The following is a 443,395-nucleotide window of genomic DNA, read 5'->3' as shown; positions in this document are numbered from 1 at the left end:
TGGGGAGTTCAGGGCCGACATCTGCACCGAGAAGCGACCCCACAGTACCCGGAATCCGCGAGAAACACCAGTCGTCGTAGGCGGGAAACAGAAAGCCGCCTTCCAGTTGGCGCTCGCGCAACGACGACGCCGATGGGACCTGCATACCACCGTCGGCGTTCGGGTCGGGCAAAAAGATACCGTCGAGTCAGTTCTCCGAAACGTCCGCGCCGAGCGCCGCCATCGACTCGAAGAAGTTCGGGAACGACACGTCCACGTGCTCGCTCCCGGCAATCGTCGTCTCGCCGTCGGCGACGAGTCCGGCGATGGTGAGCGCCATCACGATTCGGTGGTCGCCGCGGCCGTCCACGTCGGCACCGACGAGGTCGGTCTGGCCGCCGTGAATCGTGAGTCGGTCGCGCTCTTCGGTGACGTGGGCGTCCATCTTCGACAGCTCTTCTGCCATCGCCGTCACGCGGTCGGTCTCTTTGAATCGGACGTGCTCGCAGTTCTCGATGACGGTGTCGCCATCGGCAATCGCGCCGAGTGCGGCAATCGTCGGCAGGAGGTCCGGGGTGTCGCCCACGTCCACCGTAGTGCCAGAGAGGTCGGCGACGGAGACGGTGAGTTCGCCCGCGTCTTCGTCCCACGCCACGTCCGCGCCCATGTCGCGGACGATATCGACGATTGCGCTGTCACCCTGTGCCGATGGGCGCGCGCCTTCGACGACGACCGATTCGCCGTCTTCGCCCGCGGCGGCACCCGCGGCGAGCAGGTACGAGATAGAAGAGAAGTCACCCGGAACGTCGTACTCGCCGCCGGTGGGGTGGTAGGACTGGCCGCCTTCGACGGAGAATCCATCGTCGGTCATCGTCGCCTCGACGCCGTACTCGGCGAGCAGTTCGAGCGTGATTTCGACGTACGGTGCGGACTTGAGTTCCGTCGTCAGTTCGATGTCGATGCCCTCGTCGGTGACCGCGCCGGCCATCAAGAGCGCGGAGATGTACTGCGAAGACACGTCTCCGGGAATTTCGACTGTACCGCCCCGCATCCCGTCGCCGACGACGAGCGGTGCTTGACCGTTTCGTCGGGTGCTCTCTGCGCGGCCGTCGAGGTCGGAGACGGCGTCGAGGAGCGGCCCCTGTGGACGCGACCGGAGCGAGTCGTCGCCGGTGAGGACAGTCAGTCCCTCGCCGAGTCCGGCACAGGCGGTGACGAGGCGCATCGTCGTCCCGGAGTTCGCGCAATCGATTACGTTGTCCGGGGTGTCCGGTCGGCCGTCGAAGCCCTCGACGTCGATGGTCTGGCCGTCGCGTTCGACGCTTCCGCCGAAGGCACCGACCGAGCGCATCGTCGCCTTGGTGTCGGCGCTCACGAGCGCGTTCTTGACCGTTGCACTGTCGCTGTATCCCGCGGCGAGAATCGCGCGGTGGGTGTAGCTCTTCGAGGGGGGTGCTCGTGTGGTTCCCTTCACACGAGACGGAGAGATAGTAGCGTGCATACGCGGGGGGTTGTCGAGTGGGCCTATCAGGGTACCGACCGCGGCGATGTTCTCGGAGACGGCGCGGCCGCGACGGGAGCGTTTTTCTACCGACCCACCGAACCCCGCTCTATGGAACCCGATTTCTCGGCACTCACTGACTCGCTCGGCGACGAGTTCGACGGCTATCTCATCGACGCCGCGAGCGACGACTCGAACCAGTTGTATCTCTCTGGCTTCGACGCGCCTGACCCGTTCGTCACTCTCTACAAACCGGAGGGGACGTACCTTCTGGTCTCCACGCTGGAGTTCGGCCGCGCGAAGAAGGAGAGCCGTGCGGACGCCGTGTCCCGACTCTCCGAGTACGACTACCGCGAGAAGTACGTAGAACACGGCCCGGTCGTCGGAAAGGCGAAAGCAATCGCCGAGTTCCTCGCCGACCACGACGTGGGTTCGCTCGCCGTCCCCGGCGATTTCCCGCTCGGGACGGCCGACGCCCTCCGAGACGAGGGTATCGTGGTCGAAGCCCAGACCGAGAACGTCATCGGGAACATCCGCGCGGTCAAGACTGCGGAAGAACTCGAACACATCCGCGACGCACAGAACGCGAACGAGGCGTCGATGCAGGCCGCCGAAGACCTGCTTCGCGCCGCCGACGTCGAAGACGGCGTCCTCTACTACGAGGGCGAACCGCTCACCAGCGAGCGCGTCAAAGAGGAAATCGAAGTGACGCTCCTCCGTCACGGGTGCGCTCTCGACGAGACTATCGTCGCCTGCGGTGCCGACGCCGCGGACCCGCACAACCGCGGAAGCGGCCCGCTCGAAGCCGGCGAGGCCATCATCATCGACATCTTCCCGCGCGACAAGGAGACGAAGTACAACGGCGACATGACCCGGACCTTCGTCAAGGGCGAACCCTCGGACAAAATTCGTGAGTGGTTCGAACTCACCGAGCGCGCACTTCAGGCCGCCTTCGACGCGACGAAAGCGGGGGCAACCGGTGCCGACGTACACGATGCGGTGTGCGACGTGTACGAAGCAGCGGGTGAGAACACGCTTCGCGCCGACCCGAACGCCGAGACTGGCTTCATCCACAGCACGGGCCACGGCGTCGGTCTCGACGTTCACGAATCGCCTTCGCTGAGCCAGTCGGGTGAGGAACTCGAACCCGGCCACGTCATCACTATCGAACCCGGCCTGTACGACCCGGAAATCGGCGGCGTCAGAATCGAGGATATGGTCGTCGTCACCGAAGACGGCTTCGAGAACTTCAACGACTATCCGGTCCAGTTGGTCGTCGAATAGAGCGCAGAAGGAGGCGACGAAATCTAATCAGTCCAACACGTCGGTCGTGTTGTTGTCGGTGGTGGACCCCGCGTCCGTCCAGTCGGCGTTCGCCTCCCGCCACGTCGAAAGGAGATTTTCGAGCGCGTCGGCCGTCTTGGGCGTGAGGACGCCCGCGGCTTGCCGGACGACGGTCCCATCCTCGATGAGGAGCGCGTAGATGTCTCCCTCGCCGAGGAGACCGAGTCGGCGCTGGAGCGCGGTCTTATCGACGCGCGTCACGAGCGCATTTTCGTGGGGGCGACTGCGTGCCGCACCGGGCGTCATGCCGCCTCCCATCGGCGGGACCATGCCGCTTCGTCCGCCGAGAACCAACAGTTCGTAATACTCGAAGTGGTCGTAGGTTTCGGCGAGGTCGTTTGCGAACCCACGCCACGACCCGACGAGCGACTGCTGTCGTCGGTCGAAGCTAATCAGGAGGAGGTTCTGCTCTCCTGCCATGTCGTCCGGGAGGACGACTTTGTTACCGTTTGCGTCGCGGGTCGGAAGCCGGGGGAAGTCCATTGATTGAGCGTAGAGTACTGAGATGTTTACTGGAGGGCCGATTCTGAAAACCGGCGCGTCGCCGTGCACAGGACCTGTCTAGCCGCGATAACGACACGTAAACTCATTACCTGTGTTCTCGCGTTAATACTAATAAGTCTCTTGGCCCCACTCTCAGCTTCGATATTAGGAACGTTCGTATGTGGTATCGAACAACCACGCCGAGGTTGGGCCGGGGTCAGTTCCTTCGACGACGGCGTACTGCGACAGGTCGTCTACACCCGCTTCCGATAGGATATCCTCGTCGTAGAAGGCGTTGCCCGTACACTCGGCCGGGTCGCGCGAGAGGAGTTCGGTGAGCGCGTCGCACATGACCTGCGGCGTTCGCCAATCCTCCGGCGACCCCAATCCGAAGTGGCGCGTCGCCTCAGATTCGATTGCGGCGACCGGCCACAGCGCGTTCACACCGATTTCGTCGCTGTCGAGTTCCTCTGCGAGCGACTGCGCGAGAAACGTCATGCCGTACTTCGAGAGCGCGTAGGCGGCTTTGCCGGGGGCGGGCGTCGCTGGCAATGGTGGTGAGAACGTCACGACGTGGGCGTGGTCGCTCTCTTTGAGGTGCGGGAGTGCAGCGTACGTCGTCGCGTAGGAACCGCGGGCGTTCACGTCCATCAGGAGGTCGAATCGCTTCGGTGGCGTATCCTCGAACGGTGCGAGGTGAATCGCGCCAGCGTTGTTGACGACGAAGTCGATGCCGCCGAAGGCTTCGACCGTCTCCTCGATTGCGAGTTCTACCGACTCGTCGTCGCGCACGTCGAGTTGGCACCAGATGGAGTTGCCACCCATCTCTCGAATCTCCTCGGTGGTCTCGACAATCGTTCCGGGGAGTTCGTCGTGTCCCTCCACCGTCTTCCCCGTCGAGACGACGTTCACACCGCGCTCGGCGAGGTCCAGCGCGATTGCCTTGCCGATACCGCGACTCGTTCCGGTGATGAAGGCCGTCCGGCCTTCGAAATCCACATCATCGAATACCATAGATAGGAGTTGTCAATCAGTTACTTGATGATTTGGGCACTGCGAGCGCGTTCAATCGGGTTTGTCGTTCGTCGCGTGCACGAGTGCACCGATTGCCTTTTGGGTCGGCCGCGTCCACACGATAGCGATGGACCTGCTCGTCGTCGGTGCCGGGGCAATGGGCCGCTGGTTCGGCCAGACAGTCGATTGTACCCTCGCGTTCACCGATGTCGATTCCGACGCCGCCGAACGCGCAGCAGACGCGCTCGGCGCTCGCTCGGTTCCGCTCGACGGCGACGAGCAGTTCGACCTCGTGTGTCTCGCGGTGCCGATGGGGTACGCCGCCGAAGCGGTCGAAATGCACGCCCACCGCGCGGTCGGCGGCATGTGCGACGTGACCGGGTCGATGGCGACGCCGCTGGATGCGATGCGGACGCACCTCCCCGACCGCGAGCGATTCAGTCTGCACCCGCTGTTCGCGGCGCGAAATTCCCCCGGCAACGTCGCCGTCGTGGCCGACTCTCCCGGGCCACTCACGACCGACGTGCTCGACTCGCTCGACCACGCCGGGAACACCGTCTTCGAGACCACAGTCGAGGAACACGACGACGCGATGGAGACCGTACAGGCCGCCGCGCACGCCGCCGTCCTCTCCTTTGGTCTCGCGGCAGAGGACGTGCGCGACGAGTTCTCGACGCCGGTCTCCAGCGCCCTCGACGCCCTCGTGGAGACCGTCTCTGCCGGGACGCCGCGAGTCTACGCCGACATTCAGGCGACGTTCGGCGACGGGTCGAACCGGGTCGCGGACGCCGCCCGCGACATCGCCGAGGCCGACCCCGAGCGGTTCGCCGACCTCTATCGACAGGTCGCCGAGACCGCAGGTGGACCGGCGACCGACCGTCCAGAAGACGGCCACGCGAGCGACCGAGACCACTGAGCACCACCCGATGACGAGTTTGACGACGATTTACCGATGATAGACAAAGACGCTGTTCGAGCCAACGCGAAGTACCTCCGAAACGTTCGCCCGATAGACCCCGACGAGATTGCAGAGTACATCGAAGGCGCACCCCACCCAGCTATCGTGAAACAGGCGCTCCGCGAGGAAGCCGCCGACCTGCGCCTCCGCGAGCGAGAAGACGGGACGTTCGTACCTATCGAAGACGCCCCCGCACCACTCGCTGGCTGGAGTCCCGACGCCTTCCCCGAAGCGTACTCCTTCGCCGTCGAAGACCTGCTCATCCGCAACTACGGCGCGAACTGGCACGTCGGCGAATCGGGCGACCGACTCCGGACTCGGGTTCGGCAACTGAAAGAGGACTACTACCGCGGCAACCCCGTCGAGTACGACGAGGACGCCGCGCTCGGCTACGCGATTTACCACCTGCCGGACTACTACGCCGCCATCGGCTACGTCCTCGACGACCTCGCCGAAAACGACCTCTTACCGCGCGTCCTTCGCGTCCTCGACGTGGGCGCGGGAACCGGCGGTCCCGCCCTCGGCCTGCACGACTACCTGCCCGACGACGCGCTCGTGGAGTACCACGCGCTCGAACCGAGCGAATCGGCCGACGTGCTCGAACACGTGCTGAGCGAGACGGGCCTGAACTTCAGAACGCGAATCACGAGAGAGACCGCCGAGGCGTACGACCCCGACGAGGACGAGACGTACGACCTCGTTCTCTTCGGCAACGTCCTGAGCGAACTCGACGACCCGGTCGCAGTCGTTCGAAAGTACCTCGACGTGCTCGCCGACGACGGGTCGCTCGTCGCGCTCGCGCCCGCCGACCGAAACACGAGCATGGAACTCGCCGAAGTCGAGCGCGAAGTCGCGCCTGCCAACGGCGACATCTCCGTCTATTCGCCGCGACTCCGTCTCTGGGACGGCTACGCTCCCTCCGACCGCGGGTGGTCCTTCGACGTGAAACCCGATTTGGAAGTCCCGGCGTTCCAGAAACGACTGGACGAAGGCCGCGAGAGCGACGAGGACGAAGGCACGTTCGTCAACGTGGACGTCCAGTACGCCTACAGCATCCTCAGAAAGGACGGAAAACGCCGCCGCGACGTTCGCGCGAGCGCCGAGCGCTTCGCCAAGATGGCCGAGATGGAGCGCCACGTCACGAACCGAATCAACCTCTTGGCGGTCAAACTCAGCCACGACCTCTCGGAGGGGAAGAACCAGCTGTTCAAAATCGGCGACGGGAGCGAGCAAGTAGACCACTACGCCGTGCTCACCCGCGAGACGGTGTTGAACGAGGACCTCGCCCGCGCCGACTACGGCGACATCCTGGTGTTCGAAAACGTCCTCGCGCTCTGGAACGACGACGAAGAGGCGTACAACCTCGTCGTGGACGACAACACTATCGTCGATAGAGCCGCCTGAAGGACCCCCGCCGCGACGCGTGGCTTTTTGCACCCACACTCCCCAGTCGCAGTCATGAGCGACCGCTCCATCTTGTTGACGAACGACGACGGTATCGAGAGCGTCGGCTTTCGCGCCCTCTACGACGCCCTCTCAGAATTCGCAGACGTGACGGCCGTTGCACCAGCAAACGACCAGAGCGCCGTCGGCCGGAAGATGTCCACCGACGCCGTCGTCGTCGAACACGAGATGGGCTACGCGCTGGAAGGAACGCCCGCCGACTGTACGGTCGCCGGACTCGAAGCCCTCTGTCCCGACGTTGACATGGTCGTCTCCGGCATCAACAAGGGAGCGAACATCGGTGCGTACGTCCTCGGCCGGTCCGGAACCGTCAGCGCCGCCGTCGAAGCCGCGTTCTTCGACGTGCCCGCAATCGCACTGTCGCTGTACGTCCCCGGCGACGGGGAGACGCCGTGGCACGAACAGGCGACCGACCCGCGCGACTACCGAAACGCCTCGCAAGCCGCGAGTTACTTCGTCAAGCACGCCATCGGCGCGGGCGTCTTCGAACAGTGCGACTACCTCAACGTCAACGCGCCGATGTACGACCGAGACGCCGGCCCGGCGGATATGAAGGTCACCAAACCCTCGGAGATGTACGACATGACCGCCGAGTACGAGAACGGGAGCGTCAGACTCCACGACCGGGTCTGGGAACGGATGCGCGACGGTGACATCCCCGACCCGGAAGGCACCGACCGTCGCGCCGTCATCGACGGTTACGTCTCGGTCTCGCCGCTGACGGCACCGCACACGACCAAACGCCACGAAGCACTCGACGCGCTCGCAGAGACGTACATGGAGTAGTCGCTTTCTTACTCTACAGGCGGCTATCGTGGATGACCTTGTACGCGAGCGCGACGATGCCGACGAGCGACCCGAGAATCCCGGCGAGCAGGCCAACGATGCCGAGCGCGAGACCCATCCCACCGGTCGTCAACAACACCTGCGACCCGAGGGTGACGACCCACCCGCCGACGACGACGGCGTAGAGTTTCATCAACTCGTCTTCTGTCGCATAGGCGAGGGCGCGTCCTGCCGAGAGTTCGGACATATTCGACCGACTCACAGCCCTCACATCATCGTTTCGACTCGCTGACTCGTCAACAGAAGACTCATACCGAAACCGGAAGACGACGGAGATATGCCCGAAGCTGACGCCATCGACGAAGTCGATGACCCCGTCACGGTTTCGACGCTCGTCTCCGACCTCCGCGAACTCGGCGTCGGCGCGGGGGACACGCTCCTCGTCCACTCCTCGCTGAGTTCGCTCGGGTGGGTCGCTGGCGGTCCGCCCGCCGTGGTCGATGCCCTCCAAGAAGTCCTGACCGAAGACGGGACGCTCGTCATGCCGACGCACTCGTTCCAGTACAGCGACCCCTCGTGGTGGGAGAATCCCCCGGTGCCGGACCACTGGGTCGATATCATCCGCGAAGAGCGCCCGCCGTTCCGCCCCGAGGTGACGCCGACCCGCGGGATGGGCGCGATTCCGGAGTGCCTCCGCAACTATCCCGGCGTCCGTCGGAGCAACCATCCGACCTCGTCGTTCGCGGCGTGGGGCGCGGGTGCCGAAGAAGTGACCGAAGACCACAGTCCGAGTTTCGGACTCGGCGATGGCTCACCGCTCGCCCGCGTCTACGACCGAGGCGGGAAGGTCCTCCTCGTCGGCGTCGGCTACGACCGCAACACGTCGCTCCACCTCGCCGAGATGCGCGCGGACATCGACCTCGAAGAGGAGACGTACGCGTTTCCGCTCGTCCGCGACGGCGAGCGCGTCTCGGTCGAATACACCGACGCCACGACCAGCACAGAGGATTTCGAAGCAGTCGGCGAGGCGTTCGAAGCCGAGATTGGGGCGACGAAAGGCACGGTCGGCGCGGCGGAGTGTACGCTCATCGACCAGCCTTCCCTCGTCGATTTCGCCGAATCGTGGTTCGAGGCGAATCGGTAGCCAACTGGCAGTTTCTGCCAGTTGCCGTCAGTTAGATGAGAACGAGCACGGGGTTAGAAGAGGAAAAACACGACCGCGCCGACGACGCCGCCGCCGAGAATCAGATACGCCGCATCGACGCCGCGGGCGAAGAGGACGAACGAGACGAGCGCGAGGAGCGCGGTGAACCCATCGACGATGGCATCGAGTCCGAGCGTTATCGTCGCGCCGACGATGGCACCGACGACGGCGGCGTTGATGCCAGTGAGTGCGACGCCAACGACGGCGTTGTCGCGGACGCGGGCGACGTAGGGGAACATCACGGTGATGAAGAAGAACGACGGGGCAAAGGCACCGACCATCGCCACGAATGCACCGATGACTGCCCACGCAACCGACCCGTAGAGGTCGAGCATGAGTTTGTAACCGACGAAGGCGGTGGACATGACGACGGGACCGGGCGTCAACTGTCCGATGGCGATGCCATCGACGAACTGCTGTGCGGTCAGCCACCCGAACTCGCTGACGACGTACTTCTCGATGAACGGGATGAGCACCAGTCCGCCGCCGAAGATGAACGACCCCGTATAGAGCATGAACGCGAAGAGTTTCACCCACGAGTTTGCCCAGAGAAGGCCGGCGATGCCGACAATCGGAGAGAGCATGGAAAGTCCCGCGGCACGTGAGGCGAGCCAGTCTCGGGCGAGATACAGTACAGTGAGCACGGCGACGAGACCACCCGCGAGCGAGACGCGCCGACTGTTGGTTCGAAGCCACTCCCACTGGTAGAGTGCGACGGCGATTGCGCCAGCGACAGCGAACTCGACGACGGGATTCGGGTTGATGAGAACCGTTGCGACGAGCGCGCCGACGAGGAGTGCGACGAGGCGGTAATCGACGCGCCACTCGTCGCCGCCGACCGAGAAGGTGGTGTGAGCGTCCCCTCGGGCGAGTGCCTTTCGCCCCATCGAGTATGCTGCCCCCGCGATGAGTCCGATGACGACGGGATTGACGCCGTAGAAGAACGCAGTCACCGACGGCAGTTCTCCGTATCGAAAGTAGACGAACGAGAGCGCGACGACGATTAGAAACGTCGGGGCCATGAACGTGACGCCCGCGACGAGCGCGCCGAGCGTTCCGGCCCTCACCCAGCCCATGAATATCCCGAGCTGTGTCGAAGCGGGACCGGGAAGCATGTTGCATATCGCAAGACCGTCCATGAACGTCGCTTCGTCCGTCCATCCGGCCCCCTCCTCGCCGACCAGTTCGTCTTCCATGAGCGCGATGTGGACGAGGGGGCCGCCGAATCCGATAAGCCCGAGTTTGAGAAAGAACCGCGCGACTTCGGCGAGTCGCGGGCGCGATGCCGAGCCTTTGTCTCTGGAGACGCTTCGGGTGGTCGTCTCCGGACCGGATGTTCCCATTAGTGGCAGTGCAACCGCCGAAACCAAAGTTCTCTCTCCGGGGACCTCACGACCGCTTCCCGCGACTATACTCGTCACAGTACGCACTGGTCAACCAGAACTGGCCACTATTCTCCCGATGCGAATTGCTATAGTTCGCGGCGGCAAACGAACGCTGTGAAGGTTACTATCATCGACTACGGCGTCGGCAACCTTCGGAGTCTCCAGCGCGGCCTCGAACGCGCCGGAGCGACGGTGGAAGTTTCCGACGACCCCGAGGAACTCGCGGCGGCGGACGCCCTCGTCCTCCCCGGCGTCGGCGCGTTCGAAGAGTGCATTCGCAACTCCGAACCGTTCCACGACGTGCTCGTCGACGCCGCCGAGGACACGCCGATTCTCGGCATCTGCGTCGGTCTGCAACTCCTCTTCACCGAGAGTACGGAAGGCGCACCCGACGGCGAGACGATAGACGGACTCGACCTGATTTCGGGTCGCGTCGAACGCCTCCCGAACGACGAGGTGAAAGTGCCGCACATGGGCTGGAACGAACTCTCAATCGAGTCAGACCACCGACTCGCCGACGGCATCGAGGACGACGACTTCGCGTACTTCGTCCACTCCTATGGCTCTGCTCGCGCGGAACACACCATCGCCTCGTGTGACTACGGGTTCGAGTTCGCCGCCATGGCCGCCAACGAGGACGGCAACGTCATGGGGACGCAGTTCCACCCCGAGAAGAGCGACGAGACGGGGCTTCGCGTCCTCGAAAACTTCGTCCGCTACGCGGAGGCGTACGACACGCCGCAGGCGACGAACTGAGCGGCCTCCGTTTTCAGTCCACGAACCGACTCGTTTCGACCGTCACGCGTTCCGGGCCGAAGGCGAATCGCTCGATAGCCTTTTGAAGCAGTCTGGACCGCGGAATCGCCGCCGCCGCGACGACGGTGAAGAACGTGATGAGCGACGCTGGCAGTTTGTCGCCGTGTTTCACGAATAGCGAGAGCGACCGCTCGGAGCGTCGTTGGAGACCGATTATCTCCTCGATAGCGGGCCGTCGCCGGGACTCGTAAGACGCGAGAGAAGCGGCCGAAAGTGCGCTACCGTCTCGCTCGTCGCCCCCATCGCCAGTGGCCCCCTCGCGTTCGAGCGCGTCAGTTATCGTCTCGTGAGCGACGGCGGCGTCCTGAATGGCGAGGGCGTTCCCCTGCGCGCCGATTGGCGAGGCGACGTGGGCGGCGTCGCCGATGAGGAGGAGACCGTCACGAGTCCACTCGTCGGCGATGCCGGGCGAGATATCGAGCAGCGAACACTGCGAAAAACTCGTCAAGTGGGCGTCGAGCGCGGGCTCGATTCTCGGGTCGATAGCCGCCAGTCGGTCGCAGAAGGCGTCGATACCGGCCGCTCTGAGTTCGGGGTACGTGCCTTTCTCGATGAACCACCCGACCTGTAACTCGCCGCCCCCGACGCCGAAGTACACCAGGAGTCCGTCGCGCTCGATTCGCCCCTGACTCGCCCCGCCGACTGCTTCGGAGGGGAGTTTGAACCAGACGAGTTCGAGCGCCGACTCGGAGAGACCGGGGTCGATACCGGCGTTCGAGCGAACCGTCGAGAATCGGCCGTCAGCGCCGACGACGAGCGACCCTCGGAACTCGATATCTCGGTCGTTCGCCCTGTCGTGGGCGCGGACGCCGACGACGCCCGCTTCCTCGGTGACGAGGTCGGTGACAGTCGTCGCGGGGAAGAACGAAAAGCCGTCGTAGGCCCTCGCTTCGTCCACGAGGAGTTCCAAGAGCGGCGGTTGCTCCATGAGCAGGGCGTACTGGTAGTCGGTGTCGAGCACCGAGAAGTCGAGGACGGAGACGGGTCGTCCGTAGAGCGTGAACTCGCCGTGGCGAATCGTGTCGTGGTCGATGCGGAGAATCTTCGGCAACAGGTCCATCTGTGCGAACAGTTCGACCGCACCGGGTGTGTAGCCGAACCCACGGAATTCGCGGTCGAAGGTGGCCGCGCGTTCGACGAGCGCGACTTCGACCCCGCTTCGAGCGAGGAGGTAACTCAGGACTGCGCCACCGGGACCGCCACCAACGACGACGACATCGGCCGTCTCAACGTGTTCTGTGCTCATAGGGTCGGCGCGAGTGTGCACCGTCTCTCGATTCAACGCACGGTGTGGCAATAAATTGACGCGGGAGACCGTGGCTCTCAGCGGTGACGACCAACACAGGCCTATGGATGCACGCGGGCTAACGCACGCTCCAGAGGACGACCACGCCGAATCCGACGATAACGAGACCGGCGAATCGGTTGATGAGTCGCATCGCCTCGGTCGTGAACCTCGTTCGAAACAGGCTGACGCCCGTGCTCAGGACGAACCACCAGAGCGCAGACCCGAGGAAGACGCCACCGACGAGGACGGCGGCGTCACCAACGTCGCCCGAGAGACCGACGCCGAGTCCGGCGAAGATGCTCACGAACGCCAGAATCGTCACGGGATTCGTAATCGTCAGGAGGAACGTCGAGGCGTAGTCTGCGGCGAGCGATTGGGCATCGACTGGTGCGTCGTCGCGGTCGGCCGGTTCGGCGCGGAACGCCTGTACGCCGAGGTACAGGAGCAAGAGACCACCGCCGATGCGGATGGCCGTCTGCGAATCGAGCAACGCCGACGAGAGCGCCGTGATTCCGAACGCGACGAGCGCGCCGTAGACGGCGTCTGCGGAGGCTGCACCCAATCCGCTGACGAACCCGGAGAGCCGACCGTTAGCGAGCGTTCGCTGGACGCAGAGGACGCCGATTGGACCCACGGGGGCCGCAATCGAAAATCCGAGAACGAGTCCGTCGAACAAGATGCCGAGTGTGGTCGTTAATACGGGTCACCCACTGCTGTGAGGGTCGGGTGTGGTGAAAAGTTTGCACCCTCCTCACGCGCCGGTGTCTGCCGAATCCGTTCCGTGGTCGATGCGCTCGTAGAGATAGTACGAATACGCCACCGTCACGACGGCAGTCCCGAGGGCGGGCACGAGGAGGAAGTATATCGCGTACTCGCCGAAGAGCAGCCCAATCAACGAGACGAGTGCGGTGAGTTTGAACAGTCGCCCGGCGAGTGCGTGGGTTCGCGTCCAGACTTCTTCGCTGCTGAGCGTCCACGGGGTACGAACGCCGACGAACCAGTTGCGCTCGGCGTGCGTGAGTAGGACGCCGGCGTAGTAGAACAGCACGGCGACGGCGGCGACGACGAGGGCGGTGAAGTCGAACACGTAGCCGAGGTTGTACGCGATAGTTCCGGCGTGGATGACGAGCAAGAACGCCGTGATGATGACGACGAACCAATCGTAGTACGGGCGGAAGTCGCTGATGTTCTCTCGGTAGGGGTCGATGCGGGGGATGGCCGCGAACAATATCAACAACGCACCGCTGAGGACCGGCAGGAGTGCGAGTCCGAAGGCTTTCGACATCGTTCCGTCCGGTTCGCCCGCGGCGTTCCAGTGTGAGACGATTTGGGCGGGGAGCATCGGTGCGGCGAGCGCGCTCAACGCGCCAGCGAGAACGACCAACACTGCCGCAAACGTGAATCGATGCGTGGAATTCATGAGTATTGATACGCGGCCCGAATGCTTGAACGGGTATGTAAATCCGGCTGCGTTCGAAAGAGAGCAGAACCGGGACTCACGAGATTCGACGGTGGTACCGAAGAGGTGGGCGCACTCGGTCAGGCGTGGATTGGTCGAGGGACTTCGGCTCGCCGACGAGCCCGCGTGGTGAAAGCTGAATTCGTCATCGAAAAGAGGTTCGCCGGTGGTCGTCTTCGAACCTCAGTCGTCGGCCATCTGGTCTTGCAGGTGTTCTCCGATCTTCCCGAACTCGACTTTGAACGTCTCGATGTCGTAGTCCATCGCGTGAATGAGCGAACTGTAGCGGGCAGTCCAACTCGCAAGGAACGCAATCTCGTTGAGTTCCGCTTCGGTCGCGCCGTGCATTTTGGCTGCCTCTTTGTGGAAGTGCTGGCAGTAGGGGCACTTGATGTTCGCCGCGATCGCAAGGCCGATGAGTTCTTTGTACTTCGCTGGGATTTCGGTCTCTTCGAGCGCGTAGCGTTTGAAGTTCGGCCACTCGTTGACGAGGTCTTCGTCGTTCAGTTCCCAGAATCCCGGCACGAGACCGAGTGAGTCTTGAATGTCTTCTCGCGTTGCCTCGACCGTCCCTCTATCCGGTCCGCTGTCAGATGCAATTGCCATTGTCCTGTCTCCGTGATTCCGGGGCGTAGCTGGGGGATTCAATCAGGTATCGAATCGAGACCAAGCCCCAGTGAATCAGTATCGATACGCTCGGGAGTCGCATAAAATTGACTGGAAATTGTTATTTTTGATAGTATGCCATCGTCGAGTATGTAGACGCTCAGAGTGGCAGACGAGAGCGACGCACGAAGCGTACTCGCCCCCGAGCGAGACGGCGCGTGGACGACTGAACGAGTCGGCCCGGTTCGAGAGAAACGCCGAAAGGGCGTCGGTCAGAAATGCATCTCTAACTGAAGCGCCCGTTGAATCGCGCCCTCGAAACGCTCTCGAAGGTCGTCACTGAAGTGCTGGACGTTCGAGTCCCGTTGGACGACTTCCAGCGAGTCCCAATCACCGGGGACGGTTGCGGCGTGCACCTCGGTGAACTTCTTGCCGTTGTTTCCGTACACGACGATTATCACGTACGGATTTCGCCACTTCGATTCTTCCGAGGCACTTCCGGGAAGGCCTTCGATTTCGGTCACGCTCACCCTGTCGAACGTCGTCAACTCGGCACTGAACTCACCGACGGTGAGGCGCTGAACGAGTTTATCGCGCTCCCACTCCCTCGTTTCTCCAGTCTTCGTGTCGGTTCCGGTGACGGTGTCGATGGTGATGGAATCGACCACCCAGTGAGTGAGCAACGGGCCGGATAACTCGGCCGAGCGTCGTGAGCTCACGTCGCCCTCCTGGATTCGGTCACCTTCTCGGACGCGAATATAGCGCGGATTCGACGCCGGCAGGTCGATGAATATTTCACCGGGGTCCGTGTTGACCAGCACGTCGAAACCGCCGATGGTTCGAGCCTCTTCTGTCCGTTTTGGGAATTTTGCACTCATGATTTTCACTCGGCTTCTTCGCCGAAAGAAGGCGTCCGAACCATCGCGCGTGGCTCGATTGTGTGTCGAACGACTGAGCGACGAACGCGCGTACTCGCTCCTTTCCGTGCGGAGAGTAGACTCGCTCCTCCTTCGCTAGTTGTACTCTACCGAAACGGTTCATTCTGTCGCCGATTCCCGAACCAGTCCGATACTCGAATCGTACGGTGTGTGCGACATTGTCGGCGAGGTGCACCGTCTCGAACCGTCGGCCGGTCAAAAATAATCGAGTGTCGCGCGCTTACTTCGCCAGCGACGCGTCGAGCGTGATTTCCGGGCCTGCGAGCGCCTTCGAGACCGGACAGGTCTCCTTGGCATTGTTGGCGATGTCCATGAACGTCGCTTCGTCGATGTCGGGAACGTCGGCTTCCAGCGTGAGGTCGATTTGCGGAATCTCGTATCCTCCACCGTCGGCGGGGCGAAGGTGCACGTCGGCGACGGTGTGCAGTTCGTTCGCATCGTACCCCTCGTTTTCGAGGAGTGCGGTCAGTTGCATACAGAAACAACCGGAGTGGGCCGCACCGATGAGTTCCTCCGGGTTCGTTCCGGGTTCGTCTTCGAAGCGCGTCGGGAACCTGAGCGTCCCCGAGATTTCGCCGCTCTCGGTTTCGAAGTCGCCGCTTCCGTCTGTACCACCGTGCCATTTCGTTTCGGCTTGCTTTGTAGGCATCCCACCCATGTATTGTTCTCTACCAGTATGGAAATGTCGGCTGACTAAGGTGGGTGTTCGTGAGGTGGGACTATTCGACAAACTCGACTAATTCGACCGCCCCATCGACGATGATTCCCACCGAGGGCGCGTAGACCTTGACGTCCCCCGGCGTCCCCGGTTCGAGCGGGTTCCAATCGTACGTTCGGAGCGTGTTCTCGAACGTCCCCGCGGGCACCTCGACGGTCTCGTCGAGTCCGAGTATCAGGACCTTGTCCTCGGCGACTCCCGGTGCTCGCTCTTGCCGATAGAGCATCCCAACCTCTGGAGTCGCGGGCATGAACACCCCGGGCTCGTTCCCGTCTTCGTACGCTCGCCACGACCCCTCGTTCGACACGACTGCTCCGTCCTCGTAGATGTCAACTGCCTCGCCGAAGTACCAAACGTCACCTTCCGTCGATTGTGCGAAGTAGTTTCGAGACACTTCGAGTAACGCTCCATCTTCCCACTCGCGCTCTTCGACCACTCTCGTCGTCACGTCACCGAGATTCTCGGTCTCGTCGAGGACGGTCACCCGAAGTTTGACCGTCACTCCCTCCTCGTCCCCTTCGAGTAGCAGTCGTCGCCCGACGGGGAGCGGAAAGTATCGATTGTCGATGTCCAACGTGAACTGGTCCGGCGGTCGTTCGCTCTGACCGACGGCAGTCCCACTCGTCAGCCCAATGCCCCCGACCGCGACACCAACACTCCGTAAGAACGCTCGCCGGGAGTGTGGCCATCTACGCAGGTCTGCATCGTGTTCGTTCATTTCGTCTCCTCCAATTGAACTATCGACTCAGAGAGAAATGAGGTAGGCGGTAGGCCCGTCACCACCCGAACCAATTCGTGACCTGCCAGCGTTGGTCTCGGAATCAAAGTAGATTTCACACCTGACGCGAATCAACTGCCACTTCGTCAGTCATCATGTCCTCGCTCTTCCCCACGACAATCGAAAGCGGCCGCCTCCGATACGAACCGCTCCACGAATCCATCGACGCGCTCGACCTCTACGAGTACCATCGCACAGGGGAGATGGACGCCGTGATGCGCGCACTCGGCGACGAGACGCATTCGACGCCGAAGGAGACCGCCGACGACCTCGCGGAGAGTCGCAAGACGTGGGACTCCGCCGACCGTGCGACCTACGCCATGCGACGAACAGCAGACGACGAGTTCGTCGGCGTCGCGGAACTCTGGTTCGAGTGGGACAAGCACAAGGTGTCGTTCGGGACGTGGGTCCGAGAACCGTTTTGGGGAGAAGGTTACTCGACAGAGCGCGCCGGTGCGATGTGCTACGTCGCGTTCGAACTCCTCGACCTCGACCTCGTGAGCGTCGGCCACGAACCCGACAACGAACAGTCGAGACGTGCTATCGAGAAGTACATCGACGCCTACGGCGGCCAGAAAGATGGCCTGCTCAGAAACGAACTCCCGCCGAGTGACTTCGGCGGCCCCCGCGACCTCGTGGTCTACACGCTCCTCCAGGACCAGTGGCGCGAGCACGTCACCGACGACGAACTGGCGACGATTCGGGTCACTCGGTAGGGCCGAGACGTGACAGCCCACGCAGTGAAGAGGCCGCTCGTCGTCAAATCAGCCATGGGTGACCGAACGTGAGCGATGTCGGCCGTGCCGCGCGCTACGTCCTCGCCGCACTGATACTCGGAATCGCCGTCGGCGTCCTCCGAGAAGGGTCGGTCGTCGGTGGGTTGGCACTCGGCGTCTTCGTCGCTGTCGGCGTGACCTTTGGGTTGGTCTTCTACGAGTTCGTCTCCCGGGTTTCGTAATCAATTGGAGTGCCCTACTCCAGCGTCTGTACGAAGGTCACTTGCTTCTCTTCGAAGCCCGTGTCTTCGTAGAACCGTCGCGCGCCGTCGTTGTGCCACTCGCAGGAGACTTTGAGATGGTCGCAGTCGTTCGCCTGCGCGAGTTCTTTGACTCGTTCGACGACTTCCGACCCGTAGCCCTGACTCCGGTACTCCGCTTCGACGAACAGATTGACGATGTGCGTGTATCTCTCGTAGGTCCGCGACGGATGCGTGCCGATTCGAAGCGTGACGAACCCCACTGTCTCGCCGTCGTCTTCGACGAGGTAGTCGGTGATGTTCTCGTCTTCGAAATGCTCGTGAAATCCGTCCTCTGCGACTTCATCGACGCCGTCGTACGCGACTTCGTTCGTCTCGCCGTACTGTTCCATGTCGGTGGCGAGCGAGTACCAGTAGTCGATGAGGACGGGGATGTCGTCCTCGGTCGCCTCGACGAGTTGCATGGTTCTGGTGGCTGCTACTTTGCATTAATATCTCCGCCGCCCGGACCACCTATTCGCTAGCCCACGGTTTCTCACGCATGTGGTCTCGTTGCGGGTACGGGAACCTCTCGATAGCGAGTTGACTCGTCGTCTTCTCGGTCACCGAGTACGTGACTGTGTACGTGAATTTGGTCGGTTGAATGAGCCGATACGTATCCGCAATTTCGCCGTGGCATCGAAGTCTAATCCGAAATCGGTCGGTGTCGGTCTGGTTCATCGTGACTGATGTACACTTCGCTACCACGTCGTCACCCCGGTCGAGCGTGTAGTCGCGTGACCGAACGAGGTCGTTTCTGAGACGCCTCTCCTCGTAGTCAACGAGGTACGTCGTGACAGTCTTGCTGTCGAGCGTATCCGGTCGTTCGGGTGCGAAGGGAGCCTGTTCACTCACGATATTGGGGTCGTAGGGAGAGTCCGCGACGAGGAGTGAACCGGCCGCGAGGAGAACAAGAAGGGCGAGAAGAACAGAGATGTGGGGTCGCACTGATGTCACAGAGACAACTTGTGTGCCGAGAGGATAAAACCCAATTCTGCCTCATCGAGAGCCTCTGTACAAACAGAATTGCGCCTCATTGTGGCCCACAGTGACAATGATAGAATCACTGAGGAGAGATTCTAGGACACTCGAAACAACTATGTGAGCAGTTGCTCAACTACTCAGATGAGGTAGTAGAGCAGGTCCGACACCGCGGTCCGAAACAGCCGAAATCGGCACGTCCCGTGTCGCGGGCACATCGTCGGGACGTGCCACCACAGGAGGAGACACCAAATGAGCGACAATTCAGAGACAGTCCGAGTGGCGTTCGTCTGCGTACAAAACGCGGGGCGGAGTCAGATGTCCGCGGCGTTCGCCGAGCGCGAGCGTGAGCGACGTGGACTCGAAGACCGAATCGAGATTTCGACCGGCGGGACACACCCCGCAGATCACGTTCACGACGTGGTCGTCGAGGTGATGTCCGAGGAGGGCTTCGACCTCTCGGACCGCGTGCCACGAGAGATATCGACCGAGGAGTTGGAATCGTGCGACTACGTCGCCACGATGGGGTGTTCGACGCTCCAACTCGACACCTCCGCGGGCGTGGACGTCCGCGATTGGGCGCTCGACGACCCCGACGGACGAGACCTGAAGGGAGTCCGCGAGATACGCGCGGAAATCGAAGACCGAGTCGTCGCGCTGTTCGACGAAATCGAGGGAGCAAGCGATGAGTGACGGAGCACAGTCTACCGAGCGCACCGCCGCCGCACAACGACGGGCCGTTCGAAACCGGTACGCTCGAATCGCAACCGCCGACGACCACGAGAGCGAAGACTGCTGTTCCGACACGGGTGGGTGCTGCGGTGACAGCACTTCGACCGGCGGGTCCGAAAAACTCGGTTACGACGACGCCGACCAGCACGCCGTCGCGGAGGGTGCAGACTTGGGACTCGGGTGTGGAAATCCAACGGTGCTCGCATCGCTCGAAGCGGGCGAAACCGTGCTCGACCTCGGGTCCGGAGCGGGCTTCGACTGTTTCCTCGCCGCCCGGGAAGTCGGCGAATCGGGGCGCGTACTGGGCGTCGATATGACGCCCGAGATGGTCGAGAAGGCGCGAGAGAACATCTCGAAGAACGAGGCCACGAACGTCGAGTTCCGCCTCGGCGAAATCGAGCACCTCCCCGTCTCGGACGAGACGGTTGACGTGGTCATCTCGAACTGCGTCATCAACCTCTCTCCGGACAAACCGCAGGTCTTCCGTGAGGCGTTCCGGGCACTCAAACCGGGCGGGCGCGTGGCCGTCTCAGATGTCGTGATGACCGCACCGCTCCCGGCTGAGGTTCGCTCAGACCCCGAGTCGGTGTCCGCCTGCGTCGGCGGCGCATCGACCGTCGATGAACTCCGAGCGATGCTCTCTGCTGCCGGGTTCGTCGATGTCGAAATCACGCCGAAAGACGAGAGCCGCGAGTTCATCCGAGAGTGGGACGACAGCGTCGCGCTCGACGAGTACATCGTGTCGGCGACGATTTCGGCGACCAAGCCGGCACAGGGTGAGTAATCGGCCGAATGGCATTCGCAGAACTCTGGTCAGTGGAGATGCTCGCCGCCGCGTTCGCCGGTGGCGCATTCGGTGCCGCGGTCGGTGCACTCCCGTCGTTCACGCTCGCCGGCCTCATGGTCGTCGTCGGAGAACTCTACGCACTCATCCAACGGACGACCGACGCGGCGATTCCCGCCGTCGATATCACCGGGTCGATTGCGTTCGGCGTCGTCCTCGGCCCACACGTCGCCTTCGGCGGTGGTGCGGCCGCCGTCGCCTACGCCGCCAAGCGAGGCTATCTCGACTTCGACTCCGACTACCACCGGGCAAAAGAAGTGACACGTGGACTCGGGAGCAAACCGGACGTATTGGCAATGGGTGGCGTCTTCGGCATCGTCGGCTACTGGATTGCGACGCTCTCGGCGACGCTCGCCTTCCCACTCGACCCCGTCGCACTAGGAGTCGTGGGTTCGGCGCTCGCTCACCGCGCCGTATTCGGGTACAGCCTCGTCGGTACGACGCCAAAACGACTCCTCGATATGTCTCCCTTCGAGCGCCGTCAGACGGCGGAGGCTGGCGACGTAATTCAGACCGACGGTGGCCTTCCCGTCGAACCGTGGCTCCCCTACCAGTACCGTTGGACCAACGTCCTCCTGCTCGGTGCCGTCGTCGGCGTCCTCGGTGGCTACGTCGCCTACCTCACCGGAAGCGCGTTTCTCACGTTCGGCATCAGCGTCGTCGTATTGAGCCTCGTCTGTGCGGGCGTCCCCGACATCCCAGTCACGCATCACATGGCACTTCCCGCCAGTACCGCCGTTTTGGCGGCCGTGGACGCACCGCTTGGGTCGCTGACGCCCGCGACCATCGCCAGTGCGCTCCCGCTCAGTGAAGCACTGTTGCTCGGGGCACTCTTCGGGAGTCTCGGTGGACTCCTCGGCGAACTCGCTCAACGTGTCTTCTTCGCACACGCCGATACGCACCTCGACCCGCCGGCGGCGAGTATCGTCGCTACGTCGTTCCTTATCGGCGTGCTCGCACTCGCTGGTGTCTTCCCGAGTGCCGCGTGGGTACCGCTGCCGTAGGGTGGATTGAACCTCAAAAGGGATAGACTTCGACTACCGACTCTGTCGCTGTTCGGCCTTGTGTAGGAAGCTGAAATTCAGCATGGAATGTCGTGGAAGTGTCCCCCATACCACAAAACTCCATCTGATGGTAAAATTCATTTCTCGTGCCATCGTAGTTCATCTTATGTCAGCAGAGACGGACCGACAAGGGCGACTGTACATCCCCAAAGAGGTGCGGGAGAAGTACGGTGAAAAGTATCACATCGTGACGTACGAAGATAGAATCGAACTCATTCCGGTTGCAGACGACCCGCTCGCTGCCGTCCGTGAAGCAGCAGGTGGCCTCCGTGATGCGTCCATCGAGGAGATTCGAGAAAACGTCGAATCGGAGGCGAAAGCCGACGCCCGAGAGAAGGATAGCGATAGATGACGGTGTACGTCGAGACGGATTTCTTACTCGCACTCGCTAAAGACTCAGATTGGTTGCAGGGGTCAGCGGAAGAAGCGCTCGACAAGTACGAGGTCGAAACGTCGGCATTCTCGTATCTCGAACTGGTCCTCGCCCGAGAACGCTACGAGTTCGACTTCGTTCCGCTCGTGGCGAACTTGCTCGAACTCGTCCCTGTGCGAGACGAAGAAGAGAAACAAATCGTCCTGAAGGGCGTCAACTACTACGACGAAGGGATGACACCGTTCGACGCGTTCCACGCGGCGACAGCGGAGACGCGGGGTATGGACGTACTCTCGTCAGAAAGAGACTACGAGGACATCGACGTATCGAGAATTCCACTAGAGCCCACCGACGAGGAGTGAGTCTGGCCCTCAACTTACCGCCGAACTACGTTATACATCAAGACCACAACCACGAGTCCGACGAAGAGGCCTGTAAAGAAGAGATTCGCTACTACACCCTCTGATTTGAGTATGTAGTCAATTCCAGCGTACGACGTGAACCCTTGGCCAATCAGTGGCCAGAACCAGAGAAAGGCCCAAACCGGGATACCGACGATGATTCCCAACTGTTGAAGTGTACGGAGAAAGTCGGATTGGTCTCTCGTCTTCGAGTCGGTCATCTCTGCCGAACAATGTCTCAACAGCGGACTAATATTTTCGACGGATTTTACCGACTCTGTCTCTGCTCCGCCTTGTTTATCTCGATGAGCAACCGGAAAATCGCCTTCACGAGATTCGAATCGACCTCGAAGTGGTCGGCGTTCTGGCCGGCGCGTTCCATCACGCGCTCTTCTTGTGACTCGTCCGTCGTCGGCAGGCCCTCTTCGGCTTTCACTTGCGCGACCGCGTCGGCGACGTACGTTCTGCGGGCGATGAGTTCGACGATGCCGCGGTCGATATCCTCGATCTCCTCGCGGAGTTCGTCGAGCGTCATGTCCTGAATCGATTCGGTGGTGTCTGTGTTCTCTGTCATAGAATGCGTGCTCCGTCGTTTCGTGTAGTGGTCAGCATGGTGTCGCCGTCGCGGGCGTCCCACAGTTCGCGGACTGTTTCGAGGTCCGAGCGGTCGCCCACGGCAACGACGCTCGGGCCGGTCCCCGAGAGTGAGACGCCGTCGGCGATGGGCATCGCTTCGACGGCGGGGTCGGTTGGAAAGTCGAGGGCGGCCGAGAAGGCGAGACCGTTGACGGTCATCGCCTCGGCGTAGCGGCCGTCGAGTGCGATTTCCGTGACGAGGTCGGCCATCGGCGCGACGTTCGCACACCGGGAGACGTCCGCGTCGGCGCTGTAGGCGCGCTCCGGCGGCGTCCACACCAACACGTCCCACGAGAGTTCGTCGCGGACGACGAGTTCGTCTGCGGCGTTGTCGGTGATGACGACCCCGCCGAGCATGGAGGCGGCGGCGTCGTCGAACGCGCCGGTCACAGTGACGCCCACGTCGCGGGCGGCGCGAACGCCGAGGCGACAGGCATCGATGCGGGTGATGGCGTCGTCCGGCGTCGGGCCGACCGAGTGGCCGAGTGCGTCGAACGTAGCGAGGACCGTCGCGTTCGCGGCGGCGCTCGAACTCTTCAGGCCGGCGGCCATCGGAATCTTGCTCTCGGTTTCGACGGTGCCGCCCTCGCCGTCGCCGAACTCCTCGACGACCAGTTCGACACACCGCTCGATGAGTCGCGTGTCGGCGTCGGGTGCGCCGTCGATACGGCCACTGACGCCTGCGGAGTCGTCCAGTTCGACCGTCGCGGTGGTCTCGGCGTCGATGGCGAACGCAGACCCCGTCTTCGTCGCCAGCGCGTTGAGGACGGTCCCTGCTCCGAGGGCGGTTGCTCGGCCGTGCATACTTCTGGGAGGTCGGCACGCACTGTTATGTGTGGTGGTCGATGCCGTTTTCGCCCGAAATTCGTTCTCCCGCGCCGGACGAGACGCGATACTTTTCCCGTCGCCACGGCAACGCTTGGATATGAGCAACGCCCGCAACGACGTTGCGCCGAGCACCCTACCTATCGAACTGCTGGATTTCGGCGTGCAAGTCGAGTACACCGACGGCCGCCAGACCGTCTACCGAGGCGTCCCGGAGAAGGTCACGGGCACGTTGGAGACCAAACCCGGCGCGGAGACGCACGTCCTCGTCACCGACCCCTCGGAGACGGAGGGCGTGATGATGTACGTGAACGACCTCAAGACCCACGACGACATCCTCGAATCGACCGGCGTGGGCCGCGTCATCCTCTCCGAAGGCGAGGAAGAAGAACTGTTCCCGGGCGTCGTCGTGCGCAGGGTTCCGGGTCATCGGTGCGAAGTCGAGGCCGACCCGGAGGTTGCCCGCGGCCGCGTGTTCGTCTTCGTCGAAGACGACTGGAGCGAGAAGTCCTACGAGTTCGTCGCCGAGTGATGCTCCGAAAACGCTGGGAACCGCTGACGAAAGCGACGATTGGGAAGATTCCCGAAGCCTACGGCTACTACGAACTCGGCGATGCTGACGGCGAACTCGTCGGTCGGGGCGTTGGCGTCCTCAAAGATGAGGTGAAAGAGGCGCTCGCGTACGGCGACGGAGAGCGCGTCCGCTGGGAGCGAGCGACGTCACTCGACCACGCCGAGCGACTCGCCGCCCAACACGACCCCTCCACCTAGTCGGGGACCCCGCTCACTGGAGGTACGATGGGCTATCGGTATCGCAGTATTCCTCGTGTGCTTTCGCGTCTCTCTTACTGTCGAACAGCATCCCGCACTCGTCGCACTGATACCACGTCTCCCCGTCCTTCTGGGTCGCGGCAACCATGACTATTGGTACCACACCAACTACTAAAACGATTATCCCAACTCGTCTGTCGGTGTGAGTGTCGGGCGAACCCTCAAGACCGGTCCATCCGAAGGGGATGTCATGACCGAAGACGGGGTGACGCTCGTGGTCCGTGCTGCCGAGAAGCGGGATGCGGGTCGCGGCATCGCCCGACTTCCCGAGGCGGCGCGGCGCGAACTCGGCGTCCTCAGCGGTGAGACCGTCGTCATCGACGGAAAGCGCGAGACGGTGGCGAAGATGTGGCCCGCGCGGCCGGGAACCGACGGCGACACCGTCCTCATCGACGCGGACACGCGGGCGAACGCGGGCGTCAAAATCGGCGATAGCGTCCGAATTCAGAAGGTTGCGGTCGAAGACGCACGAGCAGTCACGCTCGCCGCACCCAGCGTGTTCGAGCGAACCAGCGTCAGCCAAGACACCATCGAGACGGTCGTCAAGGCCGAACTCCGGAATCGACCCCTCCAAATCGGTGACCGAGTGCGCGTCGAACGACTCGGCGGCGCGACGCTCGTCGTGAGCGAGACTAACCCAGAGACCATCGTCCGCGTCACCGACGAGACGAGAGTAGAGGTGACAGGAAAGCCCGCGAGCGGCGCGGCCGCGACCGTCCGCGACGCGGTGAAGAGCGTGACCTCGGGCGACTCGTCGAGCCAACGCCCCGCGACGGGCGTCACCTACGAAGACATCGGCGGTCTCGACGACGAACTCGAACTCGTCCGCGAGATGATCGAACTCCCGCTCTCGGAACCCGAAGTGTTCGCCCATCTCGGTATCGAGCCGCCGAAAGGCGTCCTGCTCCACGGGCCGCCGGGGACCGGGAAGACGCTCATCGCCAAAGCCGTCGCCAACGAGGTGAACGCCTCGTTTACGACCATCTCGGGACCGGAGGTCCTCTCCAAGTACAAAGGAGAATCCGAGGAGAAACTCCGCGAGGTGTTCCAAGACGCCCGCGAGAACGCTCCCGCCATCATCTTCTTCGACGAAATCGACTCCATCGCGGCCAAGCGCGACGACAGCGGCGACCTCGAAAACCGCGTCGTCGGCCAACTGCTCTCGCTCATGGACGGACTCGACGCCCGCGGCGACGTGGTCGTCATCGGCGCGACCAACCGCGTCGATAGCCTCGACCCGGCGCTCCGTCGCGGCGGCCGGTTCGACCGCGAAATCGAAATCGGCGTCCCCAACGAGGTCGGCCGCCGCGAGATTCTCGACGTTCACACCCGCCGAATGCCGCTGGCCGACGACGTGGACATCGACCGCTTCGCCTCCCGAACCCACGGCTTCGTCGGTGCCGACCTCGAATCGCTGGCCAAAGAGGCCGCGATGACTGCACTCCGCAGACTTCGCCGCGAGAACGACGAACTCTCCGTTGAGGGCCTGACCGTCACACGCGCCGACTTCGACGCCGCGATGGCGACGGTCGAACCGAGCGCGATGCGCGAGTACGTCGCCGAACAACCGACCAAGGGCTTCGAAGCCGTCGGCGGACTGGACGACGTGAAGCAGACGCTCGAACGGGCGGTCACGTGGCCGCTCACCTACGCGCCGCTGTTCGAGGCGGCCGCGACCGACCCGCCGACTGGCGTCCTCCTCTACGGCCCGCCGGGGACCGGCAAGACCCTGCTCGCCCGCGCAATCGCCGCCGAGAGCGGCGTCAACTTCATCCACGTCGCCGGTCCCGAACTGCTCGACCGCTACGTGGGAGAGTCCGAGAAGTCCGTCCGCGAGGTGTTCGACCGCGCCCGACAGGCCGCCCCGAGCATCCTCTTCTTCGACGAAATCGACGCGCTGGCGACGAACCGCGACTCCGTGGGGTCGGACTCGGGCGTCACCGAACGCGTCGTCTCACAACTCCTGACCGAGATGGACAACGCCGCCGACAATCCCAACCTCGTGGTCCTCGCGGCCACGAACCGCCGAGACGCGCTGGACCCGGCGCTGCTCCGCCCCGGGAGGTTGGAGACCCACGTCGAAGTTCCCGAACCGGATATCGACGCTCGCCGGGCGATTCTGGACGTTCACACCCGAAATAAGCCGGTTTCCCCGGACGTAGACCTCGACGACGTGGCCGCTCACATGGACGGCTACACGGGTGCTGATGTCGCCGCAGTCTGTCGAGAAGCAGCCTTACGGGCGATTCAGGACGTTGCGGCCGCCTACGAGGGCGTGACCGCGAACGAGCACGCCGACGAAGTGAGCATCACCCGCACCCACTTCGACGCGGCGCTGGAGTCGGTCAGGCCGACGATGGTTTGAACGACTCTCCCCGCGCTACCTTCTGAGTCGCATCCGGTAGTACGCCGACTCCTCGTTCGGAAATACGACTTCGCACACGTCTAATCCGACCGCCGCGGCGACCGATTCGAGTCGCTCCGGCGAGCAGAGCAGAAAGTCGAGCGTCGGCCCCCTGAAGTCGCCGTATTCGACGTGGAACTGACGCCGAGCGAGTCCGTCGCGCGGGTCGTCGCGGTAGCCGAAACACGTCCCGGGCGAGAGCCTCGTCGGGTCGTACGAATCGACGACGAGGTCGCCCGTCGCTGTCGTGAGTGAGGCGAGCGTATCGAGGAGTTCTGCGATGCCGTCCAGCGACCCAGCGAGACCGGTTTGCGTGCCGTTTGCGAGTACGGTCTCGAAGCGAGCGTCGGTATCGAACGGGAGAGAGAACATATCTGCGACCATCGCGTCCCCGACGCCGCGTTCACGGGCCGCACGAACCGCGTTCGGACTCACGTCGAAGGCGACGACGTCACCTCGCTCTTGTACAGCAAGTGCGTGCTGGCCTGCACCACAGCCAACGTCCAGCATCGGCGTTCGGAGCGAGTCGAGAAACTCCCACTTCGCGTCGGGCCACTCCTCGGGCGGGACGAGATAGTTTTCGACGATGTGGGCATCGGCGGCGTCGTCGCCGTCGCGGTAGATGCAGGGGGCGCGAAGACAGCCACGGACTCTATCGAGCATCGCCGTGCCGAGTGCATCGTCGGGCATAGTTCGAAACTGCCCAGAATCGACATAAATCACTGTGAGCTAGCATATGGCATGGCATAGGTTCGTGCTGACGTGACGTGGCAGTTACTCAATCGAGTCTATCGAGGTCGCCGTGCAACTCGCGGTTCATGATGTCTGCGATGAACAGACGAACCCGCTTGCGCAGTTCCTGTTCGTCGTCGTAGGTCTCGACGCGTAAGTCCCAGCGGGCGCGTGCGGCACGAATCATCTCGCTGGTGACCGTCGCCTCGTGGACGAACACGATTCGGTCGCCGTGCGTCTCCGAGAGTCGTTCGAGCACCGAACCGGCCTCTTCGCCGACGCCGAAGTTGTGGCCGAGAAATGGAAGGACGAAGATGGTCGCGTTGCTCGCGCGGGCGTACTCGATGCTCTGGGTGGCGGCATCCACGTCGTCGGTGTCGATGCCGATATCCACCGCGAGGAAAGCGTTCACGCCGGGATTCGCTCGCAACGACCCCTGAACGCGCCGGAGGAGCGCGAGCGCGCCGTCGATTTCGTCGCGGGACTGGAACAGGCGACGAATCGGACTCGGAAACTCCTCGATGTCGATTTCGGCCCGTTCCTCCTCGGAGAGGACGTAGTTCAGATTGAACGACTTGTACGGTCCCATCACGTAGACGAGAAACCGGTCGTAGGTCGTCCGCCCGAGCGCGGCCCGAATCACCTCGCGCGAAATTTCGCCACCCATGTCGGTCGCAACGGAGCCACAGTATATAAAACTCAGATTTTTCAGTACTTTTAGACTCAAGAACCGTTAAGTCGGTTCACGTCGTCAGTGTAGGTATGGCCACGAACTCAGCGAACTCGGACGGACTGCCGGAGGACCCCGCCGAGTTGCTGCCGCCGACGAGCGTACTCTCGCTGGACGAGTACCTCGACATGCAAGCGGCTATCGGCGACCGGACCCGGTTCACGCTGCTCTACCGACTGGTTCACGTCGGCGACCAGAGTCCCAAAGAACTCGAAGACGCACTGGACTTGCGGGCGAACACCCTGCACTACCACCTCCAGAAACTCGTCGAGGTTGGTCTTGTGGAGAAGCGAAAGCAGAACCGCGCCGACGAGCGCGGCCTCTTTTCCTACTACCGGGCCACGTCGCTCGGGACGGATATCCTCGAACACGGCGTCGAGGAACTGATTCGACGGGAGCGCGACTACCGCGACGCCTACGCGACGTAGTTCGCGCCACCTGCCGCGGACGGCGGTTATTTGGTACCTCGCAACACACCGTGAGACATGTCCGAACTCCTTCCCGAGGAGGCACAAGAACGGCTCATCTCGACGTGCCGAACCGCAGTCGGCGATAGCCTTCGCTCGTTGACTTACTTCAACCGCTTCGACTACATCCAGGTGTACCTCCGAAGCGACCTCGAACAGTCGGCCGACCTGAACTCCTTTATCGGCAACGAGTGGCACGACTTCAAGATGACCCAAGACGCCTATCGCGGGTCCGAACTCGGCGAGTACAAGTACACGATTCGAGTGTTCGAGAACGGCTATCTCGTCCGTATCACGCTCGAAGACATCGGCGTGTTCGTCACCACCGACGGCATCACGATGCAGGACTTCAACGCGCTGTCGGTGGCGACGCGCGAAGTCCTCGAAAGCTGGGCTATCGCGGAGTAAGCGCTACTTTACGACGCCTTCGCACCGACCGCGAAGGACGACGTCACCGTCTTCGCTCTCGCAGACGAACGAAACGTCGAGTGCCGTGTAGTCGTCGTACTCCTCGACGGACTCGTAGGTCGCCTCACAGGTGATTTCGACCCCGGTGTACGCCGGTCGGGGGAACTCGAACTCCATCGTCCGAGCGAGGAGGTCGATGTCGCCGCCGAGTTTCGTCGGCATCGTCGCCGTCAACAGGCCGTGTAACACGACCTGTTCCTCGTCGTTCGGAACGAGGTGGTGCGCCCCCTCGTCGTTCGAGAGGGCTGCGAACTGCTGGACGTCTTCTCTCGTGAAGGTTCGCGTGTACGTCTTCGACGCTCCCTCTCGAAACGTATCGTCTGTTGACATCTAGTGGCTCGTCTATCGAGGGTTCGAAGGGAAAGAGTTTCTACCGGGAGTCGAGCGACGAGAGGGTCGAAATCAGTCCCAGAACGATTGCGTGCGCGCATATTCGCGCTCTCGCTCCAGAATATCTCGATAGAAGTCGTCCTCGTCGTCGCGGAGTTTGTTGATGATACGCGCCGCGTTGTGCGGGCCGACGCCGCGGGCAGCGAGGGCGATGACCGCCTGTGTGCCGTGGGCCTGCACGAGACTCGCCGACCGATAGGCGCGCTTCGTGAGTCGCGTCTGTTCGTCGTCTTTCTCCGGCGCGCGGACTGCTTTGACCGTCTCGTCGTCCCACGGGTTGAGCGCCGCGATGCGAGTCGCGCCGCACTGAGGACACGTCGGCGGGTCGCGGACGCGTTTCACTGGCGTCTTTCGCGTCCAGTCCTTGCAGTGCAGACAGAACAGGAGCACACGGTCGTTCTGGATTCGGTCGCGCACGGTCTCGATGACGCTCGCGTCCGCGTTTTCGGGGACGAGTAGGTCCGTTCCAGACCCGCGCCCGCCGGTGCCGATTGGCGTGGGTTCGCGGGCGACGACGAGTTCGACGCTCCCCTCGCGGATGCGCGAGAGTAAGTCCATCGTCTCTTCGACGGCGAGGTCCGTGTGGAACACCTCGCGCACCGCCTCGTCGAAGACGGGCGTGCCTTCGAGCGCCGCGACGAGTCTGTCGCCGCCGAAGCGACCTCTCCCCTGATATCGCTTGAGCGCGCCGAATTTCGCGGCGACCTGCGCGAGCGTGAATTTGAGCGAGTCGGAGCGCTTGAGCGCGAGTTCGAGCAGGGCTTCGACGTGTTCGGGGTCCGTCTCGCGGAGCACCTCGGCGAACGTCGTCGGACTCACCTTCCCGGGCACGTCGAACTCGACGCGGTACGGGTCTACCTCCATCCCCACCGACGACCCGGTTCGCTGGCCGATGAGCGCCGAGAGGAGTCTGCCGAGCGTCTCGTTGACGCGGTGGCCGTAACAGGAGTTGAGCGTGACCTTCCGGGGCGAGCCTTCGAGGACGAGTCGATTCGCGGTCGGAATCGGTCCCTCGGCTTCGACCTGTCGCTCGATGGGTTCGAGCGCGGTCCACACGGTGTTCGAGTCGGTCGGATAGCGTCCGACGATGTCGTTGGCGACCGACTCCCGGCTCGCTCCGGATTCGAACTGCGGGGCGGCCACGTCGCGCAACTCGCCGACTTCGCCCGCGACGGCGGCGGGAACCGGAATCTCCGAGCCGACCCACGACGGCACCTCGCCGCCGGGGTCTTCGATTGGCGAGACGTTGACTCTCGCCTCCTCTTCGTCCACGTCGTTGACGCGCCACATCTCGCCGCGCTGGATGAACGTCGCGCCCGGCGAGGCGAAGTTGAGGACGAACTTCTCGTCCAACGTCCCAATCTGGCGACGCGAGGACATGTCGTGGACCTCGTAGGTCTCCTCGTCGGGAATCATCGAGAGGTTGGCGTAGAAGTACTGCCACGTCCCGCTGGACTTTTCGAGCGAGTCTTTGTCTTCTTCGAGCCACAGAAGCCGATTCCGCGAGAGTTCGCGCACGACCTGTCTGAACTGGTCTTCGGAGAGGTTCCTGAACGGATACGCCCGGGTCACGATTTCGTAGGTCCTGCGGGCAGACACGTCGCCGAAGTCCATGACGACGCCGACGATTTGGTTGGCCACGGTGTCGAGACTGCCGTGGTGGACCCGAGCGGGTTCGACCTCTCCGGACTCTGCACGGCGAGCGATGGCGAGCGCTTCGAGCGTGTCGTCCGGGTGGTCGGTGATGACCGTGCCACGAGAAACCACGCCGAGGCGGTGGCCCGCACGCCCGACGCGCTGGAGCAGTCGGGCGACCTCTCGGGGGCTGTTGTACTGAATCACGTGGTCCACCCGCCCCACGTCGATTCCGAGTTCCATCGAGGAGGTGCAGATGAGCGCGTCCAACTCGCCGGCTTTGAACCGGTCTTCCACGTCGATTCGAACGTCTTTCGAGAGCGACCCGTGGTGGACTTCGATGGCGTCGCCGAGTTTCTTGAATCGAGAGCCGAGTGCCTCTGCAGTTTGGCGGGTGTTGACGAAGACGAGCACCGACTCGTGACTGTTCACGATATCGCGGATGGTTCGGACGTGACTCGCAATCTCCGGGTCGGTGGCGAGTTTGCCGGCGAGGCGCTCGTCTTCGTTCGTCACCTCGGGTCTGACGACCTCGAACTCGACGCGGTTGTCAACGTCCACTTCGACGATGTCGAACGGTCGGTCGCCGGTGAGGAACTTCCCGACCTCTTCGGGCGACCCCACCGTGGCGGACAGGCCGATTCGCTGGAACGACCCCGCGAGTTCGTGGAGGCGTTCGAGACCGATGGTCAACTGCGCGCCGCGCTTCGCGGAGGCGAGTTCGTGTACCTCGTCCACGACGACGTGGTGAACGTCGGCGAGCGCCTTTCGTAACTTCTTGCCCGTGAGCATCGCCTGCAACGTCTCCGGCGTCGTCACCAACACGTCCGGCGGGTCGTTCGCCTGCTTCTGGCGCTGGTACTGGGTGGTGTCGCCGTGGCGGACCTGAATGTCGATTCCCAACACGTCGCCCCACCAATCGAGGCGCTGGCGCATGTCGCGGTTCAGCGCCCGAAGCGGCGTGATGTACAGTGCTGAGATTCCGAATCGCTCCTCGGCATCTGCGATTGCAGAGAAGACAGGCAACATCGCCGTCTCGGTCTTTCCGGTCCCCGTCGGCGCGATGACGAGCGCGTTCTTTCCCGACGTGAGCGGCGGAATCGCCCGGCGCTGTGGCTCGGTGGGGGTGGTGAATCCACGCTCCGAGAGCGCGTCGCGGACGGGTGCCGAGAGTTCGGCGAACACGTCCATCCCGGCGGCAACCTCGCCGTCTGGCATCGCCCGACGTTACGCCGCGAACCGATTAAGCACACCGCTCGGTGAACCCCTCGCCGGGAGATTCATGTCGATAGTGAGTCAACTCTCTCTGTGTCTCCAGAACGCGTGTACTGGATTTCGTTCGCCGCGTTCAGTGTCGCGGCCGCGGTCAGCGTCGGCATCGACATCGCCACTGACTCGGTTGGAATCGCCACCGCCCTCGCCGCAGGCGTGCCGCTCGCCCTCGCGTACGTGGCTGCCTTCAGTCGTCGGAATCCGGAGCGCTCGACCGCCCCGAAAGAGTGGGGAGCGCAAGTGTATCTCACCGTCGCAGTCGCGTGTCTCTTTGTCTTCCTCGTTGGTATCGAACTGTTTGGGGTGATTACGTGAGTCCCGAGCGAACGTTTTGGCTGTCGCAGGCGGGGTTTCTCTTTGGTAACCTCCTCATCGTGTTCGGTCTCGGGCGGCGCGAACTCGCCACGTGGGAACTCGTCGTCTGGGGCGGACTCGCCGTCTTTGCCGTCGTCTGTGTCGTCTACGCTGTCCAAGAGCGAGAGCGAGGCGTCCCGGAGTACTTCCGCGAGTGGACCGGCTGGCAACTGATGGCGAGAGTCACGAGCATCGCCGTATTCGTCATCGGCGTCCTCGTCACCATCTTCGGCTGAGTTCCCGTACGGTCACACCTGCCGAAAGTCACCCAGTCGCGTCCCGTCGAGCAGATACGCGTCTGCGGATTCGAGACCATCTGGCAGAAACGGCGACAGGAAACCCTGTCCGGGGACGTTCACCCACGTCCCCCCGGAGGTGTCGTTGAACGCCGGAAACATCACGAGTTCTGGGTCGTGCCACTCCAACTCCGAAACTGGGAGTTCGAAGTAATCGGCGAACACCTCGGGCGCGAGCGGGCCGCGGAGCCACGCACGCTCCTTTCTCGCACCACCGACTTCGTCTTCTAATCTGACTGCGGGATGTTCGTGTGCCGAGCAAATCACGTCGGCGGCGAGCACCTCCCGCGAGGGCCACGTGTGGCCGTGACAGAATCCCACGTCGCCGAGGCGGATGCCGGACATCTCGGCTACCTCTACCATATCGCCGAAGAAGTCCGCAAGCCCGCCGTCGTGGTTACCGGGGACGAGCGTCATCTCGGCGTAGTCGCGCACCGCTTCGACCAACTCGTTCAACTCGTCGGCCTCGTCGCCCTTCGGGTCGCCGATGCGGTGGCCGAGGTCGCCGAGAACGACGAGTCTGTCCGGGTCGGTTCGCTCTAAAAGAGTGAGGAGTCGCGCGCGCCGAACGTCCGCGTTCGACGGGAGTTCGACGCCGCGTTCGTATCTGAGTCCGGCTTCGATACCGGCGTGGTAGTCGGCCACGACGAGCGAGCGTTCCGGAAACCCGCGTCTGGTGGTTCGCGCCACCGCGGCGGGTTCGCCCGGAATCGGTTCGACGAGTGGCCGCGTCACGACCTCAGATTGCCTTCAGCACGTCTTCTTGCGGTTCGTAGCACCGACCGCCGAGCAGGGCGTCCTGAATCGCGCCTTCGACCGCGTCGGGGTCCGCGCCGTAGTCGTCCACGACGGCCGCGACGACGTTCTCGCGGGAAGCGCCGTCGCCGTCGTCCAGCGACTCCATCGCGTCGATGACGACCGATTCGAGGTCGATGTCCTCGGCCGGGGTTGCGTCTTCGTCGGTGTCTGCCGATTCGGGTTCCGTTGGCGGCTCGGATTCCGTCGTTGGTTCGGGTTCTGGCTCTGGCTCAGGTTCGACTTCGGCCGATTCCTCTGCTTCGAGTTCGTCCACGTCCGGCACGTCGATGTCCGCCTCGCCCGCCGGGTCCACGTCCGTTCCGGTCGTGAACTCGGTGCCGAACTCTGCTTCGACCTCGGCGCGCTCGTCGGCGTCGAGTTCGTACATGCCGTTGGGGTCGAGGTCCTCGTCGGTCGATTCGGCTGTATCCGTGGATGCGTCGGCCGTCTCGCTCGCGGAGTCGGAGCCGGTGTCGGCGAAGTCGCCGAGCGGTTCGTCCGCCGTGTCGGTGTCTTCGAAGTCCCCGAGTGAGCCACCGGCGTCCGGTTCCGAGTCGCCGAGGTCGTCGGAGAAGTCACCGAGACCGCCGGATTCGGCGCTCGCCGTCGCCGGTTCGGGTTCTGGCTCTGCTTCCGGTTCTGGCTCCGATTCGGTAATCGGCTCGGGGTCAGATTCGGGTTCCGTCGCTGGCTCAGAGTCAGCCTCCGGCTCGGATTCGACGACCGGCTCCGGCTCTTCGGTGGAGGCTGGTTCGGTGTCTGCGTCGTCCTGAACCTCGCCCTGCGCCGTCGCCGGTTCGGGTTCTGACGCTGGTTCGTCTGCCGGTTCTTCTTCGGCGTCCGTCTCGCCGACGACTGGCTCGTCGGTCGATTCGGACTCGGCAGTCGCATCGACGGCTGGCTCGTCTTCGGTCGGCTCGGCGGCTTGCTCGGTTGTATCCGAGACTGCCGCCACGGCGGCTTCGACCTCTTGCCCGTCAGCAGGCGCGAGGTCGAGTTCGGGGAGCGACCCGAGCGCGACGTCGTCGCCCTCACCGGGTTCGAGCGCGAGCGACTCGACCTGGTCGCGGTCGCCGGCGACCTGTTCGAGCGCCTGCACCGCGAGCGTGCGAACCGCTTCGAGGTAGGCGCGGGTCGTTCCGTAGTGGTCGATTGCGAGTGGAATCCCCGAAGCGAGCGACGATTCGACGCCGCGGGCTTCGAGCGCTTTCTGGAGTTTCTCGCCGCGGTACGGCATCGAGAGCGCCTCGTCGAAGACGGCGATGCGGTGGAGGGTCGCTTCGGCGGCCGAGACGGCCCACTTGTCGCGCACGTCGGCATCGACTTCGTTGATGCTCTCGGGGCGAACCGACGTGAACACCATCTCGGAGTCGTCGGGTTGGTAGGTTCGCGCCTTGCCGGTCAGCGCGACGAACGCCGGGGGCGTCGTCTGTTCGAGGAAGGCCATCGGTTCGGGTTGGTACTGGCCGGCGTAGGTGACGAACGCGCCGGTCGGGTCGGCGACGCGGCCACGGAGCACCTCGTCGTTGACGTGCTCGACTTCGGTGAGCACGCCCGCGACGAAGGTCCGGTTGAGCCGCGCACCCGTGGGCGAGACGACGTAGTTCGGCGCGCGCTCTTCGTCGCTCTCGGAGTACGAGAGCGTGGCGTCGTCGAACTCGGCGGCGAAGAGGCGGTAAGCGACTTCACGCGTGCCGACGACGGGCGACGAACTCATGCCTCTACCTCCGTCAGGACGGCAGTCGCACGGTCTGCTGGGTCGTCAGTCGATTCTTCGAACTCGTCGGCTTCGAGGTTCGCACCGTACTCGTCCACCGAGAGGTTACCGCGAACGCGGTACTCGTGGCCGACGAGCGTGTCTGCGATTGCGTCGGCGACGACTTCCTTGTCCATCGCTTCGCGGGCGGCCTCCATCGCGTCGGCCATCGTCCCGCCGTAGATTTCCTCGGTGAGGTCGCGGTCGAGAATCGCCGTCACCGTTCCCGTTCCGTCGTCGAGAATCGCCTTCACGCGCATGTCGTCGTCGCCATCGACCGCGCCGTGCTGGCGACATTGGCCGTTCTGGACGACGCGACTGCAGTCGGGACAGCGTTCGATGAGTCCCGAGCCATCGCGGACTTCGAGGACGTTCCCGAGCACTTCCACGTCGAACATCCCGCCTGCACCGACCGCTTCGCCGATTTTGAGGCGCGGCGCGGAGTCGGTGACTTCGACGGCGGTGTCCAGTACTTCGACGGTGGAGAACTCCGAGAGGTTCACCTGTGGGACGCCGCGGAACTCGCGGACGTACACGTCTTCGAAGCGGAGGCTCGCACCTTCTTCGAGGTCCGGGCGCGGTGCCCAGTCGGTAAAGGGGAGTCGTCCCGTCTCGTCGGCGAGGACGCCCGAGAGAATCGTCGTCTCGCCGTTTCGGCCCGAAATCGTTCGGGACTCGACTTCGAGGACGCGCACTTCGACGGCGCGTCCGCGGTCACCGGCGGCGAGGTCGATGAGGTCGGACTCGCCACCGATTTGGTCGTCGTACGGCGTCTCGACGGGGTCGGACTCGATGCCGACCGTCGAGGCAGAGCCGATGTTGAGTTCGGGGTTGCCGTCCCACTCGCGGACGCCCGCGTTGCCAATCGTCACGCTGTCGCCGGGCGAGAAGCCGAAGTCCTGCCACGCGGTGTACGAGATGACGCCGGACTCGTCGGCGAGTTGGCCCTCTCGGATGGTCTGTTCTTCGCCTTGATAGACGATAGAGCGCGTCCCCACGGTGAGCACGCGCACCGTCACAGAGACGTTCCCGCCGCCGGGTTCGATGTCGGCGATTTGCTTCGAGGAGGGTGCGGCGCTGCCGCCGGACGAACTCCCGCCGTGCTTTCGTCGCACGCTCTGTTTGGCTTCGTCGATCGGGACACTGTACTGCAAGAGGTTCTGCAGGTCGGATTTGACCTCCTCTTTGTCAACACCGAGGGCGGAGGCAAGCTCCTCGGCATGCTGGTCGAGTTCCATCGACCGGGAGTTCGCCCTCTTCGGATAAAAAGGGTTCCCGCGAGGCGTCACTGAATCGCCGGGCGGGGGCGAATCACTAAGTGGACAGGTATCGCTTAGAGAGGTATGAGCACCGACGACACGCAGGAGACAGAACCCGCCGTCTCGTTCTCGATGACGGTCGAAGACGGGTGGACGACGATAGTCATGGACGGCGACAAGGACACCGCCGTCGTGGTCCGCTCGGAGTCCGGCGAGCGTATCTACCTCCCGCCCGAGGGCTTCGACGCCCGCGACGACGACAACAGTCCGTACCAGCGGTCCGATAGCCCGTATCAATCGTCCTACGACTCGCCGTACCAGTCCGTCCAGACCGACGACTCGCCGTATCAATCGGCCCGCGGAACGATGCCGCGAAAAGGGATGGTTCCGACCCGAACCGGCTACCGAATTCGACACCCCGAACCGGTCACCGAAGTTCGATTGCTCCGATAACTCGTTCTCTCGACCGCTCGGCGAATTCCGTTCCCGTCGTTCGTTTCTACTCTTCCAGAACCGAGTGGTAGTACGCGACCGTCTCGTCTACCACTTGGTCCCACGTGTACGGTTCGTACTCGGGTTCGCCTTCGAGCGAGAGCGCGTACTCGATACCCTTGGCAATCGACCGGGAGTCCGGTTCGACTTCGACGACGCAGTCTTCGGGGAGGACCTCTGCGGCCCCGCTTTCGGTTGCGACGACGCGCGTGCCGGTCGAGAGCGCCTCCACGATGGTGATGCCGAAGGGTTCCGAGAGCGACGGCGAGACGAACAAATCGGCAGAGGCGTAGTAGTCACCGAGTTCCTCCTCGGGGACGTAGCCGACCCACTCGATTCGGTCTTCGACGCCGAGTAACTCGGCGAACCGCTTGAGTTGGTCGGTGAGGTGACCCGACCCGCCCATGACGAGGGTCACGTCGTCGCGGTCGAGTTTTTCGAGCGCGTAGATGAGATGCGAGATGCCTTTCTGGTCGGTGTGTCGGCCGACGAAAAAGAGCATCTTCCCGTCGATTCCTAACTCGGCTTTGCGGTCGATGCCCGTCGTCTCACACTCTGAGAAGCCGTTGTAGATGACGTCGCAGTCGCCGTCGTACTCCTCTTTGACCTTACCGGCGAGGAGTTTGCTCACCGCGAGCAGGTGGTCACAGCGGTCGGCGATGCGGCGTTCGGTCTCGACTTCCCGCTGCGGCGGGTCGATGTTGCGGTCCGACGAGAGCGAGTGGAACGTCGTAATCCACTCGATGTCGGGGTTGGTCGTCTTCGCGCGCGACCCCGGCCCGTAGCCGAACCAGTCGTGGGTGTGGATGATATCCGCGTCCTCGGCGCGCTCGGCGAACGCCGTACTCAGGCGGCCGATTCGGGTGATGATGTCTCCTTCGCCGGTCGGGACGCCCGTGATTCCCGGTCTGTCCGGTGCGTACTCGGCCGGAAGCACGAGTTCGATGTCGATGTCGTCGCGTGCTTCCATTCGCTCGAAGAGTTCGCCGACGTGTGTGTCCAATCCGCCGCTGACGTTCGGTGGGAATCCCCACCCGAGCATGAGAACAGTAGGAACCATGATGGAACAGTCTACTCCAGAGCAGTATTTAATTCCTGTCCGAACTGGCGGGCGGTTCCGGACCGAAACGCGTTTTCGAGCGCCGAGTGAGGTTCGACCATGCACGTCCACGTGAACGCCGCGACGAGCGTCGATGGAAAACTCTCCTCGCGCCGCCGCGAGCAAATCAAAATCAGCGGCGACAATGACTTCGCACGAGTGGACGAGATTCGGGCGAACTCGGATGCAGTGCTCGTCGGCGTCGGGACGGTTCTCGCGGACGACCCGCAGTTGGCACTCGACGCCTCCAAGCATGTCGCCGCGCGCGAGGCACGGGGTGAGTCACCACACCCAGCCCGCGTCGTCGCCGACTCGCGCGCTCGCACGCCGGTCGATGCGCGGATTCTCAACGACGTGGCCGAGACCTACGTGCTCGTCTCCGAGGCCGCCCCCGCCGACCGAATCGACACGCTCGAAGCGGCGGGTGCGACGGTCGTCGTCGCGGGCGACGAACGCGTCTCGTTTCCCGAAGCCTTCGAATCGCTCGAAGTCGAGGGTGTCGAGCGTCTGATGGTCGAAGGCGGCGGCGAGGTCATCTTCTCGCTCTTTTCGGACGAACTCGTGGACGAACTCACCCTCTACGTCGGGTCGATGGTCATCGGCGGCCGCGACGCGCCGACGCTCGCCGACGGCGAGGGTTTCACCGAGCAGTTCCCGCGTCTCTCGCTCCGCGATGTCGAGCGCGTCGATGACGGCGTACTCCTCACCTACGACTGCTGAGATGCCGCGGGAAGAGCGTTGACACTACTTTTCGCGGTCGTGCGTCGGCGTGCAAACAGGCGCAATGGGTAAGAGTGTCGCACTGATACGACTCTGTATGAGCACACTCGAAGCAACGGACGAACCCATCCACGTCGAGAGCGAGAGCCACCTCGACGAACTCATCGCCGAACACGAAATCGTCCTCGTGGACTACCACGCCGAGTGGTGCGGGCCGTGTAAGATGCTCGAACCCACCGTCGCGGAAATCGCCGAAGAGACGGACGCCGTCGTCGCAAAGGTCGATATCGACGAACTGCAAGAACTCGCGCGTAATCAGCAGATTCGCAGCGTCCCGACCCTCCAGTTCTACGCGAACGGCGAGAAGGTCCAGCAGGTCATCGGCGTCCAGAGCAAAGAGGACCTGGTCGAAATCATCGAACAGGCGGCGTAATCGGCCATCGATTTTCGTGTTTTTCACTCTATGAGCGGTGCGACCGTCGAAAACGAGGACGGAGAGATTAGAACGGTGCGTCGGAGACGTCGGGTTCGAACGGTTCGTCGTAGTCGAAGCCCATCCCGGTCGATGCGTGGACCTGGTTGATTTCGTCGAACTCGGCGACCATCCGCGACTTCAGGGCTTGAATCGTCATCGGCGAGATACCGCACCCCGAACAGGCACCGGTGAGCGAAATCCAGACTTCGCCCGTGTCTTTGTCGAGCGCTTCGATACCGGCGTCGCCGCCGTGCATCTGAATCTGCGGGAAGTTCCGACGCATGAACAACTCGATGCGCTCTTCGAGGGACTTTTCGGAGGCTTGCGAACTCATACTGAGTGGTGGGTTGTGGGTGAGTATAACCGTTTCTTCGCCGCAGAGCGTCGCCGATGTGGGCGAGAAGTCGTGCCGAGAATCTCGACTCCCGCGGAAATCACCGGACGCGATTGTGAACTACCAATCGGCGAGGGCTTTTTACCACTGAGAGAGTATCCGAACGTATGATTTCACTCGACGAAGCGGTAACCGCCCGACTCGAATCTCACGGTGCACGCTTTGAAGTCCTCATCGACCCGGATGCCGCACTTGCCATGAAACGCGACGAGTTCGACGGCGACCTCGAAGACGTCATCGCGGCCGAGGACGTGTTCGAAGACGCCTCGCGCGGTGACCGCCCCGCCGAGAACGACCTCGAAAAGGTGTTCGGAACGACGGACCCGCTCACCATCATCCCACAGGTCGTCCAGAAAGGCGAGATTCAGATTACGGCCGACCAGCGACGCGAGATGCAAGAGCAGAAACGACGCTCGCTCATCAATCGTATCGCGCGCAACGCGGTCAACCCGCAGATGAACGACTCGCCGCACCCGCCCGAGCGAATCGAACGGGCACTGGAGGAAGCAGGGTTCAAAGTAGACCCGATGGAACCCGTCGAATCACAGGTTGACGACGCCCTCGACGCGCTTCGGCCGGTGCTCCCGATTCGATTCGCGGAGGTCACTATCGCCGTCCAACTACCGGCACAGTACGCTGGCAGTGGACAGGCGCAAGTCCGAAAATACGGCGAACTCGAACGCGAGGAGTGGCAGAACGACGGCTCGTGGGTCGGCGTGCTCACGTTCCCCGCGGGGATGCAGAATGACTTCTACGACCTCGTGAACAACATCACGAGCGGCGAGGCCGAGACGCGAATCGTCAAAGACAAAGGCGAGTTGTAATCCGGTTCGAAGCGGCGCGCGGCGCGACTATCCCTTCTTGAAGCCGACGAGGAAACCACCGGTAAACCCGGCCGACACGGAGACGGTCGAGAGAATCGTCGAAATCCAATCCGGGGGCGTCTCCGAGGCGGCTTGCTGGCTCGCTTTGACGAGACCGCCGCTGAGGCGTTCCCAGTCCACGGTGAGGATGCCGCGCGATTCGAGGAACTTGAACACGGCGAGTTGGAGACCGATGATGACGGCGATGAGCTTCGCCACCTTCTTCGCGGCGAAGCCGATGACGCCGCCGATGACGGCCCCGCTCCCGAACTCGATGCCCAGTTGCTGTGGGTCGAGACTGAACTGTAGGGGGTCCATACCCCGAACATCCCGCGGCTTCGTATAAGTCGTTTGTGGGTGACTGAATGGAAAACTGAACGGTCAGCGAGTGCGACACGTCACGCGGTTTTCGGATCCGAGTAATCTACAAGACGCCTGCCGTACAACTCCGGGTATGGAACGGGAGGTGACGGCTAACCATCTCAGTGGGTGACCCCGGCCGAGCGGGGCTTAAGTGCCTCCAGCGGTTACGTCAACGTGACACAGTGCAGGCTTCGTATCACACCTGGGAGGTCCGACGATGACGAACGTCGTCGTCGTCAAGCGAGTCGATCGCGGCGATGCCGACCTGTCTGAGGTCACCGACCTCGCCCGCGCCGCGGGCTACGACGTCGTCGGCAGTCTCTCGCAAACCCGAGAGGAAGACGCCGCGTACCACCTCGGAGAGGGCAAAGTAAGCGAACTGGCGGCGCTCGTCGCCGAGACCGACGCAGCGGCGGTCATCTTCGACAACCGACTGGGCCCGTATCAGACCTACAACATCGCCCAGAAACTGCCACAGAACGTCGAAGTCATCGACCGGTTCACGCTCATCCTCGAAATCTTCGGCCAGCGGGCCAACACCCGAAAGGCTCAGCTACAGGTCGAACTCGCCGAGTTACGCTACGAACTCCCGCGCGCCGAGGCGAAAGCCTCGCTCGCAAAGCGGGACGAGCGCCCGGGGTTCATGGGCCTCGGCGAGTACGACGAGAGCCGCGAACGCGACATTAAAGCCCAGATTTCCCGAATCAAGAACGAACTCGACGCGATTGCGGACAAAGAAGAGACCCGCCGCGAGCAACGCCGCGAATCCGGGTTCGACCTCGTCGCCCTCGCGGGCTACACGAACGCGGGGAAATCGACCCTGATGCAGCGATTGGCCGACGACTTGGAAGTCGGCCAGAACGACGACTTACACCCGGACCTCGACCCGACGGCGGAGTCGAAGAACCAACTGTTCACGACGCTCGGGACGACCACCCGCCGCGCGGAGACGGGCAAGCGCGACGTGCTCTTGACCGACACGGTCGGGTTCGTCTCCGACCTCCCGCACTGGCTGGTCGAATCGTTCAAGTCCACGCTCGACTCGGTGTACCGCGCCGACCTCGTGTTGCTCGTCGTCGATGCCTCCGAGTCGCTGGACGCGATGCGCGAGAAGCTCATTACCAGTCACGACACGCTCTACGAGCGCAACGAGGCACCCATCGTCACCGTCTTCAACAAAATCGACGCGGTTGACGACGAGGAACTGGAGGAAAAGCGCGCCGCGCTCTCCGCGCTCGCGCCGAATCCGGTCGCCGTCTCGGGGCTGACTGGCAAGAACATCTCTGAGTTGACCGCACGCGTCGAAGACGAACTCCCCGCGTGGGAGCGCGAACGTCTGTTGCTCCCGTTGGTCGAAGACACGATGAGCGTCGTCTCGTGGCTCTACGACCACACCTACGTCGAACAAGAGGAGTATCAGGGCGAACAGGTGTTCGTGGAGTTCGAAGCCTCGCCGGCAATCGTGGAGAAAGCGCGGGCGAAGGCGGCCGACTTGTCGTTGCCGTCCGAGTCTGCCTGAGCCGACATTCTGTCAGAGAGCAATAACTTGTAACAGGGCGGCGCTCGAATTCGGTACTCCGTGAAACCATCAACGATAGTCCTCGCGTTCGGTGTCGCCCTGTTCGCACTGCCAATTCCCGGTACGTTCGTCACCGGCGCACTGGTGCTCCTCGCGGGAGCGCTCGCACGCTGGTTGGGTTCGTAACGCGGACGAATTCAGCAGTTCTTTCCTCGGAGAGACCACCAGACCCTGTTCGTAGCCGACTAGGCGACTCGGTAGCGCGCCGAGCGACCCTCACTGTCGCACGAGGAGGATTCCGAGTCCGAGCAGGCAGAGTCCGATTCCCCACCACAGGTCACTGCCGGGAAGGAATCCGAGGACGAGCGTCACGATGCCAGACGAGAGAACCGACCATCCGATAGTTGTACGGTACGCCATGGGCATCGTAACACTCGAATGTCATTAGTGCTTGTTTATTGACTGGTAGTAATTTCAGTTCTCCTGTACTGTTCGTCCGGAATGGAAGTCACGATGCAGTCGCTGCGTTCAAAAACCACGCTCCCTCTCGGCGACGCTCGTGGCCTTACTCGACCGTTTTCTTCTCTTTCGACACCACTTCCACGTCCGAAATCTTCGTCCCCGGATACTGTCCCTCGGAGTCCTTCTCGGCGGCTTTGACCATGTCCCAGACGACGTTGAGACCGGTCGTCACGCCCTCCAAGGCTTCCATCTCACAGCCAGTCTTGCCGGTCGTCTCGACCGCGACAGAGAGCGTGACCGCCGCGGAATCGACCTCGAACTCGGTGTCGATGTTCGTAATCGGAATCTGGTGGCACATGGGAATCGTCTCCCACGTGTGCTTGACCGCCTGCACCGCGCCGATGCGAGCAGTCGCCAGCACGTCGCCCTTCTTCACCTGATTGTCTCGAATCGCTTCGACGGTCGATTCGGAGAGGTGAATCGTCCCGCGGGCGACCGCTCGCCGGGCCGTATCGGGTTTCGCGCCGACATCGACCATCTGCACGTCGCCGGATTCGTCCACGTGGGTCAGGTCGTTCGCGTCTTCGCCAGTCATTCTTCACCCTCCAGACCCGCCGGGAGGCGCTTGAGTACATCGGTCGCAACGAGTCCCGAACCGAACTCGTCGGCCGCGAAGTCGCCCGCGCGACCGTTGGCGTAGGCCGCGACGGCGGCGGCATCGAGTGGCGAAAGCACGCACGCCAGCGCGCCGGTCGCGCCAGCGAGCACGTCGCCGGTTCCGCCGACGGTCATGCCGGGGTTTCCAGTTCGGTTGACGCGCACCTCGTCGCCGTCCGAAATCACGTCGTACCTCCCTTTGACGAGGAGCGTGTGTCCGAGGTCGGCGGCGAACTCCGCTACGAGGTCGGTCCGTTCGCGCCAGTCACTCGCAGTACTGCCGCCCATCTTCTGTAACTCACCTTGATGCGGCGTGCAGATGAGGGTGGCTTCGCTGTCGATTTCGGGGACGACTTGGAGCGCGTCGGCATCGACGACGGCCGTTCCCGCGAATTCGGCGAGGAACTGTTCGACCGCCGCGAGCGAGTCGTCGTGGTCGCCGAGGCCGGGACCGAAGACGACCACGTCGCGGTCGGCGGCGTAGTCGAGGAGGTCGGAGACGTGTTCGGGAGAGAGGTGGTCGCCCGAGAACTCGCGGACGATGAGGTTCTCGGAGTAGCCCTGCACCTCGCGGGCGACGTGTTCCGGGCAGGCCACTCTGGCGAGGTCGGCACCGGCGCGGAGGGCGGCCTGCGCGGCGAGCGCGGGCGCGCCGGTGTAGGGTCCGCCGCCGACGACGAGCACGTCGCCGTGGTCGCCTTTGTGGCTCTGCGAGTCGCGGTGGAGCGCGAGCACGTCGCCGGGACCAGTGAACAACTCGGCGGCCGCTGGAATGCCGATATCCGCGACCGTCACGTCGCAATCGAGCGCATCGAGACCGGGTTTCGCGTCGTGGAAGGTGACCACGTGGTCGGCATCGACGGCGACTCCCGCCGAGTCGCCGGTGTCGGCATCGACGCCGGAGGGGACGTCTACGGAGAGAACGAGTGCGTCAGAGTCGTTGATGGCGCGGGCGGCGGTCGCTTCGGGTTCGCGCAGTGCGCCCGTGACTCCGGTTCCGAGCATCGCGTCGATGACGAGGTCGGGGGTTCCGAGGTCGAAGTTCGCGGAGTCGGTGACGGTTTGGACGTTCGCTTCGGCCGCGACGAGCGCGTCCCAGTTCTCGCGGGCGATGGTCGTCGAGATGGTCTCGGGGCGACCGAGGAGGGAGACGGTCACGTCGTAGGCGTTCAGAAACCGGGCGGTGACGAGGGCGTCGCCGCCGTTGTTGCCGCGACCGGCGACGATGGCGACTGCGGAACCCGGCTCGACGAGGTCACGGACGACCCGAGCGACGGCGTTACCGCTCGACTCCATGAGCTGTTTTCGCGGCACCCCGAGCGCTTCAGCGTTCACATCGACGGCGGCCATGCGTCGGCTGGTAATCATGGATTCGTGTTCGCCCGGCGATGCGTTAACACATGTGGTTGCCCGACCGTTTCACAACACTTGATTCCCTCCCGGCCAATTCGGAGTCGTGACACGCCGCCTCTTCGGTACCCTCTGCGGTCTCGTCTTCCTCGTCAACTTCGGTCGGGTCGCGTTCCCACCGCTAGTCGAAACGCTCCAAACGCAGTTCGGCGTCGGTCCGGCGACCATCGGTATCGTCACCTCGCTCATCTGGATTGGGACGGCGATTCCCCGAATTCCCGTCGGCTACCTCCTCACTCGCGTGCCGCGCCATCGCGTCGTGCTGGCGACCGGAGCGTTGCTCGTCGTCGCCTCGGCGTTCACCGCGAGCGCGACGACGATTCCGATGCTCCAAGTCGGCGCGTTCGCAATCGGCGTCTCCTCGGGTGGGTACTTCGTCTCGGCAGTTCCGCTCGTCGGTGAACTCTTCCCAGAGCGCGTCGGTCGGATGGTCGGCATCCACGGCGCGGCGAGCCAGCTCGCGGCCGTGCTCGCGGCCCCAATCGTCGTCCTCATCCTCGCCAGCTACTCGTGGCGAGCGACGTTCTGGGCGCTCTCGGTGGCGGCCGCGGTGATTACCGTCGCCCTCTATCTCGTCTCCCGCGACGGGAGCATGGGCGATGCGAGCGGGTCGGACACTGACTTCCTCGCCGCGCTCGGTCACTGGAAAATCATCCTCACGGGCATCCTCCTCATCGCCCCCGCGGGATTCGTCTGGCAGGGACTGTTCAACTTCCTCGTCTCCTATATGACCCAGGCGAAGGACTTCTCGCCGGCGACGGCGGGGACGATGCTCACAATCGTCTTCGCGGCGGGCGTGCCAGCGTTCTCGCTTTCGGGGCAACTCGCCGACCGACTGCCGCACGTCCCCTACATCTTCGGGTTGCTCGTCGCCTTCGCCGGGTCGCTCATCCTCCTCACGATGGCGCAGGGCTTTCTCGCAGTCGCCGTCGTGATTGCCATCATCGGCTACGTCATCCACAGTCTCTTTCCCGCGCTCGATACGTTCATGCTCTCGTCGCTGCCGAGCGAGTCCAGAGCCAGCGCCTACGCGGTGTTCAGCGGATTGGCGCTCTTCTTGGAGGCCAACGGGAGTGGCGCAGTCGGCTTTCTCACGGAGGCCAGCGTCGGCTTCGACGTCGTCTTCCGGACGCTCGCAGTCGGTCTCGTGGCCGTCATCGGCGTTCTCGCCGTCCTCTACACCGGAAATCGGCTTCCCGGAGTGACGCGCGGCGAGTCGTCGAGCGTGTGACGGCCCGAAACTGTTTACTCTACTGACCTATTTTTCGGTGGTATGTCCGGGCTGCTTCCGTCCGAGGGAAACGTGAACGTCGGTGGTGATGGGACCCCCCGGGTCCTCTGGCTCGACGACGACGAGACGGAGCAACTCATCTCCAGCCTCGCTACCGAAACCGCCCGGGAGATACTCTCCTGTCTCCACGAGTCGCCCTCCACGGCAACCGAAATCGGCGAGGCAGTCGAAACCTCTGTGCAGAACGTCCGGCACCACCTCGGGAACCTCATCGAAGCCGACCTCGTGGTCGTCGCCGGAACCCGCTACTCCGAGAAGGGTCGTGAGATGAAAGTCTACGCGCCCGCGAGCGCGCCGTTCGTCGTCTGCGTCGGCGGCGATGGCGACCGCGAGGGCTTCGCCGAGGCAATCGAGTCGTTTCTCGAATAGCGCGGTCGTCGGTCCGAAGGTTCAAATAGCAACTCGCGGCCACTCACCGACACCCCTATGGCCGTCGCAACTGGACCTGAGACCGTGACTTGGCAGGAGGTATTCGGCCACGCCGAGCCGTATCCCGAGCAGGCGGACGGAATCGAAACCGCGCTCTCGACCGCGCGAGACGGCGGCTTCACCGTCATCGAAGGTGCCTGTGGGACTGGCAAGACGATGCTCGCGCTCACCGCGGGCATCGAACTCGTGCGCGACCCCGACTCCGACTACGAGCGCGTGTTCGTCCTCACGAGCGTCAAACAGCAACTTCGCCAGTTCGAGGCCGACCTCCGCACCATCAACGAGAACCTCCCCGACGAGTGGAAATCGGTCTCCGGACTCACGCTCGTCGGCAAGGCCGACGTGTGTCCCTACAGCAGAGAAACCTGCGGCGGTATCGACGAATCGACCGTCTACGACCGCTGTGACGGGCTTCGAGACCGAACCCGTGGTCTCGTCGGCGACGGCGGCATGACGAGCGCCGAAGCCCTCGCAAAAGACGCCCGCGAGCAACAGACCGGACTCCTCGATACGGGCGCGACGCAGACGCAACCGTCCTACCTCGAAACCGCGGGCGAACCGACTCCCTATCCGAAGTCGATGCCCGACTACGAGGACGTGGAGTACTGCCCGTTCTACGCCAACTACCTCGCCGACCTGCCCGAGGACGGCGACCCCATCGAGGCCGTCCCGTTCGACTTCGACGACATGGGCCTGATTACGACGAACGACCTCGTCGGCCTCTCGGCCGGGATGGGGTCCTGTCCTCACTCGGTGATGGGCGCGCTCCTCTCGCACGTCGAGGTCGTCATCGGAAACTACTACCACGCGTTCGACCCGACGACCGTCGGCACGTTCACCGGCGCGCTCGTGGACGACTCGACCTACGTCATCTGCGACGAGGCGCACATGCTCGAACCCCGCGTCCGCGACCTCGTTTCGGTCGGCGTCGGCGACAAGACGCTCCGCGACGCCGAGAGCGAGTTGACGCGAGTCATTCAGCCAGTCGAGTTCGAGGACGCGGGCAAGACCACCGCCGACGCCGAAGTCGTCAAAGCCGAGTTGAGCGACGCCGACGTGACGCTCCGCGAGTTGAAAGAGACGCGCGAATTCGTCCGCGACCTCAGAGAGGAACTCGACCGGCGCGTGACGGCACACCTCGACGGCGAGAACCGACACTGGCGGAGCAACCTCACCGAACTCTCGGACGCCGAGATTCCGCTCCGCGACCCCGAAGAACCCAGCGTGGACGAACTCACCGAGTGGGCCGAGAGCGAGGGCTACGACGACGGCACGTGGGTCCGCGCCGAGGCGACCGGGTCCATCGTCGGCCGCATCCTCAACTCGGTCGAAGAGGAGGACAAGCGCCGCGCCGCGCCCGCCGCGGGCCGCGCCCTCGCCACGTGGGCCTACGCCGACCACGAGTCCTACTTCCGCGCTATCGACCTCGAACGGACGTGGAACGAGATGGAACCCGCCGAGTCGTGGCGACGCGCCTACAACGCCCAACTCTCGGTTCACAACTGCCTGCCCGGCGACGCCATCGCCGAGCGCATGGGCGACTTCGGCGGCGGCGTGCTGATGAGCGCGACGCTCGAACCCCTCGACGTGTTTCGGAGCGTCGCCGGACTCGACGCGCTCGAAGCAGACGGCCGCCCGGTCGCAGAGCGGACGTTCGGACTCGGTTTCCCCGAGGAGAACCGCGAGAGCTTCGCCGTAGACGTTCCCAAATACACCCACCAGAATCGCGGTGCACCGGGCGAAGAGAACAGCACGCGATTGGCCTACACCGACGCGACTGCCGAAGTCTGTACGCGCTCGCCGGGCAACGTCCTCGTCGGGATGCCGAACTACGCCGAAGCCGAGTGGATGGCGGGCGTCCTGAGCGAGCGAATCGACAAGCCCGTCCTCCTCGACGAAGCGTCCGACGACGGCGTGACCGAGGATTTGAAACACGAGTTCTTCGGCGGCGAGTCGAAAGTGCTCGTCACGAGTCTCCGCGGGACGCTCACCGAGGGTGTCGATTACCGCGGCGACCGACTCTCGGCGGCCGTCGTTTGCGGCGTCCCGCTCATCAACACCGCATCACCCCGGACGCGCGCCGTGAAGACGGCGTACGACAAGGAGTTCGGAGATGGATTCGAGACGGCGCTGACGGTTCCGGCGGTGAGAAAAGCCCGACAGGCAATCGGGCGCGTGATTCGCGGAACGGACGAAGTCGGCGTCCGCGTCTTCGTGGATGCCCGCTACGCCCGCGAGTCGTGGGACGGCGTTCGGCAGTACTTCCCCGACCACGAGCGCGAGGAGTTCCAGCCAGTGAGTTCCGACATGCTCGGGTTCGGGTTGGAGCGGTTCTGGTCGTCGGTGGAGTGAGGCCGCGCTCAGCGGTCGAAGTAGACTTCTCTCCGATAGTAGCGATATGCGAGCACGGCGAGAATCACCAGTGCGAGGAGCGAGAGGTAGGGCTTCGAAAACGCGAACAGCACGACGAAAAAGAGTAGCAAGAGCGCGCCACCGACGACGAAGTTCGCTTCGAGATAGTCGCCGAAATCCATACAGAGTGTTCGGCGTTCTCGGGGTAAGGTGTTACTGGTTTGACGGCTCTACCACGGATGTCTATCGCTCGTCGTCCCACGCCGCCCGGCAATCGTCGTCACAGAAGTGTCGATGCTGGAGTGACCCTTCGTCATCTATCCACGTGACGACTCTGTGCGTCGGCGAACTCACGATTGGGTCACCGCAGACGTCGCACTTCGGGGCGTCCTCGGGGTCGATGTTCTCCTCTAAATCAGACGTTGGGTCCACCATTAACAAGCAGATGGCGGTGCTGAGCACTTGAACCCGTCCCCGGCGGCAGAAGTCGCCCCGTTGCGCGTTCGGCCGCGTCGCTCGTGGAGACAACTCTCAAGAATCGTTCCGGTTCTGTATCTACGAGACGTGGGGGTAATATAGTCTGTGTAATGGCAACACCTACCACACTTAGTGAAGGTTATGTAATCACCATCGCCTTAGTGTAGATGACGGCGTATGTCAGAACTGCCCGCGTCACGTGATTTGGCCGCTGGAAGCCCGGACCGTACCGAACTGGTCGAGGAATGTTTGCTACACAGTGTCGTCGTCACCTATCGAGAGGGTGCCGACCAGGTGACGGTGTATCCGCGACGGGACAGTTGTTGCGACCAGATGGAGGCGTGGTTGACTGCGAACGCCGAAGTGTTCGTCACACTCGACGAGATGCGGTAACCCGGAAATCTACTTATTGCGACGCTCGCACGTCAGAGAGCGTCTGCTGGATGGCTTGTTCTCCGACTGCGGCCGCGAGTGCTTCGAACCCCGCGCGCTCTGCTCGGTCGCTGGCGTTCGCCACCAACCGCGAGACGATGAACTCCGGCGTGGACTTGCCGACGGTACCGAACCGCGGTTGGTAATCGACGCGCAGTGCCAGGTCCTCGGTCAGCCCTTCGGCGAAGATGCCGTCGATACGCGCCTCGGGTGGGAGCGGACTCAGTTCGTCCGCGAGGTGGGTGACGTACACGCCGAAGGCGTCGCGGTCCACGGTGAGGTTCACGAGTCCGTTGAGCAGGTCGGCCGCGCGCCCCGGTTCGGTGATGGCCTCGAACTCGTCTACCAGCATGAGCGTCCGACCCGCCCCCGACAGCGGCGGGACGATGGACTTCAACGTCGATTCGAGCACGCCCGCGTTGAAACTGGCGTGGCGACGGTGGAACACGATGGAGTCGAATCGGCCGACTTTGGCCGACTCGGCGGGGACCGGAAGCCCCATCGACGCGAGCACGGCGACCTGCGAGAGCGTTTCGAGGAGCGTGGTCTTCCCACCGCTGTTCGCCCCGGTGAGCACCGAGACGCGGTCACCGGAGGGGAGTTCTGGTCCAACTACGCAGTCGAGTGCGTGCTCGCCGACGGCGTAGGAGATTGGCTGTGGGTCGTCGATGAACAGGTTACGCGCGCCACAGACCGCGATTCCGGTCTCTTCGATTTCGGGGGGCGTGAGGTCGTATTCGACGGCGAACCGAGCGAGCGAGAGCGAGAGGGCGGCCTCTTCGACCGTCTCGACGGCGAGGTCGATGTCGTCGCGGGCGGCCCAGATTCGGTCGCGGAGTTCCTCGGCGACGACTTCCTCGCGCTCGTCAACGTCGTCTCGCAGGTCGGCGACGAGGTTTCTGAGCGAACTGCTGATGAAGTCGGTCGCGTCACGCGCGTCCTCCGCGGCCGCCGACTCGACTTCGCCCGCCGAGAGGTCCGTCTCGTGGGAGACGTACTCGACGAAGGCGGCGCGGAAGTCGTCGAGCGAGCGAACGCCGCGCTGTTGAATCGTATCGAGCACGTCGAACGCGTTCGATTCGAGGCGTTCCGCGCTCCGGAGTCGCCGTCGATAGCTATCGAGTCGGTCGTCGGCACCGTCCTCGACCGACCCGTCTTTCGCCACGTAGCCGAGCGCGCCGAGGGAGTCGCGGAGTGCGTCTGCGTCGGCGTCGGCGAGCGAGTCGAACGGTTCGTCGTCGAGACCTGCGTGGACGAGTTCTAACGCCGCGTTGACGGCGGCACGCTCGGTCTCACCGGCCTCGTCGTAGGCCTCGAAGGCGTCGATGACCGTCGCTTGCGCGTCGCTATCGAGTCTCCGCCACGCCTCGCTGGCGGCGAGGACGCGGTCGAGTCGTTCGCGCCGCTCGTCGAGCGCCGACAGGGGCGTCAACACGCGAATCCGGTCGGCGGCGTGTTCCGTGAGTGCGGATTCGCTCGCCAGCGAGAGCAGGTCGTCGTAGACGTTTCTCGCGTCGCGCGTCGCCAGCGTGTCGATACCCGCCTTGCCGTTGGCACGTCTGAGAATCCGAACCGCCCGACCCCGCGAGATTCCGGCGCGGACGAGCGCGCGAACGTCCGCGGACTCGATCGCCTCGACGGCCTGCTGGGTCCCCAGCGTCGATTCGAGCCGCTCGGAGGTCTTCGGCCCGACACCCCAGTAGTCCTCAAGTCGCATACTGGTGTGTCACACGGGGGTCCCTTAGCTACTCTCACTTTCGAGAACCGGAACGGTGCCGTCGCTCGTCGCCGTCGGGCACCGGGCGAAAAAAATGTCTAATTCGACGGAACGCGCTCGTGCGTGTTCGGGCCGTCCGAGTCGCTGCTATCGTCCGAGTCAGGAGGCGACGCGAGGAGGTGCTGGCCGGGTACCCTGGCCGTGTCGTGACCGCGGTCACGGACCGCACAGACTGCGAGCGCCGTCGTGAGCGTCCTGACGGCGACTTCGTGGTCGGCGCGACAGGCGCGAAGTGCCATCGGACCGATTCCGAGTCGGTTGTACGCCGCGAGGTCTGCTGGTGTCGCCACGCCTCGGTCGATGAAGTCGTTTGCAATCTCCACGAGAAGCGTGTGCAGGTGGATGAGTTCGTTCTTCTTCATGGAATGCACGTAAGTGCTTAACAGGCGTAAATAGCGCGGTGAACGCTGTTTTTCGCTTTAGTCAGTGTTGGCTAGAAATGAATGTATATCCAACTATCACGTGATGGAAACCCGTCGCTCGGGAGATTGTATCAAAGGGAGTTGGGGTTTGGGCAGGGACACGCCGTCGCACGACGGAAGGGGGGCGTCGCAGTTCGATGGCGTGCGGGCGCGACGAGTGACCCGGTCGGTCACTGTGGCCATCTATTGAGAGGGAGCGTAGCATTCTAAGCATTCACCCTATGTGGTTAGGGAAGTGGGACATCGGGAAACGCACAAGTTCACTGGGTGCGCGAGTGCAGGTATGCAGCCAGCCGCGCGCGTCGGGAAGGTGACGATACACGACGATGAGTAACGGAAACCGTGGGACCGGCCTCGACGAGGCGACGACCGCCGAGTTGGAGCGCAGCGTATCGCTGCTGACCGCCGTGACCGACGCGATGGCGACGGCGTCGTCCGCGCCCGACACCGAATCGACGACTGCCGACGACGTTTGCGACGCACTCGTCGCTAGCGACGTCTTCGACTGTGCGTGGATTGGGCGCATCGACGAGTCGAACGAGATAACGCCGTTCGCGTGGGCCGGCGTCGAGACGGTCGAAACCGACCCCGTCCTCGCAATCACCACCAGCGAAGAGACGAGCGGTGATAGCCCACTCGCCAGTGCACTCCGGGCGAACGAGGTTTTCACGAAGTCGGCCGACGAGTCCACGAAACTCGTCGTCCCGCTCCACCGCGACGACTCGGTCGTCGGCGTTCTCGTCGCGGACGTCGGCGGGAAACTGGACGTCGGTGACCCGCTTTCCACCGCGCTGTCGAATCTGGCTGACGTGATTGCGGCGAGCATCGGTTCTGACGATTCGGCGGCCCAGAAACGCGATTCGACGACCCACGAACGCGATTCGAAGACCCACGAACGTGACGAGACGACCGCACGACGCCAACTACGCGCAATCTTCGAGAGTTCGTTCGAGTTCCTCTGTCTGCTCGAACCCGACGGGACGGTGCTCCGCGTCAACGACGCTGCACTCCAGTTCGGCGACCACGAGCGCGACGAGATTATCGGCCAATCCGTCTGGGAGACGCCGTGGTGGCACGGCCACGAGTCGCGGAAATCGGACCTCAAAGAAGCAATCTCTCGGGCGGCACGCGGCGAGTTCGTCCGCTACGTGGTGGAGTTCGAGACGGGAGGCGACGAAGACGCGACGATAGTCGATTTCTCGCTCTCGCCGGTGTTCGACGACGACGGCGAGGTGATTCTCTTGGTCTCGGAGGGCCACGACATCACCGCCCAGCGCGAGCGCGCACAGGACCTCCAGCGCGAGCGCGAGCGCCTCGAATTCATGAACCGAATCCTCCGCCACAACCTCCTCAACGGTCTCAACGTGGTTGGAGCGCGAGCGGACATCCTTCGAGACTTCGTCGCCGAGGACGGCGAACCTCACCTCGAAACGATTCAACACCGCGTCGAAGAGATGACAGAACTCGTCGGGACGATGCGGACGTTCATGAAGGCAATCGTCGAAGGCGAGACACAGGAGTTCGACTCGCGTTCGCTGCGCGAGTCGGTCGAGTCGTGCGTCGAGCGCGTCGAAGCCGAGTCGCCGAACGTCAGCGTCTCGCTGGGCGGCATTCCCCCGATTTCGGTCCGCGCCGACGAGTTGCTGGACGAAGTGGTCGAAAACCTGCTGAAGAACGCGATTCAGCACAACGACAAACCGGTCCCCGAAGTCAGCGTCGAGGCCGCCGCGGGCGACGAGACGGTCGAGTTGTGGATTTCGGACAACGGTCCCGGCGTCCCGGACGAACAGAAGCGAAAAATCGTCGAAAAGAGCATCGAAGAACTCTCGAATCCGGGCAGCGGCTTCGGTCTCTTTCTCGTTCGAGAAATCGTCGAGAGCTACGGCGGCGGAATTCGTATCGACGACAACGACCCCGAAGGCGCGACGTTCGTCGTCGAACTGCCGCGGACCTGAATCGGCCATTTAATCGCAGGACTGGAGTACTCCACAGTGGTGACACGGTCGTCACATCCACGCGACCTCGGGGGGCGTGTCTCTCCGGTCGGTTCGTAGGATAACCAGATATATATCGGTTCCACGTTACACTGTGTTAGATACGATGGAGACCGAACGCTCGGCACGAGAGACGCCCCCCCAGCGGGCCGCCGAGCCATTCGTTCTCGTCGTCGATGACGACGAGGACCTCGCCGACACCTGTCAGTACTGGCTCGACCGGGGGCGGTACACCGTCGAAACCGCCTACGGTGGTGCCGAGGCGCTCTCTCAACTCGGTGACCACGTGGACGTGGTCTTACTCGACCGCCGGATGCCGAGCGTCTCCGGCGACGACGTGCTCGAAGCGATTCGGGAACGAGACCTCGATTGTCGTGTCGCCATGATGACCGCCGTCGAACCCGACACGGACATCGTCGAGATGCCGTTCGACGCCTATCTCGTCAAACCGGTGAGCGAGTCGCAGGTGACAGAGACCGTCGAAGAACTCCTCGTCAGAGCGGGATTCGAACGCGAGGTACGAGACTACTTCGCGCTCGAATCGACCCACGAAGCCCTCGAAAACCGTGCGGCCGAGGAACTCCGCGACCCCGGAGTACTCGACGAACTGCAGGAACAACTCGACGCCGCCCGCTCGGAACACGAGGCGGCTATCGAACTCCGCGAGCGGCAACTCGACCGATTAGGGAAGGTCAACGACCTGCTTCGAACGGTCGATAAAGGGCTGGTCGATGCGCACACCCGCGACGAAATCGAACAGACGGTGTGCGAGGCAGTCGCCGACGCACACCTCGGCGTGTGCATCGCTCGTCGGACGGCCGCTTCGGGCGGACTTCGGTGTACCGCCGCCGCGGGCGTCGAACACGAGCCGACGGATATCGACTTCTCGACGCTCACCGACTCGCTCGACCTGCACGAACTCGACGACATCCGCGTCTTCGACCCGGTTCCTGACGCGCATCGAGACGAGGTGTTCAACGGACAGGCGAAGACGGTCGAACTCGTGGCGCTTTGCGTCCCAATCGCGTACCAAGAGACCATCTACGGGGCGCTGTTCGTCTACGACGAGCGCGACCACTTCGACGAGGACCACGTCGCAGTGTTCACCGAACTCGGCGAGACCATCGGGAACGGTATCAACGCGGCCGAGAGCAAGCGCCTGCTCAACGGCGACAGCGTCGTCGAACTGGAGTTCACACTCGGTGGCGACTCGGGGACGCTCGCGGAGGTGAGCGAGTACGTCGGTTGCTCGCTCTCGCTCGACGGTGTCGCGCAAGTCGGCGAACGCGCGACCTGTTTCGTCACGGTTCGAGGCGCACCCATCGAAGACATCGTCGAGACGGCCGAAGACCACGAAGGGATAACGTCGGTTCGCGTCGTCACCGAAGGCGACGAGGAAGCGGTCGTCGAACTTCGGTTGACCGAGGAGTCGATACTGGTGACGGCGATGCATTACGGGGCGAGCATCGAGGCGTTCGAACTCTCGAACGGAACCGGAACGTTCGTCGTCCACGTCGCACCCGATGCCGACCACGGCGCAATCGTCGAGGGTCTCTCGGGACCGTTCTCGGACGCGACGGTCGTCGCAAAGCGCGAGGTCGAGCGCCGGACGAAATCTGCGGAGTCGTTCCGGCGCGACTTGGACGACAAACTCACGTCGCGGCAAGGTGCGGTTCTCGAAACTGCGTTCGTCTCTGGCTACTTCGACTGGCCGCGCGGAAGTACCGCAGAAGAGGTCGCAGACGCGCTCGGAATCTCGCCGCCGACGTTACACGAACACCTTCGGACGGCGGAGCGAAAGCTCATCGAGACGTACTATAGCGACCGAGAGCCAGCCGTCAGAGACGACTAGCTCAGTCGAGTACCAGTCCGGAAGTTTCAGCAGCGTACTCGGAGACTGCCGCGAAGAGTGCGTCTTTGTCCACCGGTTTGGTGAGAATCTCATCTGCAGGAATGCCAGACAGGTCCTCGTGATGAGTCGCGGTCAGCATGACGACACGGACCGACTCGGATTGCCGACGCAGTTCCGAGAGCACGCTCGTTCCCGAGAGTCCGGGAAGGTTCTGGTCCAGAAAAACCAAGTCCACTTCTTCGTCGAACGACTGGAGCGCCTCGCGGCCGGAGTAGGCGACTCGAACGTGAACCCGTCGTTCGAGCCACAGCGCGAGACTGTCGGCGAGGGCGGTGTCGTCATCGACGAGGAGGACTGTGGGAGCCTCTGATGGTAGTGAGCGAGTCATCGGGATGAGTGATGGCGCATCTGGAGGGCGTCTGTCGTCGGCGCGTTCGTCGGAAATTATGCGTCGTTCATTCGCTGAGCACGGTCCACGCCGCACCGCGTACATCGGGAGACGCGGTACGGTTCGCGCGAGAACTGCGCGTTCTCACGCTTTCTGCTCTCGGTTCGAATCTCGATCGAAACCTCGTGTGGCGTGTGGGCGTCGCACGTTGGACACTCTTCAACGAACTCTGTCTGCGGGGGGCTGCTTCTACTCTTCGACATGGTACAGTCGCAGCAGTAGGTACGAATTGGTTACGGTTGAATAACGACCCTAATCAGTTTGGTTGGGGTGACACTCAATCGCACAGACGGGTTCGTTGACAGTCCGAAGAAAAAGGAATTACTCGACAGCGATGACTTTTTCGTCGTACTTGTCCCGGAACTCGTGGATGAGCGTTCCCATCTTGGCGTACCAGTCGTTGAGCATGCGCTGCATGTCGTCTGCGACTTGGTTCGGGTCGGTCGGCCGATAGACGTGGTAGTAGCCGCCGTGTTCGTAGTTGACCTGTTCTTTCTGAATGAGTCCGGATTGCAGGAGTCGTTGGATAGAGCGGTAGGCGGTCGAGCGCTCGCGCTCAACGGCATCGGCAATCGAATCGACAGTGAGCGGTTCGTCGGCATCGACGAGGATTTGGAAGCACTGTCGGTCGAGGTTCTTGAGACCGTGGAGGCACTCAAGAAGCCCCTCACATTCCATGTCGGACTGGAGGTAGTCTGCCATCGACGTTGGCATTTCACAGCGAGGTACGTGTTCGGTCATGAAAAGGGTTTGTATGTTTTGTGCAACACCGATCCAACCGCGAAGTCGCACCCGGACACCCTCGTCAGAGTGGGCGTCGAGTTTCGGGGGGAGTCGATGTGAGGTTAGTCCGCGGTGGAGGAGGCGGTCGATTCGCGTGCGCGAATCTCCTTGACGGCGCTGTAGAGCACCGCACCGGAGACCATCAGCGCGGAGCCGAGGATGAGCGCCATGCTGACGTAGTCGAGGACGCCCACGCCGATGTAGTTGCCAATCTGCCGGACGGCGACGGCGAGCGCGCCGAGCAGCAGCATCAGGCCGAAGTAAATCTTGATTTCGTCCTCGTTGACGATGGCGGTCGCCGCGGACCCGACGCGAGCGCCGAGTGCGGACCCGGCCAACAGCGGCGCGACGATAGAGAGGTCAACGCCGCCGGATTGGGCGTAGAGGAACGACCCGATACCGCCCGAGAACATAATCTCGAACAGGTCGGTTCCGACCGCAATCGGCACGGGAACGCCGATGAGGTAGAACAGCGCGGGCATGCGGATGAAGCCGCCGCCGACGCCGAGGAACCCCGAGAGCAACCCAGTCGCAAACGCGACCAGCAGAATCATCCAGAGCGACACCTGCACGCCGCCGCGGAGGGTGAGCATCGGCGGGAGCGAGTAGCGCTGAATCTTCTTGGCGAGTTCTGGGATGTCGTCCGCGTCGATGTCGGCGTCGGCATCGTGGTCGATACCGCCGCCACTGTCACCTTTCAGTGCCTCGCGCGTGACGAACAGACCGATACCACCGAGCAGCAGCACGTAGGTGACGCTGATGATGTTGCCCGCGAGTCCGAGAGATTCGAGGTGGAGGACGATTTCTTTCCCGACTTCGAGACCGATGGTGGTCCCGACAATCATCGAGACGCCGAGTTTGTAATCGACTTGCCCGAGGTCACGGTGTTTGAGTGTCGCAATGACTGAGGTCCCGAAGACGAACGCGAGACCGGACCCGACGGCGACACGGGAGGGATAGCCCATCACGAGCAACGCGGGCGTCACGAGGAACGACCCGCCCATGCCGAAGAACCCGAACAGCACCCCGATGAGCACCCCGAACGCGACGAAGAGGGCCAAGAGACCGGCCGAGATGCCGAAAATCTCCATCATGGTTACTCGTCACCGATGAGATTGTGGATAGTCGGTGAGAGAGCGCGAGTCAACGCACCGTAGCCCACGTACAGCAGCATCGCCTCGACGAGGACGAGACCGACGAGAGCGACCGCCTGCGTGCTCCCGGTGAGCGTTTCGATGCCAAACATCTTACCAGCACCCCACGGGGCGCAAATATGGTATTGTGTGAATCATACTTTTCTGCTCACTCCTGCCTAATCGGAGCGAGGACATAATGCTTTTGGGAATAGCTTGCAATACTATCACTGTGTTGGTTATGAATAAGTTATAGATTGGGCAAGAAAATACGGTCGAAATATTCGAAATCAGGCATCTGGGAACCATTTGAACATTTATGGCCGCTATCTATGACGAAATAGCCGTTCGAGTGTTTTGCAAAATTATACACAGCCGTGCCCAACAGCGTCGGCGAGATGGGTCACTCACGAGCGTGTGACGACAGAATCGTGGTCGAAGAGGTGGTGAGACGACCCAGCAGTCGCTCAGGCAGTTTGAGACCGACGACAATACAGCGAGCGCTCTCGCTTCACGTCGCAGGTCCGAGGAGGAGAGTGCAGGCCGGTTCGTCGAGTCAGTCGGCGGACGTTCCAACTGGGGGAGCATCAGCGCGCCACGCGCGCCACAGTCCTTGGAGGTACGCACCGACGAACATGCCGCCGATAGCGATGAGAATCGGGTAGTTGCCGATACCGATGCTCGCGTAGGCGGCACCGGGGCAGATGCCAGACAGCCCCCAGCCAGCGCCGAAGATAGTGCCGCCGACGAGGACGTTCTTGTCGAACGATTTCAGCCGGCGGCCGTAGTTGCGGCCGGTGAGCGGCGCACGACCCCCCGAGCGTTCGGCGAGGGCGAAGACGGTGCCCGTGACGACGGCGGCTCCGCCCATGACGAAGAGCAGGCCGAAGTCGTCGAACTGGAGGAAGTCGAGGACGACTTCCGGGCGCGCCATGTTGCTCAGCGCGAGACCGAACCCGAAGATGAGTCCGCCCGCGACGACCACCAGCGTGAAACCGAGTCCGCGTTCGTCGCTCATGGCGAGACCCCCAGTGCGACGAGCAACTGCGCGACGCCGATGGCGACGAGCATGAACGTCGCAACGTTGACGATGGAGGTCGGCGACCGAGAGCCAACACCGCACACCCCGTGACCGGACGTACAGCCCTTTCCGATGCGGGTGCCGATGCCGACGAGGACGCCGCCGACGGCGAAGCGCCACGGTTGGACCTGCGAGACCCACCAGCCGTCACCGAGCGTGACGGTGTAGATGGCGGCCCCCGCGATCATACTCAACGTGAAGAGGACGCGCCAATCCCTCGACGCGACGTACTTCGCCTTGTTGAATCGGGGGACCGACGAGACGTACGAGAGCGTCGATTCGAGGAACGTGCTCGCGCCGGCGATGATGCCCGTCCCGAGGTAAATGACGGCCGTCCCGAGGCCAATGAGTAATCCGCCGAGCGCGTAGTGCGCAACTCCGTTGGGAAAGAGACTCTCGACGAGGAGCGGTGTCGGGTCCATCATCTAGTTCGTGAGTGCGTCGTTGCTCGCCGCGCAGTTGTTCGGGCCGAGTTCGAGTTCGAACGCCTCGTCGTCCGAGGGCGACTGAAGTCCGAGGTTTGATTCGATGAGGTCGGTGTAGTTCGCCGGACGAGGCGGCATGTCCGAGAGGATGAACTCGGTGAATTCGTCGCGGTCCATGTGGAGTGCCTGCATTGTATCGCGGAGATAACCCAGCGTGGCGGTATAGCTACCGTCTTCAGCAGGGGTTGCCGCGTTACTGAAGTGCGCGGGTGCGACGATGGAGTCGTCGTCGTGCGTGAGGATGCGCTCTTGGAGTGTCTCGTAGAGCAGTCCCGCGGCGTCTTCCGCACCCTCGTCGCCGTCTTCGAGGTCGGGTCGGGCGACCGATTCGATGAACAGGCCGTCGCCAGTGAACAGCACGTCGTCCACCTTGTAGGTCGTCATGCCCGACGTGTGGCCCGGCGTGTGGATAGCATCGATTTCCGTCTCGCCGACCGTGAGCGTCTCGCCATCGGCAATCGTCTCGTAGTCCACCTCGTAGTCCACGCCGCGTTCCGCTGCGGCCTCGGGGATGACGCCCGTGGCGCCGTGGTCCGAGACGAGGTTCCGAACGCCGCTGATGTGGTCCGCGTGGATGTGGGTGTCGATAGCGTACTTCAGCTCCGCGCCGAGCGCCTTCGCGTCCGCGACGTACTCGTCGGCGAAGTGGCGAAGGGGGTCCACGACAGCGGCCTCGTCGCCATCGACGATGAGGTACGCGAGACACCCGCTGGAGGGGCGCTGGTACTGCGCGACGAGTGCGTGGCCCGCGGTTTCGAGTTCGGTGTACTCGTAGATGGCCGCCCAACCGTTCATGCCGCGTTCGAGCGCGACAACGTCGTATCCCTCTTCGATGAGTCGTCCAGCGACGTACTCGGAGGAGGTCCCTTTCGCACAGAGCGTCACGAACTCCTCGTCTTCGGGGAGGTCGGTGAACACGGAGTCGTCGAGGTCGTCGTCGAGGAACTCGAAGTACGGCACGTTGACGTACGTGAGGTTCTCGCCCTCGATTCGCCACTCCTCGAAGTCGGCCGGCATCCGCGTGTCCAGAATCGTCAGTTCTTCGCCCGAGTCGATGCGCGCTTTGAGCGTCTCGGGGTCGATGACGGGCACTTCGACACTGAGTTCCGGAAGGTCGGGAACAGTCATGTGTGTATTCCACATTATTGTGCGGCTCAACTTAAATATTCGGATAGCAGTTCCCGTCCGATACAATACTGATTCGCTCTTCGGTCACAGATGGGTGCAGGCGTGCTGGCGATTGTGAGTCTCATTCGTCGAAAATAGTACGCTATCGCGCGTTTAACGTACGTTTTCGTCCCCCATACTCGGTATTGCACGCTCTTCCCAAGAACCGACACACTTTTACGAACGACAACAATATTGTGCTTTACACCCAACACAGGTGAGCATCATAACATGAGTGAGTACGAACCTACCACGACCCTCGATGTAAAAGGACTGTCCTGCCCAATGCCCGTCGTCAAGACGCGCGGCGCGGTCGATGACCTCGCCGGCGGCGAGATTCTGAAAGTCGTCTCGACCGACTCCGGCAGTATGAGCGACCTCAAGGGCTGGGCCGACGCGACCGACGGCGTCGCACTGCTCGACCAGGAAGAAGGCGAGGACGGTGGCGACTCGATTTACGTCCACTTCGTCCAGAAGGAATGAGTTCGAACACCGATTCAGTGGCCGACGTGTCGGACGCTTCCGTCGAGGAGCTTCGTGCACAGGTCGAAGCCCTCCAACGAGAGGTCGCCGACCTCCGCGAGGCGACGGACGAAGACGGACAGAAGTCGATGACCATCATCGCAACGAAAGGGACGCTCGATATGGCCTACCCGCCGCTCATCCTCGCCAGCACGGCCGCGGCGTTCGGCTGGGACGTCGTCGTCTTCCACACGTTCTGGGGCCTCGACATCCTCCACGAGGAGAAGTCGAAGAACCTCAAACTCAGCGCCGTCGGCAACCCGAACATGCCGATGCCCAACGCGCTCGCCGCGCTGCCGGGCATGGACGCGATGGCGACGCGCATGATGGAGAAGAAAATCGCCGACAACGGAACGGCGACGATTCAGGAACTCATCGACACCTCTCTCGATATGGGCGTGGACCTCCAGGCCTGCCAGATGACCATCGAGCTGATGGGCTACGACGAAGACGACTTCTTCGACGGCGTGACCACTGGCGTCGGTGCCGCGACGGCCCTCCAGCACATGGGCGAGGCCGACGTGCAGTTGATGATTTAACTAGGCGTTCCACCCCTTCCCGAACGACCGGAAGCGTTCGAGGTCGTGTCCGAACAACACGTCCGCACCCGTCTGCCGTTCGAGTTCCTTGACTTTCTGGAGGCTGTCGAACCACGCCCGTTCGCTCCACAAGAGTCCCGGCCCGAGCGGAATCTCCTCGATATAATTTCCTTCGACGTAGCACTCGTCGCCAGCGATGAGCACGTCTCCGTCCGGCGTTTCGATGTGCGCACCGAGCACGCCGGGGGTGTGCCCCGGCAAGTGGACGAGGCGAACACCCGGTTCCAGCGTGTAGGAATCCCCGTGGACGATATTCCAGTTCAGGTCGTGGTCGAAGTCCGAGGCCAGATACGCAATCGACCCCTCCGTCGTCTTCGCCGAGTAGTAGGCGAACTTGAGTTCTTCCTCGTGGACGTAGATTGGCACGTCGGTGTCTGCGAACTCGACGAGACCGCCGGCGTGGTCGAGGTGGAGGTGACTCATCACCACGGCGTCGATGTCGGAGAGCGAATAGCCCGCCGCGTCGAGGTCGGCTTCGAGCGTGTGCTCGGCGGCATCGACGTGGGCGAACGCCTCGAACAGCGGTGCGGGCCAGTAGCCGTCTCCAGCGCGCGGATTCGACCCCGTGTCCCACAGAATCGTCCGCTCGGGCGTATCGATGACCGCGTTCCAGACGACGAATTCGGCCATCTCGTGGTCGGGGTTCGGATTCGAAGCGCTCGCCATCGAGTAGCCGTCGATGACGTAGCCCATGTCGGCGTGGACGCGTCCTCTATCGATGAGTCTCACACTCGTGTCTGCCATACTCGACAGTAGGGCGGAGCGGAGATAATTGTTGGTTCAAAAATAGGTTCGGTGTTCAGATGACGTTCTGGAGGATGCCACCATCGACGGCGAGCGCCTGCCCGGTGATGTTCCGGTTCGTCGCGTAGAACACGGCGAGTCTGCCCATGTCTTCGGGCGTCTGGTCGCGGCCGAGTGGGATGACGCGCTCGATGGTGTCGGCGTAGTCCTCGTCGAGCGTCGGCGTCAACACCTTGCTCCACATCGGGGTGTCCACGATGCCGGGACAGATTGCGTTCACCGTCACGTCGTCGCCGGCGAGTTCGAGCGAGAGCGACTTCGTAAAGCCGAGCACGGCGTGTTTCGACGCGCAGTAGTGGGCCAGTCCGGCGGCACCGATGCTCCCGGCAATCGAGGAGGTGTTGATAATCGCCCCCTTGGACTCCTTGAGGTACGGAATCGCCGCCCGCGACGGGAGGAACACGCCCTTGACGTTGACGTCCATCACCGAGTCCCACTCCGCTTCTTTCATGTCTTCGACGGGGTCCACGGTGATGACCCCGGCGTTGTTACAGAGCACGTCGATGCTTCCGAACTTGGAGACCACCTCTTCCATCATCGCGTTCACCTGGTCGGCGTGGGTCACGTCGCATTCGACGATGTGGGCGCGTCGTCCCAGTTCTTCGACCCGACTGGCGACTTCCTGTGCTCGTTCTGCACCTCTGACCTCCTTCGAAGACTGCTGGTTGTACTCGGTGTCGAGTACGTCCACGTCGGCGATGACGATGTCGCTCCCCGCCTTGGCGAGTTCGACGGCGAGTCCCTCACCGATTTGGCCACCTGCACCTGTTACGATCGATACCTTGTCGTCGAGTGGGTTTGCTGCTGCCATAGCGCGGCAGGCGATACGTCAGATGACTGCATAGCTCATTTTTCTGTGAGTTAGGACGTATCGCGTTCGGTGTCACTCGTCTCGTGGTGAACGAGCGTGCGCCCGAACGGTTGCAAAAAGCACGAATCGTCTGTCTACGATTACTGGCCGGGTGCGACTTCCTCGTACGGTTGGACGATGACGAACCCGCCCGGTTGGCCGAACTGGAGTTGGAACGTCTCGCCCGACGTCTTGCCGATGAGGGACTTGAGGTTCAGGTCGCGTTTCGACGACGGCGAGACGTTGCCGCTCCACGCGACGGTGGCGTTGGGGTCGGTACTGACCGGCGTTTCGAGGACGAGCGGCTTCCCGTGGGTCGTGATTGCGACGTGGCCCGGCCCTTCGAGGAAGACGTTGAACAGGCCGCCAGTGGAGGTGCCCGCGATACTGGACATCATCTTGATGTCCCAGTTGACCCGTGATTCGAACGCCAACACGTCGTTGCCGTTGACGCTGATCTCCTCGCCCGCGTCGAGTTCGAGAATCTGAACCTCCTTGCCCTGGTCGGCGAGATAGAGATGTCCGTCACCCGACGCTCGCATCATCTTCTGGCCCTCGCCGGTGGCCTTCTTCTTCAGCATGCCCGTCAGGCCGCCGGCGGACTTCTGCTCGAACGAGATGTCGCCCGTGTAGCTGACCATCGACCCCGCTTTGGCCATGATTTCTCCCTGCAGGTCGATATCGAGGAGTTTCGAGTTCTCCAGTTCGAAGGTTTCTGAAGTCTCGTTCGGTGCGTGCGAGTTGACGAATTCGTCGAGGTCCATGATAGGTCACGAGTCGCGTCGATACCGACTCGGATAGACGACTGTCAGAATTGCCTATAACTCTACCCGCCGAAGTGAAAATGGATTGAATTGAATTGAATTGAATCGGCGTCTGCTCGCCCTCGATTACAGCGCGCCCTGCCGGTAGATGAGGTTGCGCTGAATCTCGTTCGCGCCCTCGTAGATGACGGGGATGCGAACGTCGCGGTAGACGCGCGAAATCTTGTTCTCGTTGAGCACGGAGCGACCGCCGTGGAGTTGCATGCCCCGTTCGGCGCACATCATGGCAACCTCGGTGGATTTCGTCTTCGTCGCAGCGGCCCAGAATCCGGCGTCTTCGCCCTCGGCGACCTTACGTGCCGCACGCCAGTTGAGCGCGCGCGCCGCTTCGAACTCCATGCGCATGTCGGCGAGGATGTGCTGGACGGCCTGGAACTCCGAGACGTGGCGGCCGAATGCCTCGCGGTCGTGGACGAACGACCACGCCTCTTCGATGGCGGCGGCGGCGAGACCGAGTCCGTGGCCGCCGACGACGATACGACCGTGGTTGAAGAAGTCCGCGAGCATGTAGAAGCCGCCGCCCTCGGTGCCGATGAGGTTCTCCTCCGGAATCTCGCAGTCGTCGAAGACGATGTGTCCCTGCTTCGACGCGCGCATGCCCATCTTCTCGGGGATGTGTTCTGCCTCGTAGCCGGGGGTGTCGGTCGGGACGACGAACATCGAGTAGTTCGAGTAGCGGTCCTCGAGGTCGCCGGTCTTGGCGTAGACGGTCAGCCAGTCGGCTTCGACGGCGTTGCCGACCCAGTACTTCTCGCCGTTGAGGACGTAGCCGTCGTCGGTCTTCTCGGCCGTCGTCGTCATCCCGGCCATGTCGGAGCCGGTCTGCGGTTCGGAGACGGCGAGCCCCGAAATCTGCTCGTTTTCGGCGACCGGGCGAAGCCACTGCTCTTTCTGTTCTTCGGAGCCGTAGTGCTCCATAATCTCACAGCCGAACGAGGCGAGCTGGAGGGTGAGTGCGATGCCGGCGTCGGCGCGATAGAACTCCTCGGCGATTGCGAGAATTTGTTCGAGCGTGAAGCCGCTGCCGCCGTAGTCCTCGGAGATGTCCTGTGCGATGAGTCCCTCGTCCATCGCCGCCTCCAGAATCTCCCACGGGTACTCCCCCGATTCGTAGTACTCCTCGGCGTTCGGTTCGATGTGCTCTTCGGCGAACGCTCGCGCCTTGCGCTTTACGTCGAGGGCGTGTTCGGGGACGATAGATTCGTCGAGCAGGTCCATACACAGTCCTAGACGTGAGCGATAAAATAGTGTATGGAACCAGTATAAACTTTAAACAAATTTTTTGATTGTTAGATGGGTGAATGACGACCCAGCGGGTCGCCGACTCAGTCGTCGTCCGGGGCCGCCTCGTCGGGCGTCTTCCCCTCGATGAGCGACGAGTCGTCGTACTGGTCGCGGAGGACCTTCTTGTCGAACTTCCCGGTGGCCGTCTTCGGCACCTCGTCGATGAAGACGACTTCGTCGGGCGTCCACCACTTCGGGAACTCCGCGCGGACGAGTTCGACGAGGTCCGACTTGAGCGCGTCCTCGTCGGCACCGGCCTGCGGGACGATGAACGCGACGGGGCGCTCTTGCCAGCGTTCGTGCGGAACGCCAATCACGGTGGCTTCGGACACGTCGTCGTGGCCCATCAGCGTATTCTCCAGTTCGAGCGACGAAATCCACTCGCCGCCGGACTTGATGACGTCTTTCGCGCGGTCCACGATTTTGACGTAGCCCTCGGCATCGACGGTCACCACGTCGCCCGTCTTCAGCCAGTTCTCGACGTAGTCCTCTTCGTTCGCGTCGGGTCGCTTGAAGTATTCAGTCGTGACCCACGGGCCGCGCACCCACAACTCACCGAAGTCTTCGCCATTCCACGGAACCTCGTTGCCGTCGTCGTCCACGACGCGCATCTCCAGTCCGGGCACCATCAGTCCCTGCTTCCCGCGTTTCTCGTACTGCTCGTCGAGCGGGAGGTCCTCCATACCGGGCTTGAGGTGGGCGATGGTGCCGACCGGCGACATCTCGGTCATCCCCCACGCGTGAACGACTTCCACGTCGTACTCCTGGTCGAACCGCTTGATGACTGACTTCGGGGCCGCAGAGCCGCCGATGACGATGCGTTCGAGCGAGGAGATGTCGGCGTCGTTCTCGTCGAGGTAGTCGAGCAGGCCGAGCCACACCGTCGGCACGCCGGCGGTCATCGTCACGCCCTCCTCCTCGATGAGGTGAGCGAGGTCTTCGGGTGTCGGCGACGGACCGGGATAGACGTGCTTGGCACCTGCGGCAGTACAGGAGAACGGCAGCCCCCACGCGTTGACGTGGAACATCGGCACGACGGGCATGATGACGTCGTCCGAGCGGATGTCGAGACCCGCTTCGGGGAGCGTCGCCATCGTGTGTGCCCACATCATCTGCTGGGTGTACTCGACGCCTTTCGGTTCGCCCGTGGTTCCCGAGGTGTAACACATCCCCGCCGGTTGGTCCTCCGGGAGGTCCGGCCAGTCGTATTCGGTGTCGAAGTCGGAGACGAACGTCTCGTAGTCGGTGACGGGTTCGAGACCGGTCTCTGGGACCTCCGAGGCCATCATGACGAACTGCTCGACGGACTCGAAGGCCCCCTCGTCGAACGCGCCTTCGAGTTTCGGCGCGAGCGAGGGGTCCACGAAGACGATTTTGTCCTGTGCGTTCTCGACGATGTACTGGATGTGGTGGTCGGGGAGAAGCGGGTTGATGGTGTGGAGTTGCGCTCCCATCGACGGAATCGCAAAGTACGTCTCGAAGTGTCGGTCGTGGTTCCAACAGAACGTCGCTACGCGGTCACCGCGTTCGATACCGGCGTCTTCGAGCGCGCCCGCGAGTTGCGCGACTCGGCCCTCGTACTCGGCGTACGTGGAGCGCCGAATCCCCTCGGCGGTTCGAGAGACGATTTCGCGGTCCGGGAAGAGTTTGCTCGCTCGCCACAAGAACGGTCGAATCGTTTGCGCTGTTGCGCCTGGCATATGCTGACTTTGGCCGAATCCATCATTATTGTTTGGTTGAAAACAGGTCGCCGCGTGCGAGGAGTTTCTGTCTGGCGATTCCGCCGACGTTACTCCTCGTCGTCGATGTGGTCGTCTGCGTTGTCGTCGATGCCGACGTCGCCCTCGGCGGGCACGGTCTCGTCGTCGGGCGATTGCGCTGCTTGCTCGTCGCCACCCACCACGTCGCCGGTATCGAAGTCGTCCCAGTCACCGGCCTCGGCGATGTCTTCGACTTCGATTACCTCGTGGGGGGTGTCCGTCTCGTCCCTCTTGTCAGCCTCGTCCGCGTCTCCGAGACCCTCCGATTCGGCCACTACATCGTCGCGTTCGCCCGCGACCGCGTTCTCATCGCCCTCGTTGATCTGCATCTCGTCGCCCTCGTCGTCCACGCCGTTCGACTCCGCCTCGGCGTCATCGACGGGGAGCGACTCGTCCACGTCGGCCGCTGGCGATTCGCTCTCGTCGTCGTCCTTGCCTTCACCGTTCCAATCGGGTTCGGCCTCTCGGACCGGTCGTGCTTCGTTCAGTACGTCCTTGACTTCGTCGCGGTCGATGGTTCCGGAGACCGTTCGCGGGAGTTCGTCCGCCTGCTCGATGAGTCTGGGAATTTTGAACCCCGCGAGGTGTTCCCGGCAGAAGTCCTCGACGGCCGTTCGGTCGAGTTCCATCTCCGCGTCGGTCGGGACGACGAGCGCGGCCACCCGTTCGCCCCACTCGACGTCGGGGATGCCGACGACGACGGCGTCGTCTATGGAGGGGAACCTCCGCAGCACATCGACCACTTCACCGGGGTCTACGTTCTCGCCGCCGGTGATGATTCGGTCGTCCTTACGGTTGAGGACGTACAGGAGTCCGTCCTCGTCTCGATAGCCGATATCTCCCGTGTGCAAGCCGAGTTCGGAGAACGCCTCTTCGGTCGCTTCGGGATTGTCGTAGTACCCCGATGAGACGCTCGGCCCGGAGACGACGATTTCGCCGGGGTCACCCGACTCGACTACGTTCCCGTCTTCGTCCACGACCCACAGGTCGGCGAAGAAAATCGGCCGACCGACGGTTCCGACCGCGTCGAACGCCTCGTCGGGCGTCGCCGTCGCAATCTGTGAGGCGGTTTCGGTCATGCCGTAGGTCGGATAGACGGGCACCGAGTAGTCCCGACAGCGCTCGATGAGTTCGTCGGGCGCGGGCGCGCCGCCGAGGAGGACGACGCGAAGCGAATCCGAGAGCGTCCCTCGCTTTTCGAGCATCCGTTTGAGCATGGTGGGCACGAGCGAGACGCCCGTCACGTCGTACTTGTCGATGTCGTCGGCGGTGCTCCCCGCGTCGAAGCCTTCGCGGAGGACGATTGCCGTCCCGTACAGTGGGCTTCGAAGGACCGGGCCGATGCCGCCCATGTGGTGCAACGAGAGCGTCACCATCCAGCGGTCGGTCCGCGACAGACCGAGTCTGAACGACGACGCGACCGCATTGGAGAGGATGTTCCCCATCGAGAGACGCACCGCCTTCGGTGCGCCCGTCGTCCCCGAGGTAAAGAGGAGAATCATCGTCTCCGAGAGCGACCACTGTGCGGGCGAAACCGACTTCGGCGCAATCGTTTCGAGGTTGACGACGCCCTCCCAACGCGGTTCGTCCACCGAAATCGTCGGAATCTCCGTCGAGGCTTCGACGACGATTGGTTCGGTATCTTCGCCGCAGACGACGACGGTCGCGTCGGCGAGTTCGAGGTTGCGCGTGACCTCCGACGCGGTCAGTCGCTCGCTCAGCGGAACCAGTTTCGCGCCGATGCGAACGCTCGCGTGGATGAGCAAGACGTACTCGATGCCGGGTGGAAGAATCACCGCGACGTGGTCACCCGCTTCGACGCCGAGCGCGGCGAGTTGTCCCGCTCGCTCGGTGACGAGTTCGTCGAGTTCGCGGAACGTCCACGAGTCACCGGACGGTGCGTGAATCAACGCCTCTTCGTCCGGCGTGGCGGCGACGCGATGCGACAACCAGTCTCGGACAGGCCCGTCGAACCCTGGGTGGGTGGACGCGTCCCGTGTCCTCTCGTCGTCAGTCATCGTCCCCTGCTCCCCCTCAACATTGTTCTCGATAATGTGACACTCCGATTTGCGAAAAGCATTGTCATCCGGACGTGTGGCGGTCAGTGCGAGACGAATTCGACGAGGACGCCGCCGGTCGATTTGGGGTGGAGGAAGGCGACCTCGTGGCCCCACGCACCCGGTCGGGGTTCCTCGTCGATGAGTTCGATACCCGCTTCGCGGGCGGTCGAAAGCGCGCCCTCGATGTCGTCGGTTGCGAGCGCGATGTGATGGATTCCGGACCCGCGACGTTCGATGAAGTTTCCGATTGCACCGCCTTCGTGCGGTTCGAGCAACTCGAAATACCCGTTGTCGAGTTCGAGAAAGACGACGGTCATCCCGTCGAACTCCTCTTCGTGGGCGACGGGCGCATCGAGGAGTTCCTCGAACAACGCGGCCAGTCCAGCGGCGTCGGGCGTGGCGATACCGAGGTGGTCGAAGTCCATACACAGAGTGGTCGGGCGCAAGGGATAAACCCAAACGATTCGTCAAATATGTCATGATAGTAACGACTACTGAATCGATTGCAGGGCACCAAATCGAGGAGACGCTCGGGACCGTTCGCGGCAACACGATTCGCGCCCGGAACGTCGGCCGCGACATCACACAAGGCCTGCGTAACATCGTCGGCGGCGAACTCAAATCGTACACCGGTCTCATGGCCGACGCCCGCGACGAGGCGACCGACCGAATGATAGCAGAGGCCGAAGAGATGGGTGCGGACGCCGTCGTCTCCGTTCGGTACATCACCGCGGAGGTGACACAGGGCGCGGCCGAAATCCTCGCCTACGGGACGGCAGTCAAACTCGAACCCGAATCCGAATCGGACGTGGACGTTGCGTGAGCACCGTCTTGAACCGAGATAGTTCAGGGTGGGTACGAGTCGTAACCGCCCGCGAGACACTCGTGCTGTTCGTCTTGTTAGTGCTCGTCTGGGCGCTCGGGTTCTACGAACTCGTCCCCATCGAAATCTGGGTCATCGACTTCCCCGCGCTCGTCGCCGCGTTTTTCCTCGATACACTCGCGTCCAACGAGTTCGGGATTCGAGAGAACAGTGTCTTCTATCCGGCGCTCGTCGTCTGTCTCTATCTCCAAGCGCTCGTCCTCGTCGCGGGAGTGCGGTGGCTCCGGAGTCGAACTAAGCTATAGAAAAATCGAACCCCGAACGGGCGGCGTGGAGGGCCGAAGTTGGGGAGTGAGGTCGATGCGCGAGCGGCGGGTCGAAGCGCGGCGACGGGCCGAAGCGCGATTAGTCGCGGCTCGTTCGGGCGACCGTCACTTCGACGGGCATGCCCGGAACGCCGACACGGAGACTCGACCACGAAGCGCGGGTGGCGAGCGTGCGAGCGACGACGATGGCCACGACGGCGGTCATCGCCGTGACGAGCGACAGCAGGGGGAACGTCACCACGGCCGCGACGGCGACACCGACTGCCAGCAGGACCGCGTAGGTGCGGAACGACGGTGCCGGCAGGTGGTGAGAGGGCGGGTAGTCGGAGACTGTTCGAGTGGGTCTGAAGGGTCTATCTGACATTTGCTGTTGGACAGGGTGTGCAGTCGAACACGATACCGGGGGCTGTTCGGGTGAAAAGCCCCGCAACGCCGAGTCGCCGACTGATCGTGCGCCGCCGTCTGGCGGGGGCGCGACCGTTCGCTGGCGACCGGGCGTGTGACGGGTTTAGAAGTTGATGAGAGGCATCGTGGAATCCTCGTTCACGTCAAAAAGGCCACAGGTAATAAGTTTTCTCGGGTGGGCAAAAGTGTAATTAAGTCAATCGCTAGCACACCCCGGTCGGCGTGGCCTCACGCCATGCCGGGTTCGTACTCGCCGAACTCTTCTCGCAACACGCCGCAGATTTCGCCCACCGTGGCGTAGGCTTTGACCGCCTCGATAATCGACGGCATGAGGTTGTCGTCGCTGTTTGCGACGGTTCGAACTTCTTCGAGTGCCGCTTCGACCGCTTCGGTGTCGCGTGCTTCCTTGCGGGCTTCCAGCGCGTCGATTTGCTTCTGTTCTTCTTCCTCGGAGACTTCCTGAATCTCGACTTTCGGCTCTTCGTCCACGCGGTACTTGTTCACCCCGACGATGACGCGCTCGCCGTTCTCGACTTCGCGCTGGCGCTCGTAGGCGACGTCCTGAATCTCGCCTTGGACCCACTGGTTCTTGACCGAGTCGAGCATGCCGCCGCGCTCGTCGATTTCGTCCAAGAGGTCGAACGCGTCGGCTTCGATGTCGTCGGTCAGTGCTTCGACGTAGTAGCTTCCGGCGAGCGGGTCGATGGTGTCCGCGGCACCCGACTCGTGGGCGAGAATCTGCTGGGTTCTGAGCGCGGTCCGAACCGACTGCTCGGTCGGAAGCGAGAGCGCTTCGTCCTTGCCGTTAGTGTGGAGCGACTGCGTGCCCCCGAGGACCGCCGCGAGCGCCTGATAGGCGACGCGGACGACGTTGTTCTCGACCTGCTGGGCCGTCAGCGTCGAACCACCGGTCTGGGTGTGGAACTTGAGTTGCATCGACTTCGGGTTCTCTGCGCCGAAGCGGTCTTCCATGATTTTCGCCCACATGCGGCGGGCGGCGCGGAACTTGGACACCTCTTCGAGGATGTTGTTGTGCGCGTTGAAGAAGAAGGAGAGCTGGGGCGCGAAGTCGTCAACGTCCAGTCCGGCCTCGACGGCGGCCTCGACGTACTGGATGCCGTTGCCGAGCGTGAACGCGACTTCCTGTGCCGCCGTCGAACCGGCCTCGCGGATGTGATACCCCGAAATCGAGATGGTGTTGAACTTCGGCGTCTCCGCGGCGCAGAACTCGAAGATGTCCGTGATGAGTCGCATCGACGGCTCTGGCGGGTAGATATAGAGGTTCCGCGCGATGTACTCCTTCATGATGTCGTTCTGAATCGTCCCGCGGAGTTGCTCGCGGGGGACGCCCTGCTTGTCGCCGAGTGCGACGTACATGGCGAGGAGCACCGAGGCGGGCGCGTTGATGGTCATCGACGTGGACACGTCGCCGAGGTCGATGCCGTCGAAGACCGTCTCCATGTCGTGGAGGCTGTCGATTGCGACGCCCGACTTGCCGACTTCGCCCGCGGCCATGATGGCGTCAGAGTCGTAGCCCATCTGCGTCGGGAGGTCGAACGCGAGCGACAGGCCCGACGACCCGTTGTCGATGAGATACCGGAAGCGCTCGTTCGTCTCGGCGGGGGTGCCGAACCCGGCGTACTGCCGCATCGTCCACAGACGGCCGCGGTGCATCGTCGGATAGACGCCGCGTGTGTAGGGTTTTTCGCCGGGGAAGCCGAGGTCACGACGGTAGTCGAGGTCCACGTCGGCGGGCGTGTAGAGTCGGTCTACCTCGTGGCCGCCGGTGTCGGTCGTGAACTCCTCGTTACGCTCCCCGAATCTGTCGAGTGTCGGCGACAGCGTCTCTTCTTCCCACGCAGACTTCGCCTCACGAATCTGGGCGAGTTCGTCGGGGTCAAACATTGTAAAAGATGAGGATTGTGACCCACTTAAGCGTAGGCAGATTCGCCCGCGGCGGTGGCACCTCGGACGCTCCGCGGCGGGTTTTATTCTCTCGGCCGTCCCTCGTCTCACATGGAGATACTCACAGACGACACGCGTCGGTTCCTCACGGCCACCGCACCGGAACACGACGAGGTGCAAGCCGAGATGGCGGCGTACGCGGCCGAACACGGTTTTCCCATCATCGGACCTGAAGCGGGCGGCTTTCTGCGACTTGTCGCCCAACTGGTCGAGGCAGAGCGTCTGTTCGAGTTCGGGTCGGGATTCGGCTACTCCGCGACGTGGTTCGCCAAGGGCATGCGCGAAGATGCCGAACTCTTCTTGACCGAGCACGACGCCACGGAGTTGGAGATGGCCCGCGAGTACTTCGAGCGCGTCGGTCTCACCGACCGAACCACGTTCCTCGAAGGTGACGCGCTCGAACTGTTCGAAGAGACCGAAGGCGAGTTCGACCTCGTGCTGTTCGACCACCAGAAGCATCGCTACGCCGAGGCGTTCGACCTCGTGCGCGACCGAGTCGCGGTCGGTGGCGTCGTCATCGCCGACAACGTGATGCGCGGCCCGCTCGATTTCGGCGCGCTCGCCGACCGAGAAGCGGGCGTCGCGTCGGCGCTCGACGGAACGAATCAGGACACCCACGGCATCGCGGCGTACCTCGATGCGGTCCGTGCGGACCCGCGGTTCGAGACGCTCGTCCTCCCGCTGGGCAACGGACTGGCGGTTAGCTACCGGGTCGAGTAGTCCGGATCGCTCGCGCGGAGAGTGCAGGCCGTGTTCGCCACGCTTTTGAGAGCCGACCCCGACGCTTCTGGTATGTTTGGAGGCGGCGGAATGAATCCGCGCAAGATGAAGCAGATGATGAAGCAGATGGGCATCGACGTGACGGAACTCGATGCCGAAGAGGTCGTCATCAAGACGGCCGACGAGGAACTCGTCTTCTCGGACGCGCAGGTCACGCGCATGGACGCGCAGGGCCAGATGACGTACCAAATCGTCGGCGAACCCGAGTCGCGCGAACTCGGTGCCGGTGACGATGAGGACGAGGGCGACTCGGCCGCGTCCGCCATCCCGGCGGACGACGTCGCAATCGTCGCACAGCGTGCTGGCGTTCCCGAAGACGACGCACGCGAAGCGCTCGAAGCCGAAGACGGCGACCTCGCCGCGGCAATCTCGCGTCTGGAGTGATACTCCTCGTACACGGCGACCGGGAGTACCTTCGAGCGCCGGGTGAGGAACTCCACACGGACCTCGGGATGCTGACCGTCCCGGAGGACGTCGAACCCGGCCAGACCCTCGAAACGCACATCGGCGAGCCGTTCCTCGTCCGCGAACCGCGCGGCCCGGACCTGTTCAATCACTTCGAGCGGACGGGCGCGCCGATGATGCCGCGCGATATCGGTCTCATCGTCGGTCACACCGGCATCGCCGCCGGCGAGCGTGTCCTCGACGCTGGAACCGGCACGGGTGTGCTCTCGGCCTACCTCGGCCGTCTCGACGTCGAGGTGACGACGTTCGAGCGCAACGCCGACTTCGCCGAGGTGGCACGCGAGAACATGCGACTCGCGGGCGTCGAGGAGTTGGTCGATGTCCGGACCGGTGACATCACCGACGAACTCGATGACCTCTCGGAGACGCAGTTCGACGCGATTACGCTCGACACCGAGAACGCGCCGGAAGTGGTCGCTCACGCCCCCAACCTGCTCAAGACGGGCGGCTACGTCGCAGTCTACTCTCCGTTCGTCGAGGGGACGCGCGCGACGGTCGAGGCCGCACGCGAAGCGGGTCTCTCAGACGTTGAGACGTTCGAGACGATTCAGCGTCAGATGGACTTCGGCGAACGAGGGTCGCGCCCATCGACGGCCGGCGTCGGACACACTGGCTACCTCGTCTTCGCCCGCAACGAGTAGTCAGGTCGTCTCTCGAATCGCTCGAAGCAACTCCCTGCGGAACGTTTCTGGGTCGATTGCATCGCGCAGTGCCGTCGTATCCACTATCTCGCTCCGTACATCGTCGTCAGCGAGTACGGCACGAGGGTACGCCCCGCCGGTGAGTAGGAACTGTTCGCCGGCGGGTCGCACCGCGAACATCGCACTCGCGGCGAGTCGAACGCCCGCGAGCGAGACGGACGCCTCGTACTGTGTGACCTCGGCATCGACGCTCCCGATTCTGAGTGGGCGGGTCCCAGTCTGCCGAATATTCGAAAACCCACGCTCCGCTAACTGGGATTCGAATCCCGATTTCGCGCCGCGAGCGACGAGTCCCGTGAGCGCCTTCGACGGCGGTGTCCGCGGGCTGACGGCGAGTCTGCTGGCGAAGACGAACCGCCAGGGACCATCAGCGAGGGTCGGAAACGTCTCACGAATCGACGCGTCCTCGACGACGATGGTTCGGGCGACGACGGAGACGGGGCCGAGTTCGAACGGTGTGTCCGTCGAGTCGTCCACCTGCACCCACCCCTCCAGCGGTGGCAGTTGCGGAGCGCGTGGCGCGTCGGCCATGGCTCCGGTACGGGCGGAAACGGGAAAAATACGAGGCGGTTAGTGGTCGTCCTCGCGCCACTTGTGACCGCACTCGACGCAGGTGAAAAATCGGGTCTCGGATTCGTCGGCAGAGCGGATTTGCTTCATCTCGTAGCGCGCGACGTCGTGTTCGCACTTCGGGCAGATTGCTTTCGTCGTCGGGCCGATTTCGGACCCATCGACGTCGGACATGTCCACGACGTCACTGTGTTCTTGGCCTTGCGTCGTGACCATGCTCTTTTCTTTTTCACTGTTTCGGGCCTTCTCGTGGCCGTTCGCACAGACCCAGACACCGTCTTGGGGTGTCATGAGTGACCCACATTCGTCGCAAAACTCCATGATAGTACGTCCTGCCGCTCTCTGCACTTAAGCGTCTGGGTTGCGCCCAGAATAAAAAGGTGGAATCGAGGGACCGACCGAGTCCGGTCAGGCGTCGCCCTCGGACTGGCCCGGTTCGCCGACCGCCTCGATTGGCATCGCGTTGTTGAGTTCGTAGTAGAGGTCGGTCGGCCCGTCGAACTCGTCGGAAACACAGTTGCGAATGAGGCTTCCGAGGTTCGCACTGCCGTCGGCCATGAGCACGGTCACATCGTCGAACTTCGTCGCCGCCTGATTTCGAGAAACGGGGTACGAGAGGTCTTCAAATGCGGATTCGACGCGACTGAGTTTGATGGAATCTCGCATGATTGTTTATTATACTTAATCCTATTTAGCCGTAGCAGGACCCGTGATAGCACGATTTACTCCGGTTCGAAACTCAGTATCGAATGTGATAGATGGCGTGTAGTGTTTATTACACGTGATACGGAAGCACACGGATAGTCATGCACCAACAATCGACCAAGAATGGATTGTCCTGGCAACCCAGCGGGACACTCACCGAGACAGAACGTCTCGAATCCGAGCGCGACTTTTGGCGCGGGTTGTTCGAACAGGTCGTCGAAGAGATTCCAGAACCGACGCTGGTCGTAGATTCCAACGGCATACTGACGCATCTCAACGCCGAGATGAAGAGAAACTACGGGCTCGAAGATTCGGATATCGGGAAACGCGGCATCGACGTCATCGGAACGGAGGGCAAAGACGAGATTCTTGCGACGAAAATCGCCCGAACCGAACAATCCGTCCGTGAAGACACCTTTCGGGCAGTCGAACTCCCGGACGGGACGATTTGGTGTCGTGCGATGGGAATGCCACTGTACGCCCCCGATGGAGAGGTCGTCGGTGCATTCGAGGCCACGCCAATCGTGACTGACATGGTCGAACAAAATCGTGCGATGGCGGCGGTCCAAGAGCAAGTCTCCGAGGAGATTTCGAAGGCGACAGAGCAGGCAATCGACTCCGCGGACGACGTTGCAGAGAGCGTCACCGAAGCGCGCAGCGTCGCCGTCGAACAGGCCGACGCGATGGACGAAGTCTCGGGAGAAGTCGGCTCGCTCTCGGCGACGGTCGAAGAGATTGCGGCGAGTGCGGACGAAGTCAGCACGAAGAGCACGGAGGCGCGAGCGCTCGCCGAATCCTCGCGCGAGGACGGCGAGGCGGCAGCCGAGACGATGGACGACGTCGCCGAGGGCGGGTCGGAAGTCGCAGAGCGAACCCGAACGCTCGCCGAACGTATCGAGGAAATCGACGACATCATCGAAGTCATCAACGAAATCGCCGACCAGACGAACATCCTCGCGCTCAACGCGAACATCGAGGCGGCCCGCGCTGGAGACGCTGGCGCGGGATTCGCCGTCGTCGCGGACGAAGTGAAGTCGCTCGCCAACGAGGTGCAGTCCGAATCCGAGCGCATCGAAGAACTCCTCGGCGAGACGCGCGAAGACGCCACGAAGACCGTCACGGGTATCGAATCGCTGACCGAGGACGTGCGCGACGGCGCGGATAAAATCGAGACGCTGGTCGAGAACCAGCGACGAATCGCACAGACGATCCGAGACGCTGCGACCGGAATGGACGATATCGCGGCGGCGACCGACGACCAGGCGGTCCGAACCGAAGAGGTCGCCAGCATGGTCGATAGCGCCTCGGCGATGTCCGAGTCGGTGAAAGCAGAGACCGACGCGGCCGTCTCGGCGAACGAACGACAACTACAGGTCGTCGCAGAAATCGCCGACTCGGTTCGCCACCTCGAAGCGACGATGGCCGAACTCACCGACTCCTGACGTTATTCGAACTCGGCGTCGCGCTTTTCGACGAACGCGTCCATCCCTTCTCGCTGGTCGTGCGTGCCGAACAGACCACTCCAGACGCGGGCTTCGAAGTCGAGTGCGGCATCGCGCGGTGCGTCGTGCGACATGTTGATGGCGTCTTTCGCGGCGTGGAGCGCGTGTCGAGGCTTCGAGGCGAGGTCCGCGGCGAGTTCGGCGACGTGCGATTCGAGTTGGTCGTGGGCGACGACTTCGCCGACGATACCGTACTCGTGGGCGTCGCTGGCGTCGATGCGTTCGCCGAAGAAGATGAGTCGCCGAGCGAGTTCGTCGCCGACGAGTGCGGGCAGTCGGACGCTCCCGCCCCACCCGGGCATGATGCCGAGGTCGATTTCGGTCTGGCCCATGAGCGCGCGCTCGGAGGCGACACGGAGGTCACAGGCGAGCGAGAACTCCATGCCGCCGCCGAAACAGTAGCCGTTGATGGCCGCAATCGTCGGCGCGGGGAACGTCTCCAACCGGCGGGCGATGCGGTGGCCCTGTTCTGCGTACTCCTGTGCGGCGGGCGTGTCGATGTCTTTCATGTAACTGATGTCCGCCCCGGCGATGAACGCCTTATCGCCAGCGCCGGTGAGGACGACGACCCGCGCGCCCTCGGCTTCGGCCTCGTCGAGCGCCTCCTCGATGGCGTCGAGCGTGTCGGTGTTCAGCGAGTTCATCCGGTCGGGTCGGTCGATAGTGAGCGTCGCAATATCGCCGTCCCAGTCGAGTCGAATCGTCTCCCAGATCATGGGCAGACCGACGAGCGATGAGGAGTTAATAATTAACATTCACCGGAAATGGAACGGAGTCCTGAACAACTTATATTCCGCCCGGCAAATGCTCCGATAATGACCCTCTCCGACGAGGCCCAAGAACGACTCGCCGACATCGTTCGCCTCCAGCCGACGAAGAACAAGGAGCTCCAAAACCGATGGGACCTCGAAAGCGGCAGCGAGGTCCACCAGTACCTCGAAAACGAGCTGAAAGACTACTACTACCGCGACGACAACAGCCTGATTCGCGCGACCGCGGAAGCGGCCGAACTCGTCGGCGTCGAACCCGGCGTCGAGAGCGACGGCGACGAGGAGTCCGTCCCGAGCGTGATTCGCATCCCGCAGTTGGAAGCGCGCGTCTTCGAAATCGTCGCCGGTCCCGACGAGCGCTCAGAGAGCGTCGTCAGCGTCCTCAACAAACTCCGCGCGGAGTTCGACATCGACCCCGACGTGGACGACGTTCGACGCGCACTCCAGAGTCTCCGCCGCAAGGGCGTCATCGAAGTCATCTACCGAACCGTGCCGACGTTCCGACTCGCCGTCGAACGCGACGAAGTCGATGTGGAAGTCGTCTAACGCTCTCCTATTCGCTCTCTAATTCGTTCCGTTCGACCGTCGAGCAATCGCTGAAGGCCTTTTCCCGGCCCGCCTTCGATAGGCCAGCCCTTGGTCCGCCAGATGGGTGGTTCGGGTTCGAACTGCGCGCACGACCCGGCGCACTCTCGTTGGCTCTGGTGACACGCCTTCGCCGCACAGGACGGGAGCAGTGCCCGCCCGCGACGCGAGAGTTCGAAGTGCCGACAGTCCGGACGCATCGTCTCGACGTAGTTTCGCCACCCCTTGTCGTAGGCGCGCTCGGCCAACACGAGTCGTCGCCGGGCGTCGTCGGCGGAGGGTGAGAGCGTGCTCGGATGCCACAGCACCTCCGCCTCGTCTGTCGAATCGACCGAGAGGATGCCGACTTCGACGGGGATGTCTTCGAGGAGCGCCGGTTCGACGCGGTCACCCGTCGCCTCCGTCGCCACCCACACTTCGTCGGCGAGGCTTCGGGACACGTCGTGGCTGAGTTGCTCGCCGAGTGCGCGCGCGGCGCTCGCGTCGAGGTTCGGTTTGTTCTCGATGGCGACGATACGACGAACCCAGTTCGGGTACGGTGCTTTTCGTCGGTATTCGACGCGGTTGCGTTTGCCGCGGCGGGTTTCGACGAGGTCCCTCCCGGCGGCGCGGTGGACCGCCGCGATGACGTGTCGCCACGGGAATCCGGGATGCGGAATCGCGTCACGATACCACTGCCAATCTTCGGGCGCGTGACGGACGACACGCAGGAGGTCGGAGTCGAGACCGCGAGTCGAGAGGTCGCGGCGGGCGGCGAACGCCTGGGGGTCAACCTCGACGACGACGGTGTCCCAGCGCCGCTTTCGCGTCCCGAGTTGGCGCGCGACCAGCGCGGGTCGCGGGCCGTCGGGGTGCCACGTTCGCTCCGCCCATCGACACACCCGTAGCTCGAAGGTGAACTCGGGGTCGCGGTCCCGGGCGTCAGTCACGAGCGTGAGTCAGACCGGGAGACACAAGACGTTTCGGTCGCCGACGCGTCGCTCGCTTTTCGTGAAAACAAGGGTGTCAGCGCGTTATCTGACGTACTTGTGCGGGCCTTCGCTTTGGGCGGCAACCTCGTCGAGGAACGTGTGCGCCTGTTCGAGGATGTCGCGCGGCCCGTCTTGGGTGATGGTGTTGATGGCCTGTTCGTAGTCGCGCCACTGGAGGTCGCGGTGCTCCGTGGAGAGTTCCGCCGACGCCTCGAACGAGTGGGCGATGAACAGGTGAACCGTCTTGTGAATCGTTTTGCCGTTCGCTTCGAAGACGTAGCTATAGTCTTCGCGGAAACCGTCGATGAGGCGGAACTCTTCGATTCCGGCCTCTTCTTTGATTTCCCTGATTGCTGTTTGCTGAAGCTCCTCGTTCCCTTCGACCCCGCCTTTCGGGAACTCCCAGTCCCCTGGACGACTCTTCAGGAGTAAATACTCCCTCCGGCCGCGGGTGTCGCGGAAGAGAATGGCTCCAGCGCTGACCGCTTCGACTGCCATTACCCTGAATAAATGTGCCACCCTTTAAGAGCGTATCGGAGGGTGTACAGGATTCACACAGTTCGGACGCCCGTCCGACTGACAGTCGGTCACGTGCGAGGCCCGTGTAGATGCGTTTTTACCGTCGGAGCGTCCACAAATTCGATAGTGCCCACTCATGCCGTTCGTCACAAAACTCACCTTCCAAAGCGGTGACAAGACCGTCCTCGACCGAATCGTCGGCGACCTGAAGCAACACGTCGAGAAGAAAGGCGCGGAGTGTCGCGGCCCGCACGCGGACCAACCGAAACGGTTGAACATCCCGCAGTATCGGTCGCTCTCGCCCGGCGACGAGTTCCCCGCGTGGGACTACACCGTCTACACGCGCCGACTGGAAATCCACGGTGCCGACGAAGTCGCGCGGAGCGTCACCCAGCGCGCGTTCCCCGACAGCGTCCACGTCGAAGTCGAAGTCGAACAGAAGAAACCGCTCGGCCACCGTCGTAACTGAGCTTCGGAAGGGGGCGCACGTCGCCCACGAACGCGAATTTTCTCTCTTTCTCTCGAACGCTAACGAGCGGCGAGTTCGTCGTCTCGGTTCCTACTGGTCGGGACCGATGACCTCGACGACGGTTCCGGTTCCCTCGTAGGTGGACGCGTCGAACGCCGTGATTTCGAGTCTGACTTTCGACTCGACGAGTTCGGCGTCGGCGTCCGGGAGTCGAATTTTCGAGTCGCCGATGCGGACGATACCTCCCTCGGCGTCGGCGTCGGTCACGTAGGCGGTGATGACCTCACCGGGTTCGAATGCGGGCGTGGACGTTCGGAACGTCCACCCGGCGAGGAACGAATCGAGCCAACTCATACGCGACTCACCTCCTCGCTCGCGCGGTCAGAGACGTACTCGCGGCCGTAGCCGGTCCAGGCGGCGAAGAGGAACACCGCCACGAGGAACCACCCGTGGAAGACGTACGGCCAGACCGACGCGGGGTTCACGAGCATCTCGGCGGTGAACCACGGCGTCCCTTCGCCGCCGACTAATCCCTGCATCGCGCCGAAGCCAGCGAGTAGGCCGCCGCCCCACGGGAAGATGTATCCGAGCGCCGAGGTGTTGGCGTCGAGGATGTTGGCGCGGCGGTAGCCGTTGATGTTGAATCGCTTTCCAACTTTGGCGATGTACGGTGCGATTGCGATTTCGGCGGCGGTGTTGATGGTAACCGTCGCGTTGACGAGCGCCGTCCCGAGGACCATCGTCACTTCGGCACGGCGAACCGTCGTCGCAATCGGGTCGATGACGAGTTCTTGAATCGCGTCGAATCCGCCACCGGCGCGCATGATTTCCGCGCCCGCAACGAGGAGCAGCGTCAGGACGATGAGCGGGAAGAAGCCCGCCGCACCGGCGTAGATGCTCCCGGAGACTCCCACCTCGGCCATCGGGACGGTCTCGACGACCGACCCGAGGAGCGGGAGCGAGGCGACTGCTTGGGCGAGTCCGGTCTGCGGTGCTTCGAACAGAATCATACTCCCGAGCGAGACATCGACCAGTCCAGCGACGCCGAGTGCGACGTTGAGGACGGCCGCGAGGATGAGTCCCCACGAGATGGATTCGACGATGTGGCGACCGCTCACCGCGAGGGCGATGACCACCGCGATGTCGAGCAGGTGGACGAGTCCCCACGGCGATGCAGTCGCGCCGAACTGCCCCGAGACGCTGGCGTGGGGCATGCCGCTCCAGACGCCGGGAATCCCGAAGCCTGCGACGAGATACGAGACGACGGCGAGCGCGGCCGCGACGACGGCATACTTCACGCGAGAGGTGACGACCCCGCCGATGTCGGCGTTCTGCGTGACCGCGGAGACGATTGTCGTGTCACTCACGGGTGCGAGGTTGTCTCCGAAGACGGCCCCGGAGAGGATAGCGCCGAACAGTAGTACGGGGTTCGCACCGAGGAGTAACCCAGCGGGAAAGACGAGCGTCGTGAAGGCGATTGCCGTCCCGTAACCGGTCCCGATACCGGTCGCAAGCAGCGCCGCCAAGAGGAACGTCACGGCGGGGAACAGGGCTGCGCCGACGTTCAGCGCGGTCGCCGCCCAGACGAGACCATCGACGAAGCCGCCGACTTGAATCGTCTCTGCGAACATGCCCGCCCAGAGCCACGCGACCACCGCTGTCGCGGCGACCCGGCGGGTCATGCCGACGAAAATCACGTCCGCGTAGTCCTTCCAGTCTCCCCGGACGAACAGCAATCCCACGATGAGTCCTGTCAGCATCCCCGTGACGAGACCAGTCGTATCGCCGATTCCGAGGACGCCGCTTTGGAAGATTGCCCACCCGATGAAGATAGCAATCGGGAGCGCACTGACGAGTCTCCCGCCGCGGAACGAAAGCTCGATGTCCGGTTCTTCAGGCATCGTCTGTGAGACTCACACTCGGAAATAAAAGCGGCACGAATCGTCGCCGTCGGTGACAACGCGAGGGAGTGTCAGCGAACCAGTCTGGTGTGTTTATCAGCACCCACAGAAAAGAGTCGAGATATGAGTCACCAAGCGACGATGGACGACCTCATCGCGTTCCGCCGGGACCTCCACGAGCACCCAGAACCAGCGTGGAGAGAGTTTTACACCACCGCCCGTATCGTCTCCGAACTCGAAACGCGCGACCTCGACGGTCTCTACGTCGGTCCCGAAATCATGGACACAGACGAGCGAATGGCCGTCCCCGACGACGCCGAAATCGAGACGTGGTTCGAGCGAGCACGCGAGGCGGGTGCCCGCGAAGACGTTCTCGACCAACTGAAGGGTGGCTATACGGGCGCGCTCGCCGTCGTCGAACGCGGCGAGGGACCGACCATCGCCCTTCGGGTCGATATCGACGCCCTCCCAATCACGGAATCCGACGAGGACGACCACCTCCCCACGAGTGAGGGCTTCCGGTCTCAGAACGAGGGCTTCATGCACGCCTGCGGTCACGACGCCCACGCGACCATCGGTCTCGGCATCCTCGACGCCGTCATCGCCTCGGACTTCTCGGGGACGTTCAAGGTGTTCTTCCAACCGAGCGAGGAGCAAGTCGCCGGCGGCAAGGCAGTCGCCGAGAGCGGCCACCTCGACGACGTCGATTACCTGCTCGCCCTGCACGTCGGACTCGACCACCCGACCGGCGAAATCGTCTGCGGCGTCGATGGGTTTCTCGCGGTTTCGCACTTCCTCGCCGAGTTCACGGGTGCACCGGCCCACGCGGGTGCCAAGCCCGAAGAAGGAAAGAACGCGAACCTCGCCGCGGCGGCCGCGATTCAGAACCTCTACGGTATCTCGCGGCACTCCGACGGCGCGACTCGCGTCAACGTCGGCCTGATGGGCGGCGGGACGGCGACGAACATCATCGCCGAAGAGTCTTTCATCGAGGGCGAGGTCCGCGGCGCGACGACCGAACTCATGCAGTACATGGAAGAACGCGCACACACCGTCATCGAGTCCGCGGCCGCGATGTACGACTGCGACGTGGAGATATCGGTCGAAGGAAAGGCACCCAGCGCCCGGAGCGACGACCTGCTCATGGACATCGTCGGCGAGGTGAGCGAGGGCGTCGAGGGCGTCACCTCGATTCTCCGGAGCGACGAACTCGGCGGCAGCGAGGACGCGACGTACCTGATGAATCGCGTCCAAGAACAGGGCGGTCTCGCGGCCTACGTCGGCGTCGGCACCGACCACCCCGGCGGCCACCACACGCGAACGTTCGACGTGGACGAAGAGACCATCCGCATCGCAATCGACGTGATGGCGGGAAGTATCGAGCAACTCGCCGCAAAACAGGCCTAACAGCGCCGCTCGTTCGACTCTCCGTCTCTTAGCTCGACCGAAACACTCGGCGAAACCGCCAGCGCTTATTTGTTCCCCCCACGCATAGCCGCCAGCGATGGGTTTACTCCGAGGTGAATCGACACCCCAGTTCGATGTGCGACCGGTCGCCGTCGCCACCGGTATCATCCTCGGACTCGCCAGCCTGCAGTTTATCGCCTTCTCCACGGGAGATGGGTCGTACTATCGGTTCGCCGTCGAACTCCTCCTCATCCCCGTCGCACTCGGCGGAACGGCCGTCATCTCGGTCGTCCGCGAGACCCCGACCGTCTGGCGTCCGCTCTACATCGGGACCATCTTCGTCGCCATCTACGCGACGACCGACGCCCTCGACGAACTCCTCGTCCAACCCGACTCCTTTTCCATCCTGTTCGAAGACGTCGCCCTCCTCGTGGGCGTCCTCTCGGTGACCGTCGGCATGGTCCGATGGGCGGACCTCCGCCAGACCTACGAAGACGACCTCGCGGCCAGAAACGAACGCCTCGACCAGTTCGCCTCGGTCGTCAGCCACGACCTGCGAAACCCGCTGAACGTCGCACAGATTCGTCTCGAACTCGCGCGCGACGGTCACGGCATGGAACACCTCGAAACCGTCGCGGACGCCCACGAGCGCATGGAGGCGCTCATCGAAGACGTGCTCCACCTCTCGCGGAGCGGCGAGACGGTGGGTGAGACCGAACCCGTCGGTCTCGCCCGCATCGCGGCGGACGCGGTCGCCAACACGAAACTCGACGCCGCCTCCTTGACGGTCGAAGCGGACGCCACCTTACGGGCCGACCGCGAGCGCCTCGTGACGGTGTTCGAGAACCTCTTCCGCAACGCGCTCGACCACGCCGGTCCCGACGTCCAGGTTCGCGTCGGCCTGCTCGACGACGGCTTCTTCGTCGAAGACGACGGTCCCGGCATCCCGCACGCCGAACGCGAGCGCATCTTCGAGTCGGGCTATACGACCGACACCAATGGGACCGGACTCGGACTCGCAATCGTCTCCGGCGTGGTCGAAGCTCACGACTGGACGGCGACGGCGACAGAAGCGGAGTCGGGCGGTGCACGATTCGAATTCAGAGACGTCGCGTTCGAGAACGGGGCGACGGTCAGTACTTCGGCTTCGCGCCAGTGACTTCGTAAATCTCGTCCATGATTCGGTCGCGCTCGTCCTGCCAGCCTGCGAGCGCGCTCGGGCGACCGGGATAGCGGTCGTAGTGGGCCATGAGTTGGTCGGCGAGTTGCTTCGTCTTGTAGAAGTCGAGAATCTGCCGCCAGTAGCCGAAGCTCGATGCGGCCGTCTGGAGGAGGAGTCTCGGCCCGAACGACGTGGTGCCCGAGTACAGCGCTTCGGCGAGTTTCTCGCCGGGGAGCGACGCCATGAGACCCATCAGGTCGTCCACATCGACCGCGGTCGAGAGGATGTTGTACACGTCGAGACTGGCGTAGCGCCCGCCGAAGTGGTCCATGACGCGCTCGTTGTAGCGCCACAGGACCTCTTCGCTCACGTCGCCTTCTTCGAGGGCGACGATGGACTGTTCGCCGGCGTAGGCACCCGCGTAGGCGGCACCCGCGATGCCGCCGCCAGTCGTGGGGTTGACGTGCGCGGCGGCGTCGCCGACGGCCATGTAACCGGGAGCAGTCGCCGAGTCGTAGGGACGACGCGTCGGGAGGGCGGCACCGAGTTTATCCTTGACTTCGGCACCTTTGAACTCGGGACGGTTTCGAAGGTCCTGTTTGAGGTCTTCGACGAGTTTCATCGGCTCTTCGTTCATCTGGAAGCCGAGTCCGGCGTTGATGGTCGTCTCCGTCCGCGGGAAGTACCAGATGTAGCCAGCGGCGACGGAGGCCGGTTTGAAGACGAGCGCGTCGTCCCACTCGACCGGCGCTTCGACTTCGACGATTTCGCGGTAGGCAGAACAGAACTGCGAGTAAGAGACGTTGGTGTCGAACGTCGCGTTCGAGAAGTCGGCCTTGTCTTGGAGGAGCGAGAGCGACCCCGCGCCGTCGATGACGATGTCGGCGTCGTACTCGACGACGTCGCCCTTGCGCTTGGCGCGCAGGCCCGTGACGGTGCCGTCGTCGTCCTGCAGCACGTCTTGGACGACGGTGTCGTAGTGGAAGTCCGCACCGGCGTCCTCGGCACCCTCGATGATGAGTTTGCCGTACTCCCAGCGGTCGATGACGGCGAGTTCGCCCGGGACCGGAATGTCGAGTACGGTGTCTTCTTTCGGAATCTCGAATCGGCCGTGGTCCACCTTCGTGTTGGTGAACGCGGGTTCGATTTGCTCCTTGGGGATGGCGTCGGGGAACGCGTTCGCACCCTTGAGCGCGTCACCACAGGCGATGTGTCCGGCCTCTTCGGCGGGCTTTCGTTCGACGACCACTACGTCGTAGCCCGCTCGGGCGATTGTCGCCGCCGCGTAGCACCCGGAGGTACCCGCGCCGACAACGACCACGTCGTGCTGGTGATTGGACATGGTATCACCTCCTTATCGCGGGGAGAAAACTCTTTACTCCCGCATCGGCCGTCGTGGCGCGAACGCGTCGTTCGCGGACGGAACAACTCGAAGAAAATGGGGGCGTCGAACCCGGTTCGAACACCGAATCCGAACTTATCTGTTGTCGTCGCCCGTGTCGTAATGCTCACCCGCGGCCGCCGGGATTCGCGTGCGCCCGACGAGCGCGAGGACGACGATGACCGTGACGTACGGAATCGTCTGGATGAGCGAGTCCGGAACCGCGTAGCCCGGAACCTGCTGGAGTCGAATCTGAACGGCTTCGAGACCCGCAAAGAGGAACGACGCGCCGAACGCGCCGAGCGGGTTGTAGTTCCCGAAGAGGTACGCGACGATTGCGATGAAGCCCTTGCCGTTGACCATCGTCTGGTCGTTGCCGATGAACTGGCCGAGACCGAGTGACAGCGCCGCGCCGCCGATGCCGGTCAGGAATCCGGAGAGGAGCACGCCCGCGTAGCGGACGCGACTGACATCGACACCGACCGTGTCGAGTGCTTTCGGGTTCTCACCCGAGGCGCGAACGTGGCGGCCGAACGCGGTTCGGTTGAGGACGTACCACGAGGCCGGGACGGCGACGAGCATCATGTACACCGAGGGGTCGGCGTCGAACAGCGCGCCGAAGAACGGAATGTCGGAGAGGACGGGAACCGTCCACGTTCCCAGCGACGTGCCGAGGTTGTTGGTGTTGACGCCGCCGTAGTAGACCGTCGCGGCGAACGGTGCGAGACCGAGGGCGATGAGCCACACTGCGAGACCCGCGATAATCTGGTCGGCTTTGAAGCGGATGCAGACGACGGCGAACAGCGCCGAGAAGAGCACCGACGCGAGGATGCCCGCGAAGAAGCCGATCCAGAGCGCCGGCAGGCCGACGATGGTCATCTGCGGGCCGACGATGGCCGTCGTGATGACGGCCGTGAAAGCCGAGATGATGAGCAGACCTTCGAGACCGATGTTGACGATACCGGCCTTCTCGGAGAAGATGCCGCCCAGTGCGGCGAAGGTAATCGGCACCGCCAGACGCAGCGCCGACGAGAGCGTGCTGCGACTGGTGAGGATGCCGAAGAGGTTGGCCCAGATGCTCTGCGGGAAGACGACGCCGAGGATGGCGATGAGGAGGAAGACGCTCACCGCACCGCCGACGAGCGTCGCTCGGTACGATAGTTCGGTGTCGCGGAGTCGGTCGATTGTTGTCGTGCTCATTCGTCGTCACCTCCGAGGAGGGAACCGCCATCGGTCGCCACTTCTTCGCGCTCGGGTTCGAGGTTGACGTACGACCCGAGCATGCGGAAGAACTCCGGCATGGCGACGAAGAGGATGATGAGGCCGCGGAGCACTCCCACGAGTTGTTTCGGGACGCCGGTCTGGAACTGCACCGCGAGCGACCCGGACTTGAGCGTCCCGAACAGGAGCGACGCGGGGATGATTCCGAACGGGTTGTTGCCCGCGAGAATCGTCACCGTGATGCCGTCGAACCCGAGCGAGGGGACGCCCGCCTGGAACTTGCCCATGACCATGAGCACCCACACTGCGCCGCCGATGCCACCGAGTGCACCGGAGAGGAACATGCTCATGACCGTCGTGCGCTTGGCATCGACGCCACCGTACTCGGCGGCTTCGGGCTGTTCGCCGCTCGTCCGGAGGTCGTACCCGAACGAGGTCTGTTCGAGCAGGTACCAGACGACGACGACGAGCACGAGCGCGAACACGAGCGCGAGGATGGAGAAGTCACCACCCTGCGGGAACGCGACCGGAAGGAGGGTCGCAAAGTCCGGCAGGGGCGTCGTCTCGACGACCTGCGAGTCCGGGTTGCGGAAGAACTCGCTGACGAGGACGAACGCCACCTGCGCGGCGATGAAGTTGAGCATGATGGTCGTGATGACCTCGTTCGCGTCGGCGTAGGCCTTGAGTGCGCCCGGAATCGCGCCGTACAGGCCGCCGACGAGCGCGCCGACGAGGATGGCGAGTGGAATCAGGATTAGCCCACCGAGGACGCCACCGGGGAGAATCGGCGCGACGAAGAACGCGAACAGCGCCGTCGCCAACGCGCCGAGGATGAGTTGCCCCTGCGTCCCGATGTTGAACAGGCCCGCACGGAACGCGACGGCCACCGAGAGACCGGTGAAGATGAGGAGCGTCGCCTCCTTGAGCGTGAGTGCGAGTCCGAAGTTGAGCGGGTTCCAGTTGGGGTTCAGGAGTTCCGGCGAATTCAGTAGGAACGGTTCGCCGAGCGCCCCGTTGAAGAGGACGAGGTACACGTCCACCGGGTCGTAACAGAAGCCGACGCCGAGAATCGTCGTCGCGGCCGTCTGGCACGTCGCCACTCGTCCGGAGACGAGGACGATGACCGCGCCGACGACGACTGCCATGATGAGCGCGGCGAAGCTGATGAGGACGCGCTCTGCGGCCGAGGCAGAGGTGAGACGGCGGAGGATTTCCTGTGCGTTCTCCTTGGCGCTCATTGGGCGTCACCAACCGTTGCGTTCGCCTCGTCGGCGTCGGTGTCGGGTCGTTCGCCGGCCATGAGCAGGCCAATCTCTTCTTCGGTCGTGTTGCGTGGGTCTACGATGTCCATGAGTTCGCCGTCGTGCATGACGCCGAGGCGGTCCGAGAGTCCCTGCACCTCGTCGAGTTTCGAGGAGATGAGGAGTACTGCTTTGCCCTCCGCCCGGAGGTCCAACAGGCGTTCGTGGATGAACTCCATCGCGCCGATGTCCACCCCGCGAGTGGGGTGTGTGGCGACGACGAAATCGGGGTTCCGTTCGAACTCGCGGCCGACGATGAACTTCTGCTGGTTCCCGCCGGAGAACGATTCGGCGTCCGCGTCGGGGTGCGGCGGCCGAACATCGTACGATTGGATGATATCTTCGGCGTGTCCGCGTGCGCTCGGCCAGTCGATTGCACCGCTGTTGGTGAACTCGGGGTTGTGTTGGCTCCCGAGAATCCCGTTCTGGACGAGGTCGAAGTCCATCACTAAACCGCGTTCGTGGCGGTCTTCGGGGACGTACGCCATCCCGTCGTCGATGCGAGAGCGACGAGAAGAGTGCGTGATATCGCGGCCCTTGTAGGTGACGCGACCCGAAGTCGGGTTGCGAAGGCCGGTGATGACCTCGACGAGTTGTGATTGGCCGTTGCCATCGACACCCGCGATGCCGAACACTTCGCCCTCGCGGATTTCGAACGACACGTCGTCCACGGCGGGGATGCCGCGGTTGTCGTTGGCGTTGACGCCCTCGACGGAGAGCACCTGCTCGCCCGGTTCTCGGGGTTCGCTCTTGGGTTCGAGCAGGACTTCGCGGCCGACCATCAACTCGGCGAGTTCTTCGCGCGAGGTCTCCTTGGCATCGACCGTGCCGACGTTCTTGCCGTCGCGGAGGACGGTGATGTCGTCGGCGGCGTGCATCGCTTCACCGAGCTTGTGGCTGATGAAGATAATCGTCTTGCCCTGCGCGGTGAGTTCCTCGAAGACGGCGAACAGCTCTTCGACCTCCTGGGGTGTCAGAACTGCCGTCGGCTCGTCGAGGATGAGGATATCGGCACCGCGGTAGAGTGCCTTGAGAATCTCGACGCGTTGCTGGACGCCGACGCTCACGTCTTCGACGGTGTCGTCAGGGTCAACGTCGAATCCGTATCGTTGTGAAAGCTCGACGACTTCTTGGCGCGCGCGCTCCCGGTCAACGGTGGTTCCGAACCACTTGCGCGGTTCGTTGCCGAGAACGATGTTCTCAGCAATTGTCATGGGGTCAACCAGCATGAAGTGCTGGTGAATCATCCCGACACCGGCGGCGATTGCGTCCCCAGGGTTGTTGAAGTCCTGCGGTTCGCCGTCGATGTTGACAGTCCCCTCCGTGGGTTCGTAGAGTCCGTAGAGGACGTTCATCAACGTCGTCTTCCCGGCCCCGTTTTCACCCAGAAGTGCGTGCACCGTGCCTTGCTCGACGGTCAGGTCCACGTCGTCGTTGGCGATGACGCCGGGGAACCGCTTTGTAATCCCGTCGAGATGAACGGCGGTGCTCATCTTGAACCTCTTTTCGAGGGGGTTCGCTTAAACTCGTGGGATTCGCTTCGCTTCGGTAGCCTTCCGCACGGGTCTATGGCCCTGTGCGGCGAATTGGACGATTCAACGAGAGAGATAGTTCGGTAGGGTGACGTACGAAAGCGGCAATATTCGCCCCCGAAGATGGCCATCGCTGGTTGGCTGGGACGCGCAGTAAAAAGCGTGAAATCGGGTCCGCTTATTCGGTCGTCGTCGGGACGTCGATGTCGCCGGCGATGATGGCTTCGGCGGACGCGTCGAGTTCGGCCTTGATGTCGTCCGAGATGTCGGCACCGAGTTCGGCACCGTAGGCGACGCCGACACCCTCTTCTTCGAGGCCGAGGGTGACCGCTTCGCCGCCGTTGAACGAGTCGTTGACCACGTTCTCGATGGACGTGAAGACCGCCGTCTCGACACGCTTGACCATCGAGGCGAGGATGACGTCGGCGTAGTTCGGTTCGGTGATGGACTGGTCGGAGTCAACACCGATGGCGAACTTGCCCTGCTCCTTTGCGGCCTGGAAGACACCGAGACCGACGCCACCGGCGGCGTGGTAGACGATGTCTGCGCCGTTCTCGTACATCGAGGTCGCAATTTCCTTCCCCTTCGCGGAGTCGGAGAACGAACCGGCGTACGCGACGTCAACGGAGATTTCCTCGTCGGCGTAGGCGACACCGGCCTCGAAGCCAGCCTGGAACTTGCGGATGAGCGGTGCATCGACACCACCGACGAAGCCGACGTTCTTCTGGTCGGGGTTCGTCGAACCGCTGCCTGCGGAGAAGTCCTGGGTCGTGAGCAGACCGGCGAGGTAGCCGACCTGGAACGAACCCTGCTCTTCGCGGAAGACGTAGGACGCGACGTTGTCCTGCTCGACGACGCTGTCCACGATCATGAAGTTCTGCTCCGGGAAGTTCGGTGCCGTCTCGGTGAGCGCAGACGCCTGCGCGAAGCCGATACACGAGACGAGGTCGTAGTCCGGGTTCGACGACTGTGCGAAGCGGCGCTGGAACTGCGGGAACTCCTCTGCCGCAGACGGCTGTGCTTCGTCGTAGGCGATGCCGAGTTCGGACTCAGCCTGATCGACACCGCGCTTTGCGGCGTCGTTGAACGACTTGTCACCGAGACCGCCGAGTGCGTAGACCATGCCGACGTTGGCCGATGGTCCGGACATCTCCTCTTCGGTGGTCGTCTGCTCGCCACCGCTCTCGGTGGTCTCTTCGCCACCGCTCTCGGTCGTCGTCTCTTCTTGGCCGCCTTCCGATGGGCCGCCGCCCGTACAACCTGCGAGGCCAACGAGACCTGCAACCCCTGCCGATTTGACGAATGTTCGTCTGTCCATGTCTATGAACTCCTATTGATATCGGGGTAGTGAAAATTGGATAAAGGTGTCGTTTCTCACCGCAGACACACCGTAGATACACACAACTCTGCACTCTAACTGCACAAGTGCGGAGTGTCAACTATTCGCGTTCGGATAGTTGTCTCCCGATTTTCAGCGAAACAGACACATCAACGAGCGGCAATTTCGCCGCTCAGGCGGCGTCGATTTCGGCTTCGACGACGGCGCTCACGCGTGCGACGAGGTCGTCCACGTCGTCGGCTTCGGCGTAGACGCGGATGTAGGGTTCGGTCCCCGAGGGGCGGACGAGCGTCCACGATGCGTCGGGAAATTCGAGTCGGACGCCGTACTCGGTATCGAGCGATTCGGGGTCCATCTCCTCGGGCAGCGACGTTTCGAGTGCCGCCATCGCTGGCGCTTTCTTCTCGTCGGGGCAGGTGATGCTGATTTTTCGGTAGGGGCGCTCGGTGACGGGTTCGCGCAGGCCGTCGAGACCCGACGCGGCGACGAGACGCGTGATGAGCGCCGCGGAGGCGACGCCGTCTATCCAGCCACCGAAGGCGGTGTGGATGTGTTTCCACGGTTCGGCGGCGAACACCACGTCACCGCCCGCGGCGCGGGCGCTGGCGATACCCTCGTGGAGCGCGCCGAGTCGGACGCGCTCGACGCGGCCGCCCGCCTCGCGGACACGCTCGTCGATTCGACCGGAGGCGTTGGGCGTCGTCACCACGACGGGGTCCGCAACGTCGCTCACGCGGACGTACTGCTCGGCGACGATGGCGATGATCGTGTCCTCGTGGACGACTTCGCCCTCGCTGTCGATGATGACGATGCGGTCGGAGTCGCCGTCGTGACCGATACCGAAGTCGAATTCGCCCTCGGCGACGAACGCCCGGAGGTCTCGCAGCGTCTCGGGGGTGGGCTTGGACTCGCGGCCGGGGAAGTGGCCATCGACCTGCGCGTTGAGCGTGACGACGTGCGCGCCGAGGTCGCGGAGCACCTGCGGCGTCCCCAGCGCGGACATGCCGTTCCCGCAGTCCACGGCGACGTTCAGGCCCTCCGCGGGTTCGCCGTACTGTTCGGCGAATTCGACCACTGCCGCGCGGTAGGCATCGAGCACGTCGGCGTCGCCGCTCGCGCCCCAGTCGTCCCACGCGACGGGAGATGCACCCGCTTCGACGCGCTGCTCGATATCCCGTTCGAGGTCTCGGTCGTACTCCTGCCCATCGACGAACATCTTGATGCCGTTGTCGGCCGGCGGGTTGTGCGAAGCGGTGAGCATGACGCCGCGGCGACCCTGCGAGGCGAACGCGAGCGTCGGGGTGGGAACGACGCCGATACGAGTCACGTCCGCGCCCGCGGAGAGCAACCCCGCTTCGACGGCCGCGGCCAGTCCTTGCCCGGTGGTTCGACCGTCTCGGCCGACGACGAACTCGGTTTGCCCGTCCGATTCGAGTGCGGCGAGTCCGGCGGCGCGTCCCACCTGCAGGGCGAGTTCGGGCGTCACCCGAGTCACCACGGGACCGCGAATACCGGCAGTGCCGAAGAGTTCCATGCTCGTGGGTTGTATGGCCCGTACTTAGATACTCACGATTCGGTCGGCGGTCGTGAGAGTATCGCAGACACCACGCCTTTGGGTTCGGCCGGCGAACACGAATCCATGAGCGACCGAACCCGTGCACACGTCTTCGTCAGCGGCCGCGTCCAAGGAGTGTACTACCGCGCGACCACCCGCGACACCGCCCGCGACCACGGCGTCGATGGCTGGGTGAAGAACCTCGACGACGGCCGCGTCGAGGCCGTGTTCGAAGGCGAGCGTGAGGCGGTCGAGTCGATGGTCGAGTGGTGTCACGACGGCAGTCCGATGGCGAACGTCGAAGGCGTGGCAGTCACGTACGAGGACCCGGCGGGCGAACGCGGGTTCGACGTTCGGTACTAACTGGTCTGAAAAACGGCCAAATCGTTAAAGAGGTTCTCCGATAGTTGAACGTCTATGAGCTTCCGTGGGGACACTCGTGGGATAGGAGTGGTACGGCTGTTCTTGACAGTCGTATCGAGTATCGGACTTGGAATAGCGCTTGGTTCGTCGTTTCTCATCGTTCGCGGCCCGTTTCTCGGCGGCCCAGCACTGGACCCGTTCCCGATGATGGGCGCACTTGCCGCGTTCATCGTCGGCATCGTCGTCACCTCGTGGGGGACGACGCGAATGTTCGGTATCGGAACCGGCGCATAGCAGTCAGACGAGGGGTTCTACGCGTCCCGTTGTTCGATCGGCGTCGGGTGTCACGCCGAGGTCCGTGGTGGGCGGACCGAGTGGCGCGAACGGGTCGGTTCCGTCGAATCGGTCCCAGAGCGCGAGCCCAGTCGATGATGACGCCGGCTGTAAGCGAGAGTTCGGCTCGGAGAACGTCGCCGACTCGTTTGACCCGTCGGCTGTTGGGTATCGAATTCACGCGAGGATTCGGGTGGCACAGGCGTGGCCGTCCACTTTGACTGACTGACTGGCTGGTACTAAGTCACGCAGTGGGCGTACATTGGGCGGTGAGTTATGGATACAACGACCACGCCGGATAGTAAGTTGAACACCATGCATAAAAATCTTCTTGTAGTGGACATACGAAACCCTATTGGGGAATACATATTATATTGATGAGCTAGTTCGGGGTATTTCTGAATGACATTGAAGTCACATCTCCCGCGTCGAAGTCAGTGGTTCGTGAATCGCCATCGGGAGTCCCGTCGCGTCTGTCGGCGGTGACGCCGGGTGCGATTCCAGTGGCCGTCGGGCGCTCGCCGCGAGTACCAGTGCATCGATGACGTCGTCGCGTGCGACGTCTTTTCGGTACGTCTGTGCCACCGTCTCTCGGTAGACCGCTTCTGGGTCGGCGTCTCCAAACTCATCTCGCAGGAGTTCGAGACGGCGACTCCGACCAGCCTCGGTCGATTTCTTCGCCGAAAGTGGCTCACCGGCGAACGCGCGAAAGGCGAGTTCTGGGTGCGCTTCGAGAATCCGGCCGCGTGCGTCGGGGTGTGTTTGCAACACCGCATCGACTTCACGGATTTTCGGAACGAGATGCCACGCCTGAACGGAGAGTCCGTACCCGCTTTGGGCTCGATTCACGGCGCTCGCACGTTCGTGTGTGGATTCGTCGAGGACCGCACGGACCGGTGCGTAGAAGACCGTCGCCGCACGGGAACCCATCAACTCGCGGGCAATCGAATCGCACGACCTGCGACCGGTTTCGGGGAGACCAATCGGTATATCGACGAGCACTCGCTCGGCGTCAAGTTCGACCGCCAGGTCTCTCACCACAGAAAATGAATGAAGTGTTTCGATGTGAAGGGCGTGAGCAGTCGTATACGCACACACCCACCCGGTTCGACAGCCATCGACCCCGACGACGCTCGGTGGTGTCGTCATAGGGGCCGGTTCGTCCCGAAACTAGTTAACACGCCCTTCGATGGGGGCAGTAAGAGCAACTTCTTGGCACGACTCCGCAAGTTCGGTAATCGATTCGTCGAATCCTAACTCGACGGAGACGAGGAGGTCGGTCTCCGAATCTAGTTGGACTCTGACGATGAGGGCGTCTTCGAGACCGTAGACCACGAACTGGATGTCACCTGCTGGACCACCGCCCGTGTCCGTATCGACCGGTTCACCGTTCGTGAGCGTCGAAACCAACGCTTTGAGCGTCTCGGTGTCGTAGTCTCTCGACAGTTCGTCGGCGGTGAAACAGACCCACGTCTGGTCCGGTTCACACCAGACGATGCCACGCAGTTGTCCTGCGTATGCGTTGGTGAGTTCGGTGACTAAGTTGGTGTTCGGAAACTCGGTCGGTTCGACGACCGCAAGTTCGCCGAGGCGGTCAACTGCGACTTTCTTGTACGCAGCGACACCGAGGTCGGTCAGTCCGTACAGTCGGCCTTTTTGCTGTGATTCGGGAACAAGAAGTTCCACGATGTTCTTCTCACGTAGTTCTGAAAGTGCACGGGATACGTGCGGTTGGGCGAGCCCTGTATCCGATGCGATACGGGAGGGGAGACCGGACCCGTTTTCGTCGAGATACTCGCAGACGGCGAGTCGATACCGTGAACTCGCAATGTAGCCTGCTGCGTTCCAGGCTTCACTCATGGGTTTCACCCCAATTTCGATTTGCATTCATGTCAATCACGTCCCAATTACAGTCGTGTGTCAGAGGGGGTATATCTTTCGGCAAAACACACACGGTAGTTACCAGGTAAGTACCGAATTCGAGAGTCTCAGTCGAGATTGACATACCACGGAGTTATATCAACCATTAAAGGTATGGTCATCGCCGCCCACGTGACGGTTTCGTCACCTGGTACGCCGATAGTAACCCGGTGACATGTATGCCAGCAAACATATATGGGGGTGCGAGGGCGTATTAGGTAACGTAATGAGAACAGCCAGCGTTACGACGGACCGTCAATCGAACACGGCTACGACGGAGGACGGCCGATGACTACCGTGCTCCAATTCGCCGCACCGGGCGCAGACGTTGCGTTCCTGCTCGCTCGCGTCCTCTTCGGCGCGGTCATCGCGTTCATGGGACTCAATCACTTCATGAACGTCGAGCAGATGACGGGCTACGCGGAGATGAAGGGCCTCCCTGCTCCTCGACTCGGCGTCGTCTTCTCCGGCGGGATGCTCGTCTTCGGCGGTATCGGAATCGCACTCGGTGCGTTCCCGGCGCTCGCAGCGGGTGCAGTCGCGCTCTTCATGCTCGTCTCGACGCCGTTGTTCCACGACTTCTGGGCGGTGCCCGAAGACCAACAACAGAGCGAGATGACGAACTTCCTCAAGAACGTCGTCATCCTCGGCGGGTCGCTCACGTTCCTCGCGCTCAGTAGTAGCACGTGGTCGTACGCGCTCGGTCTCGGCCTGTTCTAACGGCACAGTTTCTTCCCACGTCCCACCTTTTGTCACCAGTATGTACACATCACAGCACACCACCGTGAGCGCGGAGGTACACTGATGGAAGGGTCGCCAACCGAGTTCGGCTCACCGTATCGGCTCCTGTCGGGTGCGGTCGTTCCCCGGCCCATCGCGTGGGTGAGTTCACGCGGCGAACCCGCCGACAATCTCGCGCCGTACAGTTTCTTCACCGTCGCCAGCATCGACCCGCCGATTCTAGTCTTCGCACCCGTCGGTCACGGCGATTCGTTGAAAGACACCCCGCGAAACGCTATCGAACACGGCGAGTTCGTCGTCAACATCGTCACCGAGGACCTCGTCGAAGCGATGAACCAGACCGCGGCGACGGTTCCGGCCGACGTTGACGAGTTCGACCACGTCGGCATCGAGAAGGCCGAATCGACGGTCGTGAACGCGCCGCGCGTCGCGGACGCCCACGTCTCGTTCGAATGCACGCTGTACGACAGCATGGAAGTCGGCTCTTCGACGCTCATCCTCGCCGAAGTCGTCCACGCACACGTCGCCGACGACGTGCTGACGGATGGAAAACTCGATACGAAGAAGCTGGACGCGGTCGGGCGTCTCGCCGGGAGCGAGTACGCGAAGTTGACCGACCGGTTCGAACTCGTTCGCCCGTCGTAGCGCGTCTAAATTTCACATTTGGTAATCTCGCGGAAAATTTATCTCACGGCACGCTGTCTCTGTGGACGAATGAGTGACGTATCGCTGGAGAACGTAGTCTCTTTTCTCGAGATTGATGACCTCACGACCGTCGTCGAGCGACTCTACCGCGCCCGTGGTGAGCGTACCAAACGGGCCGAACGAGACGGCAAAATGTTCCTCTTTGCTGCTCCCTCCGACGCAGACGCGCCGAGGGAAGTCGTGTGGGTCGATGTGACGGCCGATTTCAGCGAACACGCCGCGTCGGCGTTCGCAGAACGCTGTGAAGACCGCGGTGTGGACGGGACTATCATCACGACTGGTGACGAGGAAGACGCGAGGGAGACGCTCGCGTATGCGTTCGCAACCGACGAGCAACTCTCCGAACTGGGGGAAGACGACGACCCCGAGACGTTCGAACCGGAACTGCTCGTTCCGGTCGAAGAGGTCGAAGTCCCCCTGGAACTCGTCGGAATTTCGGACCTCGTCGAGGAACTCGAAGCCAACGAGATGGGCGAACAGATAATCGACGAGTACCACGAACCCTTCGAACCGGAGTTCGAAGACGTCCTTCGAGAAGTCGATGAAGAGGAGGCGGCGGCGCAAGCGGCCGAAGCAACGGCGGAATCGAGTAGCACTGGGTTCGCCCTCGCGGCAGTCGCCCTGCTCGTCGTCGTCGTCGTCGTTCTCTTCCTGTTCGTCTTCTAATCGGCGTCCTCCGACGCCCCGGTGGGTTGGTCTTCTGTGCGTGCGAGCGTGGCGATTCGTTCGAGAGCGACGGCGCAGACGGCCGCGTAGGGTGCCGCCGCGAGTGGGACTTCGAACGAGACGAGACACGAATCGACACCCCACGGTCGGACTCTGTGGCCCGTCGCAGGAATTCCGGCGATTCGCCACGTCCAGCGGTTCCGTTCGTACGTCTCGACGGTAAACGGAACCCACACGCCCGCGACGCGAACCTCGCCGTGACTTCCCGCTTCGATGCGGCCGGCGACTCCTCGGACCGCCGAGACGCTCGGTCCCCACGCTGGCCAGTATTCGACGTCGGTCAGGAGCCTCCAGCACTCCGCTGTGGATGCCGATATCACGCGCGAGACGACGAGTCGCCGCCCGTCTGGCGTCTGTTCGAGACGCGTCCGCATCTCACCGTACCCGCCAACCATGGTCCTAGTATGATAATAAGTCGTAATATAATATCCGCGAAACGCTTATTGCTGGCCATGTCACCTCTTGTCACAATGAGCGAGACAAACCGAAACCGACCGAAACAGACGATGCGAGACGTGAGCCACACACCGCCGTCCGGCGAAAGCGTGACGAACGTCTGGCAGCGCGGCCACGCAGAAGAGCGAGCAGAAGACTAACACACGACACACAGCGAGCACTTCTCTCCGGAACTCACGAGCACCAGATGCTTCGCGCATCGAGTTCCGTGACCTATCGGGACGTTTAACCCACAGTCTGACGGCTTTTCGTCTATGAAGGCCACCGCCAAGGCCCACCCGATTCAGGGCCTCGTGAAGTATCACGGGATGCGAGACTCGGAACGCAGAATGCCGTATCACGACAGCATCAGCGTCTGTACGGCCCCGAGTCACACGAAGACGACGGTCGAGTTCCTCCCCGACGCCGAGGAAGACGTGTACGTCATCGGCGGCGAGGAAGTCGAGGGTCGCGGCGCAGAGCGCATCTGCGACGTCGTGGACCGAGTCCGCGAACTCGCTGGCTTCGACCACCGAGTCCGATTAGAGAGCGAGAACTCCTTCCCCTCGAACATCGGGTTCGGGTCGTCTGCGTCCGGTTTCGCCGCCGCCGCGATGGCGCTCGCCGAGGCCGCCGGTCTCGACATGACGCGCCCAGAAATCTCGACTATCGCCCGCCGCGGGTCGGCCTCCGCCGCCCGCGCGGTCACGGGTGCGGTCTCGCACCTCTACTCGGGGATGAACGACATCGACTGCCGCTCCGAGCGCATCGAGACCGACCTCGAAGACGACCTGCGCATCGTCGCCGCGCACGTCCCCGCCTACAAGGAGACCGAACAGGCACACGCCGAGGCAGAGGACAGTCACATGTTCCAAGCGCGGATGGCCCACGTCATCCCCCAAATCGACGACATGCGCGAGGCGCTCTACGAAGACGACTTCGACGCCGCGTTCGAACTCGCCGAGCACGACTCGCTCTCGCTCGCCGCGACGACGATGACCGGTCCCGCCGGCTGGGTCTACTGGCAACCGCGCACTATCGAGGTGTTCAACACGGTTCGCCAACTCCGCAAAGAGGAAGATATCCCCGTCTACTTCTCGACCGACACGGGCGCGAGCGTCTACGTCAACACGACCGAGGAACACGTCGAACGCGTCGAGGAAGCCATCGCCGACTGCGGTGTCGAAACCGACGTGTGGACCGTCGGCGGACCCGCAGAAGTCCTCGACGAGTCCGAAGCGCTGTTCTAAGTCGCCGTCACCCGCTTCCAACGCCGTCACCCTCTTTTTCTTCGCGCTCCTGGCAACGAGTATGCGTGTCCTCGTACTCGGCGCTGGTTATGCAGGCGTCACACTCGCCCGTGACCTCGAACGCTCGCTTCCCGACAGCGCCGACCTCATCGTGGTCAACGACGCGCCGACCCACCTCGTCCAACACGAGGTTCACCGCGCGATTCGACACCCCACTATCGCCGACGCGATTTCCCTCCCCTTGGACGACCTCTTCGACCGCGCGGAGGTCGTCATCGACCGCGTGACGGGTCTCGACCGGGATGCCCGACGGGTGCATCTCGCCGACGGTGACTCGCTCCGCTACGACTACTGTGCGGTCTGTCTCGGCGGCGAAACCAACTACTTCGGGATTCCCGGCGTCGAGGAACACGCCCTCCCGCTCAAACGCCTCGCCGACGCTGCCGCCATCCGCGAGCGTTTCTTCGAAGCCTGCACTCACGGCGGAACGGTCGTCATCGGCGGTGCCGGACTCTCGGGTGTCCAAATCGCCGGCGAACTCGCCGCGCTCCGCGACGAGGAGGACGCGGCGACGGATATCGTCGTTCTCGAACAGTTAGGCACGGTCGCCCCGGCGTTCGCCCCGGCGTTCCAGCGCGCCGTCCGCGACGAGTTACTCGACTGCGGCGTCGAGATTCGAACCGAGACCACCGTCGAACGTGCCACGGAATCCACGGTCGAGACGGATACCGGCGATATCGACTACGACATGCTCATCTGGGCGGGCGGAATCGGCGGTAGCGAGGCGATGGCTAACGAGCGACCGCCAGTCCGTGCAGACCTCAGACTCGACGCGCGAACCTTCGTCGTCGGCGATGCGGCCCGCGCTGTCGATGCCGACGGCGAACCCGTGCCAGCGAGCGCGTCGGCCGCGATTCGAGAGGCGAAGGTCGTGGCGAAGAACATCGCGGACCAAGTTCGATACGCACAGCACGACGAACACGGCGACTTCCCACCGCGACCCGACCCGTACCGCTTCGACGTTCCCGGTTGGATCGTCTCTATCGGCGACAGCGCCGTCGCGCAGGTCGGCCCGCAAATCTTCCGCGGAAGCGCCGCGAAGGCGATGAAAGCGACCGTCGGCGCGGGCTATCTGACGACCGTCGGTGCGGTGTCGCAAGCGGTCACGCTCGTCGAAGAAGAGCTTCACGAGTAACTCGCTGTCCTCCGCCGTCGTGTTCAGCGAACGACCCACCCGTCCGTGACCACTTCCAGTTTCGCTCGTTCACTCTCTCCGTCACGACGAGTCGATGACTGTCTTTATTTGGTATGATATCGTCCGTTGTACTATCTGACCGTTCGCGGGGAATTCAACTCACATCCAATTGTGTGTTGGTGAGGTCGGGTTGTGAGAAACATGCAGTGGCAGGATACCGCCTACGCTTATCCGATGGTCTTCGCAGCAGTGACGAGTGCGTTTCTCACTGCGTATGCAGTCTCGTTTAGTCGGCAAAAGCGTGGGAACTCGATTCTCGTCCCGTTCACGGCGCTCGCCGCTAGCGTCACCGTCTGGACCACCGTGAGCGTGGTCAAACTTCTACTCGTTGACCCGACTTCGAAGCTGACCGCGTACATCGCCCTCCACGTCGGCGCGGCGGCCGCTCCACCGGCGTTTCTGTTGTTCGCGCTCGCCTACACGGACAGACACGAGTGGGTCACTCGTCGGACGGCCGCGCTGTTGTACGTCGTTCCCCTGCTGTTCGTCCTCGCGCTCGTGTTCAACCCGAATCAGCTCGGGTACACCGGCTACGAAGTGTTCGTGGATGATGGCGTTCACTTCCTCCGCGTCCACGACGGCCCGGTGAGCATCTTCGGACTCGGCTACAACATCGTCGTCCTACTGCTCGCACTCGGCGTCATCGCACACTACGCACTGCGAGTCTCCAAACCGGTCCGGCCGCAGGCGTACCTCCTCCTCGGCGGCATGGTCGTCCCGCTCCTCGTCGCCGCCTTCGAGTTGACACACACGCCGCCGCTGGCCGGTGGCGTGAACATGATTCCCGTCTCGCTGGCGATTCCGGCGGCCGCCTTCGGTGTCGGCGTGTTTCGCTACAGACTCCTCGACTTGCGTCCGCTCGCCTACGCGATGGCGGGAGAGCACTCCGCGGACGGTCTCATCGTCCTCGATACCGCCGAGACGGTCGTACACGTCACCGACACCGTCTCGACGTTGCTCGATACGAGCGACCCGTACGTGGGGATGGACGCCGCGTCCTGCGTTCCACTGTACGACCAACTCGAACCGGAGGGCGACCCAATCGACCTTCCGGTTCCGAACGCTGGCGACCGCTTCGTCGAACTCAAACGCCACACGCTCACCCGGGCGGGTACACCGGTCGGGTGGGTGGTTACGGTTCGGGACGTGACCCACCGAAAGCAGTACGAACTGTCGTTGCAGGCGCGCAACGCCGAACTGGAAGTGTTCAATCGAATCGTCCGCCACGACATCCGAAACGACATGCAGTTGGTCACGTCGTACATCGACCTCGTCCTCGAACACGAACCGCTCTCCGAGACCGGGCGTGGACAACTCAACACGGCGTTCCGTCGGGCGATGCACACCGTCGAGTTGACCGACGTGCTCGGTGATTTGATGCGTGCGACCGACGATGCAGACCGGGTTCGACACGTCAACGTCGCGGACATCCTCACCGCCGCCGTCGAGGCCATCCGCGAAGGCTATCCGAACGCGACGGTATCACTCTCGTCGTGTCCGCGAGCGACGGTCATAGCGAACGACCTTCTCGATTCGGTCTTCGAGAATCTCCTGAAGAACGCCGTCGTCCACAACGACACCGAAAACCCGACTATCGACGTTTCGCTCTCGGTCACAGCGGACACCGCGACGGTCACAATCAGCGACGACGGGCCGGGCATCCCAGACGACAGAAAAGAACGAGTCTTCGGCGAGGGTGAACGCGGCATCGAAAGCCGCGGGACGGGTATCGGTCTCTACCTGGTCAAAACCATCGTCTCCAACTTCGAGGGCGACGTGTGGGTCGAAGATAACGACCCGCGCGGGTCAACGTTCGTCGTCGAACTGCCGCTCGTTCCGACCTCACAACGGCCGGACGTCGAAGTGTACGAACCCGAGTCCTGAGTCAGGTGCCACCGTGCTCGACTCAGTTCCCCGGTCGGCCGGCGGTCCGGCGCTGGACCTCGACTGCGACTTCGTTCGTCCGTAAGAACGGGAGCGTCCACGGCGAGTCGTACTGCAACAAGAACGGTTCGCCGACGATGGGGACGGACTCCTCGGCGAGCGTAGCGACGAGCGCGTCGGTCTGCGACTTCGTTCGGCGGTCGGTGGCGAGCCACGAGAACTGTCGAACCGCGAGCGTCCGCGCCGGGTGTTCGGCGAGTTCGACCGCCGGGTCGGTCGGCCGCGGGGCGCTCTCGTAGTCGTACTCCGCGGGCAGGAAGAACGCCATCTGCATGCCCTCGTCACCCGGTTCGGTTGCGACGGGCGCGGTCATGGGAATCTTCGCACTCGACTGGTCGGTCTGGACCGGCGCGGTCATCGAAACCTTCTGTCGGGTTCGATTCGCACCGGAGAGATAGTTGAACAGACGCCGGAACGCGGCGTTCGAGTTCCGCGCGCTCGTCTCGACGGTGACTGTCGTCGGGTAGTGGCGGAGTTCTACACCGCGGAACTCTTCGACCACGGTGTAGGGGACCTGTTCGACGTCGTCGGACCCGAACGTACGGGTGACAAGGATGCCTGCGACTGCGAGACCGACGGCTGAGAGGGCGAGTACTGTACGACGCTTCATGGCACACGTAGGGTCGGGAGCGACAAGACCGATTTGGCAGGAAATCGTGAAGGAACGACGCGAGCAGTCGGACCACAAGCCTGTCGTCTGATCCGTTTCCACTCCTCGCACGTTGTTCTCAGTGTGACAAGCAATATGAGGCACGTTTGCAACTAACAATCATGGACTACAACCTCACCGACGAACAACGGGCCATCAAAGAGGAGGTCCGTCGATTCGCCGAGAACGAAATCGCCCCCGTCGCAAGCGAGTACGACGAGGAAGAGAAGTACCCCCACGACATCGTCAAAGAGGCCGCCAAGATGGGGTTGACGGGCGCACACTTCCCCGTCGAATACGGTGGCGTCGGCTACTCTTCGCTCGAAAACGCACTCGTCACCGAGGAACTGTTCGCGGTGGACCCCGGTATCGGTCTCTGCATCACGAGCGCGGGGTTCGGCGCGGAGGCCATCATCGCCTTCGGCACCGACGAGCAGAAAGAGCGCTACCTCCCGCCAATCGTCGAGGGCGAGTCCGTCATGGGCGCGGCCATCAGCGAACCGCAGGCCGGGTCCGACGTGACTGGCGTCCGAACCCGCGCCGAGAAAGACGGCGACGAGTGGGTGCTCAACGGGAACAAGATGTGGATTACCAACGGGAGCGTCGGCGACTACTTCGTCGTCATGTGCCAGACCGACCCGGACGCGGAGGACCGCTACTCCGGCTTCTCGCAGATTCTCGTCGAGGCCGACCGAGACGGCTTCTCGGCCGACAAAATCACCGGGAAGATGGGCATCCGCGCCAGCGACACCGCCGAACTCATCCTCGACGACGTGCGCGTACCCGAGGAGAACCTCGTCGGCACCCGCGGCATGGGCTTTCTCCAACTCATGCAGTTCTTCGACGAGACGCGGACGGCCGTCGCCGCCCAAGGCGTCGGTATCGCCAAGGGTGCCTGCGAGCGCGCACTCGAATACGCCAAAGAGCGCGAGCAGTTCGGGCGGTCGATTAGCGACTTCCAGGCCATCCAGCACAAACTGAGCGAGATGCACACCCGGACCGAGGCGGCCCGCCAGTTGACGTATAAATCGGCGTGGAGCGTGGACAACGACGAAGACCAGTTGACGGCGCTCGCGTCGATGGCCAAAGAGTTCGCCTCCGACGTTGCGACGGACGTCGCCGACGAGGCGGTCCAGATTCACGGCGGCGCTGGCTTCGTCAACGACCACGACGTCGAGCGCCTCTACCGCGACTCGAAGATCACCCAAATCTACGAGGGAACGACGGAGATTCAAAAGACCATCATCGCCCGCGAACTGCTCGGCAAGGGCTACTGACGCCGAGTCCCGTCCTCTCGGGCGTGTCGTTAAGGCGTTCGAACGTCAAATTTCTACCATGAGTTCCACCGACGAACGCAGAGCCGATTTCACGTGCGACCTGTGTGGCGAACACTTCGATACGAAGGCCGAACTGCTGGAACACGTGTCGGTGTATCACGAGATAGACAGCGACGAGCGGGCGTAGGAGCGGTTCGAGCGGCACACTGCACCAACGGCGACCGTTTTATCCTCGCCATACCTAGTCCACTCGTGGCTTCGTACGACGCGGTGCTGTTCGACCTCGACGGGACGCTCTGTACGCACGACCAAGACGAGGAGACCATCTACTTCGGGGCGTTCGAAACCGCCGGAATCGAGGCGTTCGGCGAACCGGGTGACCTCTGGTCGGCGCTCGCGGGCGCGCCAGACCCGAACGACCCGAAGGGCTACCTCGTGAACGGGTTCGAGCGAGTCGCGGACAAGTACGGCTTCGAATCGGTCGATACCGCCGCGCTCGCAACAGGGTTCATGGAGACGGTGGACCACACGGCCGTCTCGTTTCGCTCGGGGGCGGTTGCCGCGCTCGAAGCCGCCGCAGTGGTCGGGCACGTCGGCCTCATTACGAACGGACCCGAGCACCGACAGTCGATTAAAATCGGCGCGCTCGGTCTCGAAGACGCATTCGACGTGGTCGTCTTCGCCGGCGACATGCCCAGACGGAAGCCGCACGCCGACCCGTTCGACCACGCGCTCGACGCGCTCTCGGTGCGGGCGGAGACGAGCCTCTACGTCGGGAACTCGCTCGAATTCGACGTAGAAGGCGCACAGAACGCCGGACTCAGCGCCGCGTGGTGTCCGGAAGAGCCAGCACACATCGACTCGATGGACGGCTACGCGCCAGAGTTCGTCTTCGAATCGCTCCACGAGTTGGCGGCCGCGCTTCACCCGAGCGACTGACGACTATTCTGCCGGGCTTTTTCCGCCGAGGCTATCTCCTTCGACTTCATACGAAACTGGCATGGACGAGCCTGCGGATGTCGTCGAGGATATTCTCGCCCGCGAGTTTCCGGCGCGAGAGGCGGCGTCGGTGACGCATCCCGCTCGCGGAAATCACAAACAGACCGCTATCGTGACGTTCGGCAACGACCACTCCGTGGTCGTCCAGCTCACTCCTGATACAGACGGTATTCGCGTCGAGACGGTACTCTCCGAGGCGATTCGGGAGCGGACCGGTGTGCCGGTGCCGGAAGTGTTTGCGACGGGAAGATTCGATGGACTGGGCTACGCGGTGGTCGAACACGCGACCGGTTCCGACCTCCACGAGCAGTTCGTCGAACTCGACCCACCGGCCCAGCGACACGTCGCGCACACGTTCGGTCGCTCGCTCGCCGAACTCCACGAGACGTTCTCGTTCGAGAGCTACGGCGAAATCGGTCTCGACTCGTCGCAGACCGACGCTGCGAGCATGCACGCGAACGGCGAAACCGAGTGGGGACCGTGGTTCAAGTCGTACGCCCGTGCCGGAATCGACGCGCTTCCGTCGGCGTTCGACGACGTGCGTCCCGAACTCACGGCCGCACTCGAAGAGTCTGTGCTCCCCGAGTCGCCGCCATCGACGCTCTTTCCGTGGGATTTCAGACCCGGAAACGCCCTCCTCGCGGACGGTGAGGTGTCTGCCATCCTCGACTGGGGCGCACCGCTCGCCGCCGCCCCCGGTCTCTCGGTCGCAAAGGCCGAACACCTCGTCGCCGACTGGTACGTCGCCGATGGGACACCGCTCCGAGCGGCGTTCAAATCGGGCTACGAGTCCGTCGGTTCGTACCCCGACATCCCGCCCGCCTACCGGCTCGCGGCGATTGCCCGGTCGGCCGTCGATTCGAGTGGCATCGTGACGCGGCCACGGTATCCCGAAGTCACGGGCGACGATGCCGTCGCCTTCCACGTCGAACGCTTCGAGTCGGTTCTCTGACGACTGCGGTTCGAACCAGTCCCGTACCCGACCGGAGTCCGAGCCGAATTCTAGAACGAATTGGGAGAGAGTTGCGAGAGAGTTCAGCCGAAGGTGTGAGCGATGTGGACCGAAGTTTGAAAAATCCATATCGACCCTCCTCGCTTCCTCTCTACTATCATGTCACACACCGCGATGCGGTGGCGAGATTCGGCCGGAATCCAGTCGCTCGTCGTCGCACTGTTCGCGGGGCTTGCGGGTCTCGCAGGCTCTTTCGCCGTCGCCTCGTTCACGCCGACGTTCGTCGCCGGTGCCATCGCGGGCTTCCTCGCTCGAACGCTCCCCGGCGAAATCATCACGTTCAGCATCCTCGTCCTCGGTGACCTCGGCGACCAGTTGAACACCCTCGTGGCACTTGGCCTGTCGGTCCTGCTCTTCGCCCTCGCGGCACTCGTCGGACTCGCGCTCGACAACTACGTCGAGTACCCCGTCGCGGGCGTCGTCACGGCCGCCCTCGTCGCGGTCATCTCCGTCGGAATCACCGGCGCGATAGAACCGTCGCTCGTCGCCGGGGCGGCCGCGGGAATCGTCGTCTTGGCCGCTGACTTCGTCGTCCGCGGCGGAGTCGGCAGCGATATCGCGTCGGCGACGGCCCAATCGCCCGACCGACGCCGCGTCCTCGCCGCGATTGCGAGCGCGGTTCCACTCGTGTTCGGCGGCTACCTGCTCGGGTCTCGTGGCACTGCACAGGCTGACTCGGGTGTTGACGATTCGACTGGCCCGTGGGTGAGTTCGGAGGTAGACGCGCTCCTCGCCGAAGCGGCCGAGAAGTCGTTCGCCGTGGCTGGACTCGAACCCCTCGTCAGCGACGACTTCTACCAGGTGGACATCAACTCGACGGACCCCGACCTCGACGCGAGCGAGTGGTCGCTCACCGTCACCGGCGACGTGGAACGCGAGGTCACCTACACCTACGAGGACATCGTCGGCCGCGAAGTCGAACACCAATTCGTCTCGCTGCGCTGTGTCGGCGAAGCGCTCAACGGCAAGAAGATGGACACGGCGCTCTGGACCGGCATTCCACTCATGGACCTCGTCGAACCCGCCGGCGTGGGTGAAAACTGCTGTGTGATGCTCCGCGCGGCAGACGACTTCTACGAGGAGTTCCCGCTTCCGGCGCTCGAAGACGGCTTCCTCGCGTTCGGGATGAACGGCGGGCCACTCCCCCGCGGTCACGGCTACCCGGCACGGGCCCTCATCCCCGGCCACTGGGGTGAAATCAACGTGAAGTGGCTCACCGAAATCGAAATCCTCGAACAGGAGATGGACGGCTACTGGGAGAAGCGCGGGTGGCACGGCACCGGCCCGGTCAACACCGTCGCCAAACTCCACGTCATCAACGACCTCGAAGGCGGCCGTAAAGAGGTCGCCGGGCACGCCTACGCCGGCACACGCGGCATCGAGCGCGTCGAAGTCTCGACCGACGGCGGGAGCACGTGGAACGACGCCGACCTCTCCGAGCCACTCCCCGGAACCGACGTGTGGCGGCAGTGGTCCTACACCTACACCGCCCCGCCCGAAGAGCACGAAGTCGTCGTCCGAGCGACCGATGGAACGGGTGAGTTGCAATCGCGCGAAGAGGCCTCGCCCTTCCCCAGCGGTCCGTCGGGTTGGGTGACCCGAACCGTGCGCTAACGACGAGGGTGAACTGACGATGACTACGTATTTAGGACTCCTCTCAGAACGGAGAGACGAACCTCGATGGAGAAGGCGCTCTGGTATCTCTTGGCCGGAACGCGCGGCGGTACGACCCGAGCGAAGCTCATCCGCTCGCTCTCTGAGCGCCCCCGCAACGCCAACCAGCTCTCGGAGAGCCTCGACATCGACTACAACACCGTCCGGTACCACCTCGACTTGCTCGTCGAACACGACATCGTCGAGAAGGGCGAAGAGAGCTACGGGACGATGTACTTCCTCACGGACCGCTTCGAACAGCACCGCGACCAGTTCGAGACGATATTGAAGAAGATAGAATGACCATGGCAATGAGCCCACTCCTCACGATTGCGACCGTCCTCTCCGGCATCAGCATCCTGCTCTTGGCCGTCCTGACGGCCGTCTGGATACGCAACTACCGGACGTTCGAATCGACGCTGACCCTCGGTTTGATCGCCTTCGGCGTGACGCTCTTGGTAGAGAACCTGCTCGCAATCTTCTTCTTCTTCAGTACGGAGATGCTCTACGCGGGGACGCCGGTGGTCCAACAGGCTATCTTAGGGTTGCGGGCGTTGCAAGTCGTTGCGATTGGCTTTCTGACCTACGTGACGTTGAAGTAGGAATTGGTGGGGGCGTTTTGTCGCGTTGATAGCGCTTTATCGCGTTTCAGCCTCAGTAGTTGACGCCGAATCGGTATCCTCGGCGGGTCTATACGTCTGCAGTGAGAGGATTCGAATCGAGAACTGTATCTGGTCAGCGGTATCTGGCAGACTCGGAAGAACGCGTCGGACTCGACGACATCGATGCCGCGTCGGTCGTCGGTCGAAAACTACTCGAACCGCTTACGGAAACCGCTTCGGGTGGTAATTCGGTCGTCTCAAATCCAATCGTCTGGCAACTCGTCGGCGTGGTCACGCATCAACTCGAGTAACGGTCGAATCTCTTCGAACCGCGGGCCTTTGCTTATCGAGTTGGCACGGCGATTCCATTCGACGAATCCGGCGGCATCTAGTTTTGGAAGGTGGACGTGAACCACCTGGAGTGTGAGTACGTCTACCTCGTTCTCGTCGTGCGGGCCATCGTTGGGGATGTGGGTGTCTCGGTCGCTCTGTGGATTGTGCTCCAGCAGTGCGACGAGTAGTCGGCGTCGAAATCGGTTCGAGAGGACATCCAGTAACGTGTCGAGTGATGGTCGTGGCTGTTGGCTCGTTCCAGTCATAGCTGGTCCCACTGTGGAGTGTTTGTGCGGTCTTCAGAACGTCTGGTGACGGATACACCACTATCAGTTGGTCTGAGGGCAGTTGCGAGTCCATCGCCTGCTCCCAATTTCATCCGTGCGTTGGCCCGACATTCTGACGTCCCACCTTCAGTATCGAAGGCCATACGTCCTAACCAACTCCCAAGGGCGAAAGAGTACTCTCGAACTATTTCTGTTCTCCGAACGAGTCGGTCGAACTATTGCGATACCAGCGGTGCTGGTCGGCTCCAAATCGAGTGACCTGTGCGGAGCGTACCGGCAAAGTGCTCGATTCGGGCCTGAAGTCGTGCCCGAACCGATCGGCGAGTAGTCCGAGAGTCGAAATAGTTAGAAAACGATGGTATCGATGAGTGACGCCCATCACGAGGGGTCGAACACGAACTCGCAGAGTCGCCGCTCTGCACCCCTGAGATGGTACGTGAACGTCGATTGGGAGATATCCAACGCGTCGGAGAGGTCCTTTCCGGTTCGAACGCGTGGCGATTCGAAAAATCCACTTCGGTACGACAGTTCGAGAATCTCTCGTTGCCGTGGAGTAAGGGTCCCCTCGACCGACGACCGGTACGTATCCGCAGTGCGGAGTGGTCGGGTGTGCGTTCGACGCGAGCGCACCTCCAGGTCGGGAACGACCCGTTGAAACCCCTCGACGACCGTTCGGACGTCTTCGGTCTGTAGAATATCGACGACGGCGGTCACCTCTCCCGCATCGATCGAAAGCATTTGCATCGTGACCGTCGAGGCGACGAACTGCGAGATGAGTGGGGGTGCGGAGAGTCGTACGTGGAACAGGGCACCGCCTTCGCGTTCGACGAGACATCGCAGACCATCGAGCGAGTGTAACTGCTCGCCCGCGGCGAGGAGCGTCGAACTATCGACTCCCGTCGCGGTGAAGAAGACTGTCACGTCACCGTCCGCGTTGGGAACCGCACCTTCGATATCGAAGGTACAGTCCAGTTCACGAGAGAGGCGACAGAACGGCGTGTCCGCTTTTCGAGAGCGGAGGGTGAGTTCGACGACGTTCGCCGACCCGCGCGTCTCTCTGGATTCGACGGCGCTGACCGCGTGGGCGACTGTTTGGCCGAGTTCCGCCAACACGTCTCGATTGCGTTCGTCCTGATATGGCTGGCCAAGGTACACCGTCAGAACGCCGTAGAGCGAGTTGTCGTACACGAGCGGGATACTAATACAGGAGCGAGCGCCGCGTTTGAGGGTTAGTTCGCGCCAGTTGACGCTTCGGGAATCGGTGGCGATGTCGGCGACGACTTGTAGTTCCCCCGTGCTGGCGGCGGCGGTGATGGGGTCCGAACGACGAGGGTCGTCGGACCCGAACTGTATCGCATCGAAGTAACTGCTGTCGATGCCGGCCCACTCTCGGGGCATGACAGACTTCGAGTGCGCGTCGTACTCGCCAATCCAGGCGAACTCGTACAGGTCGGAGGCCGCGAGTCGCTCGCAAACGGCTTCGTAAATCGCGTCGGTCGTCTCTGCGTTCACCAGTATCTGGTCTATCCCCCGAATGAGCGCGTTCAATCGGTCGAGGTTCGTGAGTTCGGCGTTGTTCTCGGCCAACTCCCGTTCGCCCTCTGCTCGGTCCCACGCCGACTCGATAGTGGCGGCGACCGTTCGGGCGAAGTCGGCCATCCGCTCGTCGCCCACCCACTCATCGACTACCGTCTGTCGTGTCGAACCGATACAGATGACACCGTGCCTTCCGACCGGTGCGAGAACGAGCGCCTTCAGTGACGAACCCGAGGGGCCGTCGAGCGGAACGTCGAGACCCGTTTGAATTCGCAACTCCTTGTCGATGAACGTCTGCCAGACGTGCTCTGGGAGTTCGTCCGGGAGAGTCACCGTACGCGCTTCGAAACCGTCGGCAACGTGACTCGCACACGCTTCGATTTCTCCGATATCTTGGTTGTAACACCAGAGCGCTGCATACTCTACGTCGAGGACGTGTTGTGTGAGTTCGGCGGCGCTCTCACTGATTGTGGTCGTATCGGCACCTATCAGCTCACGTGTCGCGGTGTTGAATCGTTGGAGCAGTTCGTAGGACTCTTTCAGTGCGACCTCTGCGTGCGCTCGCTCGACGGCCGCCCACGTGCGCTCTGCGGTCACCGCGACCATCTCGGCCTCGCTGTCTGTCCACGTGCGCGGGACGGACTGCGCAGCGACGAAGAACGCGACGAGACGACCCTCTTTGACGAGTGGGACTCCCAGATAGGCGCTCACGCCGACGTCTTGATATGCGGCTCTATCTTCGTCACGTATCCCTGGTGCGGTCGTGATGTCCTCGATTACCACGGAGTCGCCGCGCACGTACGCGTCGAGGAGGAACTCGCCGTAGTCTCTCATGTCGTACTCACCGACGAGCGAGGGTACCTGGTCGGTGTGGTAGTCGGAGTAGACTCGACACGTGTTCTCGTCTGCGTATACCTCGCCGTGGTGCGCGTGGTCGGCACCGATGTACTCTCCGAGCACACGGGCCGCCGTGGTTTGTACCTCGATGGGGTCGGCTAGCTGACGCAGTTGGTCGGACAGTTCGACGCGAAACGCGTTCAACTCCGCCTGTCTCTCGAGTGCCGCTTCGGCCGCTTTGCGCTCTGTGATGTCGAACGCCGCGCACGTGACGCCGGAAATCTCTCCAGAGTCGTCTCTGAGCGGTGCGACGGTGAGGTCGTAGGACACTTCCTCGCCCGTTTGGAGCACGTAGGTCACCTCTTCGCGGACGGTCTCACCGGTCTCTACGGCTCTTCGTTTCGGCTTCATTACCCTCTCCGCGGACGCTTGTGGGAGTAAGTCCTCGTCACGTTTTCCGAGCACCACCGACTCTTCGAACTCCGAGTGAGGGTGTTTAATCCAGGTGTACCGGTAGTCGGAGTCCATCTGCCAGACGGTGAGCGGCGAGTTCGTCACGGCGACGTCGAAGCGCTCTTTCTCGTCTTGGAGGTTCTGTTCCAGTCGCTCGCGCTTCGTGACCTCGACGGCGATGTTGAATATCCCGCCGACAGAACCGCCTGCCAGCGGAATCGGGTTGAAGCTGTAATCGAACCACGCGTCTCGAAGCTGGCCGTCGCGCTCCAACGGAAGTCTCTGTTCACGCTCGAAAACGGCACCCGAGCCGTTCAGTACGCCCTCCAGCGTCGGGCCGATGGTCTCCCAAATCTCTGGAAAGGTCTCTCTCGCCGGACGGCCGAGTGCCGTCGGATGTTTCTCGCCGATCAATTCGCGCCACGCGTCGTTGTAGAGGAGCGTCAGGTCTTCCCCCCAGTAGATTCCGATTGCCTCGCTCGCCCCCAGCATGATATCCACGGAAACGTGTAACTCCCGAGACCACTGGTCCATCGGCCCGAGCGAGGTGTTGGACCACTCGAACTCGTCGATTCGGCGAGCCATCTCGGAGTCCGGGCGACCCAACGAACGTACCTCGCCGCGAGACGGGTCGTCAGCAACGTCGGCCACGTCGCGCTCCTCAAATCGGGTCGTCGCACCGACCGGTCGCCACCATACGTGGTCGTCAGCGTCGATTGCTTTCGTGTGTAGCCTCCCCGTTTCGACGAGTGTGTCGAGTGTGACGTGTAGTTCCCGCGCGGTGCAATCGAACGCTGCGGCGACCTCGCTGGTCGTCCACGGCGTTCCCGGCGGGGCGAGTGTGTCGAACGCTTCGATGACGCCCGCTGCAGGTGGCGCAGAGGAACTCATGTGTGAGAACTGTTACCAGTGGGCAAAAGCGCTCCGTCGAACGTGGGGATAGAGACCCGAGCGTCCTGGTCTGTTCGAATTGACGTCTGCTATCGTGGGCTATCTGACTCGGCGGAGCGTCCTCCGGGTTCACACGTCGAGTAAGTCCTATGCCTTCTCGTCGATGCACCCGCGTTTAGACGAGATTGGGCAGGCGATTGGTGGGTAGGGGATGTAGAACCGGGAGCGGACAGGCTCTGGGTGATATGTGCCCTAAGACCCTCACGTCTCACGAGTCTCCATGGAATTGAGCTTGAACGTGTAAGTTTTGCACAATACATATTAGCACTACTGCGAGACAGGTAGTAGAATATGGCGTGGAGTCTCTCGATGGCGTCGATACTCGGCGTCGTTGCTTCACTCATTTCGGGCCTGGTCGCTCTCTACTCGCTACGTCACGGCGAAAAGCGGATGGCACTCCAGTTTGCGGCGTTGGAAGTCGCACTCGTCGCCTGGTCGATGGCGTACGCGATACAGCTTGGATACGGGACCCTCGCTGAACAGCTGTTCTGGCAGCAAATTACACTCGGCATCGCCGGGACCATTCCGACCGGCTTCCTCTTGTTCACCATCGCCTACTCTGGCCACGACATGTGGCTCTCACGAGAGCGGGTCGCGCTCCTCCTGACAGAACCAGTCGTCTGGTTTCTGCTGTGCATCAGTAACCCCATGCACGGACTCGTCTGGACGGGGACCGAGTTCACCCCTACGCTTCTCGCGTCCGTCACAGCCCTCGATTTCGGCATCGGATACGCTGTCCACATTTTGTATGCATATGCGATTGTCACCCTCGGCATCGTCCTCCTCGTCCAACACGCTACGGAAGTCGCACCAGCCTATCAGAAGCAGGTCGGACTACTCGTGGGGGGAGTTCTGCCACCGTTCATCAGCCACATCCTGTTCACGCTCGGTCGTAGCCCGATCCCAGCGCTCGATTTGACACCCTTCGCATTCGCCTTCACGGGCATCGTCTTCGGGCTCGCACTCTTCCAATTCGACCTGCTACAACTCACCCCAATCGCACGTGAACAAGCATTTCACGAAGCCGGGGACGGACTCCTCATCGTAAACAACGACGGAGAGATCATCGACGTGATGGGTGTCGCAGCTCAGGTTCTCACTCCGCCCCCTCGAATCGGTGCGCCGCTCGAAGAGACTGTTCTCGACGCTGACCTCGACGCACTCCACGAGTCGGAGATGACGGCGTCCCGTGACGGTGAACAGCGAGTGTACCAATTTCAGGTGTCATCGGTGACCGCCCATCACGGCCAACAGGTTGGCACGCTCGTCCTCATGCGGGACATCACCGGCTTGTACGTGTCTCGACAGCGACTCAGCGTGAGCAATCGCGTCCTCCGGCACAACCTTCGAAACGATATGAACGTCGTCCTCGGCTACGCGAGTGAACTCGAATCGAAACTCGACGACGAAGAGGCCAGACAGGCACGGATACTCCGCAAGAAAGTCGAGCACTTTCTCGAACTGGCGAACAAAGCAAAGCAAATCGAGAACGTCTACTCCGACACGTCGGAAAGTGGGATGTCTACCGACCTCGTCTCGCACCTCCGCGAAGTAGTCGGCGACCAGCAAGACACCCATCCTGGCGTCGAGTTCACCGTCGATAGTGCATTCGAGACGGTAGTCCGAGGTGTCGATTCGAATACGTTCCGACTCGCCTTTCAGAATATCCTCGACAACGCCATCAAACACAACGATTCGGACACCCCCCGGATAGCGGTCACGATAGAAGACCTCGAAACTGAGACCCTCGTCAAGGTCAGTGACAACGGCCCGGGAATACCCGAAATCGAGCGCAAAGCCGTCGGAGCAGAGATAGAGACAGCACTCAATCATAGCCAGGGGCTCGGTCTCTGGCTCACCTACTGGTGCGCGACGAGTTGGGGTGGTGACCTCCGATTCGAGTCAGGTGAAGACGGGACGACTGTCACGCTTGCGATTCCGAAAGATACCGATTCGATAGCCACTGTGCCGACATAGAGCAGCAACTCGTTCTGTGGTATGGTTCTATCTGTGCACTGTGTATGCAGACGACGGGAACTGAGATTTGGTTACTGGAGTGTTGTTCCTCGAAATTCTGTCGCCGAATTCCAACGAAGGGAACGACGAGCTAGTTCTGACTCCTGCACTCATTGCAGAGAACACCGACTACGCGAGAACGACGATTCGAGAGCACCTCGCAACACTGCTCGAACATGGGCTGGTCGGGTACCACGACGAGGCGCGAGCGATTTACCGACTTTCTGAGAAGGGTCGAGGTTACCTCGCCGGGGAGATCGGTGCGACTGAGTTGGAGAAAAGCGACTGAGCCAGCACCCACCACCCTACCCGTAAAGGGGGCAGGTGGATGGGTGGGTGGAACTGGGAAAAGAGAGACGACTATTCAAACGTTGTTAAAACACAATCTAGATTCGGGAATGATCGTTTGAGGTTATAGCGCGAGGCATCTTCAATGAGTGTTTTTTCTGTTCCACCAGAGAGAACCTGCATGACGTTTGATTTCAATTCTTTTCGGCTCTCAGCAGTGACCTCATTACCCCATTGGTGTTTGAGAAGGGCAGCAAGTCCGTCTTCCATACATTCAAACTGATCACCGATAATTGCAGATAGGACAGTCAATTCTTTTGAACCAACTTTCACAGAACTACTGAATGCAGCTTGTTCAAGACGACTAGTAGTATATTCTCCCCTTGTGGAGATTTCTTCAAGCTTATTGTTCAAATCCTCTTGAGGAGAGTTTTTCACGTGTTCACGGTCAGTTAAGAAAAGAAAGTGATGAAGACCATATTTCGCTTTGAATATCTTTAGAGCATTTAGTGCATCAAATCCTCGAGTTTGGTTGTTCGGGGTTTCCCGTTGCCTTCCAACGATACTCAAATTCCGGTCAGGTCGTTGTGGGAAGAACAAGTGTTGATTCTCATCGTAGTGCTCCGCTAAGTATCTAAGACGGCGGTATTCAGCCCTACCATCTCCTGTCAAGACGACCGCAGCGACGTCACCTGGGTGTTCCTTAACAACCTTCATAGTTCAAATTCATCAGAAAGAAATCTTGGATCCAAACCGGCATCATTCATCAAAATTTCAAGTTCACTCAAACTCAGTGTATTATGAGAGAGTACGTCTGTTTCCGATTTAGAAAATTGATGAACTGACCCGTCATCGGGCATGACATCTAACAACGCGGATAATACGTCAATACTATGAGTAGAAGCGATAACTTGCATATCCTTCTCATTTAGCCAGCGTAGAACCATTCGCATGAGACTTGGGTGAAGAGATGTAGATATGTCATCCCAAAGTAAGATCTTAGGTTCGTATGTCTCAATTGCCATGAAAATTGGAATCATCCTGGCGACACCGTTACCCAAGTCTTTAATTTTCACATAGTAGGGGTCTTCACCTGATGGCTTTTTACGAGCCTCCAGTGACTCAAGGTATATTTCTGTATATTCGTCACCTACACATTCACTTATCAGTTCGGCTGCCCTCACGTGACCACCCTCTCTCTCGATTCTTTGTCGGCTAGATTGAAGATCACTCAACATATTCTTAGATTCTTGATAGCTAGAGTGAAACAGCATAGTGAGCGCATCAGAATTATCAAAATCTAAGTTGGCATGTCTCAAGTCAGACGGCCGAATATTCCTTGAAGTGTTTAATTTTCCAATTTCAATCTTTCGAATTTGGGAATTCATTTCTGTTTTCCCCGGGAAGCCATTAATCTGGTAAGAAATGGACCCTTTTCCATCATATCTGTATGAGAGATTATTGTTTCCTCTCATGCTCTTTATACGGCTAAATCGATCTCTACCGGACACAGGGTCATTACCACCGAAAAGTAGGTAAATAGCTTCCATGAAGGATGATTTCCCTGCATTATTCCTACCCAATATGATTGAAAAGTCAGTCAAATCTAATGACGACTCCATCCGTTTTATTCCCCTAAATTCACGGATATTGATTGATTCAAGCATATGGTGATGTTAGAAAAGAGACGATATGTTTGTTTGGGTGGAAGTAGACGCTTAGTATCGTTGACTTCAATGAATGTCGTGTTTTTACTAATCAGTCGAACCAGAATTATTGAGCAGCTCATGGAACCCCTCCCAGTCCTCGAACTGCTCCTGGAACAGGTCACTGGGTAGGTTCCACGCCCACGGCGCTGCATCGTCCGGGTCGTACTTCTCCAATGTTGGTTCGAGGTTTACCAGCGAACCACCGAACAACTCCTCATCCGGCTTGTCTGAATCTGCGTCCCAGTCGCGGTAGAACGCCACTTCATCCTGTGCTTCTTTGAAGAACGAGAGCGTCGAGAGGCGTTTCTGTTCTGGGTGGACGTCTTTTCCAGTGTGGCAGACCACGCCGACCGACTCGACGCCAAGCTTCGAGAAGCGCTTAATCGCGGGTGTCCACTGCGAGGCGACTTCGCGCAAGAAGAATCGACTTGCAGGATTTGAACCTCGGTCGCAAATCTTCGATTTGCTCCCTGATTCAAATCCTTCGCGCCATGGATGATTCTCCGCTCACGTTGTTCGCGGAAGAATCATGGGCGCTGCAGGATTTGAACCCACGGCAACTTGGTCCGAAGCCAAGCACTCTGTCCAGACTGAGCTAAGCGCCCTACATCCATTCGTGCGCCGCGGTCATGTTTAAATGAATTGATTCGCCGCGGCACTCCGCGTCATTTATACACGGTGTAGTGAGAGTACAGGATAATGTCATTGGGCGAGCGCGTGCAGGGGATGGTGGAACTCACGCGGTTTGGGAACACCGTCGCAGCGGGTGTGCTCACGTTCACGGGGGCGTTCATCGCCGGCTTTTCGGCCGGTGACGCGCTCGCCGTCGTCGCGGCAGTGGTGGCAACAGTCTGTGCGACCGGTGCCGGCAACGCAATCAACGACTACTTCGACCGCGACATCGACGCCATCAACCGACCGGACCGACCCATTCCGCGAGGCGCGGTTACGGCACGCGAGGCGCTGTGGTTCAGTATCGCCCTCTTTCTCGGGGCGGTCGTCGCGGCGGTCACGCTCCCGGTGCTTGCGATTGCAATCGCCGTCGTGAACCTCCTCGCGCTCGTCGCCTACACGCAGTTGTTCAAAGGCTTACCGGGCGTCGGAAACGTCGTCGTCGGCTATCTCACGGGCTCGACGTTCCTGTTCGGTGGCGCGGCGGTCGGCGACCCGTTGGGGTCGCTCGTACTCGCCGTGCTCGCGGGGCTGGCGACGCTCACCCGCGAAATCATCAAAGACGTGGAGGATATCGCCGGGGACGAGGAGGAGGGGTTGCGGACGCTCCCGATCGTGGTCGGGGAACGGCCGGCGCTCTGGGTCGGCGCTGTCGTCCTCGCGGTCGCAATCGTGGCGAGCGCGATTCCGTACGTCAACGGCGACTTCGGCCTCGCGTACCTCGGATTGGTGCTTCCAGCCGATGCGATAATGGTTGGTGCGTCCGTTCAGTCCTTTAGCGACCCGAGCGCCGGTCAGCGCCGAATCAAATACGGGATGTACCTCGCGGCCGTGGCGTTCATTGCGGGGCGGGGTGCATCCATAGTCGGAATCACTGGATGAATCAAACGGACCCGTGGAAGAGACAGATGCGCTCCAATCAAAAAGAATATTACCAGTTCACGAAATGGTCGTACTATCTGATGGCTCCCGGAGAGCGGACGCATCATGCAGCAACTCGCCTCGGAACCGAGACGAAACCGGGGTACACGCATGTATAAGCTCGGTGCTGGCCTCGACAGAGAGGTCGAAGCAGGGACGAATCTACTCATTAGCGGACCACCGCTGACCGGCAAACGCTCGCTCGCGCTCGACATCCTCGCCGAAGGGACCGAAGCGGGTGAGGGCGTTATCATCGTCACGACCAAGGACGGTGGCGAGCGGGTTCTCAAAGATTATGCGAAGCGCGTGAGCTACGACGACAAACCGGTCGCAATCGTCGATTGCGTCACCCGACAGCAGGGCGTCGGAGACGTACGCGACGACGACCGAATCAAGTACGCCTCCTCGCCGGTGGACATGACGGGCATCGGTATCAAACTCTCTGAGGTCCTCCAGCAGTACTACCAGGAGCGCGGACTCACCCAGAATCGGGTCATGCTCCACTCGCTCTCGACCCTCTTGATGTACGCCGACCTCCAGACGGTGTTCCGCTTCCTCCACGTCTTCACCGGACGCATCCAGAGTGTCGGCGGTCTCGGTCTGTTCGCCATCGACTCCTCGGCGCACGACGACCGGACGATGAACACCATCAAGCAGTTGTTCGACGGTATCATCACCACCTCGGAAGACGGCGAACCGAGTGTCCGGCTCGCCAGCGACTGATACGTTCTCGACGCAGGCCACCGCCCCGTTCGAGCGTGCACGCTCGCTGCACGCCCAACTGAGGTTTATACATCGAGACGCCGAAATTCGCATATGGCTACAACCACCGAAGCGGTGAGCGCGCTCCTCGACGTCGAGACCATCGCCGTCGTCGGGTGTTCGTCGTCTCCCGGGAAGCCTGCCCACGACGTGCCGGCGTATCTCCAACGCAACGGCTATCGAATCGTTCCCGTCAATCCCTTTAGCGACGAGATTCTCGGCGAGAAGGCGTACGATAGCCTCGCCGACGTGGAAGAAGAAATCGACCTCGTGAACGTGTTCAGGCCGTCGGAAGAGGCGGGTGGTGTCGTCGATGCAGCCATCGAACGCGCCCAGTCACGCGGCGACGTACGGGGCGTCTGGCTGCAACTCGGAATCTCGGACGACGACGCCGCCGCCCGCGCCGAAGAGGCGGGGCTGGCGTTCGTACAGGACCGCTGCATGAAAGTCGAGCACGCCCGAGTGCGGTAATCTGGTCAGTGGTACTCAGCCCTCCCAGGATTCGAAGTCGCCGTAGACACCTTTCGAGAGGTAGCGCTCGCTCGAATCGGGGAAGAGCGTGACGACCGAATCGTACGGGAGCGAGAGTTCGCCGGCAGCAGCGCGTTCCGCAACGTCGAGCGCGGCGAGACAGTTGGCCGCAGAACTCGACGCGACGAGGTGGCCTTCTTCTGATGCGAGTCGTTGCATCTCGGCGTGAGTCGCTTCGTCGCCGATTTGGACGATTTCGTCCACCAACTCGGGGTCGAACAACTCGTTCGTCGCGGGGTTGTGCGTCCCGATACCTTCGGTCTTGTACGACGCCTCCTCGACGTCGCGGCCGTGGAACGTCGAGTAGAGCGAGCCTTCGGGTTCGACGGCAGTGACGAACGTCTCGCCGTGGTTCTCGCGTCCGTAGCGAGCGACGCCCATGAGCGTTCCCGCGGTGCCGCACCCGGCGACGAGCGCGCCGACTTCGTGGTCGAGCGCGTCGTAGATTTCGGGCGCAGTCGTCTCGTAGTGGGCTTCTGGATTCAGTGGATTGGAGAACTGCTGGGGGACGACGGCGTCGTCTAACTCGTCGGCGAGTTGGTGTGCGCGGTCGATTGCGCCGCCCATGCCGTCTTCGGTGGGCGTGTTGATGACGTCGGCACCGAGCGCGCGCATGAGCGTCTGCTTTTCGACGCTGAAGCGCTCGGGGACGACGAAGACGGCGCGAATGCCGAGTTGGCCCGCGGCGACGGCCAGCCCAATCCCGGTGTTGCCGGCGGTCGGTTCGACGATGGTGCCGCCTTCGGGGAGCGTGCCCTCGGCGAGCATCTGTTCGAGCATGTACTTCCCGATACGGTCTTTGACGCTCGCGCCGGGGTTGAACGACTCCAGTTTCGCGTACACTGGAACCTCCTCCGGCGAGGCGTGTACCCGGACCAGCGGCGTCTCACCGATGGTGTCGAGCACCGAATCGAACGGGGTGCGGTGCGTGGTCATATTGGGGCAAATGTTGCCCCCGGTCCTGAATGTTATTATCCCGGCGTGGACGAGCAGTGAAAATCGAGCGCTCAGTTCTCGGCCGGGTTCGTCTCGGAGTCCGCGGCCTCGGTCTCGTCGTCGGCCGTTTCTGCTTCCTCAGCCTCGGTGATGTGTGCCTCCGCGATGACCGCGTCGAGGTCGATACCCTGCTCTTCGGCGATGGCTTCGAGAATCGCCCGCTGCTCGGCGTTCTCGGCTTCGAGGTTATCGACGCGGTCCTTCGTCTCGCCGACCGTCTCGCGCATCTCGACGACCTGCTCGCGGAGTTCGTTGAGCTTCTTGTAGACGTCTTCTGCCATCTCTGCGACTTTCTGAATCTTCTTCGCAGTTCCTCCGATTCCCATGTATCGCTCCTTGAACTCAGGCCTTGTACCCCTTGTGGTGCACGACGGTACGCGAAACGTCTGCGGGCGGGCGCCTCGTGCGAGTCGTTTCATGTGGGTCGCCTACCCGAGTTCGTTCGGGTCGATTCGAGAGACGACCATGCGCATGCCGAGCAGCGAAACTGCACCGACGAAGAGCAGTCCGACGACGCCCGCAACCGACGTCGTTCCGGCAGTGTCGAGCGCGAGTTTGGCGGCGGTGTTCGCCGGACTGAGCGGCAGCAACGACGTGCCGGCGAAGACGAGCAGGACGCCCACGGAGTAGAGCAGTTGTGAACTCCGCCGGTCGGGTGCGACGAGCGCGACGGTCGCGCCGAGCGAGACGACGACGGCGGTGAGACCGACCACGAGCCCGAACAATCCCCCGAAGTTGTGAATCGGCGTTCCGCGAAGCGAGAGGAGACTCATCCACGCCATCGCCTGTATCGGAGCGAGTCCGCCCGCGGCAAGCACTTTCCCATCGACAACGGCGGGGAAGGTTACGGGCGCGACACGCAAGAGTTCGAGCGTCCCGCGTGCGACCTCTTCGGTCAGCGAGTCCACGACGAGCGACCCCGCAATGAAGACTGGTAAGAACAGCAACAGCGGGACGAGCACCGTGTACGTGAATCCGAAGTACGGGTTCGAGTCGATTGCCTGCGGGAGTCGGAGCGGCGTCGATTCGAGGAACGCCCCGCGCTCGGCGCGTTCGTTCCGTTCGAGTTGTTGGAGTGTCTCGCGCAACTGGACGACGATGACCGTCGATTCGACGCTGGAATCCGGCGCAACTGCGAGCACTCGTATCCGCCCGTCGCTGTCGGTCGATGCCTCTAAGACGGCGTCCACCTCGCGTTGCTCGAACGCCGTCAGTGCGCTACTGGTCGATGGGTAGACGTGAGCGTCGATACCGTCCTGCGCCGTCGTTGCCCACAACAGACTTTCGACCGCCTCGTCGCCGCCGGCGACTGCGACATCGACCTCGTAAGACCCGGCGCTCGGGTCGTACAGCGACACGAGACCGACGACGAGGAACGACGAGAACGCTGCGACGAACAGTTGAATCGCCAGCGCGAGCACGATTGTCTTCTCCTTTCGAAGACTGCCGAGTTCGCGCCGAGCGATTGCGAGTCGTGGATTACCCAAGGAGGTTCACCACCTGGAGGTTGTAGACGAGGTGAATTCCTATCGCCCCGAGCAACGCGGTCACGTAGGCGGTCGGCCCGCGCCGCGCACCGAGTGCGGTGACCGTCGCCGTGACCGCGTGGAGCGCGAGCGGAGCGAGTAAGAGACCGACCGCCGCGAGGAGGCCAATCTGTGAGGGGTCGGCGATTCCGATTCCCGACGGCTGGAAGGCGGTCTGACCGAGCGTCAGCGACTGAAGCCTGACCACCTGCACGATGGCGGTGAACTTCTCGCCGAGGAAGAAGCCGAGTCCCGAGAGCGCGCCGAGGACGAGCGAGACGCGAATCGTCCGCGCGAACCGCGCCTTCGTGAACGCGGCGTAGACGTGCAGGCTCTTGGCGAGTTCCTCGATGACCGCGACGGCGACGAGGACGAGCGGAATCGTCACGTCCACCGGAAGCACGAACAGCACGGCGATTGCGAGGAGTTCGGCGATGAAGACGAACGGAATCGTCAACGCCGAGACGGTGGCAATCGACCGCGGCCGCGAAATCTGGCTGTCGAGCGCGTCGAGGAACTTGAGCGGAACCGGCCGTTGGGTGAACATGTCCTCTTCGCGGTAGACGCCGGTTCCGAGCAGGAACAGGACGATGGAGGCGATGAGAATCGGGCCGACGGAGAACGCGAAGTCGCCGAGCGAAATCGCATCGCCAGCGAGATCCATGACGACGATGGTGAGCGGCGAGATGAGCGCAATCGGCGTGACGTTCGTGAAGATGGCCGGGACGAAGGTGTAGGTCGTGAGGAACACCGAGACGGTGACGGTGACGAAGGTGAGTTCCTTGAACGACCGGGCGAACATCGCGCCGACGAACGTCGAAGCGAGAAAGAGCAAGCCAATCGGGATGACGGCGGCGACGGAGGCGACACCACCGCCGATTCCCGCGGCGATGAGGACCGTCAGTGCGACCATCCCGAGCGCGTAGGGTGCTGTCTTGCCGACGACGATATCGCCCGGCGAGATGGGCGCGACGAGCAACAGTTCGCCGCGGCGCTTCACGCGCTCGTTGAGGATACTCGACCCGTAGGCCTGAATCACGAAGTTCATCGGGACGAGGAACGCGAAGGCGAGAACGAGCGACGCGAAGGGAAAGGGCGGGCTGATACTCGCCGGCGAACCGGTCGTCTCGCCGCCGAGGAAGCCACCAGCGCCGCCGAGACCCACGTCGGGGACACCGACGCCGCCATCGTCGTTCGAACCAGTTTCGGTGCCATCCGTCGTTCCCGAGGAGGTCCCAGTCCCGGACTGGTCACCCGTCGAGGTACCGGCGTCAGACCCACCGTTCGAACCAGTCGCAGCATCGCCCGAAGTCGAACCCGACTCGCCGGACTCGACACGGCTCCCCGGTGGGACGAGCGCGCCGCGTTCGCGGTACTGGAGCGAGACGATGACCGGGTAGGCCGCAGATTGGTTCTCCTCGCGGGCTAGCTGGCGGGCGTTGTAGGACTGGACGGCGTCGCGGAAGGCGTTGTAGGCGGCGCGACCGGTCTGTGTGTCTGAGACTGAAACGTGGTTTTCGCTGACGACGAGTTCGACGTTCGGGTCCGTGATGGGTCGTGCATCGAGTACTGCGGATTGCTCGACCGCGTCGTAATACGGGCTATCGGCGGCGACGCCGACGCGGTAGAGGTCGCGGTCGATAGCGACACCGCCTGCGGCGGCACCGACCGCGACACCGCCCGTGACGAGGAGGAGGACGACGCCGAGGACGAGCGTCCGCCGGTCGATAGTCTCGGCCGACCGCGACACCTCCCAGCGGGCGATACGCGAGGTTGCCCGAGCGTGGGCGACGAGTCGCTCACCGAGTGTGTTGCGGCGTGGGGAATCATCGGCGCTCACGAGACGCCGCGCCCTCCCTCGGTGGTGCTCTTGGTGGGTGCGTCGCGCGCGAGACGGAGGAAGATATCCTCCAGCGACGCCTCGTCGGTTCGGATGTCGGAGACGGTCCCACCCGCATCGGCGGCGGCCTGGCGGAGGGATTCGACCTCGTCCATCGTCTCGACGACCGAGACGAACCGGTCGCCCTCGCGCTCGCTCTCGGGGAGTTCGACCGTCGTGTAGACGCGGTAGGCGGTCTCACCGTGTTCGTCGCGTATCTCCGGAATCGTCCCGCGGGCGATGATTTCGCCGCGGTTCATGATGACCACGCGGTCGCAGATGGATTCGACGTGGAACAGGTTGTGGGCGCTGAAGACGACGGTCTTGCCGTCGTTCCTGAGTTCGCGGACGAATTCGAGTACGACGTTCGTCGTCAGCGGGTCGAGTCCGCTCGCGGGTTCGTCGTAGATGAGCAACTCGGGGTCGTTGACGAGCGACCGGGCGATTGCCACCTTGCGCTTCATGCCCTTCGACATGTCGCCGAGACGGCGGTCCCGATATTCGAGGTCCAACCTGTCGAGGACGGCGTTGGTTCGGTCGTCCGCGACGTCGCGCGGCACGTCGTACAGGTCGGCGAAAAAGCGAAGGTACGACCGCGGCGTCATGTCTTCGTAGAGCGGGGACTCCTCGGGGAGGAAGCCGAGTTTCCGGCGCATCGCGGGGTCTTCGGGGTCGAATCCGAGCACGTCGGCCGACCCGGCAGTCGGTTCGATGAGACCGGCGAGCATCTTCAGCGTCGTCGTCTTGCCCGCCCCGTTGGGACCGACGATGCCGAACACCTCTCCGGACTCGACCGAGAAGTCGCTTCCCACGACGGCGGGGAAGTCGCCGTAGGTCTTCCGCAGGTTCTCGACCGTTATCATTGGACAGACGTTCACGCGCCACAGAATAAAAGGTTCGCGCGGATATTCAGAACTGATAGGCATCGGTTCGTGACGCCAACAGTTTCGTAGTCGGGTTCCTATGAATCGGTGTGCCCGCAGACGACTACCTCTCGCCGACGCTCGTCCTCTTCGTCGGTGGCTTCGTGGCCGCGCTCTTCTTCTTCGCCGCTGTCTTGACGTACGTCGCCAGCGGCGGTGTCGCAGAAGTGACTGGACTCGCGGTGACGCTGGCGGGTCTCGGCGGATTCTTTCTCGTCGTCGCGGTGGTCGGTGCTGGTCTGATGCGATTGCGAGAGTGACGAACGCGAGGAAGAAACAGAAACAGAGGGAGAGACTTACTCGTACTCGTAGAAGCCCTTCCCAGTCTTCTTCCCGAGGTCGCCCGCGGCGACTTTGCGCTTGAGCAGGTAGGCGGGCTTGTACCGGTCGCCGAGTTCTTCGAAGAGGGTTTCAGACGCGTCGAGACAGATGTCGAGACCGATGTGGTCGGCGAGCGTGAGCGGGCCCATCGGGACGTTCGTACCGAGGGTCATGCCGCGGTCGATGTCTTCCTTCGAGGCGACGCCCTCGTCGAAGGCGCGGATGCCCTCGTTGAGCCACGGCATGAGGATTCGGTTCGTGACGAATCCGGGTTTGTCGTCGGACTCCCACGTCTCCTTGCCGAGTTTCTCGGAGAATTCGTGGGCGAACTCGACGACCTCCTCCGAAGAGTGCTCGCCGCGGACGACTTCGACGCCCTTCATGATGGGGACGGGGTTCATGAAGTGGAGACCGACGACCTGTTCGGGGCGGTCGGTCGCGGCCGCGATGGTCGTAATCGAGAGCGTACTCGTGTTGGTCGCCAGAATCACGTCTTCGGGCATGATGTCGTCGAGGTCCGAGAAGATAGAGCGCTTGATGTCCATGTTCTCGACGGCCGCCTCGACGACGAAGTCGCAGTCCGCGAGGTCGTCGAACTCGGTCGTGCCGGTGAGTCGGTCACGAACCTCGTCGGCTTCCGATTCGCTCAGTTTCTCCTTGGAGACGAACCGGGAGAGACTGTCGTCGATAGCATCGAGACCGCGTTCGACGTACTCGTCTTCGAGGTCACGCATCACCACGTCGTAGCCCGACATGGCCGCGACCTGTGCGATTCCGTTGCCCATCGTTCCAGCGCCGATGACGCCCACCGTGTCGATATCGTTCGTGCCGCGCATGGCCGAAGGTGCTCCGGTGAGTTAGTAAAACTTGCCGACTCATCAAAAACCGTGACAAACTCGTGACATTCACGGAAACGCTCAAGTTCGGTGCAAGAAAGTGAGAGTCAACGGTGACTGACGAGAACGACACGGGCACGGACGACACCGACCACGAGGAGGACGAGTCGTCAGCGCCTGAAGACGGCCGAACGGACGACGGACCCGACACGCCGGAGGCGGCGTTCGAGCAGTTAATCCGCCCGCAAGCAGCGTCCGAGCACGGGGACGCAATCGAAGACTTAGAAGACTTGAAGTTCATCGGACCGGCGACGAGCGAGTCGCTGGAAGCAGCGGACATCGGCGTCGAAAGCATCCTCGACGGCGCGGTGTCGTTCCGTGACCTCGTCGCGGCGGGCGTCAACCCGGGCGTGGCGGCGAAGATTCGACGGTGGCACTCCCTCTCGTGGTCGTTCAGTTCGGGCGACGACCTCGACCGGCGCTCGTCGCAGGTACGCGGTCTCGACGACGAAGAACGCCAGTGGATTGCGGCGAGTTCGGGGAGTTGGAAGTCCGACGAGGAACCGGAGTCCGGGGACTGGACACCCACAGGTGCGACGGCAACAGGGTCGGCTTCGAGTCCCGCCCGCGACGGCGACTGGACCCCGAAAGGAGACACGCAGAGCGCTGACGGCGTATCGGTTCAGGATGGCGATTGGACGCCGAGCGGCGACGACGGCGCTGGAACCAGTCCGCGGACGAGCGGTGATTGGACGCCCGGTCAGAGTCGCGGAACGACCGCAGACGGGTCGGGTGACGCGCTCGCCGCGGAAGCCGCGTGGCGCGAACGCTCGAAGCCGACGCCGCTGACCGTGCTCGACGGAGTCGGCGAAGAAGAGGCCGAGATGCTCTCGGAGGCCGGCGTTCGGTCGGTTCGACGACTCGCCACTGCCGACCCCGAACACATCGCGGACGCACTGCTCATCGACGAAGGACGCGTCAGCGAATGGAAAAGACAGGCCCGCGACGTGATGGAGTAACTGACTCGCTCGGTTCGTCCGTCCACCGACAAATTTACTATTCGGGTAGTAAGTTTGGTTCTACAAAGTTCGACCTGTAATATTTGACTACAATCCTCAAAAACACCAATTTCAGGAGAATCAGCTAATTCAAATCATACACAGGCTTTATATACAATATTACCGGATTTTGTAGTAGACGATGCCCGGTGCCGACCACCTCACCTCCAATACGGACTCCCTCGACGTGCCCTCGTTGACCGGCGGTTCTCGCGTGTCACGCGAAACTGCACGACAGACGGAGGAAACCCACTAATGGCGACCAAAGATTTCAACACCGCAGACTCGGCGACCGCAATCCAGACCATCGACCGGGTCGTCGATGTCATCGCAGCGACCGCTCCCGAGATTCGCGCCGGACTCCCCGGCCGCCGAATCAAGGCCGAGGAGACGAACCCGAGCGGCGAGACGCAGATGGCCGCCGACGTGTTCGCCGACGACCTCCTGTGTAAACGACTCGGCGGTCTCGACGGCGTCGGCGAGTACGCGAGCGAAGAGCGCCCCGAGGCAATCGACGTTGGGACCGGTGACCTCTCTGTCGCGGTGGACCCACTCGACGGGTCGTCGAACCTCAAACCGAACAACACCGTCGGGACGATTTTCGCCGTCTACGACGCGCCGCTCCCGGCACGCGGAACCGACCTCGTCGCCGCGGGCTACGTCCTCTACGGTCCCATCATGACGATGATCGTCGCGCGCGGCGGGACCGTCTCGGAGTACGTCATCACCGACGAGTCGAACTACGAACTCGTCCGCGACGACATCACGCTCCCCGACGAAGGCACCGTCTACGGCTTCGGTGGTCGCGTCCCCGACTGGACCGACGACTTCACCCAGTTCGCACGAGACGTGGAGAAAGACCCCTCGCGCAAACTCCGCTACGGCGGGTCGATGATCGGCGACGTGAACCAGATTCTCACCTACGGCGGCATCTTCAGTTACCCCGCGCTCGAATCCGCGCCCGAGGGCAAACTCCGGGTCCAGTTCGAGACGTACCCAATCGGCTACATCCTCGAAACCGCCGGTGGGTCGTCGTCGAACGGCGAGAAGTCGCTCTTGGCTGTGGCGAAAGACGACCTGCACGCGCGCAGTCCGCTTCACATCGGCAATTCGGACCTCGTCGCGGAACTCGAAGCGGCGCTGGCCTAACTCATACTTCGCTTTCGACTTCGTTGACGACTCTGAGAGCGGCCGGTTTCACTGCTTCGACCAAATATCGCCCTGCAACGTACTCGGCAGCGGCCCACTTCGCAGAATCAGTTGCAGCCGACTTGTCGTTCGCGGTCTCTCGTGCCACATCTTCGAGTCGGTCGTCTCCCCTCTGTAGCTCTCTCACTGCGTGGCCGAGGAGTATTCGTTCGAGTGGCCCGGGCTGTGATTCGAGTGCATCCCGGAGCGCGTCGATTGCCGACGTTCGTGCGTGGAGCACAGACTCGGTCGAATCAGCGTCAGGGAGTACTATCGACTCGTGCTCCCGGACGAACGCACGGCGAGCGTGGAGTTGGTGAATCTTCGGCGAAAAGTCGATGAGACTCGACGCAGGTTCGTTCCGCCCGAGTGCCTCGTACTCCGAACGAGGTCTGTTCGGTGTGAGTACGCTCGCAGCCCGTAATGCGACGGTTGAATCGGTCGAAAGCAATCCGAGGACGCTGATTTCTGGTTCGAGAGTTTCCAAGAGCGTCGCTGCCGCGCGCTCCATCGGTTCGCGCAGGCTTGGAGTATTGTCGAATATCTGTTTCTGCTGGCCATCGATAATCGCCCCCGCGTCGGCGACACAGGCACGAATCGCGGCGATGTAGCCTGCCGCCTGCGCGAAGTGGGTGAGTCGAGAGTCCGCGCCGTTTTCCGAAGCGGTATCGACCCGTTCGGCAGCCTGTTCGAGGTACGTCGATGCGTGCCAGAGTCGGTCTTCAGTCGCACCCGCGACGACGATTCCCGTCGGAATCGTTGTCGCTCGGTATTCGACTTCACCTCGCTGGTCGGAGACGACTGGCCGAAAAGCCTCGATTCGTTCCCGGAGGTCTGCTTCGGTTCTCGCTCCCGTCGCCGCGTCAAGCCATCCATGGCCTTCACCGAGCAGTTCGCGGGCGTACCGAATCGCATCGAGTTCGGAGGTCTGCGGGAACTGTCCTGCCAACAGGCCACGCGCGTCACTGAGGTTGTCACGGGCAGAATACACAGCACGGTCTTCAGCGTCGAGTCCGTCGGGAAGGTTCGACAGTCGGGAGTCGAGTCGGCTCGCCTGTTCCTGGGCAGTTTCGCGGGCGGCCGACCGGTAGCCATTTCGAAGCGGGAGCGACGGCGGCCCGACGATCGGGAGTGAGGTGGCGAGCGCCTCGTCGAGCGCGTCACGGTCGTATTTTGGCTGGCCGAGACAGCCAGCGAGTCCGGAGACGGCGAGTGCGCCGGTCAGTTTGAGAACAGACCGACGGGAGAACGGTGGAGGGGACACGTCTCGCCATGTGAACGCACTCACCCTATCGTTTTCGACCGAAATCATACATGGAAAACCATTTTGAATACCGTGCCGCATCCCTGAACATGAAGGTCAGAATCGGTGACGGCGCGACCGGTGAGGAAGCCGAAGCCATCGCACGCTCGTTGGCTCGGCACCTCGGAACCGACGTGGACGTGTACGTCGGCGACGACTCGGGCGCCGCCGCGAACGCCGAACCGCCCGCAGACGCCTTCCCGCTCGACGACGACCTCGGCCCGACCGAGCGCGAGGAGCAACTTCGCAAGGAAATCGCGGACATCCTCGACGGCGGCCCACAGAAGTACAAAGACCGCCTCCCGGAGCAGGGAAAACTGTTCGTCCGCGACCGACTCGACCTCTGGTTTCCCGACGGTCTCAGCTTCGAGGACGGCAAGTTCGCACAGTTCGACTCGTGGCACGGCGAGTCGCCGAAAGTCGAGGAGGAGGACCCGAACAACCGACTCCCCGCGGACGGTCTCATCACGGGTGCGGCGAACTTCGAGGGCCGCGACCTGCACTTCATGGCCAACGACTTTACCGTCAAGGCCGGGTCGATGGCCCGTCACGGCGTCGAGAAGTTCCTCCGCATGCAACAGCGGGCGCTCAAGACCGGCAAGCCGGTCCTCTATCTGATGGACTCCTCCGGCGGCCGAATCGACCAGCAGACCGGCTTCTTCGCCAACCGCGAAGGCATCGGGAAGTACTACTACAACCACTCGATGCTCTCGGGGTACGTCCCACAGATTTGCGTCCTCTATGGGCCGTGTATCGCCGGTGCCGCGTACACGCCCGTCTTCGCCGACTTCACCATCATGGTCGAAGGCATGTCCGCGATGGCCATCGCCTCGCCCCGGATGGTGAAGATGGTCACCGGCGAGGAGATTTCGATGCAGGAACTCGGCGGCGCGCACATGCACGCCGAAGAATCCGGTAGTGCGGACCTCATCGCCCGCGACGAGGAGCACGCCCGCGAACTCGTCTCGAAACTCGTCACGTACCTGCCGAACAAGGCCGGCGAGAAGCCACCGGAATCCGAGCCGAAGCCGCCGCGCTTTTCGCCCGATGGCATCGACGAACTCATCCCCGAGTCGCCGAACCGCCCGTACGACGTTCACGACCTCATCGAGCGCGTCGTAGACGCCGAATCGATGTTCGAACTCAAAGCCGACTACGGGCCGGAAATCGTCACCGCGTTCGCCCGCATCGACGGCCGGCCGGTCGGTATCGTCGCCAACCAGCCAATCGAGCGCTCGGGCGCTATCTTCCCCGACGCCGCCGAGAAGGCCGCCGAGTTCATCTGGACCTGTGACGCCTACGAAATTCCGCTCCTCTATCTCTGTGACACGCCGGGATTCATGGCCGGGTCGCAAGTCGAGAAGGACGCGATTCTGGAGAAGGGCAAGAAGTTCATCTACGCCACCTCGTCGGCGACGGTCCCCAAACAGACCGTCCTCGTGCGCAAGGCCTACGGTGCAGGTATCTACGCGATGGGCGGCCCCGCCTACGACCCCGAGAGCGTCATCGCGCTCCCCTCCGGCGAAATCGGCATTATGGGCCCCGAAGCCGCAATCAACGCCGTCTACGCCAACAAGCTCGCGGCCATCGAAGACCCAGAAGAGCGAAAAGAGCGCGAGCAAGAACTCCGCGAGGAGTACCGCCAAGACATCGATGCCCACCGGATGGCGAGCGAAGTCGTCATCGACGAAATCGTCGCGCCCTCGGACCTGCGCGAGGAGTTAGCGAATCGATTCGAGTTCTACGCCTCGGTCGAAAAATCGTTGCCGGACAAGAAACACGGCACGATTCTCTGAGCGCGGCCGACTCGATTTTCTTCGAAACGCTCCATTTCGGCGTGAAAACGTCCGTTAATCTACTGTTTTTCTTGTGAGTAATATCACGGTAATTGACGTATGCAGTGGCTACTAACGCCGGTACTCGTCGTAGCCGTGTCCACTGGTCTTCATGAGTCACGAAACGACGCGAGCCGAGCCGACAGCACAACAGCGAGCGGAGCGGTCGCGCATCCTTCGTGACGACCGACGACTCTGGGTCGTCCCCCTCGTCGCGCTCGTCCTCGACGTGCTGACGACGGTGTACGGTCTCCAACACGGACTGACCGAACTCAATCCCGTCGTGCTCTCGTTGGTCCCCTCGCTCGGCATCCTCTGGACGCTCCTCCTGCTCAAAGCGTTCGTCCTCGCCGTGGGCATCACGATGTGGCGACTCCTGCCGCTTCAGCACCGCGCTGCCGTCCCGCTCGGTGTCGCCGTCCCGTGGGGTATCGCCGGGCTGCTGAACGCCCAGCTAATCCTCTCGACCGTCTTCGCGTAGCGACTGGACGAGCACCGCCCACGCGAGTCCCGCCAGTCCGATGTCGCGGGCGAGCACGTCGCCGAAGAGACCGCCTTCGAGGACGAACACGAGGAGCAAGTAGAGACACGTCGCCGTGAGCGAGACGGCCGCAACCGCGCTCGCAAAGGCTGTAAATCGGTCTGCGACGATGGCCGCGCCGAAGCCGACTTCCAGCACCCCATTGACGAGCATGAACGCGACTGGCGAGATGACGAGCCACGGAGCCAACCAACCGACCACGTAGGCGCTCCACGCCAGCGGGTCGAGGAGTTTGTGGACGCCCGCGGAGAAGACCATCAGACCGAGACCAAGTCGGGCGAGAGTCGTCGGTTCGGGGGCTTGCGTGGCGAGCGAGGAGAGGCGGCGAGAGACGCCCTCGAAATCCATACGAGCGCTAGCGACGCCGGAGAGAAAGCTGTGGGGGTAGTGGAATCGGTCTCTTACGCTTCGTCCACGAACTCGCGCTTCAGCGAGAGCACCTTCCGCGTGAACTCGCAGACGAGTTCGTCGCGCTGGTTGAACGCCTCGACTTTCATCGTCACGACGCCGCGCTCGCCGTCGGAGGTCTCGCGCTTGTCGAGAACCGTCGATTGGGCGCGAATCGTATCGCCGTGGAACACCGGCTTGGGGTGCGAGACGTCTTCGTACGTGAGGTTGGCGACGATGGTTCCGTCGGTCGTATCACCAACTGAGAGTCCGACGGCGAGGCTCATCGTGTAGAGACCGTTGACGAGGCGCTCGCCGAACTGCGAGTCGCCAGCGAACTCCGCGTCGAGGTGGAGCGGTTGCTGGTTCATCGTCATATCGCAGAACCGCTGGTTGTCCGACTCGGAGACGGTTCGGCGCTTCTCGTGTTCGATAGTCTGTCCGACCTCGAACTCCTCGTAGTAGAGTCCAACCATACCATCCCGTGTGAAAGACCGTGATAAAGTCGTGCCGGTCGGTGTCGTTCTCGGACAGGTTGTCGAACTCGGATGCATGCCGGTCGGTGTGTCCCACGGCGTGTGACAACTATTGCCGCTAGCAAAATGAGATAATAACCATTATAATTCACGACAGCAGAGGAATTCGAAAGCGCTCGCGGCCACCGCGTACAGTGGTCTGACGAGACGTGTGACAGCACGCCGGTCGCGTGGCTGGACAGCGGCCGGTTGAACGCACTATGGCATCCGTAGACTCCACTGAGACGGACGACGCACCGACAGAAGAGACAGCGCTCGAAACCGCACGACGGCAACTCAAGCGCGCGGCAGGGCACCTCGACGTTGACCCCGGCGTCATCGAGCGCCTTCGACACCCGAATCAGGTCCACCGCGTCTCGGTTCCGCTCGAACGCGACGACGGCACGACGGCCGTCTACACGGGCTACCGCGCACAGCACGACAGCGTTCGCGGCCCGTACAAGGGCGGCCTTCGCTACCACCCGGACGTGACCGAAGACGAGTGCATCGGTCTCTCGATGTGGATGACCTGGAAGTGCGCCGTGATGGACATCCCGTTCGGCGGCGGCAAGGGCGGCATCGTCGTGGACCCCAAGGACCTCTCCGAGGAGGAACGCGAGCGACTCACCCGCCGCTTCGCCGAGGAACTCCGTCCCTTCATCGGTCCGACGAAAGACATCCCTGCGCCGGACATGGGCACGGACGCGCAGGCGATGGCGTGGTTCATGGACGCCTACTCGATGCAGGAAGGCGAGACGCAGGCGGGCGTCGTCACGGGCAAGCCACCGGTCGTCGGCGGCAGCGAAGGCCGCGACACCGCACCGGGTCGCTCCGTCGCAATCATCGCCCGCGAGGCAATCGACTACCTCGGCTGGGACATCGAAGACACCACGGTCGCCGTCCAAGGGTTCGGTTCCGTCGGCGCACCCGCCGCGCGCCTCCTCGACGACTACGGTGCGACTATCGTCGCCGTCTCCGACGTGAACGGCGCGATTTACGACCCCGAAGGGCTGGACACCCACGACGTGCCGACCCACGAAGAAGAGCCGGAGGCCGTCATGACCTACGACGTGCCGGAGAAACTCTCGAACGAGGAACTCCTCGAACTCGACGTTGACGTGCTCATCCCGGCCGCAATCGGGAACGTCCTCACGGCCGAGAACGCCGAGGACGTGCAGGCGAAACTCATCGTCGAAGGCGCGAACGGCCCGACCACGTCGGCCGCCGACGCCATCTTCGAAGAGCGCGACATCCCCGTCGTGCCGGACATCCTCGCCAACGCGGGCGGCGTCACCGTCTCCTACTTCGAGTGGTTGCAGGACCTCAACCACCGCGCGTGGTCGCTCGAACGCGTCCACGACGAACTCGAAACCGAGATGCTCCGCGCGTGGGAAGCCGTCCGCGACGAAGTCGATGACCGCGACGTGACGTGGCGCGATGCCGCGTACATCGTCGCGCTCCAGCGCGTCGCCGCCGCGCACGAACACCGCGGACTCTGGCCCTGAGCCAGCACCCACACGTTCTCGTCTCCCGTTCCGTACAGCTATCAGGCTCTACTCACATCACTCTCTATGCCACGACGAAGCGTCCTGTTCTCGCCCGGTGACCGACCGAAGCTGCTCCGAAAAGCCGGCGGTGCCGGTGCCGACGTGCTCGTCTTCGACCTCGAAGACGCCGTCGCACCGGAGCGAAAAGCCGAAGCGCGCGAGGCGGTCAACGAAGTCCTCGTAGACCCCTCGTTCGACCCCGACGCGGAGGTGACCGTCCGCGTCAACCCCGGAGAGATGGGTCTCGAAGACGTTTCGGCTATCTGTGCCGACCATCCACCCGACGCACTCGTCGTCCCGAAAGCATCGAGCGCCGAGGACTGTGACTGCGTTGCCGACGCGGCCGGCGAAGTCGGCGCCGACTGCCCCGTGATTGCGATTATCGAGAGCGCCGCGGGCGTGCTCGCCGCGCCCGAAGTCGCGGCCGCGGAGGCAACCACTGCAATCATCTTCGGTGCCGAAGACTTCTCCGCAGACGTGGGGGCGACACGAACACCGGAGGGAACCGAAGTACTCTACGCCCGCGAGCGGGTCGTCGTCGCGGCCGCCGCCGCCAACGTCGATGCAATCGACACGCTCCACACCGATTTTCAGGACACCGAGGGACTCCGCGAGGACGCGAGATTCGGTGTCCAACTCGGCTACGACGGCAAACTCGCCATCCACCCGGCGCAAGTGCCGGTCATCAACGACGCGTTCTCGCCCGATGCCGAAGAGGTCGAATGGGCGAAGAAAGTGCTGCTAGCGCGAGACGAGGCGGCCGAAGAGGGCCGCGGCGTCTTCAGCGTCGAGGGCGAGATGATAGATTCACCGCTCATCAAGCAGGCCGAGAACATCCTCGACAGGGCAGACGAGTCGGCGCAGTAAGGCATTTTTTGCAGTTGGGTCGTGTTTCCTATTACCAATGCTCATGAGTATTATCATTATAATATGGTAAAAAGTCCGCTACGCTTAAACGCCTCCCACGAGGGTATTCACTCATGGCACAAGAGGCGAATCCGTTCGAGAGTTTGCAGGAACAAATCGACGACGCCGCCGCATACCTCGACGTGCGCGACGATATTATTACGCGACTGAAGAACCCCGAACGTATCCTCGAAACGAACCTCTCTGTGGAGATGGACGACGGGCGACTGGAGCTATTCCGGGCCTACCGCTCCCAGTTCAACGGCGACCGCGGTCCGTACAAAGGCGGGATTCGCTACCATCCGAACGTCAGCCGCGACGAGGTGAAAGCCCTCTCCGGGTGGATGGTGTACAAGTGCGCCGTCGTAGACATCCCCTACGGCGGCGGCAAAGGCGGAATCGTCATCAACCCCAAGGACTACTCCGAGTCCGAACTCGAACGCGTCTCACGCTCTTTTGCGAAAGAACTCCGCCCCTTCATCGGCGAAGACCGCGACATCCCCGCGCCCGACGTGAACACCGGCCAGCGCGAGATGAACTGGATTAAGGACACCTACGAGACCCTCGAAAACACCACCGCCCCCGGCGTCATCACGGGCAAGGCGCTGACCAACGGCGGCAGCGAGGGCCGCGTCGAGGCGACCGGTCGCTCCACGATGCTCACCGCACGCGAGGCGTTCGACTACTTCGACCGAGACATCGAAGGTGCGACCGTCGCCGTTCAAGGCTACGGGAACGCCGGTTCGGTCGCCGCGAAACTCATCGAAGACCTCGGGGCGACCATCGTCGCCGTCTCCGACTCCTCCGGTGGCATCTACGACGCAGACGGTCTCGATGCCCACGCCGTCAAGGACTTCAAGAACGAGACGGGCACCGTCTCCGACTACGAGGATACGGAGGCAATCACGAACGACGAACTCCTCACGCTCGACGTGGACCTGCTCGCCCCCGCCGCGCTCGAAAACGCCATCGACGGCGACCTTGCCAACGACGTACAGGCCGACATCATCGTCGAGGCCGCGAACGGCCCGCTCACGCCCGAGGCAGACGACGTACTCACCGAACGCGACATCGCCGTCTTCCCGGACATCCTCGCCAACGCGGGCGGCGTCACCGTCTCCTACTTCGAGTGGGTGCAGAACCGACAGCGCTTCTACTGGACCGAAGAGCGCGTCAACGACGAGTTGGAGCGCGTCATCGTCACCGCCTTCGACAACCTCGTCGATGCCTACGAGAAACACGACCTGCCGAACTTCCGCACCGCGGCCTACGTCGTCGCCATCCGACGCGTCGTTGACGCGTACAAATCCAGCGGCAACTGGCCCTGAATCGCCTGAACACGTCGGATATTCGACTATCTCCGCTCGCTGACCGTCTTTGTTACGCACCCATATGCATAGCTGGCTGGGCGACGCATGGCGGGAGATTCAAGTTGGTGTACGACCCGTCATCTATCAATGCGTCAGGACCACCTCATCTCCGCGACGGACCTCTCGCGGGAGGACATCGAGGCGGTGCTCGATCGCGCGGCAGAAATCGATGCCAACCCGGCGGCGTTCCAGCAGCAGCACGCCGATAAGGTTCTTGGACTCTGTTTCTTCGAGCCGAGTACACGAACCCGAATGAGCTTCGACTCCGCGATGAAACGCCTCGGCGGCCAGACGGTCGATATGGGACCGGTCGAGTCGTCGTCGGTCAAGAAGGGCGAGACGCTCGCCGACACGGTGCGCGTGGTCGAAGGCTACGCCGACGCGCTCGTGCTTCGCCACCCGAGCGAGGGCGCGGCGTCGATGGCCGCCGACTTCGTGGACGTGCCGCTCATCAACGCGGGCGACGGCGCGGGTCAGCACCCGAGTCAGACGATGCTCGACCTCTACACCATCCGCGAGAACGCCGGTCTCGACGACCTCACCATCGGCATCCTCGGCGACCTGAAATATGGCAGGACGGTCCACTCGCTCGCCGAGGCGCTGACGAACTTCGACGCCAGCCAGCACTTCATCAGCCCCGAGAGCCTGCGTCTCCCGCGCAACGTCCGCTACGACCTGCACGCCTCGGGTGCGCAGGTGCGCGAGCACACGGACCTCGAATCGGTGCTCCCCGAACTCGACGTGCTCTACGTCACGCGCATCCAGCGCGAGCGCTTCCCCGACGAGAACGAGTACCGAAAGGTCGCGGGTCAGTACCGCATCGACGCCGAGACGCTCGACGTCGCGTCGGACGACCTCACCATCATGCACCCGCTCCCACGGGTGGACGAAATCTCGCCCGACATCGACGAGACGGCGCACGCAAAGTACTTCGAACAAGCCCACAACGGCATCCCGGTCCGGATGGCGCTGTTAGACAGCCTCCTCTCAAACAATGAGTGACGACCACCAACTCCGCGTCTCCAAGATTCGAAACGGCACCGTCATCGACCACGTCGCGGGCGGGCAGGCACTCAACGTGCTCGCCCTCCTGGGCATCGACGGCAGCGGCGGCGAGGCCGTCTCCATCGGGATGAACGTCCCCTCGGACCGCCTCGGCCGCAAGGACATCGTAAAGGTCGAAGGCCGCGAGTTGAGCCAGTCCGAAGTGGACATCCTCTCGCTTATCGCGCCCGCCGCGAGCATCAACATCGTCCGCGACTACGAAGTCGAAGAGAAGAGTCGCGTCGTCCGCCCGGACCACGTCTCGGGCATCATTTCCTGTCCGAACCACAACTGCATCTCGAACGCCGACGAACCCATCGACTCCGGGTTTGCCGTCCTCGACGACGGCGTCCGCTGTGACTACTGCGGCACCATCGTCCGCGAGGACGAACTCGCCGCGAGCCTCGACGTGAACTGAGCGCACACTTCGACGGGCGAATCTTTCAGAAATCCCCCGACGAGACGCGGATGAGACGCAACGTGTCGTAATTACTTAGTGCCGGGAAGACGAACGTTTGAGCATGTCCAAGAAAGCAAAACTGGTCCTCGCACTGGCGCTCGTCGCACTCGGCTACGTCTTCCTCTCCGGCGACGGAGAAGCCGTCGAAGTCGAAATCGAAGAGTAACCGTCCCCTCCATTTTCCTTGGCGACCACGTATCGATGAGTCGCCACTCTCGTTTCGAATTTGCAGCGGCACTAACACGGAGTGACGGAGTCGCCACCGACGCGCCGAACCGAATCGATCGTCACCTCGTACGTCGCCTCCGAAGAGCCGTCTGCGTCCAGTTCTCCGGTACTGAACCAGTAGGCGTGCTGTACACGAACCGTCCTGCTGGTCAGTCCATAGCCGACGACGCTCGCACGGGTCCGACTCGTCGTCTCCGTCGTTCCGTACGACGTGAGGCACGTCGCGTTCGATAGCTGAGAGTTCAGATACGCCTCCTCGTGTTCGATTGCTCGCTGCGTCGCCACGCCGTTCGTGAGGTACACCACCCCGGCGAGGACGACGAGGGCGACCAGCAGGACGGAGAGACGCGACCGACGAGGCATACTCGTGAAGTTGTAGGAGAGTTGAAATGCTTTGTGTCGATGCGGTACTTCGGTCGGGAGAACGAACGACTTACCCGACGGCCGGTCCAATTCGGGTGCATGTACGGGGTCGTCACACGCAACCCAGAAGAGGTCGAGTGGCCGGAGTTCGACCGCGGATTCTACGAGGTCAAAGACGTGACCGGACGGGCGGCCGCACCGCTCGGAAGCGCCGTGAACATGATTTCCTGTTTCGGCGATACCGCCGCCGCGAACGAGAACCCTGACCTCGTCCCCGTGGACGACGAGGGCAACCTCGCCACGCGCGACCAGACCTACTTCGACTGGGCGTACATCTGCCCGACGAACGAGAAGTACCGCGCCGGCCTGCTCGAAATCGTCGAAGACGCGGCCGCGAAGAACGCCGACGTGCGCCTCGACGACGTCGGCTTCCCCCGCGACGAGTACTGCCACTGCGAACGCTGTACGCGACAGTTCTCGGAGTGGGCCGACGAACGCGACCGCGACACCGACGAAGAGGCCCGATTCGAGTGGCGCGCCGAGGTCATCACTCAATTCGTCCGCGAGGCGACCGACCGCATCCCCGGCCGGACCTACTTCACGCTCTATCCCGACCCCTATCCCGGCCACCTCTACCGTCGCGCCGGACTCGACATCGAGGCGCTCTCAGAATATGTGGACGAGTTCGTGATTCCGCTGTACGACACGAACTACGGAACCACGTACTGGCTCGAAACCATCGCCCGCGGGTTCGAGAGCCTGCTCGAACCGTACGACGTGGCCTTCTCGATCGAACTCTATGCCGTAGACGTGGACGTTGACCAGCTCATCCACGCCGCGGAAGTCGCCGACCACTACGCCAAAGACGTGTTGTTCGGCTACGACGCGAGCAACGCCGCGGCGACGCTCCGCCGGATGACCGCCGACACCAAACAGGGCAAGACCTTCCACCCCGACGACGCGACGCGATAGAACTGCTCAAATCGCGCCAGAGAGGAAGCCGACGACCGCGATACCGACGACGAAGACGAGTGCGGCGACGACGAACAAAACGAACATCAGCTGTTTTTGTTTGGCAGTGGATTGTGCCATAGATGTATCTCGGAAGTGACAGCACTTAGCGTAGTCGGCGGGTGCGTCGTCCCGGTCAAAAAACAGGGGTTGAGGTCCGAGTCAGGGGACGACGTAGCCGCCGTCGATGACCATCGGGTGGCCCGTGACGAACGACGCGTCGTCGGAACAGAGGTACACGACCGCGGCGGCAATCTCCTCAGGTTTGCCCATCCGACCCATCGGTTCGGCGGCGAGCAGGCCTTCGGCGGCTTCGTCGTCGTCTTTCGTGAAGCGCTCTATCATCGGCGTGTCGATGACGCCCGGACAGACGGCGTTGACGCGGACGTTCTCGTTTGCGACTTCTAAGGCCGCCGACCGGGTCAGGCCGATGACGCCGTGTTTCGCGGCGTAGTAGTGCGAGAGATTCGGGCCGCCGGTCATCCCGGCGACGGAGGCGGTGTTGACGATTGCCCCGCCGCCGCGTTCGAGGAGGCGCGGAATCTCGTACTTCATCCCGAGGAAGACGCCCTTGAGGTTGATATCGATGACGCGCTCGAAGTCCTCGACGGACATCTCCGGGATGGAACTGCCGACGCCTTCGATTCCGGCGTTGTTGTGAGCGAAGTCCAACCCGCCGAACTGTTCGACCGCCGAGGCGACGAGGTTGGCGACTTCGTCGGGGTCAGACACGTCTGCCTTGACGAAGACGGCCTCGCCACCGGATTCGTTGATCTCGTGTACGACCTGTTCTCCGTCGTCTACCATCACGTCCGAGACGACGACCTTTGCGCCTTCGTCGGCGAAGCGCAGCGCCGTCGCCCGTCCGATTCCTGATGCCGCGCCAGTGACGAGCGCGACTTTTCCTTCGATTCCGTTCATGATGTAACACCACCACCTCGGTGGAAGCCCACCGTGTGGTGCTTCGTAGGTACGGGAGACGAGGGAATAATGGCTCTTCAGGCGTCGAAGAACGTCACGAAGGCGAGAATGAGGATTTAGTCGAGGTCTTCGAGCGGGTCGGCGTTCCCGTAGAACGGGTCGGGTCCGTCGCCGGGTGCGGCCCACTCGACTGCGTTGTCGAGGACGGTCCGAATCTCGTCTTGCTCGTAAATCGGGTACGTCTCGTGGCCGGGTCGGAAGTAGAAGATTCGGCCCTTACCACGGGTGTAACAACAGCCACTCCGGAACACTTCGCCGCCTTCGAACCACGACGTGAAGACGAGTTCGTCTGGCGCGGGAATGTCGAAGTGCTCGCCGTACATCTCTGCGCGCGGCACTTCGAACGACTCGGGCAGGCCGTCGGTGATTGGGTGGCTCGGTTCGACGGTCCACACGCGTTCTTTCTCGCCCGCCTCGCGCCACTTGAGCGAGCACGACGTGCCCATGAGTCGCTTGAACGGCTTGGAGTAGTGGCCCGAGTGGAGCACGAGGAGACCCATCCCGTCGCGGACGCGCTCGACGACTCGCGCCGCGATTTCGTCCGAAACCTCGTCGTGGGCCTTGTGGCCCCACCACGTCAGCACGTCCGTCTCGTCGAGGACGGCTTCGGTGAGTCCGTGTTCGGGTTCGTCGAGCGTCGCGGTGTTGACCTCGTAGCCAGCATCTCGCAAGCCGTCGGCGATGACCTCGTGGATGCCGTCGGGGTAGACGTCGGCGACTTCCTCGCTCTCCTTCTCGTGTCGATACTCGTTCCAGACGGTGACGGTGACCATACACGATTCACTCTGAGGCGGGTAAAGAACGCACCGACCGTGCCAAGATAGACGGACAGCGAACCGACACGCAGCCTGCCCAGCAGCTGACGTCGTTCTCTGCCTACCGTCCGGTGAACTCGGGGTCACGGCGCTCCATGAAGGATTCGACGCCCTCGGCGTGGTCGTCGGTTTCGAAGAGGACCGCCTGCGCCGACGCTTCGTGTTCGATGGCCGCTTCGAGCGAGTCGTCTGGGCGGCGGAGCAAGCGTTTGGAGGCTTTGAGCGCGCTCGTCGGACCCGACGCGATTCGCTTCGTGAGGTCCGCGAGTTCGTCTTCGAACGACTCCGGTTCGGAAATTCGAGTCACCACACCGAGTTCGAGCGCGCGTTCGGCTTCGAGGAGTTCGCCCGTGTAGACGAGTTCCATGGCGACGTTCTGGCCGACGAGGCGAGGGAGAAGATACGAGACGCCGGAATCGACGGCGAGACCGACGCGACGGAAGCCGAATCCGATGTGCGTCTCCGTCGAGAGCAGTTGCAGGTCGCAGGCGATAGCGAGCGCGCCGCCCGCGCCCACAGCAGCACCGTCGATGGCGGCGATAGTCGGGATGTCGCAGTTGTAGATTCGCCGGATGCAGTCGGCCGTGTCGTGGATGACGTGGTCCACGGCCTCGGGGAGCGACATGGCCCCGGCTTGGAGTTCGAGCATGGCGTTCACGTCGCCGCCGGCGCAGAACGCTCCGTCAGCACCGCGGACGATGAGACACCGCGCCTCGTCCGGGAGCGAATCGAGCGCCTCGCGCACGCCGGCGGTCACGTCCATCGTCAGCGCGTTGCGGACGCTCGGCGCGTCGATGACCATCGTCGCCACGCCGTCGTCCACCGAGAGCCTGACGGTGTCGGCATCGAGTTCCACAGTTGTCATTCTCGGCGAGACGTGAAGAACCCTGAAAAACCTTGGGCTGGCGGGCGATTAGAACAGGTCGGACGGGTCGATGCCGAGACCGGAAATTTCGGGGACCGCCATCGACCCGTTTCGGACGGGGGCAGGGTCAGTGGCGAGGTCCGATTCGAGTAACGAAGCCGTCGCAAGTCCGTGTGCTCGCGTGGACGAGAGCGCGGCCGCAACGTGGAGCGCGCCGAGACGAGCGACCACGGCGTCGATGGTGGTGGTGACGACGACACCGACCGCAGATTGAGCGGCCATCTCTGCGACCGAGAGAACTCGGTCCGGGCCGCCGAGCGCCATGGGCTTACAGACGAGTACGTCCGCGGCGTTCGAGGCGAGTACGCGCTGGGGAGAGATGTGTGCGAGCGATTCGTCGAGGGCGATGGGTGTATCGTGCAGGCGTCGAAGGACGGCGTGGCCCGCGAGTTCCTCGGCCGGGAGTGGTTGTTCGAGGTATTCGAGGTCGAAGTCGGCGACGCCCGAGAGGAACTCGTCGGCGGTCCAGCGGTCCCACGCCCCGTTCGCATCGGCGCGAATCGAAACCTCCGGACCGACTGCCTCTCTGACGGCGCGGAGACGCTCGACATCGTCGGCCACACCACGCGCGCCGACCTTGATTTTGAGGCAATCGAATCCGTCTAAAACCGCCGTTTTGGCGTCTCCAACTGTCGTTTCTCTATCTCCGTCACCGATGGTCGCGTTCACCGGAAGCGAGGTGTGTGAGTTCGTGGCTAGCGTGGTGACGAGCGGTTCGTCTCGCGCCCGGGCCGCGGCGTCAGCGAGGGCGAGCGAAACCGCGTGTCGTGCCGCCGGTGTGTCGTCCAGTGCACCGTCGTCCAGCGCTTCGGCGGGGTCGTCTACGGCATCCAGTGCAGCACGGCAGTCTTCGAGCGATTCGGTCCATCCCGGCAGTGGAGTCGCTTCGCCGACTCCTCGTTCGCCCTGGTGTTCGACGGCGACGAGGAATCCATCGCGGCTTTCGATTGGTCCCTTCGCCGTCTCCAGCGGGTGGGCGAGGTCGAGGGAGAACTCACTAATTCGCATCAGGCGAGCACGAGACCGACGGAGAAGGCCACGGCGTAGAGCGCGAGCAACTTCCCGGTGTCTTCCAGCGCGGGGTTGAGCGCCGCGCCGGTCGTCTCGTTGAGCATCGTCTGCGCGATTCGCGCCGCGAAGGGCATCGAGAGCAGGGGGAGGAGGACGAACCAGTCGAACCCGGCGCGCGTCCACAGGAGCACGGGAACCGCGTAGGCGAGCGCGAGCATGACGACGAACTCGGCGCGAGCGAATCCGTAACCGTACCGGACGGCGAGCGTTCGCTTCCCGGTCGTCGCGTCCTCTTCTCTGTCGCGGACGTTGTTCACGACGAGGATATCCGTCGAGATGGCCGCGATGGGGAGACTGGCGAGAATCGCGGTGATGGGGACCGTCTCAGGAGGGATACCGACTGTGAGCGGCGCAGCGAGGAGGCTCACGGCTTGGACGTAGTAAGTGCCGACGACGGCGACGAGTCCGAAGAAGACGAAGACGAACAGGTCGCCGAGGCCGTGGTAGCCGAGGGGGTAGGGGCCGCCGGTGTAGGCGATGCCGGAGGCGACAGAGAGCAGGCCGATGACGAGAATCGGGACGCCGCCGACGTAGACGAGGTAGGTTCCGAGGACGATTGCGGTGGCGAAGGTGAGGTACATCGCTCGCTTGACCGTCTCGGGGGCGATGAGTCCGCCCGCCGTGACGCGCGTGAAGCCCTCTCTGGCGTCGGTGTCCGCGCCCTGTACGGCGTCGTAGTAGTCGTTCGCAAAGTTGGTTCCAATCTGGATGAGAAGTGCGCCGACGAGCGCGGCGAAGGCCGGAAGCGGGGCGAATAGCCCGTCGTGGACCGCGAGGGCAGTCCCGACGAGCACGGGCGCGGCGGCCGCCGGGAGCGTCTGCGGCCGCGACGCCATCACCCACGCCTGCGTGCGAGAGATGTCCTGCGTGCTCATTGTTCTAGTAGCAGAACCGTAGGTGTGAGTAACTTCCTATCGAAACGAAAGAGTGCGGGGCCGTAATCGAGCGACCGCGAGGTTAGAAGTCGCCCGTGACGATGTCGGCGACTCGCTGGCGGTCGAACAGTTCGGCATCGCCGGTCACCTCGCCGAACACGTCGGGGTAGAGTTGCTTCGCGCCGCGTTCGGTCAAGAACAGGTTGTGAATCGGGCCCTGGAACAGGTAGCCGCCGCGATAGACGCGGCCGTTCTGAACCGCCGAGAGTTCTTTTGCGACGGGGTGCGAGCGCATGAAGTCGAGGACGGTGTCGCGGAACTCCTGTGCGGATTTTCGCTCGTGAGCGCGGAGCATGATGACGTCGGGGTCGATTTCGAGCATCGTCTCGTAGTCGATTTTCCCGCGGTCGGTCGTGCTCAGGCCCTCGATGCCCGTTCCCGCGAGTGCGTCGCTCACGCCGAGGTCGTTCCACTGTTTCTTGCTCGTGCCCTTGTCGTTGAGGCGGTACGGCGAGAACGCCTCGGGTTCGTCGCTGCCGGCGTAGACGAGCAGGACGTTGGGGCGAGAGTCGGCAGGTGGGAGTTGTCGCTGAACGTCGGCGACGAACTCCTCGTGGAGGGCTTCGAACGCCTCGAACCGCTCCTGTTCTTGGAAGAGTTCGGCGACCTTCTCGAACGCTCCGTAGAGCGTGTAGTAGCGGTAGTCGTGCCACTCGTCTTCGCGGCGGAAGTTGAGATTGCCCACGAAGGGTGCGACGTTGTCGGTAATCTCGTCAACGTCCTCCTGTTTCCACCCGAACCAGTTTTTGAGCATCTCGGGGTCCATCACGTGGACGTCGTTGTCCAACTCGTAGAATATCTCCTTGGACATGTCCGCGTCCGAGAGCTGGTTGTTCTCGATGGTGTCGCGGTCCACGCTCACGCCCGGCAACTCGTCGTAGTAGTAGGTGTAGTACCGGCCTGCACCGCCGATGCCGGTCATGCTGTCGCCCTTGCCGAGTGCGACACCCATGTCGGCGTAGCCGCCGTCGTAGGCGATCCAGCGCTCTGGAACTGCGTCGAACGTAACCTCGCCGACCGGAGCCATCGACACCGAGTACGAGGTGTCTTCTTCTGGGGTCTCGGTCGCCGTTTCGGTCGCTTCCTCAGTTGCTTCCGGCGTCGAAGTTGCTTCTTCGGTGGTCGATTCAGCGGACTCACCGTTCGAGCTACCGGTACAGCCGGCGAGTATCGTACCGCCGAGCACCGCGCCGGTGTACTTCAGATAATCTCTTCTGCTCGGTCCGTCAGGCGACGTGTCGTCGTTAACCATGGTTTTAGGCTTGCCTAAATGTATAAAATCGTTCCGAAGTTTTGGCGTGCCTAAAATCTTGAAGTGGTCGAGTGTTCACTTACAGAGCACTGTGAAATCCACAAGTGTTGACAGGTGTGGCGGGAACCACACAGGGTACATTCATCACTGAGAGTTCGCTTATTCCATCTCACTCACCCTAGTCTATCCGCTGAGTAGTGCCTGCGAACCGAGACCGTGGCACAGAGCTACGGTGGCAGCAATTCTATCTGGTGTTGGAACTCCCCCACAGTTAATCATATTGCCATTATACAGGGTTCTATGCGTACGTCCCCACTCCCGGCGATAGTCGTTATCGCCCTGTTGGTTCTCGCAGGGTGTGCCGGACTTCCGGGAGCGAGTGAGAACCAGCCCTCTCCCAACCAGTTCCCGGATGCGTCGGATATCAATCAGTCAGTGTTCGACCGACACACGACCGAGATGGCGAACACGAATTTCACACTCGCAGCCGAGAGAACACGGAAGGAACGCGCTCCCGCTCGTTCAGAGAACAACTTTACGTACATGAACGAAACGGCTCGGTTTCTTGTCGAACCCAGTGACTCACAGTACCTCGTCCACACCGACGGCTACTTTTCAGGGAACAGTACCATCTACTCGAATGGAAGTACAGAGTACGTTCTGCTTCCAGACAATCGCACGATGGTGAGGAAACTCACCCCCGAGTCGGTGTTCAACGAATCGAGCGACAAATATCTCTGGCGTGGATGGTTCAACAACGACAGCGGAAGCCTGCGCGTGCTCGCGTTCGTTTCGATCGACGCCACCTACCAGCGCGAAGGCGTTGAGACGTACCGAGGCGTTCCGGTGATGCGCTACGAGGTCACCGGTGTCGATGCGCTACCCGGCTGGGCGGGGGGTGGGGCCCCGAATTCGTACTTCGAGGAGTTCTCAGCGACACTTCTGATAGATGAAAACGGAGTCATCCGTCACTTCGAGTACGAATTCGTCTGGATCGACTACCACACCCGGAAGATGACAGAGACGTACACTCTGTCCGAGGTAGGCAGCACCAGCGTTCAGAAACCGGGTTGGGTTGCGAATACAACTTCGGAGGCATAGCTGGTCGTCCCGATACCGGTGCTCGGCGGGGCTGTAGAGCGCACGTCGCTGTCACTCGAAAGCTATCAGCAACAGAGGGTTTGAACAAAGCATCCTACAGTATTTTCACGTTTACTGAACCGTGAGCGAGGCCAAAGGCCGAGTCTCGCGGCTTTTTTGCCTCCAGATTTTTGCGGGGAGTGGGTCGCTCAGCGACCCCGAACCGGAAAAACGTGGGTCAGTAGTGCCACGGATAGTCGCGGAAGCGCGGCTCGCGCTTCTCCAAGAAGGCGTCGCGGCCCTCTTTTGCCTCGTCGGTCATGTAGCCGAGTCGGGTCGCTTCGCCGGCGAAGACCTGCTGGCCGACCATGCCGTCGTCGGTCATGTTGAAGGCGTACTTGAGCATCCGCATCGCCGTCGGCGACTTCTTCGTCATCTCGTCGGCCCAGTCGAGCGCCACTGCTTCGAGTTCGTCGTGCGGGACGGCTTCGTTCGCCATGCCCATGTCAACGGCCTCTTCGGCGGAGTAGGTCTTGCCGAGGAAGAACACCTCACGGGCCTTCTTCTGGCCGACCTGCTTGGCGAGGTACGCCGAGCCGAAGCCGCCGTCGAAGGACGCCACGTCGGGGTCGGTCTGGAGGAACTTCGCGTGCTCCGCCGAAGCGAGCGTCATGTCACAGACGACGTGGAGGGAGTGACCGCCGCCGACCGCCCAGCCGGGAACGACGGCGACGACCGGCTTGGGCATGAAGCGAATGAGTCGCTGGACTTCGAGGATGTGCAGGCGGCCGGCTTTCGCCTCGCGGACGAGCGGGTCGTCGGACGCGTCGGCCTCGTCGTCGTCGCGGTACTCGTAGCCCGAGCCACCCCGAACCGACTGGTCGCCGCCGGAACAGAACGCCCACCCGCCGTCTTTGGGTGAGGGACCGTTCCCAGTCAAGAGGACACAGCCGATATCGGCTTGCTTGCGCGCGTGGTCGAGGGCGGCGTACAGTTCGTCCACGGTGCCGGGACGGAAGGCGTTGCGTACCGCCGGGCGGTCGAAGGCGATACGAACGGCCGGTACGTCCACGCCGCGGTGGTAGGTGATGTCGTCGAACTCGTCGGACCCCTCGACCGGTTCCCATCGGTCGGGGTCGAAAATCTCCGAGACCATACCGAAATGCGGTGCGGTTGGCGCAAAAAGATTCGCTTGCGGCGGTGGCTTCCCCTCGTCCAAGCGTATTTGTCACTGAAGCAGAAATAACAGAATCGATGTCGCTCGCGTCGTCCCTCCTCGTTCGTCTCGTCCACGTCGTCGGAATGGCGTTCGTGTTCGGAAGCGCCGTGTTCGCGTGGGCAGTGTTCAGAGCGGACGGCGACGTTCCGCACTCGCTCGCAACGACGTACGAGTGGTTATTCTGGGCGACGATGGGCGTGATGGTCGTCACGGGCGTCGGCAACCTCGGCGCGCTCGGCCCGCCGGGTCCGGAGACGCGGTGGGGGTCGATTCTGACGGTGAAACTCGTCGTCGTCCTCGCGTTCGTCGTCGGGTCGTTTCTGCGGACGCTCGTCGTCCTTCGACTTCGAGAGCGGGCGATGCAAAACGGGGCACTTCTGAGCAAGCTCTACGCCGCCACCGCAGGCGGGTTGCTCGTCCTCGTCACGCTCGCGGAGGTGCTCGCGCATGGCTGAAACGAACGAGTTCGAGGCGTGGGTCGTCTCGTCGTTCAACCTCACTCTCCTGAGTCTCGTCTTACTGCTCGCAGGACACACAGCAGGGTTCCTCGCGGGGTCGCTTTCGGGGTTCGGGACGCTTCCCGGCGTGCTCGCCTTCGGCTATCTGTGGCTACTCGTGTTTGGTGCGACTCGGTGGGCGTTACAGGGAGGCGGACTCGCTCGAATTCGAGACGGTGAGCGTCGTTCGCTCCTCCTCCGTGGCATCGTCGCTGGTGGGGCTATCGGTGCGGTGTTTCTGCTTGGCCTGCTTCTCGTCATCCTCGTCGTGAACGTTCTGGAAGGCGGCGTACAGCCCCTTTCGTTCGCGCTGTTCGCCCTGTTCGGCGGGTCGATTGCGAGCATCGTTGGCGGACTCGTCGGCGGCCTGTCGGTCGTTCTCGATATCGTGCTCTACGAAGCGGCCGGTCGGCTACTCGGAGCACGAGAGGAAGCCGAGCGCACGGAGAACGAGACGCCGAACTAGTCGAGGACGGGCCCACGCGGACTCGTCAGCCACGACCCGAGTCCGACGAGGAGTGCGGCACAGACGCCCGCGAGAAACGAGGTCACTCCGTAGAGCGACCCGTAGGCGACCAACCCGGTCCCGACGAATCCCGTGACGAGAGAGCGACGCCGGCCCAGCGACTCGGGGTAGCCGTTCCGCCAGAGCCACGCGAGTGCCCAGACAGACACGGCGAGAAGGGGTGCGATTCCGAGGCCGGAGAGCGGACGCTGGGTCACGAACCACACCACGAGGAAGGCGACGACGCCCACCACGAGCGCGTACGTTCCCCGGAGGCCGAGCACGGGGGGATAACCCCGTTCAGCGAGGTCAGAGAGGAGTAAGACTCCGAGCGCAGCGGTCGCACCGGCGAAGATACCAGTGAAGGCTTCGAGTTGCACGACGAAAGCGTAGGCGAAGACGAGTAGCCCGACGAGCGCCGCCGCGACGTGGCCCGTCTGGACGTACTGTCGATACAGCGAGGAGGACATACGCCCACTCTCAAACCCCCGGCAGAAAAGTCAGTCGATCAACCGTTTTGCGGCTACCCGGTCAACTCTTCGACGACGCGCTCTCGCAACTCGTCGCGCACTCCGTGCGACGATTCGGCGTCGAATCTGACCTCGATGACGTCGGTGCCATCGGACGCAACTGAGTCGGCGTAGGCGTCGGCGAACTCGTCGGGCGAGACCGACTGGAACGAGAGGTCGTACAGCCCTTCGGTCGCCGAGAAGTCGAGACCGTGCGGCGTCTTGAACTGGTCCGTAAAGGGCGGTTCGTACTCCTCGATGGGGAGCATGTGGAAGATGCCGCCGCCGTCGTTGTTGACGAGGACGATGGTCGCTTCGATACCGAGTCGGCCCAGTGCGAGCAGGCCGTTCATGTCGTGGTAGTAGGCGATATCGCCGGTCAGCAAGGTGAGGTGGTCGGTCGTCGCCGACCCGGCACCGAGCGCGGCGGAGGTGATACCGTCGATTCCCGAGGCACCGCGGTTGCCGAGGACGGTCCGCGATTGCTCGGATGGTCGTCCAAAACGGTCGATGTCGCGGACGGGCATCGAGTTCGAGACGAAGATGGTCGCCGGTTCGGGCGCGAGGTCGGCGACGGTGGATGCAACCTTGCCTTCGTACGCCTCGTCAGCCGACTCGACCACGTTCCAGTGGGCGGCCTCTGCGTCTTTCCACCGCTGGTTCCACTCCGTGTCTGGTCGGTTTCGGACGAGTTGCGAGAGTCGCCACGCGAGCATCGACGGGTCGGCTTCGAGGAGGTCGGTCGCCGTGAACTCGGCCTCTCGCCAGCGACCCGTCGGGTCCACGAGGAACTGCCGTGCGTCGGTCCGCGCGAGGTACTTTCGGAGCGGTTTGGACGTGGGCGACGCGCCGATTCGGAAGACGACTTCCGGGTCGGCCCAGTCGTCGGTGACGCGCTCGTCGAGGTAGGCGTCGTAGCCGCCGAGAACGGTCGTCGTTCGGGTGTGGCCGCCGAATCGGAGTCCAGAGAGCGGGTCGGCGACGACTGGGAAGCCGGTGGCGTGCGCCAGAGCGACGATTGCTTCGGAGTTGAACCCCGGCGCGTCGGCGGGTCCGGCGACGATGAGTCCGCGGTCTACCGAGAGTTCGTCGGCGAGTTTTCGCAGGCGGTCCTCCGAGAGTTCGGGGACGCTCCGTTCGGTCTTGACGTACGGTTTGTCGCCCTCGCGGCCATCGAGGGCCTCACGGCTGAGACCGTCGGGAACGTCGCCTTCGACGTAGACCGGTTCGAGCGGCTTTCGGAACGGGAAGTTGAGGTGGACCGGTCCCGCGTCCGCGCCGGTCGCCTCCGAGACGGCGCGGGCGGCGCTGGTTCGAAGCCCGCGGAGTTTGCGGTCGGTCGCCTCCGGTTCGGGCATGTCCTTGTACCAGCGCACCGCGTCGCCGAACAGTTTCTCTTGGTCGATTGTCTGGTTCGCGCCGCTGTCGCGGATTTCCGGTGGGCGGTCGGCAGTGAGCACGAGCATCGGCACGCGGGCCTGCGAGGCTTCGATGACGGCGGGGTGAAAGTTCGCCGCGGCCGTCCCCGAGGTAGAGACGATTGGCGTCACGTCACCCGTCCGCCGCGCTCTCCCGAGTGCGAAGTAGGCCGCAGAACGCTCGTCGAGGTGCGAGAACGTCTCGATGTCGTCGTGGCGGTCGAACGCCTCTGTGAGCGGCGTCGAGCGACTGCCGGGGGCGATACACACCGCGTTGATGCCGGTGCGAGCCAGTTCATCGACAAACGTCCGTGCCCAGAGGGCGTTTCGGTTCGGCGCAGTCATCTTAATCTTCGAGTTCGTCCAGAATCGGTCGGTATTTGAGTTGCACTTCGTCCCACTCTGCGTCGGGGTCCGAGTCGGCGACGAGGCCGACGCCAGCGAAGAGCGTCGCAAGCGTCTCGTTCACGACGGCCGAGCGAATCGCCACCGCGAAACTGCCGTTGCCGTCGGCGTCGAACCAGCCGACTGGTGCGGCGTACCAGCCACGGTCGAACGGTTCGGTGTCGCGTATCACGTCGAATGCCTCCGCAGGCGGTAGTCCGCCGACTGCGGGCGTCGGGTGGAGCGCTTCGACGACCGACAGCACGTGTTCGTCCTGTTCGAGCGTCGCGTCGATCGGCGTCCAGAGGTGCTGGACGGTGGCGAGCTTTCGGATGCCGCGCTCGCCGACGCGAATCGACTCGCAGAAGGGGTCGAGTTGCTCCCGAATCGCCTCCGCGACGAGTTCGTGTTCGTGGTTGTCCTTCGTGCTCGCCAGCAACTCTTCGGCGAGCCACTCGTCTTCGTCGTCGGTATCGCCGCGACCGGTCGTCCCGGCCAGCGCACCGGTTTCGACCGTCTTCCCTCGAATCGAGACGAGGCGCTCGGGCGTCGCGCCCACAAAGCTCGCGCCCGTCTCGGGTTCGACGAGGAAGCGGTGACAGTCCGGGTAAGCCGTCCCGAGGCGGGCCAGCATGTCCGGGACCGAAATCGCCGCTTCGAGTTCGACTTCGAGCGCCTGCGCGAGCACGACTTTCCGAAGGTCGCCGGCGCGAATCCGCGAGACGGCGGCATCGACGCTCTCGTGCCACGCCTCCAGCGACGTCGTTCGGTGGCGACCCACCACGCCCGGGGGGTCCGCGGGCGTGGTCTCTGTGAGTGACTCGAACGTCTCACTGAGGTCTTCTAATCGGTCTGCGAGCGACTCGGCGTCTCCGTCGCGGACAGTTAGTGTCACCCACGCGTCGTCGCCGTCGAAGACGAGTTGCACCTCGGGGACGACGAAGCGCGCGGCCGGAAAGTCGGTCCACGGGTCGCGGCCGGTCGCGTCCTCGTGGAAGGCGAGTCCGCCGAAAAAGCGCGGTTGGGCGACCTCGGGGCCGTCGAAATCCGCGTCGGCGAACAGTGCGGTCGCCGTCTCGCGGACGCGAGTGAGTCGGGCGGGGCCGTCGGCCTCGACCGCGACGGCTTCGCCGCCGCCAACGACAGTAGGTTCGTCGTCCGCCGTCCACATCGTTCGTGGACGCTTCATCGCCGCGAGCGCCGCCTCGACCGGCGGTGCGGCGATTCGAACCGACCTACTGACGAGCTGGGTTACGATCTCGTCGGTCCGCAACGGTTCCATCGCACGACGTTCAGGACCGGGGACGCTTGAACCTCTCCCTTCTGTCCCGACACGAGTGGCTGTCGCTCGGCGACCTCGACCGACGGTTCTGCCCACCAATCCGCTGGTTCGGCTGTCGAACGGGAGAATTCCCTTTTCTTGCTAATTGTTAACCTTGAACAAGGCGTACGTGTACCAACAGTTCGGTCCGAAACGAGCGGTGAGAGAATCGGGCGAGCACTGGAGGAGAGTCGATGGCGACACGGTGGAGAAGTGACACGGAGACGGTCGCGCGTTCACCGTACGGTCCGACGGCCGCGTTCGAGCGCGCACGAGATGTGCTGTTGGAAGACGCGGGACTCGACGCGCAATCGAGATTCGTCGAACTCGAGCGCCCCCGTGTGCGTGTGCACGTTCTCGACACTGGACCCACGAATCCACCGAGTGACGACGCAGCGCCGCCAGACGACGACGTCCCACTGGTTTTCGTCCACGGGACGGCCGAATTCGGGGCCTTTCTCGCGCCACTGATGGGGCAGTACGAGAACACGCGAATGCTCACTTTCGACCGACCGGGGTACGGGTCGAGCGACGGGTTCGTCTACACTGCCTCGAACGTCCGGCAGACCGTTGTCAGCACGCTCGAAGGCGTCCTCGACGAGATGGGAATCGAGCGCGCCGACCTCGTCGGTCACTCCATGGGCGGCCACGCGAGCATTCTGTTCGCGGGGTCTCATCCCGAACGAGTCCGTCGATTGTTCCTCGTCGGCGCCGTCCCGGGGTTCCCTGGCACGTCGCCACCGCTCGCGTTTCGGTTGCTTGCGACCCCGCTCCTCGGGAGCGTCATCAGACGATTCCAGAAATCGGGCGAGGCGGGCGTCTACGACGTGGCCGCGGTGTTCGGGGAAGCGGACGCAATCGAACGGCATCCAGCCTTCGTCCGCGCTATCGCCGCCCACGAAGCAGACCCGAAATCGGCGCTGGCGGGGCGAAGCGAGTTCGACGCGCTCATCGGGGTTCGTGGGTGGCGACAGGGACGCTGTATCCGTGACGCGGAGCTGCGTTCGGTCGAGCGACCGACGACAGTCATCTGGGGTGACCACGACCCGCTCGGAACACCCGACGAGGTGCGCCGCTTCGTCGAGTTACTCCCGGACGTGCGGTTCGAAACCGTCGATGCGGGACACATTCCGTACCTCTCGCATCCCGAGCGCTGTGCGGAACTCGTCCGAAAAGAGCGGAGCACGTGAGGACAGCCGTTTGAAAAACCGAGGCCGTCTAACTGTACCGCTCTTCGTTCCACGGGTTCGCGGTGTTCGAGTAGCCGCGCTTCTCCCAGTAGCCGCGTTCGGGTTCGGTGAGGAACTCGACGCCAGTGACCCACTTCGCGCCCTTGTACGCGTACTTGTGCGGGGTGACGACGCGGAGGGGGCCGCCGTGGTCCGCCGGCAGGTCGTCGCCGTCGTAGCCCCAGACGAACATGACCTCGTCGCGCATGCAGGTTTCGAGCGGGAGGTTCGTCGTGTAGCCGTCGAGCGCGTGGAACATCACGTGGACCGCGTCGGACTGGACGCCCGCTTCCTCGGCGAGCGTCGGGAACGTGACGCCCTCGAACTCGCAGTCGAACTTGCTCCACCCGGTGACGCAGTGGAAGTCCTGAATCTGCGTCTCGGAGGGCAGGTCTCGGAACTCGTCGAACGAGAGGGAGAGCGGGTTGTCCACCGCACCCCAGGCTTCGAACGCCCACGTCTCGGGGTCCCACGAGGGCGTGCCGCTCTTCGAGAGGACGGGAAAGCGCTGTGTCTCTCGCTGTCCCGGCGGGAGACGCTCGCCACCGAACTCCTCGTAGAGATGGGTCACATCGTTGCTCATGTCGTATCCTTCGACCCGATACACGTATCACTAACGACTCATCGATTGGAATGGGCAGAAATCGCCGTGAAAATGTGTTGCCGTTCACTAATGTGTCGGTAAATTGGATTGATATACAAATGGATTCCCCGGCAGAGTTAAATACAGCCCTTTCAAAGCGTCGGACGTTCAGATGCCCAAAGTAGAGATTACCGTGCCGGAACACCTGGAGATGCAAATCGTGCAGCTCGTCGAACAAGGCGAGTTCGTGAACCGCGATGAAGCAATCGAAGACCTCCTGTCTACGGGAATCCGTGCGTACAAGACGAGTGGCCCGATGTCAACGGACGACCATACCTTCGAAGACGACGGAATGATGGGTCACGAAGACGAGTACGTCTTCTGAGATTCCTGACAGACGGTTCCAATAACTGTTAAAATACCCTCGCACCTAACGAACTCTCATGCACAAAGACGAGCTGCTCGAGCTACACGAACAGATGGTCATCATCAAAGAACACTTCCAGGCGCGCGAAGAGGTCCCAGACGGCCTGTTCGACCCCTACGACGAACTCAGCGTAGACCCCTCGCACGTCCACAAATCCAAGAGCGAGCACAAGCACGCCGTCTTCGTACTCGGCAACGCACTCGCAAGTGCGATGAGTACCGACGAGTTCTCCAGTGCCGGCCGCGTCGGCAAGCGAATGGAAGAACTCGCAGAAGACGCCGAGAGCAAAATCTAATCGCGGCACTCGCGCGAGTACGACCGCCGCAGGCCGCATCGCTGACGCGTCGTGACCGTCTGGCTCGTGTGCTTCGCTGACAGCCCGCACACTTTTCTCCGCGGGTTTCATTACGACACGTTCGCACGACACAGGTAGCATATGCTCTCTCTTCCCGGTTGGATTCCGTTCCACCGGCTTGCACTTATCGTCGCCCTCGTCGTCGCGCTCGCGGCACTCACGCTCGTCGATAAGCCCGGACGAATCACGCGACAGCTCCGTCGTCGCTTCCTCTTCGGCCTCCCGTGGGGGACGCTCGTCAGCGTCGCGGGCGTCCTCGGCGTCTATCTCTTCGTTCAGGGCGGCTACTCGTCGTGGTACCGACCGCTCGTCGTTCCCTTCCGAGCGTGGTCGTATCTCTACCCGACGGGGATGGCGTTCGCCGCATTCTCCCACTCGGGGGCCGGACACCTCACCGGAAACCTCGTCGGGACGCTGACGCTCGCCCCACTCGCGGAGTACATCTGGAGTCACTACCCGACACGACGCGGTTCGACGTCGTTCGGGTCGTGGCGCGAGAACCCCTACGTTCGCGCCTTCGTCGTCTTCCCGCTCGTCGTCTTCGTCGTCGGACTGCTCGGGTCGGTGTTCGCACTCGGGCCGGTCATCGGCTTCTCGGGCGTGGTCTTCGCCTTCGCCGGGTTCGCACTCGTCACGCGCCCGCTGACGACGATTCTCGTGTTCTTCTCGGGGCGCGTGCTTCGCCTGTTCTACGACGCGATGATTTCGCCCGAGTTGACCGCGAGCGCGGGACCGGTGTTCTCCTCGCCGTGGTGGGCCGAAATCGCCCTGCAAGGCCACGCGCTCGGTCTCTTGACGGGTCTCCTCCTCGGCATCGGACTGATGCGTTCGCGGAACGAGACGCCACCCAGCGGGCTTCGAAGCTTCGCGGGCGTCCTCCTCTTCGCCGTCGGCGAGTCGATGTGGGCCGTCTACTGGTTCCGCGGGTCGGGAACGTACGTCCTGTTCCGCGCGGTCGGCTTCGCGCTCATCGTCGTCTTAGCGCTCATCGTCGCGCTGACTGTCGCCTCGTCGTATCGACCGCTCAAGCGCGATGCGACCGAGGGAACGCTGTTTTCCGCCGGTCGCTGGCAGGTCGGATTCACTGTTCTCATCCTCGTGAGCGCGAGTTTAGTCGGACCGTCGGTGCCGTACAACCTCTATACGGCCAGCGGCGAGGACCTGCCCGGCGAATCGGTGACGGTCCGCGACTACGAGGTGACCTACGCCGAGAACGTCCCGAACGGACTGACCGCCGCTTTCGACCTCGAACTGTTCGGCGAATCGACTACGACGAACACCTCGGGGGTCATCGTCCAGAGTGAGAGGCGCGGAATATGGACGACGGCCGTCTCGGCCGGGCAGTTGGCCTTCTCGGGCCACTCCACGGTTCGCCTCGGCGGCGTCGGCTGGCGAGACGAGGTCACCGCGGTCCGCGACGGCTACGTCGTCTCCGGGGGTTCGACCGCTTATCGCGTGTTCCTCGTTACCGACAACGAGACGGTGCTCGCGCACACGACGGGGCCAGTGCGTTCGGAACCAATCGTCGGCGGGCGAAACGTCTCTATCGTTCCGACCGAGACGGGCTACGACATCGCCGTGAACAGAGACAACCAGACGGTCCGAGGGCCGCTGCCGACCGAGAACGTGAGCGTCGTCTACGACCAGATACGATTCGTCAGAGACGAGTCGAAAATCTTCGCCGAGTTCGGCGGCACGCGAGTGCGGGTTGCGAGAGAAGAGACGTACAACTAATCCAAACTGCCGATTACTCCCACTCGATACGGAACACTTCCGCGTCGAGTTGGTGGCGCGCCGACTCGTGGAACTCGAACTGGTGTTCGAGGTCGAACGTCGCGCGGAACGCGTCGGTCAACTCGCCGCCGTTGTCGTTGGCGAACGACTCGACGAACTCCTTGCTCCCCTCGTTGTGGACCGAGTAGGACACGTCGGCGATTTCTGAGACCGTTTCGAGAAACGCGCGGTCGGCGTGTTCGTTGCCCTGTTGGGCACCGAAGGGTGGGTTCATGAGCACGGTGACGTCTCGGTCGTCAGCGTGTTCATCGAAACAGAGCGGTAGACGGGTCGCATCGGCGCGAACCCAGTGAATCGGCGTGTGGGTGCCGACTCGACGGGCGTTGTCGAGGGCACCGCTGAGTGCATCGGCATCGAGTTCGACGCCGACGACGCGTTCAGGTGAGCGGAGGGCAGCACCGAGTGCGAGCATGCCAGTTCCGGACCCGAGGTCCACGACGGTTCGGTCTTCGATGTCGCCCCGGAGGTCGGCGAAGTGGACGAGGTGTGCGGCGAGTTCTGGCGGCGTCGGATACTGTTCGAGCGCGACCTTCGGCGATTCGAATCCCGCGACGACCGCGAGTTGCGCCTCCAGTGCGGCTTTCGTTGCCATCAGGCGTCTGTGGACGCCCGACGTGCAAAAGTGACTCCCTCGCGGCGGGCGCGTTCTTCGAGGGCCGCGAGCGCGGAGTCGATGTCGTCGGGGCGGGATTCGGCGTTCACGTCCACGGCGAGACGGCCCGCACCGAGGAATGCGGCGACGCGCACGTACTCGCGCAGGCGGTCGGCCTCGCGCTGGACCGCAATCGGACAGTCCTCGTCGAAGTGAGCCTCGACCGTGAGTTCGGCGGGCAGGTAGCCCGCGTCGGCGAGTCCGCCCTTCAGGTCGCGGAGGTACTCGGGCGCGGTCGATTCCAGACAGTCTGCTTCGAGGACGATGGGAGTCAAGTCGGCGGGACGGCCCGTGTCGATTGCCGCTTGGACGCCGGACGTGTTGGATGCACTCATGTTGCTCACACATATCCTTTGGTTATACAAATAACTTTGTGTATGCCCAATAGTAATCACTGGCGGACGAGAGCGGCTCCCCCCGATTCGGCAATCAACTGGCCACGAGACTCATTTAGATAGCACACCAACGTCTGTGGGGGCACACGCTCCTTGCCCCTTCCCCCCGAAACTGCGTGAGCGATAGCTCAAGGAGCTGTCGCGCGTGAATTGCACGGAAAATCGACTAGTCGTAGCTGTAGGTCAGCACTCGTTGCCCGTCGCTCGTCGTTAGCGTGACCGTGTCGCCGCCGTTGTTCCAGACGGCCCCGCCCCGCCCCCAGTAGCGTTCGGTCGCCGAGTCGGTTCCCGACCCAGTGTACAGCGTGAGTTGGTCGCCGGGGTCGAGCGTCGTCCCGTCCGCGAACGTGTACGACGCGCCCGCAGCGTCGGCAATCGTCCAGCCAGAGAGGTCGATGGCGTCGTCGCCGTCGTTCACGAGTCGCACGTACTCGCCGTTGAGGTTCTCGTTGTCGTTTCCGGGCGCGTCCGCGACGACCGAAAGCGAGAGTCCGTCGTCGGTGGTCGCGTCGGAACCGCCTGCCGAGCCACCGTCGGTCGCACACGCCCACAGGCCGTCACCGCGCTCGCGTGCGTCCAACTCTGCTTCCTCGTAGCGAACCCGTTCTTCGAAGGAACTGTCGTAGAACCGGGCGTGTCCCTCGGTCAGGAGTTCGTAGTTGAACTCGGAGCCATCGACGACGACGTAGGCGAGCAGGCGACCGTAGTAGCCGCGTTCGCCGGCTTTCTCGTCGAATCGGAGTTCGACGCTTCGGTTCGAAAGTCGGGACTTTGCGAAGTCACTGGCGGCGTATCCGGCCTCACGCAGGCACCCGGTTCCTTCCTCCGTTTCGGGGACGCCCTCGAACTCGTCGGGCGTGTTCGACCCGTAGACCTCGGGCGTATCGACACCGAGCAGACGAACTGTCTCTCGCGCGCCGTCGGGCATGACGACTTTTATCGTATCACCATCGACGACTTCGACCACCCTGACGGTGATATCGCCCTGCGCGGACACCGTCGCGGTGGCTGTTGGTTCGGAAGGCGAATCGGTCGGGGAGAGCGTCGGCGACGTGGTCGGTCCGCCGGCGATATCGCCGGAGCCAACGCACCCAGCGAGCAATACGAGCACACAGACACTGAGTGTTGTAACCGTACCGCGGACCATTCGGTTACCGTTAGTCAGGGAACCGTATAAGTAGGTGTACTCGAATCTTCTGGTATCGCCCGCAGCGAATCGGCAGACAGCGACGTCTGTCAAATACCTAACACAAAGATTTAAATTTACGCTCCACCAGAAACCTTTTAATGGAACGTCCGAGCCGGCAGCGTCAGCGAGAGGAGACATCGGCACAAGAGGACGAGCGGGTCAATTGCCCAGAGTGTGGCTCTGACCAGATTGTCACGGACGCAGACCAGGGAGAACTCGTCTGTGACGATTGTGGTCTCGTGCTCGACGAACGTCAGATCGACCGCGGCCCGGAGTGGCGCGCCTTCAACCACTCGGAGCGCCAGTCCAAGTCCCGTGTCGGTGCCCCGATTACGGAGACGATGCACGACCGCGGCCTGACGACGACCATCGACTGGAAGGACAAAGACGCCTACGGGCGCTCGCTGTCCTCCGAAAAGCGCTCGCAGATGCACCGGCTGCGCAAGTGGCAAGAGCGCATCCGCACGAAAGACGCAGGTGAGCGCAACCTCCAGTTCGCACTCAGTGAAATCGACCGCATGGCGTCGGCGCTCGGTGTCCCGCGCTCCGTCCGTGAGGTCGCATCCGTCATCTATCGGCGCGCGCTCAACGAGGACCTGATTCGCGGGCGGTCTATCGAGGGCGTCGCAACGTCCGCGCTCTACGCCGCCTGCCGTCAGGAAGGCATCCCGCGCTCGCTCGACGAGGTGGCCGAGGTGTCCCGTGTTCCGCAAAAAGAGATCGGTCGAACCTATCGATACATCTCGCAGGAACTCGGACTCGAACTCAAGCCCGTTGACCCCAAACAGTTCGTCCCGCGATTCGCCTCCGCACTCAACCTCTCCGAAGAAGTACAGGCCAAAGCGACCGAAATCATCGACGTCTCGGCAGAACAAGGACTGCTCTCCGGCAAGTCCCCGACCGGCTTCGCGGCCGCAGCGATTTACGCTGCCTCCCTCCTCTGCAACGAAAAGAAGACCCAGCGAGAGGTCGCAGACGTCGCACAGGTGACCGAGGTCACCATTCGGAACCGCTACCAAGAACAGATCGAAGCGATGGGCTTCCGCTAAGCCCCCGAACTCAGTTTTCGACGAAGACGACCACCGACCGACCCCACAGGGCGGTCTGGTACTCCGTCGCTGCGTAGCCGTCGAGCATCGGCGATAGCTCGCCGCGAGCGCTCGCCGGCGCAATCACGACCGGCGGCACCGAGTCGAGGTCGCGGACCTGCGTCGGCGTCGTCGCGGAGATAGACTCTGCGTCTTCGCGGGCGACGTACCAATCGAGTGGGAGTCGTTCGCCCCACGCCTCCGGGACGGGCGGGAACGCGGTCGAGTTCTCAGAGACGTACATCGACTGCCCGTAGTAGAGTACGTCGGGTTGGCCGTCGCCCGGCGTCACCCACGACGAGAAGTTGTCGCGGAAGTCCGCGAAGTCGTCGGTCGGTTGGGCGTAGTGTGCGAGTTGGTTGTCTCGGTCGCTCGACCCGTACACGTCCGATGCGGTGACCGCGCCCGCCTGTGCGACGAGGGCGACGGCGAGGAGGAGTGCGAGTGCGCTCCGAGAGACGTCCTGTGTCTCGATTGCGGTCCGTCCCCACCGAACGAGTGCCGCGAGACCGACTGCGGCCGGGATGGCGAGCGGAACGACCAGATAGACGCCGAGCCACGGGGCCGAGACTTCGGTGAACATCGGGACGAACACCACGGATGCGCCCACCCAGTAGGTCCCGATGGAGACGATTTCGCGCGGGCCGCCCGCGGTGTAGCGGTCGATGAGGAACGTTCCGGCCGCGAGGACGAGAATCGGGAGGGCGGCGAGTGCGACGAGACCGACCGTGTCCGCGAGATACGGTAAGAGTTCGTGCGTTCCGTCTGGACCGCGGTGGACGATTCGGACGCCGACGAAGCGCCGGACCGATTCGAAGATGGCGACGTCGATTGCCGTGAGAATCGTCCCCGGCGAGTCGATACCCGCGGCGTCGGTCTCGCCGGCGCGTGGCGCGAACATGAAGATGTAGCACGCGGCGAAGACGAGGACCGAGCGGGCGGCGGGCGTCACGGCGTCTTCGAGACGTGCCGAGAGTGTGCCGAGTTGCATTGCAATCGGTCGAACCGACGACACGAGTGCCGCGTGGTCGGCGACGAGGAGCGCCGCGATGCCGAGACAGACGAGCGCGACGACGCCGAGACCGGACGAGCCGATGGCGAGTGCGACGGCGGCCGCGAGACCGTACGCGTTCTCTCGTCCCGCCCCGTCTACGAGGCGGAGGGCGAAGCCGAGCGCGACGAGCGTAAAACCGATAGCGAACACGTCGCCGCGGGCGAATCGGCCGTAGTAGACGAGCAGCGGACTCGCGGCGAGAATCGCGGCGAAGGCGACGGTTTCCGAGTCGCGCAGGCGGCCACGGAAGAGGAGTGCGGCGAGCGGGAGCACCCCGCCGAAGACCGCGACCGGAAGTCGAAGCGCGAAGTCGGTCGGACCGAACAGTGCCAGCGACCACCGCGAGAGTATATAGACGAGGGGACCGCCGGCGATGGGTCGGTAGCTGAAGTAACCGGTTTCGAGGTAGCGGAGACTCCAGTAGCCGACCCGTGCTTCGTCCCAGTGGAGGGGCCTGTCGCCGAGTCCGACGAGACGAACGACGAGCGCCAGTCCGGCCAACGCACACACCGCGAGCGTCGTCCGGTCGAGGTGGCGCTCGACACGAGAGGAAGACATGGCAGGAGGTGTCGCGGCAGACAAACAAAAGGTTACGACTCCGAGTCGGTGGGTTCGGCACCGATTCGGGGCTTCGAAAACGTCATCCCCTGGGACCTGTAGAAGTCGGATATGGGCCTCATCTCATCGCTTCCATCCCGCCCGCTGAAGGCGCCCGAACTCAGTTCGCTGAACCGCGCGGACGCGTTCGAACTGGTCGTTTCGGTCGAGAGCGAAGAACCGGCGCGCAGCCTGCTTTTCGCAACCGAGACGTGGGTCAAAGGCGCTCTCTTCGACGAGGACGAAGGCTGGACGGTCGTCGAGACGGTCGAACTCGGCGACGAACTGCAGCGCGTCGATGGCTTACAGGCGTGTGAAGAGGCGATTGTAGCCGCACGTGACGAGGGCGAGAGCAACTAGAACTATCATCTTTCCTCACGTACTGTAGAACGTAATGTACCGCGAGATACTCGTACCAACAGATGGGAGTAGTGCGGCCGACAAAGCCATCGAACACGCAGTCTCGCTCGCAGAAACGTACGGCGCGCGAATCCACGCCCTGTACGTCGTCGATACGAGTATCTACACCTCACTCGATGCCGGCGCGGACATCGTCATCTCGGCGCTCGAACGCGAGGGCAAAGTCGCTCTCCGCCAAGTCGAGGACGCCGCCGAGCAGGCGGGCGTCGAAGTGAAAGCCGAAGTCGTGACCGGAACCGCCTTCCGTTCGATTAAACAGTACATCGAGGACCACGACATCGACCTCGTGGTCATGGGCACCCACGGCCGGACCGGGCTGGACCACTACCTGCTCGGCAGCGTCACCGAACGCATCGTTCGGACGGCAACGGTGCCGGTGCTGACGGTCCGAATGAGTTCGTCGAAAGACCTCGCCGAGGACGAACGCGGCCACTCGACCGCGGAGTCGGCGGGATAATCGAATCGGGGACGGTGAAGGGGTCAGCGTGGGGGGGTCAGCGTGGGGGCCGCCGTGAGCGAACGAACCCGCTCTGCCGGCCACGTTTGATAAACAGTTTTGATGTGGTCGCTCGAACGGCGAGGTATGACCGAGTACACCGTCGAGTTCGTCGGCACGGGTGAGGAGATTACGGTGTCCGACAAACAGACGATTCTCAAGGCCTGTATCGAAGAAGGCATCGCACAGGAGTACTCCTGTCGCGTCGGGATGTGTCTCGCCTGCTCTGCGGAGATTCTCGAAGGCGAAGTCACCCAACCCGCCGCGCGCGGACTGACCGACGAAGAAGCAGAGACGTACGCGCTCACGTGTATGGCCCGCCCGCAGAGCGACCTCAAACTCGACCGCGGCGTCTACCCGCCGAGCATCGAAGACGACGCCACGAGCGGTGCTGCGGCGGCCGACGACTGACGACTGAGTCTACTCTTTCTCGCCGTCTTAGGACCCGTGAGCGGCCGCGTCACCCGCGCCAGATTCGAACTCCGTTTCCGTCCCCGCTACCGCGCAGTTGTTCGGCCCGAGTTCGACGGCGAACGCCTCGTCGTCCGAGAGCGGTTCTCGACCGAGGTTCACGTCGATAATCTGCTCGTAGTTCGCGGGTCGCGGCGGCATCTCGTCGAGGACGAATGCGAGGAACTCCGCTTCGTCCATCGAGAGCGCGGACAGTCGCTCTCGCAAGGTGCCGAGAGTGGCGACGTAGGCACCGGTTTCCGTCGGGAGCGTTCGGCCGCTGTAGTGGCCCGGCGCGATGCGAACGTCGTCCGGGAACGACGCGTAGCGCTCGGTGAGCGTCTGGTGGAGTTGCCGTGCCAACGCCGGCGCGCCGTCGTCACCGTCTTCGAGGTCGGGGCGAGCGACACTGTCCAAGAAGAGACTATCGCCGACGAACAGGAGGTCGCCGACGCGGTAGGCCGTCATCTCGGAGGTGTGGCCCGGCGATGCGACGGCCGAAATATCGCACTCTCCGACGGTGAGCGTCTCGCCGTCTTCGAGTAGTCGCGCGTTGGATTCGAGTCCGCGTTCGACTGCGCCGACCGGGAGCGTGGCGACGGCGTTCACCCGCTCTGCGAGTCGGTGAATCCCGCTCACGTGGTCCGCGTGGACGTGCGTGTCGAGCGCGGCGACGAGGTCCGCACCGCGACTGCGCGCGTCGGCGACGTAGCGGTCGGCGAAGGCTCGTAGTGGGTCGATGACGACTGCTTCGTCGCCCTCGACGACGAGGTACGCGAGACACCCGCTAGAGGGGCGTTGGTACTGAACGACGGTCGCGTCGTCGCAGTCGAGTTCGACCGACTGATAGACGCGCGCCCAGCCGTCCATCCCTGTTTCGAGGTTTTCGGCGGCGACACCCTCTTCTTCGAGCAACGCTGCGACGTGGTCGCTCGCTCTCCCCTCGGCGCAGACGACGACCACCGGTTCGGATGCGTCGCGGAATCGGTCGGCGAGTTCGGCCACTGTTCCACGGATCTCGGCTTGCGTGAACTGAATCGCGGGGAGTTGGGTCGCATCGACGCTCGGACCGTCGATGTGCCACTCCTCGAACTCGTCGCGGTTTCGCACGTCGAGGACGGTCGTCGGGTCGCCACGCCGCAGTCGGGCCGCGAGCGTTTCGGGCGTCATACCCACACACTACGTTCGCCGACGTGATGAAAACTTACTCGCCGAGCATAACGGCACCAGAGATTCGACGGCGTCGTTATTCCGTTTCCGCGCCGCCGTCGTTGGCGAGTTGGTCGAACGAGACGTTTTCGAGGGCCTCGGCGCTCGGAGTCACGTCCGACGGCACGTCTCGGTAGTCCTCGCTGGTGACCTCCCGGGCCGCGTCGGGCGACGAACTCACGGGACGCTTCGCGTTCGTCGCCCGCGCGTCGTCGTTGCCGCCGAGGCGCTGGACCGATTCGCGGATGCCGAGCACGCGGTCGTTCTGGGCGCGGTTCGCGTCGGAGATATCGGTGATTTGCTCGGAGACGTCGTTGGCGTGGACGTTCGCACGGTCAACCATGTCCGCGATTTGTTCGGCGCTCACGGCCTGTTCGTCGGTCGCGGACGCGACTTCGCCGATGCCGGCGCTGGCCTGTTCGACCGCGGCCGAGATGTCCGTCAGGCTTCGCATCACGTCTTCACCTCGGTCGATACCGTCGTGGAGTCGGCCGGTCGTCTGCGAGAGACTCTCGATGGTCTCTTTCGCTTCGGATTGGATGTTATCGACGGTCTCTTCGACCTCTGCGGCGCGGGCTTGCGACTCCTCGGCGAGGTTCTTGACCTCGCTCGCAACGACGGCGAATCCGTCGCCCGCTTCGCCTGCGCGAGCGGCCTCGATGGAGGCGTTGAGCGCGAGCAGGTTGGTCTGCTCGGCGATGTCGTTGATGGCTTCGAGCACCTCGTCTATCTCCTCGATTTGGTCGTGGAGGCGCTGCACGTCGTCGGACGCGCGCTCGGCGGAACTGCTCACGTCCTGCATCACGTCGATTGCTTCGTCCGCGGCGTCTTCGCCCTCTGCGGCGCGAGAGGCGGCATCGGCACTCGTGCGCTCGACTTCTTCGGCCGTCGCCGCGATTTCTTCGACCGTCGCACTCATATCCGAGACTTCCATCGAAACGGTCTCCATGTCGTCGGCCTGCGTCTGCGCGATATCTTTGATGTCGTCGGTTCGGTCGGTGATGACCTGCGACTGTTCGAGGACTTCCTCGATGGGCGCTTGGAGGTCCGATTCGACCTCGTTTGCGAGACGGCGGCGGCGTGCCGCTTCCTGTCGTGCGGCCTCGCTGTAGGAGTGAATGTACGTCTCCATCGCAACCTGCTGGTCGAGCGAGAGCAGTTTCATGACCGGAAGCATGTGGTCGATGACGTACTCGACAGCCTCGTCCACGGCGTTCTCAGTGTTCGAACCGGAGGGTCGAACGCGGCCGAGAAGGCCGCCGAAGACGCCGTCGTTGCCTTCAGCCTGCCCGTCGGCGAACTCGGCTTTCGCCTGTTCGCCAATCGCCCGAAACAGGCCTTCGTAGTGCGTCACGTACGCCCCGAGGTAGTACTTTGGCCCGAGGTCTATCATGTCGTGAATCTTGCCGATTCGAGCGCGCTTTGCGAAGTAATCGTCGTCGTACTCGCCGCGCGTGAGTTCGCGCAGATACGTCGCTTGGTCGGCTTTCAGAATATCGAGCGTCTTCGACGTACGCCCGACGAACGCCATCGCATCCGAGTGGTCGCCGAGGTGGTCGTAGAAATCCTCGGCGAGGTCGTCTGCGGCATCGTCGAACATCGGTTCCAACGCTTCGAGACGTTCCTCGTCCGCGTCCGTGAGGCGGACGAAGGACTTGCGTCGTCGAATCTCCTCGGCGTCAATATTCAACGCTGAGAGTAGTTTTCTGCCGTCAACGCCCGCGCGCATATCAGCCGTCACCTGGCCGGCAGCGTCTGTCATTAGTGTATATCGTTCGGGTTTGGTATTTCAATTCTCACTGCCCAGTATCAATTCCGATAGTATTGCACGTGTTGCCCAACGTTCACGTTCGCCCGCGACGACAGACAGAACATGGACGCCGAATCGCTCCGCGAGTCGATAGAGCAGTCGAAGCACACACAACTGGACAGACTCGGGTCGTCGAAACTCCTCATCGCCCTGACCGACGCGGACCTCTCGGAACCCGCAATCCTCCGGGCGGCGGCGTACTCGGAACACGCCGCACGTGAAACGTTCGAACAGTGGGCCGAAACCGAATCCGTGGCGTCAGCACGGGACGCGTTCGAATCGACCGCCGACCAGGAGGCGAGACACCTCCAGCAGGTGCTCGACGTGCTCGACGAGGATATCGACCTGCCGAGCGAACCGGGAGTCATGCACGGCTATCTCCACGGGCGCGAGGACGCAATCGAGCGCGTCGCGGCGGGGATGGTCGGCCGCGGACTCGTCTCGATTCGAGCGCACATTCAGGTCATCAGTTTCTTCATCAACGAGGCCGACGAGCCGAAAGCCGACCTCTTTCGAACGTTGAAGACCGAGACCGACCAGACCCTCCAGACCGGTCTCGACCTGCTCGACGAGTTGTGTACCGACGACGAGGACTGGGAACGAGCGCAGATGGTCGCCGAGTACGTCGTCCAACTCGCCTACGACGACTACGCCGACGGACTCGCCGCGCTCGGTGTGGGTCCGAAACCACTCTGCTGAACGCCATGTCTGACAGAATTTTTTCGAGGCTGGCGGCCGCAGGTGACGTATGAGTTCGGGAACGACCGGGCGCGTGGAAGCACTCTACACCGCGCCGGGGAAGGGCGAACCGATGGTCACCCACGACGCGGTGGTGGTGAAACCCGGCGGCATCGAGGGTGACCGCTACTTCGACGGCACTGGCTACTACTCGGCGACCGACGGCTGTCAGGTGACGCTCGTCGATGCGGCGGTGCTCGAAGACGCCCGCGAGACGTTCGACGTTGACCTCTCGAACGGTGCGCACCGACGCAACGTCGTCGTGAGCGGTATCGACCCGGCCGACCTCCTCGATTCGACGTTCACGCTGGGCGAGGCGACGCTTCGCGGCACGAGGCTCAGACCCCCTTGTGCATACCTCGCTGGTCTCATCGACGACGAGGACGTGATTGAGGCACTCCGCGAGCAACGCGGCGGAATCTGTGCCGAAGTCGTCGAATCCGGTCGCGTCACCGTTGGCTCGGGGCTGACGATAACCGAAGCAAACCCGCGAGAGATGGGAAAAGCAATCGCCGCGCGTCTCGGTGAAGAGCCTAAGGTGGAGGAATAGTGGCGGTGAACTCGCCGCTCGATTCACGTGCGAAATCGGCACTCATCGAGGCGTTCGGAAAAGACGGAGACGGCGACGGCAACGACCCAGTCGTCGCACTCGCCCCCGGCCGCGTCAACCTTGTCGGCGGCCACACCGATTACAACGAGGGTCTGTGTCTCCCCATCGCCGTTGACCGACACGTCGCCGTCGCTGCTCGCCCCCGCGACGACAGTACCATCCACGCCTACGCCAGCGACTTCGACGAAATCCGAACCATCGAACCGGGAGACGTCCCCGACGGCTGGGTCGCCTACGTCGCGGCGGTTGCGGACGCGCTCCGCGAGAGAGGGTCGATTCCGGGCGTCGAACTGGCGATTACCTCGAATCTGCCGACCGGAGCGGGACTCTCGTCGTCCGCTGCGCTCGAACTCGCAGTGGGGCGGACACTGGTCGAACTGGGCGGCATCGACATCTCGGCTCGTGACCTCGCGCTCGCGTGTTGGCGCGCCGAGCGCGAAGGCGTCGGCGTCGAGTGCGGCATTCTCGACCAGTTCGCAGTCGCGCTCTGCGAACCCGGTTCGGCGCTCTTCTTGGACTGTCGAACGCGCGAAGTCGAACAGGTCCCGCTCGGAGATGCGAACCTCGGTCTCCTCGTCATCGACACCGGCGTCTCGCACGCGCTCGCTGACTCGGGATACAACGACCGGGTGCGCGAGTGTCGGAGCGCAGTGTCCGCGCTCAGTATCTCCGCCGGTCGAGAGATTGGGTCGCTTAGCGACGTTTCTGAGGCGGACCTCGAACGGCACCGCGAGGCCCTGACGCCGACCGAGTATCGTCGCGCCCGCCACGTTCTCGGCGAGAACGCTCGCGTCGAGCGCGCCCGTGATGCCCTCGCCGACGGCGACTTCGACGCGGTCGGAACCGCGATGGTCGAGAGTCACGAGAGTCTGCGCGACGACTACGAGGTGAGTTGCGACGAGCTGGACGCCGCGGTCGAACTGGCGATTGGTGTCGAGGGTGTCTACGGTGCGCGGATGACTGGGGGTGGGTTCGGCGGCAGCGCAGTCGCACTGGTCGGTGGTTCAGTGCTCGAACGAGCAAAAGAGGAGATTCGGAGCGACCTGTCAGACCGCGTTGGCCCGGATGCACGCGTGTTCGCGTGCCGACCCAGTGGCGGCGTCCACTTGGTCGATTAGGGGAAGATACTCTTCGGCAGGTACGCCGAGACCGTCCAGTTGGGCGCGTCCACGACTTCGTTGATTTTGAGATCCACGGCCGCCGAGCAGAGGATGTAGGCCTCGCCGCGAGTCAGTCCGTGCTCGGTTTCGAGGTGGGTAATCATGTGCCGAACCGCCTTCTTCGTCGCCTCCATCAGGTCGTCGGCGATGCCCGTCGTCCCGTACATCGGTTCGTCGCGGCCGGTGGGCGTAAACGGCCCGTTGGTCTCGAACTCCGGTTGCTCGATGGACTTGTCTTTCAGCACGTCGAATCTGGCGGTGACGAACATCGGAGCCTCGATGCCGGTCACACACACCTCGCCGTCACCCTGCGCCGCGTGACAGTCGGCGGTCGAAAACAACGCGCCTTCGACTTCGATTGGCAGGTAGAGCGTCGAACCCTTCGTGAGATGTTTGATATCGAAGTTTCCGCCGGTGTCGCGCGGCGGCAGTGTGTTGTGCGCGCCATCCGCCGCCGGCGCGACGCCAGCGATTCCGGGGAACATATCCAGCGGAACGTCGATTCCGTGGGCGAAGTGGGCCACCTCGTCGTCGAGGTCCCAGATGTACAGTCCTGCGCCGTCGAAGTCCTCGTGGAGCAACCCGAGTTCCATCTCGCCCGGCATGTAGCCCGTATAGCCCCAGCCTTTGTGTTCGAAGTCGAGGAACTCGACCGCGAGCACGTCGCCGGGTTCCGCGCCTTCGACCGCGACCGGACCCGTCAGCGGATGGACCGGGTCGAAACTCGCGTTGACCATGTCTTCGACCGTCGATTCCCGAGTGAGTTGCCTATCCAGCGCGTCACGGCACTCGAATCGAACCACTTCGCCGGGTTGGACGGTCACCCGCGGTTCGAGTCGATTGTCCCACTTGTTGTGGATGTTCTCGTCGTCGTCGCTCAGTTCGTAGTCGATGGTGTAGTCGGGCATGTGCTACCAAACTACGTAGCGAGTTGACAAAAACTAGCTAGGAGGTCGCCGTCGGTAGGTACTAGAAATCGAGAGTATCGAGGCTTGAATTCGCCTTACGCTTCGTCGAATAGCGCCGAACAAAGTTCGGCTCACTCGATTTCGCTTCGCTCAATCGAATTCCGGGAGTCGAATGGCTCACGTACTCGATTTCGCTCCGCTCAATCGAACGACGCAAATCAGAGATTTGCTGGCTTGACTTCGGCTTACGCCTCGTCAAACAACGCAGAGCGAAGCTCTGCTTGCCCGACGAGTCGTTTCACTCCTCGTCGAACTCCGTGAGACGGGAGTCTCACGTGCTCGACTTCGCTTACGCTTCGTCGAACAACGTCTCGCCTTCGACCATGTGCTCCTCGACGGCGTCCATGTCGAGCGTCAGGCCGAGACCCGGCTGTTCGGGAATTTCGATGTAGCCGTTCTCGATGACCGTCTCTTCGACGAGGTCCTCCCACCAGCCGAGTTGGTAGCTGTGGTACTCGACTGCCAGCGCGTTCGGAATCGACGTTCCGACGTGCGCAGATGCCATTGTTGCGATGGGCGACGAGACGTTGTGCATGGCCACCGGCACGTAGTACTGGTTGGCCACGTCCGCGATTTTGCGCGTCTCGCGCATGCCGCCGACCTTGGGCATGTCGGGCGCGACGATGTCCACCGCTTGGTTCTGGATGAGGCGGCGAAGCTCGGTCACGCGGTAGCGGTTCTCACCGACCGTGATGGGCGTGAGCGTGGACTTCGTGACCTCCTCTTGGACTTCGAGGTTCTCCGGCGGGACGGGGTCTTCGAGCCACCACACGTCGTAGTCCTCGATGGCCGCCGCGAGGCGCTTGGCGCTGCCGCCCGAGAAGGTCCAGTGGCAGTCGAAGGCGACGTCCGCGCGGTCCTTGACGCGCTCGGTGACGGCTTCGACGATTTCGGCCTTGTGGCGAATCTCGCCGGGGCGAAGGTGGCGGTTCGCGCGGTCCTTTTCGAGACCCGAGGGAACGTCGAGGTCGAACTTCAGTGCGTCGTAGCCGAGTTCTTCGACGACGCGCTCTGCTTCGTCCGCACACGCCTGCGGGTCGGCCTCGTCGGCCGTGTGGCAGTCACAGTAGACACGAACTTGGTCGCGGTACTTACCGCCGAGGAGTTGGTAGGCGGGAACTTCGAGAATCTTCCCCGCGAGGTCGTGAAGCGCGATTTCGATGCCGGAGATGGCCGTGACGGTGACGCCCTCGACGGAGCCTTCGCCGGACATCTTCTGGACGAGGTGCTCGAACAGGCGGTCGATGTCGAGCGGGTTCTCGCCGATGATAAAGGGTTTCATGCGCTCGATGAGTTCGGGGACGCCCGCGCCCCAGTAGGCCTCGCCGGTGCCGACGATGCCCGCGTCGGTGGAGATTCGGACGAGCGTCCACGGGAAGTTCCCATCGACCATCGTCGTCTGCACGTCGGTGATTTCCACGTCGCGGCCGCCGCCGCGCTTCGCCGTCACGCCCATCGTCTCGGCGGAGAGTTCACGCATCGTGTACTCCGCGTTCGGGTCGTGAAGGTCCGCGTAGTTCTTACCCATGAGTGGTGGTTTACTCGAACGGTAGTAAAGTTTTTCTGACGCGGCGGCTCTCCGGGTGGGCAGTTTCACGGCAAAGAAAAAACTCCGACCCGCTCAGAGTTCGACCCACTCAGGCCGACGCGCGCGAGTCGAACGCGTCGGTGAACGTGTCGCGGGTGAGGCGGTCGATTTCGGGTGGGAGACCGAGGACCGTGAGGTCGGCGTCCACGTCCAGTCGCGGGTCGAGGTCCACGTTTCGTCGTCGCAACGAGAGCAGTCGCCACAGATACGCGAGTCGGAGAATCTGGAGCGCGCCGTCTACGTCCGTCTCGTCGCGGACGCGGTAGGTCACCCACGCCGAGTCGGGGAGGACGTGGTGCGGTTCGGAGCGCCCCGTCTCGATGAGCAGGTCGCGGACGCGACGCGTGATGGCCAAATCGAGGATACCCGCGTGGTGGACGTGGCCGATCTCTTTGTCCGCGACGAGAAATTCGGTTCCGCCGAATCGGTGCGGGGCGGTTTCGACGCCCGGCCACTCCGAGGCGACCGAGACGATGCGTTCTGTCGAGGCAGTCATCCCGTCCCTTACGCCGCGTGACGACAATAACTCGCGTGTCGAAATTCCTGAGTATCACCCCGTTAAGACCGTATGAAAACCGGACTGGACGCGGCTATTGGCAGACTAACCACGGCGCTGTCTCACGAAAAGCCGAATTTGGGTCTGTTAGACCACACCAACCCACATACTCTGTAATTCCTGAAAGTCACGAGTACGAGATAGTCAGGTAGAGAGAACGTAACGAATAGGGTTCCCACCGTACGGAGAGACGTGTCATGGGATACGTTGAACGAACAGAGGTGATGGTCGAAGCGTGACCGAACGAACTGAACTGGGCATTCACTGAGCTACTCCGCTGCCATTTGGGTGTGTCCGCCCCCGAACTCGTGTGCAAACCACTACACAGGTCTCTCTTCGGCGACACCCCACTCCATCGTGGTCTCGTTTTTTCGTACGCTTTTCTCTCCGACGCAAGTGTGCTACCGGTTCGACGGCAGATATTCCCGCGTTAATCCCCGAGTTAAGCCAGAGATATGTGCTGGACGGAAAGACGGTTTCTCGTGAATTTCAGTGTTTCACTGACCGTCACTCCGTCTAAATTTTCAGTCTTCGCCGAACGGTGGTAGATAATTCGTAACGAAATCCTCTCGTATCAAATAGAATCTCGGATATGGTACCAACCACTATTGCAGAACCGTTCCGCGGAACAGCCCGTCGTGCCCGTGAGACCCAAAGTCTCATCTGCACGACACCCCAGACGCGAGGTGTACGCACGTGAGTCTCAAGGGCATCGGCATCGTGTTCGTCGTCTTCACCGTCGTCGGGGCATCGTTCCTCATCGGTGGGCCGTTCGCACCCGACCAAACCGACGAGACGGACACGACGTTCGACGCGTCGTTCGCAAGCACCGACGGAAACGTCGGCGACGCGGTGACCGACGACACCGACACCGACACGGACGAAGACGACAACGAACCGGTCATCGTTGACGACTCGACGCCGACACCGACGGACGAACCGGACGATGAAGAGCAGTTCGTCGCGGCCAACGACACGGAGACCACGACGCAGACACCCGTCGCAAAGAGCAGTTCGAGCAAGAAGAAGAAAAAGAGCAGTTCCTCCTCGAAAGACACGAACGACGACTCCGACAGTAACGACAGCAACGACAGCAACGACAACGAGTCAGAGTCGAACGACGACGACGACGACGATTCGAACGACCAATCGACTCCAACTCCCACCCCTGAAGAGCCAGAAAAACCGGCCGAAGGCACTGGTGACCAGTGTACTGTCAGCTAAGTCGGTCCCTCACGTTCCACTTTTCTGTACCAACCCTCTGAGCGTGCGCGCTGAACCGGGACGGACTCAGTCCGTCAGGAGGTTGAGCGCGTACACGGTTCGGAGAATCGAGGCCGCATCGCCCCGGTCGAAGACGAGGTCGTCGGTGCTTCGAACCTGTTCGAGGACCGTCTCGGAACTGTGTTCGGGTGCCGCAGAGATACCACGCTTCCCGTCTGCGGCCCACTCCATCACTTTCCTGTCGGACTTCGAATCGCCCATCATGAGGATAAATGGGTCGTCGATGCCGAGCACGTCGAGCGCCGCTTCGACGCCCGCGGCCTTGTTCAACGCTACCGCCGAGAGTTCCGCGGCGTCGGCGTGGTAGTAGGCGACGGTGATGCGCTCGAACGTCTCGTACACGTCGTCGGGGATTTCGGCTATCGAACCCGTCTCTGCTCCCAAGGCGTCGAGCACGCCGGCGATTTCGGAGTCCGAGTCTGCGTAGTACGCTCGCGCCCACGTCGAACCGTCTTCGCGGTCGGTGACGACGCTCCCCAACAGGTCCAGCATGAACACGAGCGACTCGTCGATGACGCGCTCTGCCTCGTCGCTTCCGGTCTCGAAGTTCGGTTTCAGCGTGACGTTGAACTCGTTGCCCTGGAGGTGGACGTCCCCTCGAAGGCTCTCTGGGAGTTCACGCATTACCCCCCCGCGGACGCCCTCGAAGACGGACTGCACCGTCTCGTCCAACGACTCGTAGAGCAGTCGCTTCGTATCCGACCCGTGGCCCGGCGTGAAGACGCCGGTGCCCGCCTCGTAGACGATGCTGAAGTTCCCCGAGTGGACGAGCGTGTTCCCCATGCCCTGAATCATGAACCCCTTGACGTTCTCCAGCGTCTGGCCGGTGCAGATGACGATGGGTACGTCCAACTCGTACAACTCGGTGAGGAGATGGAGCACTTCGCGGGGGATTTCGTTGTCCGTCCGCCCCGCAGAGCGCAGCGTCTCGTCCACGTCGAGGACGAGCGCGTTGACCGAGCGACCGTACTTGGTATAAAGGTCGAGTGCGGTGAACGCCTCGTCGCGCGTGGCGTGGGCGGCGAGTTCGGCGTAGCGGTCACCGTCGGCGAAGGCGCGCCGGATGTGGTCTTTCTGCTCGGTCAGTTCGTCGTTGACCGCCTGCCAGTGAGAGAGCGCGACGGACGAATCGAGCGGGGGCAGGAGGTCGATGAAATCCTGCGACTCCCGAACCGACTCGGCGTCGAACTCCTCGTACAGTCGGTACAGTAGGTCGTACCGTTCCATGAGTGAGAGAGGGTAGCCACGCGATTAAATCCACGTGCGGGGGCGAGTTCCCGCAACCCTGATACCAGTCCGACGATGACATGTCCCCATGGCACACTGGACCGACAGCATCGTCGGCGACCGAATGGCAGTTGACCGCGAGTTCAACGAACACGTGATGAACTCGCAGTTTTCGAGTCAGGAGTGGGGGCTTATCATGACGGCGACGGAGTTCGAAATCGAGAACGCCGACGACCCCGAAAACGCCCGCCTCGTCGCGGATACCGAGAAGATTCCGATGATAATTCCGGAACTCGACAACATCCGAAAGCAGATGGGTGCGATGGGCGGCGGCGGTCAGTCCTCGTCGGGTGGCGGGAGCATCGTCGATTCCATCAAGGGCGCACTCGGTCTCGGTGGCGGGGGCAGCAAAGACCACGACGAGAAACTCGAAGACGCAGAGCGGATGACCCAATCCTACGCCGACATGCTACAGGAGCACCTCGAAAACAAGGGCACGTGGGAGCAAGTTCGAATCGCCTATCAGGAGTAGGCCGGTTCAGTACTCGTCGCCCGCGTGGAACATCGTGAGTTCGCTCGCCTGATAGATGTTGATGAGTTCGTTGATGAGTTCGTCGTAGTCTTCGTCCTCTTCTCGAAGGTCGTCGAGTCGGCCGATAGTGTTCTCGTCGAGGTGTATCTGGGGCATAGTCGTATCCACGTCTCGAAGCGGCTTAAGCGACTGGTCGGGAACACACGAATACGAAACCGACAACACAGTCGCTGTCGGCGATGCGAAACCGAAGAAATGTGGCGACAGAGTGCCGTCTCCGTTACTTGAACAGCGAGTTGCCGGCGCTGCCCGAGACTTCCGTCAGGTCGGCGTGAACGTCCGCGATGCGTTCGCGGATGTCGCGGCCGACGACGCGGGGGTCGAACACGTCCTTGTTCGGCGACCACTCGGTCTCGTTGAAGAACGTGTCGCGGGCGTCTTCGACGCCTTCCGGCGGGACGATGGCGTTCGGGTCCTCGCTGTAGAGGTCGTAGGCCGTGCGCGTGTACTCGTACTGGTAGCGCGTGTCCTTGTTGACCTTACAGATGCCGTGCTGGAGCATCTCTTGCAGTTGGTCGGGTTGGACGCCCGAGGAACCGTGGAGGACGAGCGGCGTGTCCAGACCGTGGTCGCGGAGGGCCTGTCGGATGTCGTGGGCGAGGTCCGGGCGCAGTTCGAGGTCTTTGCCCTTGGCGACACCGTGCTGGGTTCCGACCGAGATAGCGAGCAGGTCGGCACCCGTCCGGTCTACGAACTCGACGGCCTGTTCGGGGTCGGTGTAGAAGGCCTCCTCGGCCTCGATTTCGTCTTCGACACCCTTGATTTGGCCGAGTTCGGCTTCGACGAGGATGTCGGAGCCGGCCTCTTCGACCATCTCGACGACCTCGCGGCTGGTTTCGACGTTCTCCTCGAACGGGTGGTGCGAGGCGTCGATCATGATGGACGACGGGATGTCGAGTTCGATCTGTTTCTCGATGAGTTCGAGGTCGGTCTGGTGGTCCATGTTCAGAAAGACCCCGATGTCGTACTGCTCGGCGATGGTCTCGATGTACGTGCCCATCGCCTGCAGGCCCGCGACCGGGTCGCCGTTGCCGGCGAACTTGCAGGCCCCACCACTCATCTGGAGCAAGAGGTCCGAATCCATCCGGTCGGCACCTTCCATCAGCCCCATCATCACGTTCGGCTCTGCGATGTTACTCGCAACGAGACCGAACCCTTCGTCGAGCGCCTCATCGTATACACTGGCGAGTTCTTCCCCGCCGTAGAACGGCATTAGACGTTCACCTCGTGTTCACATCGTGTGCGAGGATAATAATCTATGGGAAGTCGCGTTCGCTTTTGCACGAATCTGTTCGTTCGTCACCGAGTTAATTTTTGCACGCGATGCGAGACGCGTCGCTATCGACGGGTGACAAACGGAGAGAGCGGGGCGGCCGTGAGCGCGACGGGCCTAGGAGAACAGCTTCTTCAGACGGGCGAAGAGTCCCTTTTCGGGGTCGCCGCCGCGACGAACTGGTTCTTCGCTCGCACCGGAATCGGCCGAACGCTCGCTCGACGCGTCTTCGCCGTCGTCGTCGCTGCCGAAGGTGACGTTGCCGGTCTTGCCCGCTTCTGCGAGTTCGACGGCGCGCTCGATGACCGCCTCGGCGTTGTTGACGCCGTCTTTGACGGTGCCCTTGACGACGAGTTTCCCGTCGAATCGGTCGCGGCTGACCGAGGTGTCGGAGGTGATGATGACTGCCTCTGCCGCCTCGATAGCCTCAGCAGAGAGTTCGTCTTGGGTCCCCATCGCCCCCTGCACTTCGACGTCGATGTCGTGGCCGAGTTTCTCGGCCGACTGCAGGAGGTTCTCTGCGGCCATCTGGCTGTGAGCGATTCCGGTCGGACAGGATGTGACTGCTACGAGTTTCATTGGCTTTCTGTTAGGATTTCTGTGACTTCACTTTTGGTGCTGGCCGAGCGAACGCGAGCGGCGAGCGCCTCTGCTTCGGCGGTGTCCGTCTCCGTGACGGCCGCTTTGACGTGCGGCACCGTGACGGCGCTCATGCTCAACTCGTCGAGTCCGAGACCGACGAGTAGTTCCGTCAACTCGGGGTCGCCGGCCATCTCGCCGCACATGCCGACCCAACAGTCGTCGCCGTCGGCGGCTTCGACCGTCTGAGCGATGGCGCGCAGGACGGCGGGCTGGCGGTAGTCTCCGAGGTCGGAGACGCGCTCGTTACCGCGCTCTGCGGCCATGACGTACTGCGCGAGGTCGTTCGTGCCGATACTGAAGAAGTCCACGTGCGGCGCGAACTCGTCGGCCATGAACACGGCCGCGGGCGTCTCTATCATGATACCGAACTCTGGCATCTCGTACTCGATGCCGACCGCGTCGAGGTCAACGGAGATGTCGTCGATGACTTCGCGCGCCTCGTGGAGTTCCTCCAGCGAGGCGACGAGCGGGAGCATCACCGAGAGGTTCGCGCCGTCGGCACTCCCTGCGGCGCGCAAGAGCGCGCGAATCTGCGTCTCGAAGAGGTCCGAATCCGGGCCGAGCGAGCGGCGAATCCCGCGCTCGCCGAGGAACGGGTTCTCTTCGTCGGGTAAATCGAGGTACGGAATCGGTTTGTCGCCGCCGATGTCGAGCGTGCGAACGACGATGCGGCCGCCGTCGAAGGCTTCGAGCGCCTGCAGGTAGGCTTCGTACTGCTCGTCTTCGTCCGGCGGCGACTCGCGGTCGAGAAAGAGGAACTCGGTGCGGAAGAGACCGACACCGTCCGCACCGCGTTCGACCGCGAGGTCGATGTCGTCGAGCGTGCCGATGTTCGCGGCGACTTCGATTTCGACGCCGTCTCTCGTCTCGACTTCGCCGTCGCGGATTTCGACGTCTGAACCGCCCGTAGCCTCGGCTTTGGTGTCTTCGTGCGGGTGGACGACCACGCGGCCGGCCTCGCCGTCGATGAGCACTTCGTCGCCGTCTTCGACCGAGTCGAGTTCGTCGCCGACGCCCACGACCGCGGGCAGGGCGAGCGAGCGGGCGAAGATAGCGGCGTGCGAGGTTCGGCCGCCGGTCGTCGTGACGAATCCGGCGACGCGTTCTGGGTCGAGTTGCGCGGTGTCGCTCGGCGTCAGGCGCTCGGCGACGACGACGCTTCCTTCCGGGAGCGACGCGAGGTCAACGCGCTCGCCGTCCGAGAGGATGCGAACCAGTCGGTCACGAACGTCGCGCAGGTCGTCCGCGCGTTCGCCCATCCGGCCGCCCATGTTCTCGAACTGCTCGATGAAGCCCGAGAAGGCGTCCTGGACGGCGTGCTCGGCGGGGAGTCCGCCGTCGATTGCCTCTTCGACGCCGTCGGAAATCTGCGGGTCGTTGAGGAACTGGATGTGGGCGTCGAAGACGGCCGCCTCCTCCTCGCCGACGCGTTCGGCGGTCTGGTCGCGCTCGGCTTGCAGTTCGTCGGCCGCCCGTTCGCGCGCCGATTCGAATCGGGCGAGTTCTGACTCCGCGTCCACGTCCGCCGGTTCCGGTGGCTCTGGAAGGTCGGCCTCCGGTCGGTACCAGACGACCGACCCGACGCCCGAGAGCGGTGTCACGCCGATACCGTTGAGGGTTCGTTCCGCCATGGTTACAGTTCGGACTCTGGGGTTGAAAGGATGTCTTCGAGGGCATCCAGTGCCGCCTCGGCGTCGTCGCCCTCGGCGACGAGTCGAACGTCTTCGTCGGCCGTGACGCCAAGTCCGGTGACTGCGAGCATGCTCGCGGCGGGGACGAGGTCGCCGTCGTCGGCGCGGCCGAGTTGGATGTCCGAATCGAACGAGTTGGCCGTCTCGACGAACTTCGAAGCGGGGCGGGCGTGCAGACCGTCCTCGGGGACGACGGTGACGATGCGCTCCATCAGGCGACCACCTCCGCGAGGATGTCCTGTACTTTCTCCTCGCTCTCTGCTTCGAGCAGATTCTCGCGAACGTCTTCGTGCATGAGCGAGCGCGAGAGTGCGCTGAGAATCTGCAGGTGGTCCTCGCCGCCCTCGGCGGGGACGAGAATCATGAACAGCAAGCGCGCGGGCTTGTCGTCCATCGCGTCGAAGTCGATGCCCTCCGTGGAGCGCGCGAACGCGACGGTCGGTTGCGAGACGGTGTCCGTCTTCGCGTGCGGGATGCCGATGCCGAAGCCGACGCCGGTCGTGGCTTCCTCCTCGCGTTCGAGGAGTGCGGCGAGCGCGGCGTCGCGGTCGGAGACGCGGCCAGCGTCGACGGCGAGGTCGAGGAGGAACTCGATGGCTCCCTCCTTCGTTGCCGGGGGTTCTTCGAGCGAGATCAGTTCGAGCGGTGTGATGGTGCTGATGTCTTCTACGTCCATGGTACTACGTCGGGTATTGAAAGATGAAGTCGGTAGTCGGTCTCAGTCGTCTGCGTTCTGGTTCTGTGCGGCGACGCGCACGTCGAAGTCGGGCTTGATTCCCGTGGCGATGGCAGCCGTCACGAGCGACCCGAGCAGGATGCACGCGATGAACATGAACGGCTGGTTCGACAGCGGCACGACGAAGATGCCGCCGTGGGGAGCAGGCATCGTCACGCCGAGCGCCATCGACGCCGCGCCCGCGACTGCACTCCCGGCGATGACGCTCGGAATGACGCGTGCGGGGTCGGCGGCCGCGTAGGGAATCGCTCCCTCGGTGATAAAGGAGAAGCCGAGCAGAACGCCGCTCTTGGCGTTCTCGTACATCTCCGCGGCGTACTTCTGCGGTGCGATGAAGTTCGACAGGGCCAGTCCAATCGGCGGGACCATCCCCGCAATCATGACCGCGGCCATCGGTGCGGTGACTCCCTCGGAGATGAGACCGACGGAGAACACGTAGGCGACCTTGTTGATGGGACCGCCCATGTCGGCGGCCATCATCGCGCCGACGATAGCACCGAAGAGGACCGCCTGACTGCCTCCCTGCATGTTGCTCAGGAAGCCAGTGAGACTCGCGTTTGCGATGGAAATCGGCACGCCGAGGACGAACAGCATAATCGGCGTCAGCACGGCGGTCGTTGCGACCGGAATGATGAGCACCGGCATCATCGGTGCGATGAACTCCGGCACGTCGCGCTGCTTGAACCAGCGAGCGACGAGACCGGCGAGGAAACCGGCCACGATAGCGCCGAGGTACCCGGCACCGGCCGACCCGCCCTGCAGGCCGATGACGTCACCTGCGGCTTGCAGGACGTTCCCCTGCTGGATGATGTACGACAGGATGAAACCCGGTGCGAGACCCGGTCGGTCCGCAATCGCGTACGCGATGTAGGCACCGAGCACCGGCACCATCAGGGTCAGCCCTGCGACACCGATTTGCGCGAGGAACCAGCCAGCGGTCCCCGTGCTGCTGAATACGTCCTGCACGTTGTTCGAAAGTGACGCGACGGCGTAGCCGAGCGCCAGGAAGATTCCGCCGATAGTGACGAACGGAATCATGAACGATACCCCAGTCATGAGGTCCTCTTTGACCGATGTCAGATAGGACCGAACTGCGTCTTCTGCGTCGTTTGCCATAGTGTTGCCACCCCTCTTTCAGAACTAAGCAAATGTGCTCAAAAACCCTTTCGAATATGAACGTTCCTGAGCGTTTGAATCGTTAATAAAAGATTACCCGCAACCCTGTTCAGTGCTCAGCGAGGATTTCGACCGGTACGTCACTGGAAAGTACTTGACCGAGGTCCGACGAGTGCGTTCCCGCGACGCTCACGATGTGCGCAGCAGTGCGCACACCCAATCGAAGCGAGTCAACATCGCTCATCTCTCGCCCTCTGCCGGCCAAGAATCCGGACAGAAGCGCGTCACCCGCGCCGACGGTATCGACCACCTCGACGTCGAGCGCCGGCGCGGAGAACGCACCGTCGGGACCGACGAGGACTGCGCCGTCGCCACCGAGCGAGGCGAGGACGTACTCGTAGCCGTACTCGCGGAGTGCTTCGGCCGCCTCGATGGCCTCGTCCACCGTCTCGACGGAGCGCCCCGTCGCGTCGGCGAGTTCGGACTCGTTCGGCTTGCAGATGAAGTAGTCCGCCTCAAGTTTCGTGAGCGTCTCTCCGCCCGTGTCGATTGCGGTTCGCCAGTCGCCCGCGTCCGCGAGTCGGTCGATAGCCGAAAGCGGCATCCCCGGCGGGAGACTCCCGCCGATGTGGAGCGTCTCAGGGTCGTTCGCTCGCACCGTCGAGACGAGTTGGTCAACCTCGTCGGCGTCGATGTGCGGGCCGTTGTGGTTGAGTTTGTACTCGCCGTCGCTGGCGACGACAGTCGTGTTCAGACGCGTGTTGGTGTCGATAGGGACGAAATCCGCGGCGACGTCTGCGGCGTCGAGTCGGTCCTGGATGAGTCGGCCGAAGTGGCCACCTAAGAATCCGGATGCGGTGGCATCGACGCCGAGCGCGGAGGTGTACTTGGCGACGTTGATTCCCTTCCCACCGGCGGTGAAGACGGCATCGTCGGTCCGGTGGACGACGTCTGTCGTGAGCGGTTCGTCGAATCGAATCGTATGGTCAACGGCGGGGTTTGGCGTGACGGTAAGAATCATTGGCTGACTCCATCGACGACTTCGACGCCGAAGTTCGCTATCTCGTCGCGGAGACTCGCGTCGAGCGGTCGGTCGGTGATGAACGTATCAATATCGTCGAGCGATGCGAACTGGACGAAGCTTCGACGGCCGATTTTCGTGTGGTCCGCGACGAGGACGACGCGGGCGGCCTTCTCGACCATCAACTCTTTCATCCGCGCTTCGTCCTCGTTCGGGGTCGTCAGGCCGCCCTCGACGTCGAAGGCGTTGGTGCCGAGAAACAGCAAGTCGAAGTTCGTCCGGTGCATGAACGACTCGGCGGTCGGGCCGACACAGGCGCGCGTCCGGCGGCGAAGGGTGCCGCCGGTCAGTTTCACCTCGTTGTCCTCGTCGTTCAACTCGATTGCGAGGCGCGGCGAGTTCGTCACACTCAGGAAGTTGCTGTCGGCGGGCATCTGCCGGGCGACTTGCATCGTCGTCGTTCCCGCGTCGAAGAAGACGACCTGTCCTTCGATGAGTTCGTCAACGGCGCGTTTCGCAATTGCACGTTTCGCGTCGAGATTCTGCACTTCTTTTTCACCGAACGTCCGCTCTCGTCCCACGGAAGTGACCGGGACTGCGCCGCCGTGCGAGCGCTCGATGAGTCCTCTGTCTTCGAGGTCGCGCAGGTCGCGGCGGATGGTCGCTTTCGAAAAGCCCAATCCCTCGGCTAAGGCCTCGACGGACCTGCCGTCGGACTCTGAGACGAGTTCGACAATACGGCGTCTACGTTCTGCTGGTAACATCAGATCCGGTTCCTCGCTATACGAAAGGTAGCGGGAGGTGGAGGGATAATTGTTTATGTTGGATTCCGACTGTCTCTGTTCGAGACGTTAAATTCCAATCAAGAACGAAAATCGAGTCGAGACCGTGCGTCTCGGCGAATCGGCCTCAGAGGTGTTCGAGAACCGCCGCCGTCACGTCTTCTGTGGACGCGTCGCCGCCGAGGTCGGGCGTCCGCGGGCCGTCCGCGAGGACGGCCTCCACGGCGCTGTTGACGCGTTCTGCTTCCTCGTCGTAGCCGAGGTGGTCGAGGAGCATCGCCGCCGAGAGGATGGTCGCGGCGGGGTTGGCGATGCCTTCGCCCGCGATGTCCGGCGCGGTGCCGTGGACGGGTTCGAACAGCGCGTTGTCCGGACCGATGTTGGCCGAAGGGAGGAGACCGAGGCCGCCGACCAAACCGGCCGCGAGGTCCGAGAGCACGTCGCCAGCGAGGTTCGGGCAGACGACGGTGTCGAACTGGGTCGGGTCGAGACAGACGTGCGTGGCGAAGGCGTCCATCAGGACGGCATCGGTTTCGACGCCGTTCTTCTCGGCCGTCTCGACGACTGCGTCGAGGAATCGACCGTCCGTCTCGCGCATGACGTTCGCCTTGTGCGCGACCTGGAAGTGGCCGCCCTCGCCGCCGACGTAGTCGCAGGCGAACTCCGCGAGTCGCTCGGACGCAGAGGTCGTCACCACGCGCGTGAGCGTCGAGAGGTCGTCGGAGAGTCGGTCTTCGTGGCCCGCGTAGACGCCTTCGGTGTTCTCACGGAGGAACACGAGGTCAGTCTCGGGTCGGAGCGCATCGACGCCGGGGTAGGCTTTCGCCGGGCGGACGTTGACGAACGAGTCCACCGCCGTCCGGAGCGGGAGAATCACGTCCGCGGCCGTCTCGCCCGCCGCGCCGAACAGGGTCGCATCCGCGTCCGCGACGAGTTCGTACGTCTCGTCGGGGAGCGCCTCGCCCGTCTCTGCTTTCACGTGGTCGCCCGCGTCGGCCTCGACGAAGTCGAAGTCGCCGACGGCTTCGAGCACTTCGACGGCCGCCGGGACGACCTCCTGTCCGATTCCATCGCCGGGGATGACGACGATTTCCTCACTCATGGACGTACGGGAGAGAGCGTGCTTTCTCGGCGACGGCGTCGGCGTTCGACTTCATGAGCGCCGTCGTGTCCCAGACACCCTCGGTGAGGGCTTTCTGCTGGGCGCTGTCAACCGTCGCTTCGACGGTGGTGTCGCCGTAGGTGACCGTGCCGGCCTTCACATCGACGTGAATCTCGCCGTCGGGGTTCTCCTCGACCCACGCTTGGATGGCTTCGACGGTTTCGGTGTCGGCCGTGACCGTCGGAATGCCGAGTGCGAGGCAGTTGCCCGCGAAAATCTCCGCGAACGACTCGCCGATGATGGCGTCGATACCCCAGCGCATGAGCGCCTGCGGGGCGTGTTCGCGCGAGGAACCACAGCCGAAGTTGGCGTTGACGACCATCACCGAGGCGTCTTGGTAGTGCGGTTCGTTCAGCGCGTGGTCTTTCTCGTTGTCTTCGTCGTCGAACCGCTGGTCGAAGAACGCGAACTCGCCGAGTCCGTCGAACGTGACGACCTTCATGAAGCGCGCCGGGATTATCTGGTCGGTGTCGATGTCGTTGCCGCGGATGGGAACGCCCGACCCCGCGACGGAGTGTATCTCTGGAATTTCGTCGGTCATGCGGTGTGTACCTCCTTCAGTTCGCGGACGTCGGTGACGTGACCGGTCACCGCCGCCGCCGCGACCATGCGCGGATTCATCAGGACCGTCCGGCCGTCTTTCGACCCCTGTCGGCCGATGAAGTTGCGATTCGAAGACGAGGCCGAGGCCTCGTCGCCCTCTAACTGGTCTTCGTTCATGCCGAGACACATCGAACAGCCCGCTTCGCGCCACTCGAATCCGGCCTCGGTGAAGATTTCGTCCAAGCCTTCCGCTTCGGCGGCGACCTTGACGCGCTGGCTTCCGGGGACGACCATCCCGCGGACGCCATCGGCGACCTGTCGGCCTTCGACGACTTCCGCGGCGCGGCGCAGGTCCGGCAGGCGGGCGTTCGTACACGACCCGAGGAACGCCACGTCGATCTCGTAGCCTTCCATGGTCTCACCGGGCGTGACGCGCATGTGCTCTTGGGCCATCCGGGCCGTCTCCTGTTTGTCTTCCGGCAGGTCTTCCGGGGCCGGAATCGGCTGACTGATGCCGACGCCCTGGCCGGGGGTCGTTCCCCACGTGACGACGGGTTCGAGTTCCGAACCGTCGATGGTGACGACGTCGTCGTATTCGGCGTCGTCGTCCGAGCGAACCGACTCCCAGTAGGGTTTGAGTTCGTCGAATTTCTCGGGGTTCTCTTGGAAGTAGTCGGTCTGTTCCAGCCACTCGTAGGTGGTCTCGTCGGGGTTGACGTAGCCCGCGCGAGCGCCGCCTTCGATGGACATGTTGCAGATGCTCATCCGACCTTCCATATCGAGGTTCTCGATGGCCTCGCCGGCGTACTCGTAGACGTAGCCGACGCCGCCCTCGGTGCCGAGGCGACGGATGATTTCGAGGATGACGTCTTTCGCTTCGACCGCGGGACCGAGTTCGCCCGTGACCTCGATTTTGCGGACCTTCTTCTTCTCCATCGCAATCGTCTGCGTGGCGAGCACGTCGCGGATTTGGCTCGTCCCGATACCGAACGCGAGCGCGCCGAACGCGCCGTGCGTCGAGGTGTGGGAGTCACCACAGACGATGGTCATTCCGGGTTGCGTCAGGCCTTGTTCCGGCCCGATGACGTGGACGATACCCTGGTCACCCGAGGTCGGGTCCGAGAACTCGATGCCCGCCTCGCGGACGTTCTGTTCCAGTTCGGCCATCATCTCCTCGGCCGCGCCGTCGCTGTATGGGCGCGACTGGTCCGAGGTGGGGACGATGTGGTCCACCGTCGCGTGCGTCCGCTCGGGGTAGGCGACCTCTAAGTCGCGCTCTTGGAGCATGCCGAACGCCTGCGGACTCGTCACCTCGTGGATGAGATGCAGTCCACAGAACAACTGCGTCTGTCCCGTCGGGAGTTCCGAAACCGTGTGGTTCTCCCAGACCTTGTCGTACAGCGTTCCCTCACTCATCTACGTCACCTGTACGGCCTACGTCCTCATAGCCTCGTTCCCACACGCTGTGTGCTCCCTCGCCGTTCCGGGGCGTGTGGTCCACGTCGTCCATCGTCTCCGAGCCACCGGTCATCTCCGGGGAGGACGTCTGGCCGCCGTCGGTGACTGCCGGGCCTCGCTCGTAGACGGTGGTGAACGTCTCTCCGGTGTACGGATTGGTGTGGCTCACGTCTCGCATCGGTGTGTCGTTCGAGTTTCGTGTCATACTCAGTCGTCTGCTGGGGCTTCTGCTTTCTCTGTCTCTTCGTCGTCGCCGTCGTTCCACGCGAACAGGTCGCGGAGCGGGCGGCCGACTTCCTCGATGCCGTGGCTCTCTTCGGCGTCTTTGAGTTGATTGTACGACGGGCGTCCCGCCTGGTTCTCCAGAATCCACTCGCGGGCGAACGTGCCGTCCTGCACCTCTTCGAGGACTTCTTCCATGCGCTCGCGGCTGTGTTCGTCCACGATGCGGTCGCCGCGGGTCAGACCGCCGAACTCGGCGGTGTCGCTCACGGAGTCCCACATCTCGCCGAGTCCACCCTCGTACATCAGGTCCACGATGAGTTTGAGTTCGTTCAGGCACTCGAAGTAGGCCATCTCGGGGGAGTAGCCCGCATCGACGAGCGTCTCGTAGCCCTGCTTGACGAGCGACGTGACGCCGCCACAGAGGACGGCCTGCTCGCCGAACAGGTCGGTCTCGGTCTCCTCGCGGAACGTCGTCTCGATGACGCCGGCGCGGGTACAGCCGATTCCGTGGGCGTAGGCCAGTGCTTCGTCCTTCGCCTCGCCGGTCGTGTCCTGGTAGACGGCGATGAGTCCGGGCGTCCCCTCGTCGTTCTCGTAGTTCCGGCGGACGAGGTGGCCCGGCGATTTGGGTGCGACGAGCGTCACGTCAACGTCTTCCGGGGGTTCGATTTGGCTGTAGTGGATGTTGAAACCGTGTGCGAACTGGAGCGTGTCGCCCGCTTCGAGTCCGTCGCGGATTTCCTCGAACACCGCGGGTTGGACGGTGTCGGGAACGAGGATAGAGACGATGTCTCCCTCTGCGGCCGCCTCGGCGGGCGAGGCCACGCGAAGTCCGTCTTCGCGTGCGGCGGCGCGCGAGGAGGAACCGGGTCGGAGACCGACGACCACGTCCACCCCGCTCTCGGCGAGGTTCTGGGCGTGGGCGTGGCCCTGACTGCCGTAGCCGAGGATGGCTACGGTCTTGGAGTCGATGTGCGAGCGGTCTGCGTCGTCGTCGTAGTAAACGGTGGTAGTGAATTCAGTCATTGATTGGTAGTTGGTTTGGTTGGTTCGCCGGACGTGCCGGGTTCCTCTCCGGGGACGGTCTGTTTCGCGCCGTGTGCGAGCGCGGTCTGACCGGTGCGGGCGATTTCGATGATGCCGAAGCGTCGGAACGCATCGACGGCGTCGTCGATCTTGTGCTCGTCGCCGGTCAGTTGGACCGTGATGGTCTCCGGGCCAGCGTCGAGCGTCTTGCCGTCGTACATCTCCGTGATGGCGTGAACCTTGTCGGGTTCTTCGCCGCGGACTTTGAGCAGGACGAGTTCGGCGCGAACGGCGTCGTCGTCCAACTCGCCGACGGAGATGACGGGCGTGAGCTTCGCCAGTTGCTTCTCGATTTGGTCGATGCCGGGGTCGGGTTCCTCGACGACCATCGTGATGCGGGCGTGGCCCTCGACGGTGGTCGGACCGACAGTCAAACTCTCGATGTTGAACTGCCGTCGGGCGGCGAGTCCGGCGACGCGCGAGAGCACGCCGGGTTCGTGTTTGACGAGCGCCGACAGGACGGTCCGGCGGGGTTCGTGTTCCGATTCGGCAGCGGGGTCGATACGGATGCCCTGCGAGTTACGTCGCCCTTCTGGGTGCGGGCGTTCTTCCGGGGTCGGGCCTTGGAGTCCGTCTTCGTTGCTCATAATTGGTCCTCCGAGAGAGCGAATTTGCCGTTCGCGCCACCCGACGAAACCATCGGGTAGACGTTCTCTGCGGGGTCAACGTGGAAGTCGATGACCGACGGGCCATCGTACGCTAACGCCTCTTCGATTGCGGTGGGAACTTCCTCGTAGGAATCGACAGACCAGCCGCGAGCGCCGAAGGCCTCGGCGAGCTTGTCGAACCGGGGACACCAGTCGTAGCCGGCGGCCATGCGACGGCCTTCGAAGAAGGCGTCCTGCCACTGGCGAACCATCCCGATGTACTCGTTGTTGAGGATGGCGACGGTGATATCGAGGTCTTCGCGGACTGCGACCGAGAGTTCCTGCATCGTCATCAAGAACGAGGCGTCGCCATCGACGCAGACGACCGATTGGTCGTCTTCTGCGGCCATTCGGGCACCGATGGCTGCGGGGAGTCCGTAGCCCATCGTGCCGAGCCCGTGCGAGGAGACCCAGCGCCGCGGTTCGCGGTACGTCCAGTACTGGGCGGCCCACATCTGGTGCTGGCCGACACCGGTCGTGACGATGGTGTCGTCGGGTGTCGCCTCGTCCAGCGCCTCGACGACGAACTGGGGTTTGACCGGTTCGTTCTCGGGTGCCGCGTAGTCCATCGGGTACTCGTCTTTCCACGTCTGGCACTGTGCTGCCCACTCGCGGGCGTCGGGGCTGTGTGCCATCTCGGCGTCGATGCGTTCGAGCGCGCGGCCCGCGTCGCCGACGACGGGGTAGTCCGCGTGGATGTTCTTCGAGATTTCCGCCGGGTCGATGTCGATGTGGACGACTTCGGCCTCGGGTGCGAACGTGTCGATGCCGCCGGTCAGGCGGTCGTCGAAGCGCGTGCCGACGGCGACGAGGCAGTCGGTGTGCGTGATTGCCATGTTCGCGTAGCCGGTGCCGTGCATGCCTGCCCACGAGAGACACAGCTCGTGGTCTTCGGGGAACGAGCCGATGCCGGGCATCGTCGTGACGACCGGAATCTCGTGTTCGTAGGCGAACGAGCGAGCGACTTCCGTCGCGTTGGCTTTGATGACGCCGCCGCCGAAGAGCAACACCGGTTTCTCCGCGCGCTCGATGGCGCGCGCGGCGGCCGCAACGTCGTCGTCGTCGGGGTCAGTTCGGGAGCGCGAGGTTTCGGGAGCACGCGCCTGACCGGGTTCGCGCGTCGTCTCGCCGAGCGAGATGTCCTTCGGGAGGTCAACGAGCGTCGGTCCGGGTCGGCCTTCGCGGGCCAACTCGAACGCCTCGCCGACGGTGTCGCCGACGGTGTCGCTGTCGTTGGCGAAGTAGTTGTGTTTCGTGATTGGCGCGGTGACGCCCGTGGTGTCGGTCTCTTGGAACGCGTCCGAGCCGACCATCTCCGACGGGACCTGTCCCGTCAACGCGAGCATCGCGTCCGAGTCCATGTTGGCGTCGGCGATGCCGGTCACGAGGTTCGTCGCGCCGGGGCCAGACGTTGCGAGACACACGCCGGGGTCACCGCGGACGACGCCGTACGCGTCGGCGGCGTGGGCGGCCGCCTGCTCGTGGGCCATCGTCACGTGCCGGATGTCGGAGTGGTACAGGGCGTCGTAGATGGGCATGATTGCCCCGCCTTGGACGCCGAATGCGGTCTCGACGCCGGCGTTTTCGAGCGCCCGGATGACGGCGGTTGCGCCCGTGGTGACTTCAGTCTGGTTCGGTGTGTCGTCGGTCGATTCGGTCGGTGGTTCGGACGTCGTCGCGGTTCGTTCGCTCATGTGCGACCTCCGTGTGTTCGTGTCGTTCGATAGCGATGCGCGCTCGGTCGGTGGGTGTGGTGCTGGTGCTGCATGTGAGGGACTCCAGAGATGGCTGAATACGGTGCGATTCCGTGGGACTGAGAAGTGGGATGATGAGGGGCTAGACCCCTACAATAATGAGCGCGCGGACAGCCGAAGCGCCGAGACTGCACGCTCCCCGTGGAGTGGCAGTCGTCGAACGCGTGTCGTGCTGTCTCATCGTATGCCACACGAGCGCTTGGGTGGTAATAACAGTTTCGCGGCGAGCAAGTGTTGCACCGCTCGGCCGCCGGAACGCGCGTGCGGGGCAGTCGCCCAGAGGGGCCACAGCCCGGCCTCATCAGACCCGGACCTCCTCCGTGTCCTCTTTCGTGGTGACGCCGACGCTGCTGGCGAACGCCTGCAGGGCCTCGTCGTTGATGCGTTCTTTCTCCGCGCCGTGGTCCTTGACGCGGCGGGTTACCTCGCGGACCTCGGCGTCCGTGGGGTCGTACCCGATGTCTTCGAGGCGCTTGCGTACCGAGTGCGTCCCCGTGTGCTTGCCGAGGACGAACTCGCGCGTCGCGCCGACCATCTCCGGGGTCATGACGCCCGGTTCGAACGTGTCGGCGTTCTCGATGACGCCAGCGGCGTGGATGCCGCTCTCGTGAGAGAACGCGTTGCGTCCGACGACCGGCTTGTTCGCCGGGACCGGGATGTCGGAAGCCGCCTCGACGATGCGAGCCAGCTTCGTAATCTGCGTGGTGTCGATACCGGTATCGACGCCGTAGAGTGATTCTGCCGACATCACGACCTCTTCGTAGGCCGCGTTGCCGGCGCGTTCGCCGATTCCGTTGACGGACACTTGTGCCTGCGAGGCACCCGCTTCGAAGCCGGCCATCGCGTTCGCGGAGGCCAGTCCGAAGTCGTCGTGCGTGTGCACGTCGATGTTCGCGTCGGTGTGCTCGCGGACCGTCCGGACCATCTTTGCGAAGCGCGTCGGGGTCGCAACGCCACAGGTGTCGGGGAGGTTAATCCAATCGACACCCGCGTCGGTCACGGCTTCGACGACTTCGATGAGGAACGCCTCGTCGGTTCGCGTGGCGTCCATCGGCGAGAACATTACTTCGACACCGGCGTCGCGGACGCGCTCGACGCTTCGGACGGCGCGTTCGACCGCTTCCTCGCGGGAGGCGTGCATCGAGTCGGCCAGTTGGACGTCGCTGGTGCTCACGAACGTGTGCACCATATCGACGCCAGCATCCAGCGCGGCCTCGATGTCCTTATCGACGACGCGGGCCAGTCCACAGGTCGTCGCATCGGTCGCCGCCGCGATATCCGCGACTGCTTCGAACTCCGCGTCGGAGTTGACGGGGAAGCCAGCCTCGATGACGTGGGTCCCCATTCCGTCGAGCATCGCCGCGATGTCGCGTTTCTCCTCGTACGAGAACGAGGTACGCGGCGACTGCTCGCCGTCACGAAGCGTCGTGTCGAAAATTCGTACGTTGTCGATTTCAGTTTGTTGGGCTAATGTGCCCTGGAAGAACTCGACCCGCCGGGGCATCCGACGAATCCTCCGTAATGTTGTGAGACATTGTGTCAGTCACGAGCACGAACCCGTATATAAAAGTTTTCCACCGACAGTATCATGATTGTTCTCGTGAATCTGTGATGGTGTCACATTACCCCCAAATCGCACGACATAAACGACCTATTACACACCAATGAGATACAATTACTTGATATGCCGTCACACAGTTCACAACCCGAGTCGGATAATCTAACGCTTCCAAATTTACAAACAAACGTTTGGAAGGGCCACGCGCACTCGTGACTGGACGAATGTGGACTCGCCTGCCAGCACATCTCATTCGGTCTCAGTCCATTCGACTCCGAAAACGGTCCGAACGCTTTTCTCATCGCTCTGCCACCCACGGGGTATGGGCGACTTCAACCTCAACTTGCAGACGGCCGAAGAGCACCTCGACTCGGAGGAGACGGAGGGGGGCGTCGTACTCGGCGTCCTCGACGGTTCGACGGAACCAGAAGCGTGGATCGACTCCGTCGCACGCGGTAACGTGCTGTTCTTGGCCGTCGAAGGCGACCTGAACAAACTCGCATCGACCTTCGCACGCGACATCAAAGACATGGGCGGGAATCTGATGCACTTCCGGAAGTTCCTCGTCATCACGCCACCGGGCGTCGATATCGACACCGACAAACTCTGAGCTTTACGAGAGTCCCACCTCCTACGAGTGCCGACCACCGTGGAGTGACCACCGGACCAATCCACGCAGCGACCACCGGGCGAAACCCCCGTCGTGAGAGGGCTTATGGGATTCCCGTCCCACGTGACACGTATGCCAATGAAAGGTCGTGGAGAGGGACAACTCCGCGAAATCGACCGCTGGGAACACGGCGTCGGATGGCTCGCGTATCCCGACGAGGCCATGCAACGTGCGAGTCACGCCGTCGAAATCGACGGCGACGTGTGGGTCTTCGACCCCGTTGATGCTCCCGGTATCGACGACCTCTTCGCCGAATTCGGCGACGTCGCGGGCGTCGTCGTCGGACTCGACCGACACAAGCGCCATGCCGCCGCCGTCGCAACTCGCCACGACGTGCCCGTCTACGTCGCCTCGTGGATGACCGACGTCGCCGACGAACTCGACGCCCCAGTCGAGCGATTCGGAACCACGCTCGCGGACAGTGGCTTCGAAACTTTCCGCGTCGTAGACCGCACGGTCCCACCGTGGCAGGAGGTCGGATTCTACCATCCCGACTACTCGCTTCTCTTCGTGCCCGAAGCACTGGGCACGGTGGAGTACTTCTGTGCCCCCGGCGAGCGCCTCGGCGTCCACCCGATGCTCCGCCCCTTCCCACCACGTCGGGTCCTGACGAGGTACGATCCCGAGCGACTCCTCGTCGGCCACGGCGCGGGCGTATCCGAGAACGCGGGACGTGCCATGCGGACAGCACTCTCGGACGCTCGGTCGAACCTCCCGGGCGCGTATCTGAGGGCACTCAAATCGATGCTGTCGAACTGAGACTCGACGACGATGACACACAACACCAACTCGGCCGGGAACGATGCGCCGCACAGCAACCGCGACGAGCGCGAGACGAGTGCCGAGCGAGCGTCGGGATCGGAGCCTCCCCGGGTGCACATTACCCGCGGGCTCGTAGACGTGCTCCTCGAACTCGCTGAGGAGAACGAACCACAATCGATGAACGTCGTGCTCGACGCGACGGCTGCTGAGTCGTTCGAGGCTTCGCTCGACCTCGACCCCGAGACACCGATTCTGACCCACTTCTATCTACCCAGTGCGGGCAAATCGGTTCGGAACGTCTTCGGCGTGGACCTCGGTACCCCCGCGGGTCGAGGCCGCGCCCGGTTCCTCACACACCCGCAGGGACCGTTCAGACTCACCGAGCGAGACGACTTCGCGGCCGTGGTGTTGCTCGCGGTCCCCCCGTGGGAAGACGACACACTGGGCGCGTTCGACCGGTCCGGCCGGAAACTCGAACTCGTCGTCGTCGATGCCGAACCGCCGGTCGAAGAACTATGAAAACAGAACGACTGACGGAGTGAAGCGTCTCGCGGCCGTTACTTCAGGTACCCGAGGTCCCGCAGGTTGTCCGCGATCTCTTGAAACTCCGAGTCGGAGAGTTCGCCGCCGGAGCGCTGATGCTGGATGACGATACTGCGCAGCAGGAACCGAACGAGGTCGCTCGTACTGGAGAACGTGGTTCCCTCGATGGTCTCTTCGACGCGTGCGGCCAGTTCTTTCGGGATAGAAACCGTCGTGTACTCGGTCATACGAGAAGCCATGCGCGCATGTCAAATAACGCCCACGGTCGGCGTATCCGGCACCGTCCACGGTTGACGTACCCGGCCAGCGTGCCGGCGACTGCAATTCCTGTCGGGAGTTCGGGAGTTTTTCCATAGATGAACACGTAATCGGTATCAATGGCAGCGAGACCTCCGACTGGAGACGGGACAGACCCAGAAGCTATCGAGTTCGGTATCGCCGCGCTCGCCGCGGACCTCGACGAGGCAGACCTGACGTTCCCCGCCGAGACCGAGACCATCGCGGACGCCCTCGACCACGTCGCGGTCCCAGTTGACGCCAACGAGACGACGGTGACCATCGACGACGCGCTCGTCGCCACCGAACGAACGCAATTCGAGTCACGAAACCAACTCCTCAACGAACTCCATCCCGTCTTCGAGGCCTACCGCGCCGAAGCATCGACCAGCCTCGTCGGCCGACTCCGTGGACTACTCCCCTTCTAACTGCGCAACACTTCGCGTTCTACCGTTTACTCCAGTTCTTCGATGCGCTTTATCTGCTCGCGGTGAAGCGAGAGAATCAGGTCCGAGAGCACCCCGAACATGAGCAGTTGCACGCCGAAGAGGATTCCCGCCGCCGATACGACGGCGATGACTTCGTGCGAAATCGTCCGGAAGACCCACTCGTAGGCGACGTACGCGGCCAGCCCAAGCCCCGTCGCCGTCGATGCTAATCCGACGCTACCGAAGTAAAACAGCGGGTTGTTGGTCTTGGCCCGGCGGTAGAGTTCGAGGAAGATGATTCCGCCGTCGCGGACGGGGTGTAAGTTCGTATCCGACCCATCTGGTCGCGGCTTGTACGTCGTCGGGACCACCGTGGTGTTGATACCGCGTTTGACACACTCGACTGCCATCTCCGTCTCGACGCCGAACCCGTCCGACGTGAGCGTCATTCGCATGAATGACTCGCGCGTGAACGCGCGATATCCGCTCAGGATGTCCTTGTAGTCCCTGCCGTGGATGAGCGCGAACGCCCGGTTGATGATTCCGTTGCCGATTTTGTTCAGCCCAGTCATCGCACCCTCGTGCATGTCAGCGAACCGGTCGCCGATGACGTGTTCGTATCCCTCGTCGAGCGGCGCGAGCATCGCTTCGGCGTCGTCGGCGAGGTAGGTTCCATCGCCGTCGAGCATCAGTACGTACTCGGCTTCGACGTGCTGTTCGACCGCCTCTCGGACGGCCTGGCCCTTTCCGGACCCCGACTGGACGACGACGCGTGCGCCCGCCTCTTCGGCGAGTTCGCGCGTCCCGTCTGTCGATCCGCCGTCGATGACGAGGACGTTAGTGAATCCTTCGTCTCGGTAGTCAGAGACGACATCGGCAATCGTTTCAGCCTCGTCGTAGGTGGGGATGAGGATACAGACGGCGTCGGCGGTGGGCATTGGTACACGGATGGAGTGTGATGTTGTAAAAGCGTTCTCTCTTTATCTTCACCTGTTAGTCACCGTGCAAGCGAGTGATTGTACCGGCTCAAACCATTGGTTCTTTAGCGTTCACACGACAGGACTCATCTGAGAATGAAACGTGGACAGACGTCTGCCATCCATTTTTTCGGACAGGTGGTGACGTCGATTGCGGGGTTTGCGGTCAATCTATACGTTGCAAGAGTTCTCGGTGCGTCTGTACTGGGGACCTATGCGCTCGTCATTTCGGTGATTGCGTGGGCAACCCTTCCATCCCAACTTGGAATTAATCACGCTGTGAAGAAACGGCTTAGTGAGGCCACAGACCGATACAGCGTGCTGAGTACCGGAATGTTGATGCAGGCACTTCTCGTGAGTGTTGTCTCTCTGATTTTACTTTTATTCTCCGAAGAGATTAATGAATATCTCGGCGCACCAGTAGTAGATATATTAGTGGTAATGCTTTTTGTGAGTCTGAGTGTTCAATTCGTCAACTCTGCACTCGATGGGCAAAAAAAGGTACATCTATCGAGTTTTCTTCCACCGATTTGGTGGGGTGGACGTGCAGTATTCCAGATTGGATTAGCGATCGCTGGGTTTGGATTAGTTGGTCTCCTCTGGGGATACGTTATCGGTGGAACGCTGGCACTCGCTGCTGGCCTGTACTTCCTCAGCATTAAATTCGTTCGACCAACGAAAGAGTCGTTCGACAGTATCGTTTCGTTCGCCAAGTACTCGTGGTTAGCCCCGATCAAAAACCGATCGTTCCTATCGATGGATACGATTGTTCTGGGAGTCTTCGTCGCAAACGAACTGATTGGTGTGTACGAAATTGCGTGGAATATAGCATCTCTTTTCGCTATCTTCGGGGCATCGATCAGTGCAACTCTATTTCCTGAGATCAGCTCACTCTCTGCAAAAGGAAGAGACGACCAAGTTCGAGATGCAATTTCCGCGTCCTTTTCCTACGCTGGATTATTCCTAATACCAGGGTTAGTGGGCTCCGTACTCGTTGGAGACAAGATATTATCGATTTACGGACCAGAATTCCCAATCGGATACGAAGTACTGCTCATACTTGTCTTTGCACGGTTGTTTTACGCATTCGAGATGCAGATTACCAACGCTCTTGACGCGATTAATCACCCAGAGCAAACATATAAAGTCAATATATTTTTTGTTTGCTTTAACTTCATTCTAAATATAGTTCTCATTAGCCAACACGGTTGGTATGGTGCAGCAATTGCAACGGCACTCAGTGCGACAGTGAGTACTGGAATTTCGTATTGGCTACTTCAACGATACCTTTCCGTTCAAATTCCCGCACTTGAACTGACTCGGCAAACCCTCGCAGCAGGTGTGATGGGTATCGTCGTGCTCGTTGGGAGAGAGACCGTTGGGTCAAGTCTAGTGGTTGTTTTTGTCTTGGTCTTTATTGGCGCCGGAACGTACTTTGCGACGCTCTGGGCCATCTCCGCGCAGTTCAGAAAGACTGTCCGTGACAATCTCCCCTCAGTGAATGTTGGAGCATAACCATTCAACTCAGACCGGGTAGTTGATAACCTCACCTACTACAGACGGAGGTATGGAAAGCAATCTCCGAGAGTGGTCCTCCGAGATGCGACAGCGGTTCGACAGGCAAGGATGGCGAGGCCTGTTGTATGTGGTTTTCACCATCTATCTGATGTTTTGGTATGCGGTGACCTCTCGGTTCGAACCAGGCGAGAATATCTACGAGAACGAATGGGACCTCCTCATCGTCCTAGACGCGTGTCGTGTTGACACTTTGAAAGAAGTCGCCAGCGAGTACGACTTCATTGGTGAGGTGGAAACGAAATGGTCTGTCGGTAGTCAATCTGACGAATGGATGGCAAAGACGTTCACGAGCAAGTGGCAGAGTGAAATCAGCAGAACACGTTACATCACCGGGAACGGCCACACCAAACTGATATTTGGAGACCGTGATTTCCCACCTCAAAATAATACGACGCCGTTCGACTTCTCGAGGTGGGATATTGTAACGCGAGATACGTTCTACGAACTTGACGAGGTCTGGGAGAAAAACCACGATCCCCAGTACGGTGTTGTCTTACCTCATTCAGTTACAGACAGAGCGATTGTTGCGGGTCGAACAGGAGGCCACGACCGAATGCTACTACATTACATGCAGCCCCATTTACCCTACATTGGAAATGCAATCAAAGACGGGAGAGACCCAAATGAGGTTGAGAAACACGGCTACGAACTCCTCAGAACTGGCGACGCATCTCGTGACATAGTTATCGAGTTATATCGTGAAACGCTCAGGTACGTCCTCGATAGCGTAGAGGTTCTCTTGGAAAACACCGATGCGGAGCGAGTCGTCATCACGGCAGATCACGGAGAAGCATTCGGTGAGGGTGCTGCCTATGGACACCCCGAAGGATTCCCGCACCCCATAGTCAAACGTGTTCCGTGGGTCGAGACGACAGCTTCTGATAGTAAGTCCTACAAGCCGGATATTGAAGATGTTCACACAGAGTCGATTGCCGTTGAAGATCATCTGAAGGATCTGGGATACATGTGAAAGTGTCGTCAAAAGCTGGCGTGCATCACCGCTTCGTTCTCAGTCGGTAGTTCACGTTGGACTATTTTGTCGAGATTAGGCGTTTACCGTCAGGAGATTGTCCATCCTCCATCAACAACCAAATTATGGCCTGTGACGTAACGTGATGCATCCGAGACCAAGAATAACACAGGGCCAACTAGGTCCTCAGGTGTTGCCATTCTACGTATTGGTGTCTGTTTTTCATACCTTTTCACAAAATTGTCATTTTGATTGTTGAACACACCGCCGGGGCTGACAGTATTGGCTCGGACGCCATTTGGTCCAAAATACGAAGCGAGATAGCGACTGAAATTGATAATTCCTGCTTTGATTGCCGAGTATTCCACGGGACTGGTCATAGTTGTGCCATCGTAAATCGTGAAGTCAGGGGCTTCGATACCGTAAATGGACCCGAAGTTTACGATGCTTCCCCCTTCAGATTGAGACTGCATTTGTATCGCAGCACACTTTGAGGTATAGAAATAGCTCCCAAGATGAAGCGACAGGTTCTCGTTCCAATCTTCGAATGTGACCTCCTCGAACTTCACACCGTACTGTTCATTTCTAGGGTATGCAGTGTTGACCAATGAGTCAATCCGACCATATTCAGATATGACCCCCTCAAATAGAGAGTCAACCGACTCAGGGTCAGTGACGTCAGTTGGCACGTGGTGAACGTGGTTTCCCAGCTCGTCTGCGAGGTCTGAACCGTTCTCGCTTGGGTCGGCAATCACGACGTTGGCACCACATTCAGCCAAGCCTCGAGAAACTTCACTCCCGATAAGACCAGCGCCGCCCGCGATGACAGATACGTGGTCCGAAAGTTCCAGATGATCAGTCATACTTCACCCCCCAATCTTCCATCAAGAAGGTTACCAGCGCGAGGTCAATGTCGCGGTCGATATCGATAGAGCGCTCAGGAGGCATCGTCGAAATAGTGGTCCGATCAGAGTGATTCGAAGAAGCATTCCGCAAAAATTCACGGTCATAGGCATACACAGACGCGTTCATTTCGTAGACAGAAGGTGCATCCTGACGACGGACGACTTCATTTGGGAGTTCTTTAGAGAGGTGGGCAAACCCTCGGTCATCAAGTTCAACCATATTGAAGTACGGGTTCTTGTCTGCCTCGGTGACCGTATACGCGTTTGTCGCGTCTGTTTCGGCGACTTTTTTGAAACAATTTTCTATATCTTCAACGAGCCTAATCGGGGCAGTTGCGTCAAGGTCAACTACGTAGTCGTATTTTGTCCCCGTCTCGTCTTCCATTTCATTAACAGCGTGCTGAATAACAGGGAGTTTCGCTGCTTCGTCGGATGCCAATTCTGCAGGGCGGGTGAAAGGAACTACTGCACCGCACTCGCGAGCAACTGACGCGATTTCTTCGTCGTCGGTCGAAACGACAAGGTCGGTCGTTCGCTCCCACTTCTTTGCCTGCCGTAGTGTGTGTGCAATGAGAGGGTCCCCCGAAACAGGACGAACGTTTTTGTTCGGGACGCCTTTGGATCCCCCTCGGGCGCAGACTGTAACGAGAACAGTTTCGCTAGCGTTCATCGGTATTCGTTTCGCAGATTCAGTGCAATTCGCAATACATCTTCTGCCTCCGAGATGTCGTTTTCGAACGGTTCTCTCCGTTCGAGATAGTCGAAAAAGTGGTTGAGTTGTCTGCGAAAAACGTCGTCCCGATGATAGTCATACTCAATTTGCTCTGTTCGTTCTGTGGTTTCGATCGTCAGCGTTTTGCAGATTAAGTCAGCAGTTAACACTCCGTCTTCACACGTAACTTCCAACGTCCGCCTCGGGGTCGGTCGGAAGTAATCGAGATGGATGTGACCAGGGACGCCATCTACCGTTTCGAGTGATAGTTCAACATAATCTTCCACAGTTGTCTCGAGTGTACTTGCTTGCCCCGAAAGATGAACGGTCCGAGCTGGTCGTCCAAAAATCCAGTACGAGTAATCAATTTCATGAATGAGGTCCAGAGCGACGCCGCCGCCGAGTTCATACTGTGCACTATACGTATTTCTGTAATCTTTCTCGGGACGCCAATCTGGCAAATATGACCCACTGTAAGCTCGAAATGATAGCATACCCCCATACTCCTCGTCTATAAGTATCGTTTTCAATCTGTTTAGAATGGGATCAAACCGGAGTTGGCACCCAACGTACGTGAGAAGTTCCTTCTCATCGCAGATTCGCCTGAGTTCATCGATCCCACCAATAGAATCAGACAGTGGTTTTTCTATAAAGAGATCTGCACCCGATTTTGCACAACGAATCGCAGTTTCCACGTGCAGTGACGTTGGATTCGTGATAAATGCGACATCAGGTGAAACAGCGAGAGCACTGTCGAGCGAATCGTGTTCAGTAACGGCATCCAGTTCTCCGTCCGAACCTCGACTTCGATACGCGTGGATGTCGAACTCAGACTCCAACTCCATTAACAACCGAAGGTGTCTGCGTCCTATCGAACCCAGACCCGTAAACAATATTGTATGCATCGATTGAACTAATCGAACCTACCGGATAAGATATTTCGTTTGCAGTTCTTTCGATGTCAGTACCGGGAAGCTATTACCGCGTGTGAAGATGAACAACTCATGGACGTCCTCTTTCTCGGAACGAACAACATGGGTACCGAGATTTACGAATGGCTCTGCGACCGGGACAGTGTCACCGTTCAAGCGATGATTACGACGAAGGGTCAACTCGAACTCGTCGAGCGACTGCAACCGGACATCGCCGTTGCCGTAGGTTATCGACATATCGTTCCCGAATCCATTCTGGACATCCCAGAACAGGGGTTTATCAACGTGCACCCAGGCTACCTCCCAGCCGGGCGTGGCTTCAATCCGAACGTCTGGAGCATCGTCGAAGGCCATCCCGCCGGCGTCACAATTCATCAGATGGACCCCGGAATCGACACTGGGGCCCTCCTCGCACGTCGTGAGGTGGAGACACGATTCGACGACAACGGCAAGGACGTGTACGAGCGTCTCGAATCTGCTGCCGTCGAATTGTTCGTCGAAACCTGGCCCGATATCCAATCTGGAACTATCGAGCCAGTACCACAAAAGGATACGAACGCCCCGACACACAAGAAGTCTGAATTTGCTGACCTCTGCAAACTGGACGCCGAAGAGGAATACACCGTGAAAGAACTCTTAGACGTGTTGCGTGCGCTCACGTTCCCACCGTTCAATAACGCCACCCTCGAAGTCGATGGCGAGAACTACTTCGTCGAGGTGAGCATCACGCACGAAGACGAAGCCTCGAGCGATGCGTCCTCGGGTGTCATCTCCTCATACGGCGACGAGTAGGCTACTCACCAAGGATATCACGAGCGTTTTCGAATCGCTGGCCGATTTCGAACTCATACGACTCGATGAGTTCTGCGCCCGATACTTCTTCGTCGTCCCCGACTTGGACTCGGTCCACGACGAGGGACCCCTCCCACGCTGCGATTTCGATGCCGTCGCCATTGACGGCCAGAATCTCTCCGGGGACGCCGAACACCGGCTCCTCAGACGGTGGACGGGCGCTCCACAATCGAACTTTCGTCCCATCGAGATACGAGTACGCTCCCGGATATGGGTGACTTTGCCCACGAATCCAATCATAGAGTTTCCTCGGTGACCGAACCCAATCGACCAGTCCATGACGAGGCGTCCGTTTGGGCCACCACGTCGCGTTCGACTCGTCTTGCTCGATTCGCGTTACGTCGTGAGCGGCGAGTTCGTCGTACGTATCCCGGATGAATTGCCCAGCGGCGAGGCGAACTTTCTCGTACAACGAGGCCGCATCGTCTTCGATATCGATATCAATCTCGTGCTGAGCGACGAGGTCACCGGCGTCTGCCTCCTCGACAAGGTGGAAGAAAGACATCGCCGTGGTGTCGAGACCTTTGATGAGGCTCCACGCAATCGGTGCGCGGCCACGGCCTCGGGGGAGCGGAGCAGGATGCATCCCGAGCGCGGTGACCGAAGGGATGTCGAGTACGGATTGGTTGACGAGTCTCGACCAACCGATTACGAACAAATATTCGGGGTCGTACGACGCGATTTGTTCGCGCGTTTCCTGATCGTTCACTGACTCCGTTCGATAGAGATCGATATCGTGTTCTTCACAGAACGGTTCGAGCGATATCTGGTCGGAGAGAGACCCCTTTTCCGGTTGCGTGTAGACAGCAGGTACCTCCGCACCACACTCGATGAGTGCTTTGAGACACGTCCTGCCGATGTTGTTGTGAGTGACGAAAACCGCGCGCATGGATGGACGCTTGCGGGTGTTGCTAATGAAACTTCGTAGTCGTCAGTACGTCAAGCGTTTGCGGAGGAGTTTTTCACCGAGCTCGACAGTCGCCAAGCGCTCGCAAATATTCTGTGCGGCACCGCCGTAGTCGTAGGGGTTTCCGGCGGCCGCGACGCGTTCGCGGAAGTCGGCCGTGAGTGCTCGCTCGATTGCACCCGTGATTTCTTCTCGCTCGTGTGGGACATCCAGCGTGTTCTCCGAGCGTTCGCGTTCGTCCTGTCGTGGGCCGATGTTGACGACCGGAAGGTCGAACGAAGGTGCTTCGATGATACCGCTACTCGAATTCCCGACCATCACATCCGCTGCCGCCATGAGACCGAGGTAATCCGCACGTGGAAGACTGCGGAATACTTCCGCCTGTTCGCCGACGGGGTGTGATTCGATTTCGTCGATGATGAGTTTGCCACCAGCGTCCGAATTCGGGTAGATAATAACTGGATGGACGTCCGAATCGGCGATACCATCCAACGTCTCGCGCATTTGGACACCAGCCTCTCCGGGTGCTGTCGTCACCGGGTGTTGAACGACGAGTGTGAGCGGACGACCACTGGGGGCGATTCCGTGGCGTTCGAGAACATCAGCAGGGTCAGCGTAATTGCCATCGAGAATCTCGTCGAGACCGGGTGCACCGACGACCATCGTTCGCCACGGCTCTTCGCCGAGTTTGAGAATCCGCTCTTCGCTCAAACGGGAGACAGGGAAGTGGATGTGGGAAAACTTCGTGAGAGCGTGTCGGATACTATCGTCGATGATCGCACCACCAGTGGTGTCTCCTCCGTGAACGTGAGCGACAGGGATATTCATGTGTGCCGCCGCCATGCCTGCTGCGAGTGCTTCGTCGCGGTCTCCGAGGACCAAGACGATATCGGGGTCGTCACGACCGAATACGTCCGCAAACGACGAGATTCCGACGCCGAGTGACTTCACCATACTCAACTCGGAGTCGCCATCGAGGAGCATGTGAACGTCAACGATGTCATCGAAACCGTCGTTGACGATGTCGTCCCGTGTGTTGCCGTACTGCGGCGACAGGTGCATACCGGTAACGTACACTGTGAGATCCATCTGCGGATGGTCTCGAATTGCATCCATCGATGACTTGAGCAGTCCGTACTCAGCCCGCGTACCAGTGACGACACCGATGGTTCGCGAATTCATAATTGACCCACCCGTTCGTAAACGAGCGAAAATGCCTCCGCCGCCGCGAAGCCTGCTTCGCTCCCGCGTGTCGTCGCCCGCGCGGAGAGAGATTCACGAGAACGTGGGTGTGGAAACACCCGTGTCTCAGATTGATAGGCCGCAAATGCATCGACCTTCGTCTCGACGAATCCCGAAATATCGACGTACACGTCGGCCCCGAATTGGGAGGTCGTCCCGCCAGTCCAGCCGGTAGAAGACGGAGTTTCGTACGCTAGCACACGCGAAACACCAGTCGCAGGTCGCGTCGCGACGAGCGTAGAGTCGTACACTGCTTTGTGGTCGAGGTTCACCTCGTGCGGCGAGTGAGTGTAGACGATGTCTGGTTCGAGGTCTGTAACCACCGATTCGATGACAGCGTTGACATCGACGTGGGGGACGTCGTCCAATCGCATATCGGGTAAGTCACCGAAGTGAACGGCTTCGATGCCGAGTGTGTCTGCACACGCACGCGCTTCGTCGCGCTTTTGCTCGATAATCGAGTCGTCGTCGTACTGCTGTGTGGTCCCTTCGGTGACGATGAGGGCGTGGACTTCGTCGCCCGCGGCAGCGTGTTTCGCCATCGTCCCGCCGGCACCCAGCACCTCGTCGTCTGGATGTGCGCCGATGACCAGAACGGTTCGGTTACTCATCGTTGTCACCGAATACAGATTCGACGAGCGGGTCGTCTGCAGTCACCGAAACTGCGAGTCTCTTCCCGAGCACACTTTCGAGTCGTTCCGGAGGCAGACCATCGGCAGGGCGAACGATTTTGACGCTCTCCTCGGTCAGTACGTCGCCTTCTTTGAGGTCAGTATTCGCGTGGAGGCTCTTGCGTATCGTCGTCTTGTTATCCTCGTCAGAGGTGGGTCGCTTTTCGGGGTCTCCGCGGGCAGTCGTTGCCAATCGAACGAGAGAAACAGCACGTTTGAGTTCGTCAGGTTCAAGCGAGGCGGCGTGGTCGGGTCCCTCCATCGACTTGTCGAGGGTAAAATGTTTCTCGACGAACTGCGCACCGGCGGCAACCGCCAGTGCCGGCGTCTCGGGGGCAGTGGTGTGGTCCGAAAAGCCAACAGGCCCGGAAACGACCTGCCGCATGACGTCCATCGCGCGGAGATTCACGTCCGCTGGATCTGTTGGATACGAAGAAACGCAGTGCATATAGCCAACGCTCACGTCGGGGTTTGCTTCACGAATTGCGCGGTCAGCACGTTTGACCTCGTCGAGGGTGCTCATCCCGGTGCTTACGATCATCGGTCGCCCGAGTTGGGCAACGTGCTGGAGGAGCGGGATGTTATCGAGTTCACCCGACCCGAGTTTAATCGCCGGAAGGTCGTACTCGTCGAGGAGGTCTGCGCTCTGCCTGTCGAAGGGAGTCGAGAGGAAAGTAATCTCTTGTTCGTCGGCGTAGGCCATCAGTTCCTCGTGGTCTGCTTTCGAGAGTTCGTAGCGACGAAGCATGTCGAACTGACTCTCGGATGCGTTGGTCTGTTCGGTCTGATACGTCGCTTTCGTCGCAGACTCCGTCACGAGACGCTCGGCACGGAACGTCTGGAATTTGACCGCATCCGCGCCAGCAGAAACCGCTGCGTCGATGAGTTCGCGGGCCAAGTCCATGTCACCGTTGTGATTCACGCCCGCCTCGGCGATGAAGTAGGTTGTATCTGAGTCGATAGATGACTCACCGATTTTCATACTCCAACTGTACGATGGGACACTATATTTCTGCCCCCTCGTGGTTTCTGCGATGAAAAAGATTAGTATCGATGCCGTGAGAGACGCCGATATGACTGAGCTCTCGGGAAAAACGGTCCTCGTGACGGGTGGATGCGGTTCTATCGGGTCAAAAATCGTCTCTCGGTCACTCGACAAGGGCGCTAAAACCGTCCGCGTCTTCGATAACGACGAAAAGAGCCTGTTCAGACTCCAACACCAAATCGGTGACGAGCGTCTTCGCTGCCTCCTCGGAGACGTTCGTGACCGTGACCGCCTCCGCCTCGCGCTCGAGGGTATCGACGTTGTCTTCCACGCCGCCGCACTCAAGCACGTCGAACTCAACGAGTACAACCCCTTTGAGACGGTCCAGACGAACGTCGTCGGGACACAGAATCTGATTCGGGCAGCACTCGAAGAGGAAGTCGAGTCGTTCGTCGCCGTCAGCACGGACAAAGCGTCGAACCCCGCCTCAGTGATGGGTGCGACAAAACTGCTCTCCGAACGCCTCGTTATCGCCGCAAACGCGTATAAAGGCGACAGAGAGACCACGTTCGGATGTGTCCGCTTCGGCAACGTCCTCGGTTCGAGCGGGTCCGTCGTCCCTGTGTTTTATGAGCAAATCAAAGACGGTGGCCCGGTCACGGTCACCTCCCCAGAGATGACGCGGTTCGTCATGCCGATTGGCGACGCCGTTGACTTGGTTCTCAGTAGTTACGAGCGGATGCAAGGGGGTGAAGTGTTCGTTCTCAAGATGCCCACGTTCGACGTCGGCACACTCGCAGAAGCGATGATTGCGCAGTACGCATCCGAGTTTGGATACGACGAGCAAGAGGTTGACATCGAAATCATCGGTCCACGTCCAGGCGAACGTTGGCACGAGAAACTCATTTCCGAAGACGAGTTATCAAACACCGACGAATTGGAAGACGTGTTCGTCATTCACCCCGACATCGACATGCCGTCGTACGACATCACTAAGGGCAACGAACACACTCTCGAACGAGAGTACACCTCCGAGAGCGGACGGCGACTCTCCCACTCAGAAATCATAGATATGATCGAATCTGCGGGCGTCGTCGAGAACGACGAGAGCCAATGAGCGACAGTATCCCTTTATTCGAGATTCCGTGGGACGAATCAGACATCTCCAACGTCGTTTCGTCGGTCTCCCGCGGTAGTTATTGGGCGAAAGGTCCGTATGTCGATTCGTTCGAAGACGGCCTCGAAGCGTACTTCGGTATCAAACACGCATTAACAGTGAACTCTGGAACGACAGCACTCGAATGCGCACTCCGGGCGTGTGATATCGGCGAGGGTGACGAGGTCCTCGTTCCCTCGTTCACGTTCATCGCTACAGCAAACGTCGTTCGGTTAGTCGGTGCAACGCCAGTATTTGTCGATATTGAGCCAGAGACCTACGGTCTCGACCCCGACTCAGTCCGGGAGTCGATTACGGATGCAACGGCGGCGATTATCCCAGTTCACGTCTACGGTGCACCCTGTCGGATTCACGAATTAGCAGAGATTGCGGACGAACACGACCTGTACCTAATCGAAGACGCCGCAGAGGCGTTTGGCGCAAGGGCCGACGGAGAGTTAGTCGGGACGATTGGTGATATCAGCGCACTGAGCTTCTGTCAAAACAAGATTCTGCCGACTGGTGAAGGAGGTGCAGTCATCACCGATGACGACGAACTCGCTGGCTCGGTCGCAGCATTCCGAAGTCACGGTCGGACCTCGTCGAACTACTTCGACTCCGTCGATAGCGGGCAGTACGAACGCGTCGGGTCGAACTATCGAATGTCAGATATGGTGGCAGCACTTGGATGTGCACAACTGGAAAAGGTTGATACGCTGATAGACGGTCGAAGAGAAACCGCAGAACAGTATATCGAGGCGTTTGATTCCATCGGCGGCATTACGCCACACACCGGACGGAGTTCCGACACGCACGTGTATCAGCTGTTTACGATTCAGTTCAACGACAAAGACGCACGGAAGAGCGTAATCTCTGAACTAACCGAACGAAACATTGCATGCAAAATCTACTGGGACCCACCAGTTCATCGAACAAACACCTTCTCGTCCATTGCACCTTCGGACGGCAGATTGGCTACGACAGAGAGTCTGAGCGACGTGGTCCTATCATTGCCAATGTCTCCTAATCTGTCATCCTCAGCGGTCGGTCGAGTAATCGAAGGTGTTTCGACTAGACTATAGCGACCTGAAAACCGGTCTCAGGAGCCCTGTTTTAATCGTGTACGACCTCTTCACCGGCAAGGAGCGATGAAAGTAGCGATTCCAGCGGCTCTGAGCCTGGAGAGGTGTCGTCCGAGGTCACTTTTTTGAAACGCTGTTTCTTCGTTACGTCTCTAGTAAAGAATGGGAAATCAGTGTGGCGCTTACGGAATAGTAAGTTGGCGTAACGCTGTGCCAACGCTGCTGATTCCGGTGGTTTCTCGATGTTTTCTTCCTCTGCAACCATCTCTAGATACTCAGACTTCGTTTTTGGGTCAATCGTAAATCCAAAGCCGCGGTAATGAGTCTCCCCGGCCACGATGACTGGTAAGTCACGGTAGGCGGATTCAAGGCCGACTGTAGAGTTGTAAACGACGACTGCATCGAGTCCGGACATCAATGCGTAGGTGTCAACGTCTGTATCTGGAGGAAGCAAGTGGACGTTTTTTGGTAGTGGTCCTAGCTCATTCGTGACTCGTTCTGTCACACTCTCCTCGGTCCCGTACTTTGCTTCTGCAGGGTGCGTCTTGATTATGAGCTCGGCATCGGTCCTTCCTTCGAACTCGTCGATGGTATCTGCAATCCAGTCAAAAACGTCCGCGTACAATGCGTTTTCAGGTTCTAACGATGCGTCCCACAACAGATTCGTGAACATGCCGACGGAGTGCCGATCGTCAGCGGTTACTGTTCGACCAGTGTTTGCTGAGTAGGCAACAGGCATGCCATCACCCGATTCCCGACCAAATACAACGTCGTCAATTGCTGCTTTTTCGTCAGGCGTTAACGGGTTTTGTAAGGCTTGATTTACCACCTCAGAACTCGTAAAGTGAGGGAGTGTCGAGCGCTCCGATTGCCCGCCGAAAATCAGTGTTCCCTCTCGGAAGCCGAATCCTTGACTGTACGCTTTGATATCGTGTTCTCTCGCAACCGCCATCGGAACCCCTCCTTGGATGTAATAATCCTCGTGAACGACGACGAGTTCCACAGTGTGGTTCTCAATAAGATGTTCAAACGCTTTTGCGAGGAGCACACCCAAGGACAGGAATCGGTTGTACTCATTGACGACATTGGTGTCGTCTAGGTCGATTGTGTATCTCTTCAGTCGCCGACGAGTAGAGCCAAGGGCGAACCGGCGGATATCGTACCTGTCGATTATTGGGCTTTCATCCGACAAATTGACAAGTTCCGACGACAGGAGCTCAGAGAGTTTGGTTGTTTCCAGTCCAAATTTTTTTGGAATCGCTTGCTCGAAATACGACGTTTGGATCGAGATTGCGACATCGTCGTCAACAGAACGTTCTACTGGAGCTTCTGTCACATCGTCAACGATTAATACTGGGTTGTATCCACGACGCCGAAACGCATCAGCTAAGATGCAGTACCGCAAGCACATCGTTCGGTAGCCAGGAATCAGTGGAAATACAACGGTCCCCTTTTTTTCTGCATGGTCCTCAAAAGATCTAACCGAAGGATCGACGACTCCAGTGTAGTCGAACAACGTGTCATATATTCTTAAGGCTTCGGTCCCGAGACCTGCTTTCTCTACTAACTTCAGAGCTGTCTTTTTAAATTCGGTCATAGTGTTTGTTTGAGCTCAAATTTGCGTCTTTAGCGAAGATCATGTCGTGTGGTTAGCCGTCAACCACTTATTCGGTGTATCCGAGGTGACGAAGTCGTGAAGCTACCACATCGCTGTTCGCTTTCGTCGATTTTTCTCTTGGTGGATCTATGCTGATACTTCGGCGATCTTCATTGTTGTATACCAGCCATGGTACTTTGACTAGCTCTTCAGTGTGAATTCCCTCCGGGTGACCCCACTCTCGAATCGGAATCGGTCGTGCACGCTCTCCGACCATATTGCCGTGGTCAGCTGTCACGACGTGACGTCCTTCGATTCTGTCTAATACAGACTGAACGTGCGGGAACGCCTGGTCGAGGGTTTTCCTATAAAGTGGCCACACTTCGTCAGCCCGGACGTCGAGGCGCCCGAACATGATCTCGTGCCAAAAGTCGATGGTATCGTCACTCTCGTCGTGGAGGTGTTTTTTATCGAACGTAGATTCGGAATCAATAAAGGGGTAGTGCGGTTGCAGATAGTGAACCAGAATCCGCTTTTCGGGGTATTTCTCGGCAGCTTCAAGTGCATACCTCGCCGTCGTTTCCGGCATGACCGTGTTGTACGTTTCGTTCCAGCCATCGTCCAACCAGACATCGATGACTGCGTGGAATTCTGCATCAATTTGGTCTTCGTGGCGTCGGAATTGTGGGTTTGCCGTGACGTAAACTGTGTCGTGCATTTTTCGGCCCTCGAAGTTTGCATGGAGGAATTCCATCGTGTTGGAGCCACGTGACGTTCGAGAGTGGAGTTCCCCCGTGAGAGGAGATTGCTTGGCAAACATATCATACCGGCAGGCATCGAGAATTTGCAGCACGTCCCAGTCCTCAGACATGATATCGACTCCATCGGGATTGTACGAGAACTTATCAAATCGCGTGTAATAGAGCCGGTTTAACTCGCGTAAGATAAGTGCTGGCGTCGATAAACCATTCCTAATCTGGTCCAGAGAGTACATCTTTTGATAGTAGTCATTATAGACGCCAGTTATAACAATCGGTTGGTCCGGTTTTATACGATTCGACATAAACCACCTTTATTGGAACCCAACTGGTTCATCTCAAATAATGAAAGTTCTCCACGCCCCGTTCTTCGAAGGGAACCAGTTTCAAGAGCTCCTCGAAGAATCGCTTGAGCGGGCGGGTGTGGATGTGTTAAGAGAGACGGGTTGCCGCCCATTTTCGCTGTTTGCGCACCAGCTCATCCTCGATGATATCGACGTTCTGCATCTTCACTGGACACACCCATACTTCCTTTTCGGAAGTGAGGAATGGGCGTACCGGTTGCCGCTTTCACGGCAAATTTGTGCGCTTGCCGCTTTGTGGTTCCTCTTTCAGGTGTGGATTTCGACACTCGTTTGTGACCGAACAGTCTGGACTGTTCACAATAAATGCAACCATGAGAGGCGCTACAAAGCTCTTGATTTACGAGTGAGTCAGAAGCTGGTATCGCTTGTAGATAAAGTTCAAGTTTGGGACCCTCTGACCCATTCAGAGTTTTTGACGTACGTTGGAACCGAACCGAATGAGGTATCAGAAATTCCGCACGGGAACTACCTCCCGAGGTACGAGGGAACAAACACTCCGACGAAAGAGGCTGCGAAAGAAGCTCTCGGACTGCATCACACAGAACGTGTGTACCTCTATTTCGGAGTTATCCGCCCGTATAAACAAGTCACAGCGCTCATCCAGTCGTTTCAAGCCATAGAATCAAAGGCCACGTTGGTAATTGCTGGGAACCCGATGAACAGTGACCTCACGGCACGAATCGAGGAGTTCTCACGTGGCAGTGAGAACATCCAAACTACACTTGAGTACATCCCAGACGATACTGTTCCGGTATTTTTTGCGGCTGCCGATGCCGTGGTTCTCCCCTACGAACACATATTCAATTCAGGGTCGGTTTTACTGGCAATGACTTTTGGTCGGACCTTTGTAGCCCCTCGAATGGGGTCTATCCCCTCTGTTGACCCAGGTGGGAATGTCCTGTACGATGACCTTATTCGTGGACTTGAACAGATTGATCAGATGGACGAAGAGCAGCTCTCACGAGTCGGTGACGCTAATTTAGTTGCAGCACGAGAAAAACACGATTGGGATACAATCGCAGCAGAGTACATCGAATTATATTCCTGATTTTCGGCTGGCTATCAAATCGAGAAAAGGTGACACAAAGTTATATATAACTGAGTTGCTCGAAATGAATTATGCAAGCAGTCGTCCTCGCCGCCGGGAAAGGGACTCGACTCCGACCCCTAACCGAAGACAAACCGAAAGGCATGGTCGAAGTTGACGGGAAACCAATTCTCACCCACTGTTTCGACCAACTGGTCGAACTCGGCGCCGACAAACTTGTCGTCGTCGTCGGCTACAAGAAGGAGGTCATCATCAGCCACTACGACGACGAATATCGCGGCGTCCCCATCACCTACGAGCACCAACGCGAGCAGAAGGGACTCGCCCACGCGCTCCTCACCGTCGAGGATCACATCGACGAAGACTTCATGCTCATGCTGGGCGACAACATCTTCAACGCGAATCTCGGCGACGTGGTTAAGCGCCAGCGCGAAGACCGCGCCGATGCGGCGTTCCTCGTGGAAGAAGTCGAATGGGACGAAGCCTCCCGCTACGGAGTGTGTGTGACGAACGACTACGGCGAGATTACAGAAGTGGTCGAAAAGCCAGAGGAACCGCCGTCGAACCTCGTCATGACTGGCTTCTACACGTTCACGCCCGCGATTTTCCACGCGTGTCAGCTCGTCCAGCCCTCGAACCGCAACGAGTACGAAATTAGCGAGGCGATCGACCTGCTCATTCGTTCTGGGCGGACTATCGACGCGATTCGCATCGACGGCTGGCGTCTCGACATCGGTTACCCAGAGGACCGTGACGAAGCAGAGCGAAGATTGGAAGCCGAATAGTCTCACGTCCGGTTCTCGTCGCTTGAGACTCGGTGTGGTGGCGGATATTAGTAAAATAGGTTATATAACATCAGAGAGAAAAGCGTTTTATACAGGTTATCCGATAACCAATCCACATGAAGGCCATTCCCCCAGCTACCGGGCGAGGTGCGAGGTTACGTATTCGAGCAAAGCGAAGATCGATAGCTCGTTCGGTAGGCCGCGTGAGCGACTCGAAATGGAAGGTTGTGACATTCGACAACGAGTCTGGAACTTCGGAACTATCGGCCGAACTCACTAACGAGCCTGACGATGACTAAGGCATTAGTAACTGGTGGCGCGGGGTTCATCGGGACGCATATCTGTGACTCACTCCTCAGCGACGGTGTAGCGGTAGTCTGTTTCGATAACCTTGGTAGCGGCCAACGGGGGAACGTCAACCGGTTCGAAGACGATGATGCGTACACGTTCGTTGAGGGTGACGTGAGAGAACCACTCGGTCAGCAGCTAAACGAACTCGACACTAACTTCGATTATATCTATCATTTTGCTTCGAGGGCGTCACCTGCAGACTTCAAAGACCACGCTCTCGAAATTTCCCAAACCAATACGATAGGAACGAAGCACGTCTTGGAACTGGCGCGGGAGATGGATGCCACTGTGGTCTATGCTTCGACGAGCGAAGTGTACGGGGACCCGAAAGAACATCCACAGGAAGAATCCTACCGAGGGAACGTGAGTATTCGAGGGCCTCGAGCACCGTATGACGAAGCAAAGCGATTTGGTGAAACCCTCTGTACGATGTACACGCGGCAGTTCGGAGTCGATACGCGGACGGTACGTATTTTCAACACGTACGGACCAAGAATGCGAAGTGACGATGGCCGCGTCGTACCCACATTCTGTGTCCAAGCGTTACAGGGAGACGATCTTACGGTCTACGGTGAAGGTGACCAGACACGAAGTTTCCTCTTCGTAGATGACCTCGTGCGAGGAGTTCGAACGTTCGCGGAACACGACGAATTAGCCGGTGAAGTCATCAATATTGGCCACACCGACGAGACTACAATAAATGAATTTGCGAACACGGTCACAAGGCTATCTCCAAACAGTATCGAAACGGTTTATCAGCCCCTCCCGGAAGACGACCCGACGAGGCGGCGCCCCGACATTACGAAGGCGAAATCATTGTTGGATTGGGAGCCGACGATCGATCTGGAGACTGGGTTGAAAAAGACTCTCGAGTACTTCGGCACGGAGGTCGTCAATGCGCATCCCTAGTGTCAACCTCGATGATGTCGTCGAGGCCGGCCAACGAATTCAAACGAACGTCGAGGCATGGCGAGGAAAAAAAGTTCCGGGTCGAAACTGTTTCGAGTTCGTGAGTCCGGAAACGAACATCCAGTTCCACGGGCAGGGACTCGGGGACCTGATGATAATTCGCCAGTTTGGCCGCGGGTTCGAAGAATACCTCGCAGAGCATGGAGACCCGAAACTTGGAGACGTAGTAATATCCTGTGGGGGATACAAAGCGACGTTTGAGCCCGACCGCGGTGATTTGAACTTGTTTTGGTGGTGGTCGTTCGGTGCAAAAGACGACTCTCCCGAGGAGTTTCTCGATTACTACCTCGAACAGGTAAGCGTCGAACCAGATCTTATTCTCTGTCTTTCGGAGCCATGTCTGAAAGAGGCAAGCCAGCGAGGATTCGAGACGCTGTACTTCCCCCTCGGAACGCAGTCGTTCGAACCACTCGGAACTGAGCGAAGTGGCAAGGGGTACGCTGGGAGTGCAAACCACAAAGGAAACGCGAAAGAACGCATGGTACTCGGACCGTTCGGAGACGACGATGACTTCGAATGGGTCTCAAATTTCGTGACGCCAACCCAGCTAAATCTCTGGTATAACACGCGACTCGTCACGTTCGGACTCACGAAAGAAGGCCAAAGACAGTGGGGAATGGTAAACAACCGGGTGTTCGAAACGCTTGCTTCTGGAACACCGCTCATCCTCGAACAACACCCATACGTCGATGACGTTCTCGGCTTCGATTACCCCTACCAAACCGATTCTCGGAAAGAGACTATCGAGCTCGTAAACGAGGTTACCTCAAATCCAGAGGAGACACTCGAAACCTTCGCAGAGTATTCCCAGCAAGTGCGAGAAAACCACAACTACACCCGACGGATGGAGACGCTTGCGAACGCGTTATCGTAGACGATTAGTTAGTTCTCTGTCGAATACGTATCATACCAGTCGAGGAACTGTTTCACGCCGGTTCTGAGGTCAACCGTGGGGTTCCAATCAAGTTCGTCTTTCGCTCGCGAGATATCTGAGACGTACACCTTCTGGTCGCCCTCTCGCCACTCATCGAACGAGATATCACTCCGAGCACCAGTCTCTTCTTCGAGCACATCGAGTAGTTCGAGCAGGCTCGTGGTTGTTTCCGAGCCACCACCCATGTTGTACACACCGGTTTTCCCCTCCGGGTCGGACAGGAACGCATCGTACGCACGAACGAGGTCCTTCACGTACAGCACATCTCGGACCTGTTTGCCGTCACCGAAAATCGTCAGCGGTTCGTCTCGGAGCGTAGAGAGAATGAAGTGGGCGACCCAGCCTTGGTCTTCGTTCCCGAACTGGCGGGGTCCGTAGATACAACTCATTCGGAAGACTGCTGCATCGACTTCTCCGCGCTCGGCGTAATCCTGTACGTAGAGGTCTCCAGCGAGTTTCGAAACGCCGTACGGGGTGTGTTCGCAATCGTCTATCGAGAGCGACTCTGGAATTCCATCTTCGAAAGCGTCCTCGTCGTACCAGTATCTGTCACCCTCGTCGCGGATGGGAATCTCATTTACGTTGTCGCCGTATACCTTGTTCGTCGATGCGAAGACGACCGTTGGGTCGGAGTCCGCTTTTCGAGCTGCTTCGAGGACGTTGAACGTCCCTTGAGCGTTGATTTCGAAGTCGGTCCGTGGGTCAGTGAGCGACGACGTGACTGCAACCTGACCTGCAGTGTGAACGACACCATCGTGCCCTTCGACGATTTCTTCGACCAGTTCTGCATCTCGAATGTCTCCTTTGACACGTTCGATTTCTGGGTACTCCTCTTCGAGGTACTTCCAGTTGTACGCCCCTGTCGCACGGGTTTCGTCCGCGCTCTCTAGCGTATCGACCCGACTGAGGTTATCGAGAATCGTAACTTCAGAACCACGCGTCGCATAAAATTCGGCGACGTGACTCCCGACGAATCCTGCGCCACCAGTAACCAACACTCGTTCAGGCATTGAGCGCAACTTGTTGAATCGGGCACTTATAATTCACTATAGGGCAAAAACGAGTGTCACCACCCGGCTTTGGAGGGTGCGTGACACCGATGGATTTCAGCGAGAAGTCGAGAGTCAGGCGTTCGTCTTCTCGACCAAGTCCGGCGTCAACAACCCGTAGACGTATCCGAAACCAACAGCCGCAGTAAACACGAAGATGGCAATCAACTGTTGCACTTTCGCCATCGACGGGTCCTTCACCAATTTAATGAGTCGGTCCACGACGTACACCAACAGCAAGTCCTTCAGGTAGTCGTTCTTGTCGTCAGACGCCTCGGGGTACAGCAGGTCCATCACGCGTTTCGAGTAGCCCTGCCAGAAGGAACGGAAGACGAGCCAGCGGAACTCGGTCCGATACTCGAAGAGTTTGTGGTTCACGCGGGCGCGCTTGTTGTAGATGACGCGCTTGCCGGTGTTGTTGTAGATGCGAATACAGACCGGTGCTTCGTGGGCTTGGACGTGTTTATCGCCTTTGCGGCCCGTGTTGGTGTCGTAGCCACCTGCTTCGAGGAACACGTCCCGCTTGAACGAGATGTTCGAGCCGTAGGTGTTGCGGACTTCCTCCATGTGGTTGCCGAAGCCGCGTTCGTCACAGCCGACGAGCCAGTAGAACTCCTCGGGGAAGAAGTCGGGCTTACGGGCGACCCAGTCGGGAACGACGTTGCCACCGACGGCGACGGCCTCCGGATTCTCCTCGTAGGTTTGAACCAGTGTTTCTATCCAGTCCGGCTCCGCAGTCGCGTCGTCGTCGATCATCGCCACGACGTCTCCGGAGGCGAGTTCTGCACCCTTCGTTCGGCTGTACGAGATACCGCGGTTCTCGTCGTTACAGTACAAGACGGCGTCTTCGACGTCGCCGAAGTCGTCTTCGACGCGGGCGAACACCGCTTCGTTCCCGTCCACGACGACGACGAGTTCGAGCGGTTCGTAGGTCTGGTCGAGGACGCTTTCGACGGTCTCAGAAAATGACTCGTACCGTTCCATGGAGTAGGTACAGACCACGACGGAGACTTTCATCGCCCGGTGCTACTGAAGACGCGCGAATAAGCATTGTCATCCACTCGAAAATCGGCTCACACATCCGAAATTGCCTATCACAAGGCTTATGAACGGCTTGACAGTTGTTGGGCACAATGAGCGACGAGCAACAAGAGCGTTCGCAGTCGATTGCGGACCTCGCTCGCGACTGGTATCACATACCGGTCCTCTCGACGATTGTGGTCCTCATGTTGTGGATTCGACTCCGCAGCTACGATGCATTCGTTCGAGACGGATCGGTGTATTTCGCAGGAAACGACGCCTGGTATCACCTCCGCCAGGTGGAATACACAGTAAAGAACTGGCCGACGACGATGCCGTTCGACCCGTGGACGAACTTCCCGTTCGGGACGAGCGCAGGCCAGTTCGGGACGATTTACGACCAACTCGTGGCGACGGTGGCTCTCATCCTTGGTCTGGGGAGTCCGTCGGCAGACCTCGTCGCCAAGACACTGCTGGTCGCACCGGCAGTGTTCGGCGCGTTCGTTGCGATTCCGACGTATCTCATCGGAAAACGTCTCGGCGGCCGTCTCGGTGGTCTCTTCGGCGCATTCATTTTGATGCTCCTTCCCGGAACGTTCCTCCAGCGTGGTCTCGTCGGCTTCGCCGACCACAACATCGCAGAGCCGTTCTTCATGGGCTTCGCCGTCCTCGCAACCATGATTGCGGTCACCGTCGCCGACCGCGAGAAGCCCGTCTGGGAACTCGTTCAGGTTCGTGACTTCGACGCCCTCCGCGAACCGCTAAAGTGGTCCGCACTCGCCGGTGTCGCCATGGCCATCTACATGTGGTCGTGGCCGCCGGGCATCCTCCTCGTCGGCGTCTTCGGTCTCTTCGTCGTCCTGAAGATGACCGCCGACTACGTCCGTGGTCGCTCCCCCGAACACGTCGCATTTGTCGCGGCGGTGTCGATGGGGATCACGGCCGTGCTGATGTTCATCCCCTTCAACGAGCCAACCTTCGGTGTGACCGACTTCGGTTTCCTCCAGCCCCTCTTCTCGCTGGGTGTCGGTCTCGGCGCAGTGTTCCTCGCCGCCCTCGCCCGCTTCTGGGAGTCCAACGATATCGACGACCGCGGCTATCCCGTCGCGGTTGGTGCCCTCGCCATCGTCGGGATGGGCCTCTTTGCCGTCGTCCTCCCGGACGCATTCCGTACTATCTCGGTGAACTTCCTCCGCACGGTCGGATTCAGCGCCGGTGCGGCGACCCGAACTATCGGTGAGGCACAACCGTTCCTCGCGGCGAACATCCTCCAGTCCGCAGGACTGTCGGCCGTGGACCGTATCATGTCCGAGTACGGCTTCACGTTCTTCACCGCCGCTGTCGGCATCATCTGGCTTGTCGCCAAGCCACTCGTGAAAGAAGGAGACGCTCGAAAACTCGGCTACGTCGCCGGTAGCCTCGCGGTCATCGGTCTCATCTTCCTTATCCCCGCCATCCCGGCGGGAATCGGTTCGGTGCTTGGTCTCGACTCATCGTTGGTCGGTCTCGCACTGGTGTCGGCGCTCATCATTGGTGCCGTCATGCAGGCCGATTACGAGAGCGAACACCTGTTCATCCTCGTGTGGGCGGCCATCATGACCTCCTCTGCCTTCACGCAGGTTCGTTTCAATTACTACCTCGCAGTCGTCGTCGCCGTGCTGAACGCCTACCTCCTCCGTGAGGTACTCTCGCTCGGCATCATCGGTCTCGCAGATATCGACCGGTTCGACGACGTCTCGGTCTGGCAAGTGGGCGCAGTCGCGTTCGCAATCCTGCTCGTGTTGACCCCGGTTCTCATCGTCCCGGTCCAACTCGGCAACGCCGGCCAGAGCAACACGGCGTGGCAGGCCGCTCAGACCGGTCCCGGTTCTGTCACGCAGTGGGACGGCACGCTCCAGTGGATGCAGAATAACACGCCCGCTGAAGGCCAGATGGGCGGTGCATCCAACGACCTCGACTACTACGGCACCTACGAGTACACCGACGACTTCGACTACGAAGACGGCACCTACGGCGTCATGTCGTGGTGGGACTACGGCCACTGGATCACGGTGCTCGGCGAACGCATTCCGAACGCCAATCCGTTCCAGCAGGGTGCAACTGAGGCTGCGAACTTCCTCCTAGCCTCCGACGAAGCGCAAGCCGAGGAAGTCCTTTCCACGGTTGACGACGACGGCGAGGGTGAGAACACCCGTTACGTCATGGTCGATTGGCAGATGGTCTCGACCGACTCGAAGTTCGGCGCACCGACCGTCTTCTACGACGAGTCCAACGTCAGTACGTCTGACTTCTACAACCGAGTCTACCGCATCGACGGCCAACAGGGCCAAGAACAGATTACCGGCGTCTCGAACGTCAAGGACCAGCGGTACTACGATAGCCTGATGGTGCGTCTCTACGAGTACCACGGGAGCGCACGCGAACCCGCACCAGTCGTCGTCGATTGGCAGGTCCGCCAACTCACGAACGGCGGCAGCATCCGTGAGACGCCCGACGACGGCCAGCCAATCAAGACGTTCGACTCGATTGAGGAAGCAGAGGCGTACGTCGCCAACGACTCCTCGTCGCAGATTGGCGGCATCGGTGCGTTCCCCGAAGAGCGCGTCGAAGCACTCGACCACTACCGCCTCGTGAAGTCGTCGAACTCCTCGGCACTTCGCTCTGGGTCGTACCAGAACTCGCTCATCCGAACCGGCAACACCTTCGGCGTTCAACCGCAGGTGCTCCTCGGCAACAATCCGTCGTGGGTCAAGACGTTCGAGCGCGTCCCCGGTGCGACGGTCCAAGGCAGTGGCGCTCCGGCGAACACCGTCGTCACCGCCTCCGTCCAGATGCGCGACCTGACGTCGAACACCACGTTCACCTACACGCAGCAGGTCCAGACCGACGAGAACGGTGCGTTCACGATGACGCTGCCGTACTCCACGACCGGATACGACGACTACGGTCCGGACAACGGCTACACGAACGTCAGCGTCCGCGCCGTCGGCGGCTACACGTTCAACACGCCGACGACGGTCACCGACAACAACACGTTCGTGACCTACCAGTCGTCGGACGTGAGCGTCGAAGAAGGTCTCGTCAACGGTGCCGAAGACGGCACGGTCGAGGTCACGCTCGAACGCACTGAACAAGAACTGAACGTCACCGAGACCAACTCCTCGTCGACGAACTCTTCGTCCATCGACGCCGGCGCGCTCGCCGTCGCCGCATAAGGGACGAACATTTTTCCATATTTTTCACTCGGCGAGCGACGGCGTTCCGCGGTGATTGGTCGAAAAGAGAGAACAGAGAACGTCGCCTTAGACCAGCGATTCGTAATCCAGTCCGTCGCGTCGGGTTACGATGTTGCGGCCGTCGATGACGACGTTCTGGCGCATCTCGTCGAACTGGTCGTCGAGCGCGGCGAACTCGTCCCAGTCGGTGGCGACGAGCGCGGCGTCTGCGCCTTCGAGTGCTTCTGCGGCCGATTGCGCGTAGTCGATATCGGGGAACTGCTCGCGCATGTTCTCGGTGGCGACGGGGTCGTAGCCGACGACCGACGCACCGGCATCGAGCAGTGCTTCGATGAGGAGGATGGCACGCGACTCGCGGATGTCGTCGGTCCCGGGTTTGAACGACAGACCGAGAACGGCGATGCGTTTGCCAGCGGGGTCGAATCGCTTTCGCAGGAGGTCGAGCATGCGGCCGGGTTGGCCGTCGTTGACGGCGACAACGGCGTTGAGCAGTTTCGGTTCGTACCCTTTGTCCCGGGCGGCGGCCGCGAGTGCTGCAACGTCTTTCGGGAAGCACGACCCGCCCCAGCCGAGGCCAGCGCCGAGGAACGCCGCTTCGATGCGCGAGTCGAGACCGATGGCGTCGAGCACTTCGCCGGAGTCCACGTCGTACTCCTTGCAGATGTTCGCCAGTTCGTTGGCGAGGCTGATCTTCGAGGCGAGAAAGGCGTTGTTGGCGTACTTTATCATCTCGGCTTCGCGGATGCCGGTTTTGACCACGGTGGGGTCGTTGGCGCGCTCGACGAGCGGCGCGAAAATTCCATCGAGCACGTCGAATGCAGTGTCGGTCTCCGCGCCGAGGACGATTTTGTCGGGGTCGAGGAAGTCGGAGACTGCGGTCCCTTCACGCAGAAATTCGGGGTTCATTGCGACGTGGAAGCCATCGCCGACCGTCATTCCGGAAGCGTCGGCGATTCTGGGAGCGATGACCTCTTCAGTCGTGGATGGCACGACAGTGCTCTTCGTGATGACGACGTGTTCGTCGTCTTTCGCGGTGAGCGTCTCACCGAGGGACGTCGCCGCGGCTTTCATCGCTGTGAGGTCGTTACTGCCGTCTTCCATCGACGGCGTCGGAAGAGCGAGGAACGTCGCGTCGGTGTCGAGGACGGCATCGTAGTCGGTTGTCGCGCGAAGGCGGTCGCCCGCGTGTTCTGCGATCAACTCGTCCAGACCCGGTTCGTGAATCGGTGCCTCGCCATCGTTGAGCGTCGCAACGATGTCCTCGTCGATATCGACGTTGACCACGTCGTGGCCTACGTCTGCGAGGCAGGCCGCGAGCGTCGTCCCGACGTACCCGCTCCCGATGATGCTGAGTTTCATTGGTTGGTTGTGTCTGTCGGGTGGTTTTATTCTTTCTCACACGACCGCTGTCGGACGGCGGGAGGCGTCGGTCTCTGGCGTTGCTCCGCGACAGGTCGCGGTCCCCGGATGACTCTTGTGGCACCCTGCGTAACGACGGACTGATAATCCTCGACAGAGACTCACCGACAACGAAATGACAACGCAGTCTGAGGAGCGTGCCGCCCTCCTTCCGTGGCTCGTCCTCTACCTCAAAGGCATTTGTATGGGCGCGGCGGACGCCGTGCCCGGTGTCTCCGGTGGAACAATCGCGCTCGTGACGGGTATCTACGAGCGACTCATCAACGCGGTGACCTCGATTACGCCAGAACGCGTCTGGCGTATCGTCTCGGGCGTCTCGCCCGCGAACCGACGCGACGCCGTGGCCGCCCTCCGCGAAATCGACCTGCGGTTCTTGCTCGTCCTCGGCACCGGAATCATGACTGCAGTCGTCACCGTCACGCGTGTCCTCGACGTCGCCATCGACGAGATACCCGTCCCCACCTTCGGGTTCTTCTTCGGTCTCATCGCCGCGTCTGCGGTGGTTCTCTACGCGCAGGTCCACCTCGACGACGCCCGGCAAATCGCCGCCGCTGTCGCCGGATTCGCCGTCGGCTTCGTCGCCTCCGGAAGTGCGGGTGCGGCACTCGGCCAGTCCTACACGACGACCGTCGTCTCGGGTGCAATCGCCGTCAGTGCGATGATTCTGCCCGGTGTGTCGGGGTCGTTGCTCTTGCTCTTGCTCGGGCAGTACGAGTACATGACCTCGACGCTCAAGGAGTTCGTCGATGCGTTGCTCGGGCTCGCCGTGGGCGGGCCACTCTCGGCGGTTATCGAACCCGGTGGGACCGTCGTCGCGTTCATCTTCGGCGCGGTCATCGGACTGTTCACCATCGCCAACATCGTCCGCTGGGCACTCGAACACTACCGACGGGAGACGCTGACGTTCCTGGTCAGCCTCATCGTCGGTGCGCTTCGTGCGCCGGTGGTCAAAGCCTCCGAAAAACTCGCAGAGTCCGGACAGGCGTGGACGACGGAACTCATCGGCGTGTTCGTCGCGGCCGCAGTCGTCGGCGCGCTGTTGGTGTTGCTCGTAGACAGATACTCGACCGTCATCGACGGGTAGGACTTCGGACCAATATCATCGACAGGCAGAAGGCGGGGCCGAGAATCGAGGCTTGGGGTTCGAGTTGGCCCTACTCGCGGGCGACCGCGATGTTACGTACCGAACCGCCGCACTGTTCGCACGATGCGACGTGAGTCGAACTAACGACACGAGTACCGCACGTTCGGCACTCGAAGTAGCCTTCACTGGCCGAGTAGCGGTCGATTGTCGAGTTATGTATTACCATGACATTCTGTCGCACACACCCGTAAGTAAAGATTATCCTGATACATCCTAGCTCGATATATGTTCTTAATATTCGATTGTATATTGAGCAACGAACGCAGAGTAATCGGGCGACGAGAAAAATTTTGTCCGGTTCCGATTAGCGTCGAGCCGTGCAAACGAACGTCTCGTGTCGAGAGGTAGCTCGTGTGACGGTGAATCCGGCATTCTCGAACTGTGTGACGGCGTCACCGAGCGAAAAGCGTTCGTCAGTCGGCGGTCCAGACTGGCCTTCACCAGTCGCCGACCAGTCCACGATAGCGACTTCGCCGCCGGAGCGAACGACACGGGCGAGTTCTGCCAGTGCCTCGTCGCTGGCGAACTCGTGGAACGTCATCGTCGAGAACGCGCCGTCGAGTTCGTCGTCGGCGAACGGAAGGTCCGCCACGTCGGCGGTGACGAGTTCGACGTTCTCGGGGACACCTTTCTCCCGGTAGAGGTCGTGCATCTCGTCTTGCACATCGACGCCGTAGAGGCGCTGGACGTACGGGGCGACGTCGTCGGTGTAGAACCCGGTGCCGCTTCCGAGGTCCGCGAACACGGCCGTCGGGTCTGGGTCGATGAACGACAGCAGTTCTTCGCGCGAGAGGGAGCGATAGCGCGATTGGTCTTCGAGTTTCTCCGCGGAATCGACGTCGAACGTGTGAAATCCCATGGTGAAACGTGTGGGCGGTGCGAGGTAAGTACCGCCGGTTGTGTGTCTCAATTGCCCCGGCGCAACCCTGCCGGCGACGATGGGCTTTTAGCGAACGCAGGTCACCATTTCACTATGGGACCCCAACTTCGACGGCCCACACGCCGCGAGTGTGAGCGCTGTGGCCGAATTGAGCGCTGGGACGACGAGGAGGCGACGTGGAAGATTGCGACGGAAGACGGCGAGAAACGTGTCGGTAACCCCTACTGCATCCACGAGTGGGACATCAACGGGCGGTTCGTGCCCTTCGAGCAGTCGGCGTAATTCACACCCGTTTTTCTACGTTACAGCGATTCCAAGACGGACAACGTTCCGTCCATGTACGATTCTTCCAGTACCTCGTCCGCCGCGGCTTTGGCTACGTCGTCAGCGTTGGCGACGGCGTAGGACTGCCCGACCACGCCGAACGTCGAGGCGTCGTTCTCGCTGTCGCCGATTGCGACGAAGTCTACGGGGTCGTAGTCGAGAAATTCACAGACGTGTTCGAGTCCGACCGCCTTCTCGACGCCCGGCGATTTAAGGTGATACGCGTAGCCCGTATCGACGACTTCGAGGTCGTACTCGCTCGCAACTTCGCGGAGGAGAGCTTCGTCGGCGTCGAGGTTGACCGCGATTTCCGTCTCGCGCCAGCGGTTGACGGTGTCCGCGCCGCCCCATCCGAGGTCACCTCCGCGAGCGACGAACTCGTCTGCGGCGGCCTGTGCGGCCTCGCGGTCGCCCGCGTAGGTGACGTGGTCGTCCACGAGGACGACGCCACCGTTTTCAGCGACGACGGTTTCGGGAAGCCCGATGTAGTGACACAGCGAGACCGGATATGGGAACGCCTTCCCCGTTGCGAGAACGACGGGTGCGTCCCACGACGGAAGCACGTCGAACACGCGCGGGTCGAGTCGCCCTGCGGCGTCGGTGAGCGTGCCGTCGATATCGAGAACGAGCGGTGGAACCATACCGTCGGTTCGGAGACGGGACAAAAAGAGTCAGCGGTCGGCGTCGAACAGGTGCCGAAAGACGAGCGTCGGGAAGTTGGGAACCGGGCGTGTCGCCGGCCGACCCGGTCCATCGACCGAGTCCTCGTCGGCGACACGGCGAACGACGCCAATATCCGAGAGTTCGTAGAGGACGCGCTTGATGGTCGCCGTCGAGAGGTCTACAGAGGGAGCATGGGCGAGGGCGGCCGTCGCGGCCGTGACTGACTCGCGCTCATCTTCCGTGAAGCGGACGAACTCTCGAAGGACGCGCTGGCGAGTCTCCGGGAGCGCGAGCACGCGGCCGAGCGAGCAGGAGTCTTCGGGGACCGCATCGATACCGGCGGCGACGTGCGAGGCGTCGATGAGTTCGGCGTCGTCGTCCGCCGCGAGCGTGGCCGCGCCGTAGAGTGCCGACAGGGCGTCGTGCGCATCGCCTTCCGCCCACGACGCTATCTCGGTGGTCGATTCGTGCGCGAGGGCGCTGCGCGCGATGCCATCCGAAGCTCGTTCGACGAGAATATCGACCAGCGTGTGTCGGTCGTAGGCGGGAACTGCAATCGTCTCGACCGACGAATCGACGACAGACGGCGGGTCGCGGCCGACCGCGAGGACCGACAGGTGCGGCGTGACCGACGCGAGCATGTCGATTGCCTCGTGGGCGGGGTAGGTGTCGGCCTCTGCGACGTGGTCAACGGCGACGACTGCGTGGTGGTCGTACGAGAGCGCCTCGGTCAGCCGTTCACGGAGGTCTTCGACGCCGATTCCCTGCGACGGAACGTCGAGTTCGGTGAGCGAGTCGAGGGTGTCGTGGAGGAGTCCGAACGGCGTGGACGCCGCGCGCGCATCGACGTAACAGAAGGAAGTCGTCGGCCGACCCGAAGTCCGCGTCGTCGTGTGAATCGCGCCGCGGGGAGACGGACCGGCGCGCGAGAGTTGTTCGAACAGCGCCGTGACGACGGCCGACTTTCCCGCGCCTTTCGGACCGTGGACGTAGCCGTGCGGCGGAATGTTTCCGTCGAACACAGGGTCGAAGTGGTCCAACAGCCGCTCCAGCGTTTGGCCGCGGCCGATGGGTTCCGAGAGGTGTGCGGTCGGGTTCAACACGGCCAAGTCGTTGACGATTCGGCGGTGTGTGCGCCCGTTTCGTCGCCGGTCGATTCTGTCTTCGAGTCGCATAGCCGGGGTGTTCGTGAACTGGTACCAAGTGCAGTCGTAAAAATAGCCCTGCTCTCGATATTGTGCAGTGTTGGCACACCTACTCGCGTGAGTCTCGCGTGTACTTCGCGCTCATTGGTCCGAGTTCTGGCTCGAAGACGAAGTACCAATAACTAATTGAATCGATTATGTTGATTTCTTTCTTTGATATTCTTCACGGAGAGAATACAGTAGCGACCGTCTCTCTCCGGGGTACGCGAGCGACCGGCGTGTGCGGATGCATCGAAATACTGAGAAATCGGCCAGCTTCGAACAGTGCAGGTAAAATAAAGTGCTCACGGTCCCCACTCACGTTAGACGGATGACCAAATCGCCGAGTGTCCTCGTTATCGGCGGGGGTTCGACCGGCACGGGCATCGCACGCGACCTTGCGATGCGCGGGCTGGACGTGACTCTCGTAGAACGCGGGAATCTCACACATGGGACGACAGGGCGGATGCACGGTCTCCTCCACAGTGGTGGTCGATACGCGGTGTCCGACCAAGCGTCCGCAAGAGAGTGTATCGTAGAGAACCGAGTCCTGCGACGAATCGCAAGCCACACCATCGAGATGACCGGTGGCCTGTTCGTCCAGCGCCCGGAGGATTCGGACGAATACTTCGAGAAGAAGCTCGAAGGCTGCCGCGAGTGTGGCATCCCCGCGGAGGTGCTCTCGGCCGAGGAAGCACGCGCGATGGAACCCTACCTCGCCCACGACATCAAACGCGCCATCAAGGTGCCCGACGGCGCAATCGACCCGTTCCGCCTCTGTGTTGCGAACGCCGCGAGCGCGGTCGAACACGGCGCGCGCGTCGAGACGCACTCCGAAGTGTCGGACGTGCTCATCGAAGACGGCGAAGTCGTCGGCGTCGAAGTCACCCACAAGTCCGGAAGCGGGCCGTACGTCCACGGCAGCCCCGGCGAGACAGAGGAAATCTACGCCGATTACGTCGTCAACGCGACGGGCGCGTGGGCCGGCCAAATCGGCGACCTCGCCGGCGTCGAAGTCGAAGTCCGCCCCTCGAAAGGCGTCATGACTATCATGAACACCCGGCAGGTCGATACGGTCATCAATCGCTGTCGGCCGAAGGGAGACGCCGACATCATCGTCCCGCACGAGACGACGTGTATCCTCGGCACGACCGACGAAGAGGTCGAAGACCCAGACGACTACCCCGAAGAGGGGTGGGAAGTCGATTTGATGATAGACACGCTGTCGGAACTCGTCCCGATGCTGAAAGAGGCGCGGACGATTCGCTCGTTCTGGGGCGTTCGTCCCCTCTACGAACCGCCGGGAACCGGCACCGAGGACCCGACGGACATCACCCGCGAGTTCTTCCTCTTGGACCACGACAAGCGCGACGGCCTGCCGGGGATGACCAGTATCGTCGGCGGCAAGCTCACGACCTACCGGATGATGGCCGAGAAGATATCGGACCACGTCTGCGACAAACTCGGCGTCGAAGCCGAGTGTCGCACTGCCGAGGTGCCGCTCCCCGGGAGCGAGGACTTCACCGTCCTCCGCGACTACATGGACGACTTCGGTCTGCGCTCACCAATCGGTCGTCGCTCCGTCCAGCGACTCGGTTCCCGCGCCGACGAGGTGCTCACGAGCATGGACCCCAATCCCGTCATCTGCGAGTGTGAAGCGGTTACCCGCGCCGAGATTCACGACTCGCTCAAGACCGCGGGGACGGAACTCAACTCGGTTCGCATCCAGACGCGCGCCTCGATGGGCAACTGTCAGGGCGCGATTTGCTGTCACCGCATGGCCAACGAACTCGCCCCCGAGTACGACGAGACGACGATTCGCGCCGCGCTCGACGACCTGTACCAAGAGCGCTGGAAGGGCGAACGCCACGGCATGTGGGGCGAGCAACTCTCGCAGGCCGCGCTCAAGCACATGCTCCACGCGACGACGATGAACCGCGACAACGACCCCGCGACCGCGGAGACGCCGGTCGATTTCACCGCCTTCGACGGCGGCGTCGGCGCTGGCGACTTCACCGGCGGAAGCGGGCGCAGAGCAGGCGGCGTTGCGGACGGCGGCGAGCCGGGAGGACACGATGGCGATAACTGACGACGTTCTGGTCATCGGTGGCGGGCTCGCCGCGTGTACCGCCGCGCTCGCGGCCGCAGAGACCGGCGCCCGCGTCCGATTGCTCGCCCACAAGAAGAGCACGCTTCGACAGGCCAGCGGCCTCATCGACGTGCTCGGCTACTCGGGGAGCGACGGCCCGTTCGCCAACCCGTTCGAGAACATCGACTCACTCCCCGCCAACCACCCGTACCACGTCACGGGCAAAGACGGCATCCGCGACGGTCTTCGCATCTTCGACGAAGCCGTCGGCACGGCGTATCAGGGCGGTCACACCGACACCAACGCGCTCGTGCTCACTTACGGCGGGACCGTGAAACCGACCGCTCGATACCCGGAGTCGGTCGCCCCCGGACTCGCCAGCGCGTCGGGCGACATGCTACTGGTCGGGTTCGACAGCATAACCGACTTCGACGCGCCCGTCGCCGCCCAGCACCTCGACGCCGCGGGCGTGCCATTTTCCGCGCGCGGCATCACGATTCCGTTCCCCGAGAAGTTCCGCGCCGACGCCAAGGTGACGCGCTTTGCGAAGGCCCTCGACCGGAACGAGTCGGTTTCGGGCGGCACCGTTCGCTCCGCGCTCGCAGACGCCGTCGCCGAAGAACTCGACGGCGAGGCGCGCGTCGGTTTCCCGGCCATGCTCGGTGACGACCACGACGAGGAAGTCCGCGACGAACTCGCCGAACGACTCGGCGTGCCGGTGTTCGAAGTCCCGACCGGACCGCCGAGTCTGCCGGGGCTGAAACTCGAAGACCGACTGTTCGACGCGCTCGACGACGCTGGCGTCCACATCTCGTCGGGGAACCCGGCGGTCGATTACGAGGCCGAAGACGGCCGCATCGAGACCGTCCTCGTAGACCAGAAGAGCCGCCTCACACCCTACGAAGCCGACCAAATCGTGCTGGCGACGGGCGGACTCGTCGGCAAAGGAATCGGCTCCGACCGCGAGTCCGTGACCGAACCCGTCTTCGGCTGCCGAATCCCGTATCCCGAAGACCGCTACCGATGGTCTGAGTCCGAAGCCTTCGGCGACCACGCGTTCGCGCGATTCGGCGTCGTCCCCGACGACGAGTTACGGCCGACCGACGAAGACGGCGAACCGCACTTCGAGAACCTACGCGCGGCGGGTGGCGTCGTCGGTGGCGCCCACGTCGCACACGAAAAATCCGCGAGTGGCGTCTCGCTGGCGACGGGTGCCGTCGCCGGCCGCCTCGCGGGCGAGGAGGCCCAGCAATGAGCGACGCAGAATCACCAACCAAGCCAACACTGACACCCGCCGCACAGACCGAGGACTTCGAACCCGTCGAAGTCTTCCCCGAGACGACCGAGATGGACCTCCGACCGGGGTCCGACAACTGTTACAAGTGCACCGCCTGCGACGTGTCCTGTCCGGTCGCCGAAGTGGACGACAAGTTCCCCGGCCCGAAGTTCCAAGGGCCGGAACAATGGCGACTCAAGCGCAAAGAGGACACCTCGGTCGATTCCTCTATCATGTCGTGTTCGAACTGCATGCGCTGTGACGACGCCTGTCCGTCGGGCGTGCCGCTCAGCCAGATGCACAACACGGCCCGCGGCGAGTACGTCGAAACAGAGATGGACAAACTCTCGCGGGAGTACATCCGCAACCGCATCCTCTCCAACTACGGGACGCTCGCGTGGTTCGGAAGCAAAGTTCCACGCCTGACGAACGCCGTCATGGGGAACTCGCTCGTCCAACAAATCAACGAGAAGGTGCTGGGAATCACGTCTGAACGCGACTTCCCCGAGTTCGCCACCCAGACGTTCCGCGAGTGGTGGGAAGAGCGAGGTGGCGCAGCCACCTCGAAAGAGCGAGCGCAGGAGGCGCGAGCAGAGCGAGGTGGCCCGCAGGTCCGCTCCGAAGACAAGCGCGTCGCCTACTTCCACGGGTGTTACTCCAACTACAACACCCCAGAAGTCGGCAAGGCGATGGTTCGCGTCTTCGAATCGTTCGGCTACGAAGTCGTCGTCCCCAAACAGCGCTGTTCGGGCACGCCGATGTTCGCCAACGGCATGCTCGACGACGCGAGACGTGCCGCCGGCATCAACGTCGAGAACTTCTCCGGCCTGCTCAACGAGGGCTACGACGTCATCGCCTCGTGTACCTCGTGTTCGATGTCGCTCAGACAGGAGTACCCCGAACTGTTCGACATCGACGGCATCGAAGACGTCTCGGAACACACCTACGAGGCGCTCGAATACCTCCGCATCCACGAGGACCTCGAAGGCGCAATCGCCGAGGCGTCCGTCTCCGATCAGGCGTTCGCCTACCACGCGCCGTGTCACGGCCGCAATCAGGGTCTCGACCGACAGGCGGTCGAACTGTTCCGCGAACTCGACGGCGTGACCATCGAAGACGTGGGCGACTCCTGTTCCGGCATCTCGGGTACCTACGGGTGGAAGTCCGAGAAGTACGACGTGTCGATGCAAATCGGCGCGGACATGTTCGACCACATGGAGCACGCCGAGGGCGACGTCGGCATGACCGAGTGTCCGACGTGTTCGATGCAGATGGCACACGGGTCGGGCTACGAGATTCGCCACCCGCTCCAGTTGTTAGAAGAAGCGCTCGTCTAGCTATTCGACGGTCACACTTTTTGCGAGATTTCGCGGTTTGTCGATTTCGCGGTTCAGATGCGCGGCCATCTCGTAGGCGATGAGTTGCAGTTGGACGTTGACGAGCAGGGGCCCGACGAGTCCGTCGGTCTCCGGCACCCGAAGCACCACGTCCGCGAATCGCTCGACTTCGAGAACGCCGTCGGTGACGACGACGACGGGAGCGCCACGTGCCTGGACTTCTTTGATGTTCCCGAGCGTCTTTCGTGCCGCCGCGTCGTCTCCAGTGACGAGTGCGAAGACGGGCGTGTTTTCGGTTACAAGCGCCAGCGGGCCGTGTTTGAGTTCACCTGCCGGGAATCCCTCGGCGTGTTCGTAGGTTATCTCTTTGAACTTCAGCGCGCCTTCGAGCGCGACTGGGGCGTTGTAGCCGCGTCCGATGAAGAAGTACGCATCCGACCCGCTGAGTTCGTCTACGAGTTCTTCGATGTCGTCGAGCGAGTTGTCGAGTACCGACTGGACGTTACCGGCGAGCCGCCACAACGACTCGACGAGCGCGCGGGTTCGTTCGCTATCGACGCCCGGCGCGACTGACTCGATGAGTAAGGAGAGCGAGACGAGTTGCGATGAGAACGTCTTCGTCGCCGCGACGCCGATTTCGGGCCCCGAGCGGATGTACATCACGTGGTCGCACTCACGGGCAGCGGTGCTCCCGACGACGTTCGTGACGGCGAGCGTCTCCGCGCCACGGCCCTTCGCGGCTCGGAGTGCGGAGAGGGTATCGGCCGTTTCTCCACTTTGGGTGACGCCGATGACGAGGCTCTCATCGACCGGTGGCGGCGCAGTCGCGTACTCGCTGGCGAGGAACGCCTGCGCTGGAATTCCGACCTCCCGGAATCGCTGTGCGCCGTAAAGTGCGGCGTGGTACGAAGTCCCGCAGGCGACGAGTTGAACGCGCACAGGGGTTTCGAGGTCGCCGATGTCTTCGACAGTCACGTCACCCGAGAGCCGGTCGAGACGGCCGCTCAAGCATTGTCTCAGCGCGGTCGGTTGCTCGTGGATCTCTTTGAGCATGAAATGCTCGTAGCCGCTCTTTCCGGTCTGTTCGGCGTCCCATTCGACAGTGTGAACCTCGGGTTCGAGAGCAGACCCGTCGCTGTCGGTGACCTGCCAGCCATCTGGGCGCAAGATGACGGACTGGCCGTCCTCGAGGTAGACGACGTTGCTGGTGTACTCTAGAAACGCCGGTACGTCACTGCCGAGGTAGTACGTGCCGTCGCCGATGCCGACGACGAGCGGCGAATCTTGGCGCGTGGCGAAAATCGCGTCTACGCCCGCGACGATGGCCGCGAGCGCGTAACTGCCGTCGAGTCTCGAGACCGCTTTACGAAAGCTTTCCTCGGCGTCGTGCCCCTCGTCAAGGTATGCGGCGATGAGGTGCGGGATGACTTCGGTGTCGGTGTCGCTGACGAACGTACAGCCTCTGGCTTCGAGTTCGTCACGGAGCGTCTGGTAGTTCTCGATGATGCCGTTGTGGACGACGGCGACGCGCCCCTCACCGTCGGTGTGCGGGTGGGCGTTTTCGTCGGTCGGCGGGCCGTGCGTACTCCAGCGAGTGTGACCGATACCGAAGACTCCCGAAATCGGCTGCGCAGAGAGGTCATCACGAAGGTTTACGAGTTCGCCTTCACGCTTCCGTACGTCGATTCCCGATGCGGTCGAGACGGCGATTCCGGCCGAGTCGTAGCCGCGGTATTCGAGTGATGAGAGACCCGACAAGAGCGTGTCAACAGTCTCCGCTCCCTGTCCGATACAGGCGATGATGCCGCACATTATCGAACGACCTCCGCCCCTTCTTCGATGACGCCACGGAGCGCGACACCGGTTGCAACCGTCGCTTCGGGACCGACGACCGTTCCCGGTTCGACGGAGACGCCACCACCGAGAGTGGCACGGTCCGCGACGACTGCACCGAGACCGACGCCCTCGTGGATGTGGTCACCGATTCGAACGTCTCCCGGGCCGCCTTCGATAGTAGTTCCCGCTCGAATCGTCGCCGCTCGCCCGGTCACACAGTCGATGAGCGTCGCGTTCGGACCGACGTGGGAGTCCTCGTCCGCGATACTGTGTTCGACGACGGCGTTACAACCAACAGTGGAGTTTCGTCCGAGCGTCGTGTACGGGCCGACCACCGCGCCCGGCGAGACGACCGAATCGGGTCCGATGACGACCGGTCCACGAACGATTGCGTCGTCGGCGACGGCGGCAGTCGGGTCGATATGAACGCGTTCGTCGCTCCGTTCTAACATCTCTGCCGTGAGCGAGAGCAAGTCCCACGGGTAGGTCGCGTCGCGCCAGAGTCCGGTGGTCCGAATCCCGCGCACGTCGCGGCCGTCGGCGATAGCCGTCGTAATCGCGTTCGGGAGCGAGTACTCGCCATCTTCGGTCGGAGTCGCTCTAATTACCTCGAAGACGTCTGGTTCGAACGCGTAGACGCCCGCGTTGAGGAGGTGATAGTGGCTCTCACCCGGCTTTTCGAGGAGTTCGACGACCGAGTCACCGTCGAGCGTCACCGCGCCGTACTGCGGTGCGACTTCGGACTCGACGATACCGAGTGTTGCAAACTGGTCACCCGCGTCGTGCGCGGAGACGACTGCGTCCATCGTCTCGGGAGCGACCAACTGGTCGCCGTTGACGACGAGGAAGGGGCCGTCGATGTCGGACTGTGCCTGGAGGACTGCGTGGCCCGAACCGAGTTGTTGCTCTTGGACGTGATACGCGAGGGGGACGCCGTCGTACTCGAAGCCGAAGTACTCCTGTACCCGGTCACGCTGGTAACCGACGACCACGTTAATTTCGGAGAAGCCAGCGTTGACGAGGCTCTCGAAGACGTGTTCGAGAAGCGGGACGTTCATCACCGGGAGCATGGGCTTTGGGCGGTACTTCGTGAGGGGTCGAAGCCGCATTCCTTCGCCCGCCGCGAGAACGACCGCGGAACTGAGAGGCATGGGCGCACATTCACGCCCCCCTACGTAAATTTTGACTGTTATATGAGTGACCACTTCGTTCACACAAAACTGAAATTCAGGTGGACGTGTGAAATAATTCTGGTAATAGAACCCATCAGAGTCCGGTACATACCATTTCTGAATAAAAGACAATCAACCTAGAGTAAAGAAACATTTATCATGTTATTTTGCACACGTATTGGTGTGGGAAACTCCCGCATAGTCACGTCCAGGGTTAGTAACAATGTCTGATGAAACATACGTCGGTGCCATCGACCAAGGTACCACAGGTACGCGGTTCATGGTGTTCGACCACGACGGCAAAGTGGTCGCCAGCGCCTACGAAAAGCACGAGCAAATATATCCCGAACCCGGATGGGTCGAACACGACGCCACCGAGATTTGGGACAAGACCAAACGGGTCATCGACGAAGCGCTCTCGGATGCGCAACTCGACGCCGACCAACTCGAAGCAATCGGAATAACGAATCAACGCGAAACGACAGTCATCTGGGACCGTGAGTCGGGACAGCCGATTCACAATGCCATCGTCTGGCAGGACCGACGAACGACCGACCGAGTCGAACAGCTCGAAGCGGACGGAAAGACCGACGAGGTCCGACAGAAGACCGGTCTCGAACCCGACGCCTACTTCTCCGCGACGAAAGCCGAGTGGCTCCTCGACAACTCTGATCCCATCAAGCTCCAGCGGTCACGTCCCGAGGACGTCCGCGAGCGCGCGAAGCAGGGCGACCTCGCGTTCGGGACCATCGACACCTGGCTCATCTACAAACTGACGGGGAACCACATCACCGACGTCACGAACGCATCGCGGACGATGCTGTTCAACATCCACGACATGGAGTGGGACAACGACCTGCTCGAGGAGTTCGACGTCCCCGGTGCGGTGCTCCCCGAGGTCCGCCCGTCGTCCGACGACGAGTACTACGGAACGACGGATGCGAGCGGCTTCCTCGGCGCTGAAATCCCAGTCGCCGGCGCGCTCGGTGACCAGCAAGCCGCCCTGTTCGGCCAGACCTGCTACGACCCGGGTGACGCGAAGAACACCTACGGAACCGGGTCGTTCATGCTGATGAACACCGGCGAAGAAGCCGTCACGTCCGAACACGGCCTGCTGACGACAGTCGGCTTCCAGCGCTCTGGCGAACCCGTCCAATACGCACTCGAAGGGGCGATTTTCATCACTGGTGCCGCAATCCAGTGGCTCGAAGACATGACGCTCATCGAGAGTGCGGCCGAGTCCGAAGAACTCGCTCGGTCCGTTGACTCGACCGACGGCGTGTACTTCGTCCCCGCGTTCACCGGTCTCGGTGCGCCGCACTGGGACCAACGCGCTCGCGGTACCATCGTCGGCATGACGCGCGGAACCCGCCGTGAACACCTTGTGCGGGCCACGCTCGAATCCATCGCCTTCCAGACGCGCGACGTCGCCGAGGCGATGGAGTCCGACAGCGGCATCGAGCTGTCGAGTCTCCGCGTCGATGGTGGTGCAGTCAAGAACAACTTCCTCTGTCAACTCCAGTCGAACATCCTCGGCACCGACATCGTCCGCCCAGAGGTTGACGAGACGACCGCACTGGGGTCGGCCTACGCGGCCGGTCTCGCGGTCGGCTACTGGGAGACGCTCGACGAACTCCGAGACAACTGGCAAGTAGACAGAGAGTTCAAACCCAAAGACCCACAGAACGTCGAACAGCGTTACGGTCGGTGGAAAGACGCTGTCGAACGCTCGCTCGACTGGGCCCGAGACGGAGCAGAATAATGCCACTGAGCGACCTCTGGGCCCTCGAACTGCTCATTGCTGCGTTCGCAGGTGGTGCGTTCGCAGCGGCAATCGGTGCCCTTCCGGCATTCATCTTCACGGGGTTCATGGTTATCGCGGGCGAAGTTGCCGCCTACGTCGATAGCGAGGCCGGGGCGATTACCGGCGCGGTCGCATTCGGAGCGCCATTTTCGCCAGCTATCAGCTTCGCTGGCGGTGCAGCAGCAGCAGCGTACGCCGCGAAACGCGGCTACATCGATTCAGGGTTCGACTATTCGAAAGCAAAAGACATCACCTTCGCACTCGGGTCTCGACCCGACGTGCTCGCAGTGGGTGGTGCATTCGGTATCATCGGCTACTGGCTGACGATACTCTCATCGACGTTCGCCCTCCCGTGGGACGCTATCGCCATGGGTGTGACGCTCTCGGCGTTGCTCCACCGCGTCGTCTTCGGTTACCCGGTCATCGGGAAAGTCCGCGGGTCTGGAGTCTTCGACATGTCGCCGTTCGAGCGCGGCGAGACACGAGGGTCGCAAGCGGCCAGTGGTGGCACTGCCGCAACCGATGGCGGTGCGATGATGGCAGACGACGCCAATCGACTGAGCGTCGAACCGTGGCTCCCCCACATGTACAGGTGGAGTCACGTGGCATCCATCGGTGTCGTCGTCGGCCTTCTCGGTGCGTACATCGCGCTCTCGACCGGGAGCACGTTCCTCGCGTTCGGTATCTCGGCCGCGTCGTTGTTCTTCTTGAACCTCGGCGTCGAGCGCCTTCCCGTGACGCACCACATGGCACTGCCCGGGTCGGCGGCGGCGATGGCGTGGACTGCCGGTGCGGCGGAACTCGGTATCGTCGCGCTCATCCTCGGTGGTATCTTCGGACTCATCGGAGCGCTGTTCGGAGAGGGGTTCCAGCGTATCTTCTACGCCCACGGAGACACGCACTGGGACCCGCCGGCGGCCGCTATCGTCTTCACGTCGTTCCTGATTGCGGTGCTCGCAATCATCGGCGTCTTCCCCAGCGCGTCGTACGTTCCGACGTTCGGGTTCTAACCCCGCGTCGCGGACGTTCGAATTCGCATTTTTTTCACGATGTTCGCTAACCGTCAGCGATAACGCTCCGGAGTCGATAGTCACTGTATGGAACGTATCGTCACCGTCGTCCCGGAAGACGGTCTGCACGCACGCCCCGCATCGAAATTCGTCGAGACGGCCAACTCGTTCGACGCAGAAATCAGCCTCGGCCGCGCCGACGACGGCGACCTCGTCCCCGCCGCGAGCATGCTCGCAGTCACCGGACTGGGCGTCAGCCACGGTGAGGAGGTCAAACTCGTCGCCGAGGGTGACGACGCCGAGGCCGCCCTCGACGCGCTCGAAGCGGTCCTCTCGACGCCCGAAGGCGGCGACGACGAGTAGACTAACCGCACTCGAATTCTGCGCTCAGTTCAACTTGTAGTAGTCGCGGGCGTCTTCGGCCCGCTCGACGACCGACTCTATCGTCGCTTTGGGACTCGTCGTCTCGACGGCGGCGTTGAGCGTCCCCTCCAAGATGGGTGCGTCGGCTATCGTGGCAGCGACGTCTGTCGCCATTTCGATAGCGAGTTCCGCGTTCATGACGGCGCTTCCGAGGTCCACGAGGACGACCACGCCGTCGCCGTCGTCGGCATCTTCGAGCGCTTCGAGGATTCGGTCCGGAGACGTTCCGATTCCGGTTTCGTCGCCGCCAGCGGGGACGATTCGAGCCTTGCCGCCACCCATCTCGGCGGCCACGTCGGCGATTCCCTCCGCGGCTTTCGCGCTGTGTGAGACGACGACGAGTCCGATCATTCGTCGCGCTCCACGGCGGTGGCGGCGCGGGCGTCACGCTCGACATCGCCCTCCAGATACTCCTCCGCAGTTCGGAGCAACTCTTCCATGATGAACAGCGTGCTCGTCGCACCGGGGTCCTGGTGGCCCACAGAGCGCCAGTCGAGGAAGGAAGCGCGACCCTTGAGCGCCTTGATGGGAACCGTGAACTCGACGCCTCGCTCGGCGGCATCGACGGCCTTCGCCAGCGCCGTCAGCGGCGGCAAGTCGTCCTGTTCGATGGATTTCTTGTAGGTGTGGACGGCGGGCGTGAGCGCGTCCACCATCGTCTTCGAGCCGACCTGTGCCCCGCCGCGGTCCTTGACCTTCTCCAGATACGCTTCGGCGAAGGCGACCGAGGTTTCGGCCGTGATGCCGTCTTGGAGTTCCTGACTGGAGAACATAATCGACCCGCCGTAAAGCGGTCCGGCCGCACCGCCGACGTTCGAAATCAGCGTCGTCCCGATGTTTTTCACGATTTCGTGCGGGTCCATCTCCGCGAACTCGTCGCGCTTCTCGGCTGCTTTTCCGAACCCGCGCTCCATGTTCGTCCCGTGGTCGGCGTCACCGATTTCGGAGTCGAGGTTCGTGAGGTACTTCTTCTCGTCGGCGAGTCGAGCGGCGACGTTGTCGAGCGCCGCCAGCACTGCTTCGCGTTGGGTATCCACGTCGGTCATATATTCATGTTAGTTGGGGAGAATGTAAGCACTTCTCCAGTACTCGTGACTGTCAAAAAAAGGAGGATGTCTGTCTACTCTGCGACGGTCAGCGCGGGCGTCGAAGCGGGCGCGCTGAGCAGGTCTTTGAGTTCCTCATCGACGCGGAGGACCGTCACCGAACAGCCCATCATGTCGAGCGAGGTCATGTAGTCGCCGACCCACGCGTCCCACGTCTCGACGCCGCGGTCGTCGAGCATCGACTGGAGTTTGCGGTTGACGATGTAGAGTTCCGACAGCGGCGTCCCGCCCATGCCGTTGACCATCGTCACGACCTCTTCGCCCTCTTGGAGGTCGAGGTCGTCGAACACCTGCTCGGCGAGGTGTTCGGTTATCTCGTCGGCGCTCATGAGGTCCGTGCGCTCGGTTCCGGGTTCGCCGTGGATGCCGATGCCGAGTTCGATTTCGTCGTCGCCGAGGTCGAACGTCGGTTCGCCCTTCTCGGGGGTGACACACGACGTGAGCGCCATGCCCATCGTCCCGACGTTGTCGATGACCTTCTGTGCGACGGCTTTGACGCCTTCGAGGCTCGCACCTTCGGCGGCTTTCGCACCCGCGCACTTGTGGACGAAAATCGTCCCGGCGACACCGCGACGGCCGGACGTGTAGAGGGAGTCTTCGACCGCAACGTCGTCGTTGACGACGACCGAATCGACGGTGGCACCTTCCATGTCCGCCATCTCGGCGGCCGTATCGAAGTTCATCACGTCGCCCTCGTAGTTCTTGACGACGCAGAGGACACCCTCGCCGGAGTCAACCGCCTGAATCATCTCGCTAATCTGGTCGGCCGTCGGCGAGGTGAACACCTCACCCGCGGCCGCGCCGTCCAGCATTCCCTCGCCGACGTAGCCGCCGTGCGTGGGTTCGTGGCCGGACCCGCCACCGGAGACCACCGCGACCTTGCCTGCGACCGGCGCGTCGGCGCGCACGACGACGTTCGTTCCGTCGAGACGCCGCAGTTCGGGGTGCGCCGTTACCATCCCGTCCAGCATCTCGTCAACCACTGTGCTTGGCTCGTTGATGAGTTTCTTCATGGTCTACACTGATACACGGGCGAATACGTCAAAAGTGTTAGTCAACAATCAGGCACAGAATACGCTTCATATCCTCGAAATCGAGACAGTTAGCCCAATTACAGTGTTTTCTCACTGAATGAATCCGATTCCAGACAGTAACGGCATCTAACGAATCGACGGTTAATTTAAGAAGAAATAGATGCCAAAAACTGTGAACCTAGGAGTGGGAGGTCGAACCGCCTATTCGAGCGGCGTGACCGCGATGGTCACCGAGATGCCCTCGACGTCCCACGTCTCGACCGTCTCGCCGTCTGCCGAGCCGAGTTCGAACTCGCGGGCGCGAACTTCGTCGGCGATGAGGTCGCGGTGTTCCTCGACGAATCCGGCCACGCGGTCGTCATCGACCGTGAGCGACACGTCGATTTCGGCTTCGACGTCCAGGTCGAGTTGCTTGCGCATCTCCTGGATGCGGCGGATGACGTCGCGGGAGTAGCCCTCGGACTCAATGTCGTCGGTGAGCGTCGTATCGACGTAGACGGTGCCGCCTTCGAAGTCGCCGCCGGTGACGTTCTCGGGTGGTTCGGCGTGGTAAGCGACCATCTCGTCGGTGAGTTCGTAGGTCTCGCCATCGACTTCGACGCCGGATTCGACTTCGGCGCGGGTCAGCCCTTCGACCGCACCCATGATTTGCTGGGCCTCGGCACCGAACTCCGGTCCGATGACGCTCATCTGCGGTTCCGCTGTCTCGACGAGTTCGTCGAACACCTCCACGACTTCGACCGAACGCGTGTTGACGCGCTCTGCGAGGAGGTCCGAGAGGGCCTCGACCGCCTCGGCAACGTCGTCGTCTTCGGTCTCGACCACGATGCGCGAGACGGGCCAGCGGAGCTTGCGGCCGCCCTGCTGACGGGCGTACGCCGCCGACTCCTCGACCGCGCGGAGGACCGCCATGTTGGCTTCGAGGTCCTCGTCGCGCAGGTCCTCGTCCACCGTGGGGTACGACAGCTGGTGGACCGTCGTCTCCGCGCCGTCGAGGCGCTGGTACATCTGCTCGGCCATGTACGGCGTGTAGGGCGCGATGAGTCGGATGGACTCTTTCATGACGGTTGCGAGCGTCGCGTACGCGCCGAGTTTGGAGTCCGAGTCCTCTTCGTCCCACATGCGCTCGCGGATCGCCTTCACGTAGAAGCGCGAGACGTCTTCGGTGATGAAGTCGAGCAGCGTGTTGAGCGCGGTGTGAATCTGGTAGTCGTCCCACGCTTCTGCCATCTCGGCTTTCACGGTCTGGAGACGCGAGAGCACCCACTCGTCTACGACGGTGAGCTCGCCCTCGGAGAGGTCGGCTGCTGCCGGGTCGTAGCCGTCCAGTTCCATGTAGGGCAGCGGGAACCGGAAGACGTTCCAGAAGATGTTGAGCGTCGATTGGGTGTCGGCGAGTCCGTCCCACTCGAACGAGAGGTCAACACCTTGCTGGTCGTGGCTGAGGAGGTACGCGCGAAGCGGGTCGCGGCCGGCGCGCTCGATGGCCTCCTCGGGCGTGACGATGTTCCCCACCGATTTGGACATCTTGCGGCCGTCCTTGTCGTTGGCGAAGCCGTGCATGATGACCTCCTTGTACGGAGATTCGCCCGTCGCGGCCGTGCCCATGCCGAGTTGCGACCAGAACCAGCCGCGGGTCTGGTCGTGCGCCTCGATGATGAGGTCGGCGGGCCAGAGTTCGTCGTAGTCCTCGGTCTGGCCGGGGAAGTCGAGGGTGCCCCACGTCGCCACGGACGAATCGATCCACACGTCGAACACGTCGGGGACGCGCTCGTAAGTCACGCCGTCTTCGGTGATGGTGAGCGGGTCCACCGACGGACGGTGGAGGTCCACCGAGTCGGCGTCGATATCCTGGTCCACGCGCTCGGCGAGTTCCTCGCGCGTGCCGATGACGAGCATCTCCTCCGCACCCTCGGCGTCGGGGTCCTGCGGAACCCAGATGGGCAGCGGGATGCCCCAGTAGCGCTGGCGAGAGACGTTCCAGTCGGGCGCGTCGCTCACGAAGTCGCGGAAGCGGTTGTCGCGGGCCCACTGCGGGTGCCACTCGGACTCCTCGATGTTGTCGAGCAGTTGCTCTTTCACGTCGGTGACGGTGATGAACCACTGGTCGGTGGCGAGGAAGATGATGTCCGTATCACAGCGCCAACAGTGGCCGTAGCGGTGGTCGTGCTCGCCAGCGTGGAGCAGGTGACCGCGCTCGTCGAGGTCCTCGATGACCTGCGGGTTGGCGTCGCGGACGAACGTGCCTTCGTACTTGCCACCCTGTGCGGTGAACTCGCCCTTGTCGTCCACGGGGACGAACACGTCGAGACCGAGTTCTTGCCCGCGGGCGAAGTCCTCCTGACCGTGACCGGGTGCGGAGTGGACCAGACCCGTGCGGTCGGCTTCGACGTAGTCGGCGGTGTAGACCTGCCCCGCACCCTCGAAGTCGGCGTACTCGTTCAGTACGTCGGCGAGCGGGTGGTCGTACTCCCAACCGAGCATCTCCTCGCCGGGGAGTTCGTCGAGCACTTCGAAGTCCTCGTAGCGACCCTTCTTCAGGACGCCCTCGACGCAGGGTTCGGCGACGTAGAGCACTTCGCTCTCGCCGTCTTTTTCGGCGCGGACGGCCTGATAGGTCATCTCGCCATCGACGGCGACGAAGGTGTTGGCCGGGATGGTCCACGGCGTCGTCGTCCAGATGACGAGGCTCCCCTCGCGGTCTTTCAGCGGGAACTTGACGTAGATAGATGGGGAGGTGATTTCGTCGTACTCGACTTCGTTCGCGGCGATTGCGGTCTGACAGCGCGGGCAGTAGTTGACACTGCGCTTGCCCTGTTCGACCAGCCCGTTCTCGGCGACTTTCGAGAAGGCCCACCACGCGGACTCCATGTACTCGGGCGAGAGCGTCTGGTAGGGGTTGTCCCAGTCCATCCACGTGCCGATGGACTTGAAGTCCTCGTCCATCGCCTCGCGGTTGCGGACGGCGAATTCCTTACACTTCTCGATGAACGCCTCCATGCCGAACTCCTCGATGTCGCGCTTCGAGGTGAAGCCGAGTTCCTCTTCGACTTTCACCTCGATGGGAAGCCCGTGCATGTCGTAGCCGGGGCGGTCGGTGACCTGGTGCCCCGTCATGCGCTTGTGTCGGATGACGGCGTCCTTCAGCGTCTTGTTCCACGCGGTGCCGAGGTGCATCTGACCCGACGTGTACGGCGGGCCATCGACGAAGAAGAACGACGGGTCGTCGGCGTGTTCCTCCTTCGTCGCCTCGTACGCGTCGTGCTCCTCCCAGTATTCGCCGACGACGGACTCGATGTCCGCCGGCGTGTACTGGTCTGGGATGTCTTCCATACCCCGTCCTTCTCGCGGATATATATCAAAACGGCGGGTCTCGTCCGCGGCGTTCGACGGGTCGTTCGGCGGGTCTTGCAGGCGTTCTTCAGACATTGGTTCGTGGCTGTCGCTGGTGCGATTCCCCGAGTGTTCGATGGGGTGTGTTCGTCGGTCGATACGCGAGTGATGTGTCGTCGGTGTGTTCCATTGACGTGCGTGTTCGGCACTCTGCGGGCGATGCGAGCGTCAGGGAGGAGTGTGAGATGCGAGGCTACTGCCCCGCAATAATCGACGACTGGCCGACGACACGGAGAAGAGACTGCCGGACCGGAGCGAACCGGGCGACAGGCGAGTGTCGTCGCATAGGAGAGGGATATGTCGGGACGTAAATAACGCTTACTCCGTCGGTGCGAGTTACGACGACGGTTGGGAGCGCTGGTTCGTCCACTCGCCGACGGAGTAGGAGCCAACCGCCTCGCCCGTCTCTCGGTCACGAACAGCGAGTGTCGCCCGCGTCGGTTCGCCACCGCGTTCGACGGTGAACTTGTGTATCGCAGTGCAGACGAGTTCGTCGGCGTCGGCGCTGTTAGCACCCTCGTCTTCGTAGGTCGTCCCCGACCGGCGTATTGGTATTTCACACCTGTTCCAGCCAGTCCACTCAACGAAGCCCGTGGCGTTGTAGAACGCCGCCTCGTCGCGTGGAATTCGGAACTCGAAGAGCAAGACGAACGAGTTTCCGTCGGCCCACAGCAGGTCGTTCGAGAACTCGCCTTGTAACGCGCGGTCGGTGAACACGTCGGCTTGGTCGGCAGGCGGTTCGGGGAACACCCACCCGCGGACGTTCGAGTCGTCCGGAAACGTCCCGTGAACGTACTGTTCGTCTGCGGGGTGGAGGTTCGCATAGCCATGTTCGCCGTGGATGTCGCCGCTGGCGACTTCGCGGGCGTCACCGAGACAGCCAGAGAGCGCGGCGAGCGAGAGTGCGGCAGTGCTGGAGAGGAGGGCACGTCGGCGCATCGATACGTCGATTCACAGCGCCAGTCTAAAACACTGTGGCCCGTCGTGGACGAGTAGCCGTCAGTCCCACGTCACCCACAACAGGACGCCGAGCGCGACGGCTTGGAGGACGTGAATTCCCATCAGGACGCGCCACGCAATCGCGGGCATCTCCGTGGCGAACCAGACAGACAGCGTCGGGTCTACGAGGTAGTAGTAGAGCGCGAAGAGGCTCTGAGCCAAGAGGAAGAAGCCGAACGTGAGTAGGCCGAGGGCGTGCTTCGAGCGGAACGTCACGTAATTTCGCCCCCAAATTCCGAGGAGGACGAGGAGGAAGACGGCGCTCACGCCGACGGAGAGTCGGGCGATATCGACCCAGATGCTCATCGCAGGGATGGGGAATCGACTGCGTTCGGTGGTGCGTACATTGGAATCACTCGGTCGTCTGTTCGATTATCTGTTCGATGGTCGCCCAGTGCGAGCGCGCCCGCTGCGACGGGATGTAGACGGACCCGTATCCGTTCCCGCTGTGCTCGACGACGCCGTTCTCTACGAGGACACCGAGGTGGTGACGAACCGTCTTGTAATCGAGACCTAACTCTTCTGCGAGTCGATTCGCGTTCCGAGGTCGGTCCGCGAGTTCGCGGAGGATTCGAATCCGGTTTTCGCCACCACGCGTCCCGGTGAGCACGTACCAAAGTACGCCCTCCATTGCACCCAGTATACACGCGAAATCGACCTAAGGGTATCGGCGAATAGACAGGTCCCGCTCGAAGAAAGCGGGGAGTGCCTGAGAGAGGCGTTCGAGTGAACGTCAGTTGTCGATGACAACCGAGAGGTCGAATTCGGCGTCCGTCGGTTCGTCGTCCGGCGTCAGGTAACCCAGCGCGATTGCGGTGTAGGCGTAGCCCGCTTCCGCCGCGAGACCGAACTCACCGACGACGTCGCCGTCGTTCGAGTCGGTGTCGCCGCGGACCTCGACGGTGTACTCGCCTGCGGGCACGTCCACCGTCGCCGTCTCACCGTAGGCGAGTCCATCGACGAGCACGTCGCCGCTCGAAGCGACGGTCACGTCCACGGCGGGCGCGTCGGGCGAGGCGTGGAACACCCGCACGCGGGCAGTCTCACCTTCGGGTTCGGAGCGGTCGTCTTCGAGTATCTGGACCATGAACGGGTTCTCGGCGTCTTCTTCGAGTTCACCGACTGCGGCCGCGGTGTAGGCTCCGGCGGCCAAGTCGAGCGACTCGTCGAAGACCACCGTCTCGGGGTCGCCGGCGGCTTGGACGGTCACCTGATAGGTTCCTTCGTCCACCATCAGGTAGTCGCTCACGGTGCCGAACGGAACGTCAGTGAGGACCGCTTCGCCATCGACGAGCACGTCCACGTTGGGGGCGTCGGGAGAGAGGTGCGCCACGCGGAGCGAGACGGCGGGTTCGACGAGTCCGCCTTCGGTGCCGGAATCGACCGTGACGATGGGGCGGAACTCCTCCATCGTGGGTTCGTCGTCGGGCGTCAGGTAGCCGGCGGCGAACACGGTGTACACGGAGTCGCCGGCGAGTTCGAGGTCGAATTCGGCGACTGCATCGCCGTCGTTCGACTCGGTGTCGCCGCGGACCTGGAGGGTGTAGGTGTCAGCGGGGACCGTCACGCTCCCGGATTGGGTGAACTCGACGCCGTCGAAGAGCACCTCGTCGCCGGCGGTGATGTCCACGGCGGGCGCGTCGGGCGAGGCGTGTACCACGCGGACGCGCGCCATGTCTTCGCCCGGAGACGAAACGTCGTCTTCGAGGACGAGCGGTTGGAACGTCTCTTCGCCTAACTCGCCGACGGCGGCGACGGTGTAGGTCGCTTCGGCGAGTTCGAGGTCGTCTTCGAAGACGGTCGTCGAGTCGTCACCTGCGGGAGTGATAGCGACCGTTCTCGTTCCGACCGGAACCGAGAGGTAATCGCTCACTGCCGAGAAGGAGACGCCGGAGAGGGCGACTTCGCCATCGACGTAGATGTCCACGTCGGGCGCGTCGGGCGCGAGGTGCGCCACGCGAACCATCGCCATCTCGGACTCGGGCGTCGGCGTCTCTGTGGTCGGCGTCTCGGTCATCGAGTCGGTTGGCGTCTCTGTCTCGGTCTGGTCACCGCCAGCGGTACCACCCATGCAGCCTGCGAGCCCACCGATGACGGTGAGACCGCCGACTGCGCGGAGTACATCGCGGCGCTTTGTGTCGGTCATCGCAAGCAATAGGTGTGATTTTGACTACATGTCTGTTTTCCCAAATTCAACCAAAATCGGGCCATAAGATGGCCCAATATGAACAATTAATCCAATATAACCATACAATCTTGTCTTATTTACATTCATCGATGCCTGACTATTCGACGTCAGACGGTGGAAAGACCGGGGAGTGGGAGAGTCCGTCCCGACTTCGTTCTCAGAAGTCGGGCAGGTCGTCGGGCGCTTCGTACTCCGACTCCCAGTCGATGTAGTCGTCTTTGAGCACGTCGCACGCGACTTGGCCGAGTTCGGTCAGGCCTGCGTTTATCGACGACACCTGCCCCCACGAGGTGAGTTCCGGGTGGAGTTGGCGCTCTTTCCAATCTTCGGGGATACCGGGGGCGTGATAGCCGACGCGGTTGGCGAAGTCGTCCCAGAAGAAGTCGAAGTAGGTGAGCAGGTCGAGGTCGAGGACGATTTGCCACTGCGTCTCGTCTACGGGCGTCTCTGCGGCCCACTGTTCGAACGCTTCGGCCCACGCGCCCTCGTTGAGGAACTGCTCCAACTCGGTTCGCTTGAAATCCGCGTCGGCGGCGATTTGGGCGTCGTCGTACTGGTTCGGGTCCACCGTGGGAAGCGACGGTGGCTCGGGGACGGAAACGTCGAGCATAGACGGTGATTGGGTCGCCGTCCCCGATAAGGGTTCGCCGAGCGACGAGAGTAGGGATTCACCGGGCGAGGGGGGACCGTGACTTCGCGCGCAGTTCGGTTACGAGGACTCGACGTCGAGTTCTGCTTCGACGGCCCGTACCCGACGTTGGACGGTTCTGACTTCCTCTGCCTGCGCTTCGTTCATCTCGGCCAACTCGCTGATTTCGTCGGCGACCTCCGCTAACTCGTCTACGGCCGAATCTACCATCGAGGAAACTTCGGTCGCCGACGAGGCTTGTGCGTCGGTCGCTTCCGCGACTTGCTCGACGCCCATCGCCGAGTCCGCCGCGGCCGAGAGAATCGTCTCTTGGTTCTCATCGACGACGCGCAGTCGCTCGATTGCGTCTTCGATGTGGTCGGTCGTCGTCTCCACGCCGTCGGCCGTCGCTTCGGTCACCGTCGCCATGTCATCGACCACCTGCTCGATGGCCTGTACCTCCTCGCCCGTCTGTTCCGCGAGTTGCTTGATTTCGTTGGCGACGACGGCGAACCCGGACCCCGCCTCCCCGCTCCGTGCGGCCTCGATGTTCGCGTTGAGCGCGAGCAGGTTGATCTTCTTGGCTATGTCGTCGATGACTTCGGTCACCTCCTCCACGTCGGCGAACTGCGACCGCAGGGCATCGACGTTCTCGTCGAGCGCCTCGCCGGAGTCGGACACGTCGCGCATCTGGTCGAACGTCTCGGCCACGTCTTCTCTCGACTCTGTCGCCAACCGTTCCATCCGGTTGCTCTTCTGGCGTATCTCGTCCGCACTGGAGGCGACTTCTTCGATAGTCGCGCTCAGGTTCGTCATCTCTTCGCGGACCTCGGAGAGTTGGGACACCTGCTGGGTCGTCGTCTCGTTGATGAACTGACTCCCCTCTGCGACGTGCGTGGACGATTCGAGGAGTGAGGAGACGGACGACTCGATTTCAGTCGTAATCTGTTCTTGAGCGCGTTCGACCTGCCGACGCTGGTTCACGAGGTCGGTCACGCGCGAGACGTACTCGAACGCGCCGACGACGGTGCCGTCCGGGGCACGAAGCGGTTGGCCCGCCGCGCGGATACTCCACTCCGAACCGCTGTCCTGACGCGAATGTCGAATCGTATCCTCGCGGATCGTCTTTCCAGTGCGGACGATTTCTTCGGCGAGCGTCTCCTCGACGTCTTTCGTCCCGATAACGTCGCTGGCGAGACGGCCAATCGCCTCCTCTGGCTGGATGCCCGCGATATCTTCGTGTTTTTCGTTCCAGTGGACGATACGACCCGCGTCGTCGATGGTCAACACGGGTTCGGGGAACGACTCGACGAGGTCTTCGAACAGGTGTTTCCAGAAATCCCGCTCGTCTCGCAACCGTTCGACTTCGTCTGCCTCTTCGGGCGGGTCGTAGAACGTGGGATGGACCACCCCCGAGTGGTGTTCAGGTGATGACATGCTAGTGTGGAATGCGAACGATTATCAATCATAAATCCACGCCCGCACCTATCGACATTGATAATCGAGGAGAGGGGTCAATAAAAAAGAGAGCTCCGGGCGTTAGAGACCGTCCATCCGGTCGATGACCGACTCTAACTGTTCGGTTCGGCCTTCGACGGCTTCCTGTCTGAGTGCTTCTTCTTCCGGGGTCTCACAGGTGAGGTTTGGAACGGGAGTCGGGTGGCCGTCCTCGTCGAGCGCGACGAACGTCAGAAACGAGGTCGTCGTCATGCGGCGCTCGTCGGTCTTCGGGTTCTCCGCGTGCACGTCCACTTTCACGTCGATGCTCGTTCTGCCCACGTTGAACACGTAGGCTTCCATGACCGCGACTTCGCCGAGGTCGATGGCGCTGATGAAATCGACGTGGTCCATCGAGGCGGTGACACACTGGCGGTTCGAAAATCGCATTGCCGCGATAGCCCCGCAGATGTCCATCCAGTGGAGCACTGCCCCCCCGAGCGCCCGCCCGAGGTTGTTGGTGTCGTTCGGCAACACGAGTTCGGTCATCTCGGTCTTCGACTGCGCGAGTGTGGCAGTTGCTTCGCTCATGGCGTGGACCTCGCACCGGAGCGGCTTGAAAAGCGGGGAGAGAGATTACTGGTCGAAATCGATATCGAACGTCGTCGGCGAGCGTCCGGCCGCGTCGAGAATTTCGTCTGAGATGAGAATCGGGCAATCCACACGGACCGCGAGCGCAATCGCGTCACTCGGCCGTGCGTCGAAGGTGAAGACGAAGGCTTCGCCGTTCGAGTAGCGCTCCGCATCGACCTTCGCAAAGAACGTTCCCCCGGAGAGGTCGTCGATGCGAATGCTGTCGATTGCGCCGCCGAACTCCGTCACCATCTCGACGAGCAAGTCGTGTGTCAGCGGGCGCTCGAACTGCTCACCGGTCAAACCCAACTGGATGGCCTGCGCTTGGTCCGTCGTGATGACGATGGGCAAATACTCCTCCCGAGCTTCGAGAATAACGGCAGGGACGTTCGAACCGTCGTCCCCGACGCCGATTCCGATACCACGGACCTCGGCACGGTGTTGCATGGTAGTAATTAGTCAGCGATAGTACGAATAATTACCTCAGCGAAACCCCCCGTCAGCGGAAGATATCACGTGAAAAAAGAGCCTCAAAAACGAAAGTATATCAAAATAATATCAATTTTTTCGTTGCCGGTACAGCACGAACAGGGCGAGCGCGACGAGGATGACCAACCCGCCCGCGAAGAACGCCACGCCCGGTGGAATGCCCTGTGCGACCGTCGGCGCGGCCTCTACGGTTGCGGTCGCGGCTTCCTCGGCACCGCCTGCGGCGGCATCTGACGCGAAGTTCACGCCCTGCTGTCCGCGGGTCGCAAGCCACTGGACGAGCGCCGAGAGGAGACCGAGGACGGCGACTGCGCCGAGTAGACTCGACAGCGCGCTCGCCAAGCCAGTTCGCGTCTCTTCGGTGGCGGCGACCACGACCAGCGGACGGTCCGCGGGCGCATACACTTTCATCTCGCGGCCCTTCTCGGAGTAGACCGTATCGACCACTTCGATGAGTCCGGCCTCGTCGAGCTTTTTCAGGTGGTACTGGACGTTCTGGAGGGAGGTCTCGACGCGCTCGGCGAGGTCGGCGGCGTTCGTCGGTTCGGCGTGGAGCGCAGAGAGGACACGTCGTGCGGTCTGCGAGGAGAGCGCGGCCAGCAGGTCGGTCGCTTCGTCGTCGTCGAGACCGATGACTCGGGGCGAAGGCTCGTCTGCGGAGGAGGTGTCGGGGGCGGAGGGCAGCAAACCGGCCATACGACCTGATACTACACCTGCGGTTACAAACTTGTTGTCAGACGAGTCGATTAGTTGTCGAGAACCACGACGCGCAGGTCGTTGACGTTGGTTCCCGTCGGACCGGTGTCGATGAGCGCGCCCGCCTCGCGGAGAATCGGCAACGCGTCGTTCTCGGCGAGCGCCGCCTGTGCTGCGCGTCTCTCGACCGACGACGAATCGACGAGTGCGCCCGCGATATCGGTCCCGCCGTCCTTCCCGTCACTATCGATGCTGGCGACGACCGCACCGTCGGGGAGGTCCATCGCGGCCGACAGACAGAATTCGAGGTTCGGACCGCCCATTCCGTCCCTGCGAACGGTCACCGTACACTCGCCACCCGAGAGGACGACGGCAGGCGCTTCGAGCGGGTTCCCGGTCGCCAACACCTCGGCGGCGACCGCGACGTGGGTCTTCGAGGCTTCGCGCGCCTCGCCTTCGATGCGCGAGGAGAGAATCATCGGCGTGTAGCCGCGTTTACGTGCGACCTCTCGCGCCGCGTCGAGCGCGGTGAAGGTGTCGGCGAGCACGTGATTCGTCACGCGGTCGAACACCGACGAACCGGCGGTCGGCGTCTCCAGAATCTCGCCTGCCGCGCCCGATTCGAGGCGGTTTCGAACCGCGGACGGAACGTCGAGGTCGAACCTGTCGAGGACGTCGAGCGCGTCGTCGAACGTCGTCTCGTCCGGCGCGGTCGGTCCCGAGGCGATGACGTCGAGGTCGTTGCCGACCACGTCCGAGAGGACCAACCCGACGACCGTCGCCGGGGTTGCGAGCCGCGCGAGACCGCCGCCTTTGAGCGTCGAGAGGTGCTTTCGAACGGCATTCAAATCGTGAATGTCGGCTCCACTCTCTAACAACTCGGTCGTCGTCGCGCGCAGGTCTTCGAGCGAGATGTCGTCCGCCGGCGCGGGGAGAATCGCACTCGCGCCGCCCGTGACCGCGACGAGGACGAGGGTTCGCTCGTCGAGACCCGAGAGGCAGTCGATGAGTCGGGTCGTACTCTCGACGCCGCGCTCAGAGGGAACCGGATGGTCACCCGGCAGGCGGTCGATTTTCGACCCGTCGCCGGGATTCGGCGTGACGACGACACCGCCGTCGAGTCGGTCACCGAGAATCGATTCGAGCGCATCCGCGACGCCGTCGCCCGCTTTGCCGCCTCCGACGACGAGGATACGGTCGAAGTTCGAGAGGTCGTATTCCGAATCGGCGACGGTGAGCGTATCGCCCGCGAGCGAGACAGAGTCGTGGACGACGCGGTCGGGAAGGACGGCTTCGACGCCCGCGCGGAGGCACTCCAGTGCAGTCTCGTGCGCAGGTGTGGGTGTCCGTGCGTCGAATGTGTGCATAGTTCAGCCCCGATGCCGACACGGATAAAAACCGTGGGCAGGTATTCCCGGCGATGAACGATTCGTCGCCCGACGAGGGGCGCGTCCGAGTCGTCGGCACTGCCCACGTCTCACAGGACAGCGTCCGCGAGGTCGAAGCGACCATCCGCGAAGCGCAACCGGATATGGTCGCGGTCGAACTCGACGAGGGGCGCTTCCGACAGTTGAAGGGTGGGACACCCGACGATATCGAGGCGCGAGACCTCCTCCGTGGCAACACTGTCTTCCAGTTTATCGCCTACTGGATGCTCTCGTACGTCCAGTCGCGGATGGGAGACAAGTTCGATGTCCAACCCGGCGCGGACATGCTCGCCGCCGTCGAAACCGCCGAAGAAGAACAGATAGACGTCGCGCTCGTAGACCGCGACATTCAGACGACCATCCAGCGCTTCTGGCGTCGGATGGGGACGATGGAGAAACTCCGCATGGCCGGCGACCTCGCCTTCGGCGTGGCCGACGCGCGCGGCGTGGGAATCATCTTCGGCATCGTCGTCGGGGTGTTCCTCGGCCCGCTCGTCGGTCTCTACGGCGACGTGGTCGGCATCACCGACTTCGTACTGGCGCGCGCAGCGACCGGCGCACTACTCGGTGCCGTCTCCGCGTACTTCATCTACGCAGTCGCCGCGACGACGATGGATGGTGACGACGCACTGGTCGCCGGTGTCGGCGGCGGTGCGGCGGTCGGTCTCATCGGCGGCGTCGGACTCGGGCTTGGAAGTGGACTCGTCACGGGCGTTCTGGGCGGTCTCGGAACGGCCATCATCGGCAGTCTCGCTATCGGAGTGAGCGTCGGCATCGCCGCCGGTCTCGTCGTCGGGACGCTCTTGAACGTCTTCGGCCTGTTCCAAGCACCCGAAGAGATGGAGGAGTTCGACATGTCCGAACTCACCGACGGCGACGTGGTGAGCGCGATGATGGAAGAGTTCCGCCGGTTCAGCCCCGGCGGCGCGGAGGCGCTCATCGACGAGCGCGACGCCTACATCGCCCACCAACTCGTCGCACTCCGCGAGAGCGGCCGCGACGTGGTCGCAATCGTCGGCGCGGGTCACAAAGCCGGTATCGAGCGCTACCTCGCCAACCCCGAGACGCTCCCGCCGATGGAGTCTCTGGTCGGCGTCGCCGAAAAAGACGGCTTCCCGTGGGGGAAACTCGTCGGCTACGGCATCACGGTGGTCTTCGTCGCGTTCTTCGCCCTCTTGGCGATGGCCGGCGTCGGCAACGAACGCCTCTTGACCATCTTCGGCGCGTGGTTCCTCATCAACGGCGTCTTCACCTTCGGGATGGCCAAACTCGCCGGCGCGCGCTGGACCTCCGCGCTCGTCGGTGGGCTGGTCGCGTGGATGACCTCTATCAACCCGCTGCTCGCGCCCGGATGGTTCACCGGCTACGTCGAACTCCGTCACACGCCGGTCAACGTCGGCGACATCGGGACGCTCAACAAGATTCTCTCGGACGAGGAGACGCCCATCGTCGAGTTGGTCAAAGAGCTGTTCGACGTGCCGCTGTTCAAACTCATCATGGTCGTCGCCGCGGCCAACATCGGCAGCATGATTGCGAGTTTCCTCTTCGTGACCTACGTGTTGCCCGTCATCGCCGCCGACCTCGGCGGCGTCTCCGGCGTCACCTCGCTCATGCTCGACGGGGCGGCAAACAGCGCGGACCTCATCTGGAGCACCCTCACATGAACATCGAATTCTCATCACAGGAGCTTCGAGACCTCGGCATCGCGTGGATCGCACTCAGCGTCGCCTTCGCCATCTTCTTCGCCGGTGGCGGACAGCAGGCACTCTTCTTACTCGGCACCGGCCAGTTCGGACTGGCGCTCTTCGTCAGCCTCCTCACCGCCGGCGTGGCGTTCCTCCTCCACGAAGTGGCGCACAAAGTGGTCGCAATCAGATTCGGCCAAATCGCCGAGTTCCGGGCCGATTACGGTATGCTCGGTATCGCAATCATGAGCGCGCTCATCGGCTTCATCTTCGCCGCGCCGGGAGCGGTCTACCACCGCGGGATGCTCACCGAGCGCGAACACGGCCTGATTGCGCTCGCCGGGCCGGTGATGAACCTCGTGCTCGTGGTCGTCTTCGTGCCCATCTTCGTCGTCGGTCTCGTCCTCGGCTCGGGCATCGTCGAACTCATCGGCGCGCGTGGACTGGTCATCAACGCCTTCCTCGCCGCGTTCAACATGCTCCCGTTCGGGTCGCTCGACGGGCGAACCGTCAAGTCGTGGAGTACGCCTGTGTTCGTCGGCGTGTTCGTGCTGTCGGCCGCGCTGACGGTCCTGCTGGTGCTGTTCGTCGGCATCTAAGCCGACACCCCTCTGCTTCGCAACGGCTCTCGACACCGACTCCAGAGCTACACTTAATCGGGTGTAGCCGGAATATCGATAGATGTCAGCTGAGTGGGATTCGTTCGAAGAGTATCCGGGTGCCGACGAGACGCTCGGCGAGGCGATTCTCAGAAATCCCGTCGTACAGACGCTGGTCGTCATGCTCGTCGTCTCCACAGCGACGTGGATTACCGCGGTCGCTGGCTTGGCGCGTTTCCTGTTCGTCCTCTCCGCTCCGCTCGCGGCACGGCCGTGGACGCTCGTCACGAGCGTGTACGCCCACGCTGGACCGGGACACTTGCTCTCGAACGCTATCGGTCTCGTTCTCTTCGGTGGTCTCGTGGCGATGTCAACCACGAGACTTCGGTTCCACCTCTTCTTCGTCGTGAGCGGGATGCTCGCGGGGACGGTCCAGATTCTCGCCGCGAGCATGCACGGTCTCTCGGCAGGAGTCCTCGGCGCGAGCGGTGCGGTTTTCGCCCTCATCGGCTACGTACTCACGTCGAATCTCGTCTCGAAGTACGTCTTAGACCGCCTGAACATGCCGCTGTGGCTCGCCGTGTTCGTCACGCTGGCGGTCGCCGCGCTACTGACGTTCACGAATACGAATCCCGGTGTCGCGCTGATGGCACACTTCACCGGCGCAGTCGTCGGTCTCGTCGCTGGCCGATTCAGACTGTTACACACCTAACTGGCGACGCCTCTGCTGACTGACGATGAGTCGAAGCGAGGGAGAGGTTCCGAGCCGAGAGCGGAGTGTCGAGCGAGGGCTGGAGTGTTGAGCGAGGGGTGAGGAGGAGTGTGGGCAGCGGGGGAGTGGAGTGCGGTTCTGTGTGGGAGTTGCAGTCGTGGGAACCGGACGACGTCGGAGGGTAGCTTACTCTTGTGCGTGGTCGCGGCCGATGACGAGTGCAGCGGCGTGGACGGCGAGCAGACCGACGAACAGGGACAGTTCGCCAGTCTCCAGACCACCGGCGAGAAGGGGCAGGTACGCGAGTGGCAGGGCAATCGCCGACCAGAAGGCAACGACCTGTACTGGGGCAAGCGCAGTTCGACTAAGCGCCGATGCGAGTGAGTCGGTAGTGGAGGGAACTCCGGACATCGTCAACTTCTCATACAACAGGATGTCACATATAACGGACAGAGCGTTGCGATGATTTCGCTCGTTTTTCGCACCATTCAGACCCCGAATAAACGCTTCAGAACGGCCGTTTCTGGTTTCAGGACGTTTTACAAACCTCCAAGAGACGCTTAGAAAGTTTATCGGCTGTTCTGAGACGTTTTTCGATAATCAAGGAAAACCGGCCGATTTGGAGGGTCCTGAGCCACTCGTTCGACGCCGAGTAGGCGGCAAATACTGCCACTCAGTGGTGTAGTAGACCCCGTGTAACGAGCAAGCGAGAGACGGTTGGTGGTGTCTACTAAATAGTCCGACCGCCGAGAAGCAGGAAACCGATACACTGCGGGGACACACACATGTTCTTGTATATTTTATACCCTGTAGTTTTATAGTGCGGCCAATCTCGTACACGAACATGACGAATGACGGCTCCGAGGACGGTTCCGAGGGGATGACCTACGCGGACGCGGGTGTCGATATCGAGGCGAGCGAGGCCGCAACCGCCGCGCTCGTCGCACAGATCGGTGGTGGGTCGGGCGACTACGCCGGACTCCTCGACATCGGCGACCGCTATCTCGGACTCGCAACCGACGGCGTCGGGACGAAACTCCTCGTCGCCGAGGCGCTGGAAGACTACTCCACGGTCGGTATCGACTGCATCGCAATGAACGCCAACGACCTCGTCGCCGCGGGCGTGCGTCCCGTCGCGTTCGTTGACTACCTCGCGGTGGACGAACCCGACGAACGCTTCGCCGAGCAGGTCGGGCAGGGTCTCAACGCCGGTGCCGACGAGGCCGATATCGAACTCGTCGGCGGCGAGACCGCCGTCATGCCCGAGGTCATCAACGGTCTCGACCTCGCTGGCACGTGCGCGGGACTGGCCGACAAAGACGCACTCTTCCCCGGAGAGGCAGAACCGGGAGACGCACTCGTGGGCTTCGAGTCCTCGGGTATCCACTCGAACGGCCTGACGCTCGCCCGCAAAACCGCGACCAGCGACGGCGAGTACACCGACGAGTGGGACGGCGACGAGTACGACACCGTCGGCGAGGCGCTGCTCGAACCGACTCGACTCTACACGTATCTGTTGGACGACCTGCGCGCGGCCGAAACGAACGCCGCCGCCCACGTCACCGGCGGCGGGTGGACGAACCTCGAACGCATGGGCGACTACCACTACGTCGTCGAAGACGCGTTCGACCCCCAGCCAATCTTCGAGTTCATCCAATCAATGGGCGGCGTCTCCGACGAAGAGATGCACAAGACGTTCAACATGGGCACTGGATTCGTGGCCGCAGTCCCTGAGCAGAACGCCGACGCGCTCGTCGAATCGACCGACGGAAAAATCATCGGCTACGTCGAGAACGGCGAGGGTGTCTCTATCCGCGGTCTCGAACTGTAACGAAGCGAACCATTCTTCCTTCTGCTCTGCGGTTCACAGGACGTGACGCGACCACCACCGACGCCGGCGGGGGTGCCCCTCGTTGGCAACACGTTCGGCTTCGCCGCCGACCCGTTCGGATTCGTCGATAGTTTACTCGACTCCCACGGCATCGACGACGTGGTGGGACTCAACGTGTTGGGGATGGACGAGTTGTACGTCCTCGCACACCCCGATTACTTCGAACAGGCGTTCGTCACCGAACCTGATTCAGTCGTCAAGGGCGACGAGTTCGGGGCGGCGTTCGGTGACGCGGTGCTCTCGGTCGAAGGAGCGGAGTGGCGACGCCAACGTGCCGAACTCGACCCCTTCTTCCGATGGGACCGGGTGACCGAGTACGCTCCCGTGATGCGGCGGCAGGTCGAACGTCGCATCGAGACGTGGGGTGAGCAGTCCTCGTTCTCGCTCGAAGCCGAGATGAAGCACATCACGCTCGATATCATCTTCGCCACGATTCTCGGCCGCGAACTCGAACTCGACGGCGACGAACGGGTTCGGAACGCCGCCGCCGGGTTGAACGGTCGCTTCGCACCTTCGTCGTGGGCGCTCCCGCGGTGGATTCCCACGCCGAGTCGCCGACGATTCGACAAAGCAGAGCGAGTGCTCCGCGAAGAGGTACGAGAATTAGTCGAAACAGCGAACACCGAGAGTCTCGCCGCGCGACTCGCCGACGCACTGGGGAGCGAGTATCCGGAGACGGTCGAGTCGATGGAGAACCAACTCGTCGGGATGATTTTCGCGGGCCACGAGACGACTGCGCTCGCGCTCACGTTCACCTTCTACTCGTTGGCGACGAATCCAGAGGTCTACGAAGAAGCCGTCGAGGAAGTCGAGCGCGTCGTCGGCGACGGTCCGGTGACGAACGATGAATTGGACCAGTTGTCGGTCCTCGAACGCGTGTTGAAAGAGGCACTGCGGCTGTATCCGCCGGTTCACACCATTCCCCGAGAGACGGCGAAACCGTTCCCCGTCGGCGAGTGCGAGATTCCCGCTGGCACCGACATTCACCTCTCTATCATTCAGGTGCATCGAGACGGACGGTGGTACGACCAGCCCCTCGAATTCGACCCAGACCGCTGGCGTGAGACAGAGACAAGAACTGGAACAGAGACCGACCGGCCACGGTACGCCTACATCCCGTTCGGCGCTGGGCCACGAAGCTGTCTCGGCCGCGCGTTCGCGCTTACCGAAGCGAAGATAGTGCTCGCAACGGTACTCCGAGACTACGATATCGACTGGGCCGGCGACGCCGAACTCTCGATTACGCCCGAGATGACGACGCAACCCGTCGGCGAGACGCCCGTCGTCGCTCGTCGGCGAGACTAATCAGATGTGGGCGGCGATGTCGGCTTCCGTGATGATACCGACGGTCGAACCGCTCTCGACGACGAGGATGGCCGAGTTGTGGTCGAGGTAGACGCCGATTTCGTCCAGCGTCGTCTCGGGTTCGACGGTGGTCACGCTCTCGGACATGACCTCGTTGACCGGTCGCTCGGCGACGTTGTCCTCTTGGACGTGCCGGATGTCAGCGTTCGAGATGATGCCGAGCGGCCGGCCGTCCTGAATGACGGGCAGTTGGGAGAATCCGGCTTCGAGCATCATGTCGCGTGCGTTGAGCACCGAATCGTCGGGCTGGACGCTGACGACCTTGGTGTGCATGATATCCGCGGCACGGACGATGCGACCCTCCGCTTCGTCTAACGCCTCGACGATGCGCCGAAGCGTCGAAAGCCGCGGGTCCACGTCGCCGCCCTCGATGCGAGCGATAAGCGGCTGCGAGACGCCCGCCATGTCGGCGAGCGCACTCTGCGTTAGCTCGAGTGATTTGCGGCGTTCCCGCAAATCCTGTGGCGTCGGGAGTTCCATACCGTGGAATAACCCACGGTTATGAAAAAGGTTACTCCTCGATTACTCGTCGTCTTCGGACTCGAATTCGAGCACGTCGATGACGTCGAGCGGCACGTCGCGGAGTGCGCCGCCGACTTCGCTCTTTGCGATGCGAGAGGCGTGTTTCTCTCCATCCGCGTTGAACACCTTGATTTCGAGGAGGAGTCCGACGAGCGCCGTGTTCGCCGCGATGAACGCGGAGTCGAACGGTTCGCCGCAGGCCGGACACGGCGTCGAACCGATTTCGACTTCGACGTACTCCTTGTTCTTCTGGTTGAGACGCTTTCCGGCCTCGCTGACCGCGACACCGATCGCGTCGTCGATGCCATCGACATCTCGGACGAGCCAAGCCGCTTCCATAGCGACGAGATAATTCGACATACACACTCTACGCACCCGCGGGGTTTCGTGTCTTGTGGTTCGGACGGCCGGGTGTTAGACAGTTGCAGACACGTTTCGTGGGGTGTGAAACTCGGCCCACTCGGACCGTCCGGGCGCGCGAACAGGTACGCGCACGCCTTCGACAGGCCATCTCGATAATCGCCATAAGTTATGCCAATGAACGTGGCTTGTGATAGGAATTCAGATGCTCGAACCCCGACGAGACCAGTTGCAGACACGAATTCGATAATCGACAGACAGCGACGACTTCCAAATTTGCACGAGGGCATAAAGTTTATACCTCCCCCCAACTGGAGGCACAACCGAGGACATCGGTAATGAAACACCGCCTAACCCGCCCCGTCCTGTTCGCCGCGTACCAACTCTCGGTCGCCGCCGGCATCGCCCTACTCCCTATCGCCCTCGCGGCCCGTCGCATGGGCGTTACCCTCCCGGTACGTCGCCTCGTCGAGGTGACTGGAGACGCCTACGAGCGCGCATCTGCGCAGTAACCGCCAGCGAGCGTTTTTATTCGGATATCGAACCCGCAGAGAGCCACATCGGCCGACGCAACCCCCGGCAATGGCGAGGTGAAGGGTTGCATTTATCAGCGCCGAAGTGCAATCCCTGATAATGCGTACCCCGACTCACGACGAGTTCTCTGGCCGTCTCGACTCGCTGAACGGCGACCACTCGAATGTGTTCGGCCCGGAACTCGGCGAGTTCCCACACGCCGAGCGCCGTGCCGAGAACCTCGGTGACAAAGAAACGAAGACCGGAACGACCACCGTCGGCATCAAGACCGAAGGCGGCGTCGTTCTGGCGACCGACATGCGCGCGAGCATGGGCTACATGGTCTCCTCGAAGGACGTCCAGAAGGTCGAAGAGATTCACCCGACGGCCGCGCTGACCATCGCTGGTTCGGTCTCGGCCGCCCAGTCGCTCATCAGTTCGCTCCGCGCGGAAGTCCGCCTCTACGAGGCTCGACGCGGCGAGAACATGAGCATGACCGCGCTCTCGACGCTCGTCGGAAACTTCCTCCGCTCGGGTGGCTTCTACGTCGTCCAGCCCATCCTCGGCGGCGTGGACGAAGACGGCGCTCACATCTACTCCATCGACCCCGCCGGGTCCATCCTCGAAGAGGAGTACACGGTCACTGGCTCCGGGAGCCAGTACGCCCTCGGTGTGCTCGAACAGGAGTACAGCGACGACCTGAGCATCGACGAAGCGAAGCAGGTTGCGACCAACGCCATCCGCTCGGCGGTCGAGCGTGACCTCGCCTCCGGTAACGGCATCAACATCGCAGTCGTCACCGAAGACGGCGTGGACATCGCGCGCCACCAGAACTTCGAAGGTCTCGAATAAGGCCCCTCTCCTCTCCGTTTTCGCCGATTCGAGAGCGACAGCGCTCGGCTCTTCTGTTCAGTCTTCAGTCCCCGGCAGCGGGCGCATCACTCCGTACCAGAAGCGGTAGCCAATCGTTCCGACGACGCGGCCGAATCCAAAACTGGACCGAAAGGATTCAGACCGGGAGAACAACGCGCGACGAGCGCCGAAGATGAAGAGAGCGAAGAGGAAACGGCGAGAGCGACTCGTTCGGAAACCCCAGATGTCGCGGTCGTACGACCACAGACGAACACCCTGCCAGACAGCACCGAGCGCAACCGAACCGTTCGAAAGTGGTGGGAGCGGGCCTCGCCCGCCTTCGTGGTCACGAAGTTTCCGCCTCGAATAGCGAATCACGACTGCAGAAAAGAGCGCGACAGCGAACTCCGCGCGTGCTCGCGTCCGTCGAGAAATCATACCCGACGTACGCGCTCCGGGCGCAAAGATATTACTTAGAAGACAATAACCGAGAGTGACGACCTCAGAACCAGTCCGAGAAGCTCCCTTCGAGCAGAGTCTCGGACTGCTGTTCGACGTACTCGCGCTGCATCGCGTGGAGTGCGTCTTCGAACTCGGCACCGTCGTCCAGATGCTCACGAACTCGCGCGCGCTTCCACGCCGCGGGCGTGACGCCGGTTTCGACGCGCTTGCGCAGCGGTTCGAGGTAGTAGTTCGCCTCCTCTTCGGAACAGCCGGCGAGCCGAAGGCCGTCGCGGGCGTGGACGAGCAGGTCTTGGTACATATCCACGCCGCCGACTTCGTCGCCGTCCTCGTCGATCCACGAGAGGTCGGCGTCGAGTCCGTCGCGCATGGCCGCGTAGAAGTTCTCCTCGGCGTCTTCCCACGGGAGGTCGATGACCGGGTGGTCCTGTCGCGGCAGGCGTTCCATCAGGCCCGCGAAGGCGGCCTGGAAGGCCACCGAGTCGCGGACGGTCGGCTGGCCCGCGATGGGGCGGAACTCGATACGGGCGTTCGCCGACGAGCGCGACCCGCCGTCGAAGACCGGGCGAACCCACCGCCAGTAGGTGCCGTGTTTACGCCGGAGGGTGGCGAACTCGTCGTCGAAGCGGTCACCGCGTTCGACCGACATGGGGACGAGCGTCGAATCGACCGCGACCCGTTCGACGGCGTCTTCGATGGTGTCGAGGTCCTCGGGGAAGGTCACCTTCTCGTGGCCGCCGGAGTTGAGGACGGTTTCGAACACCGCGATACGGTGTTCCTCCCAGCCGTCTTCGAGGATGTCCTCGGTGCTCGCGTCGTCGTCGTAGAGGTCCGCCGGGAAGAACGGCGAGTTGACGCCGAGTGCGAGCAGTGGGCCTGCGGCCCGCAGTGCGTAGTTGAAAAAGAACGGCAAATCGACCGCGTGAGAGACCTGGTAGTGCGGCTGAATCGAGGTGATGAGCGCCTCGGGCATCACGGTGTCCGCATCGAGCGAGACGTGCGGGGCCTCCAGCGTGAACGACTCGGGAGCCGACTCGCTGTTGGCCATCGCGTGATACCGCATCGAGTCGGACATGTTGGTGGCGAGGCGAACGCCGTCGTCCGAGACGGAACTCGTGAGGTACTCTTCGGCCGTCTCGCCGGTGGGGGGAATCGTCCACATGCCGTCGGAGACGAGGCGCATTCCCTCCGCGGAGGCGCAGTCGAGGGCGGCCTGTAACCGAGCGCGAACCTCGGCTTCCTGCGCCCGAAGGCCGTGGGCGCTCAGGGGTTGGGGACTCGTCGTCATCTCGGCGTTGTGGAGACCGAGTTCTTTCTCGAACCCCATGAGTTCGAGCATACGGCGTGGTACTCGCGTGAGTGCGTACGTCGGCTCGTCGCCGTTCGCGTACCGCTGCGCGTTCGAGACCGCGTAAAACTCGTACTCCAGCCCGATTATCGACTGGTGGTTGTCGAAGGTGCCGTCACCCAGTTCGCGCTTGATTACTTCAGCGTCCGCCGCTGCCTGTGCTTCGAACTGACCCGCATCGACCGCGAGCACGCTCTCGACGCGCTCGGCGAGGTCGTCGGTCATACTCGGGGGTGAGACGGCAAGGCCCTTCAATTTCCCGGCAGAAGAACCCCGTGGCAGTGAATTTCACACTCGGAGACGGTGTCGAGGGGCTTTTGCTCCGGGGGGCGATACTGTCGGTCGATGGAGTTCGCCGAGTTCGCCGACCGCGTGGCCGAAATCGAAGCCGAGAGCGCAGACCTCGGCACGGTGACGCTACTCGCTTCCCTCTTCGCAGACGCCGGAACCGACCTCGAAACCGTCGTTCGTTTCGTGCAGGGACGAGTGTTCCCGGCGTGGGACTCGACGACGCTCGATATCGGCCCGCGCCTCTGCCACGAGGCTATCGCTCGCGCCGCCGGCCCAAACGTCTCCGCCGACGACGTAGAGGACAAACTGGCCGAACTCGGTGAAATCGGTGCCGTCGCCGCCAGTTACGACTTCGGCGGCCAGCGCGGACTCGCCGCCTTCGGTTCGGGGGGCCAAGACGGGTTGACCGTCGCCGAACTCGATTCCAAACTCAGAGACCTCGCGGCCGTCTCGGGGTCCGGCAGCGAAGACACGAAGCTCAAAATCCTCTACGGTCTCTTCAACCGAACCGACCCCGACGAAGCGCGCTACCTCGCTCGTCTCGTCCTCTCGGAGATGCGCATCGGCGTCGGCGAAGGGAGCGTCCGCGACGCGATTGCAGAAGCGTTCCTCGTCGAACCCGAAGACGCCGCCGCCATCCGCGACGACGACGCGGACGACGAGACGGTCGATGACGCCCGCGAACGACGCGACCGACACATCGAAACCGTCGCTCGCGCGCTTCAGGTCTCGAACGACTACGGCATGGTCGCCGCGCTCGCCCGCGACGAGGGCGAAGACGGTCTCGATTCGGTCCACCTCGAAGTCGGCAGACCGATTCAGGCGATGCTCGCACAGGCGGGGACCGCCGCGGACGCCCTCGAATCGTGGGAGACGGTCGGCGTCGAGACCAAGTTCGACGGCGCTCGCGTGCAGGTCCACCGCGACGAGTCGAACAGCGTCTCGCTCTTCTCGCGCAACATGGAGGACGTGACCGGTGCGCTTCCCGAAATCGTCGAGTACGTCGAATCGGCGGTCGGTTCGCCCGCGATTCTCGACGGCGAAGTCGTCGCGCTGGACGACGACGGCGAACCACTGCCGTTCCAGGAGATTCTCAAACGCTTCCGACGCAAGCACGACGTGGCCAAGATGCGCGACGAGATTCGCGTCGAACTCCGGGCGTTCGACTGTCTGCACGCAAAGGGCGAGGACCTGTTAGACGAGCCACTCTCCGTCCGCCACGAGTACTTGAGTGAGGTGCTCGGCGAGGATTCGGACGCCGTCTCCGACCTCCTGCTCTCCGACGACGCCGAGGAAATCGCGGCCTACGAGGCCGACGCACTCGAAGCCGGCCACGAGGGAATCATGCTCAAGAACCCCGAGGCGGCCTACTCGCCGGGTGACCGCGGGAAGAACTGGCTGAAGCGCAAACCCGACGTGGAGACGCTGGACCTCGTGGTCACCGGTGCCGAGTGGGGCGAAGGCCGCCGCGCGAAGTTCCTCGGGACGTTCCTGCTCTCGGCGCGCACCGACGACGACTACGAGACTATCGGGAAGGTCGCCACCGGCATCACCGACGAGGAAATCGCCGACCTCACCGAACTACTGGAACCCGAAATCGAGCGCGAATCCGGGCAAGAAGTCGATATTCGCCCCTCCGTCGTCTTCGAAGTGGGCTACGAGGAGATTCAGGAGTCGCCGACGTACTCCTCGGGGTACGCACTTCGATTCCCGCGATTCATCTCGGTTCGTGAGGATAAGACCTCCGAGACGGCCGATTCACTGGAGCGCGTCGAGCGACTGGCAGAGTCGCAGTAATCAGTTATTTTTTTGAGTTTCGCTCCCTCGTTCACATACATGTCAGTGTGCCGTCGTGATGGGCCGAGGGAACTCGCCGTCACCGCCGAGTGGGACGGCGGGTTCAGTTGGCTCGCACACCCGAACGACGACGGCCGTCGGGTCAGTCACGCGATTCGTGCAGACGACGGTATCTGGCTCGTAGACCCGCTCTCGGCACCGGGGTTGGACGAACGACTCGCGGCGCTCGGTCCCGTCGCTGGCGTCGCGGTGCTCTCGAACTGGCACACCCGCGACGCCGACGAAATCGCAAAACGACACGGCGTTCCCGTCTCGCTGCCGACGTGGGTGGACCGCGTCGAGAACGCGATAGAGACTGACGTCGTTCGTTACGAGACGGAACTCGCTGACTCCGGTCTCCAAATCCGTCGGCACGAACCGTTTTGGGGCTGGCGAGAGGCGTTCGCGTATCACGATTCGACGGGGACGCTCGTCATCCCGGACTCGCTCGGGACTGCACCGTCGTACACCGTGGGTGACGAACGAATCGGTGTCGAACTCTCACAACGACTGTTTCCGCCGGAAGACGTGCTCGGGTCGGTCGAACCGGACCGTATCCTCGTCGGACACGGCACTGGCGTGTTCCAAGAGGCGACCCTGGCACTGCGTGATGCGCTCTCGAACGCCCGGCGTCGAGCACCGCGCGCATTTCTGCAGAACACCGGTACGAAACTTCGGGCGCTACTCGAAGCCTTCAGACGTTAGCTCACTACCGCTATCGTGGGATTGACCACCGTCGAATACGACTACAGTGTATGTCCATCAAACACGACGGTCTCGACGTCTCGTGGCTCGGCTACGCGACCGTACGCATCGAATCGCCGGACGGCTACGTTCTGTACATCGACCCCGGTCGCTACGGCGTCCTCGACGACTACTACGCCCGCGACGGCGACCTCATTCTTGTCACCCACGACCACCACTACGACTCGGGCGCAATCGAGCAGGTTGCGGACGACGGTGCGACCGTCGTCGCCTTCGAAGGCGTCGATGCCTCGAACATCGACCGCGACGTGGTCCCGGTCGAAGAACTCCCCTACGACACCCGCCGAATCGCCGAAGAAGCCCACCTCACCATCGACGGCGTGGACGTGTGGAGCCTCCCGGCCTACAACGAACCCGACGGCCCGCACCTGAGAGATAACGGCGAACCGTACCACCCCCGCGGACTCGGCTGTGCGTTCCACGTCTCTATCGGAGGCCGAACCGTCTTCTGGCCCGGCGACTCCGACGCGCTCGACGGCTTTCGTCACCTCGAAGTCTCGCTGTTCCTCGCCAACATCGGCGGCACCGTCGTGATGGACCGCCACGAAGCTGCCGACCTCGCCGAGGCGCTGGACCCCGACCTCGTGCTGCCAATCCACTACGACACGATTCCCATCCTCGAAGCGGACGACGAGGCGTTCGTCTGCGACGTCGCAAAGCGCGGGATTCCAGTCGTGTTGGACGACCCGAGTGAACGATAGGGAGACGGCGAACGAGACAGACGAACCGGCGTAGCTGTCACCCAACAGAACGGTTTTGCGTTTTCGCCGCGTGTGTGCCTACATGGACCTCGAATACGGCATGCTCGATGGTCGGCGGCCGTACTACCGAATCGGTGACACCGACGGCGAACCGCTCGTCATCCTCCCCGGTCTCTCCGACTCCCTCCAGCGAGACGAACCGAACCGCGGGACTGCGATGGCGCTCGCCGGACTCTACCGCTCGTTTCTCGACCGCGACGTGTGGGTCGTCGGCCGCCGCCGTCACATCCCCGCCGGTTCGACGACGCGCGACATGGCGGCCGCCTACGCGACTGTCATCGACGAGTACGACCTCTGGCCTGCGGACGTGATTGGCGTCTCGCTCGGCGGACTCGTCGCTCAGTACCTCGCCGCGGAGTACGCCGACTACGTGGATTCGGTCGTCCTCGTCTCCTGTGGTGCGCGACTCGGTGGCTACGGCGAAGAACTCGCAAAGCGCTGGCGAACGATGGCCGGCAAGGGCGAGTGGAGCGAAATCATCGCCGACACCGAACGGAAGTCGGCACCGGGCTATCAGCGTCAGGTGCTCCCGTCGATGATTCGCGTGGCCGGGCGGTTCGTGGACCTCAGACCCGAGGTTCCAGCCGATGTGGTTCTCTCGCTCACCGCGGCGCTCGAACACGACGCCCGCGACGTGCTCGGCGATATCGACGCCCCGACGCTCGTCGTCGCCGGCGACAACGACCGCCTGTTCCCGGAACCACGGGTCCGAGAACTCAAAGACGGCATCGACGACTCGACGCTCGCGCTGTTCAAAGGCGCGGGTCACGGACTGGCGACGAGCAAGCCAAAACGAGTGAACGAAATCAGTAGGCGCTTCTTCGACGGGTTCCGCGGAGACGGGTTGTATCCCTGACTCCGCGGGGGGCGTTCCGACTTAGATAATCCCCATCTCGTCGAGACGGGTCGGCAGGTACTCCTCGGTCACGAAGTCCAGACCGCGCGCGGCGAGTGCCTGCTGTTCTGCCTTCTTACCGATGTCGAGTTGGAGTTCGATTTGCTCCTCCCAGTAGTCGGTCATAAAGCGCGGGTCGTCCAACTCGGACTTCAGGGCGTTGATGTCGGAGTCCGCCAGCGGGTCGGTCGGCAGGTCGTATTCGACGATGTCCTGCGGTTGGATGCCGACGAATTTGGCCTCCGGCGTGGCGAGGTACTCCGAGAGGTGAGCCGACTTGATAGAGCCGTAGGCGACCGAACCGAAGATACGGTACGACCACGGGTCACCGTCTGTGAAGACCACCACGGGGACGTCGAGTTCGTCGTGGAGGCGCTTGGTGATGCGTCGAGTCGCCCGCGCCGGTTGGCCACCGAGGTGGACGACGAGCGTGTTGTACTCCTCGTCGAAGCCGTTTTCCACGAGTCTGTCGCGCATCCCGCCGGTCTCGACGCACATCACGAAGTCGATGTCGTGTTCGAGGAACTCGATGGTATCGGGGTTGTTCGGAATCTGGTAGCCGCCCTGGCCCACGTCCAGTTGACAGTGAATCTCGCGGTCACCGCGGTTCGTCTGCTCGCGGATTTTGAGTGGCCCCATGAGCTTCGCGCCGGACTCTTCCGGGCGCATGTGGAAGTCTTCACGCGTGACGTTCGAGACGATTTCGAGGTCTTCGATGAGTTGGTTCGATTCGTCCTGATTCGAGAAGTGGGCGTCCTTGGCGTCCCACGATTCGGAGAGGTAGTACAACTCACGAAGGGTGGACGACCGTCCCTCGTCCAGTTGTCGAGCGAGGAACTCGATGGTGTAGGTCGCCTTCAGGAGTTTCTGTGCCCCGCGGACGCTGTTGGCCGACCGCTTGGACGTTCGGTCCCCATAGACCCAGACGTGCGAGTCCTCGTCGTACTCGATGTTGCTCTTCGTCCGCGTCGGGAGTTCCATCGTCGGAATCTCCCCCGCGACGAACTGGTCGTAGAAGTCAGCTGCGAGGTCGATGAGTCGCTCGCGGGCGACTTCGTCCGAATGTTGCTTTTTAGATGCCATTATACGTTCACCGTGAGTTTCTCGGTTTCGACGCCATCGACGTTGATGTCGAACGACGCGTCCTGTTCGACCGTGTAGGTGAGCGTCACCGTCTCACCAGACGAGACCGTGGGGTTCCACTTGATGAACCACTCGCCGTCGAGGTCTACCACCTGCGCCTCGCCGTTGAGTCCGCCGGGTTCGGCAGAGACGATTTCGGTGATATCCGGCGACTCGTTCGTGCTCGAATAGTTCTTGACCGACAGCGTGACCGTTCCGTCTTCGACCACTCGCTCGACGCTGACGTTGTTCATGATGCGAGCGAGCGCGCCGTCGATGTTCGGTTGGTCGTTACCGGTGACCTCGGCGAGTTTCGTCGCCATCTGCGGGAGGATGCGGCCGATAACGTCCTGTTTCTGGCGGCGCTTTTGGAGCGAACGGCGCTTCTTGAGGTAGGACTTGAGTTCGCGCGAAGCCTCGCGGATGGCGAGTTCGACTTCGTCACGGATGGCGGGCACGTCGGCGAGCGCGTCCTTCGATTCGCTCGTGAAGGGCACGTTCGTCGAAGCGACGTGGACCATGAGGACCGCCGGACCGTTCGGCATGCCGCTGCCGCCCGGTTGGTCGAGACCGTAGTTCCGCCAGCCGATTCCCTTCACGACTTGCGTGATGGCACACGCACCTTGCTGGTAGACCAGCGGCACGCGGTTCGCAAAGCGAAGCAGGTCGATTTTCCCTTCGGCTTTGATTTCGCCGCCGTAGGCGATACCGGCCTCGACGATGAAGGGGTCGCCGCCGTGGACTTCGGCATCGCGCGTCGCCGCGGCGTAGAAGTCTGCGTCGAACTCTTTCTTGAGACCCGCTTCGACCAGTTCCGGGGTGATAGGCGAGAGGCAGTCCGTCGGCGGTGCGAGAATGTCGGCCTCGCGCATCGCTTCGAGCAGGTCGCGGGCGATGTCGCGGTCGTCGGAGATGACACGAACGGTCGGTACGTCGTCCGAGACGGTTCGCATCCGCGACCAAATCGCCTCGACGATGTTCTCCTGTGCGGTCTCGCCGTAGGTCTCGTCTTCGCGTTCCTTGGTTCGCTCTGCGGCCCAGCGGACGAACTCTTCGATATCCACTTTCGAGGCACGGTCTTTCTCGTCGGTGCTCTCGGCGAACTGCGTCGAGAGCGACCGCGCCATCGACGACTTGCCGGCGTCGTCTTTCTGCGTCGAAGCCACCTCGTCGATGATGGCGTAGATATCCGCTTCGCGCGAGTCGGTGAGGAGCGGCCACACCGCCTCGACGACGTTCGCTTGGACGGTATCCCCGAAGGAGGTGCCCGTCTCCTCGCCGACGCTGGCGGCGACGTTCGAGACGAGAGTCACGAGTTCCTCGTGGGCGATGCGGTCCTTGCCGAGGATTTTGTCGGTCAGTTCCTCGGCGAATTTCGCGGTCGGTCCCTGCCCTTTGTTCGAGACGGCGTCTTCGACGACGGCGACGAGTTCGTGCTGTCCCTCGACCGGCGTCTTCCACGTCATCTCGCGGCCGAAGTGCCGGTCGCGGAACGAGTTGACGATCTTCTCGGAGGTCTTCGCGCCCACGCGAGTGAACTCCTCTTGGAGGAATCCGGAGACGGAGTAGGAGTCCGTCGCGTTGAGCATCTTCAGGAGCGTCCCGAGTTCGACCCCGTGGGGGTGCGGGCGAATCTCCTTGGTCTGGCGCGGGAGTTGGTCCGTCGCCCGCTCGAACTTCATCGGTGCATCGAGACCGGGTTCCCGAAGTTCGATGCGGGCGTGCGGGTTCACGACTGCCGTGTGTTGGATGTAGTCGTGGAGTTGCTGGCGGGCGCGCATGTTGGCCTCCATCTCGACCTCGATGCGCGTGCCGTGCGGGCGGTCCCACGAAGTCGTCTTCGCGGTCCGAATCTCCGGCTCGTTCTTGTCGGTGTCGATGACGAGTTCGAAGTACTCCGCGTCTTGGGAGCCTTGGGTCCGACTCGTGATTTTCGCCGGCTTCCCGCTCGTCAGTTGTGAGTAGAGAACCGCCGCAGAGATACCGATACCTTGCTGACCACGCGACTGTTCGCGGGCGTGGAAGCGCGACCCATACAGGAGTTTCCCGAACACCTTCGGGACTTGCTCTTTGGTGATGCCGGGACCGTTGTCCTCGATGACGAGGCGATAGTAGTTACCCGCCTCCGAGATTTCAACGTAGATGTCCGGTTGGATGCCGGCTTCCTCTGTGGCGTCTAACGCGTTGTCAACCGCCTCTTTGACGGCGGTGACCAACCCGCGGGCTCCGCTGTCGAAGCCCAGCATGTGCTTGTTTTTCTCGAAGAACTCGGCGATGGAGATTTCGCGCTGGCCTTTCGCCAGCTCCTCAGCAATCCCCTCGTCTTCGCCGAGCGTCGATTGGAACGACGTCATTTCCTATGGCGCTTCTACCCAGTCCCGATTTAAGAACTCACCGGCACCGGAGTGAAAGTGAACGCGGCCGCAGAGTCACTCGAATTTCGCCCGCGATGCGCCCAGACGCGTCGGCAAAGCGACTGTTTAGTAAGTAGTTCGCGCCCGCGCGTGCGAGGCTTTAAGGGACGCGCTATCCTAGGCCAGTTCAGATGTCACAGGAAAACGAGTACGGTGCCGGACAGATTCAAGTCCTCGAAGGGCTTGAGGCAGTCCGCAAACGTCCGGCGATGTACATCGGGTCTACCGATTCCCGTGGTCTTCATCACCTTGTCTACGAAGTCGTCGATAACTCTATCGACGAAGCTCTAGCTGGGTACTGTGACGCTATCGAAGTGGCCCTTCACGAAGACGGGTCCGTCAGCGTCACCGACAACGGCCGCGGCATCCCGGTAGATACCCACGAACAGTACGACCGACCTGCCCTCGAAGTCATCATGACGATTCTGCACGCGGGCGGGAAGTTCGACAACAAGTCCTACCAGGTCTCCGGCGGTCTCCACGGCGTCGGCGTCTCCGTCGTCAACGCGCTTTCGACCACGCTCGAAGTCGAAGTCAAACGCGACGGCGGCGTGTACGTCGATACGTTCGAAGCGGGCGAACCCGTCGAAGGTGCCTTCGAGCGCGTTCGTGACCTCGAACCCGACGAAGACACCGGGACGACCATCACCTTCTGGCCGGACGACGATATCTTCGAGACGACTGAGTTCGACTTCACGACGCTCGAAAATCGCCTCCGCGAACTCGCCTTCCTCAACTCCGGGGTCGAGATTTCGCTCCGCGACGAGCGAACCGAACAGGAGTCCACCTTCCTCTTCGAGGGCGGCATCCGCGAGTTCGTCGAGTACCTCAACGAGACGAAGACGCCGCTCCACCGCGACGTCATCTACTACGAGGACGAAGACGAGGGCATCGCCGTCGAAATCGCCATGCAGGCGACCGACGAGTTGCAGGGGTCGATTCACGCCTTCGCCAACAACATCAACACGCGCGAAGGTGGCTCGCACCTGACCGGATTCAAGACGGCGCTCACCCGCGTCGTCAACGACTACGCGAACTCCGAGGACATGCTGTCGGACCTCGACGGCGACAACCTCCGCGGCGAAGACGTCCGCGAAGGACTCACCGCCGTCATCTCCGTCAAGCACCCCGACCCGCAGTTCGAGGGGCAGACGAAGACGAAACTCGGCAACTCCGAGGTTCGCGGCATCGTCGAGAGCATCACCCACCAGCAACTCGGCACCTACTTCGAGGAGAACCCCGACGCCGCGCAGGCGATTATCTCGAAGGCAGTCGAGGCCGCACGCGCCCGCAAGGCCGCAAAGCAGGCCGAAGAGCTGACACGGCGCAAATCCGCACTTGAATCGACGTCGCTGCCGGGGAAACTCGCCGACTGTCAGTCGCGCGACCCGGCGGAATCCGAACTCTTCGTCGTGGAGGGAGACTCCGCAGGCGGCTCTGCGAAACAGGGCCGCGACCGCAAGTTCCAGGCGATTCTCCCCCTGCGCGGGAAGATTCTGAACGTCGAAAAGCACCGTCTCGACCGGATTTTGGAGAACAACGAGGTTCGGGCGCTCATCACCGCAATCGGCGCGGGTATCGGCGACGAGTTCGACATCGAGAAGGCTCGTTACCACCGCATCATCCTGATGACCGACGCCGACGTTGACGGCGCGCACATCCGGACGCTGCTGTTGACGCTGCTCTACCGGCACATGCGCCCGCTCATCGAGGCAGGATACGTCTACGCCGCCCAACCGCCGCTCTACCGGGTTCGCTACCGTGGGAACACCTACGACGCGATGACCGAGGAAGAGCGCGACCGGATTATCGAAGAGGAGTGCAACGGCAACCCCACCCAAGTCCAGCGGTTCAAGGGTCTCGGCGAGATGAACCCCGACCAACTCTGGGAGACGACGATGAAGCCCGAAAACCGGGTTCTCAAGCAGATCAACGTCGATGACGCCGCCGCCGCAGACCGGATGTTCAACATCCTCATGGGCGACGCAGTCGGCCCCCGAAAGGAGTTCATCAAGGACCACGCGAAGGACGCCGAATGGGTAGACATCTAAGATGAGTTCAGACGACGCATTCGAACCCGGCGCGGGCATCGCGGCGGAAATCAAGAACACACGCATCGAACAGGAGATGGAGCAGTCGTACATCGACTACGCCATGTCCGTCATCGCGGGACGCGCCCTGCCGGACGTCCGCGATGGTCTCAAACCCGTCCACCGTCGCATCCTCTATGCGATGCACGAAGCGGGCGTGACCGCCAACTCCTCGCACCGGAAGTCTTCCTCTATCGTGGGCGAGACGATGGGTGACTACCACCCGCACGGCGACTCCGCCATCTACGACGCGCTCGCGCGTCTGGCACAGGACTTCTCGATGCGCTACCCGCTCGTCGATGGACAGGGGAACTTCGGTTCGGTTGACGGCGACCCGCCGGCCGCGATGCGCTACACGGAAGCGCGGATGTCCCCCATCGCCGAGGAACTCCTCGAAGACATCGACAAGGACACCGTCGATTTCCAATCCAACTACGACGACCGCAAACAGGAACCGACGGTGCTGCCGTCGTCGTTCCCGAACCTGCTCGTCAACGGCTCTTCCGGGATTGCCGTCGGGATGTCCACCAACATCCCGCCGCACAACCTCGGTGAGATTATCGACGCGACGGTCGAACTCATCGACCGCCCCGACTCGACGGTCGAAGACCTCATGGAGCACGTCAAGGGACCGGACTTCCCGACGGGTGCGAACATCGTCGGCCGCAACGCGGTCCACAAGGCGTACAAGACGGGTCGCGGCCGAATCCGCGTCCGCGCCGACTTCGACGTTGACGAGGAAGCCAACCGCATCATCATCAACGAACTCCCGTTCCAGGAGAACAAGGCGCGACTCATCGAGCGCATCGCCGACGACGTGAACGCCGGCAAGATAGAGGGCATCCGCGACATCCGCGACGAGTCCGACCGCGACGGTATCCGCGTCGTCATCGAACTCAAGCGCGGCGCGATGGGCGAGGTCGTCAAGAACCAACTACTCGACAACCACCTCGAAGTTACCTTCGGGATGATCAACCTCTCGCTGGTCGATGGCCAGCCACGAGTGCTCACCCTGAAGGAGACGCTCGAAGAGTACCTCAACCACCGACGAGAGGTCGTCCGCCGACGCTCCGAGTACGAACTCGACGAAGCCGAAGACCGGGCGCACATCCTCGAAGGTCGGCTGAAGGCGCTCGACGACATCGACGCGGTGGTCGAGACGATTCGAAACTCCGAGAGCCGCGACGACGCGAAAGCCGCACTGCAGGGCGAACTCGTCGTCGAAGTCGATGGCGAACCGCTCCCGACGTTCGACTTCTCCGAAGAGCAAGCAAAGCACATCGTTGCGATGCAACTCGGTTCGCTCACCTCGATGGAGACGGCCGAACTCAAAGAGGAGTACGAAGACGTCCAGGCGACCATCGAGCGACTCGAAGCCATCCTCGCGGAGGCGAGCGAACTCGACGCGGTCATCAAGAGCGAGTTGCAGGACATCAAAGACGAGTACGCCGACGACCGGCGCACCTCCTTCGTCGCCAACACCGGCGAAGTCACACGCGCCGACCTCATCGCCGAGGAAGACGTGGCCGTCGTCGTCAGCGAAGACGACTACATCAAACGCATGCCCATCGCACGCTTCCGCGCCCAACGCCGCGGCGGCAAGGGCATCATCGGCACCGACCTGAAAGAAGGCGACAGCGTCTCGTCGGTGTTCGTCGCCAACACCCACGACGACTTACTCTGCTTTACGAATCACGGGCAGGTCTACCAACTCAAGACCTACCAAGTGCCGGAGATGTCGCGGACCGCCCGCGGCAAGTCCGCGGTCAACCTGCTCGACTTCGACGACGGCGAGGAGATTACCGCCGTCGTCAACTGCGACGATTTGGAGGAGATAGACGGCTACCTGACGATGGTGACGAAAAACGGCTACATCAAGCGCACCAGCGTCGATAACTTCCAGAACATCCTCTCGACGGGCATCATCGCCACGAAACTCGACGACGGCGACCAACTCGTGGACGTGGAGGTCACCGACGGCACCCGTGACCTCGTCATCGGCACCGAAGGCGGCATGTCCATCCGCTTCGACGAAGACGAAGTCCGGGCGATGGGCCGGTCGGCCCGCGGTGTCCGCGGCATCAAACTGAGCGAAGACGACTACGTCGCGGGCGTGGCCGCCATCGACGAGGCCCACGACAGTTGGGTGCTCACGGTGACGAAGAACGGCTACGGCAAGCGCACCGATATCGACGCCTACCGCGCCCAATCGCGCAACGGCAAGGGACTCATCGACATCAAGGCCAACGAGCGAAACGGCCCGGTCTGTGCCATCAACACCGTCGGCGAGGGCGACGACCTCGTCGTCATGTCCGACCAGGGCCAGATTATGCGAACCCCCGTCGAAGAACTCTCGACGGTCGGTCGGAACACGATGGGCGTCATCGTGATGGACCTCGATGCGGGCGATTACGTCTCCTCTGTGGACGTGATTCCGTCGTCGATGGTCGGTGAGGGTGAGGAAGTCGAAGGCGCAGAAGTAGACGCCGAAGAAGCAGACGCCGAAGAAGCAGACGCAGACGCTGAAGAGACATCAGCGGAAGCGGAAGAAGTAGACGAATAACTCCGTCCGACGCGGATTTTTTGACGCGGTTACTGTTCGACGGTCGCCCGCTCTTTCGTCAAGTCGTAGGTGTAGTGCCGAGATTTCCGCTCTTCGAGCCACTCGCGGAGGGGTTCGACGCGTGGCCGGTAGGTGAGTAAGTTTCCGAGTTCCGACAGCGGGAGGAACTCCGCCTGCTCGATTTCGTCGTCGGGGTCGTTCGGCGTCGGTTGGGCGGTCTCGTCGGTTGCGACGGCGTGGTAGAACCGCTGGAGGTAGATTCGCCGGTCGGGACCGCGGATTTCGGTCGTGAAGGCGAGCGACTGGACTTCGACTTCGAGACCGGTCTCTTCGGCCGCCTCGCGCGCGGCGGTTTCGGCGAAGAACTCCCCGGGTTCGGAGCCACCTTTCGGGAGTCCCCAGCGGTCCTTCTCGTAGACGGCGAGGACGGCGTTGTCGCGGAGGACGACGACGCCGGCGGCCAGGTCGTGCGGGGCCGGTTGGTCTCTCGGGGCCGACATCAGAGGATGCGCTTTCCGAGCGCGCTGGCCGCGAGTTCGGTCGCAAGTTCGGCCGTCTCGTTGTGCTGGTCGAGAATCGGGTTGACCTCGACGAGTTCGAACGAGCGCATCGCGCCGCTCTCGGCGACGAGTTCCATCGCTTCGTGCGCTTCTCGATAGGTCGCACCGCCGCGGACGGGCGTCCCGACACCGGGTGCTTCGCGGGGGTCGAGCCAATCGAGGTCCAGACTGATGTGGACGCCGTCGGTGCCGTCGGTCGCAACGTCGAGCGCGTCGTTCGTCACTTCGACGATGCCGCGTTCGTCGATATCCGACATCGTGAACGCGGTGATGTCGCTGTCTCGAATCGCCGCCGCCTCGGTTTTATCCACGTCGCGCAGGCCGACGATGGCGACGTTCTCCGCGCTCAGTCCGCTCGCGTTCGCCCAGTCGGTGGCTTCGAAGTCGCCGACGCCGAGTGCGGCGGCGAGGGGCATCCCGTGGACGTTGCCGGAGGGCGAGGTTTCGGGCGTGTTGTAGTCGCCGTGGGCGTCGAACCAGACGACGCCGATATCGGCGTCGCGGGCGCTCCCGACCATCGAACCGATGGCGATAGAGTGGTCGCCGCCGAGGGCGAGTGGCGTCCATCCGTCGGCGAGCGCCGTCGAAACCGCGTCCGCGAGCGTCGTGGTCACCTCTCGGACTTCGTGGAGGTGCTTCGCATTGTCGGACCCAGCGTCGGGGTCGTGGGTCGCGTGGTGGGGCACCGACAGGTCGCCGGCGTCCTCGACCGATACGCCCGCGGACGTGAGCTCGTCCGCGAGACCGGCGTATCGAATCGCCGAGGGACCCATATCGACGCCACGGCGGTTCGCGCCGTAGTCGGTCGGTGCGCCCAGAATTTTCACGTTTCGTTCCATAACCTGTTGCACTCGGTGAGGGACTTTAGTGGCATCGAAACACCCACTCAGATGGACACATCACTCCAGAGAACCGTTCGGGTAACGAAGAGGTCAGTGAAACACACTTTTTAGCGAGTCGTCGCCCACTCTGTATCCATGCGCCTGCTCCAACTTCGCGTCGAACACGACACACTCGATGCCGTGCTCGATGCGCTTCGAGGGGAAAACGTGGACCCGGTCGTCTTGCCGACGTACGACGGCGAGAATTCGGACGAGAGCAGGTATCTCGTCGTGTTTCCCCTGCCGACAGAGGCGGTAGACCGCATCCGCGAGGCGCTCGAAGAGACGGGATTCGAAGAAGAACACCTCGTCATCGGAACGGCCGAATCGGCGAAGACACCCCACTACGAGGAACTCATCGACCGGTACGTCGAGGGCGACGAAGAAGAAGAGCGCATCTCGAACGACGAGATTCGAACGAAAGCCCGAAATCTGCACCCGCAACCGACCGCCTACTACGGGATGACCGTCCTGAGCGCGCTGGTGGCGACGGCCGGTCTCCTCCTCGACTCGCCGGCGCTCGTCGTCGGGTCGATGGTCATCGCCCCGCAGGTCGGTGCGGCGCTGACCGGGAGCGTCGGTCTCGCGTTGGGCGAGAGCAAGATGTTCAGGTCCGGGCTTCGCTCGACCATCGTCGGCTTGACCGTCGCTATCGTCACCGCGGCGCTACTCGGATGGGGCCTCAAAACCGCGCAGTTCGTCCCGACGGCACTGAGCGTCACCACTATCGAGCAGATTGCGAGTCGAACGTCGCCGGGGTTGTTGACTCTCCTCGTCGCCCTCTGTGCGGGTGCAGCGGGGGGAATCGGTCTCGCAACCGAACTGCCGGTCTCCATCGTCGGCGTCGCCGTCGCCGCCGCGACCGTCCCCGCCGCCGCGGCCATCGGTATCGGCATCGCGTGGTTGCTCCCGCCGGTTGCGATGGGGGCGTTCACCCTGCTCGCGGTCAACGTCGCGGGCATCGTCTTCGCGGGCACGCTCTCGCTGTGGTACCTCGGCTACCGACCCGGTTTCTGGGAGGCGACCGACTCGACGCGCGAACGTCTCGAAGCCGTCCTGGCGGACCGCGCCACGTGGGTCGCAGTGGCGTTCTTGCTCGTGGCCGCAGTCGGTCCCGGCGTGCTCCTCACCACACACATCGCCTTCGAAAACCAGACGACTGGCGCGGTTCAGTCGGTTCTCGACGGACCGGAGTACGACGCGCTCGAACTCGCGTCGATACGCGTCGATTTCGACACCCTCGGCGTCGGCGATTCGACCCGCGAAGTCACCGTCACGGTTCGACGCCCGGCGGACCAACCGTATCCCGCGCTCGGACCACAACTCAGTCAGGCGATTAGTGTTGCGACCGGGGCGGAGGTGAGAGTAGTCGTGGAGTTCGAAGACGAACAGCGCGTGTCTCCGCAGTAGGCCTGGAGGCGGTCATCTGCGGTGATTCGAGAGTAGCGACGGCCGGCGCGTCAGTCGAGATACGGTTCGCAGACGCGCTCGACGCCTTCTTCGAACGAGATTTCGGGTTCCCATCCCGTCGCCTCGTTGATTTTCGTGTAGTCGGCCATCGTGTCGTGGACGTACACCTCGAACGGATTCTCGATGTACGCCGGTTCGACGTCGGTTCCGAGTACGTCGTTTATCATCTCGACCATCGTGTTGAACGAGTAACTCTCGCCCGTTCCGAGGTTGTAGATTCCCTGCAGGCGGTTGTCCGCGGCGAGTTCGAGACCGCGAACGACGTCGTCCACGTGCGTGAAATCACGCGTCTGCGACCCGTCGCCGAACAGTTCGGGGCGCTCGCCGTTGGCAATCTTGTCGGCGAACTGTGCGACCGTGTTGGCGAACTCGCCTTTGTGTTCTTCCGCGCCGCCGAAGCCCTGATAGACCGAGAAGAATCGGAGGCCGGCGAGTCGCATGTCGTAGTGGTGGTGGAAGTACTCGGCGTAGCGTTCGCGGGCGAGTTTGGAGGCCTCGTAGCCGGTTCGCGCTTCGACCGGCATGTCCTCTGGCGAGGGTTCGATCCGGGACCCGTAGATAGACGACGTAGAGGCGTAGACGACCGTTTCACAGCCGTCGTCGCGGGCCTGTTCGACGGTGTTGACGAACCCCTCGACGTTGACGCGAGCACCCTGCGTCGGGTCCTCCTCGTGCATCGTGTACGACGAGAGCGCTGCGAGGTGGAAGACGACATCCACGTTTTCGGTCGGCAAGTCGTCGTCGAGAACGGTCGTATCGTGGAACTCCACCGAATCGTCGAGGTTCGTTGGTGTGCCGAGATACAGGTCGTCGATAGCAACGACATCGTTCGTCGCCGCGAGGTGATTCGCAAGGTTCGACCCGATGAATCCTGCACCACCGGTGACGAGGACGCGTTTGCCGTTCATACATCAGCCGACATCTGTCTCGCGGAAATGTCTATCGACACTCCGACGTGCGCTAGTTCAAACGCAACATTCATGGACGAGAGTAAGATTCGAAGTAGACGAACGACAAATTCGCTAGGTTATCCATCGCATTTAAGGACGTAAGCCGCGAACCAATCTCCATGTCGTCAATTGAACTGACTTCCAGTCAGAAAACCATCCTCACTGCACTCATCAATCTGTACCGGCAGTCGGAAGATGCAGTGAAAGGTGAAGATATCGCCGCGGAAGTCAATCGAAATCCGGGGACGATTCGTAACCAGATGCAGAGCCTCAAAGCGCTTCAACTCGTCGAGGGGGTTCCGGGACCGAAGGGGGGCTACAAGCCGACCGCGAACGCCTACGAGGCGCTCGACGTCGAGAAGATGGACGAGCCAGCGGTCGTGCCGCTCTTCCACAACGACGAGCGGGTCGAGAACGCGAACGTTGACGAAATCGACCTCTCCAGCGTTCACCACCCCGAACTCTGCCGCGCAGAGATTCACGTACAGGGGTCGGTACGCGACTTCCACGAGGGCGACAAGATTCGCGTCGGCCCGACGCCACTCTCGAGACTCGTCGTCGATGGCACCATCGACGGAAAGGATGACACGAGCAACATCCTCATCCTCCGCATCGACGACATGCAGGCGCCGGTCGGCGAACCTCAGCACTAATCTCTCCACTCTTCTCTCTCATTTCTTCGGACGCTTGTCCGACGTGTGAGTGGCGACACGCTCGTATCATAGACTGAGCGAGTGCTCCGACCGTAGGCTACCACCGACAGAGCAGTCGCTCCCGGATGAACAGCAAAAGAAGACGGTCGCTCCGTCCGTGAATCTACCTTACAGGTCGCTCCACGCGTTGAGCGCGCGGTTGTAGGTCGTCACGTCGGCAATCCAGTTCGCGGCGATGCTCTTCTTGAGGACGCGTGCGGGGAGACCGCCGAACACGTTGACGGGAACGTCGCCGAAGACGGGGACTTTGACGCCGTGTGCGACGGCGTCGTGGCCGATGGAGATGACCGTCCCCTTGTCCTCGTAGGACCAGCGCTTGAGCGGGCGACCTTCGACGGCGCGGGCGATGTTCTCACCGACGACGTCTGCGGCGGTCCAGGCGGCCTGTGCGGTCGGCGGGGCGACGTTGTCCGTGCCCTGTTCGATGAGCGCACAGTCACCGATTGCGAAGACGCGCTCGTCGCTGGTCTGGAAGTCGTCCTCCGCGAAGAAGCGGTGCGAGCGGTCGTCCTGTTCGAGGTCGATGTCCGTCGCTTCGGGTTGGCCCGTGATGCCGCCCGTCCAGACGAGCACGTCGTACGGGAGTTCTTCGGGGTCTTCGTCCTCGCCGCCGCCGAGGTAGACGGTCTCCTCGTCAACCTTGGAGATGAAGTCGCCGGTCAGAATGTCGATATCGAGGTCTTCGAGACGGCGGCGGAGCGCCCCCTGCAGTTCGGGGTCGTTGCCGGGGAAGATTTGGTCCATCCCTTCGACGAGTTGGATGTCGATGGAGGCGCGGTTGAGGTCGCGGTATTCGGCGACCTCGGCGGCCGTCTGGATACCGGAGAGACCGGCACCGCCGATGATGACCTTCGCGGGGTCGTCACGGGAGGCGTCGGCGGCCGCTTGCTTGATGTCCTGGTGGATTTCGCGGGCGTCGTCGAGACCCTTGAGTTGGTGGGAGAACTCTTCGAGACCTTCGATACCGAAGAAGGCGGTCGAAGAGCCGATAGCGACCAGAAGGTAGTCGTATTCGACCGACTCGTCGCCCTCCAGTTCGACGACGCGCTCGTCGGTGTCGATTTCGACGGCGCGGCCCTTGACGAAGTTCGTCTCGGGGGCCTTCACGTCGTCAATCGGCAGCGCGATGCTGTTCTCGACGCTCGGGTCGCGGATACAGCGGTGGACCTCGTGCAGCACGAGGTGGTAATCGTGCTCGGAAACCCACGTCAGTTCTGCGTCCGGACCGAGGTCCTGTTCGAGGCGCTTTACCGCACCGGCACCGGCATACCCGGCGCCAACAACGACGACCTGCGTACTCATGTGACCGACTCCGTAGGCATCAGATAAATGGGCTTTGAAACGCGCGGGCGAATCGCGGTCTGTAGCCCCGAAAATCGAGGATTCCGTCGAAATCAGATTTCGACGGTTGTCGGTTAGTTCAAGCGTGAATCAGATTAGCAATTAGTGTAGCCGAGGGGCGAAAAGAGAATCTATTCGAGGCTCAGACCGGGGTGCCAGTGGTCTACGTCTGCGTCGTCTTTGACTTGGTCCATCTTTGCGAGCAAGTGCACGGCGAGGCTGGCCACTTCGGCGGCCCGAGACTCGCCTTCGGTTCGGAACTCGCCGGTGACGCGATTCGCGTAGACGGAACACACCGCGCCCGCGCGAAGGCCGTAGATGTTGGCAATCGTCATCAGCGCGGCGGCCTCCATCTCGATGTTCTTCACGTTCGCGTTCTGGAGTTCCTCGACCAGTTCTTCGGAGCCAGCGGCGCGGAAGCCCTCGTGGCCGGGACGGCCCTGTCCGGCGTAGAACGAGTCGGCGCTCATCGTCAGGCCGACGTGGTAGTCGTAGCCGAGTCGTTCGGCGGCGGCGACGAGCGCGGAGACGACTTCGTGGTCGGCGACGGCGGGGTAGTCCTCGCGGACGTACTCTTTCGAGGTTCCCTCCTGTCGGACCGCACCCGAGGTGATGACGAGGTCACCGACCTCCATCTCGGGTTGGATGGCCCCACAGGAACCGACGCGGATGAACGTGTCTACGCCCACGCGTGCGAGTTCTTCGACGGCGATTGCGGCCGATGGACTACCGATTCCCGTCGAGGTGACCGAGATAGGCGTCCCGTCGTAAGTGCCCGTCGCCGTGCGGTACTCGCGGTGGTAGGCGCGTTCTTCGTGGTCGTCCCACAGCGGCGTGATTTTGTCGAGGCGCTCGGGATTTCCGGGAAGCAACACGGCGTTCGCAACGTCTTCGGGACCGACTTCGATGTGATATTGGACCTCCGCGTTCGGGTCCTCGCTATCGTTCATAGCTGTACTCACGGGGGGAAAGTGGAAATTCTTGCGTTTGTCGAAAACGAGTGTAGCTGGTCGAAACCCCGTGCTATTCTTCTTCCCGACGCTTCTCGGCCGCCTTTTCGAGCGTGTCGAGCGAAATCGTGTTCGGCAGGAGTTCGCCCAGCGTGTAGGTCGCAACCTCCCCGTCGCCGAGGTCACACACGACTTCGAGGTCTTCGTCGCAGAACTCGGCGAGGGTCTGGCGACACATCCCGCACGGGGTCACGCCGTCGCGGGCACCCGAGGTGACGACGAGGCGGTCGAACTCTGTATATCCATTCTTGACGGCTTCGGCGATGGCGACTTCTTCGGCGTGGAGGCTGTTGGAGTAGTTCGCGTTCTCGATGTTACAGCCGACGAACACCTCGCCGTCGGTCGTTTGGAGGGCCGCCCCGACGGTGTACTCGGAGTACGGAACGTAGGCACTGTCGAGGACGGCGCGGGCGCGTTGGATGAGAGAATCGGACATCGTACGCGAAATTTGAGGGGCTGGCGTTTAGTTCGTTGCGTTGCTCGGCGCACGTGGTGTGTGTGCAATAGTGGTGTCTGCGGGGGTGGTGTGCGATTCGAGCCATCGACGCGTGCCGCAAGCGACTATACGCCTCGGTCCTAACGCGGCGCTGTGAGCGATAGAATGGGTGGCCGGCGTATCCTCCTCGTCGTCGGCGCAAGCGTCGTAGCAATCTCGGGCATCCTCGGCCTGTTCATCGGCGAGAACGGCAAACAAGTCGCCGCATCGATTGACTTCTACGGACTCGTCTCCCTCCCGACGACGCCGTTGGCGGTGAGCCTCTACGGGATGGTGCTCTCTGCCGTCGCACTGGGGGTTCTGTTCGCACTCGTGGAGTTCGCCTCTCGGTGGGACGAAGCCTGACCCGAAGGCGGACTGTTTTTGCACATCGACGCCCGAGGAGAGGTATGGACGCGTCTGCATCGTCGTCGAAAGCAACTGGTGACCCCGCTCCCGGACCGCTGCCGGAAGACGAGCAGAAGAAGAACCGAACGCGTGCGGCGCTCGCAACGGCACCGTTTCTCGCACTCGGTCTCGTGACCGTCGTGCTCGTCCTGTTGCAGGGGCTCGAACCGTTGTGGGGGTTCGCAATTCTCCCTCCGATTCTGTTCTGCAGCGTGCTCACCTACATCGTCTTCAGCACCGACTTCCTCGAAGGACGAAGCTGAACGGAGTCGGTACGCACTGAGTTCTCAGCGCCGCAGGTTGGTCGAATACTTCGTCTTCGCACTCTCGTCGTAGCCGAAGTCCTCGGCGGTCAACTCCGGTTCTCGTGGCTCGCCGGACGCCTTCGGTGTGGCCGTCTTGAACCGCTCGCGGAGGCGCGGTGGCATCATGAAGTCGCCGAGTCGGACCGCAATCGCACCGTCGTCGTCCTCGCGCACGCGTTCGAGGTGTTCTCGAATCCCCTCGGGGAGCGACGACGATTCGACCGGTTCGAAGCCGAACTGCCTGCAGTAGCGGTGTGCTGACGAGAAGGCGTAGACCGTGTCGAATCCCTCGATACGGGCGCGGTCCACGAGTCGTTCGACGACGTGCGCGCCGACGCCCTGATTTCGCCAGCGCGTGGGGACGCCCACGCAGGTAATCTCACAGAACGGGTCGTCGCCCTTGTGGACGCGAATCCGGCCGAACCCCGCCTTCTGGTTCGACTCCTCGTCGAGGGCGACGACGTAGTCGCGCGAGCGGAACGCGCCGTCGTCGAATCCCAACTCCTCTAAGGTATCGAGTAACCAGACTTCGTCCCGGTTCTTAGCATCCCGGACGTACATATGATACTATACCAATCCGGGAGACAAAAACACCCCGGCGAGTTGAAGGGTGAACACGGCCGGACACGATTCGGCGAATACCGGATGATAGAACGGTAAAGATTGATGTGGACGGTCACGGTAGGTCGGTTATGGACGTACCCGACACCGACACCGTGGTCCACGAACCGGACCCGGCGTTCGTTGACGCCGCGAACGTCACGCAGTTCATGCGCGAGTACGACATCGATTCGTACGACGAACTCATCGAGCGAACGACGAGCGAGATTCCCGGCGTCGGAGCCTCCGGCGTCGATTGGTTCTGGGACGAACTCGTCGAGTATCTCGGCATCGACTTCTACGAAGACTACGACGCCGTCCGCGACGACGAGCGCGGACCGCAGTTCTCCGAGTGGTACCCCGGCGGCGAGATAAACGTCGCCCACAACGTCCTCGACCGACACGCCGCGGTCGATTCCGGGAATCGGAACCGCGTCGCCTGCATCTGGGAAGGCGAGGACGGCGAAGTCGTCCAGCAGACCTACCACGACCTGTATCGGGAGGCCAACCGCGTCGCCAACGTCCTCGAATCCTACGGCGTCGAGACGGGCGATACGGTCGGTCTCTACATGCCGATGGTCCCCGAAGTCATCTCGATTCTCTACGGCTGTTTCAAAGTCGGCGCAATCGCCGTCCCCATCTTCTCCGGATTCGGCGTCGATGCGACGGCGACCCGCCTCGAAGACCCCGAGTGTTCCGTTCTCTTCACCGCCGACGGCTTCTACCGCCGTGGCTCCGAACTCGGCCTGAAAGAGACCGCAGACGAGGCTATCGAACAAGCCGGATGCGTCGAAAACGTCGTCGTCTACCAGCGATTCGAAGACTCGGACGTTCCGTGGACCGACGGGCGCGACGAGTGGTGGGACGACGTGGTCGGCGAGGCCGACAGCGAGTACGAGACGAAGCACCTTCCCTCGGACGCCGAGTCGATGCTCCTCTACTCGTCGGGGACGACCGGCAAGCCGAAAGGCATCGTCCACACCCACGCGGGCGTCCAGATGCAGACGGCCAAGGAGATTCACTTCGGCTTCGACCAGAAGCCGTCTGACCGCTTCTTCTGGGTCTCCGATATCGGGTGGATGATGGGTCCGTGGACGCTCATCGGCAACCACACCTTCGGCGGCACCATCTTCATGTACGAAGGCGCGCCGGACTACCCCGAACCCGACCGCTTCTGGGACATGATAGAGCGCCACAAAATCACCACGTTCGGCATCTCGCCCACGGCGATTCGCGCACTCCGCAAGTACGACGACGAGTACGTCGATTCGCACGACCTGTCGAGTCTCCGTCTGCTCGGTTCGACCGGCGAGCCGTGGGACCCCGAATCGTGGCAGTGGTTCTACGACCACGTCGGCGGGAGCAGCGCCCCCATCATCAACATCTCCGGCGGGACCGAAATCTGCGGCTGTTTCCTCATGCCGATGCCTACCCAACCCCTCAAACCGTGTTCGCTCGGCGGTCCCGGACTCGGCATGGACATCGACATCGTCGATAGAGAAGGCAACTCCATCGCCGACACCCACGAACGCGGCTTCCTCGTCGCCCGCGACTCCTGCCCCTCTATGACCAAGAGCCTCTGGTCGGGTGACGAGCGCTACCTCGACACCTACTGGTCCGAGTGGGACGACCTCTGGAACCACGGCGACTGGGCGCAAAAGGACGAAGACGGTTTCTGGTTCCTCCACGGGCGCGCCGACGACGCGCTCAACGTGGCCGGCCGAAAGGTCGGACCCGCGGAGGTCGAAGGCGCGCTCATCGAACACGAATCGGTGAATCAAGCCGCCGCCGTCGGCGTCCCCGACGACACCACCGGCACGGCCGTCGTCGCCTACGTCGTCCTCGAAGACGACGTTGCGGAGAGCGACGAACTCCGCGAAGCACTCCGCGACGTTGTGGGCGAAGAACTCGGCAAGCCCTTCCGCCCACGCGAGATTCTCTTCGTAGACGAGTTCCCGAAGACGCAGTCAGGGAAAATCATTCGCCGCGCCATCTCTTCGATTTACGCGGGCGAGGACCTCGGCGACATGAGCAGTATCGAGAATCCCGAGGCGCTGGAGAAAATCAAGAACGCGTCGTAGAGCGGTTCGTCGGTTTTCTATTTGGGTGGTGCTATTGGAATGGATATTTGCAGACGAGTTGTTAGTACCGTGCTGAATGCAGAGCATAGTCAGCAGCGTACTATTCGTCTTTGAAAGATGGTTTATTGGAGATGCGTAAGAGCAGGCGGTTCATCTCGGGAGTTCTGTTTCTCGGGGCAATCATCGTCCTGGTTCGCCCTGTAAGAGATGTAGTGGCTCTCCCGTTTGAGATTGTTCTACAACCGCTCTTGGTCACAGTTGGGCTACTTCCGACAGCACTCATCGCAGCGTTCGCTGTTGGTTTGATTGCAATTCTACTCGTGAGTCGTAGCACTCTGAATGAAGTAGAGCAGTACACCATCACTGCTGTTCTCGGAATTGTGAGTATAGGTTCGTGGTTGCTATTCGTCACCGGAACTGACCCCGGCTATCAAGAGGCAATACCCGACCTCGTGATACCATTTTTACTGCGAATACCGTTCGCTGACTCGACCTTGCTCCTCTACTTTGGGATGTATCTTCTGCTCATCGCAGGAAGTAGCCTCGTTGGAGGAATGCTACTGCGAAAACTGATGCAGCAGATTGGTGGATAGACCCTCGATGTTGCACACGACTTTTGACGACGACTTGGATGCGACCGCAAAATCCGACACCCCAGAGCCGCTTTGAAAGATTAATACGGGCCGGATTTCCGAACAGAGAGTAGTTCACGGAGGCCTTCGGTATCGAAGTCAGCATCGGAGACGGCAAGTTCCTTCCCGGCAGAGCGGGCTGTCGCCGCAATCATCAGGTCGCGTGGCGACATGGGAGTTCCCGATTCGAGAAGATGGGTTTGCATCCGGGCGGCTTCAAGCGCGACTTCCTCCGAGAAGTCAAGCGCGGTGACTCGTCCGAAATTCTCACGCGCCCCGATGAGGTCTGTCTGACCTGCTGAGAACACCTCACCAGCGAGAACTTCGTAGACACAGATACTGGAGGTGACTATAACTGGCTGCTCATCGACGAACTCGACGATTTCTTCGACCCCATCGAGGTAATCGATAATGACCGAGGAATCGAGGAACGTCACTACTCGTAGCTCTCTCGGGAACGCTTGATTGCTTCACGAGCCTTTTCGGCTTTGTCAGTTCCCTTCCACGCGCCGGCGTTCATCCCCGAGCCTTCGTTCGCCAGTCGGTCGAGGAATTCGTCCCAACTCTCGTCTTCGCGTTTCAGCCTCGCAAGCTTCTGCTTCGTCTCGTCAGAGACGCGAATTGACGTGCTCATATGCATACATTGTGTATGCATCCAGAAGTAGTTTGAGGGGACCATCACTACTAGACTTTACCATCGAGTTCTGGAATCGAGAATAGTGGATAGACCCTTTTTCGGCTCGTCACACGCATCAACCCCGGAGAAACTCCGCAGGGTCGTTCGGACGAGTTCTTTTCTTTCACTCGGACTGCATCGCGTCCCACTCGCTCCGAAGCAACCCGAAGTGGAGCGTATCGACGTACTCGCCGTCGATGAAACGCGCCTCGCGGAACGTCCCTTCGTGCGTGAATCCAAGCTTTTCGAGCACGCCGCGAGAACCCTCGTTGAAGTCGAACAGTCGGGCGTAGAGACCGCGGCACTCGACGGTTCGAAAGAGGTACTCGACCAGACAGCCCACCGCCTCAGAGCCGTAACCCTGTCCGTGATACTCGGGGACGAACCAGTAGACGAGTTCGGGGCGGGCGGGTTCCGTGCTCTTGGTTGCGACGATGCCGATTCGCTCGTCGTCGGCTTCGACGATGAAGGAGACGCCGTCGCCGTCTTCGATGACGTTCTCGATGAACTTCGTCGCCTGATGGGAGTTCATCGGGTCGTTGCTCCCGAGTGGGATGCGAATCTCGGGCTTGGTCATCGAGAGTTGGAGGAACTCGGCGTCGTCGCGCTCGACGGGGCGAAGCGAGACACGCTCGCCGGCCACGACTGTCGTATCGACCATGCGCGAGGCGACGACGGAAGTGAATAAATAACGACTGGTTAGTCGAGCGACAGCACGTCGTCGGGGGCGACGGTTTCGGCCTCGAAGTCACCCTCCCCGACCACGAGGACAACGTTTTCAGAGTCGTCTGGGTCGCCGTCGGGGACGACTACCGTACCACCGGCGAGGAGCGGTGCGACGATTCCCGCGACGACCGCGCCGGGGTGCGTAATCGGTGCACAGAGCGCGACGGCGTCGTCCGGGCCGAGCGAGTAGTCGGCGACAAGTTCGTGGGCCGTCGTCATCAGGTCACGGTGAGTGTATTCGGTCCCGTCTGCGAGGAGTACCACGTCGTCGGGGGAGACGATTTCCGGGTGGACGGCGGGATTCTCGCTCCAGACTTCCTTCTCCCAATGCGTCGTCGAGGCTCGTTTGGGCGGCCCACCGTACGTGGCGAGTTTCTGGCCCGGCGGGAGGTCGAACTCGTCCTCGCGTGCAACGTCTACGAGCGTGACGCGGGCCTCGCTGTCAGCGTCGAAACTCGTGACTGCGCCGAGTTGTGCCGCACCGAAGAACGTCAGCAGTGTTTCGGGGAGTGCGACCGGTTCGAGCGCGACGTGGCCCGCCTTCCGCACCCCGAGATAGCGCAGGACGTTCCCGGCCTTGTACGAGGTGGTGATGAAGTCGTGATAGGTGTCGGTGCGGTCCGTGGCCTCGACGCGGAGTGCGTCGCGGCCGCTCCGCCGGTCACGCGCCATGAGGTCCCCGAGTACGTCCATATCGAGGGCTACGGAGTCAGGGTGAAAAAAGCCGCCGAGATTACAGCGAGTTCTTCAGTTTCTGGAAGAGGCTCTCTTTTATCTCTTCGCCGCCCGCTTCGGCGAACTTCTTGAGCGCCTCACGCTGTTCTTTGTTCATGTCTTCGGGCGTGACGACGTGGACTTCGACGTGCAGGTTGCCGTTGCCGCGGCGGTTCAGGTGCGGCATGCCAGCGCCGGAGAGTTTGAACGTCGAACCGCTCTGCGTCCCTGCGGGAATCTCCAGTTCCTTCTCGCCGTCGAGCGTCGGGACGGAGATTTCGGCACCGAAGACGGCCTGCGGGAACGAGATGGGGTGCGTGTAGAACAGGTCGTCGCCCTCGCGCTCGAAGTCCTCGTGCTCGCGGACGGAGACTTCGACGAACAGGTCGCCGTTCGGGCCGCCGTTCTCGCCGGGTTCGCCCTCGCCGCGGTAGCGGAGGCGCTGGCCGTCGCGGAAGCCCTCGGGGATAGTAATCGTCACCTCGCGGGTGCGACGGACGCGACCCGACCCGCCACACTCCGAACAGCTTTCGCTGTAGGTCTCGCCCTCGCCGCCACAGGTTCGACACGACGTCTGCTGTTGGATGCGGCCGAACGGCGTCTGCTGGACCGAGGTTTGCGTGCCGGTCCCGTCGCAGTCCGAACAGGTGTTCACGTCGGCGTCTTCGGGGTAGCCTCTCCCATCACACTCGGGACACTCCTCGCGGCGACGAATCTTGACGTCGCGCTCGACGCCGTGATAGGCCTCTTCGAGGTCGATGTAGATGTGCTGGGACACGTCGCGGCCCTGTCGCGGCCGGTTGCGCTGTTGGCCGCCAGCACCGCCGTTGAAGAGGTTGTTGAACAGGTCTTCGAAGCCGCCGCCGCCCATCCCGCCGCCGAACGGGTTGCCGCCACCGCCGAAGGGGTTTCCTTGGCCGCGGCCGCCGCCCGTCGCGCCGTGCTTCTGAGCCTGTTGGAATCGGTCGTGACCCATCTGGTCGTACATCTGGCGTTTCTCGTCGTCCGTCAGCACCTCCTTGGCCTTCTGGACTTTCTTGAACTTCTCCTCCGCGTCGTCTTCGTCGGAGACGTCGGGGTGATACTGGGCCGCCTTCTTGCGATAGGCGTTCTTTATCTCTTGCTCTGAGGCGTCCCGCGAGACCCCGAGTACGTCGTAGAAGTCCTCGCTCATCGGTTGTTCACTGTTTGCCCGTCAAGGTATTTGAAAAGTGCGTCTCAGGCGGATACTCTGAATCGGGGAGTTTCGACGCTCGAATCGATAGCAAGCGTCGGGTCGTCGTCGAAAAGAGGGAGAAAACCGCTCAGCAGGTGTCGCTGAACGTGTTATTCGTCGTCTTCGTCGAAGTCGGCGTCGGCATCGACGAAGTCGTCGCCGTCAGGGTTGGCACCAGCGCCGGGGCCTGCGCCGCCGCCCATGCCGCCTGCACCGCCCGCTTGGGCCTGTGCCTGCTGCTGGTACATGCGCTTGCCAATCTCCTGGAGTTCCTTCGAGAGGTGCTCTGTGACCTCTTCGAGTTCCTCGGTCGAAGCGTCTTCTTCGAGCGCGATTTCGACGTCTTCGATGGCGATTTCGATGTCCTCGCGGAGTTCGTCGTCCACGTTCTCCTCGTTCTCTTCGAGGAGCGACTCGGCGCGCTGAATCGCACCTTCGGCCTCGTTGCGGGCCTCGACGGCGCGGCGACGTTCCTTGTCCTCTTCGGCGTGCTGCTCTGCTTCGCGCTGCATGCGGTCGATCTCGTCGTCCGAGAGACCAGCGCCGCCTTCGATGGTGATGGACTCGGCGTTACCGGAGCCTTTGTCCTCCGCAGAGACGTTCACGATACCGTTCTCGTCGATGTTGAAGCCGACCTCGATCTGCGGCGTTCCGGCGGGTGACGGCGGGATGCCCGACAGCGTGAACTCACCGAGGAGTTCGTTGTCGTTGGCCATCTCGCGTTCACCCTGGAAGACGCGAACCTGCACCGTCGTCTGGTTGTCCGCGGCCGTGGTGAAAATCTTGGATTCCTCGGTCGGAATCGTCGTGTTCTTTTCGATGAGACGCTCGAACAGACCACCCTTGACTTCGATACCGAGCGAGAGCGGCGTCACGTCGAGGAGGACGATGTCGTCAACTTCGCCGCCGAGGACGCCGCCCTGAATGGCCGCGCCGAGTGCGACTGCCTCGTCGGGGTTGACCGACTTCTTGGGTTCTTCGCCGAGGATATCGTCCACCTTTTCGACGACCTGCGGCATGCGAGTGGACCCACCGACGAGGATGACTTCGTCGATGTCGCCCTTCTCGTATCCGGCGTCTTCGAGTGCTTGCTCGGTCGGTTCGACCGTGCGCTCGATGAGGTCCTTCGTGAGCGACTCGAACTTCGCGCGGGTGAGGTCGTATTCGAGGTGGACCGGACCGGAGTCCGTGGCCGTGATAAACGGGAGGTTGATGGTCGTCTCCTTGCGCGAGGAGAGTTCGATTTTGGCCTCTTCGGCCGCGTCCTTCAGGCGCTGGAGGGCCTGGCGGTCCTCGGTGAGGTCGATACCGTGGTCGTTCTTGAACTCTTGAGCGAGCCAGTCGATGATAGCCTCGTCCCAGTCGTCGCCACCGAGGTCGTTGTCACCGTTGGTTGCGACCACTTCGTAGACGCCGCCACCGAGGTCGAGGATGGAGACGTCGAAGGTGCCGCCACCGAGGTCGTAGACGAGCACGGTCTGGTTGGATTCGTCGTCGAGACCGTACGCCATGGAGGCTGCCGTCGGCTCGTTGACGATGCGCTCGACGTCGAGACCGGCGATTTCGCCGGCGTCTTTCGTCGCCTGCCGCTGTTTGTCGTTGAAGTAGGCGGGGACGGTGATGACTGCCTTCTCCACGTCGTCGCCGAGGTAGTCCTCGGCGTCGCGCTTGATCTTCTGGAGAATCATCGCCGAAATCTGCTCCGGCGTGTACTCCTCGTCGTCCACCGTGACCGTGTAACCATCTTCACCCATGTGGCGTTTGATCGAGCGAATCGTGTGCTCGGGGTTCTGGATGGCCTGGTTCTTCGCCGGCTTGCCCACCAACCGCTCACCGTCGTCAGTGAACGCGACGACAGATGGGGTTGTTCGGTCGCCCTCTGCGTTCACGATAATTTCCGGGTCTCCCCCTTCCATGACCGCGAACGCGCTGTTCGTGGTACCGAGGTCGATACCCAGAATCTTGTTACTCGCCATCTTGCTCTCCCATACCGTCCATTGCCGGTTAAAGGTTACTAGACAGTACGGAACATGGCGACAACCGAAGTCACCGCTGTCATGCGGTTTTTTCTTCTCGGTTCGAGACAGGTCGGTTGATTTATGTAGAACCGCACGACCGTTTTCGTGACAACGTTCGACAAAATTCGAGTGCGGTGTTTCTCCCCCTGAATCGGCCGCTGTTTCTTCGTATCGAGCGTCACTTTTGCTCGCGTCAATCGTCGTTCGTCGCGTCAATCGTCGTTCGCCCGCCGCAGCGAGCGAACGGCTTCGACGCCGTCGTCGAGCGCGGCGAGTACCTCGGTGAGCGTCTGTTCGCGGGATTCGCTTGCGAAGAACTCGTGGCCGCCGTCGTAGGGTCGGAGGTTTGCCGCCGGCGTTCGTTCGCCGATTGCCCGCGTGTCAACGACCCGGTCGGTCGGCGAGTAGAACACCACGTCCGTTGGTCGAAACGGCGGCAACGTCTGCTGTGCGTCGTAAATCGTGCTGAGGAACGCCGGTGAGACCTTACTCGGACTATCTTGCACCTCCGCGGCGAGTTTCAGGTCGCCGATGGCTTCGCGCGAGAGGCCCGACGGAATGAACGGATACGCAGTCGGCAGACGGCGAACGAGCGGCCACAACAGGCCATCGAGCGTTCCGAATCGCATCCCCCACCACGGACTCAAAAAGACGTTCCGGACCGCGAGGTTGAGGTGGGCGGCGACGAGACCCCCCGTACTGTGGCTGAGTACGAGGTCGATGTTGCGGTCGATTGCGTAGGCGCGAACCGGGTTGACGTACTGGCTGTCGAAGTCCCACCCGTTCGTCGGCAGTTCGACCGCGTGCACGCGATAGCCCGCGTAGGCGAGGCGGTCGAGCAACCACTCGACGCTCTTGTGTCCGGGCTTGTTTCCCCACCCGAGAACGAACAGTACGTCGTCGTCGCGGGGGTCACCGTGCTGCGTGACGCGTACCGTGGGCCGACGACGGGGACGAAGTCGCATGGTCAGCCAGACGACAGGCAAGAAGAAAAGTCCTCGCCGCGGCGGGGCGAAACGGGCGATTCGTCGTTGCTGAATCGGACTATTCGCTTTTGCCGAGAATCAGCCTATTCGTCTTTGCTGACGGTGACCTGCGCGGCCCGGATGACTTTGTCGGCCATCTCGTAGCCGGGTTGGAACACGTCGGCGATGGTGTCTACGGGTTGGTCGCTCTCGACGCGCATCATGACCTCGTGACGCGTCGGGTCTACGTCCGCGCCCGGTTCGGGGTCGATGACTTCGACGTTCTCCGATTCGAGGATGCGGTCGAACTCTTTCAGCGTGGATTCGAGACCGCCGCGGATGTCGGCGTCCTCGTCCTGGTCGAGCGCGCGAACGAGGTTGTCGCGGACGGTGACGACGCGCTCGACGAAGTCCTCGGTGGCGCGGTCCTTGATTTGCTCTTGGCGCTTTTTCGCGCGTTTCTTGTAGTTCTGGAAATCCGCCTGCGTGCGCTTGAGACGGTCCACGAGTTCTTCTGCGGTCTCCTGTTTCTCGTCGCGTTCCGCTTCGAGCTCGGCGACGCGGGATTCGAGGGCGGCGACCTCGCTTGCGAGTTCGTCGTCGTACTCGGAGACGCGTTCGGCGAGTGTCGATTCTGCCTGCGAGTCTGCCGATTCGTCGTCGCGGTCTACCGGCGTGGCGTCCTCGAACACGTCCTCGGTCTCGACTTCGGCCGCGTCTTCGACGGTCTCGTCGGAGGATTCGGAGACCGTTTCGGGGTCGGTTTCTGCGTTCGATTCCGTGACCGACTCGGCGGGGTCATCGCTCATGGACGGCAAAAGAGTCTGGTATGGCTTAAGAGTGTAGACTGCGGCCGACTGGTTTGGGTGACGGACGCGCCCGATTGCGTTACTGGTACATCCGGAGTGGTTGGGCCTGCGTGCTCTCCTCGTCGGCCTGTTGGACCTGCTTGGCCAACTGCTCTTTCGCCTGTCGAATCTCGGTCGCCCGGTTCACCAGTTCGTCCACCGGCACGTCGATGCCCGTCAGGGGTTCGATACCCCGCTGGATGACGATGCGCGCCGCCTCGGGGTCGGGAAATCGCGGGTCGGACTCGACAATCAAGCCGAGCGAGGGGCGTTCCGATTCGACTGCGTGGCTCAGCAACGCGCCGGTCGGCCCGGAGATGAGCCCCGCTTCGTCGGGAACGTCGATTCCGGCGTCTTCGAGTCGGCCCGTGGCTCCGTTCGTGCCGACGCCGAAGAGTTTGGGTTCGCCATCGGTTGATTCTCGCGGGATTCCGGAGAGGAAGATGGGCGTCACGTCGAACTCCTCGAACCACGACCCGAGACACGTTGCGATGTCCGTCGCCGCATCCGGCCGGACCGGGATGTCGCTCTGGAGGACGAGCAAGTCGCGCTCGGGGTCGCCGTAGAGTCGAACCGGCGAGTGGAGTTCCGAATCGCCCGCGAGATAGACCGCGACGTGGGGGACGCCCGTACAGTGTACGTCACCGTAGTGGACCATGTCGAACGCCTCGATGAGGTGGTCGGCGGCGATTTTCCCGACGAGACCGACACCCGGGAACCCCTCGACCAGCGTCGGTGACGAGAACTGCTCGGAGAGGTCGGGTTCGAGAACGCGGATATGTGCCATGTGTAAACGTATGAAGGTTGCATACCTAAATCCGCGGGCTGGGTGTCGCCTCGGCGACTCGATTCCCCGCGTTCGCGGGCGCTCCGAAACCGACAAACGCACCGGGACAGAACCGACGAGCATGAACCCCCTAGAGCGGTATGCGCCGCTCGTGGACGACGAGGAAGCGTTCGTGGAGGCCTGTGCTCGGCCGCTTCCCTCCGTCGTTCGCGTCAACACCATCAAGACGACAGTCGAACGCGCCCGGGAGGCGCTCGACGCCGAGGGTGTCGAATACGAACCGACCGACTGGCACCCGGGCATCCTCAAACTCGAAGACAGCACGCCGGGCACCAACTGGCCGTACTTCCACGGCTGGCTCCACGGCCAAGAGGAAGTCTCGGCACTGCCCGCTATCGCTCTCGACCCGCAACCGGGCGAACGCGTCTGGGACACCTGCGCCGCACCCGGGTCGAAGACGACCCAAATCGCCACCATGATGGACGACACGGGCGTCCTCGTCGGCAACGACAACAACCTCGGGCGACTCTCGGCGCTCCGCCACAACGCCGAACGCCTCGGCGTGACGAACCTCGTGGTCGAAAATCAGGACGCACGCAACTTCTCGATGAAACCCTACGGCGAGCGAACACTCGACGAACCCGGCGCGTTCGAGCAGTTCGACCGGGTTCTCGTTGACGCGCCCTGCTCGTGTGAGGGCACCTGTCGGAAGAATCCCGATGTGCTCGACGAGTGGACGCTGAACCACGTCAACAGCATCGCGGGCATTCAGAAGGGAATCCTCCGCCGCGCCGTACAGGTGACGAAACCCGGCGGCACCGTCGTCTACTCCACCTGTACGTTCGCACCCGAGGAGAACGAGGCCGTCCTCGACTTCGTCCTCGAACGCGAGGCGTGCGAAGTCGTCGAGTGGGACGTTCCCGACGGCTTCGAGACCGCACCCGGCGTCACCGAGTGGGAGGGCGAGGAGTACGACCAGTCGGTCGAAAAGGCGCGCCGCGTCTACCCGCACCTCAACGACACTGGCGGCTTCTTCACCGCGAAACTGGAGGTGCAAGCATGAACGACGACACCGCCCCCGACGAGAACTGGGGCCAGCAGTTCGACCGACTTCCTCAGTCGCCGGACGAGCGCGTCGTCGAAGGGCGACCAACCAGACAAGAGGTAATCGACTGGTGGACCGAGCGATTCGAAATCGACCCGGCTATCTTCGAGAACTACACCTTCTGGGAGAAGGGCGCGGGGAAGATTTGGGCGTTCAGCGGCGAAGTCGTAGACCCGATTCGGGTCGAAGGACTCGGCATGCGCATCCTCCGAACGCGCCAGCGACACTGGAAACCCTCCACGAACGCGGTCCAGCGGTTCTGCCGCGAGGCGACGAAGAACGTCATCGAACTCAGTCCCGGAGAAGCGAAAGCGTTCGTCGCCGGCCACGACCAGCAACTCGACCGGTGGGACGGCGACTGGGGCTATCTCGTCGCCGCCCACGACATCGCAGGCGAGCGCGAACCCCTCGGTGTCGGTCTGTATCTCCACGGCGAACTTCGTTCGACGGTTCCGAAAGGTCGGCAAGAAGACCTGAAAAAGCGGCATCGTTGACTCCGCAGTCGCTGGTCGGTTTCAGCGGTCGTGCGCGAGAACAGCGCTCAATCGGTACGACCCTCGGCCGAGAGCTGAATAGAAAAGAGGGATGGCGCTCACCGACTACGAAATCGGTGTCATCACCCACGCAAATCATCCGCTGGTAGCCGAAAACGACCACGGGTCAGGTGGCCCGAGGACCCCTCGCTGTCTTTTATTTAGAAGAGCGGTCTCTTTCGGAGGTCCGATACGGCTTGGTGATTGGCCTCTACCTGGTGCGATTCGGGGTCGTACTGAACCAATCCAACATTCTGCAGATGAGGGAGGTGGTTGTGATGGAGTCCAATCGCTACCTCTTCGATCGAGTCGTCTTTCAGAGCCTCGCCCCCGTCACGTTCTGAGACGACCGTAGCCAACTCTCGGAGGTTGAAAGTTCGCGCGTTGGCCGTCAGGACATCGAGCACGCGTCGTCTCCTGGCCGACGAGAGAACACGATGTAACTCGCTTTTCGTCGGCAACGTCGCGTTCCCATCTTCCCTCGCATCGTCGGACGGTGATTGTATTGAGTCGTGCATTGTTCGGTTACCACACTGCTTGGTTCGGCTTTGAGTCCGGCCCCCGTAAGGATAGCCGCTAATTTATTACCCTCATTTTCAGGGTGGAGAACATTTTGTGAGGAGCAAGGCCATTGGAGTACATATACCATCCTTCACCGACCACATCGGTTCCGTATACTCCCACGACGGAGGATTAATGGTGACTGACCGCGAGTGAGAGAGACATGGCTTCAGCCTCTCTGACCGACGCCCAGCGGGAGACCCTTGAGTTGTTCGATGGGTTCGGAGAGCCCCTCACGACGTCCGACGTCGCAGAACGACTCGACTTAGGCCGTCGAAGCGCCTACGGCCGACTCGAACGACTCGTCGATTGCGGGGTACTAGAAACCAAGAAGGTCGGAGCGAACGCCAGAGTGTGGTGGCGTCGCCCCGACGCGCCGTCGCCTGACAGAGAGGCCGACGGCGAGGTGAACCCACGCCCCGGCGACGAGGACACCCTCTTCGGGCTATTGGTCGATGCGGTCGAGGAGTACGCCATCTTCTTACTGGACGAAGACGGTAACGTCAGGACCTGGAACCCAGGAGCGCGAAAGATTAAGGGCTACGAGGCGGACGAAATCGTCGGCGAGCATTTCTCCACCTTCTACACCGACGACGACCAGGCCGCCGACGTACCCGAGCAGAACCTGGCCGAAGCCGTCGAACACGGAAACACCGAGGACGAGGGGTGGCGGGTCCGCAAAGACGGGTCGAGGTTCTGGGCGAACGTCACTATCACAACCGTCCGCGACGAGACCGGCGACATCCAGGGGTTCGCTAAGGTCACCCGCGATATGACCGAGCGTCGTGAGCGAGAACAGCAACTCCGTCGGGAACGGGACCTCGTCGATCAAATATTCGAGACCTCTCCCGTTGGGCTCGGTGTTCTCACTCGTGACGGCCTCGAGCGGACCAACCCACGAGCCGCCGAAATCTATGGTTCCCCGACCGGCGACATCGATGAGTACACCGTTGGCGAGCCGGCGGTGTACGGTCCGGACCAGACGCCCGTCCCACCCGCAGAACGCCCTAACGCACGCGTGTTCGAGACGGGTGAACCCGTGCACGGATGGGAGTGCCAGTTACATAGCATCGATGGCCAGCACCGCTGGCTCTCGGTCAGCGCCGCCCCACTCACGTACGACACCGGAGATGTCGAGCGCGTCGTCGTTGCGACCAAAGATATCACCCATTTGAAAGAACAATCCCGGCGACTCGAACGCCAGCGAGACGACCTCGAAGCCGAACTCGACGAAGTGCTCGAGCGGGTCGATGACGCCTTCTGCGCCCTAGACGAGGAGTTCCGGTTCACGTACGCGAACCAGCGCGCGGCGGAACTCCTGCAGGTCCACACTGGGGAACTCCTTGGCGAGTGCATCTGGGACCTGTATCCGGATGCGACCGAGACGCCGGTCTGGAACGGGCTTCGAGAGGCCATGGAAACACAAGCTACGACGGAGTTCGAAGTCTACGGCGAGGAACTAGAGGCGTGGTTACAAGCGAGTGTCTACCCCTCCGAGACGGGCCTTTCAGTGTACTTCCGCGACATCACCGACCGAAAGCTGCGGGTGCGCGAGCTCGAACGCTACGAAACCATCTTCGAGACCGTAGACGACGGTATCTATGTCGTTGACACGGATGGCTACCTGACGATGGCCAACGAAGGGTACGCAGAGCTGACAGGCTATCCACACGAGCAACTCGTCGGGATGCACGTCTCCGAACTCGTCGATGAGGAGACTGTCGAGAAGGCCCGCACCCACGAACAGGAGTTAGTCGCTAACGAACGGGAGACGGCACGGTTCGAGGCCGATGTCCTCACGGCCGACGGGGGAACGGTCAGGGCCGAGGGGGCGTTCTCCATCATCGAAAGCCCGAACGAAGGCTACGAGCGGATCGGAGTCGTCCGAGACATCTCGGAACGAGTCGCCCGGGAACGAAAGCTGGAGCGCCAGCGCGAACGCTTGGCCGCCCTCGACGACTTGAATCGAGTCGTGAGAGCCCTTTCCGAGGCCGCAATCGACCAGTCAACTCGGGTCGAAATCGAGCAAACCGTCTGTGAGGGACTCGCCGCCACCGACTCGATTCAATTCGCGTGGGTCGGTGAGGTGGACGGCGAGACGATGACCGTTTGCTCACGAGCGGAGGCGGGAGTTGGGGGCTTCCTAGACGAGGGGACGGTCGCGTTCGACCTCGACGAATCTGGACGCTCGGACCTCATCGGGAGAGCGGTGAAAACCCGTGAAATGCAGGTCGTAGAGGACGCTCTGAACCACGATGAAGACGAGCATCTGAGAGAACAGGCCATCGAATGGGGATTTCGTTCGACGGCCACTATCCCGATCACCCACGAAGGGGCATTCTACGGCGTGCTCAACGTCTACACTGACCGCCCCGACGCGTTCGTCGGCGCTGAGGGTGACGCCATCGGTCACCTGAGCGAGATAGTCGGTCACGCTATCTCGGCCATCGAACAAAAACGAGCGCTCAGGAGCGACGAAGTCGTCGAGTTGGTGTTTCACATTTCCGATTTCTTCGGTGCGTTCGACTTCCCCTCGGCAGATGGGCGCGTCACGTTCGACCGTGCTATCCCGGTTGGTGATGGAGTCTATCTCGAGTACGGAACTGCCACCCCCGAAATGTCGGAGGTACTCGAGGCGCTCGTCGAAGACCTTCCGCACTGGGAGTCAATACAGTTCTTAGACGGCGATTCCGGTGAAGATGCCTCGCGGTTTGAACTTCGCCTCGTCGAGCCACCGTTGCTCTCCTCGCTGACCGCGATTGGTGGCTACGTCGATCGGGCAGCCATCGAGGAGGGGTGCTTTCAGATCCGACTCCACGTATCTCCGAGTGCTGATATACGGCAAGTTATCGAGGTCGTAGAGGAAGCGTACCCGATGGCCGACATGATTTCACGACGCCAGGTAACCAAGACCTCTCCAATGTCCGATGGCAGGTCTCGGTTACTCGTTGAAGACCTCACCGACCGCCAGCGTACAGTCCTCGAAACGGCATTTTTCTCTGGATATTTCGAATCACCGCGCCCCATTCCGGGAAAACACCTCGCGGACACGCTCGGCATCGCTGGACCAACGTTCCACCAGCATCTTCGAAAGGCTCAGAAGAAGGTTCTGGCGCACGTGCTCGATTCCTGAGCGAATCCAGCACGTTAGACCCCCTATCAATCAGGGTCCCACGGGCAGTTTCCGTTGACTACTGCTTTTCTCGCACGGTTCCGCCGGTCAAGCCCTCCCACTGGACCCGATAGCCGAGTTTCGAAAGGGTGGCGCTGGCGTCGTCGATTCCGCGCGCCGCGAGCAGTTCTTCGACCACCGAGAGCGACTGTCCATCTTCGATTTCATCGCTCAGTGACTCTATCACACGTGGCCGAATCAGCGTTCTCCCCACGAGTTCGTGGTCCGGGAACGACACGTCGTCCAGCACCTCGACGGCCACGCCGTGTTTGCTCGCCAGCGCATCGAGTTCGATTACGTCGTCGTCCGGCCGCAACTCGTCGGGAATCGTCGCCGCCGACGCCGCGACGAGGTCCGACTCGTACTCTCGAAGCAGGTCAACAACGTCCTTGACGCGAACCGACCCCGTGTACGGAATGACGCGGTGGTCGCGGGCGGCAATCTCTTCGCCGACGCCGAGCGATTCGTCCACGGCGACGACGAGTTCGACGTCCTCCACGTCGGCGAGTTGGCCCAGTTTCTTCTCGACGTACTCGGGCGTCCAGAAGCCCATAATTTCGAAGAAGACTCTGAAGTCGCCGAACCTGTAATCGAACGCGAAGTCCGGAATCATCACGCTCGTTCCCGTCTCCAGCGGTTCGGGTTCGCGGACGAGATTCCAATCCAAGTCGAGGCCGCGGAACCGCGCCGCGAAGTCGGACTCCACCTCGCTATCGAAGGCGGGTTCGGCCATCGGTTCGACGCCGGGAACCGAGATATCGTCGCTCGTGAGCGTCATCTCGCGTTCCGTCCCTCGGTCGTCGATGGTCGCCGTGAGTTGCCAGTCGCCCGCCGTCGCAACCGACCGAAGGAGTCGGGCGAACGAGGTGCCATATCGGCGGGTTCGCTGGAAGAGCGTATCCGGACCGGTGACGACCAGTTCTCTTCCTCCACTGGTCTTTCGAACCTCGTACATCAGCCCAAGTCGCTTCGTCGCCGAGACGAGCGCCTTCGGGTCGGAGCTCCGAATCCTGACTTCGGTCGCATCGAAGAGCGCGGTCTGGGCGAGCGAGAGGTTGTACTGGGCGAGCAGTTCGTCGGGCGTCCATCGCGGGTCGAACTCGGCTACGACCTGCTCGATTTCGCGGTCGGCGACGAGCGAGGAATCGACCGCGTCGGGTGTCGAACCGAGTGACTTGGCGGCGAGCCTGAGCGCCTCTTCTCGCTCGCTCGCCGTCGTCACCCCGCCGCACTCCATCGCCGCTTCGAACGCGGCACGACGAGCGCGGGGCGGCGGGAGCGGTGAATCGGTCTCGAACACGGTCTCGCGTTCGAGAAGCGAGGCGAACCCGCGGGCGAGTTTGAAGTCGTCGGCGTCTGATTCGAGGGCAGAAAGCGCCGTATCGAGGTCCGCGCGTCGGACGCCGACGTGTCGCTGAAACACCCCAATCGCTTTCGCGGCGAGCGGTCGCGCCGCTCTGTCGGCGAACGTCGGTTGGTAGCGTCCGCCCGCCCGCGACACGCGAAGGAGGTCTTTCGTCAGCACGTGAGAGACGACGGGGGGCGGCGACAAAAACGCCTCGTTGCGGTCGAACCGCGAGACGGCAAGGTTCATCACGTGGGAGACGGACCCCAGCGTATGGAGCGACGCCGCCTCCTCGGGTTGGTCGCAGTCGGACTCTCGACCGGCTGTCTCGGGTCACTGCCCTCTGCCGACGGGCCGCGGAACCCGCCGGAAGCACCAGCGGGCGCACCGCGTCAGACGCCCGCGGTTCCGGACGTTCGCATTTCGACGTTCGATATCGAAGAGACCGAGGACGGCCGCCTGCGCGTCGTCGGCGAAGTCGTCAACGACGCGGCCTCCGAACGAACCGCGAACGTCCGCATCCGCGTCGTCGTCGGTGGCGAAGAGTCCGTGCAGACGCTCGAAATTTCGATTCCAGCGGGCGAAACCGAACCGTTCGAAGCGGTGTTCGAGACGACGTTCGAGGAGTTCTCGAAAGGCGGCGATTTGGACGTGTCGTTGGTCTAAATATTCGCCCGTCGCTGTTTGTTTACCGCCGCCGATTCGCCACTCGTTCTTCCGCCGTCTCGACGCTCACCAGTTCGTAGAGAACCGCCGTCGAGCCGTCGGACTTCGGCCTGAGCACACGGCCCAAGCGTTGGGTGAACTCGCGTTCCGACCCCGACCCGGAGAGCAGAATCGCCACGTTCGCGTCCGGTACGTCCACGCCCTCGTCGAGGACGTTCGCCGCGACGACGGTGTCGTAGGTCCCGTCTCGAAACCGTTCGAGAATCTGTCTTCGTTCTTTGGTCCCGGTCTCGGCCGTGATTGGCGGCACCAGATAGCGAGTGGCGATTCGATAGACGAGGTCGGTCGAGGCGGTGAAGATGATGACTCGGTCGTCGCGGTGGCGCGCGAGCAGACGCGAGAGGTGTTCGACTTTCGCCTCCGAGCCCATCATGATGTCGCGGGCGCGCTGTTTGGCGAGGAGCGCCTCCCGCGCCCGCGGGTCGTTCCCCGAGCGCATCACGAGTTTCTGGTAGTCGCTGCCGGACTGCATCGAGATGCCGGAGGTTCGAAGGTAGGAGACGAACGTCTCCTGGGCCTGCTCGTACGCCTCGCGCTCGTCGGGGGTCAGTTCGACTTCGAGTCGCCGAATCTCGTAGTCGGCGAGGTGGTCGCCCGCGAGGTCATCGACCGACAGTTGGTAGACGCGCGGGCCGACCAGTTCCTCGACCGCCTCGTGCGCGCCGTCTGGTCGCTCGAAGGTCGCCGTCAGTCCCAGTCGGGCGGGCGCGGCGAGCATCCGCGGGATGTCCTGATAGCCCTGCCCGCCCAAGTGGTGCACCTCGTCGAAGACGACGAGACCGAAGTCGCCGCCCACGTCGTCGGCGCGGAGATACGCCGAGTCGTAGGTCGAGACCGTAATCGGCTCTTGGGTCTGCTCGCCGCCGCCGAATCGACCGATTGGCACGTCGAACTCGGTCTCTAACTCTCTAATCCACTGGTCTTGGAGGTCTATCGTCGGCACGACGACGAGCGTCGGCACCGACAGCGCCGCCATCGCGCCGACGGCGAGGACGGTCTTTCCCGCGCCGGTTGGGAGTTCCACGACGCCCGTTGCGCCCGCATCGAGCCACGCGTCGAGGGCGGCCCGCTGGTACTCGCGGAGGTCGTACGTGGTCGAGAGCGGGAGGTCCGATTCGAGCGCGAGCGTGTCTTCGAACTCGATTCCCCGTCGCTCTAACTCGTCTCGAATCGCGGCGTACTCCATCGCTGGGGCGCGATAGCCGCCGCTTCGGGGGTCGGCTTCGACGCCGGGAATCGAGAGTTCGAGGTCGGTGGCGAGGTGAATCGTTCCGTCCTCGAATCGGAGGGTCGTCACGAGAGGCGATTCGAGTGGCGCGCTCATAAATCGACGGTCAGCGAGGCGAAGTAGAGAGCCTTCGAATCGGTGCCGAAGGTTCAAATCCGATGGCGGGCCAACGAACAGACATGAGCGACGAACTGGACGAGGCAGTCGGCGAGTTCCTTCGGCAGTACAAGCAGGCGATGAAAGATTACGACCGCGGCTACGTGGACGCGGATGCGACGCTCTCGCTGATTGGGTCGAAGGTGGAGGAGTTGCGAGAGGCGCGGGAAAACTAATTACTCGCCTATCAGGCCGCGAATCCGCTCGACGTAGTTCGCAAATTCGCTGTCGGTTCGCTCGCGTGGGCGCTCGATATCGACCGTGACGATTTCGCGGACGCGGCCGGGGTCGGCGGCCATGACGACCACGCGGTCGGCCAGCGTGACCGCCTCCTCCACGTCGTGAGTGACGAAGAGGACCGTCTTGTCCGTCTCCGACCAGATATCGAGGAGTTCGCCGTGGAGCATGTCACGAGTCTGGGCGTCCACCGCGCCGAAGGGTTCGTCCATCAAGAGGAGTTCGGGGTCTACGGCGAGGGCGCGAGCGATGCCGACGCGCTGTTTCATCCCGCCGGAGAGTTCCTTCGGGTAGGCGTCGGCGAAGCCGTCGAGACCGACGAGTTGGAGCATCTCGTCTACTCGCGCCGAGCGTTGGGGTTCTTCGACACCCTGTTCTTCGAGGCCGAAGGCGACGTTCTCGGCGACGGTTCGCCACGGGAACAGGCCGTACTCTTGGAAGACCATTCCCCTGTCCGTGCCGGGACCGGAGACGGGTTTACCGTCGAGTTTGACCGCGCCCGCAGTCGCGTCTTCGAGCCCCGCGATGATGCGGAACAGCGTGGTCTTGCCACATCCGGAGGGACCGACGATACAGACGAACTCGCCGTCATCGACGCCGAAGTTCACGTCGGAGAGCGCCCGCACGGTCCGGCGGTCGGACTCGTAGGTCTTGGCGAGCGACTCGACCGAGACCACCTCTTGCGTGTGCTCGCTCATGCGCGCCACTCCAAGACCCGTCGTTCGACCCGGCGGAACAGGCCGTCGCTCACGAGGAAGACGAGGCTGATGACGAGCATATAGGCGACAGAAACGTCCATCGCAAGGTTCTGTGCGGTGTTGAGAATCTCGTAGCCGACGCCGACGCCGACGATGAGTTCGGCGGCGACCACGATCATCCAACACTGGCCGATACTCGTTCGAATGCCGGTCATAATCGACGGACTCGCCGCCGGGAGGACGACCTTTCGAATCATGGTGACGTCGTCGTCCACGCCGAGGGTCGCGGCGACTTCTTTCAGGTTCTCGGAGACGCCTTCGACGCCGCCGTAGGCGTTGTAGAAGTTAATCCAGAACGACCCGATGGCGACGATGAACGTCGCACCCTGGTGGTTGACGCCGAGCCAGATGACCGCGAAACCAATCCACGCGAGCGGTGGAATCGGGCGAAGAACGCGCGTGACTGGCGTGAAGACGCTATCGAAGCGAGCGTTCCAGCCCATGGCGACCCCCATGACGATGCCGAGGGTCGTCCCGATGAGCAGGCCGGGGACGTAGTGATAGAGGCTCTGGACGAGTTTGACGAGCAGGCGCGTCGCCGGAATCTCGATGCCCGTGAACGGAATCGAGAGCATCTCCGGCGCGGCGAGTTCCGCGAGGAACGCCGCGAGCACTTCGACCGGCGAGGGGAGGAGATACGTCGGTTGGAACAGCGCGGCGACGTGCCAGACGACGAGGAAGCCGGCGAAGCCGCCGAACGCAAGCCACGTCGATTCCGACGCGAACGCGGCGACTCGGTCGAGCGGTCGCTCGTCGGCGTTCATCGAGGCGACGCCCGCGCCGACTTCGTCGTTGCTCATAGTGAGTCGTAGATACCGTAGTCGAACATCTCATCGACCGAGAGTTGCGCCTCGGTCTTTCCGAGGGTCTGTGCGTACTCGGAGAAGATTTTCGCGCCCGACTCGATTTGGTGGGGGTCGGTGATGAAGTCCGCAGCGCGAGAGTCGAGCGCGGTGCGTGCGGTTTCGACCGGGAGCGCGCTCTCGCCGATAACCGTGCTCGCGTGCTGGGCCGCGGTGTCGGGGTTGTCAGCGACGAACTGGGTGGCCTCCTGATGGAGACGGACGAACTCGGAGGCGACCTCGCGGTTCTCCTCGCGGAGTCGGTCGTGCATGAGCGTGACCGCCGCAGGCTGACCCGGCATGAAGTCGCCCGCCCAGTCGATCGCCTGGAACGGTGCGTCGTTCGCCTCGATGACCGTCGGGACCGGCTCCATGATGCTCGTCCCGTCAACGTTGTTCGAGAGGAGCGCCTGCTGGACGGCGGCCGCCCCGCCCAGACCCTTGATGTTCACGTCGCTCTCGGGGTCGAGACCGAGCGTGTTCTGAATCCAGTAGCGGAGCAGGATGTCCGGAACCGACCCCGGCGGGAAGGTACCGAAGGTGAACTTGCGGCCCTTCTCTTGTTCGAACTTGGCGAAGGCCTCCTTGCCGTGTTCGTCCCACATCGCGGCGAACTCGTCGGTGGCGAGAATCTCCATCGCGTTCTGGATGTTCGCCGCCGTAATCTTCGCCGGGATGCCCTTGTCCATGATAATCATCGCGGGGACGATACCGAACATCATCACGTCGAAGTCGCCCTTCGCCGAGGCTTGGACGATGCTCGGACCGTCGGAGAACTTCTTGCCCGAGACGGGAACCGAGAGTTCGTCGAACATCTCCTCTTCCTGCATGACGAAGTACTGCATGTCCGGGTAGATGGGCATGTAGGCGACGTTGAGTTCGTCGAGTCCGCTGCCGCCCGCCCCGCCGAGACAACCGGCGAGACCGGCGGTCGCCGCGAGTCCCGCGCCCTGAAGGAATCGTCTTCGAGTCGTTGCTGTGCGTGCTGGCTCAGTCATTGGTCACTGTATGGAATCCGCCCTTATTCGGCGCACGTACCCGGTAATCATGGGCGGCGTACCAGTCACCGCAAAAGTTGCGTAGTGGCCGAAATAACCACCATTAGAGACTGTATGGTTCGTATTACCGAAAACAACCCATCATAGATTGCGGTAAAAACATCCGCAAAACGGGTCGTCAATCGTCAGCCGTGTAACCGTTTCCGCCGAATCGTGCGTGGGAAGAACTATCCCGAATGCCGACTCCGAGTAGAGTATGACGCACTTCTCCAAACGGGTGGAGCAGATTTCCATCAGCGGTATTCGCAAAGTGTTCGAGGCGGCGAGCGAGGACGCTATCAACCTCGGACTCGGGCAACCGGACTTTCCGGCACCCGACCACGCGCGACAGGCCGCTATCGACGCCATCGAATCGGGCGAGGCAGACGGGTACACGGTGAACAAGGGTCTCGCTAGCCTTCGTGAAGCCATCGCCGAAAAGCACCAACGCGACCAGGGAATCGACCTGTCGCCCGACGACGTCATCGCCACCGCGGGCGGCAGCGAAGCCCTCCACATCGCTATCGAAGCCCACGTCGAGGAGGGCGACGAGGTCATCATTCCGGACCCCGGATTCGTCTCGTACGACGCGCTGACGAAACTCGCAAGCGGCGAACCCGTCCCGGTTCCCCTGCGCGAGGACCTGACGCTCGACCCCGCCGCGGTCGAGGAAGCAATCACCGACGACACGGCGGCGTTCATCGTCAACAGCCCCGGTAACCCGACCGGCGCAGTCTCTCCGCGGGAGGACATCGAGGAGTTCGCACGCATCGCCGACGAGCACGACGTGCTCTGTATCTCCGACGAAGTGTACGAGTACACCGTCTTCGACGGCGAACACCACTCGCCAATCGAGTACGCCGAGACCGACAATGTCGTCGTCGTCAACTCGGCATCCAAACTCTTCTCGATGACCGGCTGGCGACTCGGATGGGTCTACGGGTCGTCGCAACGCGTCGAACGCATGGTCCGCGTCCACCAGTACGCCCAAGCCTGCGCCTCTGCGCCCGCCCAATTCGCCGCAGAAGCCGCGCTCACCGGCCCACAGGACCGAATCGAAGAGATGACCCAGACCTTCCGCGAACGGCGTGACCTCGTCGTCGAGGGACTCGAAGACATCGGCCTGACCGTCCCGACGCCGAAGGGCGCGTTCTACGCGATGCCGGAAGTTCCGGAGGGCTTCGTGGACGAGTGTATCGAACGCGGCGTCATCATCGTTCCCGGCGAGGCGTTCGGCGAGAACGGCCACGGCTACGCTCGCCTGTCCTACGCGACCGACACCGACTCGCTGGAAGAAGCAATCGAAATCATGCGCGAAGCCTACGACGCGGTCGTCTGAGGACGAGAACCCTCGTTTTCGCTATCTGCTCACGAATCCCGCGACCAACACCGTCGCGTACGCGAGCAAGAGTAACCCTCCGAAGAGCGTTCCCGCGGTCGGTTCCATGTTCGGGTAGACCACCGAGAACAGTACCATCGAAACGGAGTCGATGAGCATCCCCGGGATGGCCAGGAGCGCCGCCGCCTCTCGGCGCGCGCCGCCAGTGTGACCGCGCCAACGGAAGATTGCGAGTGCTAAGAGCCACATGATTGGAACGGTGACGACGAACACCGCGGCGACGACGACCGGTTGGCTCGGGTCGAGGACGAGTTGTCCGACGATGCGAAAGACGAGTCCCGCGACGAGCGCGACGGCGAGACCGACACCGACGAGAAACCGCGACTCGGAGAAGGTGAGTCTCGGAGGTGTCACTGAGGAGGACTCCAAAGCCATAGTCACCATACGGTCGCCACTGGTATCATGTTACCTGCGAGACGTATCCCGGAACCCCGTCACTGGTCGAACACGGACGAGTCGATGGTCTCGGCGCGTTCCCAGTACTCTTCGACCGTCTGCATCGCCTGCGAGCGAACCCCGCTATCGTCCGACTCTAGCAACGCCCGCAAGATGCCCTCCTCGTCCCTGAGCAGGAAGTAGACCGTCTCGTCGGCGACACCCATCGCAAACGGTATCGCCTCGTCGGCGACGCGGAATTCGGCGTTCTCGGCGGCGACGAGTTGCTCGAAGCGCGCCCACGACGTATCGTCCTCGCGGACCATCTCGATGGTCTCCGGCGAGATGACCGCACGGAACGACTGAGACCCCTCTATCGCCGCCTCCGCGACCGTTTCGAGCATCTCGTAGTTGATGACGTAGGAGACGATACACTGGGAGTCCGCGCCGGCAGAGAGTTCGAGCGCACGTTTGAGCGGGCCGCTGGGGTCGGTTCGAGTCGGCCGTGTGATATCGGCGTCGTCGAACCCTCGGAGGTCCATATCGAGGTGGTCGGTCGGAAGCCACTCGGCGATGCTCCGGAGTCGCGTCTCCGTCTCGACGATAGACACGAGGTCGGTAAACCCTGCGGCGACGAGTTCGCCGAGTGGTGTCGCCTCGTATCGTGCGCCGTCTTTCTCGACCCACTGTCGGTCCTCGAAGTCGCTCAGGATTCGCGCGAGCGTCGGTTGTGACGCCTCCGTCCTCGCTTGGAGGTCACGGCGAGTGTGCGATTCGGCCGCCACCGCCTCCAACACACGAATCCGGTTTGGCGAACGCGCGAGGAACTCGATTTCTTCGAGGGGTTCCGCCATGCTCGTACATTTCGTAGCGGGGAGATAGTCTTTGAGGTGTTTTGGTAGAATTATTCACGACGTGAATACGTTGCAGTGTGTGAAACACATGCACGAAACGATGATTGAACAGCGTTTGAATCAATTTCTGGACAGATATATACTATAGCGACAGTAAAAAGAATATGATGGCAACTTCGTTCACGCAGACGGGAGATTCCCCCACGGTTTCAACGACGGACTTCGCACGCGGTCCGGCAGCGAGCACTGACAGCCCGTTCGACCGAATCCTCGTCGCAGTCGGCGAGGAAGTCCACGAGCACGTCGTCGAGGCGGCCGTCTCGCTGGCCGCCGCACACGGTGTCCCCGTCGATGCGCTCTCGATCGTGGAGATGAACTCGTCTATCGACCACTGGGACATGGTCGTCGAGCAACGCGAAGCCGACGCGGAAACGTCGCTCGAAGCGGTCGAAGCGATGGCCGAAGACGTTGGCGTGTCGGTCGCCAAGCGACTCCGCTACGGAACGCCCGCCGAGGAGATTTCGCTCTACGCCGAGCACAACGACACCGACCTCATCGTCGTCGGCGAACCGAACCGCAGTGGGATTCGGAAGTTCTTCTCGCCGGCGAGTGTCGCCGACGGCGTGAACCAATCGGCCTCCGTGCCCGTGTTGACGGTTCCGACACCGAGCGAATAGACCGGCGACTCGTCTGCGTGACCGAGGGCGAACGCGTTTTTAGCTCGGTTCCTCGTTTTCCACTCGTTTCGACTGCGGGTTCTCGGCTTGCCACTTGTCGAGACACTCGTCGTCACAAAACGGGTACAGGATGACGGACTCGCCGCTCAGTTCTGTCACGACGGGGTACCACTCTGTCGTGTCGATGCGCGAATTGCAGCTCACACAAGTCGTCGAATTATCTACTGTGGGTCCGTCGTTGTTGGGACCATTTCGATAATTGTTCGCCATCGTTACCGCTCGGACCGCGTGTCGGTGTCGATGTGGACGTCTCCGGCTTCGACAGTTACCGTTACCAGACAGTTCATCAATTCGAATGTAATCGCGCCACCTGGCCGTTGCTCGCCGTTCAGCGTCGGCGCGAAGAGCATATCGAGCGCCTCGGGGTCGATTGCGTTGTACAACGGATCGACCGAAATGGGGTCAGTCTCTTTCACCGCTGCGAGTGCCTGAACGACAGCCTCACTGATGTTAGGTGCCCGGGAGTGAGTCTGTGTATTTTCTACAGGGGTGCTCATTCGACTTGACGTTGGTGAATAGAGAGAAAAACGATTTACCCTCAACTGATTGAGGCTGGCACCCGCGGACGCTCACTATCTAGACGCGTCGGGTCCCTCGTCGATGAGCATCCTGAGCAGCGTCCGTTCGCCAGCCCTCAGATGGTAGTTGAACGTCGGTTGTGTAATCGAGAGCATCGACGCGACGTCCTGTCCGTTCGTCGTCCGCGGCGAGTTGAAGTAGCCGGCGAAGTACGCAGTTTCGAGGACTTCCAACTGGCGAGGCGTGATGGTCGATTTATACGCCTCGGCGAAGGACTCTTTCGTCTGTGGTGGTCGTTCTCGGTCGCGTCGGGCGGTGAGTTCGACGTCGCTGTACCGCGACTGGAGCGACTGCACGAACCCTCCGACGTCGATGTGGTGCGGGAGTTCGACGACTGCGAGCGTCCCGTCCGGCGTCGATTCCACCCGTCGTGGAATCGCACCGCGGTCGGCGAGCACGGTGACGAACATCGAAGACGACGAGAGCATCTCGAAGGTGCCGCCGTCGTCGTGTTCTGAGACGACTCGAATCGATTCGATATCCGGATGTGCGTCTCCCTCGGCGAGAATCGTCGCCGCGGTCGCTCCGGTGACGGTGAAGAAGATTCGTTGGTGTTCCGCCCCGTGGACGAGTCCGTCGAACCGAATCGTCGCACCGGTGTTGGCTGCGAGACGTGCGAGCGGACCCTGTGGTTGTTTGGTCCGCAACGCGAGTTCGACGACGCGGTCGGTGAGGAATCCCCGTTTCGTCTCGACCGAGTTGATGGCGTAGGCGATTGTCCGCCCGAGGTCTTCGATGACAGACCGGCTCAATCGGTCGAACGCGTCGTTAGCCGTCGCGTAGACCGAAAGGACGCCGTAGATTCGGCCGTCGTAAACGAGCGGCACGCTCATCATCGACTGGTAACCGCTGGCGAGCGCTTCCTTCCGCCACGGTTCCTCTCGAAGCCGGTCTGCGACAGACGAGATGACGACGGGTTCGTGCGTCTTGGCCGCAATCGTCGCCGGTTCGGTGTCGTCCGAGAGTTCTTCGATGGCCGGAAGGTAGCCACGTTCGTTCCCCGCCCAGCGGGTCGGAGTGACCGTTCCGTTCTCGACCGTTCCGAACCACGCGAAGGCGAACCGGTCGGGTTCGATAAATCGTTGGCAGATTCCGTTTTCGATCTCCTTTCGGTCTTCGGACAGAACCAACACGCGCTCGATGTTTCGCAGTTGTTCGTTGATTTCGTGGAGGTGTTCGAGTCGCGTGGCTTGCTCTTGGAGAATCTCCTCACGGTCGCGGAGTGACGCTTCGCGTTCGACGCGGTCTAACGTCGCTTCGGCCGTCGCCGCCAGGAGTTCGGCCAACTCGACGACGTCTTCAGTATCGGCTTGTTGGTCGGTGCCGCCGGCGACGAACAGCCCGTGTGTTCCAATCTGGACACAGAGTTCGTCTTCGGACTCGCCGCACTCTTCCATGCCGAAGAACTGCTTCCAGTAGGTGGAATCTGGGCCGTACTCGGTAGTATCACCCTCGGCGTCGTCCGCGGCGGTGCGCCCGACCGGCCGGAGCGTGTTCGACTGTTTATCGAAGAGGAGCACCCGAACGGGAGTGAGTCCGAGTACGTCAGTCGCGGTGTCGAGGACGACGTTCGCAACCCCTTCTTTCGTCTCTGCGGTGAGTAACGCTTGGCTCGAACGGTGGAGCGCGGTGAGCGTCTGTTCGTGCTGCAAGCGGTCCGAGACATCGACCGCGAGGGTGATGACTTGCGTGGGGTCCCCTTCGTCGTCGAATATCGGTTCTATCCACGTTTCGAAGTGGCTACCCATGTAATAAAAGACTCTGTGAACGTGCTCGCCATCGAGTGCCGACTCGAACTGTTCGAGAATCTCCGGTTGGTCGCCGAACAAATCGGACATGGAGTTGCCGACCGAATCGCCGGGTTCCCGACCGAGCAGTTCGAGTCCCTGCCCTTCGGAGAGCGTGACGATTCCATCTGCATCGAACACTGTTTGGACGACGGGTGCGTTCTCGACGACGGTCCGGAGTCGATTTTCGCTCTCTCGAAGCGCCCGTTCGTTCTTCACGCGGTCGGTGACATCGACCGCGACGCCGATAACGTGTGTAAGCGTTCCGTCGTCGTCGTACACCGGTTCGAACCACTCCTCGAAAGTCAAGTCATCGACGTCCACGAACGTGTGTAATTCCTCGCCCGCAGTTACTCGGTCTACGAGTTCGATGATATCGGGATAGTCAGCGTACAGGTCGTACACAGACTGGCCAACGACCTGACCGGGTTCCAGACCGAGTTGCGAAAGCCCCCGCCCTTCAGAGAGCGTGTAGACACCGTCAGTGTCCCACATGAACACGATGAGTGGTGCGTTCTCGATGACACTCCGAAGACGCATCTCGCTCTCTTCGAGTGCGTGTTCGCGCTCTTTTCGTTCCGTGATATTGACGACGATGCCGGTCATCCGCGTCGGCTCGCCGGATTCGTCTTTGTAGACGTGTCCGCGACCCTCTGCCCACCGTACCTCGCCGTCGGGGAGCAAGATTCGGTGTTCGACGTAGAGGCTCGACGTCTCGAACGCGTTCTCGATTTCGGCTTGGACCATCGAAACGTCGTCCGGGTGAATCCGTTCCAGATAATCCTCGTACCCCCCTTGGAAGTCGTCCGATTCGATTCCGAACAGCGTGCTCGTGTTACCGCGCCAGATGACGCGGTCATCGGTGATATCCCACTCCCAGACGCCGGTGTTCGTCCCGTCGAGGGCGAGTTCCAGTCGCGTTTTCGTCTCTTCGAGTTCCTGTTCACGCTCGCGGCGCTCGGTGACGTCTGAAGTCACACCGAGCAATCTGACCGGTTCGCCCGTCTCGTCGGTATAGATTTTTGCACGGGACTCCGCCCATCGTACCTCGCCGTCGGGGAGTACGAACCGGAACTCGACGACGTACGGCTTCGAGTCGGTCATCGTTTCGTCGATTTGCCGTTCGAGGACGCCCACGTCCTCAGGGTGAACCAACTCGATGAAGTCGTCGAAGGTTTCGCCGAACTCGCCTTTCTCCAGGCCGAAAATTTCGTTCGTCTTCCCCTCCCACAGGACGGTCTCAGATCGAATATCCCACTCCCAGATTCCGGTGTTCGTCCCGTCGAGGGCGAGTTCGAGTCGCGTTTTCGTCGCTTCGAGTTCCTGCTCACGCTTCTTTCGCTCCGTGACGTTCGACGAATACACCGAGAGGCCGGATTCGGAGGGGTACAACGCGATTCCGTTCCAAACGTCTATCTCTTCGTGGTAGATTTCGAACGTGATGGGTTGTTGTGTCTCGAACGCGCGTTCGTATTCTGCTATCATCTCGTCTTTGAACACCTCGGGAAAGACGTCGTAGATGACTTCGCCGACGACTTCGTCCGACGAACGTCCAGTTCTCTCTTCCATTACCGAACTCCAGTAGACGACGCGCCAGTCGTTGTCGAGCGAGTAGAATCCGTCAGTAATTCGGTCGAACATCTCGTCCAGTTCGGTTTCGAGCAGTACTTGCTCGGAGACGTCTCGGGAGTAAAACGTGATGCCAGAGTCAGAGGGGTATCCGCGGGCTTCGACCCAGATACCGTAGTCCGGAGCGAGGTCGAGCGAGACACCGGGTTCGCGCGTCTCCATGACCTCCATCGCCATCGAACCGAACTCCGACTCGCTCGCGCCGGGGAACACATCCCAGAGCGTCTCACCGATTATCTCTTCGGTGGGTCGGTCAGCGAACTGCACCGCCGCCTCGTTTGCGAACGTAAACCGCCAGTCGTTATCGACGCCCCACACCATATCTGCAACTCGGTCGAGAACGCGATTCTTCTCGTCGCGTTCGGCTTCGAGCGTCACTTGTTCGGAGACGTCGCGTGCGTAGACCGTGACGCCGTTTTCGGAGGGGTAGATAGTCGATACGAGTGACCGACCGAGGTGCGGGATGTACTCTCGAAGCGACTGCACCTCCTGCGTTTCGAACGCTCGGGTTACTCGCTGGTGAAGTTCGCTCTCTCTCGCATGGGGGAACACTTCCCAGATGGATTCGCCCAAGAGCCTCATCGGCGGTCCGAAGTCGCCGGGTCGAAGTCGGGCCATCTGGCGTGTCACGCGATTCGCGTAGGTGAATCGCCACTCCTCGTCGAGCGAAAAAATGCTGTCGTTCACCCGGTCGAGCGCTTCGTCGCGTTCGCGTTTCGTCGCATCCGCTTCGGCCTCCAACTGCTTTCTGCTCGACAGGTCGTGAACCACGCACACCGTACCGTTGTACTCACCATTGGTGGGAGATTGGGAGACGAGAAGCTCCACCGGGGTGACGGCCGACTGGTCGGAGACGACGGTCTCGAATCGCCCGATTGCTCCGTGTTGTAACTCCTGGCGTAGGTCCATCGCCCGTCCAATCACGTCGTCATCGAGGACGACAGACACCAGTTCGCCGACGAGTGCATCCGGTTCCTTTCCGACCAGCTCGGCGAACGCCTCGTTCACCAGGACGAACGACCCGACTTCGTCGAGGATAAACACCCCGTCTTGCATCGTCTTGGTGATTGCTTCGAACCGTTCGAGGTCTTCTCCCCGGCGAACTTCGTCCGAGATATCACTCGAATAGACGACCACACCGTCGTCTGTGGGATACACTCGCGTCTCGAACCACACGTCGAGCGGTTCGTAGTGCTCTCTGAACTCGACCGATTCGTGGGTTTCGAGCACGCGCGAGATCTCGTCCACGAGTTGCGACTCCTTCGCCAGTGGGGATGCATCCAAGAAAATATCACCAACGAGGTCACCGCTGTAGCCGAGTTGACGGCAGTTTTCGAGCGCAGTATCGTTCGCATAGACGACGCGTGTGTCGGTATCGAGTAGAAGGATAGAGTCAGTGGTACAGTCCAGCAGAGACAGTATATCGAAATCTGAACTCTGCCTAGCCCTATCCCATCTATTATTTTCACCACCAGAATGTGTACCCGGCATTACAGTTCACTCACAGTGGTCTAGCGCCGAGTGGTATTGACCTATGCTGTTGTCACTCTAGACTGTTAGTCTCCGAACCCGGCGAAATCTCACTTTTGAGTGAAAGATAATATACGAACTCCAGTGGTCTCCATAGACGTGGGATGAGCAACGTACCGGATGTGGCTCCCGTTGCATCCAATCGGCCCAAGCATCAACCACGCAGTCTGATTGGGGACGGGGAAGAACGGCTTGTTCAGGCCCACGCTACGGGGCATCGACTCAGAGGCACCAAATCCAACACCAACCTTCGACCACCAGAGGCTCGAAACGACGGGACCAACCGAACCGATTCGGGCGGTTCGGTTTTTCATCGATACCTCTCATCAGTGAGTATCGTCAAAGTCAGTTTGATATAGCAGAATGGGATTTATGAGTCCGAGCTGCGACACCCACGAATCGACCACGAGAGCGCGTCTAACCTGACAGAAAGAGCGAACAGCCGCTATTTCGCGGTGGAGACGATTTTCACCACGTCGCCCTCGCTGAGTTCGTGGTCCTCGGCGATTCGACGTTTCGCCCTCGCATCGACGGCGTGGAGGTAGCCGTCGCCGATATCGGAGTGGACAGCGTAGGCTAAATCTCGGGGCGTCGAGCCGCGGGGAAGCAAGAACGCGTCGGGGAGCACGTTTCCGGTCCCATCGGTCCACTTCGATTCGTTTTGCACCGGATAGACCGTGATGTGGTCCAGTAAGTCGTACACGGCGGTGTTCAGGGCCGACTGAATACCCGTTCCCTCGTACTCGTCTATCAGCTGTTGGATTCGTCGCAGTCCCTTCTCTTGGGCACCGCTCACCTCGCCCACGATTTCGAACTCGTCGTCGCCGGAGTGATACGAGATGACCCCGGCATCCGCCGCCCGTCGAAGTGCGAGTTCGCCGTCGGCGGTGGCTGGAATGACCGGTTTCCCCGTCTCTGCGAGGCGTTCGAGGTTCGATTCGGGGGCGATGTCCACCTTGTTGGCGACGAGGATAATCGGCTTCGTACGCCGTCGAATCGCGCGAGCGAGCGTCAGTCGGTCATCGTCGGTCCACTCCTGCGGGTTCGATGGATACTCCAGTTGCCGAAGGACGACGGCGATATCGTGTTCGCGTGCGCCGACGCCGGTCAAGAGGTCCGAAAGCGCGTCGTCGAGGTCGAAATCGGGGGAGCGCGACTTGCGAATCACCGACTCCCAGTTGCGGTCGATGATACCTGCAAGCCAGCGTTCGAGTTCGTCTTCGATGAAATCGACTTCCTCCACCGGGTCGAACGACCCGACTTCGACGGGGTCACCCTCTGCGTTCGTCCCGCCAGAAGCGTCCACGACGTTGATGATGGCGTCCGCGTTGGTGAGTTCGTCGAGAAACTGGTTGCCGAGTCCGCGGCCTTCGTGCGCGCCGGGGACGAGTCCGGCCACGTCAACGAGTTCGACGGGGACGTAGCGAATCCCGTCTTCGCAGTTGCCACAGCGTTCGTCGCGGTCGAGACAGGGACAGCGGGTGCGAACGTACGAGACGCCGCGATTCGCGTCGATAGTCGTAAACGGGTAGTTGGCAACGTCCACGTCGGCGAGCGTCGCCGCCGTGTAGAACGTGGATTTGCCGGCGTTCGGCTTACCGGCGAGTGCGAGAGAGAGCATATCTCGACAGACGACACGAGGGCGGAAAAACGCTCGCCGCGGTGTGAGGCTACGTTCGCAAGCGACGGAGGGCGCGCCGACCGACGAAGACCACGCCGCTGCCGAACAGGGCGAACAGACCGCCGAAGACGACGAGGTACGGGAGGGCGTAGGCGAGCGCGACCACCAGTGCGCGGAGCGTCACGAACGCGCCGTCGATAGATTCGAGGAACGCCTGTAGGACGGGCACGTCGTACCACTGGGCCGGTCCGGGCGGTTGCTCGGAGAGACTGACCCGAACCGTCGAGAGCGCGACTCGGTTTTCGAGTGACGCCTGCTGGGCTTCGAGGCGCTCGATTTCGGTCTGGACTTCGGTGAGTCGCGCTTCGACCGCGAGCACGTCTTCTGTCGTGTTCGCGTTCTCGTAGAGTTCGCGGAGGCGGTCACGCTGGACGCGCAGGTTGCTCAGGCGCGCTTCGATATCGACCAACTGGTCGGTCACGTCCTGCGAATTCGTCTCGACGCGTTCGACTTCACCGACCTCTTTCATGTCGGCCACGAACGCCTCGAAATCCTCGGATGGGACGCGAACGACGAGCGTCCCAGAGCGGTAGGTGCCGCCGCTACGTCGGTTGATACGCTCGTCAGAGTCACTGATGTATCCGCCGTAGGACGAGGCAGTGGATTCGACCTCGCTCTGCGATTGCGAGAAGTTCTCGACCGACAAATCGACGTAGCCGTTCTTGATGACCGCCCGTTGCTGTACTTGAAGCGAATCGACCGACTCCTCTGCGTTCCCGCCATCGCCACCACCAGTCTCCACTGTCCCTTCCATGTCCACAGCCGCGGAACCACCGCTCTGGGCGCTGTCACCACCGCCACCGGAACCAGCCCCGGTACACCCCGCGAGAAGCACCATGAGGGCGACGAAAATTAGTTTCAATCGCTTGTCCATACATTCCTCTCTCCAAGAGAGAGATTAACCCTTGGGGAAGCGCAAAAATCGACTGTCGTTATTCCTGTGTGCGCGAGAGATTCGACCGATGGATGCGCATCTCGCCGCGGGCGCGCATGGTTCCGTCCACGAGCGCGTCCTCGTCGAAGACGAGGTCCTTACACGACACGTCGCCGAGGATGCGGGCACCGCGCTTGATGTGAACTTCGCCGTTACGCGTCGTCACGTCGCCGTGGATACGGGTTCCGGGACCGACGACGATGTCGTCGCGGGCGCGGAGACTCCCGAAGACGTTGTTGTCCGCCCCGAGTTCGATACTTCGCGCGCGAATGTTCCCGTGAATCCGGCAGTCGTCGCCGACGAACGCGGGGGTCGAAACCCGCCACGAGTCGTCGGAGACGGTCGCGTTGCGCGGGATGATAAGCGGGTCGTGCGGCGAGTCGCCCGAGATGGATTCGGCGAGGTCGTCCGCGGCGTCCTGTTCGCCCAGTTGAAGCAGTTGCGAGAGGACGATGAAGTAGAACACCAGCGTCGGCACGGGATTGCGGATGACGATCCAGCCGTTGGCCTCGAACCCCTCGGCGATATCCACGTCGTCGCCGATATCGAGGTCTCCAGACACCATGAGTCGGCCGCCGATATGGACGCGCTCGCCGAGGTAGGCGTCTTTACCGACGAGGACGTTTCCCGCCACGTCGTCGAGTAAGTCGAGTCGGCAATCACCCTCTGCTTCGATATCGCCGCCAAAGGTGACGCGCTCGCCGGCCACGACGTTCCGACCGCGGACGCCGAATTCGACGGTGCTTTGGCCACCGATGAGGACGTCGCCGTCGGTCACGAGGTCGTGTTCTTCGACCGTCGTTCCGTCCGGGACTTCGAGCGATTCGAGTGGGTCCGTGCCGAGTGACACGCTCCGAACGAATACGCGGGAACTAATAAACCGTCCGCAAGACACATGTCATACATACGCACAGTAGGTGCGGAACGACGACGTGTGTTTAAATACTCGGAGGAACGAGAGTGAGCTATGACGGTCCTTTCTTTTGACGATGCAGGCGTCGATGTCGTGTACGAAGGCACCGAGTTCCGTCTCGAAAAGCAACTCATCGAAGAGGCCACGGGGAAGGCCTACCCCGACGTGACAGACCACGAGGTGCTGAAAATCGTCGAGAAGAATCCCTCGCTCGGCGGTGAGGCTCGGCGTATCAAGGACATCCTGAAGTCCGCGAAGTAAGCCGCTCCAGCAAGTTATCGCCCGTAAATCTCCGTCTCCGGATTGAAATCCGCCCACGCGAACCAGAACATCGGCGAGCGGTCGTTCGCCCGCGACAACGTCGTTCCCTCGTGTGGGCCATCGAGTGAACGGCCAGTGAGCAGGTCCCAGCGCGACCCGCCACCGACCAATCGAGACCCGTCGCGTTCGAACTCGATTGCTTCGCCATCGACGCGTCGCACGTAGGCGACCAGCGAGCCATCTGCCGAGGCGGCGACGACCACGGGGACGTCTCCAACTCGGTCGTTGACGACGCCTTCGCTCGAAACCGTATCGAGCGGGTAGGCTCGTGCGACGCCACCTGCGGTGATGCCGACCACAGACGTTTTCGGGTGCAGTCGCTCGTCTACCTCCTCGTTGTACCCGATTCCAATGGAACTCGATTGCTGATAGCTGGTGTAGGGGTTGACCTCGTACCGACGGGTCTGCCGCCCGCGAATCGTCCCCGAAACCGGTGGTGGAACGAGCACTTCGGTCTCTGGATGTGAGGCTTTCCACTCGCCCCACGTAGAGATAGTCGCCGGCAGGAGTGAAAGCCGGTCTCCGGTGCGTTCACCCCGGATTGCCGTGGCGAGAACCTGACTCCACAACGAGTTCGTCCGGTCGTCGTACATCACGAGGTCGGACATCCACAACAGTCCAGAGACGCCGAAGTAGACGGTGTCGCCCGCGACGACCCGCTCGGCGACGACGGCGCTTCCGCAGAGCGGACAGTAGGTGACGACGACGGGCCGGCCGTCGAACGTGTCGTTGACGATTTCGTGCCAGTTCAGCACGGCGAGCGGGTAGGCTCTCGAAATCCCATCGAGTTCGACGCCGACGACTTCGAACGAGTCTTCGAGTTCGACCGGAACCTCGTCGAACCCGCTCCAGTCGGTCGAAAACGAGGGCGAGGTAATCGCGGGGATGGCGTCTTTCGGCGCGCCGCGTCGAAGTTCGTCTTCCGGGATTGGAAGGTCGAACGCACCCGCACGTGCGACCGAGTCGCCGTCGGTCGAATCGCCATCCTTTGCCGTCCGCTCGCCGGCGACTGGCGGGTCGCTTCCGAGACACCCAGCGAGACCAACGACACACCCGCACGCGGCGAGAACCCGACGACGGTTCATACGGTGAATTCGAGCGTTTCACCCATGAATCACGTGCGGTTTGGTGTCGATGTGCACGACCGCAAAACAGCTAACACCGGGCCGCAAGAGCGTCGAACCTACCAGCGAGCGCGCTCTTCGAGACAGACCTTGACGATAGATTTCGCAATCGCCGCCCCGCCGCTGAAGGGGTCGAGTTTGGTCTCACCCGCGCGTTCGCGGTAGGGAATCGGAACCTCTGCGATTTTGTAGCCGCGCATCGCGGGTCGAAGGAGCAGTTCGGCCGAGAGGCCCGTGTTCTCGGTCCACTCGATATCGTGCAACAGGTCGCGTCGATACGCTCGCATGCCGGTCGTGGTATCGTGAACCGTCGCGCCCATCAGGAAGCTCGCCAGTCGTGCGAAGCCGACGTTGCCCCAGCGGTTGAGCGTCGGCATCGTCTCGGCCCCGGGCGAGATTCGGTCGCCTGAGACGACGTCGTACCCCTCGTTGATGAGTTCGAGAAATTTCGGGAGGAACTCCATCGGGTAGGTGTCGTCGCAGTCGGTGGTGACGACGACGGGGCGGTCGGGCGTCAAGACGGCTTCTTTGACGGCGACACCGTAGCCCTGCGGTTCCTGTTCGACGACGCGCGCACCCATCTTCCGAGCGATTTCCGGGGTTCGGTCGTCGGAACCATCGACACAGACGATTTCGGCACGGCCGTCGGTGATGCGGTCGATATCGGCCAAAACGGACCCAATCGCTTGTTCCTCGTTGTAGGTCCCCATGACGACCGCGAGGTCGTCGAACGTGTACGTGCTCATTAGGCGCGCTTGTCTGCGGTCGCTCTTGAATTTTTAGGTTTGCCAAAACGAGTAGCGAGTACGAATACGACAGGAAGTTTAGCTCAAGCCGCGCGTGTCGGGTTCGTCTTCGAGTTGCTTGGCCTGCTGGATGAGAAAGCTCATCAGTTCTTTCGCCGACCCCTCGACGTCCTCGAGCGAATCGGTGGATTGCCCGCTGACGCGAACCGAGAGTTGGTACAGGTCGAGTTCGACGTGCGGCACCGTCTCGTCACCGTTCGCATCAGAATCGTCGTCGTCTCCACCGTCGGCCGCTTGGGCCACGATGTCCTCGCCATCTACCGCCTCGGCCTCCGCATCCGCAGCGCCCGACGATTCTGCGGCATCCGTGGTGGACGCGGCCGCGTCGTCAGACGCAGAATGGGTCGTCATGTGCGCCGCGATGGAGGCAACGGGCAAAAAGGCGATGGTCCGCCGTGGTTCCTGCTAGTCAGCTTACGAATCGCTCAGAACATCGCTCCACGCGCGGTGGTGGAGTTGCTCTGTCACCGTCTCCATCAACCGCTGGAGGTTCACCGTGTCCTCGCGGTTGTACGAAATCAGCGTCTCCAACGAGGCGTCGTCGCCGCGCTCGTACTCGTGCCACAGGCGAACCGCGTCCCGACCCGAGATATCCGGCCGGTCGCGCTCGATGCCGACGTCCTTCTCGATTTGCTTGAGCCCGCCGCTCAAATCGAGCGTCTTGCACGGGTACATCAGGTCGATGTGCGGGAGGTCGATAGAGAGGTCGAACGACGTTTCGAGGAACGGCACGTCGAATCGCGCGCCGTTGAACGTGGAGATGAGCGTCGCGTCGGCGAACTGCTCGCGGAGCGCGTCGGCGGTGAGGGTGTCGCCGCGGACCAGCGTCGTCGTCTCGCCGTCTTGGTAGAACGAAACCGTCGTCACCTTGTCGCGGTTGGGCGAGAGTCCGGTCGTCTCGATGTCGAAGAAACACGTCTCCTCGCGGAAGTTCTCGTAGAGTCGCCAGCGCTCTTTCGAAGGGAACGATTCGTCGAAGAAGTGGGCGTCGCCGTCGTCGAGGTGGGTCTGGGCTTCGGCGATGTAGGATTCGATTCGGTCGCCCGTCTTCGCGCCGACGTGTCGCGGGTCGAACTCGTCCCAGTGTGTCACCCCTGCCTTCCAGAGGTTCCGCTCCGTCCGCGCACCCACGCCGCGGACGGGGATGAAACTGTTCTCGATTCGCATATACGAGAAGGCGGTCACGCCGGACCCTAAATCCGTCGCAGTCGGGCGACCCAGCGGGCGTTTATTGCCGTCGAGACCGTAGATGAAGCCATGTGTGGTCGCTATTCGCTCTTCGCTTCGACGGGTGACCTCCGCGAACGGTTCGACCTCGAACCGACCCGGTCGCTGGACGCGCGCTACAACTGCGCGCCGGGTCAACACCTGCCGGTCATCACGAACGACGCACCCGACGAGTTCACGTTCATGAAGTGGGGACTGGTTCCCCGGTGGGCCGACGACGCCAAAATCGGCAGTAACCTCATCAACGCGCGCGCGGAGACGGTCCGCGAGAAACGAAGCTTCGCCGACGCCTACGAATCGCGGCGCTGTCTGGTTCCCGCCGACGGCTTCTACGAGTGGGCAAAGACAGGGAGCGGAAAACAGCCGTATCGCGTCGCGTTCGAAGACGACCGGCCGTTTGCGATGGCCGGATTGTGGGAACGCTGGACGCCGAAGACGAAACAGACCGGTCTGGGCGAGTTCGGCGGCGGGTCGCCGACCCGCGAGGCGGAACCGCTGGAGACGTTCACGGTCATCACCACCGAACCGAACGGCCTCATCTCGGAGTTACACGACCGGATGGCGGTCATCCTCGCCCCCGACGAAGAGGAGACGTGGCTCCACGGCGACGACGACGAGGCGGAGTCGCTCCTCGATACCTACCCCGACGACGGACTGACCGCGTACCCGGTTTCGACGCGGGTGAACAGCCCCGCGAACGACGGACCGGACCTCGTGAAACCGGTTGACGTTTGAGCGAGAGTTCTCAGGTGCCTACTGCTGAATCAGTGCGTTTGCTGGGAATCCCGCTCGCTCTCTCGCCGCTCGCCGCTCGTCTGCGGTGAGTCGATACGGTTCGAGTTCGGCTTCGAGTGAGTCGAGTGACTCACGTCGCTCTTGATGTGCATCGAGGAAGTCGGCGATTTTCTCCGCGGCGATATCCTTGAGTTCCCCGCTCAGGAGCGTCCCGTCTCGGTACTCACGAGCGAGTCGTTCGAGCCGTTCGTCGCTCTCTTCGAAGAAGTAGTAGAGAAGGCGGTACGACACGTCGATTTCCGGATTACCGCCCCTTCTTCGATGTTCGTCGATGCTCGTCTGCCCGCCGGAGAAGGCGTGGGTTCGAATCTTCTCGAAGACGGTCTCGCGGTCGTCCGAGAGGAGAATACTAGCTTCGTCGCCGGACGAACTCATCTTTCCCGGCCCTTCGAGGCTGGGAAGGAACTTCGAGAGCAGGGCACCGGGTTTGTCCACGTCGTACCGCTGTTTTGCGGCGATGTCGCGACAGACGCGAACGTGCGGGTCCTGGTCCACCGCAATCGGAACGAGCGTCGGGTGCCGACCCTCGACGAGTTGCGGAAGCAGGAGGTGTGTCGCTTGAACCGCGGGATAGAACGAGAGACCGATGTTCTCCGGGTCGCCGTAGGTGGCATCGACCGTCGATTGGGTCACCTCCTTTGCGAAGGCGGTTGCGAGGGGGTACACCACGTCGGCGTCCGCCGTATCGACGACGATTCGGGTTCGTTCCGGGTCGAAGCCGATAGCGAGTAAGTCCAGGAGGTTCTCGCGCGTGTAGTCGCTAATCTCTTCGAGTGAGTTGTCCTTGAGGAAGTACTTCTCGTCGTCAGAAAAGGGGATATAGACGAGTGCGCCGGTCTGGTCTTGCAGGTGTTTTGCGAAGTAAAACGGGAAGACGTGGCCGATGTGCATCGGCCCAGATGGGCCGCGACCCGTGACGATAGAGTGCGTCGTTCCCTCGCTGGCGGCGTCGAGAAACGGGTCTACGTCGCGTTCCGCGTAGAACACCTCCCGTCTAACGAGTGGGTGGGTTGGACTGGGGAACCGCGCTTTTTGTTCGGGCGAGAGCGCGTCTGCCCCGAACTGTTCGAGGAGTCGGTCGTAGTCGATGTCGCCTTCGACGGCGTACGGTGTGACGGTGAAGTCGTCTGTTGCTGGCATGTGGTCGGTGATTGTGGTTGGAACTCTGGAGTCGATACACGCGGGAATGAGAGTGAGCATCGCGGCCGAATCCGGCGGGTGAAGCCCGGCGGACTCTACGCCGCGATACTGTCCACTTCCGAAGGCGCGTGCCAACGCCAGCAACTACAGGAAGTGGACTCCATACCAGACTCAAGGAGCGTCTTACATTTGTACGTTCTGCTCGGGTGATTCCCCGCTCTTTCGAGACTCACACACCCCCACTTTTCAGGTCGTCGCGCATAGGCCGGTACAAGGAAGACACGTTCATGGACGACTCAGGGGACCCACCGACGATAGCGCACCTCACCGACCTCGTCGAGAAGGGGGCGCACGAGGCGGCGAGTTCGTATCTGAAACGATACGAGGCGGCGGAACCAGCAGAGCGAAAACGAGCCGTGCAAGCGATTCGAACGCTTGCAGACGAGCGACCAACGAGCGTCTCGCCCATTCTCCCTGCACTCGCCCCGTTTCTCACGGACGACGAGCGCGCGACCCGCCTCTCGACGACGAAACTGTTCGTGACTGTCGCGGCAGACGACCCGGAATCGGTCGTCGCCCACGTCGAACCGCTCGCCGACCGACTCGCCGACGAAGACGAGTTTTACTACGTCCGCGCTCGCTCGGCAGAGGCGCTGGGATACGTCGCCCTCGAAGACCCGGACGCCGTGGCGTCACCGGACGTGCTCGCAGACCTTCGCGTTGGACTCTCGTTCGACGAACCCGAAGTCAAAGTGAAACTGGCGAAAGCACTCGAATACGTCGCAGTGGGGAATCCACGCCGACTCCGACATCACGTTTCGAGGCTCGCCGACCACCTCGACGACGAAGACGTGCTCGTTCGCTACCACCTGTGTACGGCGGTCGCCGCCGTCGGGTGTGCCTATCCCGACACGCTGACTGCTATCCGAGACGAACTCCGCGAGCGCCTCGCCGACGAGAACGAGTTCGTCGCTGCGCGCGCGGCGGAAACATTGGGTATTCTCCGCCGGGCGGATGAATCCCAATCGCCACCCGGGGAGGCTCTCGAACCACTCGCAGACTCCGAAGACTCGTTCGTCAGGGCACGGGTTCGATTTGCGAGTGCTCCCGCAGAGGCCCGAGAGACGGACACGACCCCCGACGAGGTTGGGACTATCGGAGGGATACGCAACACGACCGAGACCGTCGCCGAGAAAATTTCGTCGCCAGTGGGTGACGAGGAGTGCCCACTCTGTGGAATCGTACTTCCAGCAGACGGTCCGCCGATGTGTCCGCGGTGTGGCGCGCCGTACTAACCGAGCGCGTGGTGTGTGCGCAGAACTTCGACGTGAAAGCTGATTCGACGAACCCCAGATTGAGTATAGCGAAATAGACTATACGTGTCGAGGCTACGACGGAAGAATTATTCGCCACAGTAGCGGGAGAGGACCTCTTAGACAGATTTTCGTCGTTTTCGTCGAAGTACTAACTCCGTTCTGGAGATAGCGGAGGTCCAGTCGGTTCAAATCAGCGAAAGTGCGGAGAGACATCGTCTCCAAATCGACCGGTGTCGAGCAGAGAAACAGCACTCGACACATGAACACCACTCGATCTCGTCGAGCTGCGAGACCCCGCGTGTATTCTCAGCCCAACGCGGAGGTGGACCGGCGTCATTGGGGGAAGATCCCCACTGGAGACCGCGAGAGCTGCACCGAGGCCCATCGATGAAGGATGAACCACCGTGAGAACGCAATCGCCTGAGTGGGCGTCTGAGCGCTTCTGAGCAGGGCAACTATCATCGGCACAGACCCGGTATTCGAGACGAAGATACTACTGCCCGAAGCCCGAATTCGAGGGGTGCTGATTCGACGCAGTAGAACACTACCAGTGCAATAGTGGGGGACAGTCGTCGTCGAAATAACCTCAACCCGACGCCATCTTTCGACCAGTGATTCGAAGATATTTTTGAGAGATACTGATGTAGTTTTATCATACAATTGGTGTGGAAAAATCATGAAATATTCGAATTTTTCAATTACTGATTCAACCCAACTTGCTCAGATATAAACTAGTCAGAATTGCTAACTCGATGTGGCAATATTCCACCGCATGTTTTTATGAATATTACCCGAATGATTTCTCGAATAATCGTCGGAAAAATAACGCGGTCCTGAGTCGGGAGGACCCTCGATATATAATATTCCATACCAATAGGCGGTGGAAATACGAACCCCGTGTAGACACATTTCCCATACGCTACTCCGAGGGTCAAAGACACACGAACAACCATCTATTTATTAGGACGCACCTCAGAATTGAGATTCAAATCCGGGTTTTATGTCCTTTGTGAAACGACACAATGTGACGATTGGCGTCTCTCGCCAGAATTCGCGGTCGAGAGCCAGTGATTGTATATCCGGGAATCTGCTATCAAATACCGATTTTTACGACTGCAGATTTCAGAATAACCAGAAAATATCCCGAGACAAGTGATTGTACATCTTCGTATAAGATACCTTATCCCGAACAGTGCCAGTAGATTGAATATCACCCCCTCCGATGACCGACCATGAGCAGCGAGGACGACCGAACGGTGGTCCAGACCTACGTTCCCTCCTATCAGAAGGCACGTTGGAAGGAACACGCCGACCAGTTGGGAATGAGTCAGAGCGAATTTGTCAGAACGATGGTACAGGCAGGACGAGCCGAGTTTTCCATCCCTCCGAAGGGCGATGAGGCGGCCGAAACCCCGGGGGTTGACGGGGGTGAAACAGGCCTCCAAAACGAGGATTCAAATCAGGATGAAAGTCGAGGAAATAATAACGACCTCTCGGAGCGCGTCATCGAGGCGCTTCGGGCCGACGAACACCGCTCGTGGGACGGTCTCGTCTCTGCCCTCACCGACGACATCGAAGACCGCCTCGAATCGACGTTGCAAGACCTCCAATCGTCGGGGAGAGTCGTGTACAGCGGACGCCAAGGCGGGTACACGTTAGTCGAGGAAGATGGCCGCTGAACAGCCCGCCGATATCGAAGATTCCGTGGGGTATTTCTTGCAGGATATGACCTACCACGGGAAGTCCGACCGGACGCGAAGCGCCTACGAACGAGTGCTTCGAGCGTTCGAATCGTTCGTCGAGAATCCATCGCAGAATCCCACTGGAACGGCCAAATCGGTCGATGAGGCGGGCCACCGCGACTGTATGGCGTGGATTCACACCCTTCGAAATCGGGATGTCTCGCCCAGTACGATAGCGACCTACGCCTCCTACCTCCACCGCTTCTACGCCTACATGGCCCAGGTCGGTGCGTTCGACTCCAACCCGATGGCGCTCGTGATGGAGGAGATGGACGAGAAAATCGACTCGAACCCAGCGCGGAGGGAGATTTCCATCGCCCAAATGCGGGGGTTCGTCCGCCAGATACACCATCCACTCGACCACGCATTGGTCGTCTCGCTCCTCAAAACGGGGATGCGTGTCGGCGAACTGTGCAACCTCGACCTTCGGGACGTGTCACTGGCCGAGAGTCGAGCGCTGTCGGGAGTTTCGAACAGGCCCGCCTTAGACGGCCGCGGACCGTCGATTTACGTCGATGCCGAACCCAGCGTCGGCAGCGTCTCGAACGGCGAGGAACGAACCGCCTCGAACAAGCGAAAGCGCTCGACGGTGATTCCGGTAGACGACGAATTAGAGACGGTACTGCTCCGTTGGCTGGCGATTCGACCGGATACGACCGCGCCGGCGGACCCACTCTTCGTCGGCACCGCCTCCGGGTGGGGCGAGCGTCTCACCCCCGATGCAGTCCACCACATCGTCACCGGACACGCCGAAACGGCGGGCTGGTATCGCACTGGCGGCGATAGAGAAGAGAACGTCACGCCGCACTACTTCCGGCACTTCTTCACCACCCACCTCCGGGACCGGACTGGAGATAGGGGCATCGTCAAGTACCTCCGCGGCGACGTCGGTGGCGACATCATCGACACCTACACCCACAATTGGGGCGATAGAGTGCGTGAAACGTACGAATCAAACATTTATTCACTGTTCTGAGTTGTGAATTCTGTGTCTTGTGGCAAACCCATAAACAGTATGTCGATATATCTAATCCGATAGTGGTGGCAAACGCTGAGCGTCCAGATTCACCGATTGTCTCGTCGAGACTCAAAGTCGTCTTTGACCCTTGCACAGGCCTTTTGCCCCTCACAGAGTAGGTCGCGCGAAGTCGTGAGTTCACTGCTCCCGTTGAAGCCAGTCGCAGAATCGGTCAACGAGCGCACGCTCGACCCACACCTCGTCGCGCTCGACGACGCAGAGGCAGACTCGCTCGTCTCGGTCTTATCGTCAACGACAGCGAGACGGTTGCTCGCCGCCGTCTACGATACTCCACGTCCCGCCTCCGAGTTAGCCGAGGAGTTAGACACCACACTCCAAACGGTCGGCTACCATATCGACCGACTCACCGAGGCGGGTCTCATCGAAGAAGTAACGACGTGGCTCTCAGCCCAAGGGCGCGAGATGGCGGTGTACGGGCCGACGTCGTCGGCACTCGTGCTCTTCGTCGGAGCAGAAGAGACGCGCCCGCAACTTCGTTCGACGCTCCGGACGCTCGTCGGCGGCATCGGGGTGGCATTTCTCGGGAGCGCCCTCGTACAGGGGTTGTGGTCGATTCGAGCACCGAAACCGGTACAGACTCTCGCTCGGACGCAACCTGAACCCTTCTGGTCGGCGCTCGTCTCGGGGTACATCGACGGACCCGGCCTACTGGTGCTCGGCGTCGGCGTCCTCTTTACGGTGCTTGCAACCGCCGGGCTTGCGTGGACTCAAAAGCGCGTTTGACTCACACAGAGGGGTAAGTGAACTCCCCGAATTAGGGAGCGTGTGCAACGAAGAACCCTCCTCTCCACACTCGGAATCGGACTCACAGCGGCCCTCGCGGGGTGTACCGCCAGCGCGAACGGTGGCGACGACCCGACCGAAACACCAACTGAGACGGCGTCCCCCACGCCCGAACCAATCGAAGCGGTCCTCGTCGAACCCGGTGAACAGTTGACCGCAGTCGTCGGCGCGAACGCGATCATCGCCGACGGTCTGGGAGATCCACATCACGTCCGCCTCAGGAACGACATCGATGCGCCGTGGTTCGTCAGTATCGACGTCTCGCCCCCGCTCGTCTCCGGCCACGCCGAAACGTACGAAGTCCGTCCCGAGGCAGAAGTCGTTCTCACGTTCCCGGTTCCCGCTGAGTACGACGTTTCGGTCACCGACGTGCAATCGACGGCGACGACCACCGCGACGATTACGCCGTCCAACTTCGACTGTAACCAGTCGTCCACGGTGATTTCACCCGACGGTGGTGAGCTTTCAGTTCAGACACTCTCGACGCGGATGGCGTGTGCTCCACCGACGATAACCGAGGAGACACCGTTCTCGGTCACGCTCGGGGACGGTTCGCTTCCGGACGACGAGGCGACGAAACCCCAGAGCGTGATGGTCTCGAACGCGACAGACACGGCTGAAACAGTCGAGTTCTCGATTTCGACCACCGACGAACAAATCGTCTTCGGCGGGACGTACCGACTCGAACCGAACGCCCGCCTCGAAGTCTCGCTCACCGAAGTTCGAGGAGTCGTCGCCGCTGTCACGCGAGCGGACGGCGAGACGACCGAATCGGTCTCCATCAGCGAATCCCAGTTCGACTGCAACAGTTCGACGACGGTGCTCGCGCTCGTTGAAGACGAAATTCAGGCACGAACGCGCTCGACGCTGCTGTTCTGCGGAGAGGAGTAGAGAGTTAGATTCGGAGTGCGGTCTCTAACTCGGGGCCGGCGACGATTTCCTTGACGGCTTCTGCGGCCTCCGTGGCCTCCGCGACGTTCTCCATGAGCACCGTCTCGCTCGGGAAGAGGTGTTCACCGAGAACGAGTCCGAAGTCGCGTGCCGTCGAACCGGTCATCGTGAGGTAGACGCCGAGTCCGGTCTCGGCAATCGACGCCTCTTCTTCCGGGCCCTCGTCAGGGTAGACGAACTCAACCTCGTCCAGACAGCGCGTGCCGAGAACGGCCTCTACGAGGCGTTCGTAGCGCGGCGAGATACAGAGGTCGCCCGCGTAGTCGGCGACGAAATCGCGGTCGAGGTCGGACTTCGGCGGGAGAATCTCGGGGTCGGCCATCAGCGTGTGGTAGACCGTATCGCCGAGTCCGGAGACGACCCGAACGTCGGTGTCCATCGGGTCGATTCGGGCGTTGATATCGGCGATACTGCCGATGCCGTCGGGGCGGAGTTTGACCACTTCTTCGAGGACGAGGTCTGCGCTGTCGAATCCGAGACCGAATTCGTGTGTGCGGAGCGCGCGAAACGGCTCTTCGCGGCCGACGAGGTGGATAGTTACCTCGTCGAATTCGAGTTCGACGCTATCGAAGACGATGCGGCGCGGCATCCCCTCTCGGTCGTCGCGGAGGAGCGTGTACTCCGGGGCCGCAGAATGAGTCAGGTCGCTGTACTCGGCCAGACGCTCGTAGACGTCGTGGTCTGGATGGGTATGGCCCTTCGTGACGGATTTCTCGAATCGGAGTGTCGAGGTGATTTCGTCCGCCACCGCCGCGGCCTCGTCGGTCGTTGCGAACCGTTCGAGAACCGCTTCGAGGGGGCGTCCCTTACGCGGAACAGCGACGCGCACCGTCTCTGTCATCATCGGATGGTCGGACTGGTGCGCTAAACAGGTTGCGTTTCGGGAAGTTACTCTTCGTCGGGTGCGCCGCCCATTCCGGTTCCGAAGGCACCGGCGAGGCGCTCGCGGAACGTATCGAGTTCCGCCACCGCTTCGTTCAGGTCGTCAACGTCACCTTTGAGGTCCTCGACATCGGCTTCGATTGCCTTGCGAGCATCGACGACGTCGCCGTCGAGCGACGCGATATCCTCGCGGATTTCGCCGACTTCGGCGTGCAGGTTGGCGGCCGTCTCCTGTGCCTCCGAGGCGTTAGATTCGACGCTATCGAGACGTTCGAGCACGTCCGAAACGCGAGCGTCGAAGTCGTCGAGTTGCTCGCGGAGCGAGTCGAGTTCGGTGTCGTATTCGGCGACCGTCTGCTCGACCGAGTCGATGGTTTCGCCGTGTTCATCGAGCGTCTGTTCGACCGATTCGAGACTGTCGCGCTGTTCTGCGAGTGTCTGTTCGACCGAGTCGAGTTCCTCGCCGTGCTCGGAAATCGACGCTTCGACCGAATCGAGTCGGTTCGAACCCGCCTGAATGTGGTTCGAGGCCGTCTCGATGCGGTCTTCCTGTTCGTCGAGACGCTCGGCGAACTCGTCGAACGTCTCGTCGTGGTCGTCGAGTCGGTCGGCGTGTTCCTCGAAGTCCTGGTCGAGGTCGGTCAGGCGATACTCGGTCCGGTCGGCACGAGCGTCCACGTCGGCGAGCGTCTCTTCGATGGAGTCGATTCGCGTCACGGAGTCATCGACCGTCTCGACGGCGTCGTCTACCATCGTATCGAGCGCGTCGATATCCGACTTCACGTCGGCGAGTTCGGCGCGGAAGCCCTCGATGAGTTCCTCGCCGGTCCCCTCGTCGTCGATGAACTCCGCGAGCGCGTCCGAGTAGGCCGCGAGGTCGCTCACGCGCGACTGAAGGTGACTGATACGAACGTCCGTCGTTCGCTGTTCTTCGGTCGCAACGGCGTCACGAAGGGCTTCGAGGTCGTCGTCATCGACGCTCCCGTCACGAATCTCGGCGGCGAGTGCGGCCGCGAGGCTTCCTTCGACGTGCGGGTCGGCGGCCGGTGCTGCGTCGTCTCGACTCACCGATTCCTTGGGCGATGAGTCGTAGTCGCCCGAGGGTTCCTCGTCGTCGGCGATAGCACGCTCATCGCCAGCCGAGTCGTCGGCGTCGTCGGCGACTTCGGACTCGACTTCTTCCGCGGCGGCGTCGATAAGTGCCTGCTCGGCATCGACGTACCCGTCGTCGTCCGCCGAGTCGTCGGCGTCTTCGGCGTCGTCGCCACCGAGCGCAATCGGTTCGTCGGCCGCGGGCGCGTCGGCTTCGGCGGGCGCATCTGTCTCGGTCGCGTCGTCGGTCTCGTCTACGGGTTCTGCCTCGGCTTCGGCCTGCTCGTCGTCCGCGGCGACTTCCGCGTCCTCGTCTTCGTCGGAGACGCTCTCTTCGGGGTCGGCAGGGGCGTCTTCGTCCGTGTCGAGAACTTCGGCGTGGGCGTCATCCGAGTGGTCCGCATCCACGTCTTCGGAGTCACCATCGTCGTCGAGGATTTCGGCGTCGTCGTGGGCGGCGGCAGGTTCGCCCTCGTCCGTGCGACCGAACGTACTCGCAAGGTCTTCGTCGGAGGGACCGGCCGACGCGTTCGCAGCGCCGTCGTCGGCCGCTTCGTCGGCGCGAATCGGGTCGCGGTTGCCCGCGAGAACGTCGCGCACGAGTTGACTTCGGTCTTCGCCGAGGATGTCGTCGATGTCGTCGGGGTCGAGTCCGTCGTCCACCGGGACGCGTTCGAGTGTCGGTTCGGTGAGGAAGGAGTCGGGAGATTCGCCGTCTGTCAGTCGGATACCGTAGACGGTGACGAGGTCTTCGCCGGGTTCGAGCGTTCGCTCGTACTCGACGCGGTGGTCCTTGTAGGCGGTCCAGTTCTCGCTCTCGAAGTCGGGGTGGAAGCCCACGCTCTCCATGGGGAACGACTCCGGAATTCGGTCGATGATTCGAATTCGTGCCTCTTCGTCGAACGTAGAGGAGATTTCGAACTTGATGGCAGGGACGGGGAACTCGTCGGCGGTGTATGCCTTGTCTACCGTTACGTCGCCGTCAGAGACGGAGACGACTTCCTCAGACGAATGACTCATGCGCGCCTGTTCCGTGACAGAGATTATAAAACATCCGGGGCGACGAACCCATCGCGGTGGCGTCACCCGATTTTCTGTTCGGCGTTTATATCGATTTTCCGTTCGAGCGGTCAGAGTTCGACCCGGTCGCCAATCTCCACGAGTTCGAGTGACGCCGGGAATTCGAAGCTCTTGGCGTGGTGATGGAGGATTTTAGGGTCAGACGTCATGCCTTTCCACATGTCCCAGTGCGACGGGAGGAGGCGGTCGAGTTGCAGGTCGCTCGCGGCCTCGACGATTTGGTTCTCGTCGCTGTACCACTTCGTGCGAACTGGGTCGCCGGTCTGCTTGTCCGCGATGTTGCCAATCGTCCCGAACGCGAGGACGCCGAGGTCGATATCGTAGCGCTCGCCGATGTCGGCGAACTCGTCGGCGGGTTTGGTGTCGCCGCCGTGGAAGAACGTGCCGGACTCGTGTTCGAAGACGTACGAGACTGGGTGGGTCGCATCGGGGTCGTAAGCGGGTTCGACGTGGACGGTGAACTCGCCGATTTCGATGGTGTCACCCTCTGAGACCTCTTCGAACTGGTCTTCCGAGAGGTCGTAGTCGTCGAGCCACGCTTCGTCGTCGAGGGCGACTTCGAGCGAGTCGTCGGGACCGACGTAGGTCGCGCCGGTGTTCTCCAAGATGGGCGCTTGGCTCGGCCCGTGGACGTGGTCGGTGTGTTCGTGCGTTGCGAGCACGGCGTCGGCTTCGGTCACGTCTGCGGGGTCGAACGGCACGGGAATCATGCGAATCGTCCGCGGTGGGTCACCGAGTCCGACGTAGGGGTCGATGTAGACGGTCGTCCCTTCGCTGCCTTTCAGCACGAAGCCGTTACAACCGAGATACCAGATTGCGACGGTCTCGGGGTCTGCGTCCTCGACCGCTCGCGGAAGCCAGTCGCTCCAATCGCTCACTGTCATGCCCTCGTGTGCACGCGGGAAGGGACTAAACGTTCCGCTCTCGACGGATACCGCGAACCGCCACCGATATTATAACGTCATTATATGCCACAATAACGTTCTGAAAGGTATTGGTAATATAACCTAGTATCCAGCAAAGCTATTTAGTGCCACACCGCATCTACAGAGCTATGTCAGCCCCCCACAAGAAGACGGCAGATTTCTCCTCGATGGCTCAGACGATGCGCGCCTGTGGTGGATGGACACCGGTCTCGCCGCTCGACGACGAGAACTATTCCGAAGACGACTGGTAGCCGACGCGACGATTTGGCAGTGTGGTCTCGTTTTATACCGCTCGGACCAGTGGGCCGTACTATGTCCCTTCCGAGTCGATTACCCCAAACGGAGGCCGGTAGCCGATGCGCGTGAGCGTCGTCGGCGGCAGCGTCGTCTCGAAACCGGTCGAAACACTCGCCGAAGACCTCGGCCGTCTGCTCGCCCAACGCGGCCACACCGTCGTCTGCGGCGGTCTCGGTGGCGTGATGGAAGCCGTGTGTCGCGGCGCGAACGAAGCCGACGGCACCACGATTGGTATCCTCCCGGGTGACGACCGACAAGCGGCGAACGAACACGTCGATGTCGCTATCGCAACCGGTCTCAACCACGCCCGCAACGCGCTGGTCGTGATGAACGGCGATGCGGTCATCGCCATCGACGGCGCGGGTGGAACCCTCTCAGAGATCGGCTACGCGCAGGTGTTCGACAGACCCATCGCCGGCATCCGAACCCACGGCATCAGCTCGAACGACTGGCTCGAACAGTGTGAGACGCCAGAAGAAGCGGTCGAACACGTCGAATCCAGCGTCTAATCGTCGGCACGCTCGACGCAATCGCGCAGGAGGTCGTCGATTGCCGTCTCTCGCAACAGTTCTTCGTCGGACGTCTCGGTCCAGAGGTGGCCCGCCGGCGCGAGTTCGAGCGCGTCGCGGCCGGTCTCGCGTTCTCTCGTCTGGACGAACCCGTGCGCGAACAGCCCTTCGACCGCGACGTCGAACCGCGCTCGAAGGTCGTCGGCGAGTCGCGTCTCGAACTCGTCGCCAGCGTCCGAGTCGCGGGCGATGGTGACGCAGAACGCTTCGAACGCGGAGCGTTCGTCTTCGTCACGTGCGCCCGCGACGATACCGTGATGTTCGGCACGCTCTCTGAGGAGCGCGGCGAGCGCCCGTCGGGTTCGCTGACGAGAGCGCGGCGGACTGGTCGAGAGCACGTGAAGCACCGTCGCTTCGAGGTCGCTCAGCGGGGCGAGCGAGTGCGCATCGAGCGGCTGGACCGTCGTTCCGACCGTCGCGCCGTCGCTGTCGAGGGCTGTGAGGCGGTCTGTCGCCTCTTCGACGCCCGAGGCGAGGGTCGTCGTCGCCGACGCGACGGACTCGTGTGCCGCCCCGAGTTGCTCGCGCGCCTGCAGGTACGACTCGAGGTGTGCTTCGAAGCGGTCGAGGGACGCGAACAGCGAGACGGTGGCGTCGTCTTCGAACTTGCCGAAACGCGCCTCACAGCTCTCGCGGAAGCGCTCGACCAACTCAGTTGGTTCTTCTTCGACCTGCGAGAGTAAGCCGAGTTCGGCTTCGAGCCAGTCGTCGAACGCGTCGAGCAGCGCGTACGGGTCGCGGGTGTTCTCCGGGTCCGGTGTCGGTTCGTCCGCCTCGACGAGCGTCGAGAGTTGGTCGCGCGCGCGGTCGAGGTACGACGACATCGACCCCAACGCAGAGCCATTGCTCGACTGACGCCGGACCGAGCGACGGCGCGTGCCGCTGGAGGATGTCCCCGTCGCCTCGTCGAGGGCGAGTTGGAGGTCGTCGAGGGCGATTCGAACCGGTTCGGCGACCGCTTCTGCGACGGGCCCGTTCGCCGTGGTCTCGAACGACGAGAGCGTATCGAGCGCGTCCTCGGCGTTCGTGACGAGCGTTCGGAGTACATCGATAGCCGCGAGGTCACGGTGTTCGGTGGCCGGAATCGTCCACAGCGAGATGTCGTCGCGCGAGACGACGCCCTGTTCGACGAGGGCGGTTCGCGCGGCGTAGAACGCCGCTCCAACCTGTGGCGGTGCGGCCGCGAGATTGACCGTCACAGGGCCATCTGCGGCCGTCTCGCGGAGGAGTGCAGTCGTTTCGGCGTACAGATCGGCGAACGAGCCGTTGAACGGCAAGCGCGCTTCGTCGGGGTGTTCGTCGGACGCGCCGACGTGCGTCGAGAGCGCGTCGATGACCTGTTGTGCCGCGTGTGCGTGTACGCGCGGCCGTCCGGGCGTGGACGCCGCTGGGTCGTGTCCCAACTCGGGGTCGGCGACGTCGCGGACCACGCAGGCCCGGTCAGCCGTCACGCGGCCGTCTTCGAGCGGGGTGACGACCCGCTGGATTTCGAGTCCGAGAACAGCGAGGTGGGTCGTCGGCATCTATCTGTCCGGTTCTCCAGAGAAGGCCGTGAATGTTGTGGTGGGGAGAGTGTGGAAATCGGAGTCAACGCACCCGCTGTTTCGTCTCGACTACAATCGTCCCGACCCCCGCAAGCGAGAGGAACCAGACGACCAGTTGGCCCGCGAGCGGGATCGCTCCGAGTATCGTCAGCGAGACTGCGCCCGCGACGAACGTCTGACCGAGTGGTCGTGACGGGAACATTTTGGTTCCGAGCGCGACCGCTGCGACGACCGCGCCGACGACGGCAGCGGTGTAGACGAAGACGATGCTGACGCCCGCCAGTGCCGTCGAGACCTCGTCGAGGAGACCGATGACGAGACCGAGGAAGACGAACCCGTGTCCCGCCGACGCGAGCGAGCGCTCGCGGAGGATGTCGGCGCGGCGGGCGAGCATCGCGGGAGCGACCGAGACGAGGACGAACCCGGCGACGAAGAAGAGGGCTACCGCTCGCGCGAAGTGGACGAGAAGATTGGGGGCGTCGGTTAGGAGGACCACGACGTGTAGAGTTGTTTCCCGACGATTCCGAGTCCGAGGGAGTCTACGACGAACATCACCAGTCCGCCGAGGATGGGAATCACGGACAAGACCGCGGCCACGAACGCGCCGACGACGAGTGCCAGCGCGAGTGAGAGTTCCCCGCTGGTCGCCACCTCACCGAGGACGCTGCCGAGGAGGACGGTGGCGACAGCGCCGCCGACGATACCGAGAATCGCCAGTGCGATGCCCGCCGGGATGGCGACGATGAGTCCGATGACGGTGATTGCGAGGATGAAAATCACGATTGCCCCGCCGATGCCGAGACCGAGTCCCCAGACGAGCGACTCGCCGGGGTTGTCTCGGATGTTGGCAATCGAGTTTCGCGTGTACCGAGGCGCGGCCGCGACGAGAATTCCGCCGACGACGAGGTCAACGATGAACGTGGCCGCCCCGCGGATAGTTGGCGACAGTTGGGAGGCAGTCTCGACCGACCCTGCCGGGACCGATTGTGCAGATGCGACGCCGACGAATGCGAGGAGGGAAGCGAGTCCGAGTCCCGCAATCGCGGTGCTTCGTGAAGGGACCATACATCAGATGAAAAGTCAGCCTAAAAAGAAGTTTTGGCTGACAAACCGGACGCCGCCGTCAGATTACCACGTGCCGTGGAACGTGTCGAATTCGAGCGCGTCGAGGGGTTCTTGGCCGACGGCGATGCGGTACTCTTGCGGCGTGAGCATCGGCTTGTGGAAGCGCGGGCCATCGTCGGTGGTGATGCGCGGACACCCGGTGTTGACGAACGCGTCCATGTTGAAGTTGCGCAGGCGGTCCGGCGTCACCTCGTCCATGGTGATGAGGTAGGCGTTCTCGTTGTTTTCGAGGATTTCTTCGGCGATTTCCATGCGGCCCTGTCCGATTTTGGTGCAGAAGATGACGCCCCACTTCTCGGCGTCCATCGCCTTGTGCACAGATGCATAGCGCTGTTTCATGAACTTGCGCGTGTCGGCGATGGTGACGACGTTGTTCACGGGGTCGGCGATGACGACGTTCTTCTCGGGGTGTTCCATCGCCAGTCCGAGCGGGTGGAACTTCCCGCCGCCGACGTAGAGCACGTCGTCCGCGGGGATGTCCGCGGAGGCGTAGTTACAGCCGAGAACCTGTCCCTCGTAGGTGAGGCGGTCGTCGCCCTTGCGCGTCTGGACGGTGTAACCGCGCTCTTCGAGCCACTCGCACATGTCTTCGAAGCGGTTCATGTGCTGGGCGGTGGTGACGAGACCGACCTCGTCGCCCTCGATTTCGTCGAGCGACTCTTCCATAATCGGGAAGGGGTCCACGTTGGAAAACAGCGGGACGTAGATGATTTTATCCGACTCCTTCATCGGCGAGTGGCCGAAGTGGACGAACACGTCGGTTCGGCGCATGAGGTAGGTGTCGAGGTCGCACGCGCCGTAACACGGCTGGCCCGAGAGCATGAACGTCACGTCGTCGTCGCACAGTTGGCGAAGGTCGTCGGCGACGGCCGGGCCGCGGCGCTTCAGCCCCTCGGGAAACTGCAGGCCGACGCGCTTGGCGTCGCGTTCCTCGATGGTTTCGATGATTCGTTCGAGTTCGTAGTCCCACTCTCGGTCGTGTTTGAGGGACATCCCGGTGTTTCTGAGGTCCCCGTCCGACAAGGCGTCCTGACTCATTGGCCCCCTGTTACCGATGAAGACGTTTAACGACGGCGCTTCCGGGTGAAGGGGCGTCACACGCCCACACACCGGCAAATTTCGAGGGGACGTTCGACCGACCGCAAGCCGGTCGATGACCCCCCGAGAGATACCGTTTTGAACCCAGCGCGCTCGTGCGCGTCGCCGTCCGCTGACCGCAGAGGCTTACTCGATAGCGCACCTACAGTATGTGAATGGTTACCGACACGCACACAGGAGATACTGAACACGTCCACGAAGCGACCGAAGAGATGGAACTGACCGAGTGTCCGGAGTGTGGCGAACCGATTCGAGGCGCGGACGACGTCGTTCGCGGCAAGTCCGTGCCGACCATCGAGGGCCTCAGAAAGCGAAACGTCACGATTGGAGTCAAACAAACAGACCTCTTCATGTGCAAGAGTTGTGGGGCAGTCCTCGGCGTTCGGCGACCGAAGCCGACCGACTGAGCGGCCCACCCTCCGCCACCCGGTTACGCCGCTGTCACTCGGGTATTGAAGCCCCGCGACGCCATAGCGTCGGCCATGACCGAGCTACCGCTCGAACACGTCCACGTCGAGCCGAAGACCGAAACGGAAGGCCCAGCCCCGGCCGTCGTGCTCCTGCACGGCCGCGGTTCGAACGAACAGGACCTCCTACAAATCGCCCAGCAGCTACCCGATACGCTCCACGTCGTCAGTTTCCGCGCCCCCGATACGCTCCACGGCGGCTACACGTGGTACGAACTCGACCTCTCCGAGGGTGGTCTCCACAAGAGCCAGCCTCACGACGACCAGTTCGAACGCTCGCGCGAACTCGTCCGCGAGTCCATCGCCGGCGCTATCGAAGCGTACGACATCGACCCCGACCGAATCGGCCTGCTCGGGTTCAGCCAAGGGGCGATTACCAGCCTCTCGCTGCTCCTCGACGACCCCGAGGACTACGCGTGGGTCGTCGCCCTCCACGGCTATCTCGCCGAGTCGCACTTCGACCTCGAACCCGCGGGCGTCGCGGGCAAACCCGTCTTCATCGCCGCCGGGTCGATGGACCAAGTTATCCCCTCGTTCCGCGCCGAACGCGCCGCAGAGCGCCTGAGCGAACTCGGCGCGGACGTGACCTTCCAGACCTACGGCGCGCCCCACGGCGTGAGTCCCGACGAGTTGTCCGACGTCGTCTCGTTCGTCGAAGAGCAGGTCTAGTTCCCCGTTCGGCAGGTTGAAACCGCTCGCCTCCCAAGGCGAGGGCATGAGCACGCAGACGACGCGGCTCGAAGAACTCGGGCGCGAACTGGGCGAAGTCATCGCCGACCATCCGACCTACAGAGAGTACGAAGCAGCGAAGGCGAAGGTCGAAGACCACGAAGAGGCCCAGGAGAAAATTTCCGAGTTCAACCAACTGCGCGAGGAGTTCAACGTCGCCCGCCAACTCGGTGATGCGACCCAAGAAGACCTCCAGAAGGTCCAAGCCGCACAGGAGGAACTCCACTCGATTCCGGTCATGAAAGAGTACCTCCTCGCCCAAGCCGAGATGGTCGCCGAACTCGAAACAGTCAACAAGGCAATCTCCGAACCGCTGGCGGTCGATTTCGGTGGCGAAGCCGGCGGTTGCTGTCACGACTGATAAGAGAGAAAGGCAACAGTCTCCTTAGAGCGGTCGAAAATCCGAGCTTATACGTCAGCCTCAACAGCGTTAAGCGCACTATTCAGTTCGTACAGCTCCCGTACAACATTGCTGTTAGCAACACGATACCGTTGTGGACTTGTGCCGTCTACTTCCTCAAATATTCCTACCTGAAGGAACAGTTCGGTGTAATTCCCAACGGTCTGTCGCGTGACGCCCGCGTGAGAAGCGAACTCTGACTTATTGAACTCTCGTCCCGGAGGGAGATCAAGAACAGCATCAATGAGGACTGGTACAGCCTCGTGCTGCGTCAGATGCAACCAACCGCTCGGATGTTCGTGGCGGAGCCGTTTTGTTTTCTCTCGCTCAGCCCCAGCGTTCATCTGGCTCATGTATAATACACATGTATCGGACGTACATATGTGTATCCACTAGTGTGAACACTCATTAACATGCTTTATTAAGTAGTACGATGATTGGCACTTGCATGGACAAGCCATCGGTGAAATGTGCACTCATCTCTACGCTGATAGCAAAGCACAAGTGGGGAACACCGATGGATAGAGACACACTCCTCTCACTTTCTGCTATCGGCAACGACTATCCGACTGCCCGAACGGTATACGACGACCTTCGAGGTGCATCGTACATTACGTACCGTGGCAAGCGAGGCATCGAGCTGAATTCAGGTGCCTTTGCAGAGCTAGCAGACGTGCTGTACTATGATTGTAACTGGGAGAAGTACGAGATACAGAGTCGGCTCAAGCACTACGAAGGCATCGAAAAACACGATTGGGCATGACTGAAATCCAGAACATAAAGTAGCGACGTCTAGCACTGACCTTCAAATACCAAGCCGGGACCAGCCCGTGCTATGTTGGCAATCGCGGGCGGTAAAGGCGGCAGCGGCAAGACGACGACGACCGTGGGAATCGCACAGGCAGTCGAGAGAGCGGTCGTCGCCGTCGATGCCGACCGCGACATGCCCAATCTGCACTCGATGGTCGGCGTCGAACGCGGCGACGAGGCGTTTCCGGAGGCGAAACCCCATCCCACAGAGTCGTCCGTCTCGATTCTCCCCGCACCACGCGGAACCGACGACGAGGCGTTCGAGCGGTGGCTTCGGGCGATTGCCGAAGACGAGGTGCCCGCCGTCGTCGATTGTCCGGCGGGGGCGGGACCGGATGCCGCCGTCCCGCTTCGCGTCGCCGACGGCGTCGTCATCGTCACCCAACTCTGCGCCCCGGCGCTTCGAGATGCCGCGAAGACGGCGGCGATGGCGCGCGCGGTGGGGACGCCCGTCGTCGGCGCGGTGGTCTCACGGTCGCGCATCGCACCGAGTGCGCTCGGCGACCTCATCGACGCGCCCGTCCTCGGTGCCGTCCCCGAAGGGCAGTCTCCGGTGCTCTCTGACGCGAATGTACGAGGTGCTTATAAACGAATCGTCGGGGCGATTCGCCCAGAAGGGCTAATATGAACGACATTCACTATAAGTTGTATGAAGCGGCTGGCAAGCGGCATCGACGTGCTCGACCGGCAACTCGGGGGCGGTATCCCCGCCGGAAGCATCGTCCTGCTGTCGGCCGACCCTGCCAGCCAGTCAGAACTCTTCTTGTACGAACTCACGTCCACGCGCGGGACGCTGTGGCTGACGACGCTCCGGTCGGAAGTCGCGGTACAGGACGCCATCGACCGGTTCCCCGGTCCGGCCGGAAATCCGACGGTCCGGGACGTCGGCGGCGACGCGCCGCTCGACTCGGCGCACAAACTCGTCCGCGACCTGCCAGAGGGTGCGAACCTCATCATCGACGTCGTTGACATGCTCGAACACGCAGAGACCATGCGCTACCGGAAGTTCCTCAACGAGTTACAGAACCACATGGTCAACACGAAGGGCCTGACCGTCCTCCACGGGATGAAAGGCGAGTCGGTGGCGGACAACCGCGACCTGACCGAACACATGGCCGACATCGTGTTCGACCTCTCGACGTCGGTCGATGGGTCGGAGGTCGAAAACCGGATGGCGGTACCGAAGTTCCGCGGCGGACAGGCGCTCAAAGACACCATCAAACTACGTCTCTCCGAGCGCGTCACGGTGGACACCAGCCGCGATATCGCCTGAGCGGGCGACGAGACGCCCCTTACAGTCCGAACACGCCGAGCGTGACGAGCGACACGGCGACGATGAGGAGTTGCCACGCTCGCTCTGAGAGGGCCGCCCCGCGCGTGAAGACGAACGCGAAGTAGGGAGCGAGCGGCGAGAGTCGATAGAAGAGTGGAACCTCGGCCGACAAGCCGTATCGGAGGACGAGAGACAGTCCGACCGTACAGGCGGCGGCGACGAGGGCGACTTTGAGGTCGCTCGAACTTCGCAGTGAGAGGTCCGGAGCGTCGTCAGACGAAGCCATAGCTACGAGGCAGGTGGGGAAATGCAAGAAGCCGCCGATTCGTTCGAATCGACGGAGTCGAGATTACTCTTCGTCTGCGTCGAGTTCGGCAGCGAGTTCGTCGGCGTCGATATCGACGTCCTCGATAGCCTCTTCGATGTCTGCGCCCGCTGCGCCGCCCATCATGCCGCCGAGACCGCCCATGCCGCCCATGCCGCCGTCGATGGTCTCTTGGACGATGACGCGGTCCACGCCGATGCGCTGGATGACGTCCTGCGCAATCTGCTGCTTGGAGAACATCCACTGCTGGTTCATCGTCATCTGTGGCGTCGCTTCGATGTAGAGCGTCTCCTTCTCGACGGTGACCGTCTCCGTCTCGGGTTCTGCGTCTTCGTCCTCGTCGTCGTCGGACTCGACGACCTGCTCTTCTTCGACTTCGTCCGTCTCGATCCAGACCTCGGGGGCCTGCTGGAGGTACATGCCGAGGAGACCGGACGCCTGCTCTTCGCGGTCATCGACGATGTCGAGCACTTCGTACTCGTATTCGAGGTCCTTGCCCGCGAGCGGGTGGTTGAAGTTGACGCGTGCGCGGCCGCCGATGATGGTCTCGAGTTGGCCCTGGTCGCCGTCGATGGTGACCTGTGCGCCGGGGTAGCGGTCGTCTTCGGGAATCTTGTTCGCGCTGACCGTGCGAACCTCGTCGTCGTCGTACTCGCCGAAGGCCTCGGCCGCCGAAATCTCGACGGTGCCTTCGTCGCCGACTTCTGCGCCGATCAGGGCGTCGTCCACTTCGGGGAAGACGTGACCTGCGCCGACGATGATGACGCGGGGTTCGAACTCGTAGCCCTCGACGTCGATTTCGGCCTCTTCGGCCACTTCCTTGCTCGTCGTATCGACGACGTCGCCGTCGTCGGTGGTGCGCACCGTGTATGCGAGGCGGACGAAGTCTCCGTCCTGAATACCGGACTCAACTTCTTCATCGACCTGCTCGGCCTCCGCCTGCGGTTCGTCGCTCATACACGCTACGTGATTCGTGTGACCCTTAAGAATCACGTTTCGCCGCCGCGATACGTTTCCTCCCGCATCGTGCGACTAACCAGCACACCCGAACCCGAGGCGAACCTCTATTATCATCGACTATGATTATATATGAGAGAGGTACGTTCACATGGCACAAGGATTTCTCTTCGCTGGCTTCGTCGTCGGACTCGTGCTCCTAGCGGTCGTCGTCGCCTTCATCGGGCGCGGACGCCGTGAGTACCACGTCGCGTTCGTGACGGGAGAAAGGGAGACGCTCGGCGAGTCGATGCGTCGCTGGTCGAGCAACCCCGCGGTGCTCTCGCTCGGATTCCTCGCTCTCGCGGTGGGATTCGGTGGTGCCGCAGTGCTGTTCATCGGTGGGGCCGGCATCCCGGAGGGAATGGCGAGCGCCGCGGGTGCGTTCCTCATCGGCGCGACCGTGCTCGTCGTCGTCACGTACCTGTTCTACGGGTCGTACAACACCGCCCGAAGTTGGGGGTTAAAGCGGTCGCAGGCCGTCCTCGTCGGGTCGTGGGTGCTCGGTGCGCTGTTCGTCGTCACCGTCAGCCTCCGACTGCTCGGTCTGCTCTGAGATGACGACCAAACACCGGCGATTCGCCCTCGCACTCCCATCGACGACTTTCAAGTGGCTCCTCGTCCTCCTCTGGTTCGAGGCGTTGGCCGTCGCCGCCTACCTGTTCGCAACACCTGTTCGCGTCGAGCAGTTACGGTACGTCCTCTATCCGTTCGTCTGGATAAACGTCGGACTCCTCGCGGTCCTCGTGACGAACCCACCGACGGCGACGTGGCGAGCCAGACTCGTCGCTGGCGGACTCGCCGTCGCCTACTTCCTCGTTCTCGGGAGTCTCGCTGGGATGCTCTCGGTGAATTTCGACGCCCTCCTCGGCAGTGCCGCGCACGCCGCCGGTCACCACCAGACTGGCTGGCAGTTCACCCTCGGCGCACCGGGATGGGGACCACGCGTCGGCTACGCGGGCGAAGCGTTCTCGGTGATGCTCGTTCCCTACCACGTCGTCGGGTATCTCGCCCTCTCGTATCTCGTCTACGCGACGATTCTCGATACGGCACGCGCGGCGGTGCCGGGTGTCCTCGGGCTCGTCTCGTGTGTCGGATGCGCGTTCCCCCTCGCGGGGTCTCTCGCGGCGGGGGCGGCCGGCGGGACCGGTCTCGTGAGTTCGCTTCGCATCCTTTCGGTGGACCTCTCGACGGTCGTCTTCGTCGTCGCCGTCGCCGTGCTCGTCTTCCGACCGACCGCGACAGGTGAGCGATGAGTCGAGGACGTTCGCCATCGACCCACACCCTGCGCGTCTCTGTACTCCTGTTCGGCATCCTCGTCTTCGTCGCTGGCTTCGCCACGCCAGTCGCGGCACACGCCGGGTCGCTCGCGGGGTCGCTCAACTCGGTGCCAGCGCCGTTCTGGCTGGTCGTCGTCGCCGGCGGCGGCATCGTCGGCGCGTCGTTTCTCGTCTCAGTGTTCGTCACCGACGACGAGGCGCTCGGCGTGTTCGTCCGCACGCGCGCTCGAATCCCGCTCTCTGTCGGCGCGCTCGAAACGCTCCTTCGAATCGCTGGGGTGGTCGTCCTGCTCGCAGTCGTCGGCTTCGGCCTGTTCGGACCATCCGTGGCGTTCGTCAATCTCGGCGTCCTGCTCGTCTGGGTGTTCTGGTGGGCCGGATTCACGATGTTCACCTACCTCGTCGTCGATATCTGGCCGCTCGTGAACCCGTGGCGGACGCTCGCCGACGCGGTTCGTCGGTGGGTCTCGGTGCCATCGAGAACGTATCCCGAACGGCTCGGTGCGTGGCCGAGCGTCGCCGGCTTGTTGGGACTGGTGTGGCTCGAAGTCGTGAGTCCGCTGGCGTCCGACCCCCGGGCGCTCGCCGGCGTCGTGCTCGCGTACTCGGCCGTGACGGTCGCCGGGGCGTTACTCTACGGAGAGACGTGGTTCGACCGCGTGGACCCCGTCTCTCGGGTGTTTCGACTGTACGGGTTGCTCGCGCCGATTCAACGGACGGACCGTGGGCTCTCGATGTGCTTGCCCGGGTCGGCGCTGGCTCGCTATCGGACCGTCATGAGACCCGACGACGTGGCGTTCGTCGTCGCGCTGTTGTGGGTGACGACGTACGACGGGCTCGTGGCGACGAGAGCGTGGCAGGGCGTCCTCGACACGTTCGCGTTCGTGCCGGGGTGGCTCGTCGCGTTCGTCACCGCCGTCGGCGGGTTCGTCGGGTTCTTCGTGGCCTACCGGCTCTCGTCGAAGTTCGCCCGCCAGACCGCCGAGACGTACGTCACCCCGGCGTACATCGCCGGGTGGTTCGCGCCCGCGCTCGTCCCAATCGCCGCCGGCTACCACCTCGCGCACTTCGCCGGCTACGTGTTCGGTCTCTCGCCGGTGCTCGTGGCGGTGGCGACGAATCCGCTGTCGCCCCCCGCGGCGCTCCAAGTGTTCGTCCTGCCGTCGTGGCTGGGGTCGCTCCAACTCGCGTTCGTCGTTCTCGGCCACCTGCTGGCCGTCTGGATCGCGCACACGCGCTCGTTCGAACTCTTCACGGGCCGACTGCAACCGCTCCGAAGCCAGTATCCGTTCGTCGTCGTCACCGTCGCGTACACGATGACGAGTCTGTGGGTGGTCGCCCAACCGACCGTCAGCGGGGGAGTGACATGACCGAGCGAATCGAAACGCACGGGGGAGAAGAACAGCGAGTAGAACACCGACTCGTCCCCGAGACGACGGTGCCGGCCGATGCGACCGACGTTGCGCAGTGCCCGTACTGCGGCCAACCGTTTACCACTGCTCGACTCAGAGACCTCCACGTCGGCGAGGAACACGACCCGACAGAAGCGGAACGAGCGGCGTACGACGAGGCGTTCGAAGCCGAGTCGGAGGACCTCTTCGTCTACCACCTGAAAGTCGCCGGCGCGCTCAGCGCGCTCTACGCGGCGTTGTTCCTCCTCGGCATCGTCGGCTTCAGTATGTGACCGAAAACCGAGTCCGGGTGTTCTGTATCGTCTCTCAGTGTTCGGTGGCGTCACTCAGTGCTCGGCACCGTCCGGATGCGGGACGCGCATGATGGTCGCGGTGAGAACCGCGACACCAACGAGCGTCACGCCGCCACCGACGACGACCCACATCTCTGCTGCGCCGATGGCTTCGGACCCGAGTAGAATACCGAGTCCGCCGAGAATCGTGAGGAACGAAGCGCCGAGGACGAGCGAGTCTGTTCGCATGACTTCTGGTACCACTGCACACGATAAGAATGTATGGACGCCCGGAGCGTGAAATGGGGCGTGAGGCGGACGTTCAGGCGTGTTCGTCGCCGTTCGTCGCGGGGTCGGCGTGAATCGTCTCTTCGCCGGTTACCGCCGCGACGACGACGAGCGCGAAGACGACGACTGCGATGGCGAGTCCGGGACCCACGACGAGCGGCGTCGTGAGCGGGCCGGCGACGACCTTCGTCATCATGAGCGTCACGCCGACGCCGATAGGCACCGAAAAGAGGAGCGCGTAGCCGACTGCGATAGCTATCGACGTGCCCTCGTCGGCGTCTGTGGGGGCCGTCATAGGAGCGAGTAGGACGCCGCGAGCGTGAGCGCCAGCGCACCCGCGAGACCGATGCCAATCAGGTACGTGAGCGAGCGAGGCTCCCAACGTAGGTGCTGGAAGTAGGCCGCGACGAGGACGGCCTTCGCCGCCGAGAGGGCGATGATGATGCCGAAAGCCATCCAGTAATCGAGCCCCGCGAACTCGACCAGCACTTGCACCGTCGCCGAGACGAACAATACCACGTAAATCGCCGTATAGAATTTTGTATTGACCATTTTCGTCACCTCACAGGATGTAGAACAGCGGGAACAGGAACAACCAGACGATGTCCACGAAGTGCCAGTAGAGACCGAAGTACTCCACCGAGCCGTTGTCTTCGAGGTACGCACCGTTCCAGGCCCGCCAGATGAGGAACAGTGTCACGAGCAATCCCGCGATGACGTGCCCGGCGTGGAGACCGGTCGTCAGGAAGAACGTCGATGTTCGGACGTTCGTCGAGAGCCACAGCCCCTCGTGGAAGAGGTGCTGCCACTCCAGTGCCTTGTTGATGAGGAAGCCCACGCCGAGGACGAACGTCGCGGCGAGACTCGTCACGAGCCCGAGACGGTGTTTCTTCTCGGCGGCGACGAGCGCGAGCACGACGGTGAAACTGCTCGTCAGCAGGATGTAGGTGTTCATCAGCCCCGGAATCGGGTCCGACGGAACCGGCTCCCACCCGGTCCATCCGAAGGCGACGCGCGTGAAGATGTACGCGCCGATGAACCCGCCGAACAGCACCACGTCGGAGGCGAGGAATATCCACATGCCGACTTTCTTGTTCTCGATGCCCGCGAAGGGCCACGCCTCTCGCTCTTCGAAGACCGGCCCGTGGAAGGGTTCCAACCCCATGGCGACGAGCGACCCGAGGGTGACGAAGCCACCGACGGCGAACGTCGTCATGTACATCGTACCCATCATTCCGTCCGGGAACGAGGCGTTCTGAACGGCCGAGAGACCGAGGAGAACGAGGAACGACCCCAACGAGAGGACGAACGGCCACCAACTCGCGTGGCTGGGACCGACGTCTTCGGCGGTTTCGAGCGCCGTCGCGGCTTTCGCCGGAATCGTCTGCGACGACGTTGCGACACCGCCGTCGGCCGAGACGGACGCACCGGACGGCAAGTCGAAGTCAGACCCGGTGTCGAGAATCACCTCGCCGTCTTCGACGAACTCTAAGTGGCCGCTGCGGTAGGTGGGCGTCCCCTCGAAGTTCTCTAACGGCGGTGGCGACGTCGTCGCCCACTCCGCCGTCGTGGCGAACTCCCACGGGTTCCCCGAGACCGGTTCGCCGACGAACGCGCTCTTGAACAGGTTGTAGAACATGACGAGGAACGACAGGCCGAGGATGAACCCGCCGATAGTGGCGAGTTGGTGCCACGGCGCGAGTTCCGGCGCGTAGTCGAAGACGCGCCGGGGCGTCTCCCACGCGATGAACAGCGGGAAGTAGAGCAGGTTGAACCCGATGAAGTAGGCGGCAAAGTGGAGTTTGCCGAGGAACTCGTCGTACATCCGCCCGGTCATCTTCGGGAACCAGTAGTAGAGACCGCCGATGAGTGCCGTCACCCCGCCGACCATGACGTAGTGGAAGTGAGCGACGACCCAGTAGGTGCCGCGGAACTCGTAGTCGAGGACGACGGCACCGAGGAAGACGCCCGTGATGCCGCCGATGATGAAGAGCAAGAGCGCCCCGAAGACGAACAGGAACGGCGTCTTGAAGCGTATCTTCCCTTTCAACATGGTGTAGATGAGCGCGAACACCATCAGGTCGAACGGGAGTGAGATGCCGATGGTGGTTACCATAAACAGCGTCTTCACTTGCAGGTTGATGCTCGTGAGGAACATGTGGTGCATCCAGACGACGAACGACTGGATGGCGACGAGCACCATCGCAAGGATGAACCACTTGCGGCCGACGATGCGGCGACCGGTGAACGTCTGGAACACCTCCGCCATGACGCCGAGCGCCGGGAAGAAGACGATGTACACCTCCGGATGGCCGAAGAACCAGAACAGGTGTGCCCACAGCATCGACCCCGCTGGCGAACTCATCGCAAAGTAGGTCGTCCCGAGCAACCGGTCCGACGAGAGCACCAGCAACGCGGCCAAGAGCGCCGCGAACGCGAAGAGCATCATCCAGACCGTGAGGAGAATCGTCCAGCTAAACAGGGGCATGCGGCGAAGGGTGAGTCCCTCAGCGCGCATGCGATGCATCGTCGTCAGGAAGTTCACCGACGAGACGGTGACCGAAGCGGTGAACAGAACGAGGGCCAAGACGGCCGTCGATGCACCCACGTCCGGTGTGAACGTGGGCACGTTCAACGGCGCGTACATCGTCCACCCGCCCGAGAAGGTGCCACCTTGGAAGAACGAGACGCCGAAGAGGATACCAGAGAAGAGGTAGAGCCAGTAACTCAGCGCGTTGAGTCGCGGGAACGCGAGGTCTTTCGCGCCGAGTTGGAGCGGAACCACGTAGTTCGCAAAGCCGAACGCGAACGGCGAGAGGAACCAGAACACCATCAGTAAGCCGTGGGCAGAGACGGCCTGGTTGTACGCGACGGGCGAGAGAATCGTCTCGCCGGCGGCGCGCGGTGCCCAGAGTTGGATGCGCATCAGCCACGCGAGGACACCACCGAGGACGAGGAAGAACAGCGACGTGACGATGTAGAGAATCCCCACGTCTTTGTGGTTCGTCGTGATGAACCAGCGTTTGATGCTTCCCGTGCCGGGGAAGTCGTGGCCGTGGTCGTGGTCGTCAGCGTGCGTCGAGACGACGTCGTCGCCGACGGCGGTCCCCCCATCTGTCCGTTTCGAGTCTTTGTCGCTCATGCTGAGGCGTTCTCCGTCTGGTTCGCCGAGCCGTTCTCGGTCTGTTCAGTCTGTTCGTACCACGATTCGTACTCTTCGGCCGAGAGAACGACCACGTCCGCCGTCATGTAGGAGTGGCCGGCACCGCAGAGTTCGTAACACTGTGCGGTGTAGTTCCCCGTCTCGTCCGCGATGAACCACGTCGTCGTCTCCTGACCGGGGATGGCGTCCGACTTCACCCGTAGCTCTTGGACACCGAAGTTATGGAAGACGTCCGCGGAGGTCAGCGTCAACCGAACTGACCGGTCCTCCGGGACGTAGAGCGTCTCAGAAGTGTGGCCGTTCGGGTAGGTAAAGGTCCACCCGAACTGGTAGCCCTCGACTTCGATTTCGAGGGCGTCGTCGCCCGGCGGGCCGTCCTCGACGTACAGGAGCGTCAGGTAGGTCCACGAGATGAGCGAGACGACGATAATCATACTCAGGAAGAACGAGGTTGCGAGTTTTCTGCCGCCGCCGCTGCCGGTCGGTAGTTCGCCGAGAACGAGCGGGTCGTCGTCTACTTTGTCGCCGTTTCCGGACCCCCAACGATACTTGTAGGCGTTGTAGAGCATGTAGCCGAGAACGACGATACCGACCAGCGTTCCAAGCACGAGAAACACCTGGAAGATGCTGTCGAAGACGAACGCGCGCGTTCCCCGCGGGACGATTCCGGACTGAAGCGGGAGCAAACTACCACACAGCCTCTCCAAGTGCATTGGTACCATCACCCATTCATGTGGATTAACGTTCATGATATTTACTGTTTCTGGGGAGCGTCAGGACTCACGATTACTGACCGACCGTCTGTCGCTCGGCCGGTGTCAGTCACGATTCACGTCGAGGCGGGCGAAGGGGCGTCAATCGCACCTACACCTCGTGCTGCGGAATGCCCGCAACTCGGTCGAGGACGTACCCGAGGGTGAGTCCGTAGACCCAGTGGCCGAGCAGCGAGAACACGAGGTAGGATGCGACGACGAGCGCACCGGCCGGCGGCCAGAACGCTGGCGCGAAACCGACCCAGAACAGGGTTGCGAACGTGACGCCGCGGAGGTATTTGGGTTCGCCCGGCGGCAGGAACGCGCCGACGACGATGAACGTCAGGGGGAGGACGACGACACCCCCGATTCCGAACACGACGATTCCCAGCGTGAGTGTCGATTCGAGTCCGAAGAACAGCGCGAACCCGGCGAAGTCCGTGATAGGCCCGGTGACGAAGAGACCGAGGAGTTCGGGGATACCGACGAGCACTGGCATCATCAGTATCGTCCCGAGGAATCCGCCTAGCATCGCCGCGAACACGACGTTCTGGGTAATCGTGGAGTCGATTAGTTCCTCTTGTTGGCGTTCTATCGTCGCCGTCGGTGTCGTCGGTGTCTCTTGACTCATACCACAACCCCTTACGCAGCAAGTCATGATAAAACATGACACACAAATGCTGCCGGAACCGGTAGCTGAAGTCCCCGATGTTTTTGCTCACCGACGACACCGACCACACATGTACGAGGTCGAGGTCAAAGTCCGCGCCGACCACACCGCAGTCCGCCAGAAACTCGACGGCGCGGGTGCGACACAGGTGAATCGAGTCGTCCAGACGGATACCTACTACGACGCACCGCACAAGGACTTCGCGGAGACCGACGAGGCACTTCGCCTCCGGCACGAAGCGCGTTTCGACGGCGACAGCGACACCGTCCTCGACGAGGTGACGAGACTCACTTACAAGGGACCGCTCGTGGACGAACAGTCGAAGACCCGCCGCGAGTACGAGACGGGCGTCGAGGATGGCGAGACGATGGACGCGATTTGCGAAGCAGTGGGCTTCGCGCCCGCCGCAACCGTCGAAAAAGAACGCGAGCGGTTCGAACTCGACGGTTACACCGTCTCGCTCGACGCGGTGTCGGGTCTCGGCGAGTTCGTCGAGGTGGAAGTCGAAACCGAATCGGATGTAGACTCCGCGCGCGAGGGTGCCTTTTCGGTGCTTCGGACGCTCGGACTCGACCCCGGCGACCAGATTCGAACCTCGTATCTCGGGATGCTACTCGGTGCTGACGAGTCGTAATTCCCTCCCCGTCGTGTCATAATACACCACAGTAATAGCGCTCCCTTCGAAGGTTTCCGCAAGTTATAGAAACGCCGACTGGGTACGTCTGGCCAATGAGCGACCGAAATATTCGCCTCGAATCCGCGGAGAAACGAGCGGTCGAGGACCAAGAGGTCGAAATCGTCGAACGGAAGGGTATCGGGCACCCCGACTCCATCTGCGACGGTATCGCCGAGAGCGTCTCGCGCGAACTGTCGAATCTCTATCTCGAACGGGTCGGCAAGGTCCTCCACTACAACACCGACGAGACGCAACTCGTCGCCGGCACCGCCGCGCCGAAGTTCGGCGGCGGCGAGATTATCGAGCCAATCTACCTGCTCATCGTCGGCCGCGCGACCAAGGAGTACGACGGCGAGAAACTCCCCGTCGATTCTGCGGCCCTCCGCGCCGCCCGCGACTACCTTCGGGAGAACATCCCGGAACTCGACGTCGGCACGGACGTCATCGTAGACGTCAAACTCGGCGAAGGCTCCGGCGACCTGCAGGACGTCTTCGGCGAAGAGACCGAAGAAGTCCCGATGGCGAACGACACGAGTTTCGGCGTCGGCCACGCACCGCTGACCGAGACCGAGCAAATCGTCCTCGAAGCCGAGCACGCGCTCAACGGCGCGCGCTACGGCGACGACCACCCCGAACTCGGGACGGACATCAAAATCATGGGCAAGCGCGAGGGCGACGTCATCGACGTGACCGTCGCCGCCGCGATGATCGACCAGCACCTCGACGACGTCGATGACTACATCGAAGCCGTCGAGAGCGTCCGCGAGTTCGTCACCGAACTCGCATCGGAGTACACCGACCGCGAGGTCAACGTCGATGTCAACACCGCCGACGACTTCGACGACGAGTCGTACTACCTGACGACCTCGGGCACCTCCGCCGAGATGGGTGACGACGGCTCTGTCGGCCGTGGCAACCGCGCGAACGGTCTCATCACGCCGAACCGCCCGATGAGCATGGAAGCCAGTTCCGGGAAGAACCCCGTCAACCACATCGGGAAGATTTACAACCTGCTCTCGACGCACATCGCAGAGACCGTCGTCGCCGAAGTCGATGGCATCCGCGACCTGCAGGTCCGCCTGCTCTCGCAGATTGGTCGTCCCATCGACGAACCGCACGTCGCCGACGCGAAGGTCATCACCGAAGACGGCGTCACCGTCGCCGACATCGAAGACGACGTGGTCGCCATCGTGGACCGCGAACTCGCCGACGTCACCGAAATCACTCGCCGCACCATCAAGGGCGAGTTGACGACGTTCTAATTCGTCTCGTAGAGCCGTTTGACGACGTTTGCCGCACCTTCTGCGGTCTTTCGATACACTCTGTCTCCCTCCGGCGTCCGAACCGCGTAGTCGTAGTGCGTGCTGTCGGGGACGTACCACACCTCGGAGAACGAGTCGAGGACGTGTCGCGGGTCGCTGTTCGTCGCGGATTCGGTGACCGCTTGCTCGTCAGATTCGGAGACTTCGTCCGGTTCGGGGACTGGTTCTGTCTCGTCCTCGTGTCCTGCCGATTCGACCAACAGCGTCTCGGGGACGTGTTCGTGTTCGGCCGGAATCCCGCGCGTGACGGTGTCGTCGCGGGCGGCCGCGAGCGCCTGTTCCATCAGCACCGTCTGGGTGGCGATAGCCGGGTCGTCGCCCGCCTCGCATCGCTCGTAGGAGCCGTCCGACTGCATCTCCCACGCCGTCGTGTTGTCGGCGAGACCGAGTTCCAAGATGAAACGAAGTTGCTCGCGGATATCGATATCTTCGACGGGAGCGACGGCTTCGACACGCTTGTCGAGGTTGCGCGTCATCCAATCCGCGGAGCCGACGTAGTACTCGGGGTCGCCCGCGTTCTCGAAGTAGTAGATGCGCGAGTGTTCGAGGAATCGAGAGACGATACTCTTCACAGAGACGTTCTCAGAGAGTCCTTCGATACCGGGTCGAAGCCGACAGATGTCGCGGACGAGCAGGTCGATATCGACGCCGGCCATCGACGCCCGATAGAGTTCTTCGACGATTTGGGGGTCTTCGAGCGCGTTCATCTTGGCGACGATACGGGCCGGTCGGCCGGCGCGGGCGTGTTCGGCCTCGCGGCGGATGGAGTCGGTGAACTCGTCGCGCATCGTCACGGGCGCGATGAGCAGTTTTCTGAAGGCCTCGTCCAGCGCGGGGCCGGTGAAGAAGTTGAACACCTTCACGAGGTCCTGTCCGATGTCGCGGTCGGCGGTGAGGACGCCGAGGTCCACGTAGCCCTTGGCGGTTCCAGAGTGGTAGTTGCCGGTGGCGACGTGCGAGTAGAGGCGGACGCCGTCTTCCTCTTCGCGGACGACGAGCGCCGTCTTCGTGTGGGTTTTGAGTCCAATCGTCCCGTAGGCGACGTGGATGCCCTCTTCTTCGAGTTTGCGAACCCATTCGAGGTTGTTCTGCTCGTCGAATCGGGCTTTGAGTTCGACCATCGCGGCGACCTGCTTGCCGTTCTCTGCGGCGTCGATGAGCGACTCGATGACCTTCGAGTCGGAGGCCGTCCGGTAGATGGCGGCTTTGATAGCCAAGACGTTCGGGTCGTTGGCGGCCTCGTCGAGGAACCGCTGGACCGTATCGCCGAACGAGTGGTACGGGTGGTGCAAGAGCACGTCCTTCCGGCGAATCACGTCGAAGATGGAGTCGCTCTCTTCGACGCCGATATCGTCGCTATCGAGCGTCTGAAACCGAGGATGCGGTTGAGGCGACCACGGGACGAGCGAGAGGTCGGGTCGTGAGAGGTCCGTGAGGTCCATGAACTCGCGGTAGTCGAGTGGACCGGCGAGTCGAATCACCTCTCGGTCGTCGAGGTCGAGTTGGTCAACGAGGAGCTTCGTGACCGACTCGGGGGCGTCCGCTTCGAGTTCGAGACGGACCGCCGTCGCAAACCGGCGCTGTTCGATGACCTCCTCTATCATCTCGATGAGGTCCTCTGCGACCTCTTCGTTGCGCCGAACCTCTGCGTTTCGCGTCAGTTTGAACAGCGCCGTCTCCAGTACGTCAACGTTGGGAAACAGCAGGTCGAGGTTCGCACGGATTATCTCTTCGAGGAGGACGTAGGTGACGTTCTCGTCGGACTCGCGTTCGACTTCGACGAGTCGCGGGCGGTTCTGCGGGATTTTGACGCGCGTAAAGGTCGGGTCGTCGCCGTTGCGAGTGGTGAGCACCGCCAGCGAGAGCGAGAGATTGGAGATAAACGGGAACGGGTGTGCCGGATCGAACGAAAGCGGGGTGAGCGTCGGCAAGACGGAGGTTTCGAAGTACTCGCGCATCTGGTCCTGCTGGTCGGGCGTCAGGTCGTCGTACTCGGCAATCTGTATGCCCGCGTCGGCGAGTGCCGGTCGAATCTCGTCTTGGTAACACTCGGCCTGTGCCTCGAACATCGGGCGGGCCTTGTCGATGGCTTCTTCCCACTGTTCGCGGGGGGTTCGGCCATCGACGGTTCGCTCGGTGACGCCCGCCTCGATTTGCTGTTTGAGGCCGCCGATGCGTTTCATGAAGAACTCGTCGAGGTTCTTGGTGAAGATGGCGAGGAACCGAACGCGTTCGAGCAGCGGGGTTCGGTCGTCGAGTGCCTGCTGAAGCACACGCGACTGAAACGAGAGTTCGCTCAGTTCGCGGTTGAGATAGTACGTGGGGGCAGACAAGTCGTCGGCAGATGGCTCCTCAGAGGTCATGAACGGTGGTGTGTCAGGGGGAAATCAGCCGAGTGACCGGCATTGCGTATGGCGGAGGGAGGGCAAATCACCATTAAGTGGTTTATATTGGGTGCACAGCTGTCTACAGTTCGGTACGTGCCACTATGTGCCACTATATAACAAGCATATCCCCTGACAGGTTATGCGAACGTCCACAGAGCGAGACGCTGAATACCGGGCGTGAAAAACCGACGAGTGTGACACACTGGGCGCACGTCGTCCTCGTCGGCTACGGCGAGATTGGGACGAAGAGTTCGAGCGTTCGAGCGCGGATGGAAGCACGACTACGGGAGAACCTCCAGGCCGTGCTCGACGACCGCTCGCTCGACGGGACCGTCGATGGCGAGTGGTCACGCGTCCTCGTCCGCGACGTGAGCGACCCGGAGACCGTCGCCGCGGCCTGCGCGGAAGTTCCGGGCGTCGTCTGGGCGCGGCCGGCGCTCGCTTGCGACCCCGACCTCGACGACATCGTCGCCGTCTGCCGCGAACTCGCCGCCGACCACCCCGAGAGCACAACCTTCGCCATCGACGGCGACCGAACGGGAGCGCGAGACGACGACGAGTTCTCCGGGAGCGACATCGAGCGCGAAGCGGGGAGTGCAGTCATCGACGAAACCGGCGCGCCAGTTGACCTCGATAACCCCGATAGAACCTATCGAATCGAGTGCCGCGAGGAGGAAGCCTACGTCTCGACCGAGCGATTCGACGGTCCCGGCGGACTGCCGCTCGGCACGCAAGGGAAGGCCGTCGCGCTCGTCTCCGGCGGCATCGACTCGCCGGTTGCGACGTGGGAGTTGATGCGCCGCGGCTGCGAAATCGTCCCCGTCTACATCGACCTCGGCGACTTCGGCGGGGCCGACCACCGCGCCCGCGCCGTCGAGACGGTACGGAAACTCGCTCGGCGCGCGCCGAACTTCGACATGCGCGTCCACGTCGTCCCCGCGGGCGAGATGGTGGACCGACTGGTGGAGACGATAGACGACACGCGCATGCTCTCGCTTCGCCGTCTGATGTTTACAATCGGCGCCGAAGTCGCCGCCGAGGAGGGCGCACACTCGGTTGTGACGGGCGAAGCAATCGGCCAGAAGTCGAGTCAGACCGGCGCGAACCTCGCGGTCACCGCCGCCGCTATCGACTACCCGGTTCATCGACCACTCCTGACGTGGGACAAGACGGACATCATCGCAACGGCGCGAGACATCGGCACGTACACCGACTCGACGCTCCCGGTCGGGTGCGAGCGCGTCGCCCCGAACTACCCCGAGACGAACGCCTCGCTCGCCGCCGTCGAACGCGCCGAATCGACCGACCTGTTCGACCTCGCGGTGCAGGCCGCGCGGAATCGAGAGCGAGTGTGAGGGTCGTGTGGGGTGAATGTGAGTGACTGCGGGGTGAGTGAGTGCCGTTCGAGCGAGTGTACCTGCCGCGCAAGCGGCCGTGTGGGTCTCGGTACGCAGTCGCACACGAACTGTGCGAACAGCAACCACATTAGAAAATTAGTGACTGTTCAATTCGTAATGTGCGTGAACAATTGTACAAAAATGGATTTATAGTGCTCGGGGGCGCACGATGAGACATGTCCCACACAGTGCGCCAAAAACGGTCCTCCCTCGGTCCCGAGTGGCGGCTTCGCCACCGGGCGGCGCGAACCGATTGGAGCAACACCACAGAACGGTGTGCCCGCTGCAATCGGGAGGTAGACATGCGAGACGACCACTATCAAGTGGTTCTCGACCGCGAAATCGACGGTCCCGGAAAGATCGGTATCGAGCGCGAACTCGTCGTCTTCTGTGACGAGCTGTGCGCCGACGCGTGGCTCTCCGACTGAGTACCGGAACCGCTTTACCCAACCACAACCGTCCTCCGCGACGTGACGCGCGTCTGTATCGTCGGCACGGAAGACGTTCACCTCCAGTACGAACTCTTGTCGAGAGACACGGCGCGTGCGGCGCTTTCGACCTACGCGTTGGCCGAACCGTTCTCGAACACGCTCGCGCTCGAAACCGTGAGCCTCGGTGCCGCGGTGTCGCTGTTGAACGACCTCCAGTGGTATCTGGTTCGGTTTTCCGATTTCGCGCTCGTCCTCGAACCCTCCGTCTCCGAGACCGAATGGCTCTCGCGCGACCTCGCACGCGACGTCCGCGACGGAAACGTCGAACCCGAGGAAACCGGCGAATATCTGGCTATCTACGGCGTCGAGGACGGACGACTCGTCGAACCGATGTTCGTGACGCGCATCGACGGCGAGGTTCCCGAGTACGACCTGCGAGACGTAGACGAGACGCTCGTCGTTCGCGTCTCAGAAGCAGAGTTCGGCGCGTAAGTCGAGAGAAGTTCGTCCGTTCCTTCTTCAATCGAACATCCCGGTGGACATGTAGCGCTCGCCGGAGTCCCAGAACACCGTGATAATGAGCGGTTCGTCTCCCTCGTCGGCATCGGGGTCGGCGATTCGCTCTGCGACGCGCTTTGCCGCTATGAGCGAAGCGCCCGACGATTGGCCGACCAAGATGCCTTCCTCGCGGGCGAGGCGACGGCACTCGGCTTCGGCGTCTTCGAGCGCGACGATTTCGATTTCGTCGAGCAGTTCGGTATCGAGGTTCGGACTCACGAACCCGGGACCCATGCCCTGAAAGTCGTTGTTGCTGATGTCGCCGCCCGAGAGCACGGCGCTCGCTTCGGGTTCGACGCCGACGATTTGCATCTCGGGATGTTCCTCGCGGAGGCGACGACCGTTGCCGGAAATCGTGCCACCGGTTCCGATGCCCGCGACGAACGCCGCAATCGGTCGGTCGTCCGTCTGGTCGAGAATCTCCTCGGCCGTGGTTCGGTAGTGGGCGTTCGGGTTGTTGGGGTTCTCGAACTGCCGGAGTTGGTACATCCCTTCTGCTTCGAGTTCGTCGGCGCGCGCTTTCGCGTCCGAGATGTCGCCCTCGACGAGTTCGATAGTCGCCCCGTAGGCGCGCATGATTTCTCGGCGCTCTTTGGACATCGACGCGGACATGACGATGGTCAAGTCGTATCCTTTCGCGGCCGCGACGACGGCAAGCCCGATTCCCGTGTTCCCCGAGGTGGGTTCGACGAGTTGGTCGCCGGGCGAGATGTCGCCCGCTTCTTCGGCCGCTTCGACCATGGCCTTGGCGGGTCGGTCTTTGGCCGAGCCACCGGGGTTCTTCGACTCGATTTTCGCCGCGATGGTCGCTCCCTCGGGGGAATCGACCCGTACCAGCGGTGACCCGATGGTATCGAGGATGCTGTCGTCCATTGGAATTCGATATAGGATACGCAGTTAAACGACTGGCGGATACGGTGGATACGGCCACTGTCTGTGTTTCGGTCGTGCCACGAGTGGGACGACCGAACAGTCCGTGGCAGGCGACGCCGCGAGCGCACCCATTATATCGTCGCGGGCGATAGTCGGTGACATGGCTGAATCCGAGACGCTCGAAACGATGCAACCGAATCCGGCGTGGGATGCGGCGTCCTACGAGGACGCAGTCGCCGCGCTCGGAGCCGAACCGTACACGTTCAAAATCTGGGGCGGCGACTGGTGCGGCGACTGCCGCCGCCAACTCCCCGACTTCGGCGCGGCGCTCGACGCCGCCGAGGTTTCCGCCGACCGAATCGAACACTACCCGGTCGAGAAAGAAGACGACGGCTCGAAGGTCGGCCCGCTCGTAGACGAGTACGATATCTCGCTCATTCCGACCGTCGTGGTCGAGTTAGAGGGTGAAGAGGTTGCGCGCTTCGTGGAGGAGGAACCGGTGCCGATTGCGGTCTTTTTGGCCGAGCAGCTCTCGAACTGAGTGCTGCTGGGATTTTGCCGGCCTCGACTCGACCGAGAGCGTCGCGTTCAGCGCGAGGCTCAACTGGCGTCCACGCTGTCCGAACGGATTCGATTCCGGTGTTCCGACCAGATGGTCTCGTACACGGCGAGTGCGACGAATAAGACGGTGAGCATGAAGAGCGCGACTGTCGAACGAATTTGTAGCGCGACGGGAATCAAGGCGAGAGCGAGAATCGAGACGGCCACCCGGAGGACGCTAACCGTCCCGTGGTCGCGGAAGCGAAACGCGCTGTGTCCGAGAAGGTAGAGCGAACCGCCACCGAAGAGCGCCACGACGGAGATGGGACCGAGCGGTTCGTTGACGTGGCCGAGGGTCTGTTCGATGCCGAGAGCGACGAACATGATACTGCCGACTATCAAGATGTGAATGTAGCTGTAGGAGTCTCGCGCCAGCGTGGACTTGTTGACCCCGGGTTCCTGTGAGAGTCGTTCTTCGGCGGCGAGAACGATGTAGTCGAAGTAGAGCCACCAGAGCGCGATGACGAAGATTATCCCCAAAATCGCCGCGATAACGATATCCTGCGTGAGTTCGAAGCCGCGCGCGCCGATACCGATAGCCACGAGCGATTCGCCGAGCGCGACGATCATGATGAGGCGGTGGCGCTCGACGAAGTGACTCACGGTGACGTAGAACCCCTCGACGCCCCGAACGTACACCACGCCGTAGTCGATACCCAAGGCGAGAATCCAGAGCGCGCCCTGAAGCACGCCGTCGGTGAAACTGGCGACGACGATGAGCACCGGCCCGCCGAGGAACCCCGGCGCGATTTGATAGACCGCCCGCGCCGTCTCTGGTGGGGCGACGAGTGGGTAGAAGACGACGTGTAGCACGCGGACGGTCAGATACGCGATGCTGAAGAGTAACGCGTACTCGCCGAACGCGGCCGGCACCGCGAGCCCGACGAGCAACATGGCGACCATCGCGGCGAGAATAACCATTCGAACCGGGAGCACGTCTTCCGCATCGACGGTCCCGGTCAACCACGAGTAGCACACCCAGGCCCACCAGAGAGCGGCAAATATCGCTGCCCCCTTGGCCATCCCCAACCAGGTCATATTGTGCGCGAGGAAGTTCGAAACCTGCGTAAACGCGAATACGAACACTAAATCGAAGAACAACTCGAGCGGCGTGACCGGCTGTTCCTGGTCTGCCTCACGCAGTGCTCGACCACCCAGCGATACAGAGGACTCCGTGCTCATCGCAGGAAGAAAGGCTGTAGCGCCGGAAAAGCATGTCTCAGCCATACTACGACTCGGCCATCACGGACCGTGACACTGCGAGGACGACTGGACAGGCCCGAGTGTACGCCCACGTTCGCCGACGGGACGTCGAAGGCCGACGATTCCGACCCTACGCGTCGCCCGCCGTGAACCACGCCAGCGCCTCGTCCAACTCGTGGGTCGGCGCGGAGCAGGTGAAGTTCTCGCAGGCGTAGACGGTCGCCTCGCCGTCGGTCGCCTCCCGACTGGCCCAAATCGGCGGTGCGTCGTCGAGGTCGAGTGCATCGAGCCACGAGGCCAATCTCTCATCGGTGGCTGGACGCGGAGCCATCACGAGACCCGGCAGGTAGCGACCGGCGAGTTCGTCGGCCCAGTCGGCCGGGATGTGGCCGTCGTCTGCCGCAATCGTCAGTTCCGGAACCCCACTCGCGGCTTTCTCGGCCGCGAGCGCGAGCGAGATGTGCTCGATTGGACTGCCACGGATGCGGTTGGCGTGCGTTCCCAAAACCGCGTCTGCGGCCTCGCCGAACCCCGCGTCGGGCGCGAAGTGGTCGAGGTCCAAGAGCAGTGACGTGGCGACACCCAAACTGGAGGGGGTCGATTGGTCGGTCGGTTCTTGCGGTCGGGTGACGAGCGCTTCGCCGCTCTCCGGCGTGAAATAGAGCGTGCCCGCCGCGTCGTCGTAGAACTCCCGCAGGATTGCTCGGGCGAGGTCAAGCGCAAAGGCGAGGTGTTCCACGTCGCCAGTGACCTGATACAGGTCGAACGCGCCGCGGGCGAGGTAGGCGTAGTCTTCGAGGTAGCCGTCGCCTTTCACCTCGCCGTTCATCACGCGCCGCGAGAGGTGGGCTTCGGAGTCGTCCCAGAGGTTGTCGCGGACGAATTCGAGCGCGCGCGCCGCGTCCTCGGCGAGCGAGTCGTCCTGAAGCGCGAGTGCGCCCTGTGCGAACGCCGAAATCATGAGCCCGTTCCAGCCGGCGAGGATTTTGTCGTCGCGGGCGGGGCGGACGCGCTCGCTGCGGGCCTCGAACAGCGTTTCCCGAGCAGATTCGAGCCGGTCTCTCGCCTCGGACTCGTCGAGGTTGTACTCCTCGGCGAGGTCCGCAATCGAGGTCTGGACGTTGAGGACCGTCGTCTTGTGTTCGAAGTTTCCGCCCTTCGTGACGCCGTAGCGGTCACAGAAGAGGTCGGCGTCGAGTTCGCCGAGGTGGTCGCGGACCTGTTCGGGCGTCCAGACGTAGAAGGTGCCCTCCTCGCCGCCGGATTGAGCATCTAAAGTTGCGAAGAACCCACCGTCGTCGTGGGTGAGTTCCCGGCGGACGAACTCGAACGTCTCGCGGGCCACGTCGGCGTAGTCCTCGGTCCCGGTGAGTCGGGCGGCGTCGAGGTAGCGAGGGACGAGTCCCGCCTGGTCGTAGAGCATCTTCTCGAAGTGCGGGACGGTCCAGTCGCTATCGACGCAGTAGCGGTGGAACCCGCCGCCGACGTGGTCGCGGAGACCGCCGTTGGCCATCGCGTTGAGTGTCTCGATAGCGACGTTCAGCGCCTCTTGGCGACCGGTGAGTGAGTAGGCGCGCAACAGGGCGTCGATACGGCCGGGTTGGGGGAACTTCGGGCCGCTGGTTCCGAAGCCACCGTGTTCGCGGTCGGCACCGCGGAGGGCGGCTTGGGCGGCGGTATCGAGGATTTCCGAACCGGGTGCCTCGCCGGGCGTGTCGGGCGTCGTTTCGAGGTTGTCCCTGATTGCGGCAGTCCACTGGTCGGCGCGATTCTCGATTTCGTCGCGGTCGGTCCGCCACGACTCGGCGAAGCTCTGAACGATGTCGCGGAAGCCGGGCGCGCCGCGTCGAGGTTCGGGCGGGAAGTACGTGCCGACGAAGAACGGTTTGCCCTGCGGGGTGAGCCACACCGAGAGCGGCCAGCCACCGCCGCCGGTGACGAGTTGGCAGATGGTCTGGTAGATTCGGTCGAGGTCGGGGCGCTCTTCCCGGTCTACTTTCACGGGGACGAAGTTCTCGTTGAGAACCTCGGCGATTTCGGGGTCCGAGAAGCTCTCGTCGGCCATGACGTGACACCAGTGGCACGCCGAGTAGCCCACCGAAAGGAAGATGGGCTTGTCCTCTTCGCGGGCGGCTTCGAGCGCCTCGTCGTCCCACGGTTGCCAGTTGACCGGGTTGTCCGCGTGCTGCCGGAGGTACGGACTCTGTTCCTCGTCGAGTCGGTTACGTCCCGCGGGCGAAGTCATACCTCATCTTGGGCACTCCGGCGACTAAAGCGACGTGGAGACGGACAACGACGTTCTTGGACAGAAGAGCGAACGACTGCGCGTCGAGAGTAAATATATGCAAGTTTGTGGGTATCAAACCTCGTTTGAAGAGCAATCTTTACACTCCTGTGCGCAGGCTGTGAAACCATGACGGAGACAGTCCTTCTCGTCGGTGGCGGCGGCCGCGAGCACGCAATCGCCCGTGCGCTCGCGCCCGACTGCGACCTCTATGCCTGTGCGAGCAACCGAAATCCCGGCATCGTCGCGCTCGCCGAGGAGTTCGAGACCATCTCGGAGACGGCGGCCGACGACATCGTCGCCTACGCCGAGGACATCGACGCGACGCTCGCTATCGTCGGTCCCGAGGCCGGACTGGCCGCCGGTGTCGCCGACGCCCTCGACGAGGCGGGCGTCTACACGTTCGGCCCGCAGGCCGCCGAAGCCCGCATCGAGACGGACAAAGCGTTCCAGCGCGAGTTCATGCGCGACAACGACATTCCGGGCAACCCCGACTTCGCCACCTTCGACGACGTGGAGGCCGCCTGCGACTACATCGACGAGTACGACGGCGACCTCGCGGTCAAGCCCGCCGGCCTCACCGGCGGCAAGGGCGTGAAGGTCATCGGCGACCAGGTGACCGAAGAAGAGGCCAAGGAGTACCTCCGCGGCTCGGACTACGAGCAGGTCGTCCTCGAAGAACGCCTCGTCGGCGAGGAGTTCACGATTCAGGCGTTCGTCGCCGACGGCGAGTTCCGCGTCAGCCCCGCCGTCCAAGACCACAAGCGCGCCTACGAGGGCGACGAAGGACCGAACACCGGCGGCATGGGAAGCTACACGAACACCACGCCCTCGCTTCCGTTCATGGAAGACGGCGACTATGAAGCGGCCGTCGAAGTCATCGAGGCAGTCGTCGAGGCGCTTCCCGACTACAAGGGCATCCTCTACGGCCAGTTCATGCTCACGAGCGAGGGGCCGAAAGTCATCGAGTTCAACGCCCGCTTCGGCGACCCGGAGGCGATGAACACCCTGCCCGTCCTCGAAACCCCGTTCCTCGACGTGCTCGTCTCTGCCCGCGAAGGCGACTCGCTCCCCGAACTCGACTTCGCCGACAAATCGACCGTCTGTAAGTACGCCGTCCCCGAGGGCTACCCGACCGACCCCAAAGCCGGCGCGAAAATCGAAGTGGACGAGGAGGCCGCTGGCGACGCACTCCTCTTCTACGCCAGCGTGGACGCCCGCGACGATGGTCTCTACACGACCACCTCGCGCTCCTTCGCCGTCGTCGGCGTCGCCGACAGCATCAATGCGGCCGAAGAACTCGCCGAGAGCGCGCTCGCCGCCGCCGGCGAGGGGTTCCACATCCGCCACGACATCGGGACCGAGGACCTCGTCCAGCAGCGCATCGACCACATGGCCGAGATTCGCGGCGAATAGACATTCGCGGCGAGTAGTCGCGGGTCGCCGGCGCTTTTATTCTTCCGGGCCAATCGGTAGCCGTGACTGACGACGCCACTCGCCACGACCGAATCGAACACCACCCGACTCCCGGTCCGCTCAACTCGCTCCAGTACTGGACCGACGCGAAGCCCGTCTGGCGAGTGATGCTCAACTACGTGTTCGTCCTCGTCGCCCGAATCGCGCCGTCGCTCAGGATTCGAAGTTGGGCGCTGCGCCGGATTGGTGTCACCGTCGGTGAGGGTGTCTCGTGGGGGTTAGAGGCGACACCCGACGTGTTCTGGCCGGAGTTAATCACGATTGAAGACCACGCCATCGTCGGCTACGACTCGGTGATTCTCTGCCACGAGTTCCTCCAAGACGAGTACCGAACCGGCGAAGTCGTCGTCGGCGAGCGAGCGATGATTGGCGCGAAGGCGACGATTCTTCCGGGCGTCCACATCGGTGCGGGCGCGCAGGTGGCCGCGAACTCACTCGTGACGCGCGACGTGCCGCCCGGCGAGACGGTTGCCGGAGTCCCCGCTTGGCCGATGTCCGACGCCGAAGAGACGGCGTAACCGAAGGCGAGTTTCGGTTCGTCTAACGCGCGTCTCGTTCTCTTCACTCGTCGGTCGGCGACTGTTCTCGGAGCGCGATACAGAATCGCGCACCGTCGTCGTCTGCGTTCTCGACCCAGATGTCGCCGTTGTACGACGTGACGACGTTGTCCGCGAAAAAGAGGCTGATTCCGGTTCCGTGGTGGAGTTGGTCGAACTCTTCGCGGCCGAAGATGAGGTCACGTTGTTCGACCGGGATGCCGGGACCGTTGTCGGTAACCGTGACGACGACTCGGTCTTCTTCGGTGTCACAGTCGAGTTCGATTTCGACGATTGGGTCGTCCTTGTCGTTGTGGGTGACCGCGTTCTCCAAGACGCATTCGAGCGCGTTCCCGAGTAGGTCGTCCGCGACGACGTGTACTTCGGGGAACTCGTCGAAGACGAACTCCGCGTCGGGGAACTCGACCATCGTATCGATGATGCGGTTTTTGAGGACGACGTCGAGTCGAACCGGTCGATTCGACGCGTCGTGCGACCGTTCGAGCAGTTCTCGAAGGTCGCGCGCTCGTTGCGATTTCTGGACGAGGTCGAGCACGCGGTCTTGGACGATTTCGAGTTCCTTCAGCGCGTTTTCGTCATCGATTCTCGTCGCAACCTGCTGGGTGTAGCCGTAGATGATGTTCAACTCGTTTCGCAAGTCGTGGCGAAGGAGTCGGTTGAGCACTTCCGCGGCGTTCTGATATCGGCGCTGCTTCGTCGTATCGAGGAAGAACGCGACGAAGCCTTCGACCTCGCCATCGACGACGATTGGCGTCGCAAAGCCGTTTCCGTAGACGACCTGGTCGTCGTTGCGTCGGGCCGTGAACTCGCCGGTCCACGTCTCGCCGGCAATCATGTGCTCGACGATTTCGTAGTACACCTCTTCGTCGCCGGCGACGACGCCGACCGATTCGCCGATAATCTCGTCGTACTCGTAGTCGAGAAACGACAGGCCTGCGTCGTTGATATCCTGAAACGCGAAGTTCGTATCCGCAATCAGCATGGGAATGTCCGTGCTCCGGAAGACTTCACGATAGAGTTCCGGGTCGGTGGTTCCCATGGTACTGTCGGTACCAATACAGGCAGCCTACTTATTTTCAGCGGTCACACATATGTAGCGTATCACCGCGCTCAAATCAAGTCGAAAATCTGCTCGTAGTAGCGTGAAACGACGTCGAGCGCCATCGAGATATCGTGGTCAACGTCGGCCCTGTTCCACTCGTCGTGGGTCTCGACACCGGCGACGAAGTACCGAGCGAGGTTTGCGACGGTTCGGTCGTCGGCGCGCGGGACCATCCGCCGAATTTTGATGCAGTGGGCACGGAATGCAATCGTCTGCCAGTCCGTTCGTTTCTGGCCGTGGTACCACCAGAACCGTGTCTGGAGTGTTGCGAACTCCTCGTCCATCTCTAACCGTCGGCACACTTCGACGAGCAGGTTTCGTACGTCGTCCCACCGCGGGTCGGCGTCGATGCTACGGACGGCGATGCCGGTATCAGCGGTCACAAAAGCTTCTGTGGGGAGGTCGGCTTCGGGGCAGGATGAAAAGTCGGCCCAGTTTTCGATTTCGTCCTGCAGAAAGAGCGCACGCATGAACAGTTCGCCCGCCTCGTACGCCTTCGTGTCGGGGACCGACGGGAACTCTAGCTGATACGACTGGCCCATGAGGTCTATCGCACGAGTTGCTGCTTGCTGTGCGGCGTCGAACTGGCGTGCTTTCAGGCAGTCCTCTCTTCGGTCCTGAAAGTGAAACCCCCGTAAGAGCGTCTTAGCCGCGTCTGTAGCACGGGGCGATGGGGAGGAGATGTTCAATCCGGGGAGGTGTTCGGTCATCGTATTCAGGGAATTCGATATGACACAATCCACGGTACACTTCTAAACTGTTGTGGTGGGATAGATTTATTAATCAGAATTTTCCCGCCTATCCGTCCGAGACTACCGAATACGACCGACACCGTGTTCGAACACGCGAGCGTTGGGGAGGATGTACTCCTCGCCGTCGGACTCGATGTGCGTGACGAACACGTCTAACTCCTGAACGACGCCCTCCACGTCGCCGACGATGACCTCGTCACCGATCGAGTACGGTTGGGTGAAAAGGAGGTACGTCCCGGCGGCACCGGACCGGAGCAAGTCGCGGAAGGCGACCGCACTCAGTACGATGACGGCGGCGAGATACGCCGCGAGGAGGACGACGAGCGCGAGCGTCGCCACACCGATTTGCGAGAGTGCGACGAGGATGGCGAGAAAGAACACCGTGTACTTCGCCAAGAGCGGGATGATGTTGACTTGCGGAAGTTTGACCGCACGAAGGCGTTCGGCGACCATGAGTTCGACTTTGTCGCCGACGACGACGCCGACGATGAGGACGACGGCGGCGACGAACACCTGCGGCAAGATGGCGATAAAGAGACTCCAAAATCGGTCAACGTAATCGACGCCCGCGATGGAGAGCGCCGCGAGGATTGCGACGCCGAGGACGAAGTAGCGCGTCAGCCACGCGAGAATCTCTATCGTGGAGGTGTCGAAGTCGCGGGCGGTGCGCTCGAAGGCCGTCCCCTCGATAACGTCCGGAAGTCCGAGGCGAACGAGCAAGCCCTGGACGACAGACCCCGCGGCGTATGCGACCAAGAGTCCGACGAACAGGACGATGAGGACGGCGACGAATCGAAGGCCGACGAGCTGGACGAGTCGGTCGAGGAGTTCGTTCGTCGCCTGCAGCGGAACGGAGATACCGACTCCAGTCATCTCAGTAATCCTCCGGGTCGATTTCGAGAATTATCTTGCCGCCTTTGAACGCACGGACGAGACCGTCAGACTCCGAGAGCACGATAGAGGTGGCGTTCGTATCGCGGGTGATTGCGCCGCCGGCCATGTGGCGTGCGCCGAGTCCTTTCGGAATATCGACGCCCTCTGCGGAGGGTTCGAGGTAGCGGTAGGCGGAGACGATTTTCCCCGAGTCGGAGATGACGAACGCACCGTCCAGCCGGGAGAACTCCTTGAGCATGACGTTCACGATGGGGTCGCCCACGTAGACGTGCGACTTCTCGAAGGGGTTGTACGACAGCGGCCGCGACTTGTTCATCACCTTGCCCGCGTCGCCGACGACGAACAGCGCGCCCACGGGTTCGCCCTTCTGGCCCTTCTTGCCCAGTTCGATTGCGACTTCGAACACGTCGCGGATGACGCCGGGGTCGGCCCGCGAGTTCGCAAAGAGGTCGTAGATACCCGAGCGCATGTTCTCCTCGACGCGGACGCGAACCACGGAATCGAGGTCACTGCCGAAGATGCCCACGTTGCAGGCGACGGTGTCGCCCGCTTCCACGAGGCTCTGTTCCATCGCCCCCTCGATGCCGAACCGGATGCGGTCTTTGACGTTCTGGAACTGCAACGGGAGTTCAACGAACGTCTCCGCTTCGACCGTATTGTCCGGTGCGACGACGATTGTCGGCACGTCCGTATCTTCGAACCGCTCATACTGCGAGTGGCTCGGTGCGAACATGAACAGGCCATCCACGTCCGCCACGATGTCTCCCAATAATTCAGATAACCCCGCCATTGGTGGACACACACACCCTATGAGAAAAAGGGTTGTGTCGTGTCTGACGTGTGTCGTGCGTTTCTCACCATCGTTAATTTGGTATTCGTTGGGTGAGCGCTCAGGATGCGAGATTGGGGTGGTTCAGGGGGCGAATTTTCTGGTGAACTGTCGCGTTCTCAGACGTGGGAACTGTAGGTTGGTGGGGAGTTGGGGTGTAGGGCAGGAATCATAGCGAAGAAAAATTCGCTGCATTTGTATCGGGGTTGTTTTGGCTGTTCCTCATGCACACAATCTGACACCTCCTTGTGACCGGTTTTTAAATTTTATTTAACAATTCTATTTTCTTTTCTTCAAATTCATCCTGGGTGATTACCCCTTCATTTTTCAATTCATTGAGACGGATGAGAGTTTCAGTTGGGTCTCCTTTTGGATATTGCTGGTCAGTTTCCATTTGCTGGTCTTCGTTTTCAACCTGGACCTTTTTTGCGACACCTTTCGATGCTTTGTAATTGTCAGATGCTCCTTTTGCACCTAATGCCCATCCAATTGGTGAGAGGATTGTTACTGCAGTTGCGCCCCACCATAAGCCTCCTCGTTTTTTCGGCTTCCACCCACAGTTCGGACACCTCTTAACGTTTGGAGAAACCTCCTCATGGCACTCACGACAAACTGATACCATAGATCCCCTCGACGTGTTTTGTTGGTCTTCATCAGCCATTTCCTGCGAATTTTTATTATATTCCATCATGTCTCGTTCTGTATATCTGAAAAGTATAGAAAACATCACAAACGCATACGAAAGAGGAAGTGTGATCAAATGTTCCATTGATGGGCTAGTGACCAAAGTAATGCTAAAAAAGAGGGCAAGTGGAACACTGAAGACGAGTAATACTAACCCAACAGGATTTGCTATGCTTTTTTCGACGCCAAACGCATTTTTCGAGTCAGAATATTCCTCTAATGGACCTATTTGAAGTTCATCAGTCATACTATATTGTCCACAAAACTTTTCAACAACTTTAATTTTTAGTTGATTACGAAAAACCAATATTCACTGTCACTTTACGAACAGTGTTTATCTAGCGTGCACGAATTAAAGTAATTCTGACATTAGGTTTCAGTACATATTCATTCTGAGTTGCCAGTCCTGGCTTTCAATATTCCTATTCGATTCAAAAAGTGCGAAGTATGATGAATTCGAGGCTACGTAGAAGGATTCGAACCGCGGTCGCAACTCTCCGAGTTGCTCCCTGATTCGAATCCTTCGTCACGATTTTCGTCTTCGCTGTCGCTCAGACAGAAAGTGCGTGGGACAGGATTCGAACCTGCGGAGGTCTATACCACAGCGTCCTAAGCGCTGCGCCGTTGGCCACTTGGCTACCCACGCGCAGTTTCGACTAACCAGAAATCCCCTATTAACGTGTCGTTCCTGCCGTGGGGATTATAGCAGTTCACACACAACCCCGACCATGTACAGCGCCCGAGACCAACGAGACAACGAAGAGTGGTTGGGCAAAATAAACGCCGCCGCCGACAGTCTCGAACTCGGAAGCGAGGCCCGCTCGTACGCCTCGGACCTCTTTCTGACGCAACTCCCCGACGAAGACCGCTCGAAGAAAGCCGTCGCCGCGGCGAGTCTCTATGCCGGCGCGCTCATCGCGGGCGAAGAGCGCTCCCAAACCGCCGTCGCCAACTCGATGGACGTGTCTCGGCTCAGTATCCAACAGCGCTGGAAAGACCTGCTTCGAGAGGCGGGATTCCGCCCGCCGAGTTGGTGAGTCCTACTCCGCGGCCTCCGGTTTCTGCCGGCGGGTGAAGACGGCGAACGAGACGCCGATAGCGATGACGCCCGCGACGAGACCGGCGGGAATGCCGATGAACAGCGAGAAGAACACCCACCGAGTGAAGTACTCGGTGACGACGAGACCCACGACGAGAGCGCTCACGAGACCGATAGCGAAACTCACGGCGAGGGGGTGATTCATGTGCGGATGTACGCCCGCAACGTCCAAAACTCTGCTCGCTTATCGGTCGGCGTCCGGTGGGAATCGACCGCGTCCGTCTGAATCGGGGGTGAGGTTGCCGTGACGGTCGATTTCGCCCATGACGATGCGAGTCGAAGAGATACGGTCACCGTCTTCGGCGGAGACGTGGTCGACGACTTTGATTTCGAGGGGGTCGAGTCCGCGCTCGGCGCGGATTTCGTTGACCTGCTCGCCGCCCGACTGCGTCTCGGGCGAGACGATGAGAACGTCGAACCCCGGTTCGGTGGCGATGCCTGTGGGTTCGTCGAGTTCCCTGACTTCGAACTCGCGGCCGTACTCCTCGGCGAGCGGTTCGAGTTCGGCTTCGAGCGCCGCTTTTCGCTCGTCGAATGGGCGAACGTAGCGGTCTACGTGACGTGTTTTCGGTGCGAGTGTGTCACTCGTCAATCCGACGGTCACGTCGCCCATCTCGAACGCGGCCTCAAAGAGTGCGAGGTGGCCATCGTGGACGGGGTCGAACGTCCCGCCCAACGCGACGTGCATGTTCTCGCCGTCGTCGCGGTGCAACTTAAGCGGGTCGGGTTCGGGTCACTCCTCGCGGACGGTAATCGAGACGGGTTCTGTCTCCTCGGAGCCGTCGGTCCCGAGATGTCGGTCGAGGTTGAACACGGCGTTCAACTGCGCTTGGACCTGTCCGGCGGCGTTGTGGACGAGTTCGCTCGGCTGGATAGCGATGTACTCGTAGGGGTTGTTGCCCGCGCCGGTACTCTTGCGCTTCTGTCGCTCGACGGTCCCCTCGTCGGTGAGTTCGGCGAGCGCCTCACGGACCGTACTCGGGTATAGCCCGGTTCCGTCCGCAACCTCGCCGCTGGTGGAGTTCGGGTGCGTGCGGAGGTAGACGTAGATACGTGCCCGCGTCTCGGTGTCCAGTAGCCACGCGAGTAAGTCGATGAGTCCGTCGTCGAATTCGGGGACGGCGTCGTCGGTACTGCCGTTTGTAGATTCCTCGCCCTCTGACCCTGTAGGTTCCGCTGAAGTCTGTTTCGCAGGCATTTGTGCTACGGGAAAGGACAAAAGTTGGTCAGGGAAAAAAGTTTCCCGTAACGTCGAGCACGCCAATCGCTGGCGTGACTCAATCGAGCGTCAGGTGCTCACACAGTGCGTCGAGGTCGGATTCGTCGTGAATGCGGCGCTGGATGTCGGTTCCGGATTCAGCGTCGAAAAGCATCCGAAGGCCATCGACGCCCAGTCGCTCGCTCTCGGTTTCGACGAAGGAGTCGAGGCTGACGACGGACTCGCTGTCGCGCGCGATGAACGACGCGTCGCGGCCGTAGCGCGTCGCCCGCCACTTGTTCTCGTCGAGGAGTTCGCGGCGGATGTCGGTCCCCTCCTCGCCGTCGTCGTAGCGGTCGGCGAGGTCGAGGACGAGCGCGTGGACGTATTCGACGAACGCGGCGACGCGTTCGGGGTCAGTCTGCGCGTCGGGCGTTCGGACTTCGACGGTGCCGTGGCCGGTGTGGGGGCGCACGTCGTACCAGAGTTCGCCGCGGTCGTCGATAGAGCCGAGTTCGACCATCCGGCGCTCGAATCGTTGGAACGCTTCGAAGTCTTCGAAGGCAGTCGGCATGCCCGTGTTGGGAAGGTTCTCGAATATCTTGGCGCGCGCGGAGGCGAGACCGGTGTCGAAGCCGTTCCAGAAGGGAGAGTTGGCAGAGAGCGAGAGCAGGGGAGCGAGATACCAGCGGAGTTCGTTCGAAATCCAGACGGCCTTGTCGGCGTCGTCCACGCCGACGTGGACGTGGAGACCGGCGGTCGTGTTCCGGTGTTGCGGGTACTGGATGCGGTCGAGTTGGGCCTGATAGCGGGGTTTGGTCGCGTGGTCGAGTTCGCGCCACTTCGCGGCGGGGTGGAGTCCGGCCGCCGCGATACGGAAGTCGTGGTCGGCGGCGTGTTCGACGAGCGCCTCGCGGACCGACGTGATGGCCGATTCGACCTCCTTCGGAGATTCGATGAGCGGCGTCTGTGTCTCTATCGTGAACTTGAACAGTTCGTGGTCGATTCGCCCGGAGAGCGGTTCCGGTGGCTCTTCGCCGTATACGAGTTCGTCGATACCGGACGTTGGCCGACCGTCGGCGTCAACGATGTAGAACTCCTCTTCGACGCCGAGTGTTCCCATGCGGCCAAAGGCGTCCGCCGACCCTAGTTCCATCGCAACGGCGTTGGATGCGCCCGATTAAAAACGTCGTGAAGACGGCGAGAGAGAATGTAACTCACGCGAGAGGTTCGAAGGATTGGGTGAGGAAGTGTTCGAGAGAGGTTCGACGGAGTGATTCGCCGGGTGAGTTCGACGGAGAGACGATTACTTCGGTCGGGCGACGATACCGAGGTGGTCGGTGTGGAACCGGTCGAGTCGCGTGGTTTCGAGGATTTCGTAGCTCGATTCGAGCGAGTCGAGCACGTCGTCGAACACGTCGTCCGGGTCGGCGGTCACGTCTTCGCTCCGAGCTTTGACGGCCATCAGCAGGCGTCCGTCGTCGGCCAAGAACTGCCGGTTTCGGTTCGCAACGTCGGCTTGCCCGCGGGTCGCAACGTCCATGACGATGCAGTCCACGTCGGATTCGACGACGTGGGCGTAGGACGCGGGGTCGCGGGCGTCCTTCAGCAACGGGAAGAGGTTGTCGCGGGCTTCAGCGACGCCCACGAGGTCGCGGACGGGGCGCGGCGCGAACTCGACGGCGTAGGTCGGTCCCGAGAAGTCGGCGACGTGCGAGACGGTCGTTCCCGACGCGGCACCCAGATAGAGCACGGTTTCGCCGCCTTCGAGACCGGTTTCCATCCTGAGTTCGAGCATCGCGCCGAGCTTCGAGCGACCCGCGTCCCAGACGCGCCAGCCGTCTTTCGTCGGTTCGCCGTAGACCGGTTCGCCCCGCGTTGCGAGTCGCTCGTTGCCGTCGAATGAGCGGCGTTCGACGCCGTCTAGAAGGTCGAGGTCGGCAGTCACTGGTCGTCCTCCGCGTCTTCGTCCTCGTCTTCTGCACGGGCACGAATCGCATCCATACGCTTGGCGAGTTCCTCGTGGAGCTCGTCGCGGTACTCTCCCGAGTAGTGGTCTACACGCGCCGATAGCGAGAGTTTCCCGGCGAGGGCGCGAGCGGCGGACCCGCGGTCGGATGGCCGGGTTCCGCGGACGAACTCGTGCGTGAAGATGACGCCGTGCTTGGGCGACGAGGCGTGACCCCGGAGGTGAGCGAAGAGCGCGTCCTCCGCGCCGAGTACCTGCACCGTCCCGCTCGGCACTTTTGCGAGTCGTTCGAGACTACCGGCCAGCGAGATGAGTCGCGCGGTGAGCACCGGCCCGGCCATCTCCGAGAGGTTCGGGGCGACAGAGGGCGCGCGTTCTTCGATGAACGTCCGCAGGTCGTCGCGTTCGTCGAGCAGGTCCACGGCACGAGACGCGTAGGAGACGACGCGCTCTTCAGCGGCCGTCTCGGGCGTTCGCCCGGCGATGTCGCGGACGCCATCGAGACCTCTCGGTACGTCTTCGTAGAGCGTTCCGGCCCACTCGACCACGCGTTCTGCGAGTTCGTTCGCGGTTCGTTCGGCGTCGTCCATCGCCCGAACGGCGTGGGCGAGTTGCTTGTCGTCGGCGCGTTCTCGTTCTGCGACGGCCTCGCGCGCGGCGGTGAGAGTCGCCTCACGGAGTGTCGCGTAGTAGTCGGTCTCGTCGTCGGCAAACCCGGTTTCGACGGCGACAGCGGGCCAGTCCTCGGGGGCGTCCGCTCGCCCCTCGCGGACTCGCGTCGCGCCAGTCGATGGGTTCGTCGGGTCCGCCCCAGCGAACCATGCGTCAGTCATGCCGAGGGGTTGCGGCCGATTCGGGTAAAAAGAATCGGACTGCCGGACGAACGCCCAGAAAATATGGTTTATGATAACGTTTAACACGCGTCGTGTCGAACCATTGTTCGATGGAACGGGCATCGTACATCTGTTGTGACTGTCAGGCGACGGTCAGCCCCGGTGCATATCGAGCAACGTGTCCGGACTGTAACGGCAAGCTTCGGCCCGACTCGGTGACGAACCGACGTCGGGCGGCCGAGTGAACGAACGGCCGGGTTCGCCACGTCCGACGGTGATCCGTTCGCTTGCAGTAACGGCCGACGACCTCGTGTCGGCACTCGAAGCCACACAGCGCGCCGGACGCCCCGTGGTTCTCCGCGTGACGCCACCGTTCAACGGCCGGATGCGAGCACGAATTCACGTCGCCGGTGGCGAGTCCGAAGATTACACAGACCCCGCACCGCTCCACTTCGAGCCAACGCGCTTTCTCGAAGCCGACGCGCCGACGTATCCCGAAGTGGACGAGACACGGCCCGACCCCTACGACGTGGACGAACACCACACGTTACACACACAGGCGGTCGCGGCGTGGCGACAGTCGATTCGGTCGTTCTTCCGAACGGCCATCACCCTCGACACGCCGGACGGGCCGCACGAAGTGAGCGTGAAGTACCTCGGCTGAAGGTGTGCCCGGTTGAAGGTGTACCCCGGTTGGAATTGCCCTCGGTTGAAGGTGTCCCTCGGTTGGAAGTGGGACAGGTTCGGAGCGAACGGCTTTTTCCGCGACGGTGTGACGATGCAGGTATGAGTACCGACGAGTACCGGCGTGGCCGGGCAGTCGAGCGCGAGCGAGCGAAAAAGCGCGCCAATATCTCGGGGCAGTACCGCGGCATCCTGCCGACGCTGTACGGGATTGGTGTCGTACTGTTCGCCGTCGTCTCGCTCTTTCTCGGTCCCGAACCGGCGTTCATGGTCGTGTTCGTCACCCACCTCTTCTACGCCGGACTCATCCGCGCCGACATCAAGTCGCTCCGACGGCAGGGCGTGACGTGGGGTGCCTCGCGGCATCTCTGGTTCGGCGCGGCGTTCGCCCTCCCCTTCGTCGCACCAATCTACTACGTGTACAGCGGTCGGGTGATTCGCCGCGAGAAGGAGGCCCGGACTTCGGCGACCGAGGCTGAAGACAGCATCGCTGGTGACTCGGCGTCGGCTGTCGAGACCGACGAAACCGACACCGAGTGACCGACGAGAGCGAGGAGCGGGCCATCCGAAAGCCACCGAACTTATGCCGTCACACGAGAGAAGTCGGCCAATGTCTCCCAAACGCCTTGTTGCGACGCTCGCCGTCGTCGCACTCGTCGTGACGAGTGGGTGTCTCGGCGTCCTCACCGGCGACGAGGCGCTCTCGTTCGAATCCGAACCGGCGACGGCCGACGCCTCGGTTGCGTCGAACGCAGGGTACAGCACGAACGGAACCCAAGAACTCGAAATCAATCGCTCGTTCGACGTCGCCGGTCAGGAGCGGCGCGTCGTCGCCAGCAACCACCTGACGACCTACGAGAAGAAGATGGACCTCGGTCTGTTCGGCGAGGCGAAACTCGGCGTGTTCAGCGTCATCTCGACGCCTGCGGTCGAAATCGCTGGGCAGACGCTCAATCCCATCGGCGACTACTCTAACGACCAACTGGTCGGTCTCGTCAGAAGCCGCTATCAGGGGCTGAGCAACGTCGAACAGGTGAGTTCGCGGAACGTCCAGATGCTGGGGCAGACGGCGAACGTGACGAAGTACAGCGCGACTGCGCGCGTCGAAGGTCAGCAAATCGACGTGTACGTCCACGTGACGAAGGTTCGCCACGAAGGTGACTTCATCATCGCCGTGGGTGTGTATCCACAGCAACTCGACGGCGAGGAGGACAACATCCTCGAACTGATGCGCTCTGTCGAGCACCCTTCGGAAGCGTAACCCGGGCGAGCTTTTTTCACCTCACCACGGGTCCGTGAGGGCATGACTCCCGTCCGGACCGCCGGTGTTCTCGTTACGGTTCTCGGCGCGGTTGGCTACGCACTCGCCGTTACCGTCGCGTATCCCGGTCGCGCGTTCACCGTGACGGCACTCATGGTGGGTCTCACGCTGTGGGCCGTCGGAGGTGAATCGTCGTGATATCCGCGCTTGTCTATCGAGAAGGTGAGATAACGCAGTACGAGACCGATGCCCTGGATGCCGCGCGTGACGCGTCAGGGACGACGTGGGTTCGAGCGACGGACGAGGGGGACTTCGCGGCCGTCGCCGACGCGTTCGGCATCCATCCGCTCTCGCTCGAAGACGTTCGAAACGACGTTCGACCGAAGACCGAAGAGTACGACGAGTACACGTTCGTGCTCGTCCGAACGGCGATGCTCCGAAAGGGCGACCAGAACTTCGAGGAAGAGGTCGGAACCCGTCCGGTCGGGTTTTGCTTCGGCGACGATTGGGTGGTGACGCTCACGCGGCGGGACATCCCGGCCGTGAACAGCGTGTGGGGAGCGGTCGAGCGAAAGGACCCGCGAATACTCAGGTTCGGCCCGGATTTCACCGCGTCCCGCGTCATCGACCGCATCGTGGACAACTACTTCGAACTGTTGGACGAGGTCGGCGACGAAATCGAGACCATCGAGGAAGGAATCTTCGAGAGTCCCGACAAAGACGTGCTACAGGACCTCAACGCGGTTCGACGCGACCTGCTGTCGTTCCGAAAGACCGTCTGGCCGACCAGAGAGGCGGTCTCCGTGCTCGCGCGCGGCGACCCCGACTACGTCCGCGAATCGACCGAGAAGTACTACCGAGACGTGTACGACCACCTCGTCGAGTTGGTGGACCTCACCGAGACGTACCGTGACCTCGCACGCGGAGCGCGAGACATGTACCTCAACACCCTCTCCCAATCGACGAACGAGGTGATGAAGACGCTCACCGTCGTGGCGACTATCATCCTCCCGTTGACGCTCGTCGTCGGCATCTACGGGATGAACTTCGACCCCGGCGCATCGGCGTACAACATGCCGGAACTCGGGTGGGAGTTCGGGTACCCCGCCACGATGGTCGGGATGGCCGCGGTCACTGGTATTTTACTCGTCTACTTCCGACGTGAAGGCTGGCTGTGAACCGACGAAAGAGATATAAACCGTCAAGTTTTGTTGTAATTTTAGTATTTTGCCACCAGTGCCCCGACATGAAGTCGCTATCTCTCGATTAATCGGGTGAGATTTGGCAAAATACTTAAATACTTTTCGAACTTACTGTTGGTAAGGACCACCAACCGGGACTTTCCCTTTTTCTTCTCTCACCCACGGTTGAGACGGGTCCGTGTCACACCCATAATGAGCGATACCACCACAACCACCAAAACGTACAGCAGAGACGCGACGGCCCGTGAGCGACGCGCTCGGCGCTCGGAGCGAGAACAACCGAACGAACAGGAACAGGAGGTCTGTCCGGAGTGCAGCGGAACGTTAATCCACGACACCGAGCACGGCGAAACCGTCTGTCGAGAGTGCGGTCTCGTCGTCGAAGACACCGTCGTTGACCGCGGCCCGGAGTGGCGTGCGTTCGACTCGGCAGAACGAGACAGCAAGTCCCGCGTCGGCGCACCGACGACGAAGATGATGCACGACAAGGGGCTATCGACCAACATCGGCTGGCAGAACAAAGACGCCTACGGGAAGACGCTCTCGCCCCGGCAGCGCGAGCAGATGCAACGCCTCCGCACGTGGAACGAGCGCTTCCGCACCCGCGACTCGAAAGAGCGCAACCTGAAGCAGGCACTCGGCGAAATCGACCGCATGGCCTCGGCACTCGGCCTGCCCGAGAACGTCCGCGAGACGGCCTCGGTCATCTACCGTCGCGCGCTCAACGACGACCTACTCCCAGGTCGTTCCATCGAGGGCGTCGCAACAGCGTCACTGTACGCCGCCGCCCGCATGGTCGGAACGCCGCGCTCGCTCGACGAGTTGGAGAAAGTCTCCCGCGTCGATAAGATGGAACTCACCCGGACGTACCGCTACATCGTCCGCGAACTGAAGCTCGAAATCAAGCCGGCGGACCCGGAACAGTACGTTCCACGCTTCGCCTCCGAACTCGGGCTTTCGGACGAAGCAGAGCGACAGGCCCGCACGCTCCTCCGCGATGCGAGGGACACGGGCGTCCACTCCGGCAAGTCGCCGGTCGGTCTCGCGGCCGCCGCCGTCTACGCCGCGGCCCTGCTCACCAACGAGAAGGTCACACAGAGTCAGGTCTCGAAAGTCGCCGACATCTCCGAAGTGACGATTCGAAACCGCTACAAAGAGCTTCTCGACGTGCAGGACGAAGGCAGACTCGCGTAATAGGTGGTGGCCGTGGTGGGCCATACCGTTTTTTGAAGCGTGCGAACCCGTAACAAGATTTATCGGGTCGCCGAGAGAAATGAGTGCATGGTCGAAGCGTTCGTCCGACTCTTATGTCCCGAATGTGGAAAAGACTGGGAGACGACTCCAAACGAACTCCCGGCGCACCGCGATAACTTCTCGTGTCAAGCCTGCGGTGCCACACGTCGTACTGCCGAGTTCATGCGAACCGAACGCGACTTGCAGACGCTCAAGCAGTTCGAGTAACTGCGCCGTGCGAACTCGGTTTTTTAGACGTCAGGAATCGCCGAGAGCGCCCCGCACGCGTCGCACTTGAGCCTCGTCGTTCCCTGTTCGGTTACGAGACGCGTATCCGGGGAGTCGCACTCATTGCACCGAACGAACGTCTCGACGTAGCCGTCGAGTGCTTCGGCGACACGCGGTTGCTTGAACGCACCCGTGAAGCGGGCGCGTCCCGTCTCGTCGATAGAGGCGCTGGTCGCAAACTCCGACTGTAAATAGCTCAGGAGGTGCGAGGCATCACGCGCCAGTCGGTCGTGAGTCTCCGCGAAGTTTTCGTAGACAGTGACGTTGCCTTCGCGCCGAACGACCGGGTCAGGGACAGAAAACCGCCCGCCACTCGCGTGTTCGTCTGGCGTTTCGGTCATGGCCCTGTCGAGGTGTTCGGAGTAATCCATACGAGTTACAAGGCTCTACTGGAGATAAAATAGTCACGGACGATAGCGTGCGCGCCGAGCGCGCGCGACGGTTAGGAACTACATACCACTATAAAGTGGTCAGTAGTTGGGAAGCTAATTGCACATTTTTTGCCGACAATCGGAGAAGAATTGAAGCATTTCGAACAATTAATTTGCCGTCAGACCCCGATAATCGGGCGTTTAAGCGGGTTGCATGCTAACGTGACTCAAGATAATACTATATCCCTCCGTTCTCAACGCTTGTTTGCTCATGAAAAAGCAGGAGCTCATCCACCTGCACGGACTACTTGCAGAAGTACACGGACAGATCGAGGAGTGGGAAGACAAAGAAGTTGAACTGACCGAGTACAATTCTCTCGGTGTACGGCCAACATCTATCCACAAATCGAAGACCGATCACAAAGCAGCTGTTTTTAAACTGGCAAAGGGAATCACTGGATCTATGCGCGAAGCAGAGCCAGAGCCAGTTGCAGCCCAAGCTGACTGAATCGCCGGTAGAGAATCAGTTCTCTCAGTCATCCTCCCTGGTGAGTGACGACGCTCAAGAACGACGCTCAAGAACGTCTAAACGTGAAAAATCGTCCGAGCGACAGGTGTGGTGAGCTACGCGTCTTCTGCGTAGTCACCGAACTCGGGACCGTTTTCGTCGCCTGATTCGTCTTCGATTCGTGTTACGGAGAGCAGTTTGAGCGGAATGTGTTCGAGTCGTTGGCCAATCTCTTTTCGGGCGATTCGAGTGGCGTGCTCTTCTTGTTCGACGTTGAACACAGTCATCTCCAATTCGAGGGCGACGAGCGCTTCGTCGGCCGCGATGAACGCGGGAAGCAACTCCTCACCGCCGGGTGTGACGCGGGTCCCCATCCTGATTTCGACGTAGTTGAGGTCGGGATTCAGCATCTCTCCCGTCTTGGAGATAGCGATACGAATCGCCTCGTCCTCCGTCTCGACATCGTACACAGGGACCGCGGCCTCCACAACGACTCTGCAGTCCATATCCACCGAATGGTTGTGCCGCGAGGCGTATCAACCTTCTTGCCGCATTCATACACGAAACGGCGAATAAATGGCTCTACTCCCCGCCAGAACGGAGATAATGGAAAACGTACGTTTGTGTGTAGCCGGCAATATCGCCTCCGAGTCGCTCACGAATCGCCCGTGAAGTCTCTCGGTAGTTGCCCCGGTCGCACTCGGGGTAGTACTCGTCGATTGCGGTGTGAATCCACGTATCGAGCGGGACGGCCTCGAGATAGTCGAGCGAGAACAAGAGGACGCAGTCGGCCACCTTGTCGCCGACGCCGACGAACGTCGTCAAGTAGTCGCGCGCCTCCTCGTAGTCGAGTCCCCTCGCCCCCGCCGGTGTCGCCTCACCGGAGGCGACCATCTCGGCCGTCCGCTGGACGTAGGGCGCACGGTATCCGAGGCGCAGGTCGCGCAGGTCGTCTTCGGTCGCCTCGGCGAGTCGCTCGGGTGTCGGGTAGGCGCGATACGTCTCACCGTCGAACTCCACTTTCTCACCGTAGGCCTCACGGAGTCGCTCTTGCATATCGAAGATACGCGAGACGCGCATCTGTGCCGAACAGATGAACGAGACGAGACAGCCGAAGGGTGGGTCGCGGACGATTCGCATCCCCGGATACGCCTCGTAGGCGCGCGCAACCAGTGGCTCGTCGGGCATCGCCTCGACGACCGCATCGAGGTCGTCGTCGAGACGAAGCAGCGAGCGAAGTATCGGAACGGCGTCGGTGTTCGACGCCCATTCGAGTCCACCATCGACCTGTCGAGCGCGAACGACGGCGGACTCGTCCGAGACGCCGTCGAGCGGCGGGACGACCGTCTGGTACCACGCATCGCCGCCGAACGCACCGTCTCGGTCGTACATCTGGCCGTCGAGGCGACCCCAGAGGTACGACTGGCCGCTCTCCAACGTCGATTGCAAGTCGAAGTCGCCGTCGAGTTCGGCGAGGTCGATGACACCCGTCTCCATCGATTCGAGGTTGGGCGGAGGGGATTTGCGGGTTTCGATGGCGAACGCGACAGTCCCGGGAATGTGGAGAACTCAAGATTTTTATTAGTGACTATCGTAATCCTGAACGAAGTCCGGGAATTACCTGGTTGTGATTGTTTGTGCCTCTGCAACCTCCCGAGTTACCCCGTAATTCTTCCTGGGCTTCACCCCGCTGACCGAGCGACGGCGTCGTCGTGTGCTTCTGTATCGAGGCTTCTGTATCGAGCGTTCACGACAGCGCCGAGTGGACACGACGCTCAGCGGTTCCGGCCGATCGGGAAACTCACGCGGTCGGGGTGTTTGGCGAGTTCGGTCAGCACGCGTTCGTAGAGCCGGTTTTTCACCTGCTGGCCGCCGGTCGGCGGGACGAGCACGCGGAGGCGAAGGACGACCCACGACTCTTCTTGGGCGATGTTGACCGTCGGGCCGTTGGAGACGGTGAGTTCGAGGGGCGAGTCCGCGAGTTGCGAGCGATAGCGCGCGATGGCCGCGCGCATGTCGGACCCGACTTCGTCTTCCGCGACGTCGAGCAGGAGTTCTCGCGTGAATTCGAGGTCGGTCTCGTAGGCGACTTGGACGGGGACTTCGGCCCAGACGCGGTTGAACAGCGCGCCGTGGTTGACGATTTCCGACGAGAGGACGAGCGAGTTCGGCACGGTCACCGTTCGCCCGGACGACTGGTTCGAGGTGAGGTCGCCGCCGGACTCCCAGAGCGTCGTCACGAGGAAATCGACTTCGGCCACGTCGCCCGAGAATCCGGAGACGCTGATTCGGTCACCCACGGCGAACGGGCGTTTGATGACGATGTACACCCACCCGATGAGCGAGAGAATCGGTTGCTGGAGGGCGAACGTGATGGCGAACCCGATGACGCCGAAGGAGACGAGGACGCCGAGCCACTGTTCGGTGAACGCCCCGAGGACGCCGACGAGAGCGACGAGACCGAGCAACAGCCGTAAGATGTTGCGGATGTCGTGCGCCCGGCGACGGTCGGCGATACGAGTGATGAACACCGCCATGATGAACCGGTAGACGCCGTAGGTGACGAGCGCGATAGCGAGCGCCGAGAGTCCTTTTGCGACCAGCAAGTCGGCGTCGGCTATCGGGAGTTCCAACGGTGCGAGCGGAAGCGTGGCGCGAACGAGTCCGCTGAGGACGGCCGCGAGAATCCCAGCCGAAAACGCAACGAGACCCAGACGACGAGACATACCGTCGCCGTCGTGAGGGCGAGTGAAAAAGGTGTTCTCACACGGAAGTGACGAGCGCGGTCAGCGACGGAGCAAGCGCCCGATTGCGAGTCCGAGACCGACACCGAGCGCGAGCACCCCCGCCAGTCGGCGCGACTCGCCGAATCTGACGAATTTCGTCTCCTCGGGCGTCACCTCGACGATACCTATCGGCGTGGCGCGCGCACCGCCGCCACCGCCGAACCCTTCGCCTGCGTTCTCGTCGTCTACGTCGCCGCCGGAGCCACCGCCCATGCCGAGACCGAAGGCGACGCGCGCGACTGGGATGACCGTCTTCTCGCCGACGCTGACGGGCGCTCCATACACCGTTCGCGCATCCGCGCGGACGAGCGATTCGAGCGGCGACAACAGTCGTTCTTCCGGTCGAACGTCGATTTCGTGCGGTCCCGTCCGTGCCGTGTCTCTCTCTGTGGACATAGCTGAGCGTACGCTGGCATCGGAGATAACCACCGATGGCGCGGTGAAAATTGAATTCCGGGGCTCTGTTGAATTCCTTAGAGATTGACAGAACTCGCGTGACACATACAGAGGGTGTATGCATCACCTCTTCACTACCCAGAAGACATATATCTTACATAGTCGGTCGTTGATTTGTAATGCGTGAGATACTTTTGTCACTGCTTTTGCTGCTTCTGGTGATTAGCAGTGGGTGTCTTGGCTCTCCACAGAATCGAGGGAGAGACGACACTGAAACCGAAGTCACTGAACCCGAGATGAAGCCCCCGATGAATAAACTGATTATCGAGGATGACTACCCTGGAAACTTCTCTGTTGTGATTTTTAACCCATCTAAGGGAAAAGTATTCAATGAGAGTTACTCCGCGAACAATACCGAAGACATTGATTTGAGTGGTCATTTTCCGGCGAGGGAAACGAGGACAGTAGAGATATATGTCAATGACACCCGTGCTTGGAGAAGGTCCATCGCGTGGTATGAGGGTTATATGTTGGAAATAAACGAAGACGGAACTATTCGTGAAGGAAAAGTCGAAGTTTGAGGGGCATTGACCGACTCGCGTTCTCTATTCAGCACACCGTGTCGCCGTTATCGGATGAGTGCTATTTGAGATAGTCAATCAACGACTGAATTGCGTCCTCGACAAGTGCGTCGTTGAGCGTCCCTTGCCAGTAGTCGATGTCTCCGCTTCCGAGTGACTGGACGCCCCACGGGACGATACAGCTCTCGTCGGGAGTTCCACCACGAAGCCAGCCCGTGTCAGGAATCTCGATAAACTCCTCGTGCCACGTCTTCGTCGTCAACGTTACCGAAATGTACTGGTCGCCATGGAATGGTTGTCCTTCGTGATTCGAGATGACGAGCCACGGACGCGCGTCCTCGTCGCCTTTGAACGGGTCGTCACCGTAGACAACATCTCCGGGTGCGTACGTCGGCGCTTTCTCTTCGTCCGTCACTCCTCGTCCCTCAGACTTGGATGGTCTTCTTTCGGTGCGTGCTCCCGCCACTCGTCCTTGTCTTCGGTTTCCAGTCGTTCGTTGAAGAGTGCTGTCGCTCGTTCGTATCCACTGTACGAACGAAGCCGATCTTCATCGGTCGTCGCGGCCCAGTACGTCGCCTTGTGTTCGACGAGTTCGCGTTGCTTTAACCGAGTCAGTGCAGTGCTTACTGCACCCTCATCGAGGTCTGTCTGTGATGCGATCTCACGAGCCTGAAATGCCCGGTCGTCGTGAGCGGCAAGAAACCCAAGGACTTGATCTGGAACAGACAGATCTGTGAGTTCGTCTTCGCTCGTGTTCTCGAAGGTTTCCCGATCGATCGACATCGTTGAGTGAAAGTACTGTCTCCAGCGGTAAGAGTGTAGCTAGTGAAAGCTATGAAAATCCATTTATTTCGAGTCCCGATGGCCGAAACTGGCGAAGGATAAAATACAGAGGTCTGTCTCGTGGATTCAAGATGTGTGTCTGCAACAAACGCGCCCTGTAATCAGCACGGTCTCAACAAAACCTCAGTGACTGAGGATTTCAACAGAGCGGAATCCGGGTAGTTTCGGAATTAGATTCCGATTAGTTTCGGATGTGGAGGTCCGTGTAGCCCGCGAGCCGCTGGGCCACGTCGCCGTCGAGTCCCTCGGCGGTGACGCGCCACTCCCAGTTGCCGTTCTGCGTGCCCGGCGTGTTGAAGCGGGCGTGCGAATCGAGACCGAGTATATCCTGCATCGTCGTGAACGCGAGCACCGCCGCGGAGTTCCAGACGGCGTCGATGATGGACCACTGAATCTCCGACCCGTCCGCGCCGATGTTGTAGTGAAGGCAGTCGCGCTGGTCGTCGGGGAGCGACCCGTAGTAGCCGACGAAGGTGTCAGTGTCGTGGGTCGAGGTGTAGGCGACGGTGTTCTCGGGGTAGTGCATCGGTTGGTACATATCGCCCTCTTGGCACCAGTTGGCGTACTGGGGGACGCGCATGCCGGGGAAGGCGAAGTTGTCACGGAGGTCCACCAGCGACGGGTCGAGGAAGCCGAGGTCCTCGACGATGAAGGGGAGGTCACCGAGTCGCCGCTGGACGGTTTCGAAGAAGTCGTAGCCGGGTGCGTCGCGCCACTCGCCGTCCGCAGGGCTGTCGGAAGCGGCGTCGATGGCCCAGTACGAGTCGAACCCCTTGAAGTGGTCGATGCGAGTCACGTCAACGAGGTCGAACAGGCGTCGGAGGCGGTCCATCCACCACTCGTAGCCGTTCTCGTGGAGGTAGTCCCAGTCGTAGAGGGGGTTGCCCCATCGCTGGCCATCGTCGTGCGGGTTCGGCGGGACGCCAGCGACGACGGCGGGTTCGTGCTCGTCGTTCAGGTCGAAGGCTTCCGGGGCGGCCCACACGTCGGCGCTGTCGAGGGCGACGTAGATGGGCAGGTCGCCGACGAGCGTGATACCCCGTTCGTCGGCGTAGTCGGCGAGGTCGTGCCACTGGAGGTCGAAACAGAACTGGGCGAACTCGCGGTAGCGAATCTCGTCGGCGTACTTCTCGCGGACGCGCGCGAGGGCGTCCTCGTCGCGGACCTTGAGTTCCTGCGGCCAGTCGATCCACGCCTGTTCGTACTCCTCTTTGAGGGAGGCGAAGAGGGCGTAGTCTTCGAGCCACGAGGATTCGCGCTCGCAGAAGTCGTCGAAGGCGGCGCGCTCGTCGTCGGTTGCCGAGTCCCGAAACCGGTCGAACGCGGTTCGAAGGCGCGAGCGCTTGTACTCGCCGACGCGGTGGTACTCGACCGAGTGGTCGTCGAAGTCGGGGACGGGTTCGAGGTCGTCTTCGGTCAGCCAGCCGCGCGCTTCGAGGTCGGTGAGGTCAACCAACAGCGGGTTGCCGGCGAACGACGAGGACGATTGGTAGGGGGAGTTCGCGTGCGCGGGCGAAGTAGGACCGAGCGGGCAGAACTGCCACATCGACTGGTCGGCATCGACGAGGAAATCGACGAAAGCGCGAGCGCCGTCGCCGAGGTCTCCGATACCGTGCGGGCCGGGCAGCGAAGTGAGGTGCATGAAGACACCGCTCTGTCGGGAGAATCTCATACGTCGGGGGTGGGGTGCCACCCAATTGGTAGTTTGGGTCTACACATCCAGACTCGAAAAGCTAGCACGCCGCACGAAAACGGCCACGAGCGGGCGTGAACGTCGCTCGTCTCAACAACACTTATTCTCCCCCGTCGGTTTCGTGCGCGTATGAGTGAAATCGCTGTCATCCTCCCCGACGGAACGGAGTTGTCCGTCGAGGAGGGTGCGACGGTGCGAGATGCGGCGTTCGCAATCGGTCCCGGTCTTGGGAAAGACACCGTTGCGGGCGTCGTTGACGGCGACCTCGTGGACAAGGAGACGCCGCTCTACGACGAGGCGAATCTCGTCATCGTCACCGACCAGTCGGACGAGTATCTCGACGTGCTTCGGCACTCGGCGGCCCACGTCTTCGCACAGGCACTCCAGCGTCTCCACCCCGAGGCGAAACTGACCATCGGCCCGTGGACGGACGACGGGTTCTACTACGACGTGACGGACGTCGAACTCGAACAGGAGGACTTAGAGGAAATCGAAGACGAGATGCGCGCCATCATCGACGAGGACCTCGATATCGAGCGCACGCTCGTCTCCCGAGAGGAAGCCCTCGACAAGTACGCCGACAACGAGTACAAACGTGAGATTCTGGAGACCGAGGCCGCCGGCGACGACGAACTCTCGTTCTACCAGCAAGGCGAGTTCGAGGACCTCTGTAAGGGTCCGCACGTCGAATCGACCGGCGACATCGGCGCGGTCAAACTCCTCAACATCTCCGCGGCCTACTGGCGCGGCGACGAGGAGAACGACACGCTGACGCGCGTCTACGGGACGGCCTTCGAGTCCGAAAGCGAGTTAGAGGAGTTCCTCGACATGCGCGCCGAGGCCGCCGAGCGCGACCACCGCAAACTCGGACAGGAACTCGACCTGTTCTCGATTCCGAGCGTCACGGGACCGGGGCTGCCGCTCTACCACCCGAACGGGAAGAAGGTCCTGCACGCGCTCGAAACGTACGGCCGCGACCTGAACAAGGACTTCGGCTACGACTACGTCGAGACGCCGCACCTGTTCCGGACGGAACTCTGGAAGCAGTCGGGCCACTACGACAACTACGTTGACGACATGTTCCTCCTCGACGTGAACGACGAGGAGTACGGCCTGAAGCCGATGAACTGCCCGGGTCACGCGACCATCTTCAAGCAAGGGAGCTGGAGTTACCGCGACCTCCCCGTCCGATACGCCGAGAACGGGAAGGTCTACCGCAAAGAACAGCGCGGCGAACTCTCCGGTCTCTCGCGCGTCTGGGCCTTTACCATCGACGACGGCCACGTCTTCGCCCGCCCCGACCAAATCGAGGCCGAGGTCCAGGACATCATGGAAATCATCCTCGAAGTGCTGGAGACGTTCGACCTCGACTACGAGGTCGCCCTCGCCACGCGCCCCGAGAAGTCCGTCGGCTCCGACGAGATTTGGGAGCAAGCCGAGTCCCAACTCGAATCCGTCCTCGAAGAGACGGAGATGGACTACTTCGTCGAGGAGGGCGACGGTGCCTTCTACGGCCCGAAAATCGACTTCGCGTTCGAAGACGCCCTCGGTCGAAAGTGGGACGGTCCGACGGTCCAACTCGACTTCAACATGCCCGAGCGCTTCGAACTCTCCTACACGGGCGAAGACAACGACGAACACCGCCCGGTGATGATTCACCGCGCGCTCTACGGGTCGTTCGAGCGCTTCTTCATGGTCCTCATCGAGCACTACAACGGCAAGTTCCCGTTCTGGCTCGCCCCCGAGCAGGTCCGTATCCTCCCGATTTCGGACGACCAACTCGACTACGCCGAGTCCATCAAGGAAGACTTAGACGACTTCCGCGTCACCATCGAGGACCGCTCGTGGACGCTCGGCCGGAAGATTCGGGAAGCCCAGACGGACCGCGTGCCGTACATGATCGTCGTCGGCGGCAACGAGGAGGAGGCAGGAACCATCTCCGTCCGCGACCGCAAAGAACGCGAGACGCAAGACGTGACCGTCGAAGCGTTCCGCGCCCACCTCGAAGCCGAGTCTGACGAGAAGCGCCCCGAACCCGACTTCCTCGCCGACGAGTAACGTCGCACTCGGGGAGTTCCGCGACGCTGCGTCGGCTGCGACTGGCGCTGTCTATGCCGCGATTCGCTCCTTTTCTCGACTCGCATCGTCGAGTTGTCGCCTGATTTTCCGCTGGACACCGCCAGTTCGAATCATGTTCGAGAGGACGCCGAAGTGCCCGCAGTTCCATTCGACCTGATTGCGAGCTGGGACGCCCCACTGTTCGATGAGCGTTCGCGTCGTCGCAAAGGGAGCCATCCGGTCTCGTCGGCCGCTGAACGTGAAGATTTTCGAGGGGTCCAGCGCCGGCTCAGACGGTGGGTTGAGAAGCGGCGCGAACTCCCGAAGCGCCTCGCCGTTCCATCCGGCGACGTCGAGCGCGCTATCGAGTCCGAGCATCGGCGTAAGGTCGCTCGAAGGGATGGTCTGGGTAATCGAACCCGGTGCTCCCACGACGAAGAGTCGGTCTGGACGCATGGATTCGGGCCAGTAGTCGCACCAGCCAGCGACGTGGAGTGCAATCGTCCCGCCGAGGCTGGTTCCGCCGACGCCGACTGCCGGTGCGCCTTCCGTTCGCGCCCAGTCAGTGAGGACCGCAGTTTCGAGCGCCGCGCCCGCATAGAGCGTGAACATGCCCTCGGGCACGCGGGCGATGTAGGGTTCGCCGCTATAGAATCCGGGTCGCTCGCGGCGGCCGTGCCACGGTGCATCGGGGAGAATGACGCGGAAACCCCGGGGTGAGAGGGTCCGTCCGAGTGCTTCCTCCTCGGGCCAGTACGTGCCTTGGTCGTTGAGCGACCCCCAACCAGAGTGATAGACGAGCGTCGGCAACGAGTCGTCCCCGTCGGCCGGTTCGTACACGCGCGCCGTCGCCATATCACCGAGGTGGGCCGCAGGTGAGGGAAATCGAAGCACGTACTCGGTCGTATTCGGCCCGCGAACCGTCGCAGAGCGCTCGACGCGCGGGACCTGCTCGGCGGTTCGCATCTCGGAGAATCCGTAGAGGCGCTCGGGTTCGGCGAGTTCGTGACGCCAGCGCGTGCGGGCAGTCTCGGCGTCGGGCGTCTCGAACTTCACCGGCGGAACGTAGTGCTCACTCGTGAGGAATCCGAACACGTCGGTCGGTTTGGCGTGCTGGTGTGCGCACTCCCGTCGCTCGCGTTCGAGGGCGACACGCTCGTCCGGAAGCGATTCGTAGTCCTCCCAGAACACGTCGTTCCACTTGGCCATCGTCGCGTCGTACGCTTCGCGGATGTCGGCGTACTGCGCGAGGGCGTGTGTGATTCGTCGGTCGAGACTCGGGGCGGGCGGAGCGCCGACCTCCTTCAAATAGGTGTTCGGACCCGACCCGAGTGCGACATCCGCCGCGGCGCGGGCACGGGTGACGCCGAAATCCGCGGGGAGCGAACGCGCCTTGTACGATTCGAAAATGCGTGACGTGAATACGCGACCGACCGGAGCCGTGAGTAGTCGGTGCACAGCGGGCGTTCGGAGGTAGTCCATGCAGTGTGTTACGAGTGACACGATATTGACCCTAGCCCGGGCGAGAATGGGCAGTGTGAGACAAATAAATCAAATGATGCTATATCAAATTGTGCTATTCGCTCTACTCGGTCTCGGTAGGCTGGATTTCGACTCGCTCGTAGCGGCGATAGTCGAAACCGATTGGTCGGGGACGTGTACGCACGAAGTCTTCACGTTCGACTATTCTCAGGTGCGGTCTGGAAAGGGACGATTCGACGAGTTACTGGCCACGCACCGATAGGAGAGCCATGGGCGTACCTCCGATGCGCCGCCATCAAAACGTGTCCCACCACTCAGTACGTCGGCGTGGGTTCACGCGAGGCGACGAACCTTCGGAAGCGGCCGCGGGAGTTCTTGACGAGATAGCTGACGACGTCTCGTCCCTTCGGAATTTTGTACAACGTCCCGAGTTCGTCGGGCGCTGTGACCTCCGCATTCGGGTCGGTGACCGTCCGCACACCGGGCAAGAGCATTCGCTCTGCCGTGTAACAGGCTTGCTGTCGAATCTCTTGCCACGTCTCCAGCCCGCTGATGTCTATCGTTTCGAGTTCGACTATCTCCCCGCCGTCGAGGGTTTCGGTGAGACGCTGCAGTGTGATTCCCATCTCGTCTTCGTCGTTGATGAATTCGTAGAAGCCGCCGACCTGACCGCGGTAGGTTCGAACGTCACCGAGGTGATAGCTGAGAACGCCGTAGGTCGGTGCCGAGAGAACGTCGCCCTTGAGCATCCCAAAGCCGAATCGGATAGCGACATCGGTGGTCCCAATCTCATCGACGACGCCGTCAGGGAGGACGTTCCAGTAGGTATCTACCCTGGTGGGGTGACAGTCGATTCGCGTCGCGCTCGAAACGCCGTCGAGTGAACTGATGTGAACCGGGCGTGTGTGCGTGGGGGCAGGTCTGAGCGTCCGAGCGATACCCACGAGCGACCAGAGCGGGTATCGCCGGAGTTGTGAGATGGCGTCACGAACGAACATCGCTCGCGTTCGCTCGGGTGAGAGGACGCGAACCTCGCTGTTGATGACGACGTGCGTGATTTCGATCGCCGGTTCTTCGACCAACGACGCCAACGCATTGTACTGCCACTGTTCGACGTACTCTTCGTCGAGGAGGAGGGTGACACGGAGGGGTTCGAGAGCGGGACCAGTCATTATTCTTATCCTTTGTTCTGAGTTTGTTTTCGAGTGATATTCGCCGATATCTGACTTACTGGGCGATTCTGGACGGCCATTTGACAACAGTAGGAACTCAACTAATGTAAACTTGACATATATCGGCTGGCGAGAATAGTCGTCCTTCGATAGCGACCAGTTATCCTACCATTCGGTCAGGGCGCCGCTCCCGTTGGAGTACACGAGCACGGCCAAGAACGTGAGAACGCCCGTAATCGCGGCGCCACCGCCGATGTAGAACACCCACTCCATACCGACGTCGGCCATCAGATAGCCGCCGAGGAGGGGTGCGGCGACGCTTCCGGGCCGCCAGAGAAGTTCGCGGATGCCGAAACTGCTGGCGACGCCCGCACCGCCGGTTCCTTCGTCGGCGAAGAGTGCCATACTCGCGGGTTCGCGGAAACTGTCTGCGATACCGAGCAGGGCAGAGAGCGCGAGAAGCGGGAGGAACGCCGGCGAGAGCGGTCCGAGAATCGGGAACCGAGCGGGCAGGGCGAGTGCTTCACCGATGGCGGGCGAGAAGGGAACGGCGAGCGCGATGAGACCGTAAAGTCCGCCGCCGAAGAAGACGAACAGCGCGCGACCCGAGCGGTCCGAGATGCGGCCGGTGTGCGGCTGAAAGAGCATGTTGGTGAACTTCTCGGCGATGACCGTCGCCGCGACGGCGATACCGCTGTAGGCGAGTCCGCCCGACGCCGCGGAGACGCCGGCGTAAATCGGCACCCACGTCCTGACGAGCGTCACCGCGACGGCGTACTGAACCCGGAAGGTGGCAATCGTCATGATGCGCTCGTTGAGCGCGAGATTCGTGAAGGGAAAGCCGTGAATCGTCGTCTCGTCCGGCGGGAGCAACACCCAGATGGCGACGGTTGCGACCGAGAGGAGGGCGACGATGATGACGAAAATCGGCGTGAATCCCAGCGTGTCGTAGAGGATTCCGGCGGTCAGACTGCCGAGAATCGAGGCACCGAATCGGGCGGCGTTGGCCTTTCCGATGTGGTTCGCGCGCGTGCCGTCGCGGGCGAGTTCGCCGACGAGTGCGAGCGACATGAGACCCGCTCCGGTGACGGCGATACCCTGTGCCGCGCGGGCGAAGATGAACGAGAGACTGGAATCGACGAGCGGGAACGCGGCGTAGACGAGCGCGCCGAGCGCGACGGTTCCGGCGAGGACGAGGCGTTTATCGTATCTGTCGCCCGCCCACGCGAGCGGGACGACGGCGACGGTTTGGGCGAGGGTGAACCCGGTGGTGTACATCCCGATGACGAAACCCTTCGAGAGCGTGAGACCGCCCACTACGAGGCCGCCGATGGCGAGTTGCGGGAGGACGACCGCTTGCGGGTCGAGTTCGTTGATGTACTTCGGGAGGAGCGTGATGAGCGTGATAAATCCGAACCCGCCGGCGAAGCGAGTGAAATAGAGCGCCCAAAATCTGAGGCGGGACCGGTCCATACCGGTGATGCGGCTATTCCCCGAAAAGCCGTTTCGAAACAGGACAGAGAGTCGCGGTCGGCCTCAGTTCGCCCGTCTGAACAGCACCTTCGCGCCGACGACGAAGCCGAAAAACAGCACGAGCAAGAGCGCCGCACCGACCACCGCCCCGTCGAGGAGGGCCGCCGAATCGGGCGTCAACGAAGTCACAATCTTCCCCGTATCGACGCGTCCGTTGACACCCATCGCCAGTCCCATCACGATAGCGACGAACGCGGTGATACTGAAGAGGATGAGTTCCGTTCGGTCCGACTGAGGCATACTAGACTGTCTTCGTGCGTGTGTATAAGTACCACCGACTGTCTGGAAAGCGGACGGTTCGAGCGGTGTGTGAATCCCGAACGACACCGCCTCACTACTGCCGATTCGAGAACCTCTTTCAGTCGCGCACGGGAGGGGACACCTAATGGAACACACCCACGACTCGGTTCGCACCGCGACAGCCGACACGAGGCGGTGGTGGACGCTCGTGATTTTCGCGTACGTCGCGCTCGAAGGTGCCAGCCTCCAGATGCGTGGGTCTGTCGTGCCAGTCCTCCGCGAGTCGTTCGGAACGCCCGATTGGCTGCTGGGTCTCGTCGCGCCCGCGGGAACGATTGGCTTTCTCGTCTTCGTGGCACTCACCGGAGCCATCGCCGGCCGGGTCAACACGCGCCGTCTCATCCTCTTCGGCATCGCCGGAACCGGTGCGAGCGTGTTCGTCGTGGGCTTTACTCCCTCCTTTGCCTTCTTTATCGCCGCGCTGTTCGCGCGGGGGTCGTTCGGGGGCGTGGGCCGGGGAACCGACCGACCGCTGTTGAGCCACCTCCACTCCGGTGACCGCGGCAAGTGGTTCAGTTACTACGACGCGATGTGGGCCGTCGGGGCGACGATTGGCCCGCTCATCGTAACCGCCGCACTGTGGCTCGGCGACTGGCGCTACGCCTACTACACGCTCGGCGTCGCGTTTCTCCCGGTCGTGCTGCTGGTGTGGTGGCTCCCCACGCCGAGTATCGACGGAGACGGCGACGACCCGCTCACGCTCGACGAACTCAAGCGCGTGGGGCGACGGCCGGAAGTCTTCGTGATGATTGCGGGCATCCTCATGACGACGGGCGTCGAGGGAGCGCTCTTCACGTGGCTGACGACGTTCGCCGAGGGGCGCGTGCCCGCTTCGTTCGTGACCGCTTCACTGAGCGTGCTGTTGGTCGCGTACATACCCGGACGCTTCGCGGCCGGGGCGCTGTCGAATCGAATCGGGTCCGTCCGCCTCATCGCCGGACTCGCGGTGCTTTGTTTGCTCTCGACCGTCTACACGTTCTTCGTCGCGTCCGGCGTGGGCGTGCTGGTCGGCCTGTTCGGGATTGGCTTCTCGCTCTCGGGGCAGTTTCCCACGCTGTTGGCGTACTCGATAGGGGCCGCACCGGAGCACAGCGCACCCATCAACAGTCTCAGTTTGGTGGTTTCGACGCTCGGAATCGCGGGCGTCCCAGCGATACTGGGGTTCGTCATCTCAGATGCGGGTATCGAACTGGCGATGCAACTGCTCGTGATTCCGCTGATTGTGCTGGTCGGAATCTCGATAGCTGCGTGGGTTCGAAACGGAACCGCGGTCGAATGGCAGTAAAACACGTTGTTCAGACTTCGTCGGCAATCGGTTCGAAAGGTCGATGAATCGCGGTAGTTTCTCGTGTGGATGAAGACGCAGCGACCGCTCTCCGAACGAGAAGTGTCCGAAGGATGGAAGGAAGTGGGCCGGACGCGATTTGAACACGCGACCGTCTGATTAAGAGTCAGACGCTCTGCCTAACTGAGCTACCGGCCCTTGCAACTTCTCGTAACTGGTGGTAGGTAAAATGACTTTCCTTTTTGAGCGGGGGCGCGAGTGACCGACACACGTGCCGTGCGGCGGTAAGCGGGTGTGTTAAGTGTCGGCCGACCGGATAACTATCAACGATGAGTGCAGGGGTCAGTATTTCGTCGATGTCTACGTACGCGATTCTCGGTTGTGGTAGCGTCGGCCACGCAGTCGCCGAGGACCTGACCGACGGCGGCAAAGACGTCGTCATCCTCGACAAAGACGAGAGTCGGGTCGAAGCCCTGCGTGACCAAGACCTGAACGCACAGACGACGGACATCCGCGACCCGGAAGTCGCAGACGCCGTGGCGAACAGAGACGTGATTCTCATCCTCTCGTCGGACGTGGAGGCCAACAAGGCCGCCGTCTCGACGATTCGAGAACGGAGCGACGACCAGTTCATCGTCGTCCGCGCCTCGGACCCCGTCTCCGAAGACGAACTGACGGAATTGGGCGCAGACGTCGTCATCAACCCGTCTGAGGTCATCGCCGATTCGGCGCTCCGAAGCGTCGAATCCGGTGAGTTAGAGTACAAGGCCCGACAACTCGGCGACCTCCTTCGAGAGACGGACCACGGACTGGCAATCCTCACCCACGACAACCCGGACCCCGACTCGCTGGCCTCTGCCGTCGCCTTGCAGGCAATCGCCCGCGAGTACGACGTGGACGCCGACATCCTCTACTCCGGCGACATGGGTCATCAGGAGAACCGAGCGTTCGTCAACATCCTCGGTATCGAACTCACCCCACGGAGCGAGGCGAAACCGCTCACCGAGTACGGCGCAGTCGCGCTCGTGGACCACATGAAGTCCGGGATGCCGGACCTCGGCGGGGCGGACGTGACCATCTTCGTGGACCACTTCGAACCCGACGAGGGAATCGACGCCGAGTTCACCGACGTGCGGCCGAACGTCTCTTCGACTTCGACGATCGTCACGAAGTACATCCAGGAGTTCAACCTCAGTCCGTCGCAGGAAGTCGCTACCGCGCTCCTGTACGGGATTCGCGCCGAGACGCTCGACTTCAAGCGCGATACGACGCCCGCCGACCTGACCGCGGCGGCGTACCTCTATCCCTTCGCCGACCACGACACCCTCGAAAAGGTCGAATCGCCCTCGATGTCGCCCGAGACGCTGGACGTGCTCGCCGAAGCCATCCAGAACCGAGACGTACAGGGGTCGCACCTCGTCTCGAACGCGGGCTTTATCCGCGACCGCGACGCGCTCAGCCAAGCCGCACAACACCTGCTCAACCTCGAAGGAATCACGACGACGGCCGTCTTCGGCATCGCCGACGATACCATCTACCTCGCCGCGCGCTCGAAGGACATCCGAATGAACATCGGGAAGATTCTGAGTGACGCGTTCAAGGGCATCGGCGAGGCCGGCGGCCACTCCACCCAAGGCTCCGTCGAGATTCCGCTCGGTATCTTCACGGGCATCGAATCGAACGACGACAACCGCGATACGCTCTTACAACTCACCGAGGAAGCGGTAAAGCGAAAGCTGTTCAGGGCGATGGGTGTCGAAAGCGGCGAAAGCGGAAACGGAAATTAGACGACGGCCGACTCTTCGCTCTCTTCTGGGTTCTTCAGGCGTTCGATAACGTCGTTGATGAGGATGACGTCGCCGACCGCGCGGACCCAGCGATACGGGATGAGTACTCCCTTTCCGGGTTCGATCTGGTTGCCGAACAGTTCCGTGTTGAGTGCCGTAAGTGCGAGTCCCGTGACCGCTTCGTGGTCGAGGTTGAGACGAACGTCTTCGACCTCTCCGACGAACATGCCGTTGTTCGAGTAGACCTCACGGCCGACGAGCGTGGTAATCTCTTCGGGCGTCCCGTTCATATCCGGAACATGGTGTGCCGGGTCTTAATAGTTCGTAGGAGATGGGAAGCGAGACGGACGCCCGGCAGACGGGCGTCGGACACGAGTCGCCGGTGAGACACGAAACTCGTTAGCTCGGCGGCGAGATGAGCTGAACCGGGTGTTTCGAGGGACGAGCGAGGAGCGCGTCGAGTTGTTCGAGACACGACGTGCCGCTGGCGACGACGGTTCGATGCCTCGTTTCGGCCGTCTGAAATTGGTCTCGTAAGTCGTCGCCGACGGCCATGCTCAGTCCGTAGTACTCGGACTTGTACCCGAACGACCCGGCCATCCCGCAGCACTCCACATGCGAAGTCACCACGTCGTAGCCGAGGTCCGCGAGCACCGCTTCGGTGTAACCTTCGAGACCGAGCGTTCGCTGTTGGCAGTGGCTGTGGTAGGCGACTTCGTCGCCGTCGCCCGCCCGCAACGCAGTCGCATCCGCACCGTTCGAGAGCAGTCCGAAGACGTACTCCAGCACCTCGTAGGCGTTCGACGAGAGTCGCTCGAAAGACTTCTCGGGGAGGAACTTCTCGTACTCGCCCTCGAACATGGCGAGGTCGGAAGGTTCGATGACGACGATGTCGTGGCCGGCGTCGATGTGTTCGGCGAGACCGGCATACACGTCGTGGGCGTGGTCATCGGCGGTCGCAATCATGCCCTGCGAGAGCGGTGCGCGACCCGACGAGCGAACGTCGGGGACGACCACCTCGACGCCGAGGGCTTCGAGCGTTCGAACCGCCGCTTTGCCGCGTTCGACCTGCACGTGATTCGTGTAGAGGTCGGGGTAGACGACGGCGGTTCGAGTCGGGTTTTCGACGCTCGAATCGCGTCTCTCGAACCACGCGCGGAACGTCTCGCGCCGGAATTCGGGCAACTGGCGACGGGAGTCGATTCCCAAGGTTCGTTCCATGACCGACCGGGGGACCGAGGTTCCCGCAATCCAATTCGAGACCGGGGCGAGCGCCGACCCGACTTTTGCGACGGCCTCGAAGTTGCCGAAGAAGCGTTTCTGGAGGCTCACGCCGCCGGGTTCATCGTCCGGAGTGAGACCCTCCACGAGCCAGTCGAACTCGGTGTGTTCCTCGCAGTTGATTCGGTCGCGGACGACCGTGTTTATCCACGGGATGTCGATGTTGACCGGGCAGGCGGTGGTACACCGGCTACACCCGGTACAGAGGTCGTTGAACTCGGCCGCGGAGTCGAGTCCTTCGACGCCCGCCTCCCACCCGGTACCGATTCCTCCCGAGTAGGTCTCGCCGCCGAAGGCGTGACCGCCGACCTGCTGGAAGTTGGCGCAGACGTTCGAGCAGGCAGAACAGCGAATGCAGTAGAGCGTCTCCCGGAGTTGGTCGTCTTCGCGCATCGCCATCCGGCCGTTGTCGATGAGCACGAGGTGGAAGTCGCGGTCGGTCTCGCTCTCGGCAATCGGCGTGTCCGGGTCGTCGAAATCGACCGTCGGCGATTCGACTGGCGGCGTCAGCAACGAGATGTAGGAGGTGATGTCCTGACCGGTTCCCGACTTGCCGATGAGTTCGATAAACGGCTGGAGGTCTTCGACGCTCGGAACGACCTTTTCGACGCCCGCGACGGCGATGTGGGTGTCGGGGACGACGGCCGTCTTTCGGGCGTTGCCTTCGGAGGTGACGAGCGCGAGCGTGCCGGTATCGGCGGTGACGAAGTTCGCGCCGGTCATGCCCACGTCCGCGCCCTCGATGAGTTCGCCCAGTCGCTCGCGGGCGAACGTGGTGAGTTCCTCGGCGGTTTCGAGGGGTTCGTCAGGGTCGAACGTCCGATTGAAGAGGTCGGCAATCGCCTCCCGCGACTTGTGAATCGCGGGCGCGACGATGTGCGAGGGCGACTCGTCGGCGACCTGCAAGACCCACTCGCCGAGGTCGGTTTCGACGACTTCGATGCCCGCGGCTTCGAGCGCGTCGTTGACCTCGATTTCCTCGGAGGTCATCGACTTCGATTTGACGACGCGTTCGGCCGCTTTGTCTTCGCTCACCTCCCGAATATAGCGATTCGCGTCGGCCGCGTCGTCGGCGATGTAGAGCGTGCCACCGTTGGATTCGACCGACTCTCGGAGCTGGTCGATGAGTTCGGGCAGGCGCTCTATCGCGTCTTCCTTCATCGCTCGCGCCTCGGCTTTGAGTCCCTCGTAGTCGTCCAACGTCTGGACGGACTCGTAGCGCCCGGCGTTGAAGCCGCGCGTGTTTTCGGCGACCGACGACCCTTCCGTCTCCATGAGGTGCCGAATCTTCGCCGCCTTCGACGTTCTCGACTTACTCATCGAGAATCACCACGTGCACGTCTTTGGGACCGTGGGCACCCCTGACGAGTTCGCCCATGTCGGCGGTCGCGCTCGGACCGGTGGCGATAATCGCTGACGAAGGCGTCGATTGGAACTCTTCGGCGAGCCACGAGAACGCCGCGGGCATGTCGGGAAGGATGTCCGACTCGCGGACGACGGCGATGTGGGTGTCCCCGAACAGGCTCACCGGTTCGGCACCGTCTGGAGTCGCCTGAATCACGACGCTTCCGTAATCCGCGATGGCGATGCCGGCGGCCGTGACACCAGTTCGCGCCTCGCGGAGGTCGGCCGGCGTCGGTCGGGTGTTGACCCACGACGGGAGGTCGAGACTCTCGAAGGGGAGCGAGACACCGACGACCGGGTCGTCACAGACCTCGGAGAGGACGGAGTCGAACTCGTCGGGCGAGGTGTGTGTCCACCCGACGTCGAGTCGGTCGAGCGACGCCTCGAACGTCGTGACCGTACCAGTTACCATGCGAATCAATTGCAGGGTTCACGTATTCGTTCTTCGGGTGATGACAGACTCGTGAGAAAACGCCGGCCGTGGTCGAATTTCTCCCCGACCCCGGTGGCTTTAGTAGTTGACACACAACCAACACCCAAGACCCTATGGCATCCCATCCGCACGACGCACCCTCCGACCCCGCCGCTGCGGGTAACTACGACTACGTCAACGACGAGGTGGCCAGACCGGCACTGGTCGAGGACCTCGAACGCCTCGTCGATGGCGACGTCCGCTTCGATACCTACACGAGAACGCTCTATGCGACCGACGCCTCCGCCTACGAGCGACTGCCAATCGGCGTCGTCATGCCGACCTCGACCGCCGACGTCGCCGCGGTGATGGAGTACTGCGCCGAACGCGAGATTCCGGTCCTCCCTCGCGGCGGCGGCACGAGTCTCGCCGGGCAGACGGTGAACGAAGCGGTGGTCCTCGACTTCGCTCGCTACATGACCGGCGTCGAAAACGTCGATACCGACGCGGCGACGGTGACCGCACAAGCGGGCGTCAAACTCGGCGAGTTGAACGAGCGACTCGCCCCGCACGGCCTGAAGTTCGCTCCCGACCCGGCGTGGGCCGACCGGTCGGCACTCGGCGGCGCAATCGGCAACAACTCGACGGGCGCGCACTCGCTGAAGTACGGCAAGACGGACTACTACATCGAAGAACTGGAAGTCGTCCTCGCGGACGGGACGGTGACGACGTTCGGCGAGGTTTCAGTTGACGAACTGCGAGCGCAGGGCGACGAGAACGGCACGCTCGAACAGCGAATCTACGCGAAAGTCGCCCAGATTCTCGACGAGGAGGCCGACGAGATTTCGGCGCGCTACCCGGACCTCAAGCGAAACGTCTCGGGGTACAACCTCGACATGCTCGTCGAGGAGATGCGCGGCGAGCGTCGGACGCCCGACGACACCGGCATCGACGAGTCGTGGGAGGCGGGCCACGTCAACCTCGCGCGGTTGCTGGCGGGGAGCGAAGGAACGCTCGGCATCGTCACCGAGGCCACCGTCTCGCTGACGCCGATTCCGAACACGAAGTCCGTCGCCCTCCTCACCTACGACGACGTGCTGGACGCGATGCGCGACGTCGCACCCATCCTCGAACACGAACCCGCCGCCGTCGAGGTGATGGACGACGTGTTGTTGGACCTCGCGCGCGAGACGCCCGAGTTCTCGGACGTGGTCGGGATGCTCCCCGAGGGGACCGACTCGGTGCTCCTCGTGGAGTTCTACGCCGAGAGCGACGACGACGGGAGACAGAAAGTCGCCGACCTCATCGCCGACCGCGCACGCGACAGCGCGGGAACCGAGTTCGCTCCCTCGGCGGGCGCGGATTCGGTGACCGACGACGAGCGCCTCGCCAGCGCGTTCATGGAAGCCCACGACGCCGACACACGCGCGAAGTTCTGGAAGATGCGCAAGTCGGGCCTGCCGATTCTCCTCTCGCGGACGAGCGACGACAAGCACATCGCGTACATCGAAGACACCGCGATTCCCGCGCCCAACCTCCCGGATTTCGTCGCGGAGTTCCAGGACATCCTCGACAGCTACGACACCTTCGCGTCGTACTACGCCCACGCCGGTCCCGGCGTCCTTCACATCCGCCCGCTCGTGAACACGAAGACCGTCTCGGGCGTCGAGACGTTCGAAGCCATCGCCGACGAGGTGACAGACCTCGTCGTGAAGTACGGCGGGTCGGTCTCCGGCGAACACGGCGACGGCCGGGCGCGAACCCAGTGGAATCGGAAGCTGTACGGCGACCACCTCTGGCAGGTGTTCCGCGACCTGAAGACGGCGTTCGACCCCGACTGGTTGCTCAATCCGGGGAACATCTGCGGCGACCACGACATGACCGAGCACCTCCGGTTCTCGCCGGATTACGAGTTCGACACCGGGTTCGACCCCGCGATGCGATGGCCCAACGAGAACGGCTTTCAGGGAATGGTCGAACTCTGTCACGGCTGTGCCGGCTGTCGCGGCCAGCAATCGACCGTCGGCGGCGTCATGTGCCCGACGTTCCGGGCCGCAGAAGAGGAGATTCAATCGACTCGCGGGCGGGCGAACATGCTCCGACAGGCCATGAGCGGCGGCCTGCCGGAAGACGAACTGTTCGAAGACGAGTTCGTCCACGAGGTGATGGACCTCTGTGTCGGGTGTAAGGGCTGTGCCAAGGACTGCCCGAGCGGCGTCGATATGGCGAAGCTGAAAGCCGAGGTGATGTTCGAGTACCACAAGCGAAACGGCGCGACCATGCGCGACCGGATGTTCGCCAACATCGAGACGGTGTCGAAACTCGGGTCGGCGCTCGCGCCTGCGACGAACCTGTTGACGAAGGTTCCCGGCGCGCGAACGCTCATGGAGAAGACCATCGGTATCGCCAAAGAGCGCTCGCTCCCGACGTTCGAGGCGATGAGCTTCGTCGAGTGGTTCAACACGCGAGAGGGCGCGCAGATTCCCGAAGGCCAAGCCGACCGGAACGTGCTGTTGTTCCCCGACACCTACACGAACTACAACCACCCGGAAGTGGGGAAAGCCGCCGTCGTCGCCCTCGAAGCCGCGAACGTCCACGTTCGGGTTCCGTCGGGTGTGACCGGGTCGGGTCGTGCGCCACACTCGAAGGGCTTCCTCGAAAAGGCCCGAAACGACGCGAAACAGAACGTCGAAGCCCTCGCCGCCTACGTCAACGAGGGGTGGGACGTGGTCGTCTGCGAACCCTCCGACGCGGTGATGTTCCAATCCGACTACCTCGACTTACTCTCCGGCGACGACGTAGTCGCGGTGGCGTCGAACACCTACGGCATCATGGAGTACTTCGACACGTTCAGACTGGACGAGGGACTCACCTTCGCACCGCGAGAGGACCACCTGACGTATCACGGCCACTGTCACCAGAAGGCGACGAAGAAAGACCACCACGCGGTCGGCGTGCTTCGCCGCGCTGGCTACGAAGTAGACCCCTTAGATTCGACGTGTTGCGGCATGTCGGGGTCGTTCGGCTACGAGGCCGAACACTACTCGATGTCGAAAGCCATCGGGAACATCCTCTACGACCAGGTCGAGGCGAGTCCCGGCGACACCGTCGTCGCACCGGGTGCCTCCTGTCGGTCACAACTCGAAGCGATGCCCGGCGCGAGCGACGAACCACCGCATCCCATCGAACTGCTCGCACGCGCCATCACGATTTGAGCGCGGGGGGCGGCCCCGTCGCCATCGTCGTTCCATCGGCGCTGTGTTAGCAGATAATGTGGTGTTAATCGCCGAGTGAATGTGAGAATAGACGTCAAGAAGACGGCTTTCAGTTATAAAAGATAGATAATTTTATATACCACTATTCAACCTCTGAGTGGTATTCGCAGGGAGTGAGGTAAAGCAGTACTGTGGACTATCAGTATCTGCCGGAGTGCCTCTGATAACCGGCAATCGTCGAACCGAACCGGGGTGCCCGGCCCGGTTCGGGTAAACGGGGGACCCCCCCGCTTTTCCAACGATTCGACCACCGAGCGAGCGCGTGATTCATTCTGCGAGATTCCTCCGTTCTACGAGAGTTCTACTGGCCGCTCCGCAGCGCCATCGACGAGTGCATCGAAGGTTTCGAGCGCGTCGTCGGCCATCGGATACTGACTGTGAACGTCGTCCGGGTCGCGGCCGCGCCCGCTGGCGACACCGACGACCTTGGCAATCTTCTCGTAGTTGTCGCGGACCAGTGAGCCGACGATACCCGGCGTGCCAGCCCGTTCGGCGAGTTCTTTCGCCGCCGCGCGCCCCGCGTACACCCGATTTTCGGCGCGGTCGGCGAGCACCATCGCAAAGGGAACCTCGTCGAACTGCGCCGCCAAGAAGTCCTGTGCGGCGTCGTCGTACCACGAAATCGCCTCCACATCGTCGAGGCGTTTCAGCGCCGTCGCCGCGATAGAGCAGTAGGGACACTCGCCGTCGTAGATGAGCACGGCGTTCGCGTTCATACCCACATTCAGGACGCGAGATAGAAAAGTCGCGCGGCAAACAGGGAGCAGGTGGGCGATAGCGTTAGGAGCACCACGGCCGCAGTTCGTGTGTGGACGACCTCATTGAGTGGCTTCGGAGGCGGCCGTACTACGAGGGGCAGATTCACGCCCATCGAACGTTCGAGCCACAGGACCCCGCGACCACCGACATCGACCTCGAACCGCGGTTAGCAGGGGCGCTCGCCGACCGGGGCATCGACGGTCTCTATCGACACCAAGCCGACGCTATCGAAGCCGTCCGCGACGGCGACAACGTCGTTCTCGCCACCCAAACCGCGAGCGGGAAGAGCCTCGCGTACACCGTTCCCGCCTTCGAGCGAGCGATGGACCACGGTGGTCGGACGCTCTATCTCGGCCCGCAGAACGCGCTCGTCGCCGACCAACTCGACACCCTCTCGGACCTCGCACACGGGTTGGGATTCGGGAGTCGCGTCTCGGTCGAACAGTACACCGGCCGCCTCTCGAAGTCCGAAAAGCGCGAGGTTCGAAAGCGTCGGCCCACCGTCCTCCTCTCGAACCCCGACATGGTTCACTACGCCCTCTTGCCCCACGCGCACCGTCTGTGGGAGTGGTTCTTCTCCTCGCTCGAAACGGTCGTCATCGACGAGGTGCACGGCTATCGCGGCGTCTTCGGCAGCCACGTCGCCCTCCTGCTTCGGCGACTCAAACGTGTCTGTGAACGCTTCGGCGCGGACCCGCAGTTCGTCTGCTGCTCGGCGACGATTGGCAACCCCGTCGAACACGCCGCGCGAATCACGGGCGAGGACGAATCTTCGTTCGCATTGGTGGACGAGGACACCAGCGGCACGGGGGAGACCCATTGGGTGCTTTGGAACCCGCCAGAGTACGAGAACCCCGACGCGGGCGGGTCGGGACGGCGACGTTCAGGCCACATGGAGACGAAGAACCTCTTCGTTGACCTCGTCGCGCGCGGCCACCAGACGCTCGCGTTCACTCGGTCACGACAGGGTGCAGAACGCTACGCGTCGGAGAGTGCGAACGACCTGCGAAAACGCGGCGAACACGCACTCGCCGGGCAGGTGGCGGCGTATCAGGCCGCGCTCACCCACGACAGACGGCGAGAGATAGAGTCGGGGCTTCAGGAAGGCGATATCCGCGGCGTCTGGAGTACGAACGCCCTCGAATTGGGCGTCGATGTCGGCGGTCTCGACGTGGTGCTCATCGACGGCTACCCCGGCACTCGAATGTCGGCGTGGCAGCAGGCGGGTCGCGCTGGTCGCGGGGACAATCCCGCGCTGGTCGTCCTCGTCGCGGGCGAAGACCAGTTAGACCAGTACCTCATGAACCACCCCGCGGACTTCTTCGACGGCGACCCGGAACAGGCGGTGTCGGACCCCGAGAACGACCATCTCATGCCGTCCCACGTCGCCTGTGCGTCGGCCGAGAACTGGCTCTCGACCGACGACGAACGCCATTTTGGACACAGGTTCCCCGGCGTCGTCTCGAACCTCGAATCGACGGGGACGCTCTCGCGGCGAGAGACAGACGTGGGAACCCGATGGCTCCACGACGGCGACGGCAGTCCCCAGCACTCGATGAGTCTGCGGACGATTACCGACCGCGAGATTCGACTCATGGACGCGCGGAGTAACGAGACGATTGCGAAACTGGCGTTCGAAGACGCACTCCGCGACGCGCATCCGGGGGCGGTGTATCACCACCAGGGCCAGACCTACGAGGTGGCCGAGTTGGACCTCGACAGAGACGTTGCCAGATTACAGCCCTCGTGGGCGGACTACTACACACGCGTCCTCCACGACAAACACATCACCGTCGAACGCGACTTGACTTCGAAATCACTCTCGGCGCGGCCCGACGTCGAAGTCCGGTTCGCCGAGGTGACGATGCGCAAGCAGATAACGGGCTTCGAGCGGCGCGATGCGAAGCGCAGGACCACGATTGGCCAGCAACTCCTCGACCTCCCGGAGACGAGTCTGCGGACGAAGGCGCTGTACTTCACCGTCCCCGGCGACGTGGAGTCGGAGATGCGAGATGTGGGCGGCGACTACGGTTTCAACGGCGGGATTCACGCCGCCGAGCACGGGATGATTTCGCTGTTTCCACTGACGCTGCTCTGTGACCGCGGCGACATCGGCGGGATTTCGACGCCGTTCCACGAGCACACCGGCCAATCGACAATCTTCATCTACGACGGCTATCCCGGCGGGGTCGGGTTGACGCGCGCCGGATACGACGCCGTGGAGACGCTGATGCGGCGCACGGCGCGCCTCATCGACGACTGCGGGTGTGAAGATGGCTGTCCCGCGTGCGTGCAGTCGCCACAGTGCGGGAACGCGAACGACCCGCTGGCGAAGGAGACGGCCGTGATGCTTCTCGACGCGTTGACGGGGGCGAGTGAGTGAGTGAGTGAGTGGGTGGGTGAATGGGTGAGTGGGTGAGTGGTGAGTGAGTGAATGAGTAAGTGAACGAAACCGCCAGACTGGATTGGGGTCTACTGTCGTAAGAGACCCGCTGTGGCGAACCAACAGGTATTTTTGGGCAGCCTAAATTCATAGAGGTAATGAGCCACGACATCTGTGTTGTCGTTCCAACCATCCGCGACTACGAGTGTATGCGAGCGTACTTCGACAACGCTCGTGAACACGGCTTCGACCTCAACCGCTTGTTCGTCCTTCTCGTCACCGAAGATTTCTGCGACACCGAAGCGATGCAGTCGATGCTGGACGACGAGGACGTCGCCGGTGCGGTCTTCGACGAATCCGCCCGAGAGCGGTGGTACGACGCGCACGATATCGAGGAGTTCTCGCACCTCGTGCCCGCGGCGAGTCACGCGCAGACGAGTTTCGGTCTCCTCTACATGTGGTCGCATCCCAACTTCGACTACGGCGTGTTCATCGACGACGACACGCTCCCGCACGACGACTGGGACTTCTTCGGCCGCCACATGAACAACCTCCACCGGGAGGGCGAAGTCGAGACCGTCTCCAGCGACGAGCAGTGGGTGAACGTCCTCTTCCAGAACTTCGACGAACACGGCCTGTACCCTCGCGGCTACCCCTACTCGGCGATGCACGAGACGGTCGAAACCGACCGCCGCGAGATTCGTGACGTCGTCGCCTCGCAGGGTCTGTGGACGAACGTCCCCGACCTCGACGCGGTCCGTATCCTGATGGACGGCGACTTGGAAGGCCAAGCACAGACCCGCACCGACTTCGATGACTTCGACGGCGACTTCGTCGCCGAAGACGGTCAGTACCTCACGGTCTGCTCGATGAACCTCGCGTTCAAGCGCGAGGTCATCCCGGCGTTCTACCAGTGTCCGATGGACGACAACGAGTGGGAAGTCGGCCGCTTCGACGACATCTGGTCGGGCGTCTTCCTCAAGCGCGCCGCGGACGTACTCGACAAAGACATCGTCACCGGCTATCCGCTGTGCGAACACAACAAGGCCGCTCGCCCGACGTTCGACGACCTGAACAACGAAGTGCCGGGGCTGGAACTCAACGAACACCTCTGGGAAGTCGTCGATTCGGTCGGCGAAGACGCAGATTCCTACGCCGAGGTGTTCGAGGCGATGGCCGACGCCCTCGCAACGGGCGACTGGTCCGACTATCGAAACGGCGAGTTCTTCAACTACGTCGGCGACCATATGCAAGATTGGTTGGCGTGTTTGGACGCACTCGCGGCACCACGCGCCGCGGTCCCCGCTGACGACTGAGGCTCACCCCCAACCTCACTTTCTCATCCCTCGTCTTCACTTGCCGTCTCCACGAACCGGTAGGTATAAATGATTTAGGCAGGCCTAAATCATATATGGACGAACACGACCAAGAGCCACGCGGCCATGGTCGCCGTCGATTTATCGCAACGGCGGCGGCACTCGGTCTCGGCTCACTCGCGGGTTGTGCCGGGTTGGGCGGCGATTCTCAGGACCAGTCTGGTGACGATAGTTCCGAAGCCGTCGGACAGATTGGGTCTGGACGCTCACCGTTCGGCGACCGCGATATTTCCGGTGGCGTCTCCGTCACGGAGATGCCCGACCTCGAAGGAGAGTTGACGCTCTACTCCGGTCGCGGCGAGGCGCTCGTCGGGGAACTGCTCGGCTTCTTCGAGGAGTACTACGACGACTTCGACGTCGTACCGCGGTACAACTCCGCGACCGAACTCGTGAACCAAATCGAGACCGAGGGCGAAAACAGCCCCGCAGACGTGTTCTTCTCGATCAACGCGGGGTCGCTCGGCGCGCTGAAGGACGCCGGCCGAACCCAAGAACTCCCGAGCGAAGTACTCGAACTCGTCCGCGACGAGTTCCACGACCCAGACGGGCAGTGGACCGGCACCTCCGGCCGCGCGCGGACGGTTCCGTACAACACCGACCAGTTCTCCGAGTCGGATATCCCGGAGAGCATCATGGAGTTCCCGGAGACGGAGGCCTTCCGCGACAACATCGGCTGGGCACCGACGTACTCCTCGTTCCAGGCGTTCATCACGGCGATGCGCGTCCTCGAAGGCGAGGAAGCCACGCGGCAGTGGCTCGAAGGCATGCAGGAACTCGGCGTCAGCGAGTACAACGACGAGTTCCTCGTCGCCCAAGCCGTCGCGGACGGCGAAATCTACGCTGGTTTCACCAATCACTACTACATCCAGCGCATCCTCGCCGGCCGACCGGACGCACCGCTCTCGACGGCGTTCACCGCGGGTGACGCCGGGTCGATTTTCAACGTCGCGGGCGCGCTCGTCCTCGATACGGCCGACGACGCCGAACTCGGAGCGAACTTCGTTCGACACCTTCTTTCGGCAGAAGCCCAAGACTACTTCGCACGCACCACGTTCGAGTACCCCCTCGTCTCGGGCGTCGAACCCATCGGCGAACTCCCGACTATCGACGAACTCAACCCGCCGGAGGGTCTCGACCTGACGCAACTGTCCGACCTGGAAGGAACCGTGCAACTCTTGCGTGAGGTGGGCGTCCTCTGAGGTGACACACACATATGGCGACCGAACAGCAGAACGCGGCCGACGGTGACGGTCTCCCGCTCGGACTCACAGTAGCGAGCGGAGCAGTCGCCGCCGCCGTCGTCGTGCCGCTGTTGTGGCTCGTCAAAACGGCTCTCGACGTCGGCTTCGGCGAGGCGCTGGCGCTCGTCACGCGTCCGACGACGGTCCAGGTGTTCGTCAACAGCACCATACTCGTCGTCCTCGTCACCGCCGCCTGCATCGCCGTCGGCGTCCCACTCGCGTATCTCACCGTCCGAACCAACCTCCCGTTTAGACGCTTTTGGACCATCGTCGTCGCGCTACCGCTCGTCATCCCGAGTTACATCGGCGCGTTCGCGTTCGTCTCCGCGTTCGGCCCGCAGGGCGTCTTCCAACGGGCGCTCAGCCCGCTCGGTATCGACTCGCTCCCCGAAGTCTACGGACTCCCCGGGGCCGTGTTGGTGCTGACGCTCTACACCTATCCGTACGTGTTCATCACCACCCGAGCGGCGCTCAAGTCGATGGATACGACGCTCATCGACGCCGCGCGCACGCTGAACCACACGCGGTGGGAGGCGTTCAAGCGCGTCACGGTACCGCAGATTCGCCCCGCCATCGCGGCGGGCGCACTGCTCGCGGCGCTCTACACGCTCTCGGACTTCGGGACGCCCGCCATCATGAAGTTCGACGCCTTCACGCGCGTCATCTACGTGGAGTTCGGCGCGTTCGGCCGCGACACGGCCACGTTGCTCTCGCTCCAACTCGTCGGCGTGACGCTCATCATCCTCACCCTCGAATCGCGGATTCGCGGCGAGGAACGGACGACCAGCGGCGGGCGCGGCGGGAGCAAGCTTCGTCTCGGTCGCTGGAAGTACCCGGCGCTCGCGTTCTGCGGGGCGATTGCGACCATCGCGCTCGTCGTCCCGCTCGGCATCCTCCTGACGTGGTTCGCACAGGGCGTGGCTGCGACGAGTCAGTCGCTCTCGTTCCAACCCGAGTACGCGCTCAACTCCGTGCTCGTCTCGGCGGCGACGGCGGGCGCGGCAATCGTCGCCGGCGTTCCGGTGGCGTATCTCGCCGCCAACTACCCGTCGCGGGCGAGCGCGATGTTCGAGCGCGCGACCTACGTCGGCTACGCCGTCCCCGGCGTCGTCCTCGGTCTCGCGCTCGTCTTCTTCGGGAGTTCGTACGCGACGCCGCTCTACCAGACGCTCTACCTGCTGGTCTTCGCCTACGTGATTCGCTTCCTCCCGCAAGCGGTCGGGTCGCTCCGGGCCTCGTTCCTGCGCGTTGACCCCGCGCTACCGGAGGCCGCACGGACCCTCGGAGAGACGCCGTCGGGCGCGTTCCGTCACGTCACGCTCCCGCTCGTCGCCCCCGGCCTGTTCGGCGGGGCGGCGCTGGTGTTCCTCACGACGATGAAGGAACTCCCGGCGACGCTGTTGCTGCGTCCGTCAGGGTTTAAAACGCTCGTGACCCACATCTGGACAGCCTTCGAGTCGGGTTACTTCGGCCAAGCCGCAGTGCCCGCGCTCATCTTGCTGTTCGTCTCCGGGCTTTCGATGCTCGTCATCATCACTCAAGAAGGATACGATGTCAAATAGTACACTCACACAGAACGACCAGAAGGACACCGCCCCCGCCGGGAGCGCGTCAGACAACGTGCTCGAACTCGACGGGATTTCGAAGTCCTACGGCTCCGAATCGGTCATCGAGGACCTCTCAATCTCGGTCCACGACGGCGAGATTCTGACCCTGCTCGGCCCATCTGGTTGCGGGAAGACCACGACGCTTCGACTCATCGCCGGGCTCGACCGCCCCGACGGCGGAGAGATTCGATTGAACGGCGCGCCAGTCTCCGGAAACGGCGCGTTCGTCGCACCCGAAGAACGCGGCGTCGGCGTCGTCTTCCAGGAGTTCGCGCTCTTCCCGCACCTGACCGCCGCAGAGAACATCGCCTTCGGTCTCAAGGACCGCTCGCAGGCCGAACGCGACGAGCGCGTGCAGAGCCTGCTCGAACTCGTCGGTCTCGAAGCCCAAGGCGAGAGCTACCCCGACGAGTTGTCGGGCGGGCAGCAACAGCGCGTCGCCCTCGCTCGCTCGCTCGCTCCCGAACCGGCCATCCTGCTCCTCGACGAACCCTTCTCGAACCTCGACGTGGACCTTCGCGTCCAGATGCGCGAGGAGGTCCGTCGCATCCTCAAAGAGGCGGGCGTGACCGCGATTTCGGTCACCCACGACCAGGAGGAGGCGATGTCCATCTCCGACCGCGTCGCCGTGATGAACGACGGCAACCTCGAACAGATTGGCGAACCCGAGCAGGTGTTCCAACACCCCGAGTCCCGCTTCGTCGCGGGCTTTTTGGGCTACGCTGGGTTCCTTCCCGGACGCATCAACGGTGACGTGGTCGAGACCGAACTCGGCACGGTGCCGCGCGAGCAGATTCACGGTCTCGCCCCCGAGTACGACCAGACCGATATCGACCTGCTCGTCCGCCCGGACGACCTCTCGGCACACGCCTGTACGAACGGCGGCCACGGAAACATCGTCGGCAAGCGCTACCTCGGTCCGACGATTCTCTACGAAGTCGAGTTCAACAGCGGCAACGCATTGCTCTGTATGCACAACCACGACGAGACGGTCCCCACCGATGGCTGTGTGGAAGTCAGCCTCGACGCGGGCCACGAACTCGCGTGGTTCCCCAAAGAACAGCGCCCCAACGACGGCCCGAACGACGACTGACAGATGGGGTTTCGCGGCTTCGAACGGACCGACTTCGATTTTGACGCCCTTCGTGAACTGACCGCCCGGCGACTCGCGGCGCTCGCCGTCGTGGTGACCGTCGGCTTCGTCGTTCTCTGGTTCGCCATCGGCCTCTTTCCGTTCCACTCGGTGAACGACGACGAGGGCGTCTACCTCATGCAGGCTGCGATGCTCTTGGAGGGCAAACTGTTTCTCTACCCCGGCGCGCTCGCAGACGTCGTTCGACCGTGGTTCTTCGTCGTCGAGGAGACGGCGAGCGCCCCCGGCGGCGTCCAGATGTACTCGAAGTACTCGCCGGTCGTACCCGTGCTGTTCGCGCTCGGTCTCTCGGTCGGCCTGCCGAACCTCATTCTCGGCGTCGTCGCGGCCGCGAACGCCGGGCTCACGTACGTCCTCGCCGCCGACGTGTTCGACCGCGAAACGGGAGTCGTCGCCGCCGCCATGCTCGGTCTCTCGCCGATGTTTCTGCTCACTTCGGCGACGTTCCTCGCCTACGCGCCGACAACGATGCTCAATCTGGCCTTTGCGGTGTGCTACGTCCGCGCCGTCCGCCGCGACTCGTCGGGCTACGCCGTCGTCGCGGGGGCGGCCATCGGTCTCGCCTTCTTCGCCCGGCCTTTCACGGCCGTGTTGTTCGCGCTCCCGTTCATCCTGCACACGGTGTGGACGCTCGTCGCTGGCTGGCGAGCAGACGTCTTCGTCCCCGTCTTTCGCCGCGCCGTCGCAATCGCTCTCCCCGGTCTCGCGTTCGTCGTGCTCACCCTCGCCTACAACGCCGTCGTCACCGGCGACCCGTTCGTGTTTCCGTACCTCGCGTTCGCGCCGAACGACGGCGTCGGCTTCGGCTACCGCGAAATCCTCGGCTACGATATCGTCTACACGCCCATGCTGGGCATCGAAACCGGTCTCGAAGCCCTCGGCATGTTACTCGGTCAGTGGGGACCGATGGGCTGGTTCGGAACGCTCGCCGCGGTCATCGGCGCGGGCTACGCCGCGGTTCGCTGGTGGGGCTACCGGACCGGGACGCGCCTCCACGGTATCGAACGACGAGCACGACACGGACTCGCCAAACGAGGGTCGTCGTTCACCGAACTCTCCGACAGCGCGCTCGCCGCCATCGTCGGCGGTATCTTCGTCTCCGTCTTCGTCGGCAACGGCTTCTTCTGGGGGACGAACAACGGGCTTCGAAACGGTCTCATCGACCTTCTCGGTCCGTTTTACCACTTCGACGCGCTCGTTCCGTTGGCCGTCTTCGGCGCGGCGGGTCTCGTCGTCAGCGCTCGGAGTGCGAACCGACTCGCTCACGACCGCTTTTCGGCGTCTGAAGCCCGCGGCGTCGTCTTCTCGCTCGTGCTCGTGCTCGCGCTCGTCGGTGGCGCGGTGACGGTGAGCGCGATAGACGAACCGTACGGCGAAAATCAGCTTCGAACCGACAACCTCGAAACGACGTACGAACCCCTCGTCGAGGCGGGGTTCGAGGACCGCCCGCTCACGCCAGCGGTCGGTGGAGTCGGTGGCGACGATGCCGGTCAACGGGCGCTCGTCTTCCATCCCGACCCCTACGGCGACTGGCAGGCCCACCCGTTCCAGTCACTCCGCAACGACCCCGGGTTCGACGGCCCGGTGCTCTACGTACTCGACGAAGGGCCAGCCTCCGACTTCGCCGTCCTCGACGCGACGAACCGAACGCCGTATCGGTTCACCTACCGCGGCGAGTGGACCGGGGCGGTCGAACCCGTCGAGCCCGAGTTGACCGAACTGACCGTCTTCGAGGGCGACGGAGTCGTTGCCGAGAGTACGTTCGGCGCACCCACAGGCAGTCGAACCGTCTCGGTTCGCGTCGAAACCGAATCTGGATACGCCCGGTACGACGTGCCGATGGACGACTCAGTGCGCGTCGAGTGGGAACTCACGCCCGACGGTGTACGGGTGACGAACAAAGAGTTCGCCGCCGGCTCGGACCCCGTCCCGATTCCGGACGGGGCGAGCGAAGTCACACTCGAAGTGACGTTCGTCGGCGACGCCGGGCAGACGGTGACTTACCGCCAGATGGTCGAAGTCGAGCGCTCGGGAGACGAGATTCGCGTCATCTGGCCGCCGGAGACGCGCATCTGTGAGTTCTCGACCGAGTGCGGACTCGATAGCCAGTGGGTCGGTGACGACGGCGATTATCTGGACGGGGTGCGGGTGGCGACGAACGCGAGCGAGATTTCGGGGTGAGCGAAATTTCGGGGCGAGGAGTGGGTCGTAGAGTAACCAGTCGCTGGAACAGTCATCCGAGATACTCACCCGTGTGACAGTCTCAGCGGTTCGCTACTAGCTTTATCCACGCCGAGAGGCTGTTGGATATCGGTGTAACCTATGACAGCGACTAGTGACCTTACTCCCGAAGAGATTCAGCCTCCGCGAACGACGGCGACCGACCTCCAGACGGTCGGCGGTGTTGCCGCACTACTCGAAGCGGCAATCTACCTCGGCGCAATCGTCTTCTTCCTCTTCATCCTCGACTTCGCCAGCGTCAGCGACCCACTCCAACAGGTGGAGTTACTCGTCGCAAATCAGACCGCGATATACACTGCAAATCTGATAACGTACGTCGTGTTCGGCATCCTACTCGTCGTACTCGTGCTCGCGCTCCACGAACGACTCGTGGACCGAGTCGGGCCGTCGATGCGAATTGCCACCGCGTTCGGCCTCCTGTGGGCGGGGTTGGTCATCGCCAGCGGGATGGTTGCCAACATCGGGATGGCGACTGTCGTCGAACTGTTCGGTACAGACCCGGCGCAGGCCGCGACGACGTGGGTCGCCATCAGCTCCGTCGTGGACGGACTCGGCGGCGGAAACGAAATCGTCGGCGGGTTGTGGACGTTCCTCGTGAGTTGGGCGGCGATTCGCGCGGGTGCACTCCGACGACTGCTCAACTATCTCGGACTCGTCGTCGGAACCGCGGGAGTTCTCTCGGCGATTCCCGCACTCGCCGAAATCGGCGGAGCGGTCTTCGGCATCACGCAACTCGTCTGGTTCGCAGCGCTCGGTGTGGTGCTGTTGCGCAGTCGCACCAACGAGACGGAATAGCGACCACTCGAACATCTTTCGCGGATTCATTTTCGAGTCAGTGAGAAGAATCACGCCCCTCGACTAGCTTCGGGTTCCAAAAGAGACGACTCGACGTGAGATATCCACACGAATTCGTCGCTGCCTGTGAGTCACGAAGCGACCGTTTCGGCCACGGCGTCGTACACGGCGTCGATGGCCGCGCCGAAGTCCGTCTCTCCTTCGCCTTCGACCCAGCGGTAGGTCACCGTTCCATCGCTATCGAGGACGAAGATGCTCCGCTTGGCCGCCTCGTACAGGCCGTACATCTCCGGAAGCACGACGCCGTAGTCGTGGATGACCTCGTGGTTCCAGTCCGAGAGCATCGGGAAGTTGAGTTCTTCTTGCTGGATGAAGATGTTCAGCGCGGGCGGGAGGTCAACGCTGACGCCGTAGACCTGCGCGTCGAGTCCCTCGAAGCGGTGCATCGAATCGCGGAAGGTGCACATCTCGGTCGTACACCCGCTGGTGAAGGCCGCCGGGATGAACGCCAAGACGATTGGGCCATCGCCGAGTGCCTCACTGAGCGTGAACGAACTGATGTCGTTGTACACTTCGCCGCCTGCGATGGGAATCGTGAAATCCGGAGCCGTGTCGCCGACTTCGAGCATGACTCGCGGATAGGGGTGGGAGTGGCTAAACGGTTCCTCCGAGAGGTGTGCGCAGAAGCAGGACCTGATGGGCGCGTTTCGCGCACACAGCTTTATCAACCAAACCGGGACCACGGACGACTATGAAACGAAACCAGCGCGCGAGTTAGGGTTCGCGTCGCCAGACGATTGCCTGCCCGTTCGCTATCTCCACGTCCGTAGCGTCGTCTACGCCGGGTGCGACGAGCGCGGGTTCCCAGCCATCGGTCGGAATGGTGGGGGCGTTCTCGTCGCCTGCGGCGTCGTCGGCGAGACTCTCGGGCGAGACTTGGACGGGGACACCCTCCATGTTCGCGGCGAAGAGGAGTTGCTCGCTTCCATCGGGCGAATTCCTGAATCCGTAGTAGAGCACCGTTCCGTCGGTCGGGTGGCGGTAGGTGAAGTAGTCCGCATCTTCGTCCAAGTCCGAGATGAGCCACGGTCGGTCGTGGCGGAACTCGCGGGTCTGGTGGCGGAACCGCGCCCGCGACTCGTCCTGTTCGTCGTGCCAGTAGCCCAAGTTGGCGAAGTCGTGTACGTCGCGCATCCACGCGTAGCCGTAGGCTTCGAGGTCTTCTGCTGAGAGGTCGTCGCCGAGCGGTTGGTCCATCGCCGAGAGCATGGCGGCCATCACGTCGAGGTCGTAGTCGGTCGCGCCGACCGCAGAGGAGAGGGCGTTCATAAAGGTGAGAAGTTCCTCGCGCGAGTCGAAGCCGAGGTCCTTGACGCGATGGAAGAATCGGTCGTCCGCGAAGTCCTCGTCGCGCACCTGCCAGTAGAGGAATTTGGACTCGTCGGAGACGACTTTGACGTTCCACGTCGGGTCGGTATCCCGAATGAAGCCCCACGGGGCACGCATGTTGGCGTGGACGAAGTCCATCGGGACGCCCGGCAGGAAGCAGTGGAACAGCATCGACGACGCGGCGTTGTCGTAGGCTTCGTCGAGCGTCTCGGGGTAGTCGTCGCCCAAGTAGGGGTTGACCGGCGACTGGTTGAACTCGACCGTCGGGTCGATTTGCGTCCCGCGGCGGACGGTATCGTGGTTGGCGACGCCCGTCAGCCAGTTGCCACCGAACTCGCCGACCTCGCGGGCGCGCCACCACTTGGTCGCCCAGAAGGTCAGGAGGGCGGGCGTGTTGTGCGCGAACGTGATGGGCGACCACTGGAACGAGTGGGGGTGCTGTTCGATGAGCGCGCGGTACGAAGAGGCGAGTTCCCAGTCTTCGCGCGGCCACGGGCGGCCGTCTTCGTAAATCATCCACGGGCGGTACTCGGTCCCGGCGACTTCCTGTGTGACGCGGTCCATCTCCGCGAGGAAGTCGTCGTCGTGGTACATCTCGCCCGTCTCGGGGTCGTAAGAGGTGAAGTCCTGTGCGCCATCGACGCGGATGCCGTCGGCCCCGAAGTCCATCTTACGGCGCTGCATTTCGAGGAAGACGGCGCGAGCGGTTGGTTCGGTGTAGTCGAGGTGCTTGCCGTACATTCCCGGCCCGAGGATGTAGCGGTCCGAGAGGAGTTCGGCACCACGGTTGTCGGCGTGGCCGAGTGCGACGTCGAAGACGACTTTGATAGGTCGCGGCAGGTCGTGGCACGCGGCGATGAAATCGACCAGTTCGTCCGGGCGGCCGGTTTCGAGAATCGCCGGGTTCGGAGCCGAAAAGGCGCTGACCACGATGTCGTATCCCCAGTTTATCATCTCGGGGCGAGCGACTTCGACCGAGAGTTCGTCTTCCGTGTCGTCGGTGACCGACCAGAAGTCGTGTTCCTCCTCGTTCTCGGTGAGCGGTTCGACGGGCATCACTTGGATGCCGTCGTAGCCTGCAAAGGCGCGCTCCCACGGTTCGAGGTCGTCGCCGGCGCGCTGTTTCTCGGCGATGCCTTCGTACACCTCGGCGAGACCGGCGAGCGACCCCCTCTCAGTCGCGGTTCCGGGGTGAATTTCGAGCATGCTCGTCGCCGGGTCGATACGCGGGATGCCGTCGTCCTCGGTCGTCGAGACGCGTTCGTCGTCGGTGCCCAGGGCTTCGAAGTAGTCGCGGTCGGCGCGCGTCTGGTCCAGTGCGTCGAGGTCGTACACCTCTGCGGGTGCGAACGCGCCGAACGGAACGGAGTAGGAGACCGGGTCCTGAATCGTGTGCTCGTTCCCACCTTCCTCGTAGACGAGTTGGTAGAGCGCGCCGAGTTCGTCGCGCGTGCCCGCGCGGACGTCTTCGACGGCGACCCAGTGGTACTCGCCGGCGCGGGTCATGGGGATTCGCTCGCGGGCGAACGAGACGGTTCGATGGTCGGTGTCTCCCGGGTCGGTTTCGGTCGGTGGCGTGAGCAGTTCGAGCCACACCTTGGACTCTGGAACGCCGCGCTCGACGAGTTCGGGCGTCCAGAAGCCGAATTCGACGGCTTCGGTGGTGGTGTGTGCGCCCAGTCGCGTCGAGAGCGTTTTCGCGGCCTCGAAGTCGTCGTCGTGGTTCGAAACGACCGTCTCGTGCCAGGAAACGAGGTCGTCAGTTCGGTCGGTCAGTCGGGTGGGTGTTGCGTATTCAGAACTCATCAGATTTCAAAAACCGTAGTCAGCAGGTTACGCGAGCGGGCAGACAGTCACGTCGTCAACGGTGAGTCCGCCCTCGGCGGCGACGGAGTCGCCCGAGATGATGTCGGTCGCTTCCACGTCGAGCGAGCCGATATCGACGGTCTCGACGCCGTCGCCGAAGTTCAACAGACAGAGGTACGACCCCTCTTCGGAGTCGCGGACGAACGCGACGACCTGGTCGGAGTCACAGTCGTAGTCGATGCGTCGGAACGCGCCCTGTGAGTTGAGCGCGGGCGTCTCGTTTCGGACTTCGATGAGTCGCTCGTAGTGCTCGCGCACGTCGTCGCGGGCGTGGTCCCACGCGAGGGCGTCACGACGACCCTGTTGGCCGATTTCTTGGCCGCCGTAGACCATCGGGACGCCGGGAAGCGTGAAGAGCGCGCCGGCGGCCGCTTTCGCCGCGGCATCGCCGCACTCGACGATATAGCGCGTCTCGTCGTGGTTTTCGAGGTACAGCATGAACGACGCGTGGTCGGGGAAGCCGACTTCGGTCCGCTGGTCGATGGCATCGAGGATGCGCTCTGCGGGCGCGTGGCCGCCGCCGACCTGCCGGAGCGTGAAGTAGAGCGTCGTATCGAAGTGCATGTCGAACATGCCGTCGTGGAAGTCGGCGATGTAGGGGATGGTCTCGTCCAACAGCAGGAACTCGGGGTCCTTGGACTTCACGCGCTCGCGGAGTTCCTGCCAGAACGTATCGGGCACCGCCCACGCCATGTCGCAGCGGAAGCCATCGACGAGGTCGGCCCACATGTCCACGGCGTCGAGCAGGTAGCGTCGAACGTCCAGATTTCGGTGGTCGAAGTTGGCGATGAACTCCCAGTCGAAGTAGGTGCCCGGTTCGCCGCTGTCTTGCCACTCGTACCAGTCGTAGTACTCCGAGTCGGGATTCTTGTAGGCGTCCTCGAAGAACGGGTGGTCGCGCGCGGAGTGGTTGAGTACGAGGTCGAAGAGGACTTTCATCCCGTGGTCGTGGGCGGCCTCGATGAACTGCTCGTAGTCCTCGCGGGTGCCGAGGTCCTCGGCGATGGAGTAGAAGTCAACGATGTTGTAGCCGTGTGGCGCGTGGTCGTTCTGGAGGACGGGCGTGAGCCACAGGCAATCGACGCCGAGGTCTTCGAGGTAGTCGAGGCGTTTTTCGAGCGCCTCGAAGGTGTTGTCGGCCTCGTCGTCGTCGGACGCGTAGCCGCGGACGTAAATCTCGTAGAGCGTGACGTGCTGTGCCCACTCCGGCGGGTCGTTCGGGCGGGAGACAGAGAGACCAGAGCCGTCGGTCGCGCTCTTCGATTCGGCTTCGGCGACACCGCCATCTGGCAGGGCCTCGCGCGAGACGGTCACGGAGTCCGGGACGCTGTAGGTCTCGTCCAGTGCGACGGCGTGGACGCGCAGTTTGTCGCCGATAGCCGAGAGCGGAACGCGGAGTTCCCAGCCCTCGGTCTCGACGGCCGACTCCTCGATGTCGTCGCGGTCGTCCACGAGGAACTCGACCACGAGGTCGTCACGGTCGGTGGTGCTGTTCGGGTTCGGTTGCGGGTCGGCGCGGACGACGACCACGTCGTCTTCGACCGACGCGTCGAGACGGATGCGCGGACGGCCGCCTTCGCCGCGGGTCGCTTCGCCCGCCCCGCTGCCGGAACCGGATGCGCCGCCGCTGAACTGCGTGGGACGGCCGGAACCGCTCTGGCCGCTGTAGCCGCTGTAGCCGCTCATTCCGCTGGTCCCGCTTCGGAGCGAACCAGCGGGCAGGTAGTCACCGGGGAAGACGCGAATCGTCAGTTCGTGCGTGCCGTCGGGGGCTTGCAGTTCGAGAATGTAGGTGCCGGCGGCGTCGGGGTCGAACTGAACGACTGCGTCGTCGTCGAATTCGAGGCTGCTCGCAACGGGTGCGCTTCGGACGTGCCACGAGTAGTCGGCCTCGGGGTCAGGGTCGCGCGGTGCGAGTTGGACTGACTCACCGACGGCCATGAATTGAGGCGGGCCTGGGTGATGCATACATCAGAGAACATGCCGAAAGACTTTGAATTTACTCCCGTGAGAATTCTTGTTTGAACCGCACGAGTCGGGTGAGACAGAGACACGGCGACCGTCGAACACTCAAATTTTCGAGGAAAATGTCGTTCACGTGCAACCAATACTTATGTTTCGAGCGAAAGTGTTCCATCTATGCGACTGCGGACTGCGTTAAATGAATATAAACGGAATCGAGGCAGACGCTTCCCAGAGGAGTGTCCGACCTCGTCCGGCGCATTTTCGAGTCACGGAGACAGACTCGTGTATGTTGGCCCCGATGGCGTGCTTCGAGACTACTCGTCATCGCTCTCCGGATTGTATGGTATCGACAGGTCTCGGTTCGGTATCGAAACGAACGGTGACACCCACTGGTTCGACGAACTCGAACCCGTTCGACAGCACTACTACCGCGAGACGACGCTCGTGGAGACGGAGTACGACGCGGGCGAGTACACGGTCCACCAGTACGACCTCACGCTCGGCCGCGCTCACGTCACCCACGTCGAACTCCGCGGGGCGATTCCGACGGACGCGCACCTGACCGCCTTCCTGACCTTCGCCCCCGAAGGCCGCGAGACCCGCGTCGGCCGACTCATCCACGAGGATGGCGGCCCGAACGGCACGCAGGCGGTCGAGGTCTTCCATCGACGCGAACACGACTACGTGACCGCATCCACCGGTCTCGACGACGTGCGCGGCCAGATTCCGGAACGCTTCGACGAAATCCTCTCCGAGGACGCCTTCGACTTCCCGCGCGAGGCCGTCCTCGAACGCTACGAGGACACGCACCTGTCGGGCGACGTCGTCGTTAGCGCGCCGCTCGAAATGGACGGCCGCGCCGCACGGACGACGCTCGTCACCCAGCTTTCGGACCACGAACAGATGGGTCGAACCGACGCGCTCGCCGACCTCCGTCACTGCGCACTCCAACACGCGACTGCCGACGACCTCCGGGCCGCGGCGCGCGAGCAGGCGGAAGTGTACGTCCCCGACGAGACACCCCGTGAACGAATCGTCCGCGCCGACCTCCGCGCGCTCTCGCTGCTCACCGCGCCCAGTGGCGCACGCATCGCCGCCCCCGAGTTCGACCCCTTCTACGCGCACTCCGGCGGCTACGGCTACACGTGGTTCAGAGACGACTCCGAGGTTTCGCGCTCGCTGCTCAACGCGGACCAACTGCTCAGTCTCGGATTGGGCGACCGCCTCGCCACCAGCGCCGAGTTCTACTGCGAGACCCAACTGGACGACGGCACGTGGCCGCACCGCGTGTGGGCGGTCGATGGCTCGCTCGCCCCCGGCTGGGCACACGGCCGCGTCGAGGGCGCGGGCGACGAAGAGTACCAAGCGGACCAGACCGCATCCGTCCTCACGTACCTGGCGACCCTCCTCACGGAACGCCGAGACGACCTCGACGACGAACTCGTCGGTCGGATTCGAACCGCGCTGGCGACCGGTCTCAGCGGGCTCGACGACAGTCTCGAAGACGACGGCCTACCGGAAGTCTGCCAGAACGCCTGGGAGAACATGGCCGGCCGGTTCACGCACACCGCCGCGACGTTCTTGGAGGCCTATTCGACCGTCGCCTCGTCCCCGGTGGACGAGGAACTCCGCGAACACGCTCGCACGCAGGCGACGGCCGTCTACGAAGGGTTGGACGAACTCTGGTCGAAAGAGCGCGAGGTCTACGGACTCCGACTCACGCCGGGTGGCGAACTCGACGACCGCCTCGACTCGGCGACCTTCTCGCTCGTGGAGGCGATGGACGCCTACGCGGATATCGAAGAAATCGAGTCCAAGACGGCCAACCGACTGGTCAAGCACATGGCCGCGACGCTCAAAGGGTTGTACAGAAACCCCGACGGCGACGTGGCCGGGTTGGTCCGCTTCGAAGACGACTACTGGCGCTCGGGAAGCCAAGACGGCGAGAAAATCTGGTCCGTCTCGACCGCGTGGGGCGCGAACGCCGCCGCGAAGTTCGGACTCCTGTGTGACCGCCTCGGCAAGGATGGTCGCCGGTTCGTCGAGCAATCGACGTCGCTCTACGAACTCCTGCAACCCGACGGCCCGCTCTCGACGGACGCCGACTACCTCGCCGAACAGGTGTTCGACGACGGGACGTTCGACAGCGCGACGCCGCTCGGCTGGCCGCACGCGCTCCGCGTCGAGACGACGGCGATTCTGGCCGACCTCGACGCGTTACCCGCGCCGAAACCGGCACCGACCGGGCCCGAGAACCGCCCGCGCTGGACGACCGGCGAGAAATACGGTATCGGAACCGTCGCCGACCACGCCGAAGAAGACCCCTCGCGCGTCTGGTTCACCCTGACCGAAGGCGCGCTGACCGAGGTTCGCTTCCCCCGCGTGGACTTGATGAACCTCCGGACGCTCGACTTCCTCGTCGTCGATGCCGACCCGAGCGCGGAGTACACCGCGCGGACGCACAACGAGACGCGCCGCGACGACCACGCCGACACGGTCGAACGAACCGCCGAAATCATCAGCGAAGACGCGCTCGTCTTCCAGCACACCATCACCGAGACCGGCGACGGTCGCGGCCACAAGTGGGAACTGAAAATCGAGTACGCGGTTGACCCCGAACACGACGCGCTTCTGGCGGACGTGCAGTTCGAGGCCCTCGACGGCAACGAGTACGAACTCTACGCCGTCGCCGACACGGCACTGGCAAACACCGGCACGAAAGACCGGGGAATCCGCCTCGGCCAACTCGGGAGCTATCACCTCGTCGCCCGCGACGCGGGTGCGTTCGACGCCGGACAGGGTCGTGAACCACTGCTCATCGACGAGAACGGCCGCGAGTACAGCGTCGCCATTGCGATGACGACTGCCGGCCGGTTCGACTGGGCGACAGTGGGTGTCGCCGGGTCGCCGTACCTCTCGGAGTTCTTCTCCAAAGGCGAGATTCCGACCGCGAACGAGCGCATCGACGACGAGAACGTCGTCCTCGTCGGCCGTATCGGAACGGGCGACGACCTCGGCGAGACGCTCGCGCTCGGCTTCGCCGAACACGCGGACACCGCGGCCGCCCTCGGTGAGGCCGCCGGTGCGCTCACCCGCGGCTACGAGACGGCGCGGGCGGCCTACACTGACTCGTGGGAGGCGTTCCTCGCGGACAAAGACCTGCCCGAGTCGGTCGCCGGCGACGACCAACTCGCCTCGCAGTACAAGACCTGTCTCATGAGCCTTCGCGCGGTCGAAGACAAGACGTACATGGGCGCGGGCATCGCCTCGCCGTCGGTTCCGTGGGGCGAAGCGGTCCCGTCCGAGGAGTCGAAAGGCTACGGCTACAACTTCGTCTGGTCGCGCGACCTGTATCAGGTCTTCACCGTCTTCGAAGCGGTGGGCGACCTCGAGACGGCCATCGACGCGCTGGAGTACATCTACACCTACCAACAGGACGACCGCGGATTCATCCCGCAGAACACCTACCTCAACGGGCGCACCCGCTGGGGCGGCGAGCAGATGGACAACATCTCGTTCCCGCAGGTGATGGCCTACATGCTCAAAGAACACGACATCTCGTTCGACGACGTGTCGTACGACTACGTCAACATCAAGCGCTCTGCGGACTACGTCGCCCGCAACGGCCCGCCGACGGCACAAGAGCGCTGGGAAGAAGAGGCCGGATACTCGCCGTCGTCTATCGCCGCCGAAATCGCCGGCATCACCTGTGCCGCGTCGATTGCGATCGACGAAGGCCACCCCGAAGACGCACTGGTGTGGTTGGCACTCGCCGACGACTGGACCGACCGCGTGGAAGACTGGACAGCGACGAAGACGGGCACCGACCGCCACGAACACACGCCGTACTACGTTCGGGTCACCCGCGACGGCGAACCCGACGCCGGCCACCTGCGAACGCTGGCGAACAACGGCCCGACGCTCGACGAGCGCGAAATCATCGACGCCGGCTTCCTCGAACTGACTCGGTTGGGTATCAAACCGACCGACGACGAGGTCATCGTGAACTCGCTCAAAGAGGTGGACGACACGATTCGCATCGACACGCCGTACGGGCCGGCGTTCTACCGCTACAACGGTGACGGCTACGGCGAGCGCGAACGCGACGAAGAAGGCGCACCGTGGTCCGTCGAAGCGAAAGGCAAGGGCCGCCTCTGGCCGATTTTCACCGGCGAGCGCGGCGAGTACGAACTGCTCGCGGGGACCAACGAGGGCGACCTCGAACCCAACAATCTGCTTCGGACGATGGCGTCGTTCGCCAACAGCGGACGCATGCTCGCCGAACAGGTGTGGGACCGCGACCACGCGACCGACTACAACTGGGAGTTCGGCGAAGGGACCGGGAGTGCGACGCCGCTGGCGTGGTCGATGGCGCAGTACGTCCGTCTCGCTCACAGCATCGACGTGGGCGAACCGGTCGAGATGCCGCAGTTCGTCCGCGAGCGCTACGTCGAATCGTCGCGGCCGTCCGGCCCGAGACTCCGCGTGAGCACGCGCTTTAGAGGCGACAAACTCATCGTCTCCGGCAAGAGCGAAGCGGCGCTCGTCGCGGTCAAGACGCCGAGCGAGACGACGCTCGTCGAACTCGACGGGGACTCCTTCGAGGTCGAAGTCGATATCGAATACGGTGAGAATCAGGTGACCGTGGCCGCCGCCTCGGACGAAGACCTGACGAAAGCCGGAACGACCGTCTCGCGCTTTACGCTCTAAGTCGGCCGCGAGGCGTCTCGTTTTCTCTCCGAACGCGGGTGTTCTTTCGTCGGGAAGGGTCACGAAATTGTGAAAAATTATTAATATATTTGGATGACACATTTGAGAGTGCCGTGGCTGTCGTCACGGCGTCCGACGTGGCACCATGTCGCGTCAGAACAGCCAACCCCAAATCCCAGTGCGGTTGGGTGTTGCCCTTGCGACTGCCCGCGCGTGTCCGTGCCTCGGTTCGTCTCAGCGCGGGTGGTTTTCGCGGTTCGTGTCGTGGGACTCGTACTGGTGATGGGTTGTGGTGGTGACTCGCTTTCCGCGGTACGATTGCTTTTCCGCCTCGACTCCTAACGGTCGGGTATGCCAGTCTATCAGCGTCGCGTACGCGTCGCAGCGCCCCTCGAAACCGTCTGGGAGTTTCACTCGGACGTCTCCGGGTTGGAAGCGCTCACGCCGGACTGGATGCGTCTCGAAGTGCAGGGAGTACGCGGCCCGGACGGCGAATCGAATCCAACGGAACTCGTCGAAGGCACGGAGATAGACATGTCGATGCGACCGCTCGGCGTCGGCCCGCGCCAGACGTGGACCTCGCGGATTCTCGCCCGCGAGCGCGACGAGGACGCGGCGTGGTTCCGCGACGACATGCTCGACGGCCCGTTCGACCGCTGGGTACACACCCACCGATTCGTCGGGCGGGGTGACGAGACGATTATCGAAGACCGAGTGGAGTACGAACTGCCGTTCGGCCCGCTCGGCGAGATTGCCGGGGTGTTCGGCACCGTCGGCTTCGAACCGATGTTCCGGTACCGACACGAGAAGACGAAGGAGTTGCTCGAATAGGTAGCGACGCCGGAAGGCTAGTTACGCTGGGGCGACACGCGACGCTCCACGTCGGAGTGGACACCGGCGAAGTCGATTTCGAAGCGTGCACCACCGAGGTCCGGTTCCGGCTCGGTGGCTTCTATCTCCCAGCCGTGCGCCTCGATGATGCCGTTGACGATGGAGAGACCGAACCCTGACCCGGCGTCCGAGGTGGTGTGGCCGTGTTCGAAGATGGTCTTTCGCTTCTCCTCGGGGATTCCCAGCCCGTTGTCGGCGATGTAAAACCCGGTCGGCGTCGAACCGACGCGAATCGTGAGCGGTTCGGTGTGGGTGGTGGCGGCGTCTACGTTCGGACTCTCGTCTGTCGCGGACCCACTCGCTGCGCCGTGTTGGACCGCGTTCCGAAACAGGTTCTCGAACGCCTGCTGGAGTCGGCCGGCGTCGGCCTGGACGACGTCCAACTCGGAACCGACGACGAGCTGTGACCGGTCGGTCTTGACCGTGTTCCACGCGCGTTCTGCGACGTGTTCGAGAGAGACGGCGTTCGTCTCGCCCACTTTTCGGCCCTGTCGTGCGAGCGAGAGCACGTCGTTGAGGAGCGTGTCCATGCGAGAGAGCGCCTCGATAGAACGCGAGAGGTACGAGATGTCCTCTTCGTCGTAGGCGAGTTCGACGAACCCCTTGGCGACGTTGAGCGGGTTTCTGAGGTCGTGAGAGACGACGGAGGCGAACTCTTCGAGGCGGTCGTTCTGCCGGCGGAGTTCGCGCTCTCGTCGCTGGCGAGCGAGTGTGTGCGAGACGTTGTCCGCGATGGTTCGAAGCAAGTCAACTTCCGTATCCGTCCACGCGCGGCTCTCGTCGAGTTGGTCGAAGACGACGAACCCGACGAGCGCCCAGTCGCTGACCATCGGGACGGCGACGAACCCACCGATGTTCGAGTCCTGAAGGAGCGTCTTCGTCTCGGCCGCTTCGGGTGGGAGTTCGCCGGCGTGGTGGATTCGAATGTTCTCGAAGCGACCGAGACGAGAGAGTAACCACTGGGCGTCCTCGATACCGATGCGCTCGGGGTGCGCTTCGACAGACGACCGATGCCAATCGTGATTTCGGACGGCGACGCGCGCCTCTTGGTCGTAGCGATACACCGTACAGCGGTCCAGTCCGACGACTTCGCCAATCGTCTGGAGCGTCCACTCGATTTTCGTGCCGATTTCGTCGGCCTCGGCGCTCGACAGCGACGTCGAGGTGTCGAGGACGGCGTCCTGCAATCGCGTCTCGTAGGTGAGTCGCTCTTGGAGACGACGGCGGTCGGTCACGTCCTGTAGCGTCCCGAGGATGCTGCGTTCGTCGTCGGTAGAGCGAACCGCGAGGTGGCCCTCACACAGAATCTCCGTCTCGGGGTGCAGGTAGTTCGGGCCGGGAGCGAGCACCGTCTCGAACCGCGCCGTCTCGGACGTCTCCTTTGCGAGGGTAGCATCGAGCGCGTCTTGGAGGTCCTGCCCGTCGTCGGCGGCGATGTCGGTGATATCTGTCCCGAGAATCTCGTCGCGGTCGTAGCCGGTCAGTTCGCAGAAGACGCTATCGACCGAGACGAACGTGCCGTCGGTATCGAGCGTGTAGACGGCGCTGTCGAGCGCTTCGATAGCCAAGCCGTACCGCTCGGAGGCCGCCTGTGCCCGCGACTGAGAGACGGCGTTCAGTACCCGGTTGGCCAACACGGTGTACTGGTCGGTCCCCGTGTCTTTCTGCATGTAGTCCGTCGCACCGACGCGAAAGGCGTCGCGGGCGACTTCCTCCGAGCCTTTGCCGGTAAAGAGGATAAACGGCAACTCGGGGTGTTCAGTTCGGACTGCGCGGAGAAATTCGAGACCATCGATGCTCGGCATATCGTAGTCGGAGACGACACAGTCGAACGACTCTTCGCGGAGCAGTTCGAGCGCTTCGAGTCCATCGTTGGACGTAGTGACCGACAGCGACGTCTCACCGGCCTCTCGTTCGAGAAAGACCGCGACGAGCTCTGTGAGATTTGGCTCGTCATCGACGTGGAGAACTCGAACATCGGTCCCCGAGCCACCATTCATACAGAGTAGCCAGTGGAGAGGCTAATGAGGTTTGTGACGTGGTTATCAACGCTGATACAGTTTGTCGAATAATACTTCCAGATACGTGTTATTTCGTGGGAGATAATACCGACTATGTTGCGGGAGACGCCGACGCGGTGACGTAGATACCGCCGAGGACGACTGCACCGCCGACGAGCGTCGGCACCGTTGGAATCTCACTCAGGAGAACGAGTGCGAGGAGCGTACTTCCGAGTGGTTCGCCGAGGAGTGAGACGGAGACGACGCTCGACTCGACGTGGGCGAGCGCCCAGTTGATGACCGTGTGGCCGAAGATGCCCGGCCCGACGGCCATCGCAAGAAAGAGCGCCCACTCGCTCGCGGGATACTCGACCAGCGGGTCGCCGCGGCCGACGACGACGACACCGAGTGCGAGCGCGCAGACCGAGTAGACCACGACGACGTACGGGACGAGCGAGACGCGACTGCGGACGCTCCGGCCGGTGAGGACGTAGGCGGCGGCGGTTATCGCACCCACCACGGCGAGCGAATTTCCGAGCAACGGCTGTGCCGCGCCGCTGGGCGTGAAGAAATCGGAGACGGACATCAAGACCATCCCGACGAGGGCGATGGCGATGCCGACGACGACGCGGCGAGTGACGCGCTCGTCCAACAGCGCCCACGCGCCCACGACGACGAAGAGCGGTTGTGCCTGTACGAGCGTCACACTCGCCGCCACCGTCGTGTGATTGAGGCTCTCGAACCACGAGGCGAAGTGGGCGGCGAGTGCGACACCCGCCCCGGTTGCGAACACGAGGTCGCGTCGGGAGATGAGCGAGAACTCGTCGCGGTAGCGGCTGAAGGCGACTGGCGCGAGCAACGCGACGGTGAAGACGACGCGGTAGAACGCTTTGACGAGACTCGGTGCGGCGCTCCAGCGAACGAGAATCGCGCTCGTACTCACCGCGACGACGGCGATACCGAGGGCGAGGTAGGGAGAGATGGGCGGAGACGAGACCTTGGTCACAGTTCGCACGACACGAACAGTACGCTTACCGCTTGCGCATTACTTTACTCGCTCGACAGAGGTGACCCGAACAGTGAGCGACCGACTCGGAACCGGATTGGTAGCCATCTCTGCGATTAGCTTCGGGACGCTCGGCGTCCTCGGAAAGTTAGCCGGTGCCGCCGGACTCTCGATTCCGACGGTGCTCGCGCTGCGATTTTCGGTCGCAACCCTCCTCGTCTGGGGCTGGTTGGGAGCGCGCGGCGAGTTGCGCCTGCTCTCGGGCCGGTCGCTCCTCGTCGGTCTCGGACTCGGCGGTCTGGGCTACGCGACGATGAGCGCGCTCTACTTCCTCGGCTTGGAGTACCTGACCGCTGGACTGGTCGGTATCGTCCTCTACACCTACCCCGTCATCGTCGTCGCCCTGAGCATCGCCGTCCTCGACGAACCGGTGACGCCGCGAACGGTCGCCGCGCTCGCCGTCGCGCTCTCGGGCGTCGTCCTCATCGCGGGTGCCGACCCCAGCGGCGTCGATATCCGCGGCGTGTTCATCGTCCTCGGCGCGGCCGTCGTCTACGCGCTCTACATCGTCATCGGGCGACAGGCGCTCACGACGGTGGATTCGCGCACACTGACCGCACACGTCCTCCCCGCGGCCGCCGTCTCGTTCGTCGTCTTCGGAAGTTTCACTGGCCAACTGCAGCTGCCGACCGAACTCTCGTCGTGGGCCATCGTCGTCGCTATCGGCGTGTTCGCCACGGCCATCCCAATCTTCAGCTTCTTCGCCGGGATGGCCCGCATCGGCGCGAGCAGAGCCAGCATCGTGAGCACGTTCGAACCCGCCGGGACGCTCGCACTCGGCGCGATAGTACTCGGCGAACCCGTGACGCTCGTGACGGTGCTCGGCGGCGGTCTCGTCGTCGCCGGCGTCGTCCTAGTCGAAACGGACTAGCAACCGAGTAATTCAGGCGTACTAACCGCTGTGACCCGCGTTTATGTGTCTACCAGTCGATAGTACTCGCGGGATGTCCGACTCAGACTACGCCCTCCAGGCCCGCCTGATAGCCAAGCCAGAGAAAGCCGACGAGGTGGCCGAATTCCTCGAATCCGCGTTGCCGATGGCCGAGGACGAGCGGGAGACGACGACGTGGTTCGCGCTCCGCTTCGACGAGACCACCTTCGGCATCTTCGATACGTTCCCGGACGAAGACGCCCGTCAGGCTCACCTCGACGGCGACATCGCGGCGGCGCTGATGGAGAACGCCGACGAGTTACTGGCAGAAGAACCGCAGATAGACCACGTGGACGTGCTCGCGGCGAAGCACCCCTGAAAAAATAACGTGTGAACGAGCGCCACGAGGCCGCGCGCGTCCCGGCGCTACGAGACTTCGAGCGTCCGCGACTAGTCGGCGTCCGCGGGCGTATCGAAGTCGTGGAAGTGTTCGCCCTTCTCTTTGGTCAGGATATTGAGCGCCGCGGCCGCGCCGTCGCCCGCCGAGATGATGGCCTGCCACTCTTCGGCGCGAACCATCGCGCCCGTCGCGTAGACGTTCTCGATGCTCGTCTCCATCGTCACGTCCACGTCCACGACGTCTTCGTCGGTGAACTCGCAACCGAGTTGTTCGGCGAGGTCGCGTTTCGCTCCGGTTGCGAGGACGACGTAGTCCGCCTCGTACTCCTCGCCGTCGGCAGTGACGAGATAGCCGTCGCCAGCGCGCTCGACCGACGTGACCTCCGCCTCGTGGAGTTCCGCGCCGAAGCTCTCGACCTGCTCGCGGGAATCTTCGAGGAACTCCGTGCCGTCCTTCGACTCGATGCCGAGGTAGTTGAACAGGTGCGCCTTGTGAAGCCACGTGTTGTCGGTATCGAAGACGTGCGTCTCCAGACCGTTCTTCGACGTGAACAGCCCCGCGGACAGTCCCGCCGCTCCACCACCGACGATTACGACTCGTGTCATGTCACTCAGTTACGACGTGAAGGCAATTGAGGGTTGGGGAGGCGGAAGGAGGGGACAGACGAGTGATGCGTTCCAGAACGCTCACTGGGGCGTCGGCCCGCTCCACTCCTCGGGGTCCGGGTCGTAGTCCTCGCCGACGTAGAACGACATCGCACCGGGGAGACTGTCGATAGTGAGTTCGTCGGCCTCGATTATCTCGCCGTCGAGGCTGAACTGTATCGGTTCTCCGTCGGTGGTGACGTGGAGGTGCGAACTCTTGACGCGCTTGAGGTGACTCGCCTGCCGGCCGAGGAGCGTGTCGGCGGCCCCCTTCGAGAGGTAATCCAGCGCGGGCGCGTCCTCGATGATGACGGCGTTCACCATTCCGTCTTCGATGTTCGCCTGTCGCATCCGTTCGCCGGGGAAGCGTCGGCCGTTGCCGACGAGTAACATCAGCGCGTCGCCCGCCCACACGGGTTCTCTGTCGGGACCGACAGACACCCGTAACGTCGGCGATTCGAACGTCCGAGCGACCGAGAGCGTCGTCAAGACGTACGCCATCACGCCGAGTCGGCGCTTGAGACTCCGCGAGGTTTTCGCGCTCGATTCGGCGGTCAACCCGCCGACACAGGAGTTGAGAAACGGCCGTCCGTTCGCCATCCCGAGGTCCAATCGTCGGTTCTCGCCGGACTCGATGACCTCGAAGGCGTGTTCGACGCCGCGGATACCGACGTTGTCGGCGAAGTCGTTGCCGGTGCCCGCCGGGATGACGCCGAGCGACACCTCGTCGAGCTTCTCCGCTTCGAGGACGCCCTTGACCGTCTTGTTGAGCGTGCCGTCGCCGCCGCAGGCGACTACTACCTCCGCGTACTCGGCCGCTTCGGCCGCGAGTTCGACGGTGTGGTCTCCGCCCTCGCTATCGAGGACTTCCCACCCACGGGCCGCCGCGAGTTTCGCCGCCTGTTTCGACTGTTTTCCGTCGCCACTGTTCGGATTTCGGACGACGACGTGAGTGGCATCTACCATTGTCGGGTAGTCGTCAGCCCGAATGAAAGACGTATCGGCGAGGGCGCGCGACACTGTTATTTTATTATCATTGCTCGCAGAATGGAACTATGTTCGATTGCGACCTTCACACTCACAGTAGGTTCTTTCATCGACGACCGGAGGTCGCGGCCGGATTCGACCCGTTGGGCGCGCGTGCGACGCTCGCGGTCGCAAAGACCCGTGGTTTGGACGGTATCGCACTCACGAATCACGACTTCTTCCGCCCCGCGACGATTGTGAGCGACGCCTGCATCCCAGGTATCGAAATCTCCACCACGCAGGGTCACCTCCTCGTCGTCGGGCCGAACCCCCCGCGCGACACCGTCCCCGGCGAACTCACGCCCCACGAGGCGGTCGAACTCGCCCACGACCGCGAGTGTGCGACCATCGTCGCCCATCCCTTCCGAAACAGCACGCTCCGAGAGAGTGACGCCGACTTCGACGCAATCGAAATCAACGGCAAGCACCCGGAGAATAGACGCGAAATCGAGCGCATCGCCGAGAATCGGGACCTCTCACTCGTCGGCGGGAGCGACGCGCACTTCCCGTTCGAAGTCGGTCGGCTATCGACCAGAATCGACGCCGACGAGTTTACTCCCGAAGCGATCGTTCGGGCGATTAAATCGGGGCGCGTCGAACCGGTCGTCCGTGACGGGCCGCTCCTCCGGGTGCTCGGTGCCGTCTACAACCGAATTCACGAAGAGAAGGGCCACGTGTAGGTCAGGAACGCCGACCAATCCCGGCGTCAGTCCATTTTCCGCGCTCGAACCAACGCTTTCGGATTCGCAAAAGAGACGACCGAATCGCCGTCGAACTCGACCTCGAACAGTTCGTGTCCGCCCTCGGGTGCCTCCCGGAATCGACGTGCTAACTCGGCGATGTCCTCGGCGGCGACGTTGGTTCGTTCGACCCACGGCTCGAACTGGAGTGTGATTGCCGCGGTTTCGACTTCCTCGACTTCGAGCCCCGCGTCTTCGAACCACTCGCGCCACTGCGAGACAGGGTAGAGTTCGACGTGCGTCGGGTCGCGCAGGCGTTCGACGCCGTTGAGAAAGTCGGCGAGCGTGTCGTCTTCGGGAGCGACGTTGTCCTCGAACGCGAGGACGCCACCCGGTTCGAGGATACGGGCAGTCTCCGCGACGAAGGCTTCCGGGTCGGGAAAGTGGTGGGCCGCGATGCGGCAGGTCACGGCGTCGAACGAGTCGGCGGTGAAGGGGAGGCGTTCGGCGTCCGCGACGACACCGGCGACGGGATACTCTCGAACCGCCGTTGTGACCATCTCGGGGGCGATGTCGCTGGCGACGACGTTCGAGACGCCCGCCTCGGCGACTGCGCCCGCGGTGTGGCCCGCGCCGGTGGCGATATCGAGCGCGCGCGTCGCGTCGGTGCACCACGAGGCGAGCGTGTGCCGGTCCGCGCCCAATCGGTGGACCTCGCTCTCGAAGTAGGAGTCGGCCGCCTGTCCGAAGTGGCTGGCCGTCGCTCGTTTTTCCTCGGTCATTGGTACGGGTGCGCACGGAGAGGTGAAAAAGAGACGGGGGGTGACAGACGTGAAAGAGACGGGAGGTGACAGAACGGAGAAACTCGTGCAGTTATGCGGATTCGACGTACTCAGGGCGCTCGGCGTACGGAATCGGGTCGCGCTCGCCGAGGTTCTGGAACGCCTGCAGGCGGAAGGCACAGGAATCGCAGGTGCCGCAGGCGGGTTCTTCGGCGCGGTAGCACGACCACGTGTGCTCGAAGGGAACGTCGAGTTCGAGACCACGGCGAGCGATATCGGTCTTGGAGTCGTTGACGAAGGGAACCTCCAGCGAGATGGTCGTCTCGGGCTTGGTGCCGACATCGACCATCGCCTCGAAGGCGTCGAAGAACTCTGGTCGGCAGTCGGGATAGCCCGAGTAGTCCTCGGAGTGCGCGCCGACGAAGACGGCGTCACAGTCGTTGGCCTCGGCGTACGAGACGGCCATCGAGAGGAGGTTGGCGTTGCGGAACGGGACGTACGAGGTCGGAATCTCGTCGGCGTCGAGGTCGGCGTCCTCGACGTCCATCGAGTCGTCGGTGAGTGAGGAAGAGCCGATTTGCTTCAGGTGACTCGTCTCGATGTGCAGGAAGTCCTTGGCGTCGAGTTCGTCGGCGAGCGCGCGGGCACAGTCGTACTCCTTCGACTCGGTTTTCTGGCCGTAGGAGGTGTGGAGCGCGTAGATATCGTAGCCGCGAGCCTTCGCTTCGTAGGCGGTCGTCGCACTGTCCATGCCGCCGGAGAGGAGGACGACGGCGCGTTTGGTGGAGTCGGATTCAGTCATGGGTGAGCTGTGTGGGTGGGTTGCTTTCGTGCGTTACGTCTCGGGTCGGCGTTACGTCTCGGGGGCGTCGTTCCACAAATCGACGTGGAGTCGCGGCGTGTATCGGTAGCCGAACTCGGCCGCGAGGTCGGCGACGGCGGTTCTGCTCCCTTCGAGGGCGTCTCGGGTCTGTCCCTCGGGCATGAGCAACACGTCGGTGTCGTGGATTTCTCGTGCCGTGACGCCGCGCACTTCCGAGACGAGCGCTTCGATTTCCGGCATGTCGTCGCGGCCGGTGACGACGAACTTGAGTTGGAAGTCGTCGGCGTGCTCGACGAGCGACGAGAGCGATTCGAGGTCGATGCGGTCGGCTTCGTGCTTGTCGGTCCAGACGCCGGGGTCGGTTCCCTCGGGGGCGTTCTCGGGTGTCGGCGTCGATGACGCGAGTTTGGGGCTGATGCTCGCTAAATCGACCGGGGCGTCGGTTTCGAGCGTCCCGTTCGTCTCGACGGTGAGGTGGTAGTCGTCGGCGAGTTCCGAGAGGAGCGCGTTCGTCTCCTCGTGGATGAGCGGTTCGCCGCCGGTGACGACGACGTGCGAAGGAGCGAGCTCGCCGACTTCGGCGACGATATCTTCGACGGTCATCCACGCGTGGGTCGGTTCCCACGAGGTGTGGTACGAGTCGCAGAACCAGCAGCGGAGGTTACACCCGCTCGTTCGGACGAAGGTGCTCGGAACACCGGCGAGCTTGCCCTCTCCTTGGAGCGACGCGAACAGTTCGTTTACCGGCAGTCGGTCGCCGTCGGCGTCGGAGTCGGGTCGGGAGACGGAGTCCGAGACGGGCATCAGAACCCTGCGCAGAGTTCGTTCGTCTCGCTGACTTCGACCGACACCTCGGAGACGGTATCGGGGAGGCGGTCCATCAGTTTCTCTTCGAGCAGGACCGCCATCACCTCCGCCGTCGGCGGGGCTTCGAGGACGACCATCCCGTCTTCGTCGCCGGACTGTTCGAACGCCCGAACGAGCGGGTCGCCCGACTCGACGAGGAAGCGATGGTCCCACTCGTCGATGACGTCGGTGACGACGCCCTTATCCACGACCCAGCCCTCGTCGGTGAGTTCGCCGACGATTCTGACCGAAATCTCGTAGTTGTGGCCGTGTGGTCGCCTACACTTGCCGTCGTGGTGGAGGAGTCGATGGCCGGCGCTGATTCGAATCGGCCGGTCACGACCGATGTGGAGGACTCGCTCGCCCGCCCGCGACATCGGCGTCTCGGCGTCGTCCGTCTCCCGACGTACGGACTGTGGTGTTCCCATAGGCATACCACAGGATTACTCCGATAGTACTTAATCACACGGTCTCGGTCGCGTCGTGCGGTTTACAGATACGCCGAATAACGAGACTGTCTGGCCAATCGATAGACTGCAGGCAGACATTCGGGATAGGCCAGTAGACCGTTGTGGGGAGAAGCCGGTAGGCCGTCAACCGGGCTACTCTTCGAGTGCGGCGCGCCACGACGCTGGAATCTCTCGCGGCGTCCCCGAATCGTCCATCGCCACTTGAATCGTCTCACCGGTGGCGACGACGTCCCCCTCGTAGCTGAGTTCGTAGTACAACGGGAAACTCGTGGTGCCGAGTTCGCCGGCCTCGACTTCGACTTGGACGCTACCGACGCCCTCGATTGGGGCGCGGTAATCGAGTTCGAGGTGGGCGACGACGATGGAGAGTTCGGGCAGTGGCACGTCGAGTGCCTCTTCGAAGAACTTCACGCGCGCCTGCTCGCAGTAGGTGGCATAGACAGCGTTGTTCACGTGACCGAACGAGTCGAAATCGCGGAACCGAACCGGGACGTCGGCGACGATGCTCATTGGCGATTCGAGACGCGCAGCGCATATAGAAACGACGATTGAGTGTTGAGCGACGAGATTGAGTGTTGAGCGACGGTTGAGTGTTCGCCCGCGTGAGCGCTCTCGGTCGGCCGAGCGCGACGTTCACTCGGCGGTCGAGACAGTCTGGTTCGTGCGCTGTGGGCGGCGTCCGTGGAGTGCGACGACCTTCCAGACGTTCGAGCGACTGCTCAGTCGGACCATCTCGAGGGGGACGCGCGTATCCACGGGGAGTGCCGCGAGCGTGTCGCGGATGCGGTCGGTCTCGTACGCGACGAGGTGCCGCGTCTCGTTCGTCTCGTTGACCTCGACGGTCATCGACTCGTGGTCGTTCATCGGACGGCGGACGCTCACCAGGACGGGGACTGACGACTGCGCAAGCATTGGTGTTACAACTCGGTACTAACAGCATAAAGAGTTATATTTCCAATATGTTTTGCTCTGGACTCTACATAACGATACGTGACATGGTGGAGATTTCGTTCGAAGAGAGCAGCAGTTAGTATGCACTGAAAGCCGGTACGACTGTGGTCGTTGGGCGACAACAGTGCGGTGAGAATGAGACCGACAGAGCGGTCGAATGCGGTGGATGGGTCGTCGGGAGCTGACGCGGATGCAGACACAGCCGCGGCCGCGTCGGGGTCAGTTCCCGTCACGGTCTGCGATGGTGATTCGGTCGTCGAACTCGGCGTCGCACCCGGAACGATACTCCGAGATGCGCTCCTCGAATCCGGGCTGTCGCCGTACACGCGAGTGACTCGTCGGGCGAACTGCGGAGGGCGTGGGCTGTGTGCGACCTGCGGGGTTCGAATTTCGGTGGGCGCACCCTCGGCCGAACACTGGCACGACCGACTGGCCGACCGGTTCGGCTATCCGCGGTTGTCGTGTCAGATTCGAGTGACCGAACCGATGACCGTCGAATTGGTCGAGAAAGTGGTCTGGGGCGGTCGTGAGCGGTGAATCGAATGCCTCGGCGACGACGACCACGGCGGCGACATCTGTTGTATCGAGTGTCGCACAGCCTCCAAACCAGCTACGCTTACGCCATTCCACGGCGTATGCTAACAACGGTGATAGCATGGTGTACCTACACGTGAATGCAACCGTCAAGGACTACGACGAGTGGAAAGCCGACTTCGAGCGATATCACTCGCTTCGCGCGGATTTCGGTGGCAAAGGCTACCAACTCTATCGAACGACCGAGAAATCGAACGAGATCGTCGTCGTCATCGAATTCGAGTCCGAACAGCGTGCTCGTGAGTGGACGAATTATCTGAAATCGCAAGGCGAGTTGCTCGAACCGAAGATGGAAGCCGACGTGTCGTATCTCGAGCTGGTCGAACAGAAACAGGTCTCTGCGGTCTGATTTCTCTCCAGTCTCTGGTTTTTTCGAATTTGTTCCCTGATTTGAGCACCGTGAGGCGCAGGCACCTCACGAGCACCGTTCGCTCTCCTCGATTTGAACTCACTCGCAAATCAGAGATTTGCTCGATGCTCAAATCGGGTCGAGAAGTCCTTCACATTCAACACCGCTCGCTGTCGCTCGCGGGTGTTGAAGTTCAGTCCGCTCTCCCCGATTTGAACAGATTGAAAGACGGTCACGCTCGCTGGCGCTCACGTGCTGCAACTTTCATGTTCAAACGGGTCAAGGCGGTCTTTTCACTGCACACGTTGTTCGCAGGAAAAGTCCGCTCTCCCCGATTTGAACGGGGGACAAGCCGATCTACAGTCGGCTGCTCTGCCAGGCTGAGCTAAGAGCGGGCAAGGTAATCTCAATCCACGATTAGACTTAAGAATTCTCATTCCGCGTGGCGGTCGTGCGATTGTACCGACCGATTGGGAGCGACGTGGTCTACTCGTCGTCGTCCACCCCGTCCGAAGACGGAGTCTCGTGACTCGTCTCGCGGACGCGGATACCCTTTCCAGCGAGGTGTTGCATCTGCCGCTGTGCGAAGTCTTCCTCGCTCGTACCACGGGTGGCGAGCACGTAGACGAGGGCGCTTCCGGCGGGGCGCATCGTTCGACCGGCGCGCTGAGACCCTTGACGGCGTGACCCACCGAGTCCGGAGGCGACGATTGCGAGTTCGGCGTTCGGGAGGTCGATTCCCTCGTCGCCGATGCGAGAGATGATGAGCGTATCGAGGGTGCCGGTTCGGAAGGATTCGAAGTAGCTCTCGCGGCGGGAGTGGCGCGTCTCCCCACTGATGAACGGAACGTCGAGCGCCTCGGAGAGTTCGTCTCCTTGGTCGAGGTAATCGACGAAGATGAGCGTCTTCGAGTCGGGATTCTCCGCCCGGAGGCGGCGCACGGCGTCGATTTTCGCGGGGTTCATGGCAGCCAGCATGTGGCGTTCGCGGCCGTCGCTCGCCGACCACTCGTTGCGCGCGAAGTCGTCGTCCCAATCGACGTATCGAATCTCGACTTCGGGTTCCTGGACGTAGCCCGCGTCGAACAACTGCCCCCAGTCGGTGCCGATGGGTTGTCCGATGAGGGTGAAGATTTCGGCCTCTTTGTCGTCCTCGCGGATGGGCGTTGCAGAGAGACCGAGGCGATGTTTGGATTGGAGGTCGGCGCTCCGCTGGAAGACGCGACTCGGGATGTGGTGGGCTTCGTCGTAGATGATAAGCCCCCACTTGCGCGAGTCGAACAGCGAGCGGTGGCGGTCCATCCCGGCGGTCTGGTAGGTGGCGATGGTGACCGGGCGAATCTCCTTCGTTCCGCCGTGATACTCACCGATTTGGTCGGGGTCGAGGTCGGTGTGAGTGAGGAGTTCCTCGCGCCACTGGTGGGCGAGTTCCCTGCTCGGGACCAAGATGAGCGTCTCGCCGCCGACGGCCGCGAGCGCACCGATACCGGCGATTGTCTTGCCAGCACCCGGCGGGCCGACGAGGACGCCCGAGCGTTGGTCGAGGAATCTGTCCACCCAATCCTGTTGGTAGCCGCGGAGGTCCACGCTGAGCGAGACGTCGAGTTCCTCGCCGACTTCGAGGTCGCGGTCGTCCTCGACGGGGTAGCCCGCGTCGTAGAGGACGCGCTTTATGGCCGCGACTTCCTCGTCTCGAATCCACGCTTCGGTGTCCGAGATTGGCGCGTACACCTGTTCTTCGTCGAGTTTCTGGAGTGCGACGTTTCCCATGAGGCTCTCGGTCGCCGCTGCGAGAACGGTGTATCCCTCCTCGTGCGTGTAGAGACGGAACTGGTGGGCGCGCTTCCACTGGTCTTCGATCCACGCTTCGAGATGTGGCGAACGCTCGGGGACGACAGACCGAAGTAAGGCGATGAGCTGTGCGACCTCGTCGAACGGTGCCTGCCACACGTCTTCTTGGCGAATTCGGTACAGATAGCCGCGGCCGCGACCCTCGCGGTCACCCGTGGTATCGACGAGGTGGGCGAACTGCGAGAGTCGAGCGCGAGTGTACTGCGTGGGCTGGTCCACGACGAGTTCGCGGCGTTTCGGAAACAGAATCACGCGCTCGCGCGCGGCGAGGTTCCCCCACTCGGTCGGAAACCAGACGATTGGGTCGGTCTCGACGTTGACTTTCTGGACGCGTCCGCTCTCGGCGAGCACATCGAGGTCGGTGACGGCCGCATCCTGTGTGATACCGAGACGGCGGGCGACCTGCTGGGCGGTCACGACCGGCCGACCCTCCGCTTCGAGCGCGTCGTAGAACGAGTCGAGGGTGACGCCAGCGGGGTCGGGGTCTTCGCCGGTGTCGTCGTTACTATCAGCGTCATCGTCGCCGTGGGTGCTCGGTCGGGACCCCGTCTTAGAAGTCGATTCTTCGTCTGGAGCAGAAAGGTCGGTCACGTCTGCAAGGCGGTCGAGGACGCCGTCGTCGGTCGATCGCTCTCGGTCGCCCGGAACCTCGGACGGGACCTCATCCTCGGCGGTCATCACTCGGTGTATGGACGCGAGGAGGAAACGGCTTGCGACACAAGAGCGGATATGGTTGAGTCACGCAGGAGGGAGAAGCGAGAGGCTAGGGAGCACACCGAGCAATTCGGTTCTAACGTGGCCGAAAAGGGGTCAGGAGGTTTGAGACCGCGCAGGAATCATGCGGTCGAAGACGTGTTCGAGGCTCTCGTCAACCGTGACGAATTCGGGGAACTCTTCGAGTGTCCGAATCCCGTCCAGATAGACGTATTGAACCTCTTCGGGAGGAATCTCCTCGAACACCTGCAAGGGACCGTGTTCGGTCTCGCCGATGAATGGTCGCCCCTCAGGGTCGGTCTGCGGGGTCAATCCATACTCCACGTAGAGGCGGGCCATCAACAGCGCGCTTGCGAGCGGGACGTAGCCCGGTGTCAACTGCCACGTGACGTCGCGGGAGGGGTACTGAACTGTCGTCACGTAGCCGTCGGCGAACCGGAAGCAATCGACTATTTCGTCGGTGGCACGCCATCTGGTCTCCGTCTTTCGAGACCAATCGAGGGACCAAACCAGGTTGTCGCCAGAGTTTCCACTCAGACTGACTGCCCGGCGGACGCGCTGCCACGCACGACCGAGTGAACGCATATCTACCCCATTGGTTCTGGAGGGTAATTGCATTGACGGGAACGGGCGTAATCAGACGACTGTATCGCATTCGTGAGGGTCGAGTGGTGTGATTTTCAACTCTGACAGAATTACTCGAATGAGAGTGATACAAAGGAGTGAGTCGCACACTGGTGAGACGTGCGCGAAGAGTGGCGAGTCGATGAGAAGTGGCCACACACCACGTTTCCGATGAACACCGTCCCCAAGGAAGAACACGTCCCGGCAGGGCGGGTGTGTTCACCAACACACCACGTTTCCGGTGAGTGCAGACGGGTTCTGTGACGGCTCGAAGGACAGCAGTTCAGAGACGACGATTCGAGAGTCAAACTGTGTCGATTCACGAAGACACCCAGCCAACGAGTCGAAGTTTGATCACAGATGCCCGACCGTGGGTGTCCGACCACGAGAGGTGAGCGAGACGGGTGACGCAGAGAGAGACACCGTGTTTCCGGTGAACGCGGTGAGAGTGAACGTGGTGATGTCGTATGCTCTCGGCACTTTGAGCGTCTATTACAGTACTGACAGACACCGTGTTTCCGGTGAAATGCCGTGGGAGTGTCAGGCACTTCGGGCGTGCGAGAATTTGGGTGTCGGCGGGAGAACACTCGGTGACAGACACACCACGTTTCCGGTGAAACGGGAAATGAAGGAGTGACGGTTTGTAAGTCGGAATTTCGTGGGTTCCGATTTGTTTTGGGTCTCAGCGTCCCGAAGACGACTTCTCGAATCGAGACACTTATATCATAGACACCACGTTTCCGGTGAAATGCCCTGTATGAGCCCCGCTACTGTAGTTCTGTGACGGGGTCAATTTTCGGCGAGCGAATCGGACAGAACTCGTAACAGTCGATGAAAAGAACCGAACTTCGATTCAGAATCCCAGTTCGGTGGCCACCTCGACGTGGGGTCGGTACGTATCCCAGTGGGTGCTGATTTTCCCAGTGTATAGAAACAGTTAAATCATTCATTCGTGTAAACGACCATTGATACACTCGCAAACTAAATACTGCTTGTCACTCAAGCAGTGTTCCACCGGTCGTCGAGGTTCCGTTCTCCCCGTTATTTTTCGTACCCCTCGGTCGAATTGCGATGTTGCTCGATAGGGAATCAATTGACGGCCGCACAGCAACGCGTCGGAGCTTCTGACACGGTTTCCGGTCGGTCATTCCGAGACGTCAACCGATTACCTATCGAAGCCGTCGTCTCGGCTCCTGCTTCGTGAGAATTCGATGCGAGAGATTGCGTGAGATGAATACTGGCGTTTCAGACAGTCACCACGGCCACGACCCCCCTCACACCTCGTTTCCGATGAATCAAAACCTCTGTTTCGTGTGGACGGGAAACGGAGGTTCGGGACGTTTCACCGGAAACGTGGTGTGCGCGCGCTACGCCGAATGGTAAGCCCTTTCACCGGAAACGTGGTGTGTTGCGAACATGCCTAACGCCAGCGACGACCTCTTCACCCGAGAGGACCCCATCTTCGCCAACAAGGAGTTGTTGGAGATTAACCATCTCCCCGGGGAAGGTCGGATTGTCGGCCGCGACGACGAGATTGCGAACCTCGCAACAGCGGTCAACCCCGCGATCTTCGGGCAGAGTCCGAGTAACGTCCTCATCTACGGGAAGACCGGGACCGGAAAGTCGCTGTGTGCCAAGTACGTCTCGCAACGGTTGGTCGAAACCGCGGAAGAAGAAGGTGTCAAAGCGACCTTCGCCTACGTTGACTGCGCGCAGGACACGACCGAAACGCAGGCCGTCCAGACCATCGCCGATAGCGTGAACGACGTTGACGTGACGAGCATCAAAGTCCCCGACAAGGGACTCTCGACATCGACTTACTACAAGCGGCTCTGGCGGATTCTCGACGCGCTCTACGACGTCGTGCTCATCATCCTCGACGAAATCGACAAGCTGAGCGACGACGACATTCTCATGCAGTTGTCCCGCGCGGGTGAGGCGGGGAAAATCTCTGGCTGTAAACTCGGGGTTATCGGCATCAGTAACAAGATACAGTACAAAGACCGGATGGACGAACGGGTGAAATCCAGCCTCTGCGAACGCGAGTTCGTGTTCCCGCCGTACGATGCGAATCAGCTTCGAGACATCATGGACGCCCGCAGCGACGCCTTCCGTGAGGGCGTTCTCGACCCATCGACGATTCCACGCGCTGCTGCGCTGGCCGCCCGGGAACACGGTGACGCCCGGAAGGCTATCGACATCCTTCGGTACGCTGGCGAAATCGCACAGTCGATGGGGGCGGCGACCGTCAAGGAGAACTTCGTTACGCAGGCGCGCCAACGCGCGGAGACCGACCGCTTCCGCGAACTAATTCGTGGTTCGACGCCGCACTCCCGCTACGTCTTGCAGGCGCTGGCGATTCTCTCACTCTCAAACCAACAGCAAGATGGGTTCCGGACGAGTCGAGTGTACGAAGTCTACGAGAACATCTGCCGACAGCAGGGTTCGGATAGTCTCTCTCTTCGTCGCGTTCGAGACCTGTTGAAAGAACACGCGTTCCTCGATATCATCGAGCAGTCGAAACACAGCGGTGGGAGCGCCGAAGGGAGTTACACGAAACATCAACTGCTCGAAGACCCTGACGTCGTGAAAGACGTACTCACCGAGAGTGTCGATGCCTGAAAAGTATCCTGAACCACGGGAGGGCGTTTGGAGGGCCGAAGTCGCGGGGTGACTTTGTGCGGTTCAGGCTACTGTACCGCTGCACATATCCTTCAGAATAGTGATTACTTATACTTTATTACTGAGTTATGTTGCAGAAATTATCACGTGTGACCGGACCGGTCACACATGGTGTCACGGGACCGACGACTACGCATTCGGGCCGAGCGCTTCGATTGCGGTCGCGTTCGCTGACACTGCATCGTAAACCGACTGCGCCCATTCGAGCACCGCGGGTTCGTCGCCGTCGATGAGTGCCACCATGTTGCCGTCGCCATCGTACGCAGCGACGAGGGCGTGTTCGTCTACGAGGAGAAGTCCGAAGTCGATCGACTCTTCGCTGACACGGAGTGTGAACTGCTCGAGTTCGTGTGCCTGCTCGAGTGCATCCGGGTACGAGTCCATAGAACGCTGAAGAACCTCGGAGTCGATGATGAGTTCCATCCGTGTGCCCGGGCCGATGACTCGTTCTGCAGCCTCGTTGAACACGCGACTCACGATAGGGCTTATCCCACGGAACTCGTCCACCGGTTCGTCGCCGAGGACTGTGAGATACCGATTGAGTGGTGCGTGAGGGTCACCGCCAACGGCGGTCGTGACTGTCACCTGTTCGAGAACCGACTGCGGAACGCCCGCGATTGGTCCCGTCGCGTTGGTCAAAAACTCACTCGTCAGGTCTACTTGCGTAACCGTGCCGACGAGTTCGACGTACTGTTCGTAGACCATCCGCCCGCCGGGCGTCAGTCGATATTTTTCGGCGTGTTTTTCGACCCAGTTTCGGTCACAGAATCCTGCGAGTGTTCGTTGTGCGGTCTCACGGGCACACCCGCAGACCGTTGCAAGCTCCGTGGGACGTCGTGGCTCCGTTGCGAGCGCGTCGAGTATCGCTTCTCGACTCTCTGACCCGACGAGAAATGCGATATCTTTCCGAGCGTCCATGGCTGACTCTAGGCTGTGTAACATTTGACGTTTGTGGACCGACGGCTGCCCAGACTGTCTTTCGAAGAAGTGGATCTGTGGTTCCGCGCTATCCGAGGAGACCGAGCGCATCGATGCGCTCGACGATTTCCTCGACGGCGGTTTCTGCGTCGTCGGTCTGCTTTCCGCCAGTGATGACGATTTTTCCCGACCCGAAGAGGAGGATGACGACCTTCGGTTCGTCCATCCGATAGACGAGACCGGGGAACTGCTCGGGTTCGTACTCGACGTCTTCGAGACCGAGACCGATTGCCAGCGCGTTCAGGTTTAGGTTGTGGCCCAGGTCTGCACTGGAGACGATGTTCTGGACGGTAATCTCGGGTTCGTCGTCAACGGGGATACTCAGGTCACGAAGCTTCCCGAAGATGATGCCGAGTGCCTCGTGCACGTCGTCGATGCTCTTCGCACCTGTACACACGATTTTCCCCGAACGGAAAATCAGTGCAGCGGCCTTCGGGTCCTGCGTTCGGTACACAAGCCCAGGGAAGTTGTCCGGGTTGAAATCAGCACCAGGAAGGTCGTCGGCGAGTGCCTCGAGGTCGAGCTCCTGACCGATTCCGGTCGATGCGACTACGTTCTGAATCTCAATAGAGTCTGCCGGCCCACTCATTGCTCGCACGTGACTCGTACCTCCGTCCTTATAAAACCCGTTATAAACCGACTTAAACCGAGTCGGCGCTGTGCTTCGCATCGCGCGCATGCGTGAGTAGAATATAATTTCTCGGTGTACGCTCGATAATGAGACAATCTAACGAACGTGAAGTTATGGCACTTCTCGTGTCTATTTTTCTCACAGAGCCACTAAATCAACGGCGTTAAATGTAACCCCGGCATTGGAAGTAATGTGAAGAAGCGCCCCGGGGCACACGCCCCAGGGGGCTTCACGTTCGAGCGCCGACCCACTAAGGGGGTCCGGGCAAACCACGGGATGACACACCTTCCCGAACTGCCCACCAAACGACGCCCTTAAGTGTAACAGGGCGTTTCGAATGAATGCACAAGACAACAACGCGATTTCAGGGCGCTTCAACGCGTCCTGATTCACGGACCCA

At 62.1% G+C, this 443,395-nt stretch carries 458 protein-coding genes, 4 tRNA genes and 1 pseudogene (1 of these 463 cut by a window edge); 196 read left to right on the top strand and 267 right to left on the bottom strand.

The features are described from left to right. Positions 1–145: the 5' end (the start) of an alkaline phosphatase family protein gene (locus ACFQJC_RS09775; RefSeq protein WP_390223142.1), read on the bottom strand. 1,100 nt of this gene lie to the left of the window's left edge; the window shows 145 of its 1,245 coding nt (coding positions 1–145); it begins with the start codon at positions 143–145; the stop codon falls past the left edge of the window. A 42-nt stretch (positions 146–187) separates the two neighbouring features. Next, complete coding sequence (aroA, locus tag ACFQJC_RS09770) at positions 188–1,480, bottom strand: 3-phosphoshikimate 1-carboxyvinyltransferase (RefSeq protein ID WP_390223141.1); 1,293 nt, start codon at positions 1,478–1,480, stop codon at positions 188–190. Positions 1,481–1,591: 111 nt separating this feature from the next. Between aroA and ACFQJC_RS09765 the strand changes: the two genes are divergently transcribed. Beyond that, positions 1,592–2,764: a M24 family metallopeptidase gene (locus ACFQJC_RS09765; RefSeq protein WP_390223140.1), complete on the top strand. Its 1,173-nt coding sequence runs from the start codon at positions 1,592–1,594 to the stop codon at positions 2,762–2,764. Between the two features lie 27 nt (positions 2,765–2,791). Here the strand turns inward: ACFQJC_RS09765 and ACFQJC_RS09760 are convergent, their stop codons facing one another. Further along, positions 2,792–3,307, bottom strand: coding sequence for a hypothetical protein (locus ACFQJC_RS09760; RefSeq protein ID WP_390223139.1), 516 nt, complete (start codon positions 3,305–3,307; stop codon positions 2,792–2,794). Between the two features lie 165 nt (positions 3,308–3,472). Beyond that, entirely contained in the window at positions 3,473–4,321 is an 849-nt protein-coding gene (locus ACFQJC_RS09755; RefSeq protein WP_390223138.1) for an SDR family oxidoreductase, read from the bottom strand. A 127-nt stretch (positions 4,322–4,448) separates the two neighbouring features. Here ACFQJC_RS09755 and ACFQJC_RS09750 point away from each other — a divergent pair, with 127 nt between their 5' ends. The 3 genes from ACFQJC_RS09750 to surE are packed head-to-tail and all read left to right on the top strand — an operon-like array spanning position 4,449 to position 7,529. Then, positions 4,449–5,237, top strand: a complete 789-nt coding sequence (locus ACFQJC_RS09750; RefSeq protein ID WP_390225581.1) for a prephenate dehydrogenase — start codon at positions 4,449–4,451, stop codon at positions 5,235–5,237. Positions 5,238–5,273: 36 nt separating this feature from the next. Continuing rightward, positions 5,274–6,683: a small ribosomal subunit Rsm22 family protein gene (locus ACFQJC_RS09745; RefSeq protein ID WP_390223137.1), complete on the top strand. Its 1,410-nt coding sequence runs from the start codon at positions 5,274–5,276 to the stop codon at positions 6,681–6,683. Between the two features lie 54 nt (positions 6,684–6,737). Beyond that, positions 6,738–7,529, top strand: coding sequence for a 5'/3'-nucleotidase SurE (surE, locus tag ACFQJC_RS09740; protein WP_390223136.1), 792 nt, complete (start codon positions 6,738–6,740; stop codon positions 7,527–7,529). A 13-nt stretch (positions 7,530–7,542) separates the two neighbouring features. Here the strand turns inward: surE and ACFQJC_RS09735 are convergent, their stop codons facing one another. Next, positions 7,543–7,776: a hypothetical protein gene (locus tag ACFQJC_RS09735; RefSeq protein ID WP_390223135.1), complete on the bottom strand. Its 234-nt coding sequence runs from the start codon at positions 7,774–7,776 to the stop codon at positions 7,543–7,545. 90 nt (positions 7,777–7,866) lie between these two features. On the opposite strand from ACFQJC_RS09735, the gene ACFQJC_RS09730 reads away from it, so the two are divergent. After that, positions 7,867–8,673 (top strand): AAC(3) family N-acetyltransferase, encoded by an 807-nt coding sequence (locus tag ACFQJC_RS09730; protein ID WP_390223134.1) that lies wholly within the window; start codon positions 7,867–7,869, stop codon positions 8,671–8,673. 53 nt (positions 8,674–8,726) lie between these two features. Here the strand turns inward: ACFQJC_RS09730 and chrA are convergent, their stop codons facing one another. After that, on the bottom strand, positions 8,727–10,076 hold the full coding sequence (gene chrA / locus ACFQJC_RS09725) for a chromate efflux transporter (protein WP_390223133.1): 1,350 nt from the start codon (positions 10,074–10,076) through the stop codon (positions 8,727–8,729). Between the two features lie 156 nt (positions 10,077–10,232). Between chrA and hisH the strand changes: the two genes are divergently transcribed. Then, positions 10,233–10,874, top strand: coding sequence for an imidazole glycerol phosphate synthase subunit HisH (gene hisH / locus ACFQJC_RS09720; protein WP_390223132.1), 642 nt, complete (start codon positions 10,233–10,235; stop codon positions 10,872–10,874). 13 nt (positions 10,875–10,887) lie between these two features. Here the strand turns inward: hisH and ACFQJC_RS09715 are convergent, their stop codons facing one another. The 7 genes from ACFQJC_RS09715 to ACFQJC_RS09685 form a co-directional block, all read right to left on the bottom strand. After that, complete coding sequence (locus tag ACFQJC_RS09715; protein WP_390223131.1) at positions 10,888–12,180, bottom strand: FAD-dependent monooxygenase; 1,293 nt, start codon at positions 12,178–12,180, stop codon at positions 10,888–10,890. A gap of 118 nt (positions 12,181–12,298) precedes the next feature. Beyond that, on the bottom strand, positions 12,299–12,898 hold the full coding sequence (locus ACFQJC_RS09710; RefSeq protein WP_390223130.1) for a LysE family translocator: 600 nt from the start codon (positions 12,896–12,898) through the stop codon (positions 12,299–12,301). 75 nt (positions 12,899–12,973) lie between these two features. Then, positions 12,974–13,642 (bottom strand): SdpI family protein, encoded by a 669-nt coding sequence (locus tag ACFQJC_RS09705; RefSeq protein WP_390223129.1) that lies wholly within the window; start codon positions 13,640–13,642, stop codon positions 12,974–12,976. A gap of 222 nt (positions 13,643–13,864) precedes the next feature. Then, positions 13,865–14,287 (bottom strand): carboxymuconolactone decarboxylase family protein, encoded by a 423-nt coding sequence (locus ACFQJC_RS09700; RefSeq protein ID WP_390223128.1) that lies wholly within the window; start codon positions 14,285–14,287, stop codon positions 13,865–13,867. A 272-nt stretch (positions 14,288–14,559) separates the two neighbouring features. After that, complete coding sequence (locus ACFQJC_RS09695) at positions 14,560–15,165, bottom strand: hypothetical protein (protein WP_390223127.1); 606 nt, start codon at positions 15,163–15,165, stop codon at positions 14,560–14,562. A 280-nt stretch (positions 15,166–15,445) separates the two neighbouring features. Continuing rightward, complete coding sequence (locus ACFQJC_RS09690) at positions 15,446–15,874, bottom strand: OsmC family peroxiredoxin (protein ID WP_390223126.1); 429 nt, start codon at positions 15,872–15,874, stop codon at positions 15,446–15,448. Positions 15,875–15,944: 70 nt separating this feature from the next. Continuing rightward, complete coding sequence (locus ACFQJC_RS09685; protein ID WP_390223125.1) at positions 15,945–16,661, bottom strand: hypothetical protein; 717 nt, start codon at positions 16,659–16,661, stop codon at positions 15,945–15,947. Positions 16,662–16,816: 155 nt separating this feature from the next. Between ACFQJC_RS09685 and ACFQJC_RS09680 the strand changes: the two genes are divergently transcribed. Beyond that, positions 16,817–17,437 carry a GNAT family N-acetyltransferase gene (locus ACFQJC_RS09680; protein WP_390223124.1) on the top strand — a complete coding sequence of 207 codons (621 nt, stop codon included), beginning with the start codon at positions 16,817–16,819 and terminating at the stop codon, positions 17,435–17,437. 68 nt (positions 17,438–17,505) lie between these two features. Next, positions 17,506–17,679, top strand: coding sequence for a hypothetical protein (locus tag ACFQJC_RS09675; RefSeq protein ID WP_390223123.1), 174 nt, complete (start codon positions 17,506–17,508; stop codon positions 17,677–17,679). 14 nt (positions 17,680–17,693) lie between these two features. Here the strand turns inward: ACFQJC_RS09675 and ACFQJC_RS09670 are convergent, their stop codons facing one another. Beyond that, the gene (locus tag ACFQJC_RS09670) at positions 17,694–18,161 is read right to left on the bottom strand and encodes a GNAT family N-acetyltransferase (protein ID WP_390223122.1); all 468 of its coding nucleotides are present in this window, start codon (positions 18,159–18,161) and stop codon (positions 17,694–17,696) included. A gap of 49 nt (positions 18,162–18,210) precedes the next feature. Beyond that, positions 18,211–18,693, bottom strand: coding sequence for a hypothetical protein (locus ACFQJC_RS09665; RefSeq protein WP_390223121.1), 483 nt, complete (start codon positions 18,691–18,693; stop codon positions 18,211–18,213). 276 nt (positions 18,694–18,969) lie between these two features. Here ACFQJC_RS09665 and ACFQJC_RS09660 point away from each other — a divergent pair, with 276 nt between their 5' ends. The 5 genes from ACFQJC_RS09660 (at position 18,970) to ACFQJC_RS09640 (ending at position 22,092) form a co-directional block, all read left to right on the top strand. After that, positions 18,970–19,410, top strand: coding sequence for an arsenate-mycothiol transferase ArsC (locus ACFQJC_RS09660; RefSeq protein WP_390223120.1), 441 nt, complete (start codon positions 18,970–18,972; stop codon positions 19,408–19,410). Beyond that, positions 19,403–20,233: an arsenite methyltransferase gene (locus ACFQJC_RS09655; RefSeq protein ID WP_390223119.1), complete on the top strand. Its 831-nt coding sequence runs from the start codon at positions 19,403–19,405 to the stop codon at positions 20,231–20,233. The genes ACFQJC_RS09660 and ACFQJC_RS09655 overlap by 8 nt, the downstream gene beginning before the upstream one ends. Positions 20,234–20,241: 8 nt before the next feature. Beyond that, positions 20,242–21,297, top strand: coding sequence for a DUF7973 family transport facilitator (locus ACFQJC_RS09650; protein WP_390223118.1), 1,056 nt, complete (start codon positions 20,242–20,244; stop codon positions 21,295–21,297). Between the two features lie 166 nt (positions 21,298–21,463). Beyond that, positions 21,464–21,709: an AbrB/MazE/SpoVT family DNA-binding domain-containing protein gene (locus ACFQJC_RS09645; RefSeq protein WP_390223117.1), complete on the top strand. Its 246-nt coding sequence runs from the start codon at positions 21,464–21,466 to the stop codon at positions 21,707–21,709. Continuing rightward, entirely contained in the window at positions 21,706–22,092 is a 387-nt protein-coding gene (locus ACFQJC_RS09640; RefSeq protein WP_390223116.1) for a PIN domain-containing protein, read from the top strand. Before ACFQJC_RS09645 ends, ACFQJC_RS09640 begins: the two co-directional genes overlap by 4 nt. A gap of 307 nt (positions 22,093–22,399) precedes the next feature. Here ACFQJC_RS09640 and ACFQJC_RS09635 read toward each other — a convergent pair whose 3' ends face one another. Continuing rightward, positions 22,400–22,705 (bottom strand): chorismate mutase, encoded by a 306-nt coding sequence (locus ACFQJC_RS09635; protein ID WP_390223114.1) that lies wholly within the window; start codon positions 22,703–22,705, stop codon positions 22,400–22,402. Next, entirely contained in the window at positions 22,702–23,571 is an 870-nt protein-coding gene (locus tag ACFQJC_RS09630) for a shikimate kinase (RefSeq protein ID WP_390223113.1), read from the bottom strand. Before ACFQJC_RS09630 ends, ACFQJC_RS09635 begins: the two co-directional genes overlap by 4 nt. Before the next feature lie 121 nt (positions 23,572–23,692). On the opposite strand from ACFQJC_RS09630, the gene ACFQJC_RS09625 reads away from it, so the two are divergent. Together ACFQJC_RS09625 and ACFQJC_RS09620 are read left to right on the top strand one after the other, a co-directional pair. Further along, a complete protein-coding gene (locus tag ACFQJC_RS09625; RefSeq protein WP_390223112.1) occupies positions 23,693–24,124 on the top strand; it encodes a DUF5796 family protein in 432 nt (143 codons plus the stop codon). Then, positions 24,124–24,363 carry a DUF7508 domain-containing protein gene (locus ACFQJC_RS09620; RefSeq protein WP_390223111.1) on the top strand — a complete coding sequence of 80 codons (240 nt, stop codon included), beginning with the start codon at positions 24,124–24,126 and terminating at the stop codon, positions 24,361–24,363. Before ACFQJC_RS09625 ends, ACFQJC_RS09620 begins: the two co-directional genes overlap by 1 nt. A gap of 13 nt (positions 24,364–24,376) precedes the next feature. Here ACFQJC_RS09620 and ACFQJC_RS09615 read toward each other — a convergent pair whose 3' ends face one another. After that, entirely contained in the window at positions 24,377–24,511 is a 135-nt protein-coding gene (locus ACFQJC_RS09615; protein ID WP_390223110.1) for a DUF7128 family protein, read from the bottom strand. A 102-nt stretch (positions 24,512–24,613) separates the two neighbouring features. On the opposite strand from ACFQJC_RS09615, the gene ACFQJC_RS09610 reads away from it, so the two are divergent. Next, complete coding sequence (locus ACFQJC_RS09610) at positions 24,614–26,788, top strand: CDC48 family AAA ATPase (RefSeq protein WP_390223109.1); 2,175 nt, start codon at positions 24,614–24,616, stop codon at positions 26,786–26,788. 15 nt (positions 26,789–26,803) lie between these two features. On the opposite strand, the gene ACFQJC_RS09605 is transcribed toward ACFQJC_RS09610, so the two are convergent. Both ACFQJC_RS09605 and ACFQJC_RS09600 read right to left on the bottom strand, forming a co-directional pair. Continuing rightward, positions 26,804–27,517 carry a class I SAM-dependent methyltransferase gene (locus tag ACFQJC_RS09605; RefSeq protein ID WP_390223108.1) on the bottom strand — a complete coding sequence of 238 codons (714 nt, stop codon included), beginning with the start codon at positions 27,515–27,517 and terminating at the stop codon, positions 26,804–26,806. An 88-nt stretch (positions 27,518–27,605) separates the two neighbouring features. Beyond that, on the bottom strand, positions 27,606–28,226 hold the full coding sequence (locus ACFQJC_RS09600; RefSeq protein WP_390223107.1) for a DUF7509 family protein: 621 nt from the start codon (positions 28,224–28,226) through the stop codon (positions 27,606–27,608). Between the two features lie 95 nt (positions 28,227–28,321). Here ACFQJC_RS09600 and ACFQJC_RS09595 point away from each other — a divergent pair, with 95 nt between their 5' ends. After that, complete coding sequence (locus tag ACFQJC_RS09595; RefSeq protein ID WP_390223106.1) at positions 28,322–28,717, top strand: helix-turn-helix domain-containing protein; 396 nt, start codon at positions 28,322–28,324, stop codon at positions 28,715–28,717. A gap of 57 nt (positions 28,718–28,774) precedes the next feature. Then, positions 28,775–29,164, top strand: a complete 390-nt coding sequence (locus tag ACFQJC_RS09590) for a DUF7522 family protein (RefSeq protein WP_390223105.1) — start codon at positions 28,775–28,777, stop codon at positions 29,162–29,164. A gap of 3 nt (positions 29,165–29,167) precedes the next feature. Here ACFQJC_RS09590 and ACFQJC_RS09585 read toward each other — a convergent pair whose 3' ends face one another. After that, positions 29,168–29,554 carry a hotdog family protein gene (locus ACFQJC_RS09585; protein ID WP_390223104.1) on the bottom strand — a complete coding sequence of 129 codons (387 nt, stop codon included), beginning with the start codon at positions 29,552–29,554 and terminating at the stop codon, positions 29,168–29,170. Between the two features lie 72 nt (positions 29,555–29,626). Then, positions 29,627–32,467 carry a DEAD/DEAH box helicase gene (locus ACFQJC_RS09580; RefSeq protein WP_390223103.1) on the bottom strand — a complete coding sequence of 947 codons (2,841 nt, stop codon included), beginning with the start codon at positions 32,465–32,467 and terminating at the stop codon, positions 29,627–29,629. A 90-nt stretch (positions 32,468–32,557) separates the two neighbouring features. On the opposite strand from ACFQJC_RS09580, the gene ACFQJC_RS09575 reads away from it, so the two are divergent. Then, complete coding sequence (locus ACFQJC_RS09575; protein ID WP_390223102.1) at positions 32,558–32,836, top strand: hypothetical protein; 279 nt, start codon at positions 32,558–32,560, stop codon at positions 32,834–32,836. Then, complete coding sequence (locus tag ACFQJC_RS09570) at positions 32,833–33,111, top strand: hypothetical protein (protein ID WP_390223101.1); 279 nt, start codon at positions 32,833–32,835, stop codon at positions 33,109–33,111. The genes ACFQJC_RS09575 and ACFQJC_RS09570 overlap by 4 nt, the downstream gene beginning before the upstream one ends. 12 nt (positions 33,112–33,123) lie before the next feature. Here ACFQJC_RS09570 and ACFQJC_RS09565 read toward each other — a convergent pair whose 3' ends face one another. Genes ACFQJC_RS09565 through ACFQJC_RS09555 form a run of 3 tightly spaced genes read right to left on the bottom strand, consistent with a single transcriptional unit; the run spans position 33,124 to position 36,963 of the window. Further along, positions 33,124–33,906 (bottom strand): metallophosphoesterase, encoded by a 783-nt coding sequence (locus ACFQJC_RS09565; protein WP_390223100.1) that lies wholly within the window; start codon positions 33,904–33,906, stop codon positions 33,124–33,126. 4 nt (positions 33,907–33,910) lie between these two features. After that, the gene (locus ACFQJC_RS09560; RefSeq protein ID WP_390223099.1) at positions 33,911–35,686 is read right to left on the bottom strand and encodes a rpa-associated protein; all 1,776 of its coding nucleotides are present in this window, start codon (positions 35,684–35,686) and stop codon (positions 33,911–33,913) included. Next, entirely contained in the window at positions 35,683–36,963 is a 1,281-nt protein-coding gene (locus ACFQJC_RS09555) for a Single-stranded DNA binding protein (protein WP_390223098.1), read from the bottom strand. The genes ACFQJC_RS09560 and ACFQJC_RS09555 overlap by 4 nt, the downstream gene beginning before the upstream one ends. Positions 36,964–37,068: 105 nt before the next feature. On the opposite strand from ACFQJC_RS09555, the gene ACFQJC_RS09550 reads away from it, so the two are divergent. Further along, on the top strand, positions 37,069–37,437 hold the full coding sequence (locus ACFQJC_RS09550) for a DUF7510 family protein (RefSeq protein ID WP_390223097.1): 369 nt from the start codon (positions 37,069–37,071) through the stop codon (positions 37,435–37,437). A 46-nt stretch (positions 37,438–37,483) separates the two neighbouring features. Here the strand turns inward: ACFQJC_RS09550 and ACFQJC_RS09545 are convergent, their stop codons facing one another. Next, positions 37,484–38,518: a glycosyltransferase family 4 protein gene (locus ACFQJC_RS09545; RefSeq protein WP_390225579.1), complete on the bottom strand. Its 1,035-nt coding sequence runs from the start codon at positions 38,516–38,518 to the stop codon at positions 37,484–37,486. 117 nt (positions 38,519–38,635) lie between these two features. On the opposite strand from ACFQJC_RS09545, the gene ACFQJC_RS09540 reads away from it, so the two are divergent. Continuing rightward, entirely contained in the window at positions 38,636–39,295 is a 660-nt protein-coding gene (locus ACFQJC_RS09540; RefSeq protein WP_390223096.1) for a 2,5-diamino-6-(ribosylamino)-4(3H)-pyrimidinone 5'-phosphate reductase, read from the top strand. Positions 39,296–39,392: 97 nt separating this feature from the next. Further along, positions 39,393–39,728, top strand: a complete 336-nt coding sequence (gene trxA / locus ACFQJC_RS09535) for a thioredoxin (RefSeq protein WP_390223095.1) — start codon at positions 39,393–39,395, stop codon at positions 39,726–39,728. A gap of 67 nt (positions 39,729–39,795) precedes the next feature. On the opposite strand, the gene ACFQJC_RS09530 is transcribed toward trxA, so the two are convergent. Further along, positions 39,796–40,104, bottom strand: coding sequence for a NifU family protein (locus ACFQJC_RS09530; RefSeq protein ID WP_390223094.1), 309 nt, complete (start codon positions 40,102–40,104; stop codon positions 39,796–39,798). Between the two features lie 167 nt (positions 40,105–40,271). On the opposite strand from ACFQJC_RS09530, the gene ACFQJC_RS09525 reads away from it, so the two are divergent. Further along, entirely contained in the window at positions 40,272–40,988 is a 717-nt protein-coding gene (locus ACFQJC_RS09525; RefSeq protein ID WP_390223093.1) for a ribosome assembly factor SBDS, read from the top strand. Between the two features lie 27 nt (positions 40,989–41,015). Here ACFQJC_RS09525 and ACFQJC_RS09520 read toward each other — a convergent pair whose 3' ends face one another. Then, positions 41,016–41,345 (bottom strand): FUN14 domain-containing protein, encoded by a 330-nt coding sequence (locus ACFQJC_RS09520; RefSeq protein ID WP_390223092.1) that lies wholly within the window; start codon positions 41,343–41,345, stop codon positions 41,016–41,018. 262 nt (positions 41,346–41,607) lie between these two features. Here ACFQJC_RS09520 and hflX point away from each other — a divergent pair, with 262 nt between their 5' ends. Both hflX and ACFQJC_RS09510 read left to right on the top strand, forming a co-directional pair. Beyond that, positions 41,608–42,909, top strand: coding sequence for a GTPase HflX (gene hflX, locus ACFQJC_RS09515; RefSeq protein WP_390223091.1), 1,302 nt, complete (start codon positions 41,608–41,610; stop codon positions 42,907–42,909). Between the two features lie 60 nt (positions 42,910–42,969). Then, positions 42,970–43,095, top strand: coding sequence for a hypothetical protein (locus tag ACFQJC_RS09510; protein ID WP_390223090.1), 126 nt, complete (start codon positions 42,970–42,972; stop codon positions 43,093–43,095). A gap of 90 nt (positions 43,096–43,185) precedes the next feature. Here the strand turns inward: ACFQJC_RS09510 and ACFQJC_RS09505 are convergent, their stop codons facing one another. From ACFQJC_RS09505 to ACFQJC_RS09495, 3 genes are all read right to left on the bottom strand, one after another. Then, entirely contained in the window at positions 43,186–43,329 is a 144-nt protein-coding gene (locus tag ACFQJC_RS09505) for a hypothetical protein (RefSeq protein ID WP_390223089.1), read from the bottom strand. A 145-nt stretch (positions 43,330–43,474) separates the two neighbouring features. Then, on the bottom strand, positions 43,475–43,966 hold the full coding sequence (gene moaC / locus ACFQJC_RS09500) for a cyclic pyranopterin monophosphate synthase MoaC (RefSeq protein WP_390223088.1): 492 nt from the start codon (positions 43,964–43,966) through the stop codon (positions 43,475–43,477). Next, positions 43,963–45,396: an NAD(P)H-hydrate dehydratase gene (locus ACFQJC_RS09495; protein ID WP_390223087.1), complete on the bottom strand. Its 1,434-nt coding sequence runs from the start codon at positions 45,394–45,396 to the stop codon at positions 43,963–43,965. Before ACFQJC_RS09495 ends, moaC begins: the two co-directional genes overlap by 4 nt. 88 nt (positions 45,397–45,484) lie before the next feature. Here ACFQJC_RS09495 and ACFQJC_RS09490 point away from each other — a divergent pair, with 88 nt between their 5' ends. Genes ACFQJC_RS09490 through ACFQJC_RS09480 form a run of 3 tightly spaced genes read left to right on the top strand, consistent with a single transcriptional unit; the run spans position 45,485 to position 49,510 of the window. Continuing rightward, positions 45,485–46,669, top strand: a complete 1,185-nt coding sequence (locus ACFQJC_RS09490) for an MFS transporter (RefSeq protein WP_390223086.1) — start codon at positions 45,485–45,487, stop codon at positions 46,667–46,669. A gap of 42 nt (positions 46,670–46,711) precedes the next feature. After that, on the top strand, positions 46,712–47,098 hold the full coding sequence (locus ACFQJC_RS09485; protein WP_390223085.1) for an ArsR/SmtB family transcription factor: 387 nt from the start codon (positions 46,712–46,714) through the stop codon (positions 47,096–47,098). Positions 47,099–47,155: 57 nt separating this feature from the next. Further along, positions 47,156–49,510, top strand: coding sequence for an ATP-dependent DNA helicase (locus tag ACFQJC_RS09480; RefSeq protein WP_390223084.1), 2,355 nt, complete (start codon positions 47,156–47,158; stop codon positions 49,508–49,510). 8 nt (positions 49,511–49,518) lie between these two features. On the opposite strand, the gene ACFQJC_RS09475 is transcribed toward ACFQJC_RS09480, so the two are convergent. Beyond that, positions 49,519–49,692: a hypothetical protein gene (locus ACFQJC_RS09475; protein ID WP_390223083.1), complete on the bottom strand. Its 174-nt coding sequence runs from the start codon at positions 49,690–49,692 to the stop codon at positions 49,519–49,521. Positions 49,693–49,753: 61 nt separating this feature from the next. Beyond that, a complete protein-coding gene (locus tag ACFQJC_RS09470) occupies positions 49,754–49,945 on the bottom strand; it encodes a DUF7576 family protein (RefSeq protein WP_390223082.1) in 192 nt (63 codons plus the stop codon). Between the two features lie 219 nt (positions 49,946–50,164). Between ACFQJC_RS09470 and ACFQJC_RS09465 the strand changes: the two genes are divergently transcribed. Further along, on the top strand, positions 50,165–50,380 hold the full coding sequence (locus tag ACFQJC_RS09465) for a DUF7511 domain-containing protein (RefSeq protein WP_390223081.1): 216 nt from the start codon (positions 50,165–50,167) through the stop codon (positions 50,378–50,380). Between the two features lie 13 nt (positions 50,381–50,393). Here ACFQJC_RS09465 and ACFQJC_RS09460 read toward each other — a convergent pair whose 3' ends face one another. Together ACFQJC_RS09460 and ACFQJC_RS09455 are read right to left on the bottom strand one after the other, a co-directional pair. Further along, positions 50,394–52,136, bottom strand: coding sequence for a DNA mismatch repair protein (locus ACFQJC_RS09460; protein ID WP_390223080.1), 1,743 nt, complete (start codon positions 52,134–52,136; stop codon positions 50,394–50,396). A gap of 98 nt (positions 52,137–52,234) precedes the next feature. After that, complete coding sequence (locus ACFQJC_RS09455; protein ID WP_390223079.1) at positions 52,235–52,558, bottom strand: UPF0058 family protein; 324 nt, start codon at positions 52,556–52,558, stop codon at positions 52,235–52,237. 386 nt (positions 52,559–52,944) lie between these two features. On the opposite strand from ACFQJC_RS09455, the gene ACFQJC_RS09450 reads away from it, so the two are divergent. Together ACFQJC_RS09450 and ACFQJC_RS09445 are read left to right on the top strand one after the other, a co-directional pair. Next, a complete protein-coding gene (locus ACFQJC_RS09450; protein ID WP_390223078.1) occupies positions 52,945–54,573 on the top strand; it encodes a sensor histidine kinase in 1,629 nt (542 codons plus the stop codon). Between the two features lie 145 nt (positions 54,574–54,718). After that, complete coding sequence (locus ACFQJC_RS09445) at positions 54,719–56,464, top strand: bacterio-opsin activator domain-containing protein (RefSeq protein ID WP_390223077.1); 1,746 nt, start codon at positions 54,719–54,721, stop codon at positions 56,462–56,464. 1 nt (position 56,465) lies between these two features. Here the strand turns inward: ACFQJC_RS09445 and ACFQJC_RS09440 are convergent, their stop codons facing one another. The 8 genes from ACFQJC_RS09440 to ACFQJC_RS09405 form a co-directional block, all read right to left on the bottom strand. Then, positions 56,466–56,852, bottom strand: coding sequence for a response regulator transcription factor (locus tag ACFQJC_RS09440; RefSeq protein WP_390223076.1), 387 nt, complete (start codon positions 56,850–56,852; stop codon positions 56,466–56,468). A 56-nt stretch (positions 56,853–56,908) separates the two neighbouring features. After that, a complete protein-coding gene (locus ACFQJC_RS09435; RefSeq protein ID WP_390223075.1) occupies positions 56,909–57,115 on the bottom strand; it encodes a DUF7835 family putative zinc beta-ribbon protein in 207 nt (68 codons plus the stop codon). A gap of 118 nt (positions 57,116–57,233) precedes the next feature. Beyond that, positions 57,234–57,614: a helix-turn-helix domain-containing protein gene (locus ACFQJC_RS09430; protein WP_390225578.1), complete on the bottom strand. Its 381-nt coding sequence runs from the start codon at positions 57,612–57,614 to the stop codon at positions 57,234–57,236. Positions 57,615–57,757: 143 nt separating this feature from the next. Continuing rightward, complete coding sequence (locus ACFQJC_RS09425; protein ID WP_390223074.1) at positions 57,758–58,789, bottom strand: sulfite exporter TauE/SafE family protein; 1,032 nt, start codon at positions 58,787–58,789, stop codon at positions 57,758–57,760. A 2-nt stretch (positions 58,790–58,791) separates the two neighbouring features. Further along, entirely contained in the window at positions 58,792–58,941 is a 150-nt protein-coding gene (locus tag ACFQJC_RS09420; RefSeq protein ID WP_390223073.1) for a DUF7512 family protein, read from the bottom strand. Between the two features lie 443 nt (positions 58,942–59,384). Next, positions 59,385–59,846, bottom strand: a complete 462-nt coding sequence (locus ACFQJC_RS09415) for a YeeE/YedE family protein (RefSeq protein ID WP_390223072.1) — start codon at positions 59,844–59,846, stop codon at positions 59,385–59,387. Continuing rightward, entirely contained in the window at positions 59,843–60,334 is a 492-nt protein-coding gene (locus ACFQJC_RS09410; RefSeq protein ID WP_390223071.1) for a YeeE/YedE family protein, read from the bottom strand. The genes ACFQJC_RS09415 and ACFQJC_RS09410 overlap by 4 nt, the downstream gene beginning before the upstream one ends. After that, positions 60,335–61,522 (bottom strand): MBL fold metallo-hydrolase, encoded by a 1,188-nt coding sequence (locus tag ACFQJC_RS09405; RefSeq protein WP_390223070.1) that lies wholly within the window; start codon positions 61,520–61,522, stop codon positions 60,335–60,337. A 270-nt stretch (positions 61,523–61,792) separates the two neighbouring features. Between ACFQJC_RS09405 and ACFQJC_RS09400 the strand changes: the two genes are divergently transcribed. After that, positions 61,793–62,044, top strand: a complete 252-nt coding sequence (locus ACFQJC_RS09400; protein WP_390223069.1) for a sulfurtransferase TusA family protein — start codon at positions 61,793–61,795, stop codon at positions 62,042–62,044. Beyond that, positions 62,041–62,622: a DsrE/DsrF/DrsH-like family protein gene (locus ACFQJC_RS09395; RefSeq protein ID WP_390223068.1), complete on the top strand. Its 582-nt coding sequence runs from the start codon at positions 62,041–62,043 to the stop codon at positions 62,620–62,622. Before ACFQJC_RS09400 ends, ACFQJC_RS09395 begins: the two co-directional genes overlap by 4 nt. Here ACFQJC_RS09395 and ACFQJC_RS09390 read toward each other — a convergent pair whose 3' ends face one another. From ACFQJC_RS09390 to mce, 7 genes are all read right to left on the bottom strand, one after another. Further along, entirely contained in the window at positions 62,623–63,426 is an 804-nt protein-coding gene (locus ACFQJC_RS09390; RefSeq protein WP_390223067.1) for an N-acyl homoserine lactonase family protein, read from the bottom strand. 55 nt (positions 63,427–63,481) lie between these two features. Further along, complete coding sequence (locus tag ACFQJC_RS09385) at positions 63,482–64,297, bottom strand: SDR family NAD(P)-dependent oxidoreductase (RefSeq protein ID WP_390223066.1); 816 nt, start codon at positions 64,295–64,297, stop codon at positions 63,482–63,484. A 140-nt stretch (positions 64,298–64,437) separates the two neighbouring features. Then, complete coding sequence (locus ACFQJC_RS09380) at positions 64,438–65,100, bottom strand: AIM24 family protein (protein WP_390223065.1); 663 nt, start codon at positions 65,098–65,100, stop codon at positions 64,438–64,440. Positions 65,101–65,226: 126 nt separating this feature from the next. Then, positions 65,227–66,378 carry an acyl-CoA dehydrogenase family protein gene (locus ACFQJC_RS09375; protein ID WP_390223064.1) on the bottom strand — a complete coding sequence of 384 codons (1,152 nt, stop codon included), beginning with the start codon at positions 66,376–66,378 and terminating at the stop codon, positions 65,227–65,229. Between the two features lie 107 nt (positions 66,379–66,485). Continuing rightward, entirely contained in the window at positions 66,486–68,144 is a 1,659-nt protein-coding gene (locus ACFQJC_RS09370; protein ID WP_390223063.1) for a long-chain fatty acid--CoA ligase, read from the bottom strand. An 89-nt stretch (positions 68,145–68,233) separates the two neighbouring features. Further along, entirely contained in the window at positions 68,234–70,222 is a 1,989-nt protein-coding gene (gene menE, locus ACFQJC_RS09365) for an o-succinylbenzoate--CoA ligase (protein ID WP_390223062.1), read from the bottom strand. Between the two features lie 83 nt (positions 70,223–70,305). Beyond that, a complete protein-coding gene (mce, locus tag ACFQJC_RS09360) occupies positions 70,306–70,689 on the bottom strand; it encodes a methylmalonyl-CoA epimerase (RefSeq protein ID WP_390223061.1) in 384 nt (127 codons plus the stop codon). A 53-nt stretch (positions 70,690–70,742) separates the two neighbouring features. Here mce and ACFQJC_RS09355 point away from each other — a divergent pair, with 53 nt between their 5' ends. Both ACFQJC_RS09355 and ACFQJC_RS09350 read left to right on the top strand, forming a co-directional pair. Then, positions 70,743–71,087 (top strand): YbjQ family protein, encoded by a 345-nt coding sequence (locus ACFQJC_RS09355; protein WP_390223060.1) that lies wholly within the window; start codon positions 70,743–70,745, stop codon positions 71,085–71,087. Beyond that, on the top strand, positions 71,084–71,392 hold the full coding sequence (locus ACFQJC_RS09350) for a hypothetical protein (protein ID WP_390223059.1): 309 nt from the start codon (positions 71,084–71,086) through the stop codon (positions 71,390–71,392). Before ACFQJC_RS09355 ends, ACFQJC_RS09350 begins: the two co-directional genes overlap by 4 nt. Before the next feature lie 100 nt (positions 71,393–71,492). Here the strand turns inward: ACFQJC_RS09350 and ACFQJC_RS09345 are convergent, their stop codons facing one another. Continuing rightward, positions 71,493–71,777: a hypothetical protein gene (locus ACFQJC_RS09345; RefSeq protein ID WP_390223058.1), complete on the bottom strand. Its 285-nt coding sequence runs from the start codon at positions 71,775–71,777 to the stop codon at positions 71,493–71,495. 269 nt (positions 71,778–72,046) lie between these two features. Beyond that, positions 72,047–73,723, bottom strand: coding sequence for an acyl-CoA mutase large subunit family protein (locus ACFQJC_RS09340; RefSeq protein ID WP_390223057.1), 1,677 nt, complete (start codon positions 73,721–73,723; stop codon positions 72,047–72,049). A gap of 111 nt (positions 73,724–73,834) precedes the next feature. On the opposite strand from ACFQJC_RS09340, the gene ACFQJC_RS09335 reads away from it, so the two are divergent. The 3 genes from ACFQJC_RS09335 to ACFQJC_RS09325 all read left to right on the top strand — a co-directional run bounded on the left by ACFQJC_RS09335 (position 73,835) and on the right by ACFQJC_RS09325 (position 75,669). Then, positions 73,835–74,503 (top strand): O-methyltransferase, encoded by a 669-nt coding sequence (locus ACFQJC_RS09335; RefSeq protein ID WP_390223056.1) that lies wholly within the window; start codon positions 73,835–73,837, stop codon positions 74,501–74,503. Between the two features lie 72 nt (positions 74,504–74,575). Continuing rightward, positions 74,576–74,947, top strand: a complete 372-nt coding sequence (locus tag ACFQJC_RS09330; RefSeq protein WP_390223055.1) for a nascent polypeptide-associated complex protein — start codon at positions 74,576–74,578, stop codon at positions 74,945–74,947. Further along, the gene (locus tag ACFQJC_RS09325; RefSeq protein WP_390223054.1) at positions 74,944–75,669 is read left to right on the top strand and encodes a methyltransferase domain-containing protein; all 726 of its coding nucleotides are present in this window, start codon (positions 74,944–74,946) and stop codon (positions 75,667–75,669) included. Before ACFQJC_RS09330 ends, ACFQJC_RS09325 begins: the two co-directional genes overlap by 4 nt. On the opposite strand, the gene ACFQJC_RS09320 is transcribed toward ACFQJC_RS09325, so the two are convergent. From ACFQJC_RS09320 to ACFQJC_RS09310, 3 genes are all read right to left on the bottom strand, one after another. After that, positions 75,670–76,260, bottom strand: coding sequence for a DUF6517 family protein (locus ACFQJC_RS09320; RefSeq protein ID WP_390223053.1), 591 nt, complete (start codon positions 76,258–76,260; stop codon positions 75,670–75,672). 39 nt (positions 76,261–76,299) lie between these two features. Further along, complete coding sequence (locus ACFQJC_RS09315; protein WP_390223052.1) at positions 76,300–76,620, bottom strand: transcription factor S; 321 nt, start codon at positions 76,618–76,620, stop codon at positions 76,300–76,302. Positions 76,621–76,707: 87 nt separating this feature from the next. Continuing rightward, complete coding sequence (locus tag ACFQJC_RS09310) at positions 76,708–76,965, bottom strand: DUF5789 family protein (RefSeq protein ID WP_390223051.1); 258 nt, start codon at positions 76,963–76,965, stop codon at positions 76,708–76,710. Between the two features lie 167 nt (positions 76,966–77,132). Between ACFQJC_RS09310 and ACFQJC_RS09305 the strand changes: the two genes are divergently transcribed. After that, positions 77,133–78,446, top strand: coding sequence for a methyl-accepting chemotaxis protein (locus ACFQJC_RS09305; protein ID WP_390223050.1), 1,314 nt, complete (start codon positions 77,133–77,135; stop codon positions 78,444–78,446). Between the two features lie 2 nt (positions 78,447–78,448). Here the strand turns inward: ACFQJC_RS09305 and ACFQJC_RS09300 are convergent, their stop codons facing one another. Then, the gene (locus tag ACFQJC_RS09300) at positions 78,449–79,222 is read right to left on the bottom strand and encodes an enoyl-CoA hydratase/isomerase family protein (RefSeq protein WP_390225576.1); all 774 of its coding nucleotides are present in this window, start codon (positions 79,220–79,222) and stop codon (positions 78,449–78,451) included. Between the two features lie 99 nt (positions 79,223–79,321). On the opposite strand from ACFQJC_RS09300, the gene ACFQJC_RS09295 reads away from it, so the two are divergent. Further along, a complete protein-coding gene (locus ACFQJC_RS09295) occupies positions 79,322–79,822 on the top strand; it encodes a DUF5797 family protein (RefSeq protein WP_390223049.1) in 501 nt (166 codons plus the stop codon). Here the strand turns inward: ACFQJC_RS09295 and ACFQJC_RS09290 are convergent. After that, on the bottom strand, positions 79,819–80,790 hold the full coding sequence (locus tag ACFQJC_RS09290; RefSeq protein WP_390223048.1) for a DUF5787 family protein: 972 nt from the start codon (positions 80,788–80,790) through the stop codon (positions 79,819–79,821). The genes ACFQJC_RS09295 and ACFQJC_RS09290 overlap by 4 nt on opposite strands. Before the next feature lie 84 nt (positions 80,791–80,874). Continuing rightward, on the bottom strand, positions 80,875–81,330 hold the full coding sequence (locus ACFQJC_RS09285) for a bis(5'-nucleosyl)-tetraphosphatase (RefSeq protein WP_390223047.1): 456 nt from the start codon (positions 81,328–81,330) through the stop codon (positions 80,875–80,877). Between the two features lie 157 nt (positions 81,331–81,487). Between ACFQJC_RS09285 and ACFQJC_RS09280 the strand changes: the two genes are divergently transcribed. Further along, positions 81,488–81,820 (top strand): uS10/mL48 family ribosomal protein, encoded by a 333-nt coding sequence (locus ACFQJC_RS09280; RefSeq protein WP_390223046.1) that lies wholly within the window; start codon positions 81,488–81,490, stop codon positions 81,818–81,820. Between the two features lie 90 nt (positions 81,821–81,910). Here ACFQJC_RS09280 and ACFQJC_RS09275 read toward each other — a convergent pair whose 3' ends face one another. Together ACFQJC_RS09275 and ACFQJC_RS09270 are read right to left on the bottom strand one after the other, a co-directional pair. Continuing rightward, positions 81,911–82,174 carry a DUF7513 family protein gene (locus ACFQJC_RS09275; protein ID WP_390223045.1) on the bottom strand — a complete coding sequence of 88 codons (264 nt, stop codon included), beginning with the start codon at positions 82,172–82,174 and terminating at the stop codon, positions 81,911–81,913. After that, entirely contained in the window at positions 82,171–83,721 is a 1,551-nt protein-coding gene (locus ACFQJC_RS09270) for a Na+/H+ antiporter NhaC family protein (RefSeq protein ID WP_390223044.1), read from the bottom strand. The genes ACFQJC_RS09275 and ACFQJC_RS09270 overlap by 4 nt, the downstream gene beginning before the upstream one ends. 123 nt (positions 83,722–83,844) lie before the next feature. Between ACFQJC_RS09270 and ACFQJC_RS09265 the strand changes: the two genes are divergently transcribed. Together ACFQJC_RS09265 and ACFQJC_RS09260 are read left to right on the top strand one after the other, a co-directional pair. Further along, positions 83,845–85,128 (top strand): amidohydrolase, encoded by a 1,284-nt coding sequence (locus ACFQJC_RS09265; RefSeq protein WP_390223043.1) that lies wholly within the window; start codon positions 83,845–83,847, stop codon positions 85,126–85,128. Positions 85,129–85,225: 97 nt separating this feature from the next. Then, entirely contained in the window at positions 85,226–86,287 is a 1,062-nt protein-coding gene (locus ACFQJC_RS09260; RefSeq protein ID WP_390223042.1) for a sensor histidine kinase, read from the top strand. On the opposite strand, the gene ACFQJC_RS09255 is transcribed toward ACFQJC_RS09260, so the two are convergent. The 6 genes from ACFQJC_RS09255 to ACFQJC_RS09230 form a co-directional block, all read right to left on the bottom strand. Continuing rightward, positions 86,262–87,632 (bottom strand): geranylgeranyl reductase family protein, encoded by a 1,371-nt coding sequence (locus ACFQJC_RS09255; RefSeq protein ID WP_390223041.1) that lies wholly within the window; start codon positions 87,630–87,632, stop codon positions 86,262–86,264. The genes ACFQJC_RS09260 and ACFQJC_RS09255 overlap by 26 nt on opposite strands. A 135-nt stretch (positions 87,633–87,767) precedes the next feature. Then, positions 87,768–88,871, bottom strand: a complete 1,104-nt coding sequence (locus ACFQJC_RS09250) for an ABC transporter permease (protein ID WP_390223040.1) — start codon at positions 88,869–88,871, stop codon at positions 87,768–87,770. Further along, positions 88,868–90,130 (bottom strand): ABC transporter permease, encoded by a 1,263-nt coding sequence (locus ACFQJC_RS09245; protein ID WP_390223039.1) that lies wholly within the window; start codon positions 90,128–90,130, stop codon positions 88,868–88,870. Before ACFQJC_RS09245 ends, ACFQJC_RS09250 begins: the two co-directional genes overlap by 4 nt. Further along, positions 90,127–91,686 carry an ABC transporter ATP-binding protein gene (locus ACFQJC_RS09240; protein WP_390223038.1) on the bottom strand — a complete coding sequence of 520 codons (1,560 nt, stop codon included), beginning with the start codon at positions 91,684–91,686 and terminating at the stop codon, positions 90,127–90,129. Before ACFQJC_RS09240 ends, ACFQJC_RS09245 begins: the two co-directional genes overlap by 4 nt. A gap of 217 nt (positions 91,687–91,903) precedes the next feature. Then, positions 91,904–93,043, bottom strand: coding sequence for a BMP family lipoprotein (locus ACFQJC_RS09235; protein WP_390223037.1), 1,140 nt, complete (start codon positions 93,041–93,043; stop codon positions 91,904–91,906). A 193-nt stretch (positions 93,044–93,236) separates the two neighbouring features. Next, a complete protein-coding gene (locus ACFQJC_RS09230; protein WP_390223036.1) occupies positions 93,237–94,598 on the bottom strand; it encodes a phosphopentomutase/phosphoglucosamine mutase in 1,362 nt (453 codons plus the stop codon). A gap of 105 nt (positions 94,599–94,703) precedes the next feature. Here ACFQJC_RS09230 and ACFQJC_RS09225 point away from each other — a divergent pair, with 105 nt between their 5' ends. Together ACFQJC_RS09225 and ACFQJC_RS09220 are read left to right on the top strand one after the other, a co-directional pair. Continuing rightward, entirely contained in the window at positions 94,704–94,982 is a 279-nt protein-coding gene (locus ACFQJC_RS09225; RefSeq protein ID WP_390223035.1) for an acylphosphatase, read from the top strand. Between the two features lie 54 nt (positions 94,983–95,036). Continuing rightward, positions 95,037–95,276, top strand: coding sequence for a DUF8132 family protein (locus ACFQJC_RS09220; protein ID WP_390223034.1), 240 nt, complete (start codon positions 95,037–95,039; stop codon positions 95,274–95,276). 453 nt (positions 95,277–95,729) lie between these two features. Here ACFQJC_RS09220 and ACFQJC_RS09215 read toward each other — a convergent pair whose 3' ends face one another. Both ACFQJC_RS09215 and ACFQJC_RS09210 read right to left on the bottom strand, forming a co-directional pair. Beyond that, a complete protein-coding gene (locus tag ACFQJC_RS09215; protein WP_390223033.1) occupies positions 95,730–96,464 on the bottom strand; it encodes a DUF429 domain-containing protein in 735 nt (244 codons plus the stop codon). Positions 96,465–96,485: 21 nt separating this feature from the next. Continuing rightward, positions 96,486–97,175, bottom strand: a complete 690-nt coding sequence (locus ACFQJC_RS09210) for a winged helix-turn-helix domain-containing protein (protein WP_390223032.1) — start codon at positions 97,173–97,175, stop codon at positions 96,486–96,488. A 348-nt stretch (positions 97,176–97,523) separates the two neighbouring features. Between ACFQJC_RS09210 and ACFQJC_RS09205 the strand changes: the two genes are divergently transcribed. The 3 genes from ACFQJC_RS09205 (at position 97,524) to ACFQJC_RS09195 (ending at position 99,347) form a co-directional block, all read left to right on the top strand. After that, positions 97,524–97,955, top strand: a complete 432-nt coding sequence (locus ACFQJC_RS09205) for a DoxX family protein (RefSeq protein ID WP_390223031.1) — start codon at positions 97,524–97,526, stop codon at positions 97,953–97,955. An 84-nt stretch (positions 97,956–98,039) separates the two neighbouring features. Continuing rightward, complete coding sequence (locus ACFQJC_RS09200) at positions 98,040–98,621, top strand: flavin reductase family protein (RefSeq protein WP_390223030.1); 582 nt, start codon at positions 98,040–98,042, stop codon at positions 98,619–98,621. A 69-nt stretch (positions 98,622–98,690) separates the two neighbouring features. Further along, complete coding sequence (locus ACFQJC_RS09195) at positions 98,691–99,347, top strand: hypothetical protein (RefSeq protein ID WP_390223029.1); 657 nt, start codon at positions 98,691–98,693, stop codon at positions 99,345–99,347. Here ACFQJC_RS09195 and ACFQJC_RS09190 read toward each other — a convergent pair. Then, entirely contained in the window at positions 99,344–99,802 is a 459-nt protein-coding gene (locus ACFQJC_RS09190) for an SRPBCC family protein (protein WP_390223028.1), read from the bottom strand. The two genes, ACFQJC_RS09195 and ACFQJC_RS09190, sit on opposite strands and share 4 nt — an antisense overlap. Positions 99,803–99,877: 75 nt before the next feature. On the opposite strand from ACFQJC_RS09190, the gene ACFQJC_RS09185 reads away from it, so the two are divergent. The 4 genes from ACFQJC_RS09185 (at position 99,878) to ACFQJC_RS09170 (ending at position 104,231) form a co-directional block, all read left to right on the top strand. Then, complete coding sequence (locus ACFQJC_RS09185; RefSeq protein WP_390223027.1) at positions 99,878–100,003, top strand: hypothetical protein; 126 nt, start codon at positions 99,878–99,880, stop codon at positions 100,001–100,003. Between the two features lie 114 nt (positions 100,004–100,117). Continuing rightward, positions 100,118–101,092, top strand: coding sequence for a phosphomevalonate decarboxylase MvaD (gene mvaD / locus ACFQJC_RS09180; RefSeq protein WP_390223026.1), 975 nt, complete (start codon positions 100,118–100,120; stop codon positions 101,090–101,092). Between the two features lie 61 nt (positions 101,093–101,153). Further along, on the top strand, positions 101,154–102,287 hold the full coding sequence (locus ACFQJC_RS09175) for an NAD(P)/FAD-dependent oxidoreductase (protein ID WP_390223025.1): 1,134 nt from the start codon (positions 101,154–101,156) through the stop codon (positions 102,285–102,287). Between the two features lie 201 nt (positions 102,288–102,488). Then, a complete protein-coding gene (locus tag ACFQJC_RS09170) occupies positions 102,489–104,231 on the top strand; it encodes a sensor histidine kinase (RefSeq protein WP_390223024.1) in 1,743 nt (580 codons plus the stop codon). 22 nt (positions 104,232–104,253) lie between these two features. Here ACFQJC_RS09170 and ACFQJC_RS09165 read toward each other — a convergent pair whose 3' ends face one another. After that, a complete protein-coding gene (locus ACFQJC_RS09165; protein WP_390223023.1) occupies positions 104,254–104,901 on the bottom strand; it encodes an SOUL family heme-binding protein in 648 nt (215 codons plus the stop codon). A gap of 161 nt (positions 104,902–105,062) precedes the next feature. On the opposite strand from ACFQJC_RS09165, the gene ACFQJC_RS09160 reads away from it, so the two are divergent. The 7 genes from ACFQJC_RS09160 to ACFQJC_RS09130 all read left to right on the top strand — a co-directional run bounded on the left by ACFQJC_RS09160 (position 105,063) and on the right by ACFQJC_RS09130 (position 110,483). After that, positions 105,063–106,217 (top strand): acyl-CoA dehydrogenase family protein, encoded by a 1,155-nt coding sequence (locus ACFQJC_RS09160; RefSeq protein ID WP_390223022.1) that lies wholly within the window; start codon positions 105,063–105,065, stop codon positions 106,215–106,217. 58 nt (positions 106,218–106,275) lie between these two features. Further along, positions 106,276–106,404 (top strand): hypothetical protein, encoded by a 129-nt coding sequence (locus tag ACFQJC_RS09155; protein WP_390223021.1) that lies wholly within the window; start codon positions 106,276–106,278, stop codon positions 106,402–106,404. A gap of 65 nt (positions 106,405–106,469) precedes the next feature. Then, positions 106,470–107,156: an HAD family hydrolase gene (locus ACFQJC_RS09150; RefSeq protein ID WP_390223020.1), complete on the top strand. Its 687-nt coding sequence runs from the start codon at positions 106,470–106,472 to the stop codon at positions 107,154–107,156. 61 nt (positions 107,157–107,217) lie between these two features. Beyond that, positions 107,218–108,168: a phosphotransferase family protein gene (locus ACFQJC_RS09145; RefSeq protein WP_390223019.1), complete on the top strand. Its 951-nt coding sequence runs from the start codon at positions 107,218–107,220 to the stop codon at positions 108,166–108,168. Between the two features lie 159 nt (positions 108,169–108,327). Beyond that, entirely contained in the window at positions 108,328–109,842 is a 1,515-nt protein-coding gene (locus tag ACFQJC_RS09140; RefSeq protein WP_390223018.1) for a molybdopterin-dependent oxidoreductase, read from the top strand. 66 nt (positions 109,843–109,908) lie between these two features. Then, positions 109,909–110,184, top strand: coding sequence for a winged helix-turn-helix domain-containing protein (locus ACFQJC_RS09135; RefSeq protein ID WP_390223017.1), 276 nt, complete (start codon positions 109,909–109,911; stop codon positions 110,182–110,184). A 2-nt stretch (positions 110,185–110,186) separates the two neighbouring features. Then, positions 110,187–110,483 carry a DUF8036 family membrane protein gene (locus ACFQJC_RS09130; protein WP_390223016.1) on the top strand — a complete coding sequence of 99 codons (297 nt, stop codon included), beginning with the start codon at positions 110,187–110,189 and terminating at the stop codon, positions 110,481–110,483. A 257-nt stretch (positions 110,484–110,740) separates the two neighbouring features. Here ACFQJC_RS09130 and ACFQJC_RS09125 read toward each other — a convergent pair whose 3' ends face one another. Together ACFQJC_RS09125 and ACFQJC_RS09120 are read right to left on the bottom strand one after the other, a co-directional pair. After that, positions 110,741–111,082 (bottom strand): ArsR family transcriptional regulator, encoded by a 342-nt coding sequence (locus ACFQJC_RS09125; protein ID WP_390223015.1) that lies wholly within the window; start codon positions 111,080–111,082, stop codon positions 110,741–110,743. Between the two features lie 399 nt (positions 111,083–111,481). Continuing rightward, a complete protein-coding gene (locus ACFQJC_RS09120) occupies positions 111,482–114,820 on the bottom strand; it encodes a bacterio-opsin activator domain-containing protein (RefSeq protein ID WP_390223014.1) in 3,339 nt (1,112 codons plus the stop codon). Positions 114,821–115,171: 351 nt separating this feature from the next. Between ACFQJC_RS09120 and ACFQJC_RS09115 the strand changes: the two genes are divergently transcribed. Beyond that, positions 115,172–116,857, top strand: a complete 1,686-nt coding sequence (locus tag ACFQJC_RS09115; RefSeq protein ID WP_390223013.1) for a histidine kinase N-terminal 7TM domain-containing protein — start codon at positions 115,172–115,174, stop codon at positions 116,855–116,857. Positions 116,858–116,936: 79 nt separating this feature from the next. Further along, the gene (locus ACFQJC_RS09110; protein ID WP_390225574.1) at positions 116,937–117,185 is read left to right on the top strand and encodes a helix-turn-helix domain-containing protein; all 249 of its coding nucleotides are present in this window, start codon (positions 116,937–116,939) and stop codon (positions 117,183–117,185) included. A 71-nt stretch (positions 117,186–117,256) separates the two neighbouring features. Here ACFQJC_RS09110 and ACFQJC_RS09105 read toward each other — a convergent pair whose 3' ends face one another. The 4 genes from ACFQJC_RS09105 to ACFQJC_RS09090 all read right to left on the bottom strand — a co-directional run bounded on the left by ACFQJC_RS09105 (position 117,257) and on the right by ACFQJC_RS09090 (position 119,498). Beyond that, complete coding sequence (locus tag ACFQJC_RS09105; protein WP_390223012.1) at positions 117,257–117,901, bottom strand: hypothetical protein; 645 nt, start codon at positions 117,899–117,901, stop codon at positions 117,257–117,259. Beyond that, on the bottom strand, positions 117,898–118,851 hold the full coding sequence (locus ACFQJC_RS09100; protein WP_390223011.1) for an AAA family ATPase: 954 nt from the start codon (positions 118,849–118,851) through the stop codon (positions 117,898–117,900). The genes ACFQJC_RS09105 and ACFQJC_RS09100 overlap by 4 nt, the downstream gene beginning before the upstream one ends. Positions 118,852–118,938: 87 nt before the next feature. Continuing rightward, positions 118,939–119,310, bottom strand: a complete 372-nt coding sequence (locus ACFQJC_RS09095) for a hypothetical protein (protein ID WP_390223010.1) — start codon at positions 119,308–119,310, stop codon at positions 118,939–118,941. 113 nt (positions 119,311–119,423) lie between these two features. Further along, positions 119,424–119,498, bottom strand: a tRNA-Arg gene (locus tag ACFQJC_RS09090). A gap of 94 nt (positions 119,499–119,592) precedes the next feature. On the opposite strand from ACFQJC_RS09090, the gene ACFQJC_RS09085 reads away from it, so the two are divergent. The 3 genes from ACFQJC_RS09085 to ACFQJC_RS09075 all read left to right on the top strand — a co-directional run bounded on the left by ACFQJC_RS09085 (position 119,593) and on the right by ACFQJC_RS09075 (position 121,719). Continuing rightward, positions 119,593–120,447, top strand: coding sequence for a geranylgeranylglycerol-phosphate geranylgeranyltransferase (locus tag ACFQJC_RS09085; RefSeq protein WP_390223009.1), 855 nt, complete (start codon positions 119,593–119,595; stop codon positions 120,445–120,447). Positions 120,448–120,597: 150 nt separating this feature from the next. Beyond that, positions 120,598–121,209, top strand: coding sequence for an RAD55 family ATPase (locus ACFQJC_RS09080; RefSeq protein ID WP_390223008.1), 612 nt, complete (start codon positions 120,598–120,600; stop codon positions 121,207–121,209). Positions 121,210–121,302: 93 nt separating this feature from the next. Continuing rightward, positions 121,303–121,719: a CoA-binding protein gene (locus tag ACFQJC_RS09075; protein WP_390223007.1), complete on the top strand. Its 417-nt coding sequence runs from the start codon at positions 121,303–121,305 to the stop codon at positions 121,717–121,719. A gap of 15 nt (positions 121,720–121,734) precedes the next feature. Here the strand turns inward: ACFQJC_RS09075 and ACFQJC_RS09070 are convergent, their stop codons facing one another. The 5 genes from ACFQJC_RS09070 to ACFQJC_RS09050 all read right to left on the bottom strand — a co-directional run bounded on the left by ACFQJC_RS09070 (position 121,735) and on the right by ACFQJC_RS09050 (position 127,043). After that, positions 121,735–122,715, bottom strand: coding sequence for a PLP-dependent cysteine synthase family protein (locus ACFQJC_RS09070; RefSeq protein WP_390223006.1), 981 nt, complete (start codon positions 122,713–122,715; stop codon positions 121,735–121,737). Between the two features lie 71 nt (positions 122,716–122,786). Next, a complete protein-coding gene (locus ACFQJC_RS09065) occupies positions 122,787–123,101 on the bottom strand; it encodes a DUF5798 family protein (RefSeq protein ID WP_390223005.1) in 315 nt (104 codons plus the stop codon). A gap of 102 nt (positions 123,102–123,203) precedes the next feature. Beyond that, positions 123,204–124,262, bottom strand: a complete 1,059-nt coding sequence (locus tag ACFQJC_RS09060; RefSeq protein ID WP_390223004.1) for an ABC transporter permease — start codon at positions 124,260–124,262, stop codon at positions 123,204–123,206. After that, positions 124,255–126,141: an ABC transporter permease gene (locus ACFQJC_RS09055; RefSeq protein WP_390223003.1), complete on the bottom strand. Its 1,887-nt coding sequence runs from the start codon at positions 126,139–126,141 to the stop codon at positions 124,255–124,257. Before ACFQJC_RS09055 ends, ACFQJC_RS09060 begins: the two co-directional genes overlap by 8 nt. Further along, positions 126,138–127,043: an ABC transporter ATP-binding protein gene (locus tag ACFQJC_RS09050; protein WP_390223002.1), complete on the bottom strand. Its 906-nt coding sequence runs from the start codon at positions 127,041–127,043 to the stop codon at positions 126,138–126,140. Before ACFQJC_RS09050 ends, ACFQJC_RS09055 begins: the two co-directional genes overlap by 4 nt. A 110-nt stretch (positions 127,044–127,153) precedes the next feature. On the opposite strand from ACFQJC_RS09050, the gene ACFQJC_RS09045 reads away from it, so the two are divergent. Then, the gene (locus ACFQJC_RS09045) at positions 127,154–127,363 is read left to right on the top strand and encodes a hypothetical protein (RefSeq protein WP_390223001.1); all 210 of its coding nucleotides are present in this window, start codon (positions 127,154–127,156) and stop codon (positions 127,361–127,363) included. A 36-nt stretch (positions 127,364–127,399) separates the two neighbouring features. Here ACFQJC_RS09045 and ACFQJC_RS09040 read toward each other — a convergent pair whose 3' ends face one another. Then, positions 127,400–128,260 carry a 3-hydroxyacyl-CoA dehydrogenase family protein gene (locus tag ACFQJC_RS09040; RefSeq protein ID WP_390223000.1) on the bottom strand — a complete coding sequence of 287 codons (861 nt, stop codon included), beginning with the start codon at positions 128,258–128,260 and terminating at the stop codon, positions 127,400–127,402. 113 nt (positions 128,261–128,373) lie between these two features. On the opposite strand from ACFQJC_RS09040, the gene ACFQJC_RS09035 reads away from it, so the two are divergent. Then, positions 128,374–129,279 (top strand): DUF7409 domain-containing protein, encoded by a 906-nt coding sequence (locus ACFQJC_RS09035; RefSeq protein ID WP_390222999.1) that lies wholly within the window; start codon positions 128,374–128,376, stop codon positions 129,277–129,279. Between the two features lie 294 nt (positions 129,280–129,573). Further along, on the top strand, positions 129,574–130,467 hold the full coding sequence (locus ACFQJC_RS09030; protein ID WP_390222998.1) for a class 1 fructose-bisphosphatase: 894 nt from the start codon (positions 129,574–129,576) through the stop codon (positions 130,465–130,467). Position 130,468: 1 nt separating this feature from the next. Here the strand turns inward: ACFQJC_RS09030 and ACFQJC_RS09025 are convergent, their stop codons facing one another. Then, complete coding sequence (locus tag ACFQJC_RS09025) at positions 130,469–131,794, bottom strand: hypothetical protein (RefSeq protein ID WP_390222997.1); 1,326 nt, start codon at positions 131,792–131,794, stop codon at positions 130,469–130,471. 65 nt (positions 131,795–131,859) lie between these two features. Between ACFQJC_RS09025 and ACFQJC_RS09020 the strand changes: the two genes are divergently transcribed. Both ACFQJC_RS09020 and ACFQJC_RS09015 read left to right on the top strand, forming a co-directional pair. Beyond that, complete coding sequence (locus ACFQJC_RS09020; RefSeq protein WP_390222996.1) at positions 131,860–133,605, top strand: acyl-CoA carboxylase subunit beta; 1,746 nt, start codon at positions 131,860–131,862, stop codon at positions 133,603–133,605. A 151-nt stretch (positions 133,606–133,756) separates the two neighbouring features. Further along, positions 133,757–134,125, top strand: coding sequence for a DUF5658 family protein (locus ACFQJC_RS09015; RefSeq protein ID WP_390222995.1), 369 nt, complete (start codon positions 133,757–133,759; stop codon positions 134,123–134,125). Here the strand turns inward: ACFQJC_RS09015 and ACFQJC_RS09010 are convergent. Further along, positions 134,099–134,533, bottom strand: a complete 435-nt coding sequence (locus tag ACFQJC_RS09010; RefSeq protein ID WP_390222994.1) for a DoxX family membrane protein — start codon at positions 134,531–134,533, stop codon at positions 134,099–134,101. The genes ACFQJC_RS09015 and ACFQJC_RS09010 overlap by 27 nt on opposite strands. A 53-nt stretch (positions 134,534–134,586) precedes the next feature. Continuing rightward, a complete protein-coding gene (locus ACFQJC_RS09005; protein ID WP_390222993.1) occupies positions 134,587–135,126 on the bottom strand; it encodes a MaoC family dehydratase in 540 nt (179 codons plus the stop codon). Positions 135,127–135,308: 182 nt separating this feature from the next. Here ACFQJC_RS09005 and gdhB point away from each other — a divergent pair, with 182 nt between their 5' ends. The 5 genes from gdhB (at position 135,309) to pyrI (ending at position 140,372) form a co-directional block, all read left to right on the top strand. Next, the gene (gene gdhB / locus ACFQJC_RS09000) at positions 135,309–136,592 is read left to right on the top strand and encodes a glutamate dehydrogenase GdhB (protein WP_390222992.1); all 1,284 of its coding nucleotides are present in this window, start codon (positions 135,309–135,311) and stop codon (positions 136,590–136,592) included. A gap of 66 nt (positions 136,593–136,658) precedes the next feature. Beyond that, complete coding sequence (locus ACFQJC_RS08995; protein WP_390222991.1) at positions 136,659–137,501, top strand: HpcH/HpaI aldolase/citrate lyase family protein; 843 nt, start codon at positions 136,659–136,661, stop codon at positions 137,499–137,501. 113 nt (positions 137,502–137,614) lie between these two features. Then, positions 137,615–138,868 (top strand): Glu/Leu/Phe/Val family dehydrogenase, encoded by a 1,254-nt coding sequence (locus ACFQJC_RS08990; protein WP_390222990.1) that lies wholly within the window; start codon positions 137,615–137,617, stop codon positions 138,866–138,868. Positions 138,869–138,997: 129 nt separating this feature from the next. Continuing rightward, positions 138,998–139,912: an aspartate carbamoyltransferase gene (gene pyrB / locus ACFQJC_RS08985; protein WP_390222989.1), complete on the top strand. Its 915-nt coding sequence runs from the start codon at positions 138,998–139,000 to the stop codon at positions 139,910–139,912. Beyond that, the gene (pyrI, locus tag ACFQJC_RS08980; protein ID WP_390222988.1) at positions 139,905–140,372 is read left to right on the top strand and encodes an aspartate carbamoyltransferase regulatory subunit; all 468 of its coding nucleotides are present in this window, start codon (positions 139,905–139,907) and stop codon (positions 140,370–140,372) included. The genes pyrB and pyrI overlap by 8 nt, the downstream gene beginning before the upstream one ends. 279 nt (positions 140,373–140,651) lie before the next feature. On the opposite strand, the gene ACFQJC_RS08975 is transcribed toward pyrI, so the two are convergent. Continuing rightward, a complete protein-coding gene (locus ACFQJC_RS08975) occupies positions 140,652–141,005 on the bottom strand; it encodes a hypothetical protein (RefSeq protein ID WP_390222987.1) in 354 nt (117 codons plus the stop codon). 99 nt (positions 141,006–141,104) lie between these two features. Here ACFQJC_RS08975 and ACFQJC_RS08970 point away from each other — a divergent pair, with 99 nt between their 5' ends. Further along, positions 141,105–141,977 (top strand): alpha-amylase family protein, encoded by an 873-nt coding sequence (locus ACFQJC_RS08970; protein ID WP_390222986.1) that lies wholly within the window; start codon positions 141,105–141,107, stop codon positions 141,975–141,977. 201 nt (positions 141,978–142,178) lie between these two features. Here ACFQJC_RS08970 and ACFQJC_RS08965 read toward each other — a convergent pair whose 3' ends face one another. The 6 genes from ACFQJC_RS08965 to ACFQJC_RS08940 all read right to left on the bottom strand — a co-directional run bounded on the left by ACFQJC_RS08965 (position 142,179) and on the right by ACFQJC_RS08940 (position 147,995). Next, positions 142,179–142,937: an SDR family oxidoreductase gene (locus ACFQJC_RS08965; protein WP_390222985.1), complete on the bottom strand. Its 759-nt coding sequence runs from the start codon at positions 142,935–142,937 to the stop codon at positions 142,179–142,181. Positions 142,938–143,053: 116 nt separating this feature from the next. After that, positions 143,054–143,770 (bottom strand): ThuA domain-containing protein, encoded by a 717-nt coding sequence (locus tag ACFQJC_RS08960; RefSeq protein WP_390222984.1) that lies wholly within the window; start codon positions 143,768–143,770, stop codon positions 143,054–143,056. Between the two features lie 103 nt (positions 143,771–143,873). Then, positions 143,874–144,677, bottom strand: coding sequence for an enoyl-CoA hydratase/isomerase family protein (locus tag ACFQJC_RS08955; RefSeq protein WP_390222983.1), 804 nt, complete (start codon positions 144,675–144,677; stop codon positions 143,874–143,876). Positions 144,678–144,725: 48 nt separating this feature from the next. Then, positions 144,726–145,745, bottom strand: coding sequence for a mandelate racemase/muconate lactonizing enzyme family protein (locus ACFQJC_RS08950; RefSeq protein ID WP_390222982.1), 1,020 nt, complete (start codon positions 145,743–145,745; stop codon positions 144,726–144,728). After that, positions 145,745–146,683: a 1,4-dihydroxy-2-naphthoate polyprenyltransferase gene (locus tag ACFQJC_RS08945; protein ID WP_390222981.1), complete on the bottom strand. Its 939-nt coding sequence runs from the start codon at positions 146,681–146,683 to the stop codon at positions 145,745–145,747. Before ACFQJC_RS08945 ends, ACFQJC_RS08950 begins: the two co-directional genes overlap by 1 nt. An 82-nt stretch (positions 146,684–146,765) precedes the next feature. Then, the gene (locus ACFQJC_RS08940; protein WP_390222980.1) at positions 146,766–147,995 is read right to left on the bottom strand and encodes an ABC transporter substrate-binding protein; all 1,230 of its coding nucleotides are present in this window, start codon (positions 147,993–147,995) and stop codon (positions 146,766–146,768) included. A 300-nt stretch (positions 147,996–148,295) separates the two neighbouring features. Here ACFQJC_RS08940 and ACFQJC_RS08935 point away from each other — a divergent pair, with 300 nt between their 5' ends. Next, positions 148,296–149,096 (top strand): DUF7537 family lipoprotein, encoded by an 801-nt coding sequence (locus ACFQJC_RS08935; protein ID WP_465261522.1) that lies wholly within the window; start codon positions 148,296–148,298, stop codon positions 149,094–149,096. Between the two features lie 217 nt (positions 149,097–149,313). Here the strand turns inward: ACFQJC_RS08935 and ACFQJC_RS08930 are convergent, their stop codons facing one another. Beyond that, a complete protein-coding gene (locus ACFQJC_RS08930) occupies positions 149,314–150,231 on the bottom strand; it encodes a 1,4-dihydroxy-2-naphthoyl-CoA synthase (protein ID WP_390222978.1) in 918 nt (305 codons plus the stop codon). A 98-nt stretch (positions 150,232–150,329) separates the two neighbouring features. Between ACFQJC_RS08930 and ACFQJC_RS08925 the strand changes: the two genes are divergently transcribed. Both ACFQJC_RS08925 and ACFQJC_RS08920 read left to right on the top strand, forming a co-directional pair. Further along, on the top strand, positions 150,330–150,749 hold the full coding sequence (locus ACFQJC_RS08925; protein WP_390222977.1) for a hypothetical protein: 420 nt from the start codon (positions 150,330–150,332) through the stop codon (positions 150,747–150,749). Next, on the top strand, positions 150,742–151,257 hold the full coding sequence (locus ACFQJC_RS08920) for a DUF7965 family protein (protein ID WP_390222976.1): 516 nt from the start codon (positions 150,742–150,744) through the stop codon (positions 151,255–151,257). Before ACFQJC_RS08925 ends, ACFQJC_RS08920 begins: the two co-directional genes overlap by 8 nt. Here ACFQJC_RS08920 and ACFQJC_RS08915 read toward each other — a convergent pair. From ACFQJC_RS08915 to ACFQJC_RS08905, 3 genes are read right to left on the bottom strand one after another with little or no spacing between them, the layout of a single operon-like run. Next, positions 151,254–151,766 carry a hypothetical protein gene (locus ACFQJC_RS08915; protein ID WP_390222975.1) on the bottom strand — a complete coding sequence of 171 codons (513 nt, stop codon included), beginning with the start codon at positions 151,764–151,766 and terminating at the stop codon, positions 151,254–151,256. The genes ACFQJC_RS08920 and ACFQJC_RS08915 overlap by 4 nt on opposite strands. A gap of 53 nt (positions 151,767–151,819) precedes the next feature. Then, complete coding sequence (gene menD, locus ACFQJC_RS08910; RefSeq protein WP_390222974.1) at positions 151,820–153,568, bottom strand: 2-succinyl-5-enolpyruvyl-6-hydroxy-3-cyclohexene-1-carboxylic-acid synthase; 1,749 nt, start codon at positions 153,566–153,568, stop codon at positions 151,820–151,822. Position 153,569: 1 nt separating this feature from the next. Next, positions 153,570–154,889 carry an isochorismate synthase gene (locus ACFQJC_RS08905; protein WP_390222973.1) on the bottom strand — a complete coding sequence of 440 codons (1,320 nt, stop codon included), beginning with the start codon at positions 154,887–154,889 and terminating at the stop codon, positions 153,570–153,572. Between the two features lie 233 nt (positions 154,890–155,122). Here ACFQJC_RS08905 and ACFQJC_RS08900 point away from each other — a divergent pair, with 233 nt between their 5' ends. Next, on the top strand, positions 155,123–156,118 hold the full coding sequence (locus tag ACFQJC_RS08900; protein WP_390222972.1) for an alpha/beta fold hydrolase: 996 nt from the start codon (positions 155,123–155,125) through the stop codon (positions 156,116–156,118). Between the two features lie 28 nt (positions 156,119–156,146). On the opposite strand, the gene ACFQJC_RS08895 is transcribed toward ACFQJC_RS08900, so the two are convergent. Further along, a complete protein-coding gene (locus tag ACFQJC_RS08895) occupies positions 156,147–156,740 on the bottom strand; it encodes a sulfite oxidase-like oxidoreductase (RefSeq protein WP_390222971.1) in 594 nt (197 codons plus the stop codon). A gap of 172 nt (positions 156,741–156,912) precedes the next feature. Between ACFQJC_RS08895 and ACFQJC_RS08890 the strand changes: the two genes are divergently transcribed. The 3 genes from ACFQJC_RS08890 (at position 156,913) to ACFQJC_RS08880 (ending at position 159,256) form a co-directional block, all read left to right on the top strand. Further along, positions 156,913–157,125 carry a ribbon-helix-helix domain-containing protein gene (locus ACFQJC_RS08890; protein ID WP_390222970.1) on the top strand — a complete coding sequence of 71 codons (213 nt, stop codon included), beginning with the start codon at positions 156,913–156,915 and terminating at the stop codon, positions 157,123–157,125. A gap of 58 nt (positions 157,126–157,183) precedes the next feature. Further along, positions 157,184–157,462 carry a UPF0058 family protein gene (locus ACFQJC_RS08885; RefSeq protein ID WP_390222969.1) on the top strand — a complete coding sequence of 93 codons (279 nt, stop codon included), beginning with the start codon at positions 157,184–157,186 and terminating at the stop codon, positions 157,460–157,462. A gap of 141 nt (positions 157,463–157,603) precedes the next feature. After that, a complete protein-coding gene (locus ACFQJC_RS08880; protein ID WP_390222968.1) occupies positions 157,604–159,256 on the top strand; it encodes a rhomboid family intramembrane serine protease in 1,653 nt (550 codons plus the stop codon). Between the two features lie 13 nt (positions 159,257–159,269). Here ACFQJC_RS08880 and ACFQJC_RS08875 read toward each other — a convergent pair whose 3' ends face one another. From ACFQJC_RS08875 to ACFQJC_RS08865, 3 genes are all read right to left on the bottom strand, one after another. After that, positions 159,270–159,908, bottom strand: a complete 639-nt coding sequence (locus tag ACFQJC_RS08875) for an METTL5 family protein (RefSeq protein ID WP_390222967.1) — start codon at positions 159,906–159,908, stop codon at positions 159,270–159,272. Next, positions 159,908–160,303 (bottom strand): DUF7961 family protein, encoded by a 396-nt coding sequence (locus ACFQJC_RS08870; protein WP_390222966.1) that lies wholly within the window; start codon positions 160,301–160,303, stop codon positions 159,908–159,910. Before ACFQJC_RS08870 ends, ACFQJC_RS08875 begins: the two co-directional genes overlap by 1 nt. A 226-nt stretch (positions 160,304–160,529) precedes the next feature. Next, the gene (locus ACFQJC_RS08865; RefSeq protein ID WP_390222965.1) at positions 160,530–161,510 is read right to left on the bottom strand and encodes a lamin tail domain-containing protein; all 981 of its coding nucleotides are present in this window, start codon (positions 161,508–161,510) and stop codon (positions 160,530–160,532) included. A gap of 140 nt (positions 161,511–161,650) precedes the next feature. Between ACFQJC_RS08865 and ACFQJC_RS08860 the strand changes: the two genes are divergently transcribed. Then, positions 161,651–162,601, top strand: a complete 951-nt coding sequence (locus ACFQJC_RS08860) for a transcription initiation factor IIB (protein WP_390222964.1) — start codon at positions 161,651–161,653, stop codon at positions 162,599–162,601. Between the two features lie 10 nt (positions 162,602–162,611). Here the strand turns inward: ACFQJC_RS08860 and ACFQJC_RS08855 are convergent, their stop codons facing one another. Beyond that, complete coding sequence (locus tag ACFQJC_RS08855; protein ID WP_390222963.1) at positions 162,612–164,252, bottom strand: flippase activity-associated protein Agl23; 1,641 nt, start codon at positions 164,250–164,252, stop codon at positions 162,612–162,614. A 111-nt stretch (positions 164,253–164,363) separates the two neighbouring features. Between ACFQJC_RS08855 and ACFQJC_RS08850 the strand changes: the two genes are divergently transcribed. The 3 genes from ACFQJC_RS08850 (at position 164,364) to ACFQJC_RS08840 (ending at position 165,618) form a co-directional block, all read left to right on the top strand. Continuing rightward, positions 164,364–164,651 carry a DUF7964 domain-containing protein gene (locus ACFQJC_RS08850; protein WP_390222962.1) on the top strand — a complete coding sequence of 96 codons (288 nt, stop codon included), beginning with the start codon at positions 164,364–164,366 and terminating at the stop codon, positions 164,649–164,651. A 34-nt stretch (positions 164,652–164,685) separates the two neighbouring features. Continuing rightward, positions 164,686–165,168 carry a universal stress protein gene (locus tag ACFQJC_RS08845; RefSeq protein ID WP_390222961.1) on the top strand — a complete coding sequence of 161 codons (483 nt, stop codon included), beginning with the start codon at positions 164,686–164,688 and terminating at the stop codon, positions 165,166–165,168. A 126-nt stretch (positions 165,169–165,294) separates the two neighbouring features. Beyond that, positions 165,295–165,618, top strand: a complete 324-nt coding sequence (locus tag ACFQJC_RS08840; protein ID WP_390222960.1) for a 2Fe-2S iron-sulfur cluster-binding protein — start codon at positions 165,295–165,297, stop codon at positions 165,616–165,618. Between the two features lie 27 nt (positions 165,619–165,645). On the opposite strand, the gene ACFQJC_RS08835 is transcribed toward ACFQJC_RS08840, so the two are convergent. Both ACFQJC_RS08835 and ACFQJC_RS08830 read right to left on the bottom strand, forming a co-directional pair. Next, complete coding sequence (locus ACFQJC_RS08835; RefSeq protein WP_390222959.1) at positions 165,646–166,827, bottom strand: MBL fold metallo-hydrolase; 1,182 nt, start codon at positions 166,825–166,827, stop codon at positions 165,646–165,648. 76 nt (positions 166,828–166,903) lie between these two features. Then, entirely contained in the window at positions 166,904–168,628 is a 1,725-nt protein-coding gene (locus ACFQJC_RS08830) for a globin-coupled sensor protein (RefSeq protein WP_390222958.1), read from the bottom strand. Positions 168,629–168,739: 111 nt separating this feature from the next. Here ACFQJC_RS08830 and ACFQJC_RS08825 point away from each other — a divergent pair, with 111 nt between their 5' ends. From ACFQJC_RS08825 to galK, 3 genes are read left to right on the top strand one after another with little or no spacing between them, the layout of a single operon-like run. Then, the gene (locus tag ACFQJC_RS08825) at positions 168,740–169,375 is read left to right on the top strand and encodes a rubrerythrin family protein (protein WP_390222957.1); all 636 of its coding nucleotides are present in this window, start codon (positions 168,740–168,742) and stop codon (positions 169,373–169,375) included. Positions 169,376–169,424: 49 nt separating this feature from the next. Then, positions 169,425–169,964, top strand: coding sequence for an MOSC domain-containing protein (locus ACFQJC_RS08820; RefSeq protein ID WP_390222956.1), 540 nt, complete (start codon positions 169,425–169,427; stop codon positions 169,962–169,964). After that, entirely contained in the window at positions 169,961–171,142 is a 1,182-nt protein-coding gene (galK, locus tag ACFQJC_RS08815; RefSeq protein ID WP_390225572.1) for a galactokinase, read from the top strand. Before ACFQJC_RS08820 ends, galK begins: the two co-directional genes overlap by 4 nt. Here galK and ACFQJC_RS08810 read toward each other — a convergent pair. The 3 genes from ACFQJC_RS08810 to ACFQJC_RS08800 form a co-directional block, all read right to left on the bottom strand. After that, positions 171,139–172,092, bottom strand: coding sequence for an acetamidase/formamidase family protein (locus ACFQJC_RS08810; RefSeq protein ID WP_390222955.1), 954 nt, complete (start codon positions 172,090–172,092; stop codon positions 171,139–171,141). The two genes, galK and ACFQJC_RS08810, sit on opposite strands and share 4 nt — an antisense overlap. A 349-nt stretch (positions 172,093–172,441) precedes the next feature. Next, a complete protein-coding gene (locus ACFQJC_RS08805) occupies positions 172,442–173,680 on the bottom strand; it encodes a mandelate racemase/muconate lactonizing enzyme family protein (protein ID WP_390222954.1) in 1,239 nt (412 codons plus the stop codon). 109 nt (positions 173,681–173,789) lie between these two features. Next, positions 173,790–174,236 (bottom strand): luciferase domain-containing protein, encoded by a 447-nt coding sequence (locus tag ACFQJC_RS08800; protein ID WP_390222953.1) that lies wholly within the window; start codon positions 174,234–174,236, stop codon positions 173,790–173,792. 756 nt (positions 174,237–174,992) lie between these two features. Here ACFQJC_RS08800 and ACFQJC_RS08795 point away from each other — a divergent pair. Then, positions 174,993–175,520 carry a hypothetical protein gene (locus ACFQJC_RS08795; protein WP_390222952.1) on the top strand — a complete coding sequence of 176 codons (528 nt, stop codon included), beginning with the start codon at positions 174,993–174,995 and terminating at the stop codon, positions 175,518–175,520. A gap of 66 nt (positions 175,521–175,586) precedes the next feature. Here ACFQJC_RS08795 and ACFQJC_RS08790 read toward each other — a convergent pair whose 3' ends face one another. Continuing rightward, the gene (locus tag ACFQJC_RS08790; protein ID WP_390222951.1) at positions 175,587–176,807 is read right to left on the bottom strand and encodes a Cof-type HAD-IIB family hydrolase; all 1,221 of its coding nucleotides are present in this window, start codon (positions 176,805–176,807) and stop codon (positions 175,587–175,589) included. 88 nt (positions 176,808–176,895) lie between these two features. Here ACFQJC_RS08790 and ACFQJC_RS08785 point away from each other — a divergent pair, with 88 nt between their 5' ends. Further along, positions 176,896–177,339, top strand: a complete 444-nt coding sequence (locus tag ACFQJC_RS08785; RefSeq protein ID WP_390222950.1) for a DUF5799 family protein — start codon at positions 176,896–176,898, stop codon at positions 177,337–177,339. 6 nt (positions 177,340–177,345) lie between these two features. Here ACFQJC_RS08785 and ACFQJC_RS08780 read toward each other — a convergent pair whose 3' ends face one another. From ACFQJC_RS08780 to ACFQJC_RS08700, 17 genes are all read right to left on the bottom strand, one after another. Next, positions 177,346–177,495 carry a DUF7557 family protein gene (locus ACFQJC_RS08780; RefSeq protein ID WP_390222949.1) on the bottom strand — a complete coding sequence of 50 codons (150 nt, stop codon included), beginning with the start codon at positions 177,493–177,495 and terminating at the stop codon, positions 177,346–177,348. A gap of 124 nt (positions 177,496–177,619) precedes the next feature. After that, the gene (fba, locus tag ACFQJC_RS08775; protein WP_390222948.1) at positions 177,620–178,612 is read right to left on the bottom strand and encodes a class II fructose-bisphosphate aldolase; all 993 of its coding nucleotides are present in this window, start codon (positions 178,610–178,612) and stop codon (positions 177,620–177,622) included. Positions 178,613–178,789: 177 nt separating this feature from the next. After that, a complete protein-coding gene (ptfB, locus tag ACFQJC_RS08770; RefSeq protein WP_390222947.1) occupies positions 178,790–179,251 on the bottom strand; it encodes a fructose PTS transporter subunit IIB in 462 nt (153 codons plus the stop codon). Next, positions 179,248–180,945 (bottom strand): phosphoenolpyruvate--protein phosphotransferase, encoded by a 1,698-nt coding sequence (gene ptsP, locus ACFQJC_RS08765; protein WP_390222946.1) that lies wholly within the window; start codon positions 180,943–180,945, stop codon positions 179,248–179,250. The genes ptfB and ptsP overlap by 4 nt, the downstream gene beginning before the upstream one ends. 2 nt (positions 180,946–180,947) lie before the next feature. Continuing rightward, on the bottom strand, positions 180,948–181,217 hold the full coding sequence (ptsH1, locus tag ACFQJC_RS08760; protein WP_390222945.1) for a phosphocarrier protein HPr: 270 nt from the start codon (positions 181,215–181,217) through the stop codon (positions 180,948–180,950). Then, complete coding sequence (gene ptfA, locus ACFQJC_RS08755; RefSeq protein ID WP_390222944.1) at positions 181,217–181,681, bottom strand: fructose PTS transporter subunit IIA; 465 nt, start codon at positions 181,679–181,681, stop codon at positions 181,217–181,219. The genes ptsH1 (ACFQJC_RS08760) and ptfA overlap by 1 nt, the downstream gene beginning before the upstream one ends. A gap of 42 nt (positions 181,682–181,723) precedes the next feature. Continuing rightward, entirely contained in the window at positions 181,724–182,857 is a 1,134-nt protein-coding gene (gene ptfC, locus ACFQJC_RS08750) for a fructose PTS transporter subunit IIC (protein WP_390222943.1), read from the bottom strand. Positions 182,858–182,966: 109 nt separating this feature from the next. Beyond that, positions 182,967–183,878 (bottom strand): 1-phosphofructokinase, encoded by a 912-nt coding sequence (pfkB, locus tag ACFQJC_RS08745; protein WP_390222942.1) that lies wholly within the window; start codon positions 183,876–183,878, stop codon positions 182,967–182,969. Continuing rightward, the gene (gene glpR / locus ACFQJC_RS08740; protein ID WP_390222941.1) at positions 183,875–184,642 is read right to left on the bottom strand and encodes an HTH-type transcriptional regulator GlpR; all 768 of its coding nucleotides are present in this window, start codon (positions 184,640–184,642) and stop codon (positions 183,875–183,877) included. Before glpR ends, pfkB begins: the two co-directional genes overlap by 4 nt. 145 nt (positions 184,643–184,787) lie before the next feature. Continuing rightward, on the bottom strand, positions 184,788–185,762 hold the full coding sequence (leuB, locus tag ACFQJC_RS08735; RefSeq protein ID WP_390222940.1) for a 3-isopropylmalate dehydrogenase: 975 nt from the start codon (positions 185,760–185,762) through the stop codon (positions 184,788–184,790). Continuing rightward, the gene (gene leuD, locus ACFQJC_RS08730; RefSeq protein ID WP_390222939.1) at positions 185,755–186,363 is read right to left on the bottom strand and encodes a 3-isopropylmalate dehydratase small subunit; all 609 of its coding nucleotides are present in this window, start codon (positions 186,361–186,363) and stop codon (positions 185,755–185,757) included. The genes leuB and leuD overlap by 8 nt, the downstream gene beginning before the upstream one ends. Further along, positions 186,360–187,781, bottom strand: a complete 1,422-nt coding sequence (gene leuC, locus ACFQJC_RS08725; RefSeq protein WP_390222938.1) for a 3-isopropylmalate dehydratase large subunit — start codon at positions 187,779–187,781, stop codon at positions 186,360–186,362. Before leuC ends, leuD begins: the two co-directional genes overlap by 4 nt. Continuing rightward, positions 187,774–188,028 (bottom strand): hypothetical protein, encoded by a 255-nt coding sequence (locus ACFQJC_RS08720; RefSeq protein ID WP_390222937.1) that lies wholly within the window; start codon positions 188,026–188,028, stop codon positions 187,774–187,776. Before ACFQJC_RS08720 ends, leuC begins: the two co-directional genes overlap by 8 nt. A gap of 2 nt (positions 188,029–188,030) precedes the next feature. Next, positions 188,031–189,074 carry a ketol-acid reductoisomerase gene (gene ilvC, locus ACFQJC_RS08715; protein ID WP_390222936.1) on the bottom strand — a complete coding sequence of 348 codons (1,044 nt, stop codon included), beginning with the start codon at positions 189,072–189,074 and terminating at the stop codon, positions 188,031–188,033. Beyond that, positions 189,071–189,721, bottom strand: coding sequence for an acetolactate synthase small subunit (gene ilvN / locus ACFQJC_RS08710; protein WP_390222935.1), 651 nt, complete (start codon positions 189,719–189,721; stop codon positions 189,071–189,073). Before ilvN ends, ilvC begins: the two co-directional genes overlap by 4 nt. Beyond that, complete coding sequence (ilvB, locus tag ACFQJC_RS08705; RefSeq protein ID WP_390222934.1) at positions 189,718–191,475, bottom strand: biosynthetic-type acetolactate synthase large subunit; 1,758 nt, start codon at positions 191,473–191,475, stop codon at positions 189,718–189,720. The genes ilvN and ilvB overlap by 4 nt, the downstream gene beginning before the upstream one ends. Before the next feature lie 361 nt (positions 191,476–191,836). After that, a complete protein-coding gene (locus tag ACFQJC_RS08700) occupies positions 191,837–193,039 on the bottom strand; it encodes a LeuA family protein (RefSeq protein ID WP_390222933.1) in 1,203 nt (400 codons plus the stop codon). Positions 193,040–193,415: 376 nt separating this feature from the next. Here ACFQJC_RS08700 and ACFQJC_RS08695 point away from each other — a divergent pair, with 376 nt between their 5' ends. From ACFQJC_RS08695 to ACFQJC_RS08685, 3 genes are all read left to right on the top strand, one after another. Then, the gene (locus ACFQJC_RS08695) at positions 193,416–193,703 is read left to right on the top strand and encodes a DUF5779 family protein (RefSeq protein ID WP_390222932.1); all 288 of its coding nucleotides are present in this window, start codon (positions 193,416–193,418) and stop codon (positions 193,701–193,703) included. Positions 193,704–193,835: 132 nt separating this feature from the next. Beyond that, positions 193,836–194,522 (top strand): MBL fold metallo-hydrolase, encoded by a 687-nt coding sequence (locus tag ACFQJC_RS08690; RefSeq protein WP_390222931.1) that lies wholly within the window; start codon positions 193,836–193,838, stop codon positions 194,520–194,522. Between the two features lie 12 nt (positions 194,523–194,534). Continuing rightward, positions 194,535–195,044 carry a hypothetical protein gene (locus ACFQJC_RS08685; protein WP_390222930.1) on the top strand — a complete coding sequence of 170 codons (510 nt, stop codon included), beginning with the start codon at positions 194,535–194,537 and terminating at the stop codon, positions 195,042–195,044. Between the two features lie 38 nt (positions 195,045–195,082). Here the strand turns inward: ACFQJC_RS08685 and ACFQJC_RS08680 are convergent, their stop codons facing one another. Next, positions 195,083–195,295, bottom strand: a complete 213-nt coding sequence (locus tag ACFQJC_RS08680; RefSeq protein WP_390222929.1) for a ribbon-helix-helix domain-containing protein — start codon at positions 195,293–195,295, stop codon at positions 195,083–195,085. A 150-nt stretch (positions 195,296–195,445) separates the two neighbouring features. On the opposite strand from ACFQJC_RS08680, the gene ACFQJC_RS08675 reads away from it, so the two are divergent. Then, positions 195,446–195,772 carry a hypothetical protein gene (locus ACFQJC_RS08675; protein WP_390222928.1) on the top strand — a complete coding sequence of 109 codons (327 nt, stop codon included), beginning with the start codon at positions 195,446–195,448 and terminating at the stop codon, positions 195,770–195,772. Positions 195,773–195,798: 26 nt separating this feature from the next. On the opposite strand, the gene aglJ is transcribed toward ACFQJC_RS08675, so the two are convergent. Continuing rightward, positions 195,799–196,710, bottom strand: a complete 912-nt coding sequence (gene aglJ, locus ACFQJC_RS08670) for an S-layer glycoprotein N-glycosyltransferase AglJ (protein ID WP_390222927.1) — start codon at positions 196,708–196,710, stop codon at positions 195,799–195,801. 135 nt (positions 196,711–196,845) lie between these two features. Here aglJ and ACFQJC_RS08665 point away from each other — a divergent pair, with 135 nt between their 5' ends. Next, positions 196,846–198,264, top strand: coding sequence for a flippase (locus ACFQJC_RS08665; RefSeq protein ID WP_390222926.1), 1,419 nt, complete (start codon positions 196,846–196,848; stop codon positions 198,262–198,264). Between the two features lie 52 nt (positions 198,265–198,316). Next, entirely contained in the window at positions 198,317–199,297 is a 981-nt protein-coding gene (locus ACFQJC_RS08660) for an alkaline phosphatase family protein (protein ID WP_390222925.1), read from the top strand. Between the two features lie 89 nt (positions 199,298–199,386). On the opposite strand, the gene ACFQJC_RS08655 is transcribed toward ACFQJC_RS08660, so the two are convergent. From ACFQJC_RS08655 to ACFQJC_RS08645, 3 genes are read right to left on the bottom strand one after another with little or no spacing between them, the layout of a single operon-like run. Next, entirely contained in the window at positions 199,387–200,160 is a 774-nt protein-coding gene (locus tag ACFQJC_RS08655) for an oxidoreductase (RefSeq protein WP_390222924.1), read from the bottom strand. Then, on the bottom strand, positions 200,153–200,872 hold the full coding sequence (locus ACFQJC_RS08650; RefSeq protein ID WP_390222923.1) for an acylneuraminate cytidylyltransferase family protein: 720 nt from the start codon (positions 200,870–200,872) through the stop codon (positions 200,153–200,155). The genes ACFQJC_RS08655 and ACFQJC_RS08650 overlap by 8 nt, the downstream gene beginning before the upstream one ends. After that, positions 200,869–201,819 (bottom strand): Gfo/Idh/MocA family protein, encoded by a 951-nt coding sequence (locus ACFQJC_RS08645; RefSeq protein WP_390222922.1) that lies wholly within the window; start codon positions 201,817–201,819, stop codon positions 200,869–200,871. The genes ACFQJC_RS08650 and ACFQJC_RS08645 overlap by 4 nt, the downstream gene beginning before the upstream one ends. Positions 201,820–201,918: 99 nt before the next feature. On the opposite strand from ACFQJC_RS08645, the gene ACFQJC_RS08640 reads away from it, so the two are divergent. Continuing rightward, positions 201,919–202,638 carry a methionyl-tRNA formyltransferase gene (locus ACFQJC_RS08640; protein WP_390222921.1) on the top strand — a complete coding sequence of 240 codons (720 nt, stop codon included), beginning with the start codon at positions 201,919–201,921 and terminating at the stop codon, positions 202,636–202,638. A 1-nt stretch (position 202,639) separates the two neighbouring features. On the opposite strand, the gene ACFQJC_RS08635 is transcribed toward ACFQJC_RS08640, so the two are convergent. From ACFQJC_RS08635 to neuB, 4 genes are read right to left on the bottom strand one after another with little or no spacing between them, the layout of a single operon-like run. After that, on the bottom strand, positions 202,640–203,587 hold the full coding sequence (locus ACFQJC_RS08635; RefSeq protein WP_390222920.1) for a methionyl-tRNA formyltransferase: 948 nt from the start codon (positions 203,585–203,587) through the stop codon (positions 202,640–202,642). Positions 203,588–203,629: 42 nt separating this feature from the next. Continuing rightward, the gene (gene neuC / locus ACFQJC_RS08630; RefSeq protein ID WP_390222919.1) at positions 203,630–204,787 is read right to left on the bottom strand and encodes a UDP-N-acetylglucosamine 2-epimerase; all 1,158 of its coding nucleotides are present in this window, start codon (positions 204,785–204,787) and stop codon (positions 203,630–203,632) included. Then, complete coding sequence (locus ACFQJC_RS08625; RefSeq protein WP_390222918.1) at positions 204,784–205,458, bottom strand: PIG-L deacetylase family protein; 675 nt, start codon at positions 205,456–205,458, stop codon at positions 204,784–204,786. The genes neuC and ACFQJC_RS08625 overlap by 4 nt, the downstream gene beginning before the upstream one ends. Next, positions 205,451–206,500 carry an N-acetylneuraminate synthase gene (gene neuB / locus ACFQJC_RS08620; protein WP_390222917.1) on the bottom strand — a complete coding sequence of 350 codons (1,050 nt, stop codon included), beginning with the start codon at positions 206,498–206,500 and terminating at the stop codon, positions 205,451–205,453. Before neuB ends, ACFQJC_RS08625 begins: the two co-directional genes overlap by 8 nt. A gap of 91 nt (positions 206,501–206,591) precedes the next feature. Here neuB and ACFQJC_RS08615 point away from each other — a divergent pair, with 91 nt between their 5' ends. Both ACFQJC_RS08615 and ACFQJC_RS08610 read left to right on the top strand, forming a co-directional pair. Then, on the top strand, positions 206,592–207,620 hold the full coding sequence (locus tag ACFQJC_RS08615) for an SDR family NAD(P)-dependent oxidoreductase (protein ID WP_390222916.1): 1,029 nt from the start codon (positions 206,592–206,594) through the stop codon (positions 207,618–207,620). Then, positions 207,617–208,741, top strand: a complete 1,125-nt coding sequence (locus ACFQJC_RS08610) for a DegT/DnrJ/EryC1/StrS family aminotransferase (RefSeq protein ID WP_390222915.1) — start codon at positions 207,617–207,619, stop codon at positions 208,739–208,741. Before ACFQJC_RS08615 ends, ACFQJC_RS08610 begins: the two co-directional genes overlap by 4 nt. 31 nt (positions 208,742–208,772) lie before the next feature. Here the strand turns inward: ACFQJC_RS08610 and ACFQJC_RS08605 are convergent, their stop codons facing one another. Both ACFQJC_RS08605 and ACFQJC_RS08600 read right to left on the bottom strand, forming a co-directional pair. Next, a complete protein-coding gene (locus tag ACFQJC_RS08605; RefSeq protein WP_390222914.1) occupies positions 208,773–210,338 on the bottom strand; it encodes a capsular polysaccharide export protein, LipB/KpsS family in 1,566 nt (521 codons plus the stop codon). Between the two features lie 67 nt (positions 210,339–210,405). After that, the gene (locus ACFQJC_RS08600; protein WP_390222913.1) at positions 210,406–211,209 is read right to left on the bottom strand and encodes an alkaline phosphatase family protein; all 804 of its coding nucleotides are present in this window, start codon (positions 211,207–211,209) and stop codon (positions 210,406–210,408) included. 232 nt (positions 211,210–211,441) lie between these two features. On the opposite strand from ACFQJC_RS08600, the gene ACFQJC_RS08595 reads away from it, so the two are divergent. The 4 genes from ACFQJC_RS08595 to ACFQJC_RS08580 all read left to right on the top strand — a co-directional run bounded on the left by ACFQJC_RS08595 (position 211,442) and on the right by ACFQJC_RS08580 (position 215,488). Further along, positions 211,442–212,509 carry a glycosyltransferase family 4 protein gene (locus ACFQJC_RS08595; RefSeq protein ID WP_390222912.1) on the top strand — a complete coding sequence of 356 codons (1,068 nt, stop codon included), beginning with the start codon at positions 211,442–211,444 and terminating at the stop codon, positions 212,507–212,509. A gap of 71 nt (positions 212,510–212,580) precedes the next feature. Next, positions 212,581–213,294 carry a UTP--glucose-1-phosphate uridylyltransferase AglF gene (aglF, locus tag ACFQJC_RS08590; RefSeq protein ID WP_390222911.1) on the top strand — a complete coding sequence of 238 codons (714 nt, stop codon included), beginning with the start codon at positions 212,581–212,583 and terminating at the stop codon, positions 213,292–213,294. Between the two features lie 291 nt (positions 213,295–213,585). After that, positions 213,586–214,554: an NAD-dependent epimerase/dehydratase family protein gene (locus ACFQJC_RS08585; RefSeq protein WP_390222910.1), complete on the top strand. Its 969-nt coding sequence runs from the start codon at positions 213,586–213,588 to the stop codon at positions 214,552–214,554. Positions 214,555–214,705: 151 nt separating this feature from the next. Beyond that, entirely contained in the window at positions 214,706–215,488 is a 783-nt protein-coding gene (locus tag ACFQJC_RS08580; RefSeq protein WP_390222909.1) for a glycosyltransferase family protein, read from the top strand. A gap of 8 nt (positions 215,489–215,496) precedes the next feature. Here ACFQJC_RS08580 and ACFQJC_RS08575 read toward each other — a convergent pair whose 3' ends face one another. Next, on the bottom strand, positions 215,497–216,558 hold the full coding sequence (locus tag ACFQJC_RS08575) for an NAD-dependent epimerase/dehydratase family protein (RefSeq protein WP_390222908.1): 1,062 nt from the start codon (positions 216,556–216,558) through the stop codon (positions 215,497–215,499). 114 nt (positions 216,559–216,672) lie between these two features. Beyond that, positions 216,673–217,614: a glucosyl-dolichyl phosphate glucuronosyltransferase gene (gene aglG / locus ACFQJC_RS08570; protein WP_390222907.1), complete on the bottom strand. Its 942-nt coding sequence runs from the start codon at positions 217,612–217,614 to the stop codon at positions 216,673–216,675. A gap of 116 nt (positions 217,615–217,730) precedes the next feature. Between aglG and ACFQJC_RS08565 the strand changes: the two genes are divergently transcribed. Then, a complete protein-coding gene (locus ACFQJC_RS08565) occupies positions 217,731–220,832 on the top strand; it encodes an oligosaccharyl transferase, archaeosortase A system-associated (RefSeq protein ID WP_390222906.1) in 3,102 nt (1,033 codons plus the stop codon). An 87-nt stretch (positions 220,833–220,919) separates the two neighbouring features. Here the strand turns inward: ACFQJC_RS08565 and aglM are convergent, their stop codons facing one another. Beyond that, a complete protein-coding gene (aglM, locus tag ACFQJC_RS08560) occupies positions 220,920–222,212 on the bottom strand; it encodes a UDP-glucose 6-dehydrogenase AglM (RefSeq protein WP_390222905.1) in 1,293 nt (430 codons plus the stop codon). 175 nt (positions 222,213–222,387) lie between these two features. Here aglM and ACFQJC_RS08555 point away from each other — a divergent pair, with 175 nt between their 5' ends. Next, positions 222,388–223,356: a DUF368 domain-containing protein gene (locus ACFQJC_RS08555; protein ID WP_390222904.1), complete on the top strand. Its 969-nt coding sequence runs from the start codon at positions 222,388–222,390 to the stop codon at positions 223,354–223,356. Between the two features lie 70 nt (positions 223,357–223,426). On the opposite strand, the gene ACFQJC_RS08550 is transcribed toward ACFQJC_RS08555, so the two are convergent. Continuing rightward, entirely contained in the window at positions 223,427–223,582 is a 156-nt protein-coding gene (locus ACFQJC_RS08550; RefSeq protein WP_390222903.1) for a rubrerythrin-like domain-containing protein, read from the bottom strand. A 138-nt stretch (positions 223,583–223,720) separates the two neighbouring features. Further along, on the bottom strand, positions 223,721–224,275 hold the full coding sequence (locus tag ACFQJC_RS08545) for a class I SAM-dependent methyltransferase (RefSeq protein ID WP_390222902.1): 555 nt from the start codon (positions 224,273–224,275) through the stop codon (positions 223,721–223,723). Between the two features lie 114 nt (positions 224,276–224,389). On the opposite strand from ACFQJC_RS08545, the gene ACFQJC_RS08540 reads away from it, so the two are divergent. Further along, on the top strand, positions 224,390–224,578 hold the full coding sequence (locus tag ACFQJC_RS08540) for an HEWD family protein (protein ID WP_390222901.1): 189 nt from the start codon (positions 224,390–224,392) through the stop codon (positions 224,576–224,578). A 20-nt stretch (positions 224,579–224,598) separates the two neighbouring features. Here ACFQJC_RS08540 and ACFQJC_RS08535 read toward each other — a convergent pair whose 3' ends face one another. Both ACFQJC_RS08535 and ACFQJC_RS08530 read right to left on the bottom strand, forming a co-directional pair. Next, positions 224,599–225,261: an HAD-IIB family hydrolase gene (locus tag ACFQJC_RS08535; RefSeq protein ID WP_390222900.1), complete on the bottom strand. Its 663-nt coding sequence runs from the start codon at positions 225,259–225,261 to the stop codon at positions 224,599–224,601. Between the two features lie 30 nt (positions 225,262–225,291). Then, positions 225,292–226,458, bottom strand: a complete 1,167-nt coding sequence (locus ACFQJC_RS08530) for a Cdc6/Cdc18 family protein (RefSeq protein ID WP_390222899.1) — start codon at positions 226,456–226,458, stop codon at positions 225,292–225,294. Between the two features lie 340 nt (positions 226,459–226,798). Between ACFQJC_RS08530 and glpA the strand changes: the two genes are divergently transcribed. The 3 genes from glpA to ACFQJC_RS08515 are packed head-to-tail and all read left to right on the top strand — an operon-like array spanning position 226,799 to position 231,169. Continuing rightward, positions 226,799–228,556: an anaerobic glycerol-3-phosphate dehydrogenase subunit GlpA gene (glpA, locus tag ACFQJC_RS08525; protein ID WP_390222898.1), complete on the top strand. Its 1,758-nt coding sequence runs from the start codon at positions 226,799–226,801 to the stop codon at positions 228,554–228,556. Beyond that, positions 228,543–229,811: a glycerol-3-phosphate dehydrogenase subunit GlpB gene (gene glpB, locus ACFQJC_RS08520; protein ID WP_390222897.1), complete on the top strand. Its 1,269-nt coding sequence runs from the start codon at positions 228,543–228,545 to the stop codon at positions 229,809–229,811. The genes glpA and glpB overlap by 14 nt, the downstream gene beginning before the upstream one ends. Next, complete coding sequence (locus ACFQJC_RS08515; RefSeq protein ID WP_390222896.1) at positions 229,808–231,169, top strand: anaerobic glycerol-3-phosphate dehydrogenase subunit C; 1,362 nt, start codon at positions 229,808–229,810, stop codon at positions 231,167–231,169. Before glpB ends, ACFQJC_RS08515 begins: the two co-directional genes overlap by 4 nt. On the opposite strand, the gene glmS is transcribed toward ACFQJC_RS08515, so the two are convergent. Together glmS and ACFQJC_RS08505 are read right to left on the bottom strand one after the other, a co-directional pair. After that, positions 231,170–232,981: a glutamine--fructose-6-phosphate transaminase (isomerizing) gene (glmS, locus tag ACFQJC_RS08510; protein ID WP_390222895.1), complete on the bottom strand. Its 1,812-nt coding sequence runs from the start codon at positions 232,979–232,981 to the stop codon at positions 231,170–231,172. It abuts the gene before it with no gap. Continuing rightward, positions 232,981–234,156: a sugar phosphate nucleotidyltransferase gene (locus tag ACFQJC_RS08505; RefSeq protein ID WP_390222894.1), complete on the bottom strand. Its 1,176-nt coding sequence runs from the start codon at positions 234,154–234,156 to the stop codon at positions 232,981–232,983. Before ACFQJC_RS08505 ends, glmS begins: the two co-directional genes overlap by 1 nt. A gap of 244 nt (positions 234,157–234,400) precedes the next feature. Between ACFQJC_RS08505 and glpK the strand changes: the two genes are divergently transcribed. The 3 genes from glpK to ptsH1 (ACFQJC_RS08490) all read left to right on the top strand — a co-directional run bounded on the left by glpK (position 234,401) and on the right by ptsH1 (ACFQJC_RS08490) (position 237,354). Further along, positions 234,401–235,939, top strand: coding sequence for a glycerol kinase GlpK (glpK, locus tag ACFQJC_RS08500; RefSeq protein WP_390222893.1), 1,539 nt, complete (start codon positions 234,401–234,403; stop codon positions 235,937–235,939). After that, positions 235,939–236,991: a DUF7973 family transport facilitator gene (locus tag ACFQJC_RS08495; RefSeq protein ID WP_390222892.1), complete on the top strand. Its 1,053-nt coding sequence runs from the start codon at positions 235,939–235,941 to the stop codon at positions 236,989–236,991. Before glpK ends, ACFQJC_RS08495 begins: the two co-directional genes overlap by 1 nt. An 87-nt stretch (positions 236,992–237,078) precedes the next feature. Continuing rightward, positions 237,079–237,354 carry a phosphocarrier protein HPr gene (gene ptsH1, locus ACFQJC_RS08490; protein WP_390222891.1) on the top strand — a complete coding sequence of 92 codons (276 nt, stop codon included), beginning with the start codon at positions 237,079–237,081 and terminating at the stop codon, positions 237,352–237,354. Positions 237,355–237,378: 24 nt separating this feature from the next. Here ptsH1 (ACFQJC_RS08490) and dhaM read toward each other — a convergent pair whose 3' ends face one another. The 14 genes from dhaM to ACFQJC_RS08420 form a co-directional block, all read right to left on the bottom strand. After that, positions 237,379–237,765, bottom strand: a complete 387-nt coding sequence (gene dhaM, locus ACFQJC_RS08485; RefSeq protein WP_390222890.1) for a dihydroxyacetone kinase phosphoryl donor subunit DhaM — start codon at positions 237,763–237,765, stop codon at positions 237,379–237,381. Next, positions 237,762–238,460 (bottom strand): dihydroxyacetone kinase subunit DhaL, encoded by a 699-nt coding sequence (gene dhaL, locus ACFQJC_RS08480; RefSeq protein WP_390222889.1) that lies wholly within the window; start codon positions 238,458–238,460, stop codon positions 237,762–237,764. The genes dhaM and dhaL overlap by 4 nt, the downstream gene beginning before the upstream one ends. A 74-nt stretch (positions 238,461–238,534) precedes the next feature. Beyond that, positions 238,535–239,533, bottom strand: a complete 999-nt coding sequence (gene dhaK / locus ACFQJC_RS08475) for a dihydroxyacetone kinase subunit DhaK (protein ID WP_390222888.1) — start codon at positions 239,531–239,533, stop codon at positions 238,535–238,537. 222 nt (positions 239,534–239,755) lie between these two features. Next, on the bottom strand, positions 239,756–242,887 hold the full coding sequence (gene ileS, locus ACFQJC_RS08470; protein WP_390222887.1) for an isoleucine--tRNA ligase: 3,132 nt from the start codon (positions 242,885–242,887) through the stop codon (positions 239,756–239,758). Positions 242,888–243,283: 396 nt separating this feature from the next. Further along, entirely contained in the window at positions 243,284–243,886 is a 603-nt protein-coding gene (locus ACFQJC_RS08465; RefSeq protein ID WP_390222886.1) for a hypothetical protein, read from the bottom strand. A 60-nt stretch (positions 243,887–243,946) separates the two neighbouring features. Further along, a complete protein-coding gene (locus tag ACFQJC_RS08460; protein WP_390222885.1) occupies positions 243,947–244,252 on the bottom strand; it encodes a DUF8036 family membrane protein in 306 nt (101 codons plus the stop codon). A gap of 46 nt (positions 244,253–244,298) precedes the next feature. After that, positions 244,299–244,577 carry an ArsR/SmtB family transcription factor gene (locus ACFQJC_RS08455; protein ID WP_390222884.1) on the bottom strand — a complete coding sequence of 93 codons (279 nt, stop codon included), beginning with the start codon at positions 244,575–244,577 and terminating at the stop codon, positions 244,299–244,301. Positions 244,578–244,679: 102 nt separating this feature from the next. Further along, the gene (locus ACFQJC_RS08450) at positions 244,680–246,092 is read right to left on the bottom strand and encodes a DUF4397 domain-containing protein (protein ID WP_390222883.1); all 1,413 of its coding nucleotides are present in this window, start codon (positions 246,090–246,092) and stop codon (positions 244,680–244,682) included. A gap of 199 nt (positions 246,093–246,291) precedes the next feature. Beyond that, the gene (locus ACFQJC_RS08445; RefSeq protein ID WP_390222882.1) at positions 246,292–246,744 is read right to left on the bottom strand and encodes a hypothetical protein; all 453 of its coding nucleotides are present in this window, start codon (positions 246,742–246,744) and stop codon (positions 246,292–246,294) included. A 99-nt stretch (positions 246,745–246,843) separates the two neighbouring features. Then, positions 246,844–248,199 carry a methyl-accepting chemotaxis protein gene (locus tag ACFQJC_RS08440; protein ID WP_390222881.1) on the bottom strand — a complete coding sequence of 452 codons (1,356 nt, stop codon included), beginning with the start codon at positions 248,197–248,199 and terminating at the stop codon, positions 246,844–246,846. A 102-nt stretch (positions 248,200–248,301) separates the two neighbouring features. Beyond that, positions 248,302–248,790 (bottom strand): acyl-CoA thioesterase, encoded by a 489-nt coding sequence (locus ACFQJC_RS08435; protein WP_390222880.1) that lies wholly within the window; start codon positions 248,788–248,790, stop codon positions 248,302–248,304. Positions 248,791–248,835: 45 nt separating this feature from the next. After that, positions 248,836–249,279 (bottom strand): bifunctional nuclease family protein, encoded by a 444-nt coding sequence (locus ACFQJC_RS08430; protein ID WP_390222879.1) that lies wholly within the window; start codon positions 249,277–249,279, stop codon positions 248,836–248,838. Between the two features lie 111 nt (positions 249,280–249,390). After that, positions 249,391–250,017, bottom strand: coding sequence for an ArsR/SmtB family transcription factor (locus ACFQJC_RS08425; RefSeq protein WP_390222878.1), 627 nt, complete (start codon positions 250,015–250,017; stop codon positions 249,391–249,393). A gap of 50 nt (positions 250,018–250,067) precedes the next feature. Continuing rightward, positions 250,068–251,384 carry a glycerate kinase type-2 family protein gene (locus tag ACFQJC_RS08420; RefSeq protein ID WP_390222877.1) on the bottom strand — a complete coding sequence of 439 codons (1,317 nt, stop codon included), beginning with the start codon at positions 251,382–251,384 and terminating at the stop codon, positions 250,068–250,070. Positions 251,385–251,437: 53 nt separating this feature from the next. Here ACFQJC_RS08420 and ACFQJC_RS08415 point away from each other — a divergent pair, with 53 nt between their 5' ends. The 3 genes from ACFQJC_RS08415 (at position 251,438) to ACFQJC_RS08405 (ending at position 254,440) form a co-directional block, all read left to right on the top strand. Next, positions 251,438–253,108 carry a TraB/GumN family protein gene (locus tag ACFQJC_RS08415; protein WP_390222876.1) on the top strand — a complete coding sequence of 557 codons (1,671 nt, stop codon included), beginning with the start codon at positions 251,438–251,440 and terminating at the stop codon, positions 253,106–253,108. Continuing rightward, a complete protein-coding gene (locus ACFQJC_RS08410) occupies positions 253,105–253,728 on the top strand; it encodes a zinc metalloprotease (RefSeq protein WP_390222875.1) in 624 nt (207 codons plus the stop codon). The genes ACFQJC_RS08415 and ACFQJC_RS08410 overlap by 4 nt, the downstream gene beginning before the upstream one ends. Positions 253,729–253,810: 82 nt before the next feature. After that, positions 253,811–254,440 carry a rhomboid family intramembrane serine protease gene (locus ACFQJC_RS08405; protein ID WP_390222874.1) on the top strand — a complete coding sequence of 210 codons (630 nt, stop codon included), beginning with the start codon at positions 253,811–253,813 and terminating at the stop codon, positions 254,438–254,440. A gap of 186 nt (positions 254,441–254,626) precedes the next feature. Here ACFQJC_RS08405 and ACFQJC_RS08400 read toward each other — a convergent pair whose 3' ends face one another. Beyond that, the gene (locus ACFQJC_RS08400; protein WP_390222873.1) at positions 254,627–254,851 is read right to left on the bottom strand and encodes a DUF8028 family protein; all 225 of its coding nucleotides are present in this window, start codon (positions 254,849–254,851) and stop codon (positions 254,627–254,629) included. 433 nt (positions 254,852–255,284) lie between these two features. On the opposite strand from ACFQJC_RS08400, the gene purM reads away from it, so the two are divergent. Both purM and ACFQJC_RS08390 read left to right on the top strand, forming a co-directional pair. Next, entirely contained in the window at positions 255,285–256,271 is a 987-nt protein-coding gene (gene purM, locus ACFQJC_RS08395) for a phosphoribosylformylglycinamidine cyclo-ligase (RefSeq protein ID WP_390222872.1), read from the top strand. A 42-nt stretch (positions 256,272–256,313) separates the two neighbouring features. Continuing rightward, positions 256,314–257,636, top strand: coding sequence for a cytochrome P450 (locus ACFQJC_RS08390; RefSeq protein WP_390222871.1), 1,323 nt, complete (start codon positions 256,314–256,316; stop codon positions 257,634–257,636). On the opposite strand, the gene ACFQJC_RS08385 is transcribed toward ACFQJC_RS08390, so the two are convergent. Both ACFQJC_RS08385 and ACFQJC_RS08380 read right to left on the bottom strand, forming a co-directional pair. Then, on the bottom strand, positions 257,637–258,176 hold the full coding sequence (locus ACFQJC_RS08385) for a CBS domain-containing protein (RefSeq protein WP_390222870.1): 540 nt from the start codon (positions 258,174–258,176) through the stop codon (positions 257,637–257,639). Between the two features lie 42 nt (positions 258,177–258,218). Then, entirely contained in the window at positions 258,219–258,578 is a 360-nt protein-coding gene (locus tag ACFQJC_RS08380; protein WP_390222869.1) for a DUF555 domain-containing protein, read from the bottom strand. Positions 258,579–258,916: 338 nt separating this feature from the next. Between ACFQJC_RS08380 and ACFQJC_RS08375 the strand changes: the two genes are divergently transcribed. Together ACFQJC_RS08375 and psmB are read left to right on the top strand one after the other, a co-directional pair. Further along, the gene (locus ACFQJC_RS08375; protein WP_390222868.1) at positions 258,917–259,090 is read left to right on the top strand and encodes a hypothetical protein; all 174 of its coding nucleotides are present in this window, start codon (positions 258,917–258,919) and stop codon (positions 259,088–259,090) included. 121 nt (positions 259,091–259,211) lie between these two features. Beyond that, complete coding sequence (gene psmB / locus ACFQJC_RS08370; RefSeq protein WP_390222867.1) at positions 259,212–259,943, top strand: archaeal proteasome endopeptidase complex subunit beta; 732 nt, start codon at positions 259,212–259,214, stop codon at positions 259,941–259,943. A 57-nt stretch (positions 259,944–260,000) separates the two neighbouring features. Here psmB and ACFQJC_RS08365 read toward each other — a convergent pair whose 3' ends face one another. Together ACFQJC_RS08365 and ACFQJC_RS08360 are read right to left on the bottom strand one after the other, a co-directional pair. Then, positions 260,001–260,381, bottom strand: a complete 381-nt coding sequence (locus ACFQJC_RS08365) for a DUF8097 family protein (protein ID WP_390222866.1) — start codon at positions 260,379–260,381, stop codon at positions 260,001–260,003. A gap of 64 nt (positions 260,382–260,445) precedes the next feature. Next, complete coding sequence (locus ACFQJC_RS08360) at positions 260,446–261,978, bottom strand: glutamate-cysteine ligase family protein (RefSeq protein WP_390222865.1); 1,533 nt, start codon at positions 261,976–261,978, stop codon at positions 260,446–260,448. 120 nt (positions 261,979–262,098) lie between these two features. Here ACFQJC_RS08360 and ligA point away from each other — a divergent pair, with 120 nt between their 5' ends. From ligA to ACFQJC_RS08340, 4 genes are all read left to right on the top strand, one after another. Then, entirely contained in the window at positions 262,099–263,841 is a 1,743-nt protein-coding gene (ligA, locus tag ACFQJC_RS08355) for an ATP-dependent DNA ligase LigA (RefSeq protein ID WP_390222864.1), read from the top strand. Between the two features lie 39 nt (positions 263,842–263,880). After that, complete coding sequence (locus tag ACFQJC_RS08350) at positions 263,881–264,585, top strand: hypothetical protein (RefSeq protein WP_390222863.1); 705 nt, start codon at positions 263,881–263,883, stop codon at positions 264,583–264,585. Between the two features lie 50 nt (positions 264,586–264,635). Then, positions 264,636–265,346, top strand: coding sequence for an MBL fold metallo-hydrolase (locus tag ACFQJC_RS08345; RefSeq protein WP_390222862.1), 711 nt, complete (start codon positions 264,636–264,638; stop codon positions 265,344–265,346). A gap of 82 nt (positions 265,347–265,428) precedes the next feature. Then, positions 265,429–266,262, top strand: a complete 834-nt coding sequence (locus ACFQJC_RS08340; RefSeq protein ID WP_390222861.1) for an alpha/beta fold hydrolase — start codon at positions 265,429–265,431, stop codon at positions 266,260–266,262. Between the two features lie 21 nt (positions 266,263–266,283). Here ACFQJC_RS08340 and ACFQJC_RS08335 read toward each other — a convergent pair whose 3' ends face one another. Both ACFQJC_RS08335 and ACFQJC_RS08330 read right to left on the bottom strand, forming a co-directional pair. Then, a complete protein-coding gene (locus ACFQJC_RS08335; protein WP_390222860.1) occupies positions 266,284–267,384 on the bottom strand; it encodes a DNA topoisomerase IV subunit A in 1,101 nt (366 codons plus the stop codon). Further along, entirely contained in the window at positions 267,384–269,777 is a 2,394-nt protein-coding gene (locus tag ACFQJC_RS08330) for a DNA topoisomerase VI subunit B (RefSeq protein ID WP_390222859.1), read from the bottom strand. The genes ACFQJC_RS08335 and ACFQJC_RS08330 overlap by 1 nt, the downstream gene beginning before the upstream one ends. A gap of 191 nt (positions 269,778–269,968) precedes the next feature. On the opposite strand from ACFQJC_RS08330, the gene gyrB reads away from it, so the two are divergent. Beyond that, positions 269,969–271,888: a DNA topoisomerase (ATP-hydrolyzing) subunit B gene (gyrB, locus tag ACFQJC_RS08325; protein ID WP_390222858.1), complete on the top strand. Its 1,920-nt coding sequence runs from the start codon at positions 269,969–269,971 to the stop codon at positions 271,886–271,888. A 1-nt stretch (position 271,889) separates the two neighbouring features. Then, positions 271,890–274,490, top strand: coding sequence for a DNA gyrase subunit A (gene gyrA / locus ACFQJC_RS08320; RefSeq protein WP_390222857.1), 2,601 nt, complete (start codon positions 271,890–271,892; stop codon positions 274,488–274,490). 29 nt (positions 274,491–274,519) lie between these two features. Here gyrA and ACFQJC_RS08315 read toward each other — a convergent pair whose 3' ends face one another. Together ACFQJC_RS08315 and rocF are read right to left on the bottom strand one after the other, a co-directional pair. Beyond that, the gene (locus tag ACFQJC_RS08315) at positions 274,520–274,990 is read right to left on the bottom strand and encodes an NUDIX domain-containing protein (protein ID WP_390222856.1); all 471 of its coding nucleotides are present in this window, start codon (positions 274,988–274,990) and stop codon (positions 274,520–274,522) included. Then, positions 274,990–275,889, bottom strand: a complete 900-nt coding sequence (rocF, locus tag ACFQJC_RS08310) for an arginase (protein WP_390222855.1) — start codon at positions 275,887–275,889, stop codon at positions 274,990–274,992. The genes ACFQJC_RS08315 and rocF overlap by 1 nt, the downstream gene beginning before the upstream one ends. Positions 275,890–276,027: 138 nt before the next feature. Here rocF and ACFQJC_RS08305 point away from each other — a divergent pair, with 138 nt between their 5' ends. Continuing rightward, positions 276,028–277,341: a TIGR00341 family protein gene (locus tag ACFQJC_RS08305; RefSeq protein ID WP_390222854.1), complete on the top strand. Its 1,314-nt coding sequence runs from the start codon at positions 276,028–276,030 to the stop codon at positions 277,339–277,341. A 50-nt stretch (positions 277,342–277,391) separates the two neighbouring features. Here ACFQJC_RS08305 and ACFQJC_RS08300 read toward each other — a convergent pair whose 3' ends face one another. Then, positions 277,392–278,309 carry an NAD-dependent epimerase/dehydratase family protein gene (locus ACFQJC_RS08300; protein WP_390222853.1) on the bottom strand — a complete coding sequence of 306 codons (918 nt, stop codon included), beginning with the start codon at positions 278,307–278,309 and terminating at the stop codon, positions 277,392–277,394. 161 nt (positions 278,310–278,470) lie between these two features. Here ACFQJC_RS08300 and ACFQJC_RS08295 point away from each other — a divergent pair, with 161 nt between their 5' ends. Next, positions 278,471–279,004, top strand: a complete 534-nt coding sequence (locus ACFQJC_RS08295; RefSeq protein ID WP_390222852.1) for an Rrf2 family transcriptional regulator — start codon at positions 278,471–278,473, stop codon at positions 279,002–279,004. Positions 279,005–279,172: 168 nt separating this feature from the next. Here ACFQJC_RS08295 and ACFQJC_RS08290 read toward each other — a convergent pair whose 3' ends face one another. The 3 genes from ACFQJC_RS08290 to cdd all read right to left on the bottom strand — a co-directional run bounded on the left by ACFQJC_RS08290 (position 279,173) and on the right by cdd (position 281,851). Then, positions 279,173–280,366: an NAD(P)/FAD-dependent oxidoreductase gene (locus tag ACFQJC_RS08290; RefSeq protein WP_390222851.1), complete on the bottom strand. Its 1,194-nt coding sequence runs from the start codon at positions 280,364–280,366 to the stop codon at positions 279,173–279,175. Between the two features lie 170 nt (positions 280,367–280,536). Continuing rightward, complete coding sequence (locus ACFQJC_RS08285) at positions 280,537–281,355, bottom strand: nucleoside phosphorylase (RefSeq protein WP_390222850.1); 819 nt, start codon at positions 281,353–281,355, stop codon at positions 280,537–280,539. Between the two features lie 73 nt (positions 281,356–281,428). Continuing rightward, on the bottom strand, positions 281,429–281,851 hold the full coding sequence (gene cdd, locus ACFQJC_RS08280; RefSeq protein ID WP_390222849.1) for a cytidine deaminase: 423 nt from the start codon (positions 281,849–281,851) through the stop codon (positions 281,429–281,431). A 153-nt stretch (positions 281,852–282,004) separates the two neighbouring features. Between cdd and ACFQJC_RS08275 the strand changes: the two genes are divergently transcribed. Then, positions 282,005–282,256: a DUF7520 family protein gene (locus ACFQJC_RS08275; RefSeq protein ID WP_390222848.1), complete on the top strand. Its 252-nt coding sequence runs from the start codon at positions 282,005–282,007 to the stop codon at positions 282,254–282,256. A gap of 44 nt (positions 282,257–282,300) precedes the next feature. Then, positions 282,301–282,561, top strand: coding sequence for a hypothetical protein (locus tag ACFQJC_RS08270; RefSeq protein WP_390222847.1), 261 nt, complete (start codon positions 282,301–282,303; stop codon positions 282,559–282,561). A 24-nt stretch (positions 282,562–282,585) separates the two neighbouring features. Here ACFQJC_RS08270 and ACFQJC_RS08265 read toward each other — a convergent pair whose 3' ends face one another. Continuing rightward, positions 282,586–283,164 carry a GNAT family N-acetyltransferase gene (locus tag ACFQJC_RS08265; protein ID WP_390222846.1) on the bottom strand — a complete coding sequence of 193 codons (579 nt, stop codon included), beginning with the start codon at positions 283,162–283,164 and terminating at the stop codon, positions 282,586–282,588. Positions 283,165–283,295: 131 nt separating this feature from the next. On the opposite strand from ACFQJC_RS08265, the gene ACFQJC_RS08260 reads away from it, so the two are divergent. Further along, positions 283,296–285,284 carry an AMP-binding protein gene (locus ACFQJC_RS08260; protein ID WP_390222845.1) on the top strand — a complete coding sequence of 663 codons (1,989 nt, stop codon included), beginning with the start codon at positions 283,296–283,298 and terminating at the stop codon, positions 285,282–285,284. A 131-nt stretch (positions 285,285–285,415) separates the two neighbouring features. Then, a complete protein-coding gene (locus tag ACFQJC_RS08255) occupies positions 285,416–285,877 on the top strand; it encodes a hypothetical protein (RefSeq protein ID WP_390222844.1) in 462 nt (153 codons plus the stop codon). 80 nt (positions 285,878–285,957) lie between these two features. Here the strand turns inward: ACFQJC_RS08255 and ACFQJC_RS08250 are convergent, their stop codons facing one another. From ACFQJC_RS08250 to ACFQJC_RS08210, 9 genes are all read right to left on the bottom strand, one after another. Then, on the bottom strand, positions 285,958–286,353 hold the full coding sequence (locus tag ACFQJC_RS08250; protein ID WP_390222843.1) for a type II toxin-antitoxin system VapC family toxin: 396 nt from the start codon (positions 286,351–286,353) through the stop codon (positions 285,958–285,960). Continuing rightward, complete coding sequence (locus ACFQJC_RS08245; RefSeq protein ID WP_390222842.1) at positions 286,353–286,550, bottom strand: DUF7557 family protein; 198 nt, start codon at positions 286,548–286,550, stop codon at positions 286,353–286,355. The genes ACFQJC_RS08250 and ACFQJC_RS08245 overlap by 1 nt, the downstream gene beginning before the upstream one ends. 166 nt (positions 286,551–286,716) lie before the next feature. Further along, the gene (locus tag ACFQJC_RS08240) at positions 286,717–287,253 is read right to left on the bottom strand and encodes a GNAT family N-acetyltransferase (RefSeq protein ID WP_390222841.1); all 537 of its coding nucleotides are present in this window, start codon (positions 287,251–287,253) and stop codon (positions 286,717–286,719) included. Between the two features lie 38 nt (positions 287,254–287,291). Then, complete coding sequence (locus ACFQJC_RS08235; protein WP_390222840.1) at positions 287,292–288,011, bottom strand: AMP-binding protein; 720 nt, start codon at positions 288,009–288,011, stop codon at positions 287,292–287,294. A gap of 40 nt (positions 288,012–288,051) precedes the next feature. Then, positions 288,052–289,206 (bottom strand): molecular chaperone DnaJ, encoded by a 1,155-nt coding sequence (dnaJ, locus tag ACFQJC_RS08230; protein ID WP_390222839.1) that lies wholly within the window; start codon positions 289,204–289,206, stop codon positions 288,052–288,054. A gap of 152 nt (positions 289,207–289,358) precedes the next feature. Continuing rightward, on the bottom strand, positions 289,359–291,224 hold the full coding sequence (dnaK, locus tag ACFQJC_RS08225) for a molecular chaperone DnaK (RefSeq protein ID WP_390222838.1): 1,866 nt from the start codon (positions 291,222–291,224) through the stop codon (positions 289,359–289,361). 254 nt (positions 291,225–291,478) lie between these two features. Further along, positions 291,479–292,231, bottom strand: coding sequence for an alpha/beta fold hydrolase (locus tag ACFQJC_RS08220; RefSeq protein WP_390222837.1), 753 nt, complete (start codon positions 292,229–292,231; stop codon positions 291,479–291,481). Between the two features lie 104 nt (positions 292,232–292,335). After that, a complete protein-coding gene (locus tag ACFQJC_RS08215; protein WP_390222836.1) occupies positions 292,336–293,040 on the bottom strand; it encodes a nucleotide exchange factor GrpE in 705 nt (234 codons plus the stop codon). Between the two features lie 79 nt (positions 293,041–293,119). Continuing rightward, positions 293,120–293,866 (bottom strand): proteasome assembly chaperone family protein, encoded by a 747-nt coding sequence (locus ACFQJC_RS08210; RefSeq protein WP_390222835.1) that lies wholly within the window; start codon positions 293,864–293,866, stop codon positions 293,120–293,122. Positions 293,867–293,987: 121 nt separating this feature from the next. Here ACFQJC_RS08210 and ACFQJC_RS08205 point away from each other — a divergent pair, with 121 nt between their 5' ends. Then, a complete protein-coding gene (locus ACFQJC_RS08205; RefSeq protein ID WP_390222834.1) occupies positions 293,988–294,929 on the top strand; it encodes an RsmB/NOP family class I SAM-dependent RNA methyltransferase in 942 nt (313 codons plus the stop codon). Continuing rightward, complete coding sequence (locus ACFQJC_RS08200) at positions 294,926–295,465, top strand: DUF7122 family protein (protein ID WP_390222833.1); 540 nt, start codon at positions 294,926–294,928, stop codon at positions 295,463–295,465. Before ACFQJC_RS08205 ends, ACFQJC_RS08200 begins: the two co-directional genes overlap by 4 nt. A 200-nt stretch (positions 295,466–295,665) precedes the next feature. On the opposite strand, the gene ACFQJC_RS18240 is transcribed toward ACFQJC_RS08200, so the two are convergent. After that, on the bottom strand, positions 295,666–296,022 hold the full coding sequence (locus ACFQJC_RS18240; protein WP_465261422.1) for a DUF7344 domain-containing protein: 357 nt from the start codon (positions 296,020–296,022) through the stop codon (positions 295,666–295,668). 206 nt (positions 296,023–296,228) lie between these two features. On the opposite strand from ACFQJC_RS18240, the gene ACFQJC_RS08195 reads away from it, so the two are divergent. Next, complete coding sequence (locus ACFQJC_RS08195) at positions 296,229–299,198, top strand: PAS domain S-box protein (protein WP_390222832.1); 2,970 nt, start codon at positions 296,229–296,231, stop codon at positions 299,196–299,198. A 58-nt stretch (positions 299,199–299,256) separates the two neighbouring features. On the opposite strand, the gene ACFQJC_RS08190 is transcribed toward ACFQJC_RS08195, so the two are convergent. Further along, positions 299,257–300,762 carry a DUF790 family protein gene (locus tag ACFQJC_RS08190; RefSeq protein WP_390225570.1) on the bottom strand — a complete coding sequence of 502 codons (1,506 nt, stop codon included), beginning with the start codon at positions 300,760–300,762 and terminating at the stop codon, positions 299,257–299,259. Between the two features lie 93 nt (positions 300,763–300,855). Here ACFQJC_RS08190 and ACFQJC_RS08185 point away from each other — a divergent pair, with 93 nt between their 5' ends. Next, positions 300,856–301,248 (top strand): transcriptional initiation protein Tat, encoded by a 393-nt coding sequence (locus ACFQJC_RS08185; RefSeq protein WP_390222831.1) that lies wholly within the window; start codon positions 300,856–300,858, stop codon positions 301,246–301,248. A 22-nt stretch (positions 301,249–301,270) separates the two neighbouring features. Here ACFQJC_RS08185 and ACFQJC_RS08180 read toward each other — a convergent pair whose 3' ends face one another. Further along, positions 301,271–302,605: a DEAD/DEAH box helicase gene (locus tag ACFQJC_RS08180; protein WP_390225568.1), complete on the bottom strand. Its 1,335-nt coding sequence runs from the start codon at positions 302,603–302,605 to the stop codon at positions 301,271–301,273. A 110-nt stretch (positions 302,606–302,715) separates the two neighbouring features. Between ACFQJC_RS08180 and ACFQJC_RS08175 the strand changes: the two genes are divergently transcribed. Further along, a complete protein-coding gene (locus tag ACFQJC_RS08175; protein WP_390222830.1) occupies positions 302,716–302,868 on the top strand; it encodes a hypothetical protein in 153 nt (50 codons plus the stop codon). Here ACFQJC_RS08175 and ACFQJC_RS08170 read toward each other — a convergent pair whose 3' ends face one another. The 3 genes from ACFQJC_RS08170 to ACFQJC_RS08160 are packed head-to-tail and all read right to left on the bottom strand — an operon-like array spanning position 302,869 to position 305,527. Continuing rightward, positions 302,869–303,627 carry an ABC transporter ATP-binding protein gene (locus ACFQJC_RS08170; protein WP_390222829.1) on the bottom strand — a complete coding sequence of 253 codons (759 nt, stop codon included), beginning with the start codon at positions 303,625–303,627 and terminating at the stop codon, positions 302,869–302,871. Then, on the bottom strand, positions 303,624–304,487 hold the full coding sequence (locus tag ACFQJC_RS08165) for an ABC transporter permease (RefSeq protein ID WP_390222828.1): 864 nt from the start codon (positions 304,485–304,487) through the stop codon (positions 303,624–303,626). Before ACFQJC_RS08165 ends, ACFQJC_RS08170 begins: the two co-directional genes overlap by 4 nt. Beyond that, positions 304,484–305,527 (bottom strand): ABC transporter substrate-binding protein, encoded by a 1,044-nt coding sequence (locus tag ACFQJC_RS08160; protein ID WP_390222827.1) that lies wholly within the window; start codon positions 305,525–305,527, stop codon positions 304,484–304,486. Before ACFQJC_RS08160 ends, ACFQJC_RS08165 begins: the two co-directional genes overlap by 4 nt. 256 nt (positions 305,528–305,783) lie before the next feature. On the opposite strand from ACFQJC_RS08160, the gene ACFQJC_RS08155 reads away from it, so the two are divergent. Then, positions 305,784–306,905 (top strand): pyridoxal phosphate-dependent aminotransferase, encoded by a 1,122-nt coding sequence (locus ACFQJC_RS08155; protein ID WP_390222826.1) that lies wholly within the window; start codon positions 305,784–305,786, stop codon positions 306,903–306,905. 21 nt (positions 306,906–306,926) lie between these two features. On the opposite strand, the gene ACFQJC_RS08150 is transcribed toward ACFQJC_RS08155, so the two are convergent. Further along, entirely contained in the window at positions 306,927–307,340 is a 414-nt protein-coding gene (locus ACFQJC_RS08150) for a DUF5367 family protein (protein WP_390222825.1), read from the bottom strand. Positions 307,341–307,399: 59 nt separating this feature from the next. Further along, the gene (locus ACFQJC_RS08145) at positions 307,400–308,194 is read right to left on the bottom strand and encodes a helix-turn-helix transcriptional regulator (RefSeq protein WP_390222824.1); all 795 of its coding nucleotides are present in this window, start codon (positions 308,192–308,194) and stop codon (positions 307,400–307,402) included. A 167-nt stretch (positions 308,195–308,361) separates the two neighbouring features. Between ACFQJC_RS08145 and ACFQJC_RS08140 the strand changes: the two genes are divergently transcribed. Next, complete coding sequence (locus tag ACFQJC_RS08140) at positions 308,362–308,871, top strand: universal stress protein (protein WP_390222823.1); 510 nt, start codon at positions 308,362–308,364, stop codon at positions 308,869–308,871. A 39-nt stretch (positions 308,872–308,910) separates the two neighbouring features. Here the strand turns inward: ACFQJC_RS08140 and ACFQJC_RS08135 are convergent, their stop codons facing one another. The 6 genes from ACFQJC_RS08135 to ACFQJC_RS08110 all read right to left on the bottom strand — a co-directional run bounded on the left by ACFQJC_RS08135 (position 308,911) and on the right by ACFQJC_RS08110 (position 317,921). Beyond that, positions 308,911–309,141 (bottom strand): DUF7576 family protein, encoded by a 231-nt coding sequence (locus ACFQJC_RS08135; protein WP_465261420.1) that lies wholly within the window; start codon positions 309,139–309,141, stop codon positions 308,911–308,913. 2 nt (positions 309,142–309,143) lie between these two features. After that, the gene (locus tag ACFQJC_RS08130; protein ID WP_390222821.1) at positions 309,144–309,428 is read right to left on the bottom strand and encodes a HalOD1 output domain-containing protein; all 285 of its coding nucleotides are present in this window, start codon (positions 309,426–309,428) and stop codon (positions 309,144–309,146) included. 75 nt (positions 309,429–309,503) lie between these two features. After that, complete coding sequence (locus tag ACFQJC_RS08125) at positions 309,504–314,417, bottom strand: PAS domain-containing protein (protein ID WP_390222820.1); 4,914 nt, start codon at positions 314,415–314,417, stop codon at positions 309,504–309,506. 484 nt (positions 314,418–314,901) lie between these two features. Continuing rightward, complete coding sequence (locus ACFQJC_RS08120; protein ID WP_390222819.1) at positions 314,902–316,077, bottom strand: redox-regulated ATPase YchF; 1,176 nt, start codon at positions 316,075–316,077, stop codon at positions 314,902–314,904. Between the two features lie 49 nt (positions 316,078–316,126). After that, positions 316,127–317,011 (bottom strand): DUF4349 domain-containing protein, encoded by an 885-nt coding sequence (locus ACFQJC_RS08115; protein WP_390222818.1) that lies wholly within the window; start codon positions 317,009–317,011, stop codon positions 316,127–316,129. Positions 317,012–317,069: 58 nt separating this feature from the next. After that, positions 317,070–317,921 carry a polymer-forming cytoskeletal protein gene (locus tag ACFQJC_RS08110; RefSeq protein WP_390222817.1) on the bottom strand — a complete coding sequence of 284 codons (852 nt, stop codon included), beginning with the start codon at positions 317,919–317,921 and terminating at the stop codon, positions 317,070–317,072. 117 nt (positions 317,922–318,038) lie between these two features. On the opposite strand from ACFQJC_RS08110, the gene ACFQJC_RS08105 reads away from it, so the two are divergent. Continuing rightward, the gene (locus ACFQJC_RS08105; protein WP_390222816.1) at positions 318,039–318,245 is read left to right on the top strand and encodes a DUF5800 family protein; all 207 of its coding nucleotides are present in this window, start codon (positions 318,039–318,041) and stop codon (positions 318,243–318,245) included. 14 nt (positions 318,246–318,259) lie between these two features. Here the strand turns inward: ACFQJC_RS08105 and ACFQJC_RS08100 are convergent, their stop codons facing one another. The 4 genes from ACFQJC_RS08100 to ACFQJC_RS08085 all read right to left on the bottom strand — a co-directional run bounded on the left by ACFQJC_RS08100 (position 318,260) and on the right by ACFQJC_RS08085 (position 321,402). Further along, positions 318,260–319,390, bottom strand: coding sequence for a DUF3179 domain-containing protein (locus ACFQJC_RS08100; protein WP_390222815.1), 1,131 nt, complete (start codon positions 319,388–319,390; stop codon positions 318,260–318,262). A gap of 98 nt (positions 319,391–319,488) precedes the next feature. Next, entirely contained in the window at positions 319,489–320,175 is a 687-nt protein-coding gene (locus ACFQJC_RS08095; RefSeq protein WP_390222814.1) for a dolichyl-phosphate hexose transferase, read from the bottom strand. A gap of 78 nt (positions 320,176–320,253) precedes the next feature. Then, positions 320,254–320,586: a DUF8002 family protein gene (locus ACFQJC_RS08090; protein ID WP_390222813.1), complete on the bottom strand. Its 333-nt coding sequence runs from the start codon at positions 320,584–320,586 to the stop codon at positions 320,254–320,256. Positions 320,587–320,649: 63 nt separating this feature from the next. Further along, positions 320,650–321,402: a ribonuclease H-like domain-containing protein gene (locus tag ACFQJC_RS08085; RefSeq protein WP_390222812.1), complete on the bottom strand. Its 753-nt coding sequence runs from the start codon at positions 321,400–321,402 to the stop codon at positions 320,650–320,652. Between the two features lie 90 nt (positions 321,403–321,492). Between ACFQJC_RS08085 and ACFQJC_RS08080 the strand changes: the two genes are divergently transcribed. Beyond that, positions 321,493–322,197 (top strand): SOS response-associated peptidase, encoded by a 705-nt coding sequence (locus ACFQJC_RS08080; RefSeq protein ID WP_390222811.1) that lies wholly within the window; start codon positions 321,493–321,495, stop codon positions 322,195–322,197. Between the two features lie 18 nt (positions 322,198–322,215). Here ACFQJC_RS08080 and ACFQJC_RS08075 read toward each other — a convergent pair whose 3' ends face one another. Further along, complete coding sequence (locus ACFQJC_RS08075; protein WP_390225566.1) at positions 322,216–323,397, bottom strand: tryptophan--tRNA ligase; 1,182 nt, start codon at positions 323,395–323,397, stop codon at positions 322,216–322,218. A gap of 287 nt (positions 323,398–323,684) precedes the next feature. Between ACFQJC_RS08075 and ACFQJC_RS08070 the strand changes: the two genes are divergently transcribed. The 5 genes from ACFQJC_RS08070 (at position 323,685) to ACFQJC_RS08050 (ending at position 329,168) form a co-directional block, all read left to right on the top strand. Next, a complete protein-coding gene (locus tag ACFQJC_RS08070; RefSeq protein ID WP_390222810.1) occupies positions 323,685–324,692 on the top strand; it encodes a HEAT repeat domain-containing protein in 1,008 nt (335 codons plus the stop codon). Positions 324,693–325,945: 1,253 nt separating this feature from the next. Further along, a complete protein-coding gene (locus tag ACFQJC_RS08065; protein ID WP_390222809.1) occupies positions 325,946–326,392 on the top strand; it encodes a DUF5805 domain-containing protein in 447 nt (148 codons plus the stop codon). After that, entirely contained in the window at positions 326,382–327,431 is a 1,050-nt protein-coding gene (locus ACFQJC_RS08060; RefSeq protein WP_390222808.1) for a tyrosine-type recombinase/integrase, read from the top strand. Before ACFQJC_RS08065 ends, ACFQJC_RS08060 begins: the two co-directional genes overlap by 11 nt. Before the next feature lie 174 nt (positions 327,432–327,605). After that, positions 327,606–328,217, top strand: a complete 612-nt coding sequence (locus ACFQJC_RS08055) for an ArsR/SmtB family transcription factor (protein ID WP_390222807.1) — start codon at positions 327,606–327,608, stop codon at positions 328,215–328,217. A 42-nt stretch (positions 328,218–328,259) separates the two neighbouring features. Beyond that, positions 328,260–329,168, top strand: coding sequence for a hypothetical protein (locus tag ACFQJC_RS08050; protein WP_390222806.1), 909 nt, complete (start codon positions 328,260–328,262; stop codon positions 329,166–329,168). 4 nt (positions 329,169–329,172) lie between these two features. Here the strand turns inward: ACFQJC_RS08050 and ACFQJC_RS08045 are convergent, their stop codons facing one another. The 3 genes from ACFQJC_RS08045 to ACFQJC_RS08035 all read right to left on the bottom strand — a co-directional run bounded on the left by ACFQJC_RS08045 (position 329,173) and on the right by ACFQJC_RS08035 (position 333,166). After that, positions 329,173–330,069 carry a hypothetical protein gene (locus ACFQJC_RS08045; RefSeq protein ID WP_390222805.1) on the bottom strand — a complete coding sequence of 299 codons (897 nt, stop codon included), beginning with the start codon at positions 330,067–330,069 and terminating at the stop codon, positions 329,173–329,175. A gap of 47 nt (positions 330,070–330,116) precedes the next feature. Beyond that, a complete protein-coding gene (locus tag ACFQJC_RS08040; RefSeq protein WP_390222804.1) occupies positions 330,117–332,222 on the bottom strand; it encodes a coiled-coil domain-containing protein in 2,106 nt (701 codons plus the stop codon). 110 nt (positions 332,223–332,332) lie between these two features. After that, positions 332,333–333,166 (bottom strand): MBL fold metallo-hydrolase, encoded by an 834-nt coding sequence (locus ACFQJC_RS08035; protein WP_390222803.1) that lies wholly within the window; start codon positions 333,164–333,166, stop codon positions 332,333–332,335. A gap of 170 nt (positions 333,167–333,336) precedes the next feature. Here ACFQJC_RS08035 and ACFQJC_RS08030 point away from each other — a divergent pair, with 170 nt between their 5' ends. Both ACFQJC_RS08030 and ACFQJC_RS08025 read left to right on the top strand, forming a co-directional pair. Continuing rightward, positions 333,337–333,459 (top strand): hypothetical protein, encoded by a 123-nt coding sequence (locus tag ACFQJC_RS08030; protein WP_390222802.1) that lies wholly within the window; start codon positions 333,337–333,339, stop codon positions 333,457–333,459. A 105-nt stretch (positions 333,460–333,564) separates the two neighbouring features. Continuing rightward, on the top strand, positions 333,565–334,014 hold the full coding sequence (locus ACFQJC_RS08025) for a TIGR00725 family protein (protein WP_390222801.1): 450 nt from the start codon (positions 333,565–333,567) through the stop codon (positions 334,012–334,014). Here the strand turns inward: ACFQJC_RS08025 and ACFQJC_RS08020 are convergent. The 4 genes from ACFQJC_RS08020 to dph2 all read right to left on the bottom strand — a co-directional run bounded on the left by ACFQJC_RS08020 (position 334,011) and on the right by dph2 (position 337,781). Then, positions 334,011–335,597, bottom strand: coding sequence for a hypothetical protein (locus tag ACFQJC_RS08020; protein ID WP_390222800.1), 1,587 nt, complete (start codon positions 335,595–335,597; stop codon positions 334,011–334,013). The two genes, ACFQJC_RS08025 and ACFQJC_RS08020, sit on opposite strands and share 4 nt — an antisense overlap. A gap of 64 nt (positions 335,598–335,661) precedes the next feature. Continuing rightward, entirely contained in the window at positions 335,662–336,114 is a 453-nt protein-coding gene (locus ACFQJC_RS08015) for a DUF8173 domain-containing protein (RefSeq protein ID WP_390222799.1), read from the bottom strand. Then, entirely contained in the window at positions 336,102–336,683 is a 582-nt protein-coding gene (locus ACFQJC_RS08010; RefSeq protein ID WP_390222798.1) for a DUF8173 domain-containing protein, read from the bottom strand. Before ACFQJC_RS08010 ends, ACFQJC_RS08015 begins: the two co-directional genes overlap by 13 nt. 63 nt (positions 336,684–336,746) lie before the next feature. Next, positions 336,747–337,781 (bottom strand): diphthamide biosynthesis enzyme Dph2, encoded by a 1,035-nt coding sequence (gene dph2, locus ACFQJC_RS08005; RefSeq protein WP_390222797.1) that lies wholly within the window; start codon positions 337,779–337,781, stop codon positions 336,747–336,749. A gap of 215 nt (positions 337,782–337,996) precedes the next feature. Here dph2 and ACFQJC_RS08000 point away from each other — a divergent pair, with 215 nt between their 5' ends. From ACFQJC_RS08000 to ACFQJC_RS07990, 3 genes are all read left to right on the top strand, one after another. Further along, entirely contained in the window at positions 337,997–338,248 is a 252-nt protein-coding gene (locus tag ACFQJC_RS08000; protein WP_390222796.1) for a hypothetical protein, read from the top strand. 75 nt (positions 338,249–338,323) lie between these two features. Beyond that, positions 338,324–338,977 carry an alpha/beta hydrolase gene (locus ACFQJC_RS07995; protein ID WP_390222795.1) on the top strand — a complete coding sequence of 218 codons (654 nt, stop codon included), beginning with the start codon at positions 338,324–338,326 and terminating at the stop codon, positions 338,975–338,977. Positions 338,978–339,023: 46 nt separating this feature from the next. Continuing rightward, positions 339,024–339,398: a YlbF/YmcA family competence regulator gene (locus tag ACFQJC_RS07990; protein WP_390222794.1), complete on the top strand. Its 375-nt coding sequence runs from the start codon at positions 339,024–339,026 to the stop codon at positions 339,396–339,398. A 47-nt stretch (positions 339,399–339,445) separates the two neighbouring features. Here ACFQJC_RS07990 and ACFQJC_RS07985 read toward each other — a convergent pair whose 3' ends face one another. Next, entirely contained in the window at positions 339,446–339,790 is a 345-nt protein-coding gene (locus ACFQJC_RS07985; RefSeq protein WP_390222793.1) for a hypothetical protein, read from the bottom strand. Between the two features lie 95 nt (positions 339,791–339,885). Here ACFQJC_RS07985 and ACFQJC_RS07980 point away from each other — a divergent pair, with 95 nt between their 5' ends. From ACFQJC_RS07980 to ACFQJC_RS07970, 3 genes are all read left to right on the top strand, one after another. Then, on the top strand, positions 339,886–340,200 hold the full coding sequence (locus ACFQJC_RS07980) for a hypothetical protein (protein ID WP_390222792.1): 315 nt from the start codon (positions 339,886–339,888) through the stop codon (positions 340,198–340,200). Between the two features lie 72 nt (positions 340,201–340,272). Beyond that, complete coding sequence (locus tag ACFQJC_RS07975; protein WP_390222791.1) at positions 340,273–340,875, top strand: MinD/ParA family ATP-binding protein; 603 nt, start codon at positions 340,273–340,275, stop codon at positions 340,873–340,875. Positions 340,876–340,896: 21 nt separating this feature from the next. Then, positions 340,897–341,520: an RAD55 family ATPase gene (locus ACFQJC_RS07970; protein WP_390222790.1), complete on the top strand. Its 624-nt coding sequence runs from the start codon at positions 340,897–340,899 to the stop codon at positions 341,518–341,520. Between the two features lie 19 nt (positions 341,521–341,539). On the opposite strand, the gene ACFQJC_RS07965 is transcribed toward ACFQJC_RS07970, so the two are convergent. Together ACFQJC_RS07965 and ACFQJC_RS07960 are read right to left on the bottom strand one after the other, a co-directional pair. After that, positions 341,540–341,806 (bottom strand): hypothetical protein, encoded by a 267-nt coding sequence (locus ACFQJC_RS07965; protein WP_390222789.1) that lies wholly within the window; start codon positions 341,804–341,806, stop codon positions 341,540–341,542. A gap of 63 nt (positions 341,807–341,869) precedes the next feature. Next, a complete protein-coding gene (locus ACFQJC_RS07960) occupies positions 341,870–342,802 on the bottom strand; it encodes an FKBP-type peptidyl-prolyl cis-trans isomerase (protein ID WP_390222788.1) in 933 nt (310 codons plus the stop codon). A gap of 151 nt (positions 342,803–342,953) precedes the next feature. Between ACFQJC_RS07960 and ACFQJC_RS07955 the strand changes: the two genes are divergently transcribed. Genes ACFQJC_RS07955 through ACFQJC_RS07940 form a run of 4 tightly spaced genes read left to right on the top strand, consistent with a single transcriptional unit; the run spans position 342,954 to position 345,805 of the window. After that, positions 342,954–343,397 carry a hypothetical protein gene (locus tag ACFQJC_RS07955; protein ID WP_390222787.1) on the top strand — a complete coding sequence of 148 codons (444 nt, stop codon included), beginning with the start codon at positions 342,954–342,956 and terminating at the stop codon, positions 343,395–343,397. Position 343,398: 1 nt separating this feature from the next. Next, on the top strand, positions 343,399–344,097 hold the full coding sequence (locus ACFQJC_RS07950) for a DUF7546 family protein (protein WP_390222786.1): 699 nt from the start codon (positions 343,399–343,401) through the stop codon (positions 344,095–344,097). Beyond that, on the top strand, positions 344,094–345,491 hold the full coding sequence (locus ACFQJC_RS07945) for a hypothetical protein (RefSeq protein WP_390222785.1): 1,398 nt from the start codon (positions 344,094–344,096) through the stop codon (positions 345,489–345,491). Before ACFQJC_RS07950 ends, ACFQJC_RS07945 begins: the two co-directional genes overlap by 4 nt. Beyond that, the gene (locus ACFQJC_RS07940) at positions 345,488–345,805 is read left to right on the top strand and encodes a DUF7410 domain-containing protein (protein ID WP_390222784.1); all 318 of its coding nucleotides are present in this window, start codon (positions 345,488–345,490) and stop codon (positions 345,803–345,805) included. The genes ACFQJC_RS07945 and ACFQJC_RS07940 overlap by 4 nt, the downstream gene beginning before the upstream one ends. A gap of 54 nt (positions 345,806–345,859) precedes the next feature. Here the strand turns inward: ACFQJC_RS07940 and ACFQJC_RS07935 are convergent, their stop codons facing one another. The 6 genes from ACFQJC_RS07935 to ACFQJC_RS07910 all read right to left on the bottom strand — a co-directional run bounded on the left by ACFQJC_RS07935 (position 345,860) and on the right by ACFQJC_RS07910 (position 350,639). Further along, complete coding sequence (locus tag ACFQJC_RS07935; RefSeq protein WP_390222783.1) at positions 345,860–346,054, bottom strand: hypothetical protein; 195 nt, start codon at positions 346,052–346,054, stop codon at positions 345,860–345,862. A 73-nt stretch (positions 346,055–346,127) separates the two neighbouring features. Then, on the bottom strand, positions 346,128–346,388 hold the full coding sequence (locus ACFQJC_RS07930) for a hypothetical protein (RefSeq protein ID WP_390222782.1): 261 nt from the start codon (positions 346,386–346,388) through the stop codon (positions 346,128–346,130). Next, positions 346,385–346,645: a cytochrome C oxidase subunit IV family protein gene (locus ACFQJC_RS07925; RefSeq protein WP_390222781.1), complete on the bottom strand. Its 261-nt coding sequence runs from the start codon at positions 346,643–346,645 to the stop codon at positions 346,385–346,387. Before ACFQJC_RS07925 ends, ACFQJC_RS07930 begins: the two co-directional genes overlap by 4 nt. A gap of 10 nt (positions 346,646–346,655) precedes the next feature. After that, a complete protein-coding gene (locus ACFQJC_RS07920; protein WP_390222780.1) occupies positions 346,656–349,235 on the bottom strand; it encodes a cbb3-type cytochrome c oxidase subunit I in 2,580 nt (859 codons plus the stop codon). Then, positions 349,232–349,969 (bottom strand): cytochrome c oxidase subunit II, encoded by a 738-nt coding sequence (coxB, locus tag ACFQJC_RS07915; RefSeq protein ID WP_390222779.1) that lies wholly within the window; start codon positions 349,967–349,969, stop codon positions 349,232–349,234. The genes ACFQJC_RS07920 and coxB overlap by 4 nt, the downstream gene beginning before the upstream one ends. A 151-nt stretch (positions 349,970–350,120) precedes the next feature. Beyond that, positions 350,121–350,639 carry a DUF6789 family protein gene (locus ACFQJC_RS07910; protein ID WP_390222778.1) on the bottom strand — a complete coding sequence of 173 codons (519 nt, stop codon included), beginning with the start codon at positions 350,637–350,639 and terminating at the stop codon, positions 350,121–350,123. A 109-nt stretch (positions 350,640–350,748) separates the two neighbouring features. Here ACFQJC_RS07910 and cyaB point away from each other — a divergent pair, with 109 nt between their 5' ends. Both cyaB and ACFQJC_RS07900 read left to right on the top strand, forming a co-directional pair. Further along, positions 350,749–351,312 carry a class IV adenylate cyclase gene (gene cyaB, locus ACFQJC_RS07905; protein ID WP_390222777.1) on the top strand — a complete coding sequence of 188 codons (564 nt, stop codon included), beginning with the start codon at positions 350,749–350,751 and terminating at the stop codon, positions 351,310–351,312. Positions 351,313–351,407: 95 nt separating this feature from the next. Then, positions 351,408–352,616 (top strand): methionine adenosyltransferase, encoded by a 1,209-nt coding sequence (locus ACFQJC_RS07900; RefSeq protein ID WP_390222776.1) that lies wholly within the window; start codon positions 351,408–351,410, stop codon positions 352,614–352,616. Here the strand turns inward: ACFQJC_RS07900 and ppk1 are convergent. After that, positions 352,613–355,039 carry a polyphosphate kinase 1 gene (ppk1, locus tag ACFQJC_RS07895; protein WP_390222775.1) on the bottom strand — a complete coding sequence of 809 codons (2,427 nt, stop codon included), beginning with the start codon at positions 355,037–355,039 and terminating at the stop codon, positions 352,613–352,615. The two genes, ACFQJC_RS07900 and ppk1, sit on opposite strands and share 4 nt — an antisense overlap. Positions 355,040–355,257: 218 nt before the next feature. On the opposite strand from ppk1, the gene thiI reads away from it, so the two are divergent. The 3 genes from thiI to ACFQJC_RS07880 all read left to right on the top strand — a co-directional run bounded on the left by thiI (position 355,258) and on the right by ACFQJC_RS07880 (position 357,383). Continuing rightward, entirely contained in the window at positions 355,258–356,418 is a 1,161-nt protein-coding gene (gene thiI, locus ACFQJC_RS07890) for a tRNA uracil 4-sulfurtransferase ThiI (RefSeq protein ID WP_390222774.1), read from the top strand. A gap of 344 nt (positions 356,419–356,762) precedes the next feature. Next, positions 356,763–356,888: a hypothetical protein gene (locus ACFQJC_RS07885; RefSeq protein ID WP_390222773.1), complete on the top strand. Its 126-nt coding sequence runs from the start codon at positions 356,763–356,765 to the stop codon at positions 356,886–356,888. A 42-nt stretch (positions 356,889–356,930) separates the two neighbouring features. Continuing rightward, positions 356,931–357,383: a DUF5804 family protein gene (locus tag ACFQJC_RS07880; protein WP_390222772.1), complete on the top strand. Its 453-nt coding sequence runs from the start codon at positions 356,931–356,933 to the stop codon at positions 357,381–357,383. A gap of 27 nt (positions 357,384–357,410) precedes the next feature. On the opposite strand, the gene ACFQJC_RS07875 is transcribed toward ACFQJC_RS07880, so the two are convergent. Continuing rightward, positions 357,411–358,322, bottom strand: coding sequence for a PLP-dependent cysteine synthase family protein (locus ACFQJC_RS07875; protein WP_390222771.1), 912 nt, complete (start codon positions 358,320–358,322; stop codon positions 357,411–357,413). A gap of 160 nt (positions 358,323–358,482) precedes the next feature. On the opposite strand from ACFQJC_RS07875, the gene ACFQJC_RS07870 reads away from it, so the two are divergent. Beyond that, the gene (locus ACFQJC_RS07870) at positions 358,483–358,863 is read left to right on the top strand and encodes a thioredoxin (RefSeq protein ID WP_390222770.1); all 381 of its coding nucleotides are present in this window, start codon (positions 358,483–358,485) and stop codon (positions 358,861–358,863) included. A 59-nt stretch (positions 358,864–358,922) separates the two neighbouring features. On the opposite strand, the gene ACFQJC_RS07865 is transcribed toward ACFQJC_RS07870, so the two are convergent. Next, positions 358,923–360,104, bottom strand: coding sequence for a low temperature requirement protein A (locus ACFQJC_RS07865; protein WP_390222769.1), 1,182 nt, complete (start codon positions 360,102–360,104; stop codon positions 358,923–358,925). Between the two features lie 151 nt (positions 360,105–360,255). After that, positions 360,256–362,370, bottom strand: coding sequence for a thioredoxin domain-containing protein (locus ACFQJC_RS07860; protein WP_390222768.1), 2,115 nt, complete (start codon positions 362,368–362,370; stop codon positions 360,256–360,258). A gap of 168 nt (positions 362,371–362,538) precedes the next feature. On the opposite strand from ACFQJC_RS07860, the gene purD reads away from it, so the two are divergent. Further along, positions 362,539–363,825, top strand: coding sequence for a phosphoribosylamine--glycine ligase (purD, locus tag ACFQJC_RS07855; RefSeq protein ID WP_390222767.1), 1,287 nt, complete (start codon positions 362,539–362,541; stop codon positions 363,823–363,825). A 62-nt stretch (positions 363,826–363,887) separates the two neighbouring features. Further along, positions 363,888–364,403, top strand: coding sequence for an acyltransferase (locus tag ACFQJC_RS07850; protein ID WP_390222766.1), 516 nt, complete (start codon positions 363,888–363,890; stop codon positions 364,401–364,403). 43 nt (positions 364,404–364,446) lie between these two features. Here the strand turns inward: ACFQJC_RS07850 and ACFQJC_RS07845 are convergent, their stop codons facing one another. The 6 genes from ACFQJC_RS07845 to ACFQJC_RS07820 form a co-directional block, all read right to left on the bottom strand. Beyond that, on the bottom strand, positions 364,447–365,481 hold the full coding sequence (locus ACFQJC_RS07845; protein WP_390222765.1) for a sensor histidine kinase: 1,035 nt from the start codon (positions 365,479–365,481) through the stop codon (positions 364,447–364,449). A gap of 71 nt (positions 365,482–365,552) precedes the next feature. Continuing rightward, positions 365,553–366,254, bottom strand: coding sequence for a hypothetical protein (locus tag ACFQJC_RS07840; protein WP_390222764.1), 702 nt, complete (start codon positions 366,252–366,254; stop codon positions 365,553–365,555). Positions 366,255–366,356: 102 nt separating this feature from the next. Next, positions 366,357–367,169, bottom strand: coding sequence for a mechanosensitive ion channel domain-containing protein (locus ACFQJC_RS07835; RefSeq protein WP_390222763.1), 813 nt, complete (start codon positions 367,167–367,169; stop codon positions 366,357–366,359). 1 nt (position 367,170) lies between these two features. Next, positions 367,171–367,980 carry a diadenylate cyclase gene (gene dacZ, locus ACFQJC_RS07830; protein ID WP_390222762.1) on the bottom strand — a complete coding sequence of 270 codons (810 nt, stop codon included), beginning with the start codon at positions 367,978–367,980 and terminating at the stop codon, positions 367,171–367,173. 298 nt (positions 367,981–368,278) lie between these two features. Then, positions 368,279–368,950 (bottom strand): SHOCT domain-containing protein, encoded by a 672-nt coding sequence (locus ACFQJC_RS07825; protein WP_390222761.1) that lies wholly within the window; start codon positions 368,948–368,950, stop codon positions 368,279–368,281. Between the two features lie 316 nt (positions 368,951–369,266). Next, positions 369,267–369,349 (bottom strand) — tRNA-Leu (locus ACFQJC_RS07820). An 82-nt stretch (positions 369,350–369,431) separates the two neighbouring features. On the opposite strand from ACFQJC_RS07820, the gene ACFQJC_RS07815 reads away from it, so the two are divergent. After that, entirely contained in the window at positions 369,432–369,740 is a 309-nt protein-coding gene (locus tag ACFQJC_RS07815; protein ID WP_390222760.1) for a cyclin family protein, read from the top strand. Between the two features lie 3 nt (positions 369,741–369,743). On the opposite strand, the gene ACFQJC_RS07810 is transcribed toward ACFQJC_RS07815, so the two are convergent. The 6 genes from ACFQJC_RS07810 to ACFQJC_RS07785 all read right to left on the bottom strand — a co-directional run bounded on the left by ACFQJC_RS07810 (position 369,744) and on the right by ACFQJC_RS07785 (position 373,802). Then, positions 369,744–369,947, bottom strand: coding sequence for a DUF8147 domain-containing protein (locus ACFQJC_RS07810; protein WP_390222759.1), 204 nt, complete (start codon positions 369,945–369,947; stop codon positions 369,744–369,746). Between the two features lie 39 nt (positions 369,948–369,986). Beyond that, positions 369,987–370,490, bottom strand: coding sequence for a phosphopantetheine adenylyltransferase (locus ACFQJC_RS07805; protein ID WP_390222758.1), 504 nt, complete (start codon positions 370,488–370,490; stop codon positions 369,987–369,989). Between the two features lie 45 nt (positions 370,491–370,535). Further along, a complete protein-coding gene (locus tag ACFQJC_RS07800; protein ID WP_390222757.1) occupies positions 370,536–371,000 on the bottom strand; it encodes a helix-turn-helix domain-containing protein in 465 nt (154 codons plus the stop codon). 79 nt (positions 371,001–371,079) lie between these two features. After that, positions 371,080–372,156, bottom strand: a complete 1,077-nt coding sequence (locus tag ACFQJC_RS07795) for a glutamate--cysteine ligase (protein ID WP_390222756.1) — start codon at positions 372,154–372,156, stop codon at positions 371,080–371,082. A gap of 150 nt (positions 372,157–372,306) precedes the next feature. Next, a complete protein-coding gene (locus ACFQJC_RS07790; RefSeq protein ID WP_390222755.1) occupies positions 372,307–372,948 on the bottom strand; it encodes a fibrillarin-like rRNA/tRNA 2'-O-methyltransferase in 642 nt (213 codons plus the stop codon). Further along, positions 372,945–373,802, bottom strand: coding sequence for an NOP5/NOP56 family protein (locus tag ACFQJC_RS07785; protein ID WP_390222754.1), 858 nt, complete (start codon positions 373,800–373,802; stop codon positions 372,945–372,947). Before ACFQJC_RS07785 ends, ACFQJC_RS07790 begins: the two co-directional genes overlap by 4 nt. 241 nt (positions 373,803–374,043) lie before the next feature. On the opposite strand from ACFQJC_RS07785, the gene ACFQJC_RS07780 reads away from it, so the two are divergent. The 7 genes and pseudogenes from ACFQJC_RS07780 (at position 374,044) to ACFQJC_RS07750 (ending at position 378,410) form a co-directional block, all read left to right on the top strand. After that, entirely contained in the window at positions 374,044–374,466 is a 423-nt protein-coding gene (locus ACFQJC_RS07780) for a DUF8009 family protein (protein ID WP_390222753.1), read from the top strand. A 122-nt stretch (positions 374,467–374,588) separates the two neighbouring features. After that, positions 374,589–374,945 (top strand): annotated as a pseudogene (locus ACFQJC_RS07775) (hypothetical protein); the annotation flags it as partial. 151 nt (positions 374,946–375,096) lie between these two features. After that, the gene (locus tag ACFQJC_RS07770; RefSeq protein ID WP_390222752.1) at positions 375,097–375,747 is read left to right on the top strand and encodes a DUF6517 family protein; all 651 of its coding nucleotides are present in this window, start codon (positions 375,097–375,099) and stop codon (positions 375,745–375,747) included. 42 nt (positions 375,748–375,789) lie between these two features. Beyond that, on the top strand, positions 375,790–375,945 hold the full coding sequence (locus ACFQJC_RS07765; RefSeq protein ID WP_390222751.1) for a hypothetical protein: 156 nt from the start codon (positions 375,790–375,792) through the stop codon (positions 375,943–375,945). Then, positions 375,942–376,925, top strand: a complete 984-nt coding sequence (gene corA, locus ACFQJC_RS07760) for a magnesium/cobalt transporter CorA (RefSeq protein ID WP_390222750.1) — start codon at positions 375,942–375,944, stop codon at positions 376,923–376,925. The genes ACFQJC_RS07765 and corA overlap by 4 nt, the downstream gene beginning before the upstream one ends. Positions 376,926–377,141: 216 nt before the next feature. Beyond that, entirely contained in the window at positions 377,142–378,143 is a 1,002-nt protein-coding gene (locus tag ACFQJC_RS07755) for a transcription initiation factor IIB (RefSeq protein ID WP_390222749.1), read from the top strand. An 87-nt stretch (positions 378,144–378,230) separates the two neighbouring features. After that, positions 378,231–378,410, top strand: coding sequence for a DUF7836 family putative zinc-binding protein (locus ACFQJC_RS07750; protein ID WP_390222748.1), 180 nt, complete (start codon positions 378,231–378,233; stop codon positions 378,408–378,410). Between the two features lie 23 nt (positions 378,411–378,433). Here the strand turns inward: ACFQJC_RS07750 and ACFQJC_RS07745 are convergent, their stop codons facing one another. Continuing rightward, the gene (locus ACFQJC_RS07745; RefSeq protein WP_390222747.1) at positions 378,434–378,841 is read right to left on the bottom strand and encodes a translation initiation factor IF-2 subunit beta; all 408 of its coding nucleotides are present in this window, start codon (positions 378,839–378,841) and stop codon (positions 378,434–378,436) included. Between the two features lie 271 nt (positions 378,842–379,112). On the opposite strand from ACFQJC_RS07745, the gene ACFQJC_RS07740 reads away from it, so the two are divergent. Further along, the gene (locus ACFQJC_RS07740) at positions 379,113–379,349 is read left to right on the top strand and encodes a UPF0058 family protein (protein WP_390222746.1); all 237 of its coding nucleotides are present in this window, start codon (positions 379,113–379,115) and stop codon (positions 379,347–379,349) included. A gap of 116 nt (positions 379,350–379,465) precedes the next feature. On the opposite strand, the gene ACFQJC_RS07735 is transcribed toward ACFQJC_RS07740, so the two are convergent. The 4 genes from ACFQJC_RS07735 to ACFQJC_RS07720 form a co-directional block, all read right to left on the bottom strand. After that, a complete protein-coding gene (locus ACFQJC_RS07735) occupies positions 379,466–379,855 on the bottom strand; it encodes a DUF555 domain-containing protein (protein ID WP_390222745.1) in 390 nt (129 codons plus the stop codon). Between the two features lie 76 nt (positions 379,856–379,931). Further along, positions 379,932–380,846, bottom strand: coding sequence for a DNA-3-methyladenine glycosylase family protein (locus tag ACFQJC_RS07730; RefSeq protein WP_390222744.1), 915 nt, complete (start codon positions 380,844–380,846; stop codon positions 379,932–379,934). A 278-nt stretch (positions 380,847–381,124) separates the two neighbouring features. Next, positions 381,125–382,075 carry a mechanosensitive ion channel family protein gene (locus ACFQJC_RS07725; RefSeq protein WP_390222743.1) on the bottom strand — a complete coding sequence of 317 codons (951 nt, stop codon included), beginning with the start codon at positions 382,073–382,075 and terminating at the stop codon, positions 381,125–381,127. Between the two features lie 60 nt (positions 382,076–382,135). Then, the gene (locus ACFQJC_RS07720) at positions 382,136–382,531 is read right to left on the bottom strand and encodes a spore germination protein GerW family protein (protein WP_390222742.1); all 396 of its coding nucleotides are present in this window, start codon (positions 382,529–382,531) and stop codon (positions 382,136–382,138) included. Between the two features lie 179 nt (positions 382,532–382,710). Here ACFQJC_RS07720 and ACFQJC_RS07715 point away from each other — a divergent pair, with 179 nt between their 5' ends. Continuing rightward, complete coding sequence (locus ACFQJC_RS07715; RefSeq protein WP_390222741.1) at positions 382,711–383,112, top strand: hypothetical protein; 402 nt, start codon at positions 382,711–382,713, stop codon at positions 383,110–383,112. A 61-nt stretch (positions 383,113–383,173) separates the two neighbouring features. On the opposite strand, the gene ACFQJC_RS07710 is transcribed toward ACFQJC_RS07715, so the two are convergent. From ACFQJC_RS07710 to malQ, 3 genes are all read right to left on the bottom strand, one after another. After that, positions 383,174–383,527: a type II toxin-antitoxin system PemK/MazF family toxin gene (locus ACFQJC_RS07710; protein ID WP_390222740.1), complete on the bottom strand. Its 354-nt coding sequence runs from the start codon at positions 383,525–383,527 to the stop codon at positions 383,174–383,176. After that, a complete protein-coding gene (locus tag ACFQJC_RS07705) occupies positions 383,524–383,895 on the bottom strand; it encodes a MarR family transcriptional regulator (RefSeq protein ID WP_390222739.1) in 372 nt (123 codons plus the stop codon). The genes ACFQJC_RS07710 and ACFQJC_RS07705 overlap by 4 nt, the downstream gene beginning before the upstream one ends. Before the next feature lie 241 nt (positions 383,896–384,136). Continuing rightward, positions 384,137–385,627: a 4-alpha-glucanotransferase gene (gene malQ / locus ACFQJC_RS07700; protein WP_390222738.1), complete on the bottom strand. Its 1,491-nt coding sequence runs from the start codon at positions 385,625–385,627 to the stop codon at positions 384,137–384,139. A gap of 150 nt (positions 385,628–385,777) precedes the next feature. Here malQ and thrS point away from each other — a divergent pair, with 150 nt between their 5' ends. Continuing rightward, positions 385,778–387,706, top strand: a complete 1,929-nt coding sequence (gene thrS, locus ACFQJC_RS07695) for a threonine--tRNA ligase (protein WP_390222737.1) — start codon at positions 385,778–385,780, stop codon at positions 387,704–387,706. Between the two features lie 51 nt (positions 387,707–387,757). Here thrS and ACFQJC_RS07690 read toward each other — a convergent pair whose 3' ends face one another. The 4 genes from ACFQJC_RS07690 to ACFQJC_RS07675 all read right to left on the bottom strand — a co-directional run bounded on the left by ACFQJC_RS07690 (position 387,758) and on the right by ACFQJC_RS07675 (position 392,133). Beyond that, positions 387,758–389,188 (bottom strand): alpha/beta fold hydrolase, encoded by a 1,431-nt coding sequence (locus ACFQJC_RS07690; protein WP_390222736.1) that lies wholly within the window; start codon positions 389,186–389,188, stop codon positions 387,758–387,760. Positions 389,189–389,502: 314 nt separating this feature from the next. Beyond that, on the bottom strand, positions 389,503–390,360 hold the full coding sequence (locus ACFQJC_RS07685; protein WP_390222735.1) for a formyl transferase: 858 nt from the start codon (positions 390,358–390,360) through the stop codon (positions 389,503–389,505). A gap of 165 nt (positions 390,361–390,525) precedes the next feature. Beyond that, a complete protein-coding gene (locus ACFQJC_RS07680) occupies positions 390,526–391,833 on the bottom strand; it encodes an MFS transporter (RefSeq protein WP_390222734.1) in 1,308 nt (435 codons plus the stop codon). Positions 391,834–391,896: 63 nt separating this feature from the next. Continuing rightward, positions 391,897–392,133 (bottom strand): hypothetical protein, encoded by a 237-nt coding sequence (locus tag ACFQJC_RS07675; protein WP_390222733.1) that lies wholly within the window; start codon positions 392,131–392,133, stop codon positions 391,897–391,899. Positions 392,134–392,278: 145 nt separating this feature from the next. Between ACFQJC_RS07675 and ACFQJC_RS07670 the strand changes: the two genes are divergently transcribed. Continuing rightward, a complete protein-coding gene (locus ACFQJC_RS07670) occupies positions 392,279–393,478 on the top strand; it encodes an MFS transporter (protein WP_390222732.1) in 1,200 nt (399 codons plus the stop codon). 124 nt (positions 393,479–393,602) lie between these two features. Here the strand turns inward: ACFQJC_RS07670 and ACFQJC_RS07665 are convergent. Beyond that, a tRNA-Lys gene (locus ACFQJC_RS07665) sits at positions 393,603–393,676 on the bottom strand. A gap of 131 nt (positions 393,677–393,807) precedes the next feature. On the opposite strand from ACFQJC_RS07665, the gene ACFQJC_RS07660 reads away from it, so the two are divergent. Next, entirely contained in the window at positions 393,808–395,265 is a 1,458-nt protein-coding gene (locus ACFQJC_RS07660) for a DHH family phosphoesterase (RefSeq protein WP_390222731.1), read from the top strand. Here the strand turns inward: ACFQJC_RS07660 and ACFQJC_RS07655 are convergent. The 3 genes from ACFQJC_RS07655 to ACFQJC_RS07645 form a co-directional block, all read right to left on the bottom strand. After that, positions 395,262–395,555, bottom strand: a complete 294-nt coding sequence (locus tag ACFQJC_RS07655; protein WP_390222730.1) for a PRC-barrel domain-containing protein — start codon at positions 395,553–395,555, stop codon at positions 395,262–395,264. The two genes, ACFQJC_RS07660 and ACFQJC_RS07655, sit on opposite strands and share 4 nt — an antisense overlap. Before the next feature lie 109 nt (positions 395,556–395,664). After that, a complete protein-coding gene (locus ACFQJC_RS07650; protein ID WP_390222729.1) occupies positions 395,665–397,866 on the bottom strand; it encodes an LUD domain-containing protein in 2,202 nt (733 codons plus the stop codon). Next, positions 397,859–398,362, bottom strand: a complete 504-nt coding sequence (locus ACFQJC_RS07645) for an LUD domain-containing protein (protein ID WP_390222728.1) — start codon at positions 398,360–398,362, stop codon at positions 397,859–397,861. The genes ACFQJC_RS07650 and ACFQJC_RS07645 overlap by 8 nt, the downstream gene beginning before the upstream one ends. Before the next feature lie 134 nt (positions 398,363–398,496). Here ACFQJC_RS07645 and ACFQJC_RS07640 point away from each other — a divergent pair, with 134 nt between their 5' ends. Then, a complete protein-coding gene (locus tag ACFQJC_RS07640) occupies positions 398,497–401,577 on the top strand; it encodes an FAD-binding and (Fe-S)-binding domain-containing protein (protein WP_390222727.1) in 3,081 nt (1,026 codons plus the stop codon). Positions 401,578–401,927: 350 nt separating this feature from the next. Here the strand turns inward: ACFQJC_RS07640 and ACFQJC_RS07635 are convergent, their stop codons facing one another. Continuing rightward, on the bottom strand, positions 401,928–402,353 hold the full coding sequence (locus tag ACFQJC_RS07635; RefSeq protein ID WP_390222726.1) for a DCC1-like thiol-disulfide oxidoreductase family protein: 426 nt from the start codon (positions 402,351–402,353) through the stop codon (positions 401,928–401,930). Between the two features lie 92 nt (positions 402,354–402,445). Here ACFQJC_RS07635 and ACFQJC_RS07630 point away from each other — a divergent pair, with 92 nt between their 5' ends. The 7 genes from ACFQJC_RS07630 (at position 402,446) to ACFQJC_RS07600 (ending at position 413,192) form a co-directional block, all read left to right on the top strand. Beyond that, entirely contained in the window at positions 402,446–404,779 is a 2,334-nt protein-coding gene (locus ACFQJC_RS07630; protein ID WP_390222725.1) for a DEAD/DEAH box helicase, read from the top strand. Between the two features lie 158 nt (positions 404,780–404,937). Continuing rightward, a complete protein-coding gene (locus ACFQJC_RS07625; RefSeq protein ID WP_390222724.1) occupies positions 404,938–406,095 on the top strand; it encodes an alpha-1 4-glucan-protein synthase in 1,158 nt (385 codons plus the stop codon). A gap of 95 nt (positions 406,096–406,190) precedes the next feature. Beyond that, positions 406,191–407,354 carry an iron ABC transporter substrate-binding protein gene (locus ACFQJC_RS07620; RefSeq protein WP_390222723.1) on the top strand — a complete coding sequence of 388 codons (1,164 nt, stop codon included), beginning with the start codon at positions 406,191–406,193 and terminating at the stop codon, positions 407,352–407,354. Positions 407,355–407,368: 14 nt separating this feature from the next. Continuing rightward, positions 407,369–408,958 (top strand): ABC transporter permease, encoded by a 1,590-nt coding sequence (locus ACFQJC_RS07615; RefSeq protein ID WP_390222722.1) that lies wholly within the window; start codon positions 407,369–407,371, stop codon positions 408,956–408,958. After that, entirely contained in the window at positions 408,948–410,096 is a 1,149-nt protein-coding gene (locus ACFQJC_RS07610; protein ID WP_390222721.1) for an ABC transporter ATP-binding protein, read from the top strand. The genes ACFQJC_RS07615 and ACFQJC_RS07610 overlap by 11 nt, the downstream gene beginning before the upstream one ends. Before the next feature lie 3 nt (positions 410,097–410,099). Next, the gene (locus ACFQJC_RS07605; RefSeq protein WP_390222720.1) at positions 410,100–412,337 is read left to right on the top strand and encodes a DUF7846 domain-containing protein; all 2,238 of its coding nucleotides are present in this window, start codon (positions 410,100–410,102) and stop codon (positions 412,335–412,337) included. A gap of 141 nt (positions 412,338–412,478) precedes the next feature. Beyond that, complete coding sequence (locus ACFQJC_RS07600; RefSeq protein ID WP_390222719.1) at positions 412,479–413,192, top strand: hypothetical protein; 714 nt, start codon at positions 412,479–412,481, stop codon at positions 413,190–413,192. 131 nt (positions 413,193–413,323) lie between these two features. Here ACFQJC_RS07600 and ACFQJC_RS07595 read toward each other — a convergent pair whose 3' ends face one another. From ACFQJC_RS07595 to malA, 3 genes are all read right to left on the bottom strand, one after another. Next, positions 413,324–413,821, bottom strand: a complete 498-nt coding sequence (locus ACFQJC_RS07595; protein WP_390222718.1) for a redoxin domain-containing protein — start codon at positions 413,819–413,821, stop codon at positions 413,324–413,326. Between the two features lie 145 nt (positions 413,822–413,966). Beyond that, complete coding sequence (gene gghA, locus ACFQJC_RS07590; RefSeq protein WP_390222717.1) at positions 413,967–416,387, bottom strand: glucosylglycerol hydrolase; 2,421 nt, start codon at positions 416,385–416,387, stop codon at positions 413,967–413,969. A 27-nt stretch (positions 416,388–416,414) separates the two neighbouring features. Further along, positions 416,415–418,415, bottom strand: a complete 2,001-nt coding sequence (gene malA, locus ACFQJC_RS07585) for an alpha-amylase MalA (protein ID WP_390222716.1) — start codon at positions 418,413–418,415, stop codon at positions 416,415–416,417. Between the two features lie 171 nt (positions 418,416–418,586). On the opposite strand from malA, the gene ACFQJC_RS07580 reads away from it, so the two are divergent. Both ACFQJC_RS07580 and ACFQJC_RS07575 read left to right on the top strand, forming a co-directional pair. Then, positions 418,587–423,122, top strand: a complete 4,536-nt coding sequence (locus ACFQJC_RS07580; RefSeq protein WP_390222715.1) for a DUF7997 domain-containing protein — start codon at positions 418,587–418,589, stop codon at positions 423,120–423,122. 351 nt (positions 423,123–423,473) lie between these two features. Further along, positions 423,474–423,953: an SRPBCC family protein gene (locus tag ACFQJC_RS07575; protein WP_390222714.1), complete on the top strand. Its 480-nt coding sequence runs from the start codon at positions 423,474–423,476 to the stop codon at positions 423,951–423,953. 17 nt (positions 423,954–423,970) lie between these two features. Here ACFQJC_RS07575 and ACFQJC_RS07570 read toward each other — a convergent pair whose 3' ends face one another. Both ACFQJC_RS07570 and ACFQJC_RS07565 read right to left on the bottom strand, forming a co-directional pair. Next, positions 423,971–426,013: a hybrid sensor histidine kinase/response regulator gene (locus tag ACFQJC_RS07570; protein ID WP_390222713.1), complete on the bottom strand. Its 2,043-nt coding sequence runs from the start codon at positions 426,011–426,013 to the stop codon at positions 423,971–423,973. Positions 426,014–426,125: 112 nt separating this feature from the next. Further along, complete coding sequence (locus ACFQJC_RS07565) at positions 426,126–427,019, bottom strand: DMT family transporter (protein WP_390222712.1); 894 nt, start codon at positions 427,017–427,019, stop codon at positions 426,126–426,128. 73 nt (positions 427,020–427,092) lie between these two features. On the opposite strand from ACFQJC_RS07565, the gene ACFQJC_RS07560 reads away from it, so the two are divergent. Continuing rightward, positions 427,093–427,950: a DMT family transporter gene (locus ACFQJC_RS07560; protein ID WP_390222711.1), complete on the top strand. Its 858-nt coding sequence runs from the start codon at positions 427,093–427,095 to the stop codon at positions 427,948–427,950. A 73-nt stretch (positions 427,951–428,023) separates the two neighbouring features. After that, positions 428,024–428,329 (top strand): putative quinol monooxygenase, encoded by a 306-nt coding sequence (locus ACFQJC_RS07555; protein WP_390222710.1) that lies wholly within the window; start codon positions 428,024–428,026, stop codon positions 428,327–428,329. 71 nt (positions 428,330–428,400) lie between these two features. On the opposite strand, the gene ACFQJC_RS07550 is transcribed toward ACFQJC_RS07555, so the two are convergent. Together ACFQJC_RS07550 and ACFQJC_RS07545 are read right to left on the bottom strand one after the other, a co-directional pair. Beyond that, the gene (locus ACFQJC_RS07550; protein ID WP_390222709.1) at positions 428,401–428,955 is read right to left on the bottom strand and encodes an FAD-dependent oxidoreductase; all 555 of its coding nucleotides are present in this window, start codon (positions 428,953–428,955) and stop codon (positions 428,401–428,403) included. A gap of 81 nt (positions 428,956–429,036) precedes the next feature. Beyond that, a complete protein-coding gene (locus tag ACFQJC_RS07545) occupies positions 429,037–429,960 on the bottom strand; it encodes a diacylglycerol/lipid kinase family protein (protein WP_390222708.1) in 924 nt (307 codons plus the stop codon). Between the two features lie 89 nt (positions 429,961–430,049). Here ACFQJC_RS07545 and ACFQJC_RS07540 point away from each other — a divergent pair, with 89 nt between their 5' ends. Beyond that, on the top strand, positions 430,050–430,700 hold the full coding sequence (locus tag ACFQJC_RS07540) for a PHP domain-containing protein (RefSeq protein WP_390222707.1): 651 nt from the start codon (positions 430,050–430,052) through the stop codon (positions 430,698–430,700). Between the two features lie 26 nt (positions 430,701–430,726). Here the strand turns inward: ACFQJC_RS07540 and ACFQJC_RS07535 are convergent, their stop codons facing one another. The 6 genes from ACFQJC_RS07535 to ACFQJC_RS07510 form a co-directional block, all read right to left on the bottom strand. Next, a complete protein-coding gene (locus tag ACFQJC_RS07535) occupies positions 430,727–431,482 on the bottom strand; it encodes a class I SAM-dependent methyltransferase (protein ID WP_390222706.1) in 756 nt (251 codons plus the stop codon). 91 nt (positions 431,483–431,573) lie between these two features. Further along, positions 431,574–432,284 (bottom strand): 7-cyano-7-deazaguanine synthase QueC, encoded by a 711-nt coding sequence (gene queC, locus ACFQJC_RS07530; protein WP_390222705.1) that lies wholly within the window; start codon positions 432,282–432,284, stop codon positions 431,574–431,576. A 51-nt stretch (positions 432,285–432,335) separates the two neighbouring features. After that, a complete protein-coding gene (locus ACFQJC_RS07525; RefSeq protein ID WP_390222704.1) occupies positions 432,336–433,109 on the bottom strand; it encodes a 7-carboxy-7-deazaguanine synthase QueE in 774 nt (257 codons plus the stop codon). Continuing rightward, positions 433,109–433,585 (bottom strand): 6-pyruvoyl trahydropterin synthase family protein, encoded by a 477-nt coding sequence (locus ACFQJC_RS07520; protein ID WP_390222703.1) that lies wholly within the window; start codon positions 433,583–433,585, stop codon positions 433,109–433,111. Before ACFQJC_RS07520 ends, ACFQJC_RS07525 begins: the two co-directional genes overlap by 1 nt. Positions 433,586–433,753: 168 nt before the next feature. After that, positions 433,754–434,131 carry an acyl-CoA thioesterase gene (locus ACFQJC_RS07515; RefSeq protein WP_390222702.1) on the bottom strand — a complete coding sequence of 126 codons (378 nt, stop codon included), beginning with the start codon at positions 434,129–434,131 and terminating at the stop codon, positions 433,754–433,756. Positions 434,132–434,254: 123 nt separating this feature from the next. Then, positions 434,255–434,533 (bottom strand): hypothetical protein, encoded by a 279-nt coding sequence (locus ACFQJC_RS07510; protein ID WP_390222701.1) that lies wholly within the window; start codon positions 434,531–434,533, stop codon positions 434,255–434,257. A gap of 174 nt (positions 434,534–434,707) precedes the next feature. Between ACFQJC_RS07510 and ACFQJC_RS07505 the strand changes: the two genes are divergently transcribed. Together ACFQJC_RS07505 and ACFQJC_RS07500 are read left to right on the top strand one after the other, a co-directional pair. Beyond that, entirely contained in the window at positions 434,708–435,109 is a 402-nt protein-coding gene (locus ACFQJC_RS07505) for a 2Fe-2S iron-sulfur cluster-binding protein (RefSeq protein ID WP_390222700.1), read from the top strand. 118 nt (positions 435,110–435,227) lie between these two features. Continuing rightward, a complete protein-coding gene (locus ACFQJC_RS07500; protein WP_390222699.1) occupies positions 435,228–435,515 on the top strand; it encodes an antibiotic biosynthesis monooxygenase in 288 nt (95 codons plus the stop codon). 321 nt (positions 435,516–435,836) lie between these two features. On the opposite strand, the gene ACFQJC_RS07495 is transcribed toward ACFQJC_RS07500, so the two are convergent. The 3 genes from ACFQJC_RS07495 to ACFQJC_RS07485 form a co-directional block, all read right to left on the bottom strand. Further along, a tRNA-Tyr gene (locus ACFQJC_RS07495) sits at positions 435,837–435,910 on the bottom strand. A 91-nt stretch (positions 435,911–436,001) separates the two neighbouring features. After that, positions 436,002–438,044, bottom strand: coding sequence for a DEAD/DEAH box helicase (locus tag ACFQJC_RS07490; RefSeq protein ID WP_390222698.1), 2,043 nt, complete (start codon positions 438,042–438,044; stop codon positions 436,002–436,004). Positions 438,045–438,176: 132 nt separating this feature from the next. Beyond that, positions 438,177–438,665: a hypothetical protein gene (locus ACFQJC_RS07485; RefSeq protein ID WP_390222697.1), complete on the bottom strand. Its 489-nt coding sequence runs from the start codon at positions 438,663–438,665 to the stop codon at positions 438,177–438,179. Positions 438,666–440,120: 1,455 nt separating this feature from the next. Between ACFQJC_RS07485 and ACFQJC_RS07480 the strand changes: the two genes are divergently transcribed. Beyond that, a complete protein-coding gene (locus tag ACFQJC_RS07480) occupies positions 440,121–441,326 on the top strand; it encodes a Cdc6/Cdc18 family protein (RefSeq protein ID WP_390222696.1) in 1,206 nt (401 codons plus the stop codon). A 189-nt stretch (positions 441,327–441,515) separates the two neighbouring features. On the opposite strand, the gene ACFQJC_RS07475 is transcribed toward ACFQJC_RS07480, so the two are convergent. Beyond that, a complete protein-coding gene (locus ACFQJC_RS07475; RefSeq protein WP_390222695.1) occupies positions 441,516–442,304 on the bottom strand; it encodes a helix-turn-helix transcriptional regulator in 789 nt (262 codons plus the stop codon). Between the two features lie 88 nt (positions 442,305–442,392). After that, positions 442,393–442,953 carry a TATA-box-binding protein gene (locus ACFQJC_RS07470; protein WP_390222694.1) on the bottom strand — a complete coding sequence of 187 codons (561 nt, stop codon included), beginning with the start codon at positions 442,951–442,953 and terminating at the stop codon, positions 442,393–442,395. Positions 442,954–443,395 lie beyond the last annotated feature (442 nt).

Source organism: Haloferax namakaokahaiae (genome assembly GCF_042663225.1).
Classification (GTDB): Archaea; Halobacteriota; Halobacteria; order Halobacteriales; family Haloferacaceae; genus Haloferax; species Haloferax namakaokahaiae.
This window is presented reverse-complemented; position numbering and strand designations above follow the sequence as displayed.

Coding starts and splice junctions, on each gene's coding strand:
- ACFQJC_RS09280 (WP_390223046.1), top strand. CDS start 81,488: ATGCCGTTCGTCACAAAACTCACCTTCCAAAGCGGTGACAAGACCGTC.
- ACFQJC_RS09200 (WP_390223030.1), top strand. CDS start 98,040: ATGGAAGGGTCGCCAACCGAGTTCGGCTCACCGTATCGGCTCCTGTCG.
- ACFQJC_RS09195 (WP_390223029.1), top strand. CDS start 98,691: ATGAGTGACGTATCGCTGGAGAACGTAGTCTCTTTTCTCGAGATTGAT.
- ACFQJC_RS08890 (WP_390222970.1), top strand. CDS start 156,913: ATGCCCAAAGTAGAGATTACCGTGCCGGAACACCTGGAGATGCAAATC.
- ACFQJC_RS08700 (WP_390222933.1), bottom strand. CDS start 193,039: ATGCCCCGGCGGGTCGAGTTCTTCCAGGGCACATTAGCCCAACAAACT.
- ACFQJC_RS09420 (WP_390223073.1), bottom strand. CDS start 58,941: ATGTTTGGCATCGAAACGCTCACCGGGAGCACGCAGGCGGTCGCTCTC.
- ACFQJC_RS08335 (WP_390222860.1), bottom strand. CDS start 267,384: ATGGCATCTAAAAAGCAACATTCGGACGAAGTCGCCCGCGAGCGACTC.
- ACFQJC_RS09010 (WP_390222994.1), bottom strand. CDS start 134,533: ATGGATTTCGAGGGCGTCTCTCGCCGCCTCTCCTCGCTCGCCACGCAA.
- ACFQJC_RS07810 (WP_390222759.1), bottom strand. CDS start 369,947: ATGAATCACCCCCTCGCCGTGAGTTTCGCTATCGGTCTCGTGAGCGCT.
- ACFQJC_RS07645 (WP_390222728.1), bottom strand. CDS start 398,362: ATGGTAACTGGTACGGTCACGACGTTCGAGGCGTCGCTCGACCGACTC.
- ACFQJC_RS08150 (WP_390222825.1), bottom strand. CDS start 307,340: ATGGCTTTGGAGTCCTCCTCAGTGACACCTCCGAGACTCACCTTCTCC.
- ACFQJC_RS09140 (WP_390223018.1), top strand. CDS start 108,328: ATGTCACACACCGCGATGCGGTGGCGAGATTCGGCCGGAATCCAGTCG.
- ACFQJC_RS07510 (WP_390222701.1), bottom strand. CDS start 434,533: ATGCTTGCGCAGTCGTCAGTCCCCGTCCTGGTGAGCGTCCGCCGTCCG.
- ACFQJC_RS09415 (WP_390223072.1), bottom strand. CDS start 59,846: ATGAGCGACGAACGCGGACTCGGTTTCACGCTGGTGGTCGTCGCGGGC.
- ACFQJC_RS07540 (WP_390222707.1), top strand. CDS start 430,050: ATGTTCGATTGCGACCTTCACACTCACAGTAGGTTCTTTCATCGACGA.
- ACFQJC_RS08940 (WP_390222980.1), bottom strand. CDS start 147,995: ATGGTTAACGACGACACGTCGCCTGACGGACCGAGCAGAAGAGATTAT.
- menD (WP_390222974.1), bottom strand. CDS start 153,568: ATGACTGCGCCGAACCGAAACGCCCTCTGGGCACGGACGTTTGTCGAT.
- ACFQJC_RS07690 (WP_390222736.1), bottom strand. CDS start 389,188: ATGGACTACCTCCGAACGCCCGCTGTGCACCGACTACTCACGGCTCCG.
- ACFQJC_RS09160 (WP_390223022.1), top strand. CDS start 105,063: ATGGACTACAACCTCACCGACGAACAACGGGCCATCAAAGAGGAGGTC.
- pyrB (WP_390222989.1), top strand. CDS start 138,998: ATGCGTCAGGACCACCTCATCTCCGCGACGGACCTCTCGCGGGAGGAC.
- ilvC (WP_390222936.1), bottom strand. CDS start 189,074: ATGACTGAATTCACTACCACCGTTTACTACGACGACGACGCAGACCGC.
- ACFQJC_RS09380 (WP_390223065.1), bottom strand. CDS start 65,100: ATGGACCTCGACGAATTCGTCAACTCGCACGCACCGAACGAGACTTCA.
- ACFQJC_RS08130 (WP_390222821.1), bottom strand. CDS start 309,428: ATGAGCACCCCTGTAGAAAATACACAGACTCACTCCCGGGCACCTAAC.
- ACFQJC_RS09265 (WP_390223043.1), top strand. CDS start 83,845: ATGAGTCACCAAGCGACGATGGACGACCTCATCGCGTTCCGCCGGGAC.
- ACFQJC_RS08240 (WP_390222841.1), bottom strand. CDS start 287,253: ATGGTCGATACGACAGTCGTGGCCGGCGAGCGTGTCTCGCTTCGCCCC.
- ACFQJC_RS09745 (WP_390223137.1), top strand. CDS start 5,274: ATGATAGACAAAGACGCTGTTCGAGCCAACGCGAAGTACCTCCGAAAC.
- ACFQJC_RS07995 (WP_390222795.1), top strand. CDS start 338,324: ATGACCGAGCTACCGCTCGAACACGTCCACGTCGAGCCGAAGACCGAA.
- ACFQJC_RS08360 (WP_390222865.1), bottom strand. CDS start 261,978: ATGACCGACGACCTCGCCGAGCGCGTCGAGAGCGTGCTCGCGGTCGAT.
- ACFQJC_RS08785 (WP_390222950.1), top strand. CDS start 176,896: ATGGCACACTGGACCGACAGCATCGTCGGCGACCGAATGGCAGTTGAC.
- ACFQJC_RS07750 (WP_390222748.1), top strand. CDS start 378,231: ATGGTCGAAGCGTTCGTCCGACTCTTATGTCCCGAATGTGGAAAAGAC.
- fba (WP_390222948.1), bottom strand. CDS start 178,612: ATGCCGTTCTACGGCGGGGAAGAACTCGCCAGTGTATACGATGAGGCG.
- ACFQJC_RS09080 (WP_390223008.1), top strand. CDS start 120,598: ATGTATAAGCTCGGTGCTGGCCTCGACAGAGAGGTCGAAGCAGGGACG.
- glmS (WP_390222895.1), bottom strand. CDS start 232,981: ATGTGCGGCATCATCGCCTGTATCGGACAGGGAGCGGAGACTGTTGAC.
- ACFQJC_RS07805 (WP_390222758.1), bottom strand. CDS start 370,490: ATGCACGTCGCGTTGGGCGGGACGTTCGACCCCGTCCACGATGGCCAC.
- ACFQJC_RS08340 (WP_390222861.1), top strand. CDS start 265,429: ATGGACCTCGAATACGGCATGCTCGATGGTCGGCGGCCGTACTACCGA.
- glpR (WP_390222941.1), bottom strand. CDS start 184,642: ATGTTACCAGCAGAACGTAGACGCCGTATTGTCGAACTCGTCTCAGAG.
- ACFQJC_RS09210 (WP_390223032.1), bottom strand. CDS start 97,175: ATGAGTGAAGCCTGGAACGCAGCAGGCTACATTGCGAGTTCACGGTAT.
- ACFQJC_RS08455 (WP_390222884.1), bottom strand. CDS start 244,577: ATGGAGGGCGTACTTTGGTACGTGCTCACCGGGACGCGTGGTGGCGAA.
- ACFQJC_RS07545 (WP_390222708.1), bottom strand. CDS start 429,960: ATGGTAGATGCCACTCACGTCGTCGTCCGAAATCCGAACAGTGGCGAC.
- ACFQJC_RS09705 (WP_390223129.1), bottom strand. CDS start 13,642: ATGAATTCCACGCATCGATTCACGTTTGCGGCAGTGTTGGTCGTTCTC.
- ACFQJC_RS08185 (WP_390222831.1), top strand. CDS start 300,856: ATGGAGCGACGCCGCCTCCTCGGGTTGGTCGCAGTCGGACTCTCGACC.
- ACFQJC_RS08615 (WP_390222916.1), top strand. CDS start 206,592: ATGACTGAGCTCTCGGGAAAAACGGTCCTCGTGACGGGTGGATGCGGT.
- ACFQJC_RS09425 (WP_390223074.1), bottom strand. CDS start 58,789: ATGATGGAGATTTTCGGCATCTCGGCCGGTCTCTTGGCCCTCTTCGTC.
- ACFQJC_RS09620 (WP_390223111.1), top strand. CDS start 24,124: ATGCTCCGAAAACGCTGGGAACCGCTGACGAAAGCGACGATTGGGAAG.
- ACFQJC_RS08300 (WP_390222853.1), bottom strand. CDS start 278,309: ATGAACGGCAAACGCGTCCTCGTCACCGGTGGTGCAGGATTCATCGGG.
- aroA (WP_390223141.1), bottom strand. CDS start 1,480: ATGCACGCTACTATCTCTCCGTCTCGTGTGAAGGGAACCACACGAGCA.
- ACFQJC_RS09345 (WP_390223058.1), bottom strand. CDS start 71,777: ATGTCAGATAGACCCTTCAGACCCACTCGAACAGTCTCCGACTACCCG.
- ACFQJC_RS08585 (WP_390222910.1), top strand. CDS start 213,586: ATGACTAAGGCATTAGTAACTGGTGGCGCGGGGTTCATCGGGACGCAT.
- ACFQJC_RS09660 (WP_390223120.1), top strand. CDS start 18,970: ATGAGCGACAATTCAGAGACAGTCCGAGTGGCGTTCGTCTGCGTACAA.
- ACFQJC_RS09355 (WP_390223060.1), top strand. CDS start 70,743: ATGATAGTAACGACTACTGAATCGATTGCAGGGCACCAAATCGAGGAG.
- ACFQJC_RS09615 (WP_390223110.1), bottom strand. CDS start 24,511: ATGGTTGCCGCGACCCAGAAGGACGGGGAGACGTGGTATCAGTGCGAC.
- ACFQJC_RS08030 (WP_390222802.1), top strand. CDS start 333,337: ATGTCAGCCCCCCACAAGAAGACGGCAGATTTCTCCTCGATGGCTCAG.
- ACFQJC_RS07660 (WP_390222731.1), top strand. CDS start 393,808: ATGAGTGCAGGGGTCAGTATTTCGTCGATGTCTACGTACGCGATTCTC.
- ACFQJC_RS09030 (WP_390222998.1), top strand. CDS start 129,574: ATGGCGACCAAAGATTTCAACACCGCAGACTCGGCGACCGCAATCCAG.
- ACFQJC_RS09555 (WP_390223098.1), bottom strand. CDS start 36,963: ATGGAACTCGACCAGCATGCCGAGGAGCTTGCCTCCGCCCTCGGTGTT.
- ACFQJC_RS08845 (WP_390222961.1), top strand. CDS start 164,686: ATGTACCGCGAGATACTCGTACCAACAGATGGGAGTAGTGCGGCCGAC.
- ACFQJC_RS08695 (WP_390222932.1), top strand. CDS start 193,416: ATGGGCGACTTCAACCTCAACTTGCAGACGGCCGAAGAGCACCTCGAC.
- cyaB (WP_390222777.1), top strand. CDS start 350,749: ATGTACGAGGTCGAGGTCAAAGTCCGCGCCGACCACACCGCAGTCCGC.
- ACFQJC_RS09760 (WP_390223139.1), bottom strand. CDS start 3,307: ATGGACTTCCCCCGGCTTCCGACCCGCGACGCAAACGGTAACAAAGTC.
- ACFQJC_RS08205 (WP_390222834.1), top strand. CDS start 293,988: ATGAACCCCCTAGAGCGGTATGCGCCGCTCGTGGACGACGAGGAAGCG.
- ACFQJC_RS07990 (WP_390222794.1), top strand. CDS start 339,024: ATGAGCACGCAGACGACGCGGCTCGAAGAACTCGGGCGCGAACTGGGC.
- leuD (WP_390222939.1), bottom strand. CDS start 186,363: ATGACCGACGAAATTCCAGAGATACACTCCGTCGCGGGGTCGGGCGTT.
- ACFQJC_RS08125 (WP_390222820.1), bottom strand. CDS start 314,417: ATGCCGGGTACACATTCTGGTGGTGAAAATAATAGATGGGATAGGGCT.
- ACFQJC_RS09240 (WP_390223038.1), bottom strand. CDS start 91,686: ATGAGCACCGCCGTTCATCTCGACGGGATTACAAAGCGGTTCCCCGGC.
- ACFQJC_RS08645 (WP_390222922.1), bottom strand. CDS start 201,819: ATGCATACAATATTGTTTACGGGTCTGGGTTCGATAGGACGCAGACAC.
- ACFQJC_RS09075 (WP_390223007.1), top strand. CDS start 121,303: ATGGCTACAACCACCGAAGCGGTGAGCGCGCTCCTCGACGTCGAGACC.
- ACFQJC_RS08640 (WP_390222921.1), top strand. CDS start 201,919: ATGGACGTCCTCTTTCTCGGAACGAACAACATGGGTACCGAGATTTAC.
- ACFQJC_RS08505 (WP_390222894.1), bottom strand. CDS start 234,156: ATGCCTCTCAGTTCCGCGGTCGTTCTCGCGGCGGGCGAAGGAATGCGG.
- ACFQJC_RS08440 (WP_390222881.1), bottom strand. CDS start 248,199: ATGTCATCACCTGAACACCACTCGGGGGTGGTCCATCCCACGTTCTAC.
- ACFQJC_RS09730 (WP_390223134.1), top strand. CDS start 7,867: ATGCCCGAAGCTGACGCCATCGACGAAGTCGATGACCCCGTCACGGTT.
- ACFQJC_RS09255 (WP_390223041.1), bottom strand. CDS start 87,632: ATGTCCAATCACCAGCACGACGTGGTCGTTGTCGGCGCGGGTACCTCC.
- ACFQJC_RS09005 (WP_390222993.1), bottom strand. CDS start 135,126: ATGCATCCGAGTTCGACAACCTGTCCGAGAACGACACCGACCGGCACG.
- ACFQJC_RS07470 (WP_390222694.1), bottom strand. CDS start 442,953: ATGAGTGGGCCGGCAGACTCTATTGAGATTCAGAACGTAGTCGCATCG.
- surE (WP_390223136.1), top strand. CDS start 6,738: ATGAGCGACCGCTCCATCTTGTTGACGAACGACGACGGTATCGAGAGC.
- ACFQJC_RS09050 (WP_390223002.1), bottom strand. CDS start 127,043: ATGATAACGGTCGAGAACCTGCGGAAGACCTACGGCGACTTCCCCGCC.
- ACFQJC_RS08330 (WP_390222859.1), bottom strand. CDS start 269,777: ATGACGTCGTTCCAATCGACGCTCGGCGAAGACGAGGGGATTGCTGAG.
- purM (WP_390222872.1), top strand. CDS start 255,285: ATGACGAATGACGGCTCCGAGGACGGTTCCGAGGGGATGACCTACGCG.
- ACFQJC_RS08965 (WP_390222985.1), bottom strand. CDS start 142,937: ATGAACGGAATCGAAGGAAAAGTCGCGCTCGTCACTGGCGCGGCATCA.
- ACFQJC_RS09625 (WP_390223112.1), top strand. CDS start 23,693: ATGAGCAACGCCCGCAACGACGTTGCGCCGAGCACCCTACCTATCGAA.
- ACFQJC_RS08945 (WP_390222981.1), bottom strand. CDS start 146,683: ATGAGCACGCAGGACATCTCTCGCACGCAGGCGTGGGTGATGGCGTCG.
- ACFQJC_RS09235 (WP_390223037.1), bottom strand. CDS start 93,043: ATGGACAGACGAACATTCGTCAAATCGGCAGGGGTTGCAGGTCTCGTT.
- ACFQJC_RS08855 (WP_390222963.1), bottom strand. CDS start 164,252: ATGTCTTCCTCTCGTGTCGAGCGCCACCTCGACCGGACGACGCTCGCG.
- ACFQJC_RS07610 (WP_390222721.1), top strand. CDS start 408,948: ATGTCAAATAGTACACTCACACAGAACGACCAGAAGGACACCGCCCCC.
- ACFQJC_RS09610 (WP_390223109.1), top strand. CDS start 24,614: ATGACCGAAGACGGGGTGACGCTCGTGGTCCGTGCTGCCGAGAAGCGG.
- ACFQJC_RS07705 (WP_390222739.1), bottom strand. CDS start 383,895: ATGTCGATCGATCGGGAAACCTTCGAGAACACGAGCGAAGACGAACTC.
- ACFQJC_RS08870 (WP_390222966.1), bottom strand. CDS start 160,303: ATGAGTGCATCCAACACGTCCGGCGTCCAAGCGGCAATCGACACGGGC.
- ACFQJC_RS08120 (WP_390222819.1), bottom strand. CDS start 316,077: ATGCTCTCTCTCGCACTCGCCGGTAAGCCGAACGCCGGCAAATCCACG.
- ACFQJC_RS08990 (WP_390222990.1), top strand. CDS start 137,615: ATGGCACAAGAGGCGAATCCGTTCGAGAGTTTGCAGGAACAAATCGAC.
- ACFQJC_RS09685 (WP_390223125.1), bottom strand. CDS start 16,661: ATGAACGAACACGATGCAGACCTGCGTAGATGGCCACACTCCCGGCGA.
- ACFQJC_RS08290 (WP_390222851.1), bottom strand. CDS start 280,366: ATGAGTACGCAGGTCGTCGTTGTTGGCGCCGGGTATGCCGGTGCCGGT.
- ACFQJC_RS07755 (WP_390222749.1), top strand. CDS start 377,142: ATGAGCGATACCACCACAACCACCAAAACGTACAGCAGAGACGCGACG.
- ACFQJC_RS09560 (WP_390223099.1), bottom strand. CDS start 35,686: ATGAGTTCGTCGCCCGTCGTCGGCACGCGTGAAGTCGCTTACCGCCTC.
- ACFQJC_RS09715 (WP_390223131.1), bottom strand. CDS start 12,180: ATGAGCACAGAACACGTTGAGACGGCCGATGTCGTCGTCGTTGGTGGC.
- ACFQJC_RS08350 (WP_390222863.1), top strand. CDS start 263,881: ATGTCAGTGTGCCGTCGTGATGGGCCGAGGGAACTCGCCGTCACCGCC.
- ACFQJC_RS07945 (WP_390222785.1), top strand. CDS start 344,094: ATGAGTCGAGGACGTTCGCCATCGACCCACACCCTGCGCGTCTCTGTA.
- ACFQJC_RS09475 (WP_390223083.1), bottom strand. CDS start 49,692: ATGGATTTCGGCGACTATCTCGAAGCGAACTTCGTCGTCGGTGGCGCG.
- ACFQJC_RS07475 (WP_390222695.1), bottom strand. CDS start 442,304: ATGGACGCTCGGAAAGATATCGCATTTCTCGTCGGGTCAGAGAGTCGA.
- glpK (WP_390222893.1), top strand. CDS start 234,401: ATGTCTGATGAAACATACGTCGGTGCCATCGACCAAGGTACCACAGGT.
- ACFQJC_RS07505 (WP_390222700.1), top strand. CDS start 434,708: ATGAGACCGACAGAGCGGTCGAATGCGGTGGATGGGTCGTCGGGAGCT.
- ACFQJC_RS07555 (WP_390222710.1), top strand. CDS start 428,024: ATGTCCGACTCAGACTACGCCCTCCAGGCCCGCCTGATAGCCAAGCCA.
- dph2 (WP_390222797.1), bottom strand. CDS start 337,781: ATGAGTCAGGACGCCTTGTCGGACGGGGACCTCAGAAACACCGGGATG.
- ACFQJC_RS08675 (WP_390222928.1), top strand. CDS start 195,446: ATGGCAGCGAGACCTCCGACTGGAGACGGGACAGACCCAGAAGCTATC.
- ACFQJC_RS08315 (WP_390222856.1), bottom strand. CDS start 274,990: ATGTCGGCCCCGAGAGACCAACCGGCCCCGCACGACCTGGCCGCCGGC.
- ACFQJC_RS08010 (WP_390222798.1), bottom strand. CDS start 336,683: ATGGTCCCTTCACGAAGCACCGCGATTGCGGGACTCGGACTCGCTTCC.
- ACFQJC_RS09435 (WP_390223075.1), bottom strand. CDS start 57,115: ATGTCGAAGAGTAGAAGCAGCCCCCCGCAGACAGAGTTCGTTGAAGAG.
- ACFQJC_RS18240 (WP_465261422.1), bottom strand. CDS start 296,022: ATGCACGACTCAATACAATCACCGTCCGACGATGCGAGGGAAGATGGG.
- ACFQJC_RS09270 (WP_390223044.1), bottom strand. CDS start 83,721: ATGCCTGAAGAACCGGACATCGAGCTTTCGTTCCGCGGCGGGAGACTC.
- ACFQJC_RS07725 (WP_390222743.1), bottom strand. CDS start 382,075: ATGTCTCGTCGTCTGGGTCTCGTTGCGTTTTCGGCTGGGATTCTCGCG.
- ACFQJC_RS08875 (WP_390222967.1), bottom strand. CDS start 159,908: ATGGCAACGAAAGCCGCACTGGAGGCGCAACTCGCGGTCGTCGCGGGA.
- ACFQJC_RS09410 (WP_390223071.1), bottom strand. CDS start 60,334: ATGATGGACCCGACACCGCTCCTCGTCGAGAGTCTCTTTCCCAACGGA.
- ACFQJC_RS09330 (WP_390223055.1), top strand. CDS start 74,576: ATGTTTGGAGGCGGCGGAATGAATCCGCGCAAGATGAAGCAGATGATG.
- ACFQJC_RS09545 (WP_390225579.1), bottom strand. CDS start 38,518: ATGCTCGGGTGGGGATTCCCACCGAACGTCAGCGGCGGATTGGACACA.
- ACFQJC_RS09295 (WP_390223049.1), top strand. CDS start 79,322: ATGACCCTCTCCGACGAGGCCCAAGAACGACTCGCCGACATCGTTCGC.
- ptsP (WP_390222946.1), bottom strand. CDS start 180,945: ATGGCGGAACGAACCCTCAACGGTATCGGCGTGACACCGCTCTCGGGC.
- ACFQJC_RS09215 (WP_390223033.1), bottom strand. CDS start 96,464: ATGACGACACCACCGAGCGTCGTCGGGGTCGATGGCTGTCGAACCGGG.
- ACFQJC_RS08090 (WP_390222813.1), bottom strand. CDS start 320,586: ATGACGACCCATTCTGCGTCTGACGACGCGGCCGCGTCCACCACGGAT.
- ACFQJC_RS07825 (WP_390222761.1), bottom strand. CDS start 368,950: ATGACTGATGAACTTCAAATAGGTCCATTAGAGGAATATTCTGACTCG.
- ACFQJC_RS09385 (WP_390223066.1), bottom strand. CDS start 64,297: ATGGCAGCAGCAAACCCACTCGACGACAAGGTATCGATCGTAACAGGT.
- ACFQJC_RS08495 (WP_390222892.1), top strand. CDS start 235,939: ATGCCACTGAGCGACCTCTGGGCCCTCGAACTGCTCATTGCTGCGTTC.
- ACFQJC_RS08305 (WP_390222854.1), top strand. CDS start 276,028: ATGCGCCTGCTCCAACTTCGCGTCGAACACGACACACTCGATGCCGTG.
- ACFQJC_RS09020 (WP_390222996.1), top strand. CDS start 131,860: ATGAAGGTCAGAATCGGTGACGGCGCGACCGGTGAGGAAGCCGAAGCC.
- ACFQJC_RS07975 (WP_390222791.1), top strand. CDS start 340,273: ATGTTGGCAATCGCGGGCGGTAAAGGCGGCAGCGGCAAGACGACGACG.
- ACFQJC_RS09395 (WP_390223068.1), top strand. CDS start 62,041: ATGAGTTCGAACACCGATTCAGTGGCCGACGTGTCGGACGCTTCCGTC.
- trxA (WP_390223095.1), top strand. CDS start 39,393: ATGAGCACACTCGAAGCAACGGACGAACCCATCCACGTCGAGAGCGAG.
- chrA (WP_390223133.1), bottom strand. CDS start 10,076: ATGGGAACATCCGGTCCGGAGACGACCACCCGAAGCGTCTCCAGAGAC.
- ACFQJC_RS08445 (WP_390222882.1), bottom strand. CDS start 246,744: ATGCTCGACGTTTCCGTCCCCGAGCCACCGTCGCTTCCCACGGTGGAC.
- ptfA (WP_390222944.1), bottom strand. CDS start 181,681: ATGGACGTAGAAGACATCAGCACCATCACACCGCTCGAACTGATCTCG.
- ACFQJC_RS07980 (WP_390222792.1), top strand. CDS start 339,886: ATGGACAAGCCATCGGTGAAATGTGCACTCATCTCTACGCTGATAGCA.
- ACFQJC_RS09405 (WP_390223070.1), bottom strand. CDS start 61,522: ATGACTGTTCCCGACCTTCCGGAACTCAGTGTCGAAGTGCCCGTCATC.
- ACFQJC_RS07935 (WP_390222783.1), bottom strand. CDS start 346,054: ATGCGAACAGACTCGCTCGTCCTCGGCGCTTCGTTCCTCACGATTCTC.
- ACFQJC_RS09315 (WP_390223052.1), bottom strand. CDS start 76,620: ATGGAGTTTTGCGACGAATGTGGGTCACTCATGACACCCCAAGACGGT.
- ACFQJC_RS09175 (WP_390223025.1), top strand. CDS start 101,154: ATGCGTGTCCTCGTACTCGGCGCTGGTTATGCAGGCGTCACACTCGCC.
- ACFQJC_RS07910 (WP_390222778.1), bottom strand. CDS start 350,639: ATGAGTCAAGAGACACCGACGACACCGACGGCGACGATAGAACGCCAA.
- ACFQJC_RS08580 (WP_390222909.1), top strand. CDS start 214,706: ATGATAATTCGCCAGTTTGGCCGCGGGTTCGAAGAATACCTCGCAGAG.
- ACFQJC_RS09595 (WP_390223106.1), top strand. CDS start 28,322: ATGGCCACGAACTCAGCGAACTCGGACGGACTGCCGGAGGACCCCGCC.
- ACFQJC_RS08900 (WP_390222972.1), top strand. CDS start 155,123: ATGGCGACACGGTGGAGAAGTGACACGGAGACGGTCGCGCGTTCACCG.
- ACFQJC_RS07920 (WP_390222780.1), bottom strand. CDS start 349,235: ATGAGCGACAAAGACTCGAAACGGACAGATGGGGGGACCGCCGTCGGC.
- ACFQJC_RS08100 (WP_390222815.1), bottom strand. CDS start 319,390: ATGAACCGTCGTCGGGTTCTCGCCGCGTGCGGGTGTGTCGTTGGTCTC.
- ACFQJC_RS08930 (WP_390222978.1), bottom strand. CDS start 150,231: ATGGTCTCGGAGATTTTCGACCCCGACCGATGGGAACCGGTCGAGGGG.
- ACFQJC_RS09220 (WP_390223034.1), top strand. CDS start 95,037: ATGAGCTTCCGTGGGGACACTCGTGGGATAGGAGTGGTACGGCTGTTC.
- ACFQJC_RS09450 (WP_390223078.1), top strand. CDS start 52,945: ATGAGTAACGGAAACCGTGGGACCGGCCTCGACGAGGCGACGACCGCC.
- ACFQJC_RS09130 (WP_390223016.1), top strand. CDS start 110,187: ATGGCAATGAGCCCACTCCTCACGATTGCGACCGTCCTCTCCGGCATC.
- ligA (WP_390222864.1), top strand. CDS start 262,099: ATGGAGTTCGCCGAGTTCGCCGACCGCGTGGCCGAAATCGAAGCCGAG.
- ACFQJC_RS08405 (WP_390222874.1), top strand. CDS start 253,811: ATGTCAGCTGAGTGGGATTCGTTCGAAGAGTATCCGGGTGCCGACGAG.
- ACFQJC_RS09185 (WP_390223027.1), top strand. CDS start 99,878: ATGAGCGAGACAAACCGAAACCGACCGAAACAGACGATGCGAGACGTG.
- queC (WP_390222705.1), bottom strand. CDS start 432,284: ATGACTGAATCCGACTCCACCAAACGCGCCGTCGTCCTCCTCTCCGGC.
- ACFQJC_RS08270 (WP_390222847.1), top strand. CDS start 282,301: ATGGACGCGTCTGCATCGTCGTCGAAAGCAACTGGTGACCCCGCTCCC.
- ACFQJC_RS08825 (WP_390222957.1), top strand. CDS start 168,740: ATGGACGCCGAATCGCTCCGCGAGTCGATAGAGCAGTCGAAGCACACA.
- ACFQJC_RS08235 (WP_390222840.1), bottom strand. CDS start 288,011: ATGGACGTACTCGGGGACCTCATGGCGCGTGACCGGCGGAGCGGCCGC.
- aglG (WP_390222907.1), bottom strand. CDS start 217,614: ATGAAAGTCTCCGTCGTGGTCTGTACCTACTCCATGGAACGGTACGAG.
- ACFQJC_RS08610 (WP_390222915.1), top strand. CDS start 207,617: ATGAGCGACAGTATCCCTTTATTCGAGATTCCGTGGGACGAATCAGAC.
- ACFQJC_RS08435 (WP_390222880.1), bottom strand. CDS start 248,790: ATGAGCGAAGCAACTGCCACACTCGCGCAGTCGAAGACCGAGATGACC.
- ACFQJC_RS09310 (WP_390223051.1), bottom strand. CDS start 76,965: ATGCGAGATTCCATCAAACTCAGTCGCGTCGAATCCGCATTTGAAGAC.
- ACFQJC_RS07930 (WP_390222782.1), bottom strand. CDS start 346,388: ATGACGGCCCCCACAGACGCCGACGAGGGCACGTCGATAGCTATCGCA.
- ptsH1 (WP_390222891.1), top strand. CDS start 237,079: ATGGAACGTATCGTCACCGTCGTCCCGGAAGACGGTCTGCACGCACGC.
- ACFQJC_RS09230 (WP_390223036.1), bottom strand. CDS start 94,598: ATGGAACTCTTCGGCACTGCCGGTATTCGCGGTCCCGTGGTGACTCGG.
- ACFQJC_RS09105 (WP_390223012.1), bottom strand. CDS start 117,901: ATGAAGGTTGTTAAGGAACACCCAGGTGACGTCGCTGCGGTCGTCTTG.
- ACFQJC_RS09125 (WP_390223015.1), bottom strand. CDS start 111,082: ATGACTGGAACGAGCCAACAGCCACGACCATCACTCGACACGTTACTG.
- ACFQJC_RS07620 (WP_390222723.1), top strand. CDS start 406,191: ATGGACGAACACGACCAAGAGCCACGCGGCCATGGTCGCCGTCGATTT.
- ACFQJC_RS09165 (WP_390223023.1), bottom strand. CDS start 104,901: ATGAAGCGTCGTACAGTACTCGCCCTCTCAGCCGTCGGTCTCGCAGTC.
- ACFQJC_RS09250 (WP_390223040.1), bottom strand. CDS start 88,871: ATGAGCACGACAACAATCGACCGACTCCGCGACACCGAACTATCGTAC.
- ACFQJC_RS08650 (WP_390222923.1), bottom strand. CDS start 200,872: ATGAACGCTAGCGAAACTGTTCTCGTTACAGTCTGCGCCCGAGGGGGA.
- mvaD (WP_390223026.1), top strand. CDS start 100,118: ATGAAGGCCACCGCCAAGGCCCACCCGATTCAGGGCCTCGTGAAGTAT.
- ACFQJC_RS09505 (WP_390223089.1), bottom strand. CDS start 43,329: ATGGCGTACCGTACAACTATCGGATGGTCGGTTCTCTCGTCTGGCATC.
- aglJ (WP_390222927.1), bottom strand. CDS start 196,710: ATGCCCACCGCCGACGCCGTCTGTATCCTCATCCCCACCTACGACGAG.
- ACFQJC_RS07985 (WP_390222793.1), bottom strand. CDS start 339,790: ATGAGCCAGATGAACGCTGGGGCTGAGCGAGAGAAAACAAAACGGCTC.
- ACFQJC_RS09485 (WP_390223085.1), top strand. CDS start 46,712: ATGTCCGGGCTGCTTCCGTCCGAGGGAAACGTGAACGTCGGTGGTGAT.
- ACFQJC_RS08200 (WP_390222833.1), top strand. CDS start 294,926: ATGAACGACGACACCGCCCCCGACGAGAACTGGGGCCAGCAGTTCGAC.
- ACFQJC_RS08840 (WP_390222960.1), top strand. CDS start 165,295: ATGACCGAGTACACCGTCGAGTTCGTCGGCACGGGTGAGGAGATTACG.
- psmB (WP_390222867.1), top strand. CDS start 259,212: ATGCGTACCCCGACTCACGACGAGTTCTCTGGCCGTCTCGACTCGCTG.
- ACFQJC_RS08385 (WP_390222870.1), bottom strand. CDS start 258,176: ATGGAACTCCCGACGCCACAGGATTTGCGGGAACGCCGCAAATCACTC.
- ACFQJC_RS08460 (WP_390222885.1), bottom strand. CDS start 244,252: ATGAGCATCTGGGTCGATATCGCCCGACTCTCCGTCGGCGTGAGCGCC.
- ACFQJC_RS07785 (WP_390222754.1), bottom strand. CDS start 373,802: ATGACTGACGCATGGTTCGCTGGGGCGGACCCGACGAACCCATCGACT.
- ACFQJC_RS09750 (WP_390225581.1), top strand. CDS start 4,449: ATGGACCTGCTCGTCGTCGGTGCCGGGGCAATGGGCCGCTGGTTCGGC.
- ACFQJC_RS08425 (WP_390222878.1), bottom strand. CDS start 250,017: ATGGCCGGTTTGCTGCCCTCCGCCCCCGACACCTCCTCCGCAGACGAG.
- ACFQJC_RS07970 (WP_390222790.1), top strand. CDS start 340,897: ATGAAGCGGCTGGCAAGCGGCATCGACGTGCTCGACCGGCAACTCGGG.
- ACFQJC_RS08905 (WP_390222973.1), bottom strand. CDS start 154,889: ATGGAACCGTTGCGGACCGACGAGATCGTAACCCAGCTCGTCAGTAGG.
- ACFQJC_RS08000 (WP_390222796.1), top strand. CDS start 337,997: ATGGTTACCGACACGCACACAGGAGATACTGAACACGTCCACGAAGCG.
- mce (WP_390223061.1), bottom strand. CDS start 70,689: ATGGACTTCGACCACCTCGGTATCGCCACGCCCGACGCCGCTGGACTG.
- ACFQJC_RS08450 (WP_390222883.1), bottom strand. CDS start 246,092: ATGACCGACACAAAGCGCCGCGATGTACTCCGCGCAGTCGGCGGTCTC.
- ACFQJC_RS07770 (WP_390222752.1), top strand. CDS start 375,097: ATGTCTCCCAAACGCCTTGTTGCGACGCTCGCCGTCGTCGCACTCGTC.
- ACFQJC_RS07925 (WP_390222781.1), bottom strand. CDS start 346,645: ATGGTCAATACAAAATTCTATACGGCGATTTACGTGGTATTGTTCGTC.
- ACFQJC_RS09480 (WP_390223084.1), top strand. CDS start 47,156: ATGGCCGTCGCAACTGGACCTGAGACCGTGACTTGGCAGGAGGTATTC.
- ACFQJC_RS08975 (WP_390222987.1), bottom strand. CDS start 141,005: ATGCCTCGTCGGTCGCGTCTCTCCGTCCTGCTGGTCGCCCTCGTCGTC.
- neuC (WP_390222919.1), bottom strand. CDS start 204,787: ATGAATTCGCGAACCATCGGTGTCGTCACTGGTACGCGGGCTGAGTAC.
- glpB (WP_390222897.1), top strand. CDS start 228,543: ATGGCGATAACTGACGACGTTCTGGTCATCGGTGGCGGGCTCGCCGCG.
- ACFQJC_RS09065 (WP_390223005.1), bottom strand. CDS start 123,101: ATGGGAATCGGAGGAACTGCGAAGAAGATTCAGAAAGTCGCAGAGATG.
- ACFQJC_RS09590 (WP_390223105.1), top strand. CDS start 28,775: ATGTCCGAACTCCTTCCCGAGGAGGCACAAGAACGGCTCATCTCGACG.
- ACFQJC_RS09465 (WP_390223081.1), top strand. CDS start 50,165: ATGTCAGAACTGCCCGCGTCACGTGATTTGGCCGCTGGAAGCCCGGAC.
- ACFQJC_RS08690 (WP_390222931.1), top strand. CDS start 193,836: ATGCCAATGAAAGGTCGTGGAGAGGGACAACTCCGCGAAATCGACCGC.
- ACFQJC_RS09650 (WP_390223118.1), top strand. CDS start 20,242: ATGGCATTCGCAGAACTCTGGTCAGTGGAGATGCTCGCCGCCGCGTTC.
- ACFQJC_RS09285 (WP_390223047.1), bottom strand. CDS start 81,330: ATGGCAGTCGAAGCGGTCAGCGCTGGAGCCATTCTCTTCCGCGACACC.
- ACFQJC_RS07515 (WP_390222702.1), bottom strand. CDS start 434,131: ATGAGCATCGTCGCCGACGTCCCGGTTCGGTTCCGCGATTTCGACTCG.
- ACFQJC_RS07480 (WP_390222696.1), top strand. CDS start 440,121: ATGCCTAACGCCAGCGACGACCTCTTCACCCGAGAGGACCCCATCTTC.
- dnaJ (WP_390222839.1), bottom strand. CDS start 289,206: ATGAGCGAGGACTTCTACGACGTACTCGGGGTCTCGCGGGACGCCTCA.
- ACFQJC_RS09525 (WP_390223093.1), top strand. CDS start 40,272: ATGATTTCACTCGACGAAGCGGTAACCGCCCGACTCGAATCTCACGGT.
- leuB (WP_390222940.1), bottom strand. CDS start 185,762: ATGAGTGAGGAAATCGTCGTCATCCCCGGCGATGGAATCGGACAGGAG.
- ACFQJC_RS09585 (WP_390223104.1), bottom strand. CDS start 29,554: ATGTCAACAGACGATACGTTTCGAGAGGGAGCGTCGAAGACGTACACG.
- ACFQJC_RS09100 (WP_390223011.1), bottom strand. CDS start 118,851: ATGCTTGAATCAATCAATATCCGTGAATTTAGGGGAATAAAACGGATG.
- ACFQJC_RS07735 (WP_390222745.1), bottom strand. CDS start 379,855: ATGGACTGCAGAGTCGTTGTGGAGGCCGCGGTCCCTGTGTACGATGTC.
- ACFQJC_RS09225 (WP_390223035.1), top strand. CDS start 94,704: ATGAGCGACCGAACCCGTGCACACGTCTTCGTCAGCGGCCGCGTCCAA.
- ACFQJC_RS08535 (WP_390222900.1), bottom strand. CDS start 225,261: ATGGTTCCACCGCTCGTTCTCGATATCGACGGCACGCTCACCGACGCC.
- pfkB (WP_390222942.1), bottom strand. CDS start 183,878: ATGATTCTTACCGTCACGCCAAACCCCGCCGTTGACCATACGATTCGA.
- ACFQJC_RS07765 (WP_390222751.1), top strand. CDS start 375,790: ATGACTCCCGTCCGGACCGCCGGTGTTCTCGTTACGGTTCTCGGCGCG.
- ACFQJC_RS09445 (WP_390223077.1), top strand. CDS start 54,719: ATGGAGACCGAACGCTCGGCACGAGAGACGCCCCCCCAGCGGGCCGCC.
- ACFQJC_RS08135 (WP_465261420.1), bottom strand. CDS start 309,141: ATGGCGAACAATTATCGAAATGGTCCCAACAACGACGGACCCACAGTA.
- ACFQJC_RS09690 (WP_390223126.1), bottom strand. CDS start 15,874: ATGCCTACAAAGCAAGCCGAAACGAAATGGCACGGTGGTACAGACGGA.
- ACFQJC_RS07520 (WP_390222703.1), bottom strand. CDS start 433,585: ATGCCTATGGGAACACCACAGTCCGTACGTCGGGAGACGGACGACGCC.
- ACFQJC_RS09695 (WP_390223127.1), bottom strand. CDS start 15,165: ATGAGTGCAAAATTCCCAAAACGGACAGAAGAGGCTCGAACCATCGGC.
- ACFQJC_RS08070 (WP_390222810.1), top strand. CDS start 323,685: ATGGACGACTCAGGGGACCCACCGACGATAGCGCACCTCACCGACCTC.
- ACFQJC_RS08865 (WP_390222965.1), bottom strand. CDS start 161,510: ATGGTCCGCGGTACGGTTACAACACTCAGTGTCTGTGTGCTCGTATTG.
- ACFQJC_RS08140 (WP_390222823.1), top strand. CDS start 308,362: ATGGCAACTTCGTTCACGCAGACGGGAGATTCCCCCACGGTTTCAACG.
- ACFQJC_RS08915 (WP_390222975.1), bottom strand. CDS start 151,766: ATGTCCTCCTCGCTGTATCGACAGTACGTCCAGACGGGCCACGTCGCG.
- ileS (WP_390222887.1), bottom strand. CDS start 242,887: ATGGAAGACATCCCAGACCAGTACACGCCGGCGGACATCGAGTCCGTC.
- ACFQJC_RS08680 (WP_390222929.1), bottom strand. CDS start 195,295: ATGACCGAGTACACGACGGTTTCTATCCCGAAAGAACTGGCCGCACGC.
- ACFQJC_RS08095 (WP_390222814.1), bottom strand. CDS start 320,175: ATGAGCACGTACACGTTCGACGACCTCGCGGTCGTCATGGGGACCTAC.
- ACFQJC_RS08515 (WP_390222896.1), top strand. CDS start 229,808: ATGAGCGACGCAGAATCACCAACCAAGCCAACACTGACACCCGCCGCA.
- ACFQJC_RS09645 (WP_390223117.1), top strand. CDS start 21,464: ATGTCAGCAGAGACGGACCGACAAGGGCGACTGTACATCCCCAAAGAG.
- ACFQJC_RS09520 (WP_390223092.1), bottom strand. CDS start 41,345: ATGGACCCCCTACAGTTCAGTCTCGACCCACAGCAACTGGGCATCGAG.
- ACFQJC_RS07950 (WP_390222786.1), top strand. CDS start 343,399: ATGACGACCAAACACCGGCGATTCGCCCTCGCACTCCCATCGACGACT.
- ACFQJC_RS08400 (WP_390222873.1), bottom strand. CDS start 254,851: ATGTCCGGAGTTCCCTCCACTACCGACTCACTCGCATCGGCGCTTAGT.
- ptsH1 (WP_390222945.1), bottom strand. CDS start 181,217: ATGGAGCGCATCGTCACCGTCGTCCCCGAGGACGGTCTGCACGCCCGC.
- ACFQJC_RS08970 (WP_390222986.1), top strand. CDS start 141,105: ATGTACGGGGTCGTCACACGCAACCCAGAAGAGGTCGAGTGGCCGGAG.
- ACFQJC_RS08380 (WP_390222869.1), bottom strand. CDS start 258,578: ATGTCGAATTATCTCGTCGCTATGGAAGCGGCTTGGCTCGTCCGAGAT.
- ACFQJC_RS07535 (WP_390222706.1), bottom strand. CDS start 431,482: ATGACCGAGGAAAAACGAGCGACGGCCAGCCACTTCGGACAGGCGGCC.
- ACFQJC_RS07845 (WP_390222765.1), bottom strand. CDS start 365,481: ATGGGAACCACCGACCCGGAACTCTATCGTGAAGTCTTCCGGAGCACG.
- ACFQJC_RS08950 (WP_390222982.1), bottom strand. CDS start 145,745: ATGCGAATTAGTGAGTTCTCCCTCGACCTCGCCCACCCGCTGGAGACG.
- coxB (WP_390222779.1), bottom strand. CDS start 349,969: ATGCACTTGGAGAGGCTGTGTGGTAGTTTGCTCCCGCTTCAGTCCGGA.
- ilvB (WP_390222934.1), bottom strand. CDS start 191,475: ATGAGCGAACGAACCGCGACGACGTCCGAACCACCGACCGAATCGACC.
- ACFQJC_RS08175 (WP_390222830.1), top strand. CDS start 302,716: ATGAGCGACGAACTGGACGAGGCAGTCGGCGAGTTCCTTCGGCAGTAC.
- ptfC (WP_390222943.1), bottom strand. CDS start 182,857: ATGGCAAACGACGCAGAAGACGCAGTTCGGTCCTATCTGACATCGGTC.
- ACFQJC_RS09170 (WP_390223024.1), top strand. CDS start 102,489: ATGCAGTGGCAGGATACCGCCTACGCTTATCCGATGGTCTTCGCAGCA.
- ACFQJC_RS08345 (WP_390222862.1), top strand. CDS start 264,636: ATGTCCATCAAACACGACGGTCTCGACGTCTCGTGGCTCGGCTACGCG.
- ACFQJC_RS09470 (WP_390223082.1), bottom strand. CDS start 49,945: ATGGTGGACCCAACGTCTGATTTAGAGGAGAACATCGACCCCGAGGAC.
- ACFQJC_RS08720 (WP_390222937.1), bottom strand. CDS start 188,028: ATGACACGAAACTCGAACGACACACCGATGCGAGACGTGAGCCACACC.
- glpA (WP_390222898.1), top strand. CDS start 226,799: ATGACCAAATCGCCGAGTGTCCTCGTTATCGGCGGGGGTTCGACCGGC.
- ACFQJC_RS09550 (WP_390223097.1), top strand. CDS start 37,069: ATGAGCACCGACGACACGCAGGAGACAGAACCCGCCGTCTCGTTCTCG.
- ACFQJC_RS07885 (WP_390222773.1), top strand. CDS start 356,763: ATGCGAGACGACCACTATCAAGTGGTTCTCGACCGCGAAATCGACGGT.
- ACFQJC_RS08880 (WP_390222968.1), top strand. CDS start 157,604: ATGCTCTCTCTTCCCGGTTGGATTCCGTTCCACCGGCTTGCACTTATC.
- ACFQJC_RS07490 (WP_390222698.1), bottom strand. CDS start 438,044: ATGACCGCCGAGGATGAGGTCCCGTCCGAGGTTCCGGGCGACCGAGAG.
- ACFQJC_RS09120 (WP_390223014.1), bottom strand. CDS start 114,820: ATGAGTTCCTCTGCGCCACCTGCAGCGGGCGTCATCGAAGCGTTCGAC.
- ACFQJC_RS08145 (WP_390222824.1), bottom strand. CDS start 308,194: ATGGCGGAACCCCTCGAAGAAATCGAGTTCCTCGCGCGTTCGCCAAAC.
- ACFQJC_RS09700 (WP_390223128.1), bottom strand. CDS start 14,287: ATGGCAATTGCATCTGACAGCGGACCGGATAGAGGGACGGTCGAGGCA.
- ACFQJC_RS08830 (WP_390222958.1), bottom strand. CDS start 168,628: ATGACAGACGCTGCCGGCCAGGTGACGGCTGATATGCGCGCGGGCGTT.
- ACFQJC_RS07550 (WP_390222709.1), bottom strand. CDS start 428,955: ATGACACGAGTCGTAATCGTCGGTGGTGGAGCGGCGGGACTGTCCGCG.
- ACFQJC_RS07865 (WP_390222769.1), bottom strand. CDS start 360,104: ATGAGCACGGAGTCCTCTGTATCGCTGGGTGGTCGAGCACTGCGTGAG.
- ACFQJC_RS08025 (WP_390222801.1), top strand. CDS start 333,565: ATGCGCGTGAGCGTCGTCGGCGGCAGCGTCGTCTCGAAACCGGTCGAA.
- ACFQJC_RS08800 (WP_390222953.1), bottom strand. CDS start 174,236: ATGACTGCCTCGACAGAACGCATCGTCTCGGTCGCCTCGGAGTGGCCG.
- ACFQJC_RS09430 (WP_390225578.1), bottom strand. CDS start 57,614: ATGGCAGACTACCTCCAGTCCGACATGGAATGTGAGGGGCTTCTTGAG.
- ACFQJC_RS09635 (WP_390223114.1), bottom strand. CDS start 22,705: ATGACAGAGAACACAGACACCACCGAATCGATTCAGGACATGACGCTC.
- ACFQJC_RS09375 (WP_390223064.1), bottom strand. CDS start 66,378: ATGGACCTGCTCGACGAATCTATCGTCCCCGAACACGCCCTCGACGTA.
- ACFQJC_RS07720 (WP_390222742.1), bottom strand. CDS start 382,531: ATGTCCACAGAGAGAGACACGGCACGGACGGGACCGCACGAAATCGAC.
- thrS (WP_390222737.1), top strand. CDS start 385,778: ATGAGTGAAATCGCTGTCATCCTCCCCGACGGAACGGAGTTGTCCGTC.
- ACFQJC_RS08835 (WP_390222959.1), bottom strand. CDS start 166,827: ATGACGCCCGAAACGCTCGCGGCCCGACTGCGGCGTGGCGACCCGACG.
- ACFQJC_RS08545 (WP_390222902.1), bottom strand. CDS start 224,275: ATGGGATTTCACACGTTCGACGTCGATTCCGCGGAGAAACTCGAAGAC.
- ACFQJC_RS09190 (WP_390223028.1), bottom strand. CDS start 99,802: ATGGTTGGCGGGTACGGTGAGATGCGGACGCGTCTCGAACAGACGCCA.
- ACFQJC_RS08895 (WP_390222971.1), bottom strand. CDS start 156,740: ATGAGCAACGATGTGACCCATCTCTACGAGGAGTTCGGTGGCGAGCGT.
- ptfB (WP_390222947.1), bottom strand. CDS start 179,251: ATGAAACTCGTAGCAGTCACATCCTGTCCGACCGGAATCGCTCACAGC.
- malA (WP_390222716.1), bottom strand. CDS start 418,415: ATGCATCACCCAGGCCCGCCTCAATTCATGGCCGTCGGTGAGTCAGTC.
- ACFQJC_RS09640 (WP_390223116.1), top strand. CDS start 21,706: ATGACGGTGTACGTCGAGACGGATTTCTTACTCGCACTCGCTAAAGAC.
- ACFQJC_RS09135 (WP_390223017.1), top strand. CDS start 109,909: ATGGAGAAGGCGCTCTGGTATCTCTTGGCCGGAACGCGCGGCGGTACG.
- ACFQJC_RS08285 (WP_390222850.1), bottom strand. CDS start 281,355: ATGAACGATAGCGAGGACCCGAACGCGGAGGTCCAATATCACATCGAA.
- ACFQJC_RS07965 (WP_390222789.1), bottom strand. CDS start 341,806: ATGGCTTCGTCTGACGACGCTCCGGACCTCTCACTGCGAAGTTCGAGC.
- ilvN (WP_390222935.1), bottom strand. CDS start 189,721: ATGAGCAACGAAGACGGACTCCAAGGCCCGACCCCGGAAGAACGCCCG.
- ACFQJC_RS08550 (WP_390222903.1), bottom strand. CDS start 223,582: ATGGTAATACATAACTCGACAATCGACCGCTACTCGGCCAGTGAAGGC.
- ACFQJC_RS08660 (WP_390222925.1), top strand. CDS start 198,317: ATGGAAAGCAATCTCCGAGAGTGGTCCTCCGAGATGCGACAGCGGTTC.
- ACFQJC_RS08540 (WP_390222901.1), top strand. CDS start 224,390: ATGGGACCCCAACTTCGACGGCCCACACGCCGCGAGTGTGAGCGCTGT.
- aglM (WP_390222905.1), bottom strand. CDS start 222,212: ATGAAACTCAGCATCATCGGGAGCGGGTACGTCGGGACGACGCTCGCG.
- ACFQJC_RS08885 (WP_390222969.1), top strand. CDS start 157,184: ATGCACAAAGACGAGCTGCTCGAGCTACACGAACAGATGGTCATCATC.
- ACFQJC_RS07655 (WP_390222730.1), bottom strand. CDS start 395,555: ATGAACGGGACGCCCGAAGAGATTACCACGCTCGTCGGCCGTGAGGTC.
- ACFQJC_RS09580 (WP_390223103.1), bottom strand. CDS start 32,467: ATGCCAGACGGCGAGGTTGCCGCCGGGATGGACGTGTTCGCCGAACTC.
- dhaK (WP_390222888.1), bottom strand. CDS start 239,533: ATGAAGAAACTCATCAACGAGCCAAGCACAGTGGTTGACGAGATGCTG.
- ACFQJC_RS08625 (WP_390222918.1), bottom strand. CDS start 205,458: ATGAGTAACCGAACCGTTCTGGTCATCGGCGCACATCCAGACGACGAG.
- ACFQJC_RS08635 (WP_390222920.1), bottom strand. CDS start 203,587: ATGCGCGCGGTTTTCGTCACTCACAACAACATCGGCAGGACGTGTCTC.
- ACFQJC_RS07940 (WP_390222784.1), top strand. CDS start 345,488: ATGACCGAGCGAATCGAAACGCACGGGGGAGAAGAACAGCGAGTAGAA.
- ACFQJC_RS08215 (WP_390222836.1), bottom strand. CDS start 293,040: ATGAGCGATGACCCCGCCGAGTCGGTCACGGAATCGAACGCAGAAACC.
- ACFQJC_RS08860 (WP_390222964.1), top strand. CDS start 161,651: ATGGAACGTCCGAGCCGGCAGCGTCAGCGAGAGGAGACATCGGCACAA.
- ACFQJC_RS07635 (WP_390222726.1), bottom strand. CDS start 402,353: ATGAACGCGAACGCCGTGCTCATCTACGACGGCGAGTGTCCCTACTGC.
- ACFQJC_RS09630 (WP_390223113.1), bottom strand. CDS start 23,571: ATGCACGGCCGAGCAACCGCCCTCGGAGCAGGGACCGTCCTCAACGCG.
- ACFQJC_RS09655 (WP_390223119.1), top strand. CDS start 19,403: ATGAGTGACGGAGCACAGTCTACCGAGCGCACCGCCGCCGCACAACGA.
- ACFQJC_RS07525 (WP_390222704.1), bottom strand. CDS start 433,109: ATGCCCGTCTCGGACTCCGTCTCCCGACCCGACTCCGACGCCGACGGC.
- dhaL (WP_390222889.1), bottom strand. CDS start 238,460: ATGACCGACGTGGATACCCAACGCGAAGCAGTGCTGGCGGCGCTCGAC.
- ACFQJC_RS08595 (WP_390222912.1), top strand. CDS start 211,442: ATGAAAGTTCTCCACGCCCCGTTCTTCGAAGGGAACCAGTTTCAAGAG.
- ACFQJC_RS09495 (WP_390223087.1), bottom strand. CDS start 45,396: ATGATTACCAGCCGACGCATGGCCGCCGTCGATGTGAACGCTGAAGCG.
- ACFQJC_RS08105 (WP_390222816.1), top strand. CDS start 318,039: ATGACGGTCCTTTCTTTTGACGATGCAGGCGTCGATGTCGTGTACGAA.
- ACFQJC_RS08810 (WP_390222955.1), bottom strand. CDS start 172,092: ATGCCCGACTACACCATCGACTACGAACTGAGCGACGACGACGAGAAC.
- ACFQJC_RS08210 (WP_390222835.1), bottom strand. CDS start 293,866: ATGGCACATATCCGCGTTCTCGAACCCGACCTCTCCGAGCAGTTCTCG.
- ACFQJC_RS08115 (WP_390222818.1), bottom strand. CDS start 317,011: ATGGACAAGCGATTGAAACTAATTTTCGTCGCCCTCATGGTGCTTCTC.
- ACFQJC_RS07870 (WP_390222770.1), top strand. CDS start 358,483: ATGGCTGAATCCGAGACGCTCGAAACGATGCAACCGAATCCGGCGTGG.
- ACFQJC_RS07600 (WP_390222719.1), top strand. CDS start 412,479: ATGACAGCGACTAGTGACCTTACTCCCGAAGAGATTCAGCCTCCGCGA.
- ACFQJC_RS08955 (WP_390222983.1), bottom strand. CDS start 144,677: ATGACAACTGTGGAACTCGATGCCGACACCGTCAGGCTCTCGGTGGAC.
- ACFQJC_RS07625 (WP_390222724.1), top strand. CDS start 404,938: ATGAGCCACGACATCTGTGTTGTCGTTCCAACCATCCGCGACTACGAG.
- ACFQJC_RS09015 (WP_390222995.1), top strand. CDS start 133,757: ATGAGTCACGAAACGACGCGAGCCGAGCCGACAGCACAACAGCGAGCG.
- ACFQJC_RS08430 (WP_390222879.1), bottom strand. CDS start 249,279: ATGCAACACCGTGCCGAGGTCCGTGGTATCGGAATCGGCGTCGGGGAC.
- malQ (WP_390222738.1), bottom strand. CDS start 385,627: ATGAGATTCTCCCGACAGAGCGGTGTCTTCATGCACCTCACTTCGCTG.
- ACFQJC_RS09155 (WP_390223021.1), top strand. CDS start 106,276: ATGAGTTCCACCGACGAACGCAGAGCCGATTTCACGTGCGACCTGTGT.
- ACFQJC_RS07615 (WP_390222722.1), top strand. CDS start 407,369: ATGGCGACCGAACAGCAGAACGCGGCCGACGGTGACGGTCTCCCGCTC.
- ACFQJC_RS08555 (WP_390222904.1), top strand. CDS start 222,388: ATGACAACGCAGTCTGAGGAGCGTGCCGCCCTCCTTCCGTGGCTCGTC.
- ACFQJC_RS08165 (WP_390222828.1), bottom strand. CDS start 304,487: ATGAGCAACGACGAAGTCGGCGCGGGCGTCGCCTCGATGAACGCCGAC.
- gyrB (WP_390222858.1), top strand. CDS start 269,969: ATGTCACAGGAAAACGAGTACGGTGCCGGACAGATTCAAGTCCTCGAA.
- ACFQJC_RS08035 (WP_390222803.1), bottom strand. CDS start 333,166: ATGACAGTGAGCGATTGGAGCGACTGGCTTCCGCGAGCGGTCGAGGAC.
- ACFQJC_RS07835 (WP_390222763.1), bottom strand. CDS start 367,169: ATGACTGGAGTCGGTATCTCCGTTCCGCTGCAGGCGACGAACGAACTC.
- ACFQJC_RS09605 (WP_390223108.1), bottom strand. CDS start 27,517: ATGCCCGACGATGCACTCGGCACGGCGATGCTCGATAGAGTCCGTGGC.
- ACFQJC_RS09070 (WP_390223006.1), bottom strand. CDS start 122,715: ATGACCACGCACCGCACCCCGTTCGATTCGGTGCTCGACACCATCGGT.
- pyrI (WP_390222988.1), top strand. CDS start 139,905: ATGAGTGACGACCACCAACTCCGCGTCTCCAAGATTCGAAACGGCACC.
- ACFQJC_RS09085 (WP_390223009.1), top strand. CDS start 119,593: ATGTCATTGGGCGAGCGCGTGCAGGGGATGGTGGAACTCACGCGGTTT.
- dacZ (WP_390222762.1), bottom strand. CDS start 367,980: ATGGCGGGGTTATCTGAATTATTGGGAGACATCGTGGCGGACGTGGAT.
- gghA (WP_390222717.1), bottom strand. CDS start 416,387: ATGAGTTCTGAATACGCAACACCCACCCGACTGACCGACCGAACTGAC.
- ACFQJC_RS08155 (WP_390222826.1), top strand. CDS start 305,784: ATGACGCACTTCTCCAAACGGGTGGAGCAGATTTCCATCAGCGGTATT.
- ACFQJC_RS07605 (WP_390222720.1), top strand. CDS start 410,100: ATGGGGTTTCGCGGCTTCGAACGGACCGACTTCGATTTTGACGCCCTT.
- menE (WP_390223062.1), bottom strand. CDS start 70,222: ATGACTGACGACGAGAGGACACGGGACGCGTCCACCCACCCAGGGTTC.
- ACFQJC_RS07740 (WP_390222746.1), top strand. CDS start 379,113: ATGAAAAAGCAGGAGCTCATCCACCTGCACGGACTACTTGCAGAAGTA.
- ACFQJC_RS09260 (WP_390223042.1), top strand. CDS start 85,226: ATGGGTTTACTCCGAGGTGAATCGACACCCCAGTTCGATGTGCGACCG.
- ACFQJC_RS08195 (WP_390222832.1), top strand. CDS start 296,229: ATGGCTTCAGCCTCTCTGACCGACGCCCAGCGGGAGACCCTTGAGTTG.
- ACFQJC_RS09455 (WP_390223079.1), bottom strand. CDS start 52,558: ATGAAGAAGAACGAACTCATCCACCTGCACACGCTTCTCGTGGAGATT.
- ACFQJC_RS07840 (WP_390222764.1), bottom strand. CDS start 366,254: ATGACCGAACACCTCCCCGGATTGAACATCTCCTCCCCATCGCCCCGT.
- ACFQJC_RS08085 (WP_390222812.1), bottom strand. CDS start 321,402: ATGCGAATCGAGAACAGTTTCATCCCCGTCCGCGGCGTGGGTGCGCGG.
- ACFQJC_RS07580 (WP_390222715.1), top strand. CDS start 418,587: ATGCGACTGCGGACTGCGTTAAATGAATATAAACGGAATCGAGGCAGA.
- moaC (WP_390223088.1), bottom strand. CDS start 43,966: ATGACTGGCGAAGACGCGAACGACCTGACCCACGTGGACGAATCCGGC.
- ACFQJC_RS07640 (WP_390222727.1), top strand. CDS start 398,497: ATGGCATCCCATCCGCACGACGCACCCTCCGACCCCGCCGCTGCGGGT.
- ACFQJC_RS07860 (WP_390222768.1), bottom strand. CDS start 362,370: ATGACTTCGCCCGCGGGACGTAACCGACTCGACGAGGAACAGAGTCCG.
- ACFQJC_RS09335 (WP_390223056.1), top strand. CDS start 73,835: ATGGAGATACTCACAGACGACACGCGTCGGTTCCTCACGGCCACCGCA.
- ACFQJC_RS08790 (WP_390222951.1), bottom strand. CDS start 176,807: ATGGAACGGTACGACCTACTGTACCGACTGTACGAGGAGTTCGACGCC.
- ACFQJC_RS08265 (WP_390222846.1), bottom strand. CDS start 283,164: ATGTACGTCCGGGATGCTAAGAACCGGGACGAAGTCTGGTTACTCGAT.
- ACFQJC_RS08045 (WP_390222805.1), bottom strand. CDS start 330,069: ATGACAGAGACGGTGCGCGTCGCTGTTCCGCGTAAGGGACGCCCCCTC.
- ACFQJC_RS08960 (WP_390222984.1), bottom strand. CDS start 143,770: ATGGTCACCGTCACCGTCTGGAACGAGTATCGACACGAGAAGGAGAGC.
- ACFQJC_RS09530 (WP_390223094.1), bottom strand. CDS start 40,104: ATGAGTTCGCAAGCCTCCGAAAAGTCCCTCGAAGAGCGCATCGAGTTG.
- ACFQJC_RS07675 (WP_390222733.1), bottom strand. CDS start 392,133: ATGCCTCAGTCGGACCGAACGGAACTCATCCTCTTCAGTATCACCGCG.
- ACFQJC_RS09680 (WP_390223124.1), top strand. CDS start 16,817: ATGTCCTCGCTCTTCCCCACGACAATCGAAAGCGGCCGCCTCCGATAC.
- ACFQJC_RS09340 (WP_390223057.1), bottom strand. CDS start 73,723: ATGTTTGACCCCGACGAACTCGCCCAGATTCGTGAGGCGAAGTCTGCG.
- ACFQJC_RS08255 (WP_390222844.1), top strand. CDS start 285,416: ATGCGTAAGAGCAGGCGGTTCATCTCGGGAGTTCTGTTTCTCGGGGCA.
- ACFQJC_RS09600 (WP_390223107.1), bottom strand. CDS start 28,226: ATGGGTGGCGAAATTTCGCGCGAGGTGATTCGGGCCGCGCTCGGGCGG.
- ACFQJC_RS08820 (WP_390222956.1), top strand. CDS start 169,425: ATGAGTTCGGGAACGACCGGGCGCGTGGAAGCACTCTACACCGCGCCG.
- ACFQJC_RS09205 (WP_390223031.1), top strand. CDS start 97,524: ATGACTACCGTGCTCCAATTCGCCGCACCGGGCGCAGACGTTGCGTTC.
- ACFQJC_RS07815 (WP_390222760.1), top strand. CDS start 369,432: ATGTACAGCGCCCGAGACCAACGAGACAACGAAGAGTGGTTGGGCAAA.
- ACFQJC_RS08465 (WP_390222886.1), bottom strand. CDS start 243,886: ATGCGCCGACGTGCCCTCCTCTCCAGCACTGCCGCACTCTCGCTCGCC.
- ACFQJC_RS08160 (WP_390222827.1), bottom strand. CDS start 305,527: ATGACTGAGCCAGCACGCACAGCAACGACTCGAAGACGATTCCTTCAG.
- ACFQJC_RS08925 (WP_390222977.1), top strand. CDS start 150,330: ATGTCGCTCGCGTCGTCCCTCCTCGTTCGTCTCGTCCACGTCGTCGGA.
- ACFQJC_RS07900 (WP_390222776.1), top strand. CDS start 351,408: ATGAGCGACCGAAATATTCGCCTCGAATCCGCGGAGAAACGAGCGGTC.
- gyrA (WP_390222857.1), top strand. CDS start 271,890: ATGAGTTCAGACGACGCATTCGAACCCGGCGCGGGCATCGCGGCGGAA.
- ACFQJC_RS08020 (WP_390222800.1), bottom strand. CDS start 335,597: ATGCCGACGACCCACCTCGCTGTTCTCGGACTCGAAATCCAGCGGGTC.
- ACFQJC_RS08805 (WP_390222954.1), bottom strand. CDS start 173,680: ATGGGTAAGAACTACGCGGACCTTCACGACCCGAACGCGGAGTACACG.
- ACFQJC_RS08420 (WP_390222877.1), bottom strand. CDS start 251,384: ATGCACACATTCGACGCACGGACACCCACACCTGCGCACGAGACTGCA.
- ACFQJC_RS07485 (WP_390222697.1), bottom strand. CDS start 438,665: ATGCGTTCACTCGGTCGTGCGTGGCAGCGCGTCCGCCGGGCAGTCAGT.
- ACFQJC_RS09755 (WP_390223138.1), bottom strand. CDS start 4,321: ATGGTATTCGATGATGTGGATTTCGAAGGCCGGACGGCCTTCATCACC.
- ACFQJC_RS08040 (WP_390222804.1), bottom strand. CDS start 332,222: ATGAGTCATTCGTCTGAGGAAGTCGTCTCCGTCTCTGACGGCGACGTA.
- ACFQJC_RS09040 (WP_390223000.1), bottom strand. CDS start 128,260: ATGCGCGGCACGAACGATATCGACACGGTGGGCGTCATCGGCGCTGGA.
- ACFQJC_RS07570 (WP_390222713.1), bottom strand. CDS start 426,013: ATGAATGGTGGCTCGGGGACCGATGTTCGAGTTCTCCACGTCGATGAC.
- ACFQJC_RS09275 (WP_390223045.1), bottom strand. CDS start 82,174: ATGAGTTGGCTCGATTCGTTCCTCGCCGGGTGGACGTTCCGAACGTCC.
- ACFQJC_RS07795 (WP_390222756.1), bottom strand. CDS start 372,156: ATGGAACTAGGGTCGGCGGACGCCTTTGGCCGCATGGGAACACTCGGC.
- rocF (WP_390222855.1), bottom strand. CDS start 275,889: ATGGAACGAAACGTGAAAATTCTGGGCGCACCGACCGACTACGGCGCG.
- ACFQJC_RS08935 (WP_465261522.1), top strand. CDS start 148,296: ATGCGTACGTCCCCACTCCCGGCGATAGTCGTTATCGCCCTGTTGGTT.
- hflX (WP_390223091.1), top strand. CDS start 41,608: ATGACGAACGTCGTCGTCGTCAAGCGAGTCGATCGCGGCGATGCCGAC.
- ACFQJC_RS08995 (WP_390222991.1), top strand. CDS start 136,659: ATGCCACGACGAAGCGTCCTGTTCTCGCCCGGTGACCGACCGAAGCTG.
- dnaK (WP_390222838.1), bottom strand. CDS start 291,224: ATGGCGAGTAACAAGATTCTGGGTATCGACCTCGGTACCACGAACAGC.
- ACFQJC_RS09370 (WP_390223063.1), bottom strand. CDS start 68,144: ATGCCAGGCGCAACAGCGCAAACGATTCGACCGTTCTTGTGGCGAGCG.
- ACFQJC_RS07650 (WP_390222729.1), bottom strand. CDS start 397,866: ATGAGTAAGTCGAGAACGTCGAAGGCGGCGAAGATTCGGCACCTCATG.
- ACFQJC_RS07575 (WP_390222714.1), top strand. CDS start 423,474: ATGCCAGTCTATCAGCGTCGCGTACGCGTCGCAGCGCCCCTCGAAACC.
- ACFQJC_RS09400 (WP_390223069.1), top strand. CDS start 61,793: ATGAGTGAGTACGAACCTACCACGACCCTCGATGTAAAAGGACTGTCC.
- ACFQJC_RS08170 (WP_390222829.1), bottom strand. CDS start 303,627: ATGAGCGAGCACACGCAAGAGGTGGTCTCGGTCGAGTCGCTCGCCAAG.
- ACFQJC_RS07955 (WP_390222787.1), top strand. CDS start 342,954: ATGGCACAAGGATTTCTCTTCGCTGGCTTCGTCGTCGGACTCGTGCTC.
- ACFQJC_RS08600 (WP_390222913.1), bottom strand. CDS start 211,209: ATGTCTGAGGACTGGGACGTGCTGCAAATTCTCGATGCCTGCCGGTAT.
- ACFQJC_RS08655 (WP_390222924.1), bottom strand. CDS start 200,160: ATGACTGATCATCTGGAACTTTCGGACCACGTATCTGTCATCGCGGGC.
- dhaM (WP_390222890.1), bottom strand. CDS start 237,765: ATGATCGGACTCGTCGTCGTCTCACACAGCGCGAAAGCCGCGGAGGGA.
- ACFQJC_RS08060 (WP_390222808.1), top strand. CDS start 326,382: ATGGCCGCTGAACAGCCCGCCGATATCGAAGATTCCGTGGGGTATTTC.
- ACFQJC_RS08415 (WP_390222876.1), top strand. CDS start 251,438: ATGAACGATTCGTCGCCCGACGAGGGGCGCGTCCGAGTCGTCGGCACT.
- ACFQJC_RS09390 (WP_390223067.1), bottom strand. CDS start 63,426: ATGGCAGACACGAGTGTGAGACTCATCGATAGAGGACGCGTCCACGCC.
- ACFQJC_RS09765 (WP_390223140.1), top strand. CDS start 1,592: ATGGAACCCGATTTCTCGGCACTCACTGACTCGCTCGGCGACGAGTTC.
- ACFQJC_RS09145 (WP_390223019.1), top strand. CDS start 107,218: ATGGACGAGCCTGCGGATGTCGTCGAGGATATTCTCGCCCGCGAGTTT.
- ACFQJC_RS08850 (WP_390222962.1), top strand. CDS start 164,364: ATGGGCCTCATCTCATCGCTTCCATCCCGCCCGCTGAAGGCGCCCGAA.
- ACFQJC_RS08365 (WP_390222866.1), bottom strand. CDS start 260,381: ATGATTTCTCGACGGACGCGAGCACGCGCGGAGTTCGCTGTCGCGCTC.
- ACFQJC_RS07680 (WP_390222734.1), bottom strand. CDS start 391,833: ATGGACCGGTCCCGCCTCAGATTTTGGGCGCTCTATTTCACTCGCTTC.
- ACFQJC_RS08565 (WP_390222906.1), top strand. CDS start 217,731: ATGAGCGACGAGCAACAAGAGCGTTCGCAGTCGATTGCGGACCTCGCT.
- ACFQJC_RS08575 (WP_390222908.1), bottom strand. CDS start 216,558: ATGCCTGAACGAGTGTTGGTTACTGGTGGCGCAGGATTCGTCGGGAGT.
- ACFQJC_RS08685 (WP_390222930.1), top strand. CDS start 194,535: ATGACACACAACACCAACTCGGCCGGGAACGATGCGCCGCACAGCAAC.
- ACFQJC_RS08410 (WP_390222875.1), top strand. CDS start 253,105: ATGAACATCGAATTCTCATCACAGGAGCTTCGAGACCTCGGCATCGCG.
- ACFQJC_RS08075 (WP_390225566.1), bottom strand. CDS start 323,397: ATGCCAGCAACAGACGACTTCACCGTCACACCGTACGCCGTCGAAGGC.
- ACFQJC_RS08530 (WP_390222899.1), bottom strand. CDS start 226,458: ATGCGACTCGAAGACAGAATCGACCGGCGACGAAACGGGCGCACACAC.
- ACFQJC_RS09735 (WP_390223135.1), bottom strand. CDS start 7,776: ATGTCCGAACTCTCGGCAGGACGCGCCCTCGCCTATGCGACAGAAGAC.
- ACFQJC_RS07670 (WP_390222732.1), top strand. CDS start 392,279: ATGGAACACACCCACGACTCGGTTCGCACCGCGACAGCCGACACGAGG.
- ACFQJC_RS08665 (WP_390222926.1), top strand. CDS start 196,846: ATGAAACGTGGACAGACGTCTGCCATCCATTTTTTCGGACAGGTGGTG.
- ACFQJC_RS08220 (WP_390222837.1), bottom strand. CDS start 292,231: ATGCGACTTCGTCCCCGTCGTCGGCCCACGGTACGCGTCACGCAGCAC.
- leuC (WP_390222938.1), bottom strand. CDS start 187,781: ATGAGTGAGGGAACGCTGTACGACAAGGTCTGGGAGAACCACACGGTT.
- ACFQJC_RS07875 (WP_390222771.1), bottom strand. CDS start 358,322: ATGGACGACAGCATCCTCGATACCATCGGGTCACCGCTGGTACGGGTC.
- gdhB (WP_390222992.1), top strand. CDS start 135,309: ATGGCATCCGTAGACTCCACTGAGACGGACGACGCACCGACAGAAGAG.
- ACFQJC_RS09115 (WP_390223013.1), top strand. CDS start 115,172: ATGGCGTGGAGTCTCTCGATGGCGTCGATACTCGGCGTCGTTGCTTCA.
- ACFQJC_RS07800 (WP_390222757.1), bottom strand. CDS start 371,000: ATGCCTGCGAAACAGACTTCAGCGGAACCTACAGGGTCAGAGGGCGAG.
- ACFQJC_RS09540 (WP_390223096.1), top strand. CDS start 38,636: ATGCACGTCCACGTGAACGCCGCGACGAGCGTCGATGGAAAACTCTCC.
- ACFQJC_RS08295 (WP_390222852.1), top strand. CDS start 278,471: ATGTCGTCAATTGAACTGACTTCCAGTCAGAAAACCATCCTCACTGCA.
- neuB (WP_390222917.1), bottom strand. CDS start 206,500: ATGAAAATCGGTGAGTCATCTATCGACTCAGATACAACCTACTTCATC.
- ACFQJC_RS09300 (WP_390225576.1), bottom strand. CDS start 79,222: ATGATCTGGGAGACGATTCGACTCGACTGGGACGGCGATATTGCGACG.
- ACFQJC_RS07730 (WP_390222744.1), bottom strand. CDS start 380,846: ATGGAGACGGGTGTCATCGACCTCGCCGAACTCGACGGCGACTTCGAC.
- ACFQJC_RS09440 (WP_390223076.1), bottom strand. CDS start 56,852: ATGACTCGCTCACTACCATCAGAGGCTCCCACAGTCCTCCTCGTCGAT.
- ACFQJC_RS08260 (WP_390222845.1), top strand. CDS start 283,296: ATGGACGTACCCGACACCGACACCGTGGTCCACGAACCGGACCCGGCG.
- ACFQJC_RS07500 (WP_390222699.1), top strand. CDS start 435,228: ATGGTGTACCTACACGTGAATGCAACCGTCAAGGACTACGACGAGTGG.
- purD (WP_390222767.1), top strand. CDS start 362,539: ATGACGGAGACAGTCCTTCTCGTCGGTGGCGGCGGCCGCGAGCACGCA.
- aglF (WP_390222911.1), top strand. CDS start 212,581: ATGCAAGCAGTCGTCCTCGCCGCCGGGAAAGGGACTCGACTCCGACCC.
- ACFQJC_RS09320 (WP_390223053.1), bottom strand. CDS start 76,260: ATGGCCGACGCGCCACGCGCTCCGCAACTGCCACCGCTGGAGGGGTGG.
- ACFQJC_RS08375 (WP_390222868.1), top strand. CDS start 258,917: ATGAAACACCGCCTAACCCGCCCCGTCCTGTTCGCCGCGTACCAACTC.
- ACFQJC_RS09460 (WP_390223080.1), bottom strand. CDS start 52,136: ATGCGACTTGAGGACTACTGGGGTGTCGGGCCGAAGACCTCCGAGCGG.
- cdd (WP_390222849.1), bottom strand. CDS start 281,851: ATGTCCGATTCTCTCATCCAACGCGCCCGCGCCGTCCTCGACAGTGCC.
- ACFQJC_RS08780 (WP_390222949.1), bottom strand. CDS start 177,495: ATGCCCCAGATACACCTCGACGAGAACACTATCGGCCGACTCGACGAC.
- ACFQJC_RS08080 (WP_390222811.1), top strand. CDS start 321,493: ATGTGTGGTCGCTATTCGCTCTTCGCTTCGACGGGTGACCTCCGCGAA.
- ACFQJC_RS07960 (WP_390222788.1), bottom strand. CDS start 342,802: ATGAGCGACGAACCGCAGGCGGAGGCCGAGCAGGTCGATGAAGAAGTT.
- ACFQJC_RS09670 (WP_390223122.1), bottom strand. CDS start 18,161: ATGCAACTCGTCGAGGCGACCGAGGACGACATCCCCGTCCTCATCGAC.
- ACFQJC_RS07685 (WP_390222735.1), bottom strand. CDS start 390,360: ATGACTGGTCCCGCTCTCGAACCCCTCCGTGTCACCCTCCTCCTCGAC.
- ACFQJC_RS07745 (WP_390222747.1), bottom strand. CDS start 378,841: ATGGATTACTCCGAACACCTCGACAGGGCCATGACCGAAACGCCAGAC.
- ACFQJC_RS07715 (WP_390222741.1), top strand. CDS start 382,711: ATGCGTGAGATACTTTTGTCACTGCTTTTGCTGCTTCTGGTGATTAGC.
- ACFQJC_RS08605 (WP_390222914.1), bottom strand. CDS start 210,338: ATGACCGAATTTAAAAAGACAGCTCTGAAGTTAGTAGAGAAAGCAGGT.
- ACFQJC_RS07595 (WP_390222718.1), bottom strand. CDS start 413,821: ATGCTCGAAGTCGGCGACACGGCTCCGGATTTCACGATTCCCATCGCA.
- ACFQJC_RS08065 (WP_390222809.1), top strand. CDS start 325,946: ATGAGCAGCGAGGACGACCGAACGGTGGTCCAGACCTACGTTCCCTCC.
- ACFQJC_RS09245 (WP_390223039.1), bottom strand. CDS start 90,130: ATGAGCGCCAAGGAGAACGCACAGGAAATCCTCCGCCGTCTCACCTCT.
- ACFQJC_RS08245 (WP_390222842.1), bottom strand. CDS start 286,550: ATGAGCACGTCAATTCGCGTCTCTGACGAGACGAAGCAGAAGCTTGCG.
- ppk1 (WP_390222775.1), bottom strand. CDS start 355,039: ATGACCTCTGAGGAGCCATCTGCCGACGACTTGTCTGCCCCCACGTAC.
- ACFQJC_RS08920 (WP_390222976.1), top strand. CDS start 150,742: ATGGCTGAAACGAACGAGTTCGAGGCGTGGGTCGTCTCGTCGTTCAAC.